398 protein-coding genes, 1 other RNA gene and 7 pseudogenes (1 of these 406 only partly in view) are annotated in these 461,373 nt (G+C 61.1%); 179 read left to right on the top strand and 227 right to left on the bottom strand.

The features are described from left to right. Positions 1-134: 134 nt before the first annotated feature. Both Q7F16_RS10880 and Q7F16_RS10875 read right to left on the bottom strand, forming a co-directional pair. Complete coding sequence (locus Q7F16_RS10880) at positions 135-989, bottom strand: sulfurtransferase (protein WP_409555776.1); 855 nt, start codon at positions 987-989, stop codon at positions 135-137. Between the two features lie 33 nt (positions 990-1,022). Beyond that, positions 1,023-1,694, bottom strand: a complete 672-nt coding sequence (locus Q7F16_RS10875) for a TetR/AcrR family transcriptional regulator (RefSeq protein ID WP_046063227.1) — start codon at positions 1,692-1,694, stop codon at positions 1,023-1,025. A 148-nt stretch (positions 1,695-1,842) separates the two neighbouring features. On the opposite strand from Q7F16_RS10875, the gene Q7F16_RS10870 reads away from it, so the two are divergent. The 5 genes from Q7F16_RS10870 to Q7F16_RS10850 all read left to right on the top strand — a co-directional run bounded on the left by Q7F16_RS10870 (position 1,843) and on the right by Q7F16_RS10850 (position 6,570). Next, positions 1,843-3,273 (top strand): coniferyl aldehyde dehydrogenase, encoded by a 1,431-nt coding sequence (locus Q7F16_RS10870; RefSeq protein ID WP_079302973.1) that lies wholly within the window; start codon positions 1,843-1,845, stop codon positions 3,271-3,273. 27 nt (positions 3,274-3,300) lie between these two features. Further along, on the top strand, positions 3,301-3,846 hold the full coding sequence (locus Q7F16_RS10865) for a twin-arginine translocation pathway signal protein (RefSeq protein ID WP_409555775.1): 546 nt from the start codon (positions 3,301-3,303) through the stop codon (positions 3,844-3,846). Positions 3,847-3,990: 144 nt separating this feature from the next. Beyond that, positions 3,991-5,586 (top strand): GMC family oxidoreductase, encoded by a 1,596-nt coding sequence (locus Q7F16_RS10860; RefSeq protein ID WP_409555774.1) that lies wholly within the window; start codon positions 3,991-3,993, stop codon positions 5,584-5,586. 115 nt (positions 5,587-5,701) lie between these two features. Continuing rightward, positions 5,702-6,181: a pantetheine-phosphate adenylyltransferase gene (coaD, locus tag Q7F16_RS10855; RefSeq protein WP_003177462.1), complete on the top strand. Its 480-nt coding sequence runs from the start codon at positions 5,702-5,704 to the stop codon at positions 6,179-6,181. Positions 6,182-6,318: 137 nt separating this feature from the next. Further along, positions 6,319-6,570, top strand: a complete 252-nt coding sequence (locus Q7F16_RS10850) for a YfhL family 4Fe-4S dicluster ferredoxin (protein WP_003206534.1) — start codon at positions 6,319-6,321, stop codon at positions 6,568-6,570. Positions 6,571-6,712: 142 nt separating this feature from the next. On the opposite strand, the gene Q7F16_RS10845 is transcribed toward Q7F16_RS10850, so the two are convergent. From Q7F16_RS10845 to Q7F16_RS10835, 3 genes are read right to left on the bottom strand one after another with little or no spacing between them, the layout of a single operon-like run. After that, a complete protein-coding gene (locus Q7F16_RS10845; RefSeq protein ID WP_014340695.1) occupies positions 6,713-7,033 on the bottom strand; it encodes a hypothetical protein in 321 nt (106 codons plus the stop codon). Positions 7,034-7,080: 47 nt separating this feature from the next. Continuing rightward, positions 7,081-7,893: a bifunctional DNA-formamidopyrimidine glycosylase/DNA-(apurinic or apyrimidinic site) lyase gene (gene mutM, locus Q7F16_RS10840; protein WP_046063223.1), complete on the bottom strand. Its 813-nt coding sequence runs from the start codon at positions 7,891-7,893 to the stop codon at positions 7,081-7,083. A gap of 30 nt (positions 7,894-7,923) precedes the next feature. Next, positions 7,924-8,739 carry an HDOD domain-containing protein gene (locus Q7F16_RS10835; RefSeq protein WP_161798356.1) on the bottom strand — a complete coding sequence of 272 codons (816 nt, stop codon included), beginning with the start codon at positions 8,737-8,739 and terminating at the stop codon, positions 7,924-7,926. A 191-nt stretch (positions 8,740-8,930) separates the two neighbouring features. On the opposite strand from Q7F16_RS10835, the gene Q7F16_RS10830 reads away from it, so the two are divergent. From Q7F16_RS10830 to ilvD, 3 genes are all read left to right on the top strand, one after another. After that, positions 8,931-10,127 carry a class I SAM-dependent rRNA methyltransferase gene (locus Q7F16_RS10830; RefSeq protein ID WP_003206543.1) on the top strand — a complete coding sequence of 399 codons (1,197 nt, stop codon included), beginning with the start codon at positions 8,931-8,933 and terminating at the stop codon, positions 10,125-10,127. Between the two features lie 215 nt (positions 10,128-10,342). After that, positions 10,343-11,548 carry an MFS transporter gene (locus Q7F16_RS10825; RefSeq protein ID WP_409555773.1) on the top strand — a complete coding sequence of 402 codons (1,206 nt, stop codon included), beginning with the start codon at positions 10,343-10,345 and terminating at the stop codon, positions 11,546-11,548. Positions 11,549-11,816: 268 nt separating this feature from the next. Next, positions 11,817-13,658 (top strand): dihydroxy-acid dehydratase, encoded by a 1,842-nt coding sequence (ilvD, locus tag Q7F16_RS10820; RefSeq protein ID WP_014340697.1) that lies wholly within the window; start codon positions 11,817-11,819, stop codon positions 13,656-13,658. Positions 13,659-13,895: 237 nt separating this feature from the next. Here ilvD and Q7F16_RS10815 read toward each other — a convergent pair whose 3' ends face one another. Then, positions 13,896-14,951 (bottom strand): phosphorylcholine phosphatase, encoded by a 1,056-nt coding sequence (locus Q7F16_RS10815; RefSeq protein ID WP_014340698.1) that lies wholly within the window; start codon positions 14,949-14,951, stop codon positions 13,896-13,898. Between the two features lie 242 nt (positions 14,952-15,193). Between Q7F16_RS10815 and Q7F16_RS10810 the strand changes: the two genes are divergently transcribed. Continuing rightward, positions 15,194-16,585 (top strand): L-cystine transporter, encoded by a 1,392-nt coding sequence (locus Q7F16_RS10810; protein WP_409555772.1) that lies wholly within the window; start codon positions 15,194-15,196, stop codon positions 16,583-16,585. A 119-nt stretch (positions 16,586-16,704) separates the two neighbouring features. Here the strand turns inward: Q7F16_RS10810 and Q7F16_RS10805 are convergent, their stop codons facing one another. Further along, positions 16,705-17,217 (bottom strand): dihydrofolate reductase, encoded by a 513-nt coding sequence (locus Q7F16_RS10805; protein ID WP_024616217.1) that lies wholly within the window; start codon positions 17,215-17,217, stop codon positions 16,705-16,707. An 86-nt stretch (positions 17,218-17,303) separates the two neighbouring features. Here Q7F16_RS10805 and Q7F16_RS10800 point away from each other — a divergent pair, with 86 nt between their 5' ends. Both Q7F16_RS10800 and Q7F16_RS10795 read left to right on the top strand, forming a co-directional pair. Beyond that, entirely contained in the window at positions 17,304-18,671 is a 1,368-nt protein-coding gene (locus tag Q7F16_RS10800) for a DUF2868 domain-containing protein (RefSeq protein WP_409555771.1), read from the top strand. Next, positions 18,664-20,037, top strand: coding sequence for a GTPase/DUF3482 domain-containing protein (locus tag Q7F16_RS10795; RefSeq protein WP_409555770.1), 1,374 nt, complete (start codon positions 18,664-18,666; stop codon positions 20,035-20,037). The genes Q7F16_RS10800 and Q7F16_RS10795 overlap by 8 nt, the downstream gene beginning before the upstream one ends. A 174-nt stretch (positions 20,038-20,211) precedes the next feature. Here the strand turns inward: Q7F16_RS10795 and Q7F16_RS10790 are convergent, their stop codons facing one another. After that, positions 20,212-20,703 (bottom strand): DUF523 domain-containing protein, encoded by a 492-nt coding sequence (locus Q7F16_RS10790; protein WP_409555769.1) that lies wholly within the window; start codon positions 20,701-20,703, stop codon positions 20,212-20,214. A gap of 2 nt (positions 20,704-20,705) precedes the next feature. Then, complete coding sequence (locus Q7F16_RS10785; protein WP_079305738.1) at positions 20,706-21,338, bottom strand: 2OG-Fe(II) oxygenase; 633 nt, start codon at positions 21,336-21,338, stop codon at positions 20,706-20,708. 153 nt (positions 21,339-21,491) lie between these two features. On the opposite strand from Q7F16_RS10785, the gene Q7F16_RS10780 reads away from it, so the two are divergent. Then, positions 21,492-22,235: a DUF2059 domain-containing protein gene (locus tag Q7F16_RS10780; RefSeq protein WP_186649272.1), complete on the top strand. Its 744-nt coding sequence runs from the start codon at positions 21,492-21,494 to the stop codon at positions 22,233-22,235. Between the two features lie 96 nt (positions 22,236-22,331). Here the strand turns inward: Q7F16_RS10780 and Q7F16_RS10775 are convergent, their stop codons facing one another. Beyond that, positions 22,332-23,279, bottom strand: a complete 948-nt coding sequence (locus Q7F16_RS10775; protein ID WP_409555768.1) for an alpha/beta hydrolase — start codon at positions 23,277-23,279, stop codon at positions 22,332-22,334. 108 nt (positions 23,280-23,387) lie between these two features. Here Q7F16_RS10775 and Q7F16_RS10770 point away from each other — a divergent pair, with 108 nt between their 5' ends. The 3 genes from Q7F16_RS10770 (at position 23,388) to Q7F16_RS10760 (ending at position 26,930) form a co-directional block, all read left to right on the top strand. Next, on the top strand, positions 23,388-23,975 hold the full coding sequence (locus Q7F16_RS10770) for a DUF6436 domain-containing protein (protein ID WP_409555767.1): 588 nt from the start codon (positions 23,388-23,390) through the stop codon (positions 23,973-23,975). Positions 23,976-24,081: 106 nt separating this feature from the next. Next, entirely contained in the window at positions 24,082-26,490 is a 2,409-nt protein-coding gene (locus Q7F16_RS10765; protein ID WP_409555766.1) for a penicillin acylase family protein, read from the top strand. A 98-nt stretch (positions 26,491-26,588) separates the two neighbouring features. Then, complete coding sequence (locus Q7F16_RS10760; protein WP_014340738.1) at positions 26,589-26,930, top strand: carboxymuconolactone decarboxylase family protein; 342 nt, start codon at positions 26,589-26,591, stop codon at positions 26,928-26,930. A 321-nt stretch (positions 26,931-27,251) separates the two neighbouring features. Here Q7F16_RS10760 and Q7F16_RS10755 read toward each other — a convergent pair whose 3' ends face one another. From Q7F16_RS10755 to Q7F16_RS10720, 8 genes are all read right to left on the bottom strand, one after another. Further along, the gene (locus Q7F16_RS10755) at positions 27,252-28,139 is read right to left on the bottom strand and encodes an ABC transporter permease subunit (protein ID WP_409555765.1); all 888 of its coding nucleotides are present in this window, start codon (positions 28,137-28,139) and stop codon (positions 27,252-27,254) included. Continuing rightward, complete coding sequence (locus Q7F16_RS10750) at positions 28,136-29,056, bottom strand: ABC transporter permease subunit (RefSeq protein WP_014340740.1); 921 nt, start codon at positions 29,054-29,056, stop codon at positions 28,136-28,138. The genes Q7F16_RS10755 and Q7F16_RS10750 overlap by 4 nt, the downstream gene beginning before the upstream one ends. Then, on the bottom strand, positions 29,053-30,195 hold the full coding sequence (locus tag Q7F16_RS10745) for an ABC transporter ATP-binding protein (RefSeq protein ID WP_014340741.1): 1,143 nt from the start codon (positions 30,193-30,195) through the stop codon (positions 29,053-29,055). The genes Q7F16_RS10750 and Q7F16_RS10745 overlap by 4 nt, the downstream gene beginning before the upstream one ends. A 61-nt stretch (positions 30,196-30,256) precedes the next feature. Continuing rightward, positions 30,257-31,354: a polyamine ABC transporter substrate-binding protein gene (locus tag Q7F16_RS10740; RefSeq protein ID WP_409555764.1), complete on the bottom strand. Its 1,098-nt coding sequence runs from the start codon at positions 31,352-31,354 to the stop codon at positions 30,257-30,259. A 184-nt stretch (positions 31,355-31,538) separates the two neighbouring features. Then, positions 31,539-32,636 carry a polyamine ABC transporter substrate-binding protein gene (locus Q7F16_RS10735; protein WP_024617271.1) on the bottom strand — a complete coding sequence of 366 codons (1,098 nt, stop codon included), beginning with the start codon at positions 32,634-32,636 and terminating at the stop codon, positions 31,539-31,541. A gap of 182 nt (positions 32,637-32,818) precedes the next feature. Further along, positions 32,819-34,183 (bottom strand): aspartate aminotransferase family protein, encoded by a 1,365-nt coding sequence (locus tag Q7F16_RS10730; protein ID WP_024617270.1) that lies wholly within the window; start codon positions 34,181-34,183, stop codon positions 32,819-32,821. A 58-nt stretch (positions 34,184-34,241) separates the two neighbouring features. Beyond that, positions 34,242-35,600: a glutamine synthetase family protein gene (locus tag Q7F16_RS10725; RefSeq protein WP_014340745.1), complete on the bottom strand. Its 1,359-nt coding sequence runs from the start codon at positions 35,598-35,600 to the stop codon at positions 34,242-34,244. Positions 35,601-35,640: 40 nt separating this feature from the next. Continuing rightward, complete coding sequence (locus Q7F16_RS10720) at positions 35,641-36,417, bottom strand: gamma-glutamyl-gamma-aminobutyrate hydrolase family protein (protein ID WP_046063208.1); 777 nt, start codon at positions 36,415-36,417, stop codon at positions 35,641-35,643. Positions 36,418-36,695: 278 nt separating this feature from the next. Here Q7F16_RS10720 and Q7F16_RS10715 point away from each other — a divergent pair, with 278 nt between their 5' ends. Both Q7F16_RS10715 and Q7F16_RS10710 read left to right on the top strand, forming a co-directional pair. Beyond that, positions 36,696-38,072, top strand: a complete 1,377-nt coding sequence (locus Q7F16_RS10715) for a glutamine synthetase family protein (RefSeq protein WP_003177396.1) — start codon at positions 36,696-36,698, stop codon at positions 38,070-38,072. Between the two features lie 287 nt (positions 38,073-38,359). After that, positions 38,360-38,995 carry a TetR/AcrR family transcriptional regulator gene (locus tag Q7F16_RS10710; protein WP_409555763.1) on the top strand — a complete coding sequence of 212 codons (636 nt, stop codon included), beginning with the start codon at positions 38,360-38,362 and terminating at the stop codon, positions 38,993-38,995. A gap of 234 nt (positions 38,996-39,229) precedes the next feature. Here the strand turns inward: Q7F16_RS10710 and Q7F16_RS10705 are convergent, their stop codons facing one another. The 10 genes from Q7F16_RS10705 to argE all read right to left on the bottom strand — a co-directional run bounded on the left by Q7F16_RS10705 (position 39,230) and on the right by argE (position 49,506). Continuing rightward, entirely contained in the window at positions 39,230-39,445 is a 216-nt protein-coding gene (locus Q7F16_RS10705) for a TOBE domain-containing protein (protein WP_003177394.1), read from the bottom strand. A 25-nt stretch (positions 39,446-39,470) separates the two neighbouring features. Further along, a complete protein-coding gene (ssuB, locus tag Q7F16_RS10700; RefSeq protein ID WP_409555762.1) occupies positions 39,471-40,277 on the bottom strand; it encodes an aliphatic sulfonates ABC transporter ATP-binding protein in 807 nt (268 codons plus the stop codon). Then, a complete protein-coding gene (gene ssuC / locus Q7F16_RS10695; RefSeq protein WP_014340750.1) occupies positions 40,274-41,056 on the bottom strand; it encodes an aliphatic sulfonate ABC transporter permease SsuC in 783 nt (260 codons plus the stop codon). The genes ssuB and ssuC overlap by 4 nt, the downstream gene beginning before the upstream one ends. Positions 41,057-41,063: 7 nt before the next feature. Beyond that, a complete protein-coding gene (gene ssuD, locus Q7F16_RS10690) occupies positions 41,064-42,212 on the bottom strand; it encodes an FMNH2-dependent alkanesulfonate monooxygenase (protein WP_003206647.1) in 1,149 nt (382 codons plus the stop codon). 24 nt (positions 42,213-42,236) lie between these two features. Continuing rightward, positions 42,237-43,202, bottom strand: coding sequence for a sulfonate ABC transporter substrate-binding protein (locus tag Q7F16_RS10685; protein ID WP_014340751.1), 966 nt, complete (start codon positions 43,200-43,202; stop codon positions 42,237-42,239). A gap of 91 nt (positions 43,203-43,293) precedes the next feature. After that, positions 43,294-43,887 (bottom strand): NADPH-dependent FMN reductase, encoded by a 594-nt coding sequence (gene ssuE / locus Q7F16_RS10680; protein WP_409555761.1) that lies wholly within the window; start codon positions 43,885-43,887, stop codon positions 43,294-43,296. 307 nt (positions 43,888-44,194) lie between these two features. After that, positions 44,195-44,833 (bottom strand): peroxiredoxin, encoded by a 639-nt coding sequence (locus Q7F16_RS10675; protein ID WP_024617266.1) that lies wholly within the window; start codon positions 44,831-44,833, stop codon positions 44,195-44,197. Between the two features lie 284 nt (positions 44,834-45,117). Beyond that, on the bottom strand, positions 45,118-46,437 hold the full coding sequence (locus tag Q7F16_RS10670; RefSeq protein ID WP_046063205.1) for an OprD family outer membrane porin: 1,320 nt from the start codon (positions 46,435-46,437) through the stop codon (positions 45,118-45,120). A gap of 473 nt (positions 46,438-46,910) precedes the next feature. After that, the gene (gene argA / locus Q7F16_RS10665; RefSeq protein WP_045157255.1) at positions 46,911-48,209 is read right to left on the bottom strand and encodes an amino-acid N-acetyltransferase; all 1,299 of its coding nucleotides are present in this window, start codon (positions 48,207-48,209) and stop codon (positions 46,911-46,913) included. 139 nt (positions 48,210-48,348) lie between these two features. Beyond that, positions 48,349-49,506, bottom strand: coding sequence for an acetylornithine deacetylase (gene argE, locus Q7F16_RS10660; protein ID WP_409555760.1), 1,158 nt, complete (start codon positions 49,504-49,506; stop codon positions 48,349-48,351). Between the two features lie 147 nt (positions 49,507-49,653). Between argE and Q7F16_RS10655 the strand changes: the two genes are divergently transcribed. Then, positions 49,654-51,021 carry a CYTH domain-containing protein gene (locus Q7F16_RS10655; RefSeq protein WP_013694509.1) on the top strand — a complete coding sequence of 456 codons (1,368 nt, stop codon included), beginning with the start codon at positions 49,654-49,656 and terminating at the stop codon, positions 51,019-51,021. A 130-nt stretch (positions 51,022-51,151) separates the two neighbouring features. On the opposite strand, the gene Q7F16_RS10650 is transcribed toward Q7F16_RS10655, so the two are convergent. Beyond that, positions 51,152-51,622, bottom strand: coding sequence for an Lrp/AsnC family transcriptional regulator (locus Q7F16_RS10650; RefSeq protein ID WP_018610608.1), 471 nt, complete (start codon positions 51,620-51,622; stop codon positions 51,152-51,154). A gap of 126 nt (positions 51,623-51,748) precedes the next feature. On the opposite strand from Q7F16_RS10650, the gene Q7F16_RS10645 reads away from it, so the two are divergent. From Q7F16_RS10645 to Q7F16_RS10625, 5 genes are all read left to right on the top strand, one after another. Next, entirely contained in the window at positions 51,749-52,087 is a 339-nt protein-coding gene (locus tag Q7F16_RS10645) for a hypothetical protein (RefSeq protein ID WP_046063203.1), read from the top strand. Between the two features lie 144 nt (positions 52,088-52,231). Beyond that, on the top strand, positions 52,232-54,016 hold the full coding sequence (locus tag Q7F16_RS10640) for a GspE/PulE family protein (protein WP_046063202.1): 1,785 nt from the start codon (positions 52,232-52,234) through the stop codon (positions 54,014-54,016). Positions 54,017-54,202: 186 nt separating this feature from the next. Beyond that, the gene (locus Q7F16_RS10635) at positions 54,203-55,123 is read left to right on the top strand and encodes an SPFH domain-containing protein (RefSeq protein ID WP_014340768.1); all 921 of its coding nucleotides are present in this window, start codon (positions 54,203-54,205) and stop codon (positions 55,121-55,123) included. A 9-nt stretch (positions 55,124-55,132) separates the two neighbouring features. Continuing rightward, the gene (locus tag Q7F16_RS10630; RefSeq protein WP_077507237.1) at positions 55,133-55,582 is read left to right on the top strand and encodes an NfeD family protein; all 450 of its coding nucleotides are present in this window, start codon (positions 55,133-55,135) and stop codon (positions 55,580-55,582) included. A 65-nt stretch (positions 55,583-55,647) separates the two neighbouring features. Next, positions 55,648-55,968: a DUF2388 domain-containing protein gene (locus Q7F16_RS10625; RefSeq protein WP_172436019.1), complete on the top strand. Its 321-nt coding sequence runs from the start codon at positions 55,648-55,650 to the stop codon at positions 55,966-55,968. Between the two features lie 94 nt (positions 55,969-56,062). On the opposite strand, the gene gcvH is transcribed toward Q7F16_RS10625, so the two are convergent. The 8 genes from gcvH to Q7F16_RS10585 all read right to left on the bottom strand — a co-directional run bounded on the left by gcvH (position 56,063) and on the right by Q7F16_RS10585 (position 65,073). Next, complete coding sequence (gene gcvH, locus Q7F16_RS10620; protein ID WP_079303018.1) at positions 56,063-56,446, bottom strand: glycine cleavage system protein GcvH; 384 nt, start codon at positions 56,444-56,446, stop codon at positions 56,063-56,065. A 52-nt stretch (positions 56,447-56,498) separates the two neighbouring features. Beyond that, positions 56,499-57,581, bottom strand: coding sequence for a glycine cleavage system aminomethyltransferase GcvT (gene gcvT / locus Q7F16_RS10615; RefSeq protein WP_079303019.1), 1,083 nt, complete (start codon positions 57,579-57,581; stop codon positions 56,499-56,501). Positions 57,582-57,736: 155 nt separating this feature from the next. Beyond that, positions 57,737-59,353: an ABC transporter permease gene (locus Q7F16_RS10610; RefSeq protein ID WP_095961907.1), complete on the bottom strand. Its 1,617-nt coding sequence runs from the start codon at positions 59,351-59,353 to the stop codon at positions 57,737-57,739. Between the two features lie 87 nt (positions 59,354-59,440). Further along, the gene (locus Q7F16_RS10605) at positions 59,441-60,445 is read right to left on the bottom strand and encodes an extracellular solute-binding protein (RefSeq protein WP_095961906.1); all 1,005 of its coding nucleotides are present in this window, start codon (positions 60,443-60,445) and stop codon (positions 59,441-59,443) included. A 244-nt stretch (positions 60,446-60,689) separates the two neighbouring features. Beyond that, on the bottom strand, positions 60,690-61,907 hold the full coding sequence (locus Q7F16_RS10600; protein WP_172436018.1) for a 2-octaprenyl-3-methyl-6-methoxy-1,4-benzoquinol hydroxylase: 1,218 nt from the start codon (positions 61,905-61,907) through the stop codon (positions 60,690-60,692). 67 nt (positions 61,908-61,974) lie between these two features. Further along, on the bottom strand, positions 61,975-63,162 hold the full coding sequence (gene ubiH / locus Q7F16_RS10595) for a 2-octaprenyl-6-methoxyphenyl hydroxylase (protein WP_079303020.1): 1,188 nt from the start codon (positions 63,160-63,162) through the stop codon (positions 61,975-61,977). After that, positions 63,159-64,493, bottom strand: coding sequence for a Xaa-Pro aminopeptidase (pepP, locus tag Q7F16_RS10590; protein WP_409555759.1), 1,335 nt, complete (start codon positions 64,491-64,493; stop codon positions 63,159-63,161). Before pepP ends, ubiH begins: the two co-directional genes overlap by 4 nt. Positions 64,494-64,518: 25 nt before the next feature. Next, the gene (locus tag Q7F16_RS10585) at positions 64,519-65,073 is read right to left on the bottom strand and encodes a YecA/YgfB family protein (RefSeq protein WP_014340778.1); all 555 of its coding nucleotides are present in this window, start codon (positions 65,071-65,073) and stop codon (positions 64,519-64,521) included. Positions 65,074-65,202: 129 nt separating this feature from the next. On the opposite strand from Q7F16_RS10585, the gene Q7F16_RS10580 reads away from it, so the two are divergent. From Q7F16_RS10580 to Q7F16_RS10565, 4 genes are all read left to right on the top strand, one after another. Further along, complete coding sequence (locus tag Q7F16_RS10580; RefSeq protein ID WP_003177365.1) at positions 65,203-65,412, top strand: TIGR02449 family protein; 210 nt, start codon at positions 65,203-65,205, stop codon at positions 65,410-65,412. Continuing rightward, positions 65,409-65,726, top strand: coding sequence for a cell division protein ZapA (locus tag Q7F16_RS10575; RefSeq protein ID WP_003177364.1), 318 nt, complete (start codon positions 65,409-65,411; stop codon positions 65,724-65,726). Before Q7F16_RS10580 ends, Q7F16_RS10575 begins: the two co-directional genes overlap by 4 nt. 30 nt (positions 65,727-65,756) lie before the next feature. Continuing rightward, positions 65,757-65,936, top strand: a non-coding RNA gene (gene ssrS, locus Q7F16_RS10570) — 6S RNA. Between the two features lie 114 nt (positions 65,937-66,050). Next, positions 66,051-66,656, top strand: coding sequence for a 5-formyltetrahydrofolate cyclo-ligase (locus tag Q7F16_RS10565; protein WP_046063193.1), 606 nt, complete (start codon positions 66,051-66,053; stop codon positions 66,654-66,656). Positions 66,657-66,691: 35 nt separating this feature from the next. Here the strand turns inward: Q7F16_RS10565 and Q7F16_RS10560 are convergent, their stop codons facing one another. Further along, on the bottom strand, positions 66,692-66,838 hold the full coding sequence (locus tag Q7F16_RS10560) for a hypothetical protein (protein WP_014340780.1): 147 nt from the start codon (positions 66,836-66,838) through the stop codon (positions 66,692-66,694). 195 nt (positions 66,839-67,033) lie between these two features. Here Q7F16_RS10560 and Q7F16_RS10555 point away from each other — a divergent pair, with 195 nt between their 5' ends. The 4 genes from Q7F16_RS10555 (at position 67,034) to Q7F16_RS10540 (ending at position 72,368) form a co-directional block, all read left to right on the top strand. After that, entirely contained in the window at positions 67,034-67,483 is a 450-nt protein-coding gene (locus tag Q7F16_RS10555) for an EVE domain-containing protein (RefSeq protein ID WP_409555758.1), read from the top strand. An 81-nt stretch (positions 67,484-67,564) separates the two neighbouring features. Continuing rightward, the gene (locus Q7F16_RS10550) at positions 67,565-68,530 is read left to right on the top strand and encodes an HlyD family secretion protein (protein WP_186649330.1); all 966 of its coding nucleotides are present in this window, start codon (positions 67,565-67,567) and stop codon (positions 68,528-68,530) included. Beyond that, complete coding sequence (gene rbbA, locus Q7F16_RS10545; protein ID WP_409555757.1) at positions 68,527-71,250, top strand: ribosome-associated ATPase/putative transporter RbbA; 2,724 nt, start codon at positions 68,527-68,529, stop codon at positions 71,248-71,250. The genes Q7F16_RS10550 and rbbA overlap by 4 nt, the downstream gene beginning before the upstream one ends. Beyond that, complete coding sequence (locus Q7F16_RS10540; RefSeq protein WP_013694520.1) at positions 71,250-72,368, top strand: ABC transporter permease; 1,119 nt, start codon at positions 71,250-71,252, stop codon at positions 72,366-72,368. Before rbbA ends, Q7F16_RS10540 begins: the two co-directional genes overlap by 1 nt. Positions 72,369-72,435: 67 nt before the next feature. Here the strand turns inward: Q7F16_RS10540 and Q7F16_RS10535 are convergent, their stop codons facing one another. After that, the gene (locus tag Q7F16_RS10535) at positions 72,436-72,852 is read right to left on the bottom strand and encodes a flagellar basal body-associated protein FliL (RefSeq protein ID WP_409555756.1); all 417 of its coding nucleotides are present in this window, start codon (positions 72,850-72,852) and stop codon (positions 72,436-72,438) included. 150 nt (positions 72,853-73,002) lie between these two features. On the opposite strand from Q7F16_RS10535, the gene Q7F16_RS10530 reads away from it, so the two are divergent. Continuing rightward, the gene (locus Q7F16_RS10530; RefSeq protein WP_409555755.1) at positions 73,003-73,980 is read left to right on the top strand and encodes an NADPH:quinone oxidoreductase family protein; all 978 of its coding nucleotides are present in this window, start codon (positions 73,003-73,005) and stop codon (positions 73,978-73,980) included. 50 nt (positions 73,981-74,030) lie between these two features. Here Q7F16_RS10530 and Q7F16_RS10525 read toward each other — a convergent pair whose 3' ends face one another. Next, on the bottom strand, positions 74,031-74,618 hold the full coding sequence (locus Q7F16_RS10525) for an energy transducer TonB (protein ID WP_409555837.1): 588 nt from the start codon (positions 74,616-74,618) through the stop codon (positions 74,031-74,033). A gap of 339 nt (positions 74,619-74,957) precedes the next feature. Between Q7F16_RS10525 and glpT the strand changes: the two genes are divergently transcribed. Then, positions 74,958-76,307: a glycerol-3-phosphate transporter gene (glpT, locus tag Q7F16_RS10520; RefSeq protein ID WP_014340786.1), complete on the top strand. Its 1,350-nt coding sequence runs from the start codon at positions 74,958-74,960 to the stop codon at positions 76,305-76,307. On the opposite strand, the gene Q7F16_RS10515 is transcribed toward glpT, so the two are convergent. The 6 genes from Q7F16_RS10515 to Q7F16_RS10490 form a co-directional block, all read right to left on the bottom strand. Beyond that, positions 76,283-76,951, bottom strand: a complete 669-nt coding sequence (locus tag Q7F16_RS10515) for a gamma-glutamylcyclotransferase (protein ID WP_079303027.1) — start codon at positions 76,949-76,951, stop codon at positions 76,283-76,285. The genes glpT and Q7F16_RS10515 overlap by 25 nt on opposite strands. A gap of 337 nt (positions 76,952-77,288) precedes the next feature. Continuing rightward, positions 77,289-78,257 carry a CDP-6-deoxy-delta-3,4-glucoseen reductase gene (locus Q7F16_RS10510; RefSeq protein ID WP_409555754.1) on the bottom strand — a complete coding sequence of 323 codons (969 nt, stop codon included), beginning with the start codon at positions 78,255-78,257 and terminating at the stop codon, positions 77,289-77,291. Further along, positions 78,257-79,723: a 4-hydroxy-3-polyprenylbenzoate decarboxylase gene (ubiD, locus tag Q7F16_RS10505; RefSeq protein ID WP_014340789.1), complete on the bottom strand. Its 1,467-nt coding sequence runs from the start codon at positions 79,721-79,723 to the stop codon at positions 78,257-78,259. The genes Q7F16_RS10510 and ubiD overlap by 1 nt, the downstream gene beginning before the upstream one ends. A gap of 124 nt (positions 79,724-79,847) precedes the next feature. Beyond that, the gene (gene rho, locus Q7F16_RS10500) at positions 79,848-81,107 is read right to left on the bottom strand and encodes a transcription termination factor Rho (protein WP_003177350.1); all 1,260 of its coding nucleotides are present in this window, start codon (positions 81,105-81,107) and stop codon (positions 79,848-79,850) included. A 241-nt stretch (positions 81,108-81,348) separates the two neighbouring features. Continuing rightward, complete coding sequence (gene trxA / locus Q7F16_RS10495; protein ID WP_003206727.1) at positions 81,349-81,678, bottom strand: thioredoxin TrxA; 330 nt, start codon at positions 81,676-81,678, stop codon at positions 81,349-81,351. Positions 81,679-81,799: 121 nt separating this feature from the next. Further along, a complete protein-coding gene (locus tag Q7F16_RS10490; RefSeq protein ID WP_046065741.1) occupies positions 81,800-82,507 on the bottom strand; it encodes a FadR/GntR family transcriptional regulator in 708 nt (235 codons plus the stop codon). A gap of 254 nt (positions 82,508-82,761) precedes the next feature. On the opposite strand from Q7F16_RS10490, the gene Q7F16_RS10485 reads away from it, so the two are divergent. The 5 genes from Q7F16_RS10485 (at position 82,762) to ppx (ending at position 87,324) form a co-directional block, all read left to right on the top strand. After that, a complete protein-coding gene (locus tag Q7F16_RS10485; protein WP_014340791.1) occupies positions 82,762-83,547 on the top strand; it encodes a transporter substrate-binding domain-containing protein in 786 nt (261 codons plus the stop codon). 21 nt (positions 83,548-83,568) lie between these two features. Continuing rightward, positions 83,569-84,249, top strand: coding sequence for an amino acid ABC transporter permease (locus tag Q7F16_RS10480; RefSeq protein ID WP_014340792.1), 681 nt, complete (start codon positions 83,569-83,571; stop codon positions 84,247-84,249). Beyond that, on the top strand, positions 84,246-84,896 hold the full coding sequence (locus Q7F16_RS10475) for an amino acid ABC transporter permease (RefSeq protein ID WP_003206735.1): 651 nt from the start codon (positions 84,246-84,248) through the stop codon (positions 84,894-84,896). Before Q7F16_RS10480 ends, Q7F16_RS10475 begins: the two co-directional genes overlap by 4 nt. Next, positions 84,883-85,620 carry an amino acid ABC transporter ATP-binding protein gene (locus tag Q7F16_RS10470; RefSeq protein WP_046065742.1) on the top strand — a complete coding sequence of 246 codons (738 nt, stop codon included), beginning with the start codon at positions 84,883-84,885 and terminating at the stop codon, positions 85,618-85,620. Before Q7F16_RS10475 ends, Q7F16_RS10470 begins: the two co-directional genes overlap by 14 nt. A gap of 201 nt (positions 85,621-85,821) precedes the next feature. Next, positions 85,822-87,324 carry an exopolyphosphatase gene (gene ppx / locus Q7F16_RS10465; RefSeq protein WP_046065743.1) on the top strand — a complete coding sequence of 501 codons (1,503 nt, stop codon included), beginning with the start codon at positions 85,822-85,824 and terminating at the stop codon, positions 87,322-87,324. Between the two features lie 156 nt (positions 87,325-87,480). Here the strand turns inward: ppx and ppk1 are convergent, their stop codons facing one another. Together ppk1 and hemB are read right to left on the bottom strand one after the other, a co-directional pair. Continuing rightward, the gene (gene ppk1 / locus Q7F16_RS10460; protein WP_046065744.1) at positions 87,481-89,697 is read right to left on the bottom strand and encodes a polyphosphate kinase 1; all 2,217 of its coding nucleotides are present in this window, start codon (positions 89,695-89,697) and stop codon (positions 87,481-87,483) included. A 17-nt stretch (positions 89,698-89,714) separates the two neighbouring features. Then, positions 89,715-90,728 carry a porphobilinogen synthase gene (gene hemB, locus Q7F16_RS10455; RefSeq protein WP_409555753.1) on the bottom strand — a complete coding sequence of 338 codons (1,014 nt, stop codon included), beginning with the start codon at positions 90,726-90,728 and terminating at the stop codon, positions 89,715-89,717. A gap of 205 nt (positions 90,729-90,933) precedes the next feature. Here hemB and Q7F16_RS10450 point away from each other — a divergent pair, with 205 nt between their 5' ends. After that, a complete protein-coding gene (locus tag Q7F16_RS10450) occupies positions 90,934-91,557 on the top strand; it encodes a DedA family protein (RefSeq protein WP_041476197.1) in 624 nt (207 codons plus the stop codon). On the opposite strand, the gene Q7F16_RS10445 is transcribed toward Q7F16_RS10450, so the two are convergent. Then, complete coding sequence (locus tag Q7F16_RS10445) at positions 91,538-92,773, bottom strand: sterol desaturase family protein (protein ID WP_409555752.1); 1,236 nt, start codon at positions 92,771-92,773, stop codon at positions 91,538-91,540. The genes Q7F16_RS10450 and Q7F16_RS10445 overlap by 20 nt on opposite strands. 123 nt (positions 92,774-92,896) lie before the next feature. On the opposite strand from Q7F16_RS10445, the gene elbB reads away from it, so the two are divergent. Further along, complete coding sequence (gene elbB / locus Q7F16_RS10440) at positions 92,897-93,565, top strand: isoprenoid biosynthesis glyoxalase ElbB (protein ID WP_014340799.1); 669 nt, start codon at positions 92,897-92,899, stop codon at positions 93,563-93,565. A 126-nt stretch (positions 93,566-93,691) separates the two neighbouring features. Here the strand turns inward: elbB and Q7F16_RS10435 are convergent, their stop codons facing one another. Then, complete coding sequence (locus Q7F16_RS10435) at positions 93,692-94,147, bottom strand: YaiI/YqxD family protein (RefSeq protein ID WP_079303032.1); 456 nt, start codon at positions 94,145-94,147, stop codon at positions 93,692-93,694. Positions 94,148-94,296: 149 nt separating this feature from the next. Beyond that, entirely contained in the window at positions 94,297-96,195 is a 1,899-nt protein-coding gene (locus tag Q7F16_RS10430; RefSeq protein ID WP_409555751.1) for an FTR1 family protein, read from the bottom strand. 315 nt (positions 96,196-96,510) lie between these two features. Between Q7F16_RS10430 and Q7F16_RS10425 the strand changes: the two genes are divergently transcribed. The 4 genes from Q7F16_RS10425 (at position 96,511) to Q7F16_RS10410 (ending at position 99,783) form a co-directional block, all read left to right on the top strand. Continuing rightward, positions 96,511-97,905: a COG3014 family protein gene (locus tag Q7F16_RS10425; RefSeq protein ID WP_046065762.1), complete on the top strand. Its 1,395-nt coding sequence runs from the start codon at positions 96,511-96,513 to the stop codon at positions 97,903-97,905. A gap of 18 nt (positions 97,906-97,923) precedes the next feature. Next, positions 97,924-98,295: a YcfL family protein gene (locus Q7F16_RS10420; protein WP_046065750.1), complete on the top strand. Its 372-nt coding sequence runs from the start codon at positions 97,924-97,926 to the stop codon at positions 98,293-98,295. A 153-nt stretch (positions 98,296-98,448) separates the two neighbouring features. Then, positions 98,449-99,036 (top strand): penicillin-binding protein activator LpoB, encoded by a 588-nt coding sequence (lpoB, locus tag Q7F16_RS10415; protein ID WP_003177333.1) that lies wholly within the window; start codon positions 98,449-98,451, stop codon positions 99,034-99,036. 3 nt (positions 99,037-99,039) lie between these two features. Further along, on the top strand, positions 99,040-99,783 hold the full coding sequence (locus Q7F16_RS10410) for a hypothetical protein (protein ID WP_033062772.1): 744 nt from the start codon (positions 99,040-99,042) through the stop codon (positions 99,781-99,783). Between the two features lie 243 nt (positions 99,784-100,026). Here the strand turns inward: Q7F16_RS10410 and rhtB are convergent, their stop codons facing one another. From rhtB to Q7F16_RS10395, 3 genes are all read right to left on the bottom strand, one after another. Continuing rightward, a complete protein-coding gene (gene rhtB, locus Q7F16_RS10405; protein WP_046065751.1) occupies positions 100,027-100,659 on the bottom strand; it encodes a homoserine/homoserine lactone efflux protein in 633 nt (210 codons plus the stop codon). Positions 100,660-100,800: 141 nt separating this feature from the next. Then, positions 100,801-101,382, bottom strand: a complete 582-nt coding sequence (locus Q7F16_RS10400; RefSeq protein WP_046065752.1) for a mechanosensitive ion channel family protein — start codon at positions 101,380-101,382, stop codon at positions 100,801-100,803. Then, positions 101,382-103,292, bottom strand: coding sequence for an ATP-binding cassette domain-containing protein (locus Q7F16_RS10395; RefSeq protein WP_024619578.1), 1,911 nt, complete (start codon positions 103,290-103,292; stop codon positions 101,382-101,384). The genes Q7F16_RS10400 and Q7F16_RS10395 overlap by 1 nt, the downstream gene beginning before the upstream one ends. A gap of 50 nt (positions 103,293-103,342) precedes the next feature. On the opposite strand from Q7F16_RS10395, the gene Q7F16_RS10390 reads away from it, so the two are divergent. Then, positions 103,343-103,807 carry a TIGR02444 family protein gene (locus tag Q7F16_RS10390; protein ID WP_046065753.1) on the top strand — a complete coding sequence of 155 codons (465 nt, stop codon included), beginning with the start codon at positions 103,343-103,345 and terminating at the stop codon, positions 103,805-103,807. On the opposite strand, the gene Q7F16_RS10385 is transcribed toward Q7F16_RS10390, so the two are convergent. Beyond that, a complete protein-coding gene (locus tag Q7F16_RS10385) occupies positions 103,804-104,997 on the bottom strand; it encodes an AlgP family protein (protein ID WP_409555750.1) in 1,194 nt (397 codons plus the stop codon). The two genes, Q7F16_RS10390 and Q7F16_RS10385, sit on opposite strands and share 4 nt — an antisense overlap. A gap of 191 nt (positions 104,998-105,188) precedes the next feature. Between Q7F16_RS10385 and Q7F16_RS10380 the strand changes: the two genes are divergently transcribed. Continuing rightward, complete coding sequence (locus Q7F16_RS10380) at positions 105,189-105,854, top strand: FKBP-type peptidyl-prolyl cis-trans isomerase (protein WP_409555749.1); 666 nt, start codon at positions 105,189-105,191, stop codon at positions 105,852-105,854. 59 nt (positions 105,855-105,913) lie between these two features. On the opposite strand, the gene Q7F16_RS10375 is transcribed toward Q7F16_RS10380, so the two are convergent. The 8 genes and pseudogenes from Q7F16_RS10375 to Q7F16_RS10340 all read right to left on the bottom strand — a co-directional run. Further along, positions 105,914-106,372, bottom strand: coding sequence for an Rsd/AlgQ family anti-sigma factor (locus Q7F16_RS10375; RefSeq protein ID WP_003206770.1), 459 nt, complete (start codon positions 106,370-106,372; stop codon positions 105,914-105,916). A gap of 174 nt (positions 106,373-106,546) precedes the next feature. Then, the gene (locus tag Q7F16_RS10370; RefSeq protein ID WP_024618149.1) at positions 106,547-107,089 is read right to left on the bottom strand and encodes a disulfide bond formation protein B; all 543 of its coding nucleotides are present in this window, start codon (positions 107,087-107,089) and stop codon (positions 106,547-106,549) included. A gap of 301 nt (positions 107,090-107,390) precedes the next feature. Beyond that, entirely contained in the window at positions 107,391-108,638 is a 1,248-nt protein-coding gene (locus tag Q7F16_RS10365; RefSeq protein ID WP_409555748.1) for a heme biosynthesis protein HemY, read from the bottom strand. Next, entirely contained in the window at positions 108,635-109,768 is a 1,134-nt protein-coding gene (locus tag Q7F16_RS10360) for a uroporphyrinogen-III C-methyltransferase (RefSeq protein WP_409555836.1), read from the bottom strand. Before Q7F16_RS10360 ends, Q7F16_RS10365 begins: the two co-directional genes overlap by 4 nt. A 36-nt stretch (positions 109,769-109,804) precedes the next feature. Further along, positions 109,805-110,551 (bottom strand): annotated as a pseudogene (locus Q7F16_RS10355) (uroporphyrinogen-III synthase); the annotation flags it as partial. Beyond that, a complete protein-coding gene (hemC, locus tag Q7F16_RS10350; RefSeq protein WP_046065757.1) occupies positions 110,548-111,489 on the bottom strand; it encodes a hydroxymethylbilane synthase in 942 nt (313 codons plus the stop codon). The gene hemC and the pseudogene Q7F16_RS10355, both read right to left, overlap by 4 nt. Before the next feature lie 138 nt (positions 111,490-111,627). Further along, entirely contained in the window at positions 111,628-112,374 is a 747-nt protein-coding gene (locus Q7F16_RS10345) for a LytR/AlgR family response regulator transcription factor (protein WP_014340814.1), read from the bottom strand. Beyond that, positions 112,371-112,520, bottom strand: a pseudogene (locus Q7F16_RS10340) (sensor histidine kinase); the annotation flags it as partial. The pseudogene Q7F16_RS10340 and the gene Q7F16_RS10345, both read right to left, overlap by 4 nt. 64 nt (positions 112,521-112,584) lie before the next feature. On the opposite strand from Q7F16_RS10340, the gene Q7F16_RS10335 reads away from it, so the two are divergent. Further along, positions 112,585-112,800 carry a hypothetical protein gene (locus Q7F16_RS10335; protein ID WP_139381097.1) on the top strand — a complete coding sequence of 72 codons (216 nt, stop codon included), beginning with the start codon at positions 112,585-112,587 and terminating at the stop codon, positions 112,798-112,800. Between the two features lie 36 nt (positions 112,801-112,836). Beyond that, complete coding sequence (argH, locus tag Q7F16_RS10330; RefSeq protein WP_014340815.1) at positions 112,837-114,231, top strand: argininosuccinate lyase; 1,395 nt, start codon at positions 112,837-112,839, stop codon at positions 114,229-114,231. A 121-nt stretch (positions 114,232-114,352) separates the two neighbouring features. On the opposite strand, the gene Q7F16_RS10325 is transcribed toward argH, so the two are convergent. Continuing rightward, a complete protein-coding gene (locus tag Q7F16_RS10325; RefSeq protein ID WP_046065759.1) occupies positions 114,353-115,012 on the bottom strand; it encodes a glutathione S-transferase family protein in 660 nt (219 codons plus the stop codon). Positions 115,013-115,136: 124 nt separating this feature from the next. Between Q7F16_RS10325 and Q7F16_RS10320 the strand changes: the two genes are divergently transcribed. From Q7F16_RS10320 to Q7F16_RS10310, 3 genes are all read left to right on the top strand, one after another. Next, entirely contained in the window at positions 115,137-115,421 is a 285-nt protein-coding gene (locus Q7F16_RS10320; protein ID WP_046065760.1) for a hypothetical protein, read from the top strand. Positions 115,422-115,676: 255 nt separating this feature from the next. After that, entirely contained in the window at positions 115,677-115,922 is a 246-nt protein-coding gene (locus tag Q7F16_RS10315; protein WP_003206789.1) for a TIGR02647 family protein, read from the top strand. 170 nt (positions 115,923-116,092) lie between these two features. Beyond that, positions 116,093-118,936, top strand: a complete 2,844-nt coding sequence (locus tag Q7F16_RS10310; RefSeq protein WP_409555747.1) for a class I adenylate cyclase — start codon at positions 116,093-116,095, stop codon at positions 118,934-118,936. Between the two features lie 7 nt (positions 118,937-118,943). Here Q7F16_RS10310 and rnk read toward each other — a convergent pair whose 3' ends face one another. The 3 genes from rnk to cyaY form a co-directional block, all read right to left on the bottom strand. Beyond that, on the bottom strand, positions 118,944-119,354 hold the full coding sequence (gene rnk / locus Q7F16_RS10305; RefSeq protein WP_014340819.1) for a nucleoside diphosphate kinase regulator: 411 nt from the start codon (positions 119,352-119,354) through the stop codon (positions 118,944-118,946). Positions 119,355-119,635: 281 nt separating this feature from the next. Further along, a complete protein-coding gene (locus Q7F16_RS10300; protein ID WP_079303043.1) occupies positions 119,636-119,854 on the bottom strand; it encodes a DUF1289 domain-containing protein in 219 nt (72 codons plus the stop codon). Positions 119,855-119,858: 4 nt separating this feature from the next. Beyond that, entirely contained in the window at positions 119,859-120,191 is a 333-nt protein-coding gene (gene cyaY, locus Q7F16_RS10295; RefSeq protein ID WP_003206795.1) for an iron donor protein CyaY, read from the bottom strand. A gap of 185 nt (positions 120,192-120,376) precedes the next feature. Between cyaY and lptM the strand changes: the two genes are divergently transcribed. The 6 genes from lptM to Q7F16_RS10265 are packed head-to-tail and all read left to right on the top strand — an operon-like array spanning position 120,377 to position 124,987. Beyond that, positions 120,377-120,556, top strand: a complete 180-nt coding sequence (gene lptM / locus Q7F16_RS10290; protein WP_041476199.1) for an LPS translocon maturation chaperone LptM — start codon at positions 120,377-120,379, stop codon at positions 120,554-120,556. A 9-nt stretch (positions 120,557-120,565) separates the two neighbouring features. Then, positions 120,566-121,813, top strand: coding sequence for a diaminopimelate decarboxylase (gene lysA / locus Q7F16_RS10285; protein WP_046064429.1), 1,248 nt, complete (start codon positions 120,566-120,568; stop codon positions 121,811-121,813). A gap of 4 nt (positions 121,814-121,817) precedes the next feature. Next, the gene (dapF, locus tag Q7F16_RS10280) at positions 121,818-122,648 is read left to right on the top strand and encodes a diaminopimelate epimerase (RefSeq protein WP_409555746.1); all 831 of its coding nucleotides are present in this window, start codon (positions 121,818-121,820) and stop codon (positions 122,646-122,648) included. Positions 122,649-122,661: 13 nt separating this feature from the next. After that, positions 122,662-123,387, top strand: a complete 726-nt coding sequence (locus tag Q7F16_RS10275; RefSeq protein ID WP_409555745.1) for a DUF484 family protein — start codon at positions 122,662-122,664, stop codon at positions 123,385-123,387. Beyond that, the gene (xerC, locus tag Q7F16_RS10270; RefSeq protein WP_079303045.1) at positions 123,387-124,286 is read left to right on the top strand and encodes a tyrosine recombinase XerC; all 900 of its coding nucleotides are present in this window, start codon (positions 123,387-123,389) and stop codon (positions 124,284-124,286) included. The genes Q7F16_RS10275 and xerC overlap by 1 nt, the downstream gene beginning before the upstream one ends. Beyond that, on the top strand, positions 124,283-124,987 hold the full coding sequence (locus Q7F16_RS10265) for an HAD family hydrolase (protein ID WP_014340826.1): 705 nt from the start codon (positions 124,283-124,285) through the stop codon (positions 124,985-124,987). The genes xerC and Q7F16_RS10265 overlap by 4 nt, the downstream gene beginning before the upstream one ends. 204 nt (positions 124,988-125,191) lie before the next feature. On the opposite strand, the gene sutA is transcribed toward Q7F16_RS10265, so the two are convergent. The 4 genes from sutA to glnK form a co-directional block, all read right to left on the bottom strand. Beyond that, the gene (gene sutA, locus Q7F16_RS10260; protein ID WP_014340827.1) at positions 125,192-125,515 is read right to left on the bottom strand and encodes a transcriptional regulator SutA; all 324 of its coding nucleotides are present in this window, start codon (positions 125,513-125,515) and stop codon (positions 125,192-125,194) included. Between the two features lie 102 nt (positions 125,516-125,617). Further along, positions 125,618-126,043, bottom strand: coding sequence for a secondary thiamine-phosphate synthase enzyme YjbQ (locus tag Q7F16_RS10255; protein ID WP_079303458.1), 426 nt, complete (start codon positions 126,041-126,043; stop codon positions 125,618-125,620). 212 nt (positions 126,044-126,255) lie between these two features. Further along, entirely contained in the window at positions 126,256-127,590 is a 1,335-nt protein-coding gene (locus Q7F16_RS10250) for an ammonium transporter (protein WP_046064432.1), read from the bottom strand. A gap of 33 nt (positions 127,591-127,623) precedes the next feature. Continuing rightward, positions 127,624-127,962: a P-II family nitrogen regulator gene (gene glnK / locus Q7F16_RS10245; protein WP_002555808.1), complete on the bottom strand. Its 339-nt coding sequence runs from the start codon at positions 127,960-127,962 to the stop codon at positions 127,624-127,626. Between the two features lie 415 nt (positions 127,963-128,377). Between glnK and Q7F16_RS10240 the strand changes: the two genes are divergently transcribed. Further along, positions 128,378-128,638 carry an accessory factor UbiK family protein gene (locus Q7F16_RS10240; protein WP_018605561.1) on the top strand — a complete coding sequence of 87 codons (261 nt, stop codon included), beginning with the start codon at positions 128,378-128,380 and terminating at the stop codon, positions 128,636-128,638. A gap of 18 nt (positions 128,639-128,656) precedes the next feature. Here the strand turns inward: Q7F16_RS10240 and Q7F16_RS10235 are convergent, their stop codons facing one another. Continuing rightward, complete coding sequence (locus Q7F16_RS10235; RefSeq protein WP_046064433.1) at positions 128,657-129,934, bottom strand: sensor histidine kinase; 1,278 nt, start codon at positions 129,932-129,934, stop codon at positions 128,657-128,659. A 266-nt stretch (positions 129,935-130,200) separates the two neighbouring features. On the opposite strand from Q7F16_RS10235, the gene Q7F16_RS10230 reads away from it, so the two are divergent. After that, positions 130,201-131,694, top strand: a complete 1,494-nt coding sequence (locus Q7F16_RS10230; protein ID WP_409555744.1) for a YifB family Mg chelatase-like AAA ATPase — start codon at positions 130,201-130,203, stop codon at positions 131,692-131,694. 6 nt (positions 131,695-131,700) lie between these two features. Here Q7F16_RS10230 and Q7F16_RS10225 read toward each other — a convergent pair whose 3' ends face one another. From Q7F16_RS10225 to Q7F16_RS10210, 4 genes and pseudogenes are all read right to left on the bottom strand, one after another. Continuing rightward, the gene (locus tag Q7F16_RS10225; RefSeq protein WP_014340838.1) at positions 131,701-132,915 is read right to left on the bottom strand and encodes an aldose 1-epimerase family protein; all 1,215 of its coding nucleotides are present in this window, start codon (positions 132,913-132,915) and stop codon (positions 131,701-131,703) included. A gap of 279 nt (positions 132,916-133,194) precedes the next feature. Then, positions 133,195-133,917, bottom strand: a complete 723-nt coding sequence (locus Q7F16_RS10220; RefSeq protein ID WP_375538591.1) for a methyl-accepting chemotaxis protein — start codon at positions 133,915-133,917, stop codon at positions 133,195-133,197. Between the two features lie 180 nt (positions 133,918-134,097). After that, a pseudogene (locus Q7F16_RS10215) lies at positions 134,098-135,012 on the bottom strand (Cache 3/Cache 2 fusion domain-containing protein); the annotation flags it as partial. Positions 135,013-135,356: 344 nt separating this feature from the next. Then, entirely contained in the window at positions 135,357-136,277 is a 921-nt protein-coding gene (locus tag Q7F16_RS10210) for a LysR substrate-binding domain-containing protein (RefSeq protein ID WP_409555743.1), read from the bottom strand. 158 nt (positions 136,278-136,435) lie between these two features. On the opposite strand from Q7F16_RS10210, the gene Q7F16_RS10205 reads away from it, so the two are divergent. After that, entirely contained in the window at positions 136,436-137,830 is a 1,395-nt protein-coding gene (locus Q7F16_RS10205) for a NorM family multidrug efflux MATE transporter (protein WP_079303459.1), read from the top strand. 44 nt (positions 137,831-137,874) lie between these two features. Here the strand turns inward: Q7F16_RS10205 and Q7F16_RS10200 are convergent, their stop codons facing one another. Next, positions 137,875-139,545 (bottom strand): putative bifunctional diguanylate cyclase/phosphodiesterase, encoded by a 1,671-nt coding sequence (locus Q7F16_RS10200; protein ID WP_046064454.1) that lies wholly within the window; start codon positions 139,543-139,545, stop codon positions 137,875-137,877. 273 nt (positions 139,546-139,818) lie between these two features. Here Q7F16_RS10200 and rep point away from each other — a divergent pair, with 273 nt between their 5' ends. Beyond that, entirely contained in the window at positions 139,819-141,828 is a 2,010-nt protein-coding gene (gene rep, locus Q7F16_RS10195; RefSeq protein WP_014340843.1) for a DNA helicase Rep, read from the top strand. A gap of 55 nt (positions 141,829-141,883) precedes the next feature. Further along, positions 141,884-142,456 carry a xanthine phosphoribosyltransferase gene (locus Q7F16_RS10190; protein WP_014340844.1) on the top strand — a complete coding sequence of 191 codons (573 nt, stop codon included), beginning with the start codon at positions 141,884-141,886 and terminating at the stop codon, positions 142,454-142,456. Positions 142,457-142,575: 119 nt separating this feature from the next. Here the strand turns inward: Q7F16_RS10190 and Q7F16_RS10185 are convergent, their stop codons facing one another. The 6 genes from Q7F16_RS10185 to dadA all read right to left on the bottom strand — a co-directional run bounded on the left by Q7F16_RS10185 (position 142,576) and on the right by dadA (position 148,705). Next, complete coding sequence (locus tag Q7F16_RS10185; protein ID WP_409555742.1) at positions 142,576-144,498, bottom strand: acetyl-CoA hydrolase/transferase C-terminal domain-containing protein; 1,923 nt, start codon at positions 144,496-144,498, stop codon at positions 142,576-142,578. A 136-nt stretch (positions 144,499-144,634) separates the two neighbouring features. Beyond that, positions 144,635-145,057 carry a c-type cytochrome gene (locus Q7F16_RS10180; RefSeq protein WP_172436017.1) on the bottom strand — a complete coding sequence of 141 codons (423 nt, stop codon included), beginning with the start codon at positions 145,055-145,057 and terminating at the stop codon, positions 144,635-144,637. Between the two features lie 171 nt (positions 145,058-145,228). Continuing rightward, entirely contained in the window at positions 145,229-145,777 is a 549-nt protein-coding gene (locus Q7F16_RS10175; RefSeq protein WP_003206841.1) for a cupin domain-containing protein, read from the bottom strand. Positions 145,778-145,905: 128 nt separating this feature from the next. After that, the gene (alr, locus tag Q7F16_RS10170) at positions 145,906-146,979 is read right to left on the bottom strand and encodes an alanine racemase (protein ID WP_409555741.1); all 1,074 of its coding nucleotides are present in this window, start codon (positions 146,977-146,979) and stop codon (positions 145,906-145,908) included. Positions 146,980-147,075: 96 nt separating this feature from the next. Further along, positions 147,076-147,429, bottom strand: a complete 354-nt coding sequence (locus Q7F16_RS10165; protein WP_046064458.1) for a RidA family protein — start codon at positions 147,427-147,429, stop codon at positions 147,076-147,078. Beyond that, entirely contained in the window at positions 147,401-148,705 is a 1,305-nt protein-coding gene (dadA, locus tag Q7F16_RS10160) for a D-amino acid dehydrogenase (protein WP_024618128.1), read from the bottom strand. The genes Q7F16_RS10165 and dadA overlap by 29 nt, the downstream gene beginning before the upstream one ends. A 155-nt stretch (positions 148,706-148,860) precedes the next feature. Between dadA and Q7F16_RS10155 the strand changes: the two genes are divergently transcribed. Beyond that, positions 148,861-149,349, top strand: coding sequence for an Lrp/AsnC ligand binding domain-containing protein (locus Q7F16_RS10155; protein ID WP_003206849.1), 489 nt, complete (start codon positions 148,861-148,863; stop codon positions 149,347-149,349). A gap of 152 nt (positions 149,350-149,501) precedes the next feature. On the opposite strand, the gene Q7F16_RS10150 is transcribed toward Q7F16_RS10155, so the two are convergent. After that, a complete protein-coding gene (locus tag Q7F16_RS10150; protein WP_409555740.1) occupies positions 149,502-149,855 on the bottom strand; it encodes a YkgJ family cysteine cluster protein in 354 nt (117 codons plus the stop codon). A 145-nt stretch (positions 149,856-150,000) separates the two neighbouring features. Here Q7F16_RS10150 and Q7F16_RS10145 point away from each other — a divergent pair, with 145 nt between their 5' ends. Next, entirely contained in the window at positions 150,001-151,314 is a 1,314-nt protein-coding gene (locus Q7F16_RS10145) for an NAD(P)/FAD-dependent oxidoreductase (protein WP_409555739.1), read from the top strand. A gap of 53 nt (positions 151,315-151,367) precedes the next feature. Here the strand turns inward: Q7F16_RS10145 and Q7F16_RS10140 are convergent, their stop codons facing one another. Continuing rightward, positions 151,368-151,613, bottom strand: coding sequence for a DUF1127 domain-containing protein (locus Q7F16_RS10140; RefSeq protein WP_409555738.1), 246 nt, complete (start codon positions 151,611-151,613; stop codon positions 151,368-151,370). Positions 151,614-151,792: 179 nt separating this feature from the next. On the opposite strand from Q7F16_RS10140, the gene Q7F16_RS10135 reads away from it, so the two are divergent. Both Q7F16_RS10135 and Q7F16_RS10130 read left to right on the top strand, forming a co-directional pair. Continuing rightward, a complete protein-coding gene (locus Q7F16_RS10135; RefSeq protein WP_409555737.1) occupies positions 151,793-153,226 on the top strand; it encodes an aminotransferase-like domain-containing protein in 1,434 nt (477 codons plus the stop codon). Between the two features lie 61 nt (positions 153,227-153,287). Then, complete coding sequence (locus Q7F16_RS10130) at positions 153,288-154,853, top strand: phospholipase D family protein (RefSeq protein ID WP_409555736.1); 1,566 nt, start codon at positions 153,288-153,290, stop codon at positions 154,851-154,853. A 12-nt stretch (positions 154,854-154,865) separates the two neighbouring features. Here the strand turns inward: Q7F16_RS10130 and Q7F16_RS10125 are convergent, their stop codons facing one another. Together Q7F16_RS10125 and Q7F16_RS10120 are read right to left on the bottom strand one after the other, a co-directional pair. Beyond that, positions 154,866-156,008 (bottom strand): MFS transporter, encoded by a 1,143-nt coding sequence (locus Q7F16_RS10125; RefSeq protein ID WP_409555735.1) that lies wholly within the window; start codon positions 156,006-156,008, stop codon positions 154,866-154,868. A gap of 322 nt (positions 156,009-156,330) precedes the next feature. Then, on the bottom strand, positions 156,331-157,824 hold the full coding sequence (locus tag Q7F16_RS10120) for an aldehyde dehydrogenase (RefSeq protein WP_409555734.1): 1,494 nt from the start codon (positions 157,822-157,824) through the stop codon (positions 156,331-156,333). Positions 157,825-158,060: 236 nt separating this feature from the next. On the opposite strand from Q7F16_RS10120, the gene Q7F16_RS10115 reads away from it, so the two are divergent. Next, the gene (locus Q7F16_RS10115; RefSeq protein ID WP_046064464.1) at positions 158,061-158,423 is read left to right on the top strand and encodes a cupin domain-containing protein; all 363 of its coding nucleotides are present in this window, start codon (positions 158,061-158,063) and stop codon (positions 158,421-158,423) included. A gap of 173 nt (positions 158,424-158,596) precedes the next feature. On the opposite strand, the gene rpmG is transcribed toward Q7F16_RS10115, so the two are convergent. Both rpmG and rpmB read right to left on the bottom strand, forming a co-directional pair. Further along, positions 158,597-158,752, bottom strand: a complete 156-nt coding sequence (rpmG, locus tag Q7F16_RS10110; RefSeq protein ID WP_003177274.1) for a 50S ribosomal protein L33 — start codon at positions 158,750-158,752, stop codon at positions 158,597-158,599. An 11-nt stretch (positions 158,753-158,763) separates the two neighbouring features. Then, a complete protein-coding gene (gene rpmB, locus Q7F16_RS10105) occupies positions 158,764-158,997 on the bottom strand; it encodes a 50S ribosomal protein L28 (RefSeq protein WP_003177273.1) in 234 nt (77 codons plus the stop codon). A 437-nt stretch (positions 158,998-159,434) separates the two neighbouring features. Here rpmB and Q7F16_RS10100 point away from each other — a divergent pair, with 437 nt between their 5' ends. Next, positions 159,435-161,021 carry an ABC transporter substrate-binding protein gene (locus tag Q7F16_RS10100; protein WP_046064465.1) on the top strand — a complete coding sequence of 529 codons (1,587 nt, stop codon included), beginning with the start codon at positions 159,435-159,437 and terminating at the stop codon, positions 161,019-161,021. Between the two features lie 252 nt (positions 161,022-161,273). Here the strand turns inward: Q7F16_RS10100 and radC are convergent, their stop codons facing one another. Beyond that, entirely contained in the window at positions 161,274-161,948 is a 675-nt protein-coding gene (gene radC, locus Q7F16_RS10095; protein ID WP_046064466.1) for a RadC family protein, read from the bottom strand. A gap of 145 nt (positions 161,949-162,093) precedes the next feature. On the opposite strand from radC, the gene coaBC reads away from it, so the two are divergent. From coaBC to argB, 4 genes and pseudogenes are all read left to right on the top strand, one after another. Continuing rightward, positions 162,094-163,302, top strand: coding sequence for a bifunctional phosphopantothenoylcysteine decarboxylase/phosphopantothenate--cysteine ligase CoaBC (gene coaBC, locus Q7F16_RS10090; RefSeq protein WP_003206865.1), 1,209 nt, complete (start codon positions 162,094-162,096; stop codon positions 163,300-163,302). Between the two features lie 4 nt (positions 163,303-163,306). Then, entirely contained in the window at positions 163,307-163,762 is a 456-nt protein-coding gene (dut, locus tag Q7F16_RS10085) for a dUTP diphosphatase (RefSeq protein WP_003206867.1), read from the top strand. A 251-nt stretch (positions 163,763-164,013) separates the two neighbouring features. Further along, positions 164,014-165,417, top strand: a pseudogene (locus tag Q7F16_RS10080) (phosphomannomutase/phosphoglucomutase); the annotation flags it as partial. Between the two features lie 27 nt (positions 165,418-165,444). Next, complete coding sequence (argB, locus tag Q7F16_RS10075; protein WP_003206871.1) at positions 165,445-166,350, top strand: acetylglutamate kinase; 906 nt, start codon at positions 165,445-165,447, stop codon at positions 166,348-166,350. A gap of 196 nt (positions 166,351-166,546) precedes the next feature. Here argB and pyrE read toward each other — a convergent pair whose 3' ends face one another. After that, entirely contained in the window at positions 166,547-167,191 is a 645-nt protein-coding gene (gene pyrE / locus Q7F16_RS10070) for an orotate phosphoribosyltransferase (protein WP_003206873.1), read from the bottom strand. Positions 167,192-167,274: 83 nt separating this feature from the next. Between pyrE and Q7F16_RS10065 the strand changes: the two genes are divergently transcribed. Beyond that, on the top strand, positions 167,275-168,054 hold the full coding sequence (locus Q7F16_RS10065; protein ID WP_013694557.1) for an exodeoxyribonuclease III: 780 nt from the start codon (positions 167,275-167,277) through the stop codon (positions 168,052-168,054). A 95-nt stretch (positions 168,055-168,149) separates the two neighbouring features. Here Q7F16_RS10065 and gltS read toward each other — a convergent pair whose 3' ends face one another. From gltS to rph, 3 genes are all read right to left on the bottom strand, one after another. Beyond that, on the bottom strand, positions 168,150-169,358 hold the full coding sequence (gene gltS / locus Q7F16_RS10060) for a sodium/glutamate symporter (protein WP_409555733.1): 1,209 nt from the start codon (positions 169,356-169,358) through the stop codon (positions 168,150-168,152). Between the two features lie 362 nt (positions 169,359-169,720). Next, positions 169,721-170,089 (bottom strand): DUF4870 domain-containing protein, encoded by a 369-nt coding sequence (locus Q7F16_RS10055; RefSeq protein ID WP_013694558.1) that lies wholly within the window; start codon positions 170,087-170,089, stop codon positions 169,721-169,723. Positions 170,090-170,120: 31 nt separating this feature from the next. Further along, the gene (gene rph / locus Q7F16_RS10050) at positions 170,121-170,843 is read right to left on the bottom strand and encodes a ribonuclease PH (RefSeq protein WP_003177262.1); all 723 of its coding nucleotides are present in this window, start codon (positions 170,841-170,843) and stop codon (positions 170,121-170,123) included. Positions 170,844-171,116: 273 nt separating this feature from the next. Between rph and Q7F16_RS10045 the strand changes: the two genes are divergently transcribed. From Q7F16_RS10045 to Q7F16_RS10020, 6 genes are all read left to right on the top strand, one after another. Further along, positions 171,117-171,980, top strand: coding sequence for a YicC/YloC family endoribonuclease (locus tag Q7F16_RS10045; protein ID WP_046064471.1), 864 nt, complete (start codon positions 171,117-171,119; stop codon positions 171,978-171,980). 10 nt (positions 171,981-171,990) lie between these two features. Then, on the top strand, positions 171,991-172,611 hold the full coding sequence (gmk, locus tag Q7F16_RS10040; RefSeq protein WP_003206877.1) for a guanylate kinase: 621 nt from the start codon (positions 171,991-171,993) through the stop codon (positions 172,609-172,611). Positions 172,612-172,778: 167 nt separating this feature from the next. Further along, positions 172,779-173,042: a DNA-directed RNA polymerase subunit omega gene (gene rpoZ / locus Q7F16_RS10035; protein ID WP_003177259.1), complete on the top strand. Its 264-nt coding sequence runs from the start codon at positions 172,779-172,781 to the stop codon at positions 173,040-173,042. A 60-nt stretch (positions 173,043-173,102) separates the two neighbouring features. Beyond that, positions 173,103-175,208, top strand: coding sequence for a bifunctional GTP diphosphokinase/guanosine-3',5'-bis pyrophosphate 3'-pyrophosphohydrolase (gene spoT, locus Q7F16_RS10030; protein ID WP_003206879.1), 2,106 nt, complete (start codon positions 173,103-173,105; stop codon positions 175,206-175,208). Between the two features lie 24 nt (positions 175,209-175,232). Next, complete coding sequence (locus Q7F16_RS10025; RefSeq protein WP_003206880.1) at positions 175,233-175,613, top strand: RidA family protein; 381 nt, start codon at positions 175,233-175,235, stop codon at positions 175,611-175,613. A 55-nt stretch (positions 175,614-175,668) separates the two neighbouring features. Next, entirely contained in the window at positions 175,669-176,409 is a 741-nt protein-coding gene (locus tag Q7F16_RS10020; protein ID WP_409555732.1) for a hypothetical protein, read from the top strand. A gap of 51 nt (positions 176,410-176,460) precedes the next feature. Here the strand turns inward: Q7F16_RS10020 and Q7F16_RS10015 are convergent, their stop codons facing one another. Both Q7F16_RS10015 and Q7F16_RS10010 read right to left on the bottom strand, forming a co-directional pair. After that, a complete protein-coding gene (locus Q7F16_RS10015; RefSeq protein WP_079303057.1) occupies positions 176,461-177,360 on the bottom strand; it encodes a DMT family transporter in 900 nt (299 codons plus the stop codon). Positions 177,361-177,608: 248 nt separating this feature from the next. Next, a complete protein-coding gene (locus Q7F16_RS10010; RefSeq protein WP_409555731.1) occupies positions 177,609-178,466 on the bottom strand; it encodes an SDR family oxidoreductase in 858 nt (285 codons plus the stop codon). A 189-nt stretch (positions 178,467-178,655) separates the two neighbouring features. On the opposite strand from Q7F16_RS10010, the gene exbB reads away from it, so the two are divergent. From exbB to Q7F16_RS09980, 6 genes are all read left to right on the top strand, one after another. Beyond that, positions 178,656-179,627, top strand: a complete 972-nt coding sequence (exbB, locus tag Q7F16_RS10005) for a tonB-system energizer ExbB (protein ID WP_409555730.1) — start codon at positions 178,656-178,658, stop codon at positions 179,625-179,627. Positions 179,628-179,633: 6 nt separating this feature from the next. Beyond that, positions 179,634-180,062 carry a TonB system transport protein ExbD gene (gene exbD, locus Q7F16_RS10000; protein ID WP_003206888.1) on the top strand — a complete coding sequence of 143 codons (429 nt, stop codon included), beginning with the start codon at positions 179,634-179,636 and terminating at the stop codon, positions 180,060-180,062. Then, positions 180,059-180,814 (top strand): energy transducer TonB, encoded by a 756-nt coding sequence (locus Q7F16_RS09995; RefSeq protein WP_409555729.1) that lies wholly within the window; start codon positions 180,059-180,061, stop codon positions 180,812-180,814. The genes exbD and Q7F16_RS09995 overlap by 4 nt, the downstream gene beginning before the upstream one ends. A 275-nt stretch (positions 180,815-181,089) precedes the next feature. Further along, entirely contained in the window at positions 181,090-182,010 is a 921-nt protein-coding gene (locus tag Q7F16_RS09990) for a hydrogen peroxide-inducible genes activator (protein ID WP_003206891.1), read from the top strand. Positions 182,011-182,019: 9 nt separating this feature from the next. Continuing rightward, complete coding sequence (recG, locus tag Q7F16_RS09985) at positions 182,020-184,095, top strand: ATP-dependent DNA helicase RecG (RefSeq protein WP_046064477.1); 2,076 nt, start codon at positions 182,020-182,022, stop codon at positions 184,093-184,095. A 79-nt stretch (positions 184,096-184,174) separates the two neighbouring features. Beyond that, positions 184,175-185,572, top strand: coding sequence for an aminoacyl-tRNA deacylase and HDOD domain-containing protein (locus tag Q7F16_RS09980; protein WP_409555728.1), 1,398 nt, complete (start codon positions 184,175-184,177; stop codon positions 185,570-185,572). 166 nt (positions 185,573-185,738) lie between these two features. Here Q7F16_RS09980 and Q7F16_RS09975 read toward each other — a convergent pair whose 3' ends face one another. Beyond that, a complete protein-coding gene (locus Q7F16_RS09975) occupies positions 185,739-186,116 on the bottom strand; it encodes a helicase (RefSeq protein WP_409555727.1) in 378 nt (125 codons plus the stop codon). Positions 186,117-186,639: 523 nt separating this feature from the next. Between Q7F16_RS09975 and Q7F16_RS09970 the strand changes: the two genes are divergently transcribed. Continuing rightward, positions 186,640-187,023 carry a DUF6124 family protein gene (locus Q7F16_RS09970; protein WP_409555726.1) on the top strand — a complete coding sequence of 128 codons (384 nt, stop codon included), beginning with the start codon at positions 186,640-186,642 and terminating at the stop codon, positions 187,021-187,023. 766 nt (positions 187,024-187,789) lie between these two features. Here the strand turns inward: Q7F16_RS09970 and tagQ are convergent. The 12 genes from tagQ to tagH (Q7F16_RS09910) all read right to left on the bottom strand — a co-directional run bounded on the left by tagQ (position 187,790) and on the right by tagH (Q7F16_RS09910) (position 205,185). Further along, positions 187,790-188,728, bottom strand: a complete 939-nt coding sequence (tagQ, locus tag Q7F16_RS09965; protein ID WP_046064481.1) for a type VI secretion system-associated lipoprotein TagQ — start codon at positions 188,726-188,728, stop codon at positions 187,790-187,792. A gap of 85 nt (positions 188,729-188,813) precedes the next feature. Further along, the gene (locus Q7F16_RS09960; protein WP_014340874.1) at positions 188,814-190,541 is read right to left on the bottom strand and encodes a formylglycine-generating enzyme family protein; all 1,728 of its coding nucleotides are present in this window, start codon (positions 190,539-190,541) and stop codon (positions 188,814-188,816) included. Beyond that, complete coding sequence (locus Q7F16_RS09955; protein ID WP_186649386.1) at positions 190,534-191,730, bottom strand: ABC transporter permease; 1,197 nt, start codon at positions 191,728-191,730, stop codon at positions 190,534-190,536. The genes Q7F16_RS09960 and Q7F16_RS09955 overlap by 8 nt, the downstream gene beginning before the upstream one ends. Continuing rightward, positions 191,730-192,446: an ABC transporter ATP-binding protein gene (locus Q7F16_RS09950; RefSeq protein ID WP_046064484.1), complete on the bottom strand. Its 717-nt coding sequence runs from the start codon at positions 192,444-192,446 to the stop codon at positions 191,730-191,732. The genes Q7F16_RS09955 and Q7F16_RS09950 overlap by 1 nt, the downstream gene beginning before the upstream one ends. Next, entirely contained in the window at positions 192,446-195,544 is a 3,099-nt protein-coding gene (locus tag Q7F16_RS09945; protein WP_409555725.1) for a serine/threonine-protein kinase, read from the bottom strand. The genes Q7F16_RS09950 and Q7F16_RS09945 overlap by 1 nt, the downstream gene beginning before the upstream one ends. After that, on the bottom strand, positions 195,541-196,272 hold the full coding sequence (locus Q7F16_RS09940; protein WP_046064486.1) for a PP2C family protein-serine/threonine phosphatase: 732 nt from the start codon (positions 196,270-196,272) through the stop codon (positions 195,541-195,543). Before Q7F16_RS09940 ends, Q7F16_RS09945 begins: the two co-directional genes overlap by 4 nt. Then, entirely contained in the window at positions 196,273-196,926 is a 654-nt protein-coding gene (gene tagF / locus Q7F16_RS09935; RefSeq protein ID WP_409555724.1) for a type VI secretion system-associated protein TagF, read from the bottom strand. It lies immediately after the preceding gene. Then, a complete protein-coding gene (tssM, locus tag Q7F16_RS09930) occupies positions 196,923-200,423 on the bottom strand; it encodes a type VI secretion system membrane subunit TssM (protein WP_046064487.1) in 3,501 nt (1,166 codons plus the stop codon). Before tssM (Q7F16_RS09930) ends, tagF begins: the two co-directional genes overlap by 4 nt. Continuing rightward, positions 200,420-201,730 carry a DotU family type VI secretion system protein gene (locus Q7F16_RS09925; RefSeq protein ID WP_409555723.1) on the bottom strand — a complete coding sequence of 437 codons (1,311 nt, stop codon included), beginning with the start codon at positions 201,728-201,730 and terminating at the stop codon, positions 200,420-200,422. The genes tssM (Q7F16_RS09930) and Q7F16_RS09925 overlap by 4 nt, the downstream gene beginning before the upstream one ends. 6 nt (positions 201,731-201,736) lie before the next feature. Beyond that, a complete protein-coding gene (gene tssK / locus Q7F16_RS09920) occupies positions 201,737-203,071 on the bottom strand; it encodes a type VI secretion system baseplate subunit TssK (RefSeq protein ID WP_014340882.1) in 1,335 nt (444 codons plus the stop codon). A 15-nt stretch (positions 203,072-203,086) separates the two neighbouring features. Further along, entirely contained in the window at positions 203,087-203,593 is a 507-nt protein-coding gene (gene tssJ / locus Q7F16_RS09915) for a type VI secretion system lipoprotein TssJ (protein WP_014340883.1), read from the bottom strand. Between the two features lie 68 nt (positions 203,594-203,661). Further along, positions 203,662-205,185, bottom strand: coding sequence for a type VI secretion system-associated FHA domain protein TagH (gene tagH / locus Q7F16_RS09910; protein WP_409555722.1), 1,524 nt, complete (start codon positions 205,183-205,185; stop codon positions 203,662-203,664). 414 nt (positions 205,186-205,599) lie between these two features. Between tagH (Q7F16_RS09910) and tssA (Q7F16_RS09905) the strand changes: the two genes are divergently transcribed. The 19 genes from tssA (Q7F16_RS09905) to Q7F16_RS09815 all read left to right on the top strand — a co-directional run bounded on the left by tssA (Q7F16_RS09905) (position 205,600) and on the right by Q7F16_RS09815 (position 231,490). Then, entirely contained in the window at positions 205,600-206,637 is a 1,038-nt protein-coding gene (gene tssA / locus Q7F16_RS09905; protein ID WP_014340885.1) for a type VI secretion system protein TssA, read from the top strand. Positions 206,638-206,718: 81 nt separating this feature from the next. Then, positions 206,719-207,225, top strand: a complete 507-nt coding sequence (tssB, locus tag Q7F16_RS09900; RefSeq protein ID WP_003206923.1) for a type VI secretion system contractile sheath small subunit — start codon at positions 206,719-206,721, stop codon at positions 207,223-207,225. 2 nt (positions 207,226-207,227) lie between these two features. After that, complete coding sequence (gene tssC / locus Q7F16_RS09895; RefSeq protein ID WP_046064491.1) at positions 207,228-208,724, top strand: type VI secretion system contractile sheath large subunit; 1,497 nt, start codon at positions 207,228-207,230, stop codon at positions 208,722-208,724. A gap of 219 nt (positions 208,725-208,943) precedes the next feature. Next, positions 208,944-209,432 (top strand): Hcp family type VI secretion system effector, encoded by a 489-nt coding sequence (locus Q7F16_RS09890; protein WP_003206927.1) that lies wholly within the window; start codon positions 208,944-208,946, stop codon positions 209,430-209,432. Between the two features lie 81 nt (positions 209,433-209,513). Further along, entirely contained in the window at positions 209,514-209,963 is a 450-nt protein-coding gene (locus tag Q7F16_RS09885) for a type VI secretion system amidase effector protein Tae4 (protein WP_046064492.1), read from the top strand. Continuing rightward, positions 209,963-210,400, top strand: a complete 438-nt coding sequence (locus tag Q7F16_RS09880) for a hypothetical protein (RefSeq protein ID WP_409555721.1) — start codon at positions 209,963-209,965, stop codon at positions 210,398-210,400. Before Q7F16_RS09885 ends, Q7F16_RS09880 begins: the two co-directional genes overlap by 1 nt. Beyond that, entirely contained in the window at positions 210,394-210,906 is a 513-nt protein-coding gene (tssE, locus tag Q7F16_RS09875) for a type VI secretion system baseplate subunit TssE (RefSeq protein ID WP_003206934.1), read from the top strand. Before Q7F16_RS09880 ends, tssE (Q7F16_RS09875) begins: the two co-directional genes overlap by 7 nt. After that, positions 210,903-212,762 (top strand): type VI secretion system baseplate subunit TssF, encoded by a 1,860-nt coding sequence (tssF, locus tag Q7F16_RS09870; protein WP_046064494.1) that lies wholly within the window; start codon positions 210,903-210,905, stop codon positions 212,760-212,762. The genes tssE (Q7F16_RS09875) and tssF (Q7F16_RS09870) overlap by 4 nt, the downstream gene beginning before the upstream one ends. After that, entirely contained in the window at positions 212,726-213,775 is a 1,050-nt protein-coding gene (tssG, locus tag Q7F16_RS09865) for a type VI secretion system baseplate subunit TssG (protein WP_409555720.1), read from the top strand. Before tssF (Q7F16_RS09870) ends, tssG (Q7F16_RS09865) begins: the two co-directional genes overlap by 37 nt. Then, the gene (tssH, locus tag Q7F16_RS09860; protein ID WP_046064495.1) at positions 213,768-216,458 is read left to right on the top strand and encodes a type VI secretion system ATPase TssH; all 2,691 of its coding nucleotides are present in this window, start codon (positions 213,768-213,770) and stop codon (positions 216,456-216,458) included. Before tssG (Q7F16_RS09865) ends, tssH (Q7F16_RS09860) begins: the two co-directional genes overlap by 8 nt. Before the next feature lie 158 nt (positions 216,459-216,616). Next, positions 216,617-218,554, top strand: a complete 1,938-nt coding sequence (locus Q7F16_RS09855; protein WP_095973999.1) for a type VI secretion system Vgr family protein — start codon at positions 216,617-216,619, stop codon at positions 218,552-218,554. An 18-nt stretch (positions 218,555-218,572) separates the two neighbouring features. Next, complete coding sequence (locus Q7F16_RS09850; RefSeq protein ID WP_046064497.1) at positions 218,573-219,007, top strand: DcrB-related protein; 435 nt, start codon at positions 218,573-218,575, stop codon at positions 219,005-219,007. A gap of 12 nt (positions 219,008-219,019) precedes the next feature. Continuing rightward, complete coding sequence (locus Q7F16_RS09845) at positions 219,020-223,459, top strand: RHS repeat-associated core domain-containing protein (RefSeq protein ID WP_204127151.1); 4,440 nt, start codon at positions 219,020-219,022, stop codon at positions 223,457-223,459. A gap of 1 nt (position 223,460) precedes the next feature. Beyond that, positions 223,461-223,739: a hypothetical protein gene (locus Q7F16_RS09840; protein ID WP_046064499.1), complete on the top strand. Its 279-nt coding sequence runs from the start codon at positions 223,461-223,463 to the stop codon at positions 223,737-223,739. An 84-nt stretch (positions 223,740-223,823) separates the two neighbouring features. Continuing rightward, positions 223,824-228,242: an RHS repeat-associated core domain-containing protein gene (locus tag Q7F16_RS09835; RefSeq protein WP_409555719.1), complete on the top strand. Its 4,419-nt coding sequence runs from the start codon at positions 223,824-223,826 to the stop codon at positions 228,240-228,242. Continuing rightward, positions 228,233-228,643 (top strand): SMI1/KNR4 family protein, encoded by a 411-nt coding sequence (locus Q7F16_RS09830; protein ID WP_409555718.1) that lies wholly within the window; start codon positions 228,233-228,235, stop codon positions 228,641-228,643. The genes Q7F16_RS09835 and Q7F16_RS09830 overlap by 10 nt, the downstream gene beginning before the upstream one ends. Positions 228,644-228,896: 253 nt before the next feature. Next, positions 228,897-229,562 (top strand): hypothetical protein, encoded by a 666-nt coding sequence (locus tag Q7F16_RS09825; protein ID WP_409555717.1) that lies wholly within the window; start codon positions 228,897-228,899, stop codon positions 229,560-229,562. Between the two features lie 395 nt (positions 229,563-229,957). Then, on the top strand, positions 229,958-230,536 hold the full coding sequence (locus Q7F16_RS09820; RefSeq protein ID WP_409555716.1) for a plasmid pRiA4b ORF-3 family protein: 579 nt from the start codon (positions 229,958-229,960) through the stop codon (positions 230,534-230,536). A 594-nt stretch (positions 230,537-231,130) separates the two neighbouring features. Next, the gene (locus Q7F16_RS09815) at positions 231,131-231,490 is read left to right on the top strand and encodes a DUF6124 family protein (protein WP_409555715.1); all 360 of its coding nucleotides are present in this window, start codon (positions 231,131-231,133) and stop codon (positions 231,488-231,490) included. Positions 231,491-231,701: 211 nt separating this feature from the next. Here the strand turns inward: Q7F16_RS09815 and Q7F16_RS09810 are convergent, their stop codons facing one another. From Q7F16_RS09810 to tssA (Q7F16_RS09735), 16 genes and pseudogenes are all read right to left on the bottom strand, one after another. Next, a complete protein-coding gene (locus Q7F16_RS09810; protein WP_409555714.1) occupies positions 231,702-232,634 on the bottom strand; it encodes a serine/threonine-protein kinase in 933 nt (310 codons plus the stop codon). Further along, complete coding sequence (locus Q7F16_RS09805; protein ID WP_046065857.1) at positions 232,631-233,356, bottom strand: PP2C family protein-serine/threonine phosphatase; 726 nt, start codon at positions 233,354-233,356, stop codon at positions 232,631-232,633. The genes Q7F16_RS09810 and Q7F16_RS09805 overlap by 4 nt, the downstream gene beginning before the upstream one ends. Continuing rightward, entirely contained in the window at positions 233,353-236,796 is a 3,444-nt protein-coding gene (gene tssM / locus Q7F16_RS09800; RefSeq protein WP_409555713.1) for a type VI secretion system membrane subunit TssM, read from the bottom strand. Before tssM (Q7F16_RS09800) ends, Q7F16_RS09805 begins: the two co-directional genes overlap by 4 nt. 13 nt (positions 236,797-236,809) lie before the next feature. Further along, positions 236,810-237,673 carry a type IVB secretion system protein IcmH/DotU gene (gene icmH, locus Q7F16_RS09795; protein WP_014340901.1) on the bottom strand — a complete coding sequence of 288 codons (864 nt, stop codon included), beginning with the start codon at positions 237,671-237,673 and terminating at the stop codon, positions 236,810-236,812. Between the two features lie 5 nt (positions 237,674-237,678). Then, complete coding sequence (gene tssK / locus Q7F16_RS09790; protein ID WP_046065843.1) at positions 237,679-239,010, bottom strand: type VI secretion system baseplate subunit TssK; 1,332 nt, start codon at positions 239,008-239,010, stop codon at positions 237,679-237,681. Then, complete coding sequence (tssJ, locus tag Q7F16_RS09785; RefSeq protein WP_014340903.1) at positions 239,007-239,510, bottom strand: type VI secretion system lipoprotein TssJ; 504 nt, start codon at positions 239,508-239,510, stop codon at positions 239,007-239,009. The genes tssK (Q7F16_RS09790) and tssJ (Q7F16_RS09785) overlap by 4 nt, the downstream gene beginning before the upstream one ends. Positions 239,511-239,575: 65 nt before the next feature. Next, positions 239,576-240,367 (bottom strand): annotated as a pseudogene (gene tagH / locus Q7F16_RS09780) (type VI secretion system-associated FHA domain protein TagH); the annotation flags it as partial. A 19-nt stretch (positions 240,368-240,386) separates the two neighbouring features. Further along, a complete protein-coding gene (locus tag Q7F16_RS09775; RefSeq protein ID WP_409555712.1) occupies positions 240,387-240,527 on the bottom strand; it encodes a type VI secretion protein in 141 nt (46 codons plus the stop codon). A 57-nt stretch (positions 240,528-240,584) separates the two neighbouring features. Next, positions 240,585-242,102, bottom strand: a complete 1,518-nt coding sequence (locus Q7F16_RS09770) for a sigma-54 interaction domain-containing protein (RefSeq protein WP_046065844.1) — start codon at positions 242,100-242,102, stop codon at positions 240,585-240,587. 10 nt (positions 242,103-242,112) lie between these two features. Further along, positions 242,113-244,698, bottom strand: coding sequence for a type VI secretion system ATPase TssH (gene tssH / locus Q7F16_RS09765; RefSeq protein WP_409555711.1), 2,586 nt, complete (start codon positions 244,696-244,698; stop codon positions 242,113-242,115). Positions 244,699-244,709: 11 nt separating this feature from the next. Further along, positions 244,710-245,714: a type VI secretion system baseplate subunit TssG gene (gene tssG, locus Q7F16_RS09760; protein ID WP_409555710.1), complete on the bottom strand. Its 1,005-nt coding sequence runs from the start codon at positions 245,712-245,714 to the stop codon at positions 244,710-244,712. After that, positions 245,678-247,465, bottom strand: a complete 1,788-nt coding sequence (gene tssF, locus Q7F16_RS09755) for a type VI secretion system baseplate subunit TssF (protein ID WP_079303092.1) — start codon at positions 247,463-247,465, stop codon at positions 245,678-245,680. Before tssF (Q7F16_RS09755) ends, tssG (Q7F16_RS09760) begins: the two co-directional genes overlap by 37 nt. A gap of 6 nt (positions 247,466-247,471) precedes the next feature. Next, positions 247,472-247,882 carry a type VI secretion system baseplate subunit TssE gene (gene tssE / locus Q7F16_RS09750; RefSeq protein ID WP_014340909.1) on the bottom strand — a complete coding sequence of 137 codons (411 nt, stop codon included), beginning with the start codon at positions 247,880-247,882 and terminating at the stop codon, positions 247,472-247,474. A gap of 8 nt (positions 247,883-247,890) precedes the next feature. After that, positions 247,891-249,366 carry a type VI secretion system contractile sheath large subunit gene (tssC, locus tag Q7F16_RS09745; protein ID WP_046065847.1) on the bottom strand — a complete coding sequence of 492 codons (1,476 nt, stop codon included), beginning with the start codon at positions 249,364-249,366 and terminating at the stop codon, positions 247,891-247,893. Positions 249,367-249,391: 25 nt separating this feature from the next. Then, positions 249,392-249,895, bottom strand: a complete 504-nt coding sequence (tssB, locus tag Q7F16_RS09740; protein ID WP_046065848.1) for a type VI secretion system contractile sheath small subunit — start codon at positions 249,893-249,895, stop codon at positions 249,392-249,394. A gap of 32 nt (positions 249,896-249,927) precedes the next feature. Next, positions 249,928-251,484, bottom strand: a complete 1,557-nt coding sequence (gene tssA, locus Q7F16_RS09735) for a type VI secretion system protein TssA (RefSeq protein WP_046065849.1) — start codon at positions 251,482-251,484, stop codon at positions 249,928-249,930. Positions 251,485-251,915: 431 nt separating this feature from the next. Between tssA (Q7F16_RS09735) and Q7F16_RS09730 the strand changes: the two genes are divergently transcribed. The 9 genes from Q7F16_RS09730 to Q7F16_RS09690 all read left to right on the top strand — a co-directional run bounded on the left by Q7F16_RS09730 (position 251,916) and on the right by Q7F16_RS09690 (position 266,930). After that, a complete protein-coding gene (locus tag Q7F16_RS09730; RefSeq protein ID WP_409555709.1) occupies positions 251,916-253,979 on the top strand; it encodes a type VI secretion system Vgr family protein in 2,064 nt (687 codons plus the stop codon). Further along, on the top strand, positions 253,976-254,830 hold the full coding sequence (locus tag Q7F16_RS09725; RefSeq protein ID WP_409555708.1) for a DUF4123 domain-containing protein: 855 nt from the start codon (positions 253,976-253,978) through the stop codon (positions 254,828-254,830). Before Q7F16_RS09730 ends, Q7F16_RS09725 begins: the two co-directional genes overlap by 4 nt. Then, the gene (locus tag Q7F16_RS09720) at positions 254,827-255,597 is read left to right on the top strand and encodes a hypothetical protein (RefSeq protein ID WP_409555707.1); all 771 of its coding nucleotides are present in this window, start codon (positions 254,827-254,829) and stop codon (positions 255,595-255,597) included. Before Q7F16_RS09725 ends, Q7F16_RS09720 begins: the two co-directional genes overlap by 4 nt. Positions 255,598-255,629: 32 nt before the next feature. Then, positions 255,630-256,403, top strand: a complete 774-nt coding sequence (locus Q7F16_RS09715; RefSeq protein ID WP_046065860.1) for a hypothetical protein — start codon at positions 255,630-255,632, stop codon at positions 256,401-256,403. Positions 256,404-256,415: 12 nt separating this feature from the next. Next, entirely contained in the window at positions 256,416-258,596 is a 2,181-nt protein-coding gene (locus Q7F16_RS09710) for a lipase family protein (RefSeq protein WP_409555706.1), read from the top strand. Between the two features lie 607 nt (positions 258,597-259,203). Beyond that, positions 259,204-259,563, top strand: coding sequence for a DUF6124 family protein (locus Q7F16_RS09705; RefSeq protein ID WP_046065854.1), 360 nt, complete (start codon positions 259,204-259,206; stop codon positions 259,561-259,563). Between the two features lie 376 nt (positions 259,564-259,939). Next, positions 259,940-260,971 carry a histone deacetylase family protein gene (locus Q7F16_RS09700; RefSeq protein WP_079303099.1) on the top strand — a complete coding sequence of 344 codons (1,032 nt, stop codon included), beginning with the start codon at positions 259,940-259,942 and terminating at the stop codon, positions 260,969-260,971. 11 nt (positions 260,972-260,982) lie between these two features. Beyond that, the gene (locus Q7F16_RS09695) at positions 260,983-262,083 is read left to right on the top strand and encodes a polyamine ABC transporter substrate-binding protein (RefSeq protein ID WP_409555705.1); all 1,101 of its coding nucleotides are present in this window, start codon (positions 260,983-260,985) and stop codon (positions 262,081-262,083) included. 245 nt (positions 262,084-262,328) lie between these two features. Beyond that, positions 262,329-266,930 carry a dermonecrotic toxin domain-containing protein gene (locus tag Q7F16_RS09690; RefSeq protein WP_409555704.1) on the top strand — a complete coding sequence of 1,534 codons (4,602 nt, stop codon included), beginning with the start codon at positions 262,329-262,331 and terminating at the stop codon, positions 266,928-266,930. Positions 266,931-266,966: 36 nt separating this feature from the next. Here the strand turns inward: Q7F16_RS09690 and pdxR are convergent, their stop codons facing one another. Further along, positions 266,967-268,511, bottom strand: coding sequence for a MocR-like pyridoxine biosynthesis transcription factor PdxR (pdxR, locus tag Q7F16_RS09685; RefSeq protein WP_204127163.1), 1,545 nt, complete (start codon positions 268,509-268,511; stop codon positions 266,967-266,969). A 100-nt stretch (positions 268,512-268,611) separates the two neighbouring features. On the opposite strand from pdxR, the gene Q7F16_RS09680 reads away from it, so the two are divergent. The 3 genes from Q7F16_RS09680 to Q7F16_RS09670 are packed head-to-tail and all read left to right on the top strand — an operon-like array spanning position 268,612 to position 270,384. Continuing rightward, positions 268,612-269,253 carry an FMN-binding negative transcriptional regulator gene (locus tag Q7F16_RS09680; protein WP_204127164.1) on the top strand — a complete coding sequence of 214 codons (642 nt, stop codon included), beginning with the start codon at positions 268,612-268,614 and terminating at the stop codon, positions 269,251-269,253. Positions 269,254-269,255: 2 nt separating this feature from the next. After that, positions 269,256-269,702, top strand: a complete 447-nt coding sequence (locus tag Q7F16_RS09675) for a GNAT family N-acetyltransferase (protein WP_204127165.1) — start codon at positions 269,256-269,258, stop codon at positions 269,700-269,702. Positions 269,703-269,712: 10 nt separating this feature from the next. Next, the gene (locus Q7F16_RS09670) at positions 269,713-270,384 is read left to right on the top strand and encodes a GNAT family N-acetyltransferase (protein ID WP_003206968.1); all 672 of its coding nucleotides are present in this window, start codon (positions 269,713-269,715) and stop codon (positions 270,382-270,384) included. Positions 270,385-270,544: 160 nt separating this feature from the next. On the opposite strand, the gene Q7F16_RS09665 is transcribed toward Q7F16_RS09670, so the two are convergent. Together Q7F16_RS09665 and Q7F16_RS09660 are read right to left on the bottom strand one after the other, a co-directional pair. Next, the gene (locus Q7F16_RS09665) at positions 270,545-275,875 is read right to left on the bottom strand and encodes a hypothetical protein (RefSeq protein ID WP_409555703.1); all 5,331 of its coding nucleotides are present in this window, start codon (positions 275,873-275,875) and stop codon (positions 270,545-270,547) included. 244 nt (positions 275,876-276,119) lie between these two features. After that, positions 276,120-277,019, bottom strand: coding sequence for a homocysteine S-methyltransferase family protein (locus Q7F16_RS09660; RefSeq protein WP_014340927.1), 900 nt, complete (start codon positions 277,017-277,019; stop codon positions 276,120-276,122). Between the two features lie 113 nt (positions 277,020-277,132). Between Q7F16_RS09660 and Q7F16_RS09655 the strand changes: the two genes are divergently transcribed. The 3 genes from Q7F16_RS09655 to Q7F16_RS09645 all read left to right on the top strand — a co-directional run bounded on the left by Q7F16_RS09655 (position 277,133) and on the right by Q7F16_RS09645 (position 282,286). Beyond that, positions 277,133-277,954: an ABC transporter substrate-binding protein gene (locus Q7F16_RS09655; protein WP_046063422.1), complete on the top strand. Its 822-nt coding sequence runs from the start codon at positions 277,133-277,135 to the stop codon at positions 277,952-277,954. Beyond that, positions 277,951-278,784: an amino acid ABC transporter permease gene (locus tag Q7F16_RS09650; protein WP_024619059.1), complete on the top strand. Its 834-nt coding sequence runs from the start codon at positions 277,951-277,953 to the stop codon at positions 278,782-278,784. The genes Q7F16_RS09655 and Q7F16_RS09650 overlap by 4 nt, the downstream gene beginning before the upstream one ends. 1,393 nt (positions 278,785-280,177) lie before the next feature. Continuing rightward, entirely contained in the window at positions 280,178-282,286 is a 2,109-nt protein-coding gene (locus tag Q7F16_RS09645; RefSeq protein ID WP_409555702.1) for an autotransporter outer membrane beta-barrel domain-containing protein, read from the top strand. A gap of 63 nt (positions 282,287-282,349) precedes the next feature. Here Q7F16_RS09645 and oadA read toward each other — a convergent pair whose 3' ends face one another. Both oadA and Q7F16_RS09635 read right to left on the bottom strand, forming a co-directional pair. Continuing rightward, the gene (oadA, locus tag Q7F16_RS09640; protein WP_046063323.1) at positions 282,350-284,158 is read right to left on the bottom strand and encodes a sodium-extruding oxaloacetate decarboxylase subunit alpha; all 1,809 of its coding nucleotides are present in this window, start codon (positions 284,156-284,158) and stop codon (positions 282,350-282,352) included. Between the two features lie 12 nt (positions 284,159-284,170). Then, positions 284,171-285,586, bottom strand: coding sequence for an acetyl-CoA carboxylase biotin carboxylase subunit (locus tag Q7F16_RS09635; RefSeq protein ID WP_003187105.1), 1,416 nt, complete (start codon positions 285,584-285,586; stop codon positions 284,171-284,173). A gap of 187 nt (positions 285,587-285,773) precedes the next feature. Between Q7F16_RS09635 and Q7F16_RS09630 the strand changes: the two genes are divergently transcribed. After that, positions 285,774-286,736 (top strand): LysR family transcriptional regulator, encoded by a 963-nt coding sequence (locus tag Q7F16_RS09630; protein ID WP_046063324.1) that lies wholly within the window; start codon positions 285,774-285,776, stop codon positions 286,734-286,736. On the opposite strand, the gene Q7F16_RS09625 is transcribed toward Q7F16_RS09630, so the two are convergent. Beyond that, positions 286,678-286,887 (bottom strand): PA3496 family putative envelope integrity protein, encoded by a 210-nt coding sequence (locus Q7F16_RS09625; protein ID WP_079302123.1) that lies wholly within the window; start codon positions 286,885-286,887, stop codon positions 286,678-286,680. The two genes, Q7F16_RS09630 and Q7F16_RS09625, sit on opposite strands and share 59 nt — an antisense overlap. 161 nt (positions 286,888-287,048) lie before the next feature. Continuing rightward, complete coding sequence (hexR, locus tag Q7F16_RS09620; protein WP_003187110.1) at positions 287,049-287,915, bottom strand: transcriptional regulator HexR; 867 nt, start codon at positions 287,913-287,915, stop codon at positions 287,049-287,051. 442 nt (positions 287,916-288,357) lie between these two features. Here hexR and Q7F16_RS09615 point away from each other — a divergent pair, with 442 nt between their 5' ends. Next, positions 288,358-288,672 (top strand): hypothetical protein, encoded by a 315-nt coding sequence (locus Q7F16_RS09615; protein ID WP_046063325.1) that lies wholly within the window; start codon positions 288,358-288,360, stop codon positions 288,670-288,672. A gap of 69 nt (positions 288,673-288,741) precedes the next feature. Here the strand turns inward: Q7F16_RS09615 and Q7F16_RS09610 are convergent, their stop codons facing one another. Then, positions 288,742-291,615 (bottom strand): putative bifunctional diguanylate cyclase/phosphodiesterase, encoded by a 2,874-nt coding sequence (locus Q7F16_RS09610; RefSeq protein ID WP_046063326.1) that lies wholly within the window; start codon positions 291,613-291,615, stop codon positions 288,742-288,744. Between the two features lie 260 nt (positions 291,616-291,875). On the opposite strand from Q7F16_RS09610, the gene uvrD reads away from it, so the two are divergent. The 3 genes from uvrD (at position 291,876) to Q7F16_RS09595 (ending at position 295,795) form a co-directional block, all read left to right on the top strand. Next, complete coding sequence (gene uvrD / locus Q7F16_RS09605) at positions 291,876-294,059, top strand: DNA helicase II (RefSeq protein ID WP_046063327.1); 2,184 nt, start codon at positions 291,876-291,878, stop codon at positions 294,057-294,059. A gap of 312 nt (positions 294,060-294,371) precedes the next feature. Beyond that, the gene (locus Q7F16_RS09600; RefSeq protein ID WP_409555701.1) at positions 294,372-295,247 is read left to right on the top strand and encodes a Tim44 domain-containing protein; all 876 of its coding nucleotides are present in this window, start codon (positions 294,372-294,374) and stop codon (positions 295,245-295,247) included. Between the two features lie 140 nt (positions 295,248-295,387). Beyond that, positions 295,388-295,795, top strand: a complete 408-nt coding sequence (locus tag Q7F16_RS09595; RefSeq protein WP_003187120.1) for an SMI1/KNR4 family protein — start codon at positions 295,388-295,390, stop codon at positions 295,793-295,795. 13 nt (positions 295,796-295,808) lie between these two features. On the opposite strand, the gene Q7F16_RS09590 is transcribed toward Q7F16_RS09595, so the two are convergent. Next, positions 295,809-297,572: a cation:proton antiporter gene (locus Q7F16_RS09590; protein WP_046063329.1), complete on the bottom strand. Its 1,764-nt coding sequence runs from the start codon at positions 297,570-297,572 to the stop codon at positions 295,809-295,811. A 278-nt stretch (positions 297,573-297,850) separates the two neighbouring features. Here Q7F16_RS09590 and Q7F16_RS09585 point away from each other — a divergent pair, with 278 nt between their 5' ends. Continuing rightward, entirely contained in the window at positions 297,851-298,336 is a 486-nt protein-coding gene (locus tag Q7F16_RS09585) for an acyl-CoA thioesterase (protein ID WP_014340939.1), read from the top strand. 134 nt (positions 298,337-298,470) lie between these two features. Here Q7F16_RS09585 and pdxY read toward each other — a convergent pair whose 3' ends face one another. Continuing rightward, positions 298,471-299,343: a pyridoxal kinase PdxY gene (gene pdxY / locus Q7F16_RS09580; protein ID WP_046063330.1), complete on the bottom strand. Its 873-nt coding sequence runs from the start codon at positions 299,341-299,343 to the stop codon at positions 298,471-298,473. Between the two features lie 119 nt (positions 299,344-299,462). Here pdxY and Q7F16_RS09575 point away from each other — a divergent pair, with 119 nt between their 5' ends. Next, a complete protein-coding gene (locus Q7F16_RS09575; protein ID WP_046063331.1) occupies positions 299,463-299,885 on the top strand; it encodes a DUF3301 domain-containing protein in 423 nt (140 codons plus the stop codon). Between the two features lie 12 nt (positions 299,886-299,897). Here the strand turns inward: Q7F16_RS09575 and Q7F16_RS09570 are convergent, their stop codons facing one another. Beyond that, positions 299,898-300,863, bottom strand: a complete 966-nt coding sequence (locus Q7F16_RS09570) for a CobW family GTP-binding protein (RefSeq protein WP_057449352.1) — start codon at positions 300,861-300,863, stop codon at positions 299,898-299,900. A 27-nt stretch (positions 300,864-300,890) separates the two neighbouring features. On the opposite strand from Q7F16_RS09570, the gene Q7F16_RS09565 reads away from it, so the two are divergent. Beyond that, the gene (locus tag Q7F16_RS09565) at positions 300,891-301,244 is read left to right on the top strand and encodes a hypothetical protein (RefSeq protein WP_057449351.1); all 354 of its coding nucleotides are present in this window, start codon (positions 300,891-300,893) and stop codon (positions 301,242-301,244) included. Here Q7F16_RS09565 and Q7F16_RS09560 read toward each other — a convergent pair. Both Q7F16_RS09560 and zigA read right to left on the bottom strand, forming a co-directional pair. After that, positions 301,241-301,891: a DUF1826 domain-containing protein gene (locus Q7F16_RS09560; RefSeq protein WP_409555700.1), complete on the bottom strand. Its 651-nt coding sequence runs from the start codon at positions 301,889-301,891 to the stop codon at positions 301,241-301,243. The two genes, Q7F16_RS09565 and Q7F16_RS09560, sit on opposite strands and share 4 nt — an antisense overlap. Next, on the bottom strand, positions 301,891-303,099 hold the full coding sequence (gene zigA / locus Q7F16_RS09555) for a zinc metallochaperone GTPase ZigA (protein WP_046063334.1): 1,209 nt from the start codon (positions 303,097-303,099) through the stop codon (positions 301,891-301,893). The genes Q7F16_RS09560 and zigA overlap by 1 nt, the downstream gene beginning before the upstream one ends. 144 nt (positions 303,100-303,243) lie before the next feature. Here zigA and Q7F16_RS09550 point away from each other — a divergent pair, with 144 nt between their 5' ends. From Q7F16_RS09550 to Q7F16_RS09530, 5 genes are all read left to right on the top strand, one after another. After that, entirely contained in the window at positions 303,244-303,636 is a 393-nt protein-coding gene (locus tag Q7F16_RS09550) for a glutamine synthetase (protein ID WP_082097963.1), read from the top strand. Between the two features lie 116 nt (positions 303,637-303,752). Next, complete coding sequence (gene folE2 / locus Q7F16_RS09545; protein ID WP_046063335.1) at positions 303,753-304,649, top strand: GTP cyclohydrolase FolE2; 897 nt, start codon at positions 303,753-303,755, stop codon at positions 304,647-304,649. Then, positions 304,646-305,314 (top strand): metal ABC transporter ATP-binding protein, encoded by a 669-nt coding sequence (locus Q7F16_RS09540; protein ID WP_046063336.1) that lies wholly within the window; start codon positions 304,646-304,648, stop codon positions 305,312-305,314. The genes folE2 and Q7F16_RS09540 overlap by 4 nt, the downstream gene beginning before the upstream one ends. Then, positions 305,314-306,180: a metal ABC transporter permease gene (locus tag Q7F16_RS09535; RefSeq protein WP_003207012.1), complete on the top strand. Its 867-nt coding sequence runs from the start codon at positions 305,314-305,316 to the stop codon at positions 306,178-306,180. Before Q7F16_RS09540 ends, Q7F16_RS09535 begins: the two co-directional genes overlap by 1 nt. Before the next feature lie 11 nt (positions 306,181-306,191). After that, the gene (locus Q7F16_RS09530) at positions 306,192-307,067 is read left to right on the top strand and encodes a metal ABC transporter substrate-binding protein (RefSeq protein ID WP_046063337.1); all 876 of its coding nucleotides are present in this window, start codon (positions 306,192-306,194) and stop codon (positions 307,065-307,067) included. A gap of 156 nt (positions 307,068-307,223) precedes the next feature. Here Q7F16_RS09530 and Q7F16_RS09525 read toward each other — a convergent pair whose 3' ends face one another. Beyond that, positions 307,224-307,745, bottom strand: a complete 522-nt coding sequence (locus Q7F16_RS09525) for a DUF3617 domain-containing protein (protein WP_046063338.1) — start codon at positions 307,743-307,745, stop codon at positions 307,224-307,226. A gap of 141 nt (positions 307,746-307,886) precedes the next feature. Here Q7F16_RS09525 and cls point away from each other — a divergent pair, with 141 nt between their 5' ends. Continuing rightward, positions 307,887-309,326, top strand: a complete 1,440-nt coding sequence (gene cls / locus Q7F16_RS09520) for a cardiolipin synthase (protein ID WP_046063339.1) — start codon at positions 307,887-307,889, stop codon at positions 309,324-309,326. On the opposite strand, the gene cfaB is transcribed toward cls, so the two are convergent. The 5 genes from cfaB to Q7F16_RS09495 form a co-directional block, all read right to left on the bottom strand. Further along, positions 309,323-310,510 (bottom strand): C17 cyclopropane fatty acid synthase CfaB, encoded by a 1,188-nt coding sequence (cfaB, locus tag Q7F16_RS09515; protein ID WP_046063340.1) that lies wholly within the window; start codon positions 310,508-310,510, stop codon positions 309,323-309,325. The two genes, cls and cfaB, sit on opposite strands and share 4 nt — an antisense overlap. A gap of 185 nt (positions 310,511-310,695) precedes the next feature. Continuing rightward, complete coding sequence (locus Q7F16_RS09510) at positions 310,696-312,615, bottom strand: heavy metal translocating P-type ATPase (RefSeq protein ID WP_046063341.1); 1,920 nt, start codon at positions 312,613-312,615, stop codon at positions 310,696-310,698. Then, complete coding sequence (gene hflK / locus Q7F16_RS09505; RefSeq protein ID WP_409555699.1) at positions 312,612-313,664, bottom strand: protease modulator HflK; 1,053 nt, start codon at positions 313,662-313,664, stop codon at positions 312,612-312,614. The genes Q7F16_RS09510 and hflK overlap by 4 nt, the downstream gene beginning before the upstream one ends. Further along, positions 313,661-314,701 (bottom strand): protease modulator HflC, encoded by a 1,041-nt coding sequence (hflC, locus tag Q7F16_RS09500; RefSeq protein WP_079302112.1) that lies wholly within the window; start codon positions 314,699-314,701, stop codon positions 313,661-313,663. The genes hflK and hflC overlap by 4 nt, the downstream gene beginning before the upstream one ends. After that, the gene (locus tag Q7F16_RS09495; protein WP_409555698.1) at positions 314,698-316,659 is read right to left on the bottom strand and encodes a protease modulator HflK; all 1,962 of its coding nucleotides are present in this window, start codon (positions 316,657-316,659) and stop codon (positions 314,698-314,700) included. Before Q7F16_RS09495 ends, hflC begins: the two co-directional genes overlap by 4 nt. Positions 316,660-316,880: 221 nt before the next feature. Here Q7F16_RS09495 and lpdA point away from each other — a divergent pair, with 221 nt between their 5' ends. Continuing rightward, positions 316,881-318,281: a dihydrolipoyl dehydrogenase gene (lpdA, locus tag Q7F16_RS09490; RefSeq protein ID WP_046063345.1), complete on the top strand. Its 1,401-nt coding sequence runs from the start codon at positions 316,881-316,883 to the stop codon at positions 318,279-318,281. Between the two features lie 130 nt (positions 318,282-318,411). Here the strand turns inward: lpdA and Q7F16_RS09485 are convergent, their stop codons facing one another. From Q7F16_RS09485 to Q7F16_RS09455, 7 genes are all read right to left on the bottom strand, one after another. Then, the gene (locus tag Q7F16_RS09485; protein WP_409555697.1) at positions 318,412-320,562 is read right to left on the bottom strand and encodes a hypothetical protein; all 2,151 of its coding nucleotides are present in this window, start codon (positions 320,560-320,562) and stop codon (positions 318,412-318,414) included. Beyond that, complete coding sequence (locus tag Q7F16_RS09480) at positions 320,549-321,742, bottom strand: DUF3142 domain-containing protein (RefSeq protein ID WP_409555696.1); 1,194 nt, start codon at positions 321,740-321,742, stop codon at positions 320,549-320,551. Before Q7F16_RS09480 ends, Q7F16_RS09485 begins: the two co-directional genes overlap by 14 nt. Positions 321,743-321,919: 177 nt before the next feature. Next, positions 321,920-322,735: a class I SAM-dependent methyltransferase gene (locus Q7F16_RS09475; protein ID WP_046063348.1), complete on the bottom strand. Its 816-nt coding sequence runs from the start codon at positions 322,733-322,735 to the stop codon at positions 321,920-321,922. Then, positions 322,729-323,883 (bottom strand): acyltransferase family protein, encoded by a 1,155-nt coding sequence (locus tag Q7F16_RS09470; protein ID WP_409555695.1) that lies wholly within the window; start codon positions 323,881-323,883, stop codon positions 322,729-322,731. Before Q7F16_RS09470 ends, Q7F16_RS09475 begins: the two co-directional genes overlap by 7 nt. After that, complete coding sequence (locus Q7F16_RS09465; RefSeq protein WP_409555694.1) at positions 323,880-324,749, bottom strand: class I SAM-dependent methyltransferase; 870 nt, start codon at positions 324,747-324,749, stop codon at positions 323,880-323,882. The genes Q7F16_RS09470 and Q7F16_RS09465 overlap by 4 nt, the downstream gene beginning before the upstream one ends. Then, positions 324,746-326,038 (bottom strand): glycosyltransferase, encoded by a 1,293-nt coding sequence (locus tag Q7F16_RS09460; RefSeq protein WP_409555693.1) that lies wholly within the window; start codon positions 326,036-326,038, stop codon positions 324,746-324,748. Before Q7F16_RS09460 ends, Q7F16_RS09465 begins: the two co-directional genes overlap by 4 nt. Beyond that, the gene (locus tag Q7F16_RS09455) at positions 326,032-327,645 is read right to left on the bottom strand and encodes a glycosyltransferase (RefSeq protein WP_409555692.1); all 1,614 of its coding nucleotides are present in this window, start codon (positions 327,643-327,645) and stop codon (positions 326,032-326,034) included. The genes Q7F16_RS09460 and Q7F16_RS09455 overlap by 7 nt, the downstream gene beginning before the upstream one ends. An 11-nt stretch (positions 327,646-327,656) precedes the next feature. On the opposite strand from Q7F16_RS09455, the gene Q7F16_RS09450 reads away from it, so the two are divergent. The 9 genes from Q7F16_RS09450 (at position 327,657) to Q7F16_RS09410 (ending at position 337,073) form a co-directional block, all read left to right on the top strand. After that, on the top strand, positions 327,657-327,857 hold the full coding sequence (locus tag Q7F16_RS09450) for a hypothetical protein (protein ID WP_409555691.1): 201 nt from the start codon (positions 327,657-327,659) through the stop codon (positions 327,855-327,857). A 212-nt stretch (positions 327,858-328,069) separates the two neighbouring features. Continuing rightward, entirely contained in the window at positions 328,070-328,984 is a 915-nt protein-coding gene (locus Q7F16_RS09445) for a GDP-mannose 4,6-dehydratase (RefSeq protein ID WP_409555690.1), read from the top strand. After that, positions 328,981-329,949, top strand: coding sequence for a GDP-mannose 4,6-dehydratase (gene gmd, locus Q7F16_RS09440; RefSeq protein ID WP_046063355.1), 969 nt, complete (start codon positions 328,981-328,983; stop codon positions 329,947-329,949). The genes Q7F16_RS09445 and gmd overlap by 4 nt, the downstream gene beginning before the upstream one ends. A gap of 3 nt (positions 329,950-329,952) precedes the next feature. After that, entirely contained in the window at positions 329,953-331,395 is a 1,443-nt protein-coding gene (locus Q7F16_RS09435) for a mannose-1-phosphate guanylyltransferase/mannose-6-phosphate isomerase (RefSeq protein ID WP_046063356.1), read from the top strand. Further along, entirely contained in the window at positions 331,395-332,192 is a 798-nt protein-coding gene (locus Q7F16_RS09430) for an ABC transporter permease (RefSeq protein ID WP_409555689.1), read from the top strand. Before Q7F16_RS09435 ends, Q7F16_RS09430 begins: the two co-directional genes overlap by 1 nt. After that, positions 332,192-333,457 carry an ABC transporter ATP-binding protein gene (locus tag Q7F16_RS09425; protein WP_409555688.1) on the top strand — a complete coding sequence of 422 codons (1,266 nt, stop codon included), beginning with the start codon at positions 332,192-332,194 and terminating at the stop codon, positions 333,455-333,457. Before Q7F16_RS09430 ends, Q7F16_RS09425 begins: the two co-directional genes overlap by 1 nt. Continuing rightward, the gene (locus Q7F16_RS09420) at positions 333,454-334,821 is read left to right on the top strand and encodes a glycosyltransferase family 4 protein (protein WP_409555687.1); all 1,368 of its coding nucleotides are present in this window, start codon (positions 333,454-333,456) and stop codon (positions 334,819-334,821) included. The genes Q7F16_RS09425 and Q7F16_RS09420 overlap by 4 nt, the downstream gene beginning before the upstream one ends. Next, positions 334,812-335,942: a glycosyltransferase family 4 protein gene (locus tag Q7F16_RS09415; RefSeq protein ID WP_409555686.1), complete on the top strand. Its 1,131-nt coding sequence runs from the start codon at positions 334,812-334,814 to the stop codon at positions 335,940-335,942. The genes Q7F16_RS09420 and Q7F16_RS09415 overlap by 10 nt, the downstream gene beginning before the upstream one ends. Then, entirely contained in the window at positions 335,943-337,073 is a 1,131-nt protein-coding gene (locus tag Q7F16_RS09410) for a glycosyltransferase family 4 protein (RefSeq protein ID WP_409555685.1), read from the top strand. 165 nt (positions 337,074-337,238) lie between these two features. Here the strand turns inward: Q7F16_RS09410 and Q7F16_RS09405 are convergent, their stop codons facing one another. Both Q7F16_RS09405 and Q7F16_RS09400 read right to left on the bottom strand, forming a co-directional pair. Further along, complete coding sequence (locus Q7F16_RS09405) at positions 337,239-337,865, bottom strand: glutathione S-transferase family protein (RefSeq protein ID WP_409555684.1); 627 nt, start codon at positions 337,863-337,865, stop codon at positions 337,239-337,241. 125 nt (positions 337,866-337,990) lie between these two features. After that, on the bottom strand, positions 337,991-338,893 hold the full coding sequence (locus tag Q7F16_RS09400; RefSeq protein ID WP_409555683.1) for a LysR family transcriptional regulator: 903 nt from the start codon (positions 338,891-338,893) through the stop codon (positions 337,991-337,993). Positions 338,894-339,225: 332 nt separating this feature from the next. On the opposite strand from Q7F16_RS09400, the gene Q7F16_RS09395 reads away from it, so the two are divergent. Next, positions 339,226-341,439, top strand: a complete 2,214-nt coding sequence (locus tag Q7F16_RS09395) for an LTA synthase family protein (protein ID WP_409555682.1) — start codon at positions 339,226-339,228, stop codon at positions 341,437-341,439. Between the two features lie 36 nt (positions 341,440-341,475). Here the strand turns inward: Q7F16_RS09395 and Q7F16_RS09390 are convergent, their stop codons facing one another. From Q7F16_RS09390 to Q7F16_RS09370, 5 genes are all read right to left on the bottom strand, one after another. Beyond that, complete coding sequence (locus Q7F16_RS09390; protein ID WP_046063363.1) at positions 341,476-342,465, bottom strand: aspartate-semialdehyde dehydrogenase; 990 nt, start codon at positions 342,463-342,465, stop codon at positions 341,476-341,478. A 57-nt stretch (positions 342,466-342,522) separates the two neighbouring features. Next, positions 342,523-343,452 carry an EamA family transporter RarD gene (rarD, locus tag Q7F16_RS09385; RefSeq protein ID WP_046063364.1) on the bottom strand — a complete coding sequence of 310 codons (930 nt, stop codon included), beginning with the start codon at positions 343,450-343,452 and terminating at the stop codon, positions 342,523-342,525. Beyond that, entirely contained in the window at positions 343,449-344,195 is a 747-nt protein-coding gene (locus Q7F16_RS09380; protein ID WP_046063365.1) for an iron-containing redox enzyme family protein, read from the bottom strand. The genes rarD and Q7F16_RS09380 overlap by 4 nt, the downstream gene beginning before the upstream one ends. 83 nt (positions 344,196-344,278) lie before the next feature. Continuing rightward, complete coding sequence (locus tag Q7F16_RS09375) at positions 344,279-345,073, bottom strand: HalD/BesD family halogenase (RefSeq protein ID WP_046063366.1); 795 nt, start codon at positions 345,071-345,073, stop codon at positions 344,279-344,281. Between the two features lie 32 nt (positions 345,074-345,105). Next, positions 345,106-346,329, bottom strand: a complete 1,224-nt coding sequence (locus Q7F16_RS09370; protein WP_235399607.1) for a cation:proton antiporter domain-containing protein — start codon at positions 346,327-346,329, stop codon at positions 345,106-345,108. A gap of 352 nt (positions 346,330-346,681) precedes the next feature. Here Q7F16_RS09370 and ftrA point away from each other — a divergent pair, with 352 nt between their 5' ends. Then, entirely contained in the window at positions 346,682-347,677 is a 996-nt protein-coding gene (gene ftrA, locus Q7F16_RS09365; RefSeq protein ID WP_046063367.1) for a transcriptional regulator FtrA, read from the top strand. A 5-nt stretch (positions 347,678-347,682) separates the two neighbouring features. Here the strand turns inward: ftrA and nudK are convergent, their stop codons facing one another. From nudK to rpmH, 27 genes are all read right to left on the bottom strand, one after another. Further along, positions 347,683-348,279, bottom strand: coding sequence for a GDP-mannose pyrophosphatase NudK (nudK, locus tag Q7F16_RS09360; RefSeq protein WP_046063368.1), 597 nt, complete (start codon positions 348,277-348,279; stop codon positions 347,683-347,685). Between the two features lie 52 nt (positions 348,280-348,331). Next, complete coding sequence (locus Q7F16_RS09355) at positions 348,332-349,765, bottom strand: FAD-binding oxidoreductase (RefSeq protein ID WP_046063369.1); 1,434 nt, start codon at positions 349,763-349,765, stop codon at positions 348,332-348,334. A gap of 19 nt (positions 349,766-349,784) precedes the next feature. Further along, entirely contained in the window at positions 349,785-350,942 is a 1,158-nt protein-coding gene (locus tag Q7F16_RS09350) for an L-talarate/galactarate dehydratase (protein ID WP_046063425.1), read from the bottom strand. A gap of 80 nt (positions 350,943-351,022) precedes the next feature. Then, on the bottom strand, positions 351,023-352,543 hold the full coding sequence (locus Q7F16_RS09345; RefSeq protein ID WP_046063370.1) for a tripartite tricarboxylate transporter permease: 1,521 nt from the start codon (positions 352,541-352,543) through the stop codon (positions 351,023-351,025). Positions 352,544-352,552: 9 nt separating this feature from the next. After that, positions 352,553-353,026: a tripartite tricarboxylate transporter TctB family protein gene (locus Q7F16_RS09340; RefSeq protein ID WP_046063371.1), complete on the bottom strand. Its 474-nt coding sequence runs from the start codon at positions 353,024-353,026 to the stop codon at positions 352,553-352,555. Between the two features lie 76 nt (positions 353,027-353,102). After that, entirely contained in the window at positions 353,103-354,074 is a 972-nt protein-coding gene (locus Q7F16_RS09335; RefSeq protein ID WP_046063372.1) for a tripartite tricarboxylate transporter substrate binding protein, read from the bottom strand. A gap of 518 nt (positions 354,075-354,592) precedes the next feature. Then, a complete protein-coding gene (gene glmS / locus Q7F16_RS09330) occupies positions 354,593-356,425 on the bottom strand; it encodes a glutamine--fructose-6-phosphate transaminase (isomerizing) (protein ID WP_046063373.1) in 1,833 nt (610 codons plus the stop codon). A gap of 1 nt (position 356,426) precedes the next feature. After that, positions 356,427-357,203 (bottom strand): DeoR/GlpR family DNA-binding transcription regulator, encoded by a 777-nt coding sequence (locus Q7F16_RS09325; RefSeq protein WP_014340985.1) that lies wholly within the window; start codon positions 357,201-357,203, stop codon positions 356,427-356,429. Between the two features lie 211 nt (positions 357,204-357,414). Continuing rightward, a complete protein-coding gene (gene glmU, locus Q7F16_RS09320) occupies positions 357,415-358,782 on the bottom strand; it encodes a bifunctional UDP-N-acetylglucosamine diphosphorylase/glucosamine-1-phosphate N-acetyltransferase GlmU (RefSeq protein ID WP_041476218.1) in 1,368 nt (455 codons plus the stop codon). Positions 358,783-358,897: 115 nt separating this feature from the next. Continuing rightward, positions 358,898-359,323 carry a F0F1 ATP synthase subunit epsilon gene (locus Q7F16_RS09315; RefSeq protein WP_003207087.1) on the bottom strand — a complete coding sequence of 142 codons (426 nt, stop codon included), beginning with the start codon at positions 359,321-359,323 and terminating at the stop codon, positions 358,898-358,900. Between the two features lie 45 nt (positions 359,324-359,368). Then, positions 359,369-360,745, bottom strand: coding sequence for a F0F1 ATP synthase subunit beta (atpD, locus tag Q7F16_RS09310; RefSeq protein ID WP_014340987.1), 1,377 nt, complete (start codon positions 360,743-360,745; stop codon positions 359,369-359,371). A 27-nt stretch (positions 360,746-360,772) separates the two neighbouring features. Beyond that, positions 360,773-361,633 (bottom strand): F0F1 ATP synthase subunit gamma, encoded by an 861-nt coding sequence (gene atpG, locus Q7F16_RS09305; protein ID WP_014340988.1) that lies wholly within the window; start codon positions 361,631-361,633, stop codon positions 360,773-360,775. A gap of 50 nt (positions 361,634-361,683) precedes the next feature. Further along, positions 361,684-363,228 carry a F0F1 ATP synthase subunit alpha gene (gene atpA, locus Q7F16_RS09300; protein ID WP_003207093.1) on the bottom strand — a complete coding sequence of 515 codons (1,545 nt, stop codon included), beginning with the start codon at positions 363,226-363,228 and terminating at the stop codon, positions 361,684-361,686. A gap of 21 nt (positions 363,229-363,249) precedes the next feature. Beyond that, positions 363,250-363,786 carry a F0F1 ATP synthase subunit delta gene (locus Q7F16_RS09295; RefSeq protein WP_003207094.1) on the bottom strand — a complete coding sequence of 179 codons (537 nt, stop codon included), beginning with the start codon at positions 363,784-363,786 and terminating at the stop codon, positions 363,250-363,252. Positions 363,787-363,798: 12 nt separating this feature from the next. Next, positions 363,799-364,269 carry a F0F1 ATP synthase subunit B gene (locus Q7F16_RS09290; RefSeq protein ID WP_003187193.1) on the bottom strand — a complete coding sequence of 157 codons (471 nt, stop codon included), beginning with the start codon at positions 364,267-364,269 and terminating at the stop codon, positions 363,799-363,801. A 58-nt stretch (positions 364,270-364,327) separates the two neighbouring features. Beyond that, positions 364,328-364,585: a F0F1 ATP synthase subunit C gene (gene atpE, locus Q7F16_RS09285; RefSeq protein ID WP_003097235.1), complete on the bottom strand. Its 258-nt coding sequence runs from the start codon at positions 364,583-364,585 to the stop codon at positions 364,328-364,330. 131 nt (positions 364,586-364,716) lie between these two features. Beyond that, positions 364,717-365,586 (bottom strand): F0F1 ATP synthase subunit A, encoded by an 870-nt coding sequence (gene atpB, locus Q7F16_RS09280; RefSeq protein WP_014340989.1) that lies wholly within the window; start codon positions 365,584-365,586, stop codon positions 364,717-364,719. A gap of 16 nt (positions 365,587-365,602) precedes the next feature. Continuing rightward, complete coding sequence (locus Q7F16_RS09275) at positions 365,603-366,010, bottom strand: F0F1 ATP synthase subunit I (protein WP_014340990.1); 408 nt, start codon at positions 366,008-366,010, stop codon at positions 365,603-365,605. A 148-nt stretch (positions 366,011-366,158) separates the two neighbouring features. Continuing rightward, complete coding sequence (locus tag Q7F16_RS09270) at positions 366,159-367,031, bottom strand: ParB/RepB/Spo0J family partition protein (protein ID WP_003207098.1); 873 nt, start codon at positions 367,029-367,031, stop codon at positions 366,159-366,161. 9 nt (positions 367,032-367,040) lie between these two features. Then, the gene (locus Q7F16_RS09265; protein WP_003207100.1) at positions 367,041-367,838 is read right to left on the bottom strand and encodes a ParA family protein; all 798 of its coding nucleotides are present in this window, start codon (positions 367,836-367,838) and stop codon (positions 367,041-367,043) included. A gap of 18 nt (positions 367,839-367,856) precedes the next feature. Beyond that, positions 367,857-368,492, bottom strand: a complete 636-nt coding sequence (gene rsmG / locus Q7F16_RS09260) for a 16S rRNA (guanine(527)-N(7))-methyltransferase RsmG (protein WP_200899347.1) — start codon at positions 368,490-368,492, stop codon at positions 367,857-367,859. Between the two features lie 5 nt (positions 368,493-368,497). Beyond that, a complete protein-coding gene (mnmG, locus tag Q7F16_RS09255) occupies positions 368,498-370,396 on the bottom strand; it encodes a tRNA uridine-5-carboxymethylaminomethyl(34) synthesis enzyme MnmG (protein WP_409555681.1) in 1,899 nt (632 codons plus the stop codon). Positions 370,397-370,959: 563 nt separating this feature from the next. Further along, the gene (gene mnmE / locus Q7F16_RS09250) at positions 370,960-372,330 is read right to left on the bottom strand and encodes a tRNA uridine-5-carboxymethylaminomethyl(34) synthesis GTPase MnmE (protein WP_046063376.1); all 1,371 of its coding nucleotides are present in this window, start codon (positions 372,328-372,330) and stop codon (positions 370,960-370,962) included. A 79-nt stretch (positions 372,331-372,409) separates the two neighbouring features. Further along, positions 372,410-374,092: a membrane protein insertase YidC gene (yidC, locus tag Q7F16_RS09245; RefSeq protein WP_046063377.1), complete on the bottom strand. Its 1,683-nt coding sequence runs from the start codon at positions 374,090-374,092 to the stop codon at positions 372,410-372,412. 2 nt (positions 374,093-374,094) lie between these two features. Then, complete coding sequence (gene yidD / locus Q7F16_RS09240; protein WP_010465488.1) at positions 374,095-374,340, bottom strand: membrane protein insertion efficiency factor YidD; 246 nt, start codon at positions 374,338-374,340, stop codon at positions 374,095-374,097. Beyond that, positions 374,333-374,734, bottom strand: coding sequence for a ribonuclease P protein component (rnpA, locus tag Q7F16_RS09235; protein ID WP_003207107.1), 402 nt, complete (start codon positions 374,732-374,734; stop codon positions 374,333-374,335). Before rnpA ends, yidD begins: the two co-directional genes overlap by 8 nt. A 16-nt stretch (positions 374,735-374,750) precedes the next feature. Then, entirely contained in the window at positions 374,751-374,885 is a 135-nt protein-coding gene (rpmH, locus tag Q7F16_RS09230; RefSeq protein WP_003213577.1) for a 50S ribosomal protein L34, read from the bottom strand. A gap of 566 nt (positions 374,886-375,451) precedes the next feature. Here rpmH and dnaA point away from each other — a divergent pair. The 5 genes from dnaA to gabP all read left to right on the top strand — a co-directional run bounded on the left by dnaA (position 375,452) and on the right by gabP (position 383,370). After that, a complete protein-coding gene (gene dnaA / locus Q7F16_RS09225) occupies positions 375,452-376,978 on the top strand; it encodes a chromosomal replication initiator protein DnaA (RefSeq protein WP_024616799.1) in 1,527 nt (508 codons plus the stop codon). A 39-nt stretch (positions 376,979-377,017) separates the two neighbouring features. Beyond that, on the top strand, positions 377,018-378,121 hold the full coding sequence (dnaN, locus tag Q7F16_RS09220; RefSeq protein WP_003196145.1) for a DNA polymerase III subunit beta: 1,104 nt from the start codon (positions 377,018-377,020) through the stop codon (positions 378,119-378,121). 26 nt (positions 378,122-378,147) lie between these two features. After that, entirely contained in the window at positions 378,148-379,251 is a 1,104-nt protein-coding gene (gene recF / locus Q7F16_RS09215; protein ID WP_046063378.1) for a DNA replication/repair protein RecF, read from the top strand. A 5-nt stretch (positions 379,252-379,256) separates the two neighbouring features. Further along, positions 379,257-381,674, top strand: coding sequence for a DNA topoisomerase (ATP-hydrolyzing) subunit B (gyrB, locus tag Q7F16_RS09210; protein ID WP_046063426.1), 2,418 nt, complete (start codon positions 379,257-379,259; stop codon positions 381,672-381,674). A 301-nt stretch (positions 381,675-381,975) separates the two neighbouring features. Then, entirely contained in the window at positions 381,976-383,370 is a 1,395-nt protein-coding gene (gabP, locus tag Q7F16_RS09205; RefSeq protein WP_046063379.1) for a GABA permease, read from the top strand. A 123-nt stretch (positions 383,371-383,493) separates the two neighbouring features. On the opposite strand, the gene Q7F16_RS09200 is transcribed toward gabP, so the two are convergent. Then, on the bottom strand, positions 383,494-384,228 hold the full coding sequence (locus Q7F16_RS09200) for a response regulator transcription factor (protein ID WP_014335791.1): 735 nt from the start codon (positions 384,226-384,228) through the stop codon (positions 383,494-383,496). 223 nt (positions 384,229-384,451) lie between these two features. On the opposite strand from Q7F16_RS09200, the gene Q7F16_RS09195 reads away from it, so the two are divergent. Further along, positions 384,452-385,972, top strand: coding sequence for a PAS domain-containing sensor histidine kinase (locus tag Q7F16_RS09195; RefSeq protein ID WP_409555680.1), 1,521 nt, complete (start codon positions 384,452-384,454; stop codon positions 385,970-385,972). Between the two features lie 177 nt (positions 385,973-386,149). On the opposite strand, the gene Q7F16_RS09190 is transcribed toward Q7F16_RS09195, so the two are convergent. The 4 genes from Q7F16_RS09190 to glyQ all read right to left on the bottom strand — a co-directional run bounded on the left by Q7F16_RS09190 (position 386,150) and on the right by glyQ (position 390,551). Beyond that, positions 386,150-386,929 (bottom strand): lysophospholipid acyltransferase family protein, encoded by a 780-nt coding sequence (locus tag Q7F16_RS09190; protein ID WP_046063381.1) that lies wholly within the window; start codon positions 386,927-386,929, stop codon positions 386,150-386,152. A gap of 80 nt (positions 386,930-387,009) precedes the next feature. Further along, a complete protein-coding gene (gene gmhB, locus Q7F16_RS09185; protein ID WP_046063382.1) occupies positions 387,010-387,543 on the bottom strand; it encodes a D-glycero-beta-D-manno-heptose 1,7-bisphosphate 7-phosphatase in 534 nt (177 codons plus the stop codon). A gap of 3 nt (positions 387,544-387,546) precedes the next feature. After that, positions 387,547-389,601, bottom strand: coding sequence for a glycine--tRNA ligase subunit beta (gene glyS / locus Q7F16_RS09180; RefSeq protein WP_046063383.1), 2,055 nt, complete (start codon positions 389,599-389,601; stop codon positions 387,547-387,549). Beyond that, a complete protein-coding gene (glyQ, locus tag Q7F16_RS09175) occupies positions 389,598-390,551 on the bottom strand; it encodes a glycine--tRNA ligase subunit alpha (protein WP_003177094.1) in 954 nt (317 codons plus the stop codon). The genes glyS and glyQ overlap by 4 nt, the downstream gene beginning before the upstream one ends. Before the next feature lie 81 nt (positions 390,552-390,632). Here glyQ and Q7F16_RS09170 point away from each other — a divergent pair, with 81 nt between their 5' ends. The 6 genes from Q7F16_RS09170 to Q7F16_RS09145 all read left to right on the top strand — a co-directional run bounded on the left by Q7F16_RS09170 (position 390,633) and on the right by Q7F16_RS09145 (position 397,389). Then, on the top strand, positions 390,633-391,190 hold the full coding sequence (locus Q7F16_RS09170; protein ID WP_046063384.1) for a DNA-3-methyladenine glycosylase I: 558 nt from the start codon (positions 390,633-390,635) through the stop codon (positions 391,188-391,190). A gap of 43 nt (positions 391,191-391,233) precedes the next feature. Next, the gene (locus Q7F16_RS09165) at positions 391,234-392,121 is read left to right on the top strand and encodes a lysophospholipid acyltransferase (protein WP_046063385.1); all 888 of its coding nucleotides are present in this window, start codon (positions 391,234-391,236) and stop codon (positions 392,119-392,121) included. 280 nt (positions 392,122-392,401) lie between these two features. Next, positions 392,402-393,448 (top strand): NAD(P)/FAD-dependent oxidoreductase, encoded by a 1,047-nt coding sequence (locus Q7F16_RS09160; protein ID WP_409555679.1) that lies wholly within the window; start codon positions 392,402-392,404, stop codon positions 393,446-393,448. Positions 393,449-394,349: 901 nt separating this feature from the next. Beyond that, entirely contained in the window at positions 394,350-395,906 is a 1,557-nt protein-coding gene (locus Q7F16_RS09155; RefSeq protein WP_046063388.1) for a methyl-accepting chemotaxis protein, read from the top strand. Between the two features lie 175 nt (positions 395,907-396,081). Next, positions 396,082-396,435: a VOC family protein gene (locus Q7F16_RS09150; RefSeq protein ID WP_079302092.1), complete on the top strand. Its 354-nt coding sequence runs from the start codon at positions 396,082-396,084 to the stop codon at positions 396,433-396,435. Positions 396,436-396,600: 165 nt separating this feature from the next. After that, complete coding sequence (locus tag Q7F16_RS09145) at positions 396,601-397,389, top strand: SDR family NAD(P)-dependent oxidoreductase (RefSeq protein ID WP_095974692.1); 789 nt, start codon at positions 396,601-396,603, stop codon at positions 397,387-397,389. Positions 397,390-397,508: 119 nt separating this feature from the next. On the opposite strand, the pseudogene Q7F16_RS09140 reads toward Q7F16_RS09145, so the two are convergent. From Q7F16_RS09140 to Q7F16_RS09090, 11 genes and pseudogenes are all read right to left on the bottom strand, one after another. After that, a pseudogene (locus tag Q7F16_RS09140) lies at positions 397,509-397,793 on the bottom strand (hypothetical protein); the annotation flags it as partial. 33 nt (positions 397,794-397,826) lie between these two features. Beyond that, positions 397,827-398,246, bottom strand: coding sequence for an organic hydroperoxide resistance protein (locus Q7F16_RS09135; RefSeq protein WP_003196182.1), 420 nt, complete (start codon positions 398,244-398,246; stop codon positions 397,827-397,829). A 420-nt stretch (positions 398,247-398,666) separates the two neighbouring features. Then, entirely contained in the window at positions 398,667-399,791 is a 1,125-nt protein-coding gene (locus Q7F16_RS09130; RefSeq protein ID WP_079302090.1) for a GGDEF domain-containing protein, read from the bottom strand. A 252-nt stretch (positions 399,792-400,043) separates the two neighbouring features. Then, on the bottom strand, positions 400,044-400,418 hold the full coding sequence (locus Q7F16_RS09125) for a lysozyme inhibitor LprI family protein (protein ID WP_079302089.1): 375 nt from the start codon (positions 400,416-400,418) through the stop codon (positions 400,044-400,046). 239 nt (positions 400,419-400,657) lie between these two features. Then, a complete protein-coding gene (locus tag Q7F16_RS09120) occupies positions 400,658-401,131 on the bottom strand; it encodes an HD domain-containing protein (protein WP_409555835.1) in 474 nt (157 codons plus the stop codon). A gap of 132 nt (positions 401,132-401,263) precedes the next feature. Further along, positions 401,264-402,394 (bottom strand): annotated as a pseudogene (locus Q7F16_RS09115) (TIGR03364 family FAD-dependent oxidoreductase); the annotation flags it as partial. A gap of 150 nt (positions 402,395-402,544) precedes the next feature. Next, positions 402,545-403,564, bottom strand: coding sequence for a putative 2-aminoethylphosphonate ABC transporter substrate-binding protein (locus Q7F16_RS09110; RefSeq protein ID WP_046063393.1), 1,020 nt, complete (start codon positions 403,562-403,564; stop codon positions 402,545-402,547). A gap of 44 nt (positions 403,565-403,608) precedes the next feature. Further along, entirely contained in the window at positions 403,609-404,436 is an 828-nt protein-coding gene (phnX, locus tag Q7F16_RS09105; protein ID WP_046063394.1) for a phosphonoacetaldehyde hydrolase, read from the bottom strand. A gap of 17 nt (positions 404,437-404,453) precedes the next feature. Beyond that, entirely contained in the window at positions 404,454-406,163 is a 1,710-nt protein-coding gene (locus Q7F16_RS09100) for a putative 2-aminoethylphosphonate ABC transporter permease subunit (protein WP_409555678.1), read from the bottom strand. After that, positions 406,163-407,203 (bottom strand): putative 2-aminoethylphosphonate ABC transporter ATP-binding protein, encoded by a 1,041-nt coding sequence (locus Q7F16_RS09095; protein ID WP_409555677.1) that lies wholly within the window; start codon positions 407,201-407,203, stop codon positions 406,163-406,165. The genes Q7F16_RS09100 and Q7F16_RS09095 overlap by 1 nt, the downstream gene beginning before the upstream one ends. Positions 407,204-407,343: 140 nt before the next feature. Then, positions 407,344-408,210 carry a LysR family transcriptional regulator gene (locus tag Q7F16_RS09090; RefSeq protein WP_204127192.1) on the bottom strand — a complete coding sequence of 289 codons (867 nt, stop codon included), beginning with the start codon at positions 408,208-408,210 and terminating at the stop codon, positions 407,344-407,346. A gap of 527 nt (positions 408,211-408,737) precedes the next feature. On the opposite strand from Q7F16_RS09090, the gene Q7F16_RS09085 reads away from it, so the two are divergent. Continuing rightward, complete coding sequence (locus tag Q7F16_RS09085) at positions 408,738-409,085, top strand: DUF6124 family protein (RefSeq protein ID WP_046063398.1); 348 nt, start codon at positions 408,738-408,740, stop codon at positions 409,083-409,085. 385 nt (positions 409,086-409,470) lie between these two features. Then, positions 409,471-410,751 (top strand): hypothetical protein, encoded by a 1,281-nt coding sequence (locus tag Q7F16_RS09080; RefSeq protein WP_409555676.1) that lies wholly within the window; start codon positions 409,471-409,473, stop codon positions 410,749-410,751. Positions 410,752-411,129: 378 nt separating this feature from the next. Here Q7F16_RS09080 and Q7F16_RS09075 read toward each other — a convergent pair whose 3' ends face one another. The 4 genes from Q7F16_RS09075 to Q7F16_RS09060 form a co-directional block, all read right to left on the bottom strand. Beyond that, positions 411,130-411,969 carry a hypothetical protein gene (locus Q7F16_RS09075; RefSeq protein ID WP_409555675.1) on the bottom strand — a complete coding sequence of 280 codons (840 nt, stop codon included), beginning with the start codon at positions 411,967-411,969 and terminating at the stop codon, positions 411,130-411,132. A gap of 548 nt (positions 411,970-412,517) precedes the next feature. Then, a complete protein-coding gene (locus Q7F16_RS09070) occupies positions 412,518-413,291 on the bottom strand; it encodes a MetQ/NlpA family ABC transporter substrate-binding protein (protein WP_003196203.1) in 774 nt (257 codons plus the stop codon). A gap of 79 nt (positions 413,292-413,370) precedes the next feature. Then, positions 413,371-414,045: a methionine ABC transporter permease gene (locus tag Q7F16_RS09065; protein ID WP_014335809.1), complete on the bottom strand. Its 675-nt coding sequence runs from the start codon at positions 414,043-414,045 to the stop codon at positions 413,371-413,373. Beyond that, positions 414,045-415,052 (bottom strand): methionine ABC transporter ATP-binding protein, encoded by a 1,008-nt coding sequence (locus Q7F16_RS09060; protein ID WP_014335810.1) that lies wholly within the window; start codon positions 415,050-415,052, stop codon positions 414,045-414,047. The genes Q7F16_RS09065 and Q7F16_RS09060 overlap by 1 nt, the downstream gene beginning before the upstream one ends. A 260-nt stretch (positions 415,053-415,312) precedes the next feature. On the opposite strand from Q7F16_RS09060, the gene katE reads away from it, so the two are divergent. Beyond that, positions 415,313-417,454, top strand: a complete 2,142-nt coding sequence (gene katE / locus Q7F16_RS09055) for a catalase HPII (protein ID WP_409555834.1) — start codon at positions 415,313-415,315, stop codon at positions 417,452-417,454. 106 nt (positions 417,455-417,560) lie between these two features. On the opposite strand, the gene Q7F16_RS09050 is transcribed toward katE, so the two are convergent. From Q7F16_RS09050 to zur, 4 genes are read right to left on the bottom strand one after another with little or no spacing between them, the layout of a single operon-like run. Next, complete coding sequence (locus Q7F16_RS09050) at positions 417,561-418,274, bottom strand: PA5502 family lipoprotein (protein ID WP_046063401.1); 714 nt, start codon at positions 418,272-418,274, stop codon at positions 417,561-417,563. A 37-nt stretch (positions 418,275-418,311) separates the two neighbouring features. After that, positions 418,312-419,100 (bottom strand): zinc ABC transporter permease subunit ZnuB, encoded by a 789-nt coding sequence (gene znuB / locus Q7F16_RS09045; protein WP_409555674.1) that lies wholly within the window; start codon positions 419,098-419,100, stop codon positions 418,312-418,314. Continuing rightward, a complete protein-coding gene (gene znuC / locus Q7F16_RS09040) occupies positions 419,093-419,875 on the bottom strand; it encodes a zinc ABC transporter ATP-binding protein ZnuC (protein WP_063323624.1) in 783 nt (260 codons plus the stop codon). The genes znuB and znuC overlap by 8 nt, the downstream gene beginning before the upstream one ends. Next, positions 419,875-420,357, bottom strand: a complete 483-nt coding sequence (gene zur / locus Q7F16_RS09035) for a zinc uptake transcriptional repressor Zur (RefSeq protein ID WP_046063403.1) — start codon at positions 420,355-420,357, stop codon at positions 419,875-419,877. The genes znuC and zur overlap by 1 nt, the downstream gene beginning before the upstream one ends. A gap of 66 nt (positions 420,358-420,423) precedes the next feature. Here zur and znuA point away from each other — a divergent pair, with 66 nt between their 5' ends. Then, positions 420,424-421,353, top strand: coding sequence for a zinc ABC transporter substrate-binding protein ZnuA (znuA, locus tag Q7F16_RS09030; protein ID WP_079301411.1), 930 nt, complete (start codon positions 420,424-420,426; stop codon positions 421,351-421,353). Positions 421,354-421,487: 134 nt separating this feature from the next. Here the strand turns inward: znuA and Q7F16_RS09025 are convergent, their stop codons facing one another. Together Q7F16_RS09025 and Q7F16_RS09020 are read right to left on the bottom strand one after the other, a co-directional pair. Continuing rightward, entirely contained in the window at positions 421,488-422,438 is a 951-nt protein-coding gene (locus Q7F16_RS09025) for a homoserine kinase (protein ID WP_079301410.1), read from the bottom strand. A gap of 59 nt (positions 422,439-422,497) precedes the next feature. Next, positions 422,498-422,785 carry a DUF2782 domain-containing protein gene (locus Q7F16_RS09020; protein WP_014335817.1) on the bottom strand — a complete coding sequence of 96 codons (288 nt, stop codon included), beginning with the start codon at positions 422,783-422,785 and terminating at the stop codon, positions 422,498-422,500. 74 nt (positions 422,786-422,859) lie between these two features. On the opposite strand from Q7F16_RS09020, the gene polA reads away from it, so the two are divergent. Continuing rightward, positions 422,860-425,628, top strand: coding sequence for a DNA polymerase I (gene polA / locus Q7F16_RS09015; RefSeq protein ID WP_409555673.1), 2,769 nt, complete (start codon positions 422,860-422,862; stop codon positions 425,626-425,628). Positions 425,629-426,194: 566 nt separating this feature from the next. Here the strand turns inward: polA and yihA are convergent. Next, positions 426,195-426,836, bottom strand: coding sequence for a ribosome biogenesis GTP-binding protein YihA/YsxC (gene yihA / locus Q7F16_RS09010; protein ID WP_003196227.1), 642 nt, complete (start codon positions 426,834-426,836; stop codon positions 426,195-426,197). Between the two features lie 191 nt (positions 426,837-427,027). Here yihA and Q7F16_RS09005 point away from each other — a divergent pair, with 191 nt between their 5' ends. The 7 genes from Q7F16_RS09005 to Q7F16_RS08975 all read left to right on the top strand — a co-directional run bounded on the left by Q7F16_RS09005 (position 427,028) and on the right by Q7F16_RS08975 (position 434,348). After that, positions 427,028-427,318 carry a c-type cytochrome gene (locus Q7F16_RS09005; RefSeq protein ID WP_003196231.1) on the top strand — a complete coding sequence of 97 codons (291 nt, stop codon included), beginning with the start codon at positions 427,028-427,030 and terminating at the stop codon, positions 427,316-427,318. A 46-nt stretch (positions 427,319-427,364) separates the two neighbouring features. Continuing rightward, a complete protein-coding gene (locus tag Q7F16_RS09000) occupies positions 427,365-427,976 on the top strand; it encodes a c-type cytochrome (protein WP_014335820.1) in 612 nt (203 codons plus the stop codon). Between the two features lie 198 nt (positions 427,977-428,174). Continuing rightward, on the top strand, positions 428,175-428,816 hold the full coding sequence (locus Q7F16_RS08995) for a thiol:disulfide interchange protein DsbA/DsbL (protein ID WP_018602751.1): 642 nt from the start codon (positions 428,175-428,177) through the stop codon (positions 428,814-428,816). Between the two features lie 15 nt (positions 428,817-428,831). Next, positions 428,832-429,710 (top strand): endonuclease/exonuclease/phosphatase family protein, encoded by an 879-nt coding sequence (locus Q7F16_RS08990; protein WP_046063407.1) that lies wholly within the window; start codon positions 428,832-428,834, stop codon positions 429,708-429,710. Continuing rightward, positions 429,707-431,776 (top strand): GGDEF domain-containing protein, encoded by a 2,070-nt coding sequence (locus Q7F16_RS08985; RefSeq protein ID WP_409555672.1) that lies wholly within the window; start codon positions 429,707-429,709, stop codon positions 431,774-431,776. Before Q7F16_RS08990 ends, Q7F16_RS08985 begins: the two co-directional genes overlap by 4 nt. A gap of 103 nt (positions 431,777-431,879) precedes the next feature. Then, the gene (locus Q7F16_RS08980; protein ID WP_046063409.1) at positions 431,880-432,659 is read left to right on the top strand and encodes an N-acetylmuramoyl-L-alanine amidase; all 780 of its coding nucleotides are present in this window, start codon (positions 431,880-431,882) and stop codon (positions 432,657-432,659) included. Positions 432,660-432,734: 75 nt separating this feature from the next. Continuing rightward, the gene (locus Q7F16_RS08975) at positions 432,735-434,348 is read left to right on the top strand and encodes an EAL domain-containing protein (protein WP_172436036.1); all 1,614 of its coding nucleotides are present in this window, start codon (positions 432,735-432,737) and stop codon (positions 434,346-434,348) included. A 19-nt stretch (positions 434,349-434,367) separates the two neighbouring features. Here Q7F16_RS08975 and Q7F16_RS08970 read toward each other — a convergent pair whose 3' ends face one another. After that, the gene (locus Q7F16_RS08970; protein ID WP_409555671.1) at positions 434,368-436,158 is read right to left on the bottom strand and encodes an ATP-binding protein; all 1,791 of its coding nucleotides are present in this window, start codon (positions 436,156-436,158) and stop codon (positions 434,368-434,370) included. 10 nt (positions 436,159-436,168) lie between these two features. After that, positions 436,169-437,515: a sigma-54-dependent response regulator transcription factor AlgB gene (gene algB / locus Q7F16_RS08965; RefSeq protein ID WP_018602742.1), complete on the bottom strand. Its 1,347-nt coding sequence runs from the start codon at positions 437,513-437,515 to the stop codon at positions 436,169-436,171. 437 nt (positions 437,516-437,952) lie between these two features. On the opposite strand from algB, the gene Q7F16_RS08960 reads away from it, so the two are divergent. The 5 genes from Q7F16_RS08960 to Q7F16_RS08940 all read left to right on the top strand — a co-directional run bounded on the left by Q7F16_RS08960 (position 437,953) and on the right by Q7F16_RS08940 (position 442,472). Further along, positions 437,953-438,273, top strand: coding sequence for a hypothetical protein (locus Q7F16_RS08960; protein WP_046063412.1), 321 nt, complete (start codon positions 437,953-437,955; stop codon positions 438,271-438,273). An 80-nt stretch (positions 438,274-438,353) separates the two neighbouring features. Then, positions 438,354-438,518 carry a DUF1328 domain-containing protein gene (locus Q7F16_RS08955; protein WP_003177151.1) on the top strand — a complete coding sequence of 55 codons (165 nt, stop codon included), beginning with the start codon at positions 438,354-438,356 and terminating at the stop codon, positions 438,516-438,518. A gap of 2 nt (positions 438,519-438,520) precedes the next feature. Further along, entirely contained in the window at positions 438,521-438,985 is a 465-nt protein-coding gene (locus tag Q7F16_RS08950) for an inhibitor of vertebrate lysozyme family protein (protein WP_014335828.1), read from the top strand. 703 nt (positions 438,986-439,688) lie between these two features. Next, positions 439,689-441,020, top strand: a complete 1,332-nt coding sequence (gltP, locus tag Q7F16_RS08945; protein WP_079301404.1) for a glutamate/aspartate:proton symporter GltP — start codon at positions 439,689-439,691, stop codon at positions 441,018-441,020. Between the two features lie 222 nt (positions 441,021-441,242). After that, positions 441,243-442,472 carry a nucleoside recognition domain-containing protein gene (locus tag Q7F16_RS08940; RefSeq protein ID WP_014335830.1) on the top strand — a complete coding sequence of 410 codons (1,230 nt, stop codon included), beginning with the start codon at positions 441,243-441,245 and terminating at the stop codon, positions 442,470-442,472. Between the two features lie 20 nt (positions 442,473-442,492). On the opposite strand, the gene Q7F16_RS08935 is transcribed toward Q7F16_RS08940, so the two are convergent. The 10 genes from Q7F16_RS08935 to Q7F16_RS08890 all read right to left on the bottom strand — a co-directional run bounded on the left by Q7F16_RS08935 (position 442,493) and on the right by Q7F16_RS08890 (position 453,791). Further along, a complete protein-coding gene (locus tag Q7F16_RS08935) occupies positions 442,493-443,128 on the bottom strand; it encodes an ABC-type transport auxiliary lipoprotein family protein (RefSeq protein ID WP_046063414.1) in 636 nt (211 codons plus the stop codon). After that, a complete protein-coding gene (locus tag Q7F16_RS08930; protein ID WP_079301401.1) occupies positions 443,125-444,063 on the bottom strand; it encodes an MlaD family protein in 939 nt (312 codons plus the stop codon). Before Q7F16_RS08930 ends, Q7F16_RS08935 begins: the two co-directional genes overlap by 4 nt. Position 444,064: 1 nt before the next feature. Next, entirely contained in the window at positions 444,065-444,868 is an 804-nt protein-coding gene (locus Q7F16_RS08925; RefSeq protein WP_046063416.1) for an ABC transporter ATP-binding protein, read from the bottom strand. Next, positions 444,865-446,013, bottom strand: a complete 1,149-nt coding sequence (locus Q7F16_RS08920) for an ABC transporter permease (RefSeq protein ID WP_046063417.1) — start codon at positions 446,011-446,013, stop codon at positions 444,865-444,867. Before Q7F16_RS08920 ends, Q7F16_RS08925 begins: the two co-directional genes overlap by 4 nt. A gap of 52 nt (positions 446,014-446,065) precedes the next feature. Further along, positions 446,066-447,091 (bottom strand): DUF5924 family protein, encoded by a 1,026-nt coding sequence (locus Q7F16_RS08915; RefSeq protein ID WP_095962180.1) that lies wholly within the window; start codon positions 447,089-447,091, stop codon positions 446,066-446,068. A gap of 241 nt (positions 447,092-447,332) precedes the next feature. Then, positions 447,333-448,724, bottom strand: coding sequence for a M16 family metallopeptidase (locus Q7F16_RS08910; protein ID WP_409555670.1), 1,392 nt, complete (start codon positions 448,722-448,724; stop codon positions 447,333-447,335). Between the two features lie 184 nt (positions 448,725-448,908). Continuing rightward, complete coding sequence (locus Q7F16_RS08905; RefSeq protein WP_046063419.1) at positions 448,909-450,567, bottom strand: Na/Pi cotransporter family protein; 1,659 nt, start codon at positions 450,565-450,567, stop codon at positions 448,909-448,911. 337 nt (positions 450,568-450,904) lie between these two features. After that, complete coding sequence (locus tag Q7F16_RS08900; RefSeq protein ID WP_046063421.1) at positions 450,905-451,672, bottom strand: TerC family protein; 768 nt, start codon at positions 451,670-451,672, stop codon at positions 450,905-450,907. Between the two features lie 60 nt (positions 451,673-451,732). Then, on the bottom strand, positions 451,733-453,040 hold the full coding sequence (locus tag Q7F16_RS08895; protein WP_014335839.1) for a CitMHS family transporter: 1,308 nt from the start codon (positions 453,038-453,040) through the stop codon (positions 451,733-451,735). 412 nt (positions 453,041-453,452) lie between these two features. After that, the gene (locus Q7F16_RS08890) at positions 453,453-453,791 is read right to left on the bottom strand and encodes a DOPA 4,5-dioxygenase family protein (RefSeq protein ID WP_079301398.1); all 339 of its coding nucleotides are present in this window, start codon (positions 453,789-453,791) and stop codon (positions 453,453-453,455) included. A gap of 83 nt (positions 453,792-453,874) precedes the next feature. Here Q7F16_RS08890 and Q7F16_RS08885 point away from each other — a divergent pair, with 83 nt between their 5' ends. Next, the gene (locus tag Q7F16_RS08885; RefSeq protein WP_409555669.1) at positions 453,875-454,534 is read left to right on the top strand and encodes an NAD(P)-dependent oxidoreductase; all 660 of its coding nucleotides are present in this window, start codon (positions 453,875-453,877) and stop codon (positions 454,532-454,534) included. Between the two features lie 80 nt (positions 454,535-454,614). Here Q7F16_RS08885 and Q7F16_RS08880 read toward each other — a convergent pair whose 3' ends face one another. Beyond that, complete coding sequence (locus tag Q7F16_RS08880; RefSeq protein WP_046064660.1) at positions 454,615-455,565, bottom strand: choline sulfate utilization transcriptional regulator; 951 nt, start codon at positions 455,563-455,565, stop codon at positions 454,615-454,617. 114 nt (positions 455,566-455,679) lie between these two features. Between Q7F16_RS08880 and betC the strand changes: the two genes are divergently transcribed. The 3 genes from betC to Q7F16_RS08865 all read left to right on the top strand — a co-directional run bounded on the left by betC (position 455,680) and on the right by Q7F16_RS08865 (position 459,933). After that, complete coding sequence (gene betC / locus Q7F16_RS08875) at positions 455,680-457,194, top strand: choline-sulfatase (RefSeq protein ID WP_079301396.1); 1,515 nt, start codon at positions 455,680-455,682, stop codon at positions 457,192-457,194. Positions 457,195-457,209: 15 nt separating this feature from the next. Next, the gene (choX, locus tag Q7F16_RS08870; RefSeq protein ID WP_046064662.1) at positions 457,210-458,130 is read left to right on the top strand and encodes a choline ABC transporter substrate-binding protein; all 921 of its coding nucleotides are present in this window, start codon (positions 457,210-457,212) and stop codon (positions 458,128-458,130) included. Between the two features lie 234 nt (positions 458,131-458,364). Further along, positions 458,365-459,933, top strand: coding sequence for a SulP family inorganic anion transporter (locus Q7F16_RS08865; protein ID WP_409555668.1), 1,569 nt, complete (start codon positions 458,365-458,367; stop codon positions 459,931-459,933). Positions 459,934-460,084: 151 nt separating this feature from the next. Here the strand turns inward: Q7F16_RS08865 and aroE are convergent, their stop codons facing one another. After that, entirely contained in the window at positions 460,085-460,906 is an 822-nt protein-coding gene (gene aroE / locus Q7F16_RS08860; RefSeq protein WP_409555667.1) for a shikimate dehydrogenase, read from the bottom strand. A 13-nt stretch (positions 460,907-460,919) separates the two neighbouring features. Beyond that, positions 460,920-461,373, bottom strand: partial view of an oxygen-dependent coproporphyrinogen oxidase gene (gene hemF, locus Q7F16_RS08855; protein WP_003196290.1) — the 3' end only. 461 nt of this gene lie beyond the right edge of the window; the window shows 454 of its 915 coding nt (coding positions 462-915); its start codon lies off the right edge, out of view — the gene reads right to left on this strand; the stop codon is at positions 460,920-460,922.

Here is a 461,373-nt window from a genome sequence, read left to right as displayed (position 1 = left end):
CGATAGCGGTATGGCAGTCAGTGAAGATGTTGAATGTCAGGCCGCCATCGCGAGCAAGCTTTGCTCCCACAGGGTATCTGGGTTGCCTATAAATCTGCGGTCAAGCCCGCTCCCACATTGGTTCCGGGTGTTTGTTATTCGCCCGTCGCCACGCCCCGCTGGGGATCATTGATCCACTCACTCCACGAGCCAGCGTACAGCCTCCCCAGCGGATACCCCGCCAGGCACAAGGCAAACAGGTTATGACACGCCGTCACACCGGAGCCGCAATAGGCCACCAGGTCGGAGGGCGATCGCTCGCCGAGTTTTTCGGCGAAGCGCTGCTTGAGCTGGTCGGCCGGCAGGAAGCGGCCATCGGCACCCAGGTTGTCGGTGAACGCCGCGCACTGGGCGCCCGGGATATGCCCGGCTATCGGGTCGATGGGCTCGACGTCCCCTTTGAATCGCGGCAACGCCCGGGCGTCCAGCAGGGTCATGTCTGTTTGACCGAGGCGCTGTTGCAGCGCTTGGGCACTGAGCACCACGCTCGCATCCGGCGCCCCGCTGAAGGTCCCGCGACTGTTCTGCGGCGGATCAAGACTCAGTGGCAAGCCAGCGGCATGCCAGGCCTTGAGCCCACCGTTGAGGATGTACACGCCCTCGCGTTTGCCCAGCCAGGCCAGCAACCACCAGGCCCGCGCGGCATAGGCGCCGGGACCGTCGTCGTACAGCACGACATCGCTGTCGTTATCGATCCCCCAGGCCTTGAGGCGCTCGATCAACGCCTCGGGCTCCGGCAGCGGATGACGCCCGGTCACGCCTTTGGTCACCGGCCCACTCAGGTCGCGCTCAAGGTCCGCGAACGATGCACCGGCGATGTGGCCCTCGGCATAACTGCGCTGGCCATAATCCGGGTCTTCCAGGGCAAAACGGCAATCGAGGATGACCAGCCCGGGCTGTGATCGCCGCTGTTCGAGGGCTTGAGGGCTGATGAGTTGCGCAATGGGCATGGTGAACTCCTGTGGCTAAGTCGGGGGTCGGTCCTACTGCCCTTCCTCCAGGGTCTGGGCCAGAGGGACGTAATACTCTTTGAACAGTGCATCCACCTCTTCGCGGGCCTGATCGGTCACGAAACCGGCCTCCAACACCAGTACCTGATACACGCCTCGCTTGATGGCCTGCTCGCTCAGGTGGCTGAAGTTTTCCCGCGTGGTGCACAGGAACCGCACCCAGGACGTGAGAATGATCCAGGCATTGAGGGTCAGGGACTCGATCTGCACCCGGTCCATCTTCAGGATGCCGGCGGCGACAAAACCTTCATAGATGGCGGTACCGTGGATCAGGCAACGCTGGGAAAACCGACGATAGCGGGCCGCAAGGTCCGGGTCGCTGTCGAGCAGATGCTCCAGGTCCCGGTGCAGGAAGCGGTAGCGCCACATGGCCGCCAGCAACTCCTGCAGGTAGAAGCGCTTGTCATCCACCGTGGCCGCACGGCCCTGGGGCGGGCGCAAGAAACTGTCCACCAGGTTCTCGTACTCACTGAACAACACGGCGATGATCGCCTGCTTGTTGGGGAAGTGGTAATAGAGGTTGCCCGGGGACATGTCCATGTGGGCGGCAATGTGGTTGGTGCTGACGCTGCGCTCGCCTTGCTGGTTGAACAGCTCGAGGCTGTTTTGCACGATGCGCTCGCTGGTTTTCATTCGTGGGGCCATGGTTTGGGCTTTAATTCGACGAAGGCATTGATCGGCATCTTACGACCTATCGGTCACAGGAAAAACCCATCGCCGCTACGGATGCCATTGACTTTTTAGAGTATAAGCTCTAGAAAACACCCACTCCAATAATATCCGGTGCCTGACGATGCCTGCCGACGTTGCCTACCTGCACGAGTCTCAACAACAACTGGACGAGCTGCGGTCGCTCTTCGATGCCCAGCGCCAGGCCTACGCGGCCCATCCGATGCCACCGGCCGAACAGCGCCGACAATGGCTCAAGGCACTGCGCGAGGTATTGAGCAACGAACGCCAAGCCTTGATCGACGCCATCAGCCAGGACTTCAGCCACCGAAGCGCCGACGAAACACTGCTGGCCGAGTTGATGCCGAGCCTGCACGGTATCCATTACGCCAGCCGGCACCTCCAGGGTTGGATGAAACCCTCCCGACGCACGGTGGGCATGGCCTTTCAACCGGCATCAGCCAAAGTGATCTATCAGCCGCTGGGCGTGGTCGGCGTCATCGTGCCGTGGAACTACCCGCTGTTCCTGGCCATCGGGCCGCTGGTCGGGGCATTGGCCGCGGGCAACCGGGTGATGCTCAAGCTCAGCGAATCGACACCGGCAACCGGCTTGCTGCTCAAGCAATTGCTGGCCCGGGTCTTCCCCCAGGACCTGGTCTGCGTGGTGCTTGGCGAGGCGGAAATCGGCATGGCGTTTTCCAAGCTGCCCTTCGATCACCTGTTGTTCACCGGCGCCACCAGCATCGGCAAGCATGTCATGCGTGCCGCTGCCGAAAACCTGACCCCTGTCACCCTGGAGCTGGGTGGAAAGTCGCCGGCCATCGTGTCGACCGATGTGCCGCTCAAGGACGCCGCCGAACGCATCGCTTTCGGCAAGACCCTGAATGCCGGGCAAACCTGTGTCGCCCCGGACTACGTGCTGGTGCCGCAGAACCGTGTCGGCGAGTTCGTCGAGGCGTATCGCGAGGCGATTCGCGGGTTCTATCCGACCCTGGCGGACAACCCGGACTACACCGCCGTCATCAACGAACGACAGCTGGCGCGGCTCAACGGCTACATCAGCGACGCCACCAGCAAAGGCGCGTTGCTGATCGAGTTGTTCGAGCAAGGCCAGGGCCGTCGCATGGCCCACAGCCTGCTGCTCAACGTCAGCGATGAGATGACCGTGATGCAGGACGAGATTTTCGGCCCGCTGCTGCCCATCGTGCCCTATGACAATCTGGACCAGGCGTTTGCCTACATCAATCAGCGCCCCCGCCCGCTGGCGCTCTACTACTTCGGCTACAACAAGGCCGAACAGAATCGCGTACTCCACGAAACCCATTCCGGTGGCGTCTGCTTGAACGACACGCTGCTGCATGTCGCCCAGGACGACTTGCCATTCGGCGGCATCGGCCCCTCGGGAATGGGGCATTACCACGGGCACGAGGGTTTCCTGACCTTCAGCAAGGCCAAGGGCGTGCTGACCAAACAGCGATTCAATGCCGCGAAACTGATTTATCCGCCCTATGGCAAGCCTTTGCAGAAACTGATCCAGAAGCTGTTTGTCCGCTGACGCGCCTCTTCCCGGGTAATCACAATAATGAACCCAAGCCTCACCGATACACCCGCGCTGTCACGGCGCGGCCTGCTGAAGTTCAGTCTCGGCGCCAGCGCCTTCCTGGCCACCGTCGGTGTGGGCGCCAGCCTGAGCGGTTGCTCGCCAAGCCAACCGGCCAACGGCCTGGCGGCCCTGCGCGACAGCGACCTGCCATTTTTACGCAGCGTCATCCCCGTGATGCTGGATGGCGCAGTGGCCGTCGGACAGATTACTGCCGCCACTGACGCGACCCTGCGAAGCCTGGACAGCAACCTGGCCCACCTGTCCCCGGCCATGCTCAAGCTCACGCGCCAGCTGTTCGACGTGCTCACGCTGGGCATTACCCGCGGGCCGCTGACCGGGGTCTGGGGCCCGTGGGAAAACGCCAGCGCCGATGACGTCCACCAGTTCCTCGAACGGTGGGAAAACAGCTCGCTGGACCTGCTGCGACAAGGCCATAGCTCGTTGCTGCAACTGGTGATGATGGCCTGGTATACCCAATCCAAAGCCTGGGCGCATTGCGGGTATCCAGGACCGCCAACGGTCTGAAAACCAAGTTAAACCCTGTGGGAGCGAGCTTGCTCGCGATTGCGGTGCGTCAGTCAATACAGTTGCTGCTGATCCGACGCCATCGCGAGCAAGCTCGCTCCCACAGGGGTACCGCAAACTCATAACAATAAGAGAGCCCTGAACATGCCCGTACCCGATCCCTTCCGCGAAGGCCTGGCCCGTGGCTGGACCACCTACAACGGCGCGCAGTTGCCCCAGGACCTGACCCTGGAAGCGGACGTGGCCATCGTTGGCAGCGGTGCTGGCGGCGGCACCACGGCAGAAATTCTCAGCGCCGCCGGCTACCGCGTGTTGCTGATCGAGGAAGGTCCGCTCAAGACCAGTCATGACTTCACACTGCTCGAAGACCAGGCCTACAGCAGCCTGTATCAGGAAGGCCTCGGGCGCATGAGCAAGGACGGCGCCATCACCATTCTCCAGGGCCGGGCCGTCGGTGGCACGACGCTGATCAATTGGACCTCCAGCTTCCGCACGCCCGACCAGACCCTCGACCACTGGGCCGCCGAGCACAACGTAAAAGGCCACGGCCGCGCTGAAATGGCGCCCTGGTTTGCGCAGATGGAACAACGCCTGGGCGTGGCTCCGTGGCTGGTTCCACCCAATGCCAACAACGACGTGATCCGCAAAGGCTGTGAACAATTGGGCTACGCCTGGCACGTCATCCCGCGCAACGTACGCGGCTGCTGGAACCTGGGCTATTGCGGCATGGGCTGCCCGACCAACGCCAAGCAGTCGATGCTGGTCACCACCATCCCGGCCACGCTGGACAAGGGCGGCGCGCTGCTTTACCTGGCGCGGGCCGAGCGTCTGACGATCAAGAACGATGCCGTCATCGGCCTCGAGTGCCAAGCCATGGACGAACGTTGCGTGGCGCCGACCGGGCGGCGCATCACCGTCAAGGCGCGGCATTACGTGCTGGCGGGCGGCGGCATCAATAGTCCCGGATTGCTGCTGCGCTCCGATGCGCCAGACCCGCATGAACGTGTGGGCAAGCGCACCTTCCTGCACTTGGTGAACATGTCCGCCGGGCAATTCGACGAGGTCATCAACCCGTTCTACGGCGCGCCGCAATCGATTTATTCGGATCATTTCCAATGGCAGGACGGCACCACCGGCAAAATGTCCTACAAGCTTGAAGTCCCGCCCTTGCACCCGGCCCTGGCCGCCACGCTATTGGGCGGGTTCGGCCCCGAGAACGCTTTGCACATGTCTCGACTGCCCCATACCCACGCGATGCTGGCGCTGTTGCGCGACGGTTTTCATCCGGACAGCCCCGGCGGCAGCGTCGAGTTGCGCAGCGACGGCACGCCCGTGCTCGATTATCCCGTTACGCCGTATGCCTGGGATGGCTTGCGCCGGGCCTTCCACAGCATGGCCGAGATCCAGTTTGCCGGCGGCGCCAAGGCAGTCATGCCTTTGCACAGCGACGCCCGCTACGTAACGACGCTGGCCGAAGCCCGCACACTGATCGACGGACTCGGCCTGGCCTTGTACCGCACACGCCTGGGCAGCGCCCACGTAATGGGCGGTTGCGCCATGGGTGAGGACCCGAAAACCGCAGTCGCCGACAGCCTTGGCCGCCATCACCAACTGGGCAACCTGTCGATCCATGACGGCTCGCTGTTCCCCACCAGCATCGGCGCCAACCCGCAATTATCGGTGTACGGACTGACCGCGCAATTGGCGACGGCCCTGGCCGAGCGCCTGAAAAATCCATGAATAGCCGGATTATTCGCACCGTCTATAGTGCTTTCTTACGCAACAGCCGACTTGGCCGACCGAGAAGGCTGCGATACCATCCGACTCCCCAACGGACTCCCGCCAGGACGACGCGATGAACCGAGTGTTGTACCCAGGTACCTTCGACCCTATTACCAAGGGCCATGGCGATCTGGTCGAACGCGCCGCGCGCCTGTTCGACCATGTGATCATTGCCGTCGCCGCCAGCCCGAAGAAAAACCCGCTGTTCCCGCTGGAACAACGTGTGGAACTGGCCCGCGAGGTCACCAAGCACCTGCCCAACGTGGAAGTGGTCGGTTTCTCGACGCTTTTGGCGCACTTTGCCAAGGAAAAGAACGCCAATGTGTTCCTGCGCGGCCTGCGGGCGGTCTCGGACTTCGAGTACGAGTTCCAACTGGCCAACATGAACCGCCAACTGGCACCGGACGTCGAGAGCCTGTTCCTGACGCCGTCGGAGCGCTACTCCTTCATTTCCTCGACGCTGGTCCGGGAAATCGCGGCGTTGGGCGGAGATATCACCAAGTTCGTCCACCCGGCCGTGGCCGATGCGCTGACCCTGCGCTTCAAGAAATAACCCGCGGGCTGCGACCCGCTTCGCGGCCCAGCACAGCGCAGTCCATCGCGCCCGCGTGCACTGCGCTCGCCAATGCGGCACAATTGCGCCCATACGTTTTTCATATGCCCGGGCCCAACGCCCCGGCAGGAGCCTGCATGTCCCTGATCATCACCGACGACTGCATCAATTGCGACGTCTGCGAACCCGAATGCCCGAACGAGGCCATTTCCCAAGGCGAAGAGATCTACGTCATCGACCCGAACTTGTGCACCCAGTGCGTCGGCCATTACGACGAACCCCAGTGCCAGCAGGTCTGCCCGGTGGATTGCATCCCCCTGGACGAGGCTCATCCGGAAACTGAAGAACAGTTGATGGCGAAGTATCGCAAGATTACTGGCAAGGCTTGAGCCTTTGGGCGGCCCTGCAGACCCCATCGCGAGCAAGCTCGCTCCCACAAGGGATTTGCGTCAGGCAAAAATGGTGTAGGCACCGCAGATCCCTGTGGGAGCGAGCTTGCTCGCGATGAAGCCATCAGCCGCACCGAACGCGTCACTCCTGCCGCTCAAACCCCTCCCCAATACACCCCAGGCACCGCACAAACGTGGCCTTAGCCGGGTCCACCACCAGCGCCTTGCCCGCATCGCCGACTCCGCCGCCCAGCGCGGTAAAGGGCAACGACACCACGAATGCCCCGGCGCCAATCACCGTGGCGGCGAGCAGCAGCGGACGGGCGATCAGCAGGTCGCCGAGCATGGCGAAGGCCGGCGGGTTCTGGATGGTGTAGCGCGGGTCGCCGCTGCCGTCGCTTGCCAGGGCAGGCAAACCGACACTCAGCAGCAGCGCTAGAACGACAGGTCGAAGCAGTTTCATGGGCGATCCTTCGGCTAAATACTACTGACTATAGACCGTAGGACAAATCAGCTCTGGCAGCGTGGACACCAGACGCTCGCACGCTGGCCGAGGCGGATTTCCCGCAGCCCCGTACCACACACCTTGCACAGCTCCCCGCCCCGGCCATAGACGAATAGCTCCTGCTGGAAATAGCCGGGCTGGCCGTCCCCACCGATAAAGTCCCGCAACGTGGTGCCACCGCGCTCGATGGCATGGGCGAGGATGCGCTTGATCTCGATGGCCAGCTTCAGGTAACGCGCCCGGGAAATGCCTCCGGCGGCCCGGCGTGGGTCGATCCCGGCGGCGAACAGCGCCTCGGTCGCGTAGATATTGCCCACGCCCACCACCACCGCGTTGTCCATGATGAACGGCTTGACCGCCATGGACCGCCCCCGCGAAAGCTGGAACAACCGTTCGCCATCGAACAGGTCGGTCAACGGCTCGGGACCGAGGCGAATCAACAGCTCGTGATTGAGCGGGTCGAGGCTCCAGAGCATCGCGCCAAAGCGTCGAGGATCGGTGTAGCGCAGGGCCAGGCCGGACTCCAGCTCGATGTCCACGTGCTCGTGCTTGGCGGCGGGCATACCAACTTCCACCAAGCGCAGGTTGCCGGACATGCCCAGGTGGCTGATCAACGTGCCGACCTCGGCATTGATCAACAGGTACTTGGCCCGCCGCTCCACCTGCACGATGCGCTGGCCCGAGAGCCGCACGTCGAGATCTTCCGGGATCGGCCAGCGCAGGCGACGGTCGCGGACCACCACGCGACTGACCCGCTGGCCTTCAAGATGGGGCGCGATGCCGCGACGGGTGGTTTCGACTTCCGGCAGTTCTGGCATGAGGCTCTCGAGTCAGGCGAAGCACCGCACTCAACGAGTGGCGAGGTCGCGAATTTCCTGTTTCTGGGTCTGGAAGTCGTATTCCGACAACCCGATGTAATCGAGCACAAGGCTCCCGACGCTATCCCACTCGTGGTCTTCGGCCTGATTGCCGAGCACCCGGTAGGACGCACAGATGTTCTCGGACATCTTCAGGATCGCCAGCAGGTTCTTCAACTGGCTGTTGTTGCGTGAAGACTCGTCGCTGAAGATCGCCAGGGCGTTGTGGTGGTTGGCGATGGCTTGGCTGACGTGATCCGGCAGGCGCCAGGATTTGGAGGTGTAGTAGCCAACCACCGCATGGTTGGTGTTGAACACGCGGTTCTCGGTGTCCACCACCCGGCACTCGGCGCTGGCATTGGCGTAGGCCTCTTCCAGCACGCCCATGTAGCTGGGGAACTGTTTGAGCATCAACGGCACGCCGCAATCGTGGAACAACCCCAGCGCATAGGCTTCGTCACCGTTTTCCAGGCCGACGCGCTTGGCCAGGGTCAGGCTGGTCATCGCCACATCCTGGGCGGTATCCCAGAAGCGGTTCAGGGTGACGATGGCGTCGTCGTGCAGCTCGCCCTTGATCGACTGCGCATTGATCAGGTTGATGATCGAACGGCTGCCCAACAGGTTCACCGCGCGCTGGATCGAGGTGATCTTGTTGCGCAGGCCGTAATACGGCGAGTTGACGATCTTGAGCAAGGCCCCTGAGAGGCCCGGGTCCTGGGAGATCAACTTGGCGATGGTCTCCAGGTCCGGGTCGGGCATGTACTGTTCCATCTGCAGATCCACCATGATCTGCGGCTGGGGCGGCACGCTGATGCCTTGCAAGGACTGTTGGATCTGTTCGGCGGAAAGTTCTTTGGACATGCGTACACACTCCGGGTCAGGCGGGGATTCTAACCCTTAAAGATGGATCCGATACACCGTCGGGCCACCGATCGTCCTTCAAGCCCGCCAACCCCTGCAACACGGTATACTCCCGCTCTTTTTTCCGGAGCGACGTCATGTCCCTGCCTAGCCTGCGCCTCAAAGCCAACGCCGACCGTCGCCTGCGCGCCGGCCACCTGTGGGTCTACAGCAACGAAATCGATGTGGCCGCCACCCCGCTGCACGGCTTCAAGGCCGGCGACCAGGCCATCCTCGAAGCCGCCGGCGGCAAGCCGCTGGGCATCGTTGCGATGAGCCCCAACAACCTGATCTGCGCCCGGCTGCTGTCCCGTGACGTGAAGCTGCCGCTGGACAAGTCCCTGCTGGTGCATCGCCTCAACGTGGCGTTGTCCCTGCGCGAGCGGCTGTTCGACAAGCCGTTCTATCGCCTGGTCTACGGTGACTCCGACCTGTTGCCAGGCCTGGTGGTCGACCGTTTCGGCGACATCCTGGTGGTGCAGATCGCCTCGGCCACCATGGAAGCCCACAAGGACGACGTGATCGCCGCCCTTACCCAGGTGCTCAAGCCCAGCGGCATCCTGTTCAAGAACGACTCCGCGGCCCGTGACGCCGAAGGCCTGAACCGCTACGTCGAGACCGTGTTCGGCCTGGTGCCGGAATGGGTCGCCCTGGAAGAGAACGGCGTGAAGTTCGAAGCGCCGGTCATGGAAGGCCAGAAAACCGGCTGGTTCTACGACCACCGCATGAACCGCGCACGCCTGGCCCCATACGCCAAGGGCAAGCGCGTCCTGGACCTGTTCAGCTACATTGGCGGCTGGGGCGTGCAAGCCGCGGCGTTCGGTGCCAGTGAAGTGTTCTGCGTCGATGCCTCGGCCTTCGCCCTCGACGGCGTCGAGCGCAACGCCGCGTTGAACGGCTTCGCCGAGAAACTGACCTGCATCGAAGGCGACGTGTTCGAAGCCCTGAAGGAACTCAAGGCCAGCGAAGAACGTTTCGACGTGATCGTGGCCGACCCGCCCGCTTTCATCAAGCGCAAGAAAGACCTGAAAAACGGTGAAGGCGCCTATCGTCGCCTCAACGAACAAGCCATGCGCCTGCTCAGCAAGGACGGCATCCTGGTCAGCGCGTCGTGCTCGATGCACCTGCCCGAAGACGATCTGCAAAACATCCTGCTGACCAGCGCCCGTCATCTGGACCGCAACATCCAACTGCTCGAGCGCGGCGGCCAGGGGCCAGACCATCCGGTACACCCGGCCATTGCCGAAACCCGCTACATCAAGAGCATCACCTGCCGGTTGTTGCCCAACAGCTGAGGCCGGACGGGGCCAGGGCCGTAGCGCTGTGCCCCGCACACTCCAATTGCATTCTGATCGCAGCCTTGGCTGCGATTTTTTTTGCGCACCTGAATAAGTCTGTAGGAGTCCCCCCACACAATTACCAGAGCCTTCCTACTCAATCTCCCCCTCGTCTGGCAGGCATGACGCATTAGGATTGAAAGCGATCCTCAGGTACGTCTTGGAACTGTTCGATGACTGATCCGCAAAACCACCTGGCCGCCCGCAAACCTGCCACCATCGCCCTGTTGCTGACCCTGACATTGCTCGGTGTCTTTCCGATCGATGTGGTGCTGCCCTCGTTTCCTGCACTTTCCGAGCACTTTGAACGTCCATCGTCGGACATTGCCCTGTCTGTCAGCCTGTACGCGGTAGGTATCGCCCTTTCACAACTGCTGATCGGTCCGCTTTCCGACGTAATGGGACGAAAAAATCTGCTGCTGATCGGGATCACCGTTGCAGCCATCGGCGCAACAGGTTGCGTGCTCGCCGACAATTACTGGTCCTTTCTGTTCTTGCGTATCGTTCAAGCCTTGGGGTGCGGTTGTTTCGTGCTGTCCCAGGCGCTGATCCAAGACCTGTTCACTGGCCAGGAACAACAGCGACTGCGGATCTTCCTGGTCACCTGCGGGGGTATTTTCATTTCCGTTTCCCCCCTGGCCGGCACCGGGCTGCAAAGCTGGATGGGCTGGCGTGGCAGTTTCCTGGTGTTCATTGCCCTGGCAATCGGCGCATTCATCGGTGCCAGTCGTCTACTTCAACACTCCGCGGCAGGCAGCCAACCCAGGCGCCTGGATTTCATCGCAGCCTATCGAACGGTCTGCGCGGACTTCAGTTTCATGGCCTATTGGCTAACCTCGGCACTGGCTTTTTCCTGCCATTTTTCGTTCATCGTCATTTCACCGTTGGTCCTGATCGACCAGTTGCACCTCTCTCCCGAGGCTTTTTCGTTGGCGCTACTGGGCTATGGACTGGCCTATATCGGTGGCGGAGCCGTCGCGACCTTGCTGAGCAATCGAATCGATCCACAGGCACAAATCATCACGGGCCTGGGCCTGATCCTCGTCGCAGGACTGCTGATGCTGGGGCTCGCCAATCAACTGGGCTTGTCAGTCACCACCCTGTTACTGCCCATGATCGTGTGCACCGCCGGAACGACCATTGCCCGCGCAGCCGCCCACACCCAAGCCATGAATAGATTTCCCGGGCAGGCCGGTACGTCCGCCTCGGCCGGTAGCGTGCTGATCTTCATCGTCGGCGGGCTGACCAGTGCCGCGATCAGCCTCGCACCGCTGGACTTGCAAGTCACCCTGGCTCTCTGCCTGGTCCTGCTCAGCCTGCTGGGGCTGGCACTCAATGCCCTGGTCCGGTATCGCTACCGGGGGTTGTTGGCCGACTGAAGCCTGCCAGTCGTCATCCCGCGCACGACATTGGCGCCCGATCAGCGCTTTGCGTCATTTCATCCTGGCGCCAGCGGTGTAGAATCGCGTCATTCATCGCCATTCATCCCCGGCGGGTTTATGAGCTCATGCTGAGGCGCGCAGTGATCCTGCAAAGTCATCAGCCACTTGCGGACACACGGCCAAACCCGGGTGCTCCAGACGTCGACAGAAGCTCACTTCCCCATTGATACCTGATAAGTACCTGATTAGCCGCCCGGAGTGCTCCATGCCTGATTACCGCTCGAAAACATCCACCCATGGCCGCAACATGGCCGGCGCCCGTGCCTTGTGGCGCGCCACGGGGATGAAGGATGACGACTTCAAGAAGCCGATCATCGCCATTGCCAACTCCTTCACCCAGTTCGTACCGGGCCACGTCCACCTCAAGGACCTCGGCCAACTGGTTGCCCGGGAAATCGAACGTGTCGGCGGCGTAGCGAAAGAATTCAATACCATCGCCGTGGACGACGGCATCGCCATGGGCCACGACGGCATGCTCTATTCGCTGCCGAGCCGCGAGATCATCGCCGACTCCGTCGAATACATGGTCAACGCCCATTGCGCCGACGCCATCGTGTGCATTTCCAACTGCGACAAGATCACCCCGGGCATGCTCATGGCCGCCCTGCGCCTGAACATCCCGGTGATCTTCGTCTCCGGCGGCCCGATGGAAGCCGGCAAGACCAAGCTCGCCAGCCACGGCCTCGACCTGGTCGATGCCATGGTGATCGCCGCCGACTCCAGCGCCTCTGACGAGAAGGTCGCCGAGTACGAGCGCAGCGCCTGCCCGACCTGCGGTTCGTGCTCCGGCATGTTCACCGCCAACTCGATGAACTGCCTGACCGAAGCCCTGGGCCTGGCCCTGCCGGGCAACGGTTCGACCCTGGCCACCCACAGTGATCGCGAGCAGCTGTTCCTCCAGGCTGGCCGGACCATCGTCGAGCTGTGCAAGCGCTACTACGGCGAGAACGACGAGTCGGTGCTGCCGCGCAACATCGCCAACTTCAAGGCGTTCGAAAACGCCATGACCCTGGACATCGCCATGGGCGGTTCCACCAACACCATCCTGCACTTGCTGGCCGCTGCCCAGGAAGCCGAGATCGATTTCGACCTGCGCGACATCGACCGCCTGTCCCGTCACGTGCCACAACTGTGCAAGGTCGCGCCGAACATCCAGAAGTACCACATGGAAGACGTGCACCGTGCCGGCGGGATCTTCAGCATCCTCGGTTCCCTGGCCCGTGGCGGCCTGTTGCACACCGACCTGCCGACCGTGCACAGCAAGACCATGGCCGAAGGCATCGCCAAGTGGGACATCACCCAGACCACCGACGAGGCCGTGCATCACTTCTTCAAGGCCGGCCCGGCGGGCATCCCGACGCAAACCGCGTTCAGCCAGTCGACCCGTTGGGAAAGCCTGGACGACGACCGTGAAAACGGCTGCATCCGCAGCGTCGAGCACGCGTACTCCAAGGAAGGTGGCCTGGCCGTGCTGTACGGCAACATCGCCCTGGATGGCTGCGTGGTGAAAACCGCCGGCGTCGACGAGTCGATCCATGTGTTCGAAGGCAACGCGAAGATTTTCGAAAGCCAGGACAGCGCCGTGCGCGGCATCCTCGCTGACGAAGTGAAGGCCGGCGACATCGTGATCATTCGCTACGAAGGTCCGAAAGGCGGCCCAGGCATGCAGGAAATGCTCTACCCAACCTCCTACCTGAAATCCAAGGGCCTGGGCAAAGCCTGCGCCTTGCTGACCGATGGCCGGTTCTCCGGCGGTACCTCGGGCCTGTCCATCGGCCACGCTTCGCCGGAGGCTGCAGCGGGCGGCGCCATCGGTCTGGTACGGGACGGTGACAAGGTCCTGATCGACATTCCGAACCGCTCGATCAACCTGTTGATCAGCGACGAAGAACTGGCCGGGCGCCGCGTCGAACAGGACAACAAGGGCTGGAAACCAGTGGAAGTGCGTCCACGCAAAGTCACTACAGCCCTCAAGGCCTACGCCCTGCTCGCCACCAGCGCCGACAAGGGCGCGGTGCGTAACAAGGCGATGCTTGACGGCTTGTAAGCGTCTACAGCAGCCATAAAAATGCCCCGCCAAGTGCGGGGCATTTTTTGGCTCCTGTTCGGCCCTTGGAGCCAAGTGATCTTTTGTGGCGAGGGAGCTTGCTCCCGCTGGGTCGCGAAGCGGCCCCAAAATTCGCCCTCACCTCAATGTGTGAGCTGACGACCTTGGGGCTGCTGCGCAGCCCAGCGGGAGCAAGCTCCCTCGCCACAGGGTTCCTTGGTATCCCTGTGGTGGGGCTTACTGGATATCTTCCGGTTTGACGATCACCCAGTTCTTGTCCGCCGTCACCGGCAGTCCTTCCTTGGCTTGGGCCGCGGCGTGTTTAGCCATCATGCCGTTAATCTGGGTCATGTATTTGTCCTTGCGGTTGACCCACAGGTGGATACCGCCCTTGGCCACGTCCACATCGTGGAACAGCATGTAGCCGTCACTGCTCGGCGTGTCACCCGCCACCAACACCGGTTTTTTCCATTCGTCGATGTACGTCAGGATCGCCGCGTGCTTGCCGGCCATCCAGGTCGCCGGGGTCCACAGGTAAGGCGTGTACTCCAGGCCAAGGTTGGCCTTCTCGTCATATTTGCCGTTGGTGATCTGCTTGCGGGCGGTGGTCAGTTCGCCGGTCTTGCGGTCCTTGAGCAGCGTGGTCACACCGATTACGTTCTGCGGCTTGAGGTTGTAGCCGTACTTCGGATCGGAGGCGACCATGCGCACCAGCTCTTCGGAAGCGGCGGTCATGACATAGACCTCGATGCCGTTTTCCATCAGCTTGTTGTACAGCTCGGCCTGGCCGGTGAAGATTTTCGGCGGGTTGACGTTGTACTGGACCACCTTGTCGCCATCGTAATAGGTGGTCGGCACCGGCTTGCCGGACGCCATCAGCTCGTCGACATAGCCCTTGAGCTCCTTGAGGGTAAAGCCGGAAAACACCTGGGCCACCCACGGGTAGCAGACCATGTCATCGACTTCGCACAGGCGGTAGTAGTAGCTGAACAGGCTTTCCTTGTGGTCGGCGGTGTCCTTGAACGGCATCAGCTTCAAAGACGGGTCCAGGGTTTCCCGGGTGATGAGGCCCTTGTTCTCCATGAACGGCAGCAACGACTCTTCCAGATCGTAGCGGTAACTGGTGTTGTCCATGTCGAACACCGCGTAGTTACCCTTGTTGGCGTTGGCCGCGATCATCGTCTCCAGAGCCTTGGCTTGTTCCGCCGGCCAGTGTTTGAGATCGGTGGCGAGTGCCTGGCCAGCGAGACCAAGACTCAAGGCGACAGCGAGAAAACGAGGTGCGAGCTTCATCGGCATTTCTCCCGGGTTCAAAGAACTCGACGCTAACAAATGCTTGTGACAGTCCTCGCCTGCCCGCGACCGCTTGCGTCTTGATAGCGCCAGCGACATATCCGTAAACGCCACCGCCTTATTCCATAAACGACAATCTACATGCGTTTTTAGTATTAATTCATTAGTTATCAGACTGTTAGGCTTCCCGGCTCACAGTCGCAGCTTCGGGCGACTGGCACGTCTTATCGGAGTCTCTTTTGATGAATCTGCCGCTGATCCTCAACCTGCTGGTGTTCCTCGCCTTGCTGTTCGGCCTGGCACAAACCCGTCACCGCACTTGGAGCCTGGCGAAAAAAGTGCTGCTGGCACTGGTGCTGGGCGTGGTGTTCGGCATTGCGTTGCACACGATTTACGGCGCCGGCAGCCCGGTACTCAAGGCCTCGATCGGCTGGTTCGACCTGGTGGGCAACGGCTATGTGCAGTTGCTGCAAATGATCGTGATCCCGCTGGTCTTCGCCTCGATTCTCAGCGCCGTGGCCCGCCTGCATAACGCCTCGTCCCTGGGCAAGATCAGCTTCCTGACCATCGGCACGCTGCTGTTCACCACCGCCATCGCCGCGCTGATCGGCATTGGCCTGACCAACCTGTTCGGCCTCACCGCCGAAGGCCTGGTGGCAGGCACCCAGGAACTGGCGCGCCTGCAAGTGATCCAGAGCGACTACGCCGGCAAGGTCGCCGACCTGAACATCCCGCAATTACTGCTTTCGTTCATCCCACAGAACCCCTTTGCCGACCTGGCCCGGGCCAAGCCGACCTCGATCATCAGCGTGGTGATCTTCGCCGCGTTCCTCGGGGTCGCGGCGTTGCAGTTGCTCAAGGACGACGTGGAGAAAGGGCAGAAAGTGATCAACGCCATCGACACTCTGCAAAGCTGGGTGACGCGCCTGGTGCGCCTGGTGATGAAGCTGACGCCGTACGGTGTGCTAGCGCTGATGACCAAGGTGGTGGCCGGTTCCAACCTGCAGGACATCATCAAGCTCGGCAGTTTTGTCGTGGTGTCGTACCTGGGGCTGGGCCTGATGTTCGTGGTCCATGGCCTGCTGGTGTCCGCTGCCGGGATCAACCCGTTGCGCTTTTTCCGCAAGATCTGGCCGGTGCTGACCTTCGCCTTCACCAGCCGCTCCAGCGCGGCCACCATCCCGTTGAGCATTGAAGCCCAGACCAGCCGCCTCGGCATTCCACGGGCGATTGCCAGCTTCAGCGCCTCGTTCGGCGCCACCATCGGCCAGAACGGTTGTGCCGGCCTTTATCCGGCCATGCTGGCGGTGATGGTCGCGCCGACTGTGGGCATCAACCCGTTGGATCCGGTGTGGATCGCGACACTGGTGGCGATTGTGACATTAAGTTCGGCCGGAGTGGCCGGGGTCGGTGGCGGCGCGACGTTCGCCGCGCTGATCGTGCTGCCGGCCATGGGCTTGCCGGTCTCGCTGGTGGCGTTGCTGATTTCCGTCGAACCGCTGATCGACATGGGCCGTACAGCGTTGAACGTCAGCGGCTCGATCACCGCCGGGGCGATTACCAGCCAGGTGATGCAGCAGACTGACAAGGCGTTGCTCGATGCGCAGGAGCATGGGGAGCTGGTGCACGCTTGATGGGGAGTACCTGCTGAATCGCTATCGCGAGCAAGCTCGCTCCCACAGTGGCAGACGGTGATCGCAGAGTGTGTGTTCACCGAAAATCCAATGTGGGAGCGAGCTTGCTCGCGATGCTTTTAGCGCTTTTCCCACACCTCAAAGCTATAGGCCGGCTTGTCCCCTTCGGCCGGGTTCGGCTGGTTCGAAACCAGCGTCCATTGGCTCGAATCGAACTCAGGAAACCACGCGTCACCCTCAGGGCTCAGCGCCACGCGGGTCAGGTACAGTCGATCCGCCTGCCCCAGGGCCTGGGCGTACAGTTGGGCGCCGCCGATCAACATCAACTCGTCGACGCCCTGCTCCAGTGCCCACGCCTCGGCCCGCGCCACCGCAGCCTCCAGGGTGGAGAACACTTGCGCGCCTTCCAGCACCAGGCCCGACTGGCGGCTGACCACGATGTTCAGGCGTCCCGGCAGCGGTCGACCGAGGGAATCCCAGGTCTTGCGCCCCATGATGATCGGCTTGCCCAGGGTGGTGGCCTTGAAGTATTTGAAATCCCCCGGCAGGTGCCAGGGCATGCTGTTGTCGACGCCGATCACACGGTTTTCACCGAGGGCTGCGATCAGGCTTAAGGGGAGAGTTTTGTTCATGGCCGCGAGGATACCAGAGGCTCGGCGTACCCCGACAGGCATCACAGCGGTTATGCTCAACCCTCATTCGAGCAACGGAAGCACTCGTGACAGTACTGCAGAACCTCTGGTTGACCGAGACGATACGCCTGCGTGAAGAACACGCCGGCCCGCTCGAGGACCAGGAAGCCAATCGCCTGGCCCGTGGGGCCGGCGGCGACTTAGCCACGCGCATCCGCCACCGCGCCCGCTGGCTGGCCGAACGCGATGGCCTCACCGAAGCCCTGCGCCATTGGCTGCAAGGCGCGCGCCTGGCGCTGATCGCATTGGCGCTGCTCGCCGTCATCAGCGGCGCCGGCCTGGGCTTTGCCGCACTTGGCAACGGGCAGGCACCGGTCAATGTGTTCTGGGCCTTGGGCAGCCTGTTGGGGCTGAACCTGATCCTGCTCAGCGGCTGGGCCCTGGGCCTGATATTCGCAGGCGAGCAAGGTGCCACGCTGGGACGCCTGTGGCTGTGGCTCAGCGAAAAACTCGCCCGCGACGCCAAGGCCGCCCAACTGGCGCCGGCCCTGCTGCTGTTGCTGCAACGGCACAAACTCAATCGCTGGGCTCTCGGCGTGTTGGTCAATGGCCTGTGGCTGCTGGCGATGCTCAGCGCGCTGGTCATCGTCCTGCTGCTGATGGCGACCCGGCGCTATGGCTTTGTCTGGGAAACCACCATCCTCGGCGGCGAGACCTTCGTCGCCATGACCCAGGCCCTCGGCGCGCTGCCAGCCCTGCTGGGCTTCAGCGTGCCGACGGTGGACATGATCCGCGCCAGTGGCGATGCCGCCCTGAACATCGAGAGCGCCCGCCAGGCCTGGGCTGGCTGGCTGGTCGGTGTGCTGCTGGTCTATGGCCTGTTGCCGCGCTTGTGCCTGGCACTGCTGTGCCTGTGGCGCTGGCGGCGCGGCCGCGCCACCCTGCGCCTGGACTTGAACCTGCCGGGCTACGCCCAATTGCGTGAACGGCTGATGCCCAGCAGCGAGCGACTGGGCGTCAACGACGCCGCCCCCGCGCAACTGCATCCCATCGAAAGTGCTGTCAGCGCCATGAACAGCGACGGCGCGCTGCTGGTGGCAATCGAGTTGGACGACCGGCCCTGGCCGCCCAAGCTGCCCGAAACCGTAAAAAGCGCCGGCATTCTCGATAGCCGCGAGTCGCGCCACAAACTCCTCGAACAACTGTCACGCTTTCCGCCGGCACGCCTGGCAATTGCCTGCGACCCACGCCGTTCACCGGACCGCGGCAGCCTGGCGCTGATCGCCGAGCTGGCCCGCAGCGCCAGCGCCACCCGCGTCTGGTTGTTGCAGGCGCCGCCCGGCGAGGCGCTGGACGCCGAGCGCCTGGGCGACTGGCACGCCGCGCTGCAACAGTTGCAGTTGCCCTTCGCCGACTGCATGCCCTTGAACTGGCTGGAGACCGGCCATGACTGAGCCCATCAAGCCGCTGAAGCTGGCGGTGGTCGGCCACACCAATGTCGGCAAGACCTCGCTGCTGCGCACCTTGACCCGCGACGTCGGCTTCGGCGAAGTGTCCCATCGCCCGAGCACCACCCGGCATGTCGAGGGGGCGCGCCTGTCGGTGGATGGCGAAGCGCTGCTGGAACTGTACGACACCCCGGGCCTGGAAGACGCCATCGCCCTGCTCGATTACCTCGAGCGCCTGGAGCGTCCGGGCGAACGCCTGGACGGCCCGGCGCGCCTGGCCCGTTTCCTTGAGGGCAGCGAGGCGCGGCAACGCTTCGAACAAGAAGCCAAAGTGCTGCGGCAACTGCTCGCCAGCGACGCCGGGCTGTATGTGATCGATGCCCGGGAGCCGGTGCTGGCCAAGTACCGCGATGAATTGGAAGTCCTCGCCAGTTGTGGCAAGCCGCTGCTGCCGGTGTTGAATTTCGTCAGCAGCGCCCACCATCGCGAGCCCGACTGGCGCGAAGCCCTGGCGCGATTGGGGCTGCACGCCCTGGTACGTTTTGACAGCGTGGCTCCGCCCGAGGACGGCGAGCGACGTCTGTATGAGAGCCTCGCGCTGTTGCTGGAAAGCGCCCGTGGGCAACTGGAACGCCTGGTCGCCGACCAACAGGCCCAACGCCTGGCCCGCCAGCAGAGCGCAGCGCGCTTGATCGCCGAACTGCTGATCGACTGTGCCGCCTGCCGACGCAGCGTCGCCAGCGACGCCGAGCTGGAACGCGAGGCCATCAGTGAACTGCGCAGCGCGGTGCGTCAGCGCGAACAGCGTTGTGTCGAGGCCCTGCTCAAGCTCTACGCGTTCCGTCCCCTGGACGCCGCCGCCAGCGATCTGCCGCTGCTCGACGGACGTTGGGGCGATGACCTGTTCAACCCCGAGACCCTCAAGCAACTGGGCGTACGCGTCGGTGGCGGGATCGCGGCGGGCGCAGCGGCCGGGGCCGGCGTGGATTTGCTGGTGGGCGGCCTGACCCTTGGCGCCGCCGCCCTGGCCGGGGCCATTGTCGGCGGCACCCTGCAAACCGCCCGCAGCTATGGCAACCGGCTGATGGGCAAGCTCAAGGGGCAACGGGAATTGACGGTGGACGACAGCGTGCTGCGCCTGTTGGCCCTGCGCCAACGCCAACTGCTGCAAGCCCTCAACCAGCGCGGCCATGCGGCGATGGACAGCATCCGCATCGTCACGCCCCAGGACAAGACCTGGCGCGAGGGCAAGCTGCCCGAAGCCTTGAACAAGGCGCGGGCGCATCCGCAATGGTCATCCCTGAACACTCAACCGCGATTGAGCCAGGCAGAACGCCAGGAGCTGATTGAGCAGTTGGCTGAGCAGCTCTAAGCGACACAGAACCTTGTGCCAAGTACACAAAACCCTGTGGCGAGGGGATTTATCCCCGCTGGGCTGCGTAGCAGCCCCAAGAGTCGCACAGGTGATTGATACACCGAGGTGTTTTATTTTGGGGTTGCTTCGCAACCCAACGGGGATAAATCCCCTCGCCACAAAAGCCATCCATCAATCGCTGTTCAGGGCCTTGAGGGCCGCCGCCGCTTCAGGCAACTCCAACTCACTGAACACCTTCACGCCATGCCGCTTGAGCAACGCCGCCGTCACGCCTTCACCGCTGACCTTCACCCCGCTGAACGTTCCGTCATAGGTCAACAGGTTGCCGCACGACGGGCTGTTGGCCTTGAGCACGGCGATGCGGATGCCGTGTTCACGCACCCGTTCCAGCGCTTGATACGCGCCTGACAGGAACTGCGCACTCACGTCTTCGCCATCGGTGGTGATGACCGCTGCCTGGCCGTCGAGCACTTGCCCGCCCTGCCCGCCAGGAATCTCCGCCGCCGCCCGAGGCGTAGGCAAGCCGCCGGCGACTTCCGGGCACAGCGGCACGATCCGGCCTTCGTCGAGCCACTGCTGAAGTTGATCGAACGGCCCGCTGGCACCGCCGTCGTAGCGCACGCGATGCCCGAGCAGGCAGCGACTGACCAGGATCTTTTCCATCGTCAGAAAAACTCGTTGCCGCGACGGCGGAACCAACCGGTCAAGGACAGGCGATCACGCGTGGCCGGCAGTACTTCGTGGGGAATGTCCCCCGACAGGAACACCACCAGGCAACCACCAATGGGCACCACGTCCTGCTCCAGGTTTTCGTCGAGGTACATGCGTAACTGGCCGCCGTGTTCCGGCAACCAGTCGTCATTGAGGTAGAGCACCGCCGATACCATGCGGCGGTCGTCATCGCGGAAGCGGTCGACGTGCCTGAGGTAAAACGCGCCGGGTGGGTAGAGGGCAAAGTGACTTTCGAAGTCTTCCAGGCCCAGGAACAACCCGCGATTCATCGCCTCGCGCAGGCTGTCCATCAGCCCCAGGTAATGGTCGCAGGCTTGCGCCTGGCCGGCTTCGATCCACTGGATGTGATCACCCCGGATCCCTTCGCGGATCTCCGAGAACGGCCCACGCCCGACCGCTGCCGGGGCCAGTTCGCCCTCGGCGGCGCGCTGGCGGCATTCGGCCGCCAAGGCGCGGGTCAGCGCCTCCGGCAGGAAGAGGTTCTGCTGCGACCAGCCGCGCTCGGCCAGGTCGTCGACGATACGTAACAGCAGCGGGTGATCAGAAGGTATTTGCATGGCGCGCATAGTATGCCTGTGCCTGCAAAACCGACAGCGCCACGCAGCGGGTTCGCTGTGTCGGTTTGCTGCGTCAAATTGCACCGCCGTACGAACTTGATACGAATTCTCGACAAGACCCCACACCCCACGGAGAATAGTCGGCTGCTGACAGGAGTCCCTATGCGCCGTTTGCTTTTCTCACTGTTGATGTTCTGCGTTTTGCCCGCCTGGGCAGACAGCTACGACCAGTTGTACAAGGTCGCCGGCTGGCCGGAACAGCGGGCGCATTTCAGTGATGCCTTGAGCGCCGCCCAGCAGCGCTATCAGAGCAGCCTGCCGCCGGCGGTGTTCCAGGCGCTGGTGAACAACAGCAATCAACGTTTCGCCCCCCAGGCCATGGACCAGCGGGCCGAGGCGCAAATGCGCAAGAATCTTCATGACCCTCAGCCGGCCCTGAGCTTCTTCCAATCGCCTTTGGGCCGCAAAGTCGTGGCAGCTGAGTTGCTGGCGACCCGGCGTGATCAATTGGCGAAAAACGCCAAGGGCCTGCCGAAGATGCCAGCCAGCGACAACCGCCTGTTGATCATCGGCCACCTGGCCCAGGCGCTGCCCGCCCGCGAGGCCGGCGCCGAAGTCAGCCTGGCGATCGCTGGCGTGGCGGCCGACAGCCTGAGTTCGATGATCCCGGGGCTCTTGGGGGCCGGCCAGGCCCAGGGCATGTTGAATGGACAACGCCAACGGTTAATGGAACAGATCGGCACGGACCTGAACAACACGCTGTTGTACGTCTACCGTGACCTCACGGATACCGAGCTGGAAGAATTCGCCACCTTCGCCGAATCGACCGAGGGGCAGGCTTATTATCAAGCGGCCCTGGCGGCGATTCGGGCGGGGTTGGCGGTGGGGCAGAATCTCGGGCAGTAGTTCAGCGCCGCCATCGCGAGCAAGCTCGCTCCCACATTGGATCTCGCTGTTCAATACCCTGTGGGAGCGAGCTTGCTCGCGATAGCAATAGCCCGGTCACCGCCGAACCCGGCTCATCCGCTTCGTCAGAAAACCAAACATCTCCTGCCGCAACGCCAGCGCCTCATTCGCCAAATGATGGCGTCCCTCGGGCAACATCAACACCTGCGGCCGGTCGAACTTGCTGCGCAGCACTTGCAGGTTGTGCGCCCAATCCACCGTCATGTCCGCCTGTCCCTGCACGATCAATGGCTGGCGCGGGCTGCTCGGGGCGGCTTCGATACGCTTGATCCATTGCCCCAGCGCGCCCACCCACGCGGTGGGCAGGCGCAGCGGTTGCAACGGATCGGCTTGCAGGAATGGCAGGAATTGCGGGTCGGTAGAGTTCTCGCTGAAACGCCGGGCAATACCGGTCACGAAGGGCTTGAGCAGGTAATAACTCAAGCGCGACCAGCCCCAGGCCCGCGGCCGCACCAGGGGCGACAGCAGGATGACCTGGCCCTGGGCCGGGCTCTGTGCGCCCTGGTTGAGCACGTGATCGACGACGATCGCCCCGCCGGTGCTTTGCCCGCACAGATGCCAGGGTTGCGGCAGGTCCAGCGTCCCGGCCTCGGCCAACAGGCCTTGCAACGCGGCCTGGTATTCGGCGAAATCCTCGATGCTGGCGCGTTCGCCGCTGGACAGGCCATGGCCCGGCAGGTCACAGGCGATCACCGCGAATTTCTGCTCCAGGGCCCATTCGATCAAGTGCCGGTACAGCCCCATGTGATCGTAGTAGCCGTGGAACACAAACAAGGTCGCCACGGCTTTTTCCGGCCACCAGACCTGGCTGACCAACTCATACCCACCCACCTCGAAACGCCCCAATCCCTTGCGCACACTCCGCTGGGGAAAGTCCAGGCCATAGAAACGCTGATAGGCCTGGGCTTGCTCGGACAGGGCTTGCCACTGGGCCAGCGGTTGCAGGCTGGCACGCAGGAGATCGGGATCGAAAGTGGCAGGCATCAAGATTTCCAGGCATAGGCGCATTGCGCGAAACTGACTTTCCAAGCCTGCGATATTCATCTGTCGCGGCAAGCATGGCAAGCTACGCGGCCTCAGAGGATCGACTCCATGCGCCCGTCCCACCGCACGACCTTGCTCGCCAGCCTGCTTGCCCTCGGATGTGCCGTCGTATTGTGGGCGGCCTATGACTGGTTCCAGGGCCGTTTCCTGCGGACTTTCAGCCAACACACCGCGGTGTTTTCCGGCGACCCCTTGCGCCTGCCTGCCGATCTGGCCGGCCCCGGCGCGATCCGCCTGGTGCATTTCTGGGACCCGGCGTGCCCGTGCAACGTCGGCAACCAGCAACACCTTGCCGAGCTGGTCGATAAATATGTACCGCAAGGCGTCGAGTTTTATGCGGTACAAAAGCCCGGCAGCCACGGTCAGTTACCGGCCACCCTGAACAGCCTCAAGGCGCTCCCGAGCCTGCCCGGCTCAAACCAGATCCCCGCCAGCCCGGCCGTGGCGATCTGGGATCGCAGCGGCCAGCTCGCGTATTTCGGTCCCTACAGCGAAGGCCTGACCTGCAATTCGAGCAACAGCTTCATCGAGCCGATTCTCGAGGCGTTGAGCGGCGGTCGGGCGGTCAATGCAACTCATACGATGGCGGTGGGTTGCTATTGTCCGTGGGCACAGGACACATCAGGCAAGGAATAAGACGAAAAATCCTCCCGAGGAGCGATGCGAAGTCGCGCAGCGGCATGTTAAACAGGGAACGAACAGCGAGGCCATGGCAGCGCTGTCATCAGAATAAGGACTCACCATGAAACGCACCCTCATCGCCTTCCTGTCATTGATCGTCACCGCGATCATCGTCGCGGGCGGCTACCTCTACAGCAAGCAGCCCACCCGCCAAGGCACGGTGCAGTTGCAAGGGCTGCAGGGCTCGGTGACGGTGCGCTACGACGAACGCGGTGTGCCGCATATCCGCGCCGAGAACGAAACCGACCTGTACCGCGCCCTCGGTTATGTCCATGCCCAGGATCGGCTGTTCCAGATGGAGATCATGCGCCGCCTAGCCCGTGGTGAACTGGCCGAGGTGCTGGGGCCGAAGCTGCTCGATACTGACAAGCTGATGCGCAGCCTGCGCATCCGCGAGCGCGCCGCGGCCTACGTGACCGAGCAGGACCCACAATCCCCGGCCTGGCGCGCCATGCAAGCCTACCTGGACGGGATCAACGCCTACCAGGACAGCCACACCCGGCCCGTGGAATTCGATGTGCTGGGCATTCCCAAGCGCCCGTTCACCGCCGAAGACACCGTGAGCGTTACCGGCTACATGGCCTACAGCTTCGCCGCTGCCTTTCGCACCGAACCGCTGCTGACCTACGTGCGCGATGTGCTGGGTGCCAACTACCTGAACATTTTCGACCTCGACTGGCAGCCCCAGGGCGTGCTGGCTGAAGGTCGCAAGAGCGGCCTGCCGCTGGCTGCCGCCGACTGGAAAGACCTCAACGCCCTGGCCCGCCTGAGCGAGCAGGCCCTGGCCGATAACGGCCTGCCGCAGTTCGAGGGCAGCAATGCCTGGGCGGTTTCCGGCAGCCGTACCCACAGTGGCAAGCCGTTGCTGGCGGGTGACCCGCACATCCGTTTTTCCACGCCTTCGGTGTGGTACGAGGCGCACTTGTCGGCCCCGGGGTTCGAACTCTACGGGCAATACCAGGCGCTGCTCCCCTTCGCGACGCTGGGCATGAACAAGGATTTCGGCTGGAGCGTCACCATGTTCCAGAACGACGACCTTGACCTGATCGCCGAGAAGGTCAACCCGGACAATCCCGAACAGGTCTGGTATCGAGACCAATGGGTGGACATGACCCGCAGCGAGCAGCAGATCGCGGTCAAGGGCCAGGCACCGGTGACGCTGGTGCTGCGCCAGTCGCCCCACGGTCCGATCGTCAACGATGCCCTCGGCGCAAACGCCGGCAAGACCCCGGTCGCCATGTGGTGGGGTTTCCTGGAAAGCCGCAACCCGATCCTCGAGGCCTTTTACCAGCTCAACCGCGCCGACACCCTCACCAAGGCTCGCGGCGCTTCGGCCAAGATCCACGCACCGGGGCTGAACGTGGTGTGGGCCAACGCCAAGGGGGACATCGGCTGGTGGGCCGCCGCGCAACTGCCCAAACGGCCAGCCGGTGTGAAGCCTGGCTTCATCCTCGACGGCAGCAGCCCGGAGGCGGAAAAGGAAGGTTTCTATCCGTTCAGCAGCAATCCGCAGGAAGAGAACCCGGCGCGGGGCTACATCGTCTCGGCCAACTTCCAGCCGGTGCCGGCCAGCGGCATCGAGATCCCCGGTTACTACAACCTCGCCGACCGTGGCCAACAACTCAACCAGCAGCTCAGCGACAAGCAGGCGAAATGGGACATCCCAACCACCCAGAAACTGCAACTGGGCACAACCACCGCCTACGGCCCTCGCGTGCTCGCGCCGTTGTTGCCGGTGCTGCGTGAAGTGGTCAGCGACCCACAGGAACGCAAATGGGTGGAACAATTGGCCCAATGGCCGGGCGATTACCCGCTGGACTCCATCAGCGCCACGCTGTTCAACCAGTTCCTGTTCAACCTGGCGGACGCCGCCCTGCACGATGAACTGGGCGACGGCTTCTTCGAAACCGCGCTGTCGACCCGGGTGATCGACGCAGCCCTGCCACGCTTGGCGGCCTCCGGAGATTCACCGTGGTGGGATGACCGCACGACCCTCGGCACGGAAACCCGTGCCGACACCGTGAAAAAGGCCTGGGACAAGAGCCTGACGCACCTGAAGGTCACCCTCGGCGACGATGCCACGCAATGGCAATGGGGCAAGGCCCACACCCTCACCCATGGCCACCCGCTGGGCCTGCAAAAGCCGCTGGACCGGATCTTCAACGTCGGCCCCTTCGCGGCACCGGGTACCCACGAGGTGCCCAACAACCTCTCCGCCAAAATCGGCCCGGCACCGTGGCCGGTGACCTACGGGCCTTCGACCCGGCGCATCATCGACTTCGCCGACCCGAGCCACAGCGTCACCATCAACCCCGTCGGCCAGAGCGGCGTGCCGTTCGACAAGCATTACGAGGATCAGGCCGAGGCGTACATCGAAGGGGTCTATCACCAGGCGCACCTGGCCGAGGAAGAAGTGGTGGCCAATACCCGCTCGACCCTGAAGCTGCTACCGGCCCGGACCGCGCCCTGATTCGGGCCAGTGTCATTTTTCATCACCAACGCGCTCAATCGTCATTGTTGGTCAAGACTACAAGGGTTCAACGCCCCCCTCTCACAGGAGTCATCGCTATGTTCAATAACTGGTCCGAACTGCTGCCCACCATCAAGAGCGCCTTTGGCGCCCTGGGCAAGAGCAATCCCAAGATGGTCAAGGCCTACATGGCCCTGGACGAAGCCGCGGCTGAGAACAATGTGCTCGATGCCAAGACCCGTGAACTGATCTCCATCGCTGTCGCTATCACCACACGCTGTGACGGCTGCATCGGCGTACACACCGACGCCGCCATCAAGGCCGGCGCCACCCGCGAAGAAATCGCCGCCACCCTGGCCACCGCGGTGTCCCTCAACGCAGGTGCGGCGTACATCTACTCCTTGCGCGCGCTGGAAGCCCATGACGCGCTGAAGAAGTGAACGGCCAATAACCTGCAGGCCGCTTTCGCGAGCAAGCTCCCACAATGGGATCTGCGTTTGGCAGCGGATTTATAGGCGCCCCAAAAACCCTGTGGGAGCAAAGCTTGCTCGCGATGGCGGACTGACATTCAACATCTTCGCTGACTGACGCACCGCTTTCGCGAGCAAGCTCGCTCCCACAATGGGATCTGCATTCGGCCGCGGATTTATAGGCGCCCCAAAAACCCTGTGGGAGCCGAGCTTGCTCGCGATGGCGGACTGGCATTCAACCTCTTCATTGACTGCCACACCGCTTTCGCGAGCAAGCCCGCTCCCACAGATTCAGACCCGCGAGGTCTCGGGCCGGCGTACTTCCGGTTGTTTCCAGGAGTCAGCGGCGCTTTCTTCGATGGCTTGCTGGATCGCGCGCTTGCGATTTTCTTCGGCGCGACGGCTGAAGTACCAGACCAGGAAGGTCACCAGCGACACCGCCAGCAGGATCAGGCTCGCTACGGCGTTGATTTCCGGCTTCACCCCCAGGCGCACCGCCGAGAAGACTTCCATCGGCAAGGTCGTCGAGCCGGGGCCGGAGACGAAGCTCGCCAGCACCAGGTCATCCAGGGACAATGCGAACGACATCATGCCCCCCGCCGCCAGTGACGGCGCGATCATCGGGATGGTGATCAGGAAGAACACCTTCCACGGCCGCGCACCGAGGTCCATGGCCGCCTCTTCGATGGACAGGTCCAGCTCACGCAGGCGCGCCGAGACCACCACCGCCACATAGGCCGCGCAGAACGTCGTGTGGGCAATCCAGATCGTGACGATGCCACGCTCCTGGGGCCAGCCGATCATCTGGGCCATGGCCACGAACAGCAGCAACAGCGACAGGCCAGTGATGACTTCCGGCATCACCAACGGCGCGGTGACCAGGCCGCCGAACAGCGTGCGGCCCTTGAAGTGGGTGATGCGGGTCAGCACGAAAGCCGCCAGCGTACCCAGGGCCACCGCGGCAATCGCCGTGTAGCAGGCGATTTCCAGCGAGCGCACCACCGCCCCCATCAGTTGGCTATTGTCCAGCAGGCCGACGTACCACTTGATCGACCAACCGCCCCACACCGTCACCAGTTTCGAGGCGTTGAACGAGTAGATCACCAGGATCAACATCGGCGCGTAGATGAACAGAAAACCCAGCACCAGCATCAGGCTTGAAAAACTGAAGCGCTTCATTCCTTGCCCTCCATTTCTTTGGCCTGACTGCGGTTGAACAGGATGATGGGCACGATCAGGATCGCCAGCATCACCACCGCCAGGGCGGAAGCCACCGGCCAGTCTCGGTTATTGAAGAATTCCTGCCACAGCACTTTGCCGATCATCAGGGTTTCCGGACCGCCCAGCAGTTCCGGGATCACGAACTCGCCCACCACGGGGATGAACACCAGCATGCAGCCGGCGACGATGCCGTTCTTGGACAGCGGCACGGTGATTTTCCAGAAGCTGTTGAAGGTGCTCGAACCCAGGTCCGATGCGGCCTCCAGCAGACTGGAGTCGTGCTTCACCAGGTTGGCGTACAACGGCAGGATCATGAACGGCAGATAGGAGTAGACCACCCCGATATACACCGCCAGGTTGGTGTTGAGGATCTGCAGCGGTTCGCTGATCCAACCCATGCTCAGTAAAAAACCGTTGAGCAAGCCGTTGTTGCTGAGGATGCCCATCCACGCGTAGACGCGGATCAGGATCGCGGTCCAGGTCGGCATCATGATCAGCAGCACCAGCACCGTCTGCATCTCTTTGCGGGCATTGGCGATGCCATAGGCCATCGGATAACCGATCAGCAAGCACAAGACAGTGCTGATCAGCGCCATCTTCAGCGAGCCTAGGTAGGCGGCGATGTACAGATCGTCCTCGCTCAGCATCGCGTAGTTGGCGAGGTTGAGCAGCACCTGCAGCTTCTGGTCGACGTAGCTGTAGATCTCGGTGTACGGCGGAATGGCTACGTCAGCTTCGGCGAAGCTGATCTTCAGGACGATGAAGAACGGCAGCATGAAGAACAGGAACAGCCAGATGAAGGGCACCCCGATGACCAGTTGGCGGCCACCGGGCGTTATTCGATCGAGTCGGCGTTTGAGTTTGCGCATGTTCATGAGCGAAGTACCACGCCGCTGTCGTCTTCCCACCAGACGAACACCTGGTCGCCCCAGGTCGGACGCTGGCCGCGGCGTTCGGCGTTGGCGACGAAGGACTGCACCAGCTTGCCGCTCGGCAACTCGACGTAGAACACCGAGTGGCCGCCCAGGTAGGCGATGTCATGGACCTTGCCGCTGGACCAGTTGTGCTCACAGGTCGGCTGCTCGGACGTGACCAGCAGCTTTTCCGGGCGAATGGCGTAGGTCACAGACTTGTCCTGCACCGAGGTGCTGATGCCGTGGCCCACGTAGATGTTGCGGTCCAGGTCCTTGCAGGTCAGCACCGCGTGGCCTTCGGCGTCGTCCACCACTTCGGTCTCGAAGATGTTGACGTTGCCGATGAACTCGCAGACCAGCCGGCTGGTCGGGGTTTCGTAGATGTCGATCGGGCTGCCGATCTGGGCGATCCAGCCCAGGTGCATGATCGCGATGCGTTCGGCCATGGTCATGGCCTCTTCCTGGTCGTGGGTCACCATGACGCAGGTCACGCCGACCCGCTCGATGATCTCCACCAGCTCAAGCTGCATTTGCGAGCGCAGCTTCTTGTCCAGGGCGCCCATTGGCTCGTCGAGCAGCAACAGCTTCGGGCGCTTGGCCAGGGAACGGGCCAGGGCCACACGCTGGCGCTGGCCGCCGGAAAGCTGGTGCGGCTTGCGCTTGGCGTACTGGCTCATCTGCACCAGCTTGAGCATTTCAGCCACGCGGGCATCGACCTCGGCTTTCGGAATCTTGTCCTGTTGCAAGCCAAAGGCGATGTTCTGCGCCACAGTCATGTGGGGGAACAAAGCGTAGGACTGGAACATCATGTTGATCGGCCGCTCGTAGGGCGGCATATCGGTGATGTCCACGCCATCGAGGAAAATCCGCCCTTCGGTAGGCCGCTCGAAACCGGCCAGCATGCGCAGCAAGGTGGATTTGCCCGATCCCGAACCGCCGAGCAAGGCGAAGATCTCGCCTTTCTTGATTTCCAGGGACACATCGTCCACGGCAATCGTCTCGTCGAACTTTTTCGTGACCCGGTCGATTTTGACCAACACCTGCTTGGGTGTCTGGTCGCCCTCGAGGGCTTTCTTATAGGCGCCGGAGGCAACTGCCATTTACGAAACTCCCACAGAATTTGCAGTTCGCCCCACGCGGACGAACCTAAGAGTGTTGACGTTATTTACCCGACTTGACCTTGGTCCAGCTGCGGGTCATGAGTCGTTGGATCTTGGGCGGCAACTCGGAGTTGACGTAGAGCTTGTCGACGACTGCTTGCGGTGGGTAAACCGCTTCGTCGGTGCGTACTTTCTGATCCATCAGTTCGCCAGCCTTGGGGTTCGGGTTGGCATAACCGACGACATCGCTGACCTGGGCGATGACCTCAGGCTTGAGCAGGTAGTTGATGAACGCGTGCGCTTGCTTGACGTTGCTGGCGTCGCGCGGGATCGCCAGCATGTCAAACCACAGGTTGCCGCCTTCCTTGGGAATCACGTAGGCGATATCGACGCCCTTGCCGGCTTCGCTGGCACGCTCGCGAGCCTGGAAGATGTCGCCGGAGAAACCGGCGGCCACGCAGATCTCGCCATTGGCCAGGTCGGAGATGTATTTGGAGGAATTGAAGTAGGTCACGTAAGGCCGGATCTTGAGGAGCTGGGCCTCGGCCTTCTTGTAGTCTTCAGGGTCTTCGCTGTTGGGGTTCAGGCCCAGGTAATTGAGCATCGCCGGGATCATCTCGTCGCCCGAATCGAGGAACGAAACACCGCAGCTAGACAGCTTCTTGATGTTTTCCGGCTCGAACAGCATGGCCCACGAATCGATCTTCTCGACGCCCAGGACCGCCTTGATCTTCTCGACGTTGTAGCCGATGCCGTTGGTGCCCCACAGGTAAGGCACGGCGTACTGGTTGCCCGGATCGTTCTTTTCCAGGCGCTTGAGCAGCACAGGGTCGAGGTTGGCGTAGTTGGGCAACTGCGCCTTGTCGAGCTTCTGGAACGCCCCGGCCTTGATCTGCTTGCCCAGGAAGTGGTTGGACGGCACCACCACGTCGTAACCGGTACGCCCGGCCAGCAACTTGCCTTCCAGGGTTTCGTTGGAATCGAACACGTCATACACCGGCTTGATGCCAGTGGCTTTTTCGAAATCCGCCAGGGTGGTCTCGCCGATGTAGTCCGACCAATTATAAATATGCACGGTGGAGGCAGCCTGGACGCTGACGGCGAGCGTCAGGCCGGCGCCGACCAGCAAGGCGTTACGTAACAAAGAAAAGACTGGCACGTGGAGGTCCTCTTAAATAGTTGGGCCCAAGTTGCCCCCGTTACTTGGCCAAGAGAGGCCCTGCAACAAAACCGGCGCGCAACTTACCCTCGATAAACCGATCCAGCAAAACTTTTAGTTATTTAATTGCTCCTGTTGCCGCCGCCGCGATGGCAGCGACAACAGGAAGATGCTTCAGGCCGGCTTATTTACCGGATTTGATCTTGGTCCAGCTGCGAGTCATGATCCGCTGGGTCGCGGCTGGCAGGTCGGCAATCGCGTAGAGCTTGGCTTGCACGTCTGCCGGCGGGTAGATGCCCGGGTCGCTGGTGATTTCCTTGCTGACCAGCGGCGTGGAGGCCGCGTTGCCGTTCGGGAAGCTCACGGTGTCGGTGATTTCAGCCATGATTTCCGGCTTTTGCAGGAAGGTCATGAACTTGTAGGCACCCTCGACGTTCTCGGCATCCTTGGGGATGGCGACCATGTCGAAGAAGCTGCCAGCACCTTCCTTCGGAATGTTGTAGCTGACTTTAACCTTGCCGCCGGCTTCGGCAGCACGGGACTTGGCCTGGTAGATGTCGCCCGAGTAGCCGACCGCTACGCAGATGTTGCCGTTGGCCAGGTCGGAGATGTACTTGGAAGAGTGGAAGTAGCCGATCGAAGGACGGATCTTGAGGAACAGTGCCTCGGCTTCAGCCAGTTGTTTCTTGTCCTGGCTGTCGGTCGGATAGCCCAGGTAGTGCAGCGCCACCGGGATCATCTCGGTCGGCGAGTCGAGGAAGCTGATGCCGCAGGCTTTCAGCTTGGCGGCGTTTTCCGGCTTGAACAGCAGGTCCCACGAGTTGGTCGGCGCGTCGGCACCCAAAGCCGCCTTGACCTTCTCGGCGTTGAAACCAATGCCGATCGAACCCCACATGTACGGGAAGGCGTGTTCGTTGCCCGGATCGCTCACCGAAACGGCCTTGAGCAGGTCGGTGTTCAGGTTTTTCCAGTTGGGCAACTTGGACTTGTCGAGTTTCTGGTAGACCCCGGCCTTGATCTGCTTGGCCAGGAAGTTGTTCGACGGCACCACGATGTCATAACCGGATTTGCCGGCCAGCAACTTGGCTTCCAGGGTTTCGTTGCTGTCGAACACGTCGTAGACGACTTTGATCCCCGATTCTTTCTCGAACTTGGCGACGGTGTCCGGCGCAATGTAGTCGGACCAGTTATAGACGTGCAGCACTTTGTCGTCCGCCTGAACAGCGCCCGCCATCACGCCCATCAGGGACATGGCGAGGAGGGTCTTGCCAGCTATCTTCATACCTAATGCCTTCATGAAAAAATGCTCCAGTTATTCTTCTTAGCCACAGTTCAGTAGCCGGCTCACGGGCGACTTGAACAGCCGGTAGTCTGGCAAGTTACAGGCCAGGCTTTCAACACAAGCCCAGCCTTTTATTCTCGCTGGGCGAGGCCCTTGCAGGCACCTCGCTCAGAGCCTAGCACTTAGCCTTGCAACGCACTGAGCGTCAGGTCCAGGCACTGCCGCGCCTTGGTCACCAGTTCATCGATCTCGGCCTTGCTGATCACCAGCGGCGGCGCAATGATCATGGTGTCACCCACCGCGCGCATGATCAGCCCGTTATCGAAACAGAACTGCCGGCAGATCATGCCCACACCCTTGCCTTCGTAGCGCTTGCGCGTGGCCTTGTCCTGAACCAGCTCGATCGCCCCCAGCAAACCGACACCGCGCACTTCACCCACCAGCGGATGATCGTTCAGTTCCCGCAAACGCTTCTGCAAATAGGGTGCCGTTTCAGCATGGACGCGCTCGATGATCTTTTCGTCGCGCAGGATACGGATGTTTTCCAGGGCCACTGCCGCGGCCACCGGATGACCGGAATAGGTAAACCCGTGGTTGAAGTCGCCGCCCTCGTTGAGCACTGCGACCACGTCGTCACGCACGATCAGCCCGCCCATGGGGATGTAGCCGGAGGTCAGGCCCTTGGCGATGGTCATCATGTGCGGTTTCAACCCGTAATGGTCGGTACCGAACCACTCACCGGTACGGCCGAAGCCACAGATCACTTCGTCGGCTACGAACAGGATGTCGTACTTGGCGAGGATTTCCTTCATGCGCGGCCAGTAGCTGTCCGGCGGCACGATCACGCCGCCGGCGCCCTGGATCGGCTCGGCGATGAAGGCGCCGACGTTGTCCACGCCGAGCTCCAGGATCTTTTCTTCCAACTGGTTGGCCGCCCACACACCGAACTCTTCGGGGCTCATGTCGCCGCCTTCACCGAACCAGTAAGGTTGGGCGATGTGGACAATGCCCGGGATCGGCAGGTCGCCCTGTTCATGCATATAGGTCATGCCGCCCAGGCTCGCGCCGGCCACGGTCGAACCGTGATAACCGTTCTTGCGGCTGATGATGACTTTCTTGTTCGGCTGGCCCTTGATCGCCCAATAGTGGCGGACCATCCGCAGCATGGTGTCGTTGCCCTCGGAGCCGGAGCCGGTGAAGAACACGTGGTTCATGCCTTCAGGGGCGATGTCGGCGATGGCTTTGGACAATTCCAGCACCGGCGGGTGGGCCGTCTGGAAGAACAGGTTGTAGTACGGCAGCTCGCGCATCTGCTGGCTGGCGGCGTCGGCCAGTTCCTCGCGGCCATAACCGACGGCCACGCACCAGAGGCCGGCCATGCCGTCGAGGATCTTGTTGCCTTCACTGTCCCAGAGGTAGACGCCCTTGGCGTGGGTGATGATGCGCGGGCCTTTCTCTTTGAGCTGCTTGAAGTCGCTGAACGGCGCCAGGTGGTGATCGTTGCTCAGGGCCTGCCATTCACGGGTTTGCGGGTTATTGCGGGTCATGCCAATTCTCCTGTTATCGGTGAGGGCGAAGCTGCCTGAAGCAGCCCCGCCCGGCGCTTCAGACGGCAAAGAGCAGGAATTCCCGCTCCCACGAACTGATCACGCGCTTGAAGTTTTCATGCTCGGCCCGCTTGACCGCGACGTAGCCTGTGATGAATTTCTTGCCCAGGTATTTCTCGATGGTGGTGCTGTTTTCCATGCGTTCCAGGGCGTCTTCGATGGTCAGCGGCAAACGCAGGTTGCGGCGTTCGTAACCTCGGCCCACCACCGGCGCACTCGGGTTGATGCCTTCGACCATGCCGATGAAGCCACACAGCAGGCTGGCGGCAATCGCCAGGTACGGGTTGGCATCGGCGCCCGGCAAGCGGTTTTCCACCCGACGGTTCTGCGGCCCGGCATCCGGCACGCGCAGCCCCACGGTGCGGTTCTCTTCGCCCCACTCCACGTTCACCGGCGCCGACGTATCCGGCAGGAAGCGGCGGAACGAGTTGACGTTAGGGGCGAACAGCGGCAACAGCTCGGGGATGAATTTCTGCAGGCCGCCGATGTGGTGCAGGAACAGCTCGCTCATGGTTCCGTCTTCATTGGAGAAGACGTTCTTGCCGGTTTCCTTGTCGATGATGCTCTGGTGCAAGTGCATCGCACTGCCCGGCTCGCCGGTCATGGGCTTGGCCATGAAGGTGGCAGCCACGTCGTGCTTGAGTGCCGCTTCGCGCATGGTGCGCTTGAACACCAGGATCTGGTCGGCCAGGGACAGGGCATCGCCATGACGGAAATTGATTTCCATCTGCGCCGTGCCGTCCTCGTGGATCAGGGTATCGAGGTCCAGCTCCTGCAGTTCGCACCAGTCGTAGACGTCTTCGAACAGCGGGTCGAATTCGTTGGCCGCTTCGATCGAAAAGGATTGGCGGCCGGTTTCCGGACGGCCGGAGCGGCCAACGGGCGGTTGCAGCGGAAAGTCCGGGTCATCGCTGCGCTTGGTCAGGTAGAACTCCATTTCCGGCGCGACGATCGGCTGCCAACCCTTGTCGGCGTAGAGCTTGAGTACTTTCTTGAGCACGTTGCGCGGCGACAGCTCGATGGGGTTGCCCTGCTTGTCGTAGGCGTCGTGGATAACCTGGGCTGTGGGCTCGATGGCCCAGGGCACAAGGAAGACTGCGTTCTCGTCCGGGCGGCAGATCATGTCGATGTCGGCAGGGTCGAGCAGTTCGTAATAGATGTCGTCTTCGACATAGTCGCCCGTAACGGTCTGGAGCAGAACGCTCTCGGGCAGGCGCATGCCTTTCTCGGCAATGAACTTGTTGGTCGGCGAGATCTTGCCCCGGGTGATACCGGTGAGGTCGCCAATCATGCATTCGACTTCTGTGATCTTGTGGTCTTTCAACCAATCGGTGAGCTGGTCGAGGTTGTTACTCATAAATGCCTCTAGGCGTGAGTTTCCTGACTGCTATTAGTCGTCAGGCGTTGTTTGACGCATCGGCGTCGCGTTGTGTTGCCCTTGCTCGGCAGGCATCGCCAAATGCCTGGAAAATCGCAAGGTAGTGCGGGTTAGAGCTTACCTCCCATTCGGGGTGCCATTGCACACCTAAAGCAAAAGCCTTGCCTTCTGGCACCGAAACCGCCTCGATCAGGCCATCGGGGGCCACCGCTTCGGCTCGTAACCCAGGCGCCAGGCGCTCGATGCCCTGGCTGTGGATCGAGTTGACCTCTATTAGCTGGGGCAGCCCCAGGCCTGCCAGTACGCCGCCAGGCTGGATATGCACGGCGTGGGCAGGGCCGTATTGAACATCCACCGCTTGAGTATCGTCTTCACGATGATCGATGAACGTTCCGACTTCATGAACTTTCTGATGCAGGCTGCCGCCAAAGGCTACGTTCATCTCCTGGAAACCACGGCAAATGCCCAGCACCGGGATGCCCGCCTCGACAGCGGCGCGGATCAGCGGCAAGGTGGTGGCGTCCCGTGCAGGATCATGAGCAGTGCCCGGCGAACTGGCCGGGCCTTGGTAATGAAAAGGTTCTACATTGGAAGGAGAGCCGGTAAAGAGAATACCGTCCAGGGCGTCCAGAATATCGGACGGCGGGAGCAGATCCGCCAGGGACGGAAGCAGCACTGGCAGGCCCTTGGCGGCTGTCGCGACAGCCCGGGAATATTTATCGCCACTGATGTGATAAGCATGCAGACCAATCTGCCTGGAGCAGGTGGTGACGCCGATTAACGGCAGGCGAGACATGAAGCACCCCGGTATTATTGCTGTTATGGGTTTGAATCGAGCTTAGCCTTGTTCATTTTTTTACACAACACCCCCGTAAAAAATACAACACGGCCCGCTCAAGCCCGCGGGCGCCAAGACCCTTAAAGGGAAAAAAACGCCCTAAATTGCCTCAAAAAAGCCCTGAAGGTGCTTTTTTAGGGCAAAAAAGGCCCTGCTTGACTTCGGCATGCCGTTCGGGTTGACTGGCTTTCGAAGAGATCAATGATTGATATTTTTAACAACAAAGGTGTTGCATCATGTCGGTACCCCCGCGTGCCGTTCAGCTTAACGAAGCGAACGCGTTCCTTAAGGAACATCCTGAGGTTCTGTACGTTGACCTTCTGATTGCGGATATGAATGGTGTGGTGCGCGGCAAGCGCATAGAACGCACCAGCCTCCACAAGGTTTACGAGAAAGGCATCAACCTGCCGGCCTCTTTATTTGCCCTGGATATCAATGGCTCTACGGTGGAAAGCACCGGCCTGGGTCTGGACATCGGCGATGCCGACCGGATCTGCTATCCAATCCCTGACACCCTGTGCAACGAGCCTTGGCAGAAGCGCCCCACTGCGCAACTGTTGATGACCATGCACGAACTCGAAGGCGAGCCTTTCTTCGCCGACCCGCGTGAAGTCCTGCGCCAAGTCGTGACCAAGTTCGATGAACTGGGCCTGACCATCTGCGCCGCATTCGAGCTGGAGTTCTACCTGATCGACCAGGAGAACGTGAATGGACGCCCACAACCGCCTCGCTCGCCGATCTCCGGCAAACGCCCGCACTCGACCCAGGTCTACCTGATCGATGACCTCGACGAATACGTCGATTGCCTCCAGGACATTCTGGAAGGGGCCAAGGAGCAAGGCATTCCCGCCGACGCCATCGTCAAGGAAAGTGCCCCGGCGCAGTTCGAAGTGAACCTGCACCACGTGGCCGATCCGATCAAGGCCTGCGACTATGCGGTCCTGCTCAAGCGTCTGATCAAGAACATCGCCTACGACCATGAAATGGACACCACCTTCATGGCCAAGCCTTATCCGGGCCAGGCGGGTAATGGTCTGCACGTCCACATCTCGATTCTTGATAAAGATGGCAAGAATATTTTTGCCAGCGAGGATCCCGAGCAGAACGCCGCACTGCGTCACGCGATCGGCGGTGTGCTCGAGACCCTGCCCGCGCAGATGGCTTTCCTCTGCCCGAACGTCAACTCCTACCGTCGTTTCGGCGCACAGTTCTACGTGCCGAACTCGCCGACCTGGGGCCTGGACAACCGCACCGTGGCCTTGCGCGTCCCTACCGGCTCGGCCGATGCCGTGCGCCTGGAGCACCGCGTCGCCGGTGCCGATGCCAACCCCTACCTGCTGATGGCCGCCGTGCTGGCGGGCGTACACCATGGCCTGACCAACAAGATCGAGCCCGGTGCGCCGGTGGAAGGCAACAGCTACGAGCAGAACGAGCAAAGCCTGCCGAACAACTTGCGCGATGCCCTGCGCGAGCTGGACGACAGCGAAGTCATGGCCAAGTACATCGACCCGAAATACATCGATATCTTCGTGGCCTGCAAGGAAAGCGAGCTGGAGGAGTTCGAACACTCCATCTCCGACCTCGAGTACAACTGGTACCTGCATACCGTGTAAGTGGGTTGCAGTAAAAAAAACGCCGCAGGCCTTCGGGGCTGCGGCGTTTTTTTATATTTGGGTGGATGGCCGCCTTCGGCGGATCGCGAGCAAGCTCAGCTCCCACATTGGATCTGTGGTAACCACCTGATCCGAGTTCATCACAGTTCCTGTGGGAGTTCTGGTCAATCACCTGATCCAGGTTTATCACAGTTCCCTGTGGGAGCAAGGCTTGCCCGCGATGACAGCCTGGCAGACAACACAGGACCCGACTCGTACAATGCCCGGCAGCCCCGCAGGAGACGTCCATGACGCGCATCGCCCCCCCCCGCAAACCCCGCGCACGCAGCCAGGCCCGGATCGACACCATTCTTGATGCCGCCCGTACGCTGCTTGCCGCCGAAGGCGTGGCCAGCCTGTCGATCTACAGCGTCGCCGAGCGCGCCGGGATCCCGCCCTCTTCCGTGTACCACTTCTTTGCCAGCGTCCCGGCCCTGCTCGAAGCCCTGACCGCCGACGTCCATGCCGCCTTTCGCGCCTGCCTGCAAGCACCGATCGATCATGGGGCGTTGAACCATTGGCACGACCTGTCACGGCTGGTGGAACAACGCATGCTCGCCATCTACAGCCAGGACGCTGCCGCCCGCCAGCTGATCCTGGCCCAGCACGGCCTGACCGAAGTCACCCAGGCCGACCGCCAGCACGACCTCGAGCTGGGCGACCTGATGCATAAGGTGTTCGACCACCATTTCGAGCTGCCGAGCTTGCCCAAAGACGTCGACGTGTTCGCCCTGGCCATGGAACTGGGCGACCGCGTCTACGCCCGCTCGGTACAACAACACGACCAGATCACCCCGCGCATGGCCGAAGAAGGCATGCGGGTGTTCGACGCGTACCTGGGGCTGTATCTGCCGCCGTATCTGCCCAAGCGTGAAGCCCCCTGATCCATGTGGCGAGGGGATTTATCCCCGCTGGGCTGCGCAGCAGCCCTAAAGCAGTGAACTCATCTTCCTGGCACATCGAGTTGCCTGGTTTGGGGCCGCTTCGCAGCCCAGCGGGGATAAATCCCCTCGCCACAAAGGCCCCTTCCAGCTTCACCAACGCTAGTTCACAAGCTGCCAAAAAACCAAAAAGCCCCGAAGGGCTCACGCCGTCCGGGGCCGTGGGTGACACATCGCTCACAACTTGGCGATAGACACCTCGGTGGATTTGACGAAGGCAATCACTTCGCTGCCGATCGCCAGTTCCAACTCCTTGACCGAGCGGGTAGTGATAACCGAAGTGACGATGCCCGAAGCGGTCTGCACGTCGATTTCCGACAGCACGTCGCCTTCGACGATTTCCTTGATGGTGCCTTTGAACTGGTTGCGTACGTTGATGGCTTTGATAGTCATGGTGTCGATTCCTGTCTGGATGAAGTTATTGCGCCCAACGCAATTGCGTGGGCAAGGGTGAAACGGGTTCCGGTTCCGGCGGTTGGCCGGGCAAGGACAGCACACGGTTGAGGACTTCGGTTTCCAGGCTCGCCAGGCGATGAGAGCCGCGAACCCGTGGGCGTGGCAGGTCGATGGGCAGGTCGAGGCCGATCTGGCCGTCCTCGATCAGGATCACCCGATCGGCAATCGCTACCGCCTCGCTGACATCGTGGGTCACCAGCAACACCGTGAAGCCGTGCTGCTGCCAGAGGTTTTCGATCAGTTGCTGCATCTCGATGCGGGTCAGTGCGTCCAGCGCGCCCAAGGGTTCATCGAGCAACAACAGGCGTGGCTGATGAATCAGCGCCCGGGCCAGGGCCACTCGTTGTTTCTGTCCGCCGGACAGCGCCGCCGGCCACTCATGTGCGCGGTCGGCCAAGCCGACGGCTTCCAGTGCCTGCAACGCCTGCGGACGCCAGTTGCCCTTGAGCCCGAGGCCGACGTTGTCGATGACTTTTTTCCAGGGCAGCAAACGCGCTTCCTGGAACATCAACCGCGTGTCCTGTTGCGCGGCACTTAACGCTGCCGAGCCCGCCAACAGTTGACCATCGGTGGGTTGATCGAGCCCGGCCAGCAACCGCAGCAAGGTACTTTTGCCACAGCCGCTGCGACCGACCACGGCCACGAACTGCCCGGCCGGGATATGCAGGTCGATGTCGCGCAATACCTGGCGCATGCCGAAGGTTTTTTGCAGCTTGCGCACCGCCAGCGGTATGCCCCGCAGCAGGCGCGGAGGTTGTTGGGCGGTCATGCGGCACCTCCCTTGTTCACTTGGTACGCCGGGTGCCAGCGCAGCCAGACCCGCTCAAGCCCACGGGCGGCAAGGTCGGCCAATTTGCCCAGCACGGCGTACAAAAGGATCGCCAGCACCACCACATCGGTTTGCAGGAACTCCCGGGCATTCATCGCCAGATAGCCAATGCCGGCGCTGGCCGAGATGGTTTCCGCCACGATCAGCGTCAGCCACATGAAACCCAGGGCAAAGCGCACGCCCACCAGGATTGAAGGCAGGGCGCCAGGCAGGATCACCTGGCGAAACAGCCTGAAGCCGGACAAGCCGTAGCTGCGGGACATTTCCACCAGCGCCGGGTCGACGTTGCGAATGCCGTGGTAGGTGTTGAGGTAGATCGGGAACAACGTGCCCAGGGCCACCAGGAAAATCTTCGCCGACTCATCAATGCCAAACCACAGGATCACCAACGGAATCAGCGCCAGGTGCGGGATGTTCCGGACCATTTGCACGGAACTGTCCAACAGACGTTCGCCCCATTTCGACAAACCGGTGATGAAGCCCAGGGTCAGGCCGATGCCACCGCCGATCAGAAAGCCCACCGCTGCGCGCCAACCGCTGATTGCCAGGTGCGTCCAGATCTCGCCGCTGCGCACCAGGTTGACCCCGGCCTCGATCACGGCCACGGGTGCTGGCAGGATCCGCGTGGACAACCAACCGGCCGACACCGACAGTTGCCATACCGCCAGCAACAGCAGAGGCACCGCCCAGGGCGCGAGGGTGTGGATGATTTTCTTCATGGCCGCCTCAGCTCTGGGACGCGGCTTTGGGAAGAATATCGTTGGCGACCATTTCACCGAACGGGCTCACATAGCCCTGGCTTTTCGGTAATTCCGGGCGCTCGACGTCCAGGTGTGGGAACAACAGTTCCGCCACACGATAGGACTCTTCCAGGTGTGGATAACCGGAGAAAATAAAGGTGTCGATGCCAAGGTCAGCGTATTCCTTGACCCGTGCCGCCACGGTCGGACCATCGCCCACCAGCGCCGTACCGGCCCCGCCGCGAACCAGGCCGACGCCGGCCCAGAGGTTGGGGCTGACTTCCAGCTTGTCGCGACGGCCACCGTGCAGGGCGGCCATGCGTTGCTGGCCCACCGAATCGAAGCGCGCCAGGGACGCCTGGGCACGGGCGATGGTGTCGTCGTCCAGGTGAGAGATCAGCCGGTCGGCCGCTTGCCAGGCCTCGGCATTGGTTTCCCGCACGATCACATGCAGGCGGATGCCGAAGCGTACCGTGCGCCCCAATTTTGCAGCCTTGGCCCGTACTTGCTCGATTTTTTCCGCGACAGCTGCGGGCGGCTCGCCCCAGGTCAGCACCATTTCCACCTGCTCGGCTGCCAAATCCTGGGCGGCTTCCGACGAGCCACCGAAATACAGCGGTGGACGCGGTTGCTGGATCGGTGGATAGAGCAGCTTGGCGCCCTTCACACTGATGTGCTCACCGTCGTAATCCACGGTTTCGCCTTCCAGCACCCGGCGCCAGATGCGGGTGAATTCAACCGACGCCTGGTAGCGTTGCTCGTGGTCGAGGAACAGGCCGTCGCCGGCCAACTCATCCGGGTCGCCGCCAGTCACCAGGTTGAACAACGCACGCCCGCCGGACAACCGGTCGAGCGTCGCGGCCTGACGCGCGGCCACTGTCGGGGAGATGATCCCGGGACGCAGGGCAACGAGGAATTTCAGGCGCTGGGTCACCGGAATCAACGAAGCGGCCACCAGCCAGGAGTCCTCGCAGGAACGTCCGGTGGGGATCAGCACGCCGCCGAAACCCAGTCGATCCGCCGCCTGGGCGACTTGTTGCAGGTAACCGTGATCGACGGCGCGGGCGCCTTCGGCAGTGCCAAGGTAATGGCCGTCGCCGTGGGTAGGCAGGAACCAGAAAATATTGAGGCTCATGGAGTGGTCTCCTAAGGGATCGAATTACTGCGCGTTCGCAACGGCCGCCGGCGGCGTCCAGATCACGTCCTTGATGCTCAAGGGCTTGGGAATCAATTTGAGCTGATAGAAGCTGTCGGCAATTTTCTGCTGCGCCGCCACCACCTCCGGCGTGAGGAACAACGCCCCGTAGCCTTGGCGTTTCACCGCCGTCAGGGTGATGTCCGCCGGTAGGCCAAGCAGCGGCGATACTTGCTTGGTCACGTCTTCAGGGTTGGCCTTGGACCACTCCCCCACTGCCCGCACCTCTTCCACCAGCGTCGTAATGACCTGAGGATTTTTTTGCGCATAGGGTTTGGTGGCGAGGTAGAACTGGTGGTTGTCGACGATGCCTTTGCCGTCACGCAGGGTGCGTGCCTGCAACTGCTGTTCAGCGGCCGCCTGATACGGATCCCAGATCACCCAGGCGTCCACGCTGCCACGTTCGAACGCGGCGCGGGCGTCGGCCGGCGGCAGGAAAACGGTCTGGATATCGGAATATTTCAGACCGGCATCCTCCAACGCCCGCACCAGCAGGTAGTGGACATTGGAGCCTTTGTTCAGCACGACTTTCTTGCCCTTGAGATCTTGCACCGACTGGATGGCCGACCCCTTGGGCACCAGGATGGCCTCGCTGGTGGGCGCCGGTGGCTCGTAAGCGACGTAGAGCAGGTCGGCGCCTGCGGCCTGGGCGAACACCGGTGGGGTTTCACCGGTCACGCCAAAGTCGATGGAGCCGACGTTCAAGCCTTCAAGCAGCTGCGGGCCGCCGGGGAACTCGGTCCATTGCACGTCCACGCCTTGGGCTGCGAGGCGTTTTTCCAATGTTCCCTTGGCTTTGAGCAGCACCAGGGTGCCGTATTTCTGGTAACCGATCCGCAAGGTCTCGGCTTGAGCTTGAGTAATGACGCCGAGGGACACAGCCGCAGCAAACAGAGCGACCAGCCCGCGACGCAAAATGACAGTGCGCATGGCGCCTCTCCTTTTTGCTGTGGGGTTTTGGCTGCACCTGCTGGGCCGTTGGCGGCTGAGTAAGGTGAAGTTGAATCAGGGAGTAATCGGGTCAGATGCTCCAGCGAGCACTCAGCAAACGTTCGTTCAGTACACGAGGGTCCAGCGGCTTGGGCCGACGGGCCATGGCGCTGAAAAACTGTTCCAGCGCCTCGTCCAGACGTTGTTGCAATGCTGGCGTCAATTGCGCCTGGGCACTGCCTTCGCCATAAGCGATCTGGCTGTCCTCGGCAAAGATCCCATGGAGCATTTCCTGGGCCTTGAGCGCGGACAACACCGGCTTGAGGGCGTAATCCACCGCCAGCATGTGGGCGATGCTGCCGCCGGTTGCCATCGGCAACACCACTTTATGGGCCAGGGCGCGCTCAGGCAGCAGATCCAGCACAGTCTTCAGCGCACCGGAAAAAGACGCCTTGTACACCGGCGTGGCAATCAACAGGCCGTCGGCATTTTCGATCTGCTGGAGCAGGTCGACCACCTTCGGACTGTCGAAGCGGGCATGGAGCAGATCTTCGGCCGGGAAGTCGCGCACCTGATAGCTCACCACTTCCACACCTTGCTGCTGCAACCAGCGTTGCGAGCGCTCCAGCAGCACCCCGGAGCGGGAGCGTTGGCTGGGACTGCCACCGAGTAAGACGACCAACATGCCTGCTATTCCTTAACTGTCACGTGCGATTCGCGGTGGGCGATCTCGCTGCATGGGTCAAACCATAACAGGGGATCAATATATCTTTAAATCATATTTATTCATTTGGTTATGCGATTTTGAGATATGCAATTCACTTTCCTTGGCGCAATAAAAAAGGCCGTCGAAACGGCCAAAACCCTTGGTGCACAGTGTTCTCCCCTGTGGGAGCGAGCTTGCTCGCGATGGCGGTGTATCAGTCGACATCGACGTTGGCAGATCCGATGCCATCGCGAGCAAGCTCGCTCCCACAGGTTCAGGTGTTGCGTCAGCGATTGGGCTGCGGGGTCAGGCGCAGGTAAGGCTTCACGGCGCGGTAGCCCTTGGGAAAACGCTGCTTGAGTTCCTCTTCGTCCTTGAGCGACGGCACGATCACCACTTCATCACCGTCCTGCCAGTTGGCCGGGGTGGCGACTTTATAGTTGTCGGTCAATTGGAGCGAGTCGATCACCCGCAGGATCTCATTGAAATTGCGCCCGGTGCTGGCTGGGTAAGTAATGGTCAGGCGGATTTTCTTGTTCGGGTCTATCACGAACAAGGAGCGCACGGTCAGCGTGTCGCTGGCATTGGGATGAATCAGGTCGTACAGGTCGGACACCTTGCGGTCGGCGTCGGCCAGGATCGGAAAGTTGACCACGGCGTTCTGGGTCTCGTTGATGTCCTCGATCCACTTGTGGTGGGAGTCCACCGGGTCCACCGAGAGGGCAATGGCCTTGACCCCACGCTGGGCGAACTCGTCCTTGAGCTTGGCGGTGAGGCCCAACTCGGTGGTGCACACCGGGGTGAAGTCCGCCGGGTGGGAAAACAGCACGCCCCAGCTGTCACCGAGCCATTCGTGAAAGCGGATCTTGCCGGCGCTGGAATCCTGTTCGAAGTCGGGGGCGATGTCGCCGAGTCTGAGGCTCATGGTGCGGCTCCTGGATGAGGTTGTTGTGAGCCCAACTTTGCACCGGTTTCGATTGCTTTAAAAAGAATAAATATCCATTTATCTAGATCGATAGTGAATATAAAAAACTGTTCACTGGCGCCACAACGCATAGCGGCCCAAGATCATTTCCGAGGTTCGAGAAGGCCTCGAGTTGCTGAAAAGAGGAGAAGGTTCGGGGAAGGCTACAGGGGTGGGCCAGACCCGAAACGCAAAAGCCCCACCCGGCGTGCTGCCGGGCGGGGCTTTTTTTACTTCGCTACGTCTTACATGAAGTTGTAAGTGTAGTTGAAGATTACGCGAGTCTGATCCTGGTCATCGCCAACACCGCCGCTGCGGTAGCTACCGTGACGCACAGTAGTACCGAAGCCTTTCAACGCGCCCTGCTGGACTACGTAATCCACACGCATGTCGCGCTCCCACTCCGAGTATTCGCTTGTACCGGAGACTGTTTTGACGTCGTCACCACGCAGGTAGGAAACCGCAGCTTTCAGGCCTGGAACGCCCAGAGAAGCGAAATCGTAGGAGTATTGACCGAACGTGGTGTTTTCACCTGCACGGACAAACCCGTTGATCATGCTGTCGGTGAACAGGTAAAAGCTCGCGCCACCGGCACCTTCGGGGCGACCGTTGCCATCAACCACGTTGCCCTGGTTCAGGTAGACAAAGCCACCGTCATCGCCGACTTGCTGGTGACCCAACAGGAAGGCACTGCCGCCGAGGGTGTAAGTGAACATCGCGCTCCAGGTCTTGTTATCGACCTCACCCGGGTTCTTGGCATAGCCACTATTGTTGTTGAAGCGATAGCCCGCGTCGCCGTTACGGCCATCCGAGCTGCTGTCGAAGTAGCGCAGGTCGGTCTTGAAGGATTGACCTTCGCTGATCGGGAAAACGTGTACCGCGCCCAGGAAGTGCTGCTTGTAGTAATCCTGCAGGTTCGCGTAGTAGTACTGCAGGGTCAGGTCCTTAGTAACCTTCCAGTCAGCACCGGCAAAACGGAACTGGTTGCTTTCCTCGGTACCGCCCGCCACTGCCAGACCAGTGCTGTTGCTCGATGCACGACCTGTGGCGTGTTCCAACTGACCAGCGTTGAAAGTAACGTTGTCGATTTCCTTGGAGGTGATGGTGCCACCTTCAAAGGTCTGTGGCAGCAGACGGCTGTCGTTGGCAACCAGGATCGGCAGGTTTGGCGCCAGTGCGCCACCCACATGGGCTTCCGTCTTGGAGAACAGCGCCTTGACGTTACCCGACAAACGACTCCACTCATGTACCGCCGAACCATCAGTATCGGCTGGCATATAGGAGCCAGCGTTACGACCTCTCCCGCCATCGAGACGGATACCAACCAGTGCCTGAGCGTCGATACCGAAACCCACAACACCTTGCGTGAAGCCAGACTTGTAGTCGAACTTGAGGCCGGTGCCCGTTTCGCGCAGATCCTCGCTACCTGTTTCACGGTTGTCGTTGTTGAAATACAACGTACGAGAACTGACAGACGCCTTGCTGTCCTCGATAAAACCAGCGGCGCCTGCCTGCTGCGCCAGAACCCCAACAGCCACAGCCAGGGCCAAGGTGGACTTGTTCATGCTTCGCTCCTCTCGTTTTCTAATTCTTGTGTGTCTTTGGTTCCGGATCGAACGCCCGGAATCCGCGGATGCGCGATTAGCGCCAGACCGTAACTGACAAGTCAATCGTAAGCATTTATGACTACGACTATGGTCTAACCCCTCTACACCGGCCCGCAGGATAATGGATTCTTTATAATTCCAAAAAGAATTGTTTCAACAGTTTTCAGCTCGTTTCGACATATAAGTGCCATCACAGCACCATCAGGCCGTGACATGACTTATCGGCGACGCAGAGAATTACTGAACGATGATTCGTCGGGGATTTACGAGGCCCGCGAATTCTTGGCGGCGAGATCTGTTTGCGCGCCTCCTGCGCCTTCGATTCCTGTTCAAGACCGCTCGCGCATGCCGCGATCTTGACGTGTTCCAGACTAGCTGCTCATTGTCTGAAATCAAGAAGATCGCGACAGCGCGAGTTTGTCGCAGGCCGTCTACAAGGATTTTTCGAAGATCTTCGAATTGCGCTGGTAGTTGTAGAGCGAAGCCCGCGCCGCCGGCAGGCGCTCGACGCTGCTGGGCTCGAAACCACGTTCGCGGAACCAGTGAGCAGTCCGGGTCGTCAGTACGAACAACGTCTTGAGCCCTTGGGCACGGGCCCGGGTTTCGATCCGTTCCAGCAGTTCATCGCCGCGGCCACCGTGGCGGTATTCCGGGTTCACCGCCAGGCAGGCCAGTTCCCCGGCGTCCGAGTCGGCGATCTGGTACAGCGCCGCGCAGGCGATGATCATGCCTTCGCGCTCGACCACGCTGAACTGCTCGATCTCGCGCTCCAGCACTTCGCGGGAGCGACGCACCAGGATCCCCTGTTCTTCCAGGGGGCTGATCAGGTCCAGCAGGCCGCCGACGTCTTCGATGGCCGCTTCGCGCACCACCTCGAATTGCTCCTGGGCCACCAGCGTACCGCTACCATCGCGGGTGAACAGTTCAGCCAGCAGCGCACCGTTCTCGGCATAGCTGACGATATGGCTGCGCGCGACGCCACCCCGACAGGCCTGGGCCGCCGCATCCAGCAATTCGGCCTGATAGTCGCTGCCCAGGCGTTGCATGTGGGCCGGGACCTGTTGCGGGCGCAACTCGCGCACCAACCGCCCGTCTTCACCAATAAGCCCCTGCTCGGCACCGAACAGCAGCAGTTTGTCGGCCGCCAGGTCGATGGCTGCGCGGGTGGCAACGTCTTCACAGGCCAGGTTGAAGATCTCGCCGGTGGGCGAGTAACCCAACGGCGACAGCAGCACGATGGAGCGCTCGTCCAGCAGGCGATTGATGCCCTTGCGATCGACCCGGCGCACTTCGCCGGTGTGGTGATAGTCCACACCTTCGAGCACGCCGATGGGACGCGCGGTGACCAGGTTGCCGCTGGCGACCCGCAGCCGCGAGCCCTGCATGGGCGAGGACGCCATGTCCATGGACAGGCGTGCCTCAATGGCGATGCGCAACTGGCCGACCGCGTCGATCACGCACTCCAGCGTTGCCGCATCGGTGATGCGCATGCCGTGGTGATAATGCGGCGTGAGGCCCCGTGCAGCGAGGCGGGTCTCGATCTGCGGGCGCGAACCATGGACCAGCACCAGGCGCACGCCGAGGCTGTGCAGCAGCACCAGGTCATGGACGATGTTGCCGAAATTAGGGTGTTCCACCCCGTCGCCGGGCAGCATGACGATGAAGGTGCAATCGCGGTGGGCGTTGATGTAGGGCGAAGCGTGACGAAGCCAATTGACGTATTCGGGCATGAACCTGGACCTGTAATAAATAACAGCCAAAACAAAGACGAAACAGAACGCACAACGGGGCTGGTGGTTATCGTCGGAACAGGCTTGGCGACACGCGCGCTCTCCTCATGTGATGAATACGGCCCCGCAAGGGCGCAATTTAACCGGCCGTGGCCGGCGTCAGGCAGTAATGGCCGATCAACTGCCGCAACAACTGTACGGTAGGTTGCAGACGTGACATTTCAAGGTACTCGCCCGGCTGGTGGGCGCAGGCGATATCGCCAGGGCCGAGCACCAGGGTTTCGCAGCCAAGGCGCTGAAGATAAGGCGCTTCGGTGCCAAACGCCACTGCTTCGGCACGATGGCCGGTGAGTCGCTCGGCCACCCGTACCAGCTCGCAGTCTTCGGCCTGCTCGAAGGGTGGCACTTCGGGGAACAGCGGTGCGTAGTCGATCTTGACTTTATGGCGTTCGGCGATGGGGTCCAACTTCTGTTGGATCGCCGCCCGCAGCACCTGCGGGTCCATGCCCGGCAAGGGGCGCAGGTCGAATTCCATGGAGCACTGGCCGCAGATGCGGTTGGGATTGTCGCCACCATGGATGCAACCGAAGTTCAGCGTCGGTTGTGGCACGCTGAACTGCGGATTACGGAACTCACGCTGCCATTGCAGGCGCAGGCCGCGCAATTCGCCCATGGCATCGTGCATGGCTTCCAGCGCGCTGTGGCCCAGGCTCGGATCGGAGGAGTGACCGCTGCGCCCGAGAATGTCGATGCGCTCCATCATCACGCCTTTGTGCAGGCGAATCGGCCGCAGGCCGGTCGGCTCGCCGATCACCGCCGCGCGCCCCAGTGGTCCGCCGGCATCGGCCAGGGCACGGGCGCCGGCCATGGAGCTTTCTTCGTCACAGGTCGCGAGGATCAGCAATGGTTGCTTGAACGGTTGGTCCAGCAGCGGCTTGACCGCTTCGATGGCCAAGGCGAAAAAACCCTTCATGTCACAACTGCCCAGGCCGACCCAGCGGCCATCGACCTCGGTGAGCTTCAGCGGATCGGTCTGCCACAACGCGCCGTCGAACGGCACCGTGTCACTGTGGCCAGCCAGCACCAGGCCGCCGGGACCGCTGCCAAAACTGGCCAGCAGGTTGAATTTGCCAGGGCTGACCTGCTGGATATCACAGCAGAACCCAAGCTCGGAGAGCCAGCCTGCCAGCAGCTCGATCACGGCACTGTTGGACTGGTCCAGCCCAGGCTGGGTGCAACTGACCGAAGGTGCGGCGATCAGGGCAGCGAATTGATCTTTCATGGACGGCAAAGGCATCGCTGACTCCGGGCTTACAGATTGACGTTCATCATAGAACCATCTGGACCCAGGAATAAACCTAGGGCGAGTGAGTCCTGTACACTGCACGGCCTTGGCAGCCACACCTTCCCCCGGCTGCACACCCGATCCCTGGATTTTCCGGCCATGCAGAAAGAAACCGAAATCAAACTCCGCGTCAGCCGCGAGACCCTGGCAGCCTTGCGCGAGCATCCGCTGCTGAAAAAACGCAACAAGAGTGGCTGGGAACGCCACGAACTGATGAACCAGTATTTCGACACGCCGGAGCGTGACCTGGCCCAGGCCAAGGTCGCCCTGCGTCTGCGCCGCGACGGCGAAGAGGTGATCCAGACCCTCAAGACCCGCGGCCAGAGCGTCGCCGGCCTGTCCGAGCGCAACGAGTACGACTGGCACCTGCCCAAGGCCAAGCTCGACCTGAAGAAGCTCGACGGCGAGTGCTGGCCCGAGGCCTTGGCCGAACTGGACAAGAAAACCCTCAAGGCCATCTTCACCACCGATTTCGTTCGCGAGCGCGCTGAAATCGCTTGGGGCCGTGGCAAAAGCAAGGTGGTCATCGAAGCCGCCCTGGACCTGGGCCATGTGGTGGTCGGCAAGCAGAAGGAAGAAATCTGCGAGCTGGAGCTGGAGCTGCGCGAAGGCGAGCCCGCCGCCCTGCTGGAACTGGCCGCCGAGCTGGCCGCGACCCTGCCCTTGATGCCCTGCGACATCAGCAAGGCCGAGCGTGGCTATCGCCTGTATGACGCGGGCAGCTACGCCCTGAGCCTGCCGGCCCCGCAACTGACCGCCGAAACGCCGCTGGATGACGCCTTCGCCGCGCTGAGCTGGCATTTGCTCGGCAGCAGCCAACGCCTGGCCGAGCAATACCGTTTCAACGGCCACTGGCGCCTGCTGCAGGACTGGGTGGAAAACCTCGCCGAACTGCGTGCCCTGCTCAGCAGCCTCGGCCAGGCCGCGCCGCGTCAATCGACCCACGACTTGCGCCTGGCCCTGGACGCGTTGCTGGAAGACTGGCGCCCACTGGTCCAGGCCGGCCTGGATGACGAAGACGTGCGCAAGGCGGCGCCGGAACAGTTCCTTGAAGAGCTGCAAGACCCGCGCTGGGGCCTGTTTTCCCTCAACACTTCACGCTGGCTGCTGGCTCGCAGCTGGGCCGCCGAGCGCAACACCCGTGGCAATCGCCAGGGCGCGGCGCAACTGGGCAGTTGGCTGCCACGCCTGCTCGGCGAAGAATCCTCGTCCCTGCAACTGCAACGCTATCAGCAGCAGCCGGAAGACCTGGCCGAGCAATTGCCACGTATCGAGCGCATCCAGGCCTGGCTGCACCACGCCCGCCATGTGCTGGAGATCCCGGAAATGGATCGCCTCTACGGCGAGCTGAACAAACTGGCGCAACTGGCCAATCAACCGATCACCGACGAAACGCTGGATGCGCGCAAGCAACAGGCGATTGCGGTTTACCAGAATCGGGCCTGGAAGACTTTGTTGCGCCTGTAATATCGCCATCGCGAGCAGGCTCGCTCCCACATTGGATCAGTGTTGTACACACATCTTGTGGCCACTGAAGATCAACTGTGGGAGCAAGCTTGCTCGCGATGAGGCCAGCACAAACACCGCAAAAACAAGCTCAGCGCAGCACCGGCAAGCTCGTCGTCGACTTGATCTCCGACAGCGCCACGATCGAGTTCACTTCCTGGATCCCCGGCACCATCGACAGCTTTTCGAAAAAGAATCGCTCATACGCCTCGATATCCGCCGTGACGATGCGCAACAGAAAATCCACCGCCCCCATCAGCACGTAACACTCCAGCACTTCGGGGAAGCCGCGGATCGCCTCGGTGAATTCGGTGAAGTTGGAACGGCCGTGGGCATTGAGCTTGATTTCGGCGAAAATCTGCGTGTTGAGGCCGATTTTCTTGCGATCCAGCAACGTCACCTGGCCGCGAATGATGCCCTCCTCCTTCATCCGCTGGATCCGTCGCCAGCATGGCGATTGAGACAGGCCGACCTGTTCGGCGATCTGCGCACTGGACAGCGAGGCATCCTCCTGCAGCAGCGCCAGTATCCTGCGGTCGTAGCTATCCAGTTCGCTGTGCATGATCAAACCCGAAATGATTGATTTAGAGAATCAAGCGATTCAAAACATCGCCAGAATCACTCATCTTAGATAAGAAATACCCCGGCTCGCATGTAAATATTTCTCCCGCCACCAAGGAGACCGAACATGCCCCCACTCGAAGCCGTTGCCATAGCCCCGACCCGCGCCGATGTCTGGCATGTCGCCAATACTCATTGCCGGGTGCGATACCAGATGTTGGCCGAAGCCGAGCCGGATTTACTGTGCAGGGCGTTGAACCTGTTCGCCTTGCAGGGCCTGACGCCGCAGCAGGTTCATGTCGAGCGCCTCGACGATGCGCTGTCGCTGGACATCGTCATGGATGGGCTGAGCTGGCACCGTGCCCAGGTCATCGCTGAAAAATTACGTAACCTGATCAGCGTCTGTTCGGTGGACCTGCAAGACGCTGATATTGCGCACGTTGGGCCGGCCCACGCAGCGGGATGAGCTACCACGGGCAAGATTTCGCAACGCATTGGTCGGGTAGTGGCCCAACGGTCTACAGCGTCGGGACTATTCTTTTGCAGACCTAGCGAGGACGCCGAGGCGTCTGTATCGCGGCTTTGCTGCAATTGTCCAATAGGAACCCGCATGTCCACCAAACACGCCACTCAGGACCGCTGGCTGGACCTCAACGATCTGCTGCGCCAACTGGTCAGCCAGGGCCTCATCAGCCAGGATTCAGCCGAAACAGCGCTGAACGCCCGCCGACGCCACAGCGCCAATAGCCAGTTGCATCCGCTGGAGTTCATCGCCAACCAGCACCTGGACGACCTCAGCCGCCCCGGCAAGCGCCTGGACCTGGAGAACCTGACCCTGTGGTTGTCCCAGCAGGCCGGCCAGCCCTACATGCGCATCGACCCGTTGAAAATCAACGTCGCGGCCGTGACGCCCTTGATGTCCTATGCCTTTGCCCAGCGCCACAAGATCCTTGCGGTGGCGGTCGATCGTGACGCCGTCACCGTCGCCAGCGCACAGCCCTACGTCAACAGCTGGGAAGCCGACCTGACCCACGTGCTCAAGCTGCCGATCAAGCGGGTGATCGCCAACCCGGTGGACATCCAGCGCTTGAGCGTGGAGTTCTATCGCCTGGCCAAATCGGTCAGCGGCGCCACCACAGTCGATCAGCAGCCGAGCAACCTGAGCAATTTCGAACAGTTGCTCAACCTCGGCGCCAGCGACCAGGAGCCGGACGCCAACGACGCCCACATCGTCAATATTGTCGACTGGCTGTTCCAGTACGCCTTCCAGCAGCGCGCCAGTGACATCCACATCGAACCGCGCCGCGAACAGGGCACCGTGCGGTTTCGCATCGACGGCGTGCTGCACACCGTCTATCAGTTCCCGCCGCAGGTCACGATGGCGATCGTCAGCCGCCTCAAGAGCCTGGGGCGGATGAACGTCGCGGAAAAACGCAAACCCCAGGACGGCCGGGTCAAGACCAAGACCCCGGACGGCGGCGAAGTGGAATTGCGCCTGTCGACCTTGCCCACGGCGTTCGGCGAAAAAATGGTCATGCGGATCTTCGACCCGGAAGTGCTGCTCAAGGACTTCGACCAACTCGGCTTCTCCGCCGACGACCTGCGCCGCTGGCAGGACATGACCCGCCAGCCCAACGGCATCATCCTGGTGACCGGGCCCACCGGTTCCGGCAAGACCACCACGCTCTATACCACCCTCAAGAAGCTGGCGACGCCGGAAGTGAACCTCTGCACCATCGAGGACCCGATTGAAATGGTCGAGGCGTCCTTCAACCAGATGCAGGTCCAGCACAACATCGACCTGAGCTTCGCCGCCGGGGTGCGGGCGCTGATGCGGCAAGACCCGGACATCATCATGATCGGTGAGATCCGCGACCTGGAGACTGCCGAGATGGCGATCCAGGCGGCGCTCACCGGGCACCTTGTGCTGTCGACGCTGCACACCAACGACGCGCCGAGCGCCATCAGCCGCCTGCTGGAGCTGGGTGTGCCCCATTACCTGATCAAGGCCACCGTGCTCGGAGTCATGGCCCAGCGATTGGTGCGCACCTTGTGCCCGCAATGCAAGGCCCCCCTGGCCCTGGATGAAGATGACTGGCAAACCCTGACGCGGCCCTGGCAAGCGCCACTGCCGAGCAACGCCCAACAGGCCGTCGGTTGCCTGGAATGCCGTGACACCGGTTACCGCGGCCGCGCCGGCGTCTACGAAATCATGCAACTGACCGACAGCGTCAAGGCCTTGATCCACCCCGACACCGACCTGCTGGCCGTGCGCCGCCAGGCATTCAAGGAAGGCATGCGCAGCCTGCGCCTGTCGGGGGCGCAAAAGGTGGCGGCGGGCTTGACCACGGTCGAGGAAGTGCTGCGGGTTACGCCACAGAGCGAGCAGAAGTAGTTGTGGCAGCACCTGTGGCGAGAGGCTGTGGGAGCAAGGCTTGCCCACGATGAAAATGACGCGGTCTCCCAGGAAAGCAAGGCGCCTGCATCGCGAGCAAGCTTTGCTCCCACAGAGTGATGATAATGGCAGCGTGCCCTACACTCAGGGCTCGCAGGTCCATCTCAATTCGCACAGGGAACCGTCATGCAGATCGGCAGTGTACTTTTACTTTTCATCGGCCTCGTGGTCGCCATCCTGTTCATGGGCTTCAAGGTCGTACCCCAGGGCTACCAATGGACCGTCGAGCGGTTCGGCCGCTACACCAACACGCTCAAGCCCGGCCTGAACATCATCATCCCGGTGATGGATCGCATCGGGCGCAAGATCAATGTCATGGAAAGCGTGCTGGACATCCCGCCCCAGGAAGTCATCACTGCCGACAACGCCACGGTACAGATCGACGCCGTGTGTTTCTTCCAGGTGGTCAATACAGCCCAGGCGGCCTACGAGGTCAACAACCTCGAACACGCCATCCGCAACCTGCTGCAAACCAATATCCGCACCGTGCTGGGGTCCATGGAGCTGGACGCGATGTTGAGCCAGCGCGACGGTATAAACGAAAAACTGCTGCGCACCGTCGATGAAGCCACAGCGCCGTGGGGGATCAAGATCACCCGGATCGAGATCAAGGACATCAGCCCGCCGGCCGACCTGATGGCCGCCATGTCGGGGCAAATGAAAGCCGAACGTATCAAGCGCGCCCAGATCCTCGAAGCCGAGGGCCTGCGCGCGTCGGCGATTCTCACCGCCGAAGGCAAGAAGCAGGCGCAAATCCTCGAGGCCGAAGGCAGCCGCCAGGCCGCGTTCCTGGAATCCGAGGCCCGCGAGCGCCAGGCACAAGCCGAAGCGCTGGCCACCCAGGTGGTGTCCCAGGCGATTGCCGACGGCAACGTCCAGGCCGTGAACTACTTTGTCGCGCAGAAATACATCGATGCGCTGGGCAAATTGGCTTCGGCCAACAACAGCAAGGTGATCCTGATGCCGCTGGAAGCCAGCCAGGTCATCGGTGCGGTCGGCGGCATCGGCGAGATCGTCAGGGCCACCTTCGACAGCAAGAAAGCCTGAGGCGCGCATATGTGGGTGTTCCTGCAAAACATGTCGTACTGGGACTGGCTGGCGCTGGGCGTCATCCTGCTGATCCTTGAAGTGTTCGGCGCCGGCGGCTACTTGCTGTGGATCGGCATGGCCGCCGCAGCGGTCGGCGTGCTCACCTTCATCCTGCCGCAGATGCCGTGGGAGCTGCAGTTCCTGTTGTTCGGCCTGTTCGCCATCGCAACAGCGCTGTACTGGTGGCGACGCCAGCGCAGCGCGGTGCGCGAAAGCGATCAGCCGCACCTGAACCTGCGCGGGCAGGAGCTGATCGGCAAGGTCTTCCAGGTTCATGAAGCGATTGTCGATGGCCGCGGCAAGATCAAGGTGGCCGACAGCGTCTGGCTGGCCAAGGGGCCCGAGTCGTCCGTGGGCACGCGGGTCAGGGTGGTGGCGCAGGATGGCGCGGTGCTGCAGGTGGAACGGGCTGACTGAGAAGTCATGGAACTGAACAGAGGCGCAGGTAATCCAACGTCATAGTTAACCCAGTGGAGTCACCTATCATGCGTCTCAAACTTGCTGTCGCTACCCTAGCCTTGTTGTCTCTTCCTGTTGGCTCGGCAATGGCCGACACGTTTTGGCGTAACGTCATCTCATCCGGTGCGACCACCGGTTCCACCTACCTGACCTTCAAGGATAACAAGCTGATCGTCGCGGCCCAGGACGACGCCGGTAGCTTCGTCGCCAGTGACGGCGGTATTCGTGGCCCCTACCTGGAAGCGGCAATGCAGAAAGTGCGTGCCGACAACCCAGGCCTGCAAGCCACCGACATGGAACTGGCCAACGCGATCCTGGCGAAAAACGCCGTCGCCCAGGACTGATTCCCGGCCAATAAAAAATGCCGCTCGATGGGAGCGGCATTTTTTTGCCCGAAAATATTATCAGGCTGTACGCAGTACCCTGTGTGGGAGCGGGTTATTCGCCGATAGCGGACTTGTAGCCTGCTGCATCAAGCAACTTGCCCACCTCAGCCTTGTCACTTGGCTTGAGCTTGAAGATCCAGGCGCCGTATGGATCAGAGTTCAGCAGTTCCGGCGAACCGCCCAACTCTTCGTTGACCGCAATCACTTCACCGGCAATCGGCGAGTAGATGTCGGAAGCGGCCTTGACCGACTCGACCACACCGGCCTGGTCACCTGCGGCAAAAGTCTTACCGACTTCAGTCAGCTCGACGAATACCACATCGCCCAAGGCTTCCTGCGCATGATCGCTGATGCCCACGGTGACGGTACCGTCAGCTTCCAGGCGTGCCCACTCATGGCTTTCGGCAAAACGCAGTTCGGCAGGGATATCACTCATATTCTGTGTCCTCAAGAGAAAGTGTCAGCGGCCAGCGGCCCGCCGCAAAAGGTTAGATCAGGGTTTTGCCATGGCGGACGAAGGTCGGTTTGACCACCCGTACCGGGTACCACTTGCCGCGAATTTCTACCTCGGCACGGTCGGCGGTAGCCATCGGAACCCGTGCCAGGGCGATCGACTTGCTAAGCGTAGGAGAAAAACTACCACTGGTGATCTCCCCTTCGCCAACATTGGCGATGCGAACCACCTGATGGGCGCGCAAAACACCCCGCTCTTCCAGCACCAGCCCGACCAATTTGTGCTGCACACCGCTGGCAAGCTCGGCTTCCAACGCACTGCGCCCAATGAACTGACGGCTGGCCGGTTCCCAGGCGATGCTCCAGGCCATGTTCGAGGCCAGCGGCGAAACGTCTTGGTGAATGTCCTGGCCGTAGAGGTTCATGCCGGCCTCCAGGCGCAGGGTATCGCGGGCGCCGAGGCCGATGGGCGAAATGCCGGCGCCTACCAGGTCGTTGAAGAAACTCGGGGCTTCCTGGGCGGGCAGGACGATTTCCAGGCCATCTTCGCCGGTGTAGCCGGTCCGGGCGATGAACCATTCGCCGTCGGCGCGACCCTCGAAAGGCTTGAGTTGCTGGATAATTTGCCCGCGCGGTTGCGTCACCAGTTCGGCAATCTTCTGCCGGGCCTGGGGCCCTTGGATCGCCAGCATCGCCAGTTCGGGACGCTCATGCAGTTGCACATCGTAGCCACCGAGCTGTGCCTGCATCCAGGCCAGGTCCTGATCTCGGGTCGAGGCGTTGAAGACCAGCCGATAGCCGTCCTCGACCCGGTAGATGATCATGTCGTCGACGATGCCGCCGCGCTCATTGAGCATCGCGCTGTACAAGGCACTGCCTGTGTCTTGCAAACGATCGACGTCATTGGCCAGCAAACGCTGAAGCCAGACCTTGGCCTGGACGCCTGCGACATCGATCACGGTCATGTGGGAGACATCGAACACACCGCAGTCGCGACGCACCTGATGGTGTTCCTCGACTTGCGAGCCGTAGTGCAAAGGCATATCCCAACCGCCAAAATCGACCATCTTCGCGCCGAGGGCGAGATGAAGGTCATACAGAGGCGTACGCTGTCCCATGGGTTTCTCCTTCCGGGCTTGGCGAAGGTGCGGACGGGCACTGCGTAGCGCGAACGCCTGAAAAAAGGAGTTTTCTGACGTTCTCAGTTGCCCGGTCCGACAGACGGACCGCACCGAATGCCGCGCATTGTAGCCGCATGAGGTAGGACTGACACCTAGCTGTTTCGATGGGCCGAACGTCGTATCAATCCGATGACCGGCAACAACCCCACCAATACCAACGTCAGCGCCGGCAACGCGGCCCGGGCCCACTCCCCTTCGCTGGTCATCTCGAAGATCCGCACCGCCAGCGTGTCCCAGCCGAACGGGCGCATCAGCAGGGTCGCGGGCATTTCCTTGAGCACGTCGACGAACACCAGCAACCCCGCGCTCAAGGTACCGGGCAACAGCAACGGCAGATACACTTTGAAAAACAGTCGTGGCCCACTGACCCCAAGGCTGCGTGCCGCCTCGGGCAACGACGGACGAATTCGCGCCAGGCTGCTCTCCAGCGGACCGTAGGCCACGGCCAGGAAGCGCACCAGGTACGCCAGCAGCAGCGCCGACAGGCTACCCAGCAACAACGGCTTGCCTGCACCGCCAAGCCAGGTCGACAGCGGGATGACCAGTTCACGGTCCAGGTAGCTGAATGCAAGCATGATCGACACCGCCAGCACCGAACCGGGCAAGGCATAGCCCAGGTTCGCCAGGCCGACACCGGCACGAATCGGACGGGTTGGCGCCAGCCGTCGGGCGAACGCCAGCAGCAAGGCCACGCAAACGGTGATCAGCGCGGCCAGGCCGCCCAGGTAGAGGGTGTGGACGATCAGCCCGGCATAACGCTCGTCCAGGTCGAAACGACCGCGCTGCCAGAACCACACCAGCAACTGCAGCACCGGAATGACAAACGCGCAGGCAAACACCAGGAAGCACCAACTGCTGGCTGCCACGGCCTTGAGGCCGCGCAACGTGTACAAGGCCTTGACCCGGGGTCGCTCGTTACTGGCTCGGTGGGCACCACGGGCCCGACGTTCGCCGTAGAGCACCAGCATCACCGCCAGTAACAGCAGGCTGGCCAGTTGGGCAGCGCTGGAGAGGCTGAAGAAGCCATACCAGGTCTTGTAGATCGCGGTGGTAAAGGTGTCGAAGTTGAACACCGACACCGCGCCGAAATCCGCCAGGGTCTCCATCAGCGCCAGCGCCACGCCTGCACCGATGGCCGGCCGGGCCATCGGCAGCGCCACACGCCAGAACGCCTGCCACGGCGACTGCCCGAGTACCCGGGCGGCTTCCATCAAGCCCTTGCCCTGGGCCAGGAAGGCACTGCGCGCCAGCAGATAGACGTAAGGGTAGAAGACCAGCACCAGCACCAGGATCACCCCGCCGGTGGAGCGGACCCGGGGCAGGCGCAAGCCGCTGCCGAACCATTCACGCATCAGCGTCTGCACGGGGCCGGCAAAATCCAGCAGGCCAACGAAGACAAACGCCAACACATAGGCTGGAATCGCAAACGGCAGCATCAACGCCCAGTCGAGCCAACGTCGTCCGGGGAACTCACACAGACTGGTGAGCCAGGCAAGACTGACGCCCAGCAACGTCACCCCGATACCCACACCAAGGATCAACGTGAGGGTGTTGCCCAACAAGCGTGGCATTTGCGTATCCCACAAGTGGGACCATATCTGCTGATCAACGCTCTGCCAGGACAGCAGCAAGACGCTCAAGGGCAACAGGACCAGCGCGGCAATGGCAAAGACCAGGGGGTACCAACGGCGTTGGGCGGGGTGGGCCAAGGGGTGCTCTCGTTTAAATGATGATGCCCGCGCATTCGCGCGGGCACCTATCTTACAACCGCCACAGGGAGCCGTGTCTGACTTGGATTAATTCCAGCCAGCGCGATCCATCATGCGAATGGCTTCGGCCTGGCGTTTACCCGCGACTTCCACCGGCAGGGTGTCGGCCTTGAACTTGCCCCAGGCTGCCACTTCCTTGGACGGCTCGACTTTCGGGTTGGCCGGGAATTCCTGGTTCACGTCGGCGAAGATGTTTTGCGCTTCCGGCGTGGTCATCCACTCCACCAGTTTCTTCGCGGCTTCCGGATGCGGTGCATGCTTGGTCAGGCCAATGCCCGAGAGGTTGATGTGCACGCCGCGGTCGGCCTGGTTCGGCCAGAACAGCTTCACCTTCAGGTCCGGCTTCTGCTGGTGCAGGCGGCCATAGTAGTAGGTGTTGACGATGCCGACATCGCACTGGCCAGCGTTGATTGCTTCAAGCAACGCGGTGTCGTCGGAGAAGACGTCGGTGGACAGGTTCTTGACCCAGCCCTTGAGGATTTCCTCGGTTTTTTCCGCGCCGTGGGTTTCGATCAGCGTGGCGGTCAGGGACTGGTTGTAGACCTTCTTCGAGGTCCGCAGGCACAGGCGGCCTTCCCACTCTTTGCCAGCCAGCGCTTCATAGGTGGTCAATTCGCTGGGTTTAACCCGCTCGGTGGAGTAGACAATGGTCCGCGCCCGCAGGCTCAAGCCGGTCCAGGCGTGGGAAGAGGCGCGATATTGGGACGGGATGTTGGCGTCGATCACCGGCGACGTGAACGGCTGGAGAATGCCCATCTGCTCGGCTTGCCAAAGGTTGCCGGCATCGACGGTGAGCAGCAGGTCGGCAGTGGCGTTCTCGCCTTCGGCCTTGATCCGCTGCATCAGCGGCGCTTCCTTGTCAGTGATGAACTTCACCGACACGCCGGTTTTCTTGGTGTAGGCATCAAAGACCGGCTTGATCAGTTCGTCGATACGCGAGGAGTAGACCACCACCTCATCGGCGGCCTGGGCGGCAGTGGTGCCGATCAGGGTCAAGGCGAGGGCGGACAGCAGGCGCTTGGTTGCCAACATGGTAGCGGTCTCTGGATTATGAACGAAGCGCAAATGATAAAGACTCACATTTAGCACCACAATCGAACAATGGCTGGACACATTTCCAAATGTTGCAGCTTTGAGATGTGCCGTGTTTTTGCGTCCGCCATCGCGGGCAAGCCTTGCTCCCACAAACTCTTGCTCCCACAGGTGTGCAATGTGGGACAAGCTTTTGTGGGAGCAAGGCTTGCCCGCGATAGGGCCATAAGCCCCAACCCACCTCTCAGGCCTTGGCCAGATCCGGCAAATCCCCAATCAACCCCAGCGCCTCGCGCACGAACAGCGCCTTGGCCTCAGGCATGCGGTCCACCAGCTTCAGCCCGGTATTACGCAACCAGCGCACTGGCAGTGGATCGGCCTGGAACAAGCGCTCGAACCCCTCCATCGCCGCCATCAGCGCCAGGTTATGAGGCATGCGTCGCCGCTCGTAGCGGCTCAGCACCTTCACGTCTGCCAGTCGTTCGCCACGCCCGGCCGCCTGCAACAGCACTTCGGCCAGCACGGCGGCGTCGAGGAAGCCCAGGTTCACGCCCTGCCCGGCCAACGGATGAATGGTATGGGCCGCGTCGCCGATCAACGCCAGCCCTTCGGCCACATAGCGCTTGGCATGTCGCTGGCGCAGCGGCACGCACAGGCGCGGGTCGGCACTCAGTACCGTACCGAGCTGGCCTTCGAAGGCCCGTTCCAGTTCGCTGCAGAATTCAGTTTCATCGAGCGCCATCAAGCGCTGCGCTTCACCGGGGGTGGTGGACCAGACGATCGAGCACCAATCGTGCTGATCGTCACGCTCAAGTGGCAGGAACGCCAGCGGACCGTTGTCGGTAAACCGTTGCCAGGCCGTCATTCGATGCGGCCGGGCGCTGCGCACGCTGGTGACGATGGCGTGGTGCAGGTAATCCCATTCGCGCGTGGCGACGCCGGTCAGGCGACGCACAGCGGAATTCGCGCCATCGGCAGCGATGACCAGGGGCGCGCGCAACGTGCGGCCATCGGCCAGGGTCAGCAGCCAGTCGTCACCGGAACGACGCATCTGCTCCAGCCGGGCATTGGCCAGCAGGCCCAGGTCGCAGTCATGCAGTCGATCCAGCAAGGCGTCCTGCACAACACGGTTTTCAACGATGTGCCCAAGCGCCTCGGCGTGCAGGCTGGCGGCCGAGAAATGGATCTGCCCGGTGCCGCTGCCGTCCCAGACGTGCATGTCGGTATAGGGGCTGGCGCGTCGGGCGGTGATGCCGTCCCAGACACCCAGGCGATCGAGGATCCGCTGGCTGGCCGTCGACAAGGCACTGACCCGGGGCTCGAACGCGGCCTGGGGATCGAAGGGTTTGACGCTCATCGGGCTGCCGTCGAGCAACAGCACTTGCAGGCCACTGCCCTGCAACGCCAGCGCCAGGGCGCTGCCGACCATACCGGCGCCGACAATCAGCAGATCTGCACGCAATTCCATGCTCTAAGCCTGTTTTGCTGGCGACATCAGCCGCCCATGAAAAGAAATGACAGCCCCGGCCTCAAGCATCGGGACGCGTCCCCAGGCCCATGGCCTGGCGGGCGAACCAGCGCTTGGCCGGCGGCAGCAAGTCGAGGCCCAACAGGCCGAGGTTACGGCCCAGGGACACCAACGGCAGGTTGCTGGCGAACAGCCGCGTGACCTGGTCGGAAAAGCCCACGGTCAAGGCCTGATCCATTCGCTGGCGCTCACGATAGGCTTGCAACACGACAAAATCCCCCGGCTCGCTTTCGCTGTCGAGCAGGGCATCGGCCAGGGCCTGGGCATCGCGCAGGGACAAGTTGAACCCCTGCCCGGCAATCGGGTGCAGGCTGTGGGCGGCGTTGCCCAGGATCGCCAGGTGCGGACGGACCTGTTCTTCGGCCTCCACCAGCGCCAGTGGGTACAGATGTCGCACGCCCACCTGTTTCAGGGTGCCCAGGCGATAACCGAACACACCCTGCAATTCGCTGAGGAAACTGCGCTCGTCGAGGGCCGCCAGCCGTTGTGCGTCCATGCCCTGGCGGGTCCAGACCAGTGCGCAACGATTCTCCGGCAGTGGCAACAAGGCCATCGGGCCGTCATCGGTAAAACGTTCGAAGGCCATGCCGTTGTGGGCTTCGCTGGGGGTGATGTTGGCGATCAAGGCGCTCTGGTCGTAGGGTCGACTGCGCACGCCGATACCCAACTGCTCGCGCAGGCCGGAGCGGCCGCCGTCGGCCAGTACGGCAAGGTCGCATTCCAGGGTGGTTTCGTCGTCGAGGGTCAGGCGATAACCGCCGACCAGCGGTTCCATCCGGGTGACCTGCGCCGGGCAGCGCCAACTGACCACCTCCGGGTCCAGGCCTTGCCACAGGCACTGGCCGAGCCAGGCGTTTTCCACCACGTAGCCCAGCGCCGGTACGCCCTCTTCCATGGCCGACAACCGCGCCGTGGAAAACCGCCCGCGGTCGGACACATGGATCTGCTTGATCGGCTCGGCGCGGCGGGAAATCTCCTGCCAGACACCCAGGCGTTGATAAATTTGCCGGGCGCCATAGGACAATGCCGAGGACCGGGCATCGTAGCTTGGCTGCCAAGCGTCGCCGGGGGCGAAGGGCTCGATCAGCATGATCTTCCAGCCCCGGGCCTTGGCACCGGCCTGCAGGGCCAGCGCCAGGCTCGCGCCGACCAGGCCGCCGCCGACGATCGCCAGATTGACCCGGCTCATGCCGCGTGCGTCCGGGCAGCGGCCATCAGGGCCTCGATGTCGGCGACCGTCTTCGGTACGCCGTGGCTCAGGATTTCACAACCGGTTTTGGTCACTACCACGTCATCCTCGATGCGCACGCCAATGCCGCGCCATTTTTTCGCTACGCTGCGGTTGTTCGGGCCGATGTAGATGCCTGGCTCCACCGTCAGCGTCATGCCGACCTCAAGTACCCGCCACTCGCCGCCAACCCGGTATTCACCCACGTCGTGCACGTCCATGCCCAGCCAGTGGCCAGCGCGGTGCATGTAGAACGCCCGGTAGGCCTCGCTGGCGATCAACGCGTCCACCTCACCCTCCAGCAGCCCAAGGCGCACCAACCCCTCGGTAATCACCCGGACCGTCGCTTCGTGGGCCTGGTTCCAGTGTTTGTCCGGCGCGATCTGGGCAAACGCGGCTTCCTGAGCAGCCAGCACCACTTCGTAGATCGCCTTCTGCTCGGGTGAAAACTTGCCACTGACCGGCCAGGTACGGGTGATGTCGCTGGCGTAGCAGTCGATTTCACAGCCGGCGTCGATCAGCACCAGGTCGCCGTCCTTGAGCAGCGCGTCGTTCTGCTGGTAGTGCAGGATGCAGCTGTTGCGCCCCGCCGCGACGATCGAACCATAGGCCGGCATCTTCGCCCCGCCCTTGCGGAACTCATAGTCCAGCTCGGCTTCCAGACTGAACTCATGCAGCCCCGGGCGCGCCGCTTGCATCGCTCGGATGTGCGCCTGGGCGGAAATCCGCGCCGCTTCGCGCATCACTTTCACTTCTGCCGCCGATTTATACAGGCGCATGTCATGCAGCAGATGATCCAGGGCAACGAATTCGTTCGGCGGCTGGGCGCCGAGGTGGGCCTTGGAGCGAATCACGTTGATCCATTCCATCAGGTGCCGGTCGAATTCCGGGTTGCTGCCCATGGCCGAATACACCCGGTCGCGGCCTTCGATCAGGCCCGGCAGGATGTCGTCGATGTCGGTGATGGGAAACGCGTCGTCGGCGCCGTAGTCACGGATCGCCCCTTCCTGGCCGGCGCGCAGGCCGTCCCACAACTCACGTTCGGCGTTGCGCTCGCGGCAAAAGAGGATGTATTCGCCATGGGCGCGGCCGGGCATCAGCACCAGCACCGCTTGCGGCTCGGGAAAGCCGCTGAGGTACTGGAAGTCACTGTCCTGGCGGTAGACATGCTCGACGTCGCGGTTGCGGATCGCAACGGCGGCGGCGGGCAGGATTGCGATGCTGTTGGGTTCCATCTGCGCCATCAGGGCCTTGCGGCGACGGCTGTATTCCGATTTCGGGATATGAATCATGGGCAGACGGGGTTCCCTCTAAAAATTAATGCAAGGACGGCTTGGGGGCCGCTGCATCGGTTTTCTTGGTCTCGGTGAACAGCAGCAATGGCGCGACCCGCAGGTACTCCATCACTTCCATGTAGTCGCTTTCGCCGTCATCGGACTCTTCCAGGGCATCCTGGACCTGGGAGATCGCGGCCAGGTCCTGCAACACTTCCTTGGCCTCTTCGCTCAGCGCGTATTCGCGGCGGGTCAGGCCGAAGCCGGCGAGGAAACCCTGGCACCACTGGCCCAGCGCCGCGGCGCGTTCAGCCAAGGGGGCGTCGTCAGTGGGCAGCAGCAGGACGACGGTCATGTCGTCGCTGGTCAGCTCGCCCTTGACCATTTCCTGCAGGCCGATCAGCGCGTTGCGGACGTTGTCCGCTGGCTCGCCTTCCAGCAGTTCGGTGGCGTCGGCCAACCAGCCGTCGGCATCGAAACCGGCGCCGGCGCAGCTGCGGCCGAGCAACAGGCCATGCAGTTCGGCGGGCGAGACAGGATGACCGCTGGTGCTCAGCAGGGTGGCGAATGCTTGATACGGGGAATTCTGAATGGGCATGGGCAGCTAGGCGCCAGACGGCGCTATGTCTAGAATGGAGGCCTTGTATCCTACATCGACAGACTCGCCAAGACTATCAGAGGCTGTGCGACCCATACCCTCCATCAGACACAATCTTCAGTGGACACAATGGAAGACACCGACCTGCAAGCGCTGATGGCCAGACTCGAACTGCTAATTGACCGGGTCGAGCAACTTAAGAGCCAAAACGGACTCCTATTAGCTCAGGAAAAAACCTGGCGCGAGGAACGCGCGCACCTCATTGAAAAAAACGAAATCGCCCGGCGTAAGGTCGAATCGATGATTTCGCGCCTCAAGGCCCTGGAGCAAGACTCATGAGTTCAAGCAATAGCGTTACCGTGCAGATCCTCGACAAAGAATATTCGATCATCTGCCCCCAGGAAGAGCGTAGCAACCTGGTGAGCGCCGCCCGTTACCTGGACGGCAAGATGCGCGAGATCCGCAGCAGCGGCAAAGTCATCGGTGCCGACCGCATCGCCGTGATGGCCGCCTTGAACATCACCCACGACCTGTTGCATCGCCAGGATACGCCTGACCTGCAGGTCAGCGGCTCGACCCGTGAACAGGTGCGCGATCTGCTCGATCGGGTGGATCTGGTGCTCGCCACCGATCCAGACGTCAGCAAAGGCTGATTCGCGAGGCTGCCTGGGGTATACTCGCTTCACTCCCTGGGGTGCTTGCCAGTTGGTGATGTCCCTGAGCCGATACGCACAACCACGGGGGTTGCACGTTGGGGCCGGTGTGCATGTCCGCTTGACGGAAAGCCTTAACGCCCCCTGCAACTTCCACCTTGAACTTTCGGGTTCAAGGGCTAAGCCGACAGCGGTTCATCCGGGGAGCCTGATTCCAGACAATGCCAGTCCATGTGGACTGGCATTGTCGTTTCCGGCGCCGGCATTTCTGAGCAGCCTGTTTTGCGGTTACGCTGTGGCATCGCCACTGCGTGAAGCACTGATATGACCGAACCTGCGCTGCTGCCCCGCCCACAACTTCGACGCCTGCTGCGCCAGGCCCGTCGTGCCCTGACGCCCGCCCAGCAACGGCAAGCCGCCCACGGACTGTACAAACAACTGGCCCAGCATCCGCTGTTTCGCCGTGCACACCACATCGCCCTGTACCTGCCCAACGACGGCGAGATCGATCCGCGCCTGCTGCTGCGCGCAGCCCAACGCCGGGGCAAGGCTACTTACCTGCCAGTGCTCAGCCCATGGCCGCAGACCAAGATGGTGTTCCAGCGCATCCACCCCGGCGAAAAAATGCAGCCCAACCGGTTTCGTATTCCCGAGCCGCGCAAGAACATCGCCCGGCAACGCAAGGTCTGGACGCTGGACCTGGTGTTGTTGCCACTGGTGGGGTTTGATGATGCGGGGGGTCGGCTGGGCATGGGCGGCGGCTTTTATGACCGCAGCCTGGCGTATCTGGCGCGACGCAAGCAGTGGCGCAAGCCGACGCTATTGGGGTTGGCCCATGAATGCCAGAAAGTCGAACGATTGGCGCAGGCAAGCTGGGACGTGCCGCTGCAGGGAACGGTCAGCGACAGGCATTGGTATATCGCAGGATAGACGCCGCGGTAGTCAGCGGCGCCAGGAAAGCGGGTTCAGCGTTTGAGCGATGACGCGGGTTGGGTGATTTCCACCGGCGCGTCAGTCTTGTTGGCCCACAGGCTTTGGGCGTAACCCGTGGTCACGACACCCAGACCGAACAGAATGACCAAGATCCACAACAAATCCGGTTTGCGTTTCATCGATTGCCCCCCTCAAGGCACATCACACACGATGACAGCAGCGGTTTTCTTATTGGCCGTGCAGCAGCGTCAAGCTTGGAAGGCCGGCATTTTGCGGCAACCGGCCCCGACACGCAAACTCTGGCGTCAACCGACTGTCGGTTTGTCATAAAATCGCTGAACTATTTTTTTCAACACCGCCAAGGAGTAGCAATCATGGCCTATTGGCTGATGAAATCCGAGCCCGACGAATTATCCATCCAGGGCTTGGAAAGGCTCGGCCAGGCGCGCTGGGACGGGGTTCGCAACTACCAGGCGCGCAATTTCCTGCGGGCCATGGCGGAGGGCGACGCGTTCTTTTTCTACCACTCCAGTTGCCCCGAGCCAGGCATTGCCGGGATCGGCCGGATCGTCCGCGCAGCCTACCCCGACCCGACAGCGCTGGAACCCGATAGCCATTACTTCGACCCCAAGGCCGGTCCGGACAAAAACCCCTGGACCGCGATCGACGTGGCCCACGTCGAAACGTTTCCTCACGTGCTGAAGCTCGACTACCTCAAGCAACAAACCGCCCTGGCTGAAATGCCACTGGTGCAGAAAGGCTCGCGACTGTCAGTGATGCCTGTCACGGCCGAACAATGGGCCGCGGTGATTGCCCTGCGCTGATCGCCGATGAGTTGATGGATATCAAGCTGGATCGGTCATTGATCCCGCAGACTTCGATGCTATAGCCGCAGGATGCCGGACATGTCGACGAACCATCGTACCTCGCGTTTTTTTGCCTTTGCCTTGATGGCTGTGTTGTTGGCTGCCGGCGGTTTCGGCTATTGGAAATCACGCCACGATCGCCTGCCGGAAGGCTTGAGCATGGGCAACGGCCGCCTTGAGGCCACCGAGGTCCAGATCGCCAGCAAGACGCCCGGGCGCCTGGCCGAAGTTCATGTCGACGAAGGCGACAACGTCATCAAGGGCCAAGTGCTGGCGCGCATGGACACCCGCACCCTGGAGGCCCAGCGCAACCAGGCCGAGGCCGAAGTCGTGCGTGCCCGACAGAACCTCGCGGCCACCGAAGCCAACGTGCAGTTGCGCCAGAGCGAACAATTGCTCGCCCATCAGGAACTCAAGCGGACCCAGGAACTGTTCAAGCGCGGTTACGCCAGCGGCCAGGTCATCGACCAGCAACAAGCCCGTGTCGACACCGCCAACGCTGCGGTCAACGCCGCCCGGGCCCAGGTATCGGCAGCGAATGCGGCCATCGGCGCGACCCTGGCCCAAGTGGCCCAGCTCACCAGTGAAATAGATGACAGCACGTTGCGGGCGCCACTCGACGGCGTGATCCAGTTGCGCCTGGCCGAGCCGGGTGAAGTACTGGGCGCCGGCGGCCGAGTGCTGCTGATGATCGATCCGAACGACCAATACATGAATCTCTACCTGCCGGCCTCGGTGGCCGGGAAACTGGCGGTGGGCGATGAAGCGCGACTGCTGCTCGATGCCCTGCCCGAGCGAGCGCTGCCGGCCAAGGTCAGCTTCGTCGCGGCCAAATCCCAGTTCACCCCGAAAGAAGTCGAGACCCGTGATGAGCGCCAGAAACTGGTGTTCCGCGTCAAGGTACACCTGACCCGACCCGGCGAAGTGCCCCAGGCCAAACCCGGCATGCCCGGCGCCGGCTATGTGCGCACCGCCCCCATCGATTGGCCGGCCAACCTGCAATGAGCACCGCCCTCGGCGAGGCATTGCACGCTTCGGGCATCGAGCATCGCTACGGCCAGCAGGTGGCGTTGAGCGATATCGCCTTCAGCCTGCCCGTCGGCACTCGCTGCGGCCTGATCGGCCCGGACGGCGCCGGCAAGTCGAGCCTGCTGGGGCTGATTGCCGGGGTGAAAAAACTCCAGCACGGCCAACTGGACGTGCTCGGCGCCTCGATCGACGACCGACGCCATCGCAACACCCTCTACCGACGCATAGCCTTCATGCCCCAGGGGCTGGGGGGCAACCTTTACCCGGACCTGTCGATACGCGAGAACATTCGCTTCTTCGGCACGCTGTTCGGGTTATCGCGGACAGACTGCGAACAACGCATGGGCACTTTGCTGCTGGCCACAGACCTGCAGCGTTTTGCCGATCGCCCGGCGGGCAAACTGTCCGGCGGCATGAAACAGAAGCTCGGCCTGTGTTGCGCGCTGATCCATGAGCCGGACCTGCTGATTCTCGACGAACCCACCACCGGCGTGGACCCGCTGTCCCGGCGACGCTTCTGGGAACTGATAGAAGACGTGCGACGACAACGCCCGCAACTGACCCTGCTGGTCGCCACCGCGTACATGGAGGAGGCCGAACAGTTCGAGCATTGCCTGATGCTCGACAACGGTCGCCTGATCGCCAAGGGTTTGAGTGTGGAGCTGGCCAAGGTCACCCCGGACGGCAAGCTCGACTCGGCCTTCACCCATTTCCAGGGTGACAGTGGCCACGACAGCGAACCGCTGGCGATTCCCCCCAGGAACGCCGGCACTGCCGACATCGCCATCGAAGCCCACGACCTCACCTTGCGCTTCGGCGATTTCACCGCCGTCGACAACGTCAGTTTCGCGATTGGTCGCGGTGAGATCTTTGGGTTCCTGGGTTCCAACGGTTGCGGCAAGACCACCACCATGAAGGTGCTGACCGGGCTGATCCCCGCCAGCGAAGGCAGTGCCCGGCTGCTGGGCAACCCGGTCAACGCCAAGGACCTCGCCACCCGCAAGCGGGTGGGTTTCATGTCCCAGAGTTTCTCGCTGTACGGCGAACTGAGCGTGCGCCAGAACCTGGAACTTCACGCCAAGCTCTTCGACCTGCCCACGACGGACAGTCGCCAGCGCATCGACGAACTGATCCAGCGCTTCAGTCTCCAGGCGTTGGCGGATCAGCCTTCCGGCGCGCTGCCACTGGGCCTGCGCCAGCGTTTGTCCCTGGCGGTGGCGGTGTTGCATCGTCCGGAAGTGCTGATCCTCGATGAACCGACCTCGGGTGTCGACCCGGCTGCGCGGGATGATTTCTGGCGGCTGCTGATCGAGTTATCTCGCGAACAGGGCGTGACGATTTTCCTTTCCACGCACTTCATGAACGAGGCCCAGCGCTGCGATCGCATTTCGCTGATGCACGCCGGCAAGGTCCTGGCTTGTGACACGCCGGCAGCCTTGCAAGCGCAGTTCAACGGCCAGACGCTGGAAGCCGCGTTCGTCACCTGCCTGGAAAAAGCCCAGGGCGAGACGCAGCAAGACGCCGCCCCCGTGACCCTCGACAGTGCCGACGCCCCCCGGGACCTGCGCGGCCTGAGCCTCGGTCGCCTGTGGGCCGTCGCCAGCCGTGAGGGCAAGGAGTTGCTACGCGACAAAGTGCGTATGGCATTCGCCTTGCTGGGCGCCTTGTTCATGATGGTGGTCTTCGGCTTCGGTATTTCCCTCGATGTGGAGAAACTGGCCTTCGCCGTGTATGACCAGGATCAGAGCCCGCAAAGCCGTGCCTACCTGGAAGCGTTCCGCAGCTCACGCTACTTCGAAGAGCAGCCGATCATCCGCGACGCAAAGGAGCTGCACCGACGCTTGCAACGCTCGGAGATCAAGCTGGCCCTGGAAATCCCCCCCGGCTTCGGTCGTGACCTTTACGCCGGCCGCCAGCCGACGGTGGGCGCCTGGCTGGACGGCGGCATACCGTTTCGAGCCGAGACCAGTCGCAACTACGTCCAGGCCGTGCACCAGGCCAACCTTGAGCAACTGGCTGAATTCAGCAGTCGCGCGCCGACCCGGCAACCCGGCGCGACGCTGGAGACGCGTTTTCGCTATAACCAGGACGTGGTCAGCGTCAACGCCATTGGCCCCGGGGTCATGGCGCTGATCCTGGCGTTCATCCCGGCCATGTTGACGGCGCTGGGCATCGTGCGGGAGAAGGAACTGGGCTCGATCACCAATTTCTACGCCACGCCGCTGACCCGCCTGGAATTCCTGCTGGGCAAACAAGTGCCCTACCTGGCGGTCAGCCTGATCAACCTGGCCCTGCTGACAGCGATGAACCGCTGGCTGTTCGGTGTGCCGTTCAAGGGCAGCGGCCTGACGCTGGCGGTGGGCGGCCTGCTCTATGTACTGGCAACCACCAGCATGGGAATGCTGATCTCCGCGTTCACACGCACCCAGATCGCGGCGATCCTCGGCACCATGATCATCACCAGCCTGCCGACCATCCAGTTCTCGGGGCTGATCGTGCCGCGTTCGTCCCTGGACGGCGCCGCTTCGGTGATGGGTCAGTTGTTTCCCGCCGGTTACTTCCTCGATATCGCCGTCGGCACCTTCACCAAGGCCCTGGATCTACGCCAGCTATGGCCGCAATGCCTGGCGCTGGGCGGGTTTTTCCTGGCCTTCACCGGGCTCAGCCTGATCATGCTGAAAAAGCAGGAGGCCTGATGCACACGCTTTCACATATCTGGCGTCTGGGGCTCAAGGAACTGACCAGCCTGAGGTACGACTCTGTTCTGCTGCTGTTTTTGGGCTACGCCTTCACGGTGGCGATCTACATGCCGGCCGCCGGTTCGGTAATCGGCGTCCACAACGCCAGTGTCGCAATAGTGGACGAAGACCAGAGCCATCTTTCGCGCCAATTGGCCCAGGTCCTGCAACCGCCGGAGTTCCAGAACCCGGTGGCCTTGCCCTATGCCGAACTGGACAAGGTCATGGACAGTGGCCGCTACACCTTTGTCATTAACGTGCCCGCCAACTTCCAGGCCGACCTGCTCGCAGGACGCGAACCGACGCTGCAACTCAACGTCGATGCCACAGCCATGAGCCAGGCGTTCATGGGCGCCGGCTACATCGGACGGATTTTCCAACAGGAACTGACGACCTACGCCGGCCAGGCACAAACGAGCGAAGCAACGCCCGTGAGGCTGACCACGCGCTCGCTGTTCAATACCAACCTGGAAGGTGGCTGGTTCCTGGCGGTGATCCAGATCGTCAACAACATCACGATTCTGGCGATCATCCTGACGGGCACCGCGCTGCTGCGCGAGCGCGAGCACGGCACCCTCGACCACTTGCTGGTGCTGCCGCTGACGGCATTGGAAATCATGCTGGCGAAAATCTGGAGCAACCTGCTGGTGGTGGTGCTGTGCACCTGGGCATCGCTGGAAATCATCGTCAAGTTCGCCCTGGGGGTTCCACTCGCCGGCTCCATGGTGCTCTTCCTGCTGGTGACCGCACTCTACCTGTTCGCCAGCACCTCACTGGGCATCTTCCTCGCCACCCTCGCCCGTTCGACGCCGCAATTCGGTTTGCTGGCGATCCCGGTCATCATCCCGATGCTGCTGTTGTCGGGCGGCAGCACACCGCTGGACAGCATGCCGCAATGGTTGCAATGGGTGATGCAAGGCTCGCCCTCGACGCATTTCGTCAGCCTCAGCGCGGCGATCCTGTTCCGCGATGCCGGCCCTGGCGTGATCTGGCCGGACCTGCTGGCGCTGGCGGCCATCGGGCTATTGTTCTTTGCAATCGCCCTGGCCCGGTTTCGGAAAAGCCTGGCGTCTTGACGAAAAAAAGCAGCCTTGGGCAGCGCCAGGAGATCCGGGCGCTGCCCAAGGCTGCGATCGAGCCGGTTTATTGAATGATCAGGTTGTTGAACAACAGGTCATCGACCATCGGCTTGCCGGTTTCGTCGTTCATCACCTGCTGGGTCTGCTTCAACGCTTCCTGGCGCAGCTTTTCCTTGGCTTCCAGGTTATTCATGGCCTCGGTGGTCTGCTGGGCGAACAGCGCCACCAACTGGTTGCGAATCAGCGGCTCGTTGGCCTTGACCGCCGCAGCGGCGGCGTCACCAGTCACGCGCAGGGCCACGTCGGCCTTGTAGACCCTCAGTTTCGCCGTACCGTCGAGCCCATAGTTGCCGACAAAGGGTGGGCTGAGGGTGATGTAACTGACCTTCGGCGCCTCGCCTTCCTTCGCTTCCTTGCCCTCTTCGGCCATCACTGCCACAGGCAACGACAGGGCCAGCATCAACATGATCCACGCTTTCACAATTGATTCCTCATCCGGTTTGCGGCCCAGCATACCGCCCCGCCGTTCAAGCACAAGCTTATAGCCGGCTATCAGGGCAGGGCATGCTCGTTGACCCGTTGTCTCTCACACCTACACTTATCGGCCATCACTCCCAAAGGAATAGCCCTGATGAAAGCCGTGCTGTGCAAAGAATTCGGCCCCGCCGAATCGCTGGTGCTGGAAGACGTCGCCAGCCCCGTCGCCAAGAAGAACGAAGTGCTGCTGGACGTGCATGCCGCCGGGGTGAACTTCCCTGACACGCTGATCATCGAGGGCAAATACCAATTCAAGCCACCCTTCCCGTTCTCCCCCGGCGGCGAAGCCGCTGGCGTGGTCAGCGCGGTGGGCGAGAAAGTCAGCCACTTGAAGGTCGGCGACCGAGTGATGGCGTTGACCGGCTGGGGTAGCTTTGCCGAGCAGGTGGCGGTACCTGGCTACAACGTGTTGCCGATCCCCGCGTCCATGGACTTCAACACCGCCGCCGCCTTCAGCATGACGTACGGCACCTCGATGCACGCCCTCAAGCAACGGGCCAACCTGCAAGCCGGCGAGACCCTGCTGGTGCTCGGCGCATCCGGTGGTGTCGGCCTGGCGGCAGTGGAGATCGGCAAAGCCATGGGCGCCCGGGTAATCGCCGCTGCCAGCAGCGCGGAGAAACTCGCCGTGGCCAAGGCGGCCGGCGCCGACGAATTGATCAACTACACCGAAACCAGCCTGAAGGATGAAATCAAGCGCCTCACCGACGGCCAGGGTGCCGATGTGATCTACGACCCGGTGGGGGGCGACCTGTTCGACCAGGCCGTCCGCGCCATCGCCTGGAACGGCCGGTTGCTGGTGGTCGGCTTCGCCAGCGGACGCATCCCCGAACTGCCAGTAAACCTGGCCCTGCTCAAGGGCGCCGCCGTGGTGGGCGTGTTCTGGGGCTCCTTCGCCCAGCGCCAGCCCCAGGACAACGCCGCCAACTTCCGGCAATTGTTCGGCTGGTTCGCCGAGGGCAAGCTCAAGCCGCTGGTGTCGCAGGTGTACCCGCTGAGCAATGCTGCCCAGGCGATCAATGACCTGGGGCAGCGCAAGGCGGTGGGGAAGGTGGTTGTGCAGGTGCGCTGAATGCGTCAAAGCGGTCAGGACCTCAAGCGCCGGACCGTTATTGAGCCGCACTAAAGCAACTCGCGAATCTCCTGCGGCAGCATCCGCGCATACCGTGCCGCAGGAAAACTCCCGCAACGCTGCACGATCGTAGGCAGGAGCCTGTTGAACCGGGCGATCAACGCCAGGCGCTCGGTTTCCGGCAACTGTTTGATGAACAACACATTGGATAAGTAGAGGCGTGTGTAGTGGAACGGGAGCAAGTCCTGCACCCATTGCTGGCCGTTGGCATGCGCGTTGATGTCCGAGCATTTCCAGGTCTTGATCCACTTATTGGCATCCAGTGGCAAGCCATCCAGGCGGAATTCGAAGGGCGCTACGACGTGCGTCTGCGCCGGGTGTTCGTGGTCCACCGTCCACGGCTTGAAACGCCATTGGCTCACGGTCTCCCGCGCGGCGTCGGCAAAATCGGGATGGTCGCTGTGCAGGATCGCGATCTCATCGACACGACCATCGGCATGCACCGTAAAGCCGACCCGGGTCACACCCGTGACGCCCTTCCGGACCAGCGTTTTTGGGTAATCCGGCTTGGGATTGTGTTCGGGCACCAACAACACATCCGCTGCCCCGCTCGTACCGGACAAGCACAGCAACAGCATCACCACACACCACCTCATGCCCTTACCCCTCACCTGAATGCCAGACCTGGCAGAAACGTAAAGGGTAAAGGCCATGGCTCACGGGCCATATAGCGAGACTTCCCATTTGGGTGAAGGACCTTTCCCACTGCTCTGCCTCTGCATTCACCGACACGCTCATGAAAAGCTCCGCAGAGACATTTCCCACAACGCCCTTCACCTATGCCTGAGCGACATGTTCGTTTAAGAACATCCAATCGAGAATATTTCGCTGTTTAAGCGATAAGAACCAATGCTATTTTCGGTAACGAAACTGTAACATTCGCATCCGCAGTCATAACAAGAACCTGGAGCCCTTGAATGTTTGCTTTCTTTCGTCCTGCCGCCCATCAGGCGTCTCTGCCTGAAGAAAAAATAGACAGCACCTACCGACGCCTTCGCTGGCAGATCTTCGCCGGGATCTTCATTGGCTACGCCGGCTATTACCTGCTGCGCAAGAACTTCTCCCTGGCCATGCCATACCTGATCGACGAGGGTTACACCCGTGGTCAGTTGGGCCTGGCCATGTCGGCCATCGCCATCGCCTATGGGCTGTCGAAGTTCCTGATGGGCCTGGTGTCCGACCGTTCCAACCCGCGCTATTTCCTGCCCTTTGGCTTGCTGGTCTCGGCGGGGGTGATGTTTGTGTTCGGTTTCGCGCCCTGGGCAACCTCCAGCGTGACCATGATGTTCATCCTGCTGTTCATCAATGGCTGGGCCCAGGGCATGGGCTGGCCGCCCAGCGGACGGACCATGGTGCATTGGTGGTCGCAGAAAGAACGCGGCGGCGTGGTGTCGGTGTGGAACGTGGCGCACAACGTCGGCGGCGGCCTGATCGGCCCGTTGTTCCTATTGGGGATGGGCTGGTTCAATGATTGGCACGCGGCATTCTATGTGCCCGCTGCTGTAGCACTCGTCGTTGCGGTGTTTGCCTTCGTGACCATGCGCGATACCCCACAGTCGGTGGGCCTGCCGCCGATCGAGAAATACAAGAACGACTACCCGGAAGGCTACGACGACAGTCACGAGAACGAATTCAGCGCCAAGGAAATCTTCGTCAAATACGTTCTGCGCAACAAAATGCTCTGGTACATCGCCATGGCCAACGTGTTTGTCTACCTGCTGCGCTACGGCGTGCTGGACTGGGCGCCGACCTATCTCAAGGAAGCCAAGGGCTTCACGGTGGACAAGAGTTCCTGGGCCTATTTCTTCTACGAGTGGGCGGGCATTCCCGGCACGCTGCTGTGTGGCTGGATGTCGGACAAGATCTTCCGCGGCAACCGTGGCCTGACCGGCATGGTGTTCATGGCCCTGGTGACCGTGGCGACACTGGTGTACTGGCTGAACCCGGCCGGCAACCCCGCCGTCGACATGATCGCCCTGGTTTCCATCGGTTTCCTGATCTACGGCCCGGTGATGCTGATCGGTTTGCAGGCACTGGAACTGGCGCCGAAGAAGGCCGCTGGTACCGCCGCAGGCTTCACCGGTTTGTTCGGTTACCTGGGGGGCTCGGTCGCGGCCAGTGCCGCCATGGGCTACACCGTGGACCATTTTGGCTGGGACGGTGGTTTTGTGCTGTTGATCGGTGCCTGCCTGCTGGCGATGGCCTTCCTCGCGCCAACCCTGTGGCACAAGCAAATCGCCAGTCAGAGCCGCGAAGCGATCGCCTGATCCAGCGCTGATTTGCAGCGCTTGAGCCGCGCCTCCAGATTCCGGTCTGGCATGGCGTGGCTGCGCAGGGCGTGGATGGTCTGCTCGACGTAATCGCGAGTGGTGCCGTAACGCCCGCAGGCGCTTTCGAACACCTGGCTCAGCACATGGTCCGGCAGGTTGCCGGCATAGCTGGGCAGGTGTCGCTCCAGGACAAACCCCAAGGCTTGCACCCGACTGCCATCCTCGAGACGGCAACTGAGCCAGTGCGGGCGATAGGACGGGACCGGCATCTCGCGCTGCCACAGGGCAAACAGCGAGTCCTCGAGATTCTCCTCCGGTAACCGGTAGGCGAAACCGCTGCACGAACCGCCGCGATCCAGCCCGAACACCAGCCCCGGCAACTCCGGCGTACCGCGGTGTTCGTGGGACCACAGATACAAACCGCGATGATAACCATGGACCCGGCCGCGCATCCGCTCCACCGCCGTGCACTCCGGCCGCCAGATCAATGAACCGTACGCAAACAGCCAGACCGGACCGCCCTGGTGAAGGCTCATGGTCAATTGCATCGAGGCGAGCAATTGCTCACGGGTCAACTGCGGCCCCAGCTCGAGTCGTGGCGGGTACAAGGCACAGGCAACGGCGGATTCGATAGCGGTCATGGCCGGTAGCGGTTGGCTCCTCGCGGGTCGGAAAGTGAATGGGGGCCGTCATGGGGTTGACGTTCACGGGGATCCAGGCAAGTTAAATGCCATCCACGCTCTATATACGTTATCGGTATCTAGCCTAGAGACTAAATATCGAAACGAAATATATGAGGTTATATCGACGGGCGGACATGCGCGCTTTTGTGGCGAGGGAGCTTGCTCCCGCTTGAGTGCGCAGCGCTCATCGCTTTTTTGGGGCCGCTGCGCGCCCCAGCGGGAGCAAGCTCCCTCGCCACAAAAGCGCACGATCCAGATCACAACATCGCATGAATCAACTTAGGCTCAATCGCTATCAAGCCCGCGGCGCATACGCAAACACGTCGGCGCGCATTTGATGGGCGTCCATGCCGGCTTCCACCAGCGCATCGAGCGTGGCGTAGATCATGGCCGGCGAGCCGCTGGCGTAGACGTGCACGCCGGAAAGATCGCTGATGTCCTCGCACACGGCTTCGTGGAGCATGCCGCAGCGCCCTTCCCAGCTGCACAAGTCGCTGACGACTTTGTGCAGGAACAGGTTCGGCAGCTTTTTCCATTCGTCCCAATGCTCGATTTCATAGAAATCTTCCGGCCGCCGCACGCCCCAATACAGATGCACCGGATGCTTGAACCCCGCCGCCCGGCAATGCTCGATCAGGCTGTGCATCTGCGCCATGCCGGTTCCGGCGGCGATCAGTACCAACGGGCCATCGGGCAGTTCGGACAAATGCGTGTCGCCAAAAGGCATCTCGATACGCACGTTGGGGTTGCGCCGTAGTTGCTCCAGCAGCGCCTGTGCACTGCTTTCGCGCACCAATACGTGCAATTGCAGCTCGCGCCCGGAATGCGGTGCCGAGGCCAGGGAGAAGGCCGATTTTTCTCCGTTTTCCCGTTCGATCATCAGGTACTGCCCGGCGTGATAGCGTGGCGGCTTGCCGGCCGGCGCACGCAGGCGCACTCGCCAGACATCGCCCCCCACGTCAGCGCACTCGACCACCTGGCACGCCAGGTTGCGTACCGGCAGCTCACCCGGCGATAGCACGCCATCCCATAACACCACGCAGTCCTCCAGCGGCTCGGCGATGCAGGTGAAGATCTCACCGTGATCGCGCACCTCGCCCGCCTGCTCCACGCGGCCTTCCACCAACAACGCGCCACAGACGTGGCAGTTGCCGTTGCGGCAGCTTTGCGGGCATTCATAGCCCAGGCGCCGCGCGCCATCGAGAATCCGCTCGGCGGGACGGATCTCCAGCACCGCCCCGGAAGGCTGCAAGGTTACACGCATCAATCTATTCCTAACTGATTCCAGATGGCATCGATCCGTTGGGTAACGGCTTCATCCTTGACGATAACCCGGCCCCACTCACGGGTGGTTTCACCGGGCCATTTATGCGTGGCATCGAGCCCCATCTTCGACCCCAGGCCAGACACCGGCGAGGCGAAGTCGAGGTAATCGATCGGTGTATTCTCGATCATCACCGTGTCACGCTTGGGGTCCATGCGCGTGGTGATGGCCCAGATCACATCGTTCCAGTCCCGTGCGTTGATATCGTCGTCGGTGACGATAACGAACTTGGTGTACATGAACTGTCGCAAAAACGACCAGACACCGAGCATCACCCGCTTGGCATGCCCCGGATACGACTTCTTCATGGTCACCACGGCCATGCGATACGAACAGCCTTCCGGTGGCAAATAGAAATCGGTGATCTCCGGAAACTGCTTCTGCAGGATCGGCACGAACACTTCATTGAGCGCCACGCCGAGAATGGCCGGCTCATCGGGTGGACGGCCGGTGTAGGTGCTGTGGTAAATCGGCTTGATCCGATGGGTGATACGCTCGACGGTGAACACCGGGAAGCTGTCGACTTCGTTGTAGTAGCCGGTGTGGTCGCCATACGGACCTTCATCGGCCATTTCGCCAGGATGGATCACCCCTTCAAGGATGATCTCGGCGGTGGCCGGCACTTGCAGGTCGTTGCCGCGGCATTTCACCAGCTCGGTGCGGTTGCCCCGCAACAGGCCGGCGAACGCATATTCGGAGAGGCTGTCCGGCACAGGCGTGACGGCACCGAGGATGGTCGCCGGGTCCGCGCCCAGGGCCACCGACACCGGGAATGGCTGGCCGGGGTGTTTTTCACACCACTCACGGTAGTCCAGGGCACCGCCGCGATGGCTCAGCCAGCGCATGATGACCTTGTTGCGGCCAATCACCTGCTGACGGTAGATACCCAGGTTCTGGCGGTCCTTGTTCGGGCCCTTGGTGACGGTCAGCCCCCAGGTGATCAGCGGCCCCACATCGCCCGGCCAGCAGGTCTGTACCGGGAGCATGGCCAGGTCGACATCGTCGCCTTCGATCACTACTTCCTGGCAGATCGCGTCCTTGACGACTTTCGGCGCCATGGCAATGATCTTGCGGAAAATCGGCAGCTTGGACCAAGCATCCTTCAGGCCTTTGGGCGGCTCGGGTTCCTTGAGGAACGCCAGCAGCTTGCCGATTTCGCGCAGTTCGCTGACGGCTTCGGCGCCCATGCCCAGGGCCACGCGCTCCGGTGTGCCGAACAGGTTGCCCAGCACCGGAATGTCATAACCCGTCGGGTTTTCGAACAACAGCGCCGGGCCTTTTGCGCGCAGGGTGCGGTCGCAGACCTCGGTCATTTCCAGGACGGGGGACACCGGCACCTGGATGCGCTTGAGTTCGCCGCGCTGTTCCAGCCCGCTGATAAAGTCGCGCAAGTCGCGATACTGCATGCAAAAGCCTCATGGTGGCCGTGGCGTTCGGGGGCCCGAGTTTAACGCCGCCCGTCCAGAATAGTGAATGCACAGATAGCAAAAAGCCGGGTTTCCCCGGCTCTTGCTGGCCTGTCTTGGCGATTTACTTGCGTTTCATCGACAGGAAGAACTCATCGTTGGTCTTGGTCGCCTTCAGCTTGTCGACCAGGAACTCGATGGCAGCGACTTCATCCATCGGATGCAGCAACTTGCGCAGGATCCACATGCGCTGCAACTCGTCGTCGGCGGTCAGCAACTCTTCGCGGCGTGTGCCGGAGCGGTTGATGTTGATGGCCGGGAAGACACGCTTCTCGGCGATACGACGATCCAGAGGCAGCTCCATGTTGCCGGTGCCCTTGAATTCCTCGTAGATCACTTCGTCCATCTTCGAACCGGTTTCAACCAGCGCGGTGGCGATGATGGTCAGCGAACCGCCTTCCTCGATGTTCCGTGCGGCGCCGAAGAAACGCTTCGGTTTTTCCAGCGCGTGGGCATCGACACCACCGGTCAGCACCTTGCCGGAGCTCGGGATCACGGTGTTGTAGGCACGGGCCAGACGGGTGATGGAGTCCAGCAGGATCACCACGTCCTTCTTGTGCTCGACCAGGCGCTTGGCCTTCTCGATCACCATTTCGGCAACCTGCACGTGGCGGGTCGGCGGCTCGTCGAACGTCGAGGCGACCACTTCGCCGCGCACGGTGCGCTGCATTTCGGTCACTTCTTCCGGACGCTCGTCGATCAGCAACACGATCAGGTGAACTTCAGGGTTGTTACGGGCGATGTTGGCCGCGATGTTCTGCAGCATGATCGTCTTGCCCGCTTTCGGCGGTGCTACGATCAGGCCACGCTGGCCTTTGCCGATGGGTGCGCACAGGTCGATGACACGACCGGTGAGGTCTTCGGTGGAACCGTTGCCGGCTTCCATCTTCATGCGCACGGTCGGGAACAGCGGCGTCAGGTTCTCGAAGAGAATCTTGTTCTTCGCGTTTTCCGGACGGTCGAAGTTGATCGTGTCGACCTTGAGCAGCGCGAAGTAACGCTCGCCTTCCTTCGGAGGGCGGATCTTGCCAACGATGGTGTCACCGGTGCGCAAGTTGAAGCGACGGATCTGGCTCGGCGAGACGTAGATATCGTCTGGGCCGGCGAGATAGGAAGCGTCTGCGGAGCGAAGGAAGCCGAAGCCGTCCTGGAGAATCTCCAGCACGCCATCACCGGAGATTTCCTCGCCGCTTTTCGCGTGTTTCTTGAGCAGGGAGAAAATCACGTCCTGCTTGCGCGAACGGGCCATATTTTCTATGCCCATCTGTTCGGCCAATTCGAGCAGTTCGGTAATCGGCTTTTGCTTGAGTTCAGTCAGATTCATATAGGAATGACGTAATCATTTATGGAGGGGGGAAATTAAGCTTTTGGCTTAATGAGGCCGCGCCGCAGAGAAGGCGACAGGATCGCGTACTTATTCGAAAGGAGAGCGTCGGCGACGGCTTGCAGGGGGCACTGGAGAAACCAGTGCGGGGCCGAATGTACCACTTGGGTTTGCAAGCGTCTAGCCCCGAATAACGAAAAAGCCCCGCGATTTGCGGGGCTTTTCCAGTGGCATTCGGCGCTTAGATGTTAGCGTCGAGGAAAGCAGCCAGTTGCGACTTCGACAGCGCACCCACCTTGGTGGCTTCGACGTTGCCGTTCTTGAACAGCATCAGGGTCGGGATACCACGTACGCCGTGCTTGGCCGGAGTCTCCTGGTTTTCGTCGATGTTCAGCTTGGCAACGGTCAGCTTGCCTTTGTAGGTCTCGGCAATCTCGTCCAGGACCGGGGCAATCATTTTGCAGGGACCGCACCACTCAGCCCAATAGTCGACCAGTACCGCGCCTTCGGCCTTGAGTACGTCAGCCTCGAAGCTAGCGTCGCTAACGTGTTTGATCAGATCGCTGCTCATGGAAATCTCCGGGGTTGTCAGCAAAAAAACGTGCCCCATCATAGCGGCCCTTCCCGGGTTCAGGAAGCCGCAGTTGATTGAGTCTCGCTATGGCGGTCGATGGCTTTGGGTATGGCCGACGTCACGAAGCTGCGGGGGCGACAAAGGAAATCCCGGTGCGCAGCGCAGCGTTACGTACATGTTCCTGCATGGCTTTTTGCGCAGCGCCTGAAGCTCGACGGGCCAGGGCGCGAAGAATCTTGCGATGCTCCTGCCAGGTTTCCATCGCCCGCTCCGCCCTGATGAACGGTAGTTTCTGGCTTTCCAGGAAGATGTCGGCGCTGGCGGTGAGGATGCTCAGCATCGCCTGGTTACCGCTGGCCAGCAGGATTCGTCGATGGAATTCGAAATCCAGCCGCGCGGCGGCGTCGAAATCCCCGATCTTCAACTCCCGGCGCATGGCTTCGACATTGTCTTGCAGCATGTCCAGCTCATCGGCGCTGAGCGTCACCGCCGCCAACCCCGCCGCGAAGCCCTCCAGGGCGTAGCGCAACTGGAAGATATCCACTGGCGAGGCCTGGGCCGCGAACGGCCAGCCCGGCGCCGATTCGCTGCGTGGAGCCTCTACCGGAGCCTGCACGAACACCCCCTTGCCCGGCTGCACGCTGATCATGCCCAAGGCACTCAGGGATGACAGCGCTTCGCGCAGCGACGCCCGACTCACCCCCAATTGCAGCGCCAGGTCCCGTTGCGACGGCAGCGCATCGCCCGGGCCGAAGCCTTCATCGACGATCAGTTTTCGGATGGCTTGCAGGGCCACTTCAGGAACGGCGCGAGCGATGGAATTCATGATTTTTAAGACGAACCGGGCCAGTGAGCGGCTAGTTGTAAAGCTATTCACCGCGCCCGGCAAGTCGTGCCCCAGCAGGGTTCGGCGACAAATACCGACGCCCGATAACGGTGCGAAAAACACCACGACTGTTCAGACCAGTAAGACCGCTCCCCACCAGCAAAACCGCGGCTTGGGCCGCTGAAAAGTCGCCTTGGCATGGCCTGTGCTCTGTCCGAACGCAGAAATCACATCACCGATTGCGGAGATTCGCCATGATTCAGCGTTGCAGCGCCCTGCTCACAGCCCTGTTTGCCAGCCTGATGCTCTGTCAGCTACCCGCCCACGCCGATGGCCTGGAAGACGTGGTCAAGCGTGGCACCCTCAAGGTCGCCGTGCCCCAGGACTTCCCGCCATTCGGTTCGGTAGGCCCGGACATGAAACCCCGCGGCCTGGACATCGACACCGCAAAACTGCTGGCCGACCAGCTCAAGGTCAAGCTTGAGCTGACGCCGGTCAACAGCACCAACCGCATCCCCTTCCTGACCACCGGCAAGGTCGACCTGGTGATTTCCAGCCTGGGCAAGAACCCGGAGCGGGAAAAGGTCATCGACTTCTCCAGCGCTTACGCGCCGTTCTACCTAGCCGTGTTCGGCCCGCCTGACGCCGCCATCAACAACCTGGACGACCTCAAGGGCAAGACCATCAGCGTCACCCGTGGCGCCATCGAAGACATCGAGCTGACCAAGGTCGCCCCAGAAGGCACCACCATCAAGCGCTTCGAAGACAACAACTCGACCATCGCCGCCTACCTGGCCGGCCAGGTGGACCTGATCGCCAGCGGCAACGTGGTGATGGTCGCCATCAGCGAACGCAACCCCAAGCGTGTTCCGGCGCTGAAGGTAAAACTCAAGGACTCGCCGGTTTACGTGGGCGTGAACAAGAACGAGCCGGCGCTGTTGGACAAGGTCAACCAGATCCTCGCCACCGCCAAGACCGATGGCAGCCTGGAGAAAAACTCCCAGACCTGGCTCAAGCAGCCGCTGCCGGCCGATCTCTGACCGTCGCTTGAGAGGCTGAGCATGGCTTATCAGTTCGATTTTCTACCGGTGGTGCAAAACACCGAGCTGCTGTTGCGCGGTGCGCTGTTCACCCTGGAACTGACGGCCATCGGCACGTTGCTCGGGGTCAGCCTGGGCATCGTCGGGGCCGTGGTGCGGGCGTGGAACATTCGCCCGTTCGCGGCGATCTTCGGCGTGTACGTGGAGTTGATCCGCAACACACCGTTCCTGGTGCAGCTGTTTTTCATCTTCTTCGGCTTGCCGTCCCTGGGCCTGCAGATTTCCGAATGGCAGGCGGCGGTGCTGGCGATGGTGATCAACCTCGGCGCCTACTCCACCGAGATCATTCGCGCCGGTATCCAGGCAATTCCGCGGGGGCAACTGGAAGCCGCCGCGGCCCTGGCGATGAGCCGTTTCGAGGCCTTCCGCCATGTGGTGCTGCTGCCGGCGCTGGGCAAGGTCTGGCCGGCCCTGAGCAGCCAGATCATCATCGTGATGCTCGGCTCGGCGGTCTGCTCGCAGATCGCCACCGAAGAGTTGAGCTTTGCCGCCAACTTCATCCAGTCACGTAACTTCCGCGCGTTCGAAACCTATGCGCTGACCACACTCATCTACTTGTGCATGGCGCTGTTGATCCGCCAGTTCCTCAACTGGGTGGGCCGCCGCTGCCTGTACAAGAGCGGCAACGGGAGCGGCCGATGAGCGATTTCACTTTCTGGGACGTGGTGCGCAACCTGCTCACCGGCCTGCAATGGACACTGGCGCTGTCGTTGGTGGCGTTTATCGGTGGCGGCGTGATCGGTTTGCTGATCATGGTGCTGCGCATCTCCAAGAGCGCCCTGCCCCGCAACATCGCCCGTACCTACATTGAGCTGTTCCAAGGCACACCGCTGTTGATGCAACTGTTCCTGGTGTTCTTCGGCGTGGCCCTGGCCGGGGTGGAGATTTCCCCCTGGATGGCGGCGGCAATTGCCTTGACGCTGTTTACCAGCGCCTACCTGGCGGAGATCTGGCGCGGTTGTGTCGACTCGATTTCCCACGGCCAGTGGGAAGCCTCGGCGAGCCTGGCCCTCAACCCGCTGGAGCAGTTGCGCTACGTGATCCTGCCCCAGGCCCTGCGCATCGCCGTGGCGCCGACCGTGGGCTTTTCGGTGCAAGTGGTCAAGGGCACGGCGGTGACCTCGATCATTGGCTTTACCGAACTGACCAAGACCGGCGGCATGCTCGCCAACGCCACGTTCGAGCCGTTCATGGTCTATGGCCTGGTCGCCCTCGGTTATTTCCTGCTCTGCTACCCCTTGTCCCTCAGTGCGCGCTACCTGGAAAGGAGACTGCATGCCTCTGCTTAGAATTACCGCCCTGCATAAATACTACGGCGATCATCACGTGCTCAAAGGCATCGACCTGAGTGTCGAGGAAGGCCAGGTGGTGGCGATCATCGGCCGCAGCGGCTCGGGCAAATCCACCTTGCTGCGCACCCTCAATGGCCTGGAATCGATCAACGATGGCGTGATCGAAGTCGACGGCGAATACCTCGATGCCGCCCGTGCCGACCTGCGCAGCCTGCGGCAGAAAGTCGGGATGGTGTTCCAGCAGTTCAACCTGTTCCCGCACCTGACGGTGGGCGAGAACGTCATGCTCGCGCCGCAAGTTGTGCAAAAAGTGCCCAAGGCCAAGGCGGCCGTGCTGGCGCGGCAGATGCTGGAACGGGTCGGGCTTGGGGAGAAATTCGATGCCTTCCCGGACCGCTTGTCCGGCGGCCAGCAACAACGGGTTGCGATTGCCCGGGCGCTGGCGATGTCGCCGAAAGTGCTGCTGTGCGACGAAATCACCTCGGCCCTGGACCCGGAGCTGGTCAACGAAGTGCTCAGCGTGGTGCGGCAGTTGGCCAAGGAAGGCATGACGCTGATCATGGTCACCCATGAAATGCGTTTTGCCCGGGAAGTCGGCGACAAACTGGTGTTCATGCACCAGGGCAAGGTGCATGAGGTGGGAGATCCCAAGGTGTTGTTCGCCGATCCGCAGACGGCGGAGTTGGCGAACTTTATCGGGATGGTCGAGCCGGCAGCCTGAGTATCTGCGTTACCTGCTCTGGCCTCATCGCGAGCAAGCTCGCTCCCACAGGATTATCGGTTGCCTGCGATTGTGCACACGACGCAGAACCCATGTGGGAGAGAGCTTGCTCGCGATTGACCGCAAAGCGGTCGCCTTTGCGTTGGCGTAAGCGGTCGATCGTGGCAGGATGGCGAGGTTATCGACCGAGACTTTTTGACCATGCCGCCATCCCAAGCCAAGAATCTGTCCCTGATCGCTGCCATCGACCTGGGCTCCAACAGCTTCCACATGGTCGTCGCCAAGGCCCAGAACGGGGAAATCCGCATTCTTGAGCGGCTCGGCGAGAAGGTTCAACTGGCCGCGGGTATCGATGAAGAGCGCAAGCTCAGCGAAGAATCGATGCAGCGCGGGCTTGATTGCCTGAAACGTTTCGCCCAACTGATCAACGGCATGCCCCTGGGGGCGGTGCGGATCGTGGGCACCAACGCCCTGCGCGAGGCGCGCAACCGTGGCGAGTTCATCCGCCGTGCCGAAGAAATCCTCGGGCATCCGGTGGAAGTCATTTCCGGCCGTGAAGAAGCGCGCCTGATCTATCTGGGCGTCTCCCACACCTTGGCCGACACGCCGGGCAAGCGCCTGGTAGCGGACATCGGCGGCGGCAGTACCGAATTCATCATTGGCCAGCGCTTCGAACCGCTGCTGCGCGAAAGCTTGCAGATGGGCTGCGTCAGCTACACCCAGCGTTATTTCCGCGACGGCAAGATCACCCCGGCCCGCTATGCCCAGGCCTACACGGCGGCGCGCCTGGAAATCATGAGCATCGAACACGCCCTGCACCGCCTGACCTGGGACGAAGCCATCGGCTCCTCGGGGACCATTCGGGCCATCGGCCTGGCCCTCAAGGCCGGCGGTCACGGCACTGGCGAGGTCAACGCCGAGGGCCTGGCCTGGCTCAAGCGCAGGGTGTTCAAGCTCGGCGAAGCGGACAAGATCGATTTCGAAGGCATCAAGCCCGACCGCCGGGCGATTTTCCCCGCGGGCCTGGCCATCCTCGAGGCGATTTTCGACGCCCTCGAACTGCAACGCATGGACCACTGTGAAGGCGCCCTGCGCGAAGGCGTGCTGTATGACCTGCTGGGGCGTCATCATCACGAAGACGTGCGCGAACGCACCCTGGGCTCGCTCATGGAGCGTTATCACGTCGACCTGGAACAAGCCGTACGGGTCGAGCGCAAGGCGCTACATGCCTTCGACCAGGTCGCCGATGACTGGGACTTGAACGACGGGGTGTGGCGCGAGTTGCTGGGCTGGGCCGCCAAGGTCCATGAAGTGGGCCTGGACATTGCCCACTATCACTACCACAAGCACGGCGCCTACCTGATCGAGCATTCGGACCTGGCGGGTTTCTCCCGGGAAGACCAGCAAATGCTCGCGCTGTTGGTACGCGGCCATCGACGCAACATTCCCAAGGATAAATTTGCCGAGTTCGGCGATGACGGCATCAAGCTGATTCGCCTGTGCGTGCTGCTGCGCTTTGCGATCCTGTTCCACCACATCCGTGGCACCCAGGAAATGCCCCAGGTGGCCTTGCACGCCGACGGCGATCAACTGGACGTGATGTTCCCCGAAGGCTGGCTGGAAGAGAACCAGTTGACCCAGGCCGACTTCGCCCAGGAAGCCGACTGGCTGACCCGGGTCGGGATTGTGTTGAACATCCACTGATTGCTTGCTGGAGTCCCTAGTGGCCCAACTGCAATCCATTGTGGCGAGGGAGCTTGCTCCCGCTGGAGGGCGAAGCCCTCCCAAGAGTTGGGGCTGCTGCGCAGCCCAGCGGGAGCAAGCTCCCTCGCCACAAAAGCCAAGCTCGCTTCCGAGCGTTTAACGAACCGCCAACACCGGGCTGCTCAAGCGCTCGAGCAACGTCGCCTGGGCGCTGCGCGGGTTCTGGTTGCCGGTCGGTGTGTTGCGGATGTAACGGCCATCCGACTGCAAGCTCCAGCTGTGGGTGTTGTCGGTAAGGTAGCTTTCCAGCTCTTTCTTGACCCGCAAGATCAGCTTCTTGCCTTCCACCGGGAAGCAGGTCTCGACCCGCTTGTCGAGGTTGCGCTCCATCCAGTCGGCGCTGGACAGGAACATCTGCTCCTCACCGCCGTTGAGGAAGTAGAACACCCGCGTGTGTTCCAGGAAGCGCCCGATGATCGAGCGTACATGGATGTTGTGGGACACCCCCGGGATACCCGGTCGCAGGCAGCACATGCCCCGCACCACCAGGTCGATGCGCACGCCCGACTGGCTGGCCTTGTACAACGCACGAATGATCTTCGGGTCGGTCAGCGAGTTGAACTTGGCAATGATGTGGGCCGGCTTGCCGTCCAGGGCGAACTGCGTCTCCCGGGCGATCATGTCGAGCATGCCCTTTTTCAGGGTGAACGGCGCATGCAGCAGTTTCTTCATGCGCAGGGTCTTGCCCATGCCGATCAACTGGCTGAACAGCTTGCCGACGTCTTCGCACAAGGCATCGTCAGAGGTCAGCAAACTGTAGTCGGTGTACAGGCGGGCGTTGGCGGCGTGGTAGTTGCCGGTGCCCAAGTGGGCGTAACGCACGATCTCACCGGCTTCACGGCGCAGGATGAGCATCATCTTGGCGTGGGTCTTGAAGCCGACCACGCCGTAGATCACCACCGCGCCGGCCGCTTGCAGGCGGCTGGCCAGTTGCAGGTTGGATTCCTCGTCGAAGCGCGCGCGCAATTCGATCACGGCCGTGACTTCCTTGCCGTTTCGCGCCGCGTCCACCAGGGCATCGACGATTTCCGAGTTGGCGCCACTGCGGTACAGGGTCTGGCGTACCGCCAGGACGTGCGGGTCCTTGGCGGCCTGGCGCAGCAGGTCGACCACCGGTGTGAACGACTCGAACGGGTGCAGCAGCAGGATGTCCTGCTTGCTGATCACGCTGAAAATGTTCTCGCTGTTTTGCAACAGTTTCGGGATCTGCGGTGTGAACGGCAGGTATTGCAGTTCCGGATGGCTGTCCAGGCCGGTGATGCTGAACAGTCGGGTCAGGTTGACCGGGCCGTTGACCTGATACAGCTCGGTCTCATGCAGGTTGAACTGCTTGAGCAGGTAGTCGGACAGGTGTTTGGGGCAGGTATCGGCCACCTCCAGGCGCACCGCATCACCGTAGCGACGGGAGAACAGCTCGCCGCGCAGGGCGCGGGCCAGGTCTTCGACGTCCTCGGTGTCCACCGACAGGTCGGCGTTACGCGTCAGGCGGAACTGGTAGCAACCCTTCACCTTCATGCCCTGGAACAGGTCATCGGCGTGGGCGTGGATCATCGACGACAGGAACACATAATTGTCGCCAGGGCCGCCGACGTCTTCCGGCACGCGGATGATGCGCGGCAGCAGGCGTGGCGCCGGAATGATCGCCAGGCCGGAATCGCGACCGAAGGCGTCGATGCCTTCCAGTTCGACGATGAAGTTCAGGCTCTTGTTGACCAGCAGCGGGAACGGGTGCGTCGGATCAAGCCCGATCGGCGTGATGATCGGCGCGATCTCGTCGCGGAAATAGCGGCGCACCCAGGTCTTGATCTTGGTGTTCCAGTTGCGGCGACGGATGAAGCGCACCTGGTGCTTTTCCAGCTCCGGCAACAGGATGTCGTTGAGGATCGCGTACTGCCGGTCCACATGACCGTGGACCAGTTCGCTGATGCGCGCCAGGGCCTGGTGCGGTTGCAGGCCATCGGCGCCGGCCTGTTCACGGGCGAAGGTGATCTGCTTTTTCAGGCCGGCGACGCGGATCTCGAAAAACTCATCCAGGTTGCTGGAAAAGATCAGCAGGAATTTCAGCCGTTCCAGCAGCGGATAGGACTCGTCCAGCGCCTGCTCCAGCACGCGGATGTTGAACTGCAGTTGCGACAGCTCGCGATGGATGTACAGGCTGCTGTCATCCAGGTTGGGAATCACAATCGCCGGGGCCGGTGCGGGCTCGACAACAGCCGGGGCAGCAGGCTCCAGCGTCGGCGGTGTCTCGGCAACCTGCTCGACCACGGGTTGAGCGTCTTTTACGGCAACTTCGGAGAGTCCTTCGGTATTCATCGCAAGTTCCTGGGAGGCTATTTCTGCTCTCGTAACAATTGGGCGGCGCGCACAGCAAAGTAAGTCAGGATGCCATCGGCACCTGCGCGCTTGAAAGCGGTCAAGGACTCCAGGATCACCCCTTCGCCCAACCAGCCGTTCTGGATCGCGGCCATATGCATCGCGTACTCGCCGCTGACCTGATAAACAAAGGTCGGCACTTTGAATTCGTCTTTGACCCGGCAAAGAATGTCGAGGTAAGGCATGCCAGGCTTGACCATGACCATGTCTGCCCCTTCTGACAAGTCAGCCGCCACTTCGTGCAAGGCTTCCTGACTGTTGGCCGGGTCCATCTGATAAGAGGCCTTGTTGGCCTTGCCCAGGTTCAGGGCCGAGCCGACCGCGTCGCGGAACGGGCCGTAATAGGCGCTGGCGTACTTGGCCGAGTAGGCCATGATCCGCACGTTGACGTGACCGGCCACCTCGAGGGCTTCGCGGATCGCCTGGATGCGCCCGTCCATCATGTCCGACGGCGCCACTACCTGGGCACCGGCCTCGGCGTGGGACAAGGCCTGCCTGACCAGTGCATCGACGGTAACGTCGTTCTGCACGTAGCCTTCTTCATCGAGGATACCGTCCTGCCCGTGGGTGGTGAACGGGTCCAGCGCCACGTCGGTGATCACCCCCAGCTCTGGAAAGCGCGCGCGCAGGGCACGGGTCGCGCGTTGGGCGATGCCTTCCGGGTTCCAGGCTTCGGCGGCGTCCAGGGACTTGAGCCCCGCAGGCGTAACCGGGAACAAAGCCAGCGCCGGAATGCCCAGCTCGACCCACTGGGCGGCTTCTTCGAGCAGCAGGTCGATGGTCAGGCGTTCCACCCCAGGCATCGACGCCACCGCTTCGCGACGGTTCTCACCGTCCAGCACGAATACCGGCAGGATCAGGTCATTGGTGGTCAGCACGTTTTCACGCACCAGCCGACGAGAGAACTCATCACGGCGGTTGCGACGCAGGCGGGTTGCAGGGAACAGACGATTGGCGAGGGTAAAGCTCACGGCAGACTCCTGAGCCCGTGCTGACGGGCGAGCGTGACAGTTATAAGCGCCCATTATGACGAAGACATTACAGTTATGTGCACCTGCGTCCTGTCGTCGCAGTTATTGTCATTGTAGGAATTGTTCACGTCGAGACACATTTCGATACTTTCCTGAATGTGCCCGAAGGGTTAGGCTGCGCGTTCATTTCGCCAGCACCCAGACAATGCTCCAACAATTTCTGCATGACTTCGGCTACTTGGCCTTGTTTATCGGCACGTTCTTCGAAGGCGAAACCATCCTCGTGCTCGCAGGTTTCCTGGCGTTCCGTGGCTACATGGACATCAACCTGGTGGTGGTCGTAGCGTTCTGCGGCAGCTATGCGGGCGATCAGCTGTGGTATTTCCTGGGGCGCAAGCACGGCCGCAAGCTCTTGGCGCGCAAGCCACGCTGGCAGTTGATGGGGGATCGAGCACTGGAGCACATTCGCCGGCATCCGGACATCTGGGTCCTGAGCTTCCGTTTCGTCTATGGCCTGCGCACGGTGATGCCGGTGGCGATCGGCCTGTCAGGTTACCCGCCGGGTCGCTACCTGCTGCTCAATGGTATCGGTGCAGCGATCTGGGCCACAGCGCTGGCCGCGGCCGCGTACCACTTTGGCGCGGTGCTCGAGGGCATGCTGGGCAGCATCAAGAAGTATGAGTTGTGGGTACTCGGCGCACTGCTGGTGCTGGGCCTGGTCCTGTGGCTGCGCCGACGCATCAAGAATGCCCGGCTGGCCAGGAAAATCCTCGAAGCCGAGCGCCTGGAACAAGCCAGGACTGGCGAACCTACGACGCCAACCGAGTAAACCGGGTGCGGCAGCAATACAGCCCGATGCCGCTGAGCAGGCTGTAGCTGAGCAACCCGGCCCAGGCCAAGGGACTTGCCGGCCACAACCCGGCCAGTGGCGCCAGCCATACCAGCGGCAGGTTCGAGGCCAGTCGCAACAGCTCCAGCCGCAACGCCCACGGGCGATTCTCCAGGGCAACGCCCAACACGAACAGACCGAACGCTACCGCCCCCCAACCCAGCACCAGGGCGGCGACCGGCAGGCTGCCTTCAAGGTTCATCAGATAACTGCCCAGGGCAATGTAGGTGCAGAACTGCAGCGCCACGTACCACTGCTGGCGCGGGTCCAACGGCACTTCGAACTTGCAGAACTGGCTCAGGTCCGGCTTGTTCAGCGGGTACTTGGCCGCGACGTCCGCCGGACGCCAACCGGTGGGCATGAACCAGATCCGCAACTTGTCCCACCAGCGCTCGGTCCGCCGCGCATCGGCCCACAGCTGCGCATAGAACTGCAGGTTGGCCCACACCGGATTCCAGCTCGTCAGCGGCGTGGTCATGCCAAAAATCACCGGCTCGTTGTCGTCTTCTTCCTGAAAGGTACCAAACAGACGGTCCCAAATAATGAACACCCCGCCGTAGTTGCGATCCATGTAGAGAGGGTTCTGTGCATGGTGGGCACGATGATTGGACGGCGTCACGAAGCACCACTCCAGCCAGCCGAGCTTGGGAATGTGCTGGGTGTGAACCCAGAACTGGTACAGCAGATTCAACGCCGCGACGCTGACGAAGACCATCAGCGGCACGCCCAGCACGGCGAGCGGGACGTAGAAGATCCAGCTCAGCAGGAACCCGGTGCTGGTCTGGCGCAACGCGGTGGAGAGGTTGTAGTCCTCGCTCTGGTGGTGCACCGAATGGGCCGCCCAGAGGATGTTGCGCTCATGGCCCATGCGGTGCAGCCAGTAGTAACAGAAGTCGTAGAACACGAAAGCGAACACCCAGGTCCAGGCCTGGTCGGCGGGCAATTCAATCACCGCCAAGTGTTCGACTGCGAAGGCGTAGGTGACAAGTCCCACGCCCTTGGTCAACAAACCGGTGGTGGTCGACAGCACGCCGGTGCTCAAGCTGTTGATCGCGTCTGCCACGCGGTAGTGGCTCACGCCGCGCCAGCGATCGGCCAGCAACTCGACGGCGATCAGCACGAAGAAGAACGGCACGGCATACAGGATGAAATTCATGACGCAACCCGGGCATGCAAGGCAGGGAGATAGTCGGCAGATTAGGTGTAGCTGCCCGATCCCCCTATGGCAACGAGTGACAAATTAGTAGACATTTAACGCCATGAATCTGGAGAAAAGCCCATGAGCAAAAAAATTGCAGTGATCCTTTCCGGCTGTGGCGTGTATGACGGCGCCGAGATCCACGAAAGCGTGATCACCTTGCTGCGCCTCGACCAGCGGGGAGCACAGGTCCAGTGCTTCGCCCCCAACATTGCCCAGCTGCATGTGATCAATCACCTGACCGGCGAGGAAATGCCCGAGAGCCGCAACGTGCTGGTGGAATCGGCACGGATCGCCCGCGGCAACGTGAAGGACTTGCGTGAAGCCAGCGCTGAGGATTTCGACGCCCTGATCGTACCCGGTGGTTTTGGCGCGGCGAAAAACCTCTCCAACTTTGCCGTCGAAGGCGCTGGCTGCACGGTCCAGCCAGAGCTCCTGGCACTGACCGAGGCCTTTGCCGAGGCCGGCAAACCGGTCGGGCTGATCTGCATCTCCCCGGCCCTGGCGGCGAAAATCTACGGCCCGGGCGTGGTCTGCACCATCGGCAACGATGTCGACACGGCCGCCGCCGTGACCAAAATGGGGGGTACTCACGAGGACTGCGCCGTCACCGACATCGTCGAAGACCGCGCGCGCAAACTGGTCAGCACCCCGGCCTACATGCTGGCGCAGAACATCAGCGAAGCGGCTGCGGGCATCAACAAGCTGGTGGACCGGGTGTTGGAGCTAACTCACGAGAACGACGCCTGACCCCACCACCACTACCCCTGTGGGAGCGAGCTTGCTCGCGATAGCGGTGTATCAGCCACTCGATGGGCCAACTGAACCGACGCCTTCGCGAGCAAGCCCGCTCCCACGAGGGGATTGAGGCAAGACTCAGGAAATCCGGGCCAGGCGCGTCAGGATCCGATCCAGCGCATTGGCAAACCCCTGCTTGTCCCGCTCGCTGTACGCCGCCGGGCCGCCGCCCATATGGCCCTGTTCACGCAAATCAGTGAACAGGTTGCGCACCGCCAGCCGATCGCCCATGTTCTGCGCATCGAATTCCTTGCCCCGCGGATCCAGCGCGGCAACGCCCTTCTTCACCAACCGGTCGGCCAAGGGCACGTCGCTGCAGATCACCAGTTCACCCGGTTCGGCGTGCTCCACCAGGTAGTCGTCCGCCGCGTCAGGGCCACTGGGCACCACGATCAGCTTCACACAGGCCAGTCCAGGCTTGATCTGCGGTTGACCGGCCACCAGCACCACCTCGAACCGGCGCTTCAAGGCGAACTTGACCACCAGTTCCTTCGCCGCCTTGGGGCAGGCATCGGCGTCGATCCATACGCGCATTGGATGGTTTCCTCTAGATTAAAAGCATCGCGGGCAAGCCTTGCTCCCACACAAGCCTTGCTCCCACAAGTCTTGCTCCCATAGCCTGTGGGAGAAAAGCTTGTGTGGGAGCAAGGCTTGCCCGCGATTATGAGCGCAGCGAATGCTTTTCAGGAAACCTGGACCCGACGCTTATCCGCCACCCAACTGCGCCCATACAGCACCACAATCGCCAGGATCGCCACCACTTGAGCGGCCAGCGAATAGGCATCGGCATGAATGCCCAGCCAGTCGAAGTCGAAGAACGCCACCGGATGGGTGCCGAAAATCCCGGCTTCCTGCAACGCCTTCACGCCATGACCGGCGAATACCACCGACAGCGCGCACAGCAACGCGGCATTGATGCTGAAGAACAGCGCCAGCGGCAGTTTCGCCGAGCCGCGCAGGATCACCCAGGCCAGCCCCACCAGCAACACCAGCGCCGTCGCGCCACCGGCCAGTACCGCGTTGTGCCCGGCGGGCCCCGCTTGCAGCCACAGGGTTTCGTAGAACAGGATCACTTCGAACAGTTCGCGATAGACCGAGAAGAACGCCAGGATCGCAAAACCAAAACGCCCACCGCCGCCCACCAGGCTGCTCTTGATGTAGTCCTGCCAGGCCGCTGCGTGGCGACGGTCGTGCATCCACACACCCAGCCACAGCACCATCACACTGGCGAACAACGCCGTCGCGCCTTCAAGCAGCTCGCGCTGGGCGCCGCTGACGTCGATCACATACGCCGCCAGCCCCCAGGTCGCCAGGCCAGCCAACAGCGCCAGGCCCCAACCGACGTTAACGCTGCGCACCGCCGACTGCTGGCCGGTGTTACGCAGGAACGCCAGGATCGCCGCCAGCACCAGGATCGCTTCCAGCCCTTCGCGAAGCAGAATCAGCAAGCCGGAGATGTAGCTCAGCGACCAGCTCAAGCCATCACCGCCCAGCAGGCCGGCTGACTCCTTCAACTTGGCCTTGGCCGCGTCCAGCCGCTGTACCGCCTGCTCGATAGGCAAACCGTCCTGCAGAGACTGACGGTAGGCCATCAGGGACTTTTCGGTGTCCTTGCGCACGTTGGCGTCGACGTTATCCAGCGAGCTTTCCACCAGCTCGAAACCTTCCAGGTAAGCGGCTACCGACAGGTCGTAGGCCTGGTCGTGGTCACCGGCACGGTACGCCGCGATGCTTTTATCCAGGGTGGCCGCCGTGTAGTCGAGCAACTGCGCCGGGCCACGTTGCACCTGCGGCGGCTGGGCACGCTGGGCACGGAATGTCGCCGCCGCTGCGGGGCCTTGCGCGGCGAGGACTTCGGCCGGGGTCTGGCGCGCCAGGTCAGCGAGGTTGAAGACCTGTTCACTTTTGGCGGCGGCCGGGTCGGCGCTGAAACTGGCGATGTAGGTCGCCAGGTCCCAGCGTTGACGGTCGTCGAGCTGATCGGCGAAGGCCGGCATGTCGGTGCCTTCAATGCCCATGCCGAGGGTGTTGTAGATCGCATAGAGACTCAGGCGATCCAGGCGCTGGGCCTCCCGCAAGTTGGACGGCGGCGGTTCCAGGCCAACACCGGCAGGACCGTCGCCGGCACCGCTGGCACCGTGACACACCGAGCAATTCTGTGCATACAGCGGCGCGCCACGGGTGGGATCAGGGGTGATAACCGGCGCCTGGCTGACTTCATACGCCACCGCCAGCTTGGCCCCCAGTTGCCGCGTCAGACGCGCGACGTCGCCGCCCTCCTGACGCTGGGTGATCGCACTGCGCAAGGTGCCGATGCCTTGGACCAGCTCAGTCTTTTCCGGCTTGGCCGGTAGCCCGGCGACCAACCCCTCCAGCACCTGGGTAAATTCCAGCTGCTCGCGATATTCCCCGTCGTCGATGACCTTGCCCGCCTCGACCGTTGCCGGGTAATCCGCCCCGATGTAATCCAGCAAATGCAGCGCCTGGGGGGCACTCTCGACGGTATCGGCCAGCAGCGACGTGCTGCATAGCGCAAGCAATGGCAGCACAAGCCAGGCCAGGAAACGGAACGGCACAGTCATGAATGACTCTCGGTTGGTAATAAGAAGTAACACATTGTTCACTTCCAATGGCTTTGGCTCAAGGGCCGATGTGTTTCGGGGGCCGATTTTCATCGGATTTTCATGCTTTGGAGGTGATGTCACAAAAAAGGCATTTCGAGATTGAAAAGCCATTACATAGCCAAGCGCCATGTTTATAATCCCGCCGCCTTCTTATTATTAGACGGCATAAAAGCTCCTCTTTTTATGAGGAACCGGCAGCGTCCCGACGCTTGTCCGTGGGATCGCTCCAGCCCGACCCGCACACCCCGGCTGTTACTCAGGGAAGAAATGTTCATGGCATCCCGTGCCGTTTTTTCGGTCGCCCTCGGCGCGATCACCTTGTTGTCCGGCTGCTCGGCCTTTCGCAACTACGACAGCGAATTGGCCCAGACCAACCAGCAGCTGGCTTCCGGCAACGTCGACGGCGCATTGACCCTGCTGGAAAAGAACAACACCAGCCAGGACAAGGACCTGCTGTATTACTTCGAGAAAGGTGAGTTGCTGCGCGCCAAGGGTGACTTGTCTGGCAGCCAGACGGCCTGGACCAGCGCCGATCAGCAGGTTGGCCAGTGGGAAGACGCGGTCAAGCTCGACACGGCCAAGTACCTGGCCCAGTTCGGCAGCTTCCTGGTCAACGATAAAGTCCGCCGCTACGAAGGCTACGATTACGAAAAGGTCATGCTGACCACGCAGATGGCCCTGAACCTGTTGGCAGTGAATGACTTCGACGGGGCGCGGACCCAGATCAAGAAGACCCACGAACGCGAAGCGGTGATCGCCGACCTGCGGGACAAGGAATACCTCAAGCGCGAGGAAGACGCCGAGAAGCAAGGGGTCAAGACCGAATACAAGGATCTCCAGGGTTACCCGGTGGCCAGCCTCGACGCCCCGGAAGTGGTCGGCCTCAAGAACAGTTACCAGAGCGCGTTCAGCCACTACCTGGCCGGCTTCGTCTATGAAGCCCTGGGTGAAAAAGACCTCGCCGCACCGGGTTACCGCAAGGCCGCCGAACTGCGCCCCAACACGCCGCTGCTGGAGCAGGCCCTGCTCAACCTCGACAAGCCTGCCGCCAAAAACGATGACAGCGACATCCTGATCGTGGTGCAGAGTGGCCTGGCACCATCCCGGGATTCGATCCGCATTCCCCTGCCTTTGCCGATCAGCGGCAACCTGGTCATCACGCCATTGTCGTTCCCGCTGATCAAGCCTGATACCTCCACGGCCACTTTCGGCCAGATCGGTGTGGACGGTCGTCAGTTGGACCTGACCCAGCTCAACAGCACCACCGCCATGTCCCGCCGGGCCCTGCGCGACGACATGCCGGGCATCATCCTGCGCACCACCGTGCGCGCCGTCAGCCGTGGCGTGGCGCAAAAGCAGATCAACGAAACCAACCCCCTGGCCGGCCTGGCCGTGGGTCTTACCTCGGCGGTACTCGAAGGAGCCGACACCCGGACCTGGCGCACCCTGCCCGACTACACCCAGGTGGTACGCCTGCGCCTGAAGAAAGGCGAGCATCAGGTCACCTTGCCAAGCTCGGTGGGCGGCTCGGTGGTCAAGGTCACCGTCGACCAGCGCTATCAGGTCATCACCCTGCGGGCGGTGGGTAACCAAGTGTTCGCCGGTGGCCTGGCTGCCCAGGTGATGCCAAGCGCCAACCCGACCGCCATTGCCCTCAAGCAACCTTAAGAACGGAGTCTTGTTCACATGCGTTTAAAACTGATCGCCGTCGGCGCCCTGGCCTTGCTGGCCGGTTGCGCCACCCCGCCGCCACCGCAGCCGGGCAGCGCCGCCAGCAAGGTCGTGGCAATGGGCAAGACCAAGAACATCGTGGTCGGCGCCATGCGCGTGGCCAGGGAAAACGGCTACATGACCGTCAACGTGCAGCTGAGCAACACCAGCTACAACAACAAGACGATGTATTACCGCTTTGCCTGGCTGGGGCCGGAAGGCTTTCCGATCGCCGAGGAAGAAACCTGGAAAAGCCTGACGCTGTACGGCGAACAGACCAGCTTCCTGCCGGCCATCGCACCGACCCCCAAGGCGGTGGATTTCCGTTTGGAAATCAATACCCCGTAAGACGCAAAAAACTGTGGGAGCGAGCTTGCTCGCGATAGCGCTGGATCAGCCAGCCATGATGTGACTGACACACAGCTATCGCGAGCAAGCTCTCTCCCACAAAAAACGCCCGAGTGACGCGTTATTCCTTTTTCAGTTTTCGAGAGCACCCACATGTTCGTACGCATTTCCTCCCTCGCCCTCGCCGCCCTGCTGGTCAGCGGCTGTGCCAACAACTCGCCGGTCCTGGGCAACAAGAACATCAGCTACGGCGACACCAAGGCCGTGGAAACCGTGACCAACGAGTTCGGCTCCACCGACCTGCAAATGATCGCCGAGTCCATGACTCGCTCCCTGGCCCAGTCCGGCATCCTGCAGGGTCGCCCGGTGGTCCAGGTCTATGACGTGAAGAACAAGACCAGCGAGTACATCGACACCCGCGAAATCACCACCAGCATCAAGACCCAGCTGATGAAGACCGGGGCTGCCCGTTTTGCCAGCGACAACACCGCCATGGACAGCCAGGTCGACCAGCTCAAGCTGCAGAACCAGAGCGGCCTGTACAAGAAAAGCACCGTGGCCAAGACCGGCAACATGATCGCTGCCAAGTACCGTCTCGAAGGCTCCATCAGCTCGATCGTCAAGCGCAGCAGCGACTACAAGGACGTCTTCTACAAATTCAGCCTGCAATTGATCGACGTCGAAAGCGGTCTGGCCGAGTGGATGGACGAAAAAGAAATCCGCAAGACCACGGAGCGTTAAGCCATGCGCACATGGATAGGCATCATGGCCCTGGCCTGCGCATTTGGCGCGCAGGCGGCCCCGAAAGTCGCAGTCACCGACCTTGCGTACCAGGAGCGGGTGGAGGAGTACATCCACACCGTTTCAGCGCAGAGCAACTTCCAGGCGAACCCTTACAGCGCCAGCGCCTCCTCGAGCTACGACGAGATGGAAGCCACCAGCAGCTACATCGAGCAGGGCGAACTGCGCAAGTTCACCGGCGACATCAAGGGCGAGATCCTGCGCAGCGGGATGTTCCAGCTGACCCAGGGCACGCCCTACACGGCGGCGTCCAAGGGCGACGTCTATGACGTGATCAAGCGCATCAAGGCCGGTAACTTCAAGGGTGCCGACTACGTGCTGTTCGGCACGGTCTCGGACATCGACTTCACCCGCGACATCAACGAGCTGGCCAATACCGACAGCTACTCGGCTGTGTTGGCGTTGACCCTGGTGGCGGACTTCAGCCTGATCAACACCAAGACCTACGAAATCACCTCGGCCTTTACGGCCATGGGCGAAGGCCAGGATACCAAGTTGATGAACCACCGGGACGTACGCATCAGCCTCAATCGTCCACGGGTGGTGCGCGAAGTGTCCAAGGCTTTAGGTGAAGACGTGGCGCGGCAATTGAGCGAACAGCTCGGCGGCCCGAGCTACCAACAACCCAGCGAACCGGTACAGCGCAATAACCTGCCTCGGGATACGGCGCCGGTGATTTTGCGTTGAGTCATACCGTCGGGTAGATGTTCAGCTGCTTCTGTGGCGAGTTGGATACTTTTGCCTTTGTAATGAGCTGAATGCTTTTGCTTTTGTGATGAGCTGGATGCTTTTGCTTTTGTGGCGAGGGAGCTTGCTCCCGCTGGGCTGCGAAGCGGCCCTAAGATCTTGCGGTCGCTGCGCAACCGAGCGGGAGCAAGCTCCCTCGCCACAAAAGCCACCTACAAAAGCTACCTCACCGCAGGCCGTGCTTTATGCAGCGGCCTTTCTGATCGTCGCGAGTAAACCCGCAGCACCAATGAACATACCCGCGAAGGCACGGTTCATTCGCCGTTGCTGTTTCGGGGTGCGCAACAGCCGCAGGACTTTGGACGCCAGCCCGGTGTACCCGGCCATGACGATGAGATCGACGACGATCATGGTCACGCCCAGGATCAGGTATTGCTGGATCAACGGCGCATGGGGATTGATGAACTGCGGCAACACCGCCAGCATGAACACCAGCGCCTTGGGGTTGCTGACATTGACCAGAAAGCCGCGAAACACCAGCGCCAAGGGCTTGCCGATGGGCCGCGGGCCCGCATCGTCTGTCATGTCAGCGGGAATGGCTCGCCACTGTTTGACACCCAGGTAGACCAGGTAGGCCACGCCGAACCATTTGATCGCATAGAACGCGGTGGCCGAGGCCGTGAGAATCGCGCCAACCCCGGCGGCGACAATCACGATTTGCAACGCCAGGCCCAATTGCAGGCCCAAGGCGTTCCAGTAACCGCGCCAGAAGCCGTAGCGCAGCCCGCTGGACATTGATGCAATAGCGCCGGCGCCCGGCGAAAGACTGATCACCCAGCACGCTGCGAAAAACGCCAGCCATGTTTCCAGCACCATTACACTCCCCGGCTCGAATTCGTCTAAACGACTAAGCTAATGCGCCGCCAGGCCGTTGACCACCGTTTTTTTGCACAAGCACTTAAGCCGGTATGAACCGTGGCGAGGGAGCTTGCTCCCGCTGGGCTGCGTAGCAGTCCTTTACTCGACGAAACCACCCACCGGAAACACCTCGCTGCCGCGCCAGCGCCGCACCGAACGCTGGAAGAACAGGCTGTTGGGCACTTGCACCATGGCGCTGCCGGTGCCGAGTTCCTCGGGTTCGATCAGCGTGGTGTACAGCAGGTTGATCGCCACCACGCGCCCCTTGATGCCGGGCTTGTCGGTGGTGTCCACCAACTCGACCACATCACCCAGGCGAAACGGTCCGACGGTGTAGATCAAAACAGCGCAGAGCAGGTTCGACAGCACGCTCCAGATGGCAAAGAACGCCACCGCTGCCACCGCGACGAAACCCGACAATGCCGTCCACAGCACCGTGGCCGAAACGCCCAGGCGTTCGAGCACCACCAGCACGGCGCTGCCCATGATCAGCCAGCGCAGCACGCCCCGCAGGATAATGATCAGTTGGGGTGGGAACGGGTAACGCTCACCCAGGCCGGTAAGGGTCCGCGCCACGACACGTTGCGCGACATAACCGGCCAGCAGGATCAGCAGGATTTGCACACCCAGCCAGATCGGCTCGATCCACATGACGGGTATAGGCAACGCCAACGCTTCCATCAGGACAACGCCTCCAGCTCCGCTTGCAGGTTTTCCAGCAGTTCCAGCGCTTGCATCCACGCCTCCTCGAGTTCCGCTTCCCGAACCTTCAGCTTGGCCTGCTCGGCCAGCAGGTCGCGCAACTCATCCTTGCGTGCTGCCTCGTAGAGACCACTGTCGCCAAGGCTGGTTTCGATCTTTTGCAGTTTTTCATGCAGCTTGCCCAACTCGGCTTCAAGCTTGTCGGCCTCGCGCTTGTGCGGCGCCAGTTGCTGGCGCAATGCGGCGGCGGCCTGGCGCTGGGCTTTCTTGTCGGTCTTGTCCGGGTTGACCGGTGTGCTGCTGACCGGCGCGTTGCGCTGACGGTATTCCACCAGCCAACGGGCGTAGTCTTCCAGGTCGCCGTCGAATTCCTCGACCTTGCCGTCAGCCACCAGGAAGAAATTATCCGTGGTGCTCTTGAGCAAATGCCGATCGTGGGACACCACCAGCACCGCACCGCTGAATTCCTGCAAGGCCATGGTCAGGGCCAGGCGCATCTCCAGGTCCAGGTGGTTGGTCGGTTCGTCGAGCAGCAACAGGTTCGGCCGGCCCCAAGCGATCAACGCCAGCGCCAGGCGCGCCTTTTCGCCACCGGAGAAATTCAACACCGGCTCGTCGATGCGCGCCCCGCGGAAATCGAAACCGCCGAGGAAATCGCGCAGGACCTGCTCACGCTCGGTCGGTGCCAGGCGCTGCAGGTGCAACAGCGGGCTGGCCTTGGAGTCCAGGGAGTCGAGCTGATGCTGGGCGAAATAGCCGACGACAGTGTTCTCGCCCCGGGTCAGGCGCCCGGCCAGAGGCTCAAGTTCGCCGGAAAGGTTCTTGATCAGGGTCGACTTACCGGCACCGTTGGGGCCCAGCAGACCGATCCGCGCACCCGGGGTCAGTTGCAGCTTGACCTTCTCCAGCACGGTCTTGTCGCCGTAGCCCAGGCGCGCGTCGGACAGGTCGATCAACGGGCTGGAAATCTTGGTCGACTCACGGAAGACAAAATCGAACGGCGAATCGACGTGGGCCGCCGACAACTCTTCCATCCGCTCCAGCGCCTTGATCCGGCTCTGGGCCTGGCGGGCCTTGGTGGCCTGGGCCTTGAAGCGGGCGATGTAGCTTTCCATGTGCGCACGTTGCGCCTGTTGCTTCTCGTAGGCCTGCTGTTGCTGGGCCAGGCGTTCGGCACGCGCGCGCTCGAAGGCGCTGTAGCCGCCGCGATACAAGGTGAGCTTGCGCTGATCGACATGGGCCACGTGATCCACCACCGCGTCGAGGAAATCACGGTCGTGGGAAATCAGCAGCAGCGTGCCTGGGTAGCTCTTGAGCCAGTCTTCGAGCCAGATGATGGCGTCGAGGTCCAAGTGGTTGGTCGGCTCATCGAGCAACAGCAGATCCGAAGGACACATCAAGGCCTGGGCCAAGTTCAGGCGCATCCGCCAGCCACCGGAGAAGTCCCCGACCTGGCGATCCATCTGCTCATTGGTAAAGCCCAGCCCGGCGAGCAATTTGCGCGCACGGGCATCGGCGGTGTAGCCATCGGCACTGTCGAGTTCCGCGTGCAGGCGGGCCTGTGCGGCACCGTCGTGGGCCGCTTCGGCCGCAGCCAGGTCACGTTGCACCTGGCGCAGGCGCAGGTCGCCATCGAGCACGTAGTCCACCGCCAGGCGCTCGAGGGTGTCGACCTCCTGGCGCATGTGGGCGATGCGCCAATCAGCCGGCAACAGGCAATCACCCGAGTCCGGGTGCAGCTCGCCTCGCAGCAAGGCGAACAGGCTCGATTTGCCGGCGCCGTTGGCACCGATGAGGCCGGCTTTGTGGCCGGCGTGCAGGGTCAGCTCGGCGTCTTCTAGCAGACGTTGCGGGCCACGCTGTAAAGTCAGGTTCTGAAGTCGGATCATAATGGCGGCGGAGTCTACCAGCTTCGCTCGCAACTGGCGCGAGTAGCACGATGTCCCCAGACCTGTGGAGCTTTTCCCTCGACCTCTATGCCAAGCCTGGCGTAGAGCCTGCCTGCCTGGCGTCACAAGACGCCGGCGCCAATGTCTGCCTGCTGCTTTGTGGCCTGTGGCTGGCGCAGCGCGGCGTGGCCTGCAATGAACACAGGCTGCAGCAGCTTCGACGATTGGCCGAGCCTTGGGATGCCGAGGTGGTGCGACCACTGCGCACGCTTCGCAGCCAATGGAAAACCAGCGCCCTCCAGGACACGGCACTCGATAGCCTGCGCGAGCAGGTCAAGCAACTGGAGTTGGCAGCCGAACGGCAATTGCTGGAGCGATTGGAAGCGCTGGCCAAGGATTGGCCCGGGGCACAACAGAACGATTCAGCGCAATGGCTGCAAGGGCTGGCGGCGAATGCCGGACCAGCGAGCCGCGACGCGCTGCATCAGCTGCGCGTCGCGGTGTCCGGCACTTAGGAAGCGCTGGTTGGGGTGCTGCTGGTGCTCGGCGCAACGGCGGCGGATGGGCTGGTCGCCGCGGCCGGAGTGCTGGCGGTTGGAGCCGGTGCCGGAGCCGGAGCCGGTGTCGCTGGCTTGGCAGCTGGTGCAGTCGCAGGTTTTGCGGCGGCTGGCTTTTTCACGGCCGGTTTCGCTGCGGGCTTGGCGGCTGGTTTGGCGGCAGCGGGCTTCGCGGCGGCTGGTTTGGCAGCCGTTGGCTTCGCAGCAGCAGGCTTGGCCGCAGCCGGTTTGGCAGCGGGTTTAGCCGCCGCTTTGGCGGGGGCTTTGGCAGCGACTGGCTTGGCAGCCGTTTTCGCAGCGGGCTTGGCCGCAGCCGTTTTGGTTGCCGCAGGCTTCGCTGCTGGTTTGGCGACAGCAGGTTTAGCAGTGGCTTTTACCGCCGCTTTGGCAGCCGGTTTTGCGGCAGCGGTTTTCGTCGCAGCAGGTTTTGCAGCGGCGGTTTTAGCGGCAGGTTTGGCGACAGCTTTTGCCGCAGGTTTAGCGGCTGGTTTAGCAGCAGCTTTTACAGCGGGCTTGGCGGCAGCAGGTTTAGCGGCCGCCGTTTTTGCGGCAGGCTTGGCCGCCGCTTTGACGACTGGTTTTTTTGCCGCAGGTTTTGCAGCACTGGCAGCGACCGGTTTGGCAGCAGGCTTGCTGGCAGCTTTGGCCGGTGCTTTCGCCGCAGGCTTGGCAGCGACTTTGGCCGGAGCTTTTGCCGCCACGGGTTTAGCCGCCGGCTTCTTGGCCGATACAGCGGCAGGCTTGGCAGCACGAAGCGTCAGCGCCTTGCCAGCAGCTTCTTGCACGCGACCGACACCCTGGGCCAGTTTCAGGCTTTCCTGGGCATCACGCTTGAGTTGCAGAATGTAGGTGCGGGTCTCGGACTGACGATCCTTCAAGGCGTCGAGCAGGTCTTCGAGTTCTTTCACGACCTCTTTGGCCTTGGCTTGTGCCTTGGCCTTGCCAGCGGTGGCTGCGTCTTGCAATTTGGTGCGCGACTTGTGCAGTTTTTCCTGCGCTTTGCCGCGTTGCTTTTCCAGTTTGGCGAGCAGTTTTTCAGCATCAGCCAGGGCTTGGGAGCAGGCATTTTCCAGATGTTCGAGCAGGCTGCCCGAGAGTTGTTGGAGCAAGTGCAACGGAGTGTTTACAGGCTTCTTGGTGGCCGACATGGTTTACCTCCTGACTGACGTGAGTGCGGCTCATACTAGACCTCTGCTTCAACCGCCGCTAGGGCATGTTGACAGTACACAAGACGTTGCGTTGCAAGAGACGAAAAATCTTCTGCGCCAGTGCCTTGGCAATCCACCTCTACAGATATCGGCACTGGCATAATTCCTCGATTCGAGGCCGGAGAGCACACATGTCGCGTCACCTGTTTTTATTCCTGTGCCTGGCTTGCTCCACGGTCCAGGCCGCTGAAAAAACCAGCGCAAACGAGGCCCACGATTTGGCGTATAGCCTGGGCGCCAGCCTCGGCGAACGCCTGCGCCAGGACGTGCCAGACCTGCAGATCAAAGCCTTGGTCGAAGGTTTGCAACAGGCCTACCTGGGCAAGCCGCTGGCCCTTGAGGACGAACGCATCGAACAGATCCTGGCCGAGCACCAGGCGCAACTGAACTCGCCATCGACAACGCCGCAGATCGAAGCCGCGTTGAAAACGGAGCAGACATTTCTCAACGAAGAAAAGAACCGGCCCGGCGTCCAGCAACTCGCAGACGGCATCCTGCTGACCGAAATCAAGCCAGGCCACGGCGCGAAGGCCGGTCCTCACGGCAAGGTCCAGGTGCTGTACATCGGTCGCTTGCCGGACGGCACCGTATTCGATTCCAACCGTCAGGCGCAGTGGTTCAACCTCGACAGCGTGATTGACGGCTGGCGCAGTGCATTGCCGCAAATGCCGGTAGGCGCAAAATGGCGGCTGGTGATTCCATCGACCCTGGCCTATGGCGCCGAAGGGGCGGGAGATGTGATCCCGCCGTTCACGCCACTGGTGTTTGAAATCGAGTTGCTGGGCGCGACGACCTGACGCTGGCCCAATAAAAAACGGTGCGCAATGCGCACCGTTTTTTCATGACCGCGAAACCCTCAGGCCTGGACCGCGGCTTCTTCCTTGTGAGCGTTGTGCAGCACTTCGATCAGGCAGTCTTCCAGTTCGAAACGTTCGTGCAGCAAGCCGCCCAGTTCCTTGAATTTTTCCGCTACGCACTTGCCTTCATCGCACAGGTCGTTGAACGCCAGCAGCTTTTCGGTGATGACATCGATGCGTGGGTAGATCTGCTCGGCGAGTTCCAAACCGCGCTTGTCGTTGAAGGCCTTGGCCTCGCCCGTCAGTTGTTCGTAGATCTCGAAATGACCGGCAGACACATAGTCGACCAGCACACCGCAGAACTCCTGCAGGGGTTTGCGGCTTTCGCTCAGCGCTTCAGGCTTATCGCCGAGGGCATCATAGGCCCGAACCAGTTCGTGACGCTCCTGCAACCAGCGATCGATCAGCAGATGCACCCCACCCCAGCGTTCCTGAGCATTCTGACAACTTTCGAGCATGGTGATTTCTTCCCTTGTGAGTCATGCCACTCGCAGCCTGTGCACGCCTGATGACCAGGGACAAGCCAGACACAACATGATCGAGCGGCACAATTCCAATAACACGTGCGGGCCAGATTATGCCCGCACGACAATGGCTTCAAGGTACGCAGGAGATAAAGTTCATACAAGTGTTTAATCCACGGCCCGGACCATCTGCGACGTATCGCCGCTGAGCGGTCGTACCAGAGCACTCCAGGCAAGGCGCAGTAGCAGATAGGTCATCGCGCTGGACACCGCGAGAAAAAACAACAGGCTCCATTCGGGGATACTCAGGTCGAACAGTGTCCAGGTGATATTCGCGCAATCGATGGCGCCGTCGAGGACACGATGCAACGCGCACCACCACGAATCCATCAGCTTGGGCTGGGCAATACAATCAGGAAACGGCTCGAACGAATGGCTTTGCATCAAGACCTGACGCCATGCCAGGGTCATTCCCCCCGCCGCAAAAACCAACCCTGCCGCACCATAGAAGAGACTGCCTCTTTGCCCTGGACCGTGTACGCATGCCACAAGGCTGTTCGCCAGGAACAGCATCAGGCACAACCGCTGCAAGACACACAGGCTGCAAGGTGTCAGGCCGACCGAATATTCCAGATAAGTGCTGATGCCCAAAGCCAGGGCTGCGGCGATGGAAGCCATGAGAAACAAGAAGCGTGAGCTGGCCAAAGACATGGCGGTTCCGTAACAGAAGAGACAAGCAGTTACGGTAGAGGAAAGCCCTCGGGCCTTTCAAGGCGGGCCAGCGCAGACACTTCACCAGGGATGTAGGGAATTCCCGACAGGCCAAAGAGGATTCAGCGCGATGGGCTGTAGGACTTTACTGAAGCCATGACCAAAGCCCCAAAACCGGAGCTGTATTTCGCCCTTATTCAAGGACAGCACTTAACTGTGGCGAGGGGATTTATCCCCTCGCCACAGCAAGCTCCCTCGCCACAATGATTCATACCATTTTCAAGAATGAGTCATGCCCCTCTCAAGTGGACAACACCTGAGCCGGAACCGGCAACGGCGCGGCCAGCAAACGCTCATCCAACAGCCCCAGCCCCTCCTGGAACAACTGGTTGCTGCGCTCGGCATCTCCCAGTTGCGCCAGCAATCGCGCCAGTTCAGCACAGGCTTCGGGGTTGCGTTGGACGCGCAAGCTGCTTTCCAGATAGTCCCGCGCCTTGCCCCACAAACTGTTCTGCAGGCATAGGCGCCCCAGGGTCAGCAACAGGCTTGGATCGGCCGGGTGGTCCTTGAGCCAACCTTCGGCCGCTTGCAACTGGCGGATCGGATCATTGCCACGTACCAACCCGTACAGGCGCGCCAGATGGCTGTCATAGTGACGCTTGAGCGCACTTCGCAGCACCTCTTCGGCTTCGACCTGGGCCCCCAACTGACGCAATTGCTCGGCATAGGCCAGCACCAGCGCCGGCTCCTGGCGTTGCGCGGAGGTCAGTTGTTGCCAGGCGCGATTGAGCGACTGCAACCCGACGCTGCCGTCCTCCTCACGGTGGGCTGCCAGGCTGAGGTTTTCGCCCCAGGCGCGACGTTCCAGTTCAGCCAGCTCAGCCGGCGGCAGGACCTTGTCCTTGCGCAGCTCCGGCAACAGCCGGATCACCGCCGACCAGTCGCCACGCTGCTGATGCAGTCGTTGCAGTTGGCGCAGGACCTGGACGTTATGGGAATGACGCTCATGCATGGCCTGCAGCGTGGTCAATGCGCCGTCGGTGTCGCCTCGGTCCGTCTGCAGTTGCGCGTGCGTCAGGGCAATGGCCAGTTCCGCCTGGGGCTGACGCTCCAGGGCGCGCTCGAGCAAACTGTCGCTCTGTTCGTAGAGACCTTGTTCGTTGGCCGCACGGGCGGCACCGAGGTAATACAGCAGCGGCTGGCGCTCGGCTTCGGCGGCACGATGCAGGTGTCGTTGGGCACTGGCCCAGCGACCTTCGGCCAAGTCCAACTGGCCGTGTTCGATCGCCACTTGCACCCGCCGGCTGCGGTTGCGCCGCGACCACGGGTTGACCACGCCGCTGGACGTGGTCACCAGCCCGATCAGCGCCCGCAGGCCTCGCCACACCAGCCAGAGCACCGCCACCAGGGCCAGGGTGACCCACAGGCCCGCTTCATAACGGAAGTTCTTGTACGCCACCAGCACGTAACCCGAATGCTCGGCAATCGCCACGCCCAGCAAGGCAGCGGCAGCGATGACCACGAACAGAATCACGTAGAGACGCTTCATGGCGTGGCCTCCTGCGCGCCAGGCGCGGGCAGCGGCTTGACCGATTCCTGGGCATTGAGGTTGCGGCGCTCAAGGTAAGCCTGGACGCTGCTCAGCGTGCCCGTCAGGTCCGGGGTGACCACCGTCACCGGCTGCCTGGACAGCTCACCCACGCGCTCGAGCATGATCTTGCTTTGCGGGTTGTCCTGGTTGAAGTTGTTCTTCAACACGTCCCGAGCTTCAGTCAGCGCCTGGGTGTACACCGGCGCCTGACCATTGAGGGCGGCCCATTGCGCCTGTTCCAGCGCCAGGCTCAAGGCCAGGCGCACTTGCACAAGGCTTTGCCCGGCCAGCAGCGGACGGACGTTCTCATCGGCGTTGAAGTCGATACGGATATAACGCGAGATCTGGTCCCACCACTGTGCCCAACGACTGGCACCATCGCCATCGGCGGTCAGGCCCAAAAGCGACTCACCACGGTCCTTGTACTCGGGCGCCAGCTCGGTCAGCTCCAGGACCTGGTCACGCAAGGCGCCCAGTTGCAGGAACAGCCCGGTGCGATCCGGTTGTTCGGTGCTGCGCAATGCGGCGAGGGTCTTGGCCAGTTGCTCGCGGGCGGCGAACGAACCGGGGTCGTTCTGCTCGCGCAGGATTTCGTCAGCGCCCTGCACCAGCGCCTGGGCACTGTTGATGTCTTGCAGGGCGGAAAGACGCAGGCTGGCCAGGCGCAACAAGTGCTCGGCCTCCGCCAGGCGCCAATCCTTGCGGCTGGCACCGAGCACGGTCTCCAGGCGCTGGTTCAGGTGCTGCTGGTCACTTTGCAACTGGGCTACCAGGCGCCGCCGCTCCTCCAGCTCTTCGGCCGGGGGCAATTGCGCCAGGCGCTCGCTCAGGCGTTGCTCGTTGAGCTTGAGGCTCTGGGCCTGATCATTCAGTGCCTGGACCTGGGCGGACTGCTGCTGGTTATTGGTTTGCAGGTGACGCACCTGCCAAACGCCCCAACCGCCTACGGCGACACCGGCGGCGCCGAGCAGCAAGGCAACAACGGCCAGCCCGTTGCCGCGGCGCGGCGCCACTGGGGGCGGGGTTTCAACCGGCGCATCGATCGCTGGCTGGTCTAGATCTTCTTTTGGCAAGGCTGTTTCGCTCACGTATCCATCCTTTGCATTAGAAAACGGCACGGAGTGTTCCCGTAACGCCGCCAGCAAAGCCGCAGCATTGGCACCACGGCAATCCACAACTGTTCGGGCCCCGGCGGCACGCGCCATCTCGGCAACCCTTGGGCTTGGAACAAACAACGGTAACCGCGCCAGGGCCGGCCACGCATCGCCGGCCAGCCGCTGCAGATGCTCGAAGCCCTGCCCACTGCTGACCACCAGTGCGTTCAAGCGTTCCGCTTCGACTTTCGCCGGCAACGCCCCTTCGCCGTAATCAGGCAAGTGGCGGCGGTACAATTCCAGATAATCGACACTAGCACCTTGCTCGCGCAAACGCTCTGCCAGCAAGCCACGCCCGCCTTCACCCCGAACGATCAACACCTTGGGGTCGGGCCGCGCAACAGCCTGGCGCAAGACCAAGTGCTCCAGCAAGGCTTCGCTGTCATCGCCGTTATCGGGATAAAACACCGTGAGGCCGGCATCGCTGAGAATCTGTCCGGTGGCCGCACCCACGCTGAACCAGGGTTGGTCTGGAGGCTGGGGCCAGTATTGGCGCAACAACTCGACGCACAGGCGTGCGGCAGGTTTGCTGACGACGATCACGGCAGAGTATTGGTCCAGCGCCTGGAATATCGCCCGCCCGGCATCGGACAGCGGGATCGGCTCGATATCCAGCAAGGGCAGGCTGCTGCTGTAGACCCCCGCTTCGGCCAGGACAGCCGCCAGCGCCGAGGACTCGTCCGCCGGCCGGGTGAGCAGCAGCCGCCAGCCCGTCACGCGTGGCCGGCCTCGCCGTAGACGGCCTTGAGGATGTCGGCAGCGCCCTGGCTCAGCAGGTCCTCGGCCACCCGCACGCCCAACGCCTCGGCATCGTGGCGCGGTGCCCGGGCTTCGGCGCTGAGCAGCCGGCCACCGTTGGGATCCCCCACCAGGCCGCGCAACCAGACCTGTTCGCCTTCCAGCACGGCGTAACAGGCGATCGGCACTTGGCAACCGCCATTGAGATGTTTGTTGAGGGCACGTTCGGCGAACACCCGCGTGGCGGTGTCTTCATGATGCAGCGGCGCCAGCAGGGCGTGGATGTCGCTGTCGGCGCTGCGGCACTCGATGCCCACCGCCCCTTGCCCACCGGCCGGCAGGCTGTCGTCGACGCTGATGGCCGAGGTGATGCGATCTTCGAAGCCCAGGCGGATCAGGCCGGCGGCGGCGAGGATGATCGCGTCGTACTCACCGGCATCGAGCTTGGCCAGGCGCGTATTGACGTTACCGCGCAGGAAACGGATTTGCAGGTCCGGGCGGCGAGTCAGCAACTGTGCCTGGCGACGCAGGCTGGAAGTGCCGACCACGCTCCCGGCAGGCAGTGCTTCAAGACTGGAAAACGTGTTGGAGACGAACGCATCGCGTGGGTCTTCCCGCTCGCAGATGCAAAACAGGCCCAGGCCTTCGGGGAAGTCCATGGGCACGTCTTTCATCGAATGCACGGCGATGTCGGCTTCGTTGTCCAGCAACGCGGTTTCCAGTTCCTTGACGAACAGGCCCTTGCCGCCGATCTTCGACAGCGGCGAGTCCAGCAGCTTGTCCCCACGACTGACCATGGGCACCAGGGTCACGATCAGGCCGGGATGGGCCGCTTCCAGGCGGGCTTTGACGTATTCGGCCTGCCAGAGGGCCAGGGCACTTTTACGGGTGGCGATGCGGATCTCGCGAGGGGACATGGATCAATCCGTACTTAAAAGATACGGCAGATAATAACAGCTCAGCCAAAACCGCTTTGATTTGAATCACGACCCCAAGGCCTCCCTGGCCGCCAACTCCTCGAAATGAAACGTATGGAACGCCTTGGACCCGCCGCGCTAAAGCTGCTGCATCATCTTGCGCACGCCAGCCACGTGCCGCCGGCTGACAATCAGCGCATCGCCATTGAGGCCCTTGAGGAACAGTTGGAAATGCCCAAGGGGCGTACGCTGCAAACGCTCGATGCGCTCGCGAGCCACGAGGGCGTTGCGGTGGATGCGTACGAAACGCTCGCCGAACTCGTCTTCGAGAGCCTTGAGTGGCTCATCCAACAACACCTCGCCACTCTCATGGCGCAGGGTCACGTATTTATGGTCGGCTATAAAGTAGACCACCTGGTTCAACGGGATCAGCTCGATGCCTTTGCGGGTACGCGCACTGATATGGCTGCGCGGGCCGCTACCGCTTTCGGCGGCCGGACGGGTCAACGCCGCCAGTTGCACACGGTTGGGCCGCTCAGCCTTGCGCAAGGCTTCGAGCAACGCCTCGGCCGCCACTGGCTTGACCAGGTAGCCCACGTCACCGGCCTGCAACACCTCGGGTGGGAAGTCGTCCCGGGTGGTACAGAACACCACGGCGGGTGGCGACTCTCGTTCGCACAACTTCGCCGCCACTTGCAGGCCGTCCAGCCCTGGCATGCGAATGTCGAGCAGCACGATATCCGGCTTGTGGCTGTCAATAAGGGCCAATGCCTCTTCGCCATTGGTGGCGCTCGGCTCCAGGACACTGTAACCCTCGAGCTCGCCAACCATTCGGCTCAGGCGCTCGCGGGCCAGTGGTTCGTCATCAACGATCAGGACATTCATATTGCGCTGGATTCCTGCGTGAGTCTCGCACAAGGATAGCGTAGACAGGGGAAGTGACATCCGTCACCGCGATCCACGCTAAGACTCGTTCGAGGGCCAAAAAGTGCCGCGAGGCGGTTGCCTATCTTTACCAGCGCTTGCCGACCGATGCCCGAGGCCCGTTGTCGCACGGCGTCGCCGTAGGGATTGTTAACTGTCGATCTGACCAATATGAGCACCCCCTTCTTATCTGTATCCGCTGCGCCATGGGTGGAAAAAGCAAAAGTCCTACAGTCCACTGTAGACGGTTGCCACGACGATATTGCTCAATCGAAAAATATCGTTGCGGGAAAACCCGGTTGGATCCCAGGGTTCTATCGAAAAAACCTGCCGACCAGTGCCAGCGCCAGTCCCGGCAACCCTGCTATCATCCGCCGCAGCCTTTAACCGCTACTTTTTCCACAGCCGATCACGAGCGAATTCATGAGCACTGACAAGACCAATCAGTCCTGGGGCGGCCGCTTCAGTGAACCCGTCGACGCCTTCGTCGCCCGCTTCACCGCCTCCGTCAACTTTGACCAGCGCCTGTATCGCCACGACATCATGGGCTCGATCGCCCACGCCACCATGCTGGCCAAGGTCGGCGTGCTGACCGATGCCGAGCGCGACAGCATCATCGACGGCCTGAAGACCATCGAGACTGAAATCGAGGCCGGCCAGTTCGACTGGCGCGTCGACCTTGAAGACGTGCACATGAACATCGAAGCGCGCCTGACCGACCGCATCGGCGTGACGGGCAAGAAACTGCACACCGGCCGCAGCCGCAACGACCAGGTCGCCACCGACATCCGCCTGTGGTTGCGCGATGAGATCGACCTGATCCTGGCCGAAATCACTCGCCTGCAAAAAGGCCTGCTGGAGCAAGCCGAGCGCGAAGCCGAGAGCATCATGCCGGGCTTCACGCACCTGCAAACCGCCCAACCTGTAACGTTTGGGCATCACATGCTGGCCTGGTTCGAAATGCTCAGCCGCGACTACGAGCGCCTGGTGGACTGCCGCAAGCGCACCAACCGCATGCCCCTGGGCAGCGCCGCGCTGGCCGGCACCACGTACCCGATCGACCGTGAATACACCGCGCAGTTGCTGGGTTTCGACGCCGTGGGCGGCAACTCGCTGGATAACGTCTCGGACCGCGATTTTGCCATCGAATTCTGCGCCGCCGCGAGCATCGCGATGATGCACCTGTCGCGCTTCTCCGAAGAGCTGGTGCTGTGGACCAGTGCGCAATTCCAGTTCATTGACCTGCCGGACCGCTTCTGCACCGGCAGTTCGATCATGCCGCAAAAGAAAAACCCCGACGTGCCGGAACTGGTGCGGGGCAAGAGTGGCCGGGTGTTCGGCGCACTGATGGGCCTGCTGACCCTGATGAAAGGCCAGCCGCTGGCCTACAACAAGGACAACCAGGAAGACAAGGAACCGCTGTTCGACGCCGCCGACACCTTGCGCGACTCGCTGCGAGCCTTTGCCGACATGATCCCGGCCATCAAGCCCAAGCACGCAGTGATGCGCGAAGCGGCCCTGCGCGGTTTTTCCACCGCCACGGACCTGGCCGATTACCTGGTGCGCCGTGGCCTGCCGTTCCGCGACTGCCATGAGATCGTCGGCCATGCCGTGAAGTACGGCGTGGACAGTGGCAAGGACCTGGCGGAAATGAGCCTGGACGAACTGCGCCAGTTCAGCGACCAGATCGAGCAGGACGTGTTTGCCGTGCTGACCCTCGAAGGCTCGGTCAATGCCCGTGACCACATCGGCGGCACCGCGCCGGCGCAGGTCAAGGCAGCCGTAGTGCGCGGCCAGGCGTTGCTCGCCAGCCGCTAAAAGCATCGCGAGCAAGCTCGCTCCCACACTGGATCTCCATGTTCACAGAATATGTGCTCACTGAAGATCCACTGTGGGAGCGAGCTTGCTCGCGATAACTCACTTCAAAACACCACGAAACTCACTTCTTGGCAGCGATCATCGCCAAAAACGCCGGCATCGCCGCATCCCTATCCGCCGCAATCCGCTGCACATTTGGATTCTGCTCCAAGCGCTCCATCAGCGCCTTGGCTGCCGGCATGTCTTCCAACAGGTCGATATCGAACAACTTCCTGCCCACTTGGCAGGCCGGCGAGACGCTGTAGAAGAAATACAGATCGGCAATGGTCAGGCTATCGCCCGCCACGTAGGGCGCGAATTTGCCGTGCCGACCGAGCGAGGCGAACCCCAGCCGCAATTCGTCTTTGCTCTTTTCCTTGATGACATCGGGCACCGTCATGCCGAAAAAAGCCTCGGCAAAGCAAGCCCGCGCCGGCAGTTCGATGTACAACTCGATCTCCCTGCACAAGGCCAATACCTGGGCGCGCTCGAACGGGTCACTGGGCAGCAGGGCCTTGCCTGGCTGGGTTTGCTCGATGTACTCGAGGATCACGCTGGTTTCGTTGATGAACCCCTGCTCGGTTTTCAACACCGGCACCTTCCCGCGCGGGCTGATGGCCCACGCTTCGGGAGTCTTGTTGGGGTAGAACGGCACTTCTTCGAAGGTCAGGCCCTTCTCCAACAGCGCCAGTTTGACCATGTTGTAATAGTTACTGACAGAGAAACCATAAAGCTCGAGCATTACAAAGCCTCCAGGCCGTGCGGGGTTGGCAGCTTTGGGTTATAGACCGTCGGGGCATTTCGTGCCAGGCGCATCACGCCGCTGAATGCAGGTAAACTGGCGACCTTTCTCCCAGGAGCCTGCCATGAGCGAGCCAACCGACATCGACAACGACGAAGAAGAATTCGTCGAGAACACGCTGATCCAGGCCATCGAAAACCAGATCGAAAGTGACAATCCGCCTGCGGCCAAGGCCACTTTCAACAAGTTGACCCTGGTCGGTTATGAGCGCGAAGAAATCCTCAACCTGATGGCCCATGTGCTGGCGGTGGAAATTGACGCAATCCTGGAAGAGGATCGGCCGTTCAATACCCAGTGGTACGAAGCCGCCTTGCGCGCGTTGCCTGAGTTGCCGCCGGAAAAGAACTGAACCGACAGGCAAAGTTGCTTCTGTGGCGAGGGAGCTTGCTCCCGCTGGGGCGCGAAGCGGCCCTAAAAAAGTGGACTCATTACGATTTTGGGCCTGCTGCGCAGTCCAGCGGGGATAAATCCCCTCGCCACAAGGGACCTGCCTGGACTCGCTACAAAAAAACAAAAAAAGCATGACACTGAGACTGGACAGCTCGGCCGAGTGCGCTCACCTTAGTGACGCTGTCGACCAATTCCTAGAAAGTCTGGAGTCCTTATGTCGCTTACCCCTGAGCTGGTTGCCGAACTGGAAATCCTTGCACTCTTCAACCTGGACAGTTCCCAGGAAGGCCTGAAAATTCATCAGACCGCTGCCCCTAAAGCGATTGCCGCTGCCCAACGCCTGTTCGAAAAAGAACTGATCACCCAGCCCGACGGTGGTTACCTGACAAGCCTGGGCCGAGATGCCGCCCAAAACGTACAAACCGTCCTGACGATACTCAGCGTGCAAGAAGCCGCCTGATCCCCCCTGTCGCCCACGGAAATCTCCTTTACGGGATTTCCGCAGGCGCACGGGTGCCTTGCGTAAAAAACCGGCATCCGGATTCTGTTTTCAGCTTAAGAATTCCCAAGATCGGGCGCTAACCTGCCATCACCCCCCACGTTCGACGCCGCGAGCCGGTTTGAGCTGACATGACCCGCAATCACGAAATACGCCCCGATCTGGACGAGGGAATCGACCGCAAGGTCCTGAGCCAGTTGCGCGCACGTTTTCTCAAGCTCAACACCGTGCGGATGGAGCGCGCCCTCGAAGGCCTGTCGCCGCGCCAGCAAGGCGTGCTGACGTTGCTGCCGCTGTTCTTCCACGTCAACCATCCGCTGCTGCCCGGCTACGTTTCCGGCAGCACGCCTGCCGGGCTGTCGAACTACGAGCCTGACGCCAATATCCTCGCCGAAGCCCAGCGGCTGACCCGTTCGTTTTCCTATAAGCCCCGGCATGGCAGCAACCCGCCACGGCCGATCCTTGGCCTGTTCCTGATGGGCAGCCTCGGCACCCTGGCCCAAGCCGACCAAAGCGACATGGACGTGTGGGTGTGCCACGGGCCGGACCTGAGCGACGATGAACTGGCCGAGCTGCGCAAGAAATGCCAGTTGCTGGAGATCTGGGCCGCGACCCAGGGCGCCGAAGCCCACTTTTTCCTGATCGACCCGGCGCGTTTCGTACGGGGCGAGCGGGACAACCAGCTCAGTTCCGACGATTGCGGCACAACCCAGCATTACCTGCTGCTGGACGAGTTCTACCGCACCGCGATCTGGCTGGCCGGGCGCACGCCGATCTGGTGGCTGGTGCCGGTCTATGAAGAAGAGAACTATGAGCAGTACACCCATACGCTGATGTCCAAGCGTTTCATCCGCGCCGATGAAACCCTGGACCTGGGGCACCTGGCCTACATTCCGCCGGGCGAATTCGTCGGTGCCGGGCTCTGGCAACTGTTCAAAGGTATCGAGTCGCCCTACAAGTCCGTGCTCAAGCTGCTGCTGACCGAGGTCTATGCCAGCGAACACCCGAATGTCCGCTGCCTGAGCCTACGCTTCAAACAGGCCGTGTTTGCCAATCGCCTGGACCTCGAAGAGCTGGACCCGTACATGCTGGTCTACCGCCGCATCGAGGAATACCTCAATGCCCGCGGCGAATCCGAACGCCTGGAGTTGATCCGCCGCGCGCTGTACCTGAAGGTCAATCGCAAACTCACCGGCCAGGTACGCAGTAGCGGCTGGCAACGGGTACTGCTCGAGCGACTGGCTCGGGAATGGGGCTGGGACCAGCGCCAACTGGCGCTGCTGGACAGCCGCAGCCAATGGAAAGTCCGCCAGGTCAGCCACGAGCGACGGGCCCTGGTCAACGAACTCACCCACAGCTACCGCTTCCTGACCCAGTTCGCCCGCACCGAGAAAACCGTCAGCCTGATCAACAAGCGCGATCTCAACGTGCTTGGCCGGCGGCTGTACGCAGCCTTCGAACGCAAGGCCGACAAGGTCGAGTTCATCAACCCTGGCATCGCGCCGGACCTGGCCGAAGACACCCTGACGCTGGTCCAGTCACCCAACAAGAAAGAACCGGGGCAGAACCAGTGGGCGCTTTACAACGGCAGCCTCAACGCCCTGGAGTGGGAGAACTTCGCGCCGATCAAGCGCTGCCGCGAACTGCTGGAACTGCTGACCTGGTGCCATCGCAACGGCGTGATCGACAGCAGCACGCGCCTGGCGCTGCACCCAGGCGACAGCGACCTGAGCGAGTTCGAACTGTTCAACCTGCTGGGCAGCCTGCAGCAGTCCATTGCCCTGCCCTTGACCACGGTGGATGAAGCACAGTTGCTGCGCGCCAGCGTGCCCAGCGAAGTGCTGATTCTGGTGAACGTCGGCGTCGACCCGCTCAAGCACCACCGCGACCTGAATATCCTGATGACCACCGAGCGCACCGACTCCCTGAGTTATGCCGGGGTCCGGGAGAACCTGGTGCTGACCCTCGACCAGGTCATGCTCAACAGTTGGAATGAGGTGCTGGTCAACCGTTTTGACGGCGAACACGCCCTGCTCGACTGCCTGCGCGATTACCTCAACGACCTGCCCGTCATCCAGCACCAGCCACGCTTGCAGGTGCGCTGCTTCTGCCACAACCGCGCCCAATTCATTGCGCGGCGCGTCGAAGAAGTCATCGAAACGGCGCAGACCCTGCTGCTGAGCAGGCTCAATCACCGCTATCTGCTTCAGGTCCAGCAGCACTATCACGTGTTGGAGCTGGTGCCCGGCCAGGTCAATCACGTGGCGCTGGGCAGCTTGTCGGCGCTGATGGATTACCTGGGCGAGGAACTGACGGCCTACAGCCCCTTGCACCTGGACCCGATGGCCCTGGAAGACCACGATCTGGCGCTGATCCTGCCCATGGGCCAGCCCGAGTGCATCCAGGTGTTCTATCGCGTCGATGAAGACGAGGCCGATCTGTACGTGCTCGATGAGTTCAACGCACTGTGGCAACAACACGTGCCTTATCACGACGAACAAAGCCTGCTGGTGCCGCTGCAACGCTTTTTGCAATCGGTGCTGTACCGTCGCGACGCCCTGCTGCCGCTGGATGCCGCCCAGCCGCTGACCCTGGAAACCCTGTACTACCAGTTATTGCCCTCAGGCAGCGGTCGGGCACGCCGGATCGAAGCGCGGCAAGCCCCGCAGATGCTGGTCAACAAGCCGTTCTATGACGTGCAGGCGATCATCGGCAAGGCGGCGCACGGGCAGGTGCATGTCACCCTGTACTGCGATCAGCAGGAGTTTTCCGAACTGGAGCACGGCGACCAACTGTTCCGCGTGGTCGCCAGGGAGATCGTCGAACAGCGCCGCGAAGCCCAGCGCTATCGCTGCTACATCACCGACCTGGACCTCTCGGGCCTGGTGGGTGACGGCGCCTGTTCAAGCAATTTGTACCTGCGCTACAAAGCCGACCTGGAACACGCCCTGAACGAGGCACTGAACCAGGTCTGAGACGGGTTCAGAACGCGCAGTCGCCGCCATTGACCGGCTGCGACTCGACCTCCAGCAACGTCAGCTTCAGCGTCTTGCCACCCGGGGCCGGCCAGTCGATGTGCTGGCCGACCTTCAGGCCCAGCAACGCACTACCCACTGGCGCCAGGATCGAGATCCGGCCTTCGTCGGCATTTGCGTCCTGTGGATAAACCAGCGTCAGGTGATAGTCCTTGCCGCTGCTTTCTTCGCGGCAGTGCACGCGCGAGTTCATGGTCACGACATCGGCAGGCACTTCTTCGTGGCCCACCACGTTCTCGGCGCGATCCAGTTCGGTTTGCAGCGCAATCACGCCCGGCAGCGTTTCATCAAGGCTGTCGATCAGGCGTTCCAGACGCTGTACGTCCAGACGGGTAAGGGTGATGGAAGGTGCGGTCATGATCCTGGCAGACTCCTTTCTTCTGCACAAAAAAAGCAAAACCCCGCCACAAAAAGGCGGGGTTTTCACGGGCCTCGATGGATTGAGGCGTAACCGGACACTATCACAGCTCAATAAATAAACAAGTCAGGCAGGACCTGCCCTATCTATGGACAGTGAATCCCTGTGGCGAGGGAGCTTGCTCCCGTTGGGTCGCGAAGCGACCCCAAAAAATGCGACTGCTGCGCAGCCGAGCGGGAGCAAGCTCCCTCGCCACAAAAAGCCTGGCCATCAGGTGTTGGCTACTTCAGGAGCCTGCGCTTAAGCGCCTCGGCACAGATGACCCGCCGACGTTCGTCATCGGCCGAGCGCCATTCGCGGATATGTTCCACGTGGCGCAAACAACCGAGGCAGACCTTCTGTTCATCCAGCTTGCACACGCCGGTGCAGGGCGACGGCACGGCGGGGCTGACGTTGCTGTAGAGCGGCTTGGGAGGCCGTGTCGCGGCTGTCTGGCTCACGCCGTCACAGGCCTTCGAAATCGAGTTCCACGCCAGCCTGCTGCTTGACGATGCGCTCGAGCATCTCGCCCAGCTGCTCTTCGCTCTTGTCGCACATCCAGCGTTCGCTTTCTTCGTCGTAGTCGAAATGAAAGCCACCGGAGACCGCCGCCAGCCACAATTGCCGCAACGGCTCCTGGCGACTGAAAATCAATTGGCTGCCGTTTTCGAACTTGACGGTGAGCACACCGGCGGAGACTTCCAGGTCAATGTCCAGGCCACTGTCATCGAACACATCCTCCAGCGTTTGCTGGGTCGCATCGACCAGATCGTGGAAACGGGCTTCAGTCAAACTCATTGCGGCAACCTCGAAAATGTCTGCTCATGCTCAAGCGCCGCAAGATACGGACGCTTCCCGGCGATTGCAAAGGATATACCCACTGACGACCACCAGCGCCGCCGGACGGGCGCCCCGTTGCATAGGCAAGCTGCCGGGTGGCCGGTATACTCCGGCGCAATTAAAGCATTTTCAAGGATTTCGCCATGAAGCGCCTGATCTCTTCCCTTGCTGCGCTCGTCGCGGTTGCCTGCCTCGTGACAGCCTGTGGTCAAAAAGGTCCGCTGTACCTGCCTGATGACAGCAAGTCTCCCGAAGAACAAGCAGAACAGGCCAAGTCGTCGCAAGCCAAATCGCACTCGCACGACACTCACACCACTTACTAAGGGAACGCCATGGACGCTTTTAACTACCGTGGCGGGGAGCTGTTCGCGGAAGGGGTTGCCCTGTCCGCGATCGCCGAACGTTTCGGCACGCCGACCTATGTCTACTCCCGAGCCCACATCGAAGCCCAGTACCGCACGTTCGCCGATGCCCTCGAGGGCATGCCGCACCTGGTATGTTTCGCTGTAAAAGCCAACTCCAACCTGGGTGTGCTCAATGTCCTGGCGCGCCTGGGTGCCGGTTTTGACATCGTCTCCGGTGGCGAGCTGGAGCGTGTGCTGGCCGCTGGCGGCAGCGCCGACAAGATCGTGTTCTCCGGCGTCGGCAAGACCCGTGAAGACATGCGTCGCGCCCTGGAAGTTGGCGTGCACTGCTTCAACATCGAGTCCACCGACGAGCTGGAGCGCCTGCAAATCGTCGCTGCCGAGCTGGGCGTCCGCGCGCCGATTTCGCTGCGCGTGAACCCGGACGTCGATGCAGGCACCCACCCGTACATTTCCACCGGTCTCAAGGAAAACAAGTTCGGCATTGCCATTGCCGACGCCGAAGACGTGTACGTGCGCGCCGCCCAACTGCCGAACCTGGAAGTGCTGGGCGTCGATTGCCACATCGGCTCGCAACTGACCACCCTGGAACCCTTCATCGATGCCCTCGACCGCCTGCTCGCGCTGGTCGATCGCCTCGGCGATTGCGGCATCTACCTGCGCCACATCGACCTCGGTGGCGGTGTCGGCGTGCGCTACCGCGACGAAGAGCCGCCACTGGTGGCCGACTACATCAAGGCCGTGCGTGAGCGCCTCGACGGGCGTGACCTGGCGCTGATGTTCGAACCGGGCCGCTACATCGTCGCCAACGCCGGCGTACTGCTGACCCAGGTCGAGTACCTCAAGCACACCGAGCACAAGGATTTCGCCATCGTCGACGCGGCGATGAACGACCTGATCCGCCCGGCGCTGTACCAGGCGTGGATGGACGTCACCGCCGTGCGCCCTCGCGACACCGCGGCCCGCAACTACGACATCGTCGGGCCGATCTGCGAAACCGGGGACTTCCTGGCCAAGGGTCGGGAGCTGGCGCTGGAAGAAGGCGACCTGCTGGCCGTGCATTCGGCCGGTGCCTACGGATTTGTCATGAGTTCCAACTACAACACCCGCGGCCGCTGCGCCGAGGTGCTGGTGGACGGTGATCAGGCATTTGAAGTGCGTCGCCGCGAGACGGTAGCCGAGTTGTTTGCCGGCGAAAGCCTGCTGCCGGAGTAAAACCATGCTGCTGCGTTTTACCAAGATGCACGGCCTGGGCAATGACTTCATGGTCCTCGACCTGGTCAGCCAGCACGCGCACATCCTGCCCAAGCACGCCAAGCAATGGGGGGACCGGCACACCGGTATCGGTTTCGACCAATTATTGATCGTCGAGGCACCCAATAACCCGGACGTGGATTTCCGTTATCGGATCTTCAACGCCGACGGTTCGGAAGTGGAGCAATGCGGCAACGGCGCGCGCTGCTTCGCCCGCTTCGTGCTGGACAAACGCCTGACCGCCAAGCGGCAGATCCGCGTCGAGACCAAGAGCGGCATCATCGAACTGGATGTGCGCAGTGACGGCCAGATCGGCGTCAACATGGGCGCTCCGCGCCTGGTGCCGGCGGACATTCCCTTCCAGGCACCGAGCCAGGCCCTGAGTTATCAGGTGGACGTCGACGGCGCCACGGTGGAACTGGCAGCGGTTTCCATGGGCAACCCCCATGCCGTGCTGCGCGTGACGGATATCAACAGTGCCCCGGTGCATGAGCTGGGGCCGAAAATCGAGCATCATCCGCGCTTCCCCGCGCGAGTGAACGTCGGTTTCCTGCAAGTCATCGACCGCCACCGCGCACAATTGCGCGTCTGGGAACGCGGTGCTGGGGAAACCCAGGCCTGCGGTACCGGCGCCTGTGCAGCCGCAGTCGCTGCGATCAGCCAGGGGTGGATGGATTCGCCATTGTTGATCGACCTGCCCGGCGGGCGCCTGTCCATCGAATGGGCAGGCCCTGGCCAACCGGTGATGATGACCGGCCCGGCAGTGCGCGTATACGAAGGACAAGTTCGTCTTTGAGTGAGCCAAACCCATGACCGACCAGCCACAGGTTCCAGCCCCACAGCCCGACGAATCCCCCAGCCTTCCAGAAGCGGCAGCCGTGGCTGCTTACCTGGAGGCTCATCCGGACTTCTTCGTCGAGCATGAAGAACTGCTTGCGGCGATGCGCATCCCCCACCGACGCGGCGATACCGTGTCGCTGGTGGAACACCAGATGAAAATCCTGCGCGAGCGCAACATCGAAATGCGTCATCGTCTTTCGCACCTGATGGACGTGGCCCGGGACAACGACCGACTCTTCGACAAGACCCGTCGACTGATCCTGGCCCTGATGGACGCCAGCACCCTCGAAGACCTGGTCATGAGCGTCGAAGACAGCCTGCGCCAGGATTTCCAGGTGCCCTTTGTCAGCCTGATCCTGTTTGGCGACAACGCCATGCCGGTAGGCCGTTGGGTGACCCACGCCGAAGCGCAGACGGCCATTGGCGGCCTGCTCACGGAAGACAAAAGCGTCAGCGGCAGCCTGCGCGAACATGAGCTGGACTTCCTGTTCGGCGAGGAACAACGCAAGCAGATCGGCTCCACCGCCGTCGTCGCCATCGCCCACCAGGGCGTGCACGGCGTGCTGGCCATCGCCAGCCGCGATCCGCAGCACTACAAGAGTTCGGTGGGCACGCTGTTCCTGAGCTACATCGCCGAAGTCACTGGTCGGGTGCTGCCAAGGGTCGCCGGTTCGCTGCGCTCGGTACGCGGATGATGGAACGGCAACTGGACGCCTACTGCGAACACCTGCGCAGTGAGCGCCAGGTGTCGCCCCACACGTTGTCGGCCTATCGCCGCGACCTGGAAAAAGTGCTGGGCTGGTGCCAGAAGCAGAACATCGGCAGTTGGGCGGCCCTGGACATCCAGCGCTTGCGCAGCCTGATCGCCCGCCTGCATCAACAGGGGCAATCCTCCCGCAGCCTGGCGCGCCTGTTGTCGGCGGTACGCGGCCTGTATCACTACCTCAATCGCGAAGGCCTGTGCGATCACGACCCGGCCACCGGCCTGGCGCCGCCCAAGGGCGAACGCCGGTTGCCGAAGACCCTCGACACCGACCGCGCCCTGCAATTGCTTGAAGGTGCCGTCGAGGATGACTTCCTGGCACGGCGCGACCAGGCAATTCTCGAGCTGTTCTATTCTTCCGGCCTGCGGCTTTCAGAGCTGACAGGGCTTAACCTGGATCAACTGGACCTGGCCGATGGCATGGTCCAGGTGCTCGGCAAGGGCAGCAAGACCCGCCTGCTGCCTGTCGGCCGCAAGGCCCGCGAAGCCCTGGAGCAGTGGCTGGCGCTGCGGGCGCTGACCAACCCCGCCGACGACGCGGTCTTCGTCAGCCAACAGGGGCGACGTCTCGGCCCGCGGGCGATTCAGCTGCGGGTCAAGGCTGCCGGCGAACGGGAGCTGGGACAGAACCTGCACCCGCACATGCTCCGGCACTCCTTCGCCAGCCATCTGCTGGAGTCCTCCCAGGACCTGCGCGCCGTTCAAGAGCTGCTGGGGCACTCGGACATCAAGACCACACAGATCTACACCCACCTGGACTTCCAGCACCTGGCGACGGTCTACGACAGTGCCCACCCCAGGGCCAAACGCATCAAGAGCGACGAATCATGACCATCGAGCTGATCACTTTCGACCTGGACGACACCCTGTGGGACACCGCCCCGGTGATCGCCAGCGCCGAAGCCATACTCCGCCAATGGCTCACCGACAACGCACCAAACCTGGGCGGCGTGCCGGTGGAGCATCTTTTTTCGATTCGCGAGCAGGTGTTGCGCGAAGAGCCCGGCCTGAAGCATCGCATCAGTGCGTTGCGCCGGCGGGTGCTGTTCCGTGCCTTGCAGGAAGCCGGCTACGACCAGTGGCAAGCGTCTGAGCTGGCGGACCAAGCCTTCGAGACGTTCCTGCACGCCCGTCATCAACTCGAAGTTTTTCCCGAGGTGCAGCCCACCCTGGAGATCCTGGCCAACCATTTCGCCCTCGGCGTGGTCACCAATGGCAACGCCGACGTGCGACGCCTGGGGTTGGCGGACTATTTCAAGTTCGCCTTGTGCGCCGAAGACATCGGCATCGCCAAGCCTGACGCCCGGCTGTTCCACGAAGCCCTGCAACGCGGCGGCGCCACGGCGCAGACCGCCGTGCACATTGGCGATCACCCGGGCGACGACATCGCCGGCGCCCAACAGGCCGGCCTGCGGGCGGTGTGGTTCAACCCGACGGGTAAACCCTGGGATGCCGACCACGCGCCGGATGCCGAAATCCGCAGCCTGACCGAACTGCCGGGGTTATTGGCAGGGTGGCATCGCCAGCACTGAACCCTGCCCTGTAGCCCTACAACCTCCGTGGGAGCGGGCTTGCCCGCGAAGGCGGTGGCACATCCAGCATTGATGTGACCGATAAACCGCTTTCGCGAGCAAGCCCGCTCCCACAGGGACTGCGCCTGGCCCGGGAATGGAATCGCACCCATGAAAAAGCCCGCAGCGACGGCGGGCTTTTTCAGCAAGCAATGAAGCCGATACTCAGATAGGGCGGCTACCGTACTTGTTGTCAGGCTTCTTGGGCGGATCAGCGACCACGTTGGCCTCCACTTCCTGCACCTTACCGCCCCTGGCCAGGAATTCCTCCATGGCCTTGGCGAGCGCATCACGCTCCTTGTTCTTGGCCTCTACGCTCGGCAACTCGTCAACCGATACGGCTGCCTTGGCCTTGCCTTTGGCGGTAGGCGCCGGAACATCGGCCCCATCGTCGTCGGCAACGTCTTCCGCTGCCGCTTCAAGGCCTTCTTCGGTCTCGTCTTCGTCGCCTACTTCGAGGTCGTCGTTTTCCAGATCATCGTCGCTCATGTTCTACCTCATGACTTGCGAAAAGCAGATTAGTTATAGCCCAGCTTCGCCATCTGTTCGAAGGCTGCCAGAAAAAATTCAACATCCGCCGGCAATCAGCGGTTATGCCCCTTCACCGTACAAGGTGGCGAGGACTTTACGAGCACCGCCGTGATCACGGTGCTCGCCCAGATAAACACCTTGCCAGGTACCCAATGCCAGCCGTCCTGCCGTGACCGGCAGGCTGACCTGGCAACCGAGCACACTGGCCTTGAAGTGCGCCGGGAGGTCGTCCAGGCCTTCGTCGTTGTGCTCATAGTCGGCGGTTCCTTGTGGGATCAGCCGATTGAAAAATCGTTCGAAGTCTCGACGTACCGCCGGATCGGCGTTCTCGTTGATGGTCAACGAAGCCGAGGTATGCTGCAGCCACAGATGCAACAGACCGACACGACACGCCTGGAGTTCAGGCAGGCCGGCAAGCAACTCGTCCGTCACCAGATGAAAGCCCCGGGGCCTTGCCCGCAGGGTTATCAGCGTCTGTTGCCACATACAGATCTCCGCACGTTCGGCGCGCATTCTAGCGCGCTCTGGGAAAAAACAAAGGGCCTAATATTCTTGCTTCGGTGTAAGCCTTTGGCGGTAGAAAAAACCATGTCGCATCCACAACAAAAGGCGTCGGGAAAACCCCTGCACCTTGTGAGCAATGACAAATTCCAGGCAAAAAAATGCCCGGCGAACCGGGCATTTTTTATTGGGCGTGCTTACAGGTTGTAACCACGCTCGTTGTGCTGGGCCAGGTCCAGGCCCACGGCTTCTTCTTCCTCGGTGACACGCAGACCCATGACGGCGTCCAGAACCTTTAGGATGATGAAGGTGACGATCGCGGTGTAGACCACCGTGAACGCCACGCCTTTGAACTGAATCCACACTTGCGCGCCGATATCGGTCACGGTGCCGAAGCCACCCAGTGCCGGTGCTGCGAACACACCGGTCAGGATCGCGCCGAGGATACCGCCGATGCCGTGTACGCCGAAGGCGTCCAGGGAGTCGTCATAACCGAGTTTGCGCTTGAGGGTGGTGGCGCAGAAGAAGCACACCACGCCCGCCGCCAGACCGATGACCAGGGCGCCCATCGGGCCCACGGTGCCGGCAGCCGGGGTGATTGCAACCAGGCCAGCGACCACGCCCGAAGCAATGCCCAGTGCGCTTGGCTTGCCGTGGGTGATCCACTCGGCAAACATCCAGCCCAGCGCCGCCGCAGCGGTAGCGATCTGGGTCACCAGCATCGCCATGCCGGCGGTGCCGTTGGCGGCGACAGCGGAACCGGCGTTGAAGCCGAACCAGCCGACCCACAGCATGGCCGCGCCCATCAGGGTGTAACCCAGGTTATGCGGCGCCATTGGCGTGGTCGGGAAGCCTTTGCGCTTGCCCAATACCAGGCACGCCACCAGGCCTGCGATACCGGCGTTGATGTGCACCACGGTGCCGCCGGCGAAGTCCAGCACGCCCCAGTCCCACATCAGGCCGCCGTTGCCGGACCAGACCATGTGGGCAATCGGTGCATACACCAGGGTGAACCACACGCCCATGAAGATCAGCATGGCGGAGAACTTCATCCGCTCGGCAAATGCACCGACGATCAGGGCCGGGGTAATGATGGCGAAGGTCATCTGGAAGGTGATGAACACCGCTTCAGGGAACAGCGCCGCCGGGCCGGTCAGGCTGGCTGGCGTGACGCCCGCCAGGAAGGCCTTGCCCAAGCCGCCGACGAAGGAGTTGAAGTTGACGACGCCCTGCTCCATGCCGGTGGTGTCGAACGCGATGCTGTAGCCATAGATGACCCACAGGACGCTGATCAGACCGGTAATGGCAAAGCACTGCATCATCACGGAAAGAAGGTTTTTCGACCGAACCATGCCACCGTAGAACAGTGCCAGGCCGGGAATGGTCATGAACAGTACAAGAATCGTTGCCGTGAGCATCCAGGCGGTGTCGCCGGAGTTCAGGACTGGGGCTGCCGCTTCTTCTGCCATGGCCAGGCCAGGCATTGCGAAGGACAACAGGGCTCCTAGCCCTGCGAATTTACGCAGAGTCATATTGTTTTCTCCTGGGGCGTTGGGTTTGGCGGCTTAGATGGCGTCGGTATCGGTTTCGCCGGTACGGATGCGGATAGCCTGTTCCAGATTGACCACAAAGATCTTCCCGTCACCGATCTTGCCGGTGTTGGCGGCCTTGGTGATTGCCTCGATCACCCGGTCAAGATCCTTGTCGTCAATGGCGACGTCGATCTTCACCTTGGGCAGGAAATCGACCACGTATTCCGCGCCGCGATACAGCTCGGTGTGACCTTTCTGCCGACCGAAGCCTTTGACCTCAGTAACGGTAATGCCCTGCACGCCGATCTCGGACAACGACTCGCGCACGTCGTCCAACTTGAACGGCTTGATGATGGCAGTGACTAGCTTCATGAAACTTTCTCCCGAATTGGTGGACTTGCCCCAGGAAAACAAACCCGACTCAAGTCTAAGCGCAGTGCCTGGCTTTGTAACGCGTCGTCGGCCCAAGTTGCCCGACAGGTGCCAGTTAACCGATCCTGGCGAAACTCCCCGTTCCGCCTGCTGCACTGCATTCGTCACAGCGACTGCATCAGTGCATGGGTCATCAGCCTCTAAGCAGAAACCTTGCCATCTGCACCCAAACCCTCTGATTTCAGTCTCTTGGCCACCTGCTCGACGTGCACCGCGCCATGAACCGCAGCGATACGCACAACAACAGTGCAGCGACGCCCGGCCTCATGCGCGAAAAGCGTGCATCCCTTGCTTGCGAATTGACTATAGACACTGCGTGATACACTGCCCGCCATTGTTTCCAGGACACCTGCACATGCTTGCGCCCAAAGACCTCCTCGACGCCCTGAGCGGCCACGCCTCCCGCATTTTGAGCGGTGACACGCCGCTGCCCAAAAGCGAAATCGAAAGCCAGTTCAAAGCCCTGCTGCAAAGCGGCTTCAGCAAGCTGGACCTGGTAAGCCGGGAAGAATTCGACAGCCAGATGGTTGTGCTGGCCCGAACCCGGGCCCGACTCGAAAGCCTGGAGGCCAAGGTTGCCGAGCTGGAAGCGCGACTGGCTCCGGCCCAGCAATAAGCAGCCCCTGCGGGCCACTCAACCACTCGCAGCGTGTTGAGACGGGTCCCAGGCCAGTGTCAGCGGCAGCTCCAGGATAAACAGCGCGCCCCTGCCCGGCCCGGCGCTCTGCACGGTCAGATCGCCGCCCATCTCGTGCGCAGCCAGGATGCAGCTGTGCAGGCCAAAGCCGTGACCGTCGACACGCGTGGTGAAGCCGTGCTCGAACACCCGCGCAAGATTGTCCTGCGAAATCCCCTCGCCATTGTCCTCGACCTCGACCCGCACGCGCTCATCGTCAACGGCCTTCAGGCGCAGGATGATCTGCGGCGGCCGGTTCGTACCCGCGTCCAGCGCCTGCTTGGCGTTGTTGATCAGATTGACCAGGATCTGCAGCACTCGGTGCTTGTCCAGCGGCATTTGCGGGATATCACTGAATTCCTTGATCAGCGTGATGTGGTGGCGGGCCAGGGACACATCACAAATGCGCACGACATCCTCGACCAGCTCTCGCAACGAGCCCGGCTCCAGCACGCTGGCGTTGCCGGCATAGGATTGCTGGGTGGCGACGATTTCCTTGATGTGGTCGATTCGGCGGGTCAACTGCGCCAACTCGGCGATCATGCCCTGCTGCTCGACGGCCAGCGCGTCGGCCAGCTTGTCGAGATAGTCCGGTAGCGCGCGCCCTTTCGGATCGCTGCTGATGAAGTCACCGAGGTCATCGGGATGTTCCTTCATCAACTGAGCGACCTTGGCCACCCCTGGTCCCTTGGACGTATGCACCTTTTCGTAGAGGACCTGGGCTGACACATTCACGCTATTGAGCACATTGCCCACGTTGTGCAGCACATTGGTGGCGATCTCCGCCATGCCGGCCCGGCGCGCGGTGGTGACCAGTTCGGCCTGCGCCTCGCGCAACTCGTCGTTGACCTTGGCCAATTGCTGCGGGCTGGGAATCTTCAGGGCCGCCGGCACCAGCCGGACCAGCAGGATGGCGGTAATCACCGAAGCAATCGCGGTGATCACCTTGACCAGCGCCATCAGCCAGTAATAGGGCTGCCAGATGGTCAGGATCTCCATCACATGGCTGGTCCCGCAGGCCAGGATAAACACGCCAAAGGCCGCGAGCATCCAGTCGAACGGGACGTCCTTGCGCTTGTGGATAAAGTACAGGAGGGTGAAGGGGATGGTGACGTAGGACAGGGCGATCAAGCCATCGGCGATCACATTGGTCCATAGCAGATCCGGACGCCACATGTAGCAATGCCCGTGGGGCATGAAGCGCTTGTCGGTTAACAGCGCCAGCAGATCGTTCATGGCCACTTCCTCGTTGTGCCGTTGATACCGCCAAGTGCCGACTGGGCAAATCGCAGTCTAGCAGAGGGCCCTTCCCGGGCATTTTGCGTGGGCAGGTGCGGCGGTGATATCCGCTACCGCATCACGTTTGGCGCCCTTCGGCTGCCATCCGCCGTCGAAACATCCTGCCAAATTTTCTCCCTTCAATTGCCGCGCCCAAGTTCGTCCCCACGACTAACCTTCCAGAGCCGCAGGACGCGGCGCCCCATTCACTCAAGGAACGATTCATGTCGCTTGCCATTGTCCACAGCCGCGCCCAAGTAGGGGTCGAGGCTCCTGCCGTTACCGTTGAAGTCCACCTGGCCAATGGCTTGCCGTCGCTGACGATGGTTGGCCTGCCGGAAGCGGCGGTGAAGGAAAGCAAGGATCGGGTGCGCAGCGCGATCATCAATTCGGGGCTGAACTTCCCGGCACGGCGCATCACCCTGAACCTGGCGCCGGCGGACCTGCCCAAGGACGGCGGACGCTTCGACCTGGCCATTGCCTTGGGGATCCTGTCGGCCAGCGTGCAGGTGCCCACCCTGACGCTGGACGACGTGGAATGCCTCGGTGAGCTGGCGTTGTCCGGCGCGGTGCGACCGGTGCGCGGGGTATTGCCCGCGGCGCTGGCGGCGCGCAAGGCCGGGCGCATGCTGGTGGTGCCGCGGGCCAATGCCGAGGAGGCCTGCCTGGCCTCGGGGCTGAAGGTGATCGCCGTGGACCATCTGCTCGAAGCGGTGGCGCACTTCAACGGCCACACGCCGGTCGAGCCTTTCGTTTCCAACGGGCTGCTCTCGGCCAGCAAGCCCTACCCCGACCTGAACGAAGTACAAGGCCAGGCCGGGGCCAAGCGGGCCTTGCTGATTGCCGCCGCGGGGGCTCACAACCTGTTGTTCAGTGGGCCACCGGGCACTGGCAAGACCCTGCTGGCGAGCCGTTTGCCAGGGCTGTTGCCACCGCTGGCCGAAAGCGAAGCCCTGGAGGTCGCGGCCATCCAGTCGGTGGCCAGTTGCATACCGTTGAGCCACTGGCCGCAACGCCCGTTTCGCCAGCCACACCACTCGGCTTCCGGCCCGGCGCTGGTGGGTGGCGGGTCAAAGCCGCAGCCAGGGGAGATCACCCTCGCCCACCATGGCGTGCTGTTTCTCGATGAGCTGCCGGAATTCGACCGCAGGGTACTGGAAGTCTTGAGAGAGCCGCTGGAGTCCGGGCACATCGTGGTTTCTCGCGCCCGTGACCGAGTACGCTTCCCGGCGCGTTTCCAGTTGGTGGCGGCAATGAATCCCTGCCCCTGTGGATATCTTGGCGAGCCCAGCGGCCGCTGCTGCTGTACGCCGGACATGGTGCAGCGCTACCGCAACAAACTCTCCGGGCCGCTGCTGGACCGTATCGACCTGCACTTGACCGTCGCCCGGGAAGCCACGGCGTTAAGCCCCAAGCGCGAAACCGGGGACGATACAGCCACGGTCGCCGAGCAGGTGGCCGAGGCCCGGGAGCGTCAGCACAAGCGCCAGGGCTGCGCCAACGCCTTCCTCGATCTGCCGGGGTTGCGCCAACACTGCAAGTTATCCACAGCCGATGAGACCTGGCTGGAAACCGCCTGCGAGCGGCTGACCCTATCGCTGCGTGCTGCCCATCGCTTGCTCAAGGTCGCCAGGACGCTGGCAGACCTGGAGCAAGCGGGGAGCATCCGTCGCGAACACCTGGCCGAAGCGTTGCAGTATCGGCCGACTATGGCTTGAACCCCGTCATGGTTTGCTCAGGTCAACCAACGGTGTTTCCCGGACTTCGGTTTTCTGATCGTTCTGGATGGCGTCGATGCGCTTGAGCGCCTTATCCACAGCGCCCTTGTCCGCCAACAGGCTGTAGTGGATCTGGAACTGCTTGTGCTCTTTCGGCGCGATGGTAGGAACCAGACCCAGAGGGCGCTGATACCGGCGGTTATAGGAAAAACTGGTGCCTGGCTCCAGCCCGGTCACGTAGCCCTGCCCCTGGGTATCGGTGTTTTTCCACAGGGAGAACACCGGAAGCGTGCTGGTGTTGAAGCCTACCGACACACCGAGGCTACCGGCCTTGTTGTGCAGCACGGTGAGTGTGTCGCCCTTGGCATCAGCGTATGGCACGACGTTGTAGACGGTTTCATCGTAATCCTTGGTCGGGCCCCGGTAGGTTTGCCAATCAGGCAAGTCGCCCTTGGCCTTGTCGTTGAACGGCGAAACCTGCTTGACCGGTGCCGCGAAACGAGCGCCCTGCTCCAGGAACGGCGTACTGAAGTTGCTGTGGTAGAGCGCTTGGTATTCCTTCGGATAATCGCCGTTGTTGGTCAGCGTATCGCTGAGCGCGAACGTCACGCTGCCGGGCTCGGTGACCAGTTCGGTCTGCACCGAGAAATCGACCTTCTTGAACGCCTGCTCCTTCAACTCGCCCCGCAGGGTGATGGCGTAGGGCGGCTTTTCGTCGATATGCAAGGTGACTTTGTTGGCCGGAATATTGGCGGCGCGACCATGCAGGGTCAGCAGCTCACCGTTGTCCATGCCGGGATGGCCGACCCACTCGTAGCCGCAACGGGTGACCAGCTCATTGAAACCTTCGAGCCAGCCCAACCCGCCTCGGCCGTTGAGTTCGATGAACGCCGGATTGACCACTTCCTTGACGGGCGAATCCCAACCCATGCGCACATTCCCGACCGAAGCCTGCAGCACGTTCATGCCACGGGTCGGGACGACCGAAAGTTTCAGGGTGCCATTGTCGATGTCGACGATGCTGACGCCTTCCTGCCGGCCGCCGTGCAGGGTGCGCATCGTCACGGAAAAGGGCTTGTCGGTTTTCACGCCCAGTTGCTGGCTGGTGATTTGCCAGGGTTGGGCGGCTTTATCCGTATCCAGCAGGACGTAATCCCAAGCCATCGCCTGGGAGGCAGCGCCCAAGGCGCCAAGGGTAACGAGGAGTTTGAGCGGAGTCATGGTCACGACCTTTTATTGGAGTTGTGCGGTTTTTATAGACTTGAAGAAACGTTTCAGCAAGCTTAAAAACAGCAATATTCCTAAAAAAGAGGTAACACCAGAGTGGCAGCTTTTGTGGGAGCGAGCTTGCTCGCGATAGCGGTGGGTCAGATTGAGATGATGTTGCCTGGGCGGCCGCCATCGCGAGCAAGCTCGCTCCCACACTGACTCCCGCTGGGCGTCAGAAGTGTGTTCCCCACAATTCCCTTGTGGGAGCGAGCTTGCTCGTGACGGGACGTTTCAGCGGAACCGATCAACCTCTTGGCGCAGGTCCTGGGCCAGTTTTTCCAGTTCCTTGGCGGTGAGTGCCAGGTTCGAGACCACCTGGCGCTGTTCGCTGTTGGCCATGGCGATGCTTTGCAGGTTGCTGCTGAGCAGGGTCGCGGTGCTGCTTTGTTCCTGGGTGGCGGTGGTGATCGCCGCAAATTGCTGGCCGGCCGAGCGGCTTTGCTCGTCGATGCGGGCCAGGGCCGTGGCCACGTTGGCGTTGCGCGACAGGCCTTCCTGCATCAACAGGTTGCCCTGCTCCATCGTGCTGATGGCATTGCCGGTTTCCTGCTGGATGCTGTTGATCATGCTGGAAATTTCGTCAGTGGCCTGGCGAGTGCGGGAAGCCAGGCTGCGGACTTCATCGGCCACCACGGCGAAACCACGGCCCTGCTCGCCTGCGCGGGCAGCTTCGATGGCGGCGTTCAAGGCCAGCAGGTTGGTCTGCTCGGCGATCGAGGTGATCACACCCACGATGCCGCCGATTTCCTGGGAACGCTGGCCCAAGGTGTTGATGACCGTGGCCGTGCTGTTCAGCGCACCGGCAATTTGCTCCAGGGACGACGACGCTTCATCCATCGAGGTCCGGCCAATGCGGGTCTGCTGGGCGTTTTCCTGGGCCAGGCGCTCGGTGTTGCCCATGTTGTCGGCAATGTTCAACGAGGTTGCACTGAACTCTTCCACCGCGCCCGCCATGCTGGTGATTTCACCGGATTGCTGCTCCATGCCTTCATACGCCCCGCTGGACAACCCGGACAGCGCCTGGGCGCGGCTGTTGACCTCCTGGGAGGCCTTGCGGATGTGCTCGACCATGGTCGACAAGGCCTGGCTCATCTGGTTGAAGGCACGGGCCAACTGACCGATTTCATCATGGCTCGACACATTCAGGCGCACGCTCAGGTCGCCGGCGCCCAAGGCTTCGGCCTGGCGTACCAGATCGCCGAGCGGTGCCAGTTTGCTGCGCAACAACCACATTGCCGAGCCGACCGCCAACAACATCGCCAGCAGGCTGCCAATGGCCAATTGCGTACCGACGCTCCAGGTCACGGCGCGAATCTCGGTTTTCGGCATGCTCGCCACCACCGCCCACGGCCCGCCCTCGAACGGTACGGCGACGCTGTAGAACGCTTCCGCGGTGTCGTCCCAGAACGCACCCTTGCCCGGTTTTTTGATCAAACCCGTGATGGCCGCAGTAGCGTTGTCCAGCGCCTGTACGCCCGCTGGCGGCACCAGCCATTTGTTTTGCTCATCCAACAATGCCAGCGAACCGGTCTGGCCGATGCGGAAACGCTTGAGGTTCTCGAACTGCGCGTTCTGCGCATCGGTGTAGTCGAAGCCTACATACAACACGGCAATGATCTTGCCGCCGCTGTCGCGTACAGGCGTGTACTGCGACATGTAGAAGCGTCCGAAAAGCAAGGCTCGACCGATGTAGCTCTGCCCGCTGATCACCGGACCATAGGCTGGACCGGCGCGGTCGAGCACGGTACCAATGGCCCGCGTGCCGTCCTGTTTACTGACGGAGGTACTGACGCGGATGAAATCGTCGCCGCTGCGCACGAATACCGTGGCAACCCCGGCAGTCATCGCCTTGAAGTCATCCACTTCCTTGAAGTTGTTATTCAACACTTCGCTGCCCAGGTTCAAACCTGGAGTCTGCACGCCCGCCACCGTCACCGGCTGGTCCGGATGCACGGTCAGGCCCGCGCTGAAGCGCTTTTCGAACAGACCGGCCAACCGCTGCGTGCTCTCGCGCAAGGTGCTGTGGAACGTATTGAGCTGATCGGCCATCAGGCGCGCTTCGCTGGCCAAGTGTTCTTCACGGGTGGCGAGGTTGGCAGCGTCCAGCGAACGCAGGGCAAAGACGGTACTGCCGGAGATCACGATCGCCAATATCACAGCGAGGGCAAGGCCTAGCTGTGAGGCGATCCGGGCACGGGGTTGAGACATGACGGCTCCTGGCCGAGAGACCGGATCATCCTGATCACGCTCGCACGCTCGGCATTTTTCGAGTGAGGTGTAAGTTGGCCCTTTCTGCACGAAGGTTCCATCCTCACAAATTCGGCGGCAAAGCCAAATACTTGAGCGGTTCGCAAGGATTAATGCCAAGTGGCTAGCACACCAACTGCAACGTTTCAGCCCAAACGCTGCACGTCGGGTAATTGCATGGCCTTCACCTCAGCCTGGAGGAAGTCGCTGAGCCGACGCAAACGTTCACCTCCCGGTCGGGTTCTCGGCCAGACCAGGTAATAGTGTTCACCGCTGGCGACAGCCGTCGGCCAGGGCAGGCTCAGGCGCCCCTGGGCGACGTCCTCGGCCACCATCAGCAGGTCGCCCATGGAAACCCCATAGCCGCGTGCCGCGGCGATCATGCCCAGCTCCAGGGTATCGAACACCTGCCCCCCCTTGAGCGAAACCTTGTCGGACAGGCCCATGCGTTGCAGCCAATTGCGCCAGTCCCGGCGATCCGGCGTGGGGTGCAGCAGTTCCGCGCCGGCCAACCGCGCCACGTCCCAGGGCTGATCGTTCAACAGGTTCGGCGCGCCCACCGGGATCAGTTCCTCGGGAAACAGCAAACTGGCCTCCCAGTCCGCGGGAAAATGCCCGTTGCTCAGTAATACGGCGCAATCGAAGGGCTCGACGTTGAAGTCCACCGAGTCGATGTCCATCCAGGCACTGGTCAGTTGCACCTCGTTGCCGGGCTGCAAATGCCGGAAGCGACTCAGGCGCGCCAACAACCAGCGCATGGTCAGCGTGGAAGGCGCTTTCATGCGCAGGATGCCATCCTCGCCATGCAAGGTATGGCAGGCGCGCTCCAGCGCCATGAAGCCCTCACGTACGCCCGGCAACAACAACCGCGCCGCCTCGGTCAATTGCAGGTTACGGCCACTGCGCTGGAACAGCCGGCAGGCAAAGTGATCTTCCAGCGTGCGAATGTGCCGACTGACCGCGCTCTGGGTGATCGACAGCTCTTCAGCGGCCCGGGTGAACGAACTGTAGCGCGCCGCGGCTTCGAATGCCCGCAGCGCATAAAGAGGAGGAAGACGACGAGACATCGCAGAAGCTCCATGCCGTTGTTCGCAAACCCTACCAGAAACCCATCCAGCATGAGTTTTAATCATGCCAGCGATCTTTTTTATCCCTTTGTGCAATCCGCCGAGAGCGCCGAGAATCGTTGCTTTACTGCCTTGTTTGAACATGGAGCGTGATGATCATGCGGCATCCAGTGCGTACCGAACTCTGGGCCATCCTGCGGCTGGCGGGGCCGTTGATTGCCTCGCAGTTGGCGCACATGCTGATGGTGCTCACCGACACCGTGATGATGGCCCGCCTGAGCCCCGAAGCCCTGGCCGGCGGCGGGCTCGGGGCGGCCACTTATTCGTTCGTGTCGATCTTCTGCATCGGCGTGATCGCCGCGGTGGGCACCCTGGTCGCGATCCGCCAGGGCGCAGGCGATGTCGAAGGCGCCACCCGGTTGACCCAGGCCGGGTTATGGCTGGCCTGGCTGATGGCTTTGATGGCCGGGTTGCTGTTGTGGAACCTCAAGCCCGTACTGCTGATGTTCGGCCAGACCGAAACCAACGTGCTGTCCGCCGGACAGTTCCTGCTGGCGCTGCCGTTCGCCCTGCCCGGCTACTTGAGCTTCATGGCCCTGCGCGGCTTCACCAGTGCCATCGGCCGGGCCACACCGGTCATGGTGATCAGCCTCGGCGGCACGGTGGCCAACTTCCTGCTCAACTACGCGCTCATCACCGGCATGTTCGGCCTGCCGAAACTCGGCTTGATGGGGATCGGCCTGGTCACGGCCATCGTCGCCAACTGCATGGCCCTGGCGCTGGCCTGGCACATCCATCGGCACCCGGCCTACCGTGCCTATCCGCTGCTCGAAGGCCTGTCGCGGCCCAATCGCCAATACCTCAAGGAACTGTGGCGCCTGGGCCTGCCGATTGGCGGCACTTACGCGGTGGAGGTCGGGTTGTTTGCGTTCGCTGCGCTGTGCATGGGCACCATGGGCAGCACGCCGTTGGCAGCCCACCAGATCGCGCTGCAGATCGTCTCGGTGGCGTTCATGGTGCCGGCCGGGATGTCCTACGCCATCACCATGCGCATCGGCCAGCACTATGGCGCCGGGCAGTTGCTGATGGCGCGCCTGGCCGGTCGGGTCGGGATTGGCTTTGGCGCGGCCGCCATGCTGGCGTTCGCCATGGTGTTCTGGCTGCTGCCCCATCAATTGATCGGTTTGTTCCTGGACCACGACGACCCGGCGTTTCGCGATGTGATCAACCTGGCCGTGAGCCTGCTGGCGGTCGCGGCGTGGTTCGAGCTGTTCGACGGCACGCAAACCATCGCCATGGGCTGCATTCGCGGGCTCAAGGACGCCAAGACCACCTTCCTGGTGGGGCTGGGTTGCTATTGGCTGATCGGCGCGCCAGCGGCGTGGTGGATGGCGTTCCACCTGAACTGGGGGCCGACCGGCGTCTGGTGGGGCCTGGCCCTGGGGCTGGCCTGCGCGGCCGTGAGCCTGACAGCGGCGTTTGAATGGAAGATGAAGCGGATGATTCGCAGTGAGCCCGGACGGCAGCGTTTCGAGGCCATCCAGGTCGATTGAGATATGCCCCTGTGGGAGCAAGCCCGCTCCCACAGGGTTTTGCGTCAGCTGATTTCCAGCATCGACTGCTGATCACCCTCGAAGGTCAAGTACTCCACCAACTCCGGCAACGGCAACGGCTTGCTGATCAGGAAACCCTGCACCTGGTCGCAACCGAAGCCGCGAAGCAGGTCCAGTTGTTCCTGGGTTTCCACACCTTCGGCCACCACTTCCAGGTTGAGGTTGTGGGCCAGGTTGATCATGGCGTGCACCAGTTTGCGGTTCTCTTCGCGCTGCTCCATGCCGCCGACGAAGCTCTTGTCGATCTTGAGCAGGGCGATGGGCAGGCTGTTGAGGTGCACGAACGAGGAGAACCCGGTGCCGAAGTCGTCCAGGGAGAAGCGCACTCCCAGGCGGCCCAGGGCATCCATGGTCTGCTTGACCAACTCGCTGCGGCGCATGACGGCGGTTTCGGTGAGTTCGAACTCCAGCCATTGCGCCTCGACACCTCGCTCGGCAATCAACCGGCTCAGGGTCGGCAACAACTGGCTGTCCTGGAACTGCCGGAACGACAGGTTGACCGCCATGTGCAACGGTGCCAGCCCCCGCTCTCGCAGGGCCTGCATGTCCCGCAGCGCCCGGGAAATCACCCAGTAGCCCAACGGCACGATCAGGCCGCTCTGTTCGGCCAGCGGCACGAACTCACTGGGTGGCAGCAAGCCACGTTCGCCGTGACGCCAGCGCACCAGGGCTTCGAGGCCGACAATGTGGCCGCCATCGAGGTTCAGCCGTGGCTGGTAATGCAGTTCCAACTCGTCACGGCGCAGTGCCCGGCGCAGCTCGCTTTCCAGGTCGGCGAGGCTGCGGGCATTGCGATTGATGCGCTCGTTGAAGATATGAAAGGTGCAGCCCTGGGTGCTCTTGGCCTGCTGCATGGCGATGTGGGCGTGCCACATCAGCGGATCGGCGCCGGCCTGGGCGCGGGCGTGGGCAACGCCCAGGCTGCAGCCGATCAGCAGGCTTTCACCGTCCACCCAGTAGGGCTCGGCCAAAGCTTCGGTAATACGCTCGGCCATCCACTCGGCCCGCTGTGGTGCGCGGCGGGTGTCGATCAACAGGGCGAATTCATCACTGCCCAATCGCGCCAATTGATCGCCGGCCTCGAGCGAGCTCTTGAGCCGCGACACCACTTGCAGGATCAAGCGGTCACCGGCCTGGTGGCCGAGGGCGTCGTTGGCGTGACGAAAGTTGTCCAGGTCCAGGTGACCGAGCGCCAGGCCACGGCCGTCGTTTTCCGCCAGGCGCGCCGCCAGCAGCGTCTGGAAACCCTGGCGATTGGCAATGCCCGTCAACGGGTCCTGTTCGGCAAGGCGCTGCAAGGTGTTTTCCAGCACGCCGCGCTCGCGCACATGGCGCAGGCAACGACGCAGGGTCGCGCTGTCGAGGACATCACGCACCAACCAGTCGCTGACGCCATCGGGGGCAATCGCTGGCTCGTGCTCGAGCAACAGGATCGTCGGCAGGCTGCAACGGCCCGGCGCCGGTTGCAGCGCCGCAACGGTCAGCAACACCGCGTTGCGATTATCTTCGAACAGGCTGCTGACAGACTCCCAGTTCGGGGCGCTGATCAACACGACCGAGGCCCCCAAGGGCGCCAGGCACTCGCGTAATATTGCTGACCACACAGGCTCTTGGGCCAATAACAGCAAACGCAAGGGTTCGACAGGCGTTGACAAGCTGACTCCCTAGACTCTGCAAGGTGGTAGGCGCCGGGCATTATGACCTGCCCATTGGCAATGACCAATGCCAATGGTTCTCAAACACGCGGTTTAGGTGGTTTTTTTCCACTCCAAATCCTGTGCAGGACGCGATTGGCCCCACATCCTGCGTGAAAGTAACAGAAGCGGCAAATGACAATGCGCTGTGCGTCACAAGTCGGACAGAGCAGCACAATTCTCAGAGCCTGTTAAAATGCCGGCCCATTTCGCAAACGACTCCCTGACTCTGTCATGTCCCGACTCAATCCCCGGCAGCAAGAAGCCGTGAACTATGTCGGCGGCCCTCTTTTGGTGCTCGCCGGTGCAGGCTCCGGCAAGACCAGCGTAATCACCCGCAAGATCGCGCACCTGGTCCAGAATTGTGGCATCCGCGCCCAGTACATCGTCGCCATGACCTTCACCAACAAGGCCGCCCGGGAAATGAAGGAGCGGGTCGGCGGCCTGCTGCGCGCCGGCGAAGGCCGCGGCCTGACGGTCTGCACCTTCCACAACCTGGGCTTGAACATCATCCGCAAGGAACACGCGCGGCTGGGCTACAAACCCGGCTTCTCGATTTTCGACGAGACCGACGTCAAGGCCCTGATGACCGACATCATGCAGAAGGAATACTCAGGCGACGACGGCGTGGATGAGATCAAGAACATGATCGGCGCCTGGAAAAACGACCTGATCCTGCCGCCCGAGGCCCTGGAAAACGCCCGCAACCCCAAGGAACAGACCGCCGCCATCGTCTACACCCACTACCAGCGCACGCTCAAGGCGTTCAACGCGGTGGACTTCGACGACCTGATCCTGTTGCCGGTCAAGCTGTTCCAGGATCACGCCGACATTCTCGAGAAATGGCAGAACAAGGTCCGCTACCTGCTCGTGGACGAATACCAGGACACCAACGCCAGCCAGTATTTGCTGGTGAAGCTGCTGATCGGTACGCGCAACCAGTTCACCGTGGTAGGCGACGACGATCAGTCGATCTATGCCTGGCGCGGCGCGCGGCCGGAAAACCTGATGTTGCTCAAGGAAGACTACCCGTCGCTCAAAGTGGTGATGCTGGAGCAGAACTACCGCTCCACCAGCCGCATCCTGCGCTGTGCCAACGTGTTGATTTCCAACAACCCCCACGAGTTCGAAAAGCAACTGTGGAGCGAGATGGGCCACGGCGACGAGATCCGCGTGATCCGTTGCCGCAACGAAGACGCCGAAGCCGAGCGCGTGGCCATGGAAATCCTCAGCCTGCACCTGCGCACCGACCGGCCGTACAGCGATTTTGCGATCCTGTACCGCGGCAACTACCAGGCCAAGCTGATCGAGCTGAAACTGCAGCATCACCAGATCCCTTATCGCCTGTCGGGGGGCAACAGCTTTTTCGGACGCCAGGAAGTGAAGGACCTGATGGCCTACTTCCGCCTGATCGTGAACCCCGACGACGACAACGCCTTCCTGCGGGTGATCAACGTGCCGCGCCGGGAAATCGGTTCGACCACCCTGGAAAAACTCGGCAACTACGCCACCGAACGCAAGATCTCGATGTACGCCGCCACCGATGAAATCGGCCTGGGCGAACATCTGGATAGCCGCTTCACCGACCGCCTGGCGCGCTTCAAGCGCTTCATGGACAAGGTTCGCGAACAGTGCGCCGGGGAAGATCCGATTTCAGCACTGCGCAGCATGGTGATGGACATCGACTACGAGAACTGGCTGCGCACCAACAGCTCCAGCGACAAGGCTGCCGACTACCGCATGAGCAACGTCTGGTTCCTGATCGAGGCGTTGAAGAACACCCTGGAAAAAGACGAAGACGGCGACATGACGGTCGAGGACGCCATCGGCAAACTCGTGCTGCGCGACATGCTCGAGCGCCAGCAGGAAGAGGAAGACGGCGCCGAAGGTGTGCAGATGATGACGCTGCACGCCTCCAAGGGCCTGGAATTCCCCTACGTGTTCATCATGGGCATGGAAGAAGAAATCCTGCCGCACCGCTCCAGCATCGAGGCCGACACCATCGAGGAAGAACGGCGCCTGGCCTACGTCGGGATTACCCGGGCCCGTCAGACGCTGGCCTTCACCTTCGCCGCCAAGCGCAAGCAATACGGCGAAGTGATCGACTGCGCCCCCAGCCGCTTTCTCGATGAACTGCCGCCGGACGACCTGGCCTGGGAAGGCAACGACGACACGCCGACGGAAGTCAAAGTCGTTCGCGGCAACAGCGCCCTGGCGGATATACGCGCGATGTTAAAGCGCTAGAATCGACTACTTTTTTACCGACTTCAGGCGCTGACGCGTCACCAGAGGAGGCTTCATGGAAGCCCTGCACCAGAAAATTCGTGAACAAGGCATCGTGCTGTCCGACCAGGTCCTGAAGGTTGATGCATTTCTCAACCACCAGATCGACCCGCAATTGATGAAGCTGATCGGCGACGAATTCGCCGCGCTGTTCAAGGACTCGGGCATCACCAAGATCGTCACCATCGAAGCCTCGGGCATCGCCCCGGCGATCATGACCGGGCTGAACCTGGGCGTACCGGTGATCTTCGCCCGCAAGCAACAGTCCCTGACCCTGACGGAAAACCTGCTGTCGGCCACCGTGTATTCGTTCACCAAGAAAACCGAAAGCACCGTCGCCATCAGCCCGCGTCACCTGACCAGCAGCGACCGGGTGCTGATCATCGATGACTTCCTGGCCAACGGCAAAGCCTCCCAGGCGCTGATCTCCATCATCAAGCAGGCCGGCGCCACCGTCGCCGGGCTGGGGATCGTGATCGAGAAGTCATTCCAGGGCGGCCGTGCGGAACTGGATGCCCAGGGCTATCGCGTCGAGTCGTTGGCCCGGGTGCAATCCCTGGCTGGTGGGGTCGTGACCTTCATCGACTGACCCTGTGCCTACTGTGGGAGCGAGCTTGCTCGCGATAGCGGTCTGTCAGACACATTTGGTGGAACAGATACACCGCTATCGCGAGCAAGCTCGCTCCCACAGGGGGTTCAGGTGGGTCGCTAAGGCGCAGTCGCCTTAAGCCCCGCCAGCAACAACCGCTGAAACAACTCCTCCTTCAGCCCTTCAGGGCTGGCCAACTGCATCCGCTCCAGATGCCCGGCAAACTCCCAGGCCTGCGGCGCATCGAGCGCGGCTTTGCCCAGCTCCAGGATCTCGGTGAGCTTGAACTTGCTCTTGAGCCAGTTCAGCGCCCGCAACAGATCCCGCTCGACCTCATCGAAATCACACCCCAGGGGGTATTCGGGAAACAGGTTCGGATGGCGTGCCTGGATCGCCTGCAAGCGTTCCGATGTGTTGTCGGCGAAGCGCGGGTCGAGGCGGAAATCCTTCGGCAACTTGCCGGCACTTTGCGCCTGCTCGATCAACCCGGGCTGGAAGCGTGAATCGCTGATATTCAGCAACGCCTCGATCACCGCAGCGTCGGTCTTGCCTCGCAGGTCGGCGATGCCGTACTCGGTCACCACGATGTCGCGCAGATGCCGGGGAATCGTGCAATGACCGTATTCCCAGACGATGTTCGAGCTGATCTCGCCCCCGGCCTCACGCCAACTGCGCAGCAGCAGGATCGAGCGTCCGCCCTCCAGTGCATGCGCCTGGGCAACGAAGTTGTACTGCCCGCCCACGCCGCTGAGCACCCGCCCGTCTGCCAACTGATCGGCCACCCCGGCCCCCATCAGGGTCATGGTGAAGACTGTGTTGATGAAACGGGCGTCGAGGCGCTGCAGGCGCTTGAGCTGTTCCTGGCCGTACAGCTCGTTGATGTAACTGATGCGCGTCATGTTGAATTCGAGCAGACGGCTTGGCGGCAACTCGCGCAGGCGTTCATAAAAACTGCGCGGCCCGAGGAAAAATCCGCCGTGTATGCAGATGCCGTCAGGTTGCGCGGCCTCGTCGAGGGTGCCGGCGTTGGCCCGTTCCTGGGTCGGAACGTCGGGGTAGACCTTGCGCCGGACAATTCCAGCCTCGGCCAGCACCAACAAACCGTTGACGAACATTTCACTGCAACCGTACAGCCCTTTGGCAAACGGCTCGACTCCGCCCTCGCGCTCGATCAGTTGCGCCCACTGGCTAAGGTTCAGGTCCGCCAGCAACGCCTGGTAACCGGCATTATCGGCCTGGCGCGCCAACAGCGCTGCCGTCAAGGCATCGCCCATGGCGCCGATGCCGATCTGCAGCGTCCCGCCGTCGCGCACCAGGGTACTGGCGTGCAGACCGATCAGATGATCCTGGAAACCCACCGGCATGTTCGGCGTGGAAAACAACGTGTGGCTGTCCTTCTCGTCGATCAACAGGTCGAAAGCGTCGATACCGACTTCCGCGTCGCCCGGCATGTATGGCAAATCGTTGTGCACCTGGCCGACCAGAAGGATGGTCTCTCCGGCCGCGCGCCGCTTGGCGATCATCGGCAGCAGGTCGAGGGTGATATCCGGGTTGCAGCTCAGGCTCAGGCGATCCGGGTGCTGGGGCTCGCTCGCCACCAACTGCGCCACCAGGTTCAAGCCGGCAGCGTTGATGTCCCGGGCCGCGTGGCTGTAGTTGCTGCTGACGTAGTTCTGCTGGGCCGACGCACTGTGCAGCAGGCTGCCGGGCTGCATGAAGAATTGCTCGACCCGTATGTTGGCCGGCAGGCTGTCGTGATGCAGATCGGCCAGGTAATCCAGCTCGGGGTAATCACCGAAGACCCGTTCGATAAAGGGTTCGAGGAAGCGCTTCTGCAGACCGTCGCCCAGGTTTGGCCGGCCCAGGCTCAAGGCCGTGTAGATCGTCAGCTGTCGCTCGGGCAGTTGTGCGATGCGCCGGTACAGCGCGTTGGCGAACAGGTTGGGTTTGCCCAGCCCCAGGGGCATGCCGAGATGAATATGCGCGGGCAGACGCTCGAGCACGTCATCCACCGCCTGTTCGATTGAACACAACTGCACCATCGGACCCTCCTGGACATTCCATGAATGTGGGTTGGACCGAGCTTGCCGGGTCTTGGTTGCGATGAACAGCCCTGGAAAAAACCCAGGCACAAAAAAGCCGCTCGTAAGCGGCTTTTTTGCGCAAGATATCGGCGTATTACAGGCCGGACATCTCTTTGATGGCGCCCTTGAGGTCGTCATCCGAGCAATCGGCGCAGGTGCCTTTTGGCGGCATGGCATTGATGCCAGAGATCGCTTTGGCAAGCAGCCCATCAAGGCCGCCTTCTTTCTTGGAACGTTCACCCCACGCTGCTGCGTCGCCGATCTTCGGAGCATTCAGCAGGCCGGTGCCATGGCAAGCGTTGCAGTGTTTTGCAATCACGTCTTTCGGCGTCTTGGCAGCCCCGCCGCCAGCCGAGGCCACGACTTCCATACCCTTGCATTCCTTGCCCTGGACGCAGACCTGGCCGACGGGTTCAAGGCGCTTGGCGATTTCGTCGTTGGGCGCAGCTTGAGCGCTCGCAGCCCATAGGGCCAATACGGTTGCTGGTGCAGCCAGCATTTTCATAATTAGGTTCACGCGTACACCCTCAATGGTGGCTAGTCACGCCTGCGGCCACGGTTTGCAGGCGGGCGCAAGTATAGCGGTAAGCCCGTCACACTGAAACAACCCCAAAGTCGCAAGGGTCTTGTTTGCGATGACGGTGCCTTCCCTGGGCGCCTTGGCCGTATAGGGCCGGCGCCGCTTTTTCTAGAAATTGGCCGGTGTGGCTGCGCTGATCAGTCGCGCCGGCACGTCGAACGGATTACGGAAACGGTGGGGCTTGGTGCTTTCGAAATAGTAGCTGTCGCCGGCTTCGAGCACGAAGGTTTCGACACCCACCACCAGTTCCAGCCGCCCTTCCACCAGGATCCCGGTTTCCTCGCCCTCATGGGTGAGCATCTCTTCACCGGTGTCGGCACCGGGCGGATAGATTTCGTTGAGGAAGGCGATCGCCCGGCTCGGGTGTGCCCTGCCCACCAGCTTCATGGTCACGGCGCCGTCGGAGATGTCGATCAGTTCGTTGGCTTTATAGACGATCTGAGTCGGTTTCTCCTGGAGGATTTCTTCGGAGAAAAACTCGACCATGGACATGGGAATCCCGCCAAGGACCTTACGCAGCGAGCTGATCGAGGGGCTGACGCTGTTCTTCTCGATCATCGAAATAGTGCTGTTGGTGACGCCCGCGCGCTTGGCGAGTTCACGCTGGGAAAGGCCTTTGAGTTTACGAATGGATTGCAGTCGTTCACCGACGTCCAATGCTGGAGCCTCCAGGGAATCAGGTTGTGAGGAAAGTGAGCGTTATCATGGCGACAGCGTTCAGTATTTACAACACTTTGACCCGAATCCTGTGCGGTGAAGCGACTTTCGGTAGCTGGCGCCGCGCGTCAATGCCCGGAATAGAGCCGTGGCACCCGTCGCAGGTTGCAGAAAATCTGATAGGGGATTGTGTCGGCGGCCTTGGCGACATCGCTGGCCAGGATGTTCTTGCCCCACAACTCCACGGTCGAACCGAGCCCGGCCTGGGGGACATCGGTCAAGTCGACACAGAGCATGTCCATCGACACCCGTCCGACCAGTTGGCTGCGCTGCCCCTCCACCAGCACCGGTGTACCGTTGGGCGCCTGGCGTGGGTAGCCGTCGGCATAGCCCATGGCGACTACGCCGACCCGGGTCGGTTGCGTGGTCACAAAACGGGCGCCGTAGCCCACCGGTTCGCCAGCGGGCAATTCGCGCACGCTGATGATCTTCGACTCCAGGGTCATCACCGGTTGCAGGCGCGAGGCGACGGCGTTGGGTTCGTCAAAGGGCGTGGCCCCGTAGAGCATGATGCCCGGGCGCACCCAGTCGCTGGGTATCTGCGGCCAGCCCAGCACAGCCGGTGAGTTGCGCAGGCTGATCTGCGCCACCAGGCCCTGGCGGGCCTTGTCGAATATCGCCAGTTGCTCGGTGCTGCTGGGATCGTGCAGTTCATCGGCACGGGCGAAGTGGCTCATCAAGACGATCTTCGCCACCTTGCCGCTGGCGAGCAGGCGACGGTAGGCCGCCTGGTAATCCGTCGGATGCAGGCCGACCCGGTGCATGCCGGAATCGAGCTTGAGCCAGACCGTGATCGGCTGGCTCAGCGCGGCTTGTTCAATCGCTTCGAGCTGCCACAACGAATGCACCACGCACCAGAAATCGTGCTCGACAATCAACGGCAGCTCGCTGGCCTCGAAAAAACCCTCCAGCAGCAGGACCGGCCCACGGATCCCGGCGGCCCGCAGTTCCAGGGCTTCTTCGATGCAGGCGACGGCGAACCCGTCCGCCGTGTCCTGCAGCGCCTCGGCGCAACGCACCGCGCCATGCCCGTAGGCGTCGGCCTTGATCACCGCAAGGGCCTTGGCCCCCGTGACTTCGCGGGCCAATTGGTAGTTGTGACGCAGGGCTTGGAGATCGATCAGGGCACGGGCAGGACGCATGGCGGCAGGCTTCTAGACGGTCATGAATAAAAAACCGGCGCTGGCTGACAGCATGAACCACCAACAGCACCGGGAGAGGGATCGTTTGGGCCGGTATTAAGGCAGCGCGGCCACGACGGACAGCTCCACCAGGATCTCCGGTTCGCACAGCTTGGCTTCCACCGTGGCACGGGCCGGGGCGACGCCCTTGGGCAACCATTTGTCCCAGACGGCGTTCATGCCTTCGAAGTGGGCCTCGATGTCTTTCAGGTAAATCGTCACCGACAGCAAACGATTCTTGTCGGTCCCGGCCAGGTCCAGCAAGCGCTCGATATTGGCCAGGGTTTCGCGGGTCTGCTGTTCGATACCGGCGTTCATGTCGTCGCCGACCTGTCCGGCCAGGTAAACGGTGCCGTTGTGCACGACAACCTGGCTCATGCGGTCATTGGTGAGCTGGCGCTGGATTGACATGTTTTGCAGACTCCTGGTGTTTGCTGCCATAACGGGAAATATCGAGGCCTTCGGCGCTGATCTGCGGCTTTTTCTTCGCCATCAGGTCGGCCAACAGGCGACCGGAACCACACGCCATGGTCCATCCGAGGGTGCCATGACCGGTGTTCAGGAACAGATTCTTGAAGGGTGTAGCCCCCACGATTGGCGTGCCATCCGGGGTAGTCGGGCGCAAACCGGTCCAGAAACTGGCCTGGGCCAGGTCGCCGCCCTGAGGATAAAGGTCGTTGACGATCATCTCCAGGGTTTCGCGCCGGCGCGGGTTGAGGGACAGGTCAAAACCGGCGATTTCCGCCATGCCGCCCACCCGAATACGGTTGTCGAAGCGGGTGATCGCGACCTTGTAGGTTTCGTCGAGAATGGTCGAAGTCGGCGCCATCGCCGGATTGGTGATCGGCACGGTCAGGGAGTAGCCCTTGAGCGGATACACCGGTGCACGGATCCCGAGAGGCTTGAGCAGTTGCGGCGAATAGCTGCCCAGGGCGAGGACGTAGCGGTCGGCGGTTTCCAGCTTGCCGTCGATCCAGACACCGTTGATGCGATCACCGGCGAAGTCCAGGCGCTGGATATCCTGGCCGAAGCGGAATTGCACCCCGAGCTTCTCGGCCATTTCCGCCAGGCGCGTGGTAAACATCTGACAGTCGCCGGTCTGGTCGTTGGGCAGGCGCAGGGCGCCGGCCAGGATGTCGGTGACATTGGCCAGGGCCGGTTCAACCCGGGCAATGCCCTCGCGGTCGAGTACTTCGAACGGCACACCCGACTCTTTCAGCACGGCGATGTCTTTTGCCGCGCCATCGAGCTGGGCCTGGGTGCGGAACAGCTGGGTGGTCCCCAGGCTACGGCCCTCGTAGGCTATGCCGGTTTCGGCGCGCAGCTCGTCGAGGCAGTCACGGCTGTACTCGGACAGGCGCACCATGCGCTCCTTGTTGATGGCATAGCGGCTGGCGGTGCAGTTGCGCAGCATCTGTGCCATCCACAGGTATTGGTCAATGTCGGCAGTGGCCTTGATCGCCAGCGGCGCGTGGCGCTGCAGCAGCCACTTGATGGCCTTGAGCGGTACGCCCGGTGCGGCCCACGGTGAGGCATAACCCGGCGACACCTGGCCGGCGTTGGCGAAACTGGTTTCCATGGCCGGCGCCGGCTGACGGTCGACCACCACCACTTCAAACCCGGCACGGGCCAGATAATAAGCACTGACGGTACCGATGACGCCGCTACCCAAGACCAGAACGCGCATGTTGATGCCCTCATCGCGGATAACCGCTGACGTTTGTTGTACATAGCTTTGATGGTCGCAGTGTAAAAAAGATTAGCCAGTGCTTTTCACTATATAAACGCCTATATTTGGCGAGAATTCTCGGCAAAAACCCTTTTCACGGAGGCGCATCACCTGTGCGTACCAACACCCAGACCAAACGTGAGCTGGACAAGATCGACCGCAATATCCTGCGCATTCTCCAGGCGGACGGGCGCATCTCCTTCACCGAGCTGGGGGAAAAGGTCGGCCTCTCCACCACGCCCTGCACCGAGCGGGTACGGCGCCTGGAGCGCGAGGGCATCATCATGGGCTACAACGCCCGGCTCAATCCGCAGCACTTGAAGGGTAGCCTGCTGGTGTTTGTCGAGATCAGCCTCGACTACAAATCCGGCGACACGTTCGAAGAGTTCCGACGCGCCGTGCTGAAACTGCCTCACGTGCTGGAATGTCACCTGGTGTCAGGGGACTTCGACTACCTGGTGAAAGCACGGATTTCGGAGATGGCTTCGTACCGCAAGCTGCTGGGGGACATCCTGCTCAAGCTGCCCCATGTGCGCGAATCCAAGAGCTACATCGTGATGGAAGAGGTGAAGGAGAGCTTGAACCTGCCGATTCCGGATTGAGCCTGGCTCAAGGCAATGGTTGTCTGGACGACCGCTTTCGCGAGCAAGCTCGCTCCCACACCGGTCAGAGGTGGATACACTCTTGTGAGCAACGGAGATCCATTGTGGGAGCGAGCTTGCTCGCGAAGGCCGCGACTCGGTATCCCTGCCTGCTAGACCAACACCTGGCGAGTGCTGGCCATGTATTCATGAATCTGCTTCTCGACCCGCGGATGGATCAGTTCCACCGGTCGCCGGCCATTGGGACACGGCAAGGTCGCCGTGGTGCCGAACAGCCGGCAGATCAGCGGGCGCTCGTCGTAGACGGTGCAACCGTTGGGCCCCAGGTGCACGCACTCGAGCGCTTCCATGGCCGCGTCCTGTTCGGCGCGGGTCTTGCGGGGCAAGCGGGCCATTTCCTCGGGCGAGGTAGTCACCGGACCACAGCAGTCATGGCAGCCCGGTACGCACTCGAACGAGGGAATCTGCTGGCGTAGCGTGCGGATTTTTTGACTGTTGCAGCTCATCGAGGTGGTTACCGAAGGAGACGGTCCAGAATTCTGCCTTAAAAGCCGCGCACCAGACAGCGCCAGCCGACCGGTGTTGCCCAGTAAGGAATCGCCAGCTTATGCTCCGTAAAATTTCTCAAACACAAAAATCAGGATTACGCACATGAACGCCCGTGTTCAGCAACCTGTCCCGAGCCACGCGCACGCCGCCTCTTATTACGCCGCCAGCAGCCTGCCGCAACCGGACCATCCGCTGCTGCAGGATGAATTGCTGGCGGATGTCTGCGTCGTCGGTGGCGGGTTTTCCGGGTTGAACACGGCGATCGAACTGGCCGAGCGCGGCATGAGCGTGGTGCTGCTGGAAGCGCACCGGATCGGCTGGGGCGCCAGCGGGCGCAACGGCGGCCAATTGATTCGTGGCGTCGGCCATGGCCTCGATCAGTTTGCGCCGATCATCGGTGCCGACGGCGTGCGCCAGATGAAGCTCATGGGCCTTGAGGCCGTGGAAATCGTCCGACAGCGCGTCGAGCGCTTCCAGATCCCGTGCGACCTCACCTGGGGTTACTGCGACCTCGCCAACAAGCCCAGCGACCTGGAAGGCTTCGCCGAAGACGCCGAAGAACTGCGCAGCCTGGGTTATCGCCACCCGACCCGACTGCTGCAAGCCAACGAGATGCACAGCGTCGTGGGTTCGGATCGCTACGTTGGTGGGTTGATCGACATGGGCTCGGGGCATCTGCATCCGCTGAACCTGGCCTTGGGCGAAGCCGCCGCCGCGCAGCAGCTGGGGGTCAGGCTGTTCGAGCAATCGGCGGTCACACGTATCGACTACGGCCCTGAAGTGAAGGTGCACACCCAACAGGGCTCAGTCCGCGCCAAGACGCTGGTGCTGGGCTGCAACGCTTACCTCAATGGACTCAATCCGCAACTGGGCGGCAAAGTGCTGCCGGCCGGCAGCTACATCATCGCCACCGAACCCTTGAGCCAGGCCCAGGCACAGGCGCTGTTGCCGCAGAACATGGCGGTCTGCGATCAACGCGTGGCGCTGGATTACTACCGGCTTTCAGCGGATCGACGCTTGCTGTTTGGTGGGGCCTGTCACTATTCCGGCCGCGACCCACAGGACATCGGCGCGTACATGCGGCCGAAGATGCTCAAGGTCTTCCCGCAACTGGCAGATGTGAAAATAGATTATCAATGGGGCGGGATGATTGGCATCGGTGCCAACCGTTTGCCGCAGATCGGCCGGCTCAAGGACCAGCCCAATGTGTATTACGCCCAGGCCTATTCCGGCCATGGGCTGAATGCCACGCACCTGGCCGGCAAATTGTTGGCCGAAGCGATCAGCGGGCAGCACAGCAGCGGCTTCGATCTGTTCGCCCAGGTCCCGCACATGACCTTCCCTGGCGGCAAGCACCTGCGCTCGCCGCTGTTGGCGCTGGGGATGTTGTGGCATCGGTTGAAAGAGTTGGTTTAACTCAAAAACCGTGGCGAGGGAGCTTGCTCCCTCGCCACAGGTTCCTTATCGCTTCAAAGCCGCCAGAACGGCTTGAGCCCCTCCTCCCGCGCCTGCTCCCGAGTCAGCCCGATATCACGCAACTGTTCGGGTGTAAGTTCCAGCAAGGCTTGGCGTGTATGCAGACGAAACCAGAACAGGGCCCAACGGCTCAGGCCGGATGGCGGATTGCGCAACATCCCGCTGCGCAGCCCCTTCTCCTGCCCTGCCGCCAGTTCCTGACTGTGTAACGTCAGCCGCACATCGCTCAAGCCGTTCATTTTGATCGCTCCTGTTTACTTGGGTAGCCAGAGGTTTCATGATGCGCGGACGGTCAAAAGCAATACAGATTCAACTCATTTTTTTTATAAGCATACAGATTCGGTATTTCTAGCACTGAATTGTCATTTTCCACCCCAACTGTATCGGTTGCAGTGGGCCATCTCATCGGGAGCGCACCATGACCCTCTACGTGAACCTCGCCGAATTGCTCGGTACTCGCATCGAACAGGGCTTCTACCGCCCCGGCGACCGGCTGCCATCAGTGCGGGCATTGAGCACGGAACATGGGGTCAGCTTGAGTACGGTGCAGCAGGCCTATCGCGTGCTGGAAGACAGTGGGCTGGCGATGCCGAGACCCAAGTCCGGCTATTTCGTCCCCGTGGGCCGCGAACTGCCGGACCTGCCGGTGGTAGGCCGTCCGGCCCAGCGCCCAGTGGATATTTCCCAGTGGGACCAGGTGCTGGAGCTGATCCGCGCCGTACCGCGCCCGGACGTGGTGCAACTGGGACGCGGCATGCCGGATATCCATTCGCCGACCATGAAACCGCTGCTGCGCAGCCTGGCGCAGATCAGCCGCCGACAAGACATGCCCGGCCTGTATTACGACAACATCTACGGCAATCTCGCGTTGCGCGAACAGATTGCCCGACTGTCGCTGGACTCCGGCTGCCAGCTGGGGCCCAACGATTTGATCGTCACCACCGGCTGCCATGAGGCCTTGTCGGTCAGCATCCGCGCCACCTGCGAACAAGGCGATATCGTCGCGGTGGACTCACCCAGTTTTCACGGGGCCATGCAAACCCTCAAGGGCCTGGGCATGAAGGCGTTGGAAATCCCCACCGACCCGCTCACCGGCATCAGCCTGGATGCGCTGGAACTGGCGCTGGAGCAATGGCCGATCAAGGCCATACAGTTGACCCCCAGCTGCAATAACCCGCTGGGCTACATCATGCCCGATGCCAATAAACGCGCGCTGCTGAACCTGGCACAGCGCTTCGACGTGGCGATCATCGAAGATGATGTGTATGGAGAATTGGCCTACACCTACCCTCGCCCACGTACCATCAAGTCCTTCGATGAAGACGGCCGCGTCCTGCTCTGCAGTTCTTTCTCCAAGACCCTGGCGCCAGGCCTGCGCATTGGCTGGGTCGCGCCAGGCCGGTATCTGGAGCGGGTACTGCACATGAAATACATCAGCACCGGCTCCACCGCGCCACAACCGCAGATCGCCATTGCCGAATTTCTCAAGGGTGGGCATTTCGAACCCCATTTGCGTCGGATGCGTACGCAATACCAGCGTAATCGCGACGTGATGATCGACTGGGTCAGCCGTTATTTTCCACCGGGTACCCGGGCCAGCCGCCCGCGGGGCAGCTTCATGCTGTGGGTCGAATTGCCAGACGGCTTCGACACGCTGAAGCTCAATCGGGTCCTGCTCGACCAAGGTGTGCAGGTCGCCGTCGGCAGCATCTTTTCGGCATCGGGCAAGTACCGCAACTGCTTGCGTATGAACTACGCTGCCAAGCCAACGACCCAGATCGAAGAGGCCGTACGCAAGGTCGGAACCGCCGCTATCGCGTTGTTGAACGAAACCCAACGCGACATCGTCTGAACTTTACCCAGGGAAGCAGCACCCGACAGCCGATCAACGTGAACAAGCGGAACGATCCTACGTGAGATTCAGCCCGATCCTGCCTGCGCTGCTGTTAGTCGCCTCGCTGCTGAGCGGCTGCGCCAGTCTTGATGTCACCCGCGAGCCCTCCCAGACCTTGCCGGCCGCCGAATCCTCGTTCGGCCGCTCGGTCCAGGCCCAGGCTGCCTCCCATGAAGGGCGCTCGGGCTTTCGGCTGCTGTCGGACAGCACCGACGCGTTCATCGCCCGGGCCGAGTTGATTCGCCACGCCCAAGGCAGCCTGGATTTGCAGTACTACATCGTCCATGACGGCATCAGTACGCGGATGCTGGTGGATGAACTGCTCAAGGCCGCCGACCGGGGCGTGCGCGTGCGCATCCTGCTGGACGACACCACCAGCGATGGCCTTGATCAGATCATCGCGACCCTCGCCGCTCATCCGCAGATCCAGATCCGCCTGTTCAACCCACTGCACCTGGGACGCGCCACCGGCGTGACCCGTGGCCTCGGGCGCCTGCTCAACCTGTCGTTGCAGCATCGGCGGATGCACAACAAGCTGTGGCTGGCGGACAACAGCATGGCCATCGTCGGCGGCCGCAACCTGGGCGATGAGTATTTCGACGCCGAACCCAACCTGAACTTCACCGACATCGACCTGCTCAGCGTCGGCCCAGTGGCCGAACAATTGGGGCACAGCTTTGACCAGTACTGGAACAGCGCCCTGAGCAAACCCATCGAACAGTTCCTGTCCCATCGCCCCACGCCCAAGGACCTGGCCAACAGCCGTCTGCGCCTGCAAGAGTCCCTGGAGCAGACCCACAAGGAAAATCACGCGCTCTACCAGCAGTTGACCGCCTACAAGACCCAGCCACGCCTGGACACTTGGCGCGACCAGTTGATCTGGGCCTGGAACAAGGCCCTGTGGGACGCCCCCAGCAAAGTGCTGGCCAAGGACGAGCCCGACCCACAGCTGTTGCTGACCACGCAACTGGCCCCGGAACTGACGGGCGTCAGCAAAGAATTGATCATGATTTCCGCCTACTTCGTCCCCGGTCAGCCAGGCTTGGTGTACCTGACCAGTCGCGCCGATGCCGGCGTATCGGTGAGCCTGCTGACCAACTCCCTGGAAGCCACCGATGTGCCCGCCGTCCACGGCGGCTATGCGCCGTACCGCAAGGCCCTGCTGCAACACGGCGTGCGCCTGTTCGAGCTGCGACGACAACCGGGCGACAGCGGCGGCAGCCCTCACCTGTTCTACAGCAAATCCTACGGCGAATCGGACTCCAGCCTGCACAGCAAGGCGATCATCTTCGACCAGCAGAAATCATTTATCGGCTCGTTCAATTTCGACCCACGCTCGGTGCTGTGGAACACCGAAGTCGGCGTGCTGGTGGACAGCCCTGAACTCGCCGGCCAAGTGCGCGACCTGGCCTTGCAGGGCATGGCGCCAGCCCTGAGCTATCAGGCCAGGCTGAAAGATGGAACGCTTGTATGGACCACCGAAGACAACGGCCAGACGCACGACCTGGACCGCGAACCGGGCAGTTGGTGGCGCCGGTTCAATGCCTGGTTCAGCACGACGATCGGGTTGGAGCGGATGTTGTAATCCTGCGGGTGTTCAAGCGGTTTGGGTGGTCCCGAATGCCCCTTGGCGCAACAACAGGATCACCAGGCCAAAGGCCCCTGCCGCCATGAACAAAGGCAGCGCATGCCCGCTAATCCACTGGCTGCCCGCTCCCGCCGCCAGTGGGCCGACCAGGCAACCAAGGCCCCACAGTTGCGCGACATGGGCGTTGGCCCGCACCAGCGCATCGTCGCGGTAACGCTCGCCGATCAGGATCAGCGACAAGGTGAACAAACCGCCGGCACTGGCACCGAACAGCACCCACAGCGGCCAGATCAACAGGGTATCGATCAACAGCGGAACCGCCAGGCTCGATAACGTCAGCGCCACCGCGCAACCCGTCAACAGCGCCCGGCGAGACACGCGATCGGCCAGGGCGCCGATGGGCAACTGCAACAGGGCATCACCGACCACCACGGTGCTGACCATCGCCAGCGCTATGTCGGCGGTGAAGCCCTGGCGCAGACAATACACCGGCAGCAACGTGAGGATCATGGCCTCGAACGCGGCGAACAACGAGACCGCCCAGGCAATCGCCGGCAAGCCTCGGCAGAACGTCCACAAATCGCTGAACGTGACGCTGCCGGCCTCACTGCTCGGCGCACCGCTACGGCCCAGCAACAGCAAGGGCGCGGCCAACAGCAGGCCGACGCCCACCCAGAACCCGTAGTCATGATCGGTCCCCAGCGCGCCCAGCAGCAGCGGGCCGGACAACTGGCTCAGGGCGTAGCTGCTGCCATACAGCGCTACCAACCGTCCGCGCCATTTTTCAATGACCAGTTGGTTGATCCAGCTCTCACCCAGAATGAACACCAGGGTCAGGACCACGCCGATCATCAGGCGCAGCAGCAACCAGACCGGATAACTGGGCAACAGCGCCAGCAATCCAATGGACACCGCCCCGCCCCACAGGCACAGGCGCATCAACGCCGCCGTGCCGAACCGCGCCGCCAGCCGGCTCGACACCTTGGCCCCGAGCAACACCCCCACGGCCGGCATGGCGGCCATCACACCAATGGCGAACGAGCCATAGCCCCAGCCCTCCAGGCGCAGCGACACCAGCGGCATGCTCACGCCCAAGGCCAGGCCGACGCTCAGGACAGACGCCAACACGGCGAAATAGGTCGCCCAACGCATTTCCACGCTCCTGTGGAGGGTTATCAATCTCAGCCATCCCCCAAAACACTGTGGGAGCGAGCTTGCTCGCGATAGCGGCGCAACATTCAACAAAGTCGTCGACTGTCATACCGCTATCGCGAGCAAGCTCGCTCCCACAGAGGATTGTGTTGGCCGCCAATCTTCCGCTCATCCCCGACCCATGTGGGAGCGGGCTTGCTCGCGAAAGCGGAGTGCCAGTCAACTTAACTGCTGAATGTTAAACCGTCTTCGCGAGCAAGCCCGCTCCCACAGAGGGAATCAGCGCTGCATGACACCCCGCACAGATCCGGGGCCGCCTCTGTCAGAGCTTGATCCAGGTCGACTTCAGCTCGGTGTATTTGTCGAACGCATGCAGCGACTTGTCGCGGCCGTTGCCCGACTGCTTGAAGCCACCGAACGGCGCGGTCATGTCGCCGCCGTCGTACTGGTTGACCCATACGCTGCCGGCACGCAGGGCCTTGGCGGTCAGGTGGGCCTTGGAGATGTCCTTGGTCCATACCGCTGCGGCCAGGCCGTACGGCGTATCGTTGGCGATCTCGATGGCCTGCTCGGCAGTGTCGAAGGCGATGACCGACAACACCGGGCCGAAAATCTCTTCCTGGGCGATTTTCATGGCGTTGCTCACACCATCGAAAATCGTCGGTTCGACGTACGTACCACCCGTTTCCTCAAGGATGCGCTTGCCGCCGGCCACCAGTTTGGCGCCGTCGCTGTGCCCCGCCTCGATGTAGGACAGCACGGTGTTCATCTGCTGGGTATCGACCAGGGCGCCGACATTGGTGGCCGGATCCAGGGGGTTGCCAGGCTTCCAGCCCTTGAGGGCTTCGATCACCAGTGGCAGGAATGTGTCCTTGATGGAACGCTCCACCAACAGCCGCGAGCCGGCGGTGCAGACTTCGCCCTGGTTGAAGGCGATGGCGCTGGCGGCGGATTCGGCGGCAGCTTGCAGGTCCGGGGCATCGGCGAACACGATGTTCGGGCTCTTGCCGCCAGCTTCCAGCCAGATGCGCTTCATGTTCGATTCGCCGGAGTAAATCATCAGTTGCTTGGCGATCTTGGTAGAGCCGGTGAACACCAGCGTATCGACGTCCATATGCAGGGCCAAAGCCTTGCCAACGGTGTGGCCGTAGCCTGGCAGCACGTTCAGCACGCCTTTCGGAATGCCGGCCTCGATCGCCAGTGCGGCGATGCGGATAGCGGTCAACGGGGATTTTTCCGACGGTTTGAGCACCACCGAGTTACCGGTGGACAGCGCCGGGCCGAGTTTCCAGCAGGCCATCATCAACGGGAAGTTCCAGGGCACGATAGCGCCCACGACCCCCACCGGCTCACGGGTTACCAGGCCCAACTGATCGTGCGGCGTGGCCGCCACTTCGTCGTAGAGCTTGTCGATGGCTTCGCCGCTCCAGCTCAAGGCTTGGGCCGCGCCGGGAACGTCGATGTTCAGGGAATCACTGATTGGCTTGCCCATGTCCAGGGTTTCGAGCAGGGCCAGCTCTTCGGCATGCTGCTTGAGCAGGCCGGCGAAACGAATCATGGTGGCCTTGCGCTTGCTCGGTGCCAGGCGCGACCAGACGCCGGAATTGAACGTGGCACGGGCGTTTTCGACCGCACGCTGGGCGTCGGCGACGTCACTGCTGGCGATCTTGCCCAACAGACGGCCATCGACCGGGCTGAGGCAATCGAAGGTTTCGCCGGACACCGCATCGGTGTACTCGCCGTTGATGAAGGCGCGGCCTTCGATCTTCAGGTCGCGGGCGCGTTGTTCCCAATCGGCACGAGTCAGGGTGGTCATGCGTGTGTCCTCCTCTTATTGAGTACGAACGCCGCGCGGTGCGCAGCGCTTCAAAAGAATTCTGCCCGGGCCAGCCTGCTTTCGGCGCTATTTTCGGCATAGGGCACCCGCCACCCTAAACCAGCGGCTGGTCATGTTTCAATATATTTGACACAACGCTGGCAAACGGCCTTGCGATGTTCGTTTTAATAAACATAGACTCGAGGCCTTCCAAGCGATCACTGGGGATCACCCGCATGAGCATTCAGGACATCGTCGATTTCAGCCAGGCCAATACCACCGCCGAACGTTATCGCCCGGACCCGGCCAAGGTGTTCAAGGGCGACCCCGAACAAACAGTGTTCAACCACTACAGCAGCCCCTGCGGGCAAATGAACGCTGGCGTGTGGGAAGGCGCCGTCGGCCAGTGGACGGTCAATTACACCGAGCATGAATACTGCGAGATCGTCCAGGGTGTTTCCGTGCTGCGGGACAACGATGGCAATGCCAAGACCCTGCGGGCCGGCGACCGTTTCGTGATTCCTGCAGGGTTCAAGGGTACTTGGGAAGTGCTGGAGCCGTGCCGCAAGATCTATGTGGTGTTCGAACAGAAGGCCTGAAGATTTGTGTCGCTGGATCTGGCCTCATCGCGAGCAGGCTCGCTCCCACAGGGATCTCAGGCGTCATAGGGTCGAATGTGGGAGCGAGCCTGCTCGCGATGAGGCCTTCACAGGCAACAAAAAAGGCCCGTATCTCGCGATACGGGCCTTTTTCGTAAGAAGGGAAAAATCAATTACTTGATTTTGCCTTCCTTGTAGATCACGTGCTTGCGAACAACCGGATCATATTTCTTGATCTCGATTTTGTCCGGGGTAGTACGCTTGTTCTTGTCGGTAGTGTAGAAGTGACCAGTACCGGCGCTCGAGATCAAACGAATCAATTCACGCATGATTAGCTCCCTTAAACCTTGCCATCGCGACGAAGTTCGGCCAGCACGACACTGATGCCACGCTTGTCGATGATGCGCATGCCCTTGGCAGATACGCGCAGACGCACAAAACGTTTCTCTTCTTCAACCCAGAAGCGGTGATGCTGCAGGTTCGGCAGGAAACGACGACGGGTTTTGTTGTTTGCGTGGGAAATGTTATTCCCAGTCACCGGACCCTTACCGGTAACTTGACAGACTCTCGACATGCCTCAGCCCTCTAAAACCACATGCCCAACCCGGCATGGGTTGGCCGCTTAATCTCTCAGTCATTTGGCGCCAGGCGCCGCGTTTCTTTAAGGGTCTTACCGGCTACACCTACAGTGAAGGAACCGGGCCCCTAGAAAAGAGCGCTGCTTTATACCAGAAAGACCACAGTGCAACAACAGCCGATGTGATTTGTCTTCGCAGGATATCCTCGACCAACCGCCCCGAACGGCGGGGGCAGAGGCTGGCGCAGCCCCTTACCGCTCGTCGCTGCACGCAGGTTTTTTTTCACTTGCGCCGGGTTTTGGCCATCGATACGTCGCCGCAGAGTGCCGGAAAATGCAAAAAGGGGATAGTCATTTAGCAGCGAGCCCACTAGGGTAGGCCTTTTCCAGACTGCACTCGCAGATGGGCCTTCGACTTGCACAGGAAACCGACCATGCGCCTCGCTGCCCTACCATTGTTGCTCGCCCCTCTGCTGATCACCCCGCAGGCCTTGGCCGCCGCCCTGAGCGTCTGTACCGAAGCCAGCCCGGAAGGGTTCGATGTCGTCCAGTACAACTCCCTGACGACCACCAACGCCTCCGCCGACGTGCTGATGAACCGCCTGGTGGACTTCGATACCGCCAGTGGCAAAGTGGTCCCCAGCCTGGCCGAGCGCTGGGAAGTCTCCACCGATGGCCTGACCTACGTGTTCAAGCTGCGGCCACAGGTCAAGTTCCACCACACTGACTACTTCACGCCGCGCCGCGACCTGACCGCCGAGGACGTGAAGTTCAGCTTCGAGCGCATGCTCGACCCGGCGAACCCCTGGCACAAGGTGGCGCAAAGTGGCTTCCCCCACGCCCAGTCCATGCAATTGCCGGCACTGATCAAGAAAATCGACGCGCTGGATCCGCTGACCGTGCGCTTCACCCTCGATCACGCCGACTCGACCTTCCTGGCGACGTTGAGCATGGGCTTTGCCTCCATTTATTCGGCCGAATACGCCGATCAACTGATGCAGGCCGGCACGCCGGAAAAACTCAACAGCCAACCGGTCGGCACCGGCCCGTTCATTTTCAGCCGGTTCCAGAAGGACGCCTCGATTCGCTACAAGGCCAACGACGCCTACTTCGGCGGCAAGCCAAAAGTGGATCCGCTGGTCTTCGCAATCACGCCGGACGCCAACGTACGACTGCAGAAACTGCGCCGCAACGAATGCCAGATCGCCCTGTCGCCCAAGCCGCTGGACGTACAAGCCGCCAAGCAAGAACCCACGCTGAAGGTCGAGCAGACCGACGCCTTCATGACCGCGTTCGTGGCGATCAACAGCCAGCATCCGCCGCTGGACAAACCTGAGGTGCGCCAAGCCATCAACCTGGCCTTCGACAAGCCCAGCTACCTCAAGACCGTCTTCGAAGGCACCGCCGAAGCCGCCAGCGGCCCTTATCCACCGAACACCTGGAGCTATGCCAAGCACTTGCCGGGCTACGCCCATGACCCGGCCAAGGCCCGTGACCTGCTGGCCAAGGCCGGCTTGAAGGAAGGCTTCAAGACCACCATCTGGACTCGCCCCTCCGGCAGCCTGCTCAATCCCAACCCGAGCCTTGGCGCGCAGCTGCTGCAATCGGATCTGGCGGAAATCGGCATCCAGGCGGAAATCCGCGTGATCGAATGGGGCGAACTGATCCGGCGCGCCAAGGCCGGCGAACATGACCTGCTGTTCATGGGGTGGGCCGGCGACAACGGCGACCCGGACAACTTCCTCACGCCACAATTTTCCTGCGCGGCGGTCAAGTCCGGCACCAACTTCGCCCGATACTGCAACCCCGACCTGGACAAACTGATCAGCGCCGGCAAAACCACCGGCGAACAAGGCGTGCGTGCCAAGCTCTACGAGCAGGCCCAGGCCCAGATCCAGCAACAGGCCTTGTGGCTGCCCCTGGCGCACCCGACCGCCTTCGCGCTCACCCGCAAGGATGTGCAGGGTTATGCGGTGAGCCCGTTTGGGCGCCAGGATTACTCCAAGGTCAACCTCAAATAACCCCAGCCCCACAGAGCCCCTCCTGTGAAACTGTGGGGCTGTGGGGCTGTGGGACTGTGGGACTGTGGGACTGCGGGACTGCGGGACTGCGGGACTGCGGGACTGCGGGACTGCGGGACTGCGGGACTGCGGGACTGTGGGAGCAAAGCTTGCTCGCGATGACGTCGTCACATACAACATTTCTGTTGGCTGTAAAACCGCTATCGCGAGCAAGCTTTGCTCCCACAAGGGATTACTCAAGCCTGATCGTGCCTACATCCACCCACGCTCCGCCATCGACAACGGCTCCCCATCGCCAACGATGAAATGGTCGAGTACCCGCACATCGATCAGCTCCAGCGCCTCCTGAAGGCGCTCAGTGAGCACCCGGTCGGCCTGGCTGGGCTCGGTGTTGCCGGAGGGATGGTTGTGGCACAGGATCAGCGCAGCGGCGTTGTGGGCCAGGGCGCGCTTGACGACCTGCCGGGGATGGACGCTGGCGCTGTCGATAGAGCCGCGAAACAGCGCCTCGAAGGTCAGCACCTGGTGCTTGGAATTGAGAAACAGGCAACCGAACACCTCGTGGGGTTCGTGGCGCAGCATCGATTTCAGGTACTCACGCACCGCGAACGGGCTTTCCAGCGACGTTTTTTCCCGTGCCCGCTCAGCCAAATGCCGACGGCTCATTTCCTGAACCGCTTGCAACTGCGCAAACTTCGCCGGCCCGAGCCCCATATGATTACTGAATGTGATCTGATCGGCTTCAAGCAGCGCGCGCAGGCTGCCAAATTGAATCAATAGTTGTCGCGCCAGATCCACCGCGCTTTTGCCCGACACGCCGGTTCGTAAAAAAATCGCCAGCAGCTCGGCGTCCGAAAGACTCCCAGCCCCCAGCGCCAATAACCTCTCCCGCGGCCGCTCGGCGGCGGGCCAATCGCGAATACTCATGGCATCTCCCTGATTGTGGGCGCCGCTGTTCCGTAGCGGTCGCTGTGATATCGTAGCCCATCTTTTTTGCAGGCGATTTGCACCCTGGCAGGCTGCTGCCAAGGGGTTCGCCCTGCACTGACCACTGAAATCGAAAGGCAGGCCTATGCAGCGGCTGTATCGGAAACGCATCGTTCTGGGCGTCGGCGGCGGCATTGCCGCCTACAAGAGCGCCGAGCTGGTTCGCAGGCTTATCGACCAGGGCGCGGAAGTTCGGGTCGTCATGACGCGCGGTGGCAGCGAGTTCATTACTCCGCTGACCATGCAGGCCCTGTCCGGGCACCCGGTCCATCTGGATTTGCTCGACCCGGCGGCAGAAGCCGCCATGGGTCATATCGAACTGGCCAAGTGGGCCGACCTGGTGCTGATCGCCCCGGCCACGGCCGACCTGATCGCCCGCCTGGCCCAAGGCATCGCCGACGACCTGCTGACCACCCTGGTGCTCGCCACCGACGCAGTGGTCGCCGTGGCGCCGGCCATGAACCAGGCCATGTGGCGCGACCCGGCCACCCAGGCCAACCTGCAATTGCTGGAAAGCCGCGCCCTGAAAGTCTTCGGCCCGGCCTCTGGCAGCCAGGCCTGCGGCGATGTCGGCATGGGCCGCATGCTCGAAGCCACCGACCTGGCCCAGTGCGCCGCCGACTGCTTCCAGCGCCAGGCCCTGACCGGCAAGCACGTGTTGATCACCGCCGGACCGACCCAGGAAAACATCGACCCGGTGCGCTACATCACCAACCACAGCTCCGGAAAAATGGGCTTCGCCCTGGCCGAAGCTGCCGTGGAAGCCGGCGCCCGGGTGACGCTGATCACCGGTCCCGTGCACTTGCCGACCCCGGACCGGGTCACGCGCATCGACGTGGTCAGTGCCCGGGACATGCTCGCGGCCTGCGAAGCGGCCATCCCCTGCGACCTGTTCATCGCCTCGGCGGCGGTGGCGGACTACCGCCCCGAAGTCGTTGCCCCGCAAAAATTGAAGAAAGACCCTACAAGCGGCGACGGCCTGCTACTGCAAATGGTGCGTAACCCAGACATCCTGGCGAGCATCGCCACCCGCCCCGACCGCCCGTTCAGTGTCGGCTTTGCTGCCGAGACCGAACACTTGCTCGATTACGCCGCACGCAAGCTCAAGGACAAGAACCTCGACTTGATCGTCGCCAACGACGTGGCCAACCCGAGCATCGGCTTCAACAGCGAAGAAAACGCCTGCAGCGTGATCGACCGCCAGTTGCACGCCACACTTTTCGCCCAGACCAGCAAGAGCAAGATTGCCCGCCAGCTGATCACTTTTATCGCCGAACGTCTGAACCAGGTTTAATGTCATGCACGCCCTACAAGCCAAGATCCTCGACCCACGCATCGGCAACGAGTTCCCGCTGCCACAATACGCCACACCGGGCTCCGCCGGCCTCGACCTGCGGGCGATGCTCAAGCAGGACACGATCCTGGAACCGGGCCAGACCCTGCTGATTCCTACCGGCCTGTCGGTGTACATCGGCGATCCGGGCCTGGCCGCGCTGATCCTGCCGCGCTCGGGCCTGGGCCACAAGCACGGCATCGTGCTGGGCAACCTGGTGGGCCTGATCGACTCCGACTACCAGGGCGAACTGATGGTGTCGTGCTGGAACCGCGGCCAAACGGCCTTCAACATTGCCGTGGGCGAACGCATCGCGCAGTTGGTGCTGGTGCCGGTGGTCCAGGCCCACTTCGAACTGGTCGAAGAATTCGACGAAAGCCAGCGCGGTGCCGGTGGTTTCGGGCATTCCGGCAGCCATTGACCGGTGGTTACAGGCCGGGCGTCCTGCCCGGCCGGTTTGTGAAGCTTGTGTTTCGGGACAAAAAATGCGCAATGGCTTTCTGCTAGGTTTCCCACCCGGAATCAATGTATTAGGCGAGCGAGGCCGGGGTAACGCTGTCTCATGGCACTTTCCCACCACGAACTCTCTGTCAAAAACGCCGTCATACCCTTCAGCTTGAGCCTGCCGATGCTAACCGTCGGCCTGTCCAGTCACTTTCCTGATAGAGCGCCCCGCCCATGAACACCCCAGCCGCAATCGCCCCGATCTTCCCTGACAGCATCTTCCGCGCCTACGACATCCGTGGCGTGGTACCGGAAACCCTTACCGCCGAAACCGCCTACTGGATCGGCCGCGCCATTGGCTCCCAGAGCCTGGCCCAGGGCGAACCGAACGTGTGCGTCGGCCGTGATGGCCGCTTGTCAGGCCCTGAGCTGGTCGAACAACTGATCAAAGGCGTTGCCGACAGCGGTTGCCACGTCAGCGACGTGGGCCTGGTGCCGACCCCGGCGCTGTACTACGCCGCCAACGTGTTGGCCGGCAAGTCCGGGGTGATGCTCACCGGCAGCCACAACCCATCGAACTACAACGGCTTCAAGATCGTCATCGCCGGCGACACCCTCGCCAACGAGCAGATCCAGGCCCTGCATACCCGCCTCAAGACCAACGACCTGAGCAGCGGCCAGGGCAGCGTGACCAAGGTCGATATCCTTCCTCGCTACAACGACGAGATCGTCAAGGACGTGAAACTCGCCCGCCGCCTGAAAGTGGTGGTCGATTGCGGCAACGGCGCGGCCGGCGTGATCGCCCCGCAACTGATCGAAGCCCTGAACTGCGAGGTCATCCCGCTGTTCTGCGACGTGGACGGCAACTTCCCCAACCACCACCCGGACCCGGGCAAGCTGGAAAACCTCGAAGACCTGATCGCCAAGGTCAAGGAAACCAACGCCGACCTGGGCCTGGCCTTCGACGGCGACGGCGACCGCGTGGGCGTGGTGACCAATACCGGTAGCGTGGTGTTCCCGGACCGCCTGCTGATGCTGTTTGCCAAGGACGTGGTGGCGCGCAACCCGGATGCCGAGATCATTTTCGACGTCAAATGCACCCGTCGCCTGGTGCCGCTGATCAAGGAATATGGCGGTCGTCCACTGATGTGGAAAACGGGTCATTCGTTGATCAAGAAAAAAATGAAACAGAGCGGCGCCCTGCTGGCCGGCGAAATGAGCGGCCACATCTTCTTCAAGGAACGCTGGTTCGGTTTTGACGACGGCATCTACAGCGCCGCGCGCCTGCTGGAAATCCTCAGCAAGGAGAAATCCACGGCCGAAGAGCTGTTCGCAACCTTCCCGAACGATATTTCTACGCCAGAAATCAATATCCATGTGACCGAAGAGAGCAAATTCAGCATCATTGATGCTCTGCACGACGCTCAATGGGGCGAAGGCGCCGAACTGACCACCATCGATGGTGTGCGGGTCGACTATCCCCACGGCTGGGGCCTGGTTCGCGCATCCAACACCACACCGGTGCTGGTACTGCGTTTCGAGGCCGACAACGAGGCTGAACTGCAGCGCATCAAGGATGTGTTCCACACCCAACTCAAACGTGTTGCACCTGATCTCCAACTACCGTTTTGATTTTTTGAAGCACTACCGGAGCCCTGAATGACCCTCGAACGCGAAGCCGCCGCCAACACCGCCAAGGTCCTGTCCGAAGCGTTGCCTTATATCCGACGCTACGTCGGCAAGACCCTGGTGATCAAATACGGCGGCAACGCGATGGAAAGCGAGGAGCTCAAGACTGGCTTCGCCCGCGACATCGTGCTGATGAAGGCCGTGGGCATCAACCCGGTGGTCGTACACGGTGGTGGCCCGCAAATCGGTGACCTGCTCAAGCGCCTGTCGATCGAAAGCCACTTCATCGATGGTATGCGCGTGACCGACGCGCAGACCATGGATGTGGTGGAGATGGTCCTGGGCGGCCAGGTCAACAAGGACATCGTCAACCTGATCAACCGTCATGGCGGCAGCGCCATCGGCCTGACAGGCAAGGACGCCGAGCTGATCCGGGCGAAGAAACTCACCGTCACCCGCCAGACACCGGAGATGACCCAGCCGGAAATCATCGACATCGGTCATGTGGGCGAAGTGGTCGGCATCAACACCGACCTGCTGAACCTGCTGGTCAAGGGCGACTTCATCCCGGTCATCGCGCCCATCGGCGTGGGCGCCAACGGTGAGTCGTACAACATCAACGCCGATTTGGTGGCGGGCAAGGTTGCCGAGGCACTGAAAGCTGAAAAGCTGATGCTGCTGACCAACATCGCCGGCCTGATGGACAAGTCGGGCAAAGTCCTGACCGGACTGTCGACCCAGCAGGTCGATGACCTGATCGCCGACGGCACCATCTACGGCGGCATGCTGCCGAAGATTCGTTGCGCGCTGGAAGCGGTACAGGGCGGCGTCGGCAGCTCGCTGATCATCGACGGCCGGGTACCGAATGCGATCCTGCTGGAGATCTTCACCGACACCGGCGTGGGTACCTTGATCAGCAATCGCAAGCGTCCTTAAGCGATACCGGTAAAAAAAAGACCCCGCTCAACCTGGTTGAGCGGGGTCTTTTTTTGCAGCTCTTTTCCAGATGATGCTTTTGTGGCGAGTGAGCTTGCTCCCGCTCGGTCGCGCAGCGACCGCAAAAATGTTGGGGCCGCCGCGCAGCCCAGCGGGAGCAAGCTCCCTCGCCACAAGATCAAAATCAGCGGGCTTCCTAGACGCCGAACTGCGCCCGATAAGCCTCAACCGCCGGCAAATGCTGCTTGAGCTGCGGATCGTCGGCCAAAAACTCCAGCACCTGGTTCAGCGACACAATGCTGATCACCGGAATGCCAAAGTCGCGCTCCACTTCCTGGATCGCCGACAGCTCGCCGTTGCCGCGCTCCTGGCGGTTCAGGGCGATCAGCACGCCAGCGGCCTTGGCGCCTTCCTGGGAACCGATGATCTGCATCACTTCGCGAATGGCAGTACCGGCAGTGATGACGTCGTCGATGATCAACACGTCGCCGGTCAACGGTGCACCCACCAGGCTGCCGCCTTCGCCGTGGGCCTTGGCTTCCTTGCGGTTGAAGCACCAAGGCAAGTCGCGGCCGTGGTGTTCGGCCAGGGCGACGGCAGTGGTGGCGGCCAGCGGGATGCCTTTGTAGGCCGGGCCGAACAGCACATCGAACGGGATACCGCTCTCTACGATGGCCGCCGCATAGAAACGACCCAGTTGCGCCAGGGCGGAACCGGTGTTGAACAGGCCGGCATTGAAGAAGTACGGGCTGGTGCGCCCGGACTTGAGGGTGAACTCACCGAAGCGCAAAACGCCGCGATCGATGGCAAAGCGAATGAAATCGCGCTGATACGCCTGCATGAAAAAAAGCCTCAAATACCGCGGATTTAGCTAAATAGGTACACGGCGTGTATCATACACGCACGTGATTTTTGGGGCCATTTATGCGGATCATCAGTGTGAACGTCAATGGTATTCAGGCTGCAGTGGAGCGAGGTTTGCTCAGTTGGCTGCAAGCACAGAATGCCGACGTCATCTGCCTGCAGGACACCCGCGCCTCCGCCTTTGAACTGGACGATGCAGCCTTCCAACTGGATGGTTACTTCCTTTATGCCTGCGATGCCGAAGTCCCCGCCCAGGGTGGCGTGGCTTTGTACTCGCGGCTGCAACCGAAGGCTGTCATCAACGGTCTCGGTTTCGAGACGGCGGACCGCTACGGGCGCTACCTGCAAGCCGATTTCGACAAGGTCAGCATCGCGACCTTACTGCTCCCTTCGGGGCAGAACGGCGATGAAGATTTGAATCAGAAATTCAAGTTGATGGACGACTTCGCCCGTTACCTGGATAAACAGCGGCGCAAACGTCGCGAGTACATCTATTGTGGCTCGCTGTACGTGGCGCAACAGAAGCTGGATATCAAGAACTGGCGCGACAGCCAGCAATCTCCTGGCTTCCTGGCGCCGGAGCGGGCCTGGATGGACGAGATCATTGGCAACATGGGTTATGTCGACGCCCTGCGCGAAGTCAGCCGTGAAGGCGACCAGTACAGCTGGTGGCCGGACAACGAACAGGCCGAGATGCTCAACCTTGGCTGGCGCTTCGACTATCAGTTGCTGACACCTGGGCTGCGCCGCTTCGTACGCAGCGCCCGCCTGCCACGCCAGCCACGGTTCTCGCAGCATGCGCCGCTGATCGTGGATTACGACTGGACGCTGACCATCTAAGCGTACCGGCGACATCCCCCAGGTCGACCGACCAAAAAAAATGCCCGTATCGCAAGATACGGGCATTTTTTATGGCGAACGCTCCGCGCGGAAGCTCAAGCCGCGGCAAAAAACGGCAGGGCAAGGTACAACTTGATGACGATGACGTTAATGATATCGATGAAGAACGCCCCCACCATCGGCACCACCAGAAACGCTATCTGTGAAGGCCCATAGCGCTGCGTCACTGCCTGCATGTTGGCGATGGCCGTCGGCGTGGCGCCCAACCCAAAACCGCAATGCCCTGCCGCCAAGACGGCTGCATCGTAATGACTGCCCATGATTCTGAACGTCACGAAAATCGCAAACAACGCCATGACCAATGTCTGGGCCGCCAGGATAATGAAGATCGGCAAGGCCAGTGACGCCAGGTCCCACAATTTGAGTGACATCAAGGCGATCGCCAGGAACAGTGACAGGCTCACATTGCCGAGCACGGAGACTTCTCGTTCGAAGACCTGATACAAGCCAAGCGCCGAAAGCCCGTTGCGCAGGACCACCCCCACGAACAAGACGCAAACGAACGTCGGCAACTCGAAGGCGCTGTCGTGGAGCTGCCCATTCAAGAGCGTGCCGGCCAACAGGCTGACCGCAATCAGCGCCAGCGTCTCGATAAACGAAAACGGCGTAATCGAGCGCTCTTTGTTCGGCTGCTCGAAACCCTTGGGCACACGGGGCTTTTCTGCCTCAAGGCAGCCGGGGGCCTGGACACGCTTGATGAGCAAGCGAGCAACCGGCCCACCGATCAAGCCACCCAACACCAAGCCAAACGTCGCAGAAGCCATCGCAAGCTCGGAGGCGGAAGCCAGACCGTACTTCTCACTGAATACCGTCCCCCATGCTGCGCCTGTGCCGTGACCGCCTGCCAAGGTGATCGAGCCGGTCAGCAACCCCATCAACGGATCGAGCCCCAGCGCTTTTGCGAGCCCGATGCCCATGGCATTCTGGACCACCAGCAGGCCGACGACCGCCAGCAGGAAAATTCCAACTACGCGCCCGCCTTTCTTCAGGCTGGCGAAGTCTGCGCTCAGGCCAATCGTGGCAAAAAATGCCAGCATCAACGGTGTTTGCAGCGAAGTATCAAATCGAACTTCAACTTCAACCCCCCGCAAAGCCAGGAGCGCCAAGGCAACTACCAGTCCGCCCGCTACAGGTTCAGGGATATTGTAGGCGCGCAGGAAACCAACACGCGTAACAAGTCCGCGCCCCAATAAAAGCACTAGAGAGGCGGCGACAAGTGTTCCATAGAAATCGAGCTGAAACATGAGAGTTTATTCTTTGAACATATATTCAGGGGCGAACTTTTTACCTGGACACGCCTCTTGAACAGGTTGATTTGCTCAACACTGATTGGCTTTGAATTCAAGGACCTTCAATGGTCTGAATATATCGAAATATTTCTGAAGGAATATAACTTGGCGCAACTCTATCAATCGAAGCGTCTTATTGCCAAGCATAGAGGCCGCACTGAAACTGTGCAGTTGTGACTAGAAGTGTAATAGCGGAATATGCGCACACTAACTCGCCACGCAATGGAAGACTGCACATAAAGAGAAACATTTATAACTTCAAAAAAGACAATGCCCCGATAAGCCGGGGCATTGTCCTTGAATCGCAGCGGTGATCGTTATTTGACCAGGCGCCAGGTAAACGGATACCGATACGGCTGCCCTTCATTGGCCTTCACACCACCAATGATCGTCAACACCAGCGCACCGATGGCCACCAGGCCAAACAGGAAGAAGCCGATCACCACGACCATCAGCAGCAAGCTGATCGCCGAGGCAATCGCCACGGTGATCTGGAAGTTCAGCGCTTCCTTGCCCTGGGCATCGATGAACGGGTCGGATTCACGCTTGAGCTGCCAGAGCACCAGCGGCCCGATCAGCGTGCCGAACGGAATCCAGATCCCCAACAAGGCGGACAGGTGACAAAACATTGCCCATTGACGCGCCTCTTTGCTCGGCTGGGGCAGCAGGATTTGCTCATCACTCATGACGCTCTCCTTGTCTTGAAGCGGAAATCGATCAGTCAGCCAAGGCGGCCTTTTGCAGTTCGAAGATCTCGTTCATGCCTTTCTTCGCCAACTCCAGCATAGCGTTCAATTCTTCCGGCTGGAACGGCGCGCCCTCGGCAGTGCCCTGGACTTCGATGAAACCGCCGGCACTGGTCATGACCACGTTCAGGTCAGTCTCGGCGGCGGAGTCTTCCAGGTAATCCAGGTCCAGCACCGGTTCGCCCTGGTACATGCCCACGGACACAGCGGCGATCATTTGCTTGAGCGGGTCGCCGCCCTTGAGGCCGCCGCGCTTCTTGATCACTTTCAAGGCATCGACCAGGGCGACCATGGCCCCGGTAATGGACGCAGTACGCGTGCCGCCATCGGCCTGGATCACGTCGCAATCGACATACAGCGTCACGTCGCCCAACTTGGACATGTCCAGAGCAGCACGCAGTGAACGGCCGATCAGGCGTTGGATTTCCAGGGTACGGCCACCCTGCTTGCCACGGCTGGCCTCACGCTGGTTCCGCTCACCGGTGGCGCGCGGCAGCATGCCGTATTCAGCCGTCAACCAGCCCTGGCCCTGCCCCTTGAGGAACCGTGGCACGCCGTTTTCGACACTGACGGTGCAGATGACCTTGGTATCACCGAATTCGACCAGTACAGATCCCTCGGCGTGTTTGGTGTAGTTGCGGGTAATGCGGATCGAGCGAAGCTGATCGGCAGCGCGACCACTTGGACGTTTCATAGGGAATACCTGTACAGGGGACGGAAAACTGCCGAGCATTATAGAGCCGTGAACCGTCATAGGGCAGTTAAACGTCGCTCGACTCTAAAAAGCCGACGCGAGCGAAGCCACGCAAAGGCCTGCCCGACGGGCTGCCACGCTTTGTCGCAAGCGCGGTTGGGGCATACGCCTCACTGCGCTACAATCCTGCGCCTTTGCTGCCCTTGGGCTTTTAATTTACAGATCCCAGGCCCACGACTACCGTCGTGCCGGCCTGCATTGCGAGGAACCTCCATGGTGCACAGCATGACCGCCTTCGCCCGCGTCGAAAAAGCCGGGGCCCAAGGCACGCTGAGCTGGGAACTGCGCTCGGTCAATAGCCGCTACCTGGAGCCGCATCTGCGCCTGCCCGAGTCCTTCCGCGACCTCGAAGGCGGTGTGCGCGAAGCGCTGCGCCAGGGCCTGTCCCGGGGCAAGCTGGAATGCACCCTGCGCTTCACCGAAGAAAGCACCGGCAAAGCCTTGCAAGTGGACCGCGAGCGCGCCGCGCAATTGGTCGCCGCCGCCGAAACCGTCGCCAGCCTGATCAAGCACCCTGCCGCCCTGAATCCACTGGAAGTCCTGGCCTGGCCCGGCGTGCTGGTGGGTGACGCGAACGACCCGCAGGCGCTGAACACCGAGGCGATGGCGCTGTTCAATGAAGGCCTCAAGGAACTCAAGGCCGGCCGCGAGCGCGAAGGCGCGGAGCTGGCCCGGCTGATCAACGAGCGCCTGACCTCCATTGAAGAAGACGTCAGCACCCTGCGCGAACTGGTCCCGCAGATGCTCGCCACCCAGCGCCAGAAAGTCCTCGACCGCTTCACCGACATGAAGGCCGAGCTGGACCCGCAACGCCTGGAACAGGAAATGGTCATGCTCGCGCAAAAGAGCGACGTGGCCGAAGAACTGGATCGACTGAGCACCCACATCATCGAAGTTCGCCGGGTGCTCAAGTCCGGCGGTGCGGCCGGTCGCCGCCTCGACTTCCTGATGCAGGAGCTCAACCGCGAAGCCAATACACTGGGCTCCAAAGCCTTCGACCCGCGCAGCACCCAGGCGGCGGTCAACCTCAAGGTGTTGATCGAACAAATGCGCGAACAAGTGCAGAACATTGAGTAAGGCTAACGACATGACCCACAGCACCGGCACCCTCTACATCATTTCCGCGCCCTCGGGCGCCGGCAAGACCAGCCTGGTCAAGGCCCTGATCGATGCCGAACCGCAGATCCGCGTCTCGGTCTCGCACACCACCCGCGCCATGCGTCCGGGCGAAGTGAATGGCGTGAACTATCACTTCGTCGACCGCGAAGAGTTCGTGAAGATGGCCGAACACGGCGACTTCCTGGAGCGCGCCGAAGTCTTCGGCAACCTTTATGGCACTTCGCAAAGCTACTTGCAGCAAACCCTGGACGAAGGTCACGACCTGATCCTGGAAATCGACTGGCAAGGCGCCGAGCAGGTGCGCAAGCTGATGCCCCAGGCCCGTTCGATCTTCATCCTGCCGCCGAGCCAGCAGGCCCTGCGCCAGCGCCTGACCAACCGTGGCCAGGACAGCGACGACATCATCGAAGGCCGGATGCGCGAAGCGGTCAGCGAGATGAGTCACTACGTCGACTATGATTACCTGATCATCAACGACGATTTCGCCCACGCGCTGGACGACCTGAAGGCGATTTTCCGCGCCAGCCAGCTGCAGCAGAAACGCCAGCAGCAACGTTTCGGCAAATTATTGGCCGAATTGTTGGGCTGAACAGCCCTTCCCAAAACCGCTGCGACGGCTTTACATTGGTAGTCGCAGCGCGCCGAGGGGTTTGGTTAAAAAATCAGCGCTTCCCTAAACGCTGGTGTTTTTTTAAACTGTCGAGTCCGCTCGCCCAACCGGGCAGCGCGCATATTGCATTCGCTCCGAGGAATACCATGGCCCGCGTAACCGTTGAAGACTGCCTAGAACACGTGGAAAACCGCTTTGAGCTGGTCATGCTCTCTACCAAGCGTGCCCGTCAACTGGCCACCGGTGGCAAAGAGCCGTTGGTCCAGTGGGAAAACGACAAGCCTACCGTAGTAGCGCTGCGTGAAATCGCCGAAGGCCTGATGAGCTACGAGTTCATCGCCAACGCTGAAATCGTCGAAGACGAACCGCTGTTCGCAGCGTTCGAGGACGAGTCCAACGAGGCGGTCTAAGCCTATGCCTGGTCGACGTAGCACGGCGCGGGGTCACAGCAAACGGCAGGAGTCATCATCATGCCGAGCATAGACGCCCTCGCCGATCGCTTATCGGCCTACCTCGGCACGGACCAGGTCAATCTGGTCCGCCGAGCCTATTTCTACGCCGAACAAGCCCACGACGGCCAGCGCCGCCGCAGCGGCGAGGCCTACGTCACGCATCCCCTTGCGGTGGCGAATATTCTTGCCGACATGCACATGGACCATCAGAGCCTGATGGCGGCGATGCTGCATGACGTGATCGAAGACACCGGCATTGCCAAGGAAGCGCTGCAAGCGCAGTTCGGCGAAACCGTGGCCGAACTGGTCGACGGGGTCAGCAAGCTGACCCAGATGAACTTCGAGACGAAGGCCGAGGCTCAGGCCGAAAACTTCCAGAAAATGGCCATGGCCATGGCCCGCGACATTCGCGTGATCCTGGTCAAGCTCGCCGACCGCCTGCACAACATGCGCACCCTGGAAGTGCTGTCTGGCGAAAAACGCCGGCGCATCGCCAAGGAAACCCTGGAAATCTACGCCCCCATCGCCAATCGCCTGGGCATGCATGCGATCCGCATCGAGTTCGAAGACCTCGGCTTCAAGGCCATGCACCCGATGCGTTCGGCGCGGATCAACCAGGCCGTCAAGCGCGCCCGGGGCAACCGCAAGGAAATCGTCAACAAGATCGAAGAATCCCTGAGCCACTGCCTGGCCATCGACGGCATCGAAGGCGAAGTCAGCGGGCGGCAGAAACACCTCTACGGCATCTACAAGAAAATGCGCGGCAAGCGTCGGGCCTTCAACGAGATCATGGACGTCTACGCGTTCCGGATCATCGTCGACAAGGTCGATACCTGCTACCGCGTGTTGGGCGCTGTACATAATTTGTACAAACCGTTGCCGGGGCGCTTCAAGGATTACATCGCGATCCCCAAGGCCAACGGCTATCAGTCGCTGCACACCACGCTGTTCGGCATGCACGGCGTGCCGATCGAGATCCAGATCCGCACCCGCGAAATGGAAGAGATGGCCAACAACGGCATCGCCGCCCATTGGCTGTACAAATCCAGCGGTGACGAACAGCCCAAGAGCACCCACGCCCGCGCCCGGCAATGGGTCAAGGGTGTGCTGGAAATGCAGCAGCGCGCTGGCAACTCCCTGGAATTCATTGAAAGCGTGAAGATCGACCTGTTCCCGGACGAGGTCTACGTCTTCACGCCCAAGGGCCGGATCATGGAGCTGCCCAAAGGCTCCACGGCCGTGGACTTTGCCTATGCGGTGCACACCGACGTCGGCAACAGCTGCATCGCCTGCCGGATCAACCGCCGCCTGGCACCGTTGTCCGAGCCGCTGCAAAGCGGTTCCACGGTGGAGATCGTCAGCGCCCCCGGCGCACGCCCCAACCCGGCGTGGCTCAATTTCGTGGTCACCGGCAAGGCCCGCACCCATATCCGTCACGCCCTGAAGCTGCAACGCCGCTCCGAATCCATCAGCCTCGGCGAACGCCTGCTGAACAAGGTGTTGAACGGTTTCGACAGCTCGCTGGACAAGATCCCGGTCGAGCGCGTGCAACTGATGCTCCACGAATACCGTCTCGAACTGATCGAAGACCTGCTCGAAGACATCGGCCTGGGCAATCGCATGGCCTACGTCGTCGCCCGCCGCCTGCTCGGCGAAGGCGAACAGTTGCCAAGCCCCGAAGGCCCGCTGGCGATTCGCGGCACCGAAGGCCTGGTGCTCAGCTATGCCAAGTGTTGCACGCCGATCCCGGGCGATCCGATTGTCGGCCACCTGTCCGCCGGCAAAGGGATGGTTGTGCACCTGGACAACTGCCGCAACATCAGCGAAATCCGACATAACCCGGAAAAATGTATCCAACTCTCCTGGGCCAAGGATGTCACCGGCGAATTCAACGTCGAGCTGCGGGTCGAGCTGGAACACCAGCGCGGCCTGATCGCCCTGCTGGCCAGCAGCGTCAATGCCGCCGACGGCAATATCGAAAAAATCAGCATGGACGAACGCGATGGCCGCATCAGCGTCGTTCAATTGGTGGTCAGCGTGCACGACCGCGTGCACCTGGCCCGCGTGATCAAGAAACTGCGCGCCCTGACCGGGGTTATCCGTATCACCCGGATGCGCGCGTAGCCCATTCGTTATCAGGAGTCATTCATGACCAAGACCGTTATCACCAGCGACAAGGCCCCGGCCGCCATCGGTACTTATTCCCAGGCGATCAAGGCCGGCAACACCGTGTACATGTCGGGCCAGATCCCACTGGACCCGAAAACCATGGAGCTGGTGGAAGGCTTCGAAGCCCAGACCGTACAGGTGTTCGAAAACCTCAAGGCCGTGGCCGAGGCCGCCGGTGGTTCGTTCAAGGATATCGTCAAGCTGAACATCTTCCTCACCGACCTGAGCCACTTCGCCAAGGTCAACGAGGTGATGGGCAAGTACTTCGACCAGCCTTACCCTGCCCGCGCCGCCATCGGCGTGGCGGCCCTGCCCAAGGGCGCTCAGGTTGAGATGGATGCCATCCTGGTCATCGAGTAATAAGGCCGGCGCAGCCTCTCCCGCTGCGCCGTTTTCGTCTTGAAAGGATTCCACCATGCGCAAAGCGCTTGCTCTCTCGTTGGCAGCCCTGCTTCTGGGCGGCTGTGCCAGCGACCCTGCCGACCGTGACATCAGCGGCACCTGGATCAACCAGGCAGCCATCGACGCTGCCGCCCAGGGCGGCCCGCTTCGCGAAGCGTTGCAGGGCTATGGCCCGAACCTGGAATGGGACGTCAACACCCGGGCCGGTCAGGCGCGCTACACCAACGGCTTTGAAAACGTCGAAGGCAAATTGCTGGGCGAAGAAGACGGCGCCTGGAAAGTCGATTTCTACGGCAGTTCCGCCAGCGAACTCAAGCGTGACGGCGACCAGTTGAGCCAGGCCGCCACCGAGAACGAACCGCAGCAGGTGTTCGACCGCGCTCAAGTGCAGGTACCGGAAGGCGCGCCCATCGGCGCCAGTTTCGAGCGTGTGCTGTATGCCGCCTACCTGGGCGGCACCTGGAACATCGCCAGCGGCCCCGGCCAGGGCGCCACCGTGCAATTCCAGCCCGACGGCCAGGTCAGCGGCCTGCCGGGTGCCGATCGCTACGCCCTGTGCCTGGCCGGCGATTGCGCCTCCATGAGCGGTGGCAACGACAACATCTGGCTGCAGCAGAACGGCCAGGGCAACACCTGGATCTTTGCCCGCGACGGCAAGAAGCTGGAGATCTTCCAGACCGTCAACGCCGCGCTGGCCGATGAAATGCCTTCGTTCACGCCGGGCACTCGGCAGTGGTTGCTGGAAAAGCAGTAAGAGATAGGGCGCGTTGAAATAACTGTACGAGCGCCCCCTCCCGGCAAAGGTTCACGCGCGAGACGCAACAGGCTTTTTTCTACCCAGGCGGATCAGCTCATTGGAGAAACACAGCCCAATGATGATCAGTAGTGCGCCCGGGTACAGGCTTTCGCGCGGCACTTCATTGAGCACAACAAATGCCAGCAGTGCGGCGAACAGCGGCTCGGTCAGCTCCAAGGCTTGTACCTGGGATGGCTTGAGGTACTCGATTGCCTTGGTGGTGCAGAAAAAGCCGAGGATGGTCGGCAGCGCGGCCAGCGCCAGCAGTGCGGCAATCGCCCAGGGCGACAGCTCACCGATCACGAAGCCGTCGACCGAAGCCGGCATCAGCAAGTACAGGCTGCCGAAGAACAGCAACTGACGAGTGAAGTGCAGCCCACCGGACACGCCCATCCGTTTCATGGCTACCGAAAACGCCCCATAGCCGCAGCCCGCCATGGACGCGAGCGCAACGCCTTGGAGCGTGAAGCCCTGCTGCAGATCGGCGCCAAAGATCACTGCGATTCCGGCGATCGCCAAGGCGGCACCCACAGTGGCGTTCGCGGTGATCGCATCCTTGAGGATTATGCGTCCAAGCACAATCGAGGAAATGGAAGCACTGGCCATCAGCATCACGACCACACCCGCCGCAGCGTAATGCCGATAGGCAGCCGTTTCGAAGTGGAACAGCACAAAGATACCGAGAAACGCGCAGATCGCCGCCTGGGTCCATTTGGCTGTCGTCGCCGGACGCTTGATAAACAGCAGCAAGGCCGAGAGCAGCAGACAACCCAGGACGGTCTTTATGACGGCGACACTGCTGGCGGTGAAACCATTGCTCATGAGCACTTTGCTGAGCACGCCTATCGTGGCGTTAAGTGCGGCGGCGGAGAGTGCAAAGATAACGCCTTTGCTGAAACTGGCTTGCATTGATGACGGTCCTTGTCGCTGTTAGGTCGTTCGATAGGATATTGGCCCACATCGACGACGCAAAAGATGACTGAAGCGGTTGCGGGTGGCCTGCAGATCACTCTTGGCTTCGGCAAGCAACGGATAATGCTCGGCGAGCTCGATGAACCAAGTCAAGACCTGGAAGATACTCAGGACGGTAGGAGCCCATAGAGGACTAGCCCTTGGCGCCGAACCACATCATCGAGCACACGCCGAGCGGGCCCGCGTCAGCAGCGCCCTTCCAGAATTGCCGCATACCCCTCGCGAAAACTCGGATACCGCGGCGTCCAGCCCAAAGCCTTCGCCCGGGCATTGCTGCAGCGTTTGCTGCCGGCACGACGCACGCTGGCGTCTTCAGACCACTCGGTAACGCCCATGTATTCGCGCAACCAACCCACCACTTCGGCCAGCGGCGCAGGCGCATCATCGACGCCGATGTAGCAATCGTCCAACTCCTTGCCCTGGCGATCAGCTTCCAGCAGGAACGCCAACAAGCCGGCGGCATCGTCGGCGTGGATGCGATTGGCGTACAGCGGCGGGTCGATCACGACGCGATATCCTTGGCGCACCTGGCTCAGCAGCCACTCCCGACCCGGCCCATAGATGCCGGTCAGGCGCACGCGGCTGGCCGGGATGCCACTGTCCAAGGCCACTTGCTCGGCTTCGAGCATCAACCGCCCGGAATAGCCGCCGGCCACGGTTGGCGAGGTTTCATCCACCCATTCGCCCTGCTGTTGCCCATAAACGCTGCTGCTGGACACAAAAAGCAGACGCTTGGGCCGCTGGCCATGCTGCTTCAACCAACTCAACACATGCTGCAACCCTTCGACATAAGCCGTGCGATAACCCGCTTCGTCATGGTCGGTGGCCGCGGCGCTGTACACCAGGTAATCCAGTGACCCGGTGGGCCAGTCGGCGGGACATTGCTCGCTGAACAAATCCCCCGCCACCCCGATGACGCCCGCTGGCAGCTTCGAAACCGTGCGCCGCAGGCCATGGACTTGCCAATGTTCGGCCACTAACTGGCGGGCCAGGCGGCCGCCGATATCACCGCAGCCGGCGATCAAAACAGAAGGCGCGGACATCAAGAACTCCTCTGGCAAAGCCGCAGACTAGCCTTCGCAGGGGACGAGCGGCTAGCCATGTGAGAAAAAAAGTTACTGTATTACTTTTGTTAACAAGAATTAATTGCAATAATGCCCGTCACTTTTGTTCTCGGCCTCACGAGGCCTGGAAGAACATCAACCTTCTTTTTCCTCTCAGGTCCGGCCAGCATGAAACGCTCTCTGTCCCCCGCTTCGCCAACCAATCGACCTCGTGCCTGGAGCACGGTAGCCGCCCTGCTGTTCAGCCTGCTGCTGGCACCTGTCGCCGCGTTCGCCGATGCGCAGGCACCCGCCACAACGCCGGCCATCGCACCGGCTGCTGCCCAGGCACCGGCCGACCCGGCCACTCCCGTTGCAACGCCTGTCGCCACCGACCCGGCCCAAGCCGTCGAAGCCGACGCACCTGAAGTGCTCGAAGCCGACAACTCCCTGGGCATGGCCCACGACCTGTCGCCATGGGGCATGTACAAGAACGCCGACATCATCGTGAAAATCGTGATGATCGGCCTGGCCATTGCCTCGATCATCACCTGGACCATCTGGATTGCCAAAGGCTTCGAGCTGCTGGGTGCCAAGCGTCGCTTGCGCGGTGAAATCGCCGCCCTGAAAAAAGCCACCACCCTCAAGGAAGCCAGCGCCACCGCCGCGAAGGCCGGCACCCTCGCCAACCTGTTGGTGCACGACGCACTCGAAGAGATGCGCCTGTCGGCCAACAGCCGCGAGAAAGAAGGCATCAAGGAACGTGTGAGCTTCCGTCTCGAGCGCCTGGTCGCCGCCTGCGGTCGCAACATGAGCAGCGGCACCGGCGTGCTCGCCACCATCGGCTCTACCGCTCCATTCGTCGGTCTGTTCGGCACGGTGTGGGGCATCATGAACAGCTTCATCGGCATCGCCAAGACCCAGACCACCAACCTCGCCGTCGTTGCGCCCGGCATCGCCGAAGCCCTGCTGGCAACGGCCTTGGGCCTGGTCGCAGCGATCCCGGCCGTGGTGATCTACAACGTCTTCGCCCGCTCCATTGCCGGCTACAAGGCCCAGGTCTCCGACGCTTCGGCCGAAGTCCTGCTGCTGGTCAGCCGTGACCTCGACCACCTGCCGACCGAGCGCAGCTCGCAACCGCACATGGTGAAAGTGGGGTAATCGGCCATGGGCCTGCATTTGAAAGAAGGCGCAGACGACGATCTGGCCGAGAACCACGAAATCAACGTCACGCCGTTCATCGACGTGATGCTGGTGCTGTTGATCATCTTCATGGTGGCCGCCCCGCTCGCCACCGTGGACATCAAGGTTGACCTGCCGGCGTCGACGGCCAAGCCTTCGCCACGGCCGGAGAAACCGGTGTTCCTCAGCGTCAAGGCCGACCAGCGGCTGTTCCTGGGTGAAGACGAGGTCAAGGCCGAAACCCTCGGCGCGACCCTCGACGCCAAGACCCAGGGCAAGAAAGACACGACGATCTTCTTCCAGGCCGACAAAGGCGTGGACTACGGCGACCTGATGAGCGTGATGGACGCGCTACGGGGCGCCGGTTACCTGAAGGTCGGTTTGGTCGGACTCGAGACGGCGCCCAAGAAATGATCACGACGCGCCAAAAGCTGACGCGTTACAGCGGTAGCCTGGCAGTGGTGCTGGGTGTGCATGCGCTTGCCATCGCCGTGGCGCTGAACTGGACATCACGCGCGCCCATCGAATTGCCTCCCCAGGCAATGATGGTCGAGCTGGCGCCGGTACCAGCCCCGCCGCCGCCTGCACCGCCAAAAGTCGTCACACCGCCGCAACCTCCCGAGCCGGTCGAAGAATTGCCGCTGCCCAAGCTTGCCGAAGCGCCGAAGCCGGAGATTTCCGTGCCCAAGCCGGTCAAGCCCAAGCCAAAGCCGCAACCGCCCAAACCCAAACCGGTGGAAAAAAAGCCCGAGCCACCGAAGGAACAGCCGTCGGAGCAGAAGCCCAGCGACACCCCGCCAACCCAGTCAGTCGCCGAGAAGTCCGCGCAACCGGCTCCTGGCCCGTCGCCTGCGCAATCGGCGGCCAAGGCCAATTGGCAGGGCACGCTGCTGGCGCACCTGGGCAAGTACAAGAAGTACCCGCCCAGGGCCCAGCAGATGAACAAGGAAGGCACCAACCGCCTGCGCTTCGTGGTGGATGCCGAAGGCAACGTGTTGTCATTCGAACTGGTGGGCAGCTCCGGCACGGAGTTGCTGGACAAGGCCACCCTGGAAATGATCCGCCGCGCCCAACCGCTGCCCAAGCCGCCGACGGATCTGCTGACCAACGGCACCATCGAACTGACGGCACCGTTTGTGTACTCCATCGACAAGCGCCGGCGTTGACCTCAAATTTGCAAGCCCCTGTAACAGGGGGCTTTCTTATTTCTGGTAGCAAGCAAAGGCCCCTCTAGAGCAAGGACAACTGTGGGAGCAAAGCTTGCTCGAGATACAGGCACCTCGGTTCCAGCGAGTATCGCGTTGACCTCATCGCGGGCAAGCCTTGCTCCCACAGATCATGCATGCACATTGGACAGTGTCACACCGCACCCCCACTCTGATAACGTGCGTCTATCGATTGCAGCCGGTATGCTTGGCTCGCAACTTCACGGACGCTCGCCATGACCCTCACAGAATTACGCTACATCGTGACCCTCGCCCAAGAGCAGCATTTCGGCCATGCGGCCGAGCGTTGCCACGTCAGCCAGCCGACGCTGTCGGTGGGTGTGAAAAAGCTTGAAGACGAACTCGGTGTGCTGATTTTCGAGCGCAGCAAAAGCGCCGTGCGCCTGACCCCCGTGGGCGAAGGCATCGTGGCCCAGGCACAAAAGGTCCTGGAGCAGGCCCAGGGCATTCGCGAACTGGCCCAGGCCGGCAAGAACCAACTGACCGCCCCGCTGAAAGTCGGCGCGATCTACACCGTCGGCCCGTACCTGTTCCCGCACCTGATTCCGCAACTGCACCGGGTCGCCCCGCAGATGCCGTTGTACATCGAAGAAAACTTCACCCATGTGCTGCGCGACAAGCTGCGCAACGGCGAGCTGGACGCGATCATCATCGCCCTGCCGTTCAACGAAGCCGACGTCCTGACCCTGCCGCTCTACGACGAACCGTTCTACGTCCTGATGCCCGCCCAGCACCCCTGGACCCAGAAAAAAACCATCGACGCCGCCCTGCTCAACGACAAGAGCCTGCTGTTGCTCGGCGAAGGCCACTGCTTCCGCGACCAGGTGCTCGAAGCCTGCCCGACCCTGACCAAGGGCAGCGAAGGCGCCAAGCACACCACGGTGGAGTCCAGCTCCCTGGAAACCATCCGCCACATGGTCGCGTCGGGCCTGGGCATTTCGATCCTGCCGCTGTCGGCGGTGGACAGCCATCATTACGCCCCGGGCGTGATCGAAGTCCGCCCGCTGACGCCGCCCGTGCCGTTCCGCACCGTCGCCATCGCGTGGCGCGCCAGTTTCCCGCGGCCCAAGGCCATCGAGATCCTCGCTGACTCGATCCGTCTGTGCTCCGTGGCCAAGCCGCCCGCTGGCAAGTAAGCCACGACCATGACGGAGCTGTCGAAAGTGCCGGTCACGACACTCAAGGGTGTCGGTGAAGCCATGGCCGAGAAACTGGCCAAGGTCGGCCTGGAAAACCTCCAGGACGTGCTGTTTCACTTGCCGCTGCGTTACCAGGACCGCACCCGCGTGGTGCCCATCGGCCATTTGCGCCCGGGCCAGGATGCGGTGATCGAAGGCACCGTCAGCGGCGCCGACGTGGTCATGGGTCGGCGGCGCAGCCTGGTGGTGCGCCTGCAGGACGGCACCGGCGGGCTCAGTCTGCGCTTCTACCATTTCAGCAATGCACAAAAGGAAGGCCTCAAGCGCGGCACCCGCGTACGCTGCTACGGCGAGGCGCGGCCCGGGGCGTCGGGGCTGGAGATCTATCATCCGGAATATCGCAGCATCACCGGTGACGAACCGCCGCCCGTGGATGAAACCCTGACCCCGGTCTATCCGCTCACCGAAGGCCTGACCCAACAACGCCTGCGCCAGCTCTGCCAGCAAACCCTGACCCTGCTCGGCCCCAGCAGCCTGCCCGACTGGCTGCCCACGGAACTGGCCCGGGATTACCACCTGGCGCCCCTGGCCGATGCGATCCGCTACCTGCACCATCCACCCGCCGATGCCGACGTCGACGAACTCGCCCTCGGCCATCACTGGGCCCAGCATCGCCTGGCGTTCGAAGAACTGCTGACCCATCAACTGTCCCAGCAACGCCTGCGCGAAAGCCTGCGTTCCCTGCGTGCCCCGGCCATGCCCAAGGCCAGGGATCTGCCGGCCCGCTACCTGGCCAACCTCGGTTTCGCCCCCACCGGCGCCCAGCAACGGGTCGGCAACGAAATCGCCTACGACCTGAGCCAGCCCGAGCCGATGCTGCGGCTGATCCAGGGCGATGTCGGCGCCGGCAAGACCGTGGTCGCCGCCCTGGCGGCGCTGCAGGCATTGGAGGCCGGTTATCAGGTGGCGCTGATGGCGCCCACCGAGATCCTGGCCGAACAACATTTCATCACCTTCCAGCGCTGGCTCGAACCGCTGGGCATCGAAGTCGCCTGGCTGGCCGGCAAGCTCAAGGGCAAGAACCGCGTCACCGCCCTGGCACAGATCGCCGAAGGCGCGCCCATGGTGGTCGGCACCCATGCGCTGTTCCAGGACGAAGTGCAGTTCAAGAACCTGGCCCTGGTGATCATCGACGAACAACACCGCTTCGGCGTGCAACAGCGCCTGGCTCTGCGGCAGAAAGGCGTGGGTGGGCGGATGTGCCCTCATCAGCTGATCATGACCGCCACGCCGATCCCGCGAACCCTGGCGATGAGCGCCTACGCCGACCTCGACACCTCGATCCTCGACGAACTGCCCCCCGGCCGCACACCGGTCAATACCGTGCTGGTCACCGACACCCGACGAGTGGAGGTGATCGAGCGCGTGCGCGGCGCCTGTGCCGAAGGGCGGCAGGCTTATTGGGTGTGCACCTTGATCGAAGAGTCGGAGGAACTGACCTGCCAGGCGGCCGAAACTACCTTTGAGGACCTCACCGCCGCCCTCGGCGAATTGAAGGTCGGGCTGATCCACGGTCGCATGAAGCCCGCCGAAAAAGCCGCGGTCATGGCTGAATTCAAGGCCGGCGCCCTGCAGCTGCTGGTCGCGACCACGGTGATCGAGGTCGGCGTCGACGTGCCCAATGCCAGCCTGATGATCATCGAGAACCCCGAGCGCCTGGGCCTGGCGCAGTTGCACCAGCTGCGCGGCCGGGTGGGCCGGGGCAGCGCCGCCAGCCATTGCGTCTTGCTGTACCACCCGCCGCTGTCGCAGATCGGCCGCCAGCGGCTGGGGATCATGCGCGAAACCAACGACGGGTTCGTCATCGCCGAAAAAGACCTCGAATTGCGCGGCCCCGGTGAAATGCTCGGCACGCGCCAGACCGGTCTGCTTCAATTCAAGGTAGCCGACCTGATGCGCGACGCCGACCTGCTCCCCGCCGTACGCGATGCCGCCCAGGCGCTGCTGGAACGCTGGCCCGACCACGTCAGCCCGCTGCTGGATCGCTGGCTGCGTCATGGGCAGCAATACGGCCAAGTGTGAGCACGCGCTCAGTTTTCAAGACGCGCGTACCGGACAAGCTGGTTATACTGACCAACTTGTAGGAAAACGGATACAGACCATGACAGAAGCTGCCCTCGTCCCCGAATCCCCGCACGCTCCGTCTGTTATTCGGCTGTTGCTCGAGAAATTGGGCATCGGCTTTGACGAAGTGCTCGAACGCCCCGGCCTGAACCCAGCCCGCAAAGTGCAGGCGGTGTTGCTGCACGATGCCGTTGGCGCGCTCATGGTGCTGTTTCCGCAAAGCCAGCTACTGGACCTCAACCGCCTGGCCGAACTCACTGGTCGCAAACTCACGGCAGTGCCGACCGAACGCCTGGAGCGCATGCTCGGCAAACACAGCCTGAGCCTGCTGCCCGGCCTCCCGGCGCTGACCAGCTCGCCGTGCCTGTACGAAGAAAGCCTGCTGCGCGAACCGAAGTTGCTGATCAATTCCGGCGAACCGGGGCTGTTGCTGGAAGTCACCAGCGAAGCGTTCAAGACCATGCTCACCAAGGCCAGCGCCGCGACGTTCGGTGAACCCGTGAGCAACATCACCCCCAACCTGGACCGCCCGCACGACGACCGCGCGGAAATCACCCAGGCTGTGCAGGCGTTCACCGCCCGGCGTATTCAGCAACGGCTGGAAGAAACCATCGAGATCCCGCCGCTGGCTGAAACCGCACAAAAAATCATCAAGTTGCGGGTAGACCCGGACGCGACCATCGATGACATCACCGGCGTGGTGGAAACCGACCCGGCCCTGGCCGCGCAAGTGGTGAGTTGGGCGGCATCGCCCTACTACGCATCACCCGGCAAGATTCGTTCGGTGGAAGATGCCATCGTGCGGGTCCTGGGCTTCGACCTGGTGATCAACCTGGCGCTGGGCCTGGCCTTGGGCAAGACCCTGAGCCTACCCAAGGACCACCCGCAACACACCACGCCGTACTGGCACCAGTCGATCTACACCGCCGCCGTCATCGAAGGCCTGACCCGCGCCATGCCGCGTGCCCAGCGGCCCGAAGGCGGCCTGACCTACCTGTCCGGCCTGCTGCACAACTTCGGTTACCTGCTGCTGGCCCACGTGTTCCCGCCGCACTTTTCGTTGATCTGCCGGCACCTGGAGGTCAACCCGCACCTTTGCCACAGCTACGTGGAACAGCACCTGCTGGGCATCAGTCGCGAGCAGATCGGCGCCTGGCTGATGCGCTACTGGGACATGCCCGACGAACTGGCCACCGCCCTGCGCTTCCAGCACGACCCGCACTACGACGGCGAGTACGCCGCCTACCCGAACCTGGTATGCCTGGCCGTGCGCCTGCTGCGCTCGCGAGGGATCGGTTCCGGCCCGGACGAGGAAATTCCCGATGCATTGCTCGAGCGCGTAGGCCTGTCTCGGGACAAGGTCAACGACGTAGTCAGCAAAGTGCTCGAGGCGGAAGTGTTGCTGCGGGAGTTGGCTTCGCAGTTCAGCCACTGATCGCTGACGCAGGCAACTGAGCTTTTGTGGCGAGGGAGCTTGCTCCCGCTCGGCTGCGCAGCAGACGCAAAACCTGCCGACGCGATCCGCCTGGAGGACCGCGTCAATCCATTTGGGGCCGCTTCGCAGCCCAGCGGGAGCAAGCTCCCTCGCCACAGGGGAATCACTAGGCTTTAGGCTTCCTCGGTTTCAGATACTTCATCAACCCCTGGAACCAGATCACCAGCGCCGGGTTGCCCTTGATCTGGATCGACTTGTCCTGAATCCCCGTCATGAACGCCAGTTGCTTGTTCTTGGCCTGCATCGTGGCGAAGCCATAGGCGGCGTCCTTGAAGGCAATGGCGAACGCAGGCTCCGGGTAAGTGCCTGACTGGCTGGTGATGCGCTGGTTTTTCACCGTGAAATGCCGGGCGACCTTGCCGTCCAGGGTTTGCAACTGGAACACCAGCTCCTTGTCGCCCAACTGCTGCTGGAACGCCGGATTGGTCCGGCTGGCCTTGCCCATCAACAACCCCAGCATCCACAGCAGAAAACGAAATTTCATGGGCACAGCCTCGTGATGAAAGATGAATGGCTGGCAGTTTAGCGACTCTTCGGCGCAACGCCATCATCGGATCGCTTTAGCGGAAGATCAGCCTATTTTCGCGAAAGATGACTGCCAAGTCACAAAACCAGAAATCAAAAGATCGCAGCCTTCGGCAGCTCCTACATCGATTTCCGTAGGAGCTGCCGAAGGCTGCGATCTTTGATCTTTTTGCCCTCCTGTTCCTCGGACATTTCCTTCAACACGCCGGGCTGTTCATGAACTAGGCGCGGTGGGCGTGGGCCGCTAACCTCTGTTCGTCACCAAAAAACGGTGACACGGACGTGCAAGTCCGACCTGGAGCACAATTGGTTATAGCTATTGGACGAGCATTTTTTTATGCTCGCGCCCCGTTATGGCAACTGTGCGTGGGAGACCTTCGGGTCTGCCGGATACTCCGGGCCGGTCTTGCACACTTACGCACAGTTGCCACCCTTTTCGAATGCAAGCGAGAGGATGTCAGCCCCAATACCGGAAAAATAATATGTTCAAGGTCACTCCCAATCCGCCGCAAAACGGCCACAAATCCCGCGTCCAAGCGCAGGAAGAAAAAAAGCTCGATGACGCCGCCACCCGCGCCCTCGACTACTACCTCAACCCAAAACCCGCCTCACCGCCAGAACCCGACAGCACCAAGCTGTTCATCGTCGCCCCCCACATCGACACCGAAACCCTGCTGGCCAACGCCTCCGAAGACCTGCTCTCCATCAGCACCATCGCCGCCGACCTGGCTGACGACGTGGATGACTCACGCCGCTGTGTCGCCCTGGCTATCAGCCGTATGGCCGATGGGGTGCAGTTGTTGGTTGAGCGGGCGTTGGATCATTTGGAAACGAAGGAGATGGCGGCGCCTGGAGTCAAGGGGTAGAGCTTTGCATTGATGCAGGCTGAACCGGTGCCATCGCGAGCAGGCTCGCTCCCACAGGGGGAAATTGGGCTGTCGCGGATACCACAGTCAACCCAAAACAACTGTGGGAGCGAGCTTGCTCGCGATAGCGCAGTGTCAGGCAACAATGATGCAAGCTGAACCGACGCCTTCGCGAGCAAGCTCGCTCCCACAGGTCCTGCTCAAACAGAGCTGAGGGGTGTACGACCGCAAGAGCCAGGTCGGCTACTAGGCCGCCTCGCGAGCAAGCTTTGCTCCCACAGGTCCTGCTCAAACAGATCTGAGAGGTGTACGACCGCAAGAGCCAGGCCGGCTACTAGGCCGCCTCGCGGTGGACGTTGATCTCCGCGCCCCGTTAACCACGCTGGCCGAACGCAGGCATTGTGGAGTGGGCATCCCGGCATGGATGCCGGGATAGCCGCGCTGGGCCATGGATGGCCCTTCGCGGCGGGCCCACGGAGCAATGTCGGAGTGAGGGCATGCCGAGCCTAAGCGAGGCACCAAGTGGTGGGGCAAAAGCGTTTTGGTTACTTTTGCGCTCTTCAAAAGTGACCCGCCGTCAGGGCGGAACCCTAAGCCGCCGTTACCGCAACAACGGATATGTACCCAGAAACAACTGTGGGAGCGAACTCACTCGCGAAGGCGGTGTATCAGTCGACATTAATGCCAACTGAACCAGCGCTATCGCGAGCAAGCTCGCTCCCACAGGTTTTTGGCTGCTGATCAACGAGCAGCAGCCCTCACTCAATCAAACATTCGGGCAAGGCACCGGTGCCCAGTCGCCCAGGTCCGGGTTTTTGCACATGCTGTTGACCTGAGTGGTGCCAGCGCTGGCGACCTGCTTGCTTTGATCCTGTTTGGCCTTGGCGTCCTGCAAGGTTTTCTCAGTGGCGACCGCTTCTTTAGGCACGGTTGGCAGTTCTTTCTTCTTCGCCGGCGTCACTTTCTTCTTGGTCTTGGTGCTGGTCTGCGCCACAACCTGCGTGGTATCGGCAGTGGCCACAGTCACCACGTCAGTACGCTGCACACCCACTTGCTGCAGGTCTTTCTCGTAAGCCTGGGTGTAGTTGTTCAGGTCTTCGGACGCTTTGCCGTTGACCGCGACGATCAGGTCGTTCGACTCTTTCAGGCCGGCGACGATTTCTGCCAGGCGCTTGCGGCCTTCAGTGTCATTGACGGTCTTGGCCTTGCGGTCGGCAACCAGTTTGCTGAACGCGCTCTGGTAGCACTGCTGCGAAGCCTTGGCGTAGGCAGTGCTGCGGTCGATGTCCGACGCGCTTTTGCTGACGTCGGCAGCGTAGGAGGCGATGCGCATGTTGTCATCGGCGATCTGCTTCTGGCGCTCGGTGTAGTAACCGGCTGCACCACCGGCCAGGGCGCCGCCCGCGGCACCGATGGCGGCGTTGCGGCCACGGTCTTCCTTATCGGCGGTCAGGACGCCCAGCAGTGCACCACCGACCGCGCCGACGGCAGCGCCGGTGACCACGGACTTGGTCATGTTGCCTTCGGTGGAGCGCAGGTGCTGCACCGGCTCGTAGCAGTTCGGGTAGTACTCGACCTTGGTGCTCGAGGCGACTTTGGAAGTCGGCGACGTGGCGCAGCCGGTCAGTACGGTGCTGAAGCCGACAGCGACCATCAGCAAGTGACGCTTGGAAACCGAAGCCAAAGGTTTACGGGAGAAAAGCATAGTTGTGTTCTCTTTTAAGTGTTGACCAGCTCAGCGCGGCGCTATCGCCGCCTGAGTCCCTTCCAAGCTCGCTGACAACGAACGCTCAAGACCGCTGAGCGTTCGATGCGAGCAATTCCTTCAATATCGCCGCCGGGTCGGCTCGTTTTTGCTGACGATAATCCCCGACATGACGAACGAATAACGTTGCGCGAGCCACCAGGCTCTTGCCCAGTACCGGCTTGCGCTCCAACTCTTCCTTGATGCGTTGAAACTGCGCCTGGATCACGGCATCGGTGTAGCGCGTGCCGGTCGCCAGGTTGTCGATATAAATCGCCACCGCGCCATCCAGCGCGCTGCGGCCATTATCGATGGCGGTGGCGAACAGCTTGGCACTGGCCTCGTCCTTGGCGTCCAGGGCGACTTGCCGGCTGTTCTGCAGATTGGTCAGGCGAATGTTGTAGTTGTTGACCGTCTCGGCCACCAGGGCCGACGACTGAATCAGGTTGCCCGCCGCTTCCTCGCGCTGCTGGGCGATGAGCGAGACGTTGCGCTTGAGCTCTTCATTGACCAGGCCCAGCTCGGCTTGCAGGCGCGGGTCGACGCTGGCGGCGATGATGCTGTCCAGGCGCTTGGTCGGGTCGTCGGCATCGTCGATGGCATCGGTCAGCGACGCGAGCCGACCTTCTTTCTGCCATTGGGCAAACAACTCCTTGTAGCGCGAACGCGGCGCCGACAAAGCACCGACGGCCACGCGAAAACCGGTGGTCTCGTTGCTTTGTTCGGTGCCGTCAGCAGCGAACAGCGGGTATTCGCGGCGCATGCCGGTGAACAGCGTGCCCTCGCCTTCCAGGTAGTTGCCGCCCTTGACCACGAAGCCGCCATAGGCGCCCTGACGGCGACCGGCGTGCACCAATTGGAAGGATTCCTGGACCATCTCGGCGGCGTTGCCCACCACGTCGAACAGGCCAATCGGGTTCGGCAACTTGGTGCCGATGGGCATCAGCCGCGCCGCCTGGCCGGTGCCACCGGCGACCTGGTTGAACACCGCCCAATCGGCCAGCGGCCCGTCGCTTTCACTGCCTTCCAGGCGCCTCGGGAACAGGCGCCCTTCCAGGTCCTGACGGCTGACGGCTTGCCCACCACGAGCGGCGAATTCCCACTCGACTTCCGTCGGCAAACGCACAAAACCCAGCCCACCGTCTTCAGCGGAAGTACCGCGACCACTCACCGGCAGCAGGTCCTTGTGGTATTTCATCAGCCAGGCGCTGTACACCGCCGAGAAGCGCTCGGCCTCGAACCTCGACAGCTTCACCTTGGGCAACCGCCCTGCCACGCCTTGGGGCAAATCGGCTTGCAAGGTTTCGCAGGCCGGCGCCGCTTCACCGCTGGCCAGTGATTGCGCCTGGGCCATGACCTGGGCGTATTGCCGGGCCGTGACCTCGTACTTGCCGATGAAGTACAGCATCGGCTTGAGCGGCGTCTTGGCGTCGGTCTTGGGCATCAACGGCGTGATGGTCTTGTTCCAGTCCTTGGGCAGGTCCTTGAGGGTGAACTGACCGTTGATGAAGTCGCGCCGGTAGCCGGAAATGAACGACTGTTGATAGCCCGCCTCGCCTTCGCTGAACGGGTAACCGAGGCTGATCTCGCGGTCGTCCAGGGTGCCCTGGGCGAGGATGTAGACGTAGCGGAAGACCATCTGGCCTTCGCACGGCAGCGGCAGGCTGACGTCGTCCGGCAGTGGCTTGGGGTTGTCCAGCTTGTCCGTGCTCTCATCAGCCCAGACCAAACCGGCGAGGCTCAGCGCCACGGCGGCGCCCAATAACTTATACATCGCGAATTCCTTCACACGCCTGGATGCGCGCCACCCGCCAGCCACCACAAGCCGCCGCGACGGCACTGACGCCGAGCACGGCCACCAGGGCCAAGGTGTAGTGACGCACCAACAGATGACTGGCGTATTCACCGGGCATCTGCGCAAATAAATAATTCAGGCCCGACTGCGCCAGGCCATACAGGCCAGCACTGAGCAGGGCCGCAAGTGTGGCGCTGTAGAGCGCCTGCAACACCACGAACAACAACAGCGCCGCGGTGGAAACCCCCAGCAGGCGCAACACCGACAGCTCCCGGCGCTTACGTTCGACCGCCGCCAGTGCGCCGGCAAAGATCGCCGCGAACGCGCCGGCCAAGGCCAACCCGGCGATGATCCAGAACACGATCGACAGATTGCGGCTCAGCGATTGCACTTGGGCGATGGTCTGGGCCTGGGTCGATACCAACAGGTTTTGCCCGGCGAAATACTGCCGCAGCGGCTCGACATCGCCGAGGCTGCGGGCGTACAAACGAAACGCCGGGTAGACCCGTTGCCCGGCCACGCCCACCACATCCCCCGGCCAGCCGAACGCGGGCACGGCACGGCCGTCGCGGTAATCCTCCGCCGCCTCCAGCAACGCCAGCGGCGCAAACAAGCCGTCCCGGGCGAAGGCTTCCAATGGCAGCACGTGCAACACCTGCACGCGGGTACGCTGCGCCTCGCTGCGACCGGCCACCTGCCGACCGAAACTGGCCTGCAACCAATCGCCGGCCTTGGCGCCGAGCTTTTCAGCGGCGGTCTGGCTGAGCACCACTTGATCCAGGCCTTGCGGCACCGGCAAGTGATCGAACAAGGGATCGCTGGCTGCGGTGGGAATCATCTCGACCGTGACGAGCGACGCATCGCCGCTCAAATCTGCCGTGGCGGCGATCTGCCGGGTGCGCGGCAAGGCAAAGGCCACGTCGCCGCGCTGGCTCAATTGTTCGACGAACTCGGCACTGAAGCGACCGCCGCCCAAGGGAATGATTTCCCGGGTGGCCGGGTCGTTCTGCAAGCGTTCGGTGAGGCTGCTGACCAAGCCGAACTTCAGGCCGAACAGCACCAGCAACGGCGCCACCACGGCCACCAAAGCCAACACCGAGCAGGCCGACAGCCAGGCATCGTTGCGGTAATCCTGCCAGGCCAGGGAAGCCACCAGCGCGCCGCGCATCAGCAAGCCTCCCCGAGGGTGGCGGTGACACCGCCGTCGACGTCGCGACGGCAACTGATGCGCCGCACCTGCAAACCGCTGGCACGGGCCAACGCCTCGTCATGGGTGGCGATCACGCAGCAGACGCCGTGCTCGCGCGCCTGGGCCACCAGCAACTGCATGACGCGCTCGGCGTTCAGCGGGTCGAGGGCGGCGGTCGGCTCATCGGCCAGCAGCAGGCGCGGCCCATGGGCCAACGCCCGGGCACAGCTGACCCGCTGACGTTGGCCGACAGACAAGTCCGCCGGTTTTTTGTCCAGTTGATCGGCAATGTCCAACTGCCCAGCCAGGCGCGTCACGCTTGCGTCATCCTTCAAGCCCAGCAATTTGCGCGACAACGCGATGTTGCCGCGCACGTCCAGGAAGCCCAACAGGCCGCCGGTTTGCAGAACATAACCCAGGTAACGGCTGCGCAGCTCGGCCAAGGTGCCCTGTTGCGACGCACGCCACAATTTGGCGATGTCCAGCGGCTTGTCGGCCGGAGTGAAGTCGAACTGGCCGGCCTGATCCGGCGCCAACACCAGTGCCAGCAAGTCCAGCAGCGTGCTCTTGCCGCAGCCGCTGGGACCGACCACCGCCAGTTGTTCACCGCCGCGCAAGTGCAGCCGTGGAATCACCAGGCTGTAGCGCTGGCTGCCGGTGCCCCGGCTTTTATGCACGGCGTTCAGGATCAGCATCACGGCAGCGTCGACAACGGAACACGGTACAAGGCGTCACCCGGCTCGGCATCGCCGAAGCGCACCCAGTTGGCGAGGTCGTTGTGGAAGGTTTCGTAGAGGCGGATTTTCGAATCCAGCTCGTCGATGAAATCTTCCTGCTCGGCCACGCTCAAGGACAGCCACAGGTCCTGGGTCATGTTCAGCGACTTGCTGCGGTACGGCAGCCCTTCGAGGTACTCGCCGAGAATCCCGCCGTCGGCCAGGTTGCCGCCCTTGCGCAGGGCCGACGGGTCGCGGCTCATGTAGGCACTGGCGCTGGCGATTTCCTGAAAGAAATCCTTGGGCGAACTCTGGGTCTTGCGGGCCGCGTCGACGATCAGCTTGAGCGACTGCTGCAGGTCGTTGAGTTGCAGCTTGGTCAGCATCACGCAGACCTGGAACGCCGGCAGCGCCGGGTTGGTCAGGTCGCGGTCGGCGGTCCAGGCGCTGACCAGTTGCGGCGCCTGGCTGGCGGATTTACGCCCCAAAAAGTCCATGTGCATCGCGTAGCCAACCGCGGCCGATTTGTCGGCCAGGCTCGGCGCGGCACTGAGCAGTGGCACGCTTTGCGCCTTGTTGCTGCGCACCTGATGCACCAGGTCGGCAAACACCGAACCGATCTCGTCGACGCGCTCGCCGAACTTGCGCACATCGGCGCCCGGCACCGGAATGTACAGGTCGCCGATCTGCGGGTTGGCGTCGGCGGTCAGGGTGCGGTACTGGCTTTGGGCACCGCCGTGGGTTTTCTTGCCGGCGTCGCTGAGCAGGTGCAGGGCGTAGATCTTGATCTGCTTGCCCAGCGCCGCCTGGCGCACTTCGGCCTCGTTCATTTGCGTGGCGGCAAATGGATCGTTCTTGCGCAGGGCCCCGGCGTCGGTGACCAACAGGATCAAACGCCCACCGTAACCGGACCAGTCCATGCCTTCGACGGCTTCCATGACCCCGGCAAACGCATCTTCGTTGAACGAATGGCTCGACACCGTCGATGCCTTGACCTGTCGTGCCAGCTCCATGAAGCGTTGCGGGTCGCGGCCCTGCTCCAGGGTGATCAAGGTCTTGGCGACGTATTCCAGGCCCGGGGTTTTCTTGATGCTGCTGCGGAAACCCACCATGCCGAAGCTGACACTGTCCAACTCGCCACGCTCGGCGATGCGGGTTTGCAGTTCGTGGACCACGTCGCGCACCTGGTCGATGTAGGGCTGCATCGATACGGTGGTGTCCACCACTAGCACCACGGCCGTGCGGAACGCGTCGGCATTGGCGGTGGTGATCGGCGTGTTGCTCGCAGCCTTGGGGGTGTTGCCAGGGTCGATCGACGCGACATTCAGCAACTGCACCGGCTGGCCGTTTTCATCCAGGCTTTCGCGGGAATCGAAAATCGGCAACAGGTAGAACTGGCTCTGCGGCACCGCGCTGGCGGCCGGCTCCAGGGCCAGCACTTGCTGGTCCTCCTGCGGGCTCTGCTGGGCCTTGAGCAACACGTTCCTGGCCGCCGAAGGGTTAGCCAAGAGCTTTTCCACTTCGCCGGCCTGACGCAGGAACATCACCGGCGCACGGCCGGAACGTTCGGTGAACTTGAGCACCAGGCTTTGCTTCCAGTCGCTGACCTGGGCGGCGGGCAACCAGCCGTCGCTGCGCCCATCGGTGGCTGCGCCGACCCGCACCCACGAACCGCCGTCGACGTCCTTGCGCTGATACACGTACAGCACGGAAAACGCCGGCAGCGCCTTGCCCGGTGCGGCGCCCGGCGCATCGGCGAGCTTCGCCCCCGGTTTGCTGAGCACGCGCTGGAACAAGGTTTTCTTGCCGGCCATCAACAGCGGACGCTGGCCGCCATCGGCCTCGGTCGCCACGGGCGGCTGAGCCGGCGGGGCAACGGGCGGTTTGACCGCTGGCACTTCCGGGGCCTTGGGCGGCTTCACTTCCGGGGGCTTGACCGAGGTGGTCGTGGCCACTGGCGTCTTCGCGTCTTTGCCGTCATCACCGGACAACCACCAATAACCCGCGCCACCCAGCGCCAGCGCCACGGCGACCGCAACGGCAGCCAGGGCGAACACCGGCCCCTTGCGTTGCTCCGACACCGAGGATTGAATCGTCGGTTTTATCGGCGGCGCAACGGGTTTGGACTGCGGTGTTGACTGCGGTGGTGAGTAAGCCGGGCCGCTGGGAATGTCGATGGACATGGGCGTCAAGCCCGCCAGATCATCCACCGCAGGCGGCGTGGTCGGCAGTTGCAACGACAACGGCCGGATCAGCGTCGCTTCCGCCGACTCGTCTGGCAGGTTATCCAACGCCCGCAGCAACGCCGCCGCATCCGGGAAACGCTCCGCCGGATCCTTCGCCAGCAGCTTGCGCAACACGTCCTGGTAACGGCCGTGGTGCACCGGCAGTTCCGGCAACGGTTCGGTCAGGTGCGCCAGGGCCGTGGAGAGTGCGTCGTTGCCGGTATACGGCAGTTTGCCAACAAGGATTTCGTAGAGCACCACGCCCAGGGCATACAGGTCGGCGCGGCCGTCGATGTCTTGCCCACGGGCCTGTTCCGGGCTCATGTAACTGGGCGTGCCGACGGCGAAGCCGGCCTGGGTGAACTGGGTGCGGTCGTCCAGGGACTTGGCGATGCCGAAGTCCGAAAGCACCGCCGTGCCATCGGCGCGGAACAGGATGTTGGCCGGCTTGACGTCACGGTGGACCAGACCCAGCCCGTGGGCATAACCCAAGGCCGAGGCGATCTGGCGGATGTAGGTCAGGCCCTGCTCCGGCGTCAGGCCCGCGGCGATGCGTTCCTTGAGCGTGCCGTTGGGCAGGTACTCCATCGCCATGTAGTACAGCTCACCGACGTTGCCGATGTCATGGATGGTGACGGTGTGCGGGTGCGACAGGCGCGCCAGGGTCTTGCCTTCGCGCAGGAAACGCTCGCAGAAGGTCGGGTCGGCTGCCAGGGCTGCGGCCATCACTTTCAACGCCACCTTGCGTTCCAGCGAACGCTGGGTCGCCAGGTACACGCTGGCCATCGCGCCTTCACCGATCGGCCCTTCGATGTCGTAGCCGGGGATGACAATGTTCAGGGTCAAGCTCATGACGGCACCTTCACGACCACCACGGTGATGTTGTCCGGCGCGCCGCGCATCAGGCCCAGGGACACCAGGCTGCTGGCGATTTCGCCGGGCTCGTCGTGGCTCAATACCTCGCGTATTTCATCGTCCTCGACGGTCTTGGTCAGCCCGTCGCTGCACAACAGGTAACTGTCGCCGGGCACCAGCAGCAACTCGGTCAGCGCCAGGTTCAGTTGCGCCTCGACGCCAATGGCCCGGGTAACGATGTTGGCCCGCGGATGCACCCGCGCCTCGGCTTCGCTGAGCAGGCCGCTATCCTGCAGATCCTGGACGTAGCTGTGGTCCCGGGAGATGCCTTCGAGCACGCCGTCGCGCAGGCGATACAAACGACTGTCACCGGCCCACAGGCACATGCCGCGCAGGTCGCGGGCGGCCAACACCACCACGGTGCTGCCCATCATCGTCACGCCACGGTTGGCGGTTTCTTCACGCACGGCGGCGTTGACCCGCAGCAGGTCGCTTTGCAGCGCCGCGACGTATTCGTCCAGCGAACGCCCCACGGCAATGCTGCGCAGGCTGTCGACGATCAGGCTGCTGACGTAGTCGCCCGCCGCGTGCCCGCCCATGCCGTCGGCCACGACCCACAGGCCGTTTTCCGGCAGGTCCAGGCAGGCGTCTTCGTTGACCTGGCGGACCATCCCGACATGGCTCTTGCTTGCAGACTTGATTGCTTTTCCGGCACTTGGACGCATCTACACAACACCTTCTTGGCCGAGCAAAAATTGCGCAAAATCAGCTGCCGCCGGCAGTCCCTGGCAGCGCATCAAACCCGGGGCAATGCGTTCCGATCCCTGGCCCCACCACAGGCTCGCGCCTTCGCAGGCCGCCTCGGCGAGGGCGCTCATGCGCCGCTGCGGGTCGGTGGCATCGAAGCGATGCAGGCTGGCGAAGCGGCTGCTCGGCGTGCGCGGCAGGTACATCGGGCAGCCCAGGGTCTCCAGCTGTTCGTTGAACGCCTCGAAACTGGCCTCCACACTCAAAGTGCTCAGCAACAGGTTCTCGACTCGCTCAAACCACTCGTCCGCACCGCCCACCACCGACGCTGGGTCCGCGTCGGGCTCCAGCAGCATCGCGACGGTCAGCGGAAAATAACGACCGACCCGGTCGATGCTCGGCATCACCACGCCGACCGCGGCGTCCGGGCCACACACTCCCGGCGCGACCATGAAGCGCCACAGCGGGCTGACCAGATAGGCATCCAGCCAGCGCTCGCCAAGGTTGGTCTGGCTGGCGAGCAAACCCGCCGCCAACCACGAGTCCCACGGGCCGATAAAACTCTGGGGCAAGCCACGGCTGACGAAATCGCCGCGGCTGGCCAACTTTCCATAGAAGCCCGGTGTACTCATAGCCGCTCCGGCAGGCTGAAGCCGCTGAGCACCCGGCTCTTGAATGGGTTGAAGGCGCTATTGGCCCGCAGCTCATAAGAGGCGCTGGCGCCATCGACCCGCAGCCGCAGGTTGAAGCGGTCCGGCGAGTTGCCGGCGGTCAGGTCCGATTGCTCCAGCAGCCGGAACCAGGCCCACGGCCCATCCAGGGTGATGCCGGAGCGACCGCTGGACGACGGCGGCATGATCGAGATCCGCACCACGCCGATGCTGCCCGGGTTCGGCCACTGCATGGCGGTCGGGCGGCTTGGGCCGTGGTCGTAGCTCAGTTGCTGGCCGTCGAGGTCGAGCAGGAACTGGGTGATGGTCGAGTCCATCGCCACCGGCTTGAGCTCGAAACGGACCATCGGCTGCGTGCCGCCGGAACGGAAGAACGCATCGCGGATGGTCGCCGCGCGCTGGAAGGTCTGCAGCACGCCAGGGGCGATACCGAGCTTCTGCGCCGCGCCCGGCTGCCAGCGCCAGGTTGGGGTCGAGGTGTCGACGTAGGGTTGCAGGTACTTGCGGAAGTAGTTGTCCATCACCCCGCCGACGCCGAAGAACTGGCCGAAGTCATCCAGGGTCGCGTCCCGCGCACTGCCTGGCGACATCGGATAGCGCCCGGCCAGGGACTGGCGATAGATGTTCACCACTTCGCTGGTCCAGGCGGCGTTCAGTTGGTTGCGCACCCCGCCCATCATGCTGTTGGTGGTGGAGTTGACCACCGACTTGACCAAACCCTGCACCAGCGGCGGCTGGCGTTCGGCATTAAGGCTGACGCGCGTAGCGGCGGCGGCTGCCTGGTTCTTGGCTTCGCCGAGCAAGGCGTCGCCACTGGCACCGACCATGGCGCTGACCTGCACGTACAGGGCGTTCATGTCCGCCAGCAGACCGTCGATGACCGCCGGCTCGCCTTCGCTTTTGCTGACGATGCTGTTGAGCTCGGCGAAGTGCGCGGTGATCGGGTCATCGCTTTGCGCCGGTGCGTTTTGCGTCGCCTGCTCCTGGCCGAGCAAGCTGCCCAGGCGTTCCTTGAGTTTGTCCACACCGCCTTCTACCGGCGCACCTTGGGCGGCCAGCAGGCGTTCATCCTGTTGCAGGTCGGTTTCCTTCGCCACCGCCACCAGCAGTTTTTTCAACGGCGAGGTCGGGCCGGAAATCACCCGCAGCACATCGGCGGCCTGGGCCACGCTGGTGATCGGCACAAAGTCGATGTCGGCCAGCAAGGCGTCCCATTGGCGCAGGTAGTCCTGGAAGTACAGGCGACGCACATCGGCGGCCAGGCTGGCGACGTTCTGCTGATCGGCCTCTTCGTGGCCCAGCACCCATTGCTCTTCGGCCAGAGTGCCGGTCTGGCTCAGGCTGGTGAGCAGGAAGCCCTGGCGATAGCCCTTGACGGTGAAGAACCCGCTCAGCGGCTCGCCCAATGGCTTGCCGCTCTTGCGGCTGAACACCAGCGCCGCATCACGCCCGGCGGCTTCGTTGATGCGGAAGTCCGGGATACCTTCGGGCAGTTTCTGGCGCTTGATGCGGTCATAGACCCGCTGGGCCACCGGCAATTGCTGCAACTGGCGGCGCAGGTCTTCGACCAGGCGTGGGTCGAGGCGCGCGAGGGGCGGACGCCGCTCGAACAGCGCCTGCAAATGCGCGGTCAGGGCCTGGCGCTGCTCGGCCGGCAAATCCCGCGGCAGGCTGCGATCCCAATCCAGAGCGATCCAGGCCTTGATGAAGTCGGCATCGTAATGCTCGGTGTCGGCGAGCATCAGGTAGGCCTTCAAGCCTTCGTAGAGGAAATCCGAATTGCCACCGCTGTGCAGTTGCTCTTCGATGCGCGTCAGCAAGCGTGGCGCGAACACCGCGATCAACAGCTTGCGATAGACACTGCCAGACTCGGCTTCGAGCATGTCGCCCTGGTACAGGCCCAGGCCTTCGGCCCAGCTCGGTGCGTCGTCAGCCAGGTGCTTCACGGCGTTGAGCAACGGCAACACGGCGAGGACGTCGCGTTGCGCCGGGCTGAGGTTCTGCACGGTTTGCCCCAATGGCGCGACCTTCTGGTCGACCTGGGCAATGTAGGCCTGGTTGGCGCGGTAGCTGACCCACCACAACGTGCTGACCACCAACACCAGCACCACGGTGGAGGCCAGAACGCCGCGGGCGATCCACTTGCGCCGTCGCTCGACTTTCGGATCGACACCCACCAGCCCGCGCTCGGCGAAGGCCACGGCGGTGAAGAGTTTTTCGATGAAGTAGCTGCGCCCGGTGCCGGTCTGGCGCGCCAGGTGCTGACGATCCAGGTTCATGCTCTGGGCCATGGAACCGATCAGGCGATCGATCGGGCTGCCTTCCTGGGTGCCACTGGTGAAATACACGCCGCGCAGCAACACACGCTCTTCGAAGGCGTTGGGTTTGAACACGCCTTCGAGGAAGCTTTGCAGGCAATCTTTCAAGGCGCCGAACTGCTGCGGGAAACCGTAGATCAGATCGCGCCGCGCCGGGTCGCGCTCTTGTTGCAGGCGTTCCACCAAGCGGTCGTTGAGGCGCTGCTCAAGGCCGGTGAACTCACTTTGCAGGTGCGCCAGCGGGCTGTCGCTGCTCTTGCCATCGTCCAGGGCGAAGGTCATGCCCCAGACCTGGGCGCGCTCTTCCTTGCTCAGGGTATCGAAATACTCCATGAATCCGGGCACGAGGTCGAGCTTGGTCAGCATCAGGTAGATCGGGAAGCGCACGCCCAGTTGGGTGTACAGCTCCTGGATCCGCAGCCGGATTGCGGCGGCATGGGCGGCGCGCTCGGCGTCGCTGCCCAGCAGCAGGTCGGACAGGCTGATGGCGATGAACGCGCCATCAATCGGGCGCCGGGCCCGTTGTTTTTTCAACAGGCCAAGGAAGCCCAGCCAGGCGGCCTTGTCGATGGTCGCGTCGCTGTCCTGGGTGGTGTAGCGGCCGGCGGTGTCGAGCAGGACCGCCTGGTCGGTGAACCACCAATCGCAATTGCGTGTACCGCCGACACCGCGTACGGCACCGGCGCCCAGTTGCGCGGCCAGTGGGAAATGCAGCCCGGAATTGACCAGCGCGGTGGTCTTGCCCGAACCCGGCGGGCCGATGATCACGTACCACGGCAGCTCGTAGAGATTACGGCGCTCGTCTCCGCCCAGCTTGGCTTTCTTGAGCAGGGCCAAGGCTTCGTCCATGCGCTGGCGCAGGGTTTCGAGCTCCTCAGCGGTGGCGATGCTGGTCGGGTCCGGTGGGGTTTGCGCGGCCAGGCTGCGCATCACTTCGGCGGCCTGACGGCGCGCCTGGATAATGCGCAATACCCGGTAGGCGATCCATACCGCAAACACCAGGATGATCAAGGCCCAGCGGCGGCCTTCGGGCACCAGCCAATCGAGCAGCGGGCCAACGAACCAGATGATCAGGCTCAGGGCGATCAGCCCCAGCAATGGGATGACCCAGCGGGTCATAAAACTGAAAAACGCCTTCACTCGACCCCCTCCGCCAATACTGTGATTTCAACCCGACGGTTGCGCGCACGCCCCTCTGTGGTGGCGTTGGATGCCAACGGCTCGGTGTCGCTGCGGCCTTCGGCGCTGAAGCGCTCGGGCTGGCCAGTCTTGGCCGAGAGAATTTGCAGCACCGATTGCGCCCGCGCTTCGGACAACGCCCAGTTGGACGGGAACCGGAGGGTGGCGATCGGGCGATTGTCGCTGTGCCCGGTGACCAGGACCTGGCCCTTGACCTTGCGCACCGCATCGGCGATGCGCAGCATCAGCGGCTGGAAATCGTCCTTGATGCTGGCGCTGCCCGAGGCGAACAGTTCATCGCCGCGGATGGTCACCACCGAGCGGTCGACGGCGTCTTCCACGGCAATGCGGTTGGCGCGGATTTCATCGGCGAGGAAGCCGGCCAGGCGTGGGCGCTCGATCACTTTGGGCTGCACCACAGGACGGTCGATGGTCTGCACCGGGATTTCACCGAGGAAATGAATGTTCTTGAACACCGGCTCGGCATCGGAGGCCAGTTTCATGCGCAGGCCGAACAGCAGCGCCAGCAACAGGGCTGCACCGATGGCCACGGCGATCCACGGCGGCATGAATTGCGCAAGTCGATCACGGGCCACAGTGACACCGCGCCAGTGCGGCGACAGCTCGCGCTCGTAATCGCCACGGGCACTGCGGATGACGGCGGCGGTGCGCTCACGCAACGCTTCCAGTTGGCTGCGACCGTCGTTCATCACCCGGTAGCGCCCTTCGAAACCCAGGCACATGCACAGGTACAAAAGCTCCAGCAGATACAGGCGCTCGCGCGGACTTTGCAGGCAATGCTCCAGCAGCTGGAACACCTTCTCGCCGCCCCAGGCTTCGTTGTGTACGGTGATCAACAGGCTTTGCTTGCCCCAATCGCTGGTGCCGCCCCACGGGGTGCTCAACACCGCTTCGTCCAGCGCGGTGCACAAGGCGTAGCGGGCCAGCAACACATCGTTGCGCACCACGCCGGCGGCCTCGGCGCGCTCTTCGAACTGGCGCAGGTAGGCCAGCAGTTGTGCGCGCAGACTGGCCGGCGCCGGGTGGGCAATGGTGTTGCGCAGGCGCGTCAGCAGGGCCAGCAGTGGGCCGGCGGCGCTTTCCAGCGGGTTGAGGCCCTCGGCCTTGCCCGTCAGCACCGGCGCGGCCGGAATCGACAGCGGCGCAGGCGCAGGCGTCGGCTGTGGCCGGCCAGCGTCCGGGCGGAAGGGATCTCCACCACGGCCACCGGGCGTCGGCATGAACTGGGTACGATCGTCGTTACTCATCGCGGTTTATCCTCGGATCGCCCAGAAGGCCAGGTTCAGCCCTGGGAACTGGCCGGCGATGTGGAACGCAAACCCGCCGGAGTTGCTCAACTGTTGCCAGTGATCGCTGCCCCGGTCGAGCTCGTAGTAAGTGGAACCGGCGTGGTACGGCAGCTGCCGCGGCGCCACTGGCAACGGCAGCAGGCCGATGCCCGGCAGTTGCAGGTTGACCAGGTCGCGGATGTGCTCCACCGAACCGACCTTGCTCTGCTGGCCGAAGCGGCCGCGCAGGGTCTCGGCCGGCACGTCGGCGCGCACCACCAGGATGAAACTGGCACTGTCGAGCAGGGTCTTGTCGGCCAGCATCGCCACGTGGATGCCGTAGGCTTTCTCGACAATCGGAATCGGTGTCGCCTTGCTGTCGATCAGCATCGACAAGGCTTCGCGCAGGGCCTGCATCACAGGCGCGTAGCTGAGCGCCAGGTCATCGTGCTGGTAAGGCGGATATTGTTGCGGTCGTCGCCCGGACGCGGTGAACGTGGAGAACTCCCCGGCCAGGCTCACCAGCTCGCTGTAGAAACGCTCAGGATGCAGCGGGCTCAGTTGGCTCAGGTGCTGGATCAGCGGCTGGGCGCGGTTGACCAGTTGCAACAGCATGAAATCGGCAATTTCCGAGGCGCCACCGGCGCCGGACGCCACCACCCGCCCGGCCAGGGCTTCGCCGCGTTGATGCAGCAGGCCCAGCAGTTCACTGCGGAACGCCGCCAGCGGTTTGGAGGCGATCACATCCAGCAGCGGCGGGATGTAGGCGTCGTCGAGCACCAATGCACGGTCGGCGCGTTTTTCCTTGATGCGCACCACGCCGATGGCGGCGTAGTCGCCGATGCCATCCTGCTCGGTCAGCAACCGCAGCGCCCGCGAGCCGAGGGCCACCGGTGCGCGGTTTTCGAACGGTGCGTTGTCGTCGCGCACTTCGCACACCTGGCTCACATAACGCGCAGCGCCGAGGTCTTCGCCTGCGTCCACGGTGTCCCGGGCGCCGGCGCGCTTGAGCGGCAAGGCCAGGTACACCAGGCCGTCGCGCAGGTTGTCGTCGACGTTCAATGGGATCGGCGCCAGGTCATCCTGGGGAATGTTGAAGGGCGTACCGTCCGGCAGCAGACCGCGCGCCGAGATGATTGCCAGCTTGCCCTGGGCCAGCAGGCCCTGGTCGATCAGCAATTCGGAAAAACCCCAGGCGCCGGCCGACAACGGGCGGCTGCGTGCGTCGATGAGGTTTTCCAGGTAACGGTCATGCTGTTGGAAGTGCTGCGTTCCAATGAACATGCCTTCCGACCAGACCACGCGATTGTTCCAGGACATGGGGGCTCCGATTGCTTATTGGGCAGGGCTGGATGGGGGGACGACGACGGCGCTGCGCACGGCGCGCACATCGAGGCTGATCTGGTATTCGGTGTATTCGCGCGCCGGGACATTCATCACCGTGCGCCACAGCGACTGGTCCAGTTCGCGATAGCCCACCAGTATTCCGATGTGCCGCGTGGCCGGGTCGAGGTCGCGTTGCAGGCTCAGTTGCTGGCCGGGCTGGATCAGCACTTCGTCCTGGTCGATGAGGTCGGCGCCCAGCGTGGCCTGGGCCCGTTCGGCCAGGGCGAAATAATCGGAACGGCCAAAGGTGGCGGCATTTTTCAGTTCGAAAATGCGCACCCTGACCGGGGCCGGCTGGCCGGTGGCGCCGGGGTTGAGGCCGGCAATGGCGTGAAAGTGCAGCTCGATGGCGGCGGTGTCGGCCTCAGCTTCTTCGGGCTGGGGATTGGCCGCATCCTTGGCGCACGCCGTCAGCAGAAGCACGGTAGCGACTGCGAGTAAAAACCTGGGAATCATCCTGCGTCCTCAATGACGTTTGAGCTATCCGTTGTGTGCCGATCAATCTTGTTATGGGACGGCGCCGCTTAGCGGCGTCGCTGTCGCGTACTGTGTTCTTCGTAGGCGCGGCTGAACTCGCGACCGAACAGGTCCTGGAAATCCTCTTGGGCCTCCCGGGAAATGTTGCTGTAGAGCTCGGTGAACTGCTGCCAGTACTGGGCCTGTCGCGAGCCGCTGAAAATACCCGAGAGCCCACCGGGCTTGGCCATGCGTTCTTCCAGTTGCGCCGGCTCGAAGCGCCCCAGCAAATGCTTGATGGCCGCTTCCACACCGGCCATCACCGCCAGTTGGTGGGCCCGCAAGTCATCGAAACTGTCACGCACCGCCGCGTCCGGGGCCATGAACGCCTGGTTGCCGTGGCGCAACAGCAACAGCAGGGCTTCATCGACATTGGGGGCGAATTTCAGCGGGTTGTTTTCCACCGGCTGGATCATCGTCTGCTGGATACGGAACTCACCCTTGAGGCTGCTGCGGGCGCGCAAGACATCGATCAGGCCTTCGACCATCAACCGATAACTGCGCCCGATGCTTTCCATCTGTGCTTCGGCGTTGGCCTTGTCCAGGCGCAACTGGTCCAGCCCGGCACCGCGCAGGAACGCTTGCAGCAAGTCGGGTTGATTGGCCTCGACCGGGACGACTGGAGCAACTGGAGCAACTGGAGCAACTGGAGCAACTGGAGCTGCGACCGGGGGCTCGACGCGGGTGACCGACGCTTCAGGCACGGCTGCCGGCGGCGGTGCAATGATTTCAGCAAAGATGTCGGCGAGCGGAGCCTGCGGGGCAGGCGTCGCGACCGGCTCAACCACTGGCGGTAGCGGCACAGGCGGCGGGGCCACGGGCAGCGGGGCAACCGCCACTGGTGCGGGTTTGTCGCTGAACGGGTCCCAGTCGTCCGGAATCACCGAGGCAGACGGCGGCATCACCGGCTCCACCACGGGCGGCGGGCTCGGCCGGGGAATCGGTGTCGGCGGGCGGAAATCGTGTTGCTCGGCCGGCACATGGTCGGGCTGGGTGGCGGGCGGGACACTGCTCGGGCTCAAGAAATCGAACAGATCCGGCAAGGTGTCCATGGCCGACCCACCCTGGAAATGCGCAGGCGACGTCACTTGGATCGGCGATGGCGCATGCATCGGCGACGGTGTATGCACCGCTGCGCCCTGGCGCCCCATCAAGGCCTCGAAACTGCTGGGCGATTCGGCAAACGGGTTGCTGTCGGTGACCGGCAGGCTGAAATCGACGCGCGCCTGGATTTCATAATCACCGATGCGGATCACTTCGCCATCTTGCAGGGGTTCGCTGTTGCCCTTGCGCAGGCGAACACCGGCCTTGACCAATTCCACACCATTAGTGCTGTTATCGGTTAAGTAATAACGCCCATCTTTGTATTGGATAACGCAATGTTTGCCGGAAACCAGACGCTCAGGGTCCGGCAATACCCAGTCATTATCGGAATTACGGCCAATTGCCATCACCCCCTGATCCATGGACTTTTCAGAACACTGGCCTGGGGTAATCTTGTGATAACTAGTGATAGTCAAACACAGCGGCATCTTGCCTCCTTGCTAATACATCGCGCGCGGGCGGGTGAAGTGAGGATTGAGGCCCTGACTACCCACCAACAACCTTGCCAACCACCGCGAAACGGCTTTTTGCCAGCATGATTGCTGATCATAACCGGCTTGCGTGACAAAAACCCCACGTCAGTTGCCGCTTCGACCGATGGGTCGAGCAGGCTGTTAAGCGCATCACAACTGTTACAGAGGGGCTACACTGGTGAAATAGCTTACCTTGACAAGCGATAAGTACTACACCAAAAATGCACAACTTCTTGAATATAGATGATGGCACTTTAAAATCACTTAAGATTTAAAAGGCCATTACCGTCAAGGAACATGTGAGTTTCATCCGAAACTTACGTGTGAACTGCCCGACTTCTTCAGCGGGTGATAGGGAGATCGATCCAAGTGGATGTGCCTTTGTTGCTCGCCGCCGTTTCCGCGACTTCGCCGTGCGGTGAAGATTTGGAATATGACGCGGATTTCTTGCGCCTGGAACGCGACTCCCGGGGTCAGCCCGAGCGCAGCATGGGCGATTCGATCCTGCCTGCCGAGCCTCCTGAATGGCGCAGCATCCAGCAGCAGAGCCTGGACTTGCTGCAACGCAGCAAAGACCTGCGCATCACCCATTTCCTGTTGCAAAGCTCCCTGGCCCTCGAAGGCCTGCCGGGCATGGCCCGTGTGCTGACGCTGATCAGCGAACTGCTCAAGCAATACTGGGCCGAGCTGCATCCGCGCCTGGACGCCGATGACGACAACGACCCCACCGTACGCATCAATGCCCTCGCCGGCCTGACGTCCGATATCACCATTCGCCTGCTGCGCGAGAGCATCCTGGCCCGTTCGCGGACCTTCGGTGCCGTCAGCCTGCGCGCCGCCGCCAACGCCAGCGGCCTGCAAAGTTTCCCGGATGAAAACCTCGGCGCCGAACAGCTCGCCGGGGCCCTGCTCGACAGCGACCCCGAGCAGTTGGAAATCACCCGCGCCGCCCTGCTCGAAGCCCGCAGCGCCGCCGAAGCCATCGAACAACAGGTCAGCGACCAGGTCGGTTCCGCCCAAGGCGTGGACCTTGGCCCGCTGAAGCAACCGCTGAAGATGGCCCTGCAGATTCTCGGCCAGTTCGCCCCGCAGAGCGGCGACAGCGCCTTGTCCGATCCGGTCAGCGACGACAGCGCCGCGCCAACTGAATATGCCAGCGCGCCAAGTACACCGCGCAACACCAGCACGAGCACCGTCAGCGGCGAAATCAACAACCGCGACGACGTGCTGCGCAGCCTGGACCGGATTCTCGCTTACTACACCCGTCATGAGCCCTCCAGCCCGCTGCCGGTGCTGTTGAACCGGGCCAAGAATCTGGTGCACGCCGACTTCGCGGCCATCGTGCGCAACCTGATTCCCGACGGCATGAGTCAATTTGAAAACCTGCGCGGCCCAGACAGCGAATAAAAAGCGAACGGATCACGCAGTCACGTCACCGGTACCCCCGATGACGCCAACACCGTCGCTCAAGCGACCAGGAGCAGCAACGTGGCGAAGCAAAGTTCTCAGAAATTCATCGCGCGCAACCGCGCGCCTCGAGTGCAGATCGAGTACGACGTCGAGCTCTACGGCGCCGAGAAAAAGGTCCAGTTGCCCTTCGTCATGGGCGTGATGGCCGACCTCGCCGGCAAGCCCGCCGAGCCTCTGGCAGCGGTGGCTGATCGCAAGTTCCTCGAGATCGACGTCGATAACTTCGACTCGCGCCTCAAGGCCATGCAGCCGCGCGTGGCGTTCCATGTGCCTAACGAATTGACCGGCGAAGGCAACCTGAGCCTGGACCTGACGTTCGAAAGCATGGACGACTTCAGCCCGGCGGCCGTGGCCCGCAAGGTCGACTCGCTGAACAAGCTGCTCGAAGCGCGCACCCAGTTGGCCAACCTGCTGACCTACATGGACGGCAAGACCGGTGCCGAAGAAATCATCATGAAGGCGATCAAGGACCCAGCGCTGTTGCAGGCCCTGGCGAGCGCGCCGAAGCCAGCACAGGACCAATGATCATGACTGACAATACAGCTCGCGAAGGCTTGCAAAACCTGGGCGCAACCGAAGAAACCAGCGAGTTCGCGTCCCTGCTGCTGCAAGAATTCAAACCCAAGACCGAGCGCGCCCGCGAAGCCGTCGAAACGGCCGTGCGCACCCTGGCCGAGCAGGCCCTGGCGCAGACCGACCTGGTGTCCAATGACGCCATCAAGTCGATCGAATCGATCATCGCCGCCATCGACGCCAAGCTCACCGCCCAGGTCAACCAGGTCATCCACCACCCCGACTTCCAGCAACTGGAAAGCGCCTGGCGTGGCCTGCACTACCTGGTCAACAACACCGAGTCCGATGAGCAGCTCAAGATCCGCGTGCTCAACATCTCCAAGACCGACCTGCACAAGACCCTGAAGAAATTCAAGGGCACCGCGTGGGACCAGAGCCCGATCTTCAAGAAGATGTACGAAGAAGAATACGGCCAGTTCGGCGGCGAGCCTTACGGCTGCCTGGTAGGCGACTACTACTTCGACCAGTCGCCACCGGATGTCGAGCTGCTGGGCGAACTGTCGAAAGTCTGCGCGGCCATGCACTCCCCGTTCATCGCTGCGGCATCGCCGACCGTGATGGGCATGGGCTCGTGGCAGGAACTGTCGAACCCGCGCGACCTGACCAAGATCTTCACCACCCCGGAATACGCCGGCTGGCGCTCGCTGCGTGAATCGGAAGACTCGCGCTACATCGGCCTGACCATGCCACGCTTCCTGGCGCGCCTGCCGTACGGCGCCAAGACCGACCCGGTGGAAGCCTTCGCCTTCGAAGAAAACACCGACGGCGCCGACAGCTCCAAGTACACCTGGGCCAACGCCGCCTACGCGATGGCGGTGAACATCAACCGTTCGTTCAAACACTTCGGCTGGTGCTCGCGCATCCGTGGCGTGGAGTCCGGCGGCGAAGTGGAAAACCTGCCAGCCCACACGTTCCCGACCGACGACGGTGGCGTGGACATGAAGTGCCCAACCGAGATCGCCATCTCGGACCGCCGTGAAGCGGAATTGGCGAAGAACGGTTTCATGCCGCTGCTGCACAAGAAAAACACCGACTTCGCTGCGTTCATCGGCGCCCAGTCGTTGCAGAAACCGGCCGAATACGACGACCCGGACGCTACCGCCAACGCCAACCTGGCCGCGCGCCTGCCGTACCTGTTCGCCACTTGCCGTTTCGCCCATTACCTCAAGTGCATCGTGCGCGACAAGATCGGCTCCTTCAAAGAGAAGGACGAGATGCAGCGCTGGTTGCAGGACTGGATCCTCAACTACGTCGACGGTGACCCGGCGCACTCCACCGAGACCACCAAGGCCCAGCACCCGCTGGCTGCAGCCGAAGTAATCGTTGAAGAAGTCGAAGGCAACCCGGGGTACTACAACTCCAAGTTCTACCTGCGCCCGCACTACCAGCTCGAAGGGCTGACCGTGTCGCTGCGCCTGGTATCGAAACTGCCGTCGGCCAAGGGCGCGTAAACAACAGTTGAAATGGGCTTTCCTGTGGAGGCCCTTTGTGGCGAGGGAGCTTGCTCCCGCTGGGTCGCGTAGCGGCCCCTTCTTGTGGGCGCTGCGCACCCAAGCGGGAGCAAGCTCCCTCGCCACAGGGTGGTCCACAGGAGATCTTCATTGAGTTCACAGATTTCGCAAGGTCAGCGTCAACCAAACAATGTGGTAGAGACCACACAGGGAGAAAACATGGCTGTTGATATTTTCATCAAGATCGGCGACATCAAGGGCGAGTCCATGGACAAAGCCCACAAGGACGAGATCGATGTCCTGAACTGGAGCTGGGGCATGTCCCAGTCCGGCAACATGCACGTGGGCAGCGGCGGTGGTGCGGGCAAGGTCAACGTCCAGGACCTGTCCCTGACCAAGTACGTCGACAAGGCGTCGCCAAACCTGATGATGCACTGCGCCAGCGGCAAGCACATCGACAAGGTCAAGCTGACCGTGCGCAAGGCCGGCGGTGAAAGCCAGGTCGAGTACATGATCATCAACCTGGAAGAAGTGCTGGTTACGTCCCTGAGCACCGGCGGCTCGGGCGGCGATGATCGCCTGACCGAAAACGTCACCCTGAACTTCGCCAAGGTGCTGGTGGACTACCAGCCACAGAAAGCCGACGGCACCAAGGAAGGCGGTCCGGTCAAGTTCGGCTGGAACATCCGTCAGAACGTCAAGGTGTAATCGAACACGCCCCCGGTGCCAGGCGCCGGGGGTGTTTGGTGCTTGCTCGAATCCAATTCTTTCCCACGTGGTATCTGAGTCATGGCCAAGCCTTCGTTTGTCAATTTGTGGAACAGCTATCCGCCCTACCCCTCCGCCAGCCCGGCTTGCGACGGTCCCTATATCAACCAGTGCGCCATTCGTATGAGCATCGCCTTGTGCGGAGAAAAAACCTTTCCGGTCAACACTTCGACTTATACGCTGGATCCCAAATGCGCCCATGGACATGCCCGCGGCGCGGAGTCATTGGCCAACTGGCTATGGAAGAAGAACCGCCTCGGCCCGCCGAAGGTCTACACCACCAGCGTGGCAGACCGCACAACACTGATGGGCAAGACCGGAATCATCTTCTTCAAGGACTGCTACCAACAGAATAGCGACACTGCCGGCCGACCTACTGGCGATCACATCGACCTGTGGAACCGTGGTCTGACCAAGAGCGGTGATCTGTTCTCAAGATCCAAGGCCATCTGGTTCTGGGAGCTTTCGTGATGCGCAGCCCTTGGTTTCTTTCGGCGCTGGCGGCAAGCCTCGTCAGTCTAAGCGCGTGCGCCGGGCAGGAAACAGTCGCTCCGGCAGCCCCAACTCAAGCAGTTTTCGTCGGACATCCGGTGAGCCTGATCGACGTTCAAGGTCGCTGTACGCTCGTAAAACCTGACCAGAGCCACCTGGCGCTCGATATGGAGTGGCCTTGCCAGTTCAGCCTGGGTCCAGACAAGCAACTGCGTGTGGAGACTTTCAACCAAGTGCCGATCTTCTTGGTCGAACGCAGCGAACACATGCCCGCTCCCAGCCGCGATTGCTTGACCAAAATTCAAGCAGTACGCCTGGTCAAGGAAACATTGGAGGTCTCGGATGTGAGTCAGTTCGCCTCCTGCGGCCCTGGCCAATGGGATCAAAAAATGTATACGGCGCTCTTTCGGTGGTAACCGAAATCGCCACCCGCGATCGCCTGCAACCGTCCCTGCTGGACCGGTTGACCGACGACGATCCGACCAACCCCAAGGAAAGCGCCGACAAGCGCGTGCTCTCCCTGACCCAATTAAAAGCCTCGGTGCTGCGTGACCTGGCGTGGCTGCTCAACACCACCTCATTGCTCAGCGCCGATGCCACGCTGCATACCCCGGCGGGCACGTCGGTGGTGAATTTCGGCCTGCCGGCACTGGCCGGCAACAGCGCGTCGAACGTCGATGTCTCGGCCCTGGAAACCTTGATCCACCAGGCCATTGCCACCTTCGAACCGCGGATCCTGCGCCACACCCTGCGGGTGCGGGCCCGGGCCACGGCCGAGATGAACCACAACGCGTTGAGTTTCGAGATCGAAGGCGATCTCTGGGCCCAGCCGGTGCCGCTGCGCCTGATGCTGCAAACCGACCTGGACCTGGAAACCGGCCATGTGCGCGTGGTCAACGCCGACCAGCGGAGACGCTCATGAACCCACGCCTGCTGGAGCTGTACAACCAGGAACTGCACCATGTGCGCGAAAGCGCGGCGGAGTTCGCCAAGGAATACCCGAAGATCGCCAGTCGGCTGACGTTGTCCGGCATGGACTGCGCCGACCCGTATGTCGAGCGCCTGCTGGAAGGCTTCGCCTACCTGACGGCGCGGGTGCAGCTCAAGCTCGACGCCGAGTACCCGACCTTCACCCACAACCTGCTGGAAATCGCCTACCCGCATTACCTGGCGCCGACGCCGTCGATGACCGTGGTGCAATTGCAGGCCGACCCGGACGAAGGCTCGCTGAGCAGTGGTTTCCCGCTGCCGCGCGATACGGTCCTGCGTGCCGCCCTGGGGCGTGAAACCCAGACCTGCTGCGAGTACCGCACCGCCCACGCGGTGACGTTGTGGCCGTTGCAGGTCAGCCAGGCCGAGTACTTCGGCAACCCGTCCGCCGTGCTCGGGCGCCTGGCCGCCAGCGAACCGAAAGCCAAGGCCGGCCTGCGCATCACACTGCGCACCGGCGCCGAGCTGCCGTTCAACAGCCTGGCCCTGGACAACCTGCCGCTGTACTTGAGCGGTGCCGACGAACAACCTTTCCGCCTCTACGAACAATTGCTGGGCAATGCCTGCGCAGTGTTCGCCCGCAAGCCCGGCGGTGACTGGGTAGAACGGCTGCCCCAGGATGCACTGCGCTCACGTGGCTTCGATGATGCCGACGCCGCGCTGCCGGTGGTGCCGCGTGCCTTCCAGGGCTATCGCCTGTTGCAGGAATACTTCGCCCTGCCCCACCGCTTCCTGTTTGTCGACTTCACCCAGTTGAGCCGCGCGGTCAAGCGTTGCGACGGCCAGGAGCTGGAGCTGATCGTGCTGTTCGACCGTCACGACCCAAGCCTGGAAGGCAGCGTCGGCGCTTCGCAGTTCCTGCCGTTCTGCACCCCGGCCATCAACCTGTTTCCCAAGCGCCTGGACCGCATTCACTTGTCGGATCGGGTCAACGAACACCACGTGATCGCCGACCGTACCCGGCCGATGGATTTCGAAGTGCATTCGCTGAACGGCCTCACCGGCCACGGCACCGGGCCGGAGCAGCCGTTCCTGCCGTTCTACGCCGTGCGCGATCCGTCCCGTTACGGCCGCGACCAGGCCTATTACACCGTGCGCCGCGAACCGCGCGTGCTGTCCAGCGACCAACGACGCAACGGCCCGCGCTCGACCTACATCGGCAGCGAAACCTTCGTCAGCCTGGTGGACAGCCAGCAAGCGCCCTATCGCCACGACCTGCGTCAATTGGGCGTGACCGCGCTGTGCACCAACCGCGACCTGCCGCTGTTCATGAGCGTGGGCAACGGCAAGACCGACTTCACCCTGGCCGACAGTGCTCCGGTTGGCGCCGTGCGCTGCGTGGCCGGGCCCAGTCGCCCACGGGCCAGCCACGCCCACGACGCCAAGGCCTGGCGGCTGATCAGCCAGTTGTCACTGAACTACTTGTCGTTGAGCGAACAAGGCCAAGGCGCGGCCGCCCTGCGTGAACTGCTGCGCCTGTACGGCGACAGCAACGACGCGGCGCTGCAATTGCAGATCGAAGGCCTGCGCGAAGTCAGCAGCAAAGCCTGCACCCGGCGCTTGCCGATGCCCGGCCCGATCGTGTTTGGTCGAGGCCTGGAAATCACCCTGGAATTCGATGAAAACGCGTTTCGCGGCACCGGGGTGTTCCTGCTCGGCGCGGTGTTCGAGCGCTTCCTGGCACGCTACGTGTCGATCAACAGTTTTACCGAGACGGTGATCCGTACCACCGAACGCGGCGAGATCATGCGATGGAAAGCCAAGCCCGGACGTCGTCCGACCCTGTGAGTACCCTGGAGGCGATGCACCAGGAGCCCTGGGAATATGACTTCTTCCAGGCGCTGCGACGCATCGAGTGCGAATCCCCCGGGCTGCCGCGCCTGGGCCATTCCCTGCGCCTGGCCGACGACCCGCTGCGCCTCGGGCAACGGGCCGAATGTACCTTCGCCCCGGCCACCCTCGCCTCGGTGCAACCGGGCAGCGACGGTGCGCCGGCACGCCTGGAGCAATTCTTCTTCGGCCTCGGCGGCCCCAACGGCCCGATGCCGCTGCACATCACCGAATACGTGCGCGAACGCCAGCGCAACAACGCCGACAGCACCAGCAAGCGCTTCCTCGATGTGTTCCATCATCGCCTGCTCAGCCTGTTTTATCGGGCCTGGGCCGAAGCGCGGCCGACGGTCAGCCACGACCGCCCGGACGATGACTATTGGTCGGCGCGCCTGGCGGCACTCAGCGGCCGGGGCATGCCGAGCCTGCTCAACCAGGGGTTGATTCCCGACACGGCGAAGCTGCACTACAGCGGCCACCTGGCGGCGCAAACCCGCTACCCGGACGGTTTGAAGGCAATCCTCGGCGAGTACTTCGGCCTGCCGGTGGAGATCGAAGAATACGTCGGCCAATGGCTGGAACTGCCTGAACGCAGCCGAATCGGTGTCAACGCCCAACTGGGCGTGGACTTCTGCCTGGGCCGCTTCGTGTGGGATCGCCAGCACAAATTCCGCATTCGCCTGGGGCCACTCAAGCTAGTTGACTACATGGGCATGCTGCCCGGCAGCCAACCGTTCAACGAGTTGGTGGCCTGGGTCGCCGAATACTTGGGCCATGAACTGGACTGGGACCTGAACCTGGTCCTGGAGCAACCCGAAGTCCCGGCACTGCAACTCAATGGGCGTTTCCGCCTGGGTTTCAACACCTGGCTGGGCCGTCCCGAAACAGATGCCAACGATTTAATACTGGCCCGGCATTACGCCGAACAGGCCAACACCTCACAGACCTCAAGGAGCCATGAGCATGGGTGAAATCAGTCGCGCCGCGTTGTTCGGCAAACTCAACAGCGTGGCCTACAAAGCCATTGAAGCCGCCACCGTGTTCTGCAAATTGCGCGGTAACCCTTATGTGGAACTGGCCCACTGGTTTCACCAGTTGCTGCAACTGCAGGACTCGGACCTGCACCGCATCATTCGCCAGTTCAACATCGAGCCGGCGCGCCTGGCCCGCGACCTGACCGAAGCCCTGGACCGCCTGCCACGGGGTTCGACGTCGATCACCGACCTGTCGTCCCACGTGGAAGAAGCCGTGGAACGCGGCTGGGTCTACGGCAGCCTGATGTTCGGCGAAAGCCAGGTGCGCACCGGTTACCTGGTGCTGGGCATTCTCAAGACCCCGAGCCTGCGCCACGCGCTGCTGGGCCTGTCGTCGGAGTTCGACAAGGTCAAGGTCGAAGCCCTGAGCGAACGGTTTGACGAATACGTCGGCGACTCGCCGGAAAACGCCCTGACTGCCAGCGACGGCTTCAATGCCGGTGCCGTGCCGGGCGAAGCCAGCGGCGCCATGGCCCCTAGCGCCATGGGCAAGCAGGAAGCCCTCAAGCGCTTTACCGTCGACCTTACCGAGCAGGCCCGCAGCGGCAAGCTCGACCCAATCGTCGGCCGTGACGAAGAGATCCGCCAACTGGTGGACATCCTCATGCGCCGCCGGCAGAACAACCCGATCCTTACCGGTGAAGCCGGCGTGGGCAAGACCGCGGTGGTCGAAGGCTTTGCCCTGCGCATCGTCGCCGGCGACGTGCCGCCGGCCCTCAAGGACGTGGAACTGCGCAGCCTTGACGTTGGCCTGTTGCAGGCCGGCGCGAGCATGAAAGGCGAGTTCGAACAGCGCCTGCGCCAGGTCATCGAAGACGTCCAGGCCTCGCCCAAGCCGATCATCCTGTTCATCGACGAAGCCCACACCCTGGTGGGTGCCGGCGGCGCCGCCGGCACGGGCGACGCGGCCAACCTGCTCAAGCCGGCGTTGGCCCGCGGCACCTTGCGCACCGTGGCCGCCACGACCTGGGCCGAGTACAAGAAGCACATCGAAAAAGACCCGGCCCTGACCCGCCGTTTCCAAGTGGTGCAAGTGGCCGAGCCGTCGGAAGACAAGGCCCTGCTGATGATGCGCGGCGTGGCCTCGACCATGGAAAAACACCACCAGGTGCAGATCCTCGACGAAGCCCTGGAAGCCTCGGTCAAGCTGTCCCACCGCTACATTCCCGCGCGCCAGCTGCCGGACAAATCCGTGAGCCTGCTGGACACCGCCTGCGCCCGCGTCGCCATCAGCCTGCACGCCGTACCGGCCGAAGTGGACGACAGCCGTCGGCGCATCGAAGCGCTGGAAACCGAGCTGCAAATCATCGCCCGTGAACACGCGATTGGCGTGGTCATCGGCAGCCGCCAGACCCAGAGCGAAAACCTGCTGAGCGCCGAGCGCGAACGCCTGGCCGAGCTGGAAGGCCGTTGGGCCGAAGAGAAAACCCTGGTGGACGAACTGCTCGCCACCCGTGCCACCTTGCGCGAACGCGTTGGCGTGGTGGACAGCGAAGACAACAGCGAAGCTTCTGACAACGAAAGCCACCAACTGCGTGAGAAACTGGTGGACCTGCAACAGCGCCTGACCGCGCTGCAAGGCGAAACCCCGCTGATCCTGCCGACCGTGGATTACCAGGCCGTGGCCTCGGTGGTCGCCGACTGGACCGGTATCCCGGTGGGCCGCATGGCCCGCAACGAACTGGAAACCGTGCTCAACCTCGACCAGCACCTGAGGAAACGCATCATCGGCCAGGACCATGCCTTGCAGATGATCGCCAAGCGCATCCAGACCTCCCGCGCCGGCCTCGACAACCCGAGCAAGCCGATTGGTGTGTTCATGCTCGCCGGCACTTCCGGCGTGGGCAAGACCGAAACCGCCCTGGCCCTGGCCGAAGCCATGTACGGCGGCGAGCAGAACGTTATCACCATCAACATGAGCGAGTTCCAGGAAGCCCACACCGTGTCGACCCTCAAGGGCGCGCCACCGGGCTACATCGGCTATGGCGAAGGCGGCGTGCTGACCGAGGCCGTGCGGCGCAAACCGTACAGCGTGGTGTTGCTGGACGAGGTGGAAAAGGCCCACCCGGACGTGCATGAGATCTTCTTCCAGGTGTTCGACAAAGGCGTGATGGAGGACGGCGAAGGCCGGGTGATCGACTTCAAGAACACCTTGATCCTGCTGACCACCAACGCCGGCACCGAGCTGATCGCCCAGGTCTGCAAAGACCCGCAGAACGTGCCCGAGCCGGAAGAAATCGCCAAGGCCCTGCGCCAACCGTTGCTGGAGATTTTTCCGCCGGCCTTGCTCGGTCGCCTGGTGACGATCCCGTACTACCCGCTCAGCGACGAGATGCTCAAGGCCATCACCCGCCTGCAACTCAACCGCATCAAGAAGCGCGTGGAGAGCACCCACAAAGTCGCCTTCGACTACGACGACGCAGTGATCGACCTGATCGTCTCGCGTTGCACCGAAACCGAAAGCGGCGGGCGCATGATCGACACCATCCTGACCAACAGCCTGCTGCCGGACATGAGCCGCGAGTTCCTGACCCGCATGCTCGAAGGCAAGGCTTTGGCCGGGGTGCGGATCAGCGCCGTGGATAACGAATTGCAGTACGATTTCAGCGACGCGGCCTGACCCGAAGGAGCACCGCATAACCCTGTGGGAGCGAGCTTGCTCGCGAATGCAATCTGTCAGTGCCATTGATGTTGCCTGACACACCGCCTTCGCGAGCAAGCTCGCTCCCACAGTGGTATTCGGTTCCGCCAGTTACTACAACCTGCACGAGACCCTCGATGTTATTCAACCAAGCCACCCGCCTGGCCAAGATCACCAGCCCCCTGGGACCTGAGGTACTGCTGCTCAAGGACATGGGCGGCGGCGAAGAACTGGGGCGGCTGTTCAACTATGAGTTGCAGCTGCACTCGCTGGATAACGCCATCGACCTCAATCAGGTGCTCGGCAAGCCCATGTGCGTGAGCCTGCAACTCGATGGCGGTGGCGAGCGTTATTTCCATGGCATCGTGGCCCGTTTCAGCCAGAACGTCGACCAGGGCCAGTTCGCCAGTTACCAGGCCACCCTGCGCCCGTGGTTTTGGCTGCTGACCCGTACCTCCGATTGCCGGATTTTCCAGAACCTCACCATCCCGCAGATCATCAAGCAGGTGTTCCGCGACTTGGGCTTTTCCGATTTCGAAGACGCCCTGAGCCGGCCTTATCGCGAGTGGGAATACTGCGTGCAGTATCGCGAGACCAGCTTCGATTTCGTCAGCCGCTTGATGGAACAAGAAGGCATCTACTACTTCTTCCGCCATGAGCAGGGCCGGCATGTGCTGGTGCTGGCCGATGCCTATGGCGCCCACACCACGGCCCCCGGCTACGGTTCGGTGCCGTACTACCCGAAGAATGAGCAGCAGCGCGAGCGCGACCACATCCACGACTGGCACCTGGCCCAGGAAGTCCAGCCGGGTTCGCTTGAGCTCAACGACTACGATTTCCAGCGCCCCAGCGCACGCATCGACGTGCGCTCGGCCATGCCACGCCCGCACACGGCCGGCGACTATCCCCTGTACGACTACCCTGGCACCTACGTGCAGAGCCAGGACGGCGAACACTACGCCCGCACCCGCATCGAAGCCTTGCAGACCCAGCACGAACAGGTCGAGCTGGCCGGTAACGCTCGGGGCCTGGGCTCGGGGCATCTGTTCAGCCTCACCGGCTTCACCCGCCAGGACCAGAACCGCGAATACCTGATCGTCGGCGCCCGCTACTACATTTCCCAGGAAAGCGGCGAAACCGGCGGTGGGGCGCCTTCGGCGCAGTTCGAAAGCAGCCTGACCTGTATCGACGCCCAGCAAAGCTATCGACCACTGCCCATCACCCATCACCCTATCGTCAAGGGCCCGCAGACTGCCTTAGTGGTGGGTCCCAAGGGCGAGGAAATCTGGACTGATCAGTTCGGCCGGGTGAAGGTGCACTTCTATTGGGATCGGCACGACCAGTCCAACGAAAACAGCTCGTGCTGGATTCGCGTGTCGCAGGCATGGGCCGGGAAAAACTGGGGCTCGATGCAGATCCCGCGCATTGGCCAGGAAGTGATCGTCAGTTTCCTCGAAGGCGACCCGGATCGGCCGATCATCACCGGCCGCGTCTACAACGCCGAACAGACCGTGCCCTATGACTTGCCCGCCAATGCCACCCAGAGCGGGATGAAAAGCCGTTCGAGCAAGGGCGGCACGCCGGCGAATTTCAACGAAATCCGCATGGAAGACAAGAAAGGCGCCGAGCAGCTGTACATCCATGCCGAACGTAACCAGGACATCGTGGTCGAGGTGGATGAAAGCCACTCGGTGGGCCATGACCGCAACAAGAGCATCGGCCACAACGAGACGGTGACCATCGGCAACAACCGCCTGCGCATCGTCAAGCAGGAGGACATCCTCTCCGTCGGCCAGCGCAAGACCGACAGCATCAGCCAGAGCTACGTGATTGAAGTGGGCGAAAACCTGCGCCTGGTGTGCGGCGAAAGCATCCTGGAGCTCAACGCCAGCGGCCAGATCAACCTGACCGGCGTACAGATCAGCTTCTACGCCAGCGGCGATGCCGAGTTCAACACCGGCGGCGTGCTGCACCTGAACAACGGCGGCGGCCCGGGTGCCACGCCGGACGGCCAGGGCGTCAAGGGCAGCATCGATGCCAACATCCAAGCCGCGTTCCCTGCACCCAAGGGCTAACCTCGAGATTTTTGCGCCATGACTTACCGCCTCAATGAATTCCAGTTCCAGCTGCCGCCCAGCGAATTGCTGGACGCGACAATCAACATCCTCAAGTTCCCCGAACTGGGCACGTCCTTGATCGTCAGCCGCAGTTTGCTGGCCGAGGGCGAGACCCTGCAAAGCAACCTCGACGACCAGCTCAAGCGCCTGGAAAAACAGGTCCAGGACCTGCGCTGCCAACCGGGCGCCACCGTGCGCGTAGGCGCCAACCAGGAAGTCGAAGCCATCGAACTGCGCAGCCAGTTCAACAAGGGCAATGAAAAGGTCTTCCAGTTCCAACTGGCCCTGGTGCTGCCCGGCACCCGCAAAATGCTTGCTCTGAGCTACGTGAAAGCCGAGAAACTGGGCGATGCCGAAGCGGCGCATTGGGCAACGATCAAGGGTTCGCTGCTGTTCGACGTTCTGGCTTGATGAGCACCTTGCATGTCTGACGCACTCTGGGCCGCTCGGCTAGGCGACGCGCTGAACCACACCTCGATGATGGCCGATATCCTCGGCGGCGTCCTGGAAGTGGCCGCGAACATTGCGATCACCGCGGTAGCGACGGCTGCCGTGGTCGCGGCCACGGGCATTACCGTTGCCACCGGCGGCTTGGGTTGCTTCCTGCTCGGCGCGGTGGTGGGCGCCGTGGTCGGCCTCGCCATGAGCAAGACCGGGGCCGACAAGGGGCTAAGCGACATATGCGAGGGCATCGGCAACGCCCTCTTCCCGCCCACGGTGCAGGCCAACATCCTCACCGGCTCCACCGACACCTTGACCAACAACATCCCTGCCGCCCGCGCCGCCGGGGCGATCGAGTCCCATGTCGCGCCGGCCGGCACCGAACTTGAAGCACCCGAAGCCGAACCCAGCTACCTGGACATGGCCGAGAATTTCTTCTCGCAGATGTGGCGTCCCACGGTCGCCGTGCCCGCGCCCGGTGCCGTGCCCAAGCCGCTGGACATGATCACCTGCATGAAACACCCGCCGATGCCGCCGCAGTTCCTGGCCGAAGGCTCGGACAAAGTCACCATCAACGGTCAGCCCGCCGTGCGCAGCGGCGACCGCAGCACCTGCGATGCGACCGTGGTATCAGCCGGGCTGATTTCCCCTGACGTGACCATTGGTGGCGGTTCGGTAGTGGTGCGCGAGATCCGCAGCGGCAAGACCCCGGGCGTCGGGCTGGCGGTCACGGCGCTGCTGATGCTCAAGGGCGGCAAGGGTAAATTCCTCAGTAACCTGCCGTGCATGTTGGTCGGCGGTGCGGCGTCGATGGCGGTCAGTAGCGCGATGGGCGCCGCAGCCAACGCCGCGATGGGCTCCTCGAACCCCGTGCACGCCGCCACCGGGGCCAAAGTGCTGGGCGATGTCGAGGAGATGGACTTCGTCCTGCCCGGCATCTTGCCGATCGACTGGCAACGCTTCTACAACAGCCGCGACGAACGCCGCGACGGGCTGTTCGGTGCCGGTTGGAGCGTGCCCTACGAGGTACGCGTCGAAATCCTGCCCCATCCAGACGGCGGCGAAACCCTGGTCTATAGCGACGAACAGGGCCGACGCATCGACATGGGCTCCATCCCGTTGGGCGGTGCCGTGTTCAGTGCCGGTGAAGGCCTCAGCGTGCGACGGCATGCCAACGGCGAGCTGCTGATAGAGAGCGCGGACGGGCTGTACCGCTTGTTCGAACCCACGCCAGCCAATGCAGCGCTGCTGCGCCTGGACCAACTGGGTGACCGCAACCACAACCGTATCCACCTGGAATACGACGATAACGGACGCCTGGCGCAACTGCGTGACACCTTCGACCTGACCCGCATCGCACTGGCGTATGACGAACGCTGGCCACAACGAGTCAGCCGGATCGACCGCCTCTATGCCGATCAACGTCGGGAAGTGCTGATGCACTATGGCTACGACGGCCAGGGCGATCTGGCACAGGTCCGTCAGTCCAACGACCAGGTGAAACGTCGCTACACCTACGACGCCGGGCGGCGAATGGTGGAACACCAACTGCCTACCGGGCTTCGCTGTTTCTATGAATGGGCGTTGGTTGAAAACCTGGAATGGCGCGTGGTTCGCCACTGGACCGACGCGGGCGACGCCTACACCTTCGATTATGACCTGGCCGCCGGGACCACGCGCATCACCGACGGTTTGCAGCGCATCAGCACCCGTCGCTGGGATACCCGCTATCGGATCACCGAAACCACCGACGCGTTGGATCGCACCTGGACCTTCCAGTGGAACGACGAAAGCCAGTTGCTGGGGGCGACCGATCCCAACGGCGGACAACATCAGTTCAGCTATGACGAAGCGGGCAACCTCTGCGAAACCCGCGACCCGCTGGGGCGCAGCGAGTCAACCCTGTGGCTCGAACACTGGGCCCTGCCCCTGGCTGAAACCGATGCCGCGGGAAATACCTGGCAGTACCACTATGACGCGCGGGGCAACCGCATTCGCGAAACCGACCCGCTGGGCCACGTCACCCGCTATCGCCACGACGCCCACGGCCAAGTGGTGGAGGTCATCGACGCCACCGGCAAAAGCAAGACCATGCGCTGGACGGCGCTTGGGCAACTCAGCGAACACACCGATTGTTCCGGTTACACCACACGGTTGAGCTATTGCGAGCGCGGGCTGTTGCTCAGCAGCACCGACGCACTGGGAGAGCGGACGCTTTTCAGCTACGACGACCAGGGTCGGCTGCTGAGCAAGCAACTGCCGGACGGGCGCACCGAGCACTATCAGCGTGACGCAAGCGGACAGTTGATCGGCTATAGCGACCCGGCTGGACACACGACAAATTTCCAACACACCCTAAGCGGTCAACTGCGGGTGCGCACCGACGCCCATGGTCGCCGGGTGGAGCTGAGCTACGACAACTACGGGCGCCTCCTGGCCCTGACCAACGAAAACGGTGAGCGCTACCGGTTTGCCTGGGACGCCGCCGACCGCTTGACCGCCCAACACAGCCTGGACGGCAGCCTCAAGCGCTACGCCTACGACCCGCTGGACAACGTCACCCGCATGGAAGCGCTCGCGGTGCCCGGCAGCACCGACCTGGACCTCTCGCCCCAAGCCCCCATCATTCATGAGCTGGAGCGCGATGCGATGGGGCGACTGGTGGCGAAAGTCACCGCAGACGGACGCACCGAGTACCGCTATGACGCGCTCGACCAGGTCAACGCGATCACCTTCACCAGCCAGACCGGTGAAGTACAAAGCCTGGGCTTGCGTTACGACGCCCTGGGGCAATTGATTACCGAGCAAGGCTGGGCGGGGAACCTCGAACATCGCTATGACGAACTGGGCAACCTGACCCAGACGCTGCTTCCCGACGGTCGTTGGCTGAACCGCCTGCACTATGGCAGCGGTCACCTGCACCAGATCAACCTCGACGGCCAGGTCATCAGCGATTTCGAACGCGACCGCCTGCACCGCGAAGTGCTGCGCACCCAGGGGCGCCAGAGCACCCGCAGCGAATACGACCGCAGTGGCCGCCTGCGGGCCCGTCAGCGGCGGCAACAGGGTCAGTCCACGCTGCTGCCGCCCGTGGCGCAATCGCTGTTTGGTTATGACGCCAGCGATCAGCGGGTGGAGCGCTTCGACAGCCAGCCCGAAGCGTCCCATCGCCAATTGCTGCACTATGACGCCACCGGCCGCATTCTCGCCAGCCAGGACAACCTTCAAGGCCAGCGTGAAAGCTTCGCCTATGACCCGGCCGCCAACCTGCTGGACGGTCTGGGCACAGGCCAGGTCGCGCATAACCGCTTGTTGACCTACCAGGACAAGCGCTACCGCTATGACGGTTTCGGTCGCATGGTGGAAAAACGCAGCGCCCGACGTGGCGTCCAGCGTTTTCGCTACGATGCTGAACAACGCCTGGTGGAAGTGCGCAACGATAACGGCTCGGTCGTAAAAATGACCTATGACCCGTTGGGTCGACGCATCGAAAAAGCCGAGTACGACCGCCACGCCACGCTGCTCAACCGCACCCGTTTCACCTGGGATGCGCTGCAACTTTTGCAGGAACACCGCGACAGCCAGACCAGCCTCTACATCTACGCCGACGACAGCCACGAACCCCTGGCGAGGGTCGACGGCCTGGGCGAGCAACAGAAGGTCCGTTATTACCACAACGACCTCAACGGCCTGCCCGAACAGCTCGCGGAAGCCGACGGCCACACACTCTGGCGAGCCCGTTACCAAGTGTGGGGCAACACCGCCGAAGAGTTGCGCGAACCGTATTACATCGAAGAGCAGAACCTGCGCTTCCAAGGTCAATACCTGGACCGCGAAACCGGGCTGCACTACAACACCCTGCGTTTCTACGACCCGGACATCGGCCGCTTCACCACACCGGACCCCATCGGCTTAGCTGGAGGGCTGAACCTCTACCAGTACGCGCCGAACCCGGTGAGTTGGATCGACCCCTTCGGGCTGATGAAATGCTCGACGCCGCCCAAGGGTCGCAAGGTCAACCGAACGGTGTATCGCTTTGAAGAGCCGGGGCGGATCAGCACGACTTGGACGGCGCACAAGTGGAACGTCGCCTCCAGGCACCGTTACACCGCCCCCGGCCTGGGCGGTGTCTATGGCGCCAACTCACGCAAGACCGCCATGGGCGAAGTCAATCACTGGGGCGTGGACCTGTCCACACGGGTGCTGGTCAGCAAGAAAGTGCAGCTCAACAACGTCCTGGACCTGACCCGGGCCGATGTGCGCAAACAATTGGGGGTCTCCCTCAAGAGCATTACCGGCGACAAATACACCCAGACCCATCAAATCGGCGCCTGGGCCAAGGCTAATGGTTATGATGGGATCCTGGCGCCGTCGGCGCGAAACCCGACCGGCAGCAACTTGATTTCCTTTGCAGGTTTTTAGAATGGGACTGGAAGACGAATACGTCGGCGATGCCGATTGGCAGCATTTCGTGCGGTTGTACGAAGAGGACTACCTCGACGACAACGCGCGCGCGCTGGCCAAGGCCATGGATGACAACCTCGACATGGCCGTCGTGCTCTACGGAAAAAGAGGGCTCAAGGAAGGGTTCTGGTGGCTGGAACAGACCGTGCCCGCCCTGGGCAACAAACGCCCGGTCGATTGCCTCAAGACCCCGAAACTGATCAAGCGCCTGAGAATGGCCCTGATGAGCATGCCGTAACCCACAAGGACACAGATGCAATGGAAGGCATCAAATTGCTTGAACTCACGGTCATCGGCCGCCCTACCCGCCTGAGCAACGTGCATGTCTGACGCGCTCTGGGCCGCCCGCCTGGGCGATGCACTCAACCACACCTCGATGATGGCCGACATCCTTGGCGGCGTATTGGAGGTGGCGGCCAACATCGCGATCACCGCCCTGGCGACCGCCGCCGTGGTCGCGGCCACGGGCATCACCGTCGTCACCGGCGGCCTGGGTTGCTTCGTCCTGGGCCTGGTGGTGGGCACCATCGTCGGCCTGGCCATGAGCAAGACCGGGGCCGACAAAGGCCTGAGCAATTTATGCGAGGGCATCGGCAACGCCCTCTTTCCGCCCACGGTGCAGGCCAACATCCTCACCGGCTCCAAGGACACCTTCACCAACAACATACCCTCGGCCCGCGCCGCCGGCGCTGTTGTTTCCCATGTCGCGCCGGCCGGCACCGAACTGGAAATGCCCGAGCCGGAAGAAGAACCCAGTTACCTGGACATGGCCGGGAATTTCTTCTCGCAAATGTGGCGCCCCACTGTCGCCTCGCCAGCCCCCGGCACGGAGACCCGGCCGGAAGACCTGGTGATCTGCACCAAGCACCCACCCATGCCACCGCAGTTCATGGCCGAAGGTTCGGACAAGGTCACCATCAACGGCCAGCCCGCCGTGCGCAGCGGCGACCGCAGCACCTGCGATGCGACCGTAGTGTCGGCCGGGCTGATTTCCCCTGACGTGACCATTGGCGGCGGCTCGGTGGTGGTGCGCGAGATCCGCAGCGGCAAGACCCCGGGCGTAGGCCTGGCGGTCACCGCGCTGCTGATGCTCAAGGGCGGCAAGGGCAAGTTCTTCAGCAAACTGCCGTGCATGCTGGTGGGCGGCGCGGTGTCCATGGCCGCCAGCAGCGCGGCGAACGCAGCCGCCAACGCCGCCCTGGGTTCGTCGAACCCGGTGCACGCCGCTACCGGGGCCAAGGTGCTAGGCGGTGACGAGGACCTGGATTTCGTCTTGCCCGGCATCCTGCCGATTGACTGGCAGCGCGTGTACAACAGCCGCGACGAACGCCGTGACAGCCTGTTCGGCGCCGGCTGGAGCGTCGCCTACGAAGTCCAGGTAGAAATCCTGCCCCATCCCGAGGGCGGCGAAACCCTGGTCTACACCGACGAACAAGGCCGGCCCATCGACATGGGTTCCATCCCCTTGGGCGGCGCGGTGTTCAGCGCCGGTGAAGGCCTGGCGGTGCGCCGTCATGTGAACGGGCAATTGCTGATCGAAAGCGAAGACGGCCTGTACCGTTTGTTCGAACCTTCGCCAACCAACCCATCACACCTGCGCCTGAGCCAACTGGGTGATCGCAACGACAACCGCATCCACCTCGACTATGACGACGCCGGACGCCTGGTGCGACTGCGCGACACCTTCGACCTGGTGCAAGTCGAGCTGATCCGCGCAGGCGAACGCGTCACCCACATCGAACGCCTCTACCCCGACCAAACGCGGGAGGTGCTGGTCAGCTACGCCTACGACACGGCCAACACCCTCGCCGAAGTGCGCGACGCCACCGGCCAGGTGCAGCGACGCTTCAGCTACGACGCCGGGCAGCGGATGGTCGAGCACCAGTTGCCCAGCGGCCTGCATTGCTTCTACGAATGGGCCCTGATCGACGACCAGGAATGGCGCGTGGTCCGGCACTGGACCGACGAAGGCGACGCCTACCAGTTCGACTATGACCTCAAGGCGGGCATCACCCGCATCAGCGACAGCCTGCAACGCGTCAGCACCCGGCACTGGAACAGCCAGCACCAGATCACCCAGTTCACTGACAACCTCGGCCAGACCTGGCTGTTCGAATGGAACGATGAGCGCCAGTTGCTCAGCGCCACCGATCCACAGGGCGGCCAGTACACATTCAGCTACGACGACGCCGGCAACCTGCTCAGCGAAACCGACCCGTTGGGCCGCAGCGAATCCACCCTCTGGCTCGAACACTGGGCCCTGCCGCTGGTGGACACCAACGCCGCCGGCCACAGCTGGAAATACCGCTACGATCAACGCGGCAACTGCACGGTGGAAACCGACCCACTGGGCCACATCACCCGTTACCGCTACGACACCCACGGCCAGGTCGTGGAGATCATCGATGCCACCGGCAAAAGCAAGAAGCTGCGCTGGAACCCGTTCGGCCAATTGGTGGAACACGTCGATTGCTCGGGTTACCCGACGCGCTTCAGCTACGACGCGCGCGGTTACCTGCAAACCATCACCGACGCCCTCGGCGAGCGCACCCAATTCAGCTACGACGCCCAGGGACGTCTGCTCAGCAGCCAGTTGCCGGACGGCCGAACCGAACACTACCAGCGCGACACCGCCGGCCACCTCATCGGCTACACCGACCCGGCCGGGCACACCACGCTTTACCAACACAACCGCCGCGGCCAGGTCCGCCAACGCACAGACGCCCAGGGCCGGCAGGTGCAGTTCGCCTACGACAGCTTCGGCCGGCTGCAAGCGCTGACCAACGAGAATGGTGAGAGCTACCGGTTTGCCTGGGATATCGGGGATCGGTTGACCGAACAACAAGACCTGGATGGCAGCGCCAAGCGCTACGACTACGACCGCCTCGACAACGTCGCGGCGGTGACGGCGATGCCTGCGCCGTACGGCACGGGCCTGGCGCTCATTCCCGAAACACCGCCGGCGCCCATCGTCCATCGCCTGGAACGCGACGCCGTGGGCCGGCTGATCGCCAAAGTCACCGACGATGGCCGCACCGAATACAGCTACGACCCGCTGGACCAACTCACCGCCGTCACCTTCACCGACCTGCAAGGCAACGCCCAGACCCTGAGCTTCGCCTACGATGCCCTCGGCCAGTTACTCGCCGAAAACAGCGCCGCCGGAAGCCTGCAACACCACTACGACGAACTCGGCAACCTGATCCAGACCCAACTGCCCGATGGCCGCTGGGTCAACCGCCTGTACTACGGCAGCGGCCACCTGCACCAGATCAACCTCGACGGCCAGGTCATCAGCGACTTCGAACGCGACCGCCTGCACCGCGAAGTGCTGCGCACCCAAGGGCAGATCAACACCCGTAGCGAATACGACCGCAGCGGCCGCCTGCGCACGCGACAACGCCGCCACAGCAGCCAACCCTCGCTGCTGCCGGCGGCGGTGCAAAAACACTTCGAGTACGACCCCGCCGACAACCTCATCGGCAAACTCGACCAGCAACCCGCCGCGCAACAACGCCAACTGCTGCACTACGACGCCACCGGCCGCATCATCGCCAGCCAGGACAGCCTGCACGGCCAGCGCGAAACCTTCACCTACGACGCCGCCGCCAACCTGCTGGACGGCCCGGCCCCCGGCGCTGGATTGGTGGTGCACAACAAACTGCTGACCTACCAGGACAAGCGCTACCGCTACGACGCCTTCGGCCGGATGATCGAAAAACGCAGCGCCAAACGCGGCGTGCAGCACTTTGCCTACGATGCCAACAGCCGCTTGATTGAAGTGCGCAACGACAACGGCAGTGTGGTGAAAATGGCCTACGACCCGCTGGGCCGGCGCATCGAAAAAACCGAACACGACAGCAATGGTTACCCGCTGGGCGAAACCCGTTTTACCTGGGACGGTATGCGCTTATTGCAGGAAAGTCGGTACAACCAGACCAGCCTTTATCTTTATACGGATAACACCTACGACCCCCTTGCACGGATCGATGGATACGGCGCGCATCAGAAAGTCCGTTATTACCACAACGACCTGAACGGCCTGCCAGAACAACTCACAGAAGCCGACGGGCGTAGCGTCTGGCAAGCTCGCTTTGAGGTGTGGGGTAACCCCCTTCAGGAGATTCGTGAACCCTACTTCATCGAAGAGCAAAACCTGAGGTTCCAGGGACAGTACCTCGATCGAGAAATTGGGCTGCACTACAACGTTCTCAGGTTTTATGATCCCGACGTGGGTCGCTTCACTACGCCCGACCCAATAGGCTTGGCCGGGGGCCTTAATTTTTATGCCTATGCGCCCAACCCTATCGGCTATGCAGACCCTCTAGGCCTAGCAGTCGATCCGCTGATAAAACTGAAAGACCGTGGGTACACAGGCGTCACGAAGACACCCGGTGGAGGTCTCGACTATTCTGAAAGTAACGCGCTTTACAACAAAAAACCCGGCGTGAACCCAATCGTTAGAATTGAATACACCGGGGACTACGGGAAAGACTTCGAAGCCGCAAACAAGGCGGCCAAGTTGAGTCAAAAAACTACGCCGTCCGGTCATGTATGGCACCACCTGGATGATTACGATCCCAAGACCAACACAGGCACGATGCAGCTCATCAAGCAAAACGCCCACAACGGCATAAGCCATAACGGCGGCGTAGCTCAATACAAAGCAGCTACAGGCAAGGCCTATACTCACCCAGCTCGTTTCAAGAGCAGAACAAAAGGAGCATCCAAATGCGGCTGACCCTCGAAGAATCCGAACGCGCCCTCTCTGTGCAAGAGTTGAATGAGTTCCAAGAAAAATTCAATGTGGAATTACCGACAGCCTTTAGGCAATTTTATCTAAAGTACAACGGCGGCGATTTGTCTGAGAGCAGTAGCGAGAATGATTTCTTGCTGGGTGGGTTCACTCCGATCAAATACGGACAAGCCCCTATCGAAACGGTCTATCGCGACTTGACGGACGACGTTCCGTTGCTAAAACAAATGATCCCCTTTGCGTACGATCACGGTGGCAATTCCTTCCTCTTATCCGTTAAGGAAGCTGACTTCGGGAATATTTACCTGTACTTGATGGATGAAGAGGATCTGGCGTTCGTATGCGAATCATTTGAGGAGTTCCTTGCTGAACTCACAGGCCAATAGAGCCGGTGGCGTCATCGCTGGACAGGCTTACCATGCTGCCTGGAAATAACCTACCCACGAGCCTGTGAAGCGATTGCCTCACGAGGCTCGCTCAGGTCTACGTATGAGTATTGGATTTCAAGAGGACGTTACGAATCCAGAGTCATCAAAAAAGAGCCGGCCGGCCCAGTTGCTCGTTGGAAAGTCGAGATTTTGAGCGAAGAAACGCGAATCGACGCAGGCGGGAACCAGACCCAGCGAGGCATTCAAGACCATGATCTTAAAAGAAATCTACCTATACCCCGACCTGGGCGAATTCAGCGACGAAATTATTCATCCGTTTCGCGACCAAAGCCGATCGATCTGCAATTTTCTTGAGCGCCACCTGAGTGCAGAAAAATTCGAAACGCCGAACTTCAAGAAAATCTGCTTTGTCGGCACCCGCCAAGCCGTCGATGAACCCTATGTAAACTCCAGCGGCGCGCTCATCGTCAATGTCAGCCTGGATACCGAACAGTATAAAAAATGCACATCGGTCAACGAGCTCAATGAGTTCTTTATGCAACTGTTGCTGGAAGGCCTGGAAAAATGCCGCCCACCCATTGCCTTGCCCCTTGATTTGCTGAAAAAGGCAATGGATGAGTTCCACCGCAACCACTATAAAAACGAGTGGACCTTCAAGCAGAAAAAAATAAAAGGGTCGGACTATGTCTGCGCCCTGGAGTGCCAGTTAACCATCGACTGCTTCCTCATGAACCTTAAGGTCTTGAGGAAAGACACACAGGTACTCGACAAAGAAATTCTGCGAACCGCACCCGACGAAATAGCGTTCGGTCCGTACCTCAAAGACCTCAAGGAAGAAGGCGGCAGGATAAAAGTCATCGACAAGTCGGGCGTGGCCTTCTACACCACCACGGTTTCTAGCCTGGACAAGCTTTGACAGCTATCCAAGGAGCGACGTGCCGTTGGCCGACGAGCGCAGGTTAAGCGCAAATACCGTGGCGAGGGAGCTTGCTCCCGCTGGGCGGCGAAGCCGCCCCAAAACGGCCGGCGCATTCCTACAGAAAAACCGCTGCGCAACCGAGCGGGAGCAAGCTCCCTCGCCACGGGTTGCGGCTTGCTGGCAGAAATCGAAACTCAGATGGCCTGACTCAGGTTATTCAATTACCTTGAAACTCTGGCATGACCTCCGGAGCAGCATTGATGACTCAGATTTTTCATCACCGTGACCTACGTACTGGAATGCATCGCCAAGCATCCGGTCAATCGGGCTAACGAACTGCGCCCCTGGAGCGTGTCTCTTACACTCACAAACACTGCGAGGCTGCCTGACCCATGGCTAAAACTGTTCGCTTGCCAAAGCCCGAGCGTGACTTGTTGCTACTGCATATCGAGCTGAAGTGGATGACTCCAACGATTTGGCGTCGGTTCGCAGTGCCTGAAAACATTACCTTGGGCAGGTTGCATCAGGTGATCCAGATCGTGATGGGTTGGAGCGATTACCATCTGCATGAGTTTGAAATTGCCGGTGAGAATTATGGCGTGCCCGATCCTGATGGCTGGGGGCCAGCGGTGAATCCGGAAGCTCGTAAAACCTTGATCAAGGCACTGAACGGAAAGCGGACATTCAATTATCTCTATGACTTCGGTGATAGCTGGCATCACCGCATCAAGGTCGAAAAAACATTACCCGCTACTGCCTGCCCTCAAGTGCCGTACTGCATCGAGGGCGCCAATGCTTGCCCACCGGAAGACGTGGGTGGAGGGCCGGGTTACGAAGTGTTTTTAGAGGCCATGGCTAACCCTGAACATCCCGAGCATGACGCTATGGTGGAATGGTACGGGGAGACCTTCGACCCGACGATCTTTGATTGCGAACACGTGAATCAGTGGTTTAAACAGATCAAGGTCTGAGTTGAAACAGGTGGGGTTCGGATACTTACCCTTCAGATGGGTATGTAACGTGCTACCGCCATCGCGAGCAAGCTCGCTCCCACAGGGGGCTGGCGGTTAGCATCCATTTTGTGGCGAGGGGATTTAGCGAAACGTCGCACCGCCCCGCTGGGCGGCGCAGCAGCCCCAAAAAATGCCGGCGCATTCCTACAGAAAAACCGCTGCGCCATTGAGCGGGAGCAAGCGCCTTCGCCCCGAATTCTGGGCACTACGGAGCCTTGTTTATTCTCCCTCCGCCACGCTTCCGCCAGGCTACGAATCCTTGCGCCATTGCCTACAACTACGCCAGAATCCGCCCGCTTGTGCGCCGTTCCCATGGCTTCTATCGTTTCCCTGCCACTGCCCATCAGTGGTCGGGTTTAGTAGCCCGGTAATGACAACGGTGCATGAGTCTCATCAGTCAGGCATAGCCTGCACTTGATGGCGGCTGTGCGCATGGCGCCTTCGGGCGCGCCGGGTTTCCGTTGTCCTTTACCGGTCTACTAACTTGCGCACAGCTGCCACCCCTTCGTTTAGTAGCGAGATGGTCGCGGCCTACTAACAAAGGACGTAAGAATGTTCAAGATAACTCCGAACCCTCCAGAAACTGACTCAACGTCTACCCATTCCGGTCGCAAAAACAAAAAGCACGACGAAACCACCAAACGCGTCTTGGATCACTACCTGTTACCCAAACCGGAAAAACCCGAAGATGCATCCAAACCGGACCAGCTATTCACCGTGGCAAAAAACGTCGACAACGAATGCCTGCTCGCCAACCTCAGCGAAAACCTGGCATCAGCCGACGCGATGATCAGCAACCTGGCCTTCGACCTGGAAGGCCCCCGCCGCCACATCGCCCTCGGCATCCAGCAATTGATCGAACTGAGTTCAATGCTGGCCAGCCGTGTGCTCGATAACGTCGACCCACGATAGCCGCCACACCACCAACCCGTGGCGAGGGAGCTTGCTCCCGCTGGGTGGCGAAGCCGCCCCAAAACAGGCCGGCGCATTTCTCCGGAAAAACCGCATCAGCCGGTTTACGACGGCTGCGCCGCCGAGCGGGAGCAAGCTCCCTCGCCACGAACAGCAGTCGTAGCGATCAAAATAGGGACTAGGTTATGGCTCGTTTCACCATTCAAGAATGTCACCACCAAGACCACACACCGCTCAAGGCGTCACGCAATCGAGCTGCACTAATACGCCGCTGCCCCGGATCAAACGCCAGCGCCATCCGTAGCACCGCCCAGCAACGCCTGGGCAGGTTGCACGGCGCCTTGAGCGCGCGCTCCAATCGGGCATCGCGAGCCTGGGTGGACGGTAACCGCTGGAACGGATGTTGGCCGTTCGCCAGTTCATACACCACGCAAGCCACAGCGTAGACATCGGCACCCGCTGAAAGGGGCGCACCTTCAAGCAGTTCAGGCGCTGCGTAACCAGGGGTCCAGGCGTTAAGGCGTTCACGGTTCAGGTTTGGCAGGTGCTGAGAAGGCCCTTCTTCGGCCAGGCCCAAACCGAAATCGAACAGGCGCAGGCCTTCTTCGCTCAACATGATGTTGCTTGGCTTCACATCGCCATGCAGTACGCCACGGCCGTGGGCGTATGCCAGGGCATCGAACAGCGGCACGGCGATAGCCTTGAGTTCGGGCCACGGCAGCCCGAGGGGCCGTTCGCAAAGCAGTTTGTCCAAGGTCAGGCCACGCATCAGCTCCATGGTGATGAAGGCCCGTCGTTGGGCTGTGTCCACTTCGAAGGTGTAGGGGCGCAAAATATTCGGGTGGTGCAATCGCCGCGTCAGGGCGAACTCGCTGTAGAGCAGCGTACTCGCATCGGGTGACGCGTCGAATGCCTCGCTGAGCATCTTCACGGCAACGTACGGATCGGGATCAGCGAATTGTTCGTGCAGCAGATCCCGCGCGCGGTAAACAACCCCCATGCCGCCCGCCCCAAGCAAGCGTTCAAGGCGATAGCGTCCTGCGAGTATGTCCGGTGTTTCGCTGACGCAAAGCTGGGTGGATGTCACAACAGGCACAGCGTTGGCGAAGGTGGAATACGTGGAGTGGCTACCCTCTTCACTCACGGGCGGACCACCACGGCCGTCAGGTTATCCCGTGCCGGGCCACGTAGAACGTCGTCGAAAAGATGTTCCAACGCCACGCGCGGCGAAGCCAGGTCCAAGGCACTGCCAAGGGCTTGCGCGCCAAGGCCTTGGTACAGGCCGTCACTGCACAGCAAGAACGTATCGCCCGGGTGAACATCCAGCTCCAACACCTCCAGCGTCAACTCTGGGGCGGCACCGACCGCGCGGGTCAGTGCCTTGGCCGCAGGATGGGCACAGGCCTCATCGCGACTGATGCGTTGCGTGTCGATCAGTTGCTGTTGCAGTGAGTGGTCCTTGGTCAGTTGGTACAGTCGCCGACCCCGCCACAGATAACAACGGCTGTCGCCCGCCCAGATGCAGACTCCACGGTTTCCTTCCAACAACAGCGCCACCACGGTGCTGCCGATAATGCCGGGATGATCGTCGGTGACGGTAAGCTCCTGGCTCAGTCGTCGGTTGGTCCAGCGCAGGCATTGGCGCACCGCTTTCGAACGCTCAGCCAAGTCCCGGTACAGCGGCAGCTCCGTCAAGTTGGCAACGATCAGCTGGCTGGCAATGTCACCCCCCGAGTGGCCACCCATGCCGTCGGCCACCGCCCACATCCCCTGTTGTGGGCAATCGAGAAAAGCATCCTCATTACGTGGCCGGGTCTTGCCAGGGTCCGTGCGCGCGGCGCTGTACCAGGGGCCGGCCTCCATCAAAGCTGCACCGGCAGGCGAAATGTGCGCAGCACACTCATGTCGAAAGGGTTCGGCGTACGTTGGCTCGTCAGCAGATAGTTGGCGCGCAGGCCACCCAGGTCTGCCTTCAATACGCGGACATCGCGCCCGGTCAGGTATTCGCTCTGCATCAGGTCGAACAACCGAAACAGCGACCACGCCCCGGTATTTTTCTCGATGCCCACGCCTCGCCCAACTATTTTGTCCAGCACCAGGGCGGTTCGACCATTCTGCGCGTCGCTTGGCCAGGTAAACGCCACCGGCAGGATCGGACCGTGGCGGTATTCAAGCATCTGGTCACCGAAACGGAATTCAGCACGGCTTACCGCAGGGTCCAGGGTGTACGGCTCAAGCTTGAACTGTACTTGCGGTTCGGTCGGGTTTTCGGCGAAAAAGCTCCGGCGAATGGTGTGCGCGGTTGCCATTTGATCGAGATAGACCCGGGACATCGGCAAGCTCTGACCGTCGATGCTGCGCAGACGGTAGTGTCCCGCGGAGCCGCTGATGAAGGGCTGCATGTAATTGTCGAAAAAACGATCGACGATGCCCTGGTCCTTGAAGAACTCCCGGAAGTCATTGAGCGCGACCTCGCTGGCACTGTGGGCACTGAACGGGTATCGCTTGTTGATCGCCTTGCCGTAAAAGCTGTACAGCTCGCTCTGATAACGCTGGTTCAGGTAACGATAAGAATCATTGAGCACCAAGCGCCAGCTGTCCTCAGCCATCACGTTGAACCAAGCACTGACCGGCCGCGGCAGGCGGGCAGACGCACCGCGCAGGTGACTCAACGCATCGCGCTGGCCGCCCATGCGGTGCCTGGCCAGCTCGAACGCCGCTTGTTCCGGGGCACTGGCGCGAGCCAGGTTTGCCAGTTGCAATTGCACCTCATCAATGGCCCGCAAGGCCTGGACCAGATCTGCCGTCGGAGCATTGTCCGGGTCCAGCAGGCGATGCAGCGGCTCGAAACGTCGTCGCAAGGATTTTTGCGCGGTGTCCGGCAGGTTTTCGGCCAAGGACGCAGAGGCTTTCCCAGCCACGGCGGCGAGTGTTGTAACGGCATGTCCACCGTTCCCTGCCGCTTGCGTCAGGTCGTCGATTTGCTCGGCAACAGCCTGGATTCGAGTGTGTTCGCGCACTTGCACCAGCATCCGCAGAATCGGCGAGTGAGCCGAGGTCAGCCCCGCGAGTTGCTCGGCGCCCTCACCTGCATTGCTGATGGTTTGTAGGGCGACCTGGCCGACCGCTTCGCTCCAGTGGTCGGCATAGTCACGAAAATACAGCTGTTCCAGTTCGACCATCAGGCGACGCATGTCCATGCCGCTGAGGCCCTCGCCTTCACCCAATACCCAGTTGTCCCGCAGCAACTCGGTGACCAGGGCCGTGCCTTGAACCGAAAAGTAGCGTTCGTAACCCTGGCGGGTATAGAAACCGGGAATCATACGATCGGTACCGACCAACAACGCACCTTGCGAGCCCAGGTGTTGGCTGAATCGGTATTGCGGCAGATGGCTGGCCTGTTCGTGCAGCATTCTGTACACGACGACTGCCAGGGACTCACGGCGCAAGGCTTCCCGGGCCTGGGCCACCAGCGGTTCGTTGAGCGCATGGATAAACGGTAGCTCCAACAGGCGCTCGAGGTGGGCATTCAGGCCCTCCTGTAGTGCCGTGTTGCCGGGGTGACGAAGCGACCCATCGTTGGCCAGCCAAACCTTGAGCCAGGCAACATCGCGGCGCTCTTGCAGGCCCAGCATCAAGTACGCACGCAGGCTGTTGAGCAGTTGCTCGCGGTCATTCCAGTTGTTACGGACATGCGCTTCCAGCCTCTGCGCAACCTTCGGCAACAGTCGCGCCTGTAATTCACGCTCGTAGGCGTCGGTCACCGCAGGGTTGCTCGCATCGCCCTGGTACAGACCGACGCGCTCATGTAAAGGCACCGCCCTGTCGGGCGGGAAAACCCGGGTGGCCTCGAAACGGATATCCAGTGAGTCGAGTATTGCAACCCAATCATCGGCGTTAGCCTGGGATGATTGCTGCTGGTCCCAGCGCTGCGCCAGTGTCCGCAAGTTGTCCAGGCGCTCGTGGTTGGCCGAAAAACCATTCGCCCACAACAACCCGCACAAGCCAACGACCGTCAACGCCCCGAGGTACAAGGCCCGCTGTCCCCAATGGAGACGACGGCGCTCGCGCTGAACGAGATCAGTCAGATCGGCTTCCGGGAAAATCACCCGGCTGACCAAGTGATTGATGAACCGCGAGCGCCGGTCAGGCGCGGTGTTGGTTCGGCCCGGCGGCGATGCGCTAGTCAAATAGAAACCACGCAACGTACCAACGTTACCGGTAAACGCCTGCTCGACCAGCAGACACAGGCCGGCGCCGAGCTGTCCAAGTTGGAGGGGGAAATCAAGCATGCAGCTACGGCGCAGCGGGTCGCGCTCCTGATGCATGCGCATAATTACCTGGCTGTTGAGTCGATGCAGCAGCGCCTCGAACTCGGCACGTAGCACGGCCACGTCACTGCCACGCTGGTCCCGACTGAAACTTGCACCCAATACCTGGTCGTTTTCTTCGCGAGTCAACGAATCAAAGAACTCATTGAAGCCTGGCACGCCGTCCGCTTTGCTCAGGACCAGATAAACCGGGACATCGACGTGCAGTCGCTGTTGCAGTTCCTGCAGGCGGCCACGAATCTGGCGGGCCAGCGTAGTCACTTCGTCCTCGCTGCCCAGCAACAGGACCTCGGTCGGTACCGTCACCAGTACACCGCTCAACGGACGACTGCGGCGACGCTTGCGCAGCAGTTCGAGCAATACGGTCCAGGCACTGCTGTCGACATCACTGTCCGTCTGGGTCAGGTAGCGCCCGGCAGTGTCGACCAGCACGGCGTGCTCGGCAAAATACCAATCGCAATAACGGGTACCCGACGTGTCGCCGATTGGCTTGCGCTCAAGCTTGTCGAGAGGGAACTCCAGGCCCGAGCAGTCCAGCAGACGGGTCTTGCCGCTGGCAGGCGGGCCGATCAGCAGATACCACGGCAGATCGTTGCGCCAGCGTTCGCTGCGGCCGGGATAAAGGCTCGAGGACCTTAGCGTGGATAATGCCTGCTTGAAGCGCGAGCGCACTTCGCGCCGCTCATCATCAATCCTGGCCTGATGCAGGGCCCGAGCCTGCTCGGGGGCGTTTTGCTGGAAATTCGCGCTTGAACCACCGCGCCCATTGACGAAAACCATGGCCAAGCCCCAGCACAGCATTAACACGCTGACGGTCAGCAACCGCGCTGTCGGGCTTGCCCAGAATTTGTAGTCATTGACGGCCAGAAGTGGCCCGGCGAACCACACCAGCAACGCGATACAAAGCACCGCCAGCAGCGTCCAAATCCACGTCTGGCGCACCCAGGCACCGGCTTTCCTGAAAAGCAATTTCATGACACGTCCCTGTTTACGGTAGCGGCTGAGCGGCGACCGGCTCTGACAGTTGATAAGGTTGCAGTACGCTTCGGCGTTGCTCGTCCAATACCCAGGCGAAACTCGAGTACACCACCCCCAGGCAGACCAGCGTAAAAACCGCTACCGTCCAGGCCGGAACAATGCGCACTGGGCTGCGTCGCGCGCCATCGAAGCCTTCCCAGCGAGGCGACAGTTCACGAGGGATGTCACCGCGTGCCTGGCAGATCAGCCGATACAGGGCATCGCGCAGACTTTCGAGCTCGAGCATCCCACGGGTCTGGACCCGATACTTGCCCTCGAAGCCCAGGGACAGGCACAGATACAACAACTCAAGCATCGACAGGTGCTTGATGGGGTTTTTCGACAAGCGCTCAAGCAATTGAAAGACCTTCTCGCCGCCGAAGGTTTCGTTGTGGAAAGTGCTGAGCAGGCTTATCTGTGACCACCCACCTCCATGGCCCCACGGTGTAGTGACGATCGCCTCGTCGATCGCTGAGCAGAGCACGTAACGCGCCGCGATCAACTGACTGTTTTCAACACCGTCCTGCAAGGCACAGGCTTCGAACTGCTCCAGGCCTCGCTTCAGTTCCCCTTTGAGGGCTTGCAGGTCCTCGCGTTCGCGGCCGTGCTTGAGTTGCACCATTTGCGACAACAATCCGGACGCCGCCGCGACCAGCGGATTAAGGCTGACATTGAGGGCCTGGGACCGCGGCAGGTGCGCGGCGTAGATCATTCGCTCTTGCAACTGTTCGAAACGTGGCGGCGCAACAGCGTCGGTCAAGGGTCCAGAAACAGGACGTTGTCCATGGTGGTCGAGCAGGACGGTTGTTTCGTCCTGGGGATTTTCCTTATCCATTTCGTTCAATTCCTGATGGCCCAAAAATTCAGTTCAAGCTCCGCGAAATCACCGCACACATGGAACGCGAAGCCTGCCGAGCGCTTCAGTTGCGCCAGGTCTTCGGAGCTGGGCTCCAGGATGAAATAGGTTTTGTTGGCATGGAATGCGATCTGCCGCGGAGCCACGGGCAGAGGCCTGATCTTGATACCGGGCAGATGCAGGTTGACCAACTGGCGGATGCGCTCCACCGAGCCAACCTTGAGGTTCGACGGCAGTCGATGGCGCAACTCTTCGCTGTCACAGTTGGCGCTAGCCGCCAGTACGAATGAAGCCGTATCCAGCAGGGTGAGGTCCTGCATCGGCGAGACGGTGATTCCATATTGGCGCGGCTGCAATTGCAGCTCGATAGCGTGCTGCTCGAGCACCATCGACAGCACCTGGCGGATCGCCTGCATCAGGCTTCGAAAACATGCGCCCTGGTCGCTGTGCTGGTAGCGGTTGGTGAGCGGTGGACGCTTGCTGTCACTGGAGAACGTCGCCAGTTCACCCAACAGGGCCAGTAGCATTCGGTAGAGCGTTTCGGGATGTACTTGCTCCAGATACAGATAATGACGTAGCAACAGTTCGCTACGATTGATCAGTTGCAGCATCATGAAATCGCCCACTTGCGCACCACCGGCCTTGCCATTGAAGCGGATCCGCTCGGCAAGGCTGTCACCCCGATGGGCAAGCATGCCGATGATCTCCTTGAGACACGACAGCAAATAATGGGATGAACGAGCCTGGATGAAGGTTGGCACAAAGTCCGGGTCGAGCCTGATCAGCCCATCAGCAGTGGTATCGAGCACCTCACAGAGCTTGAGCTTCACAAACGCATGGTCGCTCTGTTGCTCGCCCAACAGCAGGCGCAGGTCCGGCCGGCCACAACTGATCTGGCTCCCGCCGGAATCGCCGGCGTTGGAGTCGGTCACCTGCGCGTCGTAGATGGTGTAGCGCGCCAGCACATCAGATTGCTCCGGACGACGGGACTCGATGTGGTTGCCGGTCACCAATGGCAGCGCGAGGTAGATCGGTGTATTGCTGGTATTGGACGGTACTTCCAGGGCCAACGGCTCGGTGTTGCCACCGAGCTCGAACAGGCTGCCGTCCGGCAGGACCCCGCTGGCCTGGCTGACCACCAGTTGGCCCATGTTGAGAAATTGCAGATCGATTTCCAGCGCCAGGAATCCCCAGGCGTAACTGGCCAGCAACCGGGTACGAACCTTCAACTGGTGATCGAAATAACGATCGTTGTGTTGCAAATGTTGTGGACGCAACAACATGCCTTCTTGCCAGACGACTTTATCGTGATTCATCGGTCATCTACCTTGGCCTGTCTTTCAAGCGTGTTGGCGATCCCATCCTGGTCGAGGGTCAGGTTCGCTTCGGTCAACTGCGTCGCAGCCACTGGCAGTGTGTAGCGCCAGCGAGCGTGTGGCAGGTCCCGGTACGCCGCGAGTATGCCGACGTAACGGCCATCCCCAGTGATACCGAGCCTGAGCTCGACGGTCTCACCTGGGCGCAGTTCCAGCTCTTCGCTGGAAACCAGATCGGGGGCCAATGTCTCCCTCCCGCGCTCATAGAGGCTGAAAAAATCCGAGTTTTCAAAGGCTACCGGATGCCTGAGCTCGAACAGCCGTACCACCACTGGCGATGGCCGCCCATTGAGATCGGGGTTGAGCCGATCACTGGCCGTCAGGGCGAGGTCGAGCTTGGTCATCGTCGAAAAGGGCGACAACGTGGTGCAACCGCCCAACAGCAGGGTCATGGCCAGCGCCGTCAAAGTCTTGAATAAGTGCATCGTGCAGTGCGACATGGACGTCATCCGTGGTGATCGATTTGCAGGCTGGCAATCAGACGAACCTGTTCTTCATAGGTCTGGGTCTGGGTCAGGCGCGGTTCGCCTTTCAACTCCGAGCGGGTACGCAAGCTCTGCTGCAAACCATGGATGCTTTGCTTGAGCAGCAGCGCTGCATTGATCGCCAGGGTTTCGCGGGCCTCGCTATCAAGGCTTTCGAGATCCATGCCGAGGGCAATAGCGAAGCGCTCCCAAAAATCTTCGCGCGGGTGATCCATAGCGCTGGCACGAGGGATGGGCGCAGGCCTTGGTTCAACGAGCTCTTCGACCAACTCCGGCAACAGCAGGCTTTCCATGTCGATACGCGCATAATCTGGGCGCCCAAGGGTGTCTGGTGGTACGGCAGTGGGATTTATCAGCTCATCGATGTCCAGCAAGACCCGCTCCTGTTGGTCCAGTGCTTTCAGCGGGTCGAGTTCCAGAAAGGCATCGTCCGGAATGAGACTGTCGACCGACGTTGAGCGAGCGGCTTCGGCAACGCTGCTCGACGGCCCGACGACCAGGCGCGCCAGGACCTCGAATTCACCCATGATGTAGGCGTCTCCGTCCTGTATCCGTACCGGCTCGCCCTTGGGCAGGCGCGCACCGCTTTCGCGGTGGGTCGTACCGTTGCCACTGGTATCGGTCAGGAAAAACGCGCCCTCACGGAAGCTGACCTGCGCGTGACAGTTGGACAGCAGGCGGTCGCGGTCAGGGATCATCCAGTGGCAGCCCTCGCCCCGACCAATCACTCCGCCGGCCGGTCCGAAAGTCTTGTGAAACAGCCGTACAGGGACGAACTGGTTGGCGTTCAGCATTTCGAAAACAAGATCCATCTATTAAAGGCTCCTTGGATCACTTACCGCGATTGATCGCCTGTGGATCACCCAGGGGGCGATAATCACTGTCGTTGAATTTGTAGTTGCCACTACAACCGCCGAGGACAAATGACACGAGGAGCGCCAGCAGGACGGCTCGCCAGGGGAAAACAGACATCGAAATTTCTCCAGAAATGGAAGGGCCGGGATGGAATGACTACGAACAAGGCAAGGATCAATCTTTGAAATCACTACGCTGAACGTTCAGGCGCGCAAGGCGATAGACCAGCGTGCGTAGCGGCAAGCCAAGTTCACGGGCGGCACGCGCCTTGTTGCCCGAACTCTCGCGCAGGCCATCGATCAGCAGGCCACGTTCGATCTGCTCCATCCGTTCACGCAAGCTCACACGGCCCCGCTCGGCTGGGGTCTGGATGTGTAGTGCAAAATGCTCGACAAGCAGTTCGCCGCCCTCGCACAAGAGCACGGCCCTTTCTACGATGCTCTTGAGTTCACGGACGTTTCCCGGGAAGTCGTAGGCAGCCAGGTGATCGAGCGCTGCGTCTGACCAGCGCACCGGATCACGCTGCAGGAGTGTGCAAGCCTTGTCGGCAAAATGCCGCGCCAGCTCAATGATGTCGCCGTCGCGCTGGCGCAACGCCGGTAGCGGAATTGGAAACTGCGCAAGGCGGTAATACAGGTCTTCGCGGAACTTGCCCTCCTCCATCAGTTGCTTCAGGTCGCGGTGGGTGGCGGCGATGATGCGCACGTCGACATGGTGAGTGACGTTGGACCCCAACGGCCGGATTTCGCCTTCCTGCAACACTCGCAACAACTTGGCCTGCAGGGATAACGGCATATCACCGATCTCGTCGAGCAACAGCGTGCCGCCGTTGGCCGCGTCGAACAGCCCGGCGCGGTCCCGGTCGGCACCGGTGAACGCGCCCTTGCGATAGCCGAAAAGCTCACTCTCCAACAAGTTCTCGGGAACCGCCGCACAGTTCTGCACGATAAACGCCTTGGATCGACGCGGGCCGTAATCATGGAGGACCCGGGCCACCACCTCCTTGCCGGTACCGGTCTCACCCCGCAGCAGGACGGTATAGGGGCTGTGCAGTACTTTACTGAGCAATGAGCAGGTCTTGCGCATGGCCATGCTCTTGCCAATCAGGCCGTAACTGACGGCGCTCGGCAGGCTTGTGGTATCAGGCTCTGACTCATCAACAGGACCGCGCAGGCGCTGTAACAGATGCATCTGACCAAGCGCGAAGGTCCCAAGATGCCCCAGGGACTCAGCGATACCATGCAGGTCGAGGTGCTGATTGCTCGCGCATAGCAACAAGCCTCCGACCCCATCCTGCGGATCGCCCAGGGGAACGCAAAGCAGCGACTGCCAGGGTCTGGCCCGCAGCGGCAGGAAACCGGTTTCGTGCACGCTGTCGCTTAACGCGTCGAGGCACACCACACGGTTCTGGCACAGGGAAAATTGCAACAATTGCTCGGAGTGGTAGTCGGAGGGCAGGCTTTTCGGGTCACGAAATTGCAACTGGCCTTCCAGGCACTCGGTGTTCATTTCCAGGCGGGTGCGAGTGGCATCGAGCAGGTACAACTGCACCAGTTCACAGCCACTGAGCCGCGCTACGCCCTGGATGAACTTCCCCACCAGCTCAGCACCGTCCGCCAAACGTGAAAGGTCGGAAAACTGCGCCAGAAGCGCTTCGGCATAGTCCAACGGTTGCGAGAGTTTCTTGAACATGGCGCCCACCTCAGGAGAACTCACACGCGAGACTGGCGTCGCCGTTGAGCACGGCGTGTACGTGCCGTAGCTGTTCGCCACCGGCCATGGCGGCGAGCAACCGGTCGGCAACCAGCGGCATCAGGTGCAGGTCAAGCAGTTGGTCAATCAGTCGTGCGCCACGATCATTACGACTGCAACGCTCGACCAGGTGGTTCACAAGGTGCCCGCAATAACTGAAACCCAATTGACGACGGTGCAGCCGCTCGCCCAGGCGGTCGAGTTTGACTTCCACCAGTTCACGTAACACCGGCCCGTTGAGCGGGTAGTACGGCACCACGCACATGCGCGCAAACAGCGCGGGTTTGAAATGTTGACTGAGTATTGGGCGAATGGACTCTTCAAGGCATTCGGCACTTGGTTTTGTACCGTTTTCGCACAACTCGTTGATGCGTTCGCTGCCCAGGTTCGACGTCATCAGGATCAGGGTGTTGCGAAAATCAATCTCCCGCCCTTCTCCGTCGTTGGCCAAGCCCTTGTCGAATATCTGGTAGAACAGATTCAACACATCCGGGTCGGCTTTTTCGACCTCATCGAGCAGAACCACTGAATAGGGCTTTTGCCGCACGGCTTCGGTGAGCATGCCGCCTTCGCCAAAACCGACGTAGCCCGGCGGCGCGCCAATCAGCCGGGAAACCGTATGTTTCTCCTGGAATTCGGCCATGTTGAGCGTGGTGATAAAACGATCACCGCCGTAGAGCAGGTCGGCCAGGGCATGCGCCGTCTCGGTCTTGCCGACGCCACTGGGCCCTACCAACAAAAACACGCCCACCGGAGCGTCGGGTTTGTTCAGGCCTGCGGCGGCGGCACGCATCGCGCGATCAAGCGCCCGCACAGCCGGCTCCTGACCACGAATACGAGCACGCAGGTCCGTAGCGAAACTGGCGACTTTCAAACTGTGCTCCCGCGCCAGTTGTGCCAGCGGTATACCGGTCCAGGCACTAATGACTTCGGCTACCAGTCGCGGGCAAACTTCGAAGCTGACCAGGCGCTCCTGGACTTGCGCAGCCACCAACGTGCCGTGTGTTTCATGCAACGCCGCTTCCAGTGCTTCGACGCTGAGGGGCTGATCCACCGAGGCTTCCCGTGCCTTGGCCAATTGCTGGCGAAGCGACAACAGGCGTTCCGCAAGAATACGTTGCTCGGCCCATTGGATTTCCAGCGTTCGGCGCTCGTCTTCGATGGCCTCCAGGCGCACCTCCAGCGCTTCCAGCGCCTGAAGATCAATCGATAGGCCGGCCTGCGCATCACGACGAAGCGCTTGGCGCTGGCGCTCGCCTTCAGCCAACTCGCCGCGCAATCGCTCCAGGCTATGCGGCGCAGCGGCCAGGCTGATGCGCACGCGGGCGCAGGCAGTGTCCAACACATCCACAGCCTTGTCTGGCAATTGACGACCAGCCAGGTAGCGGGCCGACAATTGCGCCGCCGCGACCACCGCATCATCCCGCAGGTAAATGCCGTGACTGTTCTCGTACACCCGGGCCAGGCCGCGCAGGATGGTCACTGCTTCACTGACGGTCGGCTCGTGCAATTGCACCGGTTGGAAACGACGGGCCAGGGCCGGGTCTTTCTCAAAATATTTTTTGTACTCGGCCCAGGTGGTGGCCGCGATAGTACGCAGCTCACCCCGGGCCAAGGCCGGCTTGAGCAGGTTGGCCGCATCGGCGCCCCCGGCGTTGCCACCCGCGCCAATCAAGGTGTGAGCCTCATCGATGAACAGGATGATGGATTTTGGCGAAGCCTTGACCTCGTCGATCACCCCTTTGAGACGACGTTCGAATTCACCTTTTATGCTGGCGCCGGCCTGCAGGAGCCCCATATCCAGCGAAAGCAGCTCGACGCCTTCGAGTACTGACGGTACTTCTGCGGCGGCGATGCGCAACGCCAGGCCTTCGACGATGGCGGTCTTGCCCACGCCTGCCTCACCGACCACGATTGGATTGTTCTTGCGGCGACGAACGAGGATATCGATCATTTGCCTGATTTCACCGTCGCGACAAAGCACCGGGTCGAGTTGACCTTCACGAGCCTGCCGGGTCAGGTCATGGGTAAAGCGCGCCAGCAGGGAGTCGTCCGGCTTGGCGGAGTGATCGGCTACCGGGTGGGTCTGTTGCGACAAGGCGAAATATTTCAACCGATCGACGTTCAGTCGGATGAGCAGCGCCTGGTAAGCACTCCCTGCATAGCGAAGCGGGTTGCGCAGCAACGCCAGGATCAACGCGGCTTGTCCGACCTGGCTGCAGCCCAGCTCGAGATTGGCCACCAGCAGTGCATCCTGCAACCATTGCACCAGCTCCGGGGCGAATACCGGATTGCGCGAAGCGCTGTGTCCCATCCGTGGTTGCAGCGCAGCGCTCAGTTCACCTGCGCTTACCTGGGCATCTTGCAAGGCTCGCGCGAGCAGGCCCTGCGGACGTTCCAGCAAGCCCAGCATCAAGTCTTCCACCAGGACTTTGTCTGCCCCACGGGCGACGCATTGCTCGGCCGAGCGCGACAGATCGCTTCTGGTTTCGGCGTCCAACGCCTGGATCAGTTGCTGAAGGTCTACGTTGATCATGTCATTCATTCCTAATGAATTTTGCTGCCGAGGGTCACCACGCCATCGGCGCGCTCGTGCCCCAACCAACTGGTCCATCCCAGGCGGCAGATGTTCTGTTCTCCGATGCACAGCTCCCGAATGTCCTGCCGGCGCAGGACCAGGCGAATGTCATATTCGAGGGGATCACGCAGGGTGAAACGCACCAGTGAGCACAACGGCTGGTAACCGATGCCGATGGGCAGGAATTCGTGAAAACGCTGCCAGTCCAGTTCGCTGATATGGATCCGGAACTTGCCGCTGCGGTCGCGCACCTGTTCACCCAGCACCAGGTCTTGGCTCAACAGGCTATTGGCGCTCCCCAGGCGATTGCGCTGTTCGCCAAGGATGTCCACACGCCGCTCGATGCACTGCTCAAGGTTCAGTTCGGCGTGCTTGAAGTAATAACGCAGCACGGCCTCGATCAGAGCTGCCGAATGAGCACGAAGACTCAGCAGGCCCAGATACGGCAGCAGACGCTTCCAGTTCAGTTGACTGGCCTTGCGAATGTCTTCGCCGCCCAGGCCGATCAGCGCAAACAACTGCTCGGAAAAAGGGTCTTTAGCACCGCTCCGAAAACTTGCGCAGTAACGATACTTGCGCCAGATCGGCAGCATCAGTCGTTGAAGACGGTGGTGGAAGACGTCGAGGAAGTCGCGCGTCGGATTGCCCTCCTCCTCCCCCAGGGCCTGCTCACCATAGAACGCCGGTAGCGGCGACCCTGCTCCTACCAGGCTGATCAGGTTCATGCCCAGGCGCGCTCGCACCTGGCCGTTTTCTTCGAAAAACTCCACACGATCGATGTCGCTGGCGGGGAACCCCAGGCTTGGGTTGGCCTGGAACTCCAGCCGGTCATACAGCGCCTCATCATCCAGGTCAGGGTAAGCCTCGCGCAGCCGATCAACGACCAACAACACGGCCTGAAATAGCGAGTACTCGCGTATCCCTCGCGTCAGCCCGTTTATAGAAGCGGCTGCTGGCCCATGCGGGGTGTCCATTGATAGACCTCTCCTTGTGTACTGTTCACCCGCAGTTCGTGGTACGAATTGAGGCTGGCATAAAGCGCGAAGAATTCGTTGAGTACCGAGGCGAAGACGAACAGGTTGCCCTCGCCGATGTAGCCCTGGGGGTCGATGGTCAATTCGGTGCGCAAGCCACGAACCGGCAAGCCTCGATGCAGGCGGTCGACATGCTGGTGCCTGATCGACTTGAGCCCATCCAGCAAACGCTTGCTGACCTTCTCTGTCTGCTCGTCGTAGTAGCGCGGAAAATCGTAGGTTTCGAGAATCACCTTGAGTGCATTGACGTCCGCCAGCGACAGGTAGTTGAGTGACATGTTGCTGATCAGCTTCCAGAGGAAATCGCGGTTGAGCGGGGGAGCGAAGCTCGAAGTGACCGGCCCGATGTTGCGGAAACTCAGCGATTCGGGGCTTTTTTCGCCCGGCTGGTCGATGTCACCCGGTTTGAGCTGGCGCGGCAGGTTCTGGTTGGTGCACATCAACTCGATCGACAGGGTTTCATGGGGGTGAGAGTGCCGGACACCGAAGCCCAGGCAGGTGTCCAGGCCACCGTGCAGCAATGAAGGGCGCTGACGAACGCTGTAGTAGGGTCGGCTGTGGGGCACATCGAAGCTTGAATCGTGCTCGAAGGATTCGAACGGCACATAGGCCTGATAACCCAGGCCACCGGGGTTCCAACCAGTGACGCTTTCGACCGAGAAGACGCCGCAGTGCTCCTGGGCATAATCGGCGGGCAGCAACAGGTATTCGTCCTGTTTGCTGTCCAGGCGGATTGGCTGGGCGTCATGCTTGAACAGATTGACGATCGGCGTGCAGTGAAGCTTTATGTTGTCCAGTGTCGGGCGCATCCGCTGGATACCGCTTTTGCCAATATCGAAGCGCAGCTCCAGGCCCCGCATCTGTTCGACGCTGCTATGCGGCGCACTGTTGATCACGTCCAGGCCATTGACGTCGACGAACAGGAACTTGTCCTGGAAGGCGAAGTATTCCTGCAGGTAGCGATAGCCGCGAAAGGTATTCAGCGGATACGGGATCAGCGCTTCCTCTTCAGCAAACCCTACCGGCTGGACACGATCGGCTGGGACCCTGAACATCATAGGGCTGCCGTCTGCAGCCCGCAGGGCCCCGCCGGTGCCGTCCAGCGGGATCAGCTCAATACCTTCAAGATTGCGCAAGAGGCTGAGGTAGAGCATCTGGCTGATGTAACGCTCGCCGGTCAAGTGCAGCCGCAATTGGCTCAGTTGCAGTTCGCCCAAATGACCGTCGCAACACATCTCCAGGCGCAGGCTCAACAGCGACCCATCCCCTTTCACTGAATAACTCAACCTGGTCAGATCAAGCGCCAGCACCTCGGTTGAGTAACACGTCAGGAAACGGCAACGCACCTGCTGCACAGGCTTGCTTTCGATCGGTGTATCACGTTCCACCCGCAGTGCGGGGCCGGACCGCTGTAGTGGATCGAACTGCAAAATGCTGAAGGCCGGCAACGGCCGCATGTAGTTCGGCCACAACAGCTGCATCAGCGAATGGCTCAGCTCCGGCAATTGGTCATCGAGCTTCTGGCGCAGCCGCCCGGTCAGGAATGCAAACCCCTCCAGCAGCCGCTCCACATCCGGGTCCCGTCCGGCCTGCCCCAGAAAGGGAGCCAACGCCGGGTTACGCTCGGAGAAACGTCGACCCAGCTGGCGGAGCGCCGTCAGCTCGCTCTGGTAGTAATGATTGAACGACATGTATGGCTATCCTTGTCTGACCTTGACCTGACCGCTGCCGTCCAGGCACGCGGAAAAACTGACCTGTCGCCTGACCCCCTCCACATCCAGCAAAGCGTCGATGCTGAAGGACAGGCGAAGCGGATCGGCATGACTTGGTATTGAAACGACACAGACATTCCTGAGGCGTGGCTCGTAGGCCTTGATGAACGCCTCGATCGCTTTGCGGGCCTGGCTCCCTGCGTCGTGCAGGCTCAAGCGCATGTCATTGAGATCCGGTAGCCCATAATCGGATAGCGTCTGCACGCTACCCGCCCGGGTGCTGAGCATCTTGGCCAGATGCGCAGCCACCGATGTCACGACACACATCTCACGGCTCAAGCCCGCGCGCTTTTCTGAATCACCGGCCAGGCGCTCGAAAAGGCTGCCGTACGTCATGAGCGCGCCTACGCCTTGTCCAGCTTGCCAACCAACGACAGCGTGAAATCGGCCCCCATGTATTTGAAGTGAGGCCGTACGTTCAGGCCTACCCGATACCAGCCCGGCTCACCTTCAACGTCGCTGACAATGATCTTCGCTGCGCGCAGCGGACGGCGGCCACGAACTTCGGCGCTCGGGTTCTCCTGGTCGGCCACGTACTGGCGGATCCAGTTGTTGAGCTCACGCTCCAGGTCTGTGCGCTCCTTCCATGACCCCAATTGCTCGCGCTGCAGAACCTTCAAGTAGTGAGCCAGTCGATTGACAATCATCATGTAAGGCAACTGAGTGCCAAGCTTGTAGTTCAGCTCCGCATGCTTGTCCTCGGCACCGTTACCAAAGAACTTCGGCTTCTGCACGGAACTGGCGGAGAAGAACGCGGCGTTGTCACTGCCTTTGCGCATGGTCAGGGAGATGAAGCCTTCCTCGGCCAATTCGTACTCACGTCGGTCGGACACCAGCACTTCGGTCGGGATCTTGGTTTCGATCTCACCCATGCTTTCGAAGTGGTGCAACGGCAGGTCTTCAACCGCGCCACCGCTTTGAGGACCAACGATATTCGGGCACCAGCGGAATTTGGCAAAGCTGTCGGTCAGCCTTGTACCGAACGCGTATGCCGTATTGCCCCACAGGTAGTGCTCGTGGCTATTGGCAACGGTTTCCTTGTAGACGAATGATTTGACCGGGTTCTCTTGCGGATCATAGGGGTTGCGCAACAGGAAGCGCGGTACGGTCAGACCAAAATAGCGAGCGTCTTCCGATTGGCGGAAGCTCTGCCATTTGGCGAATTGCGGACCTTCGAAGTGGTCCTTCAGGTCCTTGAGGTCTGGCAGGCCAGTAAAGCTTTCCAGGCCAAAGAATTTCGGACCGGCAGCGGCGATGAACGGCGCATGGGACATGCAGGCGACACTGGACACGTACTGCATCAACTTCACGTCCGGCGAGCTTGGCGACATGAAGTAGTTGGCGATGACCGCACCTACCGGCTGCCCACCGAACTGCCCGTATTCAGCGGTGTAGATATGCTTGTACAGGCCTGACTGCATGACTTCTGGCGAATCCTCGAAGTCGTCCAGCAAATCGTCCTTGGAAACGTTGAGCATTTCTATCTTGATGTTTTCGCGGAAGTCGGTGCGGTCAACCAGCAACTGCAAACCGCGCCATGCCGATTCCAAGGCCTGGAATTGTGGGTGGTGGAGGATTTCGTCCACCTGGCGACTGAGCTTGGCGTCGATCTCGGCGATCATGCGATCGACCATGGCCTTCTTGACCGGCTCGCCGCTGTTTTGCGGCTTGAGCAACTCTTCGATGAACGCAGACACGCCTCGCCTGGCAATGTCGTAGGCGTCATCGTCCGGGGTCAGGCGAGTCTGGGCGATGATGCTCTCAAGAATGCTGTAATCAGCGTTGTCCTGGCTTTGCTGCTGTACGGCATGGGTACTCATGTTTCGGCTTCCTTGGCTGAAAGAATCAAGCGTTCTTCGCTGTGGTGTTCAGGCCCAGCTCATCCAGTACGCGGCGGCGGGAATCGTCATTGCCGAGTACACCTTCGATGGCCTTGCGAAACGCCGGCGCGTTACCCAATGGCCCTTTGAGCGCCATCAGGGCGTCGCGCAACTCCATCAGTTTGCTGAGCTCCGGCACTTGCTCGACCAGGCTCGCCGGGGTGAAATCCTTCATCGAGTTCACACGCAGCTGTACTGCCAGCTCTTCAGTTTCGCTTTCTTCCTGAAGACGATTCGGTACGCTGAGGGTCAGGTTCAGCTCTTGCTTGGCCAACACCTCGTCGAAGGTCATCTTGTCGATGCCAATCGGTTTGCGATCCTCGATCTTGCGTTCATCCCTGCGGTGGGTGTAATCACCGATCGCCAATAGCTTCAAGGGCAGTTCAATTTCTTCCTGGGCACCGCCGGTGGCAGGTTTGAAGGTAACGTTGATGCGTTCCTTGGGGGCGATCGAGCCTTCTTTGGCCATGACTTTCTCCTTACAATTTTGGACCCGGAGGCCTATTCAATGACCCGTTCCAGGTCTAGGTGACACAACCTGCGATAGGTCTCGTCCTTGCACTCGCGTATGACGTGGTTCTGAGGCAATAACTCGCAGCAGCTGTGCAACAAATGCAGTACCTGTAACTCCAGGGTGGGCTCCCAGGTATTCAGGCCGGCGTGTTGCAGTGTCTGGTCGAGGACCTCGAGCTGGACTTTCGCGAGTTCGTATTTCCTCGCCGAGAAGCACAAGCGAGCCATCGCGAACCGCCAGAGGAAACACTCGCGTGCCCCAAGAGCGTTTTGCATGCCTTGCCTGAGTAACTGGACGGCGGGTTTGAGGCCATCCCTGGACAGGATCGAATGGGCCTCTTCCAGCGTCAGTTCCCAAGGCGCATCATTGTGGGTGGTATCGATTTCGGGTGCCGCGCCGGGGTTTTGCAGATGAGGCATAACCTGGGACGCGATCCACGCCCGCGTGGCGGGATCGGCGAACGGCGTACCGTCATGCCAGCGCAATTCGATAACCCCCGGCAGGCGCTGGATGAATAGCGCGAAATGGACCTCCACTTCACCCATGGCCAACTCGGCGTTCAACCCTTGCAGGCACTCCCAGGCAAGCCGCTGGCCATCGAGCCAGAACGGAGCCTTCGCCAGGCTGGCCTCGATCTCCACCAGCAGATTCGCGTAATCGCCTTGGTGGAGACTGTCCTGATAAGCCTTGAGTTTGTCCGCCGGCAGTCCCCGCAACTGCGTGATCTGCTCGGCGTTGCGCTCGGGCATGGCGTCAATGGCCAGCCAGGTCAACGTACGATTCAGGCGCAGGGCCCGAACGTCGGTTGCTTTTTGCTTGAGCCACCAGATGCATAACGGCCCTGCGCTTTCCTGCTGGGCACGCAGAGACTTGTGAGCTTCTTTTTCGTTTTCGATCGGAGCGCCGGGCGTGAGCAGTTGGGTGGCAACTTGCTTCACCTGAGCCACTACCGTCCCAATGGCACCCGCCTGCGGCAGGTTGTCTGTGGCACGCTGGATCATCGTGTTGAGGCGCCGACACAACGGGAGCAGCAGAGGCGCATCATCACCCAAGTGGGCGGTGCAGGCGGTATCGAGACCTTCAAGTTGTTCTGTCAGATGGCGGAACAGCGGCAACTGCTCCTTGATCGCAACGTCATCGCCCAACGCCTGCTCCAGGCGAGGCACCAACCAATTGATGCTGGCGGCACGGGTTCGATTTTTGATCGGATGAATGTCAGGCCAATGGTTTTTACACAAGTGGTGCAAAAGACAGAGGCCGGCCAGCAGCCCTTGGAGAGATTCACGCTGATACAGCGCCCAAACCAGCCAGGCCGCCACTCGCAAGTCCTTCGACTGGGTACGCAACAGCGCTTCACTTCCTTCACGGATCTTCAGCCAGTCGACCTGGCCGCTTTCGTGCATCGACTGGGCTTTGCCCAGCTCGCTTTCCAACGCCTCGTATTCATTCGAAAAACGCACGTCCGCACCCGCAAAACCCTCTTTGGAGATGGGCGTTTTGGCGAGAGCCAGGTAATGGGCGGACAGTTTTCCGGAATACGACATTCACGACCCTGTTAAGAGAATTCAGTTTGTGAGATGGGCAGTTTTGGCGGCAGGGTTATTCAAGGTGAATATTCGGTTTTGCTTGTAGGAAGTTTCGCCAAATACAATCAAGGCATACCTAAAAACTCACACCGCCCCAACCAGCGGAACGCAGCGAAGAATGCCAAAGTTTTAAAAATAAAAAAGTAGGACCTTTCCTTTTTTCAAAAAAAACTACCCCTTCCGAAACTCCCAATGCCGATTCCTTCCTGTCAAGGTCGAACCACCATCGAGCCAACTAAAAAACACTTCAAATCATTTCATTCTCAGTTCCTACTTGCTGCGAAGAGAACTCTTACATCCTTTTCTTTTTTTGCGGCTCTCTGCGCGCACGCCCCTCAAGACTGCTTCAATGTGATCAGGAGTCAAAGCCAACGCCCAAGGACCCGCGAATGTTCCACACCCCTGATTTGCGCAAAATTCATCTCACAATTCCTGACCTCGAACATGACCTCAAAGTGTTGGCCTTCGAAGGCTGCGAAGCCATTAGCACACCTTATTCGTTTGATATCGAGCTCGTCAGCGAACAAAGCGATATGGATTTGGAATACTTGTTAAACCAGCAGGCATTTCTTGCATTCAACAAACAGGGAAGCGGTGTTCATGGGCTGATTTATCGTGTTGTACAAGGCGACACTGGCAAACGCTTGACGCATTACAAGATAAGACTGGTTCCACGATTGACTTACTTGGAACACCGCACCAACCAGCGTATTTTTCAACACGTCAGTGTTCCGCAGATCATTACATCGGTCCTCAAGGAGCACGGTATTCTCACTGACGCCCATTGCTTCCAGTTGAGTGCAAGTTATTCGCCTCGTGACTACTGCGTGCAGTATCGCGAATCCGACTTGCACTTCATCGAGCGCCTGTGTCACGAAGAAGGCCTGCATTATCACTTCCAGCACAGTGAGTCGGGCCATCACTTGGTATTTGGTGATGACCAGACTGTATTCCCCCGGCTTGAGCACCGCACTGCTTATAAACACGGCAGCGGCATGGTTGACGACGAGCCGGTTATCCATCGATTTGGCCTGCGACTGGAGACCCGGACCAGCCGCGTCACGCGCCGTGATTACGATTTCAAGAAGTCGACATTCCCACTGGAGAGCAGCTGCCAGCCCGGCGTCGAAAAGATCCAACCAGACTTGGAGGCCTATGATTATCCAGGCGACTTTACCCAGGAAAAACGCGGCAGGTTATTGAGCCGGCGAGCCCTGGAACGTCATCGTGTCGACTACCGCCAGGCCGAAGGAAAGAGTGATCAGCCGGCACTGACGACGGGGCACTTCCTGACATTGAGCGGGCACCCTCGTCAGGAATGGAATGATCTATGGCTCCTGACCGAAGTGCATCACGAAGGCAAACAGCCGCAGGTACTGGAGGAAATCACCCCCAGCGACACTGGCAGGGCTGAAGAGCACTTCAATCAGGGCTATCGCAATCACTTCGTTGCCACGCCTTGGGATGCGATCTTTCGTTCGCAACGGGTTTACCAAAAACCACGTGTATGGGGCAGCCAGACGGCAATCGTCACGGGGCCCAAGGGCGAAGAGATCCACTGCGACCCGTATGGCCGGGTCAAGGTCAGGTTTTTCTGGGATCGTGCGGGGCACCTCGACGACGGCAGCAGCTGTTGGTTGCGAGTCGCCTCCAATTGGGCGGGCAATAGCTACGGGGGCGTCACGATCCCGCGGGTGGGCATGGAGGTGTTGGTGACCTTCATGGAAGGCGATCCCGACAAGCCCCTGATCAGCGGATGCCTGACCAACAGCGCCAACGCTCGGCCCTACCCGCTGCCTGCACACAAGACCCGCACCGTGTTTCGTTCTTGCAGCTCGCCGGGCAACAACGGCTTCAACGAGCTGCACCTGGAAGACCGCGCCGGTCAGGAGCTGATCTATCTGCGGGCCCAGCGTGACATGGAACAGAAGATCGAAAACGACAGCCGACTTGAGATTGGCAACGAGCGGCGGGAGACCATCAGGGGCAACAGCATCACCGTCCTGCACGCCGAGGAACATCGGACCACCGCCGCCGACCGTACCGTCCAGGTCGAAGGCAATGACTATCTACGCGTCGCCAACCGCCATACCCGTGTCGATCAGACACTGGCCGTCGAGGCCGGGCAGCAAATACAGATCAAGGCCGGCGCTCATGTGATCCTTGAAGCAGGTGCAACCCTCAGTTTGAAAGCCGGGGGCCAGCACATCCTGATCAACCACAGCGGTATCTACAGCAGCAGTGAAATCCAGCTCGGCGGCGCCCCCATGGCCGGCGCTACCGCTTCATCATTCACGCCTGGCTTGACCGATCCCTTGGCGGCTCAAGCCCCCGTGCTCGCCCCCACTCAACGCGCTCTGATAACGGCCAGCAAAGCAGCGGGATTGGACTTTTGTCCGATCTGCGAGGCTTGCCGCGAGGGTCTCTGCCCAATGGAAGTCGCCGCCGCATGACTCGCTCACTCCCCCATCAATGGTTGATCGAACAGCAACGCCTCGGCCACACCCTGTGCGTCGTCCTGGACTCAGAACATGAGCACCACACGCGCCAGGCATTGCTCAAGAACAGTCGTCCCGACCAGTACCTGAGCATGTACGGCCAAACGCTGGTTGCTGACCTCGCTGACGCGGGGCCCTCTGTCTTCAGCTTCGATCGGCCCGGCGACGAACACATCAATGAATTGCTTAACCGGCCGGACAGCCACTGGGGATGGCTTGCCAGCCTTCCCAAAGGGGGCCTGCCAACGCTGGTGGAGCACTGGCGTGAACGACTGATCATCGGAGAGCGCCCCCATCAGGCGTTGTACCGCTTCCATGACAACCGTGTCCTGGCCCGCGCGCTCAAGCACCTGCCTGTTGAAGCCTATCCGGCCTATCTCGGGCCAGCGCTCAGTGTCTGCTATTGGCAGGGCACTTGTTGGGCAAGCACCTATAACCCCGCCCCTGGGGAATATTCGCTACCCGACTCGCCTCTTTGGCTGCAGGTGCCTGTTACCCCGCAGCAAGCGAAGCAGACTCGCTTCCTCAATGCCCGCCACTTCCTGTTGGCAGAGCATGTCCAGGCCTTCGCCACACTGGCCGAGCAACAGGACCCGGATGCGTGGTTGCGCGTCACGCTCGACCAGGCCGAGGTCTGGCACTGGCAGGCGCCCGAGCAGTTGGAGTTTTTACTGACCCAGCGCCTGCAAGCACCCGCCCAGGCGCTGGCGCCGTACTGGCAAGTACGTTCAGCTGAAAGCCCCGACGAGCATTTTGAACGGGTGCGCCTGATGGCAGCGTTTTGGCAGGGAGATACGCCGTCATGAAACAGGCTTTGCGCATTGCAAGTTTGAGCGGCCTGGCGATAACCGCAGGTTGTGCCAACACACAGCCGAACACGTTTACTTTTACGGCAGATTTGCCGCCTGATTTTGCCTACCAGGCTGTTGCGGTGTACGTGCCCGCCAAAGGGCAGACCTGCACCGTACCGGGCGGCAGAAATACAGAGGTCGGGTACAACCTGGAATGGCGGAAAAGTTACCAGCCCAATTCAGAAATAGACTTATACAGAACGGTCAGCGGCTGCCCGTTGGTGATCTATCGCGTCAAGCTGGAAATCAACTCGGCGTATGGGAACGACTGGGGAGATATAAGCGGAGATTCCGCAGTCGTTGCCATACGCGATGAGTTGGAGCCGCGGTACAAGGGCGCTTTCAATGAATTGGATGAAAGTGTCGTTTATGGTCAGTGCCAGTGGTTGTTCCGTACTGCTGGCTCCAAACGACGCATCGTAAAAATCCTCGACTGCAAAAAACCCAACCCACAGGGCGAGCTTGGACGTGGGCGTCCTTTCGCGGCGTACACCCTCGATCAGCTACCGGGCAAGACCGTGAGGATGAAGATCAAATTGGCGGACGAGGAAAGACCCGCCATTGGAGACACTTGGGTGAAGGTGCCGAACGGTTGGAAACGCTGCATGGGGGAAAACTTTGAAGATCAAGATGCGTACTGCTTTGGCAACTACAAAGACTTCAGCGGTTTTCAAATGCCAGACGGCCGGCAATGCACCATTTATCCAGACTGTACGGAATAAGGCCCTATCCCGTGACTACGCCCTACTCAAAAATACATGCGCTGTTGCGTAACGCAGGCTTAGGTTGCTCCATCGCGTTAATCGTTGGTTGCGCCAACAAACAAGCGAATACATTTGTCTTCACCGCTGATTTGCCGCCTGGCTTTGCCTACCAAGCCGTTGCGGTGTACGTGCCCGCCAAAGGGCAGACCTGCACCGTACCGGGCGGCAGAAATACGGAAGTCGGGTACAACCTGCAATGGCGCAAAAGTTACCAGCCGAATTCAGAAATTGATCTGTATAGAACAGTTAGCGGCTGCCCGTTGGTGATCTATCGCGTCAAGCTGGAAATCAACTCGGCGTATGGTAAGGATTGGAGCGATATAAGTGGAGACTCCGCAGGTATCGCTATACGTGATGAATTAGAACCCCAATACAAGGGCATGTTCAGCGAAGCAGACGAAAGCGTCTTCTACGGCCAATGCCAGTGGTTGTTCCGCACTTCAGGCAAGCCCCGGATTCTCAGAAAAATCCTCGATTGCAAAAAAACCAACCCACAGGGCGAGCTTGGGCGTGGGCGTCCTTTCGCGGCGTACACCCTCGATCAACTACCGGGTAAGACCGTGAGGATGAAGATCAAGTTGGCCCGCGAGGAGAGGCCCTACATGGGAGATACCTGGGTGAAGGTGCCTAACGGCTGGAAACGCTGCATGGGCGACAACTTTGAAGATCAATACGCATTTTGCTTTGGCAATTACAAAGACTTCAGCGGTTTTCAAATGCCAGACGGCCGGCAATGCACCATTTATCCAGGATGTACGGAATAAGGAGATCGACACATGGCGTTATTGAAAGACGGTATGGAGTCGCGGCTGAGCAGTCGCATTCTGACGTGCCCCAAGGGCGGAAATTGGACCAGCTTTCAACTCGTCGATGAGTTTGGTTCTGGTGAACCTTATGCAGGGCTGGCTTATGCCGCTACCGATTCAGAAGGGCAAAAATACCTTGGCAATCTGGATGCCATCGGTATTGGCAAGGTCACGAATCACTATGCCGGGCCAGTAGCCCTTGCCTTTGAGCAAAACTATCAAGAACAAGAAAAACTCTATATAGAACTCCAACGTAGAGATAGCTACCCCCTCCAAATCACCGAACTACAAGTCCGCGCCGAGCAAACCCGCTACCTGAACCCGAACGCCACACGCCCCCGGGAAAATCCCGCACAAGCCTGCGCAGACGACTTCTTCCAAGTGGAAGTACGGCACTTGGTCAAGCACGTCGCGCATTTGCCGCCCGAGGTGTACCGCCATCACCCACTCCCTGCCGGGCCGGCACGGTTGATGGGCGAACATGGCAAGCTCGGCGTAGCGCTGATGCCGCAAAAACACACAGTGCTGGAAGTTCGCCCGTTACGCGCCTTGCGGCCCATGCTGTCCACCGCCCCGGAATTCTGTGCGCTGAACTTGTACCAACTGGCGATCATGTCGACCCTGACCTATTGCCCCTTCGGTCAGACACCTGACAAGGCTCCAATAAGAACGCCGCTGAGCTTCACCGAGCAACCAAGCGTGGGCAACTGGTTCGCGGATGCATTGGCCAAGTTCGAAGAGCTCGGGGAGTTCTATCCGGAACAACCAAAACCCTACTACCCACTGTATGAAGACGTGCCCTACTCCAAACGCCTGGAGATCGTGCCGTTTGACCCCTTCCTTTACACCGTCAATGATCCGGAATTGGGCGAAGATCAGGAACACCCCGCCAAAGTCCATTTCCTCGATGACAGCAAAACCGGGGCGCAAGCCACGGATACACAGGCCTACATCACCCACAACGACGAACTGATCCTGATCGCAGTACGCGGCACCCAGCAATCCGCCGACTTCCTGCGCGACGCCGATGCGCTCCAAGTGCCGTTTGAAGAAGGTGTCGGCCAAGTGCATCGAGGGTTCTATGGCGCCGCCAAAAAAACTGCGGCCTTCGTGACGAGCTATCTGGACAGGTTCTACGCAGGGCAAAAACTGCTGATCTGCGGCCACAGCCTGGGAGGCGCGGTGGCGTTATTACTTTCAGAGATGCTGCGGCGTAGACCGGAAGGCTACACCCTCCAGCTCTACACCTACGGCGCACCCCGCGCCGCCGATGCCACCTTCACAAAAAACGCCGAAGCCCTGGTGCACTACCGAATGGTCAACCACAACGACCCGATACCCAGCGTGCCCGGCAGTTGGATGAATACCAAGAGCGGTGTTTATGGCACAGGGTTGGCCCTTACGTTCGCCAACGTACCGGTCGGCCTTTCCGTGTTCGTGGCGGGCATCACTAACTTGACGGGCGAGCCCTACGAACACCACGGCATCTTGCGGCACTTCCTGCCGGTGGAGTTCGATCGCAAGGAGCGGTCGTCGATCCTGTGGATGCCCCATTGCGACACCATCACTCAACACGCCGCCTGCGAGGTGGCTCTCGAGCATAGATATGGCCTGCCGGACCGCCCGGCCTTACTGGCCCAACTCATCCAGACCGGTGATCACTTCATGGTCCCCAGCTACATTCCCGCATGCTGGGCGACTTTGCGGCGCTGGCAGGAAGCGCAGATCGACGGAAGCACGCTGGCGACAAAACGCGAATATGAGTGGATCGACAATGCGCTGACACGGATTACCCAACAGTTGCGCGATGAAGAGCGCTACCTGGCGGGACGGGGCGCGCCCAATGGGCGTAGCGAAAGCTCCATCAACATTGCGCTCATCCGTGAGGTCGACAAGATGCACAACACACGCGCGCGCCTGGCCACGCTGCGCACCGCGTCGGTCAGTGAAAAAGACGTTTACGGAAGCTTGTCGGAGCAACCCGAGCAACTGGCACACAACCTGGCCCGTTGGCAGGCACACCCGGAGAACAGAGTGGCTGAGCAACTGGCGATGGCGCCGGCCCTGGATGACGATAGCGAGTTGATCCGCGGTGCTCATGGGTATGCCATTGGTAAGCCCTACACGCTGGATCTTGATTCCATCATCTGATCGACGCGCCGTTCTCCACGCCTTCAGGTCAGGTATGTAACGTGCTGCCGCCATCGCGAGCAAGCTCGCTCCCACAGGGGATTGGCGGTGGGCGCTCATTCTGTGATCACCTCGGGCTGGTCAACAACGCTCAACCTGTGGCGAGGGAGCTTGCTCCCGCTGGGCTGCGCAGCAGCCCCAAAAAGGCCGGCACATTCCTACAGAAAACCGCTGCGCCACCGAGCAAGAGCACGCTTCCTGGCCCCGAATCCTGGGCATTACGAATGCTTGTTTATTCACCCTGCGCAACGCTTCCACCCAGCTACGAATCCTTGCGCCATTGCCTACAACTACGCCAGAATCCGCCCGCTTGTGCGCCTTGCCCATGGGTTCTATCGTTCCCCTGCCACTGCCCATCAGTGGTCGGGTTTAGTAGCCCGAGGTAGTGTCAGTAGGATGCATGAGCTCTCCATCCAAGCAGGTTCCTAACCTGTCCTTGATGGTGGCTGTGCGCAGGGCGCTTCGGCGCGCCGGCAATGCTGATCTCCCCGGTCTACTAACCTGCGTACAGCCGCCACCCTTCTTTTAGTAGGGAAGAGGTTGCGGCTTAACCATGGAGTATCAGCACATGTTCAAGCCAACACCGAATCCCCCCGAAACAGATCGCACCTCTGCGTCCACCAAATCCAAAACGAAGAAACAAGACGAAGCAGAAAGGCGCGCCTTGGATTATTACCTGCAACCGAAACCGGAAAAGTCCGAAGAAGCATCCAATCCAGACCAGCTCTTCACCGTGAAAAAAAACGCCGACAACGAATGCCTGCTCGCCAACCTCAGCGAAAACCTGGCATCCGCCGACGCGATGATCAGCAACCTAGCCTTCGATCTGGAAGGCCCCCGCCGTCACATCGCCCTCGGCGTCCAGCAATTGATCGAACTGAGTTCAATGCTGGCCAGCCGTGTGCTGGATAACGTCGACCCGCGCTAACCGCTACACCACCCGTGGCGAGGGAGCTTGCTCCCGCTGGGTGGCGAAGCCGCCCCAAAACAGGCTGCCGCATTCTTCAGATAAACCGCATCAGCCGGTTTACGACGGCTACGCCGCCGAGCGGGAGCAAGCTCCCTCGCCACGGGGACCGGGTGTATTTTGAGATGGGTGTGTAACGTGCTGCCGCCATCGCGAGCAAGCTCGCTCCCACAAGGGCTTGCATGCCCCAACCCCGCGCGCACCTGCGCCAACAAGGGGCGATTTACGGTCAAACCTTTTGGCCATTTCGATCCCCTTTTGGCCTCTCCTGCCGTTCTCTGAAACGCTCCACGCCGCAAGACTGTGTTCACACCGATCAGCCTTGCGGAGAACAAAAATGCTGACGATCTATTCGGACGATCACCACCTGCACCACGGGCGCTGCGAGTTGATGGACGGGCAGTTGATGCCTTGTTTCGAGATGCCGTCCCGGGCCGATCATGTGTTGGAGCGGGTCAAGGCGCAGGGGCTGGGGCCGGTGGAGGCGCCGCAGGATTTTGGCTTGGGGCCGATCCAGCGCATCCACAGCGCGGCGTACCTGGAGTTTTTCAAAGGCGCCTGGGACCGTTGGGCCAAGTACAACCGCGACGGCGACTTGTTGCCCTTCACCTGGCCGGCGCGGACCTTTCGTACGGTCATCCCCACCAGCCTGCACGGCCAACTGGGTTATTACAGTTTCGACGCGGGCGCGCCGATCACCGCTGGCACTTGGCAGGCGGCCTACAGCGCCGCACAAGTGGCTCTTACCGCCCAGGCGGACATCCAGCGTGGCGCGCGCAGCGCCTTTGCCTTGTGCCGCCCACCGGGGCACCACGCCGCCGGGGACTTGATGGGCGGTTATTGCTACCTCAACAACGCGGCCATCGCCGCCCAGGCCTTTCTCGACCAGGGCCATAAGAAGGTCGCCATCCTCGATGTGGATTACCACCACGGCAACGGCACCCAATCGATTTTCTACGAGCGCAGCGACGTGTTGTTCGCGTCGATCCACGGCCATCCGGAGGCGGAGTTTCCGTTTTTCCTGGGTTATGCCGACGAGCGTGGCGAGGGCGCCGGTGAGGGTTTCAACTTCAACTACCCTTTGCCAGCAGGCTCAGGCTGGGACACCTGGAGCGCGGCGCTGGAGCAGGCCTGCGGGCAAATCCGGGGGTACGACGCCGATGTCATCGTCGTGTCCCTGGGCGTGGACACTTTCAAGGACGACCCCATCTCGCAATTCAAGCTCGACAGCCCGGACTACCTGGCGATGGGCAAGCGCATCGCGGCGCTCGGCAAACCCACGCTGTTCGTGATGGAAGGCGGCTACGCGGTGGCAGAAATCGGCATCAATGCCGTGAACGTTCTTGAAGGTTTCCAAAGCGCCCCATGAGGAATAACAGCATGAACAGACTCAAGCGTTTAATGGCCCCTGCCGTGTGCGCCGCGCTGCTTTGCGGCGCGGTACAGGCCGAGGAGCGCACCTTGCGCGTCTACAACTGGTTCGACTACATCACGCCCAAGGCCCTGGAGGATTTCAAGGCGCAGAACAGCCAGGTCAAGCTGGTCTACGACATCTTCGACACCAACGAGGCCCTGGAGGCCAAGCTGCTGACGGGCAACTCCGGCTATGACGTGGTGGTGCCGTCCAACGTGTTCCTGGCCAAGCAGATCGAAGCCGGGGTGTTCCAGCCCCTGGACCGCAGCAAGCTGCCGAACTGGAACCACCTCGACCCCAAGCTGATGAAGCTGATCGAAGCCAACGACCCGGGCAACAAGTTCGCCGTGCCCTACATGTACGGCACCATCCTGATCGGCTTCAACCCGGACAAGGTCAAGGCCGCCCTGGGCGATAACGCGCCGGTGGATAGCTGGGATCTGATTTTCAAGGAAGAGAACATCAGCAAGCTCAAGCAGTGCGGCGTGGCGCTGCTCGATTCGCCGTCGGAGATCCTGCCCCTGGCCTTGCAGCACCTGGGCCTGGACCCCAACAGCAAGAAGCCGGCGGACTATGCCAAGGCTGAAGCGCTGATGATGAAGATCCGCCCGTACATCACTTATTTCCACTCGTCCAAGTACATGGCCGACATCGCCAACGGTGAGATCTGCGTGGCGGTGGGTTACTCCGGCAGCTTTTCCCAGGCCGCCAACCGCGCCAAGGAAGCCAAGAACGGCGTGACCGTGGATATGCGCCTGCCCAAGGAAGGCGCGCCGATCTGGTTCGACATGCTCGCCATCCCCAAAGGCGCGAAGAACCCGGACGACGCCTACACCTTCATCAACTACTTGCTGCAACCGCAGGTGATTGCGCCGGTCAGCGATTTTGTCGGCTACCCGAACCCGAACAAGGACGCCACCGAGATGGTCGACCCGGCTATCCGCGGCAACCCCAACCTGTACCCGACCGCTGCGGCCATGACCACGCTCTACACCCTGCAACCCTTGCCCCGGGATGCCGAGCGCGCGCGCACACGAGCCTGGACCCGGATCAAATCCGGCCAGTAAAAGCCGTTGTGGGATAACGGCCATGGTGGGAGCAAGACCATTGTGGGAGCAAGGCTTGCCCGCGATGAAGGCCCTGCGGTCTGCCAAGGACCGAGGCGCTTGTTTCGCGAGCAAGCTTTGCTCCCACCCGGTGTTGGCTGCGTATACATAGTTACCACCTGCCCCGTCCCTTGCCTCTCTAGCATGGAAACCCCGAAGCGCTCGGCTTCGGGGTTTTCATCCATCTCGAGACAGGGACAACTCAGATGACATCAGACCCTACCGGCACCGCCCCGGCGTTCAACGCGAGTATCAGGAGCACGCTGGTCAACCAACTGCTCGCAGGCCCCACCTACCCGGAAGTGGCGGCCATGCTGCTGCGCAACGCCCTCAAGAAGCTCTACCCCTCACTGGATCTCGACCCGCATACCACCGTCATCGGCGAACCGGCCTGGGACATTGTTGGTGGCGAGATCGTAGCGCGCCCCACCCGCTATGAATCGCTCAGCGATTTGCTGGCCTCGCGGGTGGATCAGAGCAAACCCACGTTGTTGATCGAAGGCCTGCACTTCCTGACCCAACTGCCGATCACCGCGCCCGAGGTGCATTTGCCGGTGCGCATCGACCAGATCGGCCGTTTGATCAACGAGCTGGTGCCGGCCATGGTGCCGGCCAGCCAGGAGCAGCAACTGGCGTACTGGAACATGCCGTTCGGCAATTACGGCCCACGCTGGCATGAACTCTCCCACACGCTGCGCAAGCTCTGGGACGTCAAGCAGATCGAGGGCTGGACGGCGACTGAATGCGACATGGCCCGGCAACTGTTCCTGTACCCCGACCCACAAGACCGTAACGACAGCTACGACAGCCACGCGTATCTGGTCGACATCGAGGAGGTCGACGGCGACGAGATCAACCGCGTGAATGAAAACTCGCTGGTGGTGCTGATCGGCCTGATCGACAACAAGGAGGTCATCCTTGTGCACTCGTTGCTCAACGGTTATGAGAAGTTCGCTTCACGGCACGCGTTGGGACAAGCCCTTCCAGAACACCTGGGCACCTTGGTCCACCCGACGAAAATTCGCTGGCGGCTCTATGAGCCCAGCGGCAATATTTTCGACAGCAAGGCCTGCGGGATCATCGCCGTGCAGGTCAAGATCCTTGGCATCCCCAGCATCAGTCTGAATCCGGGCTATGCAGAAGACGAACCACCGGCCCCCAGCGGAGTGGACGTAGGGCCTGGCGAAAGCTGGTTCCAAAAACAGTTGCCCGAATGGCTGCAGGCCGCGTCGGTTTCCGACCAGATCCTGTTTGCCCAATACATGAAGAACCTCTCGGCACTGAGCAGCTCCCACGCCGGAAAAACCTACCTGGACGACATTCCCCCCCTCAAAACGTATGCGTCGCAGGCGCTGAAAACGCAGATGCAATCCGACCACGACGACGCTTCGACGCTGGACCCGGAAAAAATCGAGATCGAGATAAAAAGCCCGGTTGTCTGGGGCACCTTCGTTGTGCCCTTCAAATTTGATACCACGCGGTTCAACCTCGTCGATCTGGCCTTGCAAAACCTGATTGCCCTGCCCCCGGGCAACAAGACGGTGAGGTCTCTCGACGCGACCGTGTCGCCCGCGTGGTTGACGGTGGACTACGTCGAGAAGCTCATCACCCAAGTCGATATCGGTCGCGTTTATCCCGACCTGATCAAGCGCAAACTGCTGAATGACCCGGCGGAGTCGTTCCGCCGCGAAAACCTGTACACCTCACAGTTGCGCATACAGCTGCCCATGCTTGCGCTGGAGGGCAAACTCCGTGGGCAGGGCAATATCGATGAGCGCGGTTGTCGTTATGTCGCGGCGCTGATGGAGCCCCAGGAAGACGACCGCAAGGTAGACGGGCAAACCATCGTCCTGCGCAAACTGGCTTTCGTGCCCGAGCTGCAGCTGGGGCTTTCAGAGGACATCGTTGCCAACATGTTCGTGATCGGCCCGCAGACGCCAAGTGCCGGTCCTTGCCTGCTTTATCGACCGTTGCTTGAACCGCAACTGTGGCAGTTCCCGTCGTTCAGCAACTTGCTGTACACCATCAGGCAAAACGCCCCTTTGCGCCAATCGGTACTGGCGTGGCTGCCCGATGGGGTACGAGAGACCTATGGCCGAGATGTCTTTCCAGGCGCCCTGCCCTCACCCTGGACCATCGTGGAGTTCGTGGCAGCCCCGCTGGAGTCCTTGTCCAATAACGGTCCTGTCAGCCTTGGCGATGAGACCCTGGGCGACGACTTCCTGCCACTGTTGTTCCGGGCCAACGCCAATGCCTTGGTCACGCTCGCCGATCATCAGTCGGTCTCCAATCGCGAAAGCCGTTGGGAGTCTTTCAAGCAGGCCGGTTGGCTGATTTTCAATTTGGCACTGCCCTACCTGGGCACCACGGTGGCCACCACGACCTGGCTCTGGCAGATCCTGAACGACCTTGAAGAGCTGACGCAGAGTGACGAAGAAACCAGTAGCCAGGCCAAGTGGGCGCTCTTTGTCGATGTGTTGTTGAACGTCTCCTTGGGGATCATCCATTACGTGATAGACCGCACCAGGGCGAGCAAAGGTAGCCGTCCGACAGAGGCCCCGGAGATTGCCCCACCGGAAATCCCGCCGGTGCTCAAACCCAAGATCATTGTCGAAACGCTCGCGCCGCTCACCAAGACAGAGCTGCCGCAAGAGCACTACGAGGTCATTCATACCAGCGGTGCCTTGATCGGCAGGTCGAGCAAGCGCGCCGATCTGCTCGATAGCTTCAGCATCGCGGCCCCCGACTCACCTGGGCAACCCAGGGCCGAAGGCGCCCTCAGGGGCCTCTATGCGAAGGGTAGGAAGTGGTACGCGAAGATGGCGGGAAAATGGTTCGAAGTCACCGTAGAGGGCGATCTGGTCTGCATGATTGACGGAGTCCGCACCGGCCCTCCGCTGATCCATGATGTACGCGGCCAGTGGCAGATCGATACCCGCTTGCGCTTACGCGGTGGCGGCTCGAAAGGTGCCCGGCAGAGGGTCGTCGCCGAGGCACGACGCCGCAACGTGGAGCTGCTGGCCGAACTCAACCAGTTTGAAGAACAGAAACCGGCGAACCAGAAGTTGCTGACCATGGACGCGCAGGAAATGAACCAGGCGTCCGGCGCGGCCCGGGAAACCAAGCGTGTGGCGTATCTGACGACCCTGGAAGCCCAGCGAGAAAACTACGAAAAAGCGCTGAAGACCCTGATTGAATGGCCGGTCTTCCAGTCACGCCCCGATTACCCTCGCGTCAGCCTTGGTTATCTGAACGCGCAAGTGAATTTCACCTTCGCGGAAATGGATGTATTGCGAGAGCGTTTTACGCCTGCCCTGACCGATGCCATGGGCATGATCACGTCCGAGGTCAAGGTGCTGGAGCAACAACACATCGAGGCTGCCAACGCCATGATCAACGCCGGTCACGACATGACCGAGCGCCTGGACTACATGGAGACACGTTTTTCCAGGCTCAAGGAAATGGGACGCGAAGGCTTTGAGTTTGTCCGCCAGTACCGCGCAAAGATGCCGGTCTACAAAAGTGACGATCTGCGACTTATCCAGCTGGATATGTACCGCCACCTCTGCCTGTCTCTTGAAAGCGTCGAGACGATGCCTGAAGGCTGGGTGGAAATTAACCGAATTGTCGACAACGCCACGGTGGCCTTCCAAAGCCTGCGCGACGCCATGGATGAGCGAAGCATGATCCGGCTGGATGAACAAATCGATGCGCTCGGCAGCCTGACGGAACAGTTCGCCGCCATCGAAGAACATCTCGACTACATGGGCAGCGAATACCGAGGCAGCACCAGCCCTGTACAACTCACTCGGCTGGTCAAACAGATGGGCGAATGTAAAAGACGAGCGTTGGAGCAGTTAGCGCAAGCCCTTGATGAGCGAAGCAACCGGCGAAGGTCAGGCAGCCCTCATGAGCCACGTCCGCGGGCCAGGAAGAAATTCATCAGGGCACGCTTCTGGGGCGTCATCAGCGGTGAGCCTCGCTTATCGCAGCTGCATGAGGAAACGGATTGGGTCGATGTGAAGAATCCGTTCTCGGAGGAAATCATCGTCTCGTTCCACCGCAAGGAAACCGGCGAATGGGCGCCCCACGTGATGGCCGACCCGCCTCCCCTGGCAGTCCCTGCGCTGGACACGAGCGTTCGCAAAGGCCAAGCCCTGATCGACGGGCTGACCGCGTTCAAGGCGCAAATTGAACAAGACTTGAAAAAGCCAAGCCGGACACCGGCCGGTGTGGCAATGATCCTCAATGCCCACGCCAGCAGGATGGAGAAGGTCGGCATCGCGATCAGGAAGGCACTCGACCAGGCACAAGGCGTTGCCACCAACGAAACGATTGAAATATCAGAGGCGCAGCAGCGCTCGGCCGAATCCTTGCGATTGCGCCTCAAGAGGGAATCGAAGTCGCTCTATGAACAGGAATTCGAAACCGTACTGAACATCATCAAACAAAGCCCACCCACCATGAGTGGCGTGATCTGGCTGAAAGATCGAAACCGGATTTCCATCACCAAACGGATCAACCGACAACGCATCAAGGGCCCCATGCATGGTTTCCTCGACAGGTATGAAATCAAGGACAAGAAGACCAACAAGACGCTCTGGTTCGCCGACTTTCACTACTCCACGAACTGGGTGCCTGCCCGTACGTTCCTTTCGGCACGCCTGAAAACAGTGGAGCAGGTGGTTCTGGGGATAGCCGACGTTTCTACAAAAGGCTTTAGCCAGCGTCAGTTGATCAATCATTACCGCAGCGAAATTGCCATTGACCAGGCCCAGCAGGTGTTTTTTCCAAAGGAGCGACCATAAATCCAGGGCCGCCGCCAATGCCCCGGCGGCGCGCCCTCAGGGTTTCCAGGCCTTCGACAGGTTCGCCAGCGCGGTGCCAATCGCCGCTGGCGGGACCGCCGCAAACCCCAGCACCAGCCCGGCGCGCACCTGCGACGGGGTGGTGGGCAACCAATAACTGCTCAGGCCATTGATTTCCACACCCACATTCGTCGCTTGGGCGATCAGTTCGCGCTCGCGCTCGATGCTCTCTACCGGGACCGTGAGATGCAGCCCGGCCACGACAGTGGGCAGGGCTCCGACACCCGCAACAGCCTTGGGCCAGCCCGCCAGCAACGCATCACGCCGAACCAGGGCAGCCCTGCGCATACGCCGGATATGCCGCTGGAAATGCCCGGCGGCCATGAACTCGGCCATCACCGCCTGGGTGCTGACTTCGGAGTGGCGCACGTCCACGGCGCGCCGTCGGGCGAAGGCGTTGACCAGGCCCGGCGGCAGCACCAGGTAACCCAGGCGCAGGGCCGGGAACGCCACTTTGCCGAACGTACCGACGTAAAGCACCCGCCCCTGGCGATCCAGTGCAGCCAAGGGTGCCAGTGGCGCGCCGCTGTAGCGGTACTCGCCATCGTAGTCATCCTCGACGATCCAGCCGTCGTTGCGCTCGGCCCAGGCCAGCAGTTCCAACCGCCGTGGCAGGCTCATGACCACCCCGGTCGGGTATTGATGGGACGGTGTGACGTAGGCCAGTCGACAGTGGCTCAACCCACCCAGCGCGGCGCAATCCAAGCCGTCGCCATCCACCGGTACGCCCCGGACATCGGCACCGGCAACAGCGAACGCATGCCCGGCCGCGCGATAGCCGGGATTTTCCACCGCCACGACGTCGCCCGGGTCGACCAACAGCTGTGCACAAAGGCTTATGCCCTGCTGTGCGCCACTGGTGATCACAATTTGTTCAGCCGTGCAGTGCAGCCCTCGCGAGCTGCGCAAGTACGCCGCGATCAACCCGCGCAAGCGCGCATCGCCCTGGGGATCGCCATAACACAGCTGCTGCAGATCCGGCTTGCGCCAGAAAGCCGCATTCAGCTTGGCCCAGACGTCGAAAGGGAACAGATCGAAAGCCGGTACGCCGACCCGAAATGCTCGCGGCGGGCCACTGGGCGGCTGGGCCAAATGGTGTTTTTCGACGCGGTTCAGCGCGTCGCTGTGGATAACTTTACTGGATGGACCCACAGGTAAATCGAGCCAGTCTGTGGATAAGGCTGTGGGTAAGCCTGTTGAAAACCCTGTGGATACTTTTGTGGATATGTTTTTCAGCGGCAACGTCGTCGAGGACAGTTTTGCCACATAAGTGCCGTCACCAACTCGCCCTTCGATGAAACCCTCGGCGTAGAGCTGGTCATAGGCCCGCACCACGCTGTTGCGCGAAATCGACAAGGCCGCCGCCAGGTCACGGCTGGCCGGCAGGCGCGTGCCGCTGGCCAGGCGCCCATCGAGCACCCGGGTACGCAACGCCTGGTAGAGCTGACGACTGAGCCCCTGGCGGCGGTCCAGCTCGATGCCTGCGGGGTTGAACGACAATGGCGGCGCGGCGTTGTGCATGACAGCCCTCACGAATGGACCTATCGAATTGGCCGGAAGTGGCTCTTACAACAGACCAATAGCCTGCCTAGGATGCTCGCATTCGCCAAGGAAAATCATCATGTACAACCCTAAAGCCTTTGCCGTCGAAGACCTGCCCGAACTGCACCAGATGATCGGCGATTGCCGCCTGGCCGTATTGGTCACCCAGGGTGAACACGGTTTACAGGCCAGTCATTTGCCGCTGTTGCTGGACACGCAACAAGGGCCGAACGGAAGCCTCTACGGCCACATGGCCCGGGCCAATCCACAATGGCGCGACCTGGAAGCCGGCGCCGAGGCCCTGGTGATATTCGCCGGGGCCGATGCCTACGTCAGCCCAGGGTTGTACGCCAGCAAGGCCGAACACGGCAAAGTCGTGCCGACCTGGAACTACGTGGCCGTACACGCCTACGGCAGCGCCGAGGTGTTCAGCGACGCTCATCGCCTGCGCAACCTGGTGGGTGCCCTCACCGACCGCCACGAAACCGGGCGCGAGCAGCCGTGGAAGATCGATGATGCGCCGCCCGAGTACATCGACAGCATGCTCAAGGCCATCGTCGGCTTCGCCTTGCCCATCCAGCGCCTGGAGGGCAAGCGCAAGCTCAGCCAGAACCGTAGCCCCGCGGATGCCGCCGGCGTACGCAACGGCCTCGCCGCCAGCCCCGACCCGCAGGACCGGGCGCTCGCCCACCTGATGCCTGAACAATTGTCCAAGGAGTGAACATGAGCCAACCTGAAATCCGCCTCGTCAGCGCCGACGACCACGCCGCCTGGCTGCCGCTGTGGCAAGCCTACCTGCGGTTTTACAAGACCGAATTGCCGGACGCCGTCAGCCAAAGCACCTGGCAACGCTTGCTCGATGAGCGTGAACCGACCCATGCTGCCCTCGCCTGGGATGGCGACACGGCGGTGGGCCTGGTGCACTTCATCTATCACCGTTCGAACTGGAGCATCGAGAATTCCTGCTACCTGCAAGACCTGCTGGTCACGGAACAGAGCCGTGGCACCGGTGTGGGTCGCCAGCTCATCGAATTCGTCTACGCCACGGCCAAGGCCGATGGTTGCTGCAAGGTGCACTGGTTGACCCACGAAACCAACGCCACGGCGATCCAGCTGTACGAGCGCATCGCCGAGCGCCCAGGCTTCATTCAATTTCGCAAAGCCCTTTAAGGAGCGCAGCATGTCGACTTCACTCGCCGATTGGAAAGGTGTCCCGGCGCCCTCTGCACAGGTGCTCGAAGGGCGCTTCATCCGCCTGGAAAAACTCGATCCGGCGCGCCATGCCGATGGCCTGTGGCAAGCCCTCGAAGGCCCCGGCGCCGACCCGAAACTCTGGGATTACTTGCCCTATGGCCCGTTCACGGATCGCGTCGCGTTCGATGCCTGGTTGAACAACCACGCGGCCAACACCGACCCGTATTTCTTCAGCGTGATCGACCGCGCCAGCGGCGAGGTGCAGGGCATTCTCAGCCTGATGTCCATCGTCCCGGCCCAGGGCCGCATCGAGATCGGCCATGTAACCTTCGGCGCACCGATGCAGCGTTCGCCGAAAAGCACCGAGGCGGTCTATCTGCTGGCCAAGGAGTCTTTCGCCCTGGGTTATCGCCGGCTGGAATGGAAGTGCAACAACGGCAATGCCCGCTCCAAATACGCGGCCGAACGGTTGGGGTTCACGTTTGAAGGGGTGTTTCGCCAGCACATGGTGGTCAAGGGCCAGAACCGCGACACCGCGTGGTACTCGATACTGGACTCGGAATGGCCGGCGATCGCCGCGGGCTTCGAGCGCTGGTTGAGTGAGGACAATCAGCGCGAGGGTGGGCAGGTGCGCGGGTTGGTGGAGTGTCGGGCATAGGTATCGGTGCCTGACGCTCCGCCATCGCGAGCAAGCTCGCTCCCACAGTGGATCTGTTGTGGACCTGGATTAAGTGGTCATCACAGATGGAGTGTGGGAGCGAGCTTGCTCGCGATGGCGATTAATCAGGCAATGAATTTATTGGCTGTCAACCGCCCGATCACTCCGGTTTCGGTTTCATCTCTCCAAAGGTCTTGAGCGATTCGGGTGTCACCCCTCTCCTCAGGTACTGCCAGGCCCAGTCCGGCACGGCCAAGTGGCTTTCCAGATACGTCACAAAGTCCAAAAGGCTGTGCCCCAAGCGATTGACCGGAAAATTGAAGTTGTACAGGTACTGTTGGGCGCGGCCTTGGCCGATGCTGAACAACTCCATGACCATCCGGTTCGCACGCGCCTCCACGCTTCCAAGATTGCCTCTTAACGCAAGCACAAAATCCAGTGCCGAACGCAGTACGCCGGGGCGCCTGAGGGTGAGTCGAATAGCGGAGTCGCTGTAATGCGGCCCAATCAGATCGTCCCAGATCTGCACGGCGTGATGCCTGGGGAGACGTTGCAGCGAACTCCATAGACTTGGGGTATTGAACAAAATATTCACTCGGGTATTGGAGGGCAATTGCCCCGGGGCACTGAATAACCGGATGACAGGCGCCTGGTCGACCTCGCCAGCCTCCACCGGCGGCCTTTCCAGGAACTCCCAAAACGTCGTCAGTACTTGCTGATGAGTGACAATACTCTGCAGATTGCTGTCATCGAACAATCGCATCCAATGGATATCGATATCGCCGTGCCTCACCACTTCTTTGTAACGCGTATCGGCATATTCAGAGATGACTCGCAGTCGCCGCTCGGAGAGCGCCGGATTACGCAGCCATCTGGCAACCACATTCACAGGCAACATGCCGTCCAGGTTGGATGAAATAACCGCAGACCTCAGCAGGAGACTCGCCCGCCTCAACAAATCGGGGAAACGCGCGAGGGAAGCGATGAGCAGATCACGGGTGTTTTCAGCCCGGTCGTAATAAATGTACTGCTCCATCAGTTCTGAGTCGTCATCGATTACCCGCCCCGTTTCACGCTCGAATCTCACCTTCACCTGATCCAGGTCGTCGCGGTCCACCAGGTAGGCACCGTCGAGCAATTGTTCAAGCTGGTTATCATCAAGATGACCATGCCTGGCCTGGTCGAACTTGACGTAGGCTAATTGATTCTTGGGGTGATGGTCGGTCAGTTGCCGGGCCCTGACTCCGTATTCCAGCATGATATGGATCACGCCTTGGGACAGCCGGAGGAATTCATTATTGAGCAGTTCGGTGAGGTGCAAATCCTCGACAGGGCCCAACAAAGTATCTTGGAAAAATTGCCGCAGGGTCTGGTTCTCACGGGTGTAATACGGTGCACTGCTCGGCATCAGTTGCTCTGGGGACCGGGGCGATAAATAGCGCCCGATTTCCTGCAGCACCTCCGGTGGCAGGTCAGCCTCTCGCGCCGCAAATAGCGTCCGGCGACCGACGCTGTTTGCGTACAACCTCAGGTAATCCTGGGTCGGTTGAAACAAGCGATACGGGTTGGGGGCACCGTAGATAATCCGGCTGAGATCGGACAATGCCTCCTCGTCCAGCAGGTTTTCCAGCCAGGGGGCATTTTCAAAGAGCGCTTGTCGGACCCCGGAGGCTCGCGACACCATGTACTGATTCAATTCCGGATGTTGATCGACATAGTCGGCCGCCGCATGACGCAGCCCTTGCATCGAGAAAGTCTGCTGCGCTTGCCCTTCATTCAGCCCACGGGCAACGGCATTGAAAAAACAATCACCGTCGCGAGCGATCTCCTCGATACGGTCTCCCAGCACCAGGCTGTAATGGTTCTGGGCCGTTCGTCTCAAGACGATATCGGTGCTCGACTGCCCCGGGTGGTTGCTCATCGGATAGACACTTTCCACCTCGCCCGGAGTAAAGCGCACAGACCAACTACGCTCTGCCGTTATCTCATCGATGATCAGCAAGCTGCGGTTTTGCGGCCAGTTCGCAAGACGCGTGATGATGGCCGGGACCAGCTCCATGACTTGAGTGTTCCAAACCCCTGGCGTACGGATCGAACCGGAAACAGACGCCGACGACGGAGCAGGCACCTTGGGTTTAGAGGGACCTGGTTCAGCTGGTGCCGGACGCTTCCCACCACCCCGACCAAACCCCACAGCGCGCCACTCGCCATTGGGCATCCGTGCCACGGTACTTCTCATCACGCCGCTGGAACGGATACTCAACCCGGTAGCAGGATCGACAAGGGTGGCCTCGGTCGCCGTCAACTTCGTATGGTCGTGCACCCGGAACACCGTCCCATCGGGTTGTCGCACGTACACGGGGCGCGTGACGCTGTTATTGACCGTGGAGCGATAAAAGCCCTGGGCATCGGCGGCCAGCCCTTGTAGCAACGAGGTATCCGTCACGGCATAACGGCGGTAAAGCGCGTCTTCCAAAGGCAGGCCAGCCAATGTTTCGCCCTGGCTCTGGCGGGCCGTCACGGCCAGGAAAGAGGACTGTCCCCGCACCGGAACGCTCACGCCACCCGCCAACCCTCGTCCGCCATAATTGGCCACTCTGTGGACAAAGGCCAAGGTGCTCAGGTTCGCTGGAATAGCGCCGGTCCTGACCATCAACCAGCCGGTCTTGATGGCGCTCTTGAGCAGTTGGAAGCCGGGGACCAGGAGGATTCCGGCCAGGTCCATGAACGTTTCCATCGCCATCATCACCAGCCTGGCAGCCGTCTGGCGATGAACATCCCGGTTGCTGTTGGAGCGGTGATCGGCATAAGCGCTGTGAAAATTGACGTGCGCGCGATGGAGCGCCTCGAGAAGATTGCCAGGGATCAACGCGCCGCGGATCAACGTTCGGCCACGCTGTTGCCCCAACGTGCGCTTTATCTCTTCAGGATCGAGGGTGCAAATACGTGAGCGGAAATATCCCTGCCATTGCTCTTGTTGCAACAGCCCCGCCACCCCCTCGCCCAGGCTGGAAAACTCATGAAAGTCATTCCCCTCGGGGCTGTCCGGAAAATAGACCCCCACGGTTCCCTTGATGTCCGGCCCGTCCTGATCGGAAAAAACCAGGACGCCATCAATGCTGATCGCATTGCCCATCGTCCCATGCTGTTCGCCGGCCCCGACACTTCCACCCAGCACAAGCCCATAGACCTGCACCCTTCGCCCCTGGACCAGGGCACGCGTCTCGGAGGCAGGCGCTTGCAGAACAGCCTGCAGCCAGAGCGCAATCAACTTCTTGGGCTTCGGTGGATGGAAGGCCCTATCGAGCACGGTGGTCTTGAAGACTTCATCGCCCCTGAGCCCGGCCTCATGGCCTTTGAATTTCATGTTGGCCAGGTACGCCGCCTGCCAGGCTGCCTTGTAGTCAGGTTTATTCATGTCCTCCCTGAGCAGGGTTTCATAACGGCCGCCCGCATCAATATGCGTCGCCATCCTGGCAAGCTCGCCCCCCGTCAATGTGATCAGGAAGCCGTTGGCCGGATGCCGGATACGCTGGCCATCTTGATCGGCAAGGTAGACGGCCTGCACTTCTCTCATTGCGTTCGGGTATTGAGCCGGGCGCAGGTTATCGAGCATCAACTCGGTCAGGCTGGCGATACGTGACTGCCTTGGGTTGGCGCCTTGTCCATAGGAGAGCGTGACCAGGGTCTTGTCCGGGTCGGGATCAACGCCGGGGTGCACCGCGTGTTGCAGGTACTGCTTGATCTTCTGGCGGGTGAACTGCAACAACGTCGGGATATCGCTACCCGCCAGTGTGTAGGCGGCTTCCAATACCTGCGCTTCCAGGCTGCGGTAGTTCGATCTTTCCGCACGTGTTGCGGCTGCATAAAAATCGGCGCGGTTGTTTTCAACCAGGGTTTCCCGGCGCACCGCCAGCGGCCCGGCCAGCGACAACATGGGTAACCCCAGCGCATCTTCAGCCTTCAGCGCATAAGCCGCCAAAGTAAGTGTCGCGTTTGCCGAGGCATTCAGGACCGCCTCCAGCGCGGCGCCTTGGTGCCGCAGCAGGTCATCCGCCGCCACCGCAAAAACAGACTCGGACAGTTCAGAAGCAATATCCCGGATCCCACGCTTCTGTCCCGCGAAGGTCGGGCTGACTTGATTGACCAGGTCCTGGAAAGAACGGAAGCGCTGTATCCCTCCTTCCAGGGAGTACAGGAACAGCGAAGGCTGATCCGTGCGCTTGATCACCATCGCAGCAGGCCATTTCTGTGGCTTCGCGGCTCCCATGTCGAGCATGACGGCATAGACATGGGGAATGGGCGCGCGCAGCAAACGGCTTCTGTCCGCCATGGACGGGTGGGTGGTGATGAGGTCCAGCAGGCGATCCTCTTCATCCTGCAGGGTTCGCGCACTTTGGGTTAACGGGGTGGCCGGATCCCGATCGACTTTGTACAAGTCGAAAAGATGCAGGAATCGTCGGGACAGCAGATGAGCAAGTGCCGCTTCAGTGGTCGACGTATCGAGCGCGCCTGCGCCGTTTCTGTCGTGGCGAAAGGTGCTGAGATCGTCACGGAACTGTTGCTTCAAGCTGTCATTGGTTGCGGGTTCGGCGATATAGAACACGGACTCCATGATCGCTGGAATTTTCGCGTCCAGCGGGGTGACGAATACGCTGTCGACCTCTTCCACCGAATCCGGGCGGGTGTAGAAGCCCACGCCACCGCGCGAGTAAGTGGGCGGTGTATCCGTTGCTAAACAGCCCAACATCACGTCGGTAAAGCTCTGTGAGGCGGTCAATGAACGGCCACCGAGCGAGTCCACGCTAAAGTGGTTCACGTACCAGCGATCCGGGTCGATGCCCTGGAGCAGTGAGGCGCGCAATCTACGCTCAGGGATCTTTGCCTTGATGCGGCTGACCAGCAGACGCTTGAGCACGGTGTCGAACGTTGGCAAAGCGGCGAACAGACGCGCCAGTTTCACCTGATTGGCATCCAGGTGCCCCAGTTGCCTGATTTGTTCTTTTTCACGGGGGCTGAGCAGATTGCCTTGGGCATCCACCTCCGTAATGACCGGCTGCCCAATGCCCTGGTAGCCGCGCGCGATGCCGGCGTGCAATTGCTGCAAAACGTCTGCTGAAAGGCCTTTACCGTTGACCCGCAGTGAGGAGAAGTCCAGGGACATATGACTTCGGTGGGGATAAACCCAACCCTCGCGCGCAGAAGGCTCAGCGGTCGCCCTGCTTTGATGGGCGATCAAAAAGCCTCGTGTCACAGCATCACGCAGCGGCACCGATGAGGTTTTTCTTTGAGCAGCCGAATTGACTGTCTCGACCTCTTGATAGGTGACCTGTACCCGCGTATCGCCGATAAGGCCCCATTGATTCAGCCATTGATCGGCGAATTCATGGGGTTGAAATCCAATACCGTGGGGTAACAGGCTGATGGGTTTGAGCAGTACGCCGGCAGCCTGCGGCGTCACGCCAGATGCATTTTCAGGGAAGACAGTCATTCAGGTGTCCCGGTGATGAGTAGGGTTGGGACCCTATCGCGCCGTTTCAGCGGGAATGACGTACATATGTATAGATGTGGGGACGGGCGGTGGAGAAAAGCGTAAGCCCAAATGTCAGCAGAGTTTCACGGATCCGTGGCGAGGGAGCTTGCTCCCGCTCGGTTGCGCAGCAACCGCAAATTCTGGGGGCCGCTGCGCAGCCCAACGGGAGCAAGCTCCCTCGCCACAGGTTATTTCATCAAGTTCAGACCAGCTTTTGCGCCAACACCGCAATATGCTCCGGCCCGATCCCGCAGCAGCCGCCCAGATGACTGGCCCCGCGTTTTTGCCAGTCCGCCGCCCACTGGAGATAGCCTGGCGGATCAAGGTCTTCGCGCAGCGGATCGAGCCCGTCGTTGGCCGTCGCTTCCTTCGGTTGCGGCGGGAAGGCGTTGGCGTAGGCACCGATGTGGATCTTCACGCCCAGGCGCGCGAAGGTGTCCCGCGCGGCATCGATGGCCGCGCCGATCACTTCCGGCTGGCTGCAGTTGAACAACAGCACCTCGACGCCCAGCTCAGCCGCCACCGCAGCGGCGTCCGCCACCGGTTCGCCGGAACGCAGGCGTGGCACTTCATCGGTGTCTTCGTCTTTTAGGGTGAACGACAGCCAGAACGGCTTGCCGTCCTTCGGCAACCCGGCGTGAATCGCCCGCGCTTCGACCGTGGAGCTTTGGGTCTCGGCCAGCCACAAGTCGACATGGGGCGCCAGGCCGTTCACCAGGGGCGCGAGCAATTCACTGGCGCGGGAAGCGTCGAACAGATCCGGCCGATAGGAACCGAACAAGGGCGGCAGCGACCCGGCCACCCGCACCGCTTTGCCCGAAGCGTGCACCGCCCGCTGCGCCAACTCGCCCGCCAGCGCGGCCAGGGCCTGGCCTTCTTCGGCGAAACGCGCCTCGCCAATATGAAACGGCACCACGGCATAGCTGTTGCTGGTGATTACGTTGGCGCCGCTGGCAATGTAGGCCGCGTGCACGGCTTCTACCGCCTGGGGCGCTTCGCTCAAGGCCAGCGCCGACCACTCGGGCTGTCGGAACGGCGCGCCCCGGCGTTGCAGTTCGCGGCCCATGCCGCCATCGAGAATGACTGTCGTTGCTGAGCCCATATGCGATTCACTCATAAGCTTATGAAAAATACTCACTACCGGAGTTGTTCTTATAACTATTTAATACGCACCATTCGGTGAACTACAACTTATTTTTCTATCAGGGCCCTCACATGAAATTACAACCACTGCTGGCCCTGGGCCTGACTCTGCTGGCTGCCTCTTCGCAAGCGTTCGCCGGCACCACGCTGGATCGCATCGAACAGAAAAAAGAACTGGTCGGCGTGCTGATGGAAAGCTATCCGCCCTTCTCGTTCCTTAATGATCAGAACCAGCTCGACGGTTTTGACGTGGACGTCGCCAAGGCTGTGGCGCAGAAACTGGGCGTGAAGCTGCGCCTGGAAACCCCTTCCTGGGACGTGATCGCGGCCGGTCACTGGAGCGGGCGCTATGACATCTGCATCTGCTCCATGACGCCGAGCAAGGCACGCGCCGAAGTGTTCGATTTCCCGGTGCAGTACTACGCTTCGCCAGCGGTGATCGTGGTCAACGCCAAGGACGACCGTATCCACGGTGCCAAAGACCTGAGCGGCAAGAAGGTCGGCCTGACCAGCGCCTCCAGCTACGAAAGTTATCTGAACAAGAACCTGGTGATCGAAGGTGCCGAGGATACTCAACTGAGCTATCCATTCGAGGACGTGCAGATTGCCCCGTACGACACCGACAACGTGGCCTTCCAGGACCTAGGCCTGGGCGCCGGGGTGCGCCTGGACGCGGTGCTGACCAACCTGGTGACCGCACAGCCGCGCCTGACCGAAGACAAGCGCTTCAAGCTGGCCGGCGAGGCGCTCTACTCCGAACCGAACTCGGTGGCCATCGAAAAGGGCGATGCGCAATGGAACAGCAAAGTGCGTGAAGTCTTTGCCCAGTTGAAACAGGACGGCACCTTGAGCAAACTCTCGCAGAAATGGATCGGCGCCGACATTACCCAATGACTTCTTTTCCACCCCCTCAGCCACCGCCACCGGTGGCTGAGTCACGCTTGCAGAAAATCTTCGGTTTTCGCACCCGGTTGTACCTGACCTGGGCGGCGATGTTGGTGCTGTTCGCGAGTTTCTTCCTGAGCTTCGACCTGAAGTTCTCCATCATCCTCGACAAACTGCCAAACCTGCTGGGCGTGCACCTGGCGCCCAATGGCTTTTTGCAAGGCGCGGTGCTGACACTGTTTCTGTGCCTGTGCTCGATCGTCGCGTCGTCATTGTTGGGCTTCATCACCGCCCTGGCGCGGCTGTCCAGCAGTGCGGTGGCGTTCGGTATCGCCAGTTTCTATGCGTCGTTCTTTCGCGGCACGCCGCTGCTGATCCAAATCCTGCTGATCTACCTGGGCCTGCCCCAACTGGGTGTGGTCCCGGGCGCCATCGCCGCCGGGATCATCGCCTTGTCGCTGAACTACGGCGCCTACCTGAGCGAGATCTTCCGCGCTGGGATCCTCGGCGTCCCCAACGGCCAACGCGAAGCCTCCCTCGCCCTGGGCCTGAGCGAGACCGTGATCTTCTGGCGCGTCACCCTGCCCCAAGCCATGCGCACCATCATCCCGCCGACCACCAACCAATTCATCTCCATGCTCAAGGATTCTTCGCTGATCTCGGTGATGGGGGTTTGGGAGGTGATGTTTTTGGCGCAGTCTTATGGGCGTTCCAGTTATCGCTATATCGAGATGCTGACGACGGCGGCGATTATTTATTGGTTGATGTCCATTGCGTTGGAGCTGATTCAGGCGCGGATGGAGCGGCATTATGGGAAGGCTTATCTGAATAACCGCTGAGTTGGGCTGGGGTTTTAAGGTTGGTGTGTATATCCGTTGCTGCGGTAACGGCGGCTTAGGGTTCCGCCCTGACGGCGGGTCACTTTCGAAAAGCGCGAAAGTAACCAAAGCGCTTCTGCCCCACCACTCGGTGCCTCGCTCAGGCTCGGCATGCCCTCACTCCGGCATTGCTCCGTGGGCCCGCCGCGAAGGGCCATCCATGGCCCAGCGCGGCTATCCCGGCATCCATGCCGGGATGCCCACTCCACAATGCCTGCGTTCGGCCAGCGTGGTTAACGGGGCGCCGAGATCAACGTCCACCACGAGGCGGCCTAGTAGCCGACCTGGCTCTCCCGGTCGTACACCCATCAGATCTTTGGGAGCAAAGCTTGCTCGCGATGAGGCCAGTAAGCCCAACATCCATGTAACTGAACCACCGCCATCGCGAGCAGGCTCGCTCCCACATTCGATCTTCAGCGGACACAAAATTCATATCCAACACAGACCTCCTGTGGGAGCGGGCTTGCTCGCGAAGAGGCCAGCAAGCCCAACATCCATGTGACTGAACCACCGCCATCGCGAACAGGCTCACTCCCAAATTCAATCTTCAGTGGACACAAAATTCATATCCAACACAGACCTCCTGTGGGAGCGGGCTTGCTCGCGAAGAGGCCAGCAAGCCCAACATCCATGTGACTGAACCACCGCCATCGCGAACAGGCTCACTCCCACATTCAATCTTCAGCGGACACAAAGTTCATATCCAACACAGAACCACTGTGGGAGCGGGCTTGCTCGCGAAGAGGCCGGCCCATCCAACATCTTCATCGACTGTGACACCGCCTTCGCGAGCAAGCCCGCTCCCACAGGAGAAATGCGATCCCACCAAGAGCCAGGTCGGCTATCAGGCCGCCTCGGGGTGGACGTTGATCTCGGGCGCCCCGTTAACCACGCTGGCTGAACGAAGGTATTGCGCAGTGGGCAACCCGGCATGGATGCCGGGTTAGCCGCGCTGGGCCATGGATGGCCCTTCGCGGCGGCCCACGGAGCGATGCCTTCGTTCAGGCATGCCGAGCCTAGGCGAGGCACCGAGTGGTGGGGCAGAAGCGTTTTGCTTACTTTTGCGCTTCTCAAAAGTGAGCCGCCGTAAGGGCGGCCCCCTAAGTGGCCGTGACCGCAGAAACGGATATACACACCAGCCAATCCGCCCCCCACAAACGGCGCTTTCCATTTCTGAAAGGGTTGTAGGGCAAAGCTTCGAACCATGAGGGTCAACGAGACAGCACACTGATCGCAGCACGAGCAGCCTACAAATTTCATCCGCCGAATCTTTCCCAAGGCGAGGAGAAGGCTGGCATCGCCCCCCAGGATGAAATTTTTAAAGTGCGACCTCCTTCATGAGAGGTCACATTCGATGCCTACCCAACATCCATTCCTGCCCCAACATCTCGCGCTGGCAATAGCCTTGGCACTTGGCTGTGCCGAGGTTTCGATGGCCCAGTCAGTTGCCGAGAAAACCCGCCCCTTCGAAACAACCGCCGAGATGCAGGCTCGTCTCAAGGTGTTCGCGGCTGCGCCGGATACGAATATCCAGAGGGTCATCAAAGTCCAAGAAGCCCCCCTGTCGAAGGACGACAGTAACGATCTGGTGCTTGTAAGCAGGCAAGGCGAACTCATCGGGCTCACCGACGGTGGTGGCGGCGCCAACGTCTTGCAACTGGACATCGTCAAGGGAGGCGAGTTAGGTGAAATACGCAATTTCCAGGATCTGTATTTGAAGCGAGGCGAATGGTCAAACGACAGGGCTTTCGACAGCAGCAGCCTGATTGATTCGAACGCCAAATTGATTAATACCGGTGACATCCGCGGTGCGATGCACGTTCTTGGTGAACTCGTTAACCGGGGCACGGTGGCCGGGCCTGTCTTCGTGGGGAAAAAGGCCAGGTTCAGCGGTAGCGGGACGGTCGACGCGCTGGATGTGGACGGTCTGATGGAAGTCAATCCTGTAGCGGGCGCCCCGTTAGTGATCAACGATCTCAAATTATCCAAGAGCGCGACGCTGATTTACGGTTTGGACGCAGAGAAAGGCAACGCCACTATCAAGGTTGGCGGCACCGCTACCTTGGGCAATGCGACGCTGAAAATCACCTCCGTACCGGGTGAATACATCGATACGAGCAAACGCATCGTGATCGAGGCGGAGGACAAGGTCGAAGGGAAATTCGGGAAGGTCGTCAACGAACTCGCCTTTTTGAACGCGACACCTGACTACACCGTAGAGAAACAGGTGGGGCTGATCTTCGAACGCAACAAAGTTCCGACAGAAGAAATAGCCACCTCCGAAAACGGGCGGAAAGTCGTGAACGTAATTCAAGAGCTGCAACCGGACATGCCACTGCCGCCTGCCGCCGAACAGAATTCCAATCGCCCAACATCTAAGCCCACCGAACCACCAAAAGTTGTGGTCAGCGCCAAACCCAAGCCCGTCGTCCAAGTGCACGCTATCAAGCCAGCCCCCAAACCCAACGCCGCGATCAATGCCCTGCTCGGCACCAACCTGACCACTGCCGCCGATGCCATCGACCAACTGGGCGGTTACAACACCGCCGACCTGGGCAATGCCACCCTGAGTAGCATCGCGCCGATCAGTACGGGGATGCTCTCGGCCATGAGCCGGAGAAGTCCGGCGGATGGGTACGACAACGGCCAAGTCTGGGTCCAGGCCATCGGCAACAGCGGCAGCCTCGCCAAGCAATTGGGAAACTTTGCTCTCAAGCATTCGACAAAAGGTTTGATGCTGGGAACCGACTGGGCCGTCAGCCCTGATTGGCGGCTGGGCATCATCGGCAGCAAGACCCAGACGCGGATGGACAGTTATCAGTTCGACGGGGCCCTGGACAGTTGGCTCGCAGGCGCTTACGCCTTGCGCCAGGAAGGTCCGCTGGCGCTGCGTCTGGGCGCTGTCTATGGCAGTCATGACGGCAGCACCAAGCGCCACGTCGCCTTCAACGGGTTCAGGGATCGCCTGAAGGGCCGTTACGATGCCACGACACAGCAGATCTTCGGGCAGATCGGCTACAACCTGGATATCGCTCATTTCGATATCGAGCCCTACGTCCAAGTGGGCTACCAACGCTACCAACGCGATGCCTATACAGAAAAAGGCGGGGACGCCGCGTTGCAGTACGACGGCCAGGCACAAGAACACTACAGCAGCGACCTCGGGCTGCGCCTCGCCCGTCCTTTGATTTTCGACCGAGGCATGCGGTTGACGCCGCGACTGGATGTCGGCTGGAAACACTTGTACGGCAACGTCAGGGGCACATCCCACCAACGTCTGGTTAGCGGCGGCGGCACCTATACGATCGAAGGGGTTGAACTGGACCGCGACAGCGTTCTGCTGCAAGCGGGTCTGGACCTGGCCGTTTCGCCCCGGCACACCTTTGGATTGAGCTACAGCGGTGAAACAGGCCAGGACAACCGCAACGGTGCGCTGATGGGCCAGTGGCGAATGATGTTCTGACAGGCAAAAAAAAGGGGAGCACATGCCCCCCCGAGGTTAAAACGTTGTATCGAGGCTGTTTATTCAGCCTTCGATCTCGATCAGGATCTCGCCCGGGTTGACCCGGTCGCCCTTGGCGACATGAATCGCGGTGACCTTGCCGGCGATGGCCGCCTGCACTTCGGTTTCCATTTTCATGGCTTCGGTGATCAGCACTGCTTGACCGGCCTTGACCACATCGCCCTCCTTGACCAGCACATCAACGATGTTGCCCGGCATGGTGGTGCTGACATGGCCCGGCGCAGTGGCTTGCTTGCGCTTGCTGCTGCCGCCGCTGACAAACTCATTGAGCGGTTCGAACACGACCTCTTCCGGCATGCCATCGATGGACAGGTAGAAGTGACGCTTGCCTTCGGCCTTGACGCCGACACCGGTGATGTCGACGCGGTAGGTTTCGCCGTGGACGTCGATGACGAACTCGGTCGGCACGCCTTCGCCGCCCGCCGAGCTAACGCTGCCCGCTTCAGGGATTGGCAATAGCACTTCTGGAGTCAGGGTGCCGGCTTCGCGTTCTTCGAGGAACTTGCGACCGATGTCCGGGAACATGGCGTAGGTCAGTACGTCCTCTTCGGACTTGGCCAGCGCGCCGATTTCACCGCGCAGCTTGGTCATTTCCGGCTTGAGCAAATCGGCCGGACGTACGTCGATCACCTCTTCGCTGCCGATGGCCTGGCGACGCAGCTTCTCATTCACCAAACCTGGCGCCTTGCCGTAGCCGCCCTGCAGATAGAGCTTCACTTCGTTGGTGATGGTCTTGTAGCGCTCACCGGCCAACACGTTAAAGAACGCCTGGGTACCGACGATCTGCGAGGTCGGGGTCACCAGCGGCGGGAAGCCGAGGTCTTCGCGCACTCGCGGGATTTCCGCCAGCACTTCGTTCATCCGGTTCAGTGCGCCCTGCTCTTTCAACTGGTTGGCGAGGTTGGAGATCATCCCGCCCGGTACCTGGTTGACCTGGACGCGGGTGTCGACTGCGGTGAATTCGCTTTCGAACTGGTGGTACTTCTTGCGCACGGCGTAGAAGTACAGGCCGATTTCCTGGAGCAGTTCCAGGCTCAGGCCAGTGTCGAACTCGCTGCCCTTGAGGGCCGCGACCATCGACTCGGTGCCCGGATGGCTAGTGCCCCAGGCGAAGCTGGAGATCGCGGTATCGATGTGATCGGCGCCGTTTTCGATAGCCTTGAGTTGGCACATCGCCGCCAGGCCAGCGGTGTCGTGGGAGTGGATGAACACTGGCAACGATTGCTCGGCTTTCAGCGCTTTCACCAGCTCGCCAGTGGCGTATGGGGTCAGCAGGCCGGCCATGTCCTTGATCGCCACCGAGTCGCAACCCATGGCTTCCATCTGCTTGGCCTGGGCCACGAACGCGTCGATGGTGTGCACCGGGCTGGTGGTGTAGGCGATGGTGCCCTGGGCGTGCTTGCCGGCGGCCTTCACCGCTTCGATGGCGACTTTCAGGTTACGCACGTCGTTCATCGCATCGAAAATACGGAACACGTCGATGCCATTGACGGCGGCCTTGGCCACGAACGCCTTGACCACGTCATCGCTGTAATGGCGGTAGCCCAGCAGGTTCTGCCCGCGCAGGAGCATTTGCAGACGGGTGTTGGGCAGCGCCGCGCGCAGTTGGCGCAGGCGCTCCCACGGGTCTTCTTTCAGGAAGCGCACGCAAGCGTCGAATGTCGCGCCGCCCCACACTTCCAGCGACCAATAGCCGACTTTGTCGAGCTTGTCGCAGATCGGCAGCATGTCTTCGGTGCGCATGCGGGTGGCGAGCAGCGATTGGTGGGCGTCGCGCAGGATTGTGTCGGTAACAAAGATCTTCTTGGACATGGTCATACTTCCTTACAGGCCTGCGTGGGCGGCAATGGCGGCGGCGATGGCCAAGGCCAGCTCTTCGGGTTTGCGCTTGATCGAGTAGTTGGTCAGTTCAGGGTGGCTTTCAACGAAGCTGGTATTGAACTGGCCGCTGCGGAATTCCGGATTGCGCAGAATCTCCTGGTAATACGCGGCGGTGGTCTTGACCCCCTGCAGGCGCATGTCATCCAGGGCCCGCAGGCCACGGTCCATTGCTTCTTCCCAGGTCAACGCCCAGACCACCAGTTTCAGGCACATCGAATCGTAGAACGGCGGAATGGTGTAGCCGGTGTAGATCGCCGTGTCGGTGCGCACGCCCGGGCCGCCAGGGGCGTAATAGCGGGTGATCTTGCCGAAGCTGGGCAGGAAGTTGTTTTTCGGGTCCTCGGCGTTGATGCGGAACTGCAACGCAAAGCCACGGTGCTGGATGTCCTCCTGCTTGACCGACAGCGGCAACCCGGAGGCGATGCGGATCTGTTCGCGAACAATGTCGATACCGGTGATTTCTTCGGTGATGGTGTGTTCCACCTGCACCCGGGTGTTCATCTCCATGAAGTACACCTCGCCTTCGGCGAGCAGGAACTCCACGGTGCCGGCATTCTCGTAGCCCACGGCCTTGGCGGCACGCACCGACAGGTCGCCGATGTAGGCGCGCTGCTCGGGAGTCAGCTGCGGGCTCGGGGCAATTTCGATCAGCTTCTGGTTGCGGCGCTGAATCGAGCAGTCACGTTCGAACAGGTGCACCACGTTGCCGAAACTATCACCGAGGATCTGCGCTTCGATGTGCTTGGGATTGACGATGCACTTTTCCAGGAACACTTCCGCCGAACCGAATGCCTTGGTGGCTTCAGAAATGACCCGCGGGAAGGCCTGTTCGAGTTCTTCGCGGCTGTTGCAGCGACGGATACCACGACCGCCGCCGCCGGACGTGGCCTTGAGCATCACCGGGTAACCGATCCGATCACCTTCGGTCAGCGCTTCTTCAATGCCCGCCACGTTGCCTTCGGTGCCCGGCGTGACCGGCACACCGGCCTTGATCATGCTGCGGCGCGCTTCGGTCTTGTCGCCCATGCGGCGAATGACTTCTGCCGAAGGGCCAATGAATTTGATGCCGCGTTCAGCGCAGATGTCTGCCAGTTCGGCGTTTTCCGAGAGAAAACCGTAGCCGGGGTGCAAGGCATCACAGCCGGTTTCCACCGCCAGGTTCACCAGTTTGCGCGGGTTCAGATAGCCGGCCAGCGGATCGGCGCCGATGCTGTGGGCCTCATCCGCACGCTTGACGTGCAGCGCATGGCGGTCCGCGTCGGAGTAGACCGCGACCGAGCGAATGCCCATCTCGGCGCAAGCGCGCACGATGCGGACGGCAATCTCACCACGGTTGGCGATCAGGATCTTTGTTATCAATTGGAGGTTCCCTTGAGCCGGTGATACCACGGCCTGGGGTCCAGGCCGACGCGTGACCAGATGTAACAATTGGTCGCAGCCCCACACTAGTCCTGGCTGTTGATTAACAAAAATGAATAATTATTGGGTCATGCATAAGCAAAGACTTATAGTTGCGCTATCCGTCTCGGTCCAGGGTGCTTGAAAAATGCGTAAGTCATTGATGCGTATGACATTGCGTCAATTGCAGATTTTCAACGAGGTGTGCGACCTGAGGTCTTACAGCCGTGCAGCTGATGAAATGTCTCTCACACAACCGGCCGTCAGCCTACAGATTCGTTCCCTGGAAGAGCTGATTGGCCAACCGCTGTTTGAGTATGTTGGCAAAAAGCTCTACATGACCGAAGCCGCCGAAGCCCTGCAACGTGCCAGCCGAGACATCTTCGGACGCCTGGAAAACCTCGACATGCAGCTCTCGGACATGCAGGGCTCGTTGCAAGGCCAATTGAAGCTGGCGGTGGAGTCCAGCGCCAAGTACTTCGTCCCGCACCTGTTCGCCGCGTTCAAGCGCCAGCATCCGGAGGTGAACCTGAACCTCACCGTGGTCAATCGCGGCCAGGTCATCCGCCGGCTCTCGGATAACCGTGACGACTTGGTGATCATGTCCATGGTGCCCCAGGACATGGGCCTGGAATTCCTGCCATTCCTCAACAACCCTATCGTCGCCGTGGCGCCGCCCGATCATCCGTTATGCCACATGGGCCCGCTGCGCTTGCAAGACCTGGAGCCTTATACGCTGCTGTTGCGCGAGCCGGGGTCCGGCACGCGATTGGCCTGCGAGGAGTATTTCAAGGAGAAACGGGTGCATTTCACCCAGACACTGGAGGTGGCGTCGGCGGAGGCCCAGCGCGAGTGCGTGGTGGCCGGGCTGGGCGTGGCGCTGTTGACGCGCCACGCCGTGAGCCGGGAACTGTCGTCCGGCGCACTCATCGAGTTGCCGGTGGAGGAATTGCCGCTGTACCGCAGCTGGTGCCTGGTGCAGGCCAAGGCCAAACGCCTGTCACCGGTGGCTCACGCCTTCCTGGCATTCGTTCGCGGTGAGCGCGCTCAGATCATCGGCCTGGTTGAGCGTTTCGACGGGAAGCCGCCGGCGTTGCCTGCCAGTAATTGAACTCTGCCGCGTCAGGAAATTCGCTGATTTCGGCCAGGAGCTGGCGCTGTTCACAGCGGTCTTCGATGGCACGACGGAACGCCATGCGGCGCTGGTCTTCCTGCTGACGACGGGTTTTGACGGCGCTGCGTTCTTCGTAGGACTGGGTCATGTCGAGACTCCCAAGACGTATACGGGAGCTTTACGATGACGGCGCGGGATGACGGTTTGGCGGCGCGTGGGTTACAGAACGATGAATTCGGGCAGATGATCCCTGTGGCGAGGGAGCTTGCTCCCTCGCCACGAAAGCCCCTCGACCTCAGGGCTTGGGATTCAGTCGTCCAGCGCCTTCACCGACTTGGGCGACAGCCGCAGGCTGCGAAGGCTGCGCTTCACGCTCTTGAGATGGTTGACCAGGCTTGGACCACGGGCCATGGCGACACCCATTGCCAGCACGTCGATCACCACCAGGTGGGCGATGCGCGAGGTCAGCGGCGTGTAGATCTCGGTGTCTTCATGCACGTCGATGGCCAGGTTGACCGTGGACAGTTCCGCCAATGGCGTCTGGCTCGGGCACAAGGTGATCAGCGAGGCACCACTTTCGCGCACCAGGTTCGCGGTGATCAGCAAGTCCTTGGAACGCCCCGACTGGGAAATGCAGATCGCCACATCGGTGGGTTTCAAGGTCACCGCTGACATGGCCTGCATGTGCGGGTCGGAATAGGCCGCAGCCGTCAGCAGCAACCGGAAGAACTTGTGCTGGGCATCGGCTGCCACCGCACCCGAGGCACCGAAGCCATAAAACTCGACACGCTGGGCCTGGGACATGGCCGTGACGGCTTTTTGCAACGCTACCGGGTCGAGCTTCTCGCGAACCTCCATCAGGGTATGCAGGGTCGTGTCGAAGATTTTCAGGCTGTAGTCCGCCACTGAATCGTCTTCGTGGATCGCAAACTGACCGAAGCTCGCGCCGGCGGCCAGGCTTTGCGCCAGCTTGAGTTTCAGGTCCTGGAAACCCGAGCAACCGATGGCCCGGCAGAAACGCACGATGGTCGGTTCGCTGATGCCGACGCTGTGGGCAAGATCGGCCATGGAGCTATGCATCACGGCCGCAGGATCAAGCAGTACGTGATCGGCGACTTTCAGCTCCGACTTGCGTAGCAAGTGGCGTGACTGGGCGATGTGTTGCAACAGGTTCAAGGGGCTGGACTCTTGTTATGGGCAGGTGCCGGGATGTAGCAAGCTTGTAGTTATACTACAAGAATTGGCTTTTTGCCCGTCCAAAACGTAACTGGATTGCCTCGCTGCCCCTTTGTTTTGGCCGAGGATCCGTCGATGTAGCAGCTTGTGCCGTAGCGCAAAACCTTCAACCCTGCCGATCCGCTGATTTCCAGGCCCGTCCTGAGCTTCCAACGCGGGGAAAATCGTTTATTGGTCAATAGCCAACTACTAAAACAACTTGCGCCCCTCAACAATATCTCCCAGCAACAATAGACAGTAGATCTTAAAACAGAACCAAGTAAGCCAGCGAAAACTCATTTCTCCTTACAATACCAACCGCAATTGAGCAGACACCATCAAGGCAAAGTAGATATATTGGCTCCCGCAGGACGCAATCAACTTAACTACAGGAGTTACTACCATGAAAATCACGACTAAAGATTGGACCGCACAGATCGACCGCATGCCAGGTGCCGCGTCTTTCCGCACCTTTGGCACCGTCACTGTAGCCAATAGCGGCGTTACCCCGACGCTGGTACGCAGCGACCGCCAGGACAAGTCCTTTGATCTGCGACTGGACTTGAAACTTGAACATTCCGACGGAGTTTCACTGCCGGTACTGACAGACAAGTTTGTTGAATACAAAGAACTGGGCGATTCCAATGTCACGGGTGTCAGTATTTTTTTCGAAGGCCAGTTACTGCACCACATCGATGAAGTGCTAGTCACTAACTAAGCGTAGACCCCATAACTTCCCGCCAGACAACTTTGTTGCCTGACGGGAAGTTATCGTCGTGATTCAGGCTCATTCAACCAGGTGTTGCGCTCGCAACAATCCAGCCAACCCTTCAGCCTCCACCGGCCGGCTGATCAGATACCCCTGAACCTCATCGCAACGTTCGTTCCTGAGGAATTCGAGCTGCTCCTGCCGCTCGACGCCTTCGGCCACGACCTTGAGCGACAGCCCATGAGCCATTGCAATGATTGCCCGGGTAATTGCCGCATCCACACTGCCCTCACCCAACCCGCGAATGAACGCCTGGTCGATCTTCACGTAATCCACCGGGATGCGCTTGAGGTAGCTCAGCGATGAGTAGCCGGTGCCAAAATCGTCGATCGCCAGCTTGACTCCAAGGTCCCGCAATTGCTGGAACGTGGCGATGATGTGTTCAACGCTGTCGAGCAGTTGGCTCTCGGTCAGTTCCAACTCCAGGTATTGCGGGGCCAGACCGGTTTCCTCCAGCACCTGCCGCACCAGGCTGACCAGCTTGCCCTGGCGCAGTTGATGCACCGACAGATTGACGGACACCCTGATCGGCGCGAGCCCCTGGCGCTGCCATTCGCATGCCTGCCAACAAGCCTGGCGCAACACGAATTCGCCAATCGGCCCGATCAACCCGGTCTCTTCGGCCAGGCCGATGAAATCCCCCGGCGGCACCCGCCCCATGGCCGGATGATCCCAACGCACCAACGCCTCGGCGGCGTTCAGGCGACCGGTCGCCAGGCACAGTTTTGGCTGATAAAAGACCTTCAGTTGTTGCTCTTCCAAGGCCTTGCGCAGCTGATTCTCCAGTTGCAGGCGTTCCAGCGTGCTGGCCTGGAGGCTATCGGTGTAGAACTGGAAGTTGTTGCCCCCCAAATGCTTGGCATGCTGCATAGCCATGTTCGCCTGGCTGACCAGTGTGGCAATTTCCCGCGTATTATCGGGCAACAAGCTGATGCCAATGGAGGCACTGAGCACCAGTTCATGGCCTTCGATGGTCAGCGGCACACGCAGTTTGGCGGCCAGCCGGGTCGCCACCCGCGCCAGGCTCGAAAGGTTGCCATAGGCATCGAACAACACCGCAAACTCATCGCCCGATAACCGGGCGATGGTATCCGCCTCGGGCAGCGCATTGATCAGGCGTCGTGCCATTTTCTGCAACAACTGGTCGGCGATGTCATGGCCGAGGCTGTCGTTGAGCAACTTGAAACGGTCCAGGTTGATATGCAGCAACGCCAGGCTGCGCCGTCCGCCCTGGCGCACACGCTGATGAGCTTCGTGCAGGCGCTCGCGAAACAGCGAGCGATTGGCCAGCCCGGTCAGTTCATCATAGTGGGTCAGGTAGCGCATCCGTTCTTCGGATTCGCGTCGCGCCGAAAGATCGGCGAAGAAGCCCACGATATGGCTGACATTTCCCCGCGCATTGCGCACGACGTTCAGTTGCAGCCATTGCGGATACAACTCGCCGTTGGCACGTGCCTCTACCAACTCACCCTGCCAGGTGCCGTGCTGCTTGAGCGCTTGGCGAATGATGGGGTAATGCCGGCGCGCATCGCGACTGCACGGCAGATCCACCACGTTACGCCCGAGCATGTCATCGATATTGAAACCGGTGACCCGCGTGAACGCCTGATTGGCGGCGAGTAGCACGTAGTGGGGGTCGAAAATCACGATCCCTTCGCTAGCAGCTTCGAACACTGTGGCCGCCAGTTGCCGTTGCTGCTCGAGTTCCTTGCTGACGCTAATGTCTCGCCGGGTGCCAACCATACGCAGCACCCGTCCGCTCACGCTGCGCTCCACGGCCCGGCCGCGGTCTTCGATCCAGACCCAGTGACCGTCGCCGTGACGCACGCGGTATTCGATCTGGTAATCCTCGCTGCGGCCCTTGAGGTGTTCGACCAGGGCTCGCTTGAGCGCCGGCAGGTCTTGAGGGTGCAGGCGCGGAGTGAGGTGAGTGAGCATCGCCGTGATGTATTCGGGCTCCAGGCCGAAGAGCTCCTTGAGCTGGGTGTGATGGACTTCGTCAGTCTGCAGGTTCCAATCCCACAACCCCAGCTCACTGGCCTTGAGCGCCAGGGCCAGACGCGCCTCACTCTTGCTCAAGGCCTGGCTGGTTACCTCCAGTTCAAGACTGCGCTGCGCTACCCGCGCCTCCAGGCCCACCTGGGCCGCCCGCAGTTTTTCCTCGGCAGAACGACGTTGCTCGACCTCCCGGGCCAGCGCGTCGTTGAGCTGGGCGCTGCGGGTTTGCGCTTGCTGCAGGTGCTCGATCAGCGCCTGGTTCTGGAAGCGTCGCAACAGACTGCTTTGGATCAAGCGGTTGACTTGCCAGGCGACCACGCTCAACGAGACCAGCACAATCAGCCCAAGCCAGCCCCACCCGCGTTGCTGCTCATCGCCGCCCCAAAAGAGATAGCCGATGGCCGGTAACAGGCAGGGCAAGGTAAAGGACAGGAATGCGGGAAGACTCACCGCGTAGGCCACGCTGGCGGACAGGGCAGCCGCGCCAATCAGGCCGAACACCCAGGCCTGCTGCTGGAAGCTGTCAGCCGGGACCAACGCGATACCGGCCCCAGCCAGCGTCAGGCCGGTCATTGCTGAGCCCAGCAAAAACATGCGCAACCAGATCGGGTGTGCCTGGCGGCTTGGCATCGCCGAATCGAAAGCCGCCACCTGGATCACCCGCAAGGCCACCAGTGACAGCAACCAGACGAGCCAGACGCTGACCAGGAAATAGCGCCGCGGCTCCCACAACAGCGCGGCGCAGACCAGACCGTTGAGCAACATGAACAGCGTAGGCAGCAGCGAGCCTTGATACAGCAGACGTGTGCGCTCGACCGCCATCTCCATGGCGTACTGCTTGTAGATGACCCGCGGCTCCACACAGGGGCCCGCCGGATCGGAATTGAGGGTCATTGGCACTGTTCTTGTTCTTATTCAGTAGAGCGTGGAGAACCCGAAACAAGCACCGAGCATACACAAGCCATGGGCCATCCCACACTGCCCCAGCTCATAAAAATACGGAAAAAGTCGCTATTTCATTGGCTCGCGCCCCTTCGAAGCGAGTCCCGCCAATGGCTGTAGCCTATGACCCGCCGGTCATCCACAACCGGTCTTTTATCGGCTGATGCAAAGCTCGGTTTGCCCGGGGTGACGCCGCACCCTAGAATGCCCCGATGCGCGATGATCTCTCCCTTCTGCTGAACTCCCTCAACGATGCCCAACGTCAGGCCGTAGCCGCCTCCGTGGGTCGTCAGTTGGTCCTGGCCGGTGCCGGCTCCGGTAAAACCCGAGTGCTGGTGCACCGTATCGCCTGGTTGATCCAGGTCGAGAACGCCTCGCCCCATTCGATCCTGTCGGTGACGTTCACCAACAAGGCCGCGGCCGAGATGCGCCATCGCATCGAGCAACTGATGGGCATCAACCCCGCCGGCATGTGGGTCGGCACGTTCCACGGCCTGGCGCACCGCTTGTTGCGGGCGCATTGGCAGGAGGCCGGGCTGAGCCAGACCTTCCAGATCCTGGACAGCGACGACCAGCAGCGCCTGGTCAAGCGGGTGATCCGCGAGCTGGGCCTGGACGAGCAGCGCTGGCCAGCCCGCCAGGCGCAATGGTTCATCAACGGCCAGAAAGACGAAGGCCTGCGTCCGCAGCACATCCAGGCCAGTGGCGACCTGTTCCTGGCGACCATGCGCAGCATTTACGAAGCCTACGAGGCGGCGTGCCAGCGTGCCGGAGTCATCGACTTCTCCGAGCTGCTGCTACGGGCGCTGGACCTGTGGCGTGACCACCCAGGCCTGCTAGCCCATTACCAGAAGCGCTTCCGGCATGTACTGGTGGACGAATTCCAGGACACCAACGCCGTGCAATACGCCTGGTTGCGCCTGCTCGCCAAGGGCGGTGACAGCCTGATGGTGGTGGGTGACGACGACCAGTCGATCTACGGCTGGCGCGGCGCCAAAATCGAGAACATCCACCAGTACTCGGCGGATTTTCCCGACGCCGAAGTCATCCGCCTGGAACAGAACTACCGCTCCACCGCCGGCATCCTCAAGGCCGCCAACGCCCTGATCGCCAACAATACCGGGCGCCTGGGCAAAGAGCTGTGGACCGACGGCGGCGAAGGCGAAGCGATCAACCTCTACGCCGCCTTCAACGAGCACGACGAAGCCCGCTACGTGGTGGAAACCATCGAAAGCGCGCTGAAAACCGGCCTGGCCCGCAGCGATATCGCCATCCTGTACCGTTCCAACGCCCAGTCGCGGGTGCTGGAAGAGGCGTTGCTGCGCGAGCGAATCCCCTACCGCATCTACGGCGGCCAGCGCTTCTTCGAACGCGCTGAAATCAAGAACGCCATGGCCTACCTGCGCCTGATCGAAGGTCGCGGCAACGATGCGGCCCTGGAGCGGGTGATCAACGTGCCAACGCGGGGCATCGGCGAGAAAACCGTCGAGGCGATTCGCGATCACGCGCGCCACAGCCACGTGTCCATGTGGGAAGCCATGCACCAACTGGTCGCCAACAAAGGCATGACCGGTCGCGCCGCCGGTGCGCTGAAGGCCTTCATGGACCTGATCGAAGACCTGGCCGCCAAGTGCGGGGAAATGCCTCTGCACTTGATGACCCAGACCGTCATCGAACAGTCCGGCCTGATCGCCTACCACGAAGCGGAAAAAGGCGAGAAAGGCCAGGCCCGGGTGGAAAACCTTGAGGAACTGGTCAGCGCCGCGCGCAACTTCGAAAGCACCGAAGAAGACGCAGACCTGACGCCGCTGTCGGCCTTCCTGGGTCACGCTTCCCTGGAGGCCGGTGACACCCAGGCCGACGAACATGAAGACAGCATCCAGCTGATGACCCTGCACAGCGCCAAGGGCCTGGAATTCCCCTACGTGTTCCTCGTGGGCATGGAAGAAGGCCTGTTCCCCCACAAGATGAGCCTGGAAGAACCGGGACGCCTGGAAGAGGAAAGGCGCCTGGCCTACGTCGGTATCACCCGCGCCATGCAGAATCTGGTACTGACCTACGCCGAAACACGACGTTTGTATGGCAGCGAGACCTACAACAAGGTGTCGCGCTTCGTACGTGAAGTCCCGAAGGGACTGATCCAGGAAGTGCGGCTGTCCAACAGTGTCAGCCGACCGTTCGGTGGCGGCCAGCAACAAAGCGCCAGCAGCCTGTTCGGCGGCAGCAACATCCCGGAAACCGGCTTCAGCCTTGGCCAAACCGTGCGGCATTCGGTATTCGGCGACGGCGTGATCCTCAACTTCGAGGGCGCTGGCGCCCAGGCGCGGGTGCAGGTGAACTTCAGCGAAGGCAGCAAGTGGCTGATGCTGGGGTATGCCAAGCTCGAAGCGATCTAAGGATTTCGTAAGAAGCACCTTGCTGTGGGAGCAAGGCTTGCCCGCGAGGCGGTGGCACATTCAACACAGATGCGTCAGACAGATCGCTATCGCGGGCAAGCCTTGCTCCCACAGGTATCTCTCTCTATCCCACATTAGTTTCCGACCGAACTTATTTACTTTTCCTACAGCCCAAAGCGAACAAGCCTTCTTGCACAGCCCAAGCTGAACCTAAGCTGTCACGCAAAAGCCCGAAACACTCTGCCGCTAGCCAGCAACAGTTCAGCTGTGCAACATGGCGCGCGTGCTATCCACAAATGGGAATGCCTTTATATGAAACGTTTTCTTAGCATCGCCATGGCGCTGTGCATCGGCCTGACGATGGCAATCGACGCCAATGCCGCCAAACGCTTTGGCGGTGGTAAAAGTTCGGGCGCGGCCCCGACTCACCAGACCAGCCAGATGGCGCCGTCCTCTGCAGCCGGTTCCACTGCCGCCACCGCGGGCGCGGCCGGTGCTGCTGGCGCTGCCACGAAGGCCAGCGGTGCTTCGCGCTGGCTCGGCCCCCTGGCCGGCATCGCCGCCGGTGGCCTGCTCGCCTCCATGTTCATGGGCGACGGCTTCCAGGGCATGCAGATCTTCGACATCCTGATCATGGCGGTCATCGCCTTCCTGGCCTTCCGCTTCATTGCCGCCCGTCGTCGCAAGCAGCAGGAGCAATTGGCTCCGGCCGGCCACGCGCCGATGCAACGGGAAGAGTTGAACCAGCAACCGGCCGGTGGCTCGATCTTCGGCGGTTCGGCAGCGCCTGCCGCCGTCCGTCCGGTCATCAATGCGCCAGCCTGGTTCAACGAAGGCCGCTTCGTCGAAGCCGCGCGCAACCATTTCATGTCCCTGCAGCAACATTGGGATGCGAACGAAATGGACAAGATCTCCGAGTTCGTAACCCCGCAACTGCTGGAGTTCCTCAAGCGCGAGCGGGCCGAACTGGGCGATGGCTTCCAGTCCACCTACATCGACAATCTGCACGTGCAACTGGACGGCGTCGACGATCGCGCCGACAAGACCATCGCCACCCTGACCTTCAGCGGTGTGTCGAAGGATTCTCGCTTCGACAAGGGCGAAGCGTTCAGCGAAAGCTGGAACATGGAACGTGCCCAGGGCGATGACCAGCCTTGGCTGGTGGCCGGTATCCGCCAGAACGGTTGAACCTTTGCCCGTTTTGCATGTTGAAATAAAAGAACCCCGGCTCAGGCCGGGGTTTTCTATTTCGCAGTTGCATCTATAGCGAGCTACTGTATAAACCGCTCCATATAAAACCGCGCCATCGAGAAAGAGGATCCCCGGACGTGGAAGAAATCATCGAACAATTGCGTGAAGCCAACGAGCCCGTACCGGTCCCGCTGGAGTTGCCCGACGAAGACTTGCTGGTAGAAATCGAAGAGCAGCTGTTCATCGATATCCCATTCGTCTTCAGGGAGTTTTTGCTGACCGTCAGCGATGTCGTCTATGGCAGCCTGGAGCCGGTGACCGTCACCGATCCACAATCCCACACCTACCTGCCGGATGTGGCCGCCAATGCCTGGGATGCCGGTGTCGACCGCAGCCTGATCCCGATCTGCCAGGACGGCGACGATTATTATTGCGTCGAAGAAGACGGCACTGTGGTGCTGTGGCAGGCCGAAGAAGAACTGATCGCCGAAGAAACCTGGGAATCGGTCTGGCACTGGGCGCGGGACGTCTGGCTGGAAAGCTGAGCCCCACGGCCGGTCAATGCCCGGACGATTCCTTGTGGTTGTCCAGGGTTTCAAGCAAGGCCACCTGCATGCGCGTATGCAGGCGGATGAACCAGCGCCAGAGCAATGCCGCCACGGCAGTCGCTACCACGGCGATCAGTACGAGCAACTTGTTGGTCGGCAGGATGCTGGCCGACAAGGCCGCCAATAGCAGGAAAATCACCAGCAGCGAGAGAATCGGGATCACTTCGGCGATCACCCGACGCACGCGCTGGGTGTGGCGGCCTGCCATCTCCGGCTTCACGCCCATCTCCGCCAACAGCATCGACAGCGCCTTGAGCTTGCGATAGGCGGCGATCAGGAACGGTAGCGACAGCAACAACGCCCCGCCCCAAATCAAGGCTTTCTGCCAGCTCGGGTCGCTGATCCACGCTTGCAAGTAAGCCGACATCCGCTCGGCGAAAAAACCGCCCGAGACAAAAATCGCAATGACCAGCGCCAGATTGACCCCCACCTGCAACAGAATCCGCCGGATCATCGACGCCACCATCGCCCCTTCGCCGTGGGGCTGGATACTGCGCAGCCATTCGCCATACATCCCCAGCACCCGCGTCAGCCGTTGCGGCATGAGCGTCGCCAACTTGACGGACAGCGGATCGGCGGCCCGGATCAGGTACGGCGTCAACAGTGTGGTCAACACCGAGACGGCGACCGCGACTGGATAGAGGAAATCGCTGGTGACCTGCAGGGTCATCCCCAGCGACGCGATGATGAAGGAGAATTCGCCGATCTGCGAAAGGCCCATCCCAACGCGCAGCGAGGTGCGTCCGTCGTTGCCAGCGATAAAGGCACCGAGGCCGCAGGACAACATCTTGCCGAGCACCACTGCACCCGTGATCACCGCAATCGGCCAGGCGTACTGCAGCAATATCGCCGGATCGAGCATCAGCCCGATGGCGACGAAAAAAATCGCGCTGAACAGATCGCGCACCGGTTCCACCAGCCGCTCGATTTTCAGCAGTTGCCGGGACTCGGCCATGATCGCACCGATCAGGAACGCCCCGAGCACCATGCTGTATTCCAGCTTCACCACCAGCAGGCAGAAGCCGAAACACAGGCCCAATACGGTAATCAGGAGCATTTCGTTGCTGTCGAACTTCGCCACGTAGGCCAGCACCCTCGGCACCAGCAGAATGCCGATGACCAACGCGACGATCATGAACAACGACAACTTGCCCACCGTGGAAAACACCTCGCCGGAGCTCACGGTGCCGCCGACGGCAATGCTCGACAGCAGGGCGATGATGCCAATACCGAGGATGTCCTCGACGATCAACACCCCGAAAATCAGCTGTGCGAAGCGCTCGTTCTTCATCTTCAGGTCATTGAGGGCCTTGACGATGATGGTGGTGGAGGAAATGGCCAGGATCGCGCCGAGGAACAGCGAGTCCATGGTGCTCCACTCGAACCAGCGGCCGATTTCATAGCCGATCCAGATCATCAGCACAATTTCGAGGAACGCCGCGATGAACGCCGTGGCCCCGACCTTGAACAGTTTGCGCAGGCTGAACTCCAGACCCAGGCAAAACATCAGGAAGATCACCCCAAGCTCGGCCAGGGTCTTGATCGTGTCTTCGTCGTGGATAAAACCGAACGGCGGCGTATGCGGGCCGATGATGAAGCCGGCCACGATGTAGCCCAATACCACCGGTTGCTTGAAACGATGAAAGAGCACGGTCACCAGCCCCGCTGCCATCATGATGATTGCCAAGTCTTGAATGAAACTGATGGCATGCATGTCGGGGCTCCCTGTTCAAATGACTCATCGCAGAGCTGGAGAAATCCATTTCCTCTGTAGGAATTGCCCTCACAACGGGCTTTTGAAGGGTAACACCGCGACTTCCGACAAAAAGACGGTGCAATATATGGAAACAGATCCATCGGCGCGTGACGGCAACCACAGGCGCAGCGTCCCGATATCGGTGGTTTTAAAAACCTGGTGACCTGTTTGCAGGCCACTCACCAGCACCCGCAGAGGTGCACTCCAACATTGCTGCCTTGAACCGTGAGTACGTTATGGAACCCGGAAACGCCCAGCTGTCGATGACGGTGTTGATGACCCCCGATATGGCCAACTTCTCTGGCAATGTCCATGGCGGCACCTTGCTCAAATACCTCGACGAAGTCGCCTACGCCTGCGCCAGCCGCTACGCCGGGCGCTACGTGGTGACCCTGTCGGTTGACCAGGTCATTTTCCGTGAGCCGATTCATGTCGGCGAACTGGTGACCTTCCTGGCCTCGGTGAACTACACCGGCAACACGTCGATGGAAGTGGGCATCAAAGTCGTGACCGAAAATATTCGCGAACGCTCGGTGCGCCACACCAACAGTTGCTTCTTCACCATGGTTGCGGTGGATGACCTGCGTAAACCCGCAGCCGTGCCGCCCTTGCAGCCACACAACAGCGAAGAAAAACGCCGCTACGAACAAGCCCAGCAACGCCGGCAGATTCGCCAGGAACTGGAAAAGCGTTATCAGGACATCAAGGCAGACGGGCCCTAAGCGACCGCCGAAAATCAATTGTGGGGAGCTTGCTCGCGATGAGGCCATTACATTCAACATCAATGTCGACTGTTAGACCGCCATCGCGAGCAAGCTCGCTCCCACAGGGATTTGCAGCATTTCCCCGGGTGCGATCAGAGACTGATCGGCACAGCCTCGAACCGCACCCGTGGATGGGCGATCCGGTCCTGGGCGCGGACCAGTTCCAGCTCATAGCTTGTGCAGGCCTGGGTTTCCAGCAGCACTTCATGCACCGCTGCGGCAGTGAACTCGAGCGCCGCCACCAGACTGTCCCCCAACAGTATCCGCGCCAGGAACAACCCTGACGTCAGGTCACCCACGCCCACCGGCTGACGCGGGAAAGCCAACAGCGGACGGCGCAGGTGCCAACTGCCCTCGGCGGTCACCAACAGCATTTCGAAGCTGTCATCCGGCTTGCCAGGGTAGGCCAGGTGCTTGACCAGCACTGCCTTCGGGCCACGGGCCAGCAATGCCCTGGCCATGGCCAGGCAATCGAGCAACGATTGCGCCTTGCGCCCTGAAAAACTGTCCAGCTCCAGTTGGTTCGGGCACATGAGGTCCGCCACGGCAGCAGCTTCTTCCAGGAGAAACTCGCTCACCTCGGGCGCCACGATACAGCCCTTCTCTGGATGCCCCATAACCGGGTCACACAGGTACAGCGCCTTCGGATTGGCGGCCTTGATCCGCGCCACGCCCGTCAGAATCGCCCGCCCCTGAGCCGCGCTGCCCAGGTAACCGGACAACACCGCATCGCAATGGCCCAGCTCACCGATGGCCGCAATGCCTTCTACCAATGCCGGTATCTGCTCTGGGGCCAGCACTTCACCGGCCCATTGGCCGTACTGGGTGTGATTGGAAAACTGCACGGTGTTGAGCGGCCAAACGTTCACGCCAACCCGCTGCATCGGAAACACTGCGGCGCTATTGCCGGCGTGTCCGAACACCACGTGGGACTGAATGGCAAGCAGATGAGGCGTACGTTTCATGCGGGAAATTTCCGTAAAACGATTGAAATTCAAGCCGCGCAGTATGCGACTAAACGCAGCCTATACGACAGACCGGCGAGACAGTTAAGCTGGCAGCAACTTGTTGGAGCACTTCGTTCATGCTGACCCTTGGAAACATTTTCGTGCTGATGTTGCTGGCTACCGGCGGCGCCTGGCTGTGGCACAACCATGGCTTGCGCGAACGGGCGTTGGCGAGGGTCGTGCAGCATTGCGCCAACCTCAAGATCGAGCTGCTGGACGGCAACGTGGCGCTGAAAAAGATCGGTTTCGTGAAAGACGCCAGCGGACGACGACGGCTGGCTCGCGTCTACACCTTCGAGTTCACCGTCACCGGCGAAAGCCGCCATTCGGGCACCATCACCCAGTTTGGTGCCCACAGCGCACAAATAGAGCTGGCGCCCTACCCGATGCCCTTCGAAGAAACACCGCCAACGCCGATTGAACCGGTCCAGGCCAGGCCCAGGGCTGAAGTCATCGAGTTGAGCCAATGGCGCCAGGAACACAACAAATGGAAGCCATGAAACACGGCTGACTCAGCGACACTGACAATTCGCCAGCCCGGCTTGCAGACCATCAACGTCTTGCGCCCGATCGAAAATCAGCTCGATCCGAGAATCCTGGCGCCACTCACTGGCTTGCCAACCCAGCGCCGCCCCCTCCAGCGCATTGGTTGAAAGCCAACCGTCAACGCTGTGGATAACCATCTTCGCCCGTTTCCAGTCTTGGCCTTGTAGCCATCGCGTCAATGCCGCTGCGTCGAATTGCTGGCTAGGGTGCCAGCGCCAACCAATACTCCAGCCACCTTCCTGCTGCTGATACAAGCAGATCGGCAGCGTTGGGTCGGACCAAATGGCCGGTATCTGGCTCAGGCTCTTGGGCAAGATCAAGTTATCCACAGCTCCGCTGCCCCGAGCCGCAAGGCCTGGCAATCGATCAATCGGCAGCGCAGCCTGTTGCGTCCAGTACAACGTACGTCCTGGCAGTTGCGCCGTCAGCCGTTCGCGATCGGCTTGTGTGAGGGTCTCGGACTTGTTCAGCACCAGCAGTCCGGCATCCGCCAGGGTTTGTTGCTGCGCGTCGGGCAAGGGCTTGCCGTCCGCCATCGCCCGGGCATCCAACACCAGCACACAGGGTTGCACCGTCAGCACGCCGAGCCATGGCGCTTCGCTCAACTGTCGCAGCAACTGTGCCGGATGACCCAGGCCCGAGGGTTCGATGAACAGCCGATCTGGCCGGGCCTTGCGTAGCAAACGCCCAAGACCGATCTGAAACGGCGCGCCGTTGACGCAGCACAAGCAGCCACCGGCCACTTCGCCCAGTGCGATACCATCGCCCGCCTGGGTCAGCAACGCGGCATCCAGGCCGATCTGGCCGAACTCATTGATCAGCACCGCCCAGCGCTCATTGGCCGGGCGCTGCGCCAGCAGATGCCTGATCAGGCTGGTCTTGCCGGCGCCCAAGGGACCGGCGATGACATGGGTGGGAATGTGCTGCAACATAATCGACGGCTTTCGATGGAGGTGAATATGCGAATGATCGGCTGGTTGTTACTGGCACTGACTTCGAACCAGGCATTGGCCCAGGCTTGCGTGGTCCACAGCCAGGCGGAGCGGCTGGACGTGAAAGTCTGCCAGCAGAACCGCAACATCCCGCAGAAGCTGTTTGCCGATGGTTTCTGCCAGCCAAACCTTGCCGGCCAGAAGGTCGAGGTGCAATACGTCGATCAATGCCCCGGCGGCGCGTTTGGCGTTTGCAGCAACGCCCAGATCGCCAATATGCCTTACCGCCAGGATATTCACTATTACGGCGTGGCGACCGATGCCGCTTATCTGCAGCCCTTTTGCGAAGGGCAGAGCCAAGGCACCTGGCTCAAGCCTTAAGCCAGCCAATCCAGCGTGAGAATCAATCGACGCTCTCCCGGCGCGAGCTCCGGTGATCGATGGATCAGGCCAAGGCCTTCGTTGCCTTGCCATTTTTCGCCTTTAAGCAAACCCACATCACCGCAACGAAACTGCTGGATCACGTGCGGATCACTGGGCTCAGCCTCAGGCTCGGCAAGTCGTCGACGGTCCATGGCACCTTCCTCAAGCCACTGGCTGCCGACGCCCGCATAGGTGGTCAGCAGCCGCACCGGCACGTGGTCAACGTGAAAGCGCGGACACATCGCCTTGTCCAGCGTGCGCAGGCGCAGGCCGACACATTGGGCACCCAATAGGCAGGCAAATGCACTGACCAGCCAGGAGACATCGGCGATAAAGCCTTCATAGCCTTTCAGGTCGCTGAAACCTGCAGCCAGGCCCTGCAACGCCGGCTGCGTGTCTTCCTCCGGCAACTCGAGCACGCGTGATTCGGCCAGCGACTGGTCCATCGCCAGCACCATGGCCGCAAAATCGCTGATGTGTGCAGGAAGCTGACGCTGCCAGACCGCCAGGTTGGTGCCGTCGTCCAGGATCTGCGTGAATACCCCTGGCGTGTCACCTTGGGCCTGCCGTACCGGCACCGCCCTTTTCAAACTGGGCGCCAGCATCACGCTGCCACCTCTTCATGCCATGGACCGAACGGATCGGGTAACAAGCGCCAATTTTCGGCGCCTAAGGCCATTTCCGCGTCTGTGAGCAAGCAAGCGTCCAATTCAGCGGTGAGCTGGCTGAAGTTGATGTCCTGACCAATGAAGACCAGCTCCTGACGGCAATCGCCTGTGGCAGCGAGCCAGTTCTTCATGATCGCCGCTGTGCTCTCTTCATCCTGCGGCCATTGGTTTTTCGGCACGAACCGCCACCAGCGCCCGGCAAAACCATGCCGCATCAAGCCCCCGGCCTGGGACCAACTGCCCGCCTCCTCAGGTTTGCTGGCCAGCCAGAAGAACCCCTTGGAGCGCAGGAGTTTGCCGTTAGGCCATGGACGGTCGATGAAACTGAAAAAGCGCTCGGGATGAAACGGTCGGCGTGCCCGATAGGCGGTCGAGGCGATGCCATATTCCTCGGTTTCTGGCACGTGCTCGCCACGCAGCTCCTGCAGCCAGCCAGGGGCCTGGGCGGCGCGTTCGAAGTCGAAAAGGCCTGTGTCGAGGATTCTGCCCAGCGGCACCTGCCCCATGACCATGGGGATGATCTGTGCCTGGGCGTTGAGACGCTGCAGAATCACGGTCAACTCTTCCCGTTCATGCTGGCTGATCAGGTCGATCTTGCTGATCAGAATCACGTCGGCAAACTCGATCTGTTCGATCAGCAGGTCGGTGATCGAGCGTTCATCGTCCTCACCCAGGGTTTCACCCCGTGAAGCAAGGCTTTCAGCGGCTTGGTAATCCAGCAGGAAATTCACCCCATCGACCACCGTCACCATGGTGTCGAGCCGCGCAACATCGGCCAGGCTTCGGCCTTCTTCATCACGAAATGTGAAGGTTTCTGCCACCGGCAACGGTTCGGAAATACCTGTGGACTCGATCAGCAGGTAATCGAAACGCCCTTCCCTGGCGAGTTGCCCAACTTCTTCGAGCAAGTCCTCGCGCAACGTGCAGCAGATGCAGCCGTTGCTCATTTCCACCAGTTTTTCTTCGGAACGACTCAGGGTGACATCTCGCTGGACTTCGCTGCCATCGATGTTGATCTCGCTCATATCATTGACGATCACCGCGACCCGTAGATTGTCGCGATTACGCAAAACGTGGTTGAGCAGCGTGCTTTTGCCAGCACCGAGAAATCCGGAAAGGACGGTTACGGGAAGACGATTGGGCATCAGGTATATCCTCATCGGGCGGCCGCTTCGACTACGGCTCGTTTCCAGGGTTTGGCGTGGTTCAGGATCCGGTTGTTTTTATGTTATAGTATAACAGCGCCATTCAACCAGCCCCGCCTGTCCTCATTGGTCTGAGAGCAATCCATGCGCAATCGTCTGAAGTTTATTTTTGCGGGCCCGCTGTTGCTGTGGGCGCTAGGCGCTGCGGCCCAAAGTCCACTCCTGGCGAACTGCACCCGCAGTGCGAATTTACTGGCGTGCGTGGATAGCCAAGGCAATGCCTATAGCGTCGCGACGGCTGGAAACACCATTTATTTACGAGGTTTTGAAGCGGCCAGTCGTCGTTATTGGGCGCAAACAAACAGCCGTTACGGTCAGCTCACCTTCTTTACTGGCTTGGCATCGGATGGAGAAAGTTGGGTCGGATACAGCCGGCGAGTGGGCTGGACGACCCTTAATCGTTTCTCGAGCTCCGGTGGTAGTGGGGGCGCATTTGTATGCGGGCGCATGAACGGTTGCCAGGATTCATCGCGCTGATGTTTCACGTGGAACGTGCACGTTTGGGGAAATGAAACTCCTTTCATGGAAAAGGTTTCTTTAAATTAGATGTTATACTATAACATCTAATTTTGAACATTCGATGGACCTTGACCATGAACGCGTTAACCCTGCCCGACATCGCTGCGCAGGCTTCACGTCAAACCCTGCCCCTTGATTGGGTGGGTATGTGTGGCATCGCAACACCGGTGTTGATCGACGGCCAGCGTCTCAGTGCAATGGCCGACGCGGGTGTCAGCCTTGATGACGGTGAGGCGCGCGGCATTCACATGTCACGCTTGTACCTGGCGCTGGAGCTGCTCGAAGAGACGACGCTTTCGCCAGCGTTATTGCGCCGAATCCTGCAGCAATTTCTCGATAGCCATGAAGGTTTGTCCCATACCGCATCGCTCAGTGTGCATGCCGATCTGTTGCTCAAACGTCCGGCGTTGATCAGCCCACTGGAGGGTTGGAAACGCTATCCGGTGAGCATCGAAGCCCACTTGAAAAACGCAATGTTCCACGTGGAACTGAGCATTCAGATTCCCTATTCCTCCACCTGCCCTTGTTCGGCCGCACTTGCCCGGCAATTGATCCAACAGCAATTCGTCGACGACTTCGCTAACCAAAAACTTGAGCACGCCGAGATCCTGGCCTGGCTAGGTTCGTCAAACGGCATCGTCGCCACCCCTCATAGCCAACGCAGTACGGCGACCCTGACCCTCCGTCTGAACGCCGATGCCGACGATTTGCCGCTGCAGTCTTTCATCAACGAAGCCGAAGCAGCCCTCGGCACCGCTGTGCAGACCGCCGTCAAGCGCGCCGACGAACAGGCCTTCGCCCTAGCCAACGGCCAAAACCTGATGTTCTGCGAAGACGCCGCGCGAAGATTAAGCACGGCCCTGAGGCGGTTACCCGACATCGCTGCCCTGAATGTACGCGTCGTTCACGCCGAAAGCCTGCACGCCCATGACGCCGTGGCGCAAAGCCGCTGGACCCGGGACGCATCATGATCAACTGCCAAGCGCTGCGCTGGGGCGCCCCCGGGCAACCCCTCACGCCGCCGCTCGCGATGCAGCGACCGGCCGGCAGTCTCACCGCCATTATCGGTGCCAACGGCTCGGGAAAAAGCAGCCTGTTGAAAGTGCTCGCGGGGCTGCAAAAACCGCTCTCCGGCAAAGTCACCTTGGATGTTCCACGCCGTGGTGGAGTTTCGTTCATGCCTCAGCAGCAACATCTGGATCGGCAATTCCCCATCAGTTTGCAAGAGTTGGTGGTCGCCGGTTCGTGGGGTAATCGACACACGCCAGCCATGCGCAGGCAGTTGCTCCAGACCGTACTGGCCGACTGGGCGTTGACCGGACTCGAACATCGTCCGCTAATGGCGCTGTCTGGAGGCGAGTTGCAACGTGCCCTGCTCGCTCGCCTGAGCCTGGCCGAAGCGCCACTGCTGTTGCTCGACGAACCCCACGCCGCCCTCGACGAACAGGGCCAGGCGCTGCTGTGGAAACACCTCCATCACTGGCATGCCCTGGGCCGAACCGTCGTGGTGGTGTGCCATGATCTGGCAGCGGTCCGCCAACACATCCCCCATACACTGCTGATCAGCAACAACGGCTGCGTGCTGGGCCCTAGTGTCGACTTGATCGCTCAACAACCCCACACGTGGGTGGCCTGATGCTTGCTGCCACTCATCTCTGGCAACCGTTTCAAGAGTTTGTCTTCATGCGCAGGGCCTTGCTTGGCGGCCTGGTGCTGGCGTGCAGCACGGCGCCGTTGGGCGTGTTCCTGATTCTTCGGCGCATGAGCCTGATTGGTGACGCCGTAGCGCACGGCATTTTGCCTGGCGCCGCCCTCGGTTTCTGGTTTGCCGGGTTGAGCCTGCCCGCCTTGACCATTGGCGGCCTGGGCGCGGGCCTGAGCATGGCCGGGCTCGCCGCCTGGATTACTCGGCGAACCGGTCTAAGGGAAGACGCCAGCCTCGCCGCGATTTATCCCATTTCCCTGGCGGCCGGCGTATTGATACTCGGCATGGCCGGTAAACGCCTGGACTTGCTACACCTGCTATTCGGCTCAGCCTTGGCGGTGGACGGCCCGACGCTCACCGGCATGCTCTGGGTGTCCGGTGCCAGCCTGTTGGCGATGGCATTGATTTACCGACCCTTGCTGCTCGATACCCTGGACCCACTGTTCCTGCAAACCGTCAGTCGTCTTGGCCCGCTGGCCCATGGCGTATTCCTGACCCTGGTGGTGTTGAACCTGGTGATCGGCTTCCAGGCCATCGGTGCGCTGATGGTGGTCGGCCTGATGATGCTGCCAGCCGCCGCGTCACGATTCTGGAGCCGTCGCCTGCCACTGCTGATGCTGATCGCGGCGCTGCTCGGTTGCCTCTCGGTGTGGCTTGGTCTGTTGTTGTCCTTCTATTACTCACTGCCCAGCGGGCCGTCCATCGTGCTGGTGGCGGGCGCGTTGTACCTGCTGTCGGTGGTATTCGGTCCGGTGCACGGCTTGCTGCGCCGCCCGCCTTTGCTCACATCCCAATGAGGTGTTTCCCGATGCGCGTTCTGCTCGTGCTAATCAGTCTGATGCTGTCCATGTCCCTGTCCGCCGCTGAAAAACTCCAGGTGGTGACCAGCTTCAGCATCCTCGCCGACATGACCCGACAGGTCGGCGGTGAGCATATCCAAATCACCAACATGGTCGGGCCGGACGCCGACGCACACACCTACGAACCCACGCCAGACGACGCCAAGGCATTGCTCAAGGCAAAGCTGATCATCAAGAATGGACTGGGCTTCGAGCCATGGTTGGATCGCCTGGTGACCAGCACTGAAACCACTGCCCCGGTGATCAGCGCCAGTCGCGGCGTCATCCCGCGTTCACTGGATGAGGATGGCGAGACCATCCCCGACCCGCACGCCTGGCACAACCTGGCGAACGCCGAGCTGTATGTCAGCAACATCACCAAGGCATTGGAAGCTGCCGACCCGGCCAACAAGGCCGACTACGAACGCAACAGCCAGGCGTACCTGAAGAAAATCTATGCCCTGCTCGCCGAAGCCAAGGCCAAACTCGGTGCGTTGCCACCAGGCAATCGCAAGATCGTAACGTCCCACGATGCATTCGGTTACCTGGGCCAGGCCTATGGCATCGAGTTCATGGCACCCCAGGGTTTATCCACAGAGCGTGAGCCGTCGGCGGCAGAAGTCGCGGCGCTGATTACCCAGATCCGTCAGGCGAAGGTCAAAGCGGTGTTCATGGAAAACATCAAGGATGCGCGCCTGCTCAAGCAGATCGCCGACGAGAGCGGCGCTCACATCGGCGGCACGCTGTACTCCGATGCACTCGCGGCCAGCGGACAGGCCAGCACCTTTACTGGTCTTTTCGAATACAACCTCAATACGTTGTATGAGGCGCTGAGTCGGCCTTGATCCAGCACTTGTGGCAAGGCTTGCCCTGATAGAGCACTTGTGGGAGCAAGGCTTGCCCGCGATGAACGATAACGCGCTTGGCGATTGACCAAGTTGCCCGCATCGCGAGCAAGCTTTGCTCCCACAGATTCTCCAAACGATTACTTCATACCCGCTTCAAGCCCTCGGCTTGACCGTCCCGCAATCCTGCCCCAGCCACACCGCGCGCGTGTCGAGGCTGCCGTTCTGCTGGATGCCGGTGGCATTGAACGTGCCGTTGACCTTGGTGGTGAATTCACGATCGCTCTGGAACGTCGCAACGCCATTACCCTGGGCTTTCGGGCAACTGAAGCGAAACTTCCACTGATTGCCGGTGCGCTCGGTGATCTGCTGCTTGCAACCCGATTGCGGGTCTTGCAACGGAATGTCATTGGTTTGCACCTGCGCCGGGGTCAGGCAGACGCGAATGCCTTTACCGCCCATGGTGATGCCCTGCTTTTCCAGCATCGCCCGTTGCTCCGGGGTCATCTGGGTTTGCAACTGGCCGAGGATCAATTGCAGGTCCGGCAAGTTCTGGTTATCGACCTTCATGTTGCTGGTGGTCAGTTCCCACAAACCCGGCTGAAGCATCTGCGCCTGAGCGGCCATCGGAACCGCCAAGCCAATTGCCAAGGCCACACCCAGCAGACGAACATTCATTGCATAAACTCCAGAGGACAAGTGGCCGTTAGACGCCGTCCACAGGCTTCGGTTCAGGCCCGGGACAAGCGAATTAAATAGCGACATTTGCCATGGAACATGGTCTGTTAAGCATTGAAGCTTCCGGAGCAAGGCTGCCCCATGGATTATTTCGGCCCGCATGTTTTCGGTTACCTGATCGCGCTGCTCCACACCCTGGGTTCCATCGCCGCCGTCCACGCCGTACTAACGGTGCGCACGGCCCAAGGCTCGATTGCCTGGGCCCTGTCGCTGCTGTTCATTCCCTACCTGACGTTGATTCCTTACTTGGTTTTCGGGCGCAGCACCTTTGATGGCTACATCAAGGCTCGCCGACAAGCCAACGAAGAGATGCGCAAGGCGATCTCCGAGCTGAACTGGCGGCCGTGGGTCGAAGAAGCTTTGACCGCCCGCGCGTCCCAGGCCTACGACTCGTTACGGGCCATGCCCAAGCTGGGGCGCACACCGTGCCTGGCGAACAATCAGGTGCGCTTGCTCGTCAATGGGCAGGCCACGTTCGAGGCGATCTTCCAAGCCATCGATAACGCGCGGCAGGCCGTGCTGATTCAATTTTTCATCATCCACGACGACCGCCTCGGCCTACGCCTGCAGGCACTGCTTCTGAAAAAAGCCGCCGAAGGCGTGGCGGTGTATCTGCTTTATGACCGCATTGGCAGCCACTCCCTGCCCCACCGCTACGTCCAGGCGCTGCGCGACGGTGGTGTCCACGTGAAAGCCTTCGCCACCCGCAGCGGCTGGCTCAATCGGTTCCAGGTCAACTTTCGCAACCACCGCAAGATCGTGGCGGTGGATGGCGTTCTAGGTTTCGTCGGCGGGCACAACGTGGGCGATGAATACATGAGCGAAAAGCCGCCTCTGGCGCCGTGGCGCGACACCCATGTCGAAGTCTGCGGCCCGGTGGTGGGGAGTATGCAAGAGTCGTTTGCCGAGGACTGGTTCTGGGCGGCCCGTTCGCTGCCACCGCTGATCCTGCCAGACACCTACCCGGACGACGGTGTGCTCTGCCAGTTGTTGACCAGCGGCCCGGCCGATGCCTACGAAACCTGTTCGCTGTTTTTCGTCGAGGCTATCCATGCGGCCAGCGAACGAGTCTGGATCACAACGCCTTACTTCATCCCTGACGAAGCGGTGTTCGCGGCCTTGCGCCTGGCGGTGCTGCGCGGGGTGGATGTGCGCATCCTGCTGCCCTCGCGGCCCGACCACAAGATCGTCTACGCCGCGTCCAGCCTGTATGCGTTTGAAGCAGTGCGGGCCGGCGTGCGGATGTTCCGCTATACGCCGGGTTTCCTGCATCAGAAAGTGGTGCTGATCGACCGGGAAATCAGCGCCATCGGCAGTGCGAACCTGGACAACCGTTCGTTCCGCCTGAATTTCGAAGTCATGCTGCTCACAGTGGATATCCCGTTCGCCACCGAGGTCGAGCAGATGCTTGAGCAGGACTTCGCCCAAGCGGTGGAAATCGACAAACAGGAAAGCCGGGAGACCCACCGCCTGCAGAAGATCGGCATGCGGATCGCCCGGCTTATTTCCCCGATTCTCTAAGGGATATAGATGTCGTCGCGGGTCCAGGGCAACTCATGGCTACCGTCGGCGTGGGCCTTCACCGCCAGGATCTGGTGCAGATTGATCCAGCCCTTGGCGAACGCGTAGGCACAGCCGGCCAGGTACAGACGCCAGATCCGCAACGCCTGTTCCGGCACTTCCTTCGCGGCGGCCTCGAGATTGTCCTCCAGGCGTTCACTCCAATGATCGAGCGTGCGCGCGTAATGCAGGCGCAGGCTTTCCACGTCGACGATTTCCAGCCCCGCTTCGCTGATCTCGGCAGAGATCATCGACAAGTGCGGCAGCTCACCGTTGGGGAACACGTACTTCTCAATGAATTCACCGGCGCCGCGACCGACTGGACGACCGTCGGTGTGCTTGGCGGTGATGCCATGGTTCATCACCAACCCGCCCTCACGCACTGCGCCGAATAGCGTCTTGCAGTACTGCTTGAGGTTGGCGTGGCCGACATGCTCGAACATGCCAACGCTGACCACTTTGTCGAAGCGACCGTCCTGAGGCAGGTCGCGGTAATCCAGCAACTGCAACTCGACCTGATCCTCCAGGCCCTCTGCCTTGACCCGTTCCCGAGCCAGTATCAGCTGTGCCTTGCTCAAGGTAATACCGAAGACCTTGGCACCAAACTCGCGTGCGGCGTAACGCGCCAGACCGCCCCACCCGCAACCGACATCCAGCAGATAGTCACCCGGCTGCAATCGCAGCTTGCGACACAAGTGACGGAATTTGGCTTGCTGGGCCTGTTCGAGGGTTTCGCTGCCCGTCTCGAAATAGGCACAGGAATAGGCCATGTCGCTGTCGAGCCACAGCTGATAAAACGCGTTGGACAGATCGTAGTGATAGGAGATCGCCTGGGCGTCGGTTTCCTTGTCGTGGAGCGATCGAACCGGCAGGTTGTCGGCGTCGTCCTCAATCAATGCCTGGCTCCATTCATCGCAGACACGAATGACTTCGTGGATCGATCCTTCGAGTTCCAGCTTGCCTTCGACGAATGCCGCTCCTAGCGCATTCAGGCTGGGATGGGTGAATTGCGCGACCATTTGTGGGTCCTTGACCACGATCGTGACACTGGGGTCGTCACCCAGTGAAAATTCATGGCCATCCCAGAGCCGCAGCCGAAGCGGTAGATGCAGATTCTGTAAGGCCGGTGGAAGTTGCGCGAGCATGAAAAATCCCCCCTTGTTTCAGACGTCTGAAAATGAGGGTAGACCATCATAGAAAAATAGCAGGCTATCGAATTTATAGCCTTTCTCTATCACCGTCCCAAATTCACTCCTTGTGCCGGGTACTGCCAGTATGGGTGCGCCCTCTCCAACAGAGACTGCAAGGGTGACGCACAGTTCGCCAAGGGTTATCCAACGGTTCCCTTCGCTTGGATTTTCAGGAGTGGCTCCTGGAACCGCAGCAATCGCCCTGCATTACCTAACACTAGCAGGGTACTGAGATTGTGCAGCAGCGCAGCGATCATCGCCCCTGCCGCGCCAAGCCAACCGAAGGCGGCAAAGGCGACGATTGCCAGCGTCCAGCCCAGGCCAATGATCACGTTGACCTGCAACGTGCGCCTGCATTGGCGGCTCAATCGTACGCAAGTGCCGAGGCGGCGCAAGTCGCTGCCGATCAGCACGATGTCTGCCGACGCCAGGGCGATATCTGCGCCGCCTGCGCCCATTGCAACGCCGACCACCCCGGCCTTGAGCGCCAGGGAGTCGTTGATGCCATCGCCCACCACCATGGGGCGGAACCCATGGTCGATTTCGGCCATGACCCGCTTGAGTTTGTCTTCCGGCAGGGCCTGGGCTTGCAGATCGCCGATGCCGACATCCCGGGCCAGGGTCGTGGCCACGCTCTGGCGGTCGCCGGTCAACAGCAACTGACGTCCCAGACCCAGCTCGCGCAGCTCGGCCATGGCAACCCGTGCCTCCGGCTTGACGCTGTCGGCCAGCAACAGCCAGGCGAGGAATTGCCCGTCCAGGGCCAGGCCGGCAATCGGGCCGTCGTGCTCCGGGACCGCTGACGTTTGAATGCCCAGCTGTGCAAACAACTCCGGCCGCCCGAGCGCCGCTTCGCCCCGAACAGTCATCGCGACCACCCCTAAGCCCTGGCGCTCATGGATGTCCGTCAGCGCCAGGCAGTCTTCCTGTTCCACCAGCCCTGCCAACGCACGACTGACCGGATGACTGCTGGCCGAACCGAGGCTGGCAGCCAAAGGCAGCAGCAACGATGAGGGAGCATCCTGGGCATGTTCAATGGATTGCAGGCGCAGGACGCCGTAGGTCAGGGTGCCGGTCTTGTCGACAACCAACGACGTCAGGTCCGCCAGTTCTTCCAGGAAGGCCGAGCTGCGGATCAGGATCCCGTGGCGCGCCGCCACCGCGATCCCGGCAATGGCGGTGGCCGGCGCCGACAGCACCAACGCACAAGGACAGGCGGCGACCAATACCGCCAGCATCGCTTGGGCATCGTTGGTCACGAACCAGGTCACCGCCGCCAGCAGCAACACCAGTACCAGATAACTGCCGGCGTAGCGTTCCAGGAGACGAGTGATGGGTGGCTTGGAGCGTTCGGCGTTTTGCATCAGGGCGATAACCTTGCCCAAGGTAGATTCTTCGCCGGTACGGGTCACTTCCAGGCTCAACAGGCCATCGAGGTTGATCGCGCCACCAAAGACTTCAGTGCCGACCACGGCCTCCAACGGCACCGACTCACCCGTGATAGGCGCGGTGTCGAGGCTGGCTTGGCCGGACAACACCCGACCATCGGCCGGCACCCGATCGCCCGCGCGCACCTCCACGACATCACCGGGCTGGAGCGTCGCGTTGTCGACATCGATGATCGAACCGTCGGCCTGCACCTTGCGACCTTGGCTGCGGGTCAGTTGGCCGAGGGCATGGATCGCCTCCTGGGAACCGATGACGCTGCGCTCTTCCAGCACATGCCCGAAGATCATGATGATCGGCAACAACGCCGCCGTCAGCAGATCGCCAGTGGCCCAGGCACCGAGCATCGCCAGGGCGATAAGTTGGTCGGTAATCCCGTGCAGGCTTGGATAACGCAAGCTGTACCAGGCCGAACGCATCACCGGCACTGCCACCAACAGCGAGGCGAATCCCAACAGCAGTTGGCTGACACCGCTCTGCTCCGGCGACCAACCGCGCCATACCAGGCCCAATGCGAGCAAGCCGAGGGCGAGCATCGCCAAGGTCAGTTGTCGGGCGGCGACGCGTTGTTCCGTCGAGGACAACATCGGTGCAGCACTGATTTTGGCGGTCATTGTCCAGCTCCCTGGATGATCAGGCGGGAATCATCTTTCGGATCGACCGTGGTCACTGAACCGGCCTGGCGAAGGATGGCAGGCATGCGCTCGCGATACAGGCGCAGCAGCATTTGCGGATCGCTGACTTGGGTCTTCGCCAGGCCCAGCACCGTGGCCGTGTCGGCCGAAGCCTTGGCGAGCCGTTCGCTGGCCTGGGCATGGGCGACCTGCACGGCACGGTCGGCGTCTTGGCGAGCGGCCTGGGTGAGTTTTTCCGCTTCAGTCCGGGCGTTAGCCACGGCTTTATCGGCCTGCTGGCTGGCCGTCAGCACCGCGTTGAAGGCACTCACCGCCGGCCCCGGCAAACTCGATTGCACATCGACCCGCACCACTTCGATCCCCAACCCCTGCCCCGTCGCCGCCAGGTCAGCCAGGCGTCGGTTAAGCCCCTGCACCAGATCGCCACGCAAGCGTTCGCGATGCTCGGCCGCCTGGTTGTCGCTGCCCATCAGTTCGGGGCGAGCCACCAGAATGGTGTCCAGATCCCGGGCTGCGGTCAGGGCCACGGCACTGCGGGTCGCCAACCGGTCCAGGGCGGGCAGGACATGTTCACCTTGCAATACGAAAGAATAAGGGTCGGTGACTTTGTAGAACACCCGCACATCCAGTTGCACCACGCCGGCATCACCGGTCAATAAATAACCAGAACCGGCCAACGCATCGCTGACCGGGGTGGCGAAGCTGGCGACACGATCAGCTTGCAAAGCCGCATCCGAGCGCAGCAGATTTTCCACCCGCCGCTCAAGCACCCGATCCGCAGCGGGCAGCAAGACCACTTGTTCCACAGGACGAGGCCACGCCAACAAAAGGCCGGCATTCTGGATTCGGTCCAAGGCGCCAAAGTGCAGCACCACCGCACGATTCTCCGGATCGATCTGCCGCACGTTGGAAAAGACCCAGGCCAACGCCGCCAGCACCGTGACGGCGTAAAGCGCCAGAAATGCCAAGCGTCCGGCCTGGATCCACGGACTGGATAACTCGTTTGTTCCACGTGGAACCAAACTCATGGTTGTGTTCCACCTTTGCCTTCCACGGAACCAGGACCGTCCACCAGGACACGGAATGGCGCCGCATCGGTGCGCAAAATCAGCTTCGTGCCTGGGCTGACGATGGTGCCCAAGGTGTCCAGCGAACGGAGCAGGTTGTAGAGCTGCGGAGAGCCAGCGTATGCCCGGCCATAAATCTCGGCTGCTTCTACCCGCGACTGCGCTTCGATATCCGCAGCTTTCACCGTGGCATCGGCTTGCAGGACTCGCGCATCACGTTCTGCGGCGGAGCGAATCTGCGCCGCTTCGCGCTTGCCGATGGCGGTGCGTTCGGTGGCGATGGTCTCACGCTCGGCGCGCATGCGATCCACCGTCGCCGTCAGTGTCACCGAGGGCAAGGTCAGGCGCTCAACGCCGACCTGCAACACGCGCACGCCGTAAGTGGTGAGCAACTGTTGATCGATCTGTTGACGCAACTGAGCTTCGAAATCGGCGATGCGTACCTGGCTGGCGTCGGTGTTGACCAGGTTCGCCAGGTCAAAACTGGCGGCCGTGGTTTCCAGCGCCGAGCCGACAAAGGTGCGGATCTGCCGTGCGGCTTCGTCCGGTTGGTTCTGCACCGCGCGCATGAAACGCTGCACGTTTTCCGGGTCACCCTGCACCTGCCAAGCCACGTAGGCCTGGACGATGATCCGCAGCCCATCACGGGTGCCGACATCCTGCAGACCGCTGGAGGTGGTGCGCAACCGCAGGTCCACCGGAATCGCCGCCTCGAACGGTGCCGGCCAGCGCCAACCCAAACCAGGTTGCAGCAGCACCCGCGCCGGATTGCCGAAACGGGTGATGACCGTGGCCTCCCCCGAGCGCACTTGCACCAGGCTTGCGGCCGCAACGGCAAACGCCACCAGCAACACCGCCCAACCCATCCGCCGCCACGGGAACGGACCGGCTTGCTGCGGATCGCCATGATGGTGGTGATGATGTCCATGGTGATGACCGGCATGGCCGTGATCGTGACCGGCGTGGGCGTGGTGATCGTGTGAAGAGGACTGGCTCAATGGGCAGCTCCTGGCGGGACAGGGTTACGCGGCGACGCGGGGTCTGCCGGCAGCGTGAAGGTGCGCAAGTCGATGGTCGGCGCGTTACCGTTGCCGCCCAGGCGATGGTCGAGAATCAGCAACCGGGCATTAGCGAGGCCCTGGCTCAGTTGGCCCAGGTAATGCTCCAGCACAAAAGCGTGCCCCGCCGTGGCGTAGGCTTTGCGGTCGGCATTGAAGCGCAGGTCGGCGGCCTGGGCGGTCGCATTGATTTCCCGGGCAGTAGCCGTAGCCTGGTCATGGGCGATGCTGGCTTGCAATTGCGCCTGGTTGGTCTGTTCCGCCGCCGCGCCACGCTCTCGGGCGATCAATGCCTGCGCGCCGATCTGCGCCGCCTGCACGCCGTGGTAGGCATTGGCCGCACCGGCCGGCGGATGAATCGCCTCCACGACCGTCGCCAGGACTTCCACACCGCTATCGAGCGATTGCAAATCAGCCTGGACGGCGCGACCGATTTCGTCGGCGAGGCTGACACGGTCAGCACCCAGCAAACCATCCAGCGTGCGCGACGCAAACTCATGTACCAGGACGCGGCTGGCGGTGCTGCGGATCAGCGCCGGCACATCGGCGCTGTTGTAGGTCGCCGCCAACGCCGCGGCGTCGGTCAGGCCGATGCGGTAGACAAAGCGCACGTCCATGTTGACGATCTGGAAGCTCTGCAGGTCGGCACGACGACTGGCAATGACCTGGGACTTGTCGTTCACATGACTGGCGTCCCACAACCGATTGGCGATTGCCGGCGCCGGTCCCTCCGCCGGTTCAGCCTCGACCACTGCCCGACTCTCCGCGACGCTGGTCGCCAGTTCATGCACAACACCATTCTCGACGTTGAGCACCCTGCCCCACGGCCAAGGCAACGCGACATGCAAGCCCGGGCCGAACACCTCTACCGGTTTGCCAAAGCGCTCATAGATGCCACGCCCCTGCAGCGGCACTTCGTGCACGCCCGTCAACAACCAACCCACCAGCGACACCAGCGCCAACACCGGTAAAAAGGCGCGGCGCATGTAGCTGAAGGCCCAGATCTGCCGCAAGTCGATGCCAAAACGGTTGTGCAATTCATGTTGCAAGGCCAGCAACGGTTGCGGCGGCCAGCGCAGCAGATCGGCGATGACACTGCGGCCCAGCAGTGTCGGTTCCAGGGCGTCCCGGCGCGGGATGAATAACGACAACACGGCCCGCAGCAACAACTCGGCCGCCACCACGCCCGGCAACAGCCCCATCAACACGGCCAGGCGCACCGGCCAGATGGACGTTTCTGCGGCGAACAACAAGCACAAAGCGCCGAGCACCAGCACGATGATCGCCACCCGCGTCAGTTGCGCCAGCGACGGCGCTTCCGGCCATTCCACGGGCGATTGCTGGGCCAATTGCCGCTCGAACACCAATAGCCCGAACGCCAACAACAACGACAGCACCGCTCCCACACTGGCCGAGACACCGAGGGTGGCAGCCGGCAGTTGCAAGTTCCAGGCTTGCTCCAGGCCCAGCAATACCAGCACTGACCACCCGGCCAGCCACAACGCAGGCGCACCGATTTGCTTCAGCAGGCCGATCCCGCGAGCACCAATTCGCTCCAGCAGTCGCTCATACCAACCCAGGTTATCAACAGGCTCGTTTTCCGCCGGCAGGTTATCCACAGCCGGCAGCAGCGCCCTGCTACGCCATTGAGTGACCCACCAGGCCGATTGCACACCTGCCACCAGCACCAGCAGTCCCGCACCTTGGCTGACCAGCAGCGCCGGCCACAGGGATTGCGGCGAAAACACCCCGATAAAAAACGCCAGTACCAGGCCCACGCCCGCCACGCTTCCCAGGGCGAAAGCGATCTGCTTCAAACGACGCCCTTGAAACGACGCGCGCTGAAAACGTGGCCATTCGGCCACCTGTGCCCCCTCGACATCAAGATCGACTTGCATACCACCCCAGCACTCGTGGCGATCAAAATCCGGGCCCGTGGATAGACGCCACCGACGCTCCGTTATATGCCGTTACCTTATAACGATTCCTGTGAAATTTCCGTTTTGAATTCTTCATGACAAGGCCTGCGCCGGCCTCTTGACTTAAGCCTTGACCGAAATATCTGGAAACGCTCATATTACGTACATAATTTTTTATCAGGCCAAGCAGGAGAACAGCGATGAGCAACTACGACGTGATCATTCTGGGCGGCGGGCCCGGCGGGTATAACGCGGCGATTCGGGCCGGGCAGTTGGGCTTGAAAGCCGCCTGTGTCGAAGGCCGGGCCACCCTGGGCGGCACCTGCCTGAACGTCGGCTGCATGCCCTCCAAGGCATTGCTGCATGCCTCGGAGCTGTACGAAGCCGCCATGGGAACGGAATTCGCTAACCTGGGCATTGAAGTCAGCCCCACCCTCAACCTTGCGCAAATGATGAAGCAGAAGGACGAAAGCGTGGCCGGCCTGACCAAGGGCATCGAGTTTCTGTTTCGCAAGAACAAGGTCGACTGGATCAAAGGCTGGGGCCACATCGACGGGCCGGGCAAGGTGACCGTTACCGGCGACGATGGCGCCAAGACCGAACTCAGCGCCAAGGACATCGTCATCGCCACCGGCTCGGAACCCATGCCCCTGCCAGGTGTGACCATCGATAACCAACGCATCCTCGACTCCACCGGCGCCTTGTCCCTGAGTGAGGTGCCCCGGCATCTGGTGGTGATCGGCGCTGGCGTCATCGGTCTCGAACTGGGTTCGGTCTGGCGGCGCCTGGGTGCCCAGGTGACCGTGGTGGAATACCTCGATCGCATTTGCCCGGGCGTGGACGGCGAGGCCGGTAAGACCCTGCAGCGCGCATTGGGTAAACAAGGCATCCAGTTCAAGCTGAGTTCCAAGGTCACGGGTGCCGTTCCCTCGGCCAGCGGCGTGCAACTGCAGATCGAACCGGCGGCGGGCGGCGAAGCACAGACCCTGGACGCCGATTACGTGCTGGTCGCCATCGGGCGTCGGCCTTACACGCAAGGGCTGGGATTGGAGAACGTCGGGCTGAGCACCGACAAACGCGGCATGCTCGCCAACCAGCATCACCGCACCGAAGCACCTGGCGTCTGGGTCATCGGTGATGTGACGTCCGGACCGATGCTGGCCCACAAGGCCGAAGACGAAGCCATGGTCTGCATCGAACAGATCGCCGGCAAGGCCGCCGAGGTCAACTATGCGCTGATTCCCAGCGTCATCTACACCCGTCCGGAACTGGCCAGCGTCGGCAAGACCGAGGAACAGCTCAAGGCCGAAGGCCGTGCCTACAAGGTCGGCAAGTTTCCGTTCACAGCCAACAGCCGGGCCAAAATCAACCACGAGACCGAAGGGTTCGCCAAGGTCCTGGCCGATGAACGTACCGATGAAATCCTTGGCGTGCACCTGGTGGGCCCGAGCGTCAGTGAGATGATCGGTGAATACTGCGTGGCCATGGAGTTCAGCGCCTCGGCCGAGGACATCGCCCTGACCTGCCACCCACACCCTACTCGCTCGGAGGCGTTGCGCCAGGCGGCCATGAATGTGGAGGGGATGGCAACGCAGATGTAGGGGCACGCCTCATTGGCGATACCCCCCTGTGGGAGCGAGCTTGCTCGCGATGGCGGCATTGCAGACGCGACAAAGGCGTATGTGATGGCCTCATCGCGAGCAAGCTCGCTCCCACAATGGGTTCTTCATCTCAGGAGGCCGACATCCGCGCCTTGCGCCGACGCCGGCTGATCAATCCCAACGCCACCGCCACCACCAGCACCACACCGCCCATTTGCAGCCAGACTTTGAAAGGCCGCAGCGTCGAGCGGATCGGGTCCAGGGCCTGGGTCACGTAGCGTTTGTTCGCCTTGCTGAAGTCCGGTTCCTGGCATTGATGACCGAAATCCCCGGCCCAAACCACATACGGACCTTCCTTCACATAACGTTGATACAGCGCGCTTTGTTCCTCAAGGCTGGAGTTGTACCCCACCGCTTTGCACAGCACCGCCGCAAAGGCCTGGCTGGTATGCGGCAAATAATCCGCCGCCTGGCTCGCCAGCGCCGTAGCGACAAACCGATAGTGATAACGCATGTCCGGCTGCGCCGCGCTGGCCTGCTGGCGTTGCACTTCGCCTTCGGCCACCAGCGGCCCAACCTTCAGCTCAACCGGTTCCAGGCTGTAGTTGCCGCCCAGGCTGGCGTAATCCGGCGCCATCTCATAGCCGAGCAGCTCCATGCCCCAGTTGCGCGCCATCCAGGACGCATTGAAATAGGCCTCGGCCCGTCGGGTTGGCCACCATTTGGACTCCGCGTCCTGGCGCAATTGCCCATAGGCGCGGGCCTTGTTCTGCAGGTCCGCGTTATCGAAATAAGCCGGTGCCTCATCAAAGCGCCCTTCCCTCAACAACCGACGACCCAGCAGATTGCGCAGGCTCGCAGCCACCGGCAGCGGCACGTAGTTATCCCGATCCTCCTGGCTCAACGCCGGTGGTGCCGGGACTTGGGCGTCGACGTACTGCTTGAGCTCATCCACCGTGAGCACACGCTCGGCGACGGCGGCAGCGTCGTACCAATAGTTGCTCTGGCCGCGATAGAGCTGATCAAAGGCTTGCAGGTAATCACCGCGCTGCAAGGCCAGGATCGCGCTTTCACCTTCGACACGGCACTTGGGCTGCACCGACTCGTAGTTCCAATCCGGTGTACGCCGGTTGCCCCAGGACTCATCGTTCGGAAAGGCCTGGGCGGCCTTGGCATAAGCCGCCGCCGCGGTCACTTTGTCGCCGTCGCGCAAGGCCAGCTTGGCACGCACCCACCAGGCCAGGCCGGTGTCGGAAGCCTTTTGCACAAAAGCCTGGGCGCTGGCGTAATCGCCGTGCTGGTAACTCACCGCCGCCAAACGGTCGGCGTCGTCCAGATTGTCCCGGACGCTGGCCTGCAACAGTTTGACCAGCCTTTTCTCACCCGAGGGTTCTTCACCGTCCCACCAGCCGACGCGGCTGAGCAGGTAGGCGGTGACCAATCGCTGCACCAACTGGGTCTTGAGCAGTTCGCTCAAGCGTCCATCCGGCTGGCTGCTCAAATCACCCGCCAATTGCAGCAACGAGCTGTAGCCCACCGGGGACCCTTGCAGGTTCTGGATCGCATACAGGCCGATGGCACTGTCCCAATCGTCAGCGGTGTAGGCCACCCGGGCTTCTTCGCCAAGGCTGGCGATGCCCAGTTCCAGCGGATCGCTGAAGCCGGCAATGCTCAACTCCCGGGCCTGGCGAAACGCCGCTCGCGCCTGGTCCTGCAAGATCACAGGGTCGCCGCTGCCGGCCTCGGTGCTCACGGCGAACAAGGCCCGCCCCAGGGAGTACGCGGCCCAGGTGCTGCGCAACCGACGTTGGTCGGCCGGTAACGCCAGCAACTGCTGGAACGCGTCCACGGCACGATGATGCTCACCAACGTTGAAAGCCGCCGCGCCAATCGCATACAGGCGCAGTTCATCAGGCAGGTTGGCCGCTTCGGTTGCCACCTGGTCGACATCGGTCAGCGCCCGCAGGCGCTCCACCACCGCTTGCTGCGGCGGGGTCAGGCCAATCTGCTCGGCCTTGTTGCGTTGTTCAACGTAGGAAGGCAGGTCGTCATAGCTGTAGTCCGGGTTGCGCGTTGCCTCGGTGGCCGGCTTGAGCCCGGCAATCGCCTGGCCGAGGCGGCTGACCTCGAAGCGAAAGCTGCCTTCGGGCAATTCGGCCAGCGACTGGGCGCGGTTATCCAGCAGACGCATCGGGAAATCCGGGCCGCAGGCCAGCGCCGGGGCCAACGGCAGGCAAAGGCTCAGGCACAGTAGGTGACGAGGCCACTTACGGGTAAACATTGAAACCTCCTTGGTCAATTTTCGTACAGCGCGCCCAGCCGATTGCCCGTTGGCTGCCAGCAGCCAAGCGGCCTTCCTGAATGCGGGTGAAGGTAAGCAGTCCGGGGGTTTGTTGCAACGTATAACCGGCCAGGGCATCGACGCCGTCACACGCACCAACAGCCAGCGTCAGGCGCTGGGGCCAGGGGCTGTCGAGATTGCCCTGGTTAACCAGGCGGATATCGTACAAACCACCCTGCTCTTCCCACTGCAACGCCAGGCGACTGTCCAGGTTGTCTCCCCGGGCGACGGCGCCGAGCGTGGTCAGGCTCCACGCCCGTCGGTCGCCGGCCAGCGGTAGGCGAAACCAGATCAACCCAGCGAGATGTTTCGGCGGATCGGCACGCAAATCTGCCGCAAGCCCGGCCACTTGTTGCGGATCGGCCAGCAACTCCCGCCGCTCGCCACCGCGATCGATCGGCACTTCGCTTTCCACCACCGGCGCGCCGCTCTCCTGGGTCAGCAGCGCCACGCCGTACGCCGGCAGGGCCAGATAAAACGGCCGTGTGGTGACGTCACTCCAGCGTTGCGCCCAGTGCCGGGCCTGTTTCGGGTCGAACAAGCCCTGCCGTGGATCGCTCACCGCATGGACCTGCAGCACGCTGCTGTCCACCGTTTCCAACAACCCGGGCAATGCTGGGCTGTCGAGCCAGGCCGGTAGCGCCGTGATGCTCAGCCGCACGTTGGCCGGCAGGACTTGCCGCAGTTGGCCGAGGAATGTTCCGTAGGCCGGCAACCGTACATTGCCAGCATCGTGGTCGATCTCCACACCTGCCGGGGTCAGGCCTTGGGCTTGCCAATCGCCCAGCACCTGCTGGATTTGCGCGATCACCTCATCCTGCTCCAGAGCCTTGAGCTGGCCGTCCAGGCGAACCACGGCGATCAACGGACGGCCGTCAGCCTTGAGCAAGACCGGATTGATCCGCGCACGGCTCCAGCCCGCCCCGGGAAAAGCCTGCAACGTCAGCACCCGCAGCGTGGAAAAATCGCCCTGGCTTTGGCGCAGCGCCAGTGCATGGGCCGGGGTCCATTGGCGTTGCCAAATATACAACTGTTGATCCAGGGCTGGGGGTGGAGGTTGTTCGCAGCCCGCCAAAAGCAACACGGTGAGGGCCAGGGAGAGTCGGAAAAGAAAAGTCATGGAGCCTCACCACCCATCAAAGCCCGGCAGATTACCGCCACTCGGGTCGAAGCGGAAATGGTGCAGAGTAGATTTGATCCTGCTGTGGGAGCAAAGCTTGCTCGCGAAGCAGGCACCCCGATTCCTGGGGGACCGCGTCGCATTTATCGCGGGCAAGCCTTGCTCCCACAGAGGGCATCACTCAGGCTTGCGCGCAATAATCACCTGACTCTTGGCCACCACCGCGTCCAGCGCCTGCTTGATTTGCGGGCCGCGCGGCGAATTCAGCACAGCTTGCCAGGTGTCGGCCCAATGATTGAGCAACGGGTGGTCGGCGTTGCTGAAATCGACCTTGGCCTCCCAGAACAGCAGCATCCACATCGACCAATAGAAACCGTATTGGCTGTGGCTCAACACCGTAAGCCCGGCCTCGCTGACCATCGCCTTGAACTGCTCTTCGCTGATGATGCGAATGTGGTTGGGCTTGCGGAAGTACTCCGGCGCGGCGATATCCTTTTGCAGGTCTTCGGAGCTGGGGTGCGGCACGCTCAACAGGTACAGCGCACCGGGCTGGCCGACCCGTACCAGTTCTGCAAGGAACTGCGCCGGATCGTCGACATGCTCGATGACTTCGGTGGACACCACCCGCGTGGCCGTGGCGTCGGCAATGGGCAGCGGGTTGCAGTCGGTCACGTGGCACTCGACTTCGCGCGCGGGGGTGTCACTCAAGCGCTGACGAGTAGCCTCGACCTTGGTCGCGTCGATGTCGGCGATGATGATCTTCGCCCCACGCATCGCACAAAAATGCACGTTGCCGCCATCGCCGCACCCCACGTCCAGCAGCGTGTCTTCAGGAGTCACCGGGAAACCGGTGAACAGTTCGCCGGTTTGCTGGTTGAACCAGCCGCTGAGCATCGCATCGTGCAGCCCGAGCATATACGGGTCGACCTTGTCGGCGACCGGCTCAGCGGGCGCGGGCGTGCCCGTGGTGAGTTTCTTCAAAAGGCTCAGCATGACGGGGCTCCAGAAACAGGAAGGACGGTTCGGGCGGCGGACAGACGTGCAACCAGTTGGGCGCCACGATTGCGCATGGGCATTTCAACCCAGCGGTAGTTGAGTTCGCTCAACAGCCCGATCAGCGACAAGGCACAGGCCAGGGCCAACCAGGGATGACTTGCCGGGTCCGGCGAACCCAAGGGGGCGAAACGAAACCAAAACTCGCGCAGCAGGAAAAACACCGGGATGTGGATCAGGTAGATCCCATAGGAACGACTGCCCACCCAGGTCAGCGCCGTTTTCAAACGACTGCGGGGCAGCAGGTAATCCCGATCATAAGAGGCCACCCAGACCAGCACGGCACTGAGCACTGCAATGACCCCAAGACGGTAGAACGACAAATTGAAGTGTTCGGTCGCGATCCAGGCCATCACGCTGCCAAGGCCCAGCACCAGCAGCGCACCCAGCGCAGGCCTGCGTAACCACGTGGGCTCGAAGCGCCAGTAACTGGACCGCAGGCTCCAGATCGACAACAACACCCCCAGCGCCAAGGCATCGGTACGAATCACCGACAGCCACAGCGCCCGCCAGGTGAAAAACTGCACCAACACCACCGCCAGCAGCACCCACACCAGATAGCGGCGCGAGACGAACACCAGCAGCGGCAAGATCAAATAGAACTGCTCTTCCAAGGAAAGCGTCCAGTACACGAAGCTCGCGCCGTACTCATAGTGCATGAACGCATCGGCAAAACGCAGGTTGGCGAATTGCAGGAAGCCGGCCAGGGTCGCCTGCAGGTTGGCCTGCACGCTGCCGAACGCGCCGGAGCGGTTCAGAAAGAACACCGCGAACAGCACCAGCAGCAGCCAGAGCCAGGCTGACGGCAACAGGCGAAACGCCCGGCGAATCCAGAATTCCCGGGTGACCGCCCAGAATTGCCGAGGACCGTCGCAGCGACGCAATTGCGGGATCAGGCTGCGGCCGATGACAAACCCGGATATCGCGAAGAACAAATCCACGCCCCACCACAGTTGGAAGCTGTCGGCCAGGGCTGCCAGGCCCGGCCATCCGCCGGGAAACGGCATGCCTTGCAGGTGATGGAACAGCACGCCGATCACCGCAACGGCGCGCAGCAACTCGATGTCCATGATCCGCTTGCTGCTCATGAAGTGCTCCCGGAAGAGGGATCGGGTTTACGCGCGATAATGACCTGGCTCTTGGGCATGAACCGGTCCAGCACCTGTTTGATCGCCAGGCCGTCGGGTTGCGTCAACAGGTCCTGCCAGAGGCCCGCCCAGCGCTCCATCAAGGGTGGATACGGCGCCTGGATACGGTCGCGCACCGCACCCTCAAGGTCACGGCCAGCCGCCTGCTCGCTGGCCCAGAAGAAAATCATGCCCATGACCCAGAAAAATCCGCTGGCCTGGCGATGCTCGATCACCAGCCCGGCCTCCTCCACCAGCGCGGCGAATCGTTCGGCAGTGAATATCTGCACATGGTTGGGCGCTTGAAAATAGCCCGGCGGCGCGATGCCTTGCTGCAAATGCTCGCCCACCGAGGCCGGCACGCTGAGCAGATACTGCGCCCCGGGTCGACCCATGCGCACCAGTTCGGCCATGAACGGCTCTGGCTCATGGATATGCTCGAGCACCTCCATGCAGACGATCTTGTTCGCACAGCCATCGGCCAGGGGCAGCGGCAGGCTGTTGCTGACCAGGCCAAGGAACGGCGCAGAGGCCTGGGCCTCGACCTGGCGGGCCAGGTCGCGCACCTTGTCCTGTTCGCTGTCGGTGAAAATCACGGACGCACCCTGGCGCATTGCAAACAGCGTCGCCACGCCTTCGCCGCAACCGACATCCAGCAAGGTATCGTCGGCCGTGATGGCAAAGCCCTTGAGCAACTCGCCGGTTTCACTGCGGAACCAGCCGTCGAGCATCGCGTCGTAGAGGCCGGCATCACGGGGCGAAACAGCCGCCGACGGTGGCGAAGGTTCCACCGCAGGCCTGAGCCCGGCCAGCCATCGGCGGATCATGACTCCTGCGCGTTCCGGCGCCGCTCAGGTATGGCTTCGAAAAACGCCCGCAAACGCTGCTCGGCGTTGGCCTGGCTGCAGAACTTCTCCAGGCTGCGCACGGCGTGGGCCGACATGCTGCGATAACGCTCGGGGTCGTTTTTGGCCACGTCATAACTGGCGCGATAGGCCGAACACAGTGAGTCCCAATCAGTGACATAACGCAGGGTCCGGTACGCGGCACGCGGGTCGTGAGGCCAGGCGGTCAGCTCTTCGGTCGAATCCACCACGAAGGCATTGTCGTGGTCGATGTAGTCGGCCATCGCCGTGTTCAGCGGCGCAATCGCCGGACGGCCGCAGGACATGAACTCCATCAACGGCAGGCACTGCCCTTCACCGTAGGAACTGTTGACCACGTACCGGGTGGCTTCCACCAGCCGTTCGTAGTCGGCGTCCGCCAGGTAGCCATGTATCAGCACAATGCGGCAGCGGTACGACTGGTTCTTGTAGACGTGGTGGAGCATGTCAGTCAGTGCGGCGGTGACGTCGTGATGAGTCAGCTTCAGCACCAGGGTTGCGTCGGCAACGTCGCGGAACGTCGCGCAAAATGCGCTGATCATGTCCTTCCAGTTCTTGCGCCCATCATAGGGATTGAACACGGAGGTGTAGATCACACCGTCCAGCAGTAACTCGCAATCCTCGGCCGGGCCGTCCAGCACCAGCGGCGTACCGGCCTGATGCGCCGGTGGGCCATAAGGCCGCAGGTCGGTGGTGCGGCTATCGATCAACAGGCCATGCAATTGCAGGCGCATGTGATCCACCGTCGGCCGTTGGGCCAGCACCGCGCCGCGAGCGGCAAAGCGATCCCACACCGGCGCCGCGATGGCGGTGACGGGGAAGTCAGCGCCCATCACTTCACGGACGGTTTTAACGGTGAAGCTGGAGTGGGTAATCGCCATGCCGGTTGCGCCCAGGACCACCCGCCAATCGTGTCGGGTCTCGCCCTGCCAGCTTTCGGTAGGAATGGTGCTGAACTCCCAGGCGAACACCGGAATTGTCGGGCAGGTGTAATGGCCTGCGGTGCGATGGGGGGGCGAGAACGACAGGAATACGCAATCCTCACCACGCCCCAGGCAATCGGCGTACAGCTGATCGACTTCTTCGTCAGGCCGGGTCACTTCGACGACCCGCCCCAACCGCTCCAACACCGGGCGAAACTCCTTGAGCACAAAGTAATAGCTGTACTCGGGCTTGCCGAGGTTTTCCAGAATGTTGCTCTGGTTGGTTTCCGAATAAATGATGATCAACATGAGGCGGTACCTGCCTGGACCACCAGCGGCAGTCTCTCATCACGGTCTGGCGCAGCCAGGAAATCGGCCAGGCGCCGCTGCACCGGGGTGAACGCGCAATAACGACGCATCCGCTCGTTCGCGGCAACGGCCATGGCCTGGTAGGCCTGGGGCTGGTGTTTGGCCATGGCGTAGCTCTGCTGGTAGGCGAGTTTCAACGAGCCCCAGTCGGGCCGATGGCGCAGGGTGCGGTACAAGATGCGCGAGTCTTCCGGCCAGATGGTCGGTTCGCGGCTGGACTTGACGATAAAGGCCACCTCGGCGTCGATGTAGTCGCGCATCGCCGTGTGGTCCGGTGCGATGACCGGGCGGGCGCAGGACATGAACTCCATCAATGGCAGACACAGGCCTTCGCAGCGGGACGCATTGACGTAGAAACTTGCCGCGCCATATAGCCGGGCGAATTGTTCGTCCTCCAGATAACCGTGCATCACCACCACCCGGCAACTGAACGGTGACAGCTGGGACAGCAGCGTCAGCAGCTCGACATAGTAGGTCGACAGGTCGTTCTGGGTCATTTTCAGCACCAGCGTGGCGTCCTCGACATCGCGCAGGGCCCAACAGAATGCGGTGATCAACTGATGCCAGTTCTTGCGACCGTCATCGGGGTTGAACACGCTGACGTACACCACTCCGCTGACGTCGGTCTCTACCACCAGGCTGGTGTCAGGCAGGAGGGCCTGGGGGTGTTCCGGTGCGGGCTCTGGAATGGGTTTTGGCACGGTCTCGACGATCACCGCTGCCGGCCCCCTCAGGATCCTGCTGACCGCCACGCGGACCGGCACCGGTATCAAGTCGCGGACCGCTTCGCGATACCAGCACAACAGGTTGTGCTTGAACAACCACACAGGGCCCTGCTCGGTCTTGCCGGTGAAAGCGCGGATGACTTCTCGCAGGTAATGGCGGGAAATGAATGCCCGCCGCCGCCAGGTCGGCGGCGGCTCGATGACCGACTCAATGATTGGCTCTGGTTCTGGCTCGGGCGCTCCTTCGATGATCGGCGCAATCAAGCCGTCCGCCGAAAGCCCAAGAGGCCGGCTGTCGATGATGCAGCCCTTGATCTGCAAGGTCGTCCCCGGATTGACCGGCTGGCTTGGGTGCTGCTCACGAACCGCCGCGAAACGCTCCCACAGCGGCGTGGGCAACACCAACACCGGGAAGTCTTCGCCCAAGGTTCGACGGATCGCCCCGGCCGTGTGGCTGGACAGGGTAATCACCCGGCCATGGCGGGCCAGCGTGCGGCTCCAGTCATGCCGCAGGTCGTCGTCCCAGTGCTCGGCCGGGATCGAATCGAATTCCCAGGCCACCACGCAGACCATCGGACAAAGCAGGTCGAGCGGCGTCTTGTGCGGAGGTGAAAAGGAAAGGAACAAGCAGTCCTGCCCGGCCTGCTGCAATGCTTGATAAAGCGGATCGACCTCGGCAACCGATGACACCACATGCACCGGCCCCAGGCTTTCCAGCACGGGACGATAAGCCTTGAGGACGAAGTAATAGCTGTACTCAGGGCGGCCAAGGCTCTGGCTGATGGAGTGATCGTTTACGTCCGAGTAAAGAATGAAATTCATGGCACCCCATCATGGCGCCGCCATCCCGGCAGCCCCACTTCATGACGGTCGAGTCACGCATCGAGCCGGCCCTGCGCCGCCACTCGTCGTTCGTCTTGTTACCCGTCTCGTTCTTGTTTTTAGTAGCCACCGCCCTGCGGCTCGACCTGAAAATCAGGATCGGTGGGCATCGTGACGAGGGCATTCTAAACACATCCGCCAAGGGTTCGTGAACCGCTTGGCGAGAATAAACCGGCTATAAATATGAGAACTGACCAGTCACGGTTTGCACGGTTGAAATTGCTTCAAAATTGGCACAGATTGGCAACCAAACAACTACAACAAATGCTTCTCTAATCTGCTTGTTGAGTGTTTTTTCCCCGATCTTACGGAAATTTCCCACTCAGTTCGCGATAGACGAAGCAACCGCCAAGGAGATTGGTGCTTGAAAAAAGGTCTTTTCGTTACGGGCCTCAGCGGTTTCGTTGGACGTCACCTCAAATCTCGACTGATCGGTCATGATTCGTCCTGGCAGGTGATGCCTGTCCCCGCCCGTTACGACCTGACGGATGCCAAGACCTTGGAAGGCCTCTGGCCCGAGGTTCCCGACGCCGTGATCCACCTGGCGGGCCAGACGTTTGTGCCAGAAGCCTTCCGCGATCCGGCGCGTACCCTGCACATCAACCTGCTGGGCACCTTGAACCTGCTCCAGGCCCTCAAGGCCCGGGGGTTCACCGGGACGTTCCTGTACGTCAGCTCCGGTGATGTCTATGGCCAGGTCAACGAAGACCAACTGCCAATTACCGAGCTGCAACCACCCGCCCCACGCAACCCATACGCCGTGAGCAAGCTGTCGGCGGAACTGCTGAGCCTGCAATGGGGCATGAGCGAGAGCTGGCCGGTGCTGGTGGCCCGCCCGTTCAATCACATCGGTCCTGGCCAGAAGGACAGCTTCGTCATTGCCAGCGCCGCCCGACAGATCTGCCGGATCAAGCGAGGCCTGCAACCGGCCCGGCTGCAGGTGGGCGATATCGACGTGACGCGCGACTTCCTCGATGTCGGCGATGTGATTTCAGCCTACCTGGCCCTGCTCGACAACGGCGTCCCGGGGCAGGTCTACAACATCTGCTCGGGCCGCGAGCAGAGTATTCGCAGCCTGATCGAACAACTGGGCAATATCGCCCAGGTCGATGTGCAACTGGTCCAGGACCCTGCGCGGTTTCGTCGCGCAGAACAGCGTCGCGTCTGTGGTAGCCCAGCCAAGCTACGACAGGCCACCGGATGGACGCCTGAAACAACAACACAACAATCCTTGCGGGCGATCCTGTCCGACTGGGAGATACGGGTAGAACAAGAATGAAAAGTGCATTGATCACAGGGATCACCGGCCAGGACGGCGCGTATCTGGCCAAGTTGCTGCTCGACAAGGGTTACAAAGTCCACGGCCTGGTGGCGCGACGAAGCAGCGACTCGCGCTGGCGGCTGCGAGAGATGGGCATCGAACAGGACATCGTTTACCTGGACGGTGACATGGCCGATGCCTGCTCGGTGCAACGGGCCGTGATCAAGTCGGCGCCGGACGAGGTGTATAACCTGGCCGCGCAAAGTTTCGTCGCGGCCTCCTGGGACCAACCCGTGACCACCGGCATTGTCGATGGGCTGGGGGTCACCCACCTGCTTGAAGCCATTCGCCAGTTCAGCGTGCATACGCGCTTCTACCAGGCGTCCACCAGTGAAATGTTCGGCCTGATCCAGGCCGAGCGACAGGACGAACACACGCCGTTTTACCCGCGCAGCCCCTACGGCGTGGCGAAACTGTACGGCCACTGGATCACCGTCAACTACCGGGAAAGCTTCGGCCTGCATGCCAGCAGTGGCATCCTGTTCAACCACGAATCACCACTGCGTGGCATCGAGTTCGTGACCCGCAAGGTCACCGACGCAGCAGCACGCATCAAGCAGGGCAAGCAGCAGGAACTGCGCCTGGGCAATATCGACGCCAAACGCGACTGGGGCTTTGCCGGCGATTACGTCGAGGCCATGTGGCTGATGTTGCAACAGGACACCCCCGACGATTACGTGGTGGCCACTGGCGTCACCACCACCGTGCGCGAGATGTGCAGGATTGCCTTCGAACATGTGGGCCTGGACTACCGTGACTTCGTAAAGATCGACCCGGCGTTTTTCCGCCCGGCCGAAGTCGAGGTGTTGCTCGGCAACCCGGCCAAGGCACAACGGGTCCTGGGATGGAAGCCCAGGACCGACCTCGACACCCTGATCCGCATGATGATGGATGCGGACATGAAGCGCGTCGCCAAGGAGTAGGCCATGCTCATTCCCGTGATTCTTTCCGGCGGTGCCGGGACGAGGTTGTGGCCGGTGTCCCGCGAGGGCCATCCCAAGCCCTTCATGCTCCTGCCCGACGGCCAGTCGCTGCTGGGCAAGACCTATCGACGAGCCGCGGGGTTGTTCGACGGTCGGGGCGACATCGTCACCGTCACCAATCGCGAGTACTACTTCCAGAGCCGCGACCACTATCAAAGCGCCCACCTGGAGCGTTATCGCGGTCACTTCGTGCTCGAACCGACAGGTCGCAACACCGCGCCGGCCATCGCCACGGCCACCCTCGCGGTGCAGGCCCTGCACGGTGACGACGCGATTCTGGTGGTCATGCCCGCCGACCACCTGATCCAGGACGAGGCCGCCTTCAAGGCATCCGTTGAGCACGCCGTGGAACTGGCCAAAAACGGCCATCTGGTGACCTTCGGCGTGCTGCCCTCGGCACCGGAAACCGGCTTCGGCTATATCGAACGGGGCAAGCCCCTGGATACCAAGGGCGCGGCCAAGGTCGTGCGCTTCGTCGAAAAACCCGACCTGCAGACCGCCACGCAGTATCTGGAAAGCGGCCGCTTCCTGTGGAATTCGGGGATGTTCTGCTTCTCGGTCAAGACCCTGCTAGCAGAGCTGCAAGCCCACGCCCCCGAGCTGCTGGAACAGGCACGCGCCTGTGTCACGGCCAGCACGGCGGTGGAAACCTCAGGGTGTGTGCAGCAGGAATTGTCCGCGGCGCATTTCGCCCAAATGCCAGACATCTCCATCGACTATGCCTTGATGGAACGCTCCGCCAATGTCGTGGTGATTCCGGCCGCATTCGACTGGAGCGATATCGGCTCCTGGAACGCCGTCGCCAGCCTGGTACCCGCCGATGCGCAAAACAATCGCGCCACCGGTGAGGCCTTGTTCATCGACAGCCAAAACAATTTCGTCCAGAGCGACGGCCGCCTGGTGGCTGCCCTGGGCGTGGAAAACCTGATCATCATCGACACCGCCGACGCCGTGCTGGTGGCCCATGCCGACCGCGCCCAGGATGTTCGCCGCGTCGCCAGGCAACTCAAGGACAAGGAACACGACGCCTATCGCCTGCACCGCACAGTCAGCCGTCCATGGGGCAGTTATACCGTGCTCGAAGAAGGGCCTCGCTTCAAGATCAAGCGCATCGTGGTCAAGCCTGGCGCATCGCTGTCGCTGCAAATGCACCACCATCGCAACGAACACTGGGTGGTGGTCGAAGGCATGGCCAAGGTCACCAACAACGGCTCGGGTTCGCACCTGGTCGCCAAGAACGAATCGACCTTCATCCCCGCCGGTCACAAGCATCGCCTGGAAAATCCCGGCGTGATCGATCTGGTGATTATCGAAGTGCAAAGCGGCGAATACCTGGGGGAAGACGACATCGTCCGTTTCGAAGATCACTATGGCAGGGCCGTCTGATGCTGCTGGCCTTGCAACGCACACTGTGGAGCTACCGCGGATTCGTCCTTGGCAGCGTCAAGCGCGAGTTCCAGGCGCGCTATCGCAACTCGTTGTTCGGTGCGTTGTGGACGGTGCTCAACCCGTTGTCGATGATCCTCGTCTACACGGTAATTTTTTCCCACATCATGCGTGCCCGCCTGCCCGGGGTGGAAGACGGCATGGCCTACAGCGTGTATCTCTGCGCCGGGCTGCTGACCTGGGGTTTGTTCGCGGAAATCACCACCCGCAGCCAGGGCATGTTCCTGGAAAACGCCAACCTGCTGAAAAAGATCAGCTTTCCCCGGATCTGCCTGCCGGTGATCGTGCTGTTCAACGCCGGGATCAACTTCGCAATCATCCTCGGGCTGTTTCTCGGTTTCCTGTTGATCACCGGGCGCTGGCCGGGCATGACGTTGCTGGCATTGGTGCCGTTGCTGGCCCTGCAAGTGATGTTTGCCGCCGGGCTGGGCATGCTGCTGGGGATCCTCAATGTGTTTTTCCGTGATGTCGGGCAGTTGTTCGGCATTTGCCTGCAATTCTGGTTCTGGCTCACGCCGATCGTTTACCCGATGACGATCCTGCCGCCGCCGATCCAGCAACTGCTCGCCTTCAACCCCATGACCGCCTTGATGCAGAGCTATCAGAACCTGTTTCTCTACAACCAGTGGCCAGTCTGGAGCTCACTGGCGCCGTTGCTGGTGGTCGGCCTGCTGTTATGCGCCTTGGGCTTGCGCATGTTTCGTCGGCGCGGCGGTGAAATGGTGGACGAACTCTGATGGGACATTTGCGCGTCACTGGCCTGGGCAAGGCCTACAAGCAGTATCCGAACCGCTGGAGCCGGCTGTTGGAATGGTTGATCCCCTTTTCCCGCCAGCGTCATCAGTTGCACTGGATCCTGCAAGGCGTGGATTTCGAGATCCAGCCCGGGGAAGCCGTTGGCATCGTCGGGGTCAACGGTGCCGGCAAAAGTACGTTGCTCAAGATGATCACCGGTACCACCCAACCCACCTGCGGCAACATCCAGTTGCAAGGTCGTGTCGCCGCGTTGCTGGAGCTGGGCATGGGCTTTCATCCGGACTTCACCGGTCGCCAGAACGCGTTCATGGCCGGCCAGTTGCTGGGCATGCAGGTGGAGGAAATCGAAGCCTTGATGCCCGAGATCGAGGGGTTCGCCGAAATAGGTGAAGCCATCGACCAGCCGGTACGCACCTATTCCAGTGGCATGCAGATGCGCCTGGCCTTCAGCGTCGCCACCGCCCGGCGCCCGGACATCCTGATCGTCGACGAGGCGCTGTCGGTGGGCGACGCCTACTTCCAGCACAAGAGCTTCGAGCGCATTCGCAGCTTCCGCAAGGCCGGCACCACGCTGCTGATCGTGTCCCATGATCGCTCGGCGATCCAGTCGATCTGCGACACCGCCATCCTGCTCGAACACGGGCGCATGGCCATGCGCGGCAAGCCGGAAGAAGTGATGGATTACTACAACGCGATGCTGGCCCAGCGCGAAGGCCAGTTGGTCCGCCAGGAAATGCTCGCCAATGGCCAGGTGCGTACCATTTCCGGAACCGGCGAGGCGGGCATCATCGATGTACAACTGCTCAACAATCAGGGGCAGCCGGTGGAAGTGGCCGAGATCGGCCAGCCGATGGTGTTGCAAGTTCGAGTTGAAATCCGCCAGGACATCGAGCGGCTGGTGCTAGGATTTTTGATCAAGGACCGCCTTGGCCAGCCCATGTACGGCATCAATACCCATCGCCAGGACAAAGCCGTGACCGACCTCAAGGCCGGCGAACAGATCACCTTCCGCTTCAGTTTCGATATGCGCCTGGGCAAGGGCAATTACTCCGTTGCGCTCAGCCTGTCGCGGCTGGATTCGCACCTGGATCGTAATTTCGAATGGCGCGACTACGGGTTGGTGTTTCACGTGATCAATAATCGCCAGGAAGATTTCGTCGGCTGTTCATGGCTCCAGGCCCGGACCAGTATCCAGCGTTCGAGCCAGACTGCCGTTGAGGCGTTGCCGCAAAAGGAGTTGCCATGAGCCGTCTGCTGGTGGATTGCACCTACGTATATGACCACCCGAATGACAACTCTGGCATTCAGCGAGTGGTGCGCAACGTCATTCGCCAATTGCCGGCCAAGGACCCGGAACGCGAATGCATTCCCGTGGTGATGTTGCAGGGCAAGCTGTACGAAGTGATAAGCCTGGCTCCCCCGCCCACGAACGGGCTGGATCTGGCCGGTCTGCGAGTACGGCTGGTACAGTTCGCCAACCTGTTCTGGGTCAGACATCGGTCTCTCGAACAGCAGCGCCCCTTCAACCAGTCGATCTGGGCTCGCCGCGTCTTGTACATCGCTTGCCGACTGTTCGCCCTGGCGTGCCTGAGCCTTCCCATTCGAATCCTCGACCGCTTCCTCAAACGCAAATCAGCCCCGGCACGCAGCGTACCGCTGGAACATCGGGCAGGCGATCAACTGGTGTTGCTGGACTCTTCCTGGCACTCGGGCTTCTTTCCCCTTGCCGAACAGCTCAAGCGTGATGGCGTCGGGATCATCTCGGTGATCTATGACCTGATTCCCCTGACCCATCCGCAATTCTGCGACGCCGGACTGGTCAAGGTGTTCAACCATTGGTTCGACTGGATCGCCCGCACCGCCGACGGCTACATCGCCATCTCTACCACCATCCGCGATCAGGTTCGCCAGGAAATGGTCCGGCGCATTGGCGAGCAAGCGGTGCGCGAGCGCTGGTTCGACTATTTCCACCTGGGCAGCGAACTGGACCTGATTGACGCCACTCAACCCGTCGACCCGAACTTGCTGCGGCTGTTCAAGCGCCCCGAGCCGGTATTCCTGATGGTCAGCACCATCGAGCCGCGGAAAAACCACGCCTACCTGATCGATGCATTCGAGCGGGCCTGGGCCGCCGGTTCACAGGCGCGGTTATGCATCGTCGGGAAGATCGGCTGGAAATGCGAGGCGCTGATCGACCGTATCAAGCGTCATCCACAACTCGATAGCCGTCTGTTCATGTTCAACAACCTGACGGACCATAGCCTGGAACACGCCTATCGACACGCCACTGCGCTGGTGTTCCCGTCCTATGTGGAGGGCTTCGGCCTGCCCCTGGTGGAAGCCATGCAACGCGGCTTGCCGGCAATGGGTAGCGACATCGCGGTGTTTCGGGAAATTGGCGGTGATTTCATGGCCTACTTCGATCTCGACGATCCACAAAGCCTGGCGAACCTGGTCATCGACATGGAACACACCGGGGTATTCCCGGCCAAGCGCAACCTGGATCAATGGCAATGGCTGAGCTGGCGCCAGGCCAGTGCGCAACTGGTGGAGCGAATCGAGCGACACGTCGACGAAGTCATCGTCGACAGGGAAACAGCATGCGGATAGCCCTGAACGCGCGCATTCTCCAAGCGCCACGCACCGGCATCGGCCACTACGTAGCGGAACTGGCGACGGCCTTGACCCAGCAGCCGGATGTACAGCTGTCGCTGTTCCATGGCTGGGGCTGGAGCCCGCAGTTACCGCAAACAACCACGCCTGGTTATTCAAGACTAAGCCCCTTGCTGCGACGGTTTCCGGGCGCCTATCAAGCGCGGCGCTGGCTGGAGCAGAAACGCTTCGATCAAAGTCGTTCAAAGGCTATCGACCTGTATCACGAACCCAGCCTTTGGCCACTGGCCTTCGAAGGGCCGACGGTGATAACCCTCCATGACCTCACCCACCTGCGCTACCCCGAGACGCAACCACCGGCACGCCTGAAGGAAATCGAGCGACGGCTCAGCCGCGCGGTGGAACAGGCGCAACTGATTCTGACCGACTCGCAGTTTATCGCTGATGAAGCCCAGCAGTATTTCGGCCTGCCAGCCGAGCGCCTGAGGGTCGCGCCGCTGGGGGTGGCGGCACGTTTCCACCCGCGCGAACCGGAAGTGATCGACGCAGTGCTCAAGGCCCATGGCCTGGAGGCGGGTCGTTACTTTCTATGTGTCGGTACCCTGGAACCGCGCAAGAACCTGTCACTGGCCCTGCGTGCCCACGCCGGGCTTCCTGAATCCGTACGTCAGACCTTTCCTTTGTTCATCGTAGGAATGAGCGGATGGCAACAGGCACAGCTCAATGATGAGTTGAAACGCGCCCTGGCTGGCGGTCATGTTTGTCTGGCGGGTTATCTGCCTGACGAACAGGTCGCCCAGCTATTGGCGGGGGCACGGGCACTGATTTTCCCGTCGTACTACGAAGGCTTTGGCCTGCCGGTGCTCGAAGCCATGGCCAGCGGCACGCCGGTGATTACCACCCGCTGCTCGGCGATGCCGGAAGTGGCCGGAGCAGCCGGTATCTACTGCGAGCCCGACAATCCGCAAGGCATGCGCGACGCCATGGAGCGGTTGATTGAAGATCGCCTGCACTGGCAGGCACGTCGGGAAGCGGGCTTACAACAAGCCGCACTTTTTTCCTGGGAACGCTGTGCAAAGGTCACTGCCCACGCGTATCGCCAAGTCTTGGGAGGCTGAATGCGAGTCCTGCACTTTTATAAAACCTATTTGCCAGACTCCATGGGCGGGATCGAACAGGTGATCTTCCAGCTGTGCGACAGCACTGACCGGTTGAGTATCGATAACACCGTGCTGGCCCTGAGTGAGCAGCCGGCGCCCGAGCCGATCAAGATCCGGCAGCATGTCGTTCATCAAGTCCGAATGGACTTCCAACTGGCGTCCACCGGCTTCTCCTACAGCGTGTTCAAGAAATTCCGTGAGCTGGCCGTCGAAGCGGACGTGATCAATTACCACTTCCCTTGGCCATTTATGGACCTGGTGCATTTTTGCACCTCCATGAAAAAACCCTACGTCGTGACCTACCATTCGGACATCGTTCGCCAGCGGCACCTGCTCAAGCTCTATCGCCCCTTGATGCGGCGCTTTCTGGACGGCGCCGAGCGCATCGTCGCGGCGTCACCGAACTATGTTCATACCAGCGATGTGCTCAAGCAATACCCCGCCAAGACCCGGATCATCACCTACGGCCTGAACAAGACCAGTTATCCACAGCCTGACGCCGAGCGCATGGCGGGGTGGAAGGCAAAACTGGGCGAGCGTTTCTTTTTGTTCGTGGGAGTGATGCGTTACTACAAAGGCCTGCACATTCTGCTCGACGCCCTCAAAGGCGTGGATTACCCGGTGGTCATCGTGGGGGCCGGCCCGCTGGAAAAACAACTGCATACCCAGGCGGCGACATTGGGCCTGCGCAATCTGCATTTCCTCGGACGCCTGGGGGACGAGGACAAGGTCGCGCTGCTGGAGTTGAGTTATGCCATCGTGTTCCCTTCGCACTTGCGCTCCGAAGCCTTTGGCATCTCCCTGCTCGAAGGCGCAATGTTCGGCAAGCCGATGATCTCCAGCGAAATCGGCACCGGCACCAGCTACATCAATATCCATGAAGAAACCGGCCTGGTGGTGCCACCGAGCAATCCCGAAGCTTTTCGCGAGGCGATGCGCACCCTGTGGGAAGACCCGGTACAAGCCCAGGCAATGGGCGCCAGGGCCGAAGCCCGTTATCGACAGTTGTTCACGTCCGAAGAAATGGGTCGCAAGTGGGTGCGGCTATACGAGGAACTGCTGGAGGAAAAGGCGCTTTCCTATGCATAGGCCTACTGGAACGATGCAATTGCTGTGGTGAGGGACCTATCCCTGCCGTGTGGGAGCAAAGCTTGCTCGCGAAACAGGCGCCTCGACCTCTGAAAGACCGCAGTGCCTTCATCGCGGGCAAGCCTTGCTCCCACAGTGAAGATCCCCCTCGCCATCGGGTCCGTTTCAGGCGTGCTTTTGCAACCCGACAACCGTACGCGGCATGCCCACGAAACCGGGCAAGGCTTCGATCCGCGCCAACCAGGCCCGCACATTGGCATAGCTCTCCAGCGACACATTGCCTTCCGGTGCGTGGGCAATGTAGCTGTAGCCGGCGATGTCCGCGACGGTTGCAGCGTCACCCGACAGATAAGTACGGCTACTCAATTCCTGATCAATGACTTTCAGCACATTGTGAGAACGGGCAATCACGTCCTCGGCGTTGTAGGCCGCACCAAACACCGTGATCAGCCGCGCCGAGGCCGGCCCCGCATGGATCGGCCCGGCCGCCGCCGACAACCAGCGCTGCACCCGGGCGGCGCCAACAGGATCGGTCGGCAGCCAGCGACCCTTGCCATATTTGTGCGCCAGGTACACCAGGATCGCGTTGGAGTCCGCCAGCACCACGCCGTCATCGTCAATGACCGGCACTTGGCCAAACGCATTGAGCGCCAGGAAATCCGCCTGTTTGTGCGCGCCCTTGGCCAAGTCGACGAAGACCTCTTCGACAGGTAGCCCGAGCAGCGAAAGCATCAGTTGAACACGATGGGAATGGCCGGAAAGTGGGAAGTGATAGTGCTTGATTGGGTTCATGGTCGACTCCGCTGCAAGTGACGCCATCAGCACAACGGCGTCGATGGGGTCATCTTCCGCTCCAGGCAAAAACAAGAGAATCACCCAGAAATGCAATCCATTGTTTCAGCCAGAGAAACAATGCTTCAACCGCTCAAGGCCGGATGTTCGCGCAACGCACTGACGACAAAATCGACAAAACTGCGAACCCGCGCTGGCGCATTGCGCCCGGCCTGGTACACCACATGGATCGGCAGAGGCGGCAGTTCGAATTCGGCCAGGACGATTTCCAGTTCCCCTGCAGCCACGTTGCCTGCCACTTGGTAAGACAGGACTCGCGTCATCCCCAGCCCCTGGCAGGCCGCCGTGATCGCGGCCTGGTTGGCCGTCACCACCAGCCGAGGCACGGGCCGGACGGCCAACGGTTGGCCTGAGTCGATGAAGGTCCAGCTTTTGACCTGACCGATGGCCGACGACGCCACCACCGGCATTCGCTCCAAGTCCTCCGGGTGCCGCGGCCGCCCGTGGCGCGCGAAGAAATCCGGGGCGCCGCACACCACCCGCCGCACTTCACCGACACGCACAGCGTGCAGGTTACTGTCCGGCAGCTCGCCAATGCGCAAGGCAACATCAATGCCCTCCTCCACTAGGCTGACCGTACGATCCAACAACAAGGCGTTGATGCAGACCTCGGGGAACCGGTGCAAGTAATCCACCAGCAGCGGCGTGACGAACAACTGACCGAACAGCACCGGTGCGGTAATCGTCAATTGCCCACGGGGCTGGACGTGGCTGCCGGCCGCCGAATCCTCGGCTTCCTGCAGATCGCTCAGGATCCGACGACAGTCCTCGAGAAAGCGCTGGCCGGCTTCGCTCAGGTACACATTGCGGGTGGTGCGCACCAACAATGGCGTGCCGATGCGTTGCTCCAACGCCGCCACCGCCCGCGTGACACTGGCCGCCGACAGCCCCAGGCGCCGCGCTGCCGCCGAAAACCCCGACTCTTGGGCCACGGCGAGGAAAACCTGCATTTCCTGGAACCTGTCCATCCATCCCCCGATGAGAAATCCTGATACAAGTTTTCTGCGCGCCTCAAAGCAGCGCTACGCGGCCATTGTAGAGGCCTGGGCCAGTGAACCACAGCGTAGCGCAGCCAGACACCGGGACATTGCCTCGGCCAGGGGCGATTGCCCTTGCTACCATCCCTGCTCATGACAATTTCATGACCGAAGGAAGAATCTCTGTGGGAGCGAGCTTGCTCGCGATGGCGGTGTATCAGTCCATACGGCATGCGACTGACTCACGCTATCGCGAGCAAGCTCGCTCCCACAGGGTTGGTGTGTTGTTCAATGGATTGGCTTCAACGAAAGGCCTGTTTCTTGTGAATATTCTTTATCGCGCTTCAACCCACCCCCGCGCCGCCCTCATCGCCCTGATTGGCTGCGTACTACTCGTCCCCATGGGCCTGCGTCTCGCCCTCGGCTGGTCCGACCCGCTGGGCTATCTCTCGGACCTGGGTATCGGCGGGTTGCTGATCGTGCTGCTCCATCGCCGTCCCGGGTGGCTGGCGTTCCCGGTATTGCTGGCCTGGAGCACGTTGACGCTGGCCAGCATCGAGCTGGTCAGTGCGGTCGGGCGGATGCCCAGTCCTTCGGACATTCATTACCTGACCGACCCGCAATTCGTTGAAAACTCCACCAGCGGCGGCTTCGCCCATCCGTGGCTGGCCGCGATCCAGTTGGCCGCGCTGGCGTTCTGGCTGATAACCCAATGGACCTGCCGACCAAGCCAGGCACCACGCTTGCCTCGCCACGCCTGGGCCGTGCCCGTGGTGCTTCTGCTGAGCCATGGCGCGCTGCAAGCCTGGCGCCCCAGCGAGGCGGACCAATGGAACGTGTTCAACCTGCCTCACCAACTTGTCACCGCAAGTATCGCCGCCGGGCAGGACCAGGCCCGGCAATGGCTCGACGGCGATGCCGTGGACCCCGCCCCAGACATGGCGGGGCTGACCCGCCTGGACCTCGATGGCACCAAACTGCTGGCCGAACCCGGGCGTGCGCGCAACGTCCTGGTCATCGCCTTGGAGGGCATTCCCGGCGCCTATGTGGGCGCCAACCGCCAGGCCTTGAAAAGCAGCTATCAGGAGAACCTGATGCCGCACCTCAGCGCCTGGGCCGAGCGCGGCATGAACACCCCCGATTACGTCCTGCACAGCCACCAGACCATCCGCGGCTTGTACGCGATGCTGTGTGGCGACTATGACAAGCTCGACAATGGCACGCCCAAAGGCGTCGAAATGCTCAACCAGACCCAGCGCAACCAGGCCTGCCTGCCGGCCCAGTTGCGCCAGAACGGTTTTTCCACGCACTTCCTGCAGGGCGCAGGCCTGCGATTCATGGCCAAGGACCGGATCATGCCGCACATCGGTTTCGACACGACCCTGGGCATGGAGTGGTTCACTCGCCCCGCCTACCTGGAATTCCCTTGGGGCAAGGACGACAAGACCTTCTTCGAAGGCGCGCTGGACTACGTCGGGCAACTGCAACAAGCGGACAAACCCTGGATGCTGACCCTGTTGACCGTGGGCACGCACCAACCCTACTCGGCACCGGATGACTACCTGCAACGCCACGACACCGCCAAGCAGGCAGCGGTAGGTTACCTGGACGACGCACTGGAGAACTTCCTGGCGGGCCTGGAACGCCAGGGCATCCTGGACAACACCCTGGTGATCATCACCTCGGACGAATCCCATGGCATCGACGACGTGCGACTGGCCTCCTCCTGGGGGTTCAACCTGACGCTGGCACCGGAGTCGTTGCCCAGGATCAAGTCAGGCACCTACGGCCATGTCGACCTGACCGCCTCGATCCTCGATTACTTCGGCTTTACGGTGCCCACGTCGTTGTCTGGCCGCTCGATGTTCAGGGACTACCCGACGGGCCGGGAAATCATGTCGTTCACCAACGGCAAGCTGCGCTATCACGACGGCAAAGGCACGTTTACCGAGTGCGACTTCCTCCAGCATTGCCGTGACTACACCAGCACAGGCTTCATCGCCGACCGCGCCACCTACGGCGGGCAATACAACGGCCAGCGCGCCAGATTGATCAACGCCCGGGCCACGGCCCTGGACCAGACCCTGTTGCGCACGCCCTTGAACCAGCATTATCAGTTCGGCGGCGCGGATAAAATCCCGCTGCCGGCCCAGGTCATCGACGACTGGGCCGACAACCTGATCGGTGCCCAATACCTGGAAATGCCCAAGGGTTCACAGACCCGCGTCAGCCTGACCATCCGCGCCGTCGAGGCTGACCATGCCGCCTACATTTCCCTCAAGGCCAAGGAGTTCGAGCAGGATGTGCCGATGGACCTGCCGACAGACGTGGCAGTGACACCCGACCAGCCGCTGGTGATGAACCTCCGTTTCGACAACCCGCAGCAGCGCAAGGCGTTTTCCTTCCATCTGCTCGGCCATGGGGTCGGCGCCATCGAGATCAGCGACTTCAGCGTCGTGACCGAGCTGCCCGAACAGGCGGCTCAACCGGAATATCTGGACGATATACGTAACGAAAGCGAGGCTCAGTCCAGCTGAAAAAAGCACGCAACCGCCAGGACGGTTGCGCTTTGATCAGTCGTTGATCAGCTGCATGATCTCGAAAGCGTTCAGCGCCGCACCGCGCAGCAACTGATCACCGCTGATGAACAAGTCCAACCCATGCTCGCCGTAGATCAGGTTATAGCGAATCCGTCCAACCTCCACGGCATGCTTGTACGTCGAGGTCATGGGCATCGGATAAACGCCGTTCTTGGGCTCATCCACTACCTCGACCCCTGGCGCAGCCGCCAGGAGCTCGCGGACCTGGGCCAGCGATTGCACCGGTTTGTTGAAGCGCAGGCTCAGGCTTTCGGCATGGGAACGCAGGGTCGGCACCCGAACCGCCGTGGTGCTGATGGCCAGCTCCGGTTCGTCCAGGACTTTGCGCAACTCCCAGACCACTTTCATCTCTTCACGGGTATAACCGTTGTCTTCAAACGAATCGACTTGGGGGATCACGTTGAACGCCAGGTTGTGAGCGAAGTTTTCGCTACCGTCCTGATTGCCATAGTCGCTGAACGCCTTGGCCTTTTCCCGCAGCTCCAGCATGGCCGGCTGACCCGCGCCGCTGGCGGCCTGATAGGTGGAAATGATAGCGCTTTCAAGCCCGAACGCATCGTGCAGCGGCCCCAGAACCATCAAGGCGATGGCGGAGGAACAGTTGGGATTGGCGATCAGTTTTTCGCCCTTGTAGCGCTGACCGTTGATCGGCGGTACAAGCAACGGTATGTTCGGGTGATAGCGAAACGCTGAAGAGTTATCGATGACGTAGGAGTTTTCAGCCAGTCGCTCGCCATATTCCAAGGCAAACGATCCGGAAACACACAGGAAGACGATATCGCACGAGGCGCAGCCTTCGACTGAAAAAGGCTCGATCAGATGCTCGGTGTTACCAGCCTTCAAGCGCTTGCCAGCCGAGCGTTCGGAGGCCATGCAGACCACTTCGTAATCGGTGTCCTCAAGCAATTGCAGCATGGTCATGCCCACTGCACCGGTGCAGCCCACCACGGCGACTTTCTTCATTTCGATTCCCTTATCCTGAAAAACCCGCGCCGCCTGGAGACGGCGCAGGCGTGTGTGTCATGCCGTACGCATTTGCACGGACAACCTGGCGGCCGCCGCTGCACGCTGGACCCGGATGGAGTTCAACGTGAACAAGGCAAGCGCCAGCCAGATGAACGAGAACGCCGCCAGCTTCAACGACGAGACCGGTTCACCATAAACGAAAGCCGCCAACAGGAAATTGCAAATTGGCGGGACGAACTGCAAGAAGCCCAGCGTGATCATCGATAACTGCTTGGCTGCCAGACTGTACCACCACAGCGGCAGCACAGTGATCAGGCCCGTCGCGATCAACAGCAAGTCACGAGTGCCCGACTGCAGGAACTGGTGCCCCATGCCCTGGGCCTGCGCCAGCAGCAGGAACAGCGCCGCGAACGGCAGCAGCACGGCGATTTCCAAGGTCTGAATCACCACCGGATCGCCGGGTACCTTCTTCTTGAAGATGCCGTAGAAGGAATAGCAAAAACCTATGACCAGCGCGATCCACGGGAAGGAATGCAGGTTCAGCAGCTCAAACGCCATCAATGTCACACCGGTGACGGCGAGGAAAATCGCCCAGGTCTGCAGTGATGTGAGGCGCTCTTTGAAGATTACCCGCGACACCACCATGCTCATGATCGGGCTGAGGAAATAGCCGAAGGCCACCTCCAGCACACGCCCGGTCATGATCCCGTAGATGTACATCAGCCACCAAAGCCCCAATACCGCAGACACGATGAGCACATTAGCCGGGCGAACCGTCTTGAGTGTGGAGCGCAATGTCCCGACACGCGCGGTCAGCAATACCAGCGCCAGGAGAAACAACTCGGCGAATACCACCCGCCAGGACAGCAGATGGTAGGCATCGAGCCCGGCCAGCGGCTTGTACCAGAGCGGGTACGAGCCCCAGAGCAGCGTAGCGCCGAGCCCGAAGGCGACGCCTTGTCCGGATTCGTTCTTGGTAGTCATTGGCGTCCTCCGGTGTTGAGTTTGCGCTCGATGCCATCCCAGTACACTTCCATCAAGTGCAGGTACTGTTCAATTCCTTCGGCAAACAGGCGACGCTCTTGCGGCGTTTGCAAGTGTTTTTCCATGACATTGAAGACTGCGTTGGAGTGGCCGACTTCGACTTCCATGTGCAGCGTCCAGAAGAACCGTCCACGTTCGCTGACGCCTTCCTTGATCAAGCCATCGTTGTACTTGGAAACCATCGACGCTGACATCGCCTCGTCGGCAAACAATCCGCCCAGCGCTTTCTGCAATGGTGGTTTGCTGTAGAGCGCGCAAATACCGTCATTCAAAGCCTGGGTGCTGGGCAGGCATTTGTAGGCTTCGATCTGCTCTTCGCTGATGCCCTTGTCGTGTAGGAAGTTGCGGTACAGATCGGAATGGGAATGGGTTTCGCCCAGTTCGTCACGGGCATTGAACGCGATGGTGCGCAGTACTGCCTCGTCACGGGTGATGGTGGAAATTCCACAGACGTAGAACGGCAGGTATTTGAAGTAATGCAGAGTTTCCAAGTACAGCACCTTGCTTTGCTCCGGCGGCAGGCCGTGCTCGGCGTAGGCATTGAGGAACGGGTGTTCGGTCGCCCGATGCTTGAGGATGTATTCGATCTGCTCATCCATGAACAACTTGAGTTCCAGATCGACGCCTTCGTTGCGCACAACGTAGGCGGTTTCGGATTGAAACGTTTCTTGAGTGATGGACATGGCCTGCTTCCTTGAGCCCCGGGGGCAACGTTGATTGCGAAATATGAAACCGGGCGGACATCCATCCGCCCGACCGCTTGCCGTCAGGCTTCTTCGGTGGTCCGGGCCTTGGTGTCCCAGATCACTTCGATGCTTTCGTGGGCGACATCGGTTCGCCGGTCATGGGCGCTGGCCCAGCATGTGTTGAGAATTATCCGAGTGGTTTCCTGCTGAATCGGCACGACGTGGTGCAACGTGGTGTCGGACTTGAGGAAATACACATCACCCTTGAGATGGTGGTAGGACTTGATCGGGTTATTGAGGATGTACTGCCAGATCTGCGGGTTCTGCTTGTCCCATTCGCTGTGTGGCACGCACTGGAGCACGCCGCCAATCGCCGGGTCCTCGGGCGCCTCGATGATCCAGATCATGGTGTACGGGTAATCCCCCCAATGCCAGCCGTGGGTATCGCCCGGGTGGCTCAGCTTGGTGACCAGGTATTGCTCCTGCTCCCAGCAAGACGCCAGATCATCGCCAGCGATGTTGCCCAGGAACTTACGCAGCGACTCGGATTGGTAGAGCGCAGGGATGAATGTCCCGCCTTCGGCGATCTCCGGTTGGTTGACGTTGTACATCTTGCGGTAGGTATTGCCTGTGGACGGAACAGTAACATCGCGACGCACCGAATATTCATCCAATAACGCATGGACTTCGGCGTGGACATTTTCCAAGATCCTTTTCGGTAGAAACGAAAAGTTCTTGAAGTTGAAATAACCGTCTCGGCGAAATTCATTACGAATCTGCTTCATCCGGTTTTCATCTTGCAAAATAGCCTGGAAATGCTTGGCCAGTTGCTGCTCCATTACTTCAATAACCAAGCTGGACGTTTGTTCGCTCATTTATCGCTCCATACCATTATTATCAGGCGGTGTTACAAATCCTTGGGGTGAGACACTCTTGGAATCGACGGATTGCCTATAGGAATAATTGTTTTGTTGTGCAAATCCATCAGCGGACCCGTCATCAGCGTCGTGACGATGGTCATGACCACCAGGGCGGTAAACAGCTCATTGCCGATGATCCCCATGTCCAGGCCGATCTTGAGCACGACCAGTTCCATCAACCCGCGGGTATTCATCAGGGCACCGATGGTCAGCGACGTCGACCAGGAGCACCCCACAAGCCGGGCGCCCAGCGCGCTGCCGGCGACCTTGGCAGTGACGGCCACCAGCAGGACCGCCAGCAGCACCCACACGCCAAGACCGGAGAACGCCGAGGAAGTAGTACTCAAGCCGGTCAGGGCAAAGAAACAAGGCATCAGTATGATCAGCGATACGTGCTCCAGCCGTTCGATGATCATGTCCAGCAAGCGCTGGTCCCGCGGCAGGCACAGGCCGAACAGGAAAGCACCAAACACCGCGTGCACTTGCAGCACGTGGGTCAGGCTGCCGTAGATCATCACCCCGGCCAGCAACGCCACCAGCACCATCGGCTGTGCAAGTTTTCCTTCAGCGGCTAGCCAGCGACTCAACAGGGGCTTGAGCACCAGGAACGAAAAGGCTACCAGCAGCAACAGGCAGCCTCCACGGACGACCAGGGCCATCCAGTTGCTGTCTTGGCCGTTCACCATGGCGACTGCGGCGATCAACATCCATGCGACCACGTCGCTCATGGCTGCGGCCAGCAGGGCGATCGCACCGATTTGCGTACCGAGAATGCCGCGTTCCTTGAGGATCCGCGCCAGTACTGGAAAAGCAGTAACGGAAAACACGGTGCCTATGAACAGGACGAAACCCAACCGAGACGTCCCGGGGCTGGCGAAATGCTCGAACAACCAGGGCGCTATCGCGGCACCGAGGGAAAAAGGGATGACAATGCTGAAAGCGCCAATGACCATGGCCTTGAAGCCGGTATTGCTCTGTTTAATTGGGAATCGAAATTCGGCACCAATGACGAACATAAATAACAAGATTCCCAACTCGCTCAGGACTTTGAGCTGGGTGATAGCGCTGTTATCGAATAATTGCTGATGGAAGGCGGGAAACAACTGACCCAGTATAACGGGGCCCAACACAAAACCGGCGATCATTTCTCCAACAACCTGAGGCTGTCCCAAGCGATTTAATACAGCACCCAGAAGTTTTGCTGACAGCATGACAAACAATATCTGGATCAGCAACATAGTCCATTCCCTTACAACGTCCAGGTTAATCCGAGTACAACTATCCACTCATCGACGACACCGATTGACCGTTAGGCCCTTTAACAGAACTTAGTAAGATGCGTACACCTCGGTAACCCGTACGAATCGAATTCTGTTGAAGCAGGAATAAATCTGGAAGTGACAATCCTCTACCGGAACGATGGGGTGGGGTACCGGTAACGCGGCGGTCACCTTTGTGAGGTGCAGCCGTCTTGGTTTTCCTGATTGCCTAGCAGCGATTGTAGGGACATGGGACTGTCCGCTACAGTGCAGCAGACGACAATAAACGGTGAATTTACGCCAAATGCACGCTCATCCCGGAACTGTGGCCATCCTCGTCTATGAGGGCCTTTGCGTATTCGAATTCGGTATCGCCCTGGAGATATTCGGGCTACCCCGCCCGGAGCTGGACGTCCCTTGGTATACCCACCGCATCGTCGCCGTCGACGAGGGGCCGATGCATGCCTTGGGAGGGTTGAAGATCTCCGTCGACGCCGGTCTGGAGGAGCTTGAAACCGCAAAAACCATTATCGTTCCCGGTTGGCGCAATCGTTATGAGCCGCCGCCCGAAGCGCTGCTGCAAGCACTCAAAAGAGCCCATGCCCGCGGCGCGCGCTTGCTGTCCATCTGCTCGGGAGTGTTCGTACTCGCCGCCACGGGGCTGCTCGATGGGGAAACCGTGACCACGCATTGGCAATTTTCCAAAGAGTTGGCCGAACGATTCCCCAACATCAAGGTTGACCCTAATGTGCTCTACGTCGATTCAGGCCAAATGATCACATCAGCCGGAAGCGCGGCCGGTATCGACGCTTGCCTGCATTTGATCGCTCGGGATTTCGGCACGCACATCGCCAACTCGGTGGCCCGACGCCTCGTCATGGCGCCACAGAGAACCGGCGGCCAGTCACAATTCATCGTCGCGCCAGTGTGTAAGTCGCCGCGCAACGAACTGACGCGAGTCCTGCAATGGATTCGCGAAAACCTGAATCAACCATTGAGCGTGGTTGACATGGCGGCTCGCGTGACCATGAGCGAGCGCACCTTTCTGCGGCGTTTCATTGAAACCACGGGACTGTCGCCCAAGGTCTGGCTGCAACAGGAACGGCTGAACCGGGCTAGGGAGCTGCTGGAAAGTACTGACCAGAACACCACCAGCATCGCACAGGCCTGTGGATACCGGTCGGTGGAAAGTTTCCGCGCGGCCTTTCGCAACGCGGTGGGACTGGCTCCCTCGGCCTACCGTGAAAGATTCGGCAGTGGCGAAATCAGCAAACAAGCGGCCTGGATGGCCAACTGCTGACACTGCTAATCCAGCAACCGATGCAGCTTGGCGTACTGCAACAGCATGATGGTCTTGCCGTCGCAAATCTCCCCGGTCTCGATCATGCCCAAGGCCTGGTCGAGGGACAGCTCCAGCACTTCGATCTCTTCGCCCTCGGCTTCCAGGCCGCCGCCTGCGTGCTGCTTGTCTTCATCGAAGTACTCGCCGACGAAAAAATGCACCCGTTCAGTCACCGAACCCGGGCTCATGAAGGCTTCGAACACCTTGCGCACGTCCTGGATGATATAGCCGGTTTCTTCCTGGGTTTCCTTGCGGATGCAGGTGTGCGGGTCGTCGTTGTCCAGCAGGCCGGCGCAGGTTTCGACCAACAGACCGTCGTGTCCGTTGACGAAGGCCGGGAAGCGGAATTGCCGGGTCAACACCACGGTCTGCCTGGTCTTGCTGTACAGCAGGATAGTGGCGCCGTTGCCACGGTCGTAGGTCTCGCGCGTCAGCTCGCGCCATTGGCCGTTGCGGCCGAGGTAGTCGTAGGTGGTCTTGCGCAGTACGTACCAATCATCAGAGAGGACTTCGACGTGCTTGATGCGTACGCGATCTTTGGTGGCGGTTACTTGTGTCATCACCCACTCCATGTCTGGTATTCGAGCGGGAGGCTAGCAGAGGCCGGCTCGATCACTCCAGCCCGGCGGTGAAGACCTTGCCGGGGTTCATCAGGCCGGCCGGGTCCAGCGTGCGCTTGATGGCGCGCATCAACTCGATCTCCAGAGGATCCTTGAAGCGGACCGCCGCTTCAGGTTTGGCTTGTCCCAGCCCATGTTCGGCACTGATGCTGCCGTTGAAGGCACTCGTCATCCGGTAGATGACTTGCATGATCGCGTGTTCGCGAGCCTTGAACGAAGCGTCCACATCGCCGACCGGTTTGCTGATGTTGTAGTGCAGGTTGCCGTCGCCCATGTGGCCATAGGAAACGATGCGCACGCCCGGAAAGTCCTGTTGCAGGGCTCTATCGGTACGTTCAATGAACTCCGGTATCCGGCTCACGGGCACGCTGATGTCATGCTTGAGGCTTGGGCCTTCATGATTCTGCGCCTCGGAAATACCTTCGCGCAGCGCCCATAGCGCCGCGGCCTGCGCCTGGCTGCTGGCCAATACCGCATCAATGGCCCAACCGTGCTCGAAGGCGTGGGCCAGGCCGTTTTCAAGCAACGGCGTCAATGGCGCGTCGGGCACCGTGTCGCGCAGCTCAATCAAAGCGTACCAAGGGTGCTTCGTTTCCAGCGGATCACTGCAGCCGGCCACGTGATCCAGGACGAAATCCAGGCTCTGGCGCGACATCATCTCGAAACCCGTCAGGCGGTCGGCGCACAGGCTGCGAACATAGCCGATCAAGTCCACCGCCGCCTGCGGCGAAGGCAGCGCGACCCACGCTGTCGCCGTGCTGTGGGTCGCCGGGAACAGTTTGAGCACCGCCGCGGTGATAATGCCCAGCGTGCCCTCCGAGCCAATGAATAAATGCTTGAGGTCGTAGCCGGTGTTGTCTTTACGCAAACCTCGCAACCCATTCCAGATACGGCCGTCGGGGAGCACCACTTCCAGGCCGAGGGTCAGCTCACGCATGTTGCCGTAGCGCAGCACCGCCGTTCCGCCGGCATTGGTCGCCAGATTGCCGCCCACCGTGCAACTTCCCTCTGCCCCCAGCGACAGTGGAAACAGCCGATCGGCCTCCTGGGCGGCGTCCTGCAACTGCTGCAGGATCACCCCGGCCTCGACCGTGATGGTTTCATTAGCCAAGTCGATTTCACGGATGCGCTTCATCCGGGTCAGGGACAGCACCACTTGGTTGCCAGAGGCATCAGGGATCGAGCCGCCGCACAAACCGGTATTGCCGCCCTGGGGCACCAGGGCAATCCCGGCGTCATGGCAGAGCCGTACAACATCAGCCACCTCTGCGGTGGTGGCCGGGCGTACCACCAGGGCGGCCTGGCCCTGGTAGGCGTTACGCCAGTCCGTCAGATAGCCGCGCATCAGCTCAGGATCACGCACCAACCCTGACGGTCCGACCACCTGCTCAATGCGTTGGATGACTTCATGGCTCAACGACGACATGCCTCTCTCCTCAATCGGCTTACGCACGCTTCCCGAACTCAGTCTGGTTCGCCGTCCAGCCCGCCACTCGGTCGCTCAAGGACAACCCCAGGCCAGGCCGGGTGGGCACCAGCATGCGCCCGTCACGCGTCTCCATGCGCTCGTTGAACAGCGGCTCCAGCCATTCGAAATGTTCCACCCAGGGCTCACGGCTATACGTGGCGGCCAGATGAATGTGCAGTTCCATGGCAAAGTGCGGCGCAATCATCAAACCCGCTTGCTCGGCCGATGCCTGGACCTTGAGGTAAGGGGTTATGCCACCAACACGGGGCGCGTCGGGCATCAGGTAATCGGCTGCGCGCAGTTTGATGAACTCCCAGTGCTCGGCAACGCTGGTGAGCATTTCACCGGTCGCGATCGGCGTATCGAATTGCAGCGCCAGCGCGGCATGACCTTCAGCGTCATAGCAATCGAGCGGTTCCTCGATCCAGATCAGGTTCAACGGCTCAAGACGGCGGCACATGCGCTGCGCAGTGGGCCGGTCCCATTGCTGGTTGGCATCGACCATCAATGGGAAGTCATCGCCCAAGTGTTTGCGGATGGTGCTGACCCGATGCAGATCCAGTGCCTGGTCAGGCTGCCCGACTTTGAGCTTGATGCCACCGATGCCCTTTTCCCGAGAGAGGTCGGTATTGATCATTAATTGTTCAAGCGGCGTGTGCAGGAATCCACCCGACGTGTTGTAGCACTGGACGGAGTCGCGATGGGCACCGAGCAAGCGAGCCAGGGAAAGATTGGCCCGCTTGGCTTTCAGATCCCACAGGGCGACGTCAAATGCGCCAATGGCCTGTGTGGCCAGGCCGCTGCGCCCCACTGAGGCACCCGCCCAGCAGAGCTTGTCCCACAGTTTTGAAATGTCGCTGGGGTTTTCGCCGATGAGGCTGGGGGCGAGTTCCTGGGCGTGGGCAAATTGCCCGGGACCACCGGCGCGCTTGGAATAGCTGAACCCCAAGCCACAGTGGCCATCCCTGGTTTCGATTTCCACGAACAACATGGCGATTTCTGTCATTGGCTTTTGCCGACCGGTCAACACCTTCGCATCGCTGATGGGGTTGGCCAATGGCAGGAACACCGAGGCCACGCGCACCCAGGCAATGCGGTCGTCGTCGGCGGAAGGCATTTGAGGCGTGTCTTGCATGGCTTTGCTCCGAACGTTTGGGTTTGGCTGCTGCAACACCTGTTCGGGTTGCAGCAGCGAACGCGGACACATGCAGCGGGCTAGCTGCGCATCAATTCAATAGCAGCGCTTTTCCTGTTGCGAATGACCGTCACCAGGTGCCAGGAGATGGAGGCGGCAGCCAAGATGAGAAAGCCCGCCGAGATGGGATTGGTCAGGAAGCCGCCGAAGTTGCCATCGGACAGCATCAAGCCACGGCGCAAGTTGGTTTCAGCCATCGGACCGAGGATGAAACCGATGATGAACGGTGCAATCGGCAAACCGGCTTTTACGAACCCGTACCCCAGCAAGCCAAACAGCAACACCGCCCAGACATCGAAGATCCGGCTGTTCAAGCCGAAGGCCCCAACCACGCACAAGACCAGGATGATCGGCAGCAGGATGTGCTTGGGCACCGCCAGCAACTTGATGAACATGCGCAGGCCGTAGAACTCGAGCACCAGCATCAGCACGGAAGCGAGGATCAGCGCGGCGAAAATCGTATAGACCAACGGTGCCTGGCTGATGAACAGCAGAGGCCCGGGCTGGATGCCGTGGATCATGAAGCCACCAAGCATCACCGCCGTGGTGGTGTCGCCGGGAATGCCGAGCGTCAGCAGTGGAATCATCGCGCCACCGATGCCGGCATTGTTTGCCGTCTCGCTGGCCACCACGCCGTCAATCTTGCCTTTACCGAACTCCTCAGGCGTCTTGGAGCGTTTCTTTGCAACGATGTAAGAAACGATATTCGACGTACCGGCACCGATACCGGGCAGGATGCCGATACCGAGGCCGATCAGGGATGAACGGGTGGCGTTGGGCAGTTGGCCAACGAACTCCTTCATCGAAAAACCAAAACCTTTCACGCCTTTCATGCTGACGTGCTGGGGTTTGGCCCGGTGGCTCAGACGCGCGCTTTCCGCGAATTTCAGCACTTCGGCAACCGCGAACATGCCGATCATGACCGTGAGCATGGCGAAGCCGCCGTTGAGGCTCGGCAGGTCAAAGGTAAAACGACGGATGGCCTCGACCGGGGCGATCCCCACGGTGGAGAAAGCAAAGCCCAAGGCACCGGCAAACAAGCCTTTGACCAGCGAGCCGGTGGACAGCGTGGCAATCAACGTCAGCGAGAAAATCGCGATAGAGAAGTATTCGTGCGGGCCAAAGCTCAGGGCCAGTTCCGCCAGGATCGGGGCGATGAACATCAGCGCGGCGATACTGAAGATAGTGCCGAGGAACGAGAACACCACGCCAATGCCAAGGGCCTTGACGCCATGACCTTGTTTCATCAGCGGCCAACCATCGAATGTCGTGGCGATGGAGGCCGGCGTTCCCGGTATGTTGAGCAATATCGCCGATATCAGCCCTCCCGAGGTGGCGCCAACGAACAGCGCAACCAACAGCGCCAGGCCAGTACCAGGCCCCATCGAGTAAGTCAGCGGCAGAAATAGAGCGATCGCCATCGTGGCCGAAAGTCCAGGAATAGCACCAAAGATAATCCCTACCACCACGCCGAGGGTGATTATCAGGAAAGCGTAGGGTGTAAGTACGGCTGCGAAGCCTGTTTGCATGAGTTCAATCATGGCCGTCCCCTAGAAATCCAATAGGCCGACCGGCAGAAGCAAGTCGAAGCCATGGCGAAAGATGTAAAAGATCAGAACAGCCGAAACGACCGCGATCAGTGCGTATCGCAGGTGCTTGACCTTTTCGTCCGCCGGGGTCAATACGATGAACTGGGCATAGAGATAAAGCACAGTCGTGATCACGAAACCCAGCGGCACCATCAGCGCCGTGTAAAGCAGCACCAATGCCATGGATTTGATGACGGTTGGGTAATCGATCGCCTCGGGCTTTTCCACAGGCTCGGCACTTTTATCCGGCAGCTTGCGCCACACCCACAATTGCAACGCACCCAACAGGCACAACGCGACGGCGAGTACCCAAGGGACAAACGCGGCATCGACCGTCCCGCGACGCGGCAGGTTCAGGGTCAATACCAGATAAGCGATGCCGGCGCCGAGCATCGCCAGGCCGGCGATCAGCTCGTTTCTTTTATAGGAATCCATACAGGCTCCTCTTGCTGGGAAGGACAGGTTGTCGGGTGCTGGCCAGCGCGGCGCGCACCCGAGCCGTTACGTAAAATTATTTGGTTTTACGCATCTCGTCCTTGAACTGCATGAAGCTGTCGCGGGTTTTATTCAGCGTGGCGACGGCTTCTTCGGGGCCCTGGAAGCTGACCGGCTGCTTGAAGGACTTCTTCAATTCCTCGGCATATTCCGGCTCTTCGGTGATTTTCTTCATGGTGTCGGCCATTTTCTTGACGATGGCCGGGTCGGTGCCTTTCGGGAAGGCAACGACGTAAGGCTTGTCGAGGATCAGGTCCACGCCTTGCTCCTTGAAGGTCTTGACGTCGCCCAGCAGCGCGTTTCGCTCAGCGTTAGGCTGCCCCAGGGCAGTCATCTTGCCGCTGGAAATGTAATCCTGGACCGAGCCATAGCTGATGGCGCCGAGGTCGATGCGCTTGCCTAGCAGGGCAACGATTTTTTCCGAGACGGTGCCGCTGTCGACCATTTTCAGCTTCACCCCGGCGAGCTTCTCGAACATCAAGCCTTGCAGGTGCGAGAAGTTGCCCATCTCGGTGCCGTAGGTGATGGTGCCCGGCTTAGCCTTGGCCTTCTCGATCAACTGGTCGAGGCTGTCGATGCCCGAGCTCTTGGCCGAGACGAACACCGCGCCCTTGTCGACGCCAGCGATGCAGGAGATATCGAACGCATCGAAACGGTCTTCGGACAGCCCCGCGACCTCGTTGACGATCAACTGGCCGGTGTGAGTAAACAGAATGGTATTGCCATCCGGCGCTGCGCTCTTGACCGCATCGGCGGCGATGGTGCCACCCCCACCGGCCATATTGGTGACCACCATGGTCTTGCCGGTGACCTTGGTGAAGTACTTGGCCATCATGCGAGCGTTGAAATCAGTGTCACCACCAGCATTGGCGATCACCACAACCTGAACCGGACGATTTGGCCAGTCGCTGGCATCGGCAGCCATCGCCGTACCAGCAGTCAAGCTCATGAACGAGGCGATCAAAGAGGCGCAGAGTGTTTTCTTCATTATTGTTCTCCGGGTGCAGCCATTCGTTGTGGGATTGAGGTTGAGCGAAAAACGGACACGCCCAGCGCTAACGCCTGGTGGGGCAGGCGATACTGATTGAACGTTGAGATAGGGGAATTTGACCGCACCGGCGAGCGCGCACAGGGCTTTTCGGAAGGTAAAGAAGGTAGCTGGCGCACGGCGATAACGCGTGGAGCCGGTGGACTGCAAGTTCGCTGGGCGGCAAATGTAGATAACATGGCAGCGCCTTTCGTTTTTATTATTTTTCGTGTCATACGTTGTCGTATGACTTGATATCATCACCTATGCCCCACGTTGTCAACGCAGTTGTTCAGCGGCGTGCCGCGAATACGACGAACAGGGCGGATGAATCAGGCGTATCGAATCGTTGCTCCTGGGGCGAAGTCGGCCTGAAGTTTATTTGCCCCCAATAAAAAACCCCCTGAATTTCAGGGGGTTGGTTTTTGAGCGCTTCGGATCCGAGCCGACAGGCTAGCTCCGTGGCCCGTGCTCCGGCCTTACTCGACCGTGACCGATTTCGCCAGGTTACGCGGCTGGTCCACATCAGTCCCCTTGAGCACCGCCACGTAGTACGACAACAACTGCAACGGGATGGTGTAGAGGATCGGCGACAGGATGTCGTGGATGTGCGGCATGTGTACCACGTGGGTGCCTTCGCCATTGGTCATGCCGGCCTTCTCGTCAGCAAAGACAATCAACTGGCCGCCACGGGCGCGCACTTCCTGCAGGTTGGACTTGAGCTTTTCCAGCAGCTCGTTGTTCGGCGCGACGGTGACCACCGGCATGTCGTTATCCACAAGCGCCAGCGGGCCGTGCTTGAGCTCGCCGGCCGGGTAGGCCTCGGCGTGGATGTAGGAGATTTCCTTGAGCTTCAAGGCCCCTTCCATCGCCACCGGGAATTGCGCGCCACGGCCCAGGAACAGGGTGTGGTTCTTCTCGGCGAACAGCTCGGCGATTTTTTCCACAGTACCGTCCATGGCCAGGGCTTCGCCCAGGCGAGCCGGCAGGCGGCGCAGCTCTTCGACCAATGTTGCCTCGACCCCTTTGCCCAGGGTACCGCGCACCTGACCCAGGGACAGCGTCAGCAACAGCAGGCCCACCAGTTGCGTGGTGAACGCCTTGGTCGACGCCACACCGATTTCGCGGCCGGCCTGGGTCAGCAGGGTCAGGTCGGATTCGCGCACCAGCGAGCTGATGCCGACGTTGCAGATCGCCAGGCTGGCGAGGTAGCCCAGCTCCTTGGCATTGCGCAGAGCGGCCAGGGTGTCGGCAGTCTCACCAGATTGGGAAATGGTGACGAACAGCGTGTCAGGCTGCACCACCACTTTGCGATAGCGGAACTCGCTGGCGACTTCGACCTGGCACGGAATACCGGCCAGCTCTTCCAGCCAGTAACGGGCAACCATGCCGGCGTGATAACTGGTGCCGCAGGCCACGATCTGCACGTTGCGGACCTTGGCGAACAACTCGGCCGCCTGTGGACCAAACGCTTGGACCAGCACCTGGTTCTGGCTCATGCGGCCTTCCAGGGTGCGTTGCACCACGGCCGGTTGTTCATGGATTTCCTTGAGCATGAAGTGGCGGAACTCGCCCTTGTCGGCGGCGTCGGCACCGTCGCGGTACTGGACGGTCTCACGCTCTACGCTTTTGCCATCGAGGTCCCAGATCTGCACGCTGTCGCGGCGAATTTCGGCGATATCGCCTTCTTCCAGGTACATGAAGCGGTCGGTGACCTGACGCAGCGCCAACTGATCGGAGGCCAGGAAGTTTTCCCCCAGGCCCAGACCGATCACCAACGGGCTACCGCTGCGCGCCGCCACCAGACGATCCGGTTGTTTCGCACTGATGACCGCCAGCCCATAGGCCCCGTGCAGTTCCTTGACGGTGGCCTTGAGGGCGACGGTCAGGTCCACCAGGTCCTTGAGCTTGTGATTGAGCAGATGGGCGATGACTTCAGTGTCGGTGTCCGAGGTGAACACATAGCCGAGCGCCTTGAGCTGTTCGCGCAAGGCTTCATAGTTCTCGATGATGCCGTTGTGCACTACCGCCAGATCGTCGGAGAAATGGGGATGGGCGTTGCGCTCGCAAGGTGCGCCATGAGTGGCCCAACGCGTGTGGGCAATGCCCAGGCGACCAATCAGCGGTTCAGCGTCCAGGGCGCGTTCCAATTCGCTGACCTTGCCCGGACGACGCATCCGCTCAAGCTTTTCGTCGTTGGTCAATACCGCCACACCGGCGCTGTCGTAGCCGCGGTATTCCAGGCGCTTGAGGCCTTCGAGCAAGATTGCTGTGATGTTGCGTTCAGCAACGGCGCCGACAATTCCACACATGCTATTTCTCCTGGCTGACAGGCGCGCAGATCACGGTGATGCCGCGGGCCTGAATCTGATCGCGGGCCTCTACGGGCAGGCGATCATCGGTAATGAGGGTATGGACGCTGCTCCACGGCAGCTCCAGGTTGGGGATCTTGCGGCCGATCTTGTCGGCCTCCACCATCACGATCACTTCCCGGGCAACCTCAGCCATCACACGGCTCAAGCCCAGCAGTTCGTTGAAGGTGGTGGTACCTCGAACCAGATCGATGCCGTCGGCGCCGATGAACAGCTGGTCGAAGTCATAGGAACGCAGGACCTGCTCGGCCACCTGGCCCTGGAACGACTCGGAGTGAGGATCCCAGGTGCCGCCGGTCATCAACAGCACCGGCTCGTGCTCCAGTTCGCTCAAGGCATTGGCAACGTGCAGGGAATTGGTCATCACCACCAGGCCCGGCTGTTGGCCGAGTTGCGGAATCATGGCCGCCGTGGTGCTGCCGCTGTCGATGATGATGCGCGCGTGCTCGCGGATCCGCTTCACAGCGGCCCGGGCAATGGCCAGTTTGTACTTGGAGACGCTTTGCCCGTTATCGGCCACCAACTCCTGCGGCATCGGGACCGCGCCACCGTAGCGACGCAGCAGCAGGCCATTGGTTTCCAGGGCGGCGAGGTCCTTGCGAATCGTAACTTCCGAGGTTTCGAAGCGCTTGGCCAACTCATCCACGCTGACCTCACCCTGCTCCTGGAGCAAGGCAAGGATGTTGTGACGGCGTTGTGGCGTGTTGCGTTTCGACATGGCGGTATAAGTTTCGATTCGAAAGATAACGTAAGCAATCAAAACCTATTGACGCGATATCGTCAAGGCAGCAGAAGAAAAATTCAGAAACTCCCTAAATCACTGTGGGAGCGAGCTTGCTCGCGAAGGGGCCAGGTCAGGCAATGCTGCTTTACCTGATTACACCGCTATCGCGAGCAAGCTCGCTCCCACAGGAGGGTTGTGGATAACTTTAGGGCTTCTTGATTTTCTCCGGTCGCTTCCAGCCGTCGATGTTGCGTTGGCGGGCGCGTCCGACTGCCAATTGGCCTTTATCCACATTCTGGGTAAGGGTCGAACCGGCTGCCGTGGTCGCACCGCTGGAGATATCCACAGGTGCTACCAAGGAGTTGTTCGAGCCGATAAACACATCTTCACCCAACACGGTTTTCCACTTGTTGGCGCCATCGTAGTTGCAGGTGATGGTCCCAGCGCCGATGTTGGTGCGGGCGCCGACTTCAGCGTCACCGAGGTAGGTCAGGTGCCCGGCCTTGGCACCTTCACCCAGGTGAGCATTCTTCAGTTCGACGAAGTTACCCACATGGGCACGGGCTTCCAGCACCGATCCTGGACGCAGGCGGGCAAACGGGCCGGCGTCGCTGCCCTCCCCCATGATCGCACCGTCGAGATGGCTGTTGGCTTTGATCACCACGCCTTTGCGCAGGGTGCTGTCCTTGATCACGCAGTTCGGGCCGATGACCACGTCGTCTTCGATGACGACCTTGCCTTCGAGGATGACGTTGATGTCGATGACCACATCGCGGCCCACGCTGACTTCACCGCGCACGTCGAAACGGGCCGGGTCGCGCAGGGTCACGCCTTGGGCCATCAGGCGGCGGGCGGCGCGCAATTGATAGTGGCGCTCCAGCTCGGCCAGTTGCCGGCGATCATTGGCGCCCTGCACTTCCATGGCGTCCAGCGGCTGCTCGGTGGCGACCACCAGCCCGTCGCTGACCGCCATGGCAATCACGTCGGTCAGGTAGTACTCGCCCTGGGCGTTGTTGTTCGACAGACGACTCATCCAGTCACCCAGGCGCTCGGCCGGCACGGCCAGAATCCCGGTGTTGCCTTCAGTGATCGCGCGCTGGGCTTCGTTGGCGTCCTTCTGCTCGACAATGGCGGTCACTTGGCCATCGACGTTACGCACGATGCGGCCATAACCGGTGGGGTCATCCAGCTCGACGGTCAACAGACCCAACTGTTGTGGCGCAACATGCTTGAGCAGGCGCTGCAAGGTGTCGACTTCGATCAGCGGCACATCGCCGTAGAGAATCAGCACCGTATCCGCCGTGATGAACGGCACGGCCTGGGCCACCGCATGGCCAGTGCCCAGTTGTTTGTCCTGCAGGACGAAATTCAGGTCATCGGCGGCCAGGCGTTCGCGCACCGCATCGGCACCGTGGCCGATCACCACGTGAATGCGCTGTGGATCAAGTTGCCGGGCGCTGTGGATAACATGGCCGAGCATGGAATTACCGGCTACCGGGTGCAAGACCTTGGGCAGCGCCGAACGCATGCGGGTGCCTTGACCGGCCGCGAGGATAACGATTTCGAGAGACATGACTGGCTACCAATCCTGGGTGGTCAGCGGCTGCGACCAGATGATGAGTATCGGGAAAAGAAAAAAGGGTAGCCGAGGCTACCCTTTTTAATCAATCGCACAGAAAGCAGACGGCTTAGCCGCCGAACTTCTTGCGGATCTGCTGGACGGTGCGCAGCTGGGCTGCAGCCTCGGCCAGACGTGCAGCAGCAGAACCGTAATCGAACTCCGCGCCACGCTCGTGCAGGGCCTTCTCGGCAGCCTTGACGGCTTCCTGAGCGGAGGCTTCGTCCAGGTCGGCAGCACGTTGCACAGTGTCGGCAAGGACCTTGACCATGTTCGGCTGAACCTCGAGGAAACCACCGGAGATGTAATACACCTCGGCTTCCCCGCCCTGCTTGATCAAGCGGATCGGACCCGGTTTCAGATTAGTGATCAGCGGTGCGTGACCCAGAGCGATACCAAGATCACCCAGCTCACCATGCGCAATCACCATCTCGACCAGGCCGGAGAAGATTTCCCCTTCCGCACTGACGATATCGCAATGGACTGTCATAGCCATCTGATTGCCTCAACCTAAATTAGCGCGCGTTGCCGGGCGCCGGGATTACAGTTTCTTGGCTTTCTCGATCGCTTCTTCGATGCCGCCGACCATGTAGAACGCTTGTTCTGGCAGGTGGTCGTAGTCACCGTTGAGGATGCCTTTGAAGCCAGCAATGGTGTCTTTCAGGGAAACGTATTTACCCGAGGCACCGGTGAAGACTTCAGCCACGAAGAACGGCTGCGACAAGAAGCGCTGGATCTTACGAGCGCGGGATACCAACTGCTTGTCGGCTTCCGACAGCTCGTCCATACCCAGGATCGCAATGATGTCCTTCAGCTCTTTGTAGCGCTGCAGCACGTACTGGACGCCGCGAGCGGTGTCGTAGTGCTCCTGGCCGATCACGTTCGGGTCCAGCTGGCGCGAAGTCGAGTCCAGTGGGTCAACCGCTGGGTAGATACCCAGGGAAGCGATGTCACGGGACAGAACGACGGTGGCGTCCAAGTGGGCGAAGGTGGTCGCTGGCGACGGGTCGGTCAAGTCATCCGCAGGTACGTATACCGCTTGGATCGAAGTGATCGAACCTTCCTTGGTCGAAGTGATACGTTCTTGCAGAACGCCCATCTCTTCAGCCAGGGTCGGCTGGTAACCTACTGCCGAAGGCATACGGCCCAGCAGTGCGGAAACTTCGGTACCGGCCAGGGTGTAACGGTAGATGTTGTCGACGAACAGCAGAACGTCGTTACCTTCGTCACGGAACTTCTCGGCCATGGTCAGGCCGGTCAGGGCTACGCGCAGACGGTTTCCCGGCGGCTCGTTCATCTGGCCGTAGACCAGTGCCACTTTGTCCAGAACGTTGGAATCCTTCATCTCGTGGTAGAAGTCGTTACCCTCACGAGTACGCTCACCCACACCGGCGAACACGGAATAACCGCTGTGCTCGATGGCGATGTTACGGATCAGTTCCATCATGTTTACGGTCTTGCCAACACCGGCACCACCGAACAGACCGACTTTACCGCCCTTGGCGAACGGGCAAACCAGGTCGATAACCTTGATGCCGGTTTCCAGCAGGTCGTTGCCGCCCGCCTGTTCAGCGAAGGATGGCGCAGGACGGTGAATGCCCCAGCGCTCTTCGGTGTCGATCGGACCCGCTTCGTCGATCGGGTTGCCCAGTACGTCCATGATCCGGCCCAGGGTCGCTTTACCGACCGGTACGGAGATGGCTGCGCCAGAGTCGACAACGTCCAGACCGCGCTTCAAGCCTTCGGTAGAACCCATCGCAATGGTACGAACGATGCCGTCGCCCAGCTGCTGCTGAACTTCCAGGGTAGTTTCCGCGCCTTGTACTTTCAGCGCGTTGTAGATGCTCGGTACGCTGTCGCGTGGAAATTCCACGTCGATAACGGCGCCGATGATTTGAACGATACGTCCGCTACTCATAGCTGGATCCTCTGAATATTTGAACCGTTAAACCGCGGCAGCGCCGCCGACGATTTCCGAGATCTCTTGGGTGATCGCAGCCTGACGCGCCTTGTTGTAGATCAGCTGCAAATCGCTGATCAAATCACCGGCGTTGTCGGTAGCGTTCTTCATCGCGATCATCCGCGCTGCTTGTTCAGCTGCGTTGTTCTCGACCACCGCCTGGTAGACCTGCGACTCCACGTAGCGGACCATCAAGCCGTCAAGCAGCTCCTTGGCATCCGGTTCGTAGAGATAGTCCCAGTGGTGCTTGAGTTCCTGTTCCGGGGTCGCCACCAGTGGGACCAATTGCTCCACGGTTGGCTGTTGCGTCATGGTGTTGATGAACTTGTTGGATACCACGGACAGGCGGTCAATCCGGCCTTCCAGGTAAGCATCCAGCATCACCTTGACGCTGCCGATCAGGTCATTGATCGACGGTTCTTCACCCAGGTGGCTGATAGCAGCGACGACGTTGCCGCCGAAGTTGCGGAAGAAAGCCGCACCCTTGCTACCAATCACGCACAGATCGATCTCGACGCCTTGTTCGCGGTTTACAGCCATGTCCTTGACCAGGGCCTTGAACAGGTTGGTGTTCAAGCCACCACACAGACCACGGTCACTGCTCACCACGACGTAACCGACGCGCTTGATAGCACGGTCGATCATGAACGGGTGGCGATATTCCGGGTTGGCGTTGGCCAGATGACCAATAACCTGGCGGATGCGCTCCGCATAAGGGCGGCTAGCAGCCATGCGCATTTGTGCCTTGCGCATTTTGCTGACCGCCACTTTTTCCATGGCGCTGGTAATTTTTTGCGTGCTTTTGATGCTCGCAATCTTACTGCGAATCTCTTTTGCGCCTGCCATGTAACACCTATCAGGTTAGCAAGCGGGAGCCTTGCGACTCCCGCTGCGGCTTACCAGGTTTGGGTGGCCTTGAACTTCTCGATACCGGCTTTCATGCCAGCGTCGATTTCGTCATTGAAGTCACCCTTCACGTTGATCTTGGCCAACAAGTCGGCGTGATCGCGGTTGAAGTAAGCAATCAGCGCTTGTTCAAAGCTGCCGACCTTGGCGATTTCAACGTCAGTCAGGAACCCACGCTCAGCGGCATACAGCGACAGCGCCATGTCAGCGATCGACATTGGTGCGTATTGCTTCTGCTTCATCAGCTCGGTAACGCGCTGACCATGCTCAAGTTGCTTACGGGTCGCTTCGTCCAGGTCAGAAGCGAACTGGGCGAATGCCGCCAGTTCACGATACTGGGCCAGGGCGGTACGGATACCACCGGACAGCTTCTTGATGATCTTGGTCTGAGCGGCACCACCCACACGGGATACCGAAACACCGGCGTTCACAGCAGGACGGATCCCGGAGTTGAACATGGCCGATTCCAGGAAGATCTGACCGTCGGTGATGGAAATCACGTTGGTCGGAACGAACGCGGAAACGTCGCCAGCCTGGGTTTCGATGATCGGCAGAGCGGTCAGGGAGCCGGTCTTGCCGGTCACTGCGCCATTGGTGAACTTCTCTACGTACTCTTCCGAAACGCGGGATGCGCGCTCCAGGAGACGGGAGTGGAGATAGAACACGTCGCCTGGGTAGGCTTCACGGCCTGGTGGACGGCGCAGCAGCAGGGAGATCTGGCGGTAAGCCACTGCCTGCTTGGACAGATCGTCATAAACGATCAGCGCGTCTTCACCGCGGTCGCGGAAGTATTCGCCCATGGTGCAACCGGAGTACGGTGCCAGGAACTGCAGCGCAGGAGATTCCGATGCGCTGGCCGCCACGATGATGGTGTTGGCCAGGGCGCCGTTTTCTTCCAGCTTGCGAACCACGTTGGCGATGGTCGATTGCTTCTGACCGATGGCTACGTAGACGCAGAAAATGCCGCTGTTCTTCTGGTTGATGATCGCGTCGATCGCCAGAGCGGTCTTACCGATCTGACGGTCGCCGATGATCAGCTCACGCTGGCCACGGCCGACAGGGATCATGGCATCGACAGCCTTGTAGCCAGTCTGTACAGGCTGGTCTACCGACTTACGCCAGATCACGCCAGGAGCAACTTTCTCGACCGCGTCGGTCTCGGTGTTGTTCAGCGGACCTTTGCCGTCAACAGGGTTGCCCAGTGCGTCGACAACGCGACCCAGCAGTTCCTTACCAACCGGAACTTCGAGGATGCGGCCGGTGCACTTGGCGCTCATGCCTTCGGCCAGCGACTGGTAGGAACCCAGTACAACGGCACCTACGGAGTCTTGCTCCAGGTTGAGGGCCATACCGTAGACGCCGCCCGGAAACTCGATCATCTCGCCGTACATGACGTCGGCCAGACCGTGAATCCGCACGATACCGTCAGATACGCTGACGACAGTGCCTTCGTTACGGGCTTGGGAGGTCACATCGAGCTTGTCGATGCGGCCCTTGATAATTTCACTTATTTCGGAAGGATTGAGTTGCTGCATTGCTCTGCTGCCCCTTCAAACTCAAGATTTCAATGCTTCGGCAAGTTTCGCGATTTTGCCGCGAATCGAGCCATCGATAACCAGGTCGCCGGCGCGGATTACAACGCCCCCTATCAGGGACTTGTCTTCCTCGACTTGCAGGCGCACTTCCCGGTTGAGTCGTGCACTGAGAACCTTGGCGAGTTTGTCTTGCTGTTCTTGGTTCAATGCGAAAGCACTGGTCACTTCCACGTCTACCGACTTCTCTTGCTCGGCCTTGTACAGGTCGAAAAGAGTGGCGATCTCCGGCAGAAGCAGGAGACGGTCGTTTTCGGCAACGACGTGAATGAAATTCTGTGCCTTGGCATCGAACTTGTCGCCGCACACGTCAATGAACGTGGCGGCCTTTTCTGCGCTCGTCAGTCGCGGGGCCTTGAGCACGCGCTGCATGGTGTCGTCTTGCGACACCGCTGCAGCCAGGCCGAGCATGGCTGACCAATTGGCCAGTTGCTGGTGGGCCTGAGCGTGCTCGAAGGCCGCCTTAGCGTAAGGTCGGGCCAACGTGGTCAGTTCTGCCATGATCGCCCTCGCTTAGATTTCAGCAGCCAGTTGGTTAACCAGCTCTGCGTGCGCGTTTTGATCGATTGTGGCACCCAGGATCTTCGAAGCACCGCCAACGGCCAGGGCACCCACTTGGGCACGCAGCGCGTCTTTGACACTGTTGAGTTCCTGTTCGATCTCGGCTTGAGCCTGAGCCTTCACACGGTCAGCTTCGACGCGAGCCTGTTCACGGGCTTCGTCGACAATCTGGGTACCGCGTTTCTTGGCTTGCTCGATGATTTCAGCTGCCTGAGCTTTCGCTTCGCGCAGTTGCTGACCCACTTTCTCATGGGCCAACTCCAGGTCGCGAGCTGCACGGCTGGCAGCGTCCAGACCATCAGCGATCTTCTTTTGACGTTCGTGCAATGCCGCAATGACCGGAGGCCATACGAACTTCATGCAGAACAGTACAAAAATCAGGAACGCAACGGACTGGCCAATCAGGGTCGCATTAATGTTCACGCCAACACCTCGCAGTTACGTTGTCCATCACACCAATCTACTCGAGACATCCGAGTAATTAGCCAGCGATTTGACCAACGAACGGGTTCGCAAAGGTGAAGAACAGCGCGATACCAACACCGATCATGGTCACGGCGTCGAGCAGACCGGCCACGATGAACATTTTGACTTGCAGCATTGGAACCATTTCTGGCTGACGCGCTGCGCCTTCCAGGAACTTGCCGCCCAACAGGCCGAAACCAATTGCGGTACCCAGTGCGCCCAGGCCGATCAACAGTGCAACAGCGATAGCGGTTAGACCAACTACAGTTTCCATCTTTCCTCCCGACTTTTACGTCGTATGGTTTAGGTTTTTTAGATTAAAGCGGTAAAACAAATCGTTTCTCAGCCCGGTTCGGGCTCCTTCCCGTTTGACCGGGAAGGACATCAGACTAGTCGAGACTGGTCTTAATGGTTTTCTTCGTGCGCCATCGACAGGTAGACGATGGTCAGCATCATGAAGATGAACGCCTGCAGGGTGATGATCAGGATGTGGAACACAGCCCACGCCCATTGCAGGACTACACCCAGGCCGCTGAGCCACAGCAGGCCGCTGCCGAACATCACAGCGATCAGGATGAACACCAGTTCGCCGGCATACATGTTGCCGAACAGACGCAGTGCCAGAGAAATCGGCTTGGCGATCAGGGTCACGAACTCCAGCAGGAAGTTCACCGGAATCAGCAGGGCTTGAACCAGGATGTTCTTGCTGCCAAACGGATGCAGGGTCAGTTCGCCGATGAAGCCGCCGATGCCCTTGACCTTGATGCTATAGAAAATGATCAGTGCGAAAACCGAGAACGCCATGCCCAGGGTCGCGTTCGGGTCGGTGGTCGACACGGCGCGGAATGGGATGTGTGCATCACCGGAGATCAGGATGGCCAGCTGAGGAATCCAGTCGACCGGTACCAGGTCGACGGCGTTCATCAGGAACACCCAGACGAAGATGGTCAGTGCCAGCGGTGCGATCACCGGGCTACGGCCATGGAAGCTGTCTTTCACGCTGCCATCGACGAATTCGACCAGTACTTCAACGAAGTTCTGCAGTGCACCAGGCTGACCGGAGGTCGCCTTCTTTGCCGCCATGCGGAAAAGAAGAACGAAGATCAGGCCCAGTGCGACCGACCAGCCGAGGGTATCGACGTGGAAAGCCCAGAAGCCCATTTCCTTGGCTTCTGCTGCGGTGTGGGCAAAGCCCCAGCCGCCGTTGGGTAGCTGACCGAAGGTCAGGTTCTGCAAGTGGTGCTGGATATAGCCCGAAGCGGTTGTCTCTGCCATGGTTGCCTCAAACGCCCTAAGGTCTCGAAAGTCTTGTTCTCATTAGCAGGGGAGCGAACCAGCTAACCAGTTGGGTCAGCACGAAGACGCTGAATACAGCCAGCGGCGCCAGTGGCTTCACACCTGCGAACGTCAATGCAAACAGCACTGCCGTCAAAATCAGTTTCCCCGCCTCGCCGGCATAAAAAGACCGGACGATAGCCTGGGCTGCTCGGGCGCCGGAAAACCGAAAGGCCCTGTGAGCAAAGTAAATATTGGGAAGCAAGGCTATCAGGCCTCCGCAAAGCCCTGAGTATCCGGCGACGACTCCTTTCCATTGCCAGAGCGCCAATGTGGCGATCAGTACGACGGTGAATTGAGCCATCAAAACCGGGAAAACTGCCAGACGATGGAACGGCAAGCGGTTTGGCGTGCGGGTTTCCATCGCTTTTGCTCTCCAATAGTCGGCCGCCATAATTCAATAACTTGGCATAATTTGTGCCGACAAAATGCGCGCAGAGTATAGGGGCGGTTCTGCCCCTATTCAACTGCCAGGTAGTGATTTCCGACTGCGCGCTACAAGAGCAATTGTTTCAGCGAATGTGTGCAAGGACACCTTGCAGCTCATCAAGGGAGTTGTAGCCAATCACCAATTGCCCCTTGCCCTTCTTTCCGTGGCGAATCTGCACCGCAGAGCCCAGGCGCTCGGCCAGGCGTTGTTCCAGGCGAGCGATATCCGGATCGGTTTTTGGGGCCTCGACGGGGGCCGGTTTGCCACTGAGCCACTGGCGAACCAGTGCCTCGGTTTGGCGCACGGTGAGGCCGCGTGCGACAACATGTCGCGCCCCTTCAACCTGTTGATTTTCCGGCAAACCGAGCAATGCCCGGGCATGACCCATTTCCAGGTCGCCGTGGGACAGCATGGTCTTGATGACTTCCGGCAACGCAATCAGGCGCAGCAGGTTGGCCACGGTCACGCGGGACTTGCCCACCGCCTCGGCAACTTGTTGCTGGGTCAGCTGGAATTCCTGCTGCAAGCGCTGCAGGGCCACGGCTTCCTCGATCGGGTTGAGGTCTTCACGCTGGATGTTTTCGATCAACGCCATGGCAATGGCCGTTTCATCCGGCACATCGCGGACCATTGCCGGGATGGTTTCCTGGCCGGCCTGCTGGCTGGCGCGCCAGCGACGTTCGCCGGCGATGATCTCGAAGCGCCCGTTGGCAATCGGCCGGACCACGATCGGCTGCATCACGCCCTGGCTCTTGATCGACTGGGCCAGTTCTTCCAGCGCCTGCGGGTCCATGTCCCGGCGTGGCTGGTATTTGCCGCGCTGGATCAGGTCCAGCGGCAGATGCTGCAACTCACGCTGATCGACCTGGACGGCCTGTTCTTCCAGCGAGCTGACAGTGGGACCGCTGAGCAGTGCATCCAGTCCACGTCCGAGACCTCGTTTCTTGACGGCCATGGGGTTTCCTTAAGTTGGCTGGGCTGCAGCGGTGCGTGGATTGCGGCGCTGACGGCGAACCATCTCGCCCGCCAGGGCCAGGTAAGCCAGCGCACCACGGGATTGTTTGTCGTAGGCCAAGGCCGGCATGCCGTAGCTCGGCGCTTCGGCCAGACGGATGTTACGCGGGATGACCGTGTCGTAGAGCTGCTCGCCGAAGTGTTCCTTGAGCTGGGCCGAAACATCGTTCATCAGGCTCAGGCGCGGGTCGTACATGGTCCGCAGCAGGCCTTCGACCTTCAGGTCCGGGTTCAACAGTTCGGCGATGCGCTTGATGTTATCCACAAGGTCGCTCAAGCCTTCCAATGCGAAGTATTCGCACTGCATGGGGATAATTACCCCATCGGCCGCCACCAGGGCGTTGAGGGTCAGCATCGACAGCGACGGCGGGCAGTCGATCAGGATGTAATCGTAGTTTTCCCGGATCGGCGCCAAGGCGCTGCGCAGACGGCTTTCCTTCATCTGCATTTCCAGCAGCACCACTTCGGCCGCCGTCAGGTCACGGTTGGCCGGCAGCAGTTGATAACCGCCGTGTTCGGAAAAGTGCATGGCCTGGCCCAGATCGCATTCGCCGATCAGGACGTCGTAGATGGAGTTTTCCAGGCCATGCTTATCCACACCGCTACCCATGGTGGCGTTGCCCTGTGGATCGAGATCGATCAACAGCACCCGGCGCTTGGTCGCGACCAGGGATGCTGCGAGGTTGATACAGGTGGTGGTCTTGCCCACGCCACCCTTCTGGTTCGCTATCGCGAATACCTTAGCCATTCTTGCTTGTGTTCCCAATCATGCCGTGCGGCGCAGTATCAGCAGATGGCGTTGGCCTTGGCAACCGGGTACGGCCAAGGCGTGTTCGCTATCGAGGTGGAAGTCTGCCGGCAATGCTACCAGCTCATCGGCCGGATGAACGCCCTTCATTGCCAGCCAGCGCGTATCGGCGTCGCCCAGATGGCGAGTCCAGTTGCTGAAGTTCTCCATGCTGCTGAACGCCCGGGAGATGATCCCGTTGAACGGCTCGGCAGGCTGGAACGCTTCGACGCGGCTGTGGATAACTTGCAGGTTATCCAGTTTGAGTTCGAGTTTGACCTGGGTCAGGAAGCGGGTTTTCTTGCCGTTGCTGTCCAGACAGGTCACTTGCGAGTCGGGAAACAGGATCGCCAGCGGGATTCCTGGCATGCCACCGCCGCTGCCTACGTCCAGCCAACGACCGTTTTCGATGAAGGACATGATACTGAGGCTATCGAGCAAATGGCGCGAGACCATTTCATCCGGATCGCGTACGGCGGTCAGGTTGTAGGCCTTGTTCCATTTGATCAACAACGCCAGATAACCCAGCAATTGCGTGTGCTGGGCTTCAGTCAGGCTGACGCCGAGCTGACGGGCACCTGTGGATAACTCTTCAGCGTGTTGCGAGGTGACCATCGAACTCAAGCGCTTTGCTCCAACTGGCGGCCCGCGCCGCGTTTTTTCAAATGAATCATCAACAGGGAAATCGCCGCCGGCGTGACGCCTGGAATGCGCGAGGCCTGGCCCAGGGTCTCTGGACGGGTCGCACCGAGCTTGCTCTGGATTTCTTTCGACAACCCGGAAATACCGGTGTAATCGATATCCACGGGCAGCTTGGTGTCTTCACTGGCGCGCAGACGGGCGATTTCGTCCTGCTGGCGGTCGATGTAACCGGCGTATTTGGTCTTGATCTCGACCTGTTCGGCCACCTGTGGATCTTCGGCGCCCTGGCCGGTCACTTCCACCAGCCCGACGTAATCGATTTCCGGACGGCTCAAGAGGTTGAGCAGGTTGTATTCGTGGGCCAGCGGTGTGCCGAATTTCGCCGCGATGGCATCGCCCTGCTCGGTACCGGGACGAACCCAGGTGCTTTTCAGGCGTTGCTCTTCCAGCTCGATGCTCTCGCGTTTCTTGCAGAACGCGGCCCAACGCATGTCGTCCACCAATCCCAGTTCGCGACCTTTCTCGGTCAAGCGCAGGTCGGCGTTGTCTTCACGCAGGATCAGGCGGTATTCGGCGCGGGACGTGAACATCCGATACGGTTCCTGGGTACCCAGGGTAATCAGGTCATCCACCAGCACACCGATGTACGCCTCATCGCGACGCGGGCACCAGGCGTCTTTGCCCTTGGCGAGCAGTGCGGCGTTGGCTCCGGCGAGCAAACCCTGGGCACCAGCTTCTTCATAGCCGGTGGTGCCGTTGATCTGCCCGGCGAAGAACAGACCGCCGATAGCTTTGGTTTCCAGGCTGTACTTCAGGTCGCGCGGATCGAAGTAGTCGTACTCAATCGCATAACCCGGACGCACGATATGCGCGTTTTCCATGCCGCGAATCGACTGCACGATCTGCAGTTGCACGTCGAACGGCAGACTTGTGGATATCCCGTTCGGATACAACTCATGGGTGGTCAAACCTTCCGGTTCGATGAACACCTGATGGCTTTCCTTGTCGGCAAAGCGATGGATCTTGTCTTCAATCGACGGGCAATAGCGCGGGCCGACACCTTCGATTTCACCGGCCGCGGAATACATCGGCGAACGATCGAGGTTCGCCGCGATGATTTCGTGGGTGCGGGCGTTGGTGTGGGTGATCCAGCAACTGACTTGCCGTGGATGCTGTTCCTTGTTGCCCATGAACGACATCACCGGGATAGGCGTATCGCCAGGCTGTTCGGTCATCACCGAGAAATCCACGGACTTGCCGTCGATGCGAGGTGGCGTACCAGTTTTCAGACGCCCGACACGCAATGGCAACTCACGTAGACGGTGAGCCAGAGCAATCGACGGCGGATCACCGGCGCGACCGCCGGAAAAATTCTGCAAACCGATGTGGATAAGTCCGCCGAGGAAGGTCCCGGTGGTCAACACAACGGAATCGGCGAAGAACCGCAGGCCCATTTGCGTGACGACACCGCGCACCTGGTCCTGCTCGACGATCAGGTCATCGGCCGCTTGTTGAAATATCCACAGGTTCGGCTGGTTTTCCAGGATTTCACGGACAGCGGCCTTGTACAGGACGCGGTCGGCCTGGGCGCGAGTAGCGCGCACGGCCGGGCCTTTGCGGCTGTTCAACACGCGAAACTGGATACCACCTTTATCGGTGGCCATGGCCATCGCGCCCCCAAGGGCATCGATTTCCTTGACCAGGTGGCTTTTGCCGATACCACCAATGGCAGGGTTGCAGCTCATGGCGCCGAGGGTTTCCACGTTATGCGTCAGCAACAGGGTTTTTGCCCCCATGCGTGCTGATGCAAGTGCTGCCTCGGTACCGGCATGACCGCCGCCGATGACGATCACTTCAAAACGGGAAGGGAAATCCACCACGCACCTCGTGCCTGCTTTATTCAGGTAATTCGGAAATAGGTTTTGAGTCTGGCCTGGGCGTTTTTCGAGCCAGGTCGGCAAGTATAGGGACTTCGCCCTTTCTAAAGAACCCTTTGCACAAAATTTAACCAGCTGTGGAGAACTCGCGGTTAAAAAAATAAAAAAGAAAGAAATTTATAAAATCTTTGTTTTTATGTTTATTCTTACTGAGCCCCCTATCTGTGGATAACGTTACACAGGCCTTTATTTTCAATATGTACAGAGATTCAGAACCCTGTGGTCAGGTGGCAATGAGGGGGTTGGATAACCGGTGTAAGCCTGTGGATGAATGGGCCTGTTATCCACAGAGGCGGTTATCTTCAGTTTTGAAGGGGGTTTATCAACCGACCTCAATGGCAGTTATTCACAGGGCTTAATCCACAGAAAACCGCCGCGATGGATCGCCGCAGTGTCCACAGGCAAGCCGCCATCAAGGGCAATCAGTTTAAAAAAGAGAGGGAAAACCGGGTTTGCGTTGGACTCGAGAGGCTTCGAGGGCAAACCCGGTTGCAAAGGCGAGGTTATTTACCGATGCAGAAGCTGGAAAAGATCCGCCCCAGCAGGTCATCGGAGCTGAAGGCGCCGGTAATTTCCCCTAGGGAATGTTGGGCCTGGCGCAGGTCTTCGGCCAACAACTCACCCGCCCCCGCCAAGGTCAGCTGCGCACGACCGTGTTCCAGGGCGGCACTGGCATGGCGCAAGGCTTCAAGATGCCGCCGGCGGGCGCTGAAGCTGCTTTCCGACGTCTGCTCATAGCCCATGCAGGCCTTGAGGTGCTCGCGCAGCAGTTCCAGGCCCTCACCCGCTGACTTAGCGCTCAGGCTGATGGTCACATGGCCGTCGTTGCTGACCTCAAGGACAATCGCTTCCCCGGTCAGGTCGGCCTTGTTGCGAATCAGCGTGACTTTCGCGGGATCCGGGCGGACCTCGAGGAATTCAGGCCACAAGGCAAATGGATCGTCCGCTTCCGGCGCGGTGGCATCTACCACCAGCAATACCCGGTCGGCTTCACCAATGGCCTTCAGAGCCCGTTCAACGCCGATTTTTTCCACCTGGTCATCGGTGTCGCGCAAACCTGCGGTATCCACTACGTGCAGCGGCATGCCGTCGATGTGGATATGTTCACGCAGGATGTCCCGGGTGGTGCCTGCGATCTCGGTGACGATCGCCGCTTCGCGACCGGCCAGGGCATTCAACAAGCTGGACTTGCCGGCATTCGGCCGTCCGGCGATCACCACGGTCATCCCATCGCGCAGCAAGGCACCCTGCCCGGCTTCGCGCAGTACTGTGGATAACTCATCGCGCACTTTATCCAGCATGCTCAGCACGTGGCCATCGGCAAGAAAATCGATTTCCTCTTCCGGGAAATCAATCGCGGCCTCGACGTAGATCCGCAGGCCGATCAATTGCTCGGTGAGGTTATGCACACGTTGGGAAAACGCACCCTGCAAGGAACGCAATGCGTTGCGCGCCGCCTGTGCAGAACTGGCTTCGATCAAATCGGCGATCGCCTCGGCCTGGGCCAGGTCGAGCTTGTCGTTGAGGAAGGCCCGTTCGCTGAACTCCCCCGGCCGGGCCAGACGACAGCCCAGTTCAAGGCAACGCTTGAGCAGCATGTCCAGCACGATGGGGCCGCCATGTCCTTGCAGTTCCAGCACGTCTTCGCCGGTGAACGAATTCGGCCCCGGGAAATACAAGGTCAGCCCCTCGTCGAGCACCTGCTGGTCATCACTGAAAAACGGGCCGTAATGAGCAAACCGCGGCTTGAGTTCGCGACCGCTGATAGCCTTGGCCGCAACACTGGCCAAGGGCCCCGAAATACGGACGATGCCGACACCGCCGCGACCTTGGGCGGTGGCAACGGCGGCGATGGTTTCACGCGGAGCGCTCATAAACCGGTATCCAGACAAAAGTGGCAGATAGCAAAACGCCCCACTAGGGGGCGTTTTGTGTGGTTATCCACAGAGCAAGTTACGCCTCGGCTTTTTTCGCAGCCGCTTCGATCTTACGCGTGATGTACCACTGCTGAGTGATGGACAGCACGTTGTTCACAACCCAGTACAGCACAAGGCCAGCCGGGAACCACAGGAAGAAGAAGGTGAAGATGATTGGCATCATTTTCATGACCTTCGCCTGCATCGGATCCGGAGGCGTTGGGTTCAGCTGCTGCTGGATGAACATGGTCGCGCCCATGATGATCGGCAGGATGAAGAACGGATCCTTGATCGACAGGTCGGTAATCCACAGCATGAACGGTGCCTGACGCATCTCCACGCTTTCCAGCAGAACCCAGTACAGCGCCAGGAACACAGGCATCTGCACAAGAATCGGCAAGCATCCACCCAGCGGGTTGATCTTCTCTTTCTTGTACAGCTCCATCATGGCTTGGGACATTTTCTGCCGGTCATCGCCATGTTGTTCTTTCAGGGCAGCCAGTTTCGGCGCCACTGCGCGCATGCGCGCCATGGATTTGTAGCTGGCGGCCGACAACGGGAAGAAAATCCCCTTGATCAGCATGGTCAGGAAAATGATCGACCAGCCCCAGTTACCAACGATGCTGTGGATATGTTGCAGCAGCCAGAAGATCGGCTGGGCAATGAACCACAGGAAACCGTAGTCCACGGTCAGTTCCAGACCTGGGGACAACTCTTTCAAGACGGCCTGGCTTTTTGGACCGGCATACAGAATGGCGCTGGTCTCGACTTTTGCACCTGGCGCAGCGGTCAATGCCGGCCCGGTGTAACCGACGATGTAGTTGCCTTTGCTGTCTTTACGCGTCTGGACGAGGTTGCTTTCGCCCTTCTGCGGGATCCAGGCTGTTACAAAATAGTGCTGCAGCCAGGCAACCCAGCCACCTTGGACGGTTTCCTTGACCTGGCCCTTGTCCATGTCCTTCATGGACACTTTCTTGTACGGCTCCGAACTTGTCCACAGGGCAGCGCCCAGGTAAGTCGCGGTGCCGGTGGCCGTGCTGGAAGAAGGATCGTCGCTGGCGTCACGCTTGAGTTGCGCGAACATCGCGCCGGACCAAGGCTGGGCGCTCTGGTTGTCGACCAGGTAGGAGACGGTTACGTCATACAGGCCACGTTTCAAGGTGAAACGCTTGATGTAGTTGACGCCATCCTTGCTGAACTTCAAGTCCACGACCAGTTGGTCCTGACCGTCAGCCAGTTGATAAGTCTTCTTCTCGGCGGAGTAGACCGGGCGACCGGCCGGGTCCGAATCCGGGCCGTTGGTACCGATCAGGCCACTTTGGGCCAGATAGGTGCGCTCGTTACCGTTATCGAACAACTGGAACGGGATTTCCGGATGATCCTGGCGACGCGGGTACAGCGGCAGCTTCAGCTGGGCGACGTCACCACCCTGTGGATCGATTGCCAGCTCGAGCACGTCCGTCTTGATCTGGATGAGATCTTTGCTTACGGCCACGGGGGCTTCGGCGGGAGCGCTGGTATCGCTTGCCGCGCGCGGGATGTCGTCATTGCTGGCAGCGTTGTTGCCAACTGGGACATCCGGCAGGCTCGGTGCGGTATTGCTGGCTGCAACATTCTGAGTCGGCAGGGCAGCCTGGCCATAGTCCTGGTTCCATTTAAGGACCATGACGTAGGACACGATTGCCAGGGCGACGATCAGGATCGTGCGTTTGATATCCATGATTACTCGGCCATCGAAGAAGAACGGGAGGTAGGGATAGGCGGAACCGGGTCATAGCCGCCGGGATTCCACGGATGACAGCGACCTAAACGACGAAAGGTCAGCCAGCCACCGCGCAGTAGGCCATGATTTTCTATGGCTTCGTACGCGTAGCAGGAACAACTGGGGTAGAAACGACAGTGACTGGCCATCAAAGGACTAATGGCATAGCGGTAAAACTGGATCGGAACGAGTGCCAGTTTACGCATCGGGACTGTCTACCCCTACAGTTTCGGTGTTGACTGCTGGTACTGGCTTGTTGCGGGCCAGACGCTTCCAGAGCTTGCCGAAATGCTGAATCAATTCGGGGTTTTCTACGTCACCCAAACCTTTGCGCGCGACGATAACAATGTCCCATCCAACCAGTGAATCCTGGTTAAGGCGAAACGATTCGCGCATCAGACGTTTGAGGCGATTGCGCTGAACGGAGAGCTTGACGCTCTTTTTCCCGATTACCAGCCCTAGTCGGGGGTGATCGAGATCGTTGCTGCGCGCAAGGAGCAGGAGATTTTTCCCCGGAACCTTGCCGGTAGGGGAGTCAAAGACTGCCTTGAAATGCCGGGGGGTAAGCAGACGCTTTTCCCGACTGAAGTCCTGACTCACCTCCAGTGCCGGATTATCAAACTGCCAGACGCGCACGACCTTTGGCGCGACGACGCGACAGGACGGCACGACCGTTCTTGGTAGCCATGCGAGCACGGAAACCGTGGGTACGAGCGCGTTTGATAGTGCTTGGTTGGAAAGTACGTTTCATGTCGTGTTACCTGGTTCGTCCACAACGGGCCGGAATGGCCCCCGTTTTAAGAGACCGGGGATTCTAGAGAAAGCAAGCCTCTAGGTCAATTTCCAACCAGCGTTTCCTTTAAATAGATATCCGGGCGCTTCGGCGGATTCATCACACAGCCCTAGATATAGAAATAAAGAAGGGAATTATTTAAAGCTTTTCTGTAAAGCTTATAAAAGCAAGGCAGCCACCTTTCTGTGGATAACCATGCTCAGGCCTTGTAATCCGCCATGTACAGAGAATGACAACTACAGGGGAAAGCAGTGGCCAGCCTGTGCTGCGCTGTCGGATAAGCTGTGTGTGGAATGCCGGGTTATCCACAGGGCGGTTATCCACCGACTTTCACCCCCACTTGTGCAACGACCTCAGGCACGGTTATCCACAGAGCTTATCCACTGACCGCCCGTCGTCTTTCTCTCTGTTAACGCATTGATAAATCATGGGCGATCAGCAAGCTGCATGTGGATAAGTGGCCGTCTGCTCGCTACAATGGCCGCTTGTTTTTGCCTCACCGGCTTTCAACTTAGGGGATATCCGTGTCAGTGGAACTTTGGCAGCAGTGCGTAGAGCTTTTGCGCGATGAGCTGCCTGCCCAACAATTCAACACTTGGATCCGTCCACTACAGGTCGAAGCCGAAGGCGACGAGTTGCGTGTCTATGCACCGAACCGTTTCGTTCTCGACTGGGTCAACGAAAAGTACCTGGGCCGGGTCATGGAACTGCTCGACGAGCATGGCAATGGCATGGCGCCTGCGTTGTCCTTATTAATAGGCAGCAAGCGCAGCTCGGCACCGCGCGCCGCACCCAACGCACCGCTGGCCGCCGCAGCGTCACAGGCCCAGCAGACTGCAACGGCACCGGTTAACAACCATGCTGCCCCGGCACCGGCGCCTGCCCCGAGCAAACGCAACGCACAAAAGGTCGCCGAGGTCAGCGAAGAGCCCTCCCGGGACAGCTTCGACCCGATGGCCGGTGCCAGCTCCCAGCAGGCGCCGGTGCGTGCCGAACAGCGCACCGTCCAGGTCGAAGGTGCGCTCAAGCACACCAGCTACCTGAACCGGACCTTCACCTTCGAGAATTTCGTCGAAGGTAAATCCAACCAACTGGCTCGCGCGGCGGCCTGGCAGGTTGCGGACAACCCCAAGCATGGCTACAACCCGCTCTTCCTTTATGGCGGCGTCGGCTTGGGTAAGACCCACTTGATGCATGCGGTGGGCAACCATCTATTAAAGAAGAACCCGAATGCCAAGGTCGTGTACCTGCATTCCGAGCGTTTCGTGGCCGACATGGTCAAGGCGCTGCAACTGAACGCGATCAATGAGTTCAAGCGTTTCTACCGTTCGGTGGACGCCTTGCTGATCGACGACATTCAGTTCTTCGCCCGCAAGGAACGTTCCCAGGAAGAGTTTTTCCACACCTTCAACGCATTGCTTGAAGGCGGGCAGCAGGTCATTCTCACCAGTGACCGCTACCCGAAAGAAATCGAAGGCCTTGAAGAACGCCTCAAATCGCGTTTCGGCTGGGGCCTGACGGTGGCAGTCGAGCCGCCCGAGCTGGAAACCCGCGTCGCGATCCTGATGAAGAAAGCCGACCAGGCCAAGGTCGAGCTGCCTCACGACGCGGCGTTCTTCATCGCCCAGCGTATCCGCTCCAACGTGCGTGAGCTCGAAGGTGCCCTCAAGCGGGTGATCGCTCACTCGCACTTCATGGGCCGCGATATCACCATCGAGTTGATTCGCGAATCCTTGAAGGACCTGCTGGCGCTCCAGGACAAATTGGTTTCTGTGGATAACATTCAGCGAACGGTTGCGGAATACTACAAAATCAAGATTTCCGACCTGTTGTCCAAACGCCGTTCGCGTTCGGTAGCACGTCCGCGCCAGGTGGCGATGGCCCTGTCCAAGGAACTGACCAACCACAGCCTGCCGGAAATTGGCGATGTGTTTGGCGGACGCGACCACACCACGGTGTTGCACGCCTGCCGCAAGATCAACGAACTTAAGGAATCCGACGCGGACATCCGCGAGGACTACAAGAACCTGCTGCGTACACTGACCACTTGATGACCACCAGCGCAGCTTATTAAGGCAAGGGACTAGACCATGCATTTCACCATTCAACGCGAAGCCCTGTTGAAACCCCTGCAACTGGTCGCAGGCGTCGTCGAACGCCGCCAGACCTTGCCGGTACTTTCCAACGTGCTGCTGGTTGTCGAAGGCCAGCAACTGTCGCTGACCGGTACCGACCTGGAAGTCGAGCTGGTCGGTCGTGTGCAACTTGAAGAACCGGCCGATCCGGGCTCCATCACCGTGCCGGCGCGCAAGCTGATGGACATCTGCAAGAGCCTGCCCAACGACGCGCTGATCGACATCAAGGTCGATGAGCAGAAGCTCGTGGTCAAGGCCGGTCGCAGCCGTTTCACCTTGTCCACACTGCCAGCCAACGATTTCCCGACCGTTGAAGAAGGCCCGGGTTCGCTGACCTGCAGCCTGGACCAGAGCAAATTGCGTCGCCTGATCGAACGCACCAGCTTCGCCATGGCCCAGCAGGACGTGCGTTATTACCTCAACGGCATGCTCCTGGAAGTGTCTGCCGGCGTCATCCGCGCCGTCGCCACCGACGGGCATCGCCTGGCCATGTGCTCGATGCAGGCCGATATCGGTCAGCCAGATCGCCACCAGGTGATCGTGCCGCGTAAAGGTATCCTGGAGCTGGCCCGTCTGCTGACCGAGCCGGACGGCAACGTCAGCATCGTGCTGGGCCAGCACCACATTCGCGCCACCACTGGCGAGTTTACCTTCACGTCGAAGCTGGTGGACGGCAAATTCCCTGACTACGAACGCGTGCTGCCAAAAGGTGGCGACAAACTGGTCCTGGGCGACCGTCAGGCGCTGCGCGAAGCTTTCAGCCGCACCGCGATCCTGTCCAACGAGAAGTACCGTGGCATCCGCCTGCAATTGGCCAATGGTCAGTTGAAGATCCAGGCGAACAACCCGGAGCAGGAAGAAGCGGAAGAAGAAGTAGGCGTCGAGTACAACGGCGGCTCCCTGGAAATCGGCTTTAACGTCAGCTACCTGCTCGACGTGCTGGGCGTGATGACCACCGAGCAAGTGCGTCTGATCCTGTCCGACTCCAACAGCAGTGCGCTGGTGCAAGAGTCCGACAACGACGATTCGGCTTACGTTGTCATGCCGATGCGTCTGTAATCATGCCCATGCCCAGCAGAAGCTAGATGTCCTTAAGTCGCGTCTCGGTCACCGCGGTGCGCAATCTGCACCCGGTGACCTTCTCCCCTTCCCCCCGCATCAATATCCTTTACGGCGCCAACGGCAGCGGCAAAACCAGCGTCCTGGAAGCCGTGCACCTGCTCGGGCTTGCACGTTCGTTTCGCAGCAGCCGCCTGTTACCGGTCATCCAGTACGATCAACTGGCGTGCACGGTGTTCGGCCAGGTGGAACTGGCGGAAGGCGGCCATAGCGCCCTGGGGATCTCGCGGGACCGGCAAGGCGAGTTCCAGATCCGCATCGATGGGCAGAACGCCCGCAGCGCTGCTCAGCTGGCGGAGATCCTGCCGTTGCAGTTGATCAACCCGGACAGCTTCCGTCTGCTGGAGGGCGCACCGAAGATTCGCCGGCAATTTCTCGACTGGGGCGTGTTCCACGTGGAACCGCGCTTCATGACGACTTGGCAACGCCTGCAGAAGGCGCTGCGCCAGCGAAACTCTTGGCTGCGACATGGTACACTTGACGCCGTTTCGCAAGCGGTTTGGGACAGGGAACTGTGCCAGGCCAGCGCTGAAATCGATGAATACCGCCGCGCTTACATCAAAGCCTTGAAACCGGTCTTCGAGCAGACCTTGAGCGAACTGGTTGAGCTTGAGGGCCTGACGCTCAGCTATTACCGAGGCTGGGACAAGGACCGGGAACTGAGCACCGTGTTGGCTGGCTCGCTGCAGCGGGACCAGCAGATGGGCCATACCCAGGCCGGACCACAACGTGCTGACTTGCGTCTCAGATTGGGCGCACATAACGCCGCGGACATCTTGTCCCGGGGGCAGCAGAAGTTGGTGGTGTGTGCCTTGCGTATCGCCCAGGGGCATCTGGTCAGCCAGGCCCGTCGCGGTCAGTGTATTTATCTGGTGGATGACTTGCCGTCCGAGCTGGACGAAGCCCACCGTCGCGCGCTATGCCGCTTGCTGGAAGACTTACGCTGCCAGGTGTTCATCACCTGTGTAGACCACGAATTATTGAGGGAAGGCTGGCAGACGGAAACGCCAGTCGCTCTGTTCCACGTGGAACAGGGCCGTATCACCCAGACCCACGACCATCGGGAGTGAAGGCATTGAGCGAAGAAAATACGTACGACTCAACGAGCATTAAAGTGCTGAAAGGCCTGGATGCCGTACGCAAACGTCCCGGTATGTACATTGGTGACACCGACGATGGTAGCGGCCTGCACCACATGGTGTTCGAGGTGGTCGACAACTCCATCGACGAAGCCCTCGCCGGCCATTGCGACGACATCAGCATCATCATCCACCCGGATGAGTCCATCACCGTTCGCGACAACGGCCGTGGCATCCCGGTAGACGTGCATAAAGAGGAAGGCGTTTCCGCCGCTGAGGTCATCATGACCGTCCTCCACGCAGGCGGTAAGTTCGACGACAACTCCTACAAGGTCTCCGGCGGTCTGCACGGCGTAGGTGTATCGGTAGTGAACGCTCTGTCCGAACAACTGGTCCTGACCGTTCGCCGCAGCGGCAAGATATGGGAACAGACCTACATCCACGGTGTGCCCCAGGCACCGATGGCGATCGTTGGCGACAGCGAAAGCACCGGCACCCAGATTCACTTCAAGGCCTCGAGCGAAACTTTCAAGAATATCCACTTCAGCTGGGACATCCTGGCCAAGCGGATTCGTGAACTGTCCTTCCTCAACTCTGGTGTTGGCATCGTCCTCAAGGACGAGCGCAGCGGCAAGGAAGAGCTGTTCAAGTACGAAGGTGGCCTGCGTGCGTTCGTCGAGTATCTGAACACCAACAAGACCCCGGTCAACCAGGTGTTCCACTTCAACATCCAGCGTGAAGACGGCATCGGCGTGGAAATCGCCCTGCAGTGGAACGACAGCTTCAACGAGAACCTGTTGTGCTTCACCAACAACATTCCGCAGCGCGACGGCGGTACCCACCTGGTGGGCTTCCGTTCGGCACTGACCCGTAACCTGAACAACTACATCGAACAGGAAGGCCTGGCGAAGAAGCACAAAGTCGCCACCACCGGTGACGATGCCCGCGAAGGCCTGACGGCGATCATCTCGGTGAAGGTGCCGGATCCGAAGTTCAGTTCCCAGACCAAGGACAAACTGGTGTCTTCCGAAGTGAAGACCGCGGTTGAACAGGAAATGGGCAAGTACTTCTCCGACTTCCTGCTGGAAAACCCGAACGAAGCCAAGCTGGTGGTCGGCAAGATGATCGACGCCGCTCGTGCCCGTGAGGCTGCGCGCAAGGCTCGTGAGATGACCCGCCGCAAAGGCGCGCTGGACATCGCCGGCCTGCCGGGCAAACTGGCTGACTGCCAGGAAAAGGACCCTGCCCTGTCCGAGCTGTATCTGGTGGAAGGTGACTCTGCTGGCGGTTCCGCCAAGCAGGGCCGCAACCGCCGCACCCAGGCCATCCTGCCGCTCAAGGGCAAGATCCTCAACGTCGAGAAGGCGCGCTTCGACAAGATGATTTCCTCCCAGGAAGTCGGCACCTTGATCACGGCGTTGGGCTGCGGCATTGGCCGCGAAGAGTACAACATCGACAAGCTGCGCTATCACAACATCATCATCATGACCGATGCTGACGTCGACGGTTCGCACATCCGTACCCTGCTGCTGACGTTCTTCTTCCGTCAGTTGCCGGAGCTGATCGAGCGCGGCTACATCTACATCGCCCAGCCGCCGCTGTACAAGGTCAAGAAAGGCAAGCAAGAGCAATACATCAAAGACGACGACGCCATGGAAGAGTACATGACGCAGTCGGCCCTGGAAGACGCGAGCCTGCACCTGAACGAAGATGCCCCAGGCATTTCCGGTGAAGCCCTTGAGCGCCTGGTCAACGACTTCCGTCTGGTGATGAAGACTCTCAAGCGCCTGTCGCGCCTGTACCCACAGGAACTGACCGAGCACTTCATCTACCTGCCAGCCGTGAGCCTGGAGCAACTGTCCGATCACGCAGCGATGCAGGATTGGCTGGCCCAGTACGAAGTACGCCTGCGCACTGTCGAGAAATCCGGCCTGGTCTACAAAGCCAGCCTGCGTGAAGACCGTGAGCGTAATGTCTGGCTGCCGGAGGTCGAACTGATCTCCCACGGCCTGTCGAACTACGTCACCTTCAACCGCGACTTCTTCGGCAGCAACGACTACAAGACCGTCGTATCCCTGGGCGCGCAACTGAGCACGCTGCTGGACGAAGGTGCCTACATCCAACGTGGCGAACGCAAGAAAGCCGTGACCGAGTTCAAGGAAGCCCTTGAATGGCTGATGGCCGAAAGCACCAAGCGCCACACCATCCAGCGATACAAAGGTCTGGGTGAGATGAACCCGGATCAGCTGTGGGAAACCACCATGGACCCAAGCTCGCGGCGGATGCTGAAAGTCACCATCGAAGACGCCATTGGCGCGGACCAGATCTTCAACACCCTGATGGGTGATGCGGTCGAGCCTCGTCGTGACTTCATCGAGAGCAATGCGCTGGCGGTGTCCAACCTGGATTTCTGATCCCTTCAGCAGCACCGCTCCAAAAAAAGCCAACGCTTATGCGTTGGCTTTTTTTTACGTTTGAAAAACGTGCACCCTTTTCAGGCTTGTGGATAAAAAACGGGGTAACTCGGTAACACCTTGGAACAAAGCCTTCACGCTCAATAGGTTAGGAATTGAGTGAGAGCCCCGGATAACGGGCCTTCAGATTTTCTGGCGCAGAACTTGCGTGTTAAATAAATTACACATCGTTTCTTTAAATTGACAGGGGAGCGGTGGGTACGAGGTGACACGAATAAATCCAATACCAAGGGTAGTCTCAATGAGCGGTACGCAAACTTCCAATCATCTGGAGCAAGGGCTCAAACCCCGGCATGTGACGATGCTATCCATCGCCGGCGTCATCGGCGCTGGCCTTTTCGTTGGCTCCGGCCACGCTATCGCAGCGGCCGGTCCAGCCGTGCTGCTGGCTTACGCTGCCGCGGGTGCCCTGGTGGTACTGGTGATGCGGATGCTGGGCGAAATGGCGGTGGCGTCGCCGGACACCGGCTCCTTCTCGACCTATGCTGACCGTGCGATTGGGCATTGGGCCGGTTTCACCATCGGCTGGCTCTACTGGTGGTTCTGGGTCCTGGTGATTCCACTGGAGGCCAACGCCGCCGCGACGATCCTGCATGCCTGGTTTCCGAACGTGGCGATCTGGGCCTTCACCTTGGTCATCACCCTGCTGCTGACGGTCACCAACCTGTTCAGCGTGAAGAATTACGGGGAATTCGAATTCTGGTTCGCCCTGGTCAAGGTGGTGGCGATCATCGGTTTCATTGGCCTGGGTGTGATGGCGATCTTCGGCTTGCTGCCTACCAGCCAGGTCAGCGGTGTTTCGCACCTGTTCGACACCCAGGGCTTCCTGCCCAACGGTATGGGCGCGGTGTTGGGGGCAATCCTGACCACCATGTTTTCGTTCATGGGCACCGAGATCGTGACCATCGCGGCGGCCGAATCGAAGAACCCTGGCCAGCAGATTTCCAAGGCGACCAACTCGGTCATCTGGCGGATTGGCTTGTTCTATCTCGTATCCATCTTCATCGTCGTCGCCCTGGTGCCGTGGAACGATCCGCTCCTGGCCAGCGTCGGTTCCTACCAGACGGTGCTGGAGCGCATGGGCATCCCCAATGCCAAACTGATCGTCGACATCGTCGTCCTGGTGGCGGTCACGAGCTGCCTGAACTCGGCGCTGTATACGGCTTCGCGGATGATGTTCTCGTTGGGCAAGCGTGGTGATGCGCCGGCCGTTTCCCAGCGCACCAACAAAAGCGGTACACCTTACTGGGCGGTGATGCTGTCGACCGGTGCGGCCTTTTTGGCGGTATTCGCCAACTACGTGGCGCCGGCTGCTGTGTTTGATTTCCTGCTGGCCAGCTCCGGCGCCATCGCATTGCTGGTGTATCTGGTCATCGCGGTTTCGCAGTTGCGCATGCGCAAGCAACGCATGGCGCGTGGTGAAAAAGTCGCCTTCAGCATGTGGCTGTTCCCCGGCCTGACCTACGCGGTGATTGTCTTCATCGTCGGGGCCTTGACCATCATGCTGTTCCAGGAAGCCCATCGTGTAGAGATCCTGGCGACGGGGCTGCTCAGCGTAATGGTGGTCGTGTCCGGATTGCTGATACAGCGCCGCCGGATCGCCAAGGCAGGAAGCCTGGTGCAGACGATCGGCTGATATTTATTGTGGCGAGGGAGCTTGCTCCCGCTGGGCTGCGCAGCGGCCCCTCTTTTTGTGAGTGCTTCGCACTCAAGCGGGAGCAAGCTCCCTCGCCACAGATGTATCCAAACTGACCGTTGTTTAACTCGCGACAGACGCTTCACTCCCCGCCGCCACACTCTCCAACCGATACCCATACCCATAAATCGTCAGCAATTGCCAACCCCGATCCGCCGTCAGGCCGAGCTTGTTGCGCAGGCGATAGATGTGGGTGTCGAGTGGGCGGGACGAGGTCATTTCCTCGTGGGTCCAGAAGCGTTCGTAGAAATACTCCCGAGACAGTGGTCGGCCCAGGTTGGCGAACAGGCACCGGGCCAGGCGGTATTCCCGCTCGGTCAGGCTGATGGGAATGCCGGCGCGGGTGATGGTCAGCTCGGCGTCGTCGAACGCCAGGTCGTTGAACACCAGCACGTCGCTGGCGGGCGCGCGCTGCAGGTTGTGACGGCGCAGCACAGCGGTGACCCGGGCCTTGAGCTCGTTGGGTCGGAAGGGTTTGCTCACATAGTCGTCGGCGCCGGCGTTGAGGGCCTGGACGATGTCGTGCTCGCCGTCGCGACTGGTCAGCATGATTGCGGCCGGTGGCGAATCCATGTGCTCGCGGGTCCAGCGCAGCAATGAAAGCCCGCTGATGTCCGGCAGTTGCCAGTCGAGGATCAACAGGTCGAAGGTTTCCCGGCGCAGTTGCCGCAACAAGTCCTCACCTCGCTCAAAGCTGTGCAGGGTCCAGGCTTGTTCGCCCCTGCCAGGGATTTGTTGCAGCGTCTGTTCTACCCGGCGCAGTTCGGCCGGTTCATCGTCCAGTATGGCGACACGCATGAAATGCGATTCCTTGATCTCGAGAGTAACGGACATCTGCAGGTGGCAATGAAACGCAGCCGGTGGCTGATTTGTTGTCATTGACCTGTCGCTGGCTGCGACAATACCGGCTCGCGGCACAGAGGGAAAGACAGCAGCGCGCCACCCATCGAGTCCCGTTATAGTCGTGGGCTTGGCAGGCCTGTGAAAAAATCCCCAGTTCTTGAGTTTGGCCAGGAGGCCTATGAGTAACCAACGTCGGCGTGAAAGTCGTGAGCCAACCCAGGTCCAGCGGTTGTTCCGTCAGTTGGTGCGGGAGTGGCTGTGGATAAGTCTGTTGCTGTTGCCGCTGACGGCCTTGCTGTCACTGAGCAGCCAATCGACGGCTAATAACCATCCAGGCGCTGTGTTGTTGTCGGTGTGTTTGGTGGCCTGTGTATTGGGCTTGTTGCTGTTGCGCCCGCGCCTGGCCCTGTGGACAACAGTGGGCGGCATGAGCCTGGCACTGTTGACCAGTGCCGTGCTGGGCGCGCGAGGCTGGTGGTGGTCGCCCATGGCAAGTGTGCTGGGCATCATGTTTGGCTACCTGATCTGGAATTGGCGGCGCCTGAGCGTGGTGCTGGCCTATTTCGGCTGGGAGCTGGCACGCCTGGACGCGGAACCGAAGGTTTTCCCGGAACGTCGCCGCGCCTCCTACACCGGCAGCGACCGCTTGCAGGGCCAGATCATGGCCCTGGAGCAAGCCATGAGTCGAACCCGCGACACCCGGCGCTTCATTGCCGACGGCCTGGAATACCTGCCGGTGGCGACCATGATCAGTGATCCCCAAGGCAAGCTGTTGCTCGGCAATCGCAAGGCGCGCGAGCTGTTCGGCCATGGCCTGGCGGGTGGCGATGTGCTGGAGCATCTCGGGCAATTGGGTTATCCAGGGTTGGAGCATGGGGCCCATCACCGGTTATCCACATTGCCCTTGGTGGAGTTTCGCGACATTCGCGAGCGCAGCTTGCGCCTGGAACGGGCGGCATTGTTGCCGGTTGATGGCGACGCGCCGATTGGCTGGTTGCTGAGCCTCACGGACCTGAGCGCCGAACGTGAGGCTGAAGAACAGCGCAGCGTCATGCTGCGTTTTCTCTCCCACGACTTGCGCGCCCCGCACTCGGCGATCCTTGCATTGCTCGATGTGCAGCGGCATCAGGTCGGTGGGGATAATCCGCTGTTCGACCAGATCGAGCGCCAGGTACGTCGCGCCCTGGACCTGACCGAGGGCTTCGTGCAATTGGCCAAGGCCGAATCCGAGGCATATCAATTCCAGCCGACGCTGTTCGCCATGCTGGTGCTGGATGTGCTCGACCAGGCACTGCCCATCGCCCAGGCAAAACGCATCCAGTTAGTTCATGAAATAGAGGATGAAGAGGCAATGGTGAGGGCGGATCAACCGTTGCTGACCCGTGCCCTGTTCAATCTGCTGGAAAATGCCATCAAGTACAGCGCACCCGACGCCCCCATTTCGCTGCAGGTTCATTGCACTCCGGGCTGGTTGATCTGCAATGTTGCCGACCAGGGCAAAGGCATCAGCGCCGAAGAACTACCCGACCTGTTCAGGCAGTACCGACGGTTTTCCTCGGCTCACGGGGTCGATGGAATTGGCTTGGGGCTGTCGATGGTCAAGGCCGTGGTTGACCATCACGAGGGGAAAATCGAGTGCCGTAGCGTGGTGGGTAAAGGCACGACGTTCAGCCTGCGTTTCCCGTTATTGGCAGATTGAAAAGATCGCGGCCTTCGGCTGTAGGAGCTGCCGAAGGCTGCGAACTTTTGGTGCTATAAAAAACTTATGCACCTAACCGCGGGTTTTATGTGTTTAGGAAATATGTATTAAAAACATATACATACAGTATAAAAGCAACGGATTTCGAAAAAACGGTACACAGGTTATCCACAGATCTCAAACAGCGAGCTGGTCGGAGGTGGCCGGTGTTGTCGGGGTCGGGGGCAGCGAGCCCATTTCCCGCTGCGTCTGTTCATTCCAGGCTTGTACGCGGTCATTGAGGTCGGCGATGGCGCGGGGCCCCGTGCCTTCGGCATACATCGGCGCGCCGATCACCACAGTGATGACGCCTGGTTTCCTGATCCAGCCAGCCTTGGGCCAGAATTTGCCGGCATTGTGTGCAATCGGCAGCACGGGAAGATCGGCGTTCACGGCCAATGCCGAACCGCTGCGGGAGAATTTGCCGACGGTTCCATAAGGAACACGGGTGCCCTCGGGGAAGATCAGCACCCAAACGTTATCCTTGAGCAGTTCGTCGCCCTTCTTCGCCACCTGCTTGAGGGCCGCCTTGGGGTTGTCGCGATCGATGGCGATCGGGCGCAGCATCGCCATGGCCCAGCCGAAGAACGGCACGAACAACAGTTCACGCTTGAGCACTTGGCTCAACGGTTCGAAATAAGCCGAGAGAAAGAACGTCTCCCAGGTGCTCTGGTGGTTGGACTGGATCACGCAGGGCCGGTCAGGCACGTTCTCGGCACCTTTGACTTCATAGCTGATGCCCAGGAACACCTTGCTCAACCACAGTGCGCAGCGGCACCAGTACACATTGATGAAACGGTAGCGCGCCTTGAATGGCAAGAAAGGCGCGATGAAAAAGCTCAGGGAGCACCACAGCAAGGAACTGGTGCCCAACAGCAGGTAAAAGAGAAAGGCTCTGATGGCCTGCAATATAGACATAGCGGCGTTTACCGTTGCGGGCAATGCCCGCCTGTTCAAGCGCTTCCCGAACAATCCTTGATCAGGTTGTCTTGGGAGCTCTAATTGTGGATAAGTTCAGCGGCAATCGCCGCCAAGTCGTCAAAAATCAAGGTGCCCACCGGTAGGGTCTTGCCCAGAGTCTTTTCGCCTTTCCCGGTCTTTACCAAAACTGGCTGACAATCGACGGCCTTGGCCGCCTCCAGGTCACCGAGGCTGTCGCCGACGAACCACACACCCGCCAGCGCCACGCCGTAATGCGCGGCAATGGTGTTCAACATGCCCGGCTTGGGCTTGCGGCAATCGCAACCTTCATCCGGACCGTGCGGGCAATAGACGATCAAGCCGACTTCCCCGCCCTGCTCCGCCACCAGGGTGCGCAAGCGCTCATGCATGGCGTCCAGGACGGCGAGGTCATAGTAACCGCGGGCAATGCCCGACTGGTTGGTGGCAACCGCCACCGTCCAGCCGGCCTTGCTCAACTGCGCGATGGCTTCGATCGAACCGGGCAGCGGCAACCACTCCTCCACCGATTTGATGTAAGCGTCGGAGTCGTGATTGATCACCCCGTCCCGATCGAGAATCAGCAGTTTCAAGCTTTACCCCAGCAAGGAAATATCGGCGACGCCGAGGAACAGCCCACGCAGACGCGCCAGCAGCGCGTAACGGTTGGCGCGTACTTTGGCGTCTTCGGCATTGACCATCACTGCCTCGAAAAACGCATCCACCGGTTCGCGCAGTGCAGCCAGGCGCGCCAGGGTTTCGCTGTACTGACGTGCCGCCGCCATTGGCTGGACCGCCTGGTCCGCCTGCTGGATCGCCGAATACAGGGAAAACTCGTTGGCGTTGTCGAAGTACTTGGCTTCGACGGTGGCCGCGATGTTGCCGTCGGCCTTGCCCAGCAGGTTCGACACCCGCTTGTTCACTGCCGCCAGCGCTGCCGCTTCCGGCAATTTGCGGAACGCCTGCACCGCTTGTACACGCTGGTCGAAGTCCAGGGCCGAACCCGGTTTCAGGGCACGCACCGACAGGTAGGTGGCGACTTCGACACCTTCGTCTTCATAACGCGCACGCAGGCGGTCGAAGATGAATTCCAGCACGGCATCGGCCAGGCCGGCAGCCTTGACCTTGCTGCCGAACGCATTGACGGCGAACGCCACTGCGTCGTTCAGGTCCAGGTCCAGCTGCTTGTCGATCAGGATCCGCAACACGCCCAGCGCCGCACGACGCAAGGCATACGGGTCTTTGCTGCCGGTGGGCAGCATGCCGATACCGAAGATGCCGACCAGGGTGTCGAGCTTGTCAGCGATCGCCACGGCCGCACCGGTCAGGGTGGTCGGCAGCTCAGCGCCAGCACCGCGGGGCATGTACTGCTCGTTCAGTGCCAGGGCCACGTCCTGCGGCTCGCCATCGTTGAGGGCGTAGTAGTAACCGGCGACGCCTTGCATCTCCGGGAACTCGCCGACCATCTCGGTGGACAGGTCGCACTTGGACAGGATCCCGGCACGGGCCGCGCGCTGGGCGTCGCCGCCGATGCGTGGGGCGATGAACGCCGCCAGTTTCGACACGCGCTCGGCCTTGTCGTAGACGCTGCCGAGTTTTTCCTGGAACACCACGTTGCGCAGGCGCTCGTTGAAGCTTTCCAGCGGCTGCTTCTTGTCTTGCTTGAAGAAGAACTCGGCATCGGTCAGGCGCGGGCGAACGACTTTTTCGTTACCGGCGATGATCTGCTGCGGGTCCTTGCTTTCGATGTTGGCGACCGTGATGAAGCGCGGCAGCAACTTGCCTTCGGCGTCCAGCAGGCAGAAGTACTTCTGGTTGTCCTGCATGGTGGTGATCAAGGCTTCCTGCGGCACTTCAAGGAAACGTTCCTCGAACGAGCACACCAGCGGCACCGGCCATTCCACCAGCGCGGTCACTTCGTCCAGCAGGTTGGCCGGCACGATGGCGGTGCCTTCCTGCAGGGTGGCCAGCTCTTCGGTGCGCTTGCTGATCAGTTCGCGGCGCTCGTTGGCGTCGGCCAGCACGTAGGCGGCACGCAGGTCGGCCAGGTAGTTGGCCGGCGAGGTGATGCGCACGCTCTGTGGATGATGGAAGCGGTGACCGCGGGAATCGCGACCGGCCTTCTGGGCCAGGATCGTGCAATCGATGACCTGGTCACCGAGCAACATCACCAGCCATTGGGTCGGGCGAACGAACTCTTCCTTGCGCGCGGCCCAGCGCATGCGCTTGGGGATCGGCAAGTCATTGAGGGAATCTTCGACGATGGTCGGCAACAGGCTGGCGGTCGGCTTGCCCTTGATGCTCTGGCTGTAGCGCAGCTTCGGGCCGCTCTGGTCGATTTCGCTCAGGTCCACGCCGCACTTCTTGGCGAAGCCCAGGGCAGCCTGGGTCGGGTTGCCGTCGGCATCGAACGCGGCCTGGCGTGGCGGGCCGTCGAGATTGATGCTGCGGTCTGGCTGCTGGGTCGCCAGGGCGGTGATCAGCACGGCCAGGCGGCGCGGCGCGGCGTACACCTGTTTGGCTTCGTAGCCCAGGCCGGCAGCTTGCAGGCCTTTGTCGATACCGGCCAGGAACGCATCGGCCAGGGTGTTCAGGGCTTTGGGTGGCAGTTCTTCGGTGCCCAGTTCAACCAGAAAATCTTGAGCACTCATTGTGCAGCCTCCAGCTTAGCCAACACTTCATCACGCAGGTCCGGGGTCGCCATCGGGAAGCCCAGCTTGGCACGGGCCAGCAGGTAGGCTTGCGCAACGGAACGCGCCAGGGTGCGCACACGCAGGATGTATTGCTGGCGCGCGGTCACGGAAATCGCCCGGCGTGCGTCCAGCAGGTTGAAGGTATGGGACGCCTTCAACACCATTTCATAGCTCGGCAACGGCAGCGGCTGGTCCAGCTCGATCAGGCGCTTGGCTTCGCTTTCATAGAAATCGAACAGTTCGAACAGCTTCTCGACGTTGGCGTGTTCGAAGTTGTAGGTCGACTGCTCCACTTCGTTCTGGTGGAACACATCGCCGTAGGTCACTTTGCCGAACGGGCCGTCGGCCCACACCAGGTCGTAGACCGAATCCACGCCCTGCAGGTACATGGCCAGGCGTTCCAGACCGTAGGTGATTTCGCCGGTGACCGGGTAGCACTCGATGCCGCCCGCTTGCTGGAAGTAGGTGAACTGGGTCACTTCCATGCCGTTGAGCCAGACTTCCCAGCCCAGGCCCCAGGCGCCCAGGGTTGGCGATTCCCAGTTGTCTTCGACGAAACGAATGTCGTGCACCAGCGGGTCGAGGCCCACGTGCTTGAGCGAGCCCAGGTACAGCTCCTGGAAGTTTTCCGGGTTCGGCTTCAGGACGACCTGGAACTGGTAGTAGTGCTGCAGACGGTTCGGGTTTTCGCCGTAGCGGCCGTCAGTCGGGCGGCGGCTGGGCTGCACATAAGCGGCGTTCCAGGTTTCCGGGCCGATGGCACGCAGAAACGTGGCAGTGTGGAAAGTGCCGGCGCCTACTTCCATATCGTAGGGCTGAAGTACCACGCAACCTTGCTCGGCCCAGTATTGCTGGAGGGCGAGGATCAAGTCTTGGAAGGTACGCACGGCTGGCGTAGGCTGGCTCACGAAATTCACCTGTTTCTTGGGCTGCGATTTAAAGAGCGGGAGTATACCCGATTCGTTCGTGCGCACGCCCCCTGGAGCCTTATGCCACGCTGCTTTTGGTGTTCTGACGATCCGTTGTACATGGCTTATCACGATCAGGAGTGGGGCACGCCGCTGCGCGATGCGCAGGGTTTGTTCGAGTTGCTTTTGCTCGAAGGGTTCCAGGCCGGGTTGTCCTGGATCACCGTTTTGCGCAAACGCGAGCGCTACCGGGAGGTGCTGTACGGCTTCGATGTGCAGCGGGTGGCGCAGATGAGCGACGCCGAAATCGATGAACTGATGCTCGACCCCGGCATCATCCGCAACCGTCTCAAGCTCAAGGCCGCCCGCCGTAACGCCCAGGCCTGGCTGGCGCTGGAAGACCCGGTGGCGTTTCTCTGGTCGTTCGTGGGCGACAAACCCATCATCAACCATTTCAAGGACCGCACCGAAGTGCCGGCCATCACGCCCGAGGCACTGGCGATGAGCAAAGGCTTGAAAAAAACCGGGTTCACCTTCGTCGGGCCGACCATTTGTTATGCGCTGATGCAGGCCTCGGGCATGGTCATGGACCACACCCAGGATTGCGACCGCTACGCCGAGTTGGTAAACGGCGGTTAGAATAGCCGGCTCGCAACACGGCCCATACATTCAGGAGTGACCTGTGGATAAGTTGAAAGGCGCCTTGCTGGTCGGCGCTCTGCGGTTGTTTGCGCTGCTGCCCTGGGGCGCGGTGCAAGCGGTGGGCTCGGCCATTGGCTGGTTCATGTGGAAGCTGCCCAACCGCTCCCGCGATGTGGTGCGGATCAACCTCGCCAAATGTTTTCCCGAGATGGACCCGGCCGAGCGCGAACGCCTGGTGGGCCAGAGCCTCAAGGACATCGGCAAATCCCTGACCGAAAGCGCCTGCGCCTGGATCTGGCCGGCCCAGCGCTCCATAGAGCTGGTGCGTGAAGTCGAAGGCCTGGAGGTGCTGAAAGAAGCGCTGGCCTCCGGCAAAGGCGTGGTCGGCATCACCAGCCATTTGGGCAACTGGGAAGTGCTCAACCACTTCTATTGCAGCCAGTGCAAACCGATCATTTTCTACCGTCCGCCCAAGCTCAAGGCGGTGGATGAACTGCTGCGCAAACAGCGGGTGCAGTTGGGCAACAAAGTCGCCGCATCGACCAAGGAAGGCATCCTCAGTGTCATCAAGGAAGTGCGCAAGGGCGGCCAGGTGGGCATCCCCGCCGACCCGGAGCCGTCTGAATCCGCTGGCATCTTCGTGCCCTTCTTCGCCACCCAGGCCCTGACCAGCAAGTTCGTGCCGAACATGCTCGCCGGCGGCAAAGCGGTCGGCGTCTTCCTCCACGCCCTGCGCCTGCCGGACGGCTCCGGCTACAAAGTCATCCTCGAAGCCGCCCCGGAGGCCATGTACAGCACCGACACCGAAACGGCCTGCGCCGCCATGAGCCAAGTGGTGGAGCGCTACGTGCGGGCCTACCCGAGCCAGTACATGTGGAGCATGAAACGCTTCAAGAAACGCCCGCCGGGTGAGGCGCGGTGGTACTGAAGGCCTGTTGCTTGGGTGTGATGAATGCTTGATCTTGAACACCCAAGAACCCCTGTGGGAGCAGAGCAAGCTCAGCTCCCACAGTTTTCGGGTTTGTTCACAGACATCGCATCCATCCCCAATCCCTGTGGGAGCGAGCTTGCTCGCGATAGCGCCCTGACAGCCGCCGCCTAACTAACTGACCCGACCCTCCAGTGGCGAGGGAGCTTGCTCCCGCTGGGCTGCGCAGCAGCCCCAACCGGGCTAACGTATTCCCCCAGGCAAACCCAACGGAGGCCGAATGGATAGCGGTCCAGGCAAACGCGTCATCGTCATCGGTGCCGGCATCGTAGGCGCATCCCTGGCCTACCATCTTGCGACCAAAGGCGCGAATGTCACGGTGGTCGAGGCCGAAGGCATCGCGTCAGGCGTGACCGGCAGCTCATTCGCCTGGATCAACACCTCCCATGGCGAACCCGACCCCATTGCGCCATTACGCGGTGCTGCCATCCAGGAATACCGCCGACTCGAAACACAGCTGCCCGGCCTGAAGATCCAATGGACTGGCGCCCTCTCTTACGGCCCGAGTTCAACAGCGTCGGCAAGCCGGATATCCCAATCACAGATCCGTGAACTTGAGCCAAACCTCAAGAATCCTCCTCAACACGCTTCGTATGCGGCGGAAGAAGGAGCGCTGGACGCCGTAGCAGCAACCCATGCGTTGATTGCCGGTGCTCAAGCGAATGGCGCGAAAGTGCTCACTCAAACGCCGGTTCTCGGCTTTAAAACCCAGGGTTCCAGCGTGCGGGGTGTTGAAACCGCCGTGGGCGTCATCGAAGCCGATATCGTCGTATTGGCAGCTGGTACAGGCATCACGAAGCTGACCAATCTGCTTGACGTCCGCCTGCCCATAGAAGCCTCCCCGGCAATTTTCATCCGCTACAACTCGCCACCCAACCTGGTGCGCACCCTCATCTCCAGCCCTGAAATGGAAGTGAGGCAAACCCCGGAGGGTGCGTTGCTGGCGGCCGAAGACTACCTGGACGACGCCTTGGAAAACCAACCATCGGAGATCGCGCAGCGCACCGCCAACGCCATCAAAAGCGAACTCCACGGCGTTGTCTCCCTGGATCTGCAATCGGCTCGTGTCGGATACAGACCCATGCCTGCCGATGACCTCCCCATCATTGGTTATCTTCCGCAGGTTGGTGGCGTATACGTGTGCGTCATGCACCCCGGCGTAACCCTGGCGGCGATTGTGGGTCGTCTTGCCAGTGAGGAGATCATCGACGACCAGGTATCCTCTGCCCTCAACCCCTGCCGTCCGGATCGATTTTTCCAAGTTTAGCGAGGGCTGAGTGGCCCAAATTCGCCTACTCCCCAATCAGTGATGTATTTGGAACTCCGAATGGTGCTTGATGGCCGATTTATCATTTTATCGCCGGGAACCTGACCCGGCCTTGAATACAGGCCCGCCATGCCCAGCCCTCACCATAAAACAGTCAATAATTAAAGCGTCATATACCCAATGAATAACTACTACCAAGAGCAGTCTATTTCTGCGCTGTCTTGCTAGCCATAAGTCGAATACAGCCTTCATAAACTGAGCCTTATAGTGCGCGACGCAAAAACAATCTCGACCTTTAATTAGTCCTGGATGGTTTAGATGTCGCTAAAAAGACTTAAGACTAAAGCGCTTCCAATCACTGAGGAGTTGTTGCAATTACTACGGGCTACACAACACGCTCAGACTGTATGGAGCGTCACCGTCAATGATATTGACGCGTCATGTGATGAGGTATGGCTTGCTCGAATGTGGGAGGTCGAGGGCCTCGAAGCCCGATACAGAGCCTGCCAAGACCGGCTGTTTCTTTATCTAAAGCAAGTCATCCAGATCTGAATCTTCCGTCACACACTGTACGGTTTCCGGCGCTCGCAACAGAGGTGCGGATCCACCAGAATCGAGCGATCATGAACATTCGACTAAAGAACTAGACAGTTTATGAGTGTTTGAAAAATACCCCTTAGTTCGACAGCGGACCTCTCGCGCAATCGCCGGCAGGCTGTGAGCTGTAACCTTTCAGCGACGCCTTAACCAAATAGCCTGGACATAGCGCTATTTTTTTCACGCATGAGGCGAGTTGCCCTCCAGAGCACTTTGGTTGCCACTCTACAACTAAAGCAATCAGGTTCATGGTCGACACTCAGGACGCCATTTTCAATCCATCTGAGTTACAAATGGAGTCTTTATGTTTGACTGGACCAGCAACATCCGTGTCAGCGCGAAATTAAGCTTGGGCTTCGGCCTGGTACTAGGACTTGCGTTGTTACTCGCATCCACGGGTTGGTACGCCATTACGACGTTGACCGACCGCGGCGTTAAAATCGAGAAAATTGCTCAAATCAGCGATTACACCAAAGACCTGCGAATCAGTCGTTTACGTCTAGGTGCAAACCCTCAACCAGATGCCTATCAACCGCTGCAGAAAATTCTGGGCAATCTGGCAGCCCACTTGCAAAACATCAACACCCAGTTCACTGCCCCGATTGACCAGCAACTGATTCAACAACAGAACACATCGGTCAAGGAATACGGACAACTGCTGGTTGATCTCGCCAAACCCAATGCTGACCAAGTGCCCATATTTAAACGTATGGGGCAACTGGGTGATCTGTTGCTCGATACGACACAAAAGCTCATTGACTCGCAAAATACCAAGCGCGATGCCGACGCCGCGTCTGCCAAGGTTCTGCTGGGTCTTGTCGCTGCCTTGACGTTGCTACTGGGCGCACTCGCAGCGTGGATCATTACCCAACAAATCGTTAACCCACTGCAGTACACGCTACAGGCCGTGAATCGTATTGCCAGGGGGGATTTGAGTGAGCCCGTGCAGGTCAATCGGTGTGATGAGTTGGGTCAGTTGCAATCAGGTCTTCAGCAGATGATGCTCAACCTTCATGAACTGATCGAGGGCATTCGATCCGGCGTCATTCAGGTTGCCAGTGCTGCCGAACAGCTGTCGGCGGTCACCGAGCAAACCAATGCGGGCGTCAATAATCAGAAAACCGAAACGGATCATGTCGCCACCGCGATGAGCGAAATGACCGCAACGGTGCAAAACGTCGCTCGCGATGCTGAAGAGGCCTCAACTGCCGCATCCGCCGCGGATCAGCAAGCCTCTGAGGGAGAGCAAATCGTGAATGAGGCCATAGCGCAGATCAAGCGCTTGGCTGAAGAACTCAATCAGTCGGCCGATGCTGTACGTCATCTCCAGGAACAAAGTGAAAAAATCGGTGGGGTACTCGATGTGATAAAGGCGGTGGCCCAGCAAACCAATCTGCTGGCGCTGAACGCGGCCATTGAAGCCGCACGCGCCGGCGAGGCTGGCCGTGGCTTTGCGGTGGTAGCAGATGAGGTGCGCAGTCTTGCCTTACGCACCCAGCGTTCCACCGAAGAAATTGAAAGTCTGGTGGCCGGTGTACAGAGTGGTACCCATGCCGTTGCCTCAGGCATGGAAAGCAGCCAGCTGTTGGGCGAGAGCAGCGTCGAATTTACCCATCGCGCGGTGATCGCCCTGGAAAACATCACGAGTAAAGTATCGATCATTCAAGCCATGAATCAGCAAATCGCCACCGCAGCGGAGCAGCAAAGCGCAGTCGCCGAGGAAATCAACCGCAGTGTCATCAACGTTCGCGACATCTCCGAGCAGACGGCAAGCACTTGCGAGGAAACTGCTTCTTCAAGTACCGAACTCGCACGGCTGGGTCATGAACTGGAAAGGCTGGTAGGACGCTTTAAAGTGTAGACGTGGCAGAGATGGCGCCGTTTTGCACCCGCAATACCTCAGGTATCACGGGTACCGGCGCCAGCTGTGTTCCTTCTCTGCCTTCAACCCCTGCCGTCCGGATCGATTTTTCCAAGCTCGGTGAGGGGTAAATGGCCTAAGCTCGCTTACTCCCAAATCAGCCAAGGAAGCGTCAATGGGCATTCAAGGTAAAGACCGTCAGATCGATAACATCGAGTTCAATGTCAGCGACATCGACCGCAGCAAAGCCTTCTATGCGAGCGTATTTGGCTGGAGTTTCGTCGACTACGGCCCGACCTATACCGAATTCAGCGACGGTCGCCTGACCGGTGGCTTCACGACCGGTGAACCGGTGCGCCCGGGCGGCCCGTTGATCATCCTGTACGCGGATGACCTTGAAGGCACCCAACTCAGACTCGAAGCCGCCGGGGCGACCATCAGCCGTGAAGTGTTCGCGTTCCCGGGTGGAAGGCGTTTCCACTTCATCGACCCGGATGGCTATGAGCTGGCGGTGTGGTCGGCTTCCTGATGGTTGATTGATCACGAGGAGGCGCAAAGCCTCAATCGTGTCCATGATTAAGGGCCTGCGATATCGGCGACGTTGGGATGGCAAAGCCATCCCTAGATCCGTCGGATTACCGTCCAGTCAGAAATATCGCACTTCCTCTGGCTCATTAATCAAGGAGTCCCCCTCATGAATATCGACTTCACCGGACGCCACGTCTTAGTCACCGGCTCCACCAGCGGTATCGGTTTTGCCACAGCCAAAGGCTTCCTCGAATCCGGCGCCCACGTGGTCATCAACGGTCGCAGCGAGAGCAGCGTGGAGGACGCGTTGCAGCGCTTGGGCGCCCTCGCTTCCAGGGCCGATGGCTTTGTTGGCGATCTGAGCAACGCGCCGGGCTGCCAGGCACTGATCGCCAAATACCCACGCTTCGATATCGTCATCAACAACCTGGGCATTTTCAAACTGGAAGACTTTTTCGAGACGCCGGACAGCGAATGGCAGCGCTTCTTTGAAACCAACGTGATGTCCGGCGTGCGTGTTTCCAGGGCCTACGCGCCGGGCATGGTCGAGCGCGGTTGGGGGCGGATTGTGTTTGTCTCGTCGGAATCGGGCGTGAACATTCCCGCCGACATGATCCACTACGGCTTCACCAAAACCGCCCAACTCTCGATCGCTCGCGGCCTGGCCAAGCGCCTCGCCGGCACCGGCGTGACGGTGAACTCGGTGCTGCCTGGGCCGACGCTTTCCGAAGGCGTTGCCCAGATGCTCCAGGCAGACGTCGAGCGCACCGGGGACAGCCTGGAAAAGGTCGCGGCAGATTTCGTCAACCAGCACCGCAGCACCTCGATCATCCAGCGCGCGGCACGCGTCGAGGAAGTCGCCAACATGATCATCTACGCCAGCTCGGAACAGGCCTCGGCCACCACCGGAGCGGCGCTTCGTGTTGATGGTGGGGTGGTGGATAGCATCGTTTAGGATCCTGGGACACGTTGCAAAAAAACGCCGCTTCCTCATGAGAGATAAGCGGCGTTTTTTCTTTTGGAAGCAACATGGGCTGATTCGACCGGTTTTCGGAGCGGTGAAGGGATTGTTCAGCTCACTCTGTTTTGCAGCCGATCCGAGCCGCCTTCAGCGACGCGGTTTTCCATCAGCCGATCCGAGCCGCCTTCAGCTACGCGGTTTTCGATGAGTCGATCGGAGCCGCCTTCGGCCACGCGGTTTTCGATGAGTCGATCGGAGCCGCCTTCAGCCACACGGCTTTCGATCAGGCGATCCGAACCACCCTCGGCGAACGTAGGTTGAACAGAAGAAGTCGCGAACGCATTGCCGAGGGACAGTGCCAGAAGCGAGCCAATGAGAGTTTTGTTGAGCGTTTTCATGTCCTGATCCTTTTTATTCGTAGATGAAGTGAGTTAGACGGTGACGTGCAAACGGACATCGACGTTGCCGCGTGTCGCGTTGGAGTACGGGCAAACCTGGTGAGCGGCGTCGACCAGCGCTTGAGCATCGGCTTGATCCAGACCTGGCAGGTTGATGTGCAGGTCGATGTCCAGACCGAAACCGCCAGGGATCTGGCCGATACCGACATGTGCCGTGATCGAGGCGTCAGCAGGAATGCTGCGTTTGCTTTGGCTGGCGACAAACTTCAATGCGCCAATGAAGCAGGCGGAGTAGCCGGCAGCGAACAACTGCTCAGGGTTGGTGGCTTCACCACCGGCGCCGCCCAAGGCTTTTGGAGTGGCCAGTTTCACGTCGAGAATCTTGTCGCTGGAAACAGCACGGCCATCACGGCCACCGGTGGAGGTTGCGACTGCGGTGTAGAGAACGTTCATGGTGTTTCCTCTTTTGCTGATTGGTCTGATCAAAGTCATTTGGTTTGCGCTAAATGTTTGCGCGCTAACCAGTTGCGATAAAATTAACGGATGAATAATTAGCGCGCAAGACAAATTTTGAGAAATTTACCAATTAATAATTAACTAATTGATCTAAAAGGAAATTTATTTTTAGCCTCTGCAATGTTGCCAGCCCGGGTGAGCTGCGAGGTGAGCCAAGGGGAAGGAGGTGCTAGGGGGGATCAGCAGGACCAGCGCAATTGCAGGCCTTCAAAGAGAGGGAAATTCATAAGCAGAATGATAGGTTTCGACCGTCCCCACGCAGAGCGTGGGCACGATCAAACGCGGGATCAGGGAAAAGTACAAAAAAACCGCCGAATTGGCGGTTTTTTGGTTTCGCGCTGGGCAAAGCCAACCCGGCTAAGCAACAGCCACTCGATTACGCCCCAACGCCTTCGCCCGATACAGGGCTTTATCCGCATCGTTCATCAAGCTGTGAAGATCCTTATTGCAGGCTTCTGTCGACGCGACGCCGAGGCTGGCTGATATATGGTGAACAGGCTCGATCATCAAACCCGCGATCGTATCGATGAGCCGTTCTGCAATCTGGGTGGCAACCTCAATGGAAGTGTCCGGGAGCAGAATGGCGAACTCTTCGCCCCCGAGCCGACCGTGGATATCGGTTGCCCGAAACGACGAACTGATGACCGTCCCCATCTGGCGCAAAACCTGATCGCCGACCTGATGGCCGTAGGTGTCGTTGATGTGCTTGAAGTGATCCATGTCCAACATGACCGCGCACAACCCTTGCCGCTTGGCCTTGCATTCGTTGTAAAGCTGCTGGGCATGCTCGAAAAATGCCCGTCGACTCTTCAGGCCGGTCAGTTCATCGGTTTGTGCGGCGCGGGTTGAAATGCTGTTGGCCTGTTCCATTTCACGGGTGAGTCGAAAGGCGATTTCCAGTGCCTGGGACATTTTGTGCGTAGCGCGGGCCGCAAATGCCGTGAATACCAGAATCGAAAGGGCCATGCCGACTTGAATCGGGGACGGCTGAAACAGCAGCCAGATCGTGCACGGCAACAACACCACGCCAATGGAGACCAGTGTCATGTCGCGGTAGGCCGAGTAGCAGGACACCGCGCTGACCGACATGCCGACCGTAAAGAGCATGACCAACGCCTGCGATAAAAGATCGTCCGCCGGCATGATCACAAACGCGCCGCCGCCCCAGATGCTGGCGGATAACACCAGCGTGACCCAGTATTTGCGCTCCCAACGTTCAGGCGTTCGCTGATTTTCGTCGCTGCGGAAATAGGCAACAAACATCGCGATACGCAACAGCGTCGATGCGGTCAGGATGCCCAGCCACCAAAGAATGACACCGTGCTCAAACCGACCCCAGCACAGCCAGCTCAGCATGATGGCAGCCAGGTAACTACCAAAAACCGCAGAAACGGATTGGCGAAACAGTTGCTGCAATCGGTCAGTTCGCACTTGCTCGGCTATTACAAAATCCTGGCCATTGCGCAATCTTGGGCCATACATTTGAACCACCTGGTTATGACGCAACAAAAAAACGATTGTGGCACCCTGCCATTACCGTAAACAACTGAATTACTGTGACGAGGGGATTTATTCCCAAACGCGATGCAGGAACACAAACCCTCCGTGGCGAGGGAGCTTGCTCCCGCTGGGCTGCGAAGCGTCGAGCCGCGGTAGCGGGTGAACCCGCCAAAGAAAAACCCGACGCTTTACGTCGGGTTTTTCAGCGAGAGCAAGCCCGACGTCGTTTACGGGTTACTCGACTTGCGACAGCTTGGCGTCGTCGCAACCGGCAGCACGGCACTCGCGCTCGACAGCTTTGAGTATGACGATACGCGCCTCGGTCTTCTCGTTGGCACAGTCCAGGTAGAGCAGGCCATCGTTGGAACAGGCGCTGTCACGATTTTTGATCCACTGGATTTGAGCGGCTTTCACTTTTTTCTTTTGCTCCGGGTTCAGCGCACTCATCGTCTTCTTGTATTGATCATTGATGTCCTGATCCGACTGAACCATTTTCAGCGACGCGCAATAGGTTCTGTCATAGGCGTTTCTAGGGTTATCGCAACTCATCGCAGATGCCGATGCGGATGCCATTGCCAACAATGTCCCAACCAACAAAGACTTGATCACTTACTTCTCTCCCTGAATACCCTCTATTGATTAGAGGTCGTGGCGGGGAATTTATCATGGGGGTTGTAGAACAATGAAGCAGATCCTAGGGTTCATTCGGCCCGAACAAGGGGCAAATGCTGATAGGGGTTCGGGAGCAAGTGATCGCTGAAAGAGACTTCGTCGTTCCCACCGCTCTCGGGCCCCAATTTACGGGCCAAAACCAAGCCCTGTTTATTGCGCTGGTGTGATCCTTTCCATCAAGGTATCGCCGCCTGGTAAACACGTATCGCAAGCTGCTCCAAATCGCCGAGATCGGTTGAAGGTCTCCCGGAGACCTTGGCCGCCTCGTCCCAGCGGCGCAAACGCAGGCTGTCGGCAAACAGCGGGTCGGCCTCGAAAGCTTCGGCCTCAGGGGTCGTCATCGGTCCGCCCTGCCAGTGCAGGGTCTGCCGGCTGGCCTCACTCAACCCTGCCAGATAAGCCGGTTCGCGCCAGCTCAGGTAACGCTTGGCGTCAACATGCCGCGCCACCAGCCCCGCCAGGCGCTGGGAGAACCCCAATCCCAGCAACCAGCTTGCGCCCACCCGCTCGTGGCCTCGACGGCCCAGGCCGGCCATTGAGTTTTCCGCCGTCAGCGGCGCACAGAAGTGCCCGACATCGTGGCAGAAAGCGGCCAGCACCAACTCCTCGTCTGCCCCTTCGTCACGTGCCAGCTCGGCGGCCTGGACCATGTGTTCGAGTTGGCTGACCGCCTCGCCGATGTAATCCGCCTGCGCCTGCTGGCGGCACAGGGCAAACAGCTCGGCCACCGCTTGTTCCGCGCTCGTGCGATGCAGGCTTGTGGCGTTGGCCCGCGGCCATTCTCCTTCGCCGAGCAAGGCCGCCAGGCTGCGCTCACCGAGGCCGAGGCCGACGCTCATGCCCAGGCCGGTGTGCATCAGTACGGCGCTGACGCCTGCTCCGGCTTGCACCACGCTGAACGGGCCGGGCCCGCGCGAGCCATATACGCCCTGCCAGCGTTCCAGCACCTGCAGCTTGCCGCCCAGGGTGTGCTCGGCCAGCGCCAGCATGAGGTCGTCCACGGCCTCGGCATTGAACGGCGAGGCGTCGTCGCCGTAGTCGTGGGAGTCGCCGATGATCAGCTCGCCATGGGGCGTCGGGCTGACCAGCAGGTGGATGCCGTGGGTTTCCAGTTCTGGCTGCTCGCGGCGGATCTGCGCGCGAATGGCCTCGGCTTCCGGCAGATCGGCGAAAGCGCCGTAATGCACGCAGCTGAGACCGGTGAGCACCGCGTGTTGCAGGTCCAGCGGCTGTTGCAGGCGGGCGCGCAGCATCTGCAAGCGACACACCGAAGGCTGGAGCGCGGCCAGCGGCTCTGCCAGCAAGGTCTGATAATCGTGTCCGGAGCAGACCACGATGTGCCTGGCACTGGAGCGCCCGGCGCTGGTCAGGGCGCTACCTGGCTCGACGTCTCGCACCAAGGTGGAGAAATGGAACTGCACGCCCAACCCGCGCAGGTAATCGACGATCTGCGGCAGTGCCTCACGGGAATACAGCTGCTGGTCGTCGAGGCCATGCAGGGCGGCGCGATGGTGGGCGAAACGCCCGCCGTACAGCCCATCCAGCGCGGCACCGCGCACCAACTCGACACGGTAGCCCTGTTCACGGGCACGGCCTGCGCAGAAGGCTTCGAGCAAGGCTTCTTCGGCTTCGCTGCGTGCAAACAGCAGTGAGCCCTGTTGCTTGAGCTGCAGGCCGGCGGCCTGGCCCAGTTCGGCCCACAGGCCGCGGGACTGGCGAGCCAGGTCGAGCATCACGCCGGGTGCCTGGCCAGTGACCAGGGCCTGGCCGAAGTTGCGGATGGAGGCGCCGAGCGGCGTGTGGCTGCGCTCGAACACACGTACCTTGAGGCCGCGCTTGGCGCCGGCCCAGGCATGGGCGAGGCCGAGCATGCCGGCACCGACGATCAACAGATCGCAGTCGTGCTGACTCATGGGGAAACTCCTGGAACGAAAAAGGTGGCCGTCAACGCAGCCGGATGAATCAACGTGCAGCAGTGATGGGCAGAACCCCTCTGGCAAGGCTCGCGGGCGAGCCGTACAGCAGACCCGCGTCACACCGCCAACAGGATTCTGCCGGCCACTTCACTGGGCGACAGGTTCGGACTTGCCGTCGTAGCGCTTGCGCCATTCGGCGAGGATCTTGTCGCGGTTTTCCGAGGCCCAGGCGAAGTCGTTCTTGATCAGGCGCTGCTCGTAGTCGGCGGGCAGTTCCTGGAAGCGCTCGGCGATGCCCGGCTGGGCCAGCACGGCGAAATTTGCCTTGTACAGGTCCATGGCCTCGCGGCTGGCGGAGAAATCGGCGAGCTTCTTCGCCGCGTCCAACTGCTCGGTGCCTTTGATGATGCCGGTGGCCTCGATCTCCCAACCCAGGCCTTCCTTCGGCAGGACGATGTCCAGCGGCGCACCCTTGCGCTTGAGCTGCACTGCCGGGTACTCGAAGGAGATGCCGATGGGGAACTCGCCGGCGGCGGCCAGCTTGCACGGCTTGGAGCCGGAGTGGGTGTACTGGCCGATGTTCTGGTGCAGCTTGTCCATGTAGGCCCAGCCCTGCGGCTCGCCGAAGGTCTGCAACCAGGCGCTGACGTCGAGGTAGCCGGTGCCGGACGAAGCCGGGTTGGGCATGACGATCTTGCCCTTGTACACCGGGTTGGTCAGGTCTTCCCATTTGGTCGGCTTGGGCAGGCCCTGCTTCTCGGCCTCGATGGTGTTGAAGCAGATGGTCGCAGCCCACACGTCCATGCCAACCCAGGCCGGTGGGTTGGCGGTGTCGCGGTAGTTGGCGCCGATCTTGTCCAGGTTGGCCGGGGCGTAGGCTTCGAGCATGCCCTGCTGCTTGAGCACCGCCAGGCTCGAGCCGGCCAGTCCCCACACCACATCGGCCTGCGGGCGATCTTTCTCGGCCAGCAGTTTGGCGGTGACGATGCCGGTGGAGTCGCGTACCCACTTGATCTCGATATCCGGGTGCAGCTTTTCGAAGGCGGCCTTGTAGGCGGCCAGCTGTTCCACTTCGAGGGCGGTGTACACGGTCAGCTCGGTGTTGGCCTGGGCCTGCATGGCGCAAGCGGCGAGCAGGCCGGCGGCCAGAGCGGTGCGTTTGAACATGAAGAGCTCCTTGGTTGGTATTGCGTGGCGTTGGTTATTTGAATTCAGTTGGCTTGCGGACTCTCGCCCCGGGCCAGGCGAGCGTTGATCGCGTCGATCACCGGCGGCAGTTCGGCGAGGGTGTCGATCAGGTAATGCGGCCGGCTCGGCGCGAACAGCGCGTCGATGCGCGTGCGCTCGGCTTCGCGCTGCGCGGGTGTCAGGGCCTGGTACTGCGCCCAGTCAAGGCCCAGGAAGTTGCCGGAGAAGCGCAGCGCCACGGTCCACATGCCGGCGCTGCGGCCTTCGAGGATGCCCGGCTCGGTGTCGTCGACCTTGACGCAGGCGGCCACGTCGTCGAGGCCGAGGGCGATGACGTTGGCCAGCGCCTGGGCCGGGCTCGGCCGGCCCTTGGGCACCTCGTCGGTGGCCACCACGTGGTCTGGGCGGTATCCGTTGGCGGCGGCCAACTCGACCACCCTGTCCATCACCTGTTTGGGATAGCCGGAGCAGCTGCCGAGCTTGAGCCCGCGCTCGCGCAGGGCGGCGATACACGCCAGCGCGCCGGGGATCAGCGCCGAGTGTTCGCCGACCTTGGCGATCTGCAAGGGCATGAAGCGCTCATAAATCGCCGTCACATCTTCGTCGCTTGGCAGACGGCCGAAGCGGCGTTGGTAGCGCTCGGCAATCGCCGGCAGGTTGCACAAGGCGCGGATGTGGTCCCACTTGCCCATGCCCATCGGCCCGCGCGCTTCGTCCAGGCTGATCTCGACGTCGAAACTGGCGAAGGCCTCGACGAAGATGCGGGTCGGCGCGAAGGAGCCGAAATCGACCACGGTGCCGGCCCAGTCGAGAATGGCGGCGTGCAGGCGGTCGGGGTGTTGGTAGTGCATGGCAGTCTCCAGGGTAATCAATGGCCGGCGGCCGTGCGCCAGGCTTGGGCCCGACGCAGCACGCCGCGTGAGGCCCCCGCCAGCAGCAGCGAAACCGCGGCCGAGGTGAGCAGAATCAGGGTGGACATGGCGGCGGCACCGCCGACATTGCCGGCGTCGTCCATGTTCAGCACGGCGATGGCGGCGAGCAGGCTGTCCGGGCTGTAGAGGAAGATCACCGCCGACACCGTGGTCATCGCCGAGACGAACAGGTAGCGCAGGATGTCGAGCAACGCCGGCAGGCAGATCGGCAGGGTGACGCGCAAAAAGTGGCGCAGCAGCGGCACCTTCAGCGACAGCGCGGCGGCCTCGAACTCGCCATCGAGCTGGCGCAGCGCGGCGCTGGCGGTCAACTGCGCAGTGGTCAGGAAGTGCGCGATGGTGCACGCCACCAGCAGGGTCAGGCTGCCGTACAGGCCGTGCAGCGGATTGCCCGGCAGGTTGAAGAAAAACACGTAGCCCAGGCCCAGCACCAACCCCGGCACCGCCATCGGCACGAAGCTGAGCAGGCGCAGGGCCTGGGTCAGCGGGCTCTGCCGGGTCTTCTCCAGCAGGTAGGCGCCGGTGAAGGTCAGCAGGCTGCCGAACACGGCTGTGCAACTGGCCAGCAGCAGGCTGTTGCGGTACACCTGCCAGCCGCCGGGGAGTTCGGAAAAGGCGTAGTGGTGCAGCGACAGCGACAGGTCGTAGGGCCAGAACTTGACCAGCGACGAGTACATCGCCATGCCGAACACGCCGAGCAGCGCCGCGCAGATCAGCAGCACCACGGCGAGGAAGGCCAGGTCGCGGCGGCGCGATGGTTGCGGCTGGTAAACCTGGGCGCGGCCGCTCATTGCCTCGCGCTGACGCCGGCGCAACCACAGGTCGACGGCGAAGCTCAACAGCGCCGGCAGCAGCAGGACCATGCCGATCAGCGCGCCACGGCCGAACTGCTGCTGCCCGACCACTGCTTTGTAGGCCTCCAGCGCCAGCACCTGATAATCGCCGCCGACCACCACCGGTACACCGAAATCGGTGATGCACAGGGTGAACACCAGGCAGAAGGCAGCGAACACGCCCTGTCGGCTACCCGGCCAGGTGATGCTGCGAAATGCCCGCCACGGTGAAGCGCCCATGCTCGAGGCGGCGTCGAACAGGCGCGCATCGGCCAGGGCCAGAGCCGAAAGCAGCACCATCAGCGCATGGGGGAAGGTGTAGATGGCTTCGCCGATGACGATGCCCCAGAAGCCATAGATATTGTCCGTGAGCAGGTGCCGGAGCGCGCCCTGGTTGCCGAACAGGTAGATCAGCGCGATGCCCGGCAATATCGACGGCGCCAGCAGCGGCAGCAGGGAAATGCCGCGCCACAGGCCCTTGGCCGGCACGCAGGTACGCTGCAGCGCATAGGCGAAGGCGTAGGATAGCGGCACGACGATGGCGGCCACGGTCAGCGAGACCGCCAGACTGTTGCCCAGCAGCCAGCGGAAGTTGGCGCTGCCGAACAACTCGGCCGCCGCCGTCAGCCCACCGCCCTGCCCGGGCTCGCTGGCAAAGCCGCGCCAAAGCATGGCCAGTAGCGGCAGCAGCACGGCGAGAACCAGCAGCACCAGCAGCAACCACTGGCCACCGTGGACGAATACCCGGTCGGCCAGGTCGGCAGGCAGGCGCCGCGCGCCGGCTTGGGGCTTGCTCAGCAATACCTGTTCCATCAGACGAACACTTGCAGGCTGCGTGGCGGCAGGGCCACCCAGATATGCGGGGCGCCCAGGCGCGGCATGGCGTCCGGCGCCAGCTCGGCAAGCAGGGCATGCCCCGGCAGGGCGTCCAGCTCGAAACTCAGGCGGCAGCGATTGCCGAGGAAGGTGATCTCGCGCATCTGTGCGCTGAACAGGTTGTCTTCGTGCACCGGCGGGTTGACCACCACCGCTTCGGGGCGGCAGAACAGGCGGCCGCGTTCGGCCGGCCGGACGCCGTGCAGACGCAGGCTAAGCTCGCCAACCCGGGCGTGCTCGCCGTCGCGCTCGTAGGGCAGCCAGTTGCCCTGGCCGACGAACTCGGCGACGAAGGGCGTGGCGGGCGCGCGATAGATCTCCTGGGGCGTGGCGTATTGCTCGACCCGACCGTGGTTGATCACCGCGATACGGTCGGCCATGAGCATGGCCTCGTCCTGGTTGTGGGTGACCATCACGGTGGTGATGCCCAGGCTCTTCTGCAACTGGCGCAACTCGCCGCACAGGTGTTCGCGCACGCGAGCGTCGAGGGCCGACATCGGTTCGTCCAGCAGCAATAGCTGGGGCGCCGGCGCCAGGGCACGGGCCAGGGCCACGCGCTGTTGCTGGCCTCCGGAGAGTTGGCCGGGATATTTCTGCTCGCTGCCCTTGAGGCCGACCAGCTCAAGCATCTCGGCGACCCGTGCACGGAGGATCTCGCGGCTGTTGCCGGCCAGGCCGTAACCGATGTTTTGCGCCACCGTGAGGTTGGGAAACAACGCGTAGGATTGGAACAGGATGCCGTAGTCGCGAGCCTGTGGTGGTAGCGTGGAGACATCACGATTGCCGAAGAAAATATGGCCGCCATCCTGGCGCTCCAGCCCGGCGATGCAGCGCAGCAGGGTGGTCTTGCCGCAGCCAGAGGGGCCGAGCAGGCACACCAGCTCGCCAGCAGAGACGTCCAGCGACACGCCGTCCAGCGCCTGAAAGGCGCCGAAGGCCTTGTGGATGTCGCGCAGTTGCAAGCTAACTGTAGCCATGGCGGAACCTCGTCGGTGGAATACGAGGTCCATCCTGGACACAGGGTGCTAAGGCTTTATGGCAGTTGGGCAAAAACTGCCGATAGTGGTATCGGTGGATTTATGCAGTGCTTTCGCCCAAAAGGCGGGCGCAAGGCACCCTATGAGGTGCTCGCGGCTTCCCGCGCCAATGCCAGAAAGACCGCCGGCAGGCGCGCGCTGCGGCGCTCCTTCAGGCAGTAGAGGTATTCGGCAATCAGCGGCGCGCCGTCCAGTTCGATCACCCGCAACTCGCTACTGGTCGGCACTTCGTGGCGGGCGATGATGCTGATGCCGATATTGCGCAGCACCGCTTCGCGAATCGACTCGCGACTGCCGATCTCCAGCAATGAGCCGAGCGCCACACCGGCGTCGCGCAGCAACTGCTCGGTGAGCACCCGAGTGGTCGAACCTTTCTCGCGCATCAGCAGGCAGTGCCCGGCCAGGGCCGCAAGCGGCACGCGCTCCCGCGCGGCCAATGGGTGGCTACGGTGTACGGCCAACACCAGTGGGTCGTGGCCCAACAGCAGGCGGGTCAGTCGCGGGTCTTCGACCAACAGCGAGGAGGCGGCAAGGTCTACGCGATAGTCTTCCAGCGCTTCGATCACCTGCTGCGAGTTGCCGATCTCCAGCGTCACCTCGCATTGCGGCAGTTGCTCACGGAAGCGCCGCACCAGGTCGAGCATGTAATAAGGCGCCGTGGCGCCGATGCGCAGGGCACCTTGTACCTGGCCGCAGTTGCGCAAGAAAAACTCAATGTCGGCCTCTTGCTGCAGCAACTGCTGCACCATGGGCAGCAGGCGCACGCCTTCATCGCTCAGGGTCAGACGCCGACCACCCCGGTAGAACAGCTCGACACCGTACTGCCCTTCGAGGCTGCGGATCTGCGTGGTGACCGTGGGCTGGCTGAGGCCGAGCTTTTTCGCCGCCTGGGTGATGCTGCCCAGGCGGGCGACCATGTGGAAGGATTTCAGCTCGGCGAAGGACATTATGTATACGGCTCTCGGTACGGATCACCCTTGAAGGCGCGTGAGCATACGTTACAGCTAGGAAGTGACAGAACGTCAGTAAAGCATGACGGGCAGATCGACTTGCAGCGTTTTGTGATGCGTTACGACAACGTCAGGCTGCATAGCTAGAACGGCCCTCTAGCGCCGAATTCCAAGGCAAAACGACGCCCTGTTTATTCCGCCACAGCCACCCTTCCATCAAGCTACGAATCCTTGCGCCATTGCCTACAACTACGCCAGAATCCGCCCGCTTGTGCGCCTTGCCCCCGGGTTCTATCGTTTCCCTGCCACTGCCCATCAGTGGTCGGGTTTAGTAGCTCGGTTAGTCATCTACGGTTGCATGAGTGTCATCCAGTCAGGCGTTTGCCTGCACTTGATGGTGGCTGTGCGCAAGGCGCCTTCGGGCGCGCCGGGTTTGGTGACTTTACCGGTCTACTAACTTGCGCACAGCTGCCTCCTTTTCGTTTAGTAGCGAGACGGTGCGGCCCTACTAGAGAAAAGTCCCAATGTTCAAACCTACTCCGAACCCTCCAGAGACAGGCCACGCCAAATCCAAGGCCAAAAAGCACGACGAAGCCACCAATCGCGCCTTGGATTACTACCTGCTACCAAAACCGGAAAAGTCCGAAGATGCATCCCAGCCGGGCCAACTCTTCACCGTCGCAAAAAACGCCGACAACGAATCCCTCCTCGCGAACCTCAGCGAAACACTGGCGGCAGCCGATGCGATGGTCAGCAACCTGGCCTTCGACCTGGAAGGCCCCCGCCGTCACATCCTTCTCGGCATTCAGCAGTTGATCGAATTGAGTTCATTGTTGGCGAATCGGGTGTTGGATAACGTTGATCCGAGATAGTACGGACAACCCCTCAGTGGAAAAACCCGACGTTTTTCGTCGGGTTGCTTTTTACGGCCTCTCAGTTGAAATATCGGCCGGAGATTTAGAGACGGGCAGTCGTCGATTTGAAGCTTCCTGTAGATGAATGTATAGCGTGATCAGAAACAGCTAAGTTAAACCGTCCTCGTTTCCGTTGGTCTGCGGGCGTCAGAGATGTTGACTGGGAGAACTGAAATCTGGCAGGTCTATACCGGGAGGATTGAGCCAATTGGCCTGTGATACGGATTAGTGTTTCGGTGGGTGCGTTGGATTGTTTTCGGCTCTAGAGCTGATTGCCGCCTTATCGCCATTATGAGATATTGAAATAAGAAAGCCGCCAATCAACGGACACATCGGGGGAAAAATGCTCAGAGATCTGGACGAGCTAGTTTTAAGTTGTGAAGATCCTCGATCTCGAAAATATATTGAAGAGGCTGTTACATGTTATAAAGCAGGCGCCTATCGCTCGTCGGTAGTGGCGTGCTGGATTGCAGTTGCCTTCGATTTGGTCGATAAAATAAGAGAGTTGGCGGCAGGAGGTGATAAGCAAGCGCAAGCAGAAATAACAAGATTCGAACAAATTCAAAAAGCTAATAATCTTCCCGGTGCGCTAAACTTCGAGAAAGAACTGCCGTTAATGGCAAAAGATAAATTTGAATTTATCTCGCATCTTGAATATTTAGATATTATGCGCTTGGTAGAAGATCGAAATCGCTGTGCTCATCCTTCACAAGTTTCGGATAATGAGGTTTTTTCGGCATCAGCGGAGCTAGCTCGAGTCCATATTTTTAATGCTGTCAGCTCTATACTTTCAAAACCTGCATCTCAAGGCAAGGCTGCTTTGGAGCGCGTACTTAATGACATAGAGTCTAAATTTTTTCCTAACGAAGTTGATGATGTTATTACGCTTTTTGAAGCTGGACCTTTGAAACGTTGTAGGGATTCATTATTTAGCAATCTTTTAAGAATTCTAATAAAAACCGTATTTGTCGAAGAAGAGATAGAGGCAAAATTCAAAAAATGCAGACTCGCGCTTTTGGCCTTAAAATGCATTCAACCAAATTTGTGGGAAAGATTTTTCGCAGATTCTGTTAAACAAATAATAGAACGCATGCGCACTGATGATGAATTATGTAGAGCGGTAGTGATGGTCGTTAGGTTGGAAAAGCTGGGATTATGGAACGTTTTGTCAAAAGCGGATCAATTGCGGCTCCTAACGTTTGTAGAAAATGCTCCACCTGCATTGTTTAATGATTTTGATTGGTTTTACATTTCTCCCCCTGTGCCAGCAGAGTTGGTTGCTATTTCAAACAAAAGAATAATGAAAGCAACACATGCTGAAATAGATCGAGCTGGTTGGCTGGTTATACCACCAATAGTTATTGATCGCTTGATGACGATATATTGTAATTCTGCAAGTTTTGCCGAGGCAAACACCTATGGTCGTACATTAAGACAAATGCTTCAGGATCTTGAACCTACGTACAAACAGGTGAGCGAGATTGTCAGAATGGCCTCAAAGAATGACCAAATCAAACATAGCAACGAGCTGCCTAATGTTCTAAGGCAGTTAGATGCTGTTGAGGGTGGAAGGGAGACGGTAGCGCAACTGATGTTGGACCATGGTTTAGAGGTGATAATTTAAATTAAATCCCAGTTCTATACGGTTGTGCGAAAAAAGACGAATTTTTTTGGTTAAAGCGAAACTCATGTGTGTAACTTAGGAGAAAACGGGGCAGATATAAAAGCTGTAATAAATTCGTCGCCTTTGTCTATGTCCCCTTTGTCTAGGGGACTTTTTGAATCACATCACCAAGCCATGGCTCTATATGTCTGAAGAATGCATGCAAGGGAGCCGGAGGTGCTATAGCCTAGCTGGCTTTTCTAAAAAATCCTATTTCCGCAAAAATATAGCAACAAAGAACGATCAAAGCGAAAAGTCTTATTGCCTAATAAAATAAGCTTTTTCTGTTTCTATATTTTCAGTTTATTAGGGAGGTTAGATACTTTACTCAAGTTATGGCTACAGGCTATCCGTTAAAAGATATTCATCTACTGCGGCTACAAAGTCAGCCCTAGAATTAAATGGTCGCAAACTGATATTATTCTCAACATATTTGTAATAAGCCTCATTGCCTAGCAGTTCTACGGTGTTTCCTGGCCAGCCAGAGTCGTGCTTGTATCGTTGTGTGGCTGCATTGATTTCTTCGAACTTATCAATGTTGCTTATGGCTTTTCTGTTGTTGGTATATGCCGTTCTTTTTAACCTTGATACGTCACGTGATATATCCTGCAACATGTCAAGTATGACTTGGTCAGGAGTGCCCTCTGTTTGGCTCAGTGCGGCGACTTTAAAACTCCCGAAATTTTTTAAAAAAGTCGAATGCGATGGGTCGTTTATAGATGCTTGATATGTAGCAAGGACCTTTTCCGCTAAAGATTTTTTAAAGTTTACTATACGAGAAAATCGTAGGTCTCGCGGGTATAAAAGATGTTCAATGACTCCAGTGTCGAATGAAAAGTCTGTTTTATCGTCCTTGATCAGAATGGTCGGCTTGTCAAATGCTAATCTCATGCCGAGCTCAAACATGACATTTGCATTTTTACAACTAACGTCACAAACAACAATGTCAGATAAATATATATTTTGAACAATTCTCTTTTGTATGACGCCAACATCATCTTGTTCGCTGACAAGTTTTGGTATGAAATTTAAACCCTCTATTCCGCCAATAGCATCACAGATAATATTTTTTACGTCAGCCCAATGTTCAGCAGTACATCCGTCGATTGCAGATATAGGCATCACCAAACCACACGTTAGAGCACCCTTCTCTGAAGCCTCATCGTTTCTGTTTGCCATCTAACTACTGTCCTCATCGATTGGGCTGGTGGCACAATGCCACGCCTTAGCTAAGGAATACCCTACTTCAATGAATTGCGCCAGCCTTGGCCGTGCGAATCACCCCAATCGGCTGGACGTCGACACTTCTATCGGAATTTCGTTTGGCCGAAGCGCTCCGGGGCGCAGCAAACCGTGATCGATGCGCTGCAAAACTACATCAATCACCTGAATAGCATACAAGCGGTATCACTGGTTCTGGCTTAAACGTACTGGCTGACGTGCCCGAATTCGTTCATGTACGCGACGTGATGCATCTTAGAGACCGGATTTCTTGCCATAGAAACACGAAAGCCCGCAGAGATTTCTCTCAAGCGGGCCTCGGAAGGTAGGCACGAGAGTCACCCCTCATGCGTTGGGATAAGTATTGTTGCGGGACAATCACTAGGTCAATCAAATTTGATGAATGCCCGTGATCTGCGGGCCTTTGCGCGACGCGCACATCTCCGAGCATAAAAAAAACGGGCCTGCATTCCCACGCAGCCCCGTTTTTTCACCACCTGATCAGATCAGAACGCCGGCAAAACCGCACCTTTGTACTTCTCAAGAATAAAAGCCTTCACTTCCGGCGTATGCAGCGCCGCCACCAGCTTCTTCATCGCCTCGCTGTCCTTATCATCCTCGCGAGCCACCAGGATGTTCACATAAGGCGAGTCGTTACCTTCGATAACCAGCGCATCCTTGGATGGATCAAGCTTGGCTTCCAACGCGTAGTTGGTATTGATCAACGCCAGATCCACCTGGGTCAGCACCCGCGGAATGGTCGCCGCTTCCAACTCACGGAATTTCAGATCCTTCGGATTCTCGGTGATGTCCTTGGTCGTCGACAGGATGTTGTTCGAATCCTTCAGCTTGATCACCCCAGCCTTAGCCAGCAGCAACAGCGCACGGCCGCCGTTGGTGGCGTCGTTCGGGATCACCACGTTGCCACCACCTGGCAATTCGGCGAGTGTCTTGTACTTACTGGAATACGCGCCAAGTGGTTCCAGGTGCACACCGGCCACACTCACCAGGTTCGTGCCCTTGGCCTTGTTGAACTCATCCAGGTACGGCTGGTGCTGGAAGAAGTTGGCGTCCAGGCGCTTTTCGGCGACTTGTACGTTCGGCTGGATGTAGTCGGTGAAGACTTTGACCTTGAGGTCCACGCCTTCTTTGGCCAGGGCCGGTTTGACGAATTCGAGGATTTCCGCGTGCGGGACCGGGGTGGCCGCGACGGTCAGGGTGTCGGCGGCGTGGGCGGAAAACGCTGCGGCGGCAGCGAAGGCAACCAGTAGTTTCTTCATTCAGCTAACTCCTTTTGAGGCGCCTGCTCTCGGCGCCTGCCAGCGAATGGCCGGCTCATGGTTTATTGGCCGCGAGGCCTTATTTTCTAGAGAAATGCACAACCAACTTGTCGCCCACGGTTTGCAGGACCTGCACCAGCACCAGCAGCAACACCACCGTGACCACCATCACATCGGTCTGGAAACGTTGGTAACCGAACCGGATTGCCAGGTCGCCCAAACCACCGGCGCCGACCACACCGGCCATGGCCGTGTAGGACACCAGCGTAATCGCTGTCACCGTAATCGCTGCAAAAATGCCTGGGCGGGCTTCCGGCAGCAAGGCGTTGACGATGATTTGCCGCGTCGTTGCGCCCATGGCCTGGGTCGCTTCGATGATGCCGCGGTCGACTTCGCGCAGGGCGGTTTCCACCAGGCGGGCGAAGAACGGTGTGGCGCCGACCACCAGCGGTGGGATCGCGCCGGCCACGCCCAGGGAGGTGCCGGTGATCAATACCGTGAACGGGATCATCACGATCAACAGGATGATGAACGGTAGCGAACGCAGGATGTTCACGATCAGCGACAGCAGCGCATACACGCCGCGGGCTTCGAGCAACTGGCGCGGGCTGCACAGGAACAGCAGCACGCCCAGCGGCAGGCCAAGCAGCACGGTGAACAGCAGCGAACCGAACAGCATCAGGAAGGTGTCGCCCGTCGCCAGCCAGATTTCCAGCCAGTCGATGTTGGAGAAGAACGAATTCAACAGTTCCATTAGCGCAGCACCTCCATGTGGACATCGGCCGCGGTGAAGCGGGCAAACGCCGCCTCCATGTCACCGCCGGTGATGGCGAGGGTCAGTTGCCCGTAGGGGGTGTCTTTGATGCGGTCGATACGACCGGCCAGGATGCTGTAGTCCACGCCGGTTTCCCGGGCAATGGTGCCGAGCAATGGCGCGTAGGTCGCTTCGCCCTGGAACGTCAGACGCACGATGCGCCCTGGGACGTGAGCGAAATCGTCGCGCTGTTCGCTTTCGTCGATCTGCTCGTCTTCCTGGACGAAACGCTTGGTGGTCGGGTGCTTGGGGTGCAGGAACACCTGGGCCACCGGGCCTTGCTCGACGATCACGCCTGCGTCCATCACGGCCACTTGATCGCAAACGCGGCGGATCACGTCCATTTCATGGGTAATCAGCACGATGGTCAGCTTCAGCTCGCGGTTGATCTCCGCCAATAGTTGCAGCACCGAGGCGGTGGTCTGTGGGTCGAGGGCGCTGGTGGCCTCGTCGCACAGCAAAATCTTGGGTTTGGTCGCCAGGGCGCGGGCGATGCCGACGCGCTGCTTCTGGCCGCCGGACAGTTGCGCCGGGTATTTGCGGGCGTGGTCGGACAGGCCCACCCGCGCCAGCAACTCGGCGACGCGCTGGTCGATTTCGCTGCGGGACAACTCGCCCGCCAGCGTCAGTGGCAGCGCCACGTTGTCGGCCACGGTCTTGGACGCCAGCAGGTTGAAGTGCTGGAAGATCATCCCGACTTGCTGGCGGAAGCGGCGCAGGCCGCTGGCGTCCAGGGCGGTGACTTCCTCGCCGTCGACGATGATCTTGCCGCCGGTGGAATCTTCCAGGCGATTGATCAGGCGCAGCAGGGTACTTTTTCCCGCACCGGAATGGCCAATCAGGCCGAAGACCTGACCGTTCTCAATCGTCAGACTGGTCGGATGCAGGGCGGGGATATCCCTACCAGCGACTCGGTAGGTTTTATGGACGTCTTGAAACTCGATCACGTAGCGAACCTTGTGGGGCGCGTTGGAAAAGGATCAGCGGTTAGCCGGGCGCGCATTTTAGCCTGTCCGTATAGAGGTTCTTAGCATTTATTTGCGATCAGACCTGTCATTTGGCAATAACGCGATCAAAGGCCATAAAAAAGGAACACGGCCAAACGGCGTCGGTCACTCATTAAGCCACTTGAAATGCCGGGGTCATGCACCTGCGGCATTGAACTCAGATTCCTGGCCATGGCGAGGAACGCAAAGAGGAGTCATGCCTGATGAGTACCAAAAAGCCCACGGTCAACAAGAGCCAACTGGCCGGGACCGACACACTGGATCGCGGCAACACCAACGCCAAGCTCGAGAGCCTGGAACAGTTTCGCTCCGACGCCACGGAACAGGCGTTGCGCACCAACCAGGGCGTGAAGATCGCCGATAACCAGAACACCCTGCGCGCCGGCCCCCGCGGCCCTTCGTTACTGGAAGACTTCATCATGCGTGAAAAAATCACGCACTTTGACCATGAGCGTATCCCGGAGCGCATCGTCCACGCCCGTGGGACCGGCGCCCATGGTTATTTTCAGAGCTATGACGCGCATTCGGCATTGACCAAGGCCGGTTTCCTACAAGATCCGAGCAAGAAAACCCCGGTGTTCGTGCGTTTTTCCACTGTGCAAGGCCCACGCGGCTCCGGCGACACCGTGCGGGACGTGCGTGGCTTTGCGGTGAAGTTCTTCACCGACGAAGGCAACTTCGACCTGGTGGGCAACAACATGCCGGTGTTTTTCATTCAGGACGCGGTGAAGTTTCCGGACTTTGTCCACGCGGTAAAACCCGAGCCCCATAACGAAATTCCTACAGGCGGCTCGGCCCACGACACGTTCTGGGATTTCGTCTCGCTGGTGCCGGAGTCGGCCCACATGGTGATCTGGGCGATGTCTGACCGTGCCATTCCAAAAAGCCTACGCATGATGCAGGGTTTTGGTGTGCACACCTTCCGCATGATCAATGCGGAAGGCAAAAGCAGCTTCGTCAAATTCCACTGGCGACCCAAGGCTGGGACCTGTTCATTGGTGTGGGACGAAGCCCAGAAGCTGGCGGGTAAAGATACGGACTACCACCGTCGCGATCTCTGGGAATCGATCGAGATGGGCGACTACCCGGAATGGGAGTTCGGCGTGCAGATTGTCGCCGAGGAAGACGAGCACAAATTCGACTTCGACCTGCTCGACCCGACCAAGATCATCCCTGAAGAGCTGGTGCCCATTACGCCCCTGGGCAAGATGGTGCTGAACCGCAACCCGGACAATTTCTTCGCCGAAGTCGAGCAAGTTGCGTTCTGCCCCGGGCACATCGTGCCGGGCATCGACTTTTCCAATGACCCGTTGCTGCAAGGGCGGCTGTTTTCCTACACCGATACGCAGATCAGCCGACTCGGTGGACCGAATTTTCATGAGCTGCCGATCAACCGGGCGATCACGCCGGTACACAACGGCCAGCGGGATGCGATGCACCGCACCACCATCGACAAGGGGCGTGCTTCCTACGAGCCGAACTCCATCGACGGCGGCTGGCCGAAGGAAACCCCGCCTGGACCGGAAGACGGCGGCTTTGAAAGTTATCCAGAGCGCATCGACGCCTACAAGATCCGCCAACGCAGCGATTCGTTCGGTGATCATTTCTCCCAGGCGCGGTTGTTCTACAAGAGCATGAGTCCTCATGAGCAGGAGCACATCATCGCTGCCTACAGCTTCGAGCTGGGCAAGGTGGAGCGTGAGTTCATCCGGGCGCGGCAGGTCAATGAGATCCTCGCCAATATCGACCTGGAACTGGCCGGGCGAGTGGCGAAAAACCTTGGGCTGCCGGTGCCTACCGCTGGCACCGTCGATGTGCCAACGCCATCGCTGGAGCAGTCTCCGGCCTTGAGCCAGGCGAACCTGCTGTCCGGCGACATCAAGACGCGAAAAGTGGCGGTGTTGGTGGCTAACGGTGTCGATGGCGCGATCATTGATGCGCTCAAGAAGGCCCTGAAGGCCGAGGGCGCCCACGCCAAAGTGCTGGGGCCGACCTCCGCGCCGGTGACCACGGCCGATGGGAAAACGCTGGCGGTGGATGCGTCCATGGAAGGGTTGCCGTCGATTGCCTTTGACGCGGTGTTCGTGCCCGGTGGGGCGGAGTCGATCAAGGCCTTGAGTCGCGACGGCGTGGCCTTGCATTACGTGCTGGAGGCCTACAAGCATCTGAAAGCCATTGGGCTTCATGGTGAGGCCCGGCAGTTGTTGGTGGAGTTGAAGCTGGAGGTGGATGCGGGGTTGATCGAAGATGCGGATGCGAGCGGTTTTTCGCGGTTTTTTACGGCGATTGCTCAGCATCGGGTTTGGGCGCGGGAGGCTAAGGCGAAGGCGGTTCCAGCCTAGAGAGATTTGTTGTCTGGTAGGGCGCTATCGCGAGCAAGCTCGCTCCCACATGGGGTTTCGTGATCGACACAAAACCCCTGTGGGAGCGAGCTTGCTCGCGATGCTTTTAGGGCTTACGCGGTGTCAGCACCATCTGCGCCGGCACACTGCGCAAAATCTGCTTCTGCAGCTTCAAATCAAACCCCGGGTCCAGTTTCTTGACCCGCTTGCTCAGCAACGTCGCCAACCAAGGATAATCATCGGTGCGCGGCGCCTGGATGCTGACGTCACACTGATAATTCACCACGTCGGCGGCGATGGCATCCAGTTGTCGACGCATTTGCTGTATATCGGCGAGGTTGAGCGCAACCGTGGTGCTGGGGGCGCTCGGGTCGATCACTTTGGCGACCGGTTTGGCTTCGGCGGCCTTGAGGTCGGCCTCGGCTTTATCCAGGTCGGCCTTGCGGGCTTCGGCAATGGCGCTGTTGACCTCGCCGGTGAGGGCTGGGGCCTTGGGCATCAAGGCTCGGGCACGGCTCAGGGCGGTGGCAGCGGCGTTGACATCACCTTTTTGCAGGTCGATCTGGCTGCGGCGCAAATACGCCTCGGCCAATTGCCGCTGGTAGGGTTCCAGCGAGCGGTCTTCGGGCGACTGGGCTTGCAAGGCGGCCAACTGGTCTTCGGCGGTGGCCAGCTCATTGCTGGCAAGGCTTTGCTCGAGCTGCGCGATGGCCGGGCCCCGCGTATCGGGGGCCTGGGTGACCGGCGGCGTACTCTGGCAGGCGCCCAGCAGCAGGGAAAATGCGACAAGGAGCAGATAACGGGAGGCGAACGGCTTCATTCCTGCGACTCTCTATTTGCGCAAAAAGCGAGCAAGTCTACACCCCTCGACGAGGCAGGACAAAACTCAGCAGAAACAGCGCGGCGGCGCTGACCACGATCGACGGGCCGGCCGGGGTGTCCTTGAACCAGGAAAGTGCCAGCCCGCCACACACCGCGAGCATGCCCAGCAGGCTCGCGCCCAGGGCCATCTGCTCGGGTGAGCGAGCGTGACGCTGTGCCGCAGCCGCCGGGATGATCAGCAATGAAGTGATCAGCAACACCCCGACGATTTTCATCGCCACCGCGATGACCACCGCAATCAGCAGCATCAGCGCCAGCCGCAAACCCAGCACGGGCAGGCCTTCGACCCGGGCCAGTTCCTCGTGCACGGTGACGGCCAGCAACGGACGCCAGAGTGCCACCAGCAACAGCAGCACCGCTGCGCTACCGCCGAGGATCCACGACAGGTCCATCGGGCTGATCGCCAACAGGTCGCCGAACAGATAGGCCATCAGGTCAATCCGCACGTCATGCATGAAGCTTAGTACCACCAGCCCGAGGGACAGGGTGCTCGGCGCCAAAATACCCAATAGCGTGTCGGACGCCAGCGGTTGGCGGTGTTGCAAGGTCACCAGCACCACCGCCAGCAACAGGCAGCCAACGGTCACCGCCACCGCCGGGCTGACGTCCAGCAGAAACCCCAAGGCCACGCCGAGCAACGCTGCGTGGGACAAGGTGTCGCCGAAATAGGCCATGCGCCGCCAGACCACGAACGAACCCAGGGGGCCGGCTACCAGGGCGAGTGCCAAGCCTGCGAGCAGGGCGTACAACAGAAAATCAGCCATGCTTGCAGCCATCTCCATGAACATGATTGGAAGCAGAAGGGGCACTGACCACTGAACCATGCAGGTCATGGGCGTGGTCATGGTGATGGTGATAAATCGCCAGGCTTTGTGCGTTTTTTCCGAACAGCTCGACGAAGGCCGGATCGCCGCTGACTTGCTCGGGATGCCCGGAACAGCAGACATGGCGGTTGAGGCAGACCACCTGGTCGGTGGTGCTCATCACCAGGTGCAAATCGTGGGAGACCATCAGCACGCCGCAGCCGTGGCGGTCGCGCAGGCGCGTGATCAGGCTGTACAGCTCGGCCTGCCCCGCTACATCGACCCCTTGCACCGGCTCGTCGAGCACCAGCAGCTCAGGCTCACGCAGCAGGGCGCGGGCCAGCAATACGCGCTGCATCTCGCCCCCGGACACGCTTTGCACCGGGCTGTCGATCACCTGTTCGGCGCCGACTTCGTTGAGCGCGGCCAAGGCGCGTGCGCGGTCCACGCCTGGCACCAGGCGCAGGAAGCGCAGCACCGACAGCGGCAGCGTCGGGTCGACGTGGAGTTTTTGCGGCATGTAGCCGACGCGCAACCTGGGCTTGCGCCAGACGCTGCCGCTGTCGGGCTTGAGCAAACCCAGCACGGCGCGCACCAGGGTGGTCTTGCCGGCGCCGTTGGGGCCGATCAAGGTCACGATCTGCCCCGGCTCGACGCTCAGGTGGATGTTGTCCAGCACGCTCTGCCCGGCGAACGTCACGGCCACCTGTTCGAGGCGGATCAACGCATTGCTCATCAGGCCCCCTGGCAGCCGGAGCAGAGACCGACCACTTCGACGGTCTGGCTCTCGACCACGAAGCCGACGTCCTTGGCGCTGGCGATGATGGCATCGCTGATGGACTTCTGTTCCAGCTCGATGGCGGCGTGGCATTCGCGGCAGATCAGGAACTGACCTTGGTGGGCGTGCTCCGGGTGGTTGCAGCCGACAAAGGCGTTCAGCGACGAAATGCGATGCACCAGGCCGTTTTCCAAGAGGAAATCCAGCGCCCGGTAGACCGTCGGCGGCGCGGCGCGGCGGCCGTCCTGCTCGCTGAGCACTGCCAAGATGTCGTAGGCGCCCAGTGGCTTGTGGCTTTGCCAGACCAATTCCAGCACGCGCCGACGCAGGGCGGTCAGGCGCAACCCTTGGCGCGCGCAGATGGCGTCGGCCTCGGACAGCGCGCTGTGCACGCAGTGGGAGTGATCGTGAGGACGACTGGCAAGGGGGGTAATAGGCATGGGCAGCGACGAGTTTAGTGAGAGACGTTATTATGTTACCCGTTCTCGCCTCTACGAGTGGTCATCGTGTCCCGATTTTTTTCGCTCTTTGTCGCTTTTGTCGCAAGTTTTCTACTGATCGCCCCGGCCCAGGCCGACGTCAAGGTGCTCACCAGCATCAAGCCGCTGCAATTGATTGCCGCCGCTGTGCAGGACGGCGTGGCCGTTCCAGAGGTGTTGCTGCCGCCAGGGGCTTCGCCGCATCACTATGCGTTGCGGCCATCGGATGTACGCAAGGTGCAGTCGGTGGACCTGCTTTATTGGATCGGCCCCGATATGGAAGGCTTTCTGCCGCGGGTGCTCAACGGTCGCACGCTGCCCTCCGTCGCTATCCAGGATTTGCCTGGGCTCAAGTTGCGTCACTTCGCCCAGGACAGCGCGTCCCACGAAGATGATGACCATGACGCCGATGAACACGATCACGACCATCGCCCCGGCACCGTGGATGCTCACCTGTGGCTCTCGCCGCTCAATGCGCGAGTGATCGCCGCGAAAATGGCGGCGGACCTGAGCGCGGCGGATCCGGCCAACGCGGCCCGCTATCAAAGCAACCTCAAGGGTTTCAACCAGCGTCTTGATGCCTTGGACACACGCCTCAAGGCACGTCTGGCCGGGGTCGCGGGCAAGCCGTATTTCGTCTTCCACGAGGCGTTCGACTATTTCGAAGACAACTACGGCCTCAAGCACGCCGGGGTGTTCGCCGTGGCCGCCGAAGTCCAGCCCGGTGCCCAGCATGTGGCGGCAATGCGCACGCGCTTGCAGGCGGTGGGCAAGACCTGCGTCTTCAGCGAACCGCCCCTGCGCCCGCGCCTGGCCGAAACCCTGGTGGCCGGGTTGCCGGTGAAGCTGGCGGAGCTCGATGCGCTGGGCGGCTATACCCCGGCGACGGCGCAGGGCTATGAGCAGTTGTTGGAGAAGTTGGGGAATGATCTGGCGGGGTGCCTGGAGTCGCTATAGCCTGCCAACGCAGTACCTGTGGCGAGGGAGCTTGCTCCCGCTGGGCTGCGAAGCGGCCCTAAAAATCTTGCGGTCGCTGCGCAACCGAGCGGGAGCAAGCTCCCTCGCCACAAAAGCCTTGCGCTTGTCGGTTGTTACAGGGCAAAAGGCAACACCGTGTGAACCGTCTGCCGCTGTGCCAAGCGCTGCTGGAATTCCATCGGATCGTGGATCAACACATCCTGCCCGGCAAACGACTCGGCGGCGATCAACCGCGACAGCCAGAACCGCACGCACGCCACGCGCAGCATGGTCGGCCACAGTTGCGCCTCAGCGGCGGTAAACGGTCGCAGCGCCGCATAGGCGCCCAGCAACGCTCGCGCCCTGGGGCCATCGAGCACGCCGTCGTCGTCCGAGCACCAGTCGTTCAAGGCAATGGCGACGTCATACAGCATCGGCCCGGAGCAGGCGTTGTAGAAGTCGATCAGCCCGGTCAGGTGCGTGCCTTCGAACATCGCATTGTCGCGGAACAGATCGGCATGGATGTTGGCGCGCGGCAGCGCCAGGATGCCGACTTTCTGCAACGAGATTTCATCCAGCGCCGCCTCAAGCAGCCGACGTGGCTCGGCGTCGAGGTGCGAAAGCAGCTTGGCGCCCTCCTCCTGCATCCAGTCCAGGCCGCGATCGGTCTTGCGTTTGATCATGTTGTCGCGGGTTGCGAGGTGTAGATGCGCCAGCAACTCGCCGACCTGGGCGCAGTGCTGGGCATTGGCCTGCTTGATGTGCTTGCCGGCCAGGCGCGGTTGCAGCAGCGCCGGCTTGCCCGCCAGTTCCCGCAGCGCGACGCCGTCGGTGGTGCGCAAGGCGTAAGGCACCGGCAGGTCGGCGTCATGCAGCACGTCCAGCAGTTCGATGAAGAACGGCATTTCCTGCACCGGACCGCGCTCGACCAGGGTCAGGACGAATTCGCCCTGCTCCAGGCTGATAAAGAAATTGGTGTTTTCGCTGCCGGCGGCAATCCCCTGAAAATCAAGCAGGCGGCCAAGCCCATAAGGGGCGAGAAAGGTTTCCAGCTCGGGCCGAGCCAGGGGCGTGAACACAGACATGGTTAAAACTGCCAGTACGGGCGCCCTTCAGCGGGCGCCGGTTGAAGTGCAGAGCGGTATTACCACTCAAAGATTTTCCACGATGGAATCAGCATATCCGGCTGGTCCGAGCGGATGAAGTTTGCATCAGTGCCGTCGGCACGCACCAGGAAATAAGGCTTGCCGTTCTTGGGCGTGACCTTGATCGCGTACAGAAAGCCGTTTTGCCGATACTCCTGAATGGTTCTGTCACCTTCGGTGCGGATAGTGACGTCCGGGTCTGCCGAAGGTGCGTCGTCCGCCGCCATGACGGCCAGCGGGGTGATTGCAAACAAGCCAGCCAGTAACAGGCGATTGAGTGTACGCATGATAACCTTGTCCCTTTGTCGTCAACGGTCCCGCTATTCTAGCCCCGGACCCGCCGAAAAGGTTGATCCTGCTCATGAGCCAAGCTCCCCTCGTCCTGGTGGACGGTTCTTCTTATCTGTACCGCGCCTTTCATGCGCTGCCACCGCTGACCACGTCCAAGGGCCTGCCGACCGGTGCGGTCAAGGGCGTGCTGAACATGCTCAAGAGCCTGCGCAAGCAGTATCCGGACAGTCCGTTCGCCGTGGTCTTCGACGCCAAGGGTGGGACGTTTCGCGATGAGCTGTACGCCGAATACAAGGCCAACCGCCCGAGCATGCCCGACGACATGCGCGTGCAGATCGAGCCGCTGCATGCCAGCGTCAAGGCCCTGGGGTTCCCGCTGCTGTGCGTGGACAACGTCGAGGCCGATGACGTGATCGGCACCCTGGCCCGCAGCAGCGCGGCGGCCGACCGCCCGGTGGTGATCTCCACCGGCGACAAGGACATGGCGCAGTTGGTCGACGGGCACATTACCTTGGTCAATACCATGACCGGTAGCGCCCTGGACGTGGCTGGCGTGAAGGAGAAGTTTGGCGTCGCTCCCGAGCAGATCATCGATTACCTGGCGTTGATGGGCGATTCTTCCGACAACATCCCAGGCGTTCCTGGAATCGGACCGAAGACCGCTTCCGGCCTGCTGGTAGGCGTCAATGGCGGCCTGACCGAGCTGTATGCGCAACTGGACATCGTCGCCACCTTGCCGATCCGTGGTGCCAAGACCCTGGCCGCCAAGCTCGAAGAGCACAAGGAAATGGCGTTGCTTTCCTACGAACTGGCGACCATCAAGACCGACGTACCGTTGGATGTCGGCCTCGACGACCTGCAAATGGGCCAACCGGATCACGAGAAACTCGCCGAGCTGTACACGCTGCTGGAATTCAAGAGCTGGTTCGAAGACAACCAGCGGGACGCCAAGCGTGCCGGCCAGGAGATCGTCGACGTTGCCGAAGAACAGCCCGGCGCTGCCGAAGCCAAGTACGAGGTCATCCTCGATCAGGCGCGCTTCGAGGCGTGGCTGGCCAAGCTGGACAAAGCGCCGCTGTTTGCCTTCGTCACCGAAACCAACGGCGGCGATGCCCAGCATTCACAACTGGTGGGCTTGTCGTTCGCCGTAGCCCCTTTCGAGGCGGCCTACATCCCGCTGACCCATTCCTACATGGGCGTGCCGGAACAGCTGGACCGTGACACGGTGCTCAAGGCGCTCAAGCCGCTGCTGGAAAACCCGAACAAGCTCAAGGTCGGCCAGCACGCCAAGTTCGAAACCAACATCCTGGCCAATTGCGCCATCGGTGGCGATCAGAGCAATGGCATCCTGGTCCAGGGCATCGCCTTCGACACCATGCTTGAATCCTACGTGCTGGACTCCACTGCGACCCGCCACGACATGGACAGCCTGGCGCTCAAGTACCTGGGCCAGAGCAAGACCGATTTCCAGGGCATCGCGGGCAAAGGGGTCAAGCAACTGACCTTCGACCAGATCTCCCTGGAACTGGCCGGCCCTTACGCCGCCGAAGACGCCGACGTGACCTTCCGCCTGCATCAGGCTTTGCAGGAAAAACTGGCCGCCACGCCAAGCCTGGGCACCGTGCTCAACGACATCGAAATGCCGCTGATGCCGGTCCTGGCGCGCATCGAGCGCCAGGGTGCGCTGGTCGATGCCAACCTGCTGGGCGTACAAAGTGTCGAGTTGGGCGAGAAACTGGTGGCGCTGGAGCGTGAGGCGTTCGCCATCGCCGGCGAGGAATTCAACCTGGGCTCGCCGAAGCAATTAGGCGTGATCCTGTACGAAAAACTCGGCTTGCCGGTGCTCAGCAAAACCGCCAAGGGCCAGGCGTCCACCGCCGAAGCGGTGCTCGCCGAGCTGGCGGAGCAGGATTACCCGCTGCCCAAGGTGCTGATGCAGTACCGCTCGCTGAGCAAGCTCAAGAGCACCTACACCGATCGCCTGCCGGAACAGATCAACAGCCGCACGGGTCGCGTCCATACCAATTATCAACAGGCCGTCGCCGCGACGGGGCGCCTGTCGTCCATCGACCCGAACCTGCAGAACATTCCGATCCGCACGGCCGAAGGCCGACGCATCCGCCAGGCGTTCGTTGCGCCGAAAGGCTACAAGCTGCTGGCGGCGGACTACTCGCAGATCGAACTGCGGATCATGGCGCACCTGGCCAAGGACGAAGGCCTGCTCTATGCGTTTCGCCATAACCTGGATGTGCACCGGGCCACTGCTGCCGAGGTGTTCGGCGTTGAGCTGGAAGCCGTCACCCAGGACCAGCGCCGCAGCGCCAAGGCGATCAACTTCGGCTTGATCTACGGCATGAGTGCGTTCGGCCTGGCCAAGCAGATCGGCGTCGATCGCAAACAATCCCAGGCTTATATCGACCGCTACTTTGCCCGCTACCCGGGTGTGTTGGCGTACATGGAGCGCACCCGCGCCCAGGCGGCCGAGCAAGGTTTTGTCGAAACCATTTTCGGTCGCCGGCTGTACCTGCCGGACATCAACGCGAAAAACCCGGCCCTGCGCAAAGGCGCCGAGCGCACCGCCATCAACGCGCCGATGCAGGGCACGGCGGCCGACATCATCAAGAAAGCCATGGTGGCTGTGGACCGCTGGCTGACGGCGTCCGGGCTGGATGCGAAGGTCATCCTGCAGGTACACGACGAACTGGTGCTGGAAGTGCGTGAAGACCTGGTCGACCAGATACGCGAGGAAATCCGCCAGCACATGAGCGCCGCCGCCACGCTGGACGTGCCGCTGCTGGTGGAAGTGGGCGTGGGCAATAACTGGGACGAGGCGCACTGATCCTTTCGCCCTGAGGCTTCGGGCTTTTGTGGCGAGGGAGCTTGCTCCCGCTGGCCTGCGCAGCAGGTCCCCAGCATTCCTTCAGGCAGCCGCATCGCCCGGTTTTACGACTGCTGCGCAGCCGAGCGGGAGCAAGCTCCCTCGCCACAGGGGGTGGTGTTGGCTGGTAGAGCTGCGGGGAATGGAGGATTGTCATCGCGAGCAAGCTCGCTCCCACAGGGGTTTTGTGTCGAGCCGGATATCGAGTTCAACACCGACCCACTGTGGGAGCGAGCTTGCTCGCGATGGCGTCAGCCCAGCCAACCCATGCCACATCGACTCACAGAAAAACCCAGGCGCGGCTGCATTAGCTCTGAAGATTCCTACAGTTATTTCCAAAAATAATCTGAACTAAACCCGTGAATTGCCACTCAGAGATTTTGAATGGCTGGTGAAGCCCTTCAATGCTCCTATGTTGTGTTAAGTGTTGGCAGATATCTGGACCCCGCCCTAGCGGTCCGGAACTTGGACCCCGAACTTCCCCCTCCCCATAAGAAGTCCGGGGTTTTTTTTGCCTGCGATTTGGCTTACTCGGCCTCTTCGCTGCCCTTGTCCGCCAATTCCATCCAGTCGGCCAGCACCGTGTAGGCTTCTTCCAGGCCCATGCGCTTGGGCGCGGAGAACAGCTGGATGGTGATCGCGTCGCCCCAGCCTTTGCGAATTTCCGACTGCACTTTGAGCAGGGTATTTTTGGCCGCGCCGTAGGTGAGCTTGTCGGCCTTGGTCAACAGGATGTGCATCGGCATGCCGCTGGCGACCGCCCAATCGAGCATCAACAGGTCGAAGTCGGTCATCGGATGGCGGATGTCCATCATCAGGATCAGGCCTTTCAAACTCTCGCGGCTGCCCAGGTAGGCTTCCAAGTGGCGTTGCCAGTGTTGCTTGAGCGGGATCGGTACCTTGGCGTAGCCGTAGCCGGGCAGGTCGACCAAACGCCGTTCATCGTCTAGCTTGAAGAAGTTCAAGAGCTGTGTGCGACCCGGGGTTTTCGAGGTGCGTGCCAGGCTTGCATGGGTCAAGGTGTTCAGCGCGCTGGATTTGCCGGCATTGGAACGCCCGGCAAAAGCCACTTCGAAGCCTTCGTCGTCGGGGCATTGATCGACTTTGGCGGCGCTGAGCATGAAGGTGGACTGTTGGCACAGGCCAAGGATGGGGTTCTTCAGTTGCATGGGATTTCCGATGTGGGCGGCGTCGGGAATGGACGCGGCAAGCTGTGTCGTTTCCGTTTCAGTGACGCCAGTATATAATGCCGCAGATTTTGTGTGCGCTTTGTCCCAGCGTAGGATGAAGCTCACGGGAGCGACCGACCGAAATTGCGCATTAGAACGCAGCTCGTTCCCAACCCTGAAAAGGTCGTTTTATGACGAAATGGCTGCTAGCTGCCGGTGTCTTGATGCCGCTTTACAGCGCTCAGGCTACACAGGATCCGGAAGCTGTGTACAACCGTGTTTGTGGTGCCTGTCATTCCGGCCAACTCCCCATGGCGCCCCGCAAGGGTGATCAGGAAGCTTGGACGCCGAGGTTGGCGAAAGGTATGGAGACGCTGGTGCAACACGTGACCCAGGGTTTCAAGGCGATGCCGCCGCGTGGTTTGTGCATGGACTGCAGTGCCGAGGATTACCGAGCCATCATCCAGTGGATGAGCGAGTGAACCCGGTCCATAACTCTTTAACCCTTAGCCGTAGTTGGATTAGCTGATGAACAAACTGATCGTGAGTCTGCTGTTGACCTTGGGGATATCCGGCGTAGCCCACGCCGCTGGCGATGCCGCTGCCGGTCAGGCGAAAGCGGCCGTATGCGGGGCCTGCCACGGCCCGGATGGCAATAGCATGGCGCCCAACTTTCCGAAACTGGCGGGCCAGGGCGAGCGTTACCTGAACAAGCAACTGCAAGACATCAAGTCCGGCAAGCGCACGGTGCTGGAAATGACCGGCCTGCTGACCAACCTGAGCGATCAGGACCTGGCGGACATCTCGGCGTATTTCGCCAGCCAGAAAGGCAGTGTCGGCGCCGCCGATCCGAAACTCGTGGCCCGCGGTGAAGCACTGTTCCGTGGGGGTGACCTGGCCAAGGGCCTGCCATCCTGCACCGGTTGCCATTCGCCTGACGGCAAGGGCAACGCCGCTGCCGGTTTCCCTCACCTGGGCGGCCAGCATGCCCAGTACGTCGGCAAGCAACTGACCGACTTCCGCAAGGAAGAAGGCGGCCGGACCAATGATGGCGACACCAAGCCGATGCAGAGCATCGCCAAAAAGCTGAGCGACGAAGATATCGCGGCAGTCTCGAGCTACATCCAGGGCCTGCACTAAGGCCGTTGGGCGGGCGTTGCAAGGGGATACACCGCTTGCAACGTTAACGCTCGATTAATCTGTCGATGCGAGCATCAAAAGGGTGGCTTTGGCCGCCCTTTTTTGTGGCCGCTGCCGTTACACTAGAGAACTTGAACCCGCCACGGCCTGTCTTAGAAACAGGTCTCGCGAGGCCCCCTCATTGTCCAGGAGTAAAGCATGCGTAATCTGATCATCAGCGCCGCGCTCGTCGCCGCCAGCCTGTTCGGCGTAACTGCCCAAGCCGCTGAAAAGCCCGCCGCACCCTATGTCGAATTGACCAACCCCGTTCCGGTGGCGGCGCCTGGCAAGATCGAAGTCGTGGAGCTGTTCTGGTACGGCTGCCCGCATTGCTACGCTTTCGAGCCGGTCATCAACCCATGGGTCGAGAAACTGCCTTCGGACGTTAACTTCGTGCGCATCCCCGCCATGTTCGGTGGCCCATGGGACGCCCACGGCCAGATGTTCCTGACCCTCGAAGCCATGGGCGTCGAGCACAAGGTTCACGCGGCGGTATTCAACGCGATCCAGAAAGAAGGCAAGAAGCTGGTCAAGAAAGATGAGATGGCGGACTTCCTCGCCACCCAGGGCGTCGATAAGGACAAGTTCCTCGCTACCTTCGATTCCTTCGCCATCCAGGGCCAGATCAAGAAGGCCCGCGAGCTGGCGAAAAAATACGAAATCACTGGCGTACCGACCATGATCGTCAACGGCAAATATCGCTTTGATATCGGTTCTGCCGGTGGCGCAAATGAAGCGCTGCAACTGGCCGACCAGCTGATCGCCAAAGAGCGAGCGGCCACCAAGGCTGCTGCCAACTAAGCGCGGCCTCCGCCCATGGCCCGCTGGAGCACCGAACGCATCGTTGGCCTGCATGAACCGCGGGTCAACGAGCATCATGTCACGTCCACGGGCCTGCCTGGCGACAGCCGCTTGCGGCTGCTCAGCTTCAATATCCAGGTGGGCATCAGCACCGAGCGCTACCGGCATTACCTGACCCGCGGCTGGCAACATTTGCTGCCGCACACCGGGCGTGCCGGTAACCTGCAGAAAATCGGCGACCTGCTCAAGGACTTCGACCTGGTGGCCCTGCAAGAGGCCGACGGCGGGAGCTTGCGCTCAGGCTACGTCAATCAGGTGGAACACCTGGCCCAATTGGGCGCCTTTCCCTACTGGTACCAGCAACTCAATCGCAACCTAGGACGCCTCGGCCAGCACAGCAATGGTGTGTTGAGTCGCCTGCGACCCTGGGCGATCGAAGACCATCCGCTGCCCGGACCGAAGGGGCGCGGGGCGATCCTCGCGCGTTTCGGCGAAGGTCCCGAGGCGCTGGTCGTGGTCATGATGCACCTGGCGCTCGGGGCGCGTACCCGGACGATGCAGCTGGCGTACATTCGCGAGTTGATCGGCGGCTACAAGCACCAGGTGCTGATGGGCGACATGAACACCCACGCCACCGATTTGCTGCAGACTTCGCCCCTGCGCGATCTCGGCCTGCTCGCTCCACAACTGGAAGCGACATTCCCCAGCTGGCGCCCCCAGCGCTGCCTGGACCATATTTTGTTGAGCCCGACCCTGACCCTCGAACGCGTCGAGGTGCTGGCTCAACCCATTTCCGATCACCTGCCGGTCGCGGTAGAAATTCGTTTGCCTGGTTCGCTCACGGCCGATGCATTCCCCGCGCTGAGTACTGCCCTTCGCGGATCCGATGAATGAGCGACGACGCCGAACGCTGGAGAGAGAAGTACCTCAAGAGTATCGAACAGCAGGAAAAGCTTGAGCGCCGTTGGGCGGCTCGGCTCGACTTGCTGCGGCGTGGCCTGGTGCGCAGCACCCTGGCCGCCGAGGGCACTGACCGGGCTGTCGATCAATGCATGAAAGAGATGCGCGAGGTGGTGCGCACCGATGACATGGATGCTGGCCTCGCCGCCCTGCTGCCGCGCCTGGAGAAAGCCGTACTCGATTCCGAGCAGCGTCGCGAAACCCGGGTGGAGCAGACGAGCGCCGCGTTGACGGCCCTGGTTGCCCAGTTGCAGAGCCTGCCGCTGCCCAAAGAAGTCAGCCGGTCGCTGAAGAAGTTCGCCAAGCAACTGGAGGATCGGGCCAACCAGTCCCGGGAGATTCCGCTGTTGCTCAGCGAATTGAGCGGTTTGCAAGGCAAGGCACTGAGTGCCCTGGACGCCCCTGTCGAACCGAATCGGCCCGGCCTGCTGCAACGGCTGTTCGGCGGCCAAGGCCATGAGGAAGCGACGCCCCTGCTCCCCGAACCTGCCCAGGCCGGCGTGGCGCCTGCCTCAGAAACGGCCCTGCCCCTAGCCGTGGAGCCGGCAACGGACGCAGAATCTGTCGCACCAGCACCAGCACCAGCACCAGCACCAGCACCGCAGCCATCGGTCGCGGAGCAAGCACCAACGTTGGAGATGACGCCCGAACCGGTTGCCATGACTGCGCCGAAGATCGAGCCAGACCCCACGCCCGCTCCAACACCTGTAGCCGAAGTGGTTCAACCGATCAGCGAACCGGACGAAGCCACCGAGCCCGCGCCGCTGCAAGTCTTGGTCGCGGACGAACTCCCGGTAGCGGCACCCCCGCTCGAGAATCCCGACGAACTGATGCCCGAGGAGCCTGCACAGGCCCTGCCCGATCCCTCGCTGCCCCCAGCGGAGCCCGCCGAGCCTCTGGAAGCCATTGATGTGGCTGACGCCCAGTACGCCCTGCCCGACTCGCCGGAGCCGTCGTACAGCTCGGTCGCCAAGCATATCGAAGACACGTTGTTGGGCCTGTTGGGCGACCTGACCTTGCCCGAGCGCCATCGGCCACAAGCCGAAGCCATGCGTGAGCGGTTGCGAAATGGCTTGAACTGGTACGAATTGCTGCCGATCCTCGATGATCTGGCGGTACTGATGCTGGCCATCACCGACACCGGCCAGCATGAGTTCGAAGCGTACCTGCAGCGCCTCAACGATCGGCTTGAGTCATTCCAGAGCAGCCTGCAGGCCGCCAGTGAAGACCACGCCGATAACCTGTCGGCCTCCCGGGAAATGGACACCCAGATTCGCGAACAGGTGGACGGCCTGCAAAGCAGCGTGCAACAAGCCGATGACCTGGAAGGCCTCAAGCAGGTGCTCGAGAATCATCTCGAAGGCTTGCTCGGCACGATGGACCAACACCGCCAGCAACGTGATCAACGCGAGCAGGAAGTTTCGGCTCGCCTGAAAAGCCTGGCCGATCGCGTCGCGTTGATGGAACAGGACGCCCAGGTCGTGCGGGAGAATCTTGAGGAGCAGCGGCAAAAGGCATTGGTCGATCCGCTCACCGGGCTGCCCAACCGCGCCGCCTGGTCCGAACGTCTCGAGCATGAAGTCGTCCAGTGGCAACGGCACGGCAACAGCTTGCTGCTGGCCATGCTCGATCTTGATCATTTCAAGCGCATCAATGACAACTACGGCCATCTGGCCGGTGACCGGGTGTTGAAACTGATCGCCTCGGTCCTGCGTAAACGCCTGCGTGGCGGCGATTTCATTGCGCGTTTTGGCGGCGAGGAATTTATCCTGCTGGTGCCCGATACACCCCTGGCTGCCGGCGCCAAGCTGGCCGAAGCGCTGCGCCTGGCCATTGAAGCCTGTCCCTTCCATTTCAAGGGCGAACCGGTGACGGTGACGGTATCCATTGGCCTGACGGCCTTCAAGCCGGGCGAACACAGCGACTCGGTGCTTAAAAGGGCCGATCAGGCGCTTTACCGCGCGAAAAATGCCGGGCGCAACCGCATAGAATTGGGCTGAGGGCTAATTGTTCCAATTTGTTTAATATCGTCGCGCGCACCGGATCATCGCGAGGCGATACGTTACACTGTTGCATTACTTCCAGCGTGTAATGCCTTCCGCCATGAAATTTTTTTCGCTCATTGTTGCTTTATTTATCCTGGCCGGCTGCACCAGCGGCCCGCGGCTCGACACCAGCCACCCTTCCGTCAACCATGACAACCGCATCCAATTCGTGGTGGTGCATTACACCTCGGCTTCCCTGGAGCACTCACTGGCCCTGCTGACCCATGGCGAAGTCAGTGCCCATTACCTGATCGGCGATGATAAAGACGCGACCATCTATAAGCTGGTGGATGAAGGTCGACGCGCCTGGCACGCCGGGGAAAGTGAATGGGAAGGCCGGACCTGGCTCAATTCCAGTTCCATCGGCATCGAAATCGTCAATCCGGGGTTTGTCGACACGCCCACCGGACGCCTCTGGTATCCCTACAGCGAAGCCCAGGTCCAGGCTTTGACCGTCTTGCTCAAGGACATCATCCAGCGCAACGGGATCAACCCGCGCAGCATCATTGGCCACAGCGATATCGCGCCCCTGCGCAAGCTCGATCCGGGCCCGCTGTTCCCCTGGAAGCGCCTGGCGCAAGCCGGCTTGGGGGTGTGGCCGGATGAACAGGCCGTCGCCCGCCAACAGGCCGTCTTCGCGCCACAGTTGCCACCTGCCAGTTGGTTCCAGGCCGAGCTGGCCCGCCTCGGTTACCCGACGCCCCAGACCGGCGAATGGGACGTGGCCACCCATCATGTGCTGGCCGCCTTCCAGATGCACTACCGGCCGACCCGCTTCGATGGCACGCCGGACGCGCAAAGCGCGGCGATCCTGCAGGTGCTCAACCAGACAAAATAATGACGCCCGTCCGACTAATCGGGCCAAATCCAAATCAGAAGCTATAACTCATTGGTAACTTTCGGATTACCCATGATGACGGCTGCCCGCGAAACCCTGCAGAGCTGGCTCCATCGCCCCCTTTTCCTGGCGATGATGGCGGCTGCCCTGAGTACCGTCCTGCTGCTGGCGGGGAGTCTGTTTGTGGTCGTGCAGCAGATCCAGCAGCGTGAAAGCGACCAGATGAATGCCCAGGGCGAGCGCTTCCTGCAACGGCTGGAACAACTTTTCGGGCAATTGCGTGAAAGCCTCGACGACCTGCAAAACCAGCCGCTGCGCGGGTGCGACGATGACATGATCGCGACCTTGCGCGAGGTCAGCTTCAATTACCGTTTCGTCTATGAAGCGGTGTATATCGATGGCAGTGGTGTCTGTTCCAATCGCCCGCGCCAGACTGGCTTGTCGGTGACCCGCCCACCCGACCTCCGAGGGCCGACCTACAGTTACTGGCTCAATACCACCACCGAACCCAACGAAGACCGCGCGGCGTTAATGCTGGGGCGCGGCAACTTTCGAGTCGCCACCTCCCGCGGGCATTTGGCCGACGTGGTCGATCTGCCCCCGGGCAGCAGCCTGCTGGTGGTCCTGGACCACGGTGAACGAGCCATTCCCGTGTTGGGCACGGATCAACATTGGCCGCCCGCGGAGCCTTGGCCACCGAAAAGCCAGAATGCCCTGCAAGTGACGCCGACCCGGCTGATCTATCGGATGCCCACCGACAGCCCGGAATATCAACTGGTGCTGATCGCTCGGCGCAACGTTTTTGATATTCCGGCCAATGCCTGGTGGATGCTGCCCGTCAGCCTGGTGCTGGGCCTGGGGATTGGTTTCCAGGTGTTTCTGCTGGCGCGCCACCGCCAGTCCATGGATGCCGAACTGCACGGGGCTATCCGGCGCGGTGAGTTGCAGGTGCTGTACCAGCCGATTTTCGACTTGAGCAGCCGCAACTGCGTCGGTGCCGAAGCCTTGCTGCGCTGGCGACGACCGGACGGCACCCTGACCAGCCCGGACCTGTTTATCCCGATGGCCGAGAACACCGGGCAGATCCGCCAGATCACCGATTTCGTGCTGCAGCGGCTGTTCGATCAATTGGGCCAGCTGTTGCGGGCCAATCCGCAGCTGTATATCTCGGTGAATCTGGCGGCCTGCGACGTGATGGTGCCGCGTATTGGCGAAGTGATCGCCCGCCTGCTGGCGCTGCATCGCGTGTCGGCGCACCAGATTGCCTTCGAAGTGACCGAGCGTGGGCTGGTCGATGTGTTGGTCGCCCGGGACAACCTGCAATCGCTGCGCGACGTCGGACATCAGGTGTTGATCGACGACTTCGGCACCGGTTATTGCAGTCTGGCCTACCTGCAAACCCTGCCGGTGGACTGCCTGAAAATCGACAAGGCCTTCATCGACGCCTTGGGCCACGATGCCGCCAGCAGCGGCGTGGCCCCGCACATCATTCGCATGGCCCACGCCCTGCAACTCAAGGTGATCGCCGAAGGCATCGAGCATGAAGCCCAGGCTTCCTATTTGAGCAGCGAAGGGGTGAAGTTCGGCCAGGGCTGGCTGTTCGCCCATGCCCTCAGCGCGGTGCAGCTCATTGAATTGATTACCCGTGGGCGGCGCCTGCGTGGACGCCGCCTCGATGACGAAGCCTGAGTCCGCTCAGGCCGTGAGCTCAGACCGCCAGCGCCATGTAGAACTGCGTGCCCTGCCCCGGCCTTGAATAAACGCCCATGCGCCCGCCGTGGAGCTGGACGATCTCCTTGCACAGCGCCAGGCCGAGGCCGGCGCCCCCTTTCTTGCGTCCGACCTGGACGAAAGGTTCGAAGATCCGTCCCTGCTGGCCGTAGGCAATGCCTTCACCGTTGTCTTCGACGCTGATGATCACCCGCTCGCCATGGCGCCGGGCCTGCAGGCGAATCTGGCCGTTCTCGCCGGTGTGACGCATGGCGTTGTCGATCAGGTTATCGAGCACTCGATCCAGTTGCGCAGCGTCGGCATGCAGTCGCGGGAGCGGGCCCTGGATCGCCACGAGCAGCTCGATATCCTTGGCTTGGGCCTGTTCGGCGAACCGCAGCCGGGCCGCTTCCAATAGCTCGTCGATGGAGCAAGGTGCCAGGGTCAGCTTCTGCAGGCCGTTCTGGTAGCGAGAGAAGTTCAGCAGGTCATTGATGAGCTGCATCAGCCGCTGCATTTCTTCCGTGACGGTGTTGAGCAGGTCAGCCTCGCGCGACTCCTCTGGAAAATGCAGGCGCTCCTGCAACAGGCCGAACGCCATGTGCATGCCCGTCACGGGCGTGCGCAGTTCATGGGAGGCACGCAAGACGAATTCGCTGCGCACCCGTTCGAAGGCGCGCTGCTCGGTCACATCATGCAGCACCATGACCGCGCCGAGGATGTGGCCCTGGGTATGGCTGACTGGTGTGAGGCTGTAGGTCAGCACCCGCGACTCGCCGTCGACTTCGATGCTCAGGTCTTCCGGCGCGCGCTCCAGGGTTCCACCGCGCAGCACCAGGTGCAGCTCTTCATCCAGCTCAAGGCGTCCCAGCGCCTCGCCGAGCCCTTGGCCCAGGCGTTCCTCATCCCAGCCTAATTGACGCTGGGCCACCGGGTTGAGGTGCTCCAGCCGGCCTTGGCGGTCGATCATCAGCAAGCCGTCGTCGATGCTGTCGAGCACGGCTTGCAAACGTTGCTGGCCGGCGAGCAGTTCATCGACGTTGGTGGCCTGATGCTCGCGCAAGGCCTCGGCCATGACCCCGAAGCGACGGGTCAGGAGATTCAACTCGGCGGCCGAGGAAACGGGTAGCGTGACCTCGAAATTGCCTTGGCCGATGTCGTCCGCCGCTGCGGCCAGTGCCTCGATCGGCGCCCCGAAACGCCGGGCAAGGCCATGGGCCGTGATGAAACCGATGATCAGCACCGCCAACCCCACCAGCCCCAGCAGCCCGGAAATCAACATCGCCCGTTCACGGGCGCGGTCCTGGGTTTCACTGATGTTGGTCAGGGCCTGGCGATAGCCCTCGATCAGCCCATTGCGCAGCACGTTGAATTTTTCGGTGAGGTCCTTGATGCCCGTGAGCTGGCTCGGCTGCTGGCGAGACGCGCTGAAGGCCTCAAGAAACTCCATGTAGTCGGCCTTGGCCCGGCTGAAGCTGACCGCTGAATCGTCCAATTGCCGTTCGTGGGCGATGCCCTCGTCGATCAACGCCAGGTATTGCTGCTTGGACGCCTCCAGCGCAGCCAGGTCGGGCTTGTCATCGAGCATGATGATCAACTGATCGCCGAGGGTTTGGCGCAGCTTGAGGCCCAGGTCCAGAAGAATGAAGTTGTCGCGTACCGATTGTTCCTGGGTATTGGCCATCTGCATCACGCTGACCAGGCCAAGCACCAGTCCCAGCAAGGCCACGGTGATCAGGGCCGAGATGCTGAGAAACAGTCGTGTGCGCAGCTTCATCGCCAGTTTCATAAGGTGTCGCTCACAGGTTGTACTGCTTGCGTTTGCGATACAGCGTGGAAGCATCGATACCCAGGGTCTTGGCCGCCTGGTCGAGGGTGTCGGCCGTGGCCAGCACCGCGCCGATGTGGGCTTTTTCCAGTTCGTCGAGGCTCAGTGCGGCGCCGATGCGCGGGGCATTGTTGACCGGCTGCTCGGCCATGCCCAAGTGACTGATTTCGACTTTTTCCTGCGGGCAGATAATGCTGGCGCGCTCGACCACGTTGCGCAGTTCGCGGATGTTGCCCGGCCAGCGATAGCCTAGCAGCGCTTCGCGCGCTTCGTCGCTGAAGCCCCGGGCCGGGCGCGCGTATTCCTTGACGAAGCGGGCCAGGAAGCGGTCGGCCAGGGTCAGGATGTCTTCGGCGCGCTCACGCAGTGGCGGCAGGTGCAGGGTGATGACGTTCAGGCGATACAGCAGGTCTTCGCGAAAGCGTCCGTCGCGCACCATGTCTTCGAGGTTGAGGTTGGTCGCGGCGAGAATCCGCACATCGGCGCGGCGCGTGACCGGGTCCCCTACCCGCTCGTATTCCTTGTCCTGGATGAAACGCAATAACTTGGGTTGCAACGTCAGGGGAAAATCGCCGATCTCGTCGAGAAAAAGCGTTCCGCCGTCAGCCTGGTTGACGCGCCCCAACGTACTCTCGCTGGCGCCGGTGAAGGCCCCCCGGCTATGGCCGAACAATTCGCTTTCCATCAGTTCAGCGGTCAGTGACGGGCAATTGATGGTGACGCAGGACTTTTTCGCCCGCTTGCTCCAGGCATGGATCGCACGGGCCAACTCGCCTTTACCGGTGCCGGACTCGCCGAGGATCAGGATGTTGGCATCGGTGCTGGCGACCTGGCGCGCGGTTTCCAGGACGACTTTCATCGCCGGGCTGTGGGAGTCGAGACCGTCCTTGGGCTTGCGCACCTCCCCTTCAAGGGCTTCAAGCCTTGCCGACAGTTGGCGTACTTCCAATTGCTTGGCGGTCGCCAGGCGCAATTGATCGGGGCTGCACGGCTTGACCAGGTAGTCGGCGGCCCCGGCCTGGATCGCATCGACCGCGGTATCGACCGCCGAGTGGGCGGTGACGATGACCACCCGCATCCAGGGGGCCTGGATACGCATTTGCGCCAGGACATCCAGGCCGTTGTCTTCGCCCAGGCGCAGGTCGAGAAAACACAGGTCGAACACCTGGCGTTGCAGCAGTGCGTCGGCCTGCGCGGCGCTGTTGGCGGTGGCAACGCTATAGCCTTCGTCTTCCAGGCAGTATCGGAACGTACGCAGGATGGCGGACTCGTCGTCTACCAGCAGAATGCGGCCTTGATGCTCAGTGGCGGATTCCATTTTTCCTACGCTCCTTTAATGAATGATGTTGGTTAGTGTCAGAAAAATCGGGCAAGTTGCATGGTCGATTCTGAGGGGATATTACCCACCGAGAATGGCCCTGTGGACGTCTGACTCCTAAAAGCCTGATTTGAGTTCCTTTTTTTATGATTCGTCTGGTTCGGACGGTTCGCATCGCTCATTCCGACAGCTGTGTCTGACAGGCAATTCAAAAACAATCTAACGTCTTTTCTCCTTCGTTCGTGCAATACGCACGACCCGCATGTGAGCCATCGTGCAGGATGCGCTCCCAGTGTTGTGCGTTTATTTATTAACCTACTGATTTTAAAGGTATTTTGCTGACAAAAAATCCTGGCACGCAGGCTGCAATGCTCTGGTCAACGTGGCGTTCGCGCGCCTCAACCAGATCACCGCACCCGGTGGGGAGGAATTCCAGGATGAATCGTCAAAGTGCCGCTCAATTTGGCGCCGCCCACTTTAAAAGTGCCGCCCAATTGCGCCTCTCTTCCCTGCACATCCAGCAGGGCCTATGGGCTGCCTTGGCGCTGCTGGTCACCCTCGTAACGGGCCAGCAATGGTTGCTCTGGCACGAGCGTCAACAACCGGAAGCGCCGCAGGTGTCGATTCAGCGTGCTCCGCAAACCCATTTCAGCGCTGTCAGCAGCCTCAAAGAAGCAGCCGCTTCAATGCGCATGTTGGATGTCGATCAGGCTCAGCCCGTGACCGACATGCCGCGTGAAGAGCGCTGGGTGTTTTAACCCGATGAACCGGTCGTCCATCGTGCCGGAACCATCACCGCCACACCCTCACTAAGTAGAAAAGCGTAAGGAGAATCACCATGTTGAGCTGGGCAATTACCTTCCTGATCATTGCCATCATCGCCGCCGTACTGGGCTTCGGTGGTATCGCAGGCACCGCCACGGGCATCGCCAAGATTCTCTTTGTCGTGTTTCTGGTGATGTTCATTGCTTCCTTCTTCTTTGGCCGTCGTGGCCGAGGCTGACCATGAGCGTTTCATTTAAAGGACTGGCCGCCGCCCTATTGCTGGGCGGCAGTGCCATGGCAATGGCTGCCAATGATGGACAGATGCGCGTCAACCAGTTGCTGGAATCCGACCCGCAATATCGCGAGACCTGGCAGCACGTCGTTAAAAAAGAAGAGCGCCTGCCCGAATGGGTGATGAACCTGTCAGGCGATTCGCAGCAGATGAATGCTGTGGAGGAAGATGGCGACAAGTACCTGGTGGGACCGTTGTGCGAAACCCAGGCGACGTGTCGCAGCGCACGCCTGTTCGTCGCCTTCAGTTTCGACAAGGACGAGGCCTATGCCCTGTTGGTGGAAGTCCCTGCGGGGCTGCCGGCCGACAAGTCCCCGACCCGTCATGCCAACTACCGGTTCCTCGGCAAGCCCGATGAAGGTATGCAGAAACTGTTAATGGAACAACTCAAGAAAGATCCGAACTGGTACTGATTCTGAAAAAGGGGAAAAGCAGCCCTGCTTTTCTCTTCTGCACAGCCCGAGGAGGGCCGGTGCATGACCAGGGGGCCGGGACGTTCTGACGGATGAGCGTCGGAGTGACCTACGGGCACAAGGGGTGCCTGCGAAAGGGCCGGGTCAGGTAAAAGCTGCGACGCAGGTTCGCAAAGCCAGCATGGCTTGGCGAACTTGCGTAGAGCTTTATGTCGGCAGATGTCTGCGCCAGAGCGGTTGGCTGATTGGGCGCCGCGAGCCGCCCGGCGATGCGGCATATTGTCTCCTCCCGCCGATTTATCCCCCTTTTCCTGACCGTATATCGGAGAATGCCGGCGCAATTTCTCCCATGGGCCGCGTCTCGATTCGCGGTCGTTTCATCGGTCCCCCACCGTTGCGAGAGAAAGCCCAGCTACGCTGAAATGGCCGGTTCACGGCACTTATGCCTGCATAAATGTCGTGTTCGAACTGCTTGGGAGGCGGGTTTCGTTTGCAAATTCTCATGCCGATTCGGCATAGGGTAGGCGTTTACGGCATTAGACGAGCCCCCCGTGCATCGCAATAGTTGCGCCTTTTTTCGCCTGCCAGTAAGCCGCTAACGCGCTCGGGGTGACCTTATACGGGGGCAGGGGCGCGAATGTTTTTCGTCATCGACGATCTGTTCGCGCCACTGCCCGAGTCCAACTGAAGTAAGGGTAACGATATGAAGAAGGCACGACTAAGCCTCGCCTGGCAGATCCTCATCGGTCTGGTGCTCGGGATTGCATTGGGCGCGCTGCTCAACCATTTCAGTGCCGAGAAGGCCTGGTGGATCAGCAACGTGCTGCAACCGGCGGGCGATATCTTTATCCGTCTGATCAAGATGATCGTGATCCCGATCGTGATTTCCTCGCTGATCGTCGGCATTGCCGGGGTCGGTGATGCCAAGAAGCTCGGGCGCATCGGTCTCAAGACCATCCTTTACTTCGAAATCGTCACCACCATCGCCATCGTCGTCGGCCTGCTGCTGGCCAACTTCTTCCAGCCGGGCAGCGGCATCGACATGAGCACCCTGGGCACGGTGGATATTTCCAAGTACCAGGCCACAGCGGCGGAAGTCCAGCATGAGCATGCGTTCATCCAGACCATCCTCAACCTGATCCCGTCGAACATCTTCGCAGCCGTTGCGCGTGGCGAGATGCTGCCGATCATTTTCTTCTCCGTATTGTTCGGCCTGGGTCTGTCCAGCCTGCAATCGGACCTGCGCGAGCCGCTGGTAAAAATGTTCCAGGGCGTGTCGGAAAGCATGTTCAAGGTCACCCACATGATCATGCAATACGCCCCGATCGGCGTGTTCGCCCTGATCGCGGTGACAGTCGCCAACTTCGGCTTCGCATCCCTGCTGCCCCTGGCAAAACTGGTGATCCTGGTTTACGTCGCCATCGCCTTCTTCGCCTTTGTGGTGCTGGGCCTGATCGCCCGCCTGTTCGGCTTCTCGGTGCTCAAGCTGATGCGCATCTTCAAGGATGAGCTGGTGCTGGCCTACTCCACCGCCAGTTCCGAAACCGTGCTGCCGCGCGTGATCGAGAAGATGGAAGCCTACGGCGCGCCGAAAGCCATCTGCAGCTTCGTGGTGCCCACCGGCTATTCGTTCAACCTCGACGGTTCGACCCTGTACCAGAGCATCGCGGCGATTTTCATCGCCCAGCTGTACGGCATCGATCTGTCCATCAGCCAGCAATTGCTGCTGGTGCTGACCTTGATGGTCACCTCCAAAGGCATCGCCGGTGTGCCGGGCGTGTCGTTCGTGGTGCTGCTGGCCACTTTGGGCAGCGTGGGCATTCCGCTGGAAGGCCTGGCCTTCATCGCCGGCGTCGACCGCATCATGGACATGGCCCGTACCGCGCTGAACGTCATCGGCAACGCTCTGGCCGTGCTGGTCATCGCTCGCTGGGAAGGCATGTACGACGATGCCAAGGGCCAGCGCTACTGGAACTCCCTGCCGCACTGGCGCAGCAAGGAGCCGCTGCCGGCGGGGGAAACTTCCAGTAATTGAGATCCATTGTGGGAGCTGAGCTTGCTCGCGATGGCGTCGGATCAGTTGGCATTGATGTTGGCTGATCCACCGCCATCGCGAGCAAGCTTAGCTCCCACAGGGTCTTCCACAGGGGGTTCGTTAATCACCTGCGCAATGCCAAGCAAACCCCGGAGAAATCCGGGGTTTGTCGTTTCTGCCAGCCCCGCTATCATTCGCGGCATCTTCCGGGGGATTTAACTGATGCTCAATGGCCTGTGGCTTGGCTTCTTTATCGTGGCTGCCGTGTCGGCGCTGGCGCAGTGGTTGATCGGCGGCAACGCCGGGATCTTCGCGGCCATGGTGGAAAGCATTTTTGCCATGGCCAAGCTGTCGGTGGAGGTGATGGTCCTGCTGTTCGGCACCTTGACCCTGTGGCTGGGCTTCCTGCGCATCGCCGAAAAGGCCGGCATCGTCGACTGGCTGGCCAAGGCCCTCGGCCCGCTGTTCTTGCGCTTGATGCCGGAAGTGCCCGCCGGCCACCCGGCGGTCGGCCTGATCACCCTCAACTTCGCCGCCAATGGCCTGGGCCTGGACAACGCCGCCACGCCCATCGGCCTCAAGGCCATGCGCGCGCTGCAGGATCTGAACCCCAGCCCGACCATCGCCAGCAATGCGCAGATTCTATTCCTGGTGCTCAACGCCTCGTCGCTGACGCTGTTGCCGGTGACGATCTTCATGTACCGCGCCCAGCAAGGCGCGCCGGACCCGACCCTGGTGTTCCTGCCGATCCTGCTCGCCACCAGCGCCTCGACCTTGATGGGGCTGCTGTCGGTGGCGTTCATGCAGCGCCTGCGCTTGTGGGACCCGGTGGTGCTGGCTTATCTGATTCCGGGTGCGTTGGTGCTGGGCGGTTTCATGGCGCTCCTGGCAACGCTCTCGGCCACGGCGCTGGCGGGGCTGTCGTCGATTCTCGGCAACCTGACGCTGTTTGGCCTGATCATCCTGTTCCTGGTGGTGGGCGCGCTGCGTAAGGTCAAGGTGTATGAAGCCTTCATCGAGGGCGCCAAGGAGGGGTTCGACGTCGCCAAGACGTTGCTGCCGTACCTGGTGGCCATGCTTTGCGCGGTAGGCGTGCTGCGGGCTTCGGGGGCGCTGGATTTTGGCCTCGACGGTATCCGGCACCTGGTGCAGTGGGCCGGCTGGGACACACGCTTCGTCGATGCCTTGCCGACTGCGATGGTCAAGCCGTTCTCCGGCAGCGCCGCCCGGGCCATGTTGATCGAGACCATGAAGACCTCCGGCGTGGACAGCTTCCCGGCCCTGGTGGCGGCGACCATCCAGGGCAGCACCGAGACCACGTTCTACGTGCTGGCGGTCTATTTCGGCGCCGTGGGCATCCAGCGGGCGCGCCACGCCGTGGGGTGTGCGCTGCTGGCCGAATTCTCCGGGGTGGTGGCGGCCATCGGCGTTTGCTACTGGTTCTTCGGTTGACCTGAGTCGCCCGGCGGCCCCTAGGGTTGGGTCGGCGTTGCGAAACGCTGGCCTTGCTCCACTGTCCAGGCCACCACTTCGGCCGTCAACCGGTCGCCGGCCCGGCCAAAGCCGTCCACCACCGCCGGCACTTTCACATCGCTCAACGGCTGGCGCACTTCAAACCGGCGACTGGCCAGGATGCGCTGGTCGAACCCGCGCACCAGCAGCGCGTCCAGGCGAATCACCACGCTGGCCGCTGTGCCCTGGTATTCGGTCTGGAACGCCTGCAATTGCCCGCCCAGCTCCAGGTCCGCTTGCAGGTTGCTGTCGGCGACGCTCAATAGCCTGACGCGTCCATCCTGGGCGAAGCCATCGAGCAGGCGATTGCGCAACAGCACCGGGGCCGGGTCGCTCCAGCGCGAGGCGGCGTAGCTGCTGAACAGATTGCCCTGGGGGATCACCGCGATTTTCGGGCTGTTGAGCACTTCGCTGGCTTGCGGGCTGGCCAGGCGCAACGACCAGTTCACCGCCGTGCCCGCAGATGCCGGGGCCTGGGTGGCGGGCAAGCGATACACATCCGCAGGATCGGCCTTGGGCAAAATCGAGCAACCGCCCACCAGGACAAATCCTGCCAGCAGGAGAAGAGGGCGGATAAACCGATTGGACGGCTTCATGGCGTGAACTCCTTGTCCTTGTCGTTGCCCAGCAAATAGCCGCTGGGGTTGGCATCCAGGCGCCGGGAGATCCCCCGCAGGGCGCTCAGGGTCTCGCGCAGCTCACGCACGGCGGGCGCCAGGGCATTGAGGCCCTGCATGCCGTTATTCAGCGAGTCGCGGTTGTCGTTCAGCAGCTTGTCGAAGGTTGCCGTGCTGTGGGCCAGCGATTGCATGGCTTGTCCGGCGCTGCCGAACGCCTGTTTGCCCTGGTCGTTGAGCAAACCATTGGCGTTGCGCATCAACGCCGTGGTCTGTTCCAGCGTGGCGCTGGCCTGTTTGCCGATGGAAGCCAGTTGCTGCATGGCCTGGCGAATATCGCCGCGTTGCTCGGCAATGACCCCGGTGGTTTGTTCCAGATGCTCGAGGGTCTTGCCCAGGCTTTGGACGTTGTCCGAGGAAAACACCTCATTGGCGTTGTGCAGCAGCAGGTTGATGCTGGTCATCAAGTCATCGCTGTTGTTGAGCAGGCGGGCGATAGGCGAGGGCGCGGCGATGATCACTGGCGGTTCGCCGTCGTGCCCCGTCAGCGCCGGGCTCTGGGGCGTGCCGCCACTGAGCTGGATAATCGAGGTGCCGGTGATGCCGGTCAGGGCCAGCTTGGCCTGGGTGTCTTGCTTGATCGGTGTTTCTGCGCTCAAGCGCACCCGCGCCAGCACCCGGCGTGGGTCGTTCGGGTCCAGGCGCAGGTTGACGACGTCGCCGACCTTGATCCCGCTGTACTCCACCGAGCTGCCCCGGGACAACCCGCTGACTGCCTCGTTGAACACCACTTCGTAATCCTTGAACTCGCTGTCCACGCTGGACTTGGCCAGCCATAGACCAAACAGCAGGGCGCCGGCCACCACAATGACGGTGAACAGGCCGATCAGCACATGATGGGCTCGGGTTTCCATGTCAAACCTCGTTGGATTGTGTAGCGGCCGATAACGCCGCGCGGCCGCGAGGGCCATGGAAGTATTCGTGAATCCAGGCGTCGTCGGTTTCCGACACCTTGTCGATGACATCGGCCACCAGCACTTTTTTCTGCGCCAGCACCGCCACCCGGTCGGTGATGGTGTAGAGGGTGTCCAGGTCGTGGGTGACCAGGAACACGCTCAGGCCCAGGGCATCGCGCAGCGTCAGGATCAACTGGTCGAACGCCGCCGCCCCGATGGGGTCGAGGCCGGCGGTGGGTTCGTCGAGAAACAGGATGTCCGGGTCCAGGGCCAGCGCACGGGCCAGGGCGGCGCGCTTGATCATGCCGCCGGACAGCGAGGCGGGGTACTTGTCTGCGGCCGAGAGTGGCAGCCCGGCCAAGGCCAGCTTCACCGCTGCCAGGTGCTCGGCGTCGGCCCGGCTGAGCCCGGCGTGCTCGATCAGCGGCAGGGCGACGTTTTCTGTCACGGTCAGTGACGAAAACAGCGCGCCTTTCTGGAACAGCACGCCAAAGCGCCGTTCCACCCGCGAACGTTGCTCCGCAGGCAGGCTCGGCAAGTCCTGGCCGAACACCCGCACGGAACCCTCGCTGGGCCGGTTCAGGCCGACAATGCTGCGCAGCAGCACCGATTTGCCGCTGCCGGAGCCGCCGACCACGGCGAGAATCTCGCCCTTGTACACGTCCAGGTCGAGGTTCTCATGCACGCTCTGGCGGCCGAAGCGATTGCACAGGCCGCGCACTTGAATCACCGCCTCGGTGGGCGGCCGCAGGGGTTGGCTCACCAGCTCATCTCCATGAAAAACAGCGCGGCCACGGCATCGAGCACAATCACCACGAAAATCGACTGCACCACGCTGGACGTGGTGTGGGCCCCGACCGACTCGGCGCTGCCACTGACCTTGAAACCTTCCAGGCAGCCCACGGCGGCGATCAGGAAGGCAAAGATCGGCGCCTTGACCATCCCCACCAGGAAATGCTGCACGCCAATGTCCGACTGCAACAGCGACAGGAACATGGCCGGGGAAATACCCAGCGACAGGGCACACACGACACCGCCACCGATAATGCCCGAGAGCATGGCCAGGAAGGTCAGCATCGGCAGCGCCACCAATAGCGCCAGTACCCGTGGCACCACCAGCAACTCGACCGGATCAAGGCCCAGGGTGCGGATCGCGTCGATTTCTTCGTTGGCCTTCATCGAGCCGATCTGCGCGGTGAACGCGCTGGCGGTACGGCCCGCCATGAGGATCGCCGTGAGCAACACACCGAATTCACGCAGGAACGAGAATGCCACCAGGTCCACGGTAAAGATGCTGGCGCCAAAGTCGGCCAGCACCGTCGCGCCGAGGAACGCCACCACCGCGCCGACCAGGAACGTCAGCAGGGCGACGATGGGAGCAGCGTCCAGGCCCGTCTGTTCGATGTGAACGACCATCGCGGTCATGCGCCAGCGCCTGGGGCGAAACAGGTTGCGGGCCAGGGTTTCGAGGATCAGGCCGACAAAACCCAGCAGTTGCAGGGTGTCTTGCCAGACTTTGTCCACGGCGCGGCCGATACGCGTCAGCAGCTGGGTCAGCACGCTGACCTGCGGCTCTTTCACCGGCACACAGAAGTCCGTCAGCGAGCAATAGACCGTCTGCAACAGCGCCCGCTCGGCGGCCGGCAAGCTGCAATCGGGGTGCTCGGCGGTCTTGCCCAGCCGTTCGGCGCCCAGCAGTTCCACCAGCAACGAAGCCCCGGCGGTGTCGAGGGCGCCGAGGCCGTTGAGGTCGATCAGGGTGTTCTCGTCGTATTGGCCGCGCAAGGATTCGCTCAAGCGCTTGAGCTGCGCGTAGTGGGCCAGCGTCCAGTCGCCGCTGACCCATAGCTGCGCCGGGGCGCGAGACGTGTCCAGCCGGGCAGTGCCAGTGGGGGATCCGGGGGTCATAAGCTCCATGCTCGTTCGACTTGAACAGCGCTACCTAATAGCACGACCACCGTTATTTTGCTTCGGGTGTGGCGGCGTTCACAGTGAAACGCAGCACACCGATCATCTGGCCATTTTCCGTCAGCACCCGCACTTGCCATTTGCCCGTCGGGTCTTGCGGGAAGTTCTGCTTGTGGGTCCAGGCGCGATAGCCTTCCTTGCGCCCGCCATGGATGTCCAGGGCGATGCGGTCGACTTCTTTGCCGTTGAACTGCCAGACGTGATAAATCCGCTCATCGAGCCCTCGCGGCGCGTTGATGGCGGTGTAGGCGTACAGGCCGCTGCCGCGGATCTGGGCCGCACTGACCTCCTTGAGGCTGGCGCCCGGCGTGCGGTCTTCCAGTTGGGTGCTGATCGCCACTTCGGTCATCCACAACGTGGCCGGCGGCACCCAGGAGCGCAGCACCCAGCCGGTGGCGCCAATCCCCACCGTGATGCAGAGGATCGCCAAGGCGTTGCGCACGGTGCGGATCGGGAAGATCGAGGCCAGGCTGGGGAACGACAGCAGCATGGCAATGCCCAGCGCCAGCTTGAAGCTCTGGTCGGTGGTCAGGTGCAGGATGACCGGCAAGGAGGTGAGCAGGGCGGCGAACAGCGTCAGCGTGTGCAACGCCAGGAACGCCCAGCGCCGGGGCGCCAGCCATTTGTAGTACAGCGGGTCGGTGATCGAGATCAGCGCCGCGATCGCCAGAAGGCCGGTGAAAATCAGCTGGCTGCTGTTCCAGGTGGTGGTGATGAAGAAAAACGGCAGGACGAAAAACAGGCTCTCCTGGTGAATCATCTGCGTGGCGTAGCGCAGCAGCGGCTGGGGGATTTCCCGTTTGAAAATCCGCGTGAACAGCCGGGTCATGCTGTTTTCGACCATCAGCCAGAGCCAGCTCACCAGCATCATGATGGCGATCCAGGTCGCCAGGCCCTGCTGGCGGTCCACCAGCATGAAACTGCCGACCCCGGAAATGAAACCACCGAGTGCAATGACCCCTGGATAGCGCTTCATTAGTTCAAGGAGGCGCTGAATGTAGAGAGTCAGGTTTTGCATTCGGTGTTTTCACAGTAAGTCGTAGGAAATATCCCTGACAGAGTATCGTCAGGGCGGTGACATGGCGAGGATCGCGACGCGTGTCGTGGTGATCTTTTGTGGCGAGGGAGCTTGCTCCCGCTGGCCTGCGAAGCAGGCCCCAGCATTTATCCAGGTAGACCGCATCGCCCGGTTTGCGACTGCTGCGCAGCCGAGCGGGAGCAAGCTCCCTCGCCACGGGATTTGAGTTGTCCTGGGCGGATCAACCAGACTCTGGTCGGGCCCGCCGGCGCACCTGCCACATCACCAGCCCGAGCAATAGCAACCCCAACAAACCAGCCATCCCCCAAACCAGCTCATCGTCACTGAGCAACGGCTTCTCGATGCGCAGGTAACCCGGGTCCTTGAGCAGTTCGCGCAGGGCCACGTTGGCTTGTTCCAGGCTCACCCCCTGCAGGCGCAGGGCCGGGTTGGCGAAGCGGCCGTCTTCATAGTCACCCAGGGCCCCCCAGTAATAATCGGCCAGTGCGCTGTTGCCTTGAACCGCCCAGGACTGATGGGCAATGGCCGCGCGTTTGATTCGCACGAAATCGGCGGGGTCCAGGCCATCCTTGAGCAATCTCTTGCGCAGTTCTTCCAGCGCCTGTTCGGCTTCGGGCAAGTCTTCGCGGGACAGGTCGGCGTTCAGGCTGAAGAAGCCGACGCCGCCGAGCACCTCGCGTTCGGTCCACGGCCCGTAGGACAAGCCATGGGCCAGGCGCAATTGGCGATAGAGCGCCCAGTCCAGGTAGTCCTTGAGCAGGTCGAAGGTTTCGTCATGCTGCTCGTCCAGCACCGGTTCCGGGAACAGCCAATGAAGCTTGGCGCTGTCGCCGGCCAGGCCACGGATCAGGTTGCGCTTGGTGACCGCCTTGTAGCGGATCTGCGGCAACGCCTCGTGCGCGCTGGGCTCCACCGGCTCGAGTTCGCCAAAGGCGCGTTCCAGATAGGCCGGCAGCAGTCGGTCGAGATCGCCGACCACGATCAGCGTCATGTTGTTCGGCGCATACCAGGCCTTGCGCACTTGTTCGAGGCGGGCGAGGGTATGGCGCTCGACCTCGGCCCGTTCCGCGCAGCGCAGGCCCAACTCAATCGCCAACTGGTTGCTGGCCTTGTGGCCCAGGTCCTGGTGATCGAGCCAGCGTTGCAGGTGGGTGTAGTGGCCACCGTCCTCGCGTTCCACCACCCGCTTGGCCGCCTCCAGGGCTTTTTCATCGATGCGGGTGCGGGTCAACAGCGCCAGCAGCAGATCCAGGACCTTGCGTTGATTGCGTGCCGGCGCCTCGATGACGAACGTGGTGTCGGCATTGCTCGTGAAGGCATTCCACTCGCCACCCAAGGCCTGCATGCGCTCCTCCAGGCCGCCTTCACCGCTCTCATCGACGCCGCTGAACAGCAGGTGTTCGAGCAAGTGCGGCAGTTCCTTGTCGGCGCAACTGAAGTCGTCCAGGCCCACGCCGACCACCAAGCGGATCGCCACATGCCCGCGCTCGGAGCCGGGCTTGAGCAGCAGTTGCATGCCGTTGGGCAACATATAGCCTTCGACCTGGAACCGGTCCAGGGCGGCCACGGGCAGTGAGCCGAGCAAAAGAAAGGCGAGCAACAGACAACGCATATGGGCTTCCTGGCGACTGAGTGGGGTCCATGGTGCCGGGCAGGCCGTCATCGGCGGATCGCCGCCCGGAGTCGGCTCGCTCCCCTATCGAATCTATGCGTTTTTCATGACAACGGGAGCAGGCGGGCCGGCGAACGCTTTCAGGCCCGAGCCATTGTTACTGACTGACCAATGCGCCAGTCGTTCACGGCGAATGGGTAATGTCGCTAATTTCATCCGCCGCCAGCGCGCCGATCTCGGCCGTCTCCAGGACCACATAGGCGCTGCCGCAAAACAGCGAATTGAGGCGCCTCATGTCGGCGATCAGCTCCAGGTGCAGGGAACTGGTCTCCAGGCTTTGCACGACCTTGCGCTGCAAGCGGCTGACATGGGCATGGGCCATGCGCCGTTCCTGCGCCCGAAAGCGACGTTTCTCACGCAGCAACTGACGGGCGCTTTCCCGGTCGGCACTGAGGAATACCGACAGCCCCAGCCGCAGGTTGGCGATCAGGTGGCTGTGCAGCCCCGCCAACTCTTCCAGGCCTACTTCGGAAAAGGAGCGACGTTGCGAGGTCTTCTGCTGCTGGACCTTGCGCAACATGCGCTCGATAAGGTCGCTGGCCAGTTTCAGGTTGATCGCCAGTTCGATGATCTCCGCCCAGCGGCGGCTGTCTTGTTCGCTGAGGTCCTCACGGGGCATTTGCGCCATGTACAACTTGATGGCACTGCACAACGCTTCGACGTCGTCATTCATGCGCCGTACGTCCTGGGTCACCGCCGTTTGCGCACCGCGCAGCACGTCCAGCATGGCTTCGAGCATGTTTTCGATCAGATCGCCGATGCGCAAGGTTTCCCGGGCCGCGTTCGCCAGCGCCAGGCTCGGGGTGGCGAGGGCAGCGGGGTCCAGGTGGCGGGGCTTGGCCGTGCCGTTGGTATCGGGCCGCTCCGGCAGCAGCCAGGCACAGAGCCTGGCCATCGGGCCGACGCTGGGCAGCAGCACCAGGCACCGCACGGTGTTATAGAGCAGATGAAAACCGATCACCGTTTCCTGGGGGCTGAAATCCAGGCTGTCCAGCCAGCCCACCAGCGGGTCGAGCACTGGAATGATCAACAACAGCCCGATCAGCTTGTACAGCAGGCTGCCCAGCGCCACCTGGCGCCCGGCGGTGTTCTGCATGCTGGTGCTGAGGAACGCCAGCACGCCGCTGCCAATGTTGGCGCCGATCACCAGGCCGATGGCTACTGGCAGGCTGATCACCGCGGCACCGGCCAGGGTCGCGGTCAGCAGCACGGCGGCCAGGCTGGAATAGGAGATCATCGCGAACAGCGCGCCGACCAACGCATCGAGCAGGATGTCGCCGGTCAGCGAGGCGAAGATCACTTTCACGCCCTGGGCATGGGTGATGGGCGCCGCAGCTTCGACGATCAATTGCAGGGCCAGGATGATCAGGCCCAGGCCGATGCCGACCCGGCCCATTTGCCCGGCGCGCGTCTGTTTGCGCGAGAGGAAGAAAATCACCCCGAGGAAAATCAGCAGCGGCGACAGCCACGACAGGTCGAGGGTCAGCACCCGTGCCATCAGCGCGGTGCCGACATCGGCGCCGAGCATGGTCGCCAGGGCCGGGGTCAGCGCCATCAGGCCCTGGCCGACGAACGAGGTGACGAGCATGGCCGTGGCGTTGCTGCTCTGGACCATGGCCGTGACCATGATGCCCGCGATAAACGCCAGCCAGCGCTTGGACATGTTCTGGCCGATGACATGGCGCAGGTTCGAGCCATAGACCCGCAAGATGCCGGTACGCACGATATGCGTGCCCCAGATCAGCAGGGCGACGGCGGAGAGCAAATTCAGCAGGGTCAGCATGAGAAGCCCCCTGTTAGCGTCCCAAAGGAACAAATTGACGATGCCACATTCTTCGTTCTTGTACTTAAGCTGTAGTTGGCGAACGGTTCGGGCGCCAGCATTGCACAGCTAAAGAATCGCTTGAAACAAAACCGTCATAAAAATACATTCCTCGAAAACGCCCAAACCCCCTGTGGGAGCGAGCTTGCTCGCGATAGCGGCCTGACAGCCAAAGAAGATGTTGGATGTCATGGCCTCATCGCGAGCAAGCTCGCTCCCACAGGTATTGCATGCGACCGCTTTCCTACGGGCATGAAAAAGGGGCTCCAAGAGCCCCTTCATTCATTGCCCTATACCGTTACTGCCCCGGCATATCCTTGCGCAGTTTCACCGGATCCTGCTGCTTGCGCTTGCGCGCCATGGCAGTACGCATCTTGATGTTGAACGCTTCGACCGCCAGGGAGAACGCCATGGCGAAGTAGACGTAGCCTTTTGGCACATGCACGTCCAGCGACTCGGCGATCAGTACCGTACCGACCACCAGCAGGAACGACAGCGCCAGCATCTTCAGCGACGGGTGCTTGTCGATGAACGTGCTGATAGTGCCCGCTGCCAGCATCATCACCAGCACCGCCACGATAATCGCCGCCACCATGACCGGTACATGGGAGACCATGCCCACGGCGGTGATGACCGAGTCCAGGGAGAACACGATGTCGATGATCGCGATCTGGACGATGGTGTAGATGAAGCTGCCGCCCTTGCCCGTAGGCGTCTCGCCGGTTTCGTCTTCGCCTTCCAGCGCGTGGTACATCTCCTGGGAGCTTTTCCACAGCAGGAACAGGCCACCGAAGAACAGGATCAGGTCACGACCGGAGATGCCCTGGCCGAACACTTCGAACAAGTCGGCCGTCAGGCGCATGACCCAGGTGATGGACAGCAGCAACAGGATCCGCGTGACCATGGCCAGCGCCAGGCCGAAGATCCGGGTGCGCGCCTGCATGTGCTTGGGCATGCGGCTGACCAGGATCGAGATCATGATGATGTTGTCGATGCCCAGGACAATTTCCAGGGCGGTCAGGGTAAAGAAGGCAACCCAGATTTCCGGGTTGGTCAGCCATTCCATGTGAGTTCCTTTGAGCGAGTGTTAGGCCGCGCCGCCGAGACGACGCAGCGGGCATTGCTTTTATAGAGTGCTGAACAGCGGAAAAATCCCCATCAGCAAGGCGGCGAACATTATGCACAGGCAAACCAGTACTGCCCACTTCAAGGTGAAGCGCTGGTGATCGCCGAACTCGATCCCGGCCAAGGCTACCAGCAGGTAGGTCGACGGAACCAGTGGGCTCAACAGGTGGACGGGCTGGCCGACGATGGAGGCACGGGCCATTTCAACGGCGGTGATGCCGTAATGGCTGGCTGCCTCGGCGAGGACCGGTAACACCCCGTAATAAAATGCATCGTTAGACATGAAGAACGTGAACGGCATGCTCACCAACGCGGTGATGACCGCCAGGTAAGGACCGAGGAACTCTGGAATGACCGCCAGCAGGCTCTTGGACATGGCGTCGACCATGCCGGTGCCGGACAGGATGCCGGTAAAGATACCGGCCGCGAAAATCAGCCCGACCACCGCCAACACGCTGCCGGCGTGGGCCGCAACGCGGTCTTTCTGCTGTTGCAGGCACGGGTAGTTGACGATCATCGCAATACTGAACGCCACCATGAACAGCACCGGCAGCGGCAACAGGCCGGCGATCAGGGTGCACATCAGGCCCAGGGTCAATGCGCCGTTGAACCAGATCAGCTTCGGACGACGAGCGTCCGGGAACTGGGAAACGCTGATTTCGCTGTGGTCGATTTCATCTCCGACCAGGTGCAGTTCACCCAGGCGCGCACGTTCGCGCTTACCGTACATGTAGGAAATCGCCAGGATCGCTACCACACCGGCCAGCATCGCGGGAATCATCGGCACGAAAATGTCGGACGGGTCCACATGCAGCGCACTGGCCGCACGGGCCGTCGGGCCGCCCCATGGGGTCATGTTCATCACGCCGCCAGCGAGGATGATCAGGCCAGCCATGATGCGCGGGCTCATGCCGATGCGGCTGTAGAGCGGCAGCATCGCGGCCACGCAGATCATGTAAGTGGTCGCGCCGTCACCATCAAGGGAAACGACGAGCGCGAGAACGGCGGTACCGACCGAAACTTTCAACGGGTCGCCCTTGACCAGCTTGAGGATCTTGCGCACGGCCGGGTCGAACAGGCCGGAGTCGATCATCAGGGCAAAATACAGAATCGCGAACATCAGCATCACCCCGGTCGGGGCGAGCTTGGTGATGCCTTCGAGCATCATCGGGCCGATTTTCGGCGCAAAGCCACCGAACAGGGCGAACAGGATCGGGATGATGATCAAGGCGATCAGCGCGGACAGGCGCTTGGTCATGATCAGGAACATGAACGTGATGACCATGGCGAAGCCAAGGAAAGTCAGCATGGGAAATACTCCAGGCGTGGCGCGGCTATGAAATGCGAACCGGACAGGTCAGCGCAGGATGCAGAGCACGAGGGGAACGGATGGAGTGGGTGCAGCGGGACGGGTAGCAGCGGACATCAGAATCACCATTGTTGTTGTTAAAAGGGCCGCACGAGCCTTGAAAACTCGCTTTTGGCCGACCGGTCTGTTGCCGGAAGTGAGGTGATCCTAATGGCGCTAGCTTTCAGTAAGCTTTCGCAAGCCGATCATATGATCAAACGCACGAAGTTACTTTGTGGCGAGGGGATTTATCCCCGCTGGGGCGCGAAGCGGCCCTGAAACCTGCCATTGCGTAACGTCAGGAGAATACGTTCGGTCCTTTTGGGCCTGCTGCGCAGTCCAGCGGGGATAAATCCCCTCGCCACAAAAGCAATCAGGTTTTTGCTTTGAACGCTGAGAGATTCAACTGCCGCACCGCGCCCATCCAGATCGCATGCTCGGTGTGGTCGATCAGGTCATCGCCGGTCTCCGGGTGCAGGAAAATCACCAGGCCTTTGCGATTGAGCGCCAGCCACGGCAAGACCACGCCGATGTACTGCGGGTCGAAGGCCAGCTGACAGCTCCAGTCCGGGTGCGGGCCGACCGGGCGTTGATGAACGCGGCCCATTTTCAGCGGGAACAGTTGCGCCGCTTCCTCGCACAAGGCCCGCGCCTGGTCCAGGGTGCTGGCGTCGAAATACACGTGGGCGTGGTAGCCCTTGATCCGCTGCATCTGTCACTCCTTGAAAAGAGGCGAACCCTCGCCGTTTTCCGCGGGTCAGAGCCTTTACACGCGGGATAAAGAGGAAAGCAGCCATGAAAAACGCCGAAACCCCGGTCACCAAAGTGGTGCTCTATGGTGCCATGAGCAGCCTCGGCAGTGCGTTGATGGCTGAAATGCTGCGGCGCCAGCACGAAGTCATCGCCATTCTCGACGATCTTACCGCCCTGGCTCCACGCCCGGGCCTGCGGACCAAGACCGGTGATCTTTTCGATCCCGAGCGGGTCAAGCAAAGTGTTGCCGGTGCCAGCGCCGTGGTGTGTCTGCTCAACGCGCCGGGGTTGCCGATGAACAGCGAACAAGTGGAGCGGACACTGATTCCCGGCCCTGTAGAGCAAGTATTGGCCGTGGACGCACTGATCGCCGGCATGCAGGCGGTGAATGTGCCCCGGCTGTTTCTGGTGGGCGACTTTGCGATGCTCGACGAAGAGCAGGCCGACGACGACTTGCAGCGCCATGCCGCCGAAGAAGTCCTCGATGCCCTGAAGAACAGCACCCTGCAATGGACCTTGATCAACGCCCCCTATGCCGCGCCTGGCCTGGGTATTGAACATTTCAGCCAGGTCAGTACCAGCCTCGAACCCGGCATGGCCGAATCCCTGGAGCGGCTCAACCGGGTGGCGGTCGGCATCGCCGATGAGCTGCGCCTGAACCTGCATGTGGGCGAGCACGTCAGTTTTGTCGCCGCCAACTAGCTGTGGACATCCTGTGGCGAGGGGATTTATCCCCGCTGGGCTGCGAAGCGGCCCCAAAAAACCATCATCTACCCACGCACTCAAACAGCAATCGACGGCAACGGCAGCCCCGTGAGCGATTCGCCGCTGTTGGCCTGTTCTTCCATCAGCCAGTCGACGAATTGCCGGATCAACACACCACGGCGTTTACGCTGGGGCAAGACCACGTAATACCCCAGCCGCGACAGCACCGTTTCAGCGATCGGACGACACAGCAACCCCTGGGCCAATAAGTTATCCACAAGGTGACGCCAGCCGATGGCAACGCCCTGGCCGCCAATCGCCGCTTGGATGAGCAAGGTGTAGTTGTCGAAGCGCAACTGCCCGGGCGCCGGTGGTGACGTGATGCCCAGCTCGCGAAATACGCCGCTCCAGTCGAACCAGCTGTTGCTGTTGCCCGCGCGCAGGTGCAGCAATGGAAACTCCGCCAAGGCCTGGGCGGACAAGGGCAGGGGACGTTCCTTGAGCAGTAGCGGGCTGCACACCGGAAAAACCTCTTCGCTGAACAGCCAGCGACTTTCGCCTTGTTTGAAGCGACCGTCGCCGAACAGCACGGCAACGTCGATATCGGTGCGCAGCATGTTGTGGTTGCGTTCGCTGGTCACCAGGCTCACGTCCACCTGCGGGTTGGCCGCGTGGAAACGATGCAGGCGCGGCATCAGCCAGTAGGCGGCGAAGGCGAAGTCCGTGGCCACTTGCAGCACCTCATGCTGATGCTGGGCGGTGATCGCGCTCAGCCCGGCGTCGATGCTCTGCAAGCCAGCCTGCACCTGCTCGAACAGGATCGTCCCGGCCTCGGTCAGTTCGATGCCGCGATAGATGCGGTCGAACAACCGCGTACCCAGTTGCTCTTCCAGGCGCTTGATCTGCTGGCTGATGGCCGGTTGCGTGGTGCCCAGCTCAATCGCCGCCGCCGTAAAGCTTTGTTGGCGGGCCGCGGCTTCAAAGGCACGGAACAGTTCCAGGGACAGGTTACCCAGGGCGTCGTACATAAGCTGTGCTTATCCTAGTCATTATCCTGCATGGGCTTTACCCAAAAAACCGGGGGCTACATGCTCAATCGCAGCAATATCGCATAACTGCCTACTATGGAATGCCGCGAATACATGAAGCGCAAGAACATTCTTTTCATCATGGCCGATCAAATGGCCGCGCCAATGTTGCCGATCTACGGTCCTTCGCCGATCAAGCTGCCGAACCTGTCGCGCCTGGCCGCCGAGGGCGTGGTGTTCGACGCCGCCTATTGCAACAGCCCGCTCTGTGCGCCGTCGCGTTTCACCTTGGTGAGCGGCCAGTTGCCGAGCAAGATCGGCGCCTACGACAACGCGGCGGATTTTCCCGCGGACGTGCCGACCTACGCCCATTACCTGCGCCGCCTCGGCTACCGCACGGCGTTGTCCGGCAAGATGCACTTTTGCGGGCCGGACCAACTGCACGGCTACGAAGAGCGCCTGACCAGTGACATTTACCCGGCCGACTACGGCTGGTCGGTGAACTGGGACGAGCCGGACGTGCGGCCGAGTTGGTACCACAACATGTCGTCGGTGTTGCAGGCCGGGCCGTGCGTGCGCACCAACCAGCTGGATTTCGATGAAGAAGTGGTGTTCAAGGCCCAGCAGTACCTGTTCGACCACATTCGCGAGGACGGTGACCAGCCGTTTTGCCTCACCGTATCGATGACCCACCCACACGATCCGTACACGATTCCCAAGGCGTTCTGGGATTTGTATGACGACAACGACATCCCTTTGCCACAGACCCCGGCGCAAACGGCGCTCGATCCACATTCCCAGCGGCTGCTGAAGGTCTATGACCTGTGGGACAAGCCACTGCCTGTGGATAAGATCCGGGATGCCCGCCGCGCCTATTTCGGCGCGTGCAGCTACATCGACAGCAATGTCGGCAAGCTCCTGCAAACCCTGGAAGACACTGGGCTACTGGACGACACGATCATCGTGTTCTCCGGCGATCATGGAGACATGCTCGGCGAAAAAGGTCTCTGGTACAAAATGCACTGGTACGAAATGGCCGCCCGCGTCCCATTGCTCATCAGCGCACCGGGGCAGTTCGCCAGCGGCCGGGTGGGCGCGGCCGTATCCACCGCCGACTTGCTGCCGACCCTGGTCGAGCTGGCCGGTGGCACGCTGGAACCGGGCCTGCCGCTGGATGGCCGTTCGCTGGTGCCGCATCTGCAAGGGCAGGGCGGGCATGACGAAGTCTTCGGTGAATACATGGCCGAAGGCACCATCAGCCCCTTGATGATGATCCGTCGCGGCCCGTGGAAATTCATCTACAGCGAAGATGACCCGTGCCTGCTGTTCGACGTACGCAACGATCCCAAGGAATTGGAAAATCTCAGCCAATCCCCTGAGCATCAATCCCTGTTCGCCGATTTTCTCGCCGAGGCGCGTGCCAAGTGGGACATCCCGACGATTCATCAACAGGTGCTCGCCAGCCAGCGGCGCCGCCGTTTCGTCGCCCAGGCGCTGACCCTGGGCAAACTCAAGAGCTGGGATCACCAGCCGCTGGTGGACGCCAGCCAGCAGTACATGCGTAACCACATCGACCTCGACGATCTGGAGCGCAAGGCCCGTTATCCACAACCCTGCCAAAACCAATAACGTAAGGGGCAAGCCATGCAAAAGTTATCCACAGTACTGACCGCTGGGCTGTTGGCGTTGAGCAGTGTTTCGGCCTGGGCCGAGCAAAGCTGCGAAACGGTGAAGATGGCCGACCCGGGCTGGAGCGATATCGCCGCCACCAATGCCATCACCGGTTTCCTGCTGGACGGGATGGGCTACAAGGCCAAGGTCGACACCCTCGCGGTGCCGATCACCTTCGGTGGCCTCAAGGATGGCCAGGTGGATGTGTTTTTGGGTAACTGGATGCCGGCGCAGCAGGGCTTCTATGACAAGTTCGTGGCCAATGGCGACGTCACGCAACTGGCCAAGAACCTCGACGGTACCGAATTCACCCTGGCGGTCCCGGACTACGTCTGGGACGCCGGTGTGCATAACTTTGCCGACCTGAACAAATTCGCCGACAAGTTCGACAAGAAGATCTACGGCATTGGCTCCGGCGCTCCGGCCAACCTCTCCCTGAAAGAAATCATCAAGACCAATGATTTCGGCATGGGCGAGTGGAAACTGGTGGAATCCAGCGAGCAGGCGATGCTGGCGGAAGTCTCCCGGGCGGTGAAGAAACAGAAGTTCGTGACCTTCCTCGGCTGGACCCCGCACCCGATGAACGTGCAATTGAAAATGCACTACCTCAAGGGCGGCGAGAAGTACTTCGGCGACACCGGCAGTGTCTATACCCTGACCCGCAAGGGTTATGCACAGGCCTGCCCGAACGTAGGCAAGCTGCTGACCAACCTGAGCTTCACCCAGGAAATGGAAAACAGCATCATGTCTGAGGTGGTGAACAACAAGGTCAGCAACGCCGATGCGGCCAAGGCCTGGATCAAGGCCAACCCGGCGGTCCTGGATAAATGGCTGGACGGTGTGAAGACCCTGGATGGCAAGGATGCGCTGGCGGCGGTGAAGGCCAAGCTCTGACAATCATGCTGGCTCCGCGAGCTCTCCCAGAGTGGCGCGGAGCCATTGTGGCGAGGGGATTTATCCCCGCTGGGTTGCGAAGCGACCCTAATGTGTCGACTCGGTGTGTCAGGCCAATTGCGTTCAGCCTTTTTGGGGTCGCTTCGCAACCCAGCGGGGATAAATCCCCTCGCCACAGGGAGAACGGTGCCTTGTCCTGATACCCTTGTTTGCAAACCCCATCCCTGAGGCCCCATGGCAATCCCCACGCGCCATTCACTCTTGCCCTTCCTGAGCTGGCTGCCCCGGCAGACCCGCGCCAGTGTCGGCCGTGACCTGATCGTCGGCCTGAGCGGCGCGATTCTCGCGTTGCCGCAGTCCATTGCCTACGCCCTGATTGCCGGTTTGCCGCCGGAATACGGCTTATACGCGGCAATTGTGCCGGTGCTGATCGCCTGCCTGTGGGGTTCGTCGTGGCACTTGATCTGCGGTCCTACAGCGGCGATTTCCATCGTCTTGTACGCCACCGTCAGTCCGCTGGCCGTTCCCGCCAGCCAGGACTACATCACCTTGATCCTGCTGCTGACGGTGTTGGCAGGCATTTTCCAATGGTTGCTGGGGTTGTTGCGTTTCGGTGCGCTGGTGAATTTCGTCTCGCATTCGGTGGTGCTGGGTTTCACCCTGGGCGCGGCGGTGGTCATCGCCCTGGGGCAGTTGCCGAACCTGCTGGGCCTCGACCTGCCGAACGAAGCCACGGCGTTGAGGGGGCTGCTGATGCTCGTCGACCACATCGGGGCTGTGGATAAGCCGTCGCTGCTGCTGGGGTTGGGGACCCTGGTCCTGGGCGTGGTGCTCAAGCGCTTGCTGCCGCGCTGGCCGAGCCTGTTGATAACTTTAGTCATCAGCAGCCTGGTGGTCTGGTTGTGGCCGGCGATGTTCGGGCATGTGGCGCTGGTCAGTGCCTTTGCCGGGCGCCTGCCGCCGCTCACGCTGTTGCCGTTGGACCTGGAGCTCATCCTGCGCCTGCTGCCCGGGGCTGTTGCGGTGGGCATGCTCGGGCTGGTCACCAGCCTGTCCATCGCCCGCTCGTTGTCGGTACGTTCCGGGCAATTGCTCGATGCGAACCAGGAGGTGAGGGCGCAGGGGCTTTCCAACATCGTTGGCGGATTTTTCTCCGGATCATTGTCGGCCGGTTCCTTTACCCGCTCCGGCCTCAGCTATGAAGCCGGGGCCTGCTCGCCCCTGGCCGGGGTGTTCTCGGCCTTGTGGGTGGCGTTGTTTGCGGTCGCCGGGGCGAACCTGATTGCGCACATTCCGATTCCGGCCATGGCCGGCAGCATTTTGCTGATCGCCTGGGGGCTGGTGGACCACCGCGGTCTCCGGGCGTTGTACCGGGTGAGCCGCGCCGAATTCGTGGTGATGAGCCTGACCTGCCTGGCCACGTTGCTGCTGGAACTGCAAACCGCTATCTACGCTGGCGTACTGGCCTCGTTGTTCTTTTACCTCAAGCGCACTTCACAGCCGCGGGTGCAGCACTTTCGCGAAGGGGAGGCGGAGATCCTGCGGGTCGGCGGTTCGATCTTTTTCGGCGCCAGCCATTACCTGCAAGCGCGCCTGCAACGGCTGCAGGCGCAGCGGGTGGTCATCGATGCCCAGCAGATCAACTTCATCGATTATTCCGGGGTGGAAATGCTCCACCAGGAAGCCCGGCGCCTGCGCAGCCAGGGACGTAGCCTGACCTTGCGCATGGCCCGGCCGCAGGTGGTGGAGGAGTTGTTGAAGCTGGAGGGGGCGCAGAAGTGCCCGATTCACTTCGAAGACTGAAGAAATGCAGAGCACTTAAGACCCACACACCTGAGGGTTCACACACTGTGGCGAGGGGATTTATCCCCGCTGGGGCGCGCAGCGGCCCCGTTTTTTGGGACTGCTTCGCAGTCCAGCGGGGATAAATCCCCTCGCCACAAGAGCCTAAAGCCTACAGCGCCAACTGGCGGCGCAGCTCGGCCAGCACTGGCGCGGTGTCCGGGCGTACCCCGCGCCACAGGTAGAACGCTTCGCCCGCCTGTTCGGCGAGCATGCCCAGGCCATCCATCGCCACCGCCGCCCCGTGTTCCTTGGCCCAACGGCAGAATGAGGTCGGTTCCTTGCCATACATCATGTCGTAGCAAACCGTCTTGCCGGGCTCGATCAGGCTGGCGGCAATCGGCGGTACATCCCCCGACAGGCTCGCGGAGGTGGCGTTGATGATCAGGTCCACCGGCTCTTGCAACCAGTCGAACCCGCTGGCGGAAACCGGGCCCAGGTCGGCGAACAACTCGGCGAGCAATTCGGCCTTTTCCACCGTGCGATTGGCGATGATCACCGAGGCCGGCGCTTCAGCCAGCAGTGGTTCCAGGGCACCGCGCACCGCGCCGCCAGCGCCGAGCAACAGGATGCGCTTGCCCTTGAGGCTGAATCCGGCATTGACGGTCAGGTCTCGGACCAGCCCGGCGCCGTCGGTGTTGTCACCCAGCAGGCGACCGTCGGCCAGTTTGCTCAACGTATTGACCGCCCCGGCCCGCTGGGCCCGCTCGGTCAGGCTGTCGGCCAGGCGGAAGGCGTCTTCCTTGAACGGCACGGTGACGTTTGCCCCACGTCCCTCGCGGAAAAATTCTCGGGCGTAACCGACGAAATCCTCCAGGGGCGCCAGCAGCGTGCTGTAGTCCAGGGTTTGCCCGGTCTGCTCGGCAAACAGGCGATGGATCAACGGCGACTTGCTGTGGCCGATCGGGTTACCCATTACAACGTAGCGGTCCATGGACAATCCTCGTTCAGGCCGTCGCCAGCCAATCGCGATCCTGCAGGAAGTACTCGGTCAGCCGCGCTTCTTCGCTGCCCGGCTCGGCTTTCCAGTCGTAGCCCCAGCGCACTTGCGGTGGCAGGGACATCAGGATCGATTCGGTACGTCCACCCGATTGCAGCCCGAACAGGGTGCCGCGGTCGTAGACCAGGTTGAATTCCACGTAGCGCCCACGACGGTATTCCTGGAATTCCCGCTGTTTTGCGGTGAACGCGTCGTGCTTGCGGCGGCGCACGATCGGCAGGTAGGCATCGATGTAGGCGTCGCCGATGGCGCGGATGAAGGCGAAGCAGGTGTCGAAATCCCACGCGTTCAGGTCGTCGAAAAACAGGCCGCCAATGCCCCGGGGCTCGTTGCGATGCTTGAGGTGGAAATAGCTGTCGCACCAGGCCTTGTAGCGCGGATAAACCTCGGGGCCGAACGGC

Source organism: Pseudomonas sp. Lb2C2 (assembly GCF_052112205.1).
Taxonomy (GTDB): Bacteria; Pseudomonadota; Gammaproteobacteria; order Pseudomonadales; family Pseudomonadaceae; genus Aquipseudomonas; species Aquipseudomonas kilonensis.
This window is presented reverse-complemented; position numbering and strand designations above follow the sequence as displayed.

Coding starts and splice junctions, on each gene's coding strand:
- Q7F16_RS09825 (WP_409555717.1), top strand. CDS start 228,897: ATGATCTTAAAAGAAATCTACCTATACCCCGACCTGGGCGAATTCAGC.
- Q7F16_RS10010 (WP_409555731.1), bottom strand. CDS start 178,466: ATGTCCGCGCCTTCTGTTTTGATCGCCGGCTGCGGTGATATCGGCGGC.
- Q7F16_RS10720 (WP_046063208.1), bottom strand. CDS start 36,417: ATGTCTCGCCTGCCGTTAATCGGCGTCACCACCTGCTCCAGGCAGATT.
- Q7F16_RS09375 (WP_046063366.1), bottom strand. CDS start 345,073: ATGAGCGAACAAACGTCCAGCTTGGTTATTGAAGTAATGGAGCAGCAA.
- ssuD (WP_003206647.1), bottom strand. CDS start 42,212: ATGAGCCTCAATATTTTCTGGTTCCTGCCTACCCACGGCGACGGCCAT.
- Q7F16_RS08930 (WP_079301401.1), bottom strand. CDS start 444,063: ATGGAAACCCGAGCCCATCATGTGCTGATCGGCCTGTTCACCGTCATT.
- Q7F16_RS10775 (WP_409555768.1), bottom strand. CDS start 23,279: ATGCCTGCCACTTTCGATCCCGATCTCCTGCGTGCCAGCCTGCAACCG.
- Q7F16_RS10230 (WP_409555744.1), top strand. CDS start 130,201: ATGTCGCTTGCCATTGTCCACAGCCGCGCCCAAGTAGGGGTCGAGGCT.
- Q7F16_RS10540 (WP_013694520.1), top strand. CDS start 71,250: ATGCACACGCTTTCACATATCTGGCGTCTGGGGCTCAAGGAACTGACC.
- Q7F16_RS09070 (WP_003196203.1), bottom strand. CDS start 413,291: ATGAAGAAACTACTGGTTGCCTTCGCTGCCGCCGCAGCGTTTTCCGCC.
- Q7F16_RS08950 (WP_014335828.1), top strand. CDS start 438,521: ATGAGCGTTTCATTTAAAGGACTGGCCGCCGCCCTATTGCTGGGCGGC.
- Q7F16_RS10550 (WP_186649330.1), top strand. CDS start 67,565: ATGTCGACGAACCATCGTACCTCGCGTTTTTTTGCCTTTGCCTTGATG.
- Q7F16_RS10715 (WP_003177396.1), top strand. CDS start 36,696: ATGTCGGTACCCCCGCGTGCCGTTCAGCTTAACGAAGCGAACGCGTTC.
- Q7F16_RS09695 (WP_409555705.1), top strand. CDS start 260,983: ATGAACAGACTCAAGCGTTTAATGGCCCCTGCCGTGTGCGCCGCGCTG.
- Q7F16_RS10710 (WP_409555763.1), top strand. CDS start 38,360: ATGACGCGCATCGCCCCCCCCCGCAAACCCCGCGCACGCAGCCAGGCC.
- Q7F16_RS09610 (WP_046063326.1), bottom strand. CDS start 291,615: ATGACCCTCAATTCCGATCCGGCGGGCCCCTGTGTGGAGCCGCGGGTC.
- tssF (WP_046064494.1), top strand. CDS start 210,903: ATGAACCCACGCCTGCTGGAGCTGTACAACCAGGAACTGCACCATGTG.
- Q7F16_RS10225 (WP_014340838.1), bottom strand. CDS start 132,915: ATGACTCCGCTCAAACTCCTCGTTACCCTTGGCGCCTTGGGCGCTGCC.
- oadA (WP_046063323.1), bottom strand. CDS start 284,158: ATGTCCAAGAAGATCTTTGTTACCGACACAATCCTGCGCGACGCCCAC.
- Q7F16_RS09480 (WP_409555696.1), bottom strand. CDS start 321,742: ATGACTTTTCTTTTCCGACTCTCCCTGGCCCTCACCGTGTTGCTTTTG.
- Q7F16_RS10325 (WP_046065759.1), bottom strand. CDS start 115,012: ATGCTCGAGCTTTATGGTTTCTCTGTCAGTAACTATTACAACATGGTC.
- Q7F16_RS08995 (WP_018602751.1), top strand. CDS start 428,175: ATGCGTAATCTGATCATCAGCGCCGCGCTCGTCGCCGCCAGCCTGTTC.
- Q7F16_RS10210 (WP_409555743.1), bottom strand. CDS start 136,277: ATGTCTCGTCGTCTTCCTCCTCTTTATGCGCTGCGGGCATTCGAAGCC.
- Q7F16_RS09540 (WP_046063336.1), top strand. CDS start 304,646: ATGATCAACTGCCAAGCGCTGCGCTGGGGCGCCCCCGGGCAACCCCTC.
- Q7F16_RS10115 (WP_046064464.1), top strand. CDS start 158,061: ATGAGCATTCAGGACATCGTCGATTTCAGCCAGGCCAATACCACCGCC.
- Q7F16_RS10675 (WP_024617266.1), bottom strand. CDS start 44,833: ATGAGCCTCAGACTCGGCGACATCGCCCCCGACTTCGAACAGGATTCC.
- Q7F16_RS08905 (WP_046063419.1), bottom strand. CDS start 450,567: ATGCTGACCCTGCTGAATTTGCTCTCCGCCGTCGCCCTGCTGATCTGG.
- ubiD (WP_014340789.1), bottom strand. CDS start 79,723: ATGCAGTATCGCGACTTGCGCGACTTTATCAGCGGGCTGGAACAGCGC.
- Q7F16_RS10190 (WP_014340844.1), top strand. CDS start 141,884: ATGGAAGCCCTGCACCAGAAAATTCGTGAACAAGGCATCGTGCTGTCC.
- Q7F16_RS10375 (WP_003206770.1), bottom strand. CDS start 106,372: ATGCTCGAAAGTTGTCAGAATGCTCAGGAACGCTGGGGTGGGGTGCAT.
- pyrE (WP_003206873.1), bottom strand. CDS start 167,191: ATGCAGGCGTATCAGCGCGATTTCATTCGCTTTGCCATCGATCGCGGC.
- Q7F16_RS10220 (WP_375538591.1), bottom strand. CDS start 133,917: ATGGCGGGCGCGGTGGAAGAGTTCAGTGCAACCTCGTTGAACATTGCC.
- Q7F16_RS09405 (WP_409555684.1), bottom strand. CDS start 337,865: ATGAACCCAATCAAGCACTATCACTTCCCACTTTCCGGCCATTCCCAT.
- Q7F16_RS09460 (WP_409555693.1), bottom strand. CDS start 326,038: ATGTTGATCATCATTTATTCGGAAACCAACCAGAGCAACATTCTGGAA.
- rpmG (WP_003177274.1), bottom strand. CDS start 158,752: ATGCGTGAATTGATTCGTTTGATCTCGAGCGCCGGTACTGGTCACTTC.
- Q7F16_RS09000 (WP_014335820.1), top strand. CDS start 427,365: ATGAACAAACTGATCGTGAGTCTGCTGTTGACCTTGGGGATATCCGGC.
- tssG (WP_409555710.1), bottom strand. CDS start 245,714: ATGGACACCCCGCATGGGCCAGCAGCCGCTTCTATAAACGGGCTGACG.
- Q7F16_RS09570 (WP_057449352.1), bottom strand. CDS start 300,863: ATGTTGCAGCACATTCCCACCCATGTCATCGCCGGTCCCTTGGGCGCC.
- gabP (WP_046063379.1), top strand. CDS start 381,976: ATGAGCGGTACGCAAACTTCCAATCATCTGGAGCAAGGGCTCAAACCC.
- Q7F16_RS09450 (WP_409555691.1), top strand. CDS start 327,657: ATGGCGCCGCCATCCCGGCAGCCCCACTTCATGACGGTCGAGTCACGC.
- Q7F16_RS09145 (WP_095974692.1), top strand. CDS start 396,601: ATGAATATCGACTTCACCGGACGCCACGTCTTAGTCACCGGCTCCACC.
- Q7F16_RS10670 (WP_046063205.1), bottom strand. CDS start 46,437: ATGAACAAGTCCACCTTGGCCCTGGCTGTGGCTGTTGGGGTTCTGGCG.
- Q7F16_RS09130 (WP_079302090.1), bottom strand. CDS start 399,791: ATGTATGGCCCAAGATTGCGCAATGGCCAGGATTTTGTAATAGCCGAG.
- Q7F16_RS10515 (WP_079303027.1), bottom strand. CDS start 76,951: ATGACCGCTATCGAATCCGCCGTTGCCTGTGCCTTGTACCCGCCACGA.
- Q7F16_RS10630 (WP_077507237.1), top strand. CDS start 55,133: ATGTGGGTGTTCCTGCAAAACATGTCGTACTGGGACTGGCTGGCGCTG.
- Q7F16_RS08975 (WP_172436036.1), top strand. CDS start 432,735: ATGACGGCTGCCCGCGAAACCCTGCAGAGCTGGCTCCATCGCCCCCTT.
- Q7F16_RS09530 (WP_046063337.1), top strand. CDS start 306,192: ATGCGCGTTCTGCTCGTGCTAATCAGTCTGATGCTGTCCATGTCCCTG.
- argH (WP_014340815.1), top strand. CDS start 112,837: ATGAGCACTGACAAGACCAATCAGTCCTGGGGCGGCCGCTTCAGTGAA.
- Q7F16_RS10565 (WP_046063193.1), top strand. CDS start 66,051: ATGACCGAACCTGCGCTGCTGCCCCGCCCACAACTTCGACGCCTGCTG.
- Q7F16_RS09390 (WP_046063363.1), bottom strand. CDS start 342,465: ATGAAGAAAGTCGCCGTGGTGGGCTGCACCGGTGCAGTGGGCATGACC.
- rnk (WP_014340819.1), bottom strand. CDS start 119,354: ATGACCGCACCTTCCATCACCCTTACCCGTCTGGACGTACAGCGTCTG.
- Q7F16_RS08895 (WP_014335839.1), bottom strand. CDS start 453,040: ATGCTGACTTTCCTTGGCTTCGCCATGGTCATCACGTTCATGTTCCTG.
- Q7F16_RS08985 (WP_409555672.1), top strand. CDS start 429,707: ATGAGCGACGACGCCGAACGCTGGAGAGAGAAGTACCTCAAGAGTATC.
- Q7F16_RS10725 (WP_014340745.1), bottom strand. CDS start 35,600: ATGAGTAACAACCTCGACCAGCTCACCGATTGGTTGAAAGACCACAAG.
- Q7F16_RS09340 (WP_046063371.1), bottom strand. CDS start 353,026: ATGGATTCCTATAAAAGAAACGAGCTGATCGCCGGCCTGGCGATGCTC.
- Q7F16_RS08940 (WP_014335830.1), top strand. CDS start 441,243: ATGCTCAATGGCCTGTGGCTTGGCTTCTTTATCGTGGCTGCCGTGTCG.
- pdxR (WP_204127163.1), bottom strand. CDS start 268,511: ATGCACAACGCCGCGCCGCCATTGTCGTTCAACCCCGCAGGCATCGAG.
- Q7F16_RS10205 (WP_079303459.1), top strand. CDS start 136,436: ATGCGGCATCCAGTGCGTACCGAACTCTGGGCCATCCTGCGGCTGGCG.
- Q7F16_RS10400 (WP_046065752.1), bottom strand. CDS start 101,382: ATGGAAGCGTTGGCGTTGCCTATACCCGTCATGTGGATCGAGCCGATC.
- Q7F16_RS10315 (WP_003206789.1), top strand. CDS start 115,677: ATGTCGCTTACCCCTGAGCTGGTTGCCGAACTGGAAATCCTTGCACTC.
- betC (WP_079301396.1), top strand. CDS start 455,680: ATGAAGCGCAAGAACATTCTTTTCATCATGGCCGATCAAATGGCCGCG.
- Q7F16_RS09995 (WP_409555729.1), top strand. CDS start 180,059: ATGATCACGACGCGCCAAAAGCTGACGCGTTACAGCGGTAGCCTGGCA.
- xerC (WP_079303045.1), top strand. CDS start 123,387: ATGGAACGGCAACTGGACGCCTACTGCGAACACCTGCGCAGTGAGCGC.
- Q7F16_RS09730 (WP_409555709.1), top strand. CDS start 251,916: ATGTTCCACACCCCTGATTTGCGCAAAATTCATCTCACAATTCCTGAC.
- Q7F16_RS09400 (WP_409555683.1), bottom strand. CDS start 338,893: ATGGACAGGTTCCAGGAAATGCAGGTTTTCCTCGCCGTGGCCCAAGAG.
- Q7F16_RS09295 (WP_003207094.1), bottom strand. CDS start 363,786: ATGGCAGAACTGACCACGTTGGCCCGACCTTACGCTAAGGCGGCCTTC.
- Q7F16_RS09170 (WP_046063384.1), top strand. CDS start 390,633: ATGCCACGCTGCTTTTGGTGTTCTGACGATCCGTTGTACATGGCTTAT.
- gmd (WP_046063355.1), top strand. CDS start 328,981: ATGAAAAGTGCATTGATCACAGGGATCACCGGCCAGGACGGCGCGTAT.
- Q7F16_RS10390 (WP_046065753.1), top strand. CDS start 103,343: ATGTCCCCAGACCTGTGGAGCTTTTCCCTCGACCTCTATGCCAAGCCT.
- Q7F16_RS09655 (WP_046063422.1), top strand. CDS start 277,133: ATGAAATTACAACCACTGCTGGCCCTGGGCCTGACTCTGCTGGCTGCC.
- cyaY (WP_003206795.1), bottom strand. CDS start 120,191: ATGAGTTTGACTGAAGCCCGTTTCCACGATCTGGTCGATGCGACCCAG.
- Q7F16_RS09890 (WP_003206927.1), top strand. CDS start 208,944: ATGGCTGTTGATATTTTCATCAAGATCGGCGACATCAAGGGCGAGTCC.
- cfaB (WP_046063340.1), bottom strand. CDS start 310,510: ATGCTCGCGCAACTTCCACCGGCCTTACAGAATCTGCATCTACCGCTT.
- rhtB (WP_046065751.1), bottom strand. CDS start 100,659: ATGGTGCTGGAAACATGGCTGGCGTTTTTCGCAGCGTGCTGGGTGATC.
- rsmG (WP_200899347.1), bottom strand. CDS start 368,492: ATGGTCACCTCGCAACACGCTGAAGAGTTATCCACAGGTGCCCGTCAG.
- Q7F16_RS09190 (WP_046063381.1), bottom strand. CDS start 386,929: ATGTCTATATTGCAGGCCATCAGAGCCTTTCTCTTTTACCTGCTGTTG.
- elbB (WP_014340799.1), top strand. CDS start 92,897: ATGAGCAAAAAAATTGCAGTGATCCTTTCCGGCTGTGGCGTGTATGAC.
- Q7F16_RS09680 (WP_204127164.1), top strand. CDS start 268,612: ATGTACAACCCTAAAGCCTTTGCCGTCGAAGACCTGCCCGAACTGCAC.
- Q7F16_RS08970 (WP_409555671.1), bottom strand. CDS start 436,158: ATGAAACTGGCGATGAAGCTGCGCACACGACTGTTTCTCAGCATCTCG.
- alr (WP_409555741.1), bottom strand. CDS start 146,979: ATGCGTCCTGCCCGTGCCCTGATCGATCTCCAAGCCCTGCGTCACAAC.
- Q7F16_RS09075 (WP_409555675.1), bottom strand. CDS start 411,969: ATGGCAAACAGAAACGATGAGGCTTCAGAGAAGGGTGCTCTAACGTGT.
- rho (WP_003177350.1), bottom strand. CDS start 81,107: ATGAATCTGACTGAACTCAAGCAAAAGCCGATTACCGAACTGCTCGAA.
- Q7F16_RS09095 (WP_409555677.1), bottom strand. CDS start 407,203: ATGGCTACAGTTAGCTTGCAACTGCGCGACATCCACAAGGCCTTCGGC.
- Q7F16_RS10575 (WP_003177364.1), top strand. CDS start 65,409: ATGAGTTCAAGCAATAGCGTTACCGTGCAGATCCTCGACAAAGAATAT.
- Q7F16_RS10745 (WP_014340741.1), bottom strand. CDS start 30,195: ATGGCAGTTGCCTCCGGCGCCTATAAGAAAGCCCTCGAGGGCGACCAG.
- dapF (WP_409555746.1), top strand. CDS start 121,818: ATGCTGCTGCGTTTTACCAAGATGCACGGCCTGGGCAATGACTTCATG.
- Q7F16_RS09585 (WP_014340939.1), top strand. CDS start 297,851: ATGGAACCCGGAAACGCCCAGCTGTCGATGACGGTGTTGATGACCCCC.
- ilvD (WP_014340697.1), top strand. CDS start 11,817: ATGCCTGATTACCGCTCGAAAACATCCACCCATGGCCGCAACATGGCC.
- Q7F16_RS10485 (WP_014340791.1), top strand. CDS start 82,762: ATGATTCAGCGTTGCAGCGCCCTGCTCACAGCCCTGTTTGCCAGCCTG.
- nudK (WP_046063368.1), bottom strand. CDS start 348,279: ATGACACAAGTAACCGCCACCAAAGATCGCGTACGCATCAAGCACGTC.
- Q7F16_RS10645 (WP_046063203.1), top strand. CDS start 51,749: ATGCCCCCACTCGAAGCCGTTGCCATAGCCCCGACCCGCGCCGATGTC.
- gltS (WP_409555733.1), bottom strand. CDS start 169,358: ATGTTTCAGCTCGATTTCTATGGAACACTTGTCGCCGCCTCTCTAGTG.
- Q7F16_RS09370 (WP_235399607.1), bottom strand. CDS start 346,329: ATGCTGTCAGCAAAACTTCTGGGTGCTGTATTAAATCGCTTGGGACAG.
- Q7F16_RS10755 (WP_409555765.1), bottom strand. CDS start 28,139: ATGAAGCGCTTCAGTTTTTCAAGCCTGATGCTGGTGCTGGGTTTTCTG.
- atpB (WP_014340989.1), bottom strand. CDS start 365,586: ATGGCAGAGACAACCGCTTCGGGCTATATCCAGCACCACTTGCAGAAC.
- znuC (WP_063323624.1), bottom strand. CDS start 419,875: ATGAGCAATGCGTTGATCCGCCTCGAACAGGTGGCCGTGACGTTCGCC.
- Q7F16_RS10810 (WP_409555772.1), top strand. CDS start 15,194: ATGAATCTGCCGCTGATCCTCAACCTGCTGGTGTTCCTCGCCTTGCTG.
- Q7F16_RS09700 (WP_079303099.1), top strand. CDS start 259,940: ATGCTGACGATCTATTCGGACGATCACCACCTGCACCACGGGCGCTGC.
- dnaN (WP_003196145.1), top strand. CDS start 377,018: ATGCATTTCACCATTCAACGCGAAGCCCTGTTGAAACCCCTGCAACTG.
- Q7F16_RS09815 (WP_409555715.1), top strand. CDS start 231,131: ATGTTCAAGATAACTCCGAACCCTCCAGAAACTGACTCAACGTCTACC.
- Q7F16_RS09980 (WP_409555728.1), top strand. CDS start 184,175: ATGACAGAAGCTGCCCTCGTCCCCGAATCCCCGCACGCTCCGTCTGTT.
- Q7F16_RS09120 (WP_409555835.1), bottom strand. CDS start 401,131: ATGGTCCAGGCCGCCGAGCTGGCACGTGACGAAGGGGCAGACGAGGAG.
- Q7F16_RS09575 (WP_046063331.1), top strand. CDS start 299,463: ATGCTGACCCTTGGAAACATTTTCGTGCTGATGTTGCTGGCTACCGGC.
- atpA (WP_003207093.1), bottom strand. CDS start 363,228: ATGCAGCAACTCAATCCTTCCGAAATAAGTGAAATTATCAAGGGCCGC.
- Q7F16_RS09485 (WP_409555697.1), bottom strand. CDS start 320,562: ATGTTTACCCGTAAGTGGCCTCGTCACCTACTGTGCCTGAGCCTTTGC.
- Q7F16_RS09005 (WP_003196231.1), top strand. CDS start 427,028: ATGACGAAATGGCTGCTAGCTGCCGGTGTCTTGATGCCGCTTTACAGC.
- Q7F16_RS10255 (WP_079303458.1), bottom strand. CDS start 126,043: ATGTGGCAACAGACGCTGATAACCCTGCGGGCAAGGCCCCGGGGCTTT.
- tssJ (WP_014340903.1), bottom strand. CDS start 239,510: ATGTCGCACTGCACGATGCACTTATTCAAGACTTTGACGGCGCTGGCC.
- Q7F16_RS10250 (WP_046064432.1), bottom strand. CDS start 127,590: ATGACTCTGCGTAAATTCGCAGGGCTAGGAGCCCTGTTGTCCTTCGCA.
- icmH (WP_014340901.1), bottom strand. CDS start 237,673: ATGGATAAGGAAAATCCCCAGGACGAAACAACCGTCCTGCTCGACCAC.
- Q7F16_RS08980 (WP_046063409.1), top strand. CDS start 431,880: ATGAAATTTTTTTCGCTCATTGTTGCTTTATTTATCCTGGCCGGCTGC.
- Q7F16_RS09100 (WP_409555678.1), bottom strand. CDS start 406,163: ATGGAACAGGTATTGCTGAGCAAGCCCCAAGCCGGCGCGCGGCGCCTG.
- tssC (WP_046065847.1), bottom strand. CDS start 249,366: ATGAGTACCCATGCCGTACAGCAGCAAAGCCAGGACAACGCTGATTAC.
- gltP (WP_079301404.1), top strand. CDS start 439,689: ATGAAGAAGGCACGACTAAGCCTCGCCTGGCAGATCCTCATCGGTCTG.
- Q7F16_RS10015 (WP_079303057.1), bottom strand. CDS start 177,360: ATGCAAGCCAGTTTCAGCAAAGGCGTTATCTTTGCACTCTCCGCCGCC.
- Q7F16_RS10490 (WP_046065741.1), bottom strand. CDS start 82,507: ATGAATTCCATCGCTCGCGCCGTTCCTGAAGTGGCCCTGCAAGCCATC.
- Q7F16_RS09950 (WP_046064484.1), bottom strand. CDS start 192,446: ATGCTGATCCTGAACGCCGTGCATAAAAGCCGGGGCACCGGCAGCCAG.
- tssM (WP_409555713.1), bottom strand. CDS start 236,796: ATGAAATTGCTTTTCAGGAAAGCCGGTGCCTGGGTGCGCCAGACGTGG.
- Q7F16_RS09675 (WP_204127165.1), top strand. CDS start 269,256: ATGAGCCAACCTGAAATCCGCCTCGTCAGCGCCGACGACCACGCCGCC.
- Q7F16_RS10370 (WP_024618149.1), bottom strand. CDS start 107,089: ATGTCTTTGGCCAGCTCACGCTTCTTGTTTCTCATGGCTTCCATCGCC.
- znuB (WP_409555674.1), bottom strand. CDS start 419,100: ATGGCTGATTTTCTGTTGTACGCCCTGCTCGCAGGCTTGGCACTCGCC.
- Q7F16_RS08990 (WP_046063407.1), top strand. CDS start 428,832: ATGGCCCGCTGGAGCACCGAACGCATCGTTGGCCTGCATGAACCGCGG.
- rpoZ (WP_003177259.1), top strand. CDS start 172,779: ATGGCCCGCGTAACCGTTGAAGACTGCCTAGAACACGTGGAAAACCGC.
- Q7F16_RS09080 (WP_409555676.1), top strand. CDS start 409,471: ATGCTCAGAGATCTGGACGAGCTAGTTTTAAGTTGTGAAGATCCTCGA.
- Q7F16_RS10145 (WP_409555739.1), top strand. CDS start 150,001: ATGAACGCCCGTGTTCAGCAACCTGTCCCGAGCCACGCGCACGCCGCC.
- Q7F16_RS10410 (WP_033062772.1), top strand. CDS start 99,040: ATGCGCACATGGATAGGCATCATGGCCCTGGCCTGCGCATTTGGCGCG.
- Q7F16_RS09690 (WP_409555704.1), top strand. CDS start 262,329: ATGACATCAGACCCTACCGGCACCGCCCCGGCGTTCAACGCGAGTATC.
- rph (WP_003177262.1), bottom strand. CDS start 170,843: ATGAAACGTCCAAGTGGTCGCGCTGCCGATCAGCTTCGCTCGATCCGC.
- Q7F16_RS08935 (WP_046063414.1), bottom strand. CDS start 443,128: ATGAAGCCGTCCAATCGGTTTATCCGCCCTCTTCTCCTGCTGGCAGGA.
- trxA (WP_003206727.1), bottom strand. CDS start 81,678: ATGAGCAGCGATCTGATCAAACACGTTAGCGACGCTAGCTTCGAGGCT.
- tssC (WP_046064491.1), top strand. CDS start 207,228: ATGACTGACAATACAGCTCGCGAAGGCTTGCAAAACCTGGGCGCAACC.
- Q7F16_RS09510 (WP_046063341.1), bottom strand. CDS start 312,615: ATGACCGCCAAAATCAGTGCTGCACCGATGTTGTCCTCGACGGAACAA.
- Q7F16_RS08885 (WP_409555669.1), top strand. CDS start 453,875: ATGAAAAACGCCGAAACCCCGGTCACCAAAGTGGTGCTCTATGGTGCC.
- Q7F16_RS10780 (WP_186649272.1), top strand. CDS start 21,492: ATGCGCCGTTTGCTTTTCTCACTGTTGATGTTCTGCGTTTTGCCCGCC.
- Q7F16_RS09880 (WP_409555721.1), top strand. CDS start 209,963: ATGCGCAGCCCTTGGTTTCTTTCGGCGCTGGCGGCAAGCCTCGTCAGT.
- Q7F16_RS10470 (WP_046065742.1), top strand. CDS start 84,883: ATGCCTCTGCTTAGAATTACCGCCCTGCATAAATACTACGGCGATCAT.
- Q7F16_RS09315 (WP_003207087.1), bottom strand. CDS start 359,323: ATGGCTATGACAGTCCATTGCGATATCGTCAGTGCGGAAGGGGAAATC.
- Q7F16_RS09600 (WP_409555701.1), top strand. CDS start 294,372: ATGAAACGTTTTCTTAGCATCGCCATGGCGCTGTGCATCGGCCTGACG.
- Q7F16_RS09670 (WP_003206968.1), top strand. CDS start 269,713: ATGTCGACTTCACTCGCCGATTGGAAAGGTGTCCCGGCGCCCTCTGCA.
- Q7F16_RS10120 (WP_409555734.1), bottom strand. CDS start 157,824: ATGACCACCCTGACTCGTGCCGATTGGGAACAACGCGCCCGCGACCTG.
- Q7F16_RS09415 (WP_409555686.1), top strand. CDS start 334,812: ATGCGGATAGCCCTGAACGCGCGCATTCTCCAAGCGCCACGCACCGGC.
- Q7F16_RS09925 (WP_409555723.1), bottom strand. CDS start 201,730: ATGAGTAACGACGATCGTACCCAGTTCATGCCGACGCCCGGTGGCCGT.
- lpoB (WP_003177333.1), top strand. CDS start 98,449: ATGTTCGTACGCATTTCCTCCCTCGCCCTCGCCGCCCTGCTGGTCAGC.
- Q7F16_RS10655 (WP_013694509.1), top strand. CDS start 49,654: ATGCAGAAAGAAACCGAAATCAAACTCCGCGTCAGCCGCGAGACCCTG.
- pdxY (WP_046063330.1), bottom strand. CDS start 299,343: ATGAAACGTACGCCTCATCTGCTTGCCATTCAGTCCCACGTGGTGTTC.
- Q7F16_RS09435 (WP_046063356.1), top strand. CDS start 329,953: ATGCTCATTCCCGTGATTCTTTCCGGCGGTGCCGGGACGAGGTTGTGG.
- tssJ (WP_014340883.1), bottom strand. CDS start 203,593: ATGATTCCCAGGTTTTTACTCGCAGTCGCTACCGTGCTTCTGCTGACG.
- rpmB (WP_003177273.1), bottom strand. CDS start 158,997: ATGTCGAGAGTCTGTCAAGTTACCGGTAAGGGTCCGGTGACTGGGAAT.
- dut (WP_003206867.1), top strand. CDS start 163,307: ATGCACGCCCTACAAGCCAAGATCCTCGACCCACGCATCGGCAACGAG.
- Q7F16_RS09550 (WP_082097963.1), top strand. CDS start 303,244: ATGCGCAATCGTCTGAAGTTTATTTTTGCGGGCCCGCTGTTGCTGTGG.
- Q7F16_RS10045 (WP_046064471.1), top strand. CDS start 171,117: ATGGTGCACAGCATGACCGCCTTCGCCCGCGTCGAAAAAGCCGGGGCC.
- tagF (WP_409555724.1), bottom strand. CDS start 196,926: ATGAGTACACCGGGCTTCTATGGAAAGTTGGCCAGCCGCGGCGATTTC.
- glyS (WP_046063383.1), bottom strand. CDS start 389,601: ATGAGTGCTCAAGATTTTCTGGTTGAACTGGGCACCGAAGAACTGCCA.
- Q7F16_RS10345 (WP_014340814.1), bottom strand. CDS start 112,374: ATGAATGTCCTGATCGTTGATGACGAACCACTGGCCCGCGAGCGCCTG.
- uvrD (WP_046063327.1), top strand. CDS start 291,876: ATGCGCGATGATCTCTCCCTTCTGCTGAACTCCCTCAACGATGCCCAA.
- glmS (WP_046063373.1), bottom strand. CDS start 356,425: ATGTGTGGAATTGTCGGCGCCGTTGCTGAACGCAACATCACAGCAATC.
- ppx (WP_046065743.1), top strand. CDS start 85,822: ATGCCGCCATCCCAAGCCAAGAATCTGTCCCTGATCGCTGCCATCGAC.
- Q7F16_RS10480 (WP_014340792.1), top strand. CDS start 83,569: ATGGCTTATCAGTTCGATTTTCTACCGGTGGTGCAAAACACCGAGCTG.
- Q7F16_RS10650 (WP_018610608.1), bottom strand. CDS start 51,622: ATGCACAGCGAACTGGATAGCTACGACCGCAGGATACTGGCGCTGCTG.
- Q7F16_RS10380 (WP_409555749.1), top strand. CDS start 105,189: ATGTCGCGTCACCTGTTTTTATTCCTGTGCCTGGCTTGCTCCACGGTC.
- tagQ (WP_046064481.1), bottom strand. CDS start 188,728: ATGCTTTTCTCCCGTAAACCTTTGGCTTCGGTTTCCAAGCGTCACTTG.
- hflK (WP_409555699.1), bottom strand. CDS start 313,664: ATGAGTTTGGTTCCACGTGGAACAAACGAGTTATCCAGTCCGTGGATC.
- Q7F16_RS10275 (WP_409555745.1), top strand. CDS start 122,662: ATGACCGACCAGCCACAGGTTCCAGCCCCACAGCCCGACGAATCCCCC.
- Q7F16_RS10825 (WP_409555773.1), top strand. CDS start 10,343: ATGACTGATCCGCAAAACCACCTGGCCGCCCGCAAACCTGCCACCATC.
- Q7F16_RS09650 (WP_024619059.1), top strand. CDS start 277,951: ATGACTTCTTTTCCACCCCCTCAGCCACCGCCACCGGTGGCTGAGTCA.
- Q7F16_RS10560 (WP_014340780.1), bottom strand. CDS start 66,838: ATGAAACGCAAACCGGATTTGTTGTGGATCTTGGTCATTCTGTTCGGT.
- Q7F16_RS10430 (WP_409555751.1), bottom strand. CDS start 96,195: ATGACTGTGCCGTTCCGTTTCCTGGCCTGGCTTGTGCTGCCATTGCTT.
- rpmH (WP_003213577.1), bottom strand. CDS start 374,885: ATGAAACGTACTTTCCAACCAAGCACTATCAAACGCGCTCGTACCCAC.
- Q7F16_RS10875 (WP_046063227.1), bottom strand. CDS start 1,694: ATGGCCCCACGAATGAAAACCAGCGAGCGCATCGTGCAAAACAGCCTC.
- mnmE (WP_046063376.1), bottom strand. CDS start 372,330: ATGAGCGCTCCGCGTGAAACCATCGCCGCCGTTGCCACCGCCCAAGGT.
- recG (WP_046064477.1), top strand. CDS start 182,020: ATGACGGAGCTGTCGAAAGTGCCGGTCACGACACTCAAGGGTGTCGGT.
- Q7F16_RS09495 (WP_409555698.1), bottom strand. CDS start 316,659: ATGCAAGTCGATCTTGATGTCGAGGGGGCACAGGTGGCCGAATGGCCA.
- atpD (WP_014340987.1), bottom strand. CDS start 360,745: ATGAGTAGCGGACGTATCGTTCAAATCATCGGCGCCGTTATCGACGTG.
- Q7F16_RS10795 (WP_409555770.1), top strand. CDS start 18,664: ATGACTGAGCCCATCAAGCCGCTGAAGCTGGCGGTGGTCGGCCACACC.
- tagH (WP_409555722.1), bottom strand. CDS start 205,185: ATGCCGCTGTGTTTGACTATCACTAGTTATCACAAGATTACCCCAGGC.
- Q7F16_RS09355 (WP_046063369.1), bottom strand. CDS start 349,765: ATGTCGTCGTTGAGCCATGAAGTCATCCAACGCATTGAGCAGGTGGTC.
- Q7F16_RS09110 (WP_046063393.1), bottom strand. CDS start 403,564: ATGTTCAAACGCACCGCTCTGGCCGCCGGCCTGCTCGCCGCTTGCGCC.
- folE2 (WP_046063335.1), top strand. CDS start 303,753: ATGAACGCGTTAACCCTGCCCGACATCGCTGCGCAGGCTTCACGTCAA.
- Q7F16_RS09960 (WP_014340874.1), bottom strand. CDS start 190,541: ATGTATAAGTTATTGGGCGCCGCCGTGGCGCTGAGCCTCGCCGGTTTG.
- Q7F16_RS10770 (WP_409555767.1), top strand. CDS start 23,388: ATGCGCCCGTCCCACCGCACGACCTTGCTCGCCAGCCTGCTTGCCCTC.
- aroE (WP_409555667.1), bottom strand. CDS start 460,906: ATGGACCGCTACGTTGTAATGGGTAACCCGATCGGCCACAGCAAGTCG.
- Q7F16_RS10185 (WP_409555742.1), bottom strand. CDS start 144,498: ATGGTGCAGTTGTGTTCAATCGAACAGGCGGTGGATGACGTGCTCGAG.
- Q7F16_RS09470 (WP_409555695.1), bottom strand. CDS start 323,883: ATGAGCAGCAAGCGGATCATGGACATCGAGTTGCTGCGCGCCGTTGCG.
- Q7F16_RS09475 (WP_046063348.1), bottom strand. CDS start 322,735: ATGCTGAGCCTTTTGAAGAAACTCACCACGGGCACGCCCGCGCCCGCT.
- Q7F16_RS09775 (WP_409555712.1), bottom strand. CDS start 240,527: ATGTCTGTTTTCCCCTGGCGAGCCGTCCTGCTGGCGCTCCTCGTGTCA.
- Q7F16_RS09535 (WP_003207012.1), top strand. CDS start 305,314: ATGCTTGCTGCCACTCATCTCTGGCAACCGTTTCAAGAGTTTGTCTTC.
- Q7F16_RS09065 (WP_014335809.1), bottom strand. CDS start 414,045: ATGGAACTGTTGAATTCGTTCTTCTCCAACATCGACTGGCTGGAAATC.
- Q7F16_RS09160 (WP_409555679.1), top strand. CDS start 392,402: ATGGATAGCGGTCCAGGCAAACGCGTCATCGTCATCGGTGCCGGCATC.
- Q7F16_RS09410 (WP_409555685.1), top strand. CDS start 335,943: ATGCGAGTCCTGCACTTTTATAAAACCTATTTGCCAGACTCCATGGGC.
- tssG (WP_409555720.1), top strand. CDS start 212,726: ATGGAAAGCCAAGCCCGGACGTCGTCCGACCCTGTGAGTACCCTGGAG.
- Q7F16_RS08900 (WP_046063421.1), bottom strand. CDS start 451,672: ATGGAATGGCTGACCAACCCGGAAATCTGGGTTGCCTTCTTTACCCTG.
- Q7F16_RS09025 (WP_079301410.1), bottom strand. CDS start 422,438: ATGTCTGTGTTCACGCCCCTGGCTCGGCCCGAGCTGGAAACCTTTCTC.
- Q7F16_RS10705 (WP_003177394.1), bottom strand. CDS start 39,445: ATGACTATCAAAGCCATCAACGTACGCAACCAGTTCAAAGGCACCATC.
- Q7F16_RS10605 (WP_095961906.1), bottom strand. CDS start 60,445: ATGTTGGCAACCAAGCGCCTGCTGTCCGCCCTCGCCTTGACCCTGATC.
- coaD (WP_003177462.1), top strand. CDS start 5,702: ATGAACCGAGTGTTGTACCCAGGTACCTTCGACCCTATTACCAAGGGC.
- Q7F16_RS09090 (WP_204127192.1), bottom strand. CDS start 408,210: ATGTCCTTCGCCGAGCTGAAATCCTTCCACATGGTCGCCCGCCTGGGC.
- Q7F16_RS08960 (WP_046063412.1), top strand. CDS start 437,953: ATGAATCGTCAAAGTGCCGCTCAATTTGGCGCCGCCCACTTTAAAAGT.
- Q7F16_RS10425 (WP_046065762.1), top strand. CDS start 96,511: ATGGCATCCCGTGCCGTTTTTTCGGTCGCCCTCGGCGCGATCACCTTG.
- Q7F16_RS09705 (WP_046065854.1), top strand. CDS start 259,204: ATGTTCAAGCCAACACCGAATCCCCCCGAAACAGATCGCACCTCTGCG.
- ssuE (WP_409555761.1), bottom strand. CDS start 43,887: ATGTTGGTCGTCTTACTCGGTGGCAGTCCCAGCCAACGCTCCCGCTCC.
- Q7F16_RS09150 (WP_079302092.1), top strand. CDS start 396,082: ATGGGCATTCAAGGTAAAGACCGTCAGATCGATAACATCGAGTTCAAT.
- Q7F16_RS10730 (WP_024617270.1), bottom strand. CDS start 34,183: ATGACCCGCAATAACCCGCAAACCCGTGAATGGCAGGCCCTGAGCAAC.
- Q7F16_RS09630 (WP_046063324.1), top strand. CDS start 285,774: ATGCGTAAGTCATTGATGCGTATGACATTGCGTCAATTGCAGATTTTC.
- Q7F16_RS08865 (WP_409555668.1), top strand. CDS start 458,365: ATGGCAATCCCCACGCGCCATTCACTCTTGCCCTTCCTGAGCTGGCTG.
- gmk (WP_003206877.1), top strand. CDS start 171,991: ATGACCCACAGCACCGGCACCCTCTACATCATTTCCGCGCCCTCGGGC.
- Q7F16_RS09565 (WP_057449351.1), top strand. CDS start 300,891: ATGCGAATGATCGGCTGGTTGTTACTGGCACTGACTTCGAACCAGGCA.
- Q7F16_RS09560 (WP_409555700.1), bottom strand. CDS start 301,891: ATGCTGGCGCCCAGTTTGAAAAGGGCGGTGCCGGTACGGCAGGCCCAA.
- Q7F16_RS09380 (WP_046063365.1), bottom strand. CDS start 344,195: ATGTCCATCACTCAAGAAACGTTTCAATCCGAAACCGCCTACGTTGTG.
- Q7F16_RS10055 (WP_013694558.1), bottom strand. CDS start 170,089: ATGAGTGATGAGCAAATCCTGCTGCCCCAGCCGAGCAAAGAGGCGCGT.
- algB (WP_018602742.1), bottom strand. CDS start 437,515: ATGGAATCCGCCACTGAGCATCAAGGCCGCATTCTGCTGGTAGACGAC.
- rbbA (WP_409555757.1), top strand. CDS start 68,527: ATGAGCACCGCCCTCGGCGAGGCATTGCACGCTTCGGGCATCGAGCAT.
- Q7F16_RS09335 (WP_046063372.1), bottom strand. CDS start 354,074: ATGAAGAAAACACTCTGCGCCTCTTTGATCGCCTCGTTCATGAGCTTG.
- Q7F16_RS09020 (WP_014335817.1), bottom strand. CDS start 422,785: ATGCGTACACTCAATCGCCTGTTACTGGCTGGCTTGTTTGCAATCACC.
- Q7F16_RS09155 (WP_046063388.1), top strand. CDS start 394,350: ATGTTTGACTGGACCAGCAACATCCGTGTCAGCGCGAAATTAAGCTTG.
- Q7F16_RS09590 (WP_046063329.1), bottom strand. CDS start 297,572: ATGCATGCCATCAGTTTCATTCAAGACTTGGCAATCATCATGATGGCA.
- Q7F16_RS09970 (WP_409555726.1), top strand. CDS start 186,640: ATGTTCAAGGTCACTCCCAATCCGCCGCAAAACGGCCACAAATCCCGC.
- Q7F16_RS10735 (WP_024617271.1), bottom strand. CDS start 32,636: ATGAAGATAGCTGGCAAGACCCTCCTCGCCATGTCCCTGATGGGCGTG.
- polA (WP_409555673.1), top strand. CDS start 422,860: ATGAGCCAAGCTCCCCTCGTCCTGGTGGACGGTTCTTCTTATCTGTAC.
- tssB (WP_046065848.1), bottom strand. CDS start 249,895: ATGGCCAAAGAAGGCTCGATCGCCCCCAAGGAACGCATCAACGTTACC.
- Q7F16_RS09990 (WP_003206891.1), top strand. CDS start 181,090: ATGACCCTCACAGAATTACGCTACATCGTGACCCTCGCCCAAGAGCAG.
- Q7F16_RS09820 (WP_409555716.1), top strand. CDS start 229,958: ATGGCTAAAACTGTTCGCTTGCCAAAGCCCGAGCGTGACTTGTTGCTA.
- gcvT (WP_079303019.1), bottom strand. CDS start 57,581: ATGGGACAGCGTACGCCTCTGTATGACCTTCATCTCGCCCTCGGCGCG.
- sutA (WP_014340827.1), bottom strand. CDS start 125,515: ATGAGCGACGATGATCTGGAAAACGACGACCTCGAAGTAGGCGACGAA.
- Q7F16_RS09725 (WP_409555708.1), top strand. CDS start 253,976: ATGACTCGCTCACTCCCCCATCAATGGTTGATCGAACAGCAACGCCTC.
- Q7F16_RS09615 (WP_046063325.1), top strand. CDS start 288,358: ATGAAAATCACGACTAAAGATTGGACCGCACAGATCGACCGCATGCCA.
- Q7F16_RS09430 (WP_409555689.1), top strand. CDS start 331,395: ATGCTGCTGGCCTTGCAACGCACACTGTGGAGCTACCGCGGATTCGTC.
- tssK (WP_014340882.1), bottom strand. CDS start 203,071: ATGTCCTGGAACAATCGCGTGGTCTGGTCGGAAGGCATGTTCATTGGA.
- Q7F16_RS10450 (WP_041476197.1), top strand. CDS start 90,934: ATGCTCCAACAATTTCTGCATGACTTCGGCTACTTGGCCTTGTTTATC.
- Q7F16_RS10850 (WP_003206534.1), top strand. CDS start 6,319: ATGTCCCTGATCATCACCGACGACTGCATCAATTGCGACGTCTGCGAA.
- rarD (WP_046063364.1), bottom strand. CDS start 343,452: ATGACTACCAAGAACGAATCCGGACAAGGCGTCGCCTTCGGGCTCGGC.
- yidD (WP_010465488.1), bottom strand. CDS start 374,340: ATGCGTAAACTGGCACTCGTTCCGATCCAGTTTTACCGCTATGCCATT.
- Q7F16_RS09710 (WP_409555706.1), top strand. CDS start 256,416: ATGGCGTTATTGAAAGACGGTATGGAGTCGCGGCTGAGCAGTCGCATT.
- Q7F16_RS10635 (WP_014340768.1), top strand. CDS start 54,203: ATGCAGATCGGCAGTGTACTTTTACTTTTCATCGGCCTCGTGGTCGCC.
- Q7F16_RS09945 (WP_409555725.1), bottom strand. CDS start 195,544: ATGAGCTTGACCCTGAACATTGTCATCCCCGGCTACGACATCGAAGGG.
- Q7F16_RS10880 (WP_409555776.1), bottom strand. CDS start 989: ATGCCCATTGCGCAACTCATCAGCCCTCAAGCCCTCGAACAGCGGCGA.
- Q7F16_RS09345 (WP_046063370.1), bottom strand. CDS start 352,543: ATGATTGAACTCATGCAAACAGGCTTCGCAGCCGTACTTACACCCTAC.
- Q7F16_RS09465 (WP_409555694.1), bottom strand. CDS start 324,749: ATGATCCGCCGATGGCTGGCCGGGCTCAGGCCTGCGGTGGAACCTTCG.
- Q7F16_RS09200 (WP_014335791.1), bottom strand. CDS start 384,228: ATGCGTGTCGCCATACTGGACGATGAACCGGCCGAACTGCGCCGGGTA.
- argB (WP_003206871.1), top strand. CDS start 165,445: ATGACCCTCGAACGCGAAGCCGCCGCCAACACCGCCAAGGTCCTGTCC.
- Q7F16_RS10150 (WP_409555740.1), bottom strand. CDS start 149,855: ATGAGCTGCAACAGTCAAAAAATCCGCACGCTACGCCAGCAGATTCCC.
- Q7F16_RS10265 (WP_014340826.1), top strand. CDS start 124,283: ATGACCATCGAGCTGATCACTTTCGACCTGGACGACACCCTGTGGGAC.
- Q7F16_RS09270 (WP_003207098.1), bottom strand. CDS start 367,031: ATGGCCGTCAAGAAACGAGGTCTCGGACGTGGACTGGATGCACTGCTC.
- zigA (WP_046063334.1), bottom strand. CDS start 303,099: ATGCCCAATCGTCTTCCCGTAACCGTCCTTTCCGGATTTCTCGGTGCT.
- gcvH (WP_079303018.1), bottom strand. CDS start 56,446: ATGAGTGATATCCCTGCCGAACTGCGTTTTGCCGAAAGCCATGAGTGG.
- Q7F16_RS09135 (WP_003196182.1), bottom strand. CDS start 398,246: ATGAACGTTCTCTACACCGCAGTCGCAACCTCCACCGGTGGCCGTGAT.
- Q7F16_RS10475 (WP_003206735.1), top strand. CDS start 84,246: ATGAGCGATTTCACTTTCTGGGACGTGGTGCGCAACCTGCTCACCGGC.
- rep (WP_014340843.1), top strand. CDS start 139,819: ATGTCCCGACTCAATCCCCGGCAGCAAGAAGCCGTGAACTATGTCGGC.
- radC (WP_046064466.1), bottom strand. CDS start 161,948: ATGAGTATTCGCGATTGGCCCGCCGCCGAGCGGCCGCGGGAGAGGTTA.
- Q7F16_RS10525 (WP_409555837.1), bottom strand. CDS start 74,618: ATGCTGTTGCTGTGCTTGTCCGGTACGAGCGGGGCAGCGGATGTGTTG.
- lptM (WP_041476199.1), top strand. CDS start 120,377: ATGAAGCGCCTGATCTCTTCCCTTGCTGCGCTCGTCGCGGTTGCCTGC.
- spoT (WP_003206879.1), top strand. CDS start 173,103: ATGCCGAGCATAGACGCCCTCGCCGATCGCTTATCGGCCTACCTCGGC.
- Q7F16_RS10760 (WP_014340738.1), top strand. CDS start 26,589: ATGTTCAATAACTGGTCCGAACTGCTGCCCACCATCAAGAGCGCCTTT.
- dadA (WP_024618128.1), bottom strand. CDS start 148,705: ATGCGCGTTCTGGTCTTGGGTAGCGGCGTCATCGGTACCGTCAGTGCT.
- Q7F16_RS08955 (WP_003177151.1), top strand. CDS start 438,354: ATGTTGAGCTGGGCAATTACCTTCCTGATCATTGCCATCATCGCCGCC.
- glpT (WP_014340786.1), top strand. CDS start 74,958: ATGTTTGCTTTCTTTCGTCCTGCCGCCCATCAGGCGTCTCTGCCTGAA.
- Q7F16_RS10685 (WP_014340751.1), bottom strand. CDS start 43,202: ATGCGCACTGTCATTTTGCGTCGCGGGCTGGTCGCTCTGTTTGCTGCG.
- Q7F16_RS10335 (WP_139381097.1), top strand. CDS start 112,585: ATGAGCACCCCCTTCTTATCTGTATCCGCTGCGCCATGGGTGGAAAAA.
- Q7F16_RS09770 (WP_046065844.1), bottom strand. CDS start 242,102: ATGTTCAAGAAACTCTCGCAACCGTTGGACTATGCCGAAGCGCTTCTG.
- Q7F16_RS09855 (WP_095973999.1), top strand. CDS start 216,617: ATGTTATTCAACCAAGCCACCCGCCTGGCCAAGATCACCAGCCCCCTG.
- Q7F16_RS08920 (WP_046063417.1), bottom strand. CDS start 446,013: ATGACCCCCGGATCCCCCACTGGCACTGCCCGGCTGGACACGTCTCGC.
- Q7F16_RS09660 (WP_014340927.1), bottom strand. CDS start 277,019: ATGGGCTCAGCAACGACAGTCATTCTCGATGGCGGCATGGGCCGCGAA.
- Q7F16_RS10860 (WP_409555774.1), top strand. CDS start 3,991: ATGCCCGTACCCGATCCCTTCCGCGAAGGCCTGGCCCGTGGCTGGACC.
- exbB (WP_409555730.1), top strand. CDS start 178,656: ATGAAACGCTCTCTGTCCCCCGCTTCGCCAACCAATCGACCTCGTGCC.
- zur (WP_046063403.1), bottom strand. CDS start 420,357: ATGCCTATTACCCCCCTTGCCAGTCGTCCTCACGATCACTCCCACTGC.
- Q7F16_RS10445 (WP_409555752.1), bottom strand. CDS start 92,773: ATGAATTTCATCCTGTATGCCGTGCCGTTCTTCTTCGTGCTGATCGCC.
- Q7F16_RS09050 (WP_046063401.1), bottom strand. CDS start 418,274: ATGAAGCCGTTCGCCTCCCGTTATCTGCTCCTTGTCGCATTTTCCCTG.
- Q7F16_RS09840 (WP_046064499.1), top strand. CDS start 223,461: ATGGGACTGGAAGACGAATACGTCGGCGATGCCGATTGGCAGCATTTC.
- Q7F16_RS09265 (WP_003207100.1), bottom strand. CDS start 367,838: ATGGCTAAGGTATTCGCGATAGCGAACCAGAAGGGTGGCGTGGGCAAG.
- Q7F16_RS09645 (WP_409555702.1), top strand. CDS start 280,178: ATGCCTACCCAACATCCATTCCTGCCCCAACATCTCGCGCTGGCAATA.
- exbD (WP_003206888.1), top strand. CDS start 179,634: ATGGGCCTGCATTTGAAAGAAGGCGCAGACGACGATCTGGCCGAGAAC.
- Q7F16_RS09455 (WP_409555692.1), bottom strand. CDS start 327,645: ATGAATTTCATTCTTTACTCGGACGTAAACGATCACTCCATCAGCCAG.
- atpE (WP_003097235.1), bottom strand. CDS start 364,585: ATGGAAACTGTAGTTGGTCTAACCGCTATCGCTGTTGCACTGTTGATC.
- yidC (WP_046063377.1), bottom strand. CDS start 374,092: ATGGATATCAAACGCACGATCCTGATCGTCGCCCTGGCAATCGTGTCC.
- Q7F16_RS10765 (WP_409555766.1), top strand. CDS start 24,082: ATGAAACGCACCCTCATCGCCTTCCTGTCATTGATCGTCACCGCGATC.
- Q7F16_RS08890 (WP_079301398.1), bottom strand. CDS start 453,791: ATGCAGCGGATCAAGGGCTACCACGCCCACGTGTATTTCGACGCCAGC.
- Q7F16_RS09350 (WP_046063425.1), bottom strand. CDS start 350,942: ATGCAAGACACGCCTCAAATGCCTTCCGCCGACGACGACCGCATTGCC.
- Q7F16_RS10830 (WP_003206543.1), top strand. CDS start 8,931: ATGTCCCTGCCTAGCCTGCGCCTCAAAGCCAACGCCGACCGTCGCCTG.
- coaBC (WP_003206865.1), top strand. CDS start 162,094: ATGCAGCGGCTGTATCGGAAACGCATCGTTCTGGGCGTCGGCGGCGGC.
- atpG (WP_014340988.1), bottom strand. CDS start 361,633: ATGGCAGGCGCAAAAGAGATTCGCAGTAAGATTGCGAGCATCAAAAGC.
- Q7F16_RS09835 (WP_409555719.1), top strand. CDS start 223,824: ATGTCTGACGCGCTCTGGGCCGCCCGCCTGGGCGATGCACTCAACCAC.
- Q7F16_RS09420 (WP_409555687.1), top strand. CDS start 333,454: ATGAGCCGTCTGCTGGTGGATTGCACCTACGTATATGACCACCCGAAT.
- glnK (WP_002555808.1), bottom strand. CDS start 127,962: ATGAAGCTAGTCACTGCCATCATCAAGCCGTTCAAGTTGGACGACGTG.
- Q7F16_RS10750 (WP_014340740.1), bottom strand. CDS start 29,056: ATGAACATGCGCAAACTCAAACGCCGACTCGATCGAATAACGCCCGGT.
- Q7F16_RS08880 (WP_046064660.1), bottom strand. CDS start 455,565: ATGTACGACGCCCTGGGTAACCTGTCCCTGGAACTGTTCCGTGCCTTT.
- Q7F16_RS09085 (WP_046063398.1), top strand. CDS start 408,738: ATGTTCAAACCTACTCCGAACCCTCCAGAGACAGGCCACGCCAAATCC.
- Q7F16_RS10385 (WP_409555750.1), bottom strand. CDS start 104,997: ATGTCGGCCACCAAGAAGCCTGTAAACACTCCGTTGCACTTGCTCCAA.
- Q7F16_RS09955 (WP_186649386.1), bottom strand. CDS start 191,730: ATGCGCGGCGCGCTGGTGGCTTCCCTGGCCTGGCAGGATTACCGCAAC.
- Q7F16_RS10805 (WP_024616217.1), bottom strand. CDS start 17,217: ATGAACAAAACTCTCCCCTTAAGCCTGATCGCAGCCCTCGGTGAAAAC.
- glmU (WP_041476218.1), bottom strand. CDS start 358,782: ATGTCTCTCGAAATCGTTATCCTCGCGGCCGGTCAAGGCACCCGCATG.
- ftrA (WP_046063367.1), top strand. CDS start 346,682: ATGCACGCTCATCCCGGAACTGTGGCCATCCTCGTCTATGAGGGCCTT.
- Q7F16_RS09845 (WP_204127151.1), top strand. CDS start 219,020: ATGTCTGACGCACTCTGGGCCGCTCGGCTAGGCGACGCGCTGAACCAC.
- Q7F16_RS09195 (WP_409555680.1), top strand. CDS start 384,452: ATGAGTAACCAACGTCGGCGTGAAAGTCGTGAGCCAACCCAGGTCCAG.
- Q7F16_RS10530 (WP_409555755.1), top strand. CDS start 73,003: ATGAAAGCCGTGCTGTGCAAAGAATTCGGCCCCGCCGAATCGCTGGTG.
- Q7F16_RS08910 (WP_409555670.1), bottom strand. CDS start 448,724: ATGCGTTGTCTGTTGCTCGCCTTTCTTTTGCTCGGCTCACTGCCCGTG.
- Q7F16_RS10580 (WP_003177365.1), top strand. CDS start 65,203: ATGGAAGACACCGACCTGCAAGCGCTGATGGCCAGACTCGAACTGCTA.
- tssK (WP_046065843.1), bottom strand. CDS start 239,010: ATGAATCACGATAAAGTCGTCTGGCAAGAAGGCATGTTGTTGCGTCCA.
- tssH (WP_409555711.1), bottom strand. CDS start 244,698: ATGATCAACGTAGACCTTCAGCAACTGATCCAGGCGTTGGACGCCGAA.
- Q7F16_RS09665 (WP_409555703.1), bottom strand. CDS start 275,875: ATGACTGTCTTCCCTGAAAATGCATCTGGCGTGACGCCGCAGGCTGCC.
- Q7F16_RS10135 (WP_409555737.1), top strand. CDS start 151,793: ATGACCCTCTACGTGAACCTCGCCGAATTGCTCGGTACTCGCATCGAA.
- Q7F16_RS10240 (WP_018605561.1), top strand. CDS start 128,378: ATGCTTGCGCCCAAAGACCTCCTCGACGCCCTGAGCGGCCACGCCTCC.
- Q7F16_RS09885 (WP_046064492.1), top strand. CDS start 209,514: ATGGCCAAGCCTTCGTTTGTCAATTTGTGGAACAGCTATCCGCCCTAC.
- Q7F16_RS08915 (WP_095962180.1), bottom strand. CDS start 447,091: ATGCAAAACCTGACTCTCTACATTCAGCGCCTCCTTGAACTAATGAAG.
- Q7F16_RS10845 (WP_014340695.1), bottom strand. CDS start 7,033: ATGAAACTGCTTCGACCTGTCGTTCTAGCGCTGCTGCTGAGTGTCGGT.
- Q7F16_RS09720 (WP_409555707.1), top strand. CDS start 254,827: ATGAAACAGGCTTTGCGCATTGCAAGTTTGAGCGGCCTGGCGATAACC.
- hemC (WP_046065757.1), bottom strand. CDS start 111,489: ATGTCCCCTCGCGAGATCCGCATCGCCACCCGTAAAAGTGCCCTGGCC.
- Q7F16_RS10435 (WP_079303032.1), bottom strand. CDS start 94,147: ATGCGCGTATGGATCGACGCCGATGCCTGCCCCAAGGCGGCGAAGGAA.
- Q7F16_RS10365 (WP_409555748.1), bottom strand. CDS start 108,638: ATGAAGCGTCTCTACGTGATTCTGTTCGTGGTCATCGCTGCCGCTGCC.
- choX (WP_046064662.1), top strand. CDS start 457,210: ATGCAAAAGTTATCCACAGTACTGACCGCTGGGCTGTTGGCGTTGAGC.
- Q7F16_RS10320 (WP_046065760.1), top strand. CDS start 115,137: ATGAGCGAGCCAACCGACATCGACAACGACGAAGAAGAATTCGTCGAG.
- argA (WP_045157255.1), bottom strand. CDS start 48,209: ATGCCCGAATACGTCAATTGGCTTCGTCACGCTTCGCCCTACATCAAC.
- tssA (WP_046065849.1), bottom strand. CDS start 251,484: ATGTCGTATTCCGGAAAACTGTCCGCCCATTACCTGGCTCTCGCCAAA.
- ssuC (WP_014340750.1), bottom strand. CDS start 41,056: ATGAAGAAAATCATCCACACCCTCGCGCCCTGGGCGGTGCCTCTGCTG.
- Q7F16_RS09625 (WP_079302123.1), bottom strand. CDS start 286,887: ATGACCCAGTCCTACGAAGAACGCAGCGCCGTCAAAACCCGTCGTCAG.
- ssuB (WP_409555762.1), bottom strand. CDS start 40,277: ATGACCGCCCAACAACCTCCGCGCCTGCTGCGGGGCATACCGCTGGCG.
- Q7F16_RS10865 (WP_409555775.1), top strand. CDS start 3,301: ATGAACCCAAGCCTCACCGATACACCCGCGCTGTCACGGCGCGGCCTG.
- Q7F16_RS10025 (WP_003206880.1), top strand. CDS start 175,233: ATGACCAAGACCGTTATCACCAGCGACAAGGCCCCGGCCGCCATCGGT.
- Q7F16_RS10555 (WP_409555758.1), top strand. CDS start 67,034: ATGGCCTATTGGCTGATGAAATCCGAGCCCGACGAATTATCCATCCAG.
- Q7F16_RS09830 (WP_409555718.1), top strand. CDS start 228,233: ATGCGGCTGACCCTCGAAGAATCCGAACGCGCCCTCTCTGTGCAAGAG.
- yihA (WP_003196227.1), bottom strand. CDS start 426,836: ATGCAACTGAAGAACCCCATCCTTGGCCTGTGCCAACAGTCCACCTTC.
- tssH (WP_046064495.1), top strand. CDS start 213,768: ATGGGTGAAATCAGTCGCGCCGCGTTGTTCGGCAAACTCAACAGCGTG.
- ubiH (WP_079303020.1), bottom strand. CDS start 63,162: ATGAGCCGGGTCAATCTGGCGATCGTCGGCGGCGGCCTGGTCGGCGCG.
- Q7F16_RS09275 (WP_014340990.1), bottom strand. CDS start 366,010: ATGGAAACCCGCACGCCAAACCGCTTGCCGTTCCATCGTCTGGCAGTT.
- Q7F16_RS10165 (WP_046064458.1), bottom strand. CDS start 147,429: ATGTCAATCCAGCGCCAGCTCACCAATGACCGCATGAGCCAGGTTGTC.
- Q7F16_RS10065 (WP_013694557.1), top strand. CDS start 167,275: ATGCGGATCATCAGTGTGAACGTCAATGGTATTCAGGCTGCAGTGGAG.
- tssF (WP_079303092.1), bottom strand. CDS start 247,465: ATGTCGTTCAATCATTACTACCAGAGCGAGCTGACGGCGCTCCGCCAG.
- Q7F16_RS10100 (WP_046064465.1), top strand. CDS start 159,435: ATGCGCCTCGCTGCCCTACCATTGTTGCTCGCCCCTCTGCTGATCACC.
- Q7F16_RS10640 (WP_046063202.1), top strand. CDS start 52,232: ATGTCCACCAAACACGCCACTCAGGACCGCTGGCTGGACCTCAACGAT.
- Q7F16_RS10395 (WP_024619578.1), bottom strand. CDS start 103,292: ATGATCCGACTTCAGAACCTGACTTTACAGCGTGGCCCGCAACGTCTG.
- Q7F16_RS10420 (WP_046065750.1), top strand. CDS start 97,924: ATGCGTTTAAAACTGATCGCCGTCGGCGCCCTGGCCTTGCTGGCCGGT.
- Q7F16_RS09325 (WP_014340985.1), bottom strand. CDS start 357,203: ATGTCGAAACGCAACACGCCACAACGCCGTCACAACATCCTTGCCTTG.
- lpdA (WP_046063345.1), top strand. CDS start 316,881: ATGAGCAACTACGACGTGATCATTCTGGGCGGCGGGCCCGGCGGGTAT.
- Q7F16_RS09975 (WP_409555727.1), bottom strand. CDS start 186,116: ATGAAATTTCGTTTTCTGCTGTGGATGCTGGGGTTGTTGATGGGCAAG.
- Q7F16_RS10790 (WP_409555769.1), bottom strand. CDS start 20,703: ATGGAAAAGATCCTGGTCAGTCGCTGCCTGCTCGGGCATCGCGTGCGC.
- mutM (WP_046063223.1), bottom strand. CDS start 7,893: ATGCCAGAACTGCCGGAAGTCGAAACCACCCGTCGCGGCATCGCGCCC.
- Q7F16_RS10125 (WP_409555735.1), bottom strand. CDS start 156,008: ATGCGTTGGGCGACCTATTTCGCCGTGTTGGCGTCTGTCCTGAGCGTC.
- Q7F16_RS10140 (WP_409555738.1), bottom strand. CDS start 151,613: ATGAACGGCTTGAGCGATGTGCGGCTGACGTTACACAGTCAGGAACTG.
- Q7F16_RS09425 (WP_409555688.1), top strand. CDS start 332,192: ATGGGACATTTGCGCGTCACTGGCCTGGGCAAGGCCTACAAGCAGTAT.
- recF (WP_046063378.1), top strand. CDS start 378,148: ATGTCCTTAAGTCGCGTCTCGGTCACCGCGGTGCGCAATCTGCACCCG.
- tssE (WP_014340909.1), bottom strand. CDS start 247,882: ATGACGTACGGCAGCCTTTTCGAGCGCCTGGCCGGTGATTCAGAAAAG.
- Q7F16_RS10815 (WP_014340698.1), bottom strand. CDS start 14,951: ATGAAGCTCGCACCTCGTTTTCTCGCTGTCGCCTTGAGTCTTGGTCTC.
- Q7F16_RS09525 (WP_046063338.1), bottom strand. CDS start 307,745: ATGAATGTTCGTCTGCTGGGTGTGGCCTTGGCAATTGGCTTGGCGGTT.
- ppk1 (WP_046065744.1), bottom strand. CDS start 89,697: ATGAATACCGAAGGACTCTCCGAAGTTGCCGTAAAAGACGCTCAACCC.
- cls (WP_046063339.1), top strand. CDS start 307,887: ATGGATTATTTCGGCCCGCATGTTTTCGGTTACCTGATCGCGCTGCTC.
- phnX (WP_046063394.1), bottom strand. CDS start 404,436: ATGCACTACCAACACCCCGACCGCCTGCACGCCGCCATTCTCGACTGG.
- Q7F16_RS10020 (WP_409555732.1), top strand. CDS start 175,669: ATGCGCAAAGCGCTTGCTCTCTCGTTGGCAGCCCTGCTTCTGGGCGGC.
- Q7F16_RS10510 (WP_409555754.1), bottom strand. CDS start 78,257: ATGCGTGTAACCTTGCAGCCTTCCGGGGCGGTGCTGGAGATCCGTCCC.
- argE (WP_409555760.1), bottom strand. CDS start 49,506: ATGCCTTTGCCGTCCATGAAAGATCAATTCGCTGCCCTGATCGCCGCA.
- Q7F16_RS10870 (WP_079302973.1), top strand. CDS start 1,843: ATGCCTGCCGACGTTGCCTACCTGCACGAGTCTCAACAACAACTGGAC.
- lysA (WP_046064429.1), top strand. CDS start 120,566: ATGGACGCTTTTAACTACCGTGGCGGGGAGCTGTTCGCGGAAGGGGTT.
- Q7F16_RS10785 (WP_079305738.1), bottom strand. CDS start 21,338: ATGCGCGCCATGCAAATACCTTCTGATCACCCGCTGCTGTTACGTATC.
- Q7F16_RS09940 (WP_046064486.1), bottom strand. CDS start 196,272: ATGCGTCCAAGTGCCGGAAAAGCAATCAAGTCTGCAAGCAAGAGCCAT.
- Q7F16_RS10235 (WP_046064433.1), bottom strand. CDS start 129,934: ATGAACGATCTGCTGGCGCTGTTAACCGACAAGCGCTTCATGCCCCAC.
- Q7F16_RS09850 (WP_046064497.1), top strand. CDS start 218,573: ATGACTTACCGCCTCAATGAATTCCAGTTCCAGCTGCCGCCCAGCGAA.
- Q7F16_RS10585 (WP_014340778.1), bottom strand. CDS start 65,073: ATGCCCATTCAGAATTCCCCGTATCAAGCATTCGCCACCCTGCTGAGC.
- pepP (WP_409555759.1), bottom strand. CDS start 64,493: ATGATTCATATCCCGAAATCGGAATACAGCCGTCGCCGCAAGGCCCTG.
- Q7F16_RS10310 (WP_409555747.1), top strand. CDS start 116,093: ATGACCCGCAATCACGAAATACGCCCCGATCTGGACGAGGGAATCGAC.